Source organism: Calyptranema fuscum S582 (assembly GCF_055793305.1).
Genome location: NZ_JBSLYH010000001.1, coordinates 1 through 387,617, shown reverse-complemented (window position 1 = coordinate 387,617; position 387,617 = coordinate 1). Strand labels below are relative to the sequence as shown.

The 387,617-nt window shown below is 48.0% G+C and carries 298 protein-coding genes, 1 tRNA gene, 6 pseudogenes and 2 riboswitches; of the genes and pseudogenes, 174 read left to right on the top strand and 131 right to left on the bottom strand.

Going from position 1 to position 387,617, the window contains the following annotated elements; translation table 11 throughout:
- The 5 genes from ACR6Z4_RS01525 to ACR6Z4_RS01505 form a co-directional block, all read right to left on the bottom strand.
- On the bottom strand, positions 1–1,137 hold a 1,137-nt coding region (locus ACR6Z4_RS01525), incomplete at its 3' end, for an FAD-dependent monooxygenase (RefSeq protein ID WP_479715433.1).
- Positions 1,085–1,483 (bottom strand): NifB/NifX family molybdenum-iron cluster-binding protein, encoded by a 399-nt coding sequence (locus ACR6Z4_RS01520; protein WP_479715432.1) that lies wholly within the window; start codon positions 1,481–1,483, stop codon positions 1,085–1,087. The genes ACR6Z4_RS01525 and ACR6Z4_RS01520, both read right to left, overlap by 53 nt.
- Entirely contained in the window at positions 1,461–1,592 is a 132-nt protein-coding gene (locus tag ACR6Z4_RS01515) for a hypothetical protein (RefSeq protein ID WP_479715431.1), read from the bottom strand. The genes ACR6Z4_RS01520 and ACR6Z4_RS01515 overlap by 23 nt, the downstream gene beginning before the upstream one ends.
- Before the next feature lie 300 nt (positions 1,593–1,892).
- Positions 1,893–3,389, bottom strand: a complete 1,497-nt coding sequence (locus tag ACR6Z4_RS01510; RefSeq protein ID WP_479715430.1) for a PAS domain-containing sensor histidine kinase — start codon at positions 3,387–3,389, stop codon at positions 1,893–1,895.
- A gap of 230 nt (positions 3,390–3,619) precedes the next feature.
- Positions 3,620–6,712 (bottom strand): chemotaxis protein CheB, encoded by a 3,093-nt coding sequence (locus ACR6Z4_RS01505; RefSeq protein WP_479715429.1) that lies wholly within the window; start codon positions 6,710–6,712, stop codon positions 3,620–3,622.
- Positions 6,713–7,701: 989 nt separating this feature from the next.
- On the opposite strand from ACR6Z4_RS01505, the gene ACR6Z4_RS01500 reads away from it, so the two are divergent.
- Both ACR6Z4_RS01500 and ACR6Z4_RS01495 read left to right on the top strand, forming a co-directional pair.
- Positions 7,702–12,540 carry a PAS domain S-box protein gene (locus ACR6Z4_RS01500; protein ID WP_479715428.1) on the top strand — a complete coding sequence of 1,613 codons (4,839 nt, stop codon included), beginning with the start codon at positions 7,702–7,704 and terminating at the stop codon, positions 12,538–12,540.
- Positions 12,541–12,935: 395 nt separating this feature from the next.
- Entirely contained in the window at positions 12,936–15,077 is a 2,142-nt protein-coding gene (locus ACR6Z4_RS01495; protein ID WP_479715427.1) for a hybrid sensor histidine kinase/response regulator, read from the top strand.
- Here the strand turns inward: ACR6Z4_RS01495 and ACR6Z4_RS01490 are convergent.
- Positions 15,040–15,216: pseudogene (locus ACR6Z4_RS01490) on the bottom strand (adenine nucleotide alpha hydrolase family protein); the annotation flags it as partial. The gene ACR6Z4_RS01495 and the pseudogene ACR6Z4_RS01490 sit on opposite strands and share 38 nt — an antisense overlap.
- A gap of 407 nt (positions 15,217–15,623) precedes the next feature.
- Here ACR6Z4_RS01490 and ACR6Z4_RS01485 point away from each other — a divergent pair.
- The 19 genes from ACR6Z4_RS01485 (at position 15,624) to ACR6Z4_RS01395 (ending at position 41,520) form a co-directional block, all read left to right on the top strand.
- The gene (locus tag ACR6Z4_RS01485) at positions 15,624–16,190 is read left to right on the top strand and encodes a Pvc16 family protein (RefSeq protein WP_479715426.1); all 567 of its coding nucleotides are present in this window, start codon (positions 15,624–15,626) and stop codon (positions 16,188–16,190) included.
- A 287-nt stretch (positions 16,191–16,477) separates the two neighbouring features.
- Entirely contained in the window at positions 16,478–17,488 is a 1,011-nt protein-coding gene (locus ACR6Z4_RS01480) for a hypothetical protein (RefSeq protein WP_479715425.1), read from the top strand.
- Between the two features lie 10 nt (positions 17,489–17,498).
- On the top strand, positions 17,499–19,379 hold the full coding sequence (locus tag ACR6Z4_RS01475) for a phage tail sheath family protein (protein ID WP_479715424.1): 1,881 nt from the start codon (positions 17,499–17,501) through the stop codon (positions 19,377–19,379).
- Between the two features lie 57 nt (positions 19,380–19,436).
- Positions 19,437–19,868 carry a phage tail protein gene (locus ACR6Z4_RS01470; RefSeq protein WP_479715423.1) on the top strand — a complete coding sequence of 144 codons (432 nt, stop codon included), beginning with the start codon at positions 19,437–19,439 and terminating at the stop codon, positions 19,866–19,868.
- Positions 19,868–20,314, top strand: coding sequence for a phage tail protein (locus tag ACR6Z4_RS01465; RefSeq protein ID WP_479715422.1), 447 nt, complete (start codon positions 19,868–19,870; stop codon positions 20,312–20,314). The genes ACR6Z4_RS01470 and ACR6Z4_RS01465 overlap by 1 nt, the downstream gene beginning before the upstream one ends.
- 7 nt (positions 20,315–20,321) lie before the next feature.
- The gene (locus ACR6Z4_RS01460; RefSeq protein WP_479715421.1) at positions 20,322–20,483 is read left to right on the top strand and encodes a DUF5908 family protein; all 162 of its coding nucleotides are present in this window, start codon (positions 20,322–20,324) and stop codon (positions 20,481–20,483) included.
- 3 nt (positions 20,484–20,486) lie between these two features.
- Positions 20,487–21,158 carry a CIS tube protein gene (locus ACR6Z4_RS01455; protein ID WP_479715420.1) on the top strand — a complete coding sequence of 224 codons (672 nt, stop codon included), beginning with the start codon at positions 20,487–20,489 and terminating at the stop codon, positions 21,156–21,158.
- Between the two features lie 2 nt (positions 21,159–21,160).
- Positions 21,161–22,903 carry a type VI secretion system tip protein VgrG gene (gene vgrG / locus ACR6Z4_RS01450; protein WP_479715419.1) on the top strand — a complete coding sequence of 581 codons (1,743 nt, stop codon included), beginning with the start codon at positions 21,161–21,163 and terminating at the stop codon, positions 22,901–22,903.
- Positions 22,904–22,914: 11 nt separating this feature from the next.
- On the top strand, positions 22,915–23,193 hold the full coding sequence (locus ACR6Z4_RS01445) for a PAAR domain-containing protein (protein ID WP_479715418.1): 279 nt from the start codon (positions 22,915–22,917) through the stop codon (positions 23,191–23,193).
- A 280-nt stretch (positions 23,194–23,473) separates the two neighbouring features.
- Entirely contained in the window at positions 23,474–23,953 is a 480-nt protein-coding gene (locus ACR6Z4_RS01440) for a GPW/gp25 family protein (RefSeq protein WP_479715417.1), read from the top strand.
- Between the two features lie 97 nt (positions 23,954–24,050).
- Positions 24,051–27,173, top strand: a complete 3,123-nt coding sequence (locus ACR6Z4_RS01435) for a baseplate J/gp47 family protein (RefSeq protein WP_479715416.1) — start codon at positions 24,051–24,053, stop codon at positions 27,171–27,173.
- A gap of 136 nt (positions 27,174–27,309) precedes the next feature.
- Positions 27,310–30,321 (top strand): diguanylate cyclase, encoded by a 3,012-nt coding sequence (locus tag ACR6Z4_RS01430; RefSeq protein WP_479715415.1) that lies wholly within the window; start codon positions 27,310–27,312, stop codon positions 30,319–30,321.
- Positions 30,322–30,360: 39 nt separating this feature from the next.
- Positions 30,361–33,468 (top strand): hypothetical protein, encoded by a 3,108-nt coding sequence (locus ACR6Z4_RS01425; protein ID WP_479715414.1) that lies wholly within the window; start codon positions 30,361–30,363, stop codon positions 33,466–33,468.
- 305 nt (positions 33,469–33,773) lie between these two features.
- Entirely contained in the window at positions 33,774–35,663 is a 1,890-nt protein-coding gene (locus ACR6Z4_RS01420) for a contractile injection system tape measure protein (RefSeq protein ID WP_479715413.1), read from the top strand.
- A complete protein-coding gene (locus ACR6Z4_RS01415) occupies positions 35,621–36,991 on the top strand; it encodes an ATP-binding protein (protein ID WP_479715412.1) in 1,371 nt (456 codons plus the stop codon). Before ACR6Z4_RS01420 ends, ACR6Z4_RS01415 begins: the two co-directional genes overlap by 43 nt.
- A 66-nt stretch (positions 36,992–37,057) precedes the next feature.
- The gene (locus ACR6Z4_RS01410) at positions 37,058–40,432 is read left to right on the top strand and encodes an eCIS core domain-containing protein (protein ID WP_479715411.1); all 3,375 of its coding nucleotides are present in this window, start codon (positions 37,058–37,060) and stop codon (positions 40,430–40,432) included.
- A 13-nt stretch (positions 40,433–40,445) separates the two neighbouring features.
- Positions 40,446–40,814 carry a hypothetical protein gene (locus tag ACR6Z4_RS01405; RefSeq protein WP_479715410.1) on the top strand — a complete coding sequence of 123 codons (369 nt, stop codon included), beginning with the start codon at positions 40,446–40,448 and terminating at the stop codon, positions 40,812–40,814.
- Between the two features lie 254 nt (positions 40,815–41,068).
- Positions 41,069–41,323: a type II toxin-antitoxin system Phd/YefM family antitoxin gene (locus ACR6Z4_RS01400; protein WP_479715409.1), complete on the top strand. Its 255-nt coding sequence runs from the start codon at positions 41,069–41,071 to the stop codon at positions 41,321–41,323.
- Positions 41,320–41,520: a type II toxin-antitoxin system VapC family toxin gene (locus ACR6Z4_RS01395; RefSeq protein ID WP_479715408.1), complete on the top strand. Its 201-nt coding sequence runs from the start codon at positions 41,320–41,322 to the stop codon at positions 41,518–41,520. Before ACR6Z4_RS01400 ends, ACR6Z4_RS01395 begins: the two co-directional genes overlap by 4 nt.
- Here ACR6Z4_RS01395 and ACR6Z4_RS01390 read toward each other — a convergent pair.
- Complete coding sequence (locus tag ACR6Z4_RS01390; RefSeq protein ID WP_479715407.1) at positions 41,504–41,728, bottom strand: hypothetical protein; 225 nt, start codon at positions 41,726–41,728, stop codon at positions 41,504–41,506. The two genes, ACR6Z4_RS01395 and ACR6Z4_RS01390, sit on opposite strands and share 17 nt — an antisense overlap.
- Here ACR6Z4_RS01390 and ACR6Z4_RS01385 point away from each other — a divergent pair.
- On the top strand, positions 41,720–41,941 hold the full coding sequence (locus ACR6Z4_RS01385) for a hypothetical protein (RefSeq protein WP_479715406.1): 222 nt from the start codon (positions 41,720–41,722) through the stop codon (positions 41,939–41,941). The genes ACR6Z4_RS01390 and ACR6Z4_RS01385 overlap by 9 nt on opposite strands.
- A gap of 91 nt (positions 41,942–42,032) precedes the next feature.
- Here ACR6Z4_RS01385 and ACR6Z4_RS01380 read toward each other — a convergent pair whose 3' ends face one another.
- A complete protein-coding gene (locus ACR6Z4_RS01380; RefSeq protein WP_479715405.1) occupies positions 42,033–43,511 on the bottom strand; it encodes a M48 family metallopeptidase in 1,479 nt (492 codons plus the stop codon).
- A 292-nt stretch (positions 43,512–43,803) separates the two neighbouring features.
- Positions 43,804–45,273 carry a hypothetical protein gene (locus ACR6Z4_RS01375; RefSeq protein WP_479715404.1) on the bottom strand — a complete coding sequence of 490 codons (1,470 nt, stop codon included), beginning with the start codon at positions 45,271–45,273 and terminating at the stop codon, positions 43,804–43,806.
- Between the two features lie 493 nt (positions 45,274–45,766).
- Here ACR6Z4_RS01375 and ACR6Z4_RS01370 point away from each other — a divergent pair, with 493 nt between their 5' ends.
- Both ACR6Z4_RS01370 and ACR6Z4_RS01365 read left to right on the top strand, forming a co-directional pair.
- Entirely contained in the window at positions 45,767–46,930 is a 1,164-nt protein-coding gene (locus ACR6Z4_RS01370) for a leucine-rich repeat domain-containing protein (RefSeq protein ID WP_479715403.1), read from the top strand.
- A complete protein-coding gene (locus ACR6Z4_RS01365) occupies positions 46,927–49,947 on the top strand; it encodes a CHAT domain-containing protein (RefSeq protein ID WP_479715402.1) in 3,021 nt (1,006 codons plus the stop codon). The genes ACR6Z4_RS01370 and ACR6Z4_RS01365 overlap by 4 nt, the downstream gene beginning before the upstream one ends.
- Positions 49,948–50,023: 76 nt before the next feature.
- On the opposite strand, the gene ACR6Z4_RS01360 is transcribed toward ACR6Z4_RS01365, so the two are convergent.
- The 4 genes from ACR6Z4_RS01360 to ACR6Z4_RS01345 form a co-directional block, all read right to left on the bottom strand.
- Positions 50,024–50,788: a response regulator transcription factor gene (locus tag ACR6Z4_RS01360; RefSeq protein ID WP_479715401.1), complete on the bottom strand. Its 765-nt coding sequence runs from the start codon at positions 50,786–50,788 to the stop codon at positions 50,024–50,026.
- 594 nt (positions 50,789–51,382) lie between these two features.
- Positions 51,383–54,256 (bottom strand): response regulator, encoded by a 2,874-nt coding sequence (locus ACR6Z4_RS01355; protein WP_479715400.1) that lies wholly within the window; start codon positions 54,254–54,256, stop codon positions 51,383–51,385.
- 634 nt (positions 54,257–54,890) lie between these two features.
- On the bottom strand, positions 54,891–55,301 hold the full coding sequence (locus ACR6Z4_RS01350) for a hypothetical protein (protein WP_479715399.1): 411 nt from the start codon (positions 55,299–55,301) through the stop codon (positions 54,891–54,893).
- Positions 55,294–56,181, bottom strand: a complete 888-nt coding sequence (locus ACR6Z4_RS01345) for a pirin family protein (protein WP_479715398.1) — start codon at positions 56,179–56,181, stop codon at positions 55,294–55,296. Before ACR6Z4_RS01345 ends, ACR6Z4_RS01350 begins: the two co-directional genes overlap by 8 nt.
- 175 nt (positions 56,182–56,356) lie before the next feature.
- Between ACR6Z4_RS01345 and ACR6Z4_RS01340 the strand changes: the two genes are divergently transcribed.
- Complete coding sequence (locus ACR6Z4_RS01340; protein ID WP_479715397.1) at positions 56,357–56,896, top strand: PadR family transcriptional regulator; 540 nt, start codon at positions 56,357–56,359, stop codon at positions 56,894–56,896.
- A gap of 2 nt (positions 56,897–56,898) precedes the next feature.
- Here the strand turns inward: ACR6Z4_RS01340 and ACR6Z4_RS01335 are convergent, their stop codons facing one another.
- Complete coding sequence (locus ACR6Z4_RS01335; RefSeq protein ID WP_479715396.1) at positions 56,899–57,219, bottom strand: ArsR/SmtB family transcription factor; 321 nt, start codon at positions 57,217–57,219, stop codon at positions 56,899–56,901.
- Between the two features lie 279 nt (positions 57,220–57,498).
- Entirely contained in the window at positions 57,499–58,335 is an 837-nt protein-coding gene (locus ACR6Z4_RS01330) for a ComEC/Rec2 family competence protein (RefSeq protein WP_479715395.1), read from the bottom strand.
- 906 nt (positions 58,336–59,241) lie between these two features.
- Between ACR6Z4_RS01330 and ACR6Z4_RS01325 the strand changes: the two genes are divergently transcribed.
- The 8 genes from ACR6Z4_RS01325 to ACR6Z4_RS01290 all read left to right on the top strand — a co-directional run bounded on the left by ACR6Z4_RS01325 (position 59,242) and on the right by ACR6Z4_RS01290 (position 65,515).
- Positions 59,242–59,535 (top strand): thioredoxin family protein, encoded by a 294-nt coding sequence (locus ACR6Z4_RS01325; RefSeq protein ID WP_479715394.1) that lies wholly within the window; start codon positions 59,242–59,244, stop codon positions 59,533–59,535.
- A 571-nt stretch (positions 59,536–60,106) separates the two neighbouring features.
- Positions 60,107–60,265 carry a hypothetical protein gene (locus tag ACR6Z4_RS01320; protein ID WP_479715448.1) on the top strand — a complete coding sequence of 53 codons (159 nt, stop codon included), beginning with the start codon at positions 60,107–60,109 and terminating at the stop codon, positions 60,263–60,265.
- A 172-nt stretch (positions 60,266–60,437) separates the two neighbouring features.
- A complete protein-coding gene (locus ACR6Z4_RS01315; protein ID WP_479715393.1) occupies positions 60,438–60,665 on the top strand; it encodes a DUF3134 family protein in 228 nt (75 codons plus the stop codon).
- Positions 60,666–60,747: 82 nt separating this feature from the next.
- Positions 60,748–61,524, top strand: a complete 777-nt coding sequence (locus ACR6Z4_RS01310; protein WP_479715392.1) for a transglutaminase-like domain-containing protein — start codon at positions 60,748–60,750, stop codon at positions 61,522–61,524.
- 44 nt (positions 61,525–61,568) lie between these two features.
- Positions 61,569–61,700, top strand: a complete 132-nt coding sequence (locus ACR6Z4_RS01305; protein ID WP_479715391.1) for a hypothetical protein — start codon at positions 61,569–61,571, stop codon at positions 61,698–61,700.
- Between the two features lie 469 nt (positions 61,701–62,169).
- On the top strand, positions 62,170–62,469 hold the full coding sequence (locus tag ACR6Z4_RS01300) for a P-II family nitrogen regulator (RefSeq protein ID WP_479715390.1): 300 nt from the start codon (positions 62,170–62,172) through the stop codon (positions 62,467–62,469).
- A gap of 579 nt (positions 62,470–63,048) precedes the next feature.
- On the top strand, positions 63,049–63,342 hold the full coding sequence (locus ACR6Z4_RS01295; protein ID WP_479715389.1) for a DUF1816 domain-containing protein: 294 nt from the start codon (positions 63,049–63,051) through the stop codon (positions 63,340–63,342).
- 550 nt (positions 63,343–63,892) lie between these two features.
- Positions 63,893–65,515, top strand: coding sequence for a B12-binding domain-containing radical SAM protein (locus ACR6Z4_RS01290; protein ID WP_479715447.1), 1,623 nt, complete (start codon positions 63,893–63,895; stop codon positions 65,513–65,515).
- Here the strand turns inward: ACR6Z4_RS01290 and ACR6Z4_RS01285 are convergent.
- A complete protein-coding gene (locus tag ACR6Z4_RS01285) occupies positions 65,507–66,223 on the bottom strand; it encodes a Crp/Fnr family transcriptional regulator (RefSeq protein ID WP_479715388.1) in 717 nt (238 codons plus the stop codon). The genes ACR6Z4_RS01290 and ACR6Z4_RS01285 overlap by 9 nt on opposite strands.
- A 289-nt stretch (positions 66,224–66,512) precedes the next feature.
- Positions 66,513–66,773 carry a hypothetical protein gene (locus ACR6Z4_RS01280; protein ID WP_479715387.1) on the bottom strand — a complete coding sequence of 87 codons (261 nt, stop codon included), beginning with the start codon at positions 66,771–66,773 and terminating at the stop codon, positions 66,513–66,515.
- A 609-nt stretch (positions 66,774–67,382) separates the two neighbouring features.
- Here ACR6Z4_RS01280 and hcp point away from each other — a divergent pair.
- Together hcp and ACR6Z4_RS01270 are read left to right on the top strand one after the other, a co-directional pair.
- Positions 67,383–69,032 (top strand): hydroxylamine reductase, encoded by a 1,650-nt coding sequence (hcp, locus tag ACR6Z4_RS01275; RefSeq protein WP_479715386.1) that lies wholly within the window; start codon positions 67,383–67,385, stop codon positions 69,030–69,032.
- 394 nt (positions 69,033–69,426) lie between these two features.
- Complete coding sequence (locus tag ACR6Z4_RS01270) at positions 69,427–69,780, top strand: hypothetical protein (RefSeq protein WP_479715385.1); 354 nt, start codon at positions 69,427–69,429, stop codon at positions 69,778–69,780.
- A 374-nt stretch (positions 69,781–70,154) separates the two neighbouring features.
- Here ACR6Z4_RS01270 and ACR6Z4_RS01265 read toward each other — a convergent pair whose 3' ends face one another.
- On the bottom strand, positions 70,155–70,778 hold the full coding sequence (locus ACR6Z4_RS01265) for a peptidylprolyl isomerase (protein ID WP_479715384.1): 624 nt from the start codon (positions 70,776–70,778) through the stop codon (positions 70,155–70,157).
- Positions 70,779–71,135: 357 nt separating this feature from the next.
- Between ACR6Z4_RS01265 and ACR6Z4_RS01260 the strand changes: the two genes are divergently transcribed.
- Positions 71,136–73,061: a CASTOR/POLLUX-related putative ion channel gene (locus ACR6Z4_RS01260; protein WP_479715383.1), complete on the top strand. Its 1,926-nt coding sequence runs from the start codon at positions 71,136–71,138 to the stop codon at positions 73,059–73,061.
- Positions 73,062–73,178: 117 nt separating this feature from the next.
- On the opposite strand, the gene ACR6Z4_RS01255 is transcribed toward ACR6Z4_RS01260, so the two are convergent.
- The 5 genes from ACR6Z4_RS01255 to ACR6Z4_RS01235 form a co-directional block, all read right to left on the bottom strand.
- Positions 73,179–73,847 carry a cupin domain-containing protein gene (locus ACR6Z4_RS01255; protein WP_479715382.1) on the bottom strand — a complete coding sequence of 223 codons (669 nt, stop codon included), beginning with the start codon at positions 73,845–73,847 and terminating at the stop codon, positions 73,179–73,181.
- 127 nt (positions 73,848–73,974) lie between these two features.
- Positions 73,975–74,937: a flavin-nucleotide-binding protein gene (locus ACR6Z4_RS01250; RefSeq protein WP_479715381.1), complete on the bottom strand. Its 963-nt coding sequence runs from the start codon at positions 74,935–74,937 to the stop codon at positions 73,975–73,977.
- Between the two features lie 305 nt (positions 74,938–75,242).
- On the bottom strand, positions 75,243–75,842 hold the full coding sequence (locus ACR6Z4_RS01245; RefSeq protein ID WP_479715380.1) for a glutathione S-transferase family protein: 600 nt from the start codon (positions 75,840–75,842) through the stop codon (positions 75,243–75,245).
- A 51-nt stretch (positions 75,843–75,893) separates the two neighbouring features.
- Positions 75,894–76,472 (bottom strand): TetR/AcrR family transcriptional regulator, encoded by a 579-nt coding sequence (locus ACR6Z4_RS01240; RefSeq protein WP_479715379.1) that lies wholly within the window; start codon positions 76,470–76,472, stop codon positions 75,894–75,896.
- Between the two features lie 596 nt (positions 76,473–77,068).
- The gene (locus ACR6Z4_RS01235) at positions 77,069–78,454 is read right to left on the bottom strand and encodes a collagen-like protein (RefSeq protein ID WP_479715378.1); all 1,386 of its coding nucleotides are present in this window, start codon (positions 78,452–78,454) and stop codon (positions 77,069–77,071) included.
- Between the two features lie 375 nt (positions 78,455–78,829).
- Between ACR6Z4_RS01235 and ACR6Z4_RS01230 the strand changes: the two genes are divergently transcribed.
- Entirely contained in the window at positions 78,830–79,297 is a 468-nt protein-coding gene (locus ACR6Z4_RS01230) for a hypothetical protein (protein WP_479715377.1), read from the top strand.
- A gap of 18 nt (positions 79,298–79,315) precedes the next feature.
- Here ACR6Z4_RS01230 and ACR6Z4_RS01225 read toward each other — a convergent pair whose 3' ends face one another.
- From ACR6Z4_RS01225 to ACR6Z4_RS01200, 6 genes are all read right to left on the bottom strand, one after another.
- Entirely contained in the window at positions 79,316–79,657 is a 342-nt protein-coding gene (locus tag ACR6Z4_RS01225; RefSeq protein ID WP_479715376.1) for a hypothetical protein, read from the bottom strand.
- A gap of 371 nt (positions 79,658–80,028) precedes the next feature.
- A complete protein-coding gene (locus ACR6Z4_RS01220) occupies positions 80,029–81,360 on the bottom strand; it encodes a class I SAM-dependent methyltransferase (RefSeq protein WP_479715375.1) in 1,332 nt (443 codons plus the stop codon).
- Between the two features lie 4 nt (positions 81,361–81,364).
- A complete protein-coding gene (locus tag ACR6Z4_RS01215) occupies positions 81,365–82,186 on the bottom strand; it encodes an acyl-CoA desaturase (RefSeq protein WP_479715374.1) in 822 nt (273 codons plus the stop codon).
- Complete coding sequence (locus ACR6Z4_RS01210; protein WP_479715373.1) at positions 82,183–82,638, bottom strand: hypothetical protein; 456 nt, start codon at positions 82,636–82,638, stop codon at positions 82,183–82,185. Before ACR6Z4_RS01210 ends, ACR6Z4_RS01215 begins: the two co-directional genes overlap by 4 nt.
- Positions 82,622–83,611, bottom strand: a complete 990-nt coding sequence (locus ACR6Z4_RS01205; protein ID WP_479715446.1) for a methyltransferase domain-containing protein — start codon at positions 83,609–83,611, stop codon at positions 82,622–82,624. Before ACR6Z4_RS01205 ends, ACR6Z4_RS01210 begins: the two co-directional genes overlap by 17 nt.
- Before the next feature lie 127 nt (positions 83,612–83,738).
- Positions 83,739–84,881, bottom strand: coding sequence for a fatty acid desaturase (locus ACR6Z4_RS01200; protein WP_479715372.1), 1,143 nt, complete (start codon positions 84,879–84,881; stop codon positions 83,739–83,741).
- Positions 84,882–85,230: 349 nt separating this feature from the next.
- On the opposite strand from ACR6Z4_RS01200, the gene ACR6Z4_RS01195 reads away from it, so the two are divergent.
- The 14 genes from ACR6Z4_RS01195 to ACR6Z4_RS01130 all read left to right on the top strand — a co-directional run bounded on the left by ACR6Z4_RS01195 (position 85,231) and on the right by ACR6Z4_RS01130 (position 97,278).
- A complete protein-coding gene (locus tag ACR6Z4_RS01195; RefSeq protein ID WP_479715371.1) occupies positions 85,231–85,422 on the top strand; it encodes a hypothetical protein in 192 nt (63 codons plus the stop codon).
- Positions 85,423–85,444: 22 nt separating this feature from the next.
- Positions 85,445–85,641: riboswitch (cobalamin riboswitch) on the bottom strand.
- Between the two features lie 293 nt (positions 85,642–85,934).
- Positions 85,935–86,141 (top strand): YgaP family membrane protein, encoded by a 207-nt coding sequence (locus tag ACR6Z4_RS01190; protein WP_479715370.1) that lies wholly within the window; start codon positions 85,935–85,937, stop codon positions 86,139–86,141.
- A gap of 51 nt (positions 86,142–86,192) precedes the next feature.
- Positions 86,193–87,518 carry an NAD(P)/FAD-dependent oxidoreductase gene (locus ACR6Z4_RS01185; protein WP_479715369.1) on the top strand — a complete coding sequence of 442 codons (1,326 nt, stop codon included), beginning with the start codon at positions 86,193–86,195 and terminating at the stop codon, positions 87,516–87,518.
- 160 nt (positions 87,519–87,678) lie between these two features.
- A complete protein-coding gene (locus ACR6Z4_RS01180) occupies positions 87,679–88,125 on the top strand; it encodes a MamS/MamX family magnetosome protein (protein WP_479715368.1) in 447 nt (148 codons plus the stop codon).
- 242 nt (positions 88,126–88,367) lie between these two features.
- Entirely contained in the window at positions 88,368–88,673 is a 306-nt protein-coding gene (locus ACR6Z4_RS01175; protein WP_479715445.1) for an ArsR/SmtB family transcription factor, read from the top strand.
- A 3-nt stretch (positions 88,674–88,676) separates the two neighbouring features.
- Complete coding sequence (locus ACR6Z4_RS01170) at positions 88,677–89,219, top strand: DUF3122 domain-containing protein (protein WP_479715367.1); 543 nt, start codon at positions 88,677–88,679, stop codon at positions 89,217–89,219.
- A gap of 66 nt (positions 89,220–89,285) precedes the next feature.
- Positions 89,286–89,681 carry an SCP-2 sterol transfer family protein gene (locus ACR6Z4_RS01165; RefSeq protein ID WP_479715366.1) on the top strand — a complete coding sequence of 132 codons (396 nt, stop codon included), beginning with the start codon at positions 89,286–89,288 and terminating at the stop codon, positions 89,679–89,681.
- A 12-nt stretch (positions 89,682–89,693) separates the two neighbouring features.
- Positions 89,694–90,035 (top strand): rhodanese-like domain-containing protein, encoded by a 342-nt coding sequence (locus tag ACR6Z4_RS01160; protein WP_479715365.1) that lies wholly within the window; start codon positions 89,694–89,696, stop codon positions 90,033–90,035.
- 13 nt (positions 90,036–90,048) lie between these two features.
- Complete coding sequence (locus ACR6Z4_RS01155; RefSeq protein WP_479715364.1) at positions 90,049–91,344, top strand: efflux RND transporter periplasmic adaptor subunit; 1,296 nt, start codon at positions 90,049–90,051, stop codon at positions 91,342–91,344.
- 111 nt (positions 91,345–91,455) lie between these two features.
- Positions 91,456–94,794 (top strand): efflux RND transporter permease subunit, encoded by a 3,339-nt coding sequence (locus ACR6Z4_RS01150; protein WP_479715363.1) that lies wholly within the window; start codon positions 91,456–91,458, stop codon positions 94,792–94,794.
- A gap of 126 nt (positions 94,795–94,920) precedes the next feature.
- Positions 94,921–95,439, top strand: a complete 519-nt coding sequence (locus tag ACR6Z4_RS01145; protein ID WP_479715444.1) for a rhodanese-like domain-containing protein — start codon at positions 94,921–94,923, stop codon at positions 95,437–95,439.
- A 133-nt stretch (positions 95,440–95,572) separates the two neighbouring features.
- Positions 95,573–95,785 (top strand): YgaP family membrane protein, encoded by a 213-nt coding sequence (locus ACR6Z4_RS01140; protein ID WP_479715362.1) that lies wholly within the window; start codon positions 95,573–95,575, stop codon positions 95,783–95,785.
- Between the two features lie 35 nt (positions 95,786–95,820).
- Positions 95,821–96,357 (top strand): cytochrome b6-f complex iron-sulfur subunit, encoded by a 537-nt coding sequence (gene petC, locus ACR6Z4_RS01135; RefSeq protein ID WP_479715361.1) that lies wholly within the window; start codon positions 95,821–95,823, stop codon positions 96,355–96,357.
- Positions 96,358–96,600: 243 nt separating this feature from the next.
- Positions 96,601–97,278 carry a DsbA family oxidoreductase gene (locus ACR6Z4_RS01130; protein WP_479715360.1) on the top strand — a complete coding sequence of 226 codons (678 nt, stop codon included), beginning with the start codon at positions 96,601–96,603 and terminating at the stop codon, positions 97,276–97,278.
- A 146-nt stretch (positions 97,279–97,424) separates the two neighbouring features.
- Here the strand turns inward: ACR6Z4_RS01130 and ACR6Z4_RS01125 are convergent, their stop codons facing one another.
- Positions 97,425–98,066 (bottom strand): hypothetical protein, encoded by a 642-nt coding sequence (locus ACR6Z4_RS01125; RefSeq protein ID WP_479715359.1) that lies wholly within the window; start codon positions 98,064–98,066, stop codon positions 97,425–97,427.
- Between the two features lie 1,131 nt (positions 98,067–99,197).
- Here ACR6Z4_RS01125 and ACR6Z4_RS01120 point away from each other — a divergent pair.
- The 5 genes from ACR6Z4_RS01120 (at position 99,198) to ACR6Z4_RS01100 (ending at position 102,343) form a co-directional block, all read left to right on the top strand.
- Positions 99,198–100,082, top strand: a complete 885-nt coding sequence (locus ACR6Z4_RS01120; RefSeq protein ID WP_479715358.1) for a DUF2382 domain-containing protein — start codon at positions 99,198–99,200, stop codon at positions 100,080–100,082.
- 158 nt (positions 100,083–100,240) lie between these two features.
- Positions 100,241–100,981, top strand: coding sequence for a DUF2382 domain-containing protein (locus ACR6Z4_RS01115; RefSeq protein WP_479715357.1), 741 nt, complete (start codon positions 100,241–100,243; stop codon positions 100,979–100,981).
- 49 nt (positions 100,982–101,030) lie between these two features.
- Entirely contained in the window at positions 101,031–101,477 is a 447-nt protein-coding gene (locus tag ACR6Z4_RS01110) for a hypothetical protein (RefSeq protein ID WP_479715356.1), read from the top strand.
- A 37-nt stretch (positions 101,478–101,514) separates the two neighbouring features.
- On the top strand, positions 101,515–102,030 hold the full coding sequence (locus tag ACR6Z4_RS01105) for a hypothetical protein (RefSeq protein WP_479715355.1): 516 nt from the start codon (positions 101,515–101,517) through the stop codon (positions 102,028–102,030).
- Positions 102,031–102,133: 103 nt separating this feature from the next.
- Positions 102,134–102,343 carry an acetyltransferase gene (locus ACR6Z4_RS01100; protein WP_479715354.1) on the top strand — a complete coding sequence of 70 codons (210 nt, stop codon included), beginning with the start codon at positions 102,134–102,136 and terminating at the stop codon, positions 102,341–102,343.
- A 305-nt stretch (positions 102,344–102,648) separates the two neighbouring features.
- Here the strand turns inward: ACR6Z4_RS01100 and ACR6Z4_RS01095 are convergent, their stop codons facing one another.
- Positions 102,649–102,870, bottom strand: coding sequence for a hypothetical protein (locus tag ACR6Z4_RS01095; protein ID WP_479715353.1), 222 nt, complete (start codon positions 102,868–102,870; stop codon positions 102,649–102,651).
- A gap of 75 nt (positions 102,871–102,945) precedes the next feature.
- Between ACR6Z4_RS01095 and ACR6Z4_RS01090 the strand changes: the two genes are divergently transcribed.
- Complete coding sequence (locus ACR6Z4_RS01090) at positions 102,946–103,806, top strand: DUF1206 domain-containing protein (RefSeq protein WP_479715352.1); 861 nt, start codon at positions 102,946–102,948, stop codon at positions 103,804–103,806.
- Positions 103,807–103,898: 92 nt separating this feature from the next.
- Here the strand turns inward: ACR6Z4_RS01090 and psbA are convergent, their stop codons facing one another.
- The 5 genes from psbA to ACR6Z4_RS01065 all read right to left on the bottom strand — a co-directional run bounded on the left by psbA (position 103,899) and on the right by ACR6Z4_RS01065 (position 110,093).
- Complete coding sequence (gene psbA / locus ACR6Z4_RS01085) at positions 103,899–104,999, bottom strand: photosystem II q(b) protein (RefSeq protein ID WP_479715351.1); 1,101 nt, start codon at positions 104,997–104,999, stop codon at positions 103,899–103,901.
- Positions 105,000–105,424: 425 nt separating this feature from the next.
- Positions 105,425–106,120 carry an aldehyde oxygenase (deformylating) gene (locus ACR6Z4_RS01080; protein ID WP_479715350.1) on the bottom strand — a complete coding sequence of 232 codons (696 nt, stop codon included), beginning with the start codon at positions 106,118–106,120 and terminating at the stop codon, positions 105,425–105,427.
- Positions 106,121–106,327: 207 nt separating this feature from the next.
- Entirely contained in the window at positions 106,328–108,121 is a 1,794-nt protein-coding gene (feoB, locus tag ACR6Z4_RS01075) for a ferrous iron transport protein B (protein ID WP_479715443.1), read from the bottom strand.
- Between the two features lie 2 nt (positions 108,122–108,123).
- Positions 108,124–108,375 carry a FeoA family protein gene (locus ACR6Z4_RS01070; RefSeq protein ID WP_479715349.1) on the bottom strand — a complete coding sequence of 84 codons (252 nt, stop codon included), beginning with the start codon at positions 108,373–108,375 and terminating at the stop codon, positions 108,124–108,126.
- A gap of 296 nt (positions 108,376–108,671) precedes the next feature.
- Positions 108,672–110,093, bottom strand: a complete 1,422-nt coding sequence (locus ACR6Z4_RS01065) for a lysophospholipid acyltransferase family protein (RefSeq protein WP_479715348.1) — start codon at positions 110,091–110,093, stop codon at positions 108,672–108,674.
- A gap of 203 nt (positions 110,094–110,296) precedes the next feature.
- Between ACR6Z4_RS01065 and ACR6Z4_RS01060 the strand changes: the two genes are divergently transcribed.
- From ACR6Z4_RS01060 to ACR6Z4_RS01005, 12 genes are all read left to right on the top strand, one after another.
- Positions 110,297–112,960, top strand: a complete 2,664-nt coding sequence (locus ACR6Z4_RS01060) for a sigma 54-interacting transcriptional regulator (protein ID WP_479715347.1) — start codon at positions 110,297–110,299, stop codon at positions 112,958–112,960.
- Positions 112,961–113,004: 44 nt separating this feature from the next.
- Entirely contained in the window at positions 113,005–113,877 is an 873-nt protein-coding gene (locus tag ACR6Z4_RS01055; RefSeq protein ID WP_479715346.1) for an alpha/beta fold hydrolase, read from the top strand.
- A 706-nt stretch (positions 113,878–114,583) separates the two neighbouring features.
- Entirely contained in the window at positions 114,584–115,810 is a 1,227-nt protein-coding gene (locus ACR6Z4_RS01050; protein ID WP_479715345.1) for a sodium-dependent bicarbonate transport family permease, read from the top strand.
- A 99-nt stretch (positions 115,811–115,909) separates the two neighbouring features.
- Positions 115,910–116,242 (top strand): P-II family nitrogen regulator, encoded by a 333-nt coding sequence (locus ACR6Z4_RS01045; RefSeq protein ID WP_479715344.1) that lies wholly within the window; start codon positions 115,910–115,912, stop codon positions 116,240–116,242.
- 155 nt (positions 116,243–116,397) lie between these two features.
- On the top strand, positions 116,398–117,810 hold the full coding sequence (locus ACR6Z4_RS01040) for a cation:proton antiporter (protein ID WP_479715343.1): 1,413 nt from the start codon (positions 116,398–116,400) through the stop codon (positions 117,808–117,810).
- 264 nt (positions 117,811–118,074) lie between these two features.
- A complete protein-coding gene (locus tag ACR6Z4_RS01035; RefSeq protein ID WP_479715442.1) occupies positions 118,075–118,410 on the top strand; it encodes a cation:proton antiporter subunit C in 336 nt (111 codons plus the stop codon).
- The gene (locus ACR6Z4_RS01030) at positions 118,407–119,849 is read left to right on the top strand and encodes a cation:proton antiporter (protein ID WP_479715342.1); all 1,443 of its coding nucleotides are present in this window, start codon (positions 118,407–118,409) and stop codon (positions 119,847–119,849) included. Before ACR6Z4_RS01035 ends, ACR6Z4_RS01030 begins: the two co-directional genes overlap by 4 nt.
- Positions 119,846–120,229 (top strand): Na+/H+ antiporter subunit E, encoded by a 384-nt coding sequence (locus ACR6Z4_RS01025; RefSeq protein WP_479715341.1) that lies wholly within the window; start codon positions 119,846–119,848, stop codon positions 120,227–120,229. The genes ACR6Z4_RS01030 and ACR6Z4_RS01025 overlap by 4 nt, the downstream gene beginning before the upstream one ends.
- Positions 120,226–120,483: a hypothetical protein gene (locus tag ACR6Z4_RS01020; protein WP_479715340.1), complete on the top strand. Its 258-nt coding sequence runs from the start codon at positions 120,226–120,228 to the stop codon at positions 120,481–120,483. The genes ACR6Z4_RS01025 and ACR6Z4_RS01020 overlap by 4 nt, the downstream gene beginning before the upstream one ends.
- Positions 120,480–120,785, top strand: a complete 306-nt coding sequence (locus ACR6Z4_RS01015) for a monovalent cation/H(+) antiporter subunit G (protein ID WP_479715339.1) — start codon at positions 120,480–120,482, stop codon at positions 120,783–120,785. The genes ACR6Z4_RS01020 and ACR6Z4_RS01015 overlap by 4 nt, the downstream gene beginning before the upstream one ends.
- Complete coding sequence (locus ACR6Z4_RS01010; protein WP_479715441.1) at positions 120,775–121,368, top strand: DUF4040 domain-containing protein; 594 nt, start codon at positions 120,775–120,777, stop codon at positions 121,366–121,368. Before ACR6Z4_RS01015 ends, ACR6Z4_RS01010 begins: the two co-directional genes overlap by 11 nt.
- On the top strand, positions 121,365–122,027 hold the full coding sequence (locus ACR6Z4_RS01005) for a Na(+)/H(+) antiporter subunit B (RefSeq protein WP_479715338.1): 663 nt from the start codon (positions 121,365–121,367) through the stop codon (positions 122,025–122,027). Before ACR6Z4_RS01010 ends, ACR6Z4_RS01005 begins: the two co-directional genes overlap by 4 nt.
- Before the next feature lie 112 nt (positions 122,028–122,139).
- On the opposite strand, the gene ACR6Z4_RS01000 is transcribed toward ACR6Z4_RS01005, so the two are convergent.
- On the bottom strand, positions 122,140–122,481 hold the full coding sequence (locus tag ACR6Z4_RS01000) for a transposase (protein WP_479715337.1): 342 nt from the start codon (positions 122,479–122,481) through the stop codon (positions 122,140–122,142).
- A gap of 95 nt (positions 122,482–122,576) precedes the next feature.
- On the bottom strand, positions 122,577–123,653 hold the full coding sequence (locus ACR6Z4_RS00995) for an AI-2E family transporter (protein WP_479715336.1): 1,077 nt from the start codon (positions 123,651–123,653) through the stop codon (positions 122,577–122,579).
- A 319-nt stretch (positions 123,654–123,972) separates the two neighbouring features.
- Here ACR6Z4_RS00995 and ACR6Z4_RS00990 point away from each other — a divergent pair.
- Positions 123,973–124,149, top strand: a pseudogene (locus ACR6Z4_RS00990) (Tll0287-like domain-containing protein); the annotation flags it as partial.
- Positions 124,150–124,213: 64 nt separating this feature from the next.
- On the opposite strand, the gene ACR6Z4_RS00985 reads toward ACR6Z4_RS00990, so the two are convergent.
- The 4 genes from ACR6Z4_RS00985 to ACR6Z4_RS00970 are packed head-to-tail and all read right to left on the bottom strand — an operon-like array spanning position 124,214 to position 126,974.
- Positions 124,214–125,080: an energy-coupling factor ABC transporter ATP-binding protein gene (locus tag ACR6Z4_RS00985; protein WP_479715335.1), complete on the bottom strand. Its 867-nt coding sequence runs from the start codon at positions 125,078–125,080 to the stop codon at positions 124,214–124,216.
- Positions 125,080–125,895 (bottom strand): cobalt ECF transporter T component CbiQ, encoded by an 816-nt coding sequence (cbiQ, locus tag ACR6Z4_RS00980; RefSeq protein WP_479715334.1) that lies wholly within the window; start codon positions 125,893–125,895, stop codon positions 125,080–125,082. Before cbiQ ends, ACR6Z4_RS00985 begins: the two co-directional genes overlap by 1 nt.
- A complete protein-coding gene (locus ACR6Z4_RS00975) occupies positions 125,892–126,212 on the bottom strand; it encodes an energy-coupling factor ABC transporter substrate-binding protein (RefSeq protein ID WP_479715333.1) in 321 nt (106 codons plus the stop codon). The genes cbiQ and ACR6Z4_RS00975 overlap by 4 nt, the downstream gene beginning before the upstream one ends.
- 3 nt (positions 126,213–126,215) lie before the next feature.
- The gene (locus tag ACR6Z4_RS00970) at positions 126,216–126,974 is read right to left on the bottom strand and encodes an energy-coupling factor ABC transporter permease (protein WP_479715332.1); all 759 of its coding nucleotides are present in this window, start codon (positions 126,972–126,974) and stop codon (positions 126,216–126,218) included.
- A 42-nt stretch (positions 126,975–127,016) separates the two neighbouring features.
- Positions 127,017–127,168: riboswitch (cobalamin riboswitch) on the bottom strand.
- A 289-nt stretch (positions 127,169–127,457) separates the two neighbouring features.
- Between ACR6Z4_RS00970 and ACR6Z4_RS00965 the strand changes: the two genes are divergently transcribed.
- From ACR6Z4_RS00965 to ACR6Z4_RS00890, 16 genes and pseudogenes are all read left to right on the top strand, one after another.
- Positions 127,458–127,739, top strand: a complete 282-nt coding sequence (locus ACR6Z4_RS00965; RefSeq protein ID WP_479715331.1) for a hypothetical protein — start codon at positions 127,458–127,460, stop codon at positions 127,737–127,739.
- A gap of 134 nt (positions 127,740–127,873) precedes the next feature.
- Positions 127,874–133,915 (top strand): AAA family ATPase, encoded by a 6,042-nt coding sequence (locus ACR6Z4_RS00960; protein ID WP_479715330.1) that lies wholly within the window; start codon positions 127,874–127,876, stop codon positions 133,913–133,915.
- Positions 133,912–134,541 carry a response regulator gene (locus ACR6Z4_RS00955; RefSeq protein WP_479715329.1) on the top strand — a complete coding sequence of 210 codons (630 nt, stop codon included), beginning with the start codon at positions 133,912–133,914 and terminating at the stop codon, positions 134,539–134,541. The genes ACR6Z4_RS00960 and ACR6Z4_RS00955 overlap by 4 nt, the downstream gene beginning before the upstream one ends.
- Positions 134,542–134,802: 261 nt before the next feature.
- Positions 134,803–134,958: pseudogene (locus ACR6Z4_RS00950) on the top strand (DsbA family protein); the annotation flags it as partial.
- 60 nt (positions 134,959–135,018) lie between these two features.
- Positions 135,019–136,590 (top strand): GMC family oxidoreductase, encoded by a 1,572-nt coding sequence (locus tag ACR6Z4_RS00945; RefSeq protein ID WP_479715328.1) that lies wholly within the window; start codon positions 135,019–135,021, stop codon positions 136,588–136,590.
- A gap of 12 nt (positions 136,591–136,602) precedes the next feature.
- Positions 136,603–137,550 carry an SDR family NAD(P)-dependent oxidoreductase gene (locus tag ACR6Z4_RS00940; RefSeq protein ID WP_479715327.1) on the top strand — a complete coding sequence of 316 codons (948 nt, stop codon included), beginning with the start codon at positions 136,603–136,605 and terminating at the stop codon, positions 137,548–137,550.
- Between the two features lie 14 nt (positions 137,551–137,564).
- Positions 137,565–138,104: an SgcJ/EcaC family oxidoreductase gene (locus ACR6Z4_RS00935; RefSeq protein WP_479715326.1), complete on the top strand. Its 540-nt coding sequence runs from the start codon at positions 137,565–137,567 to the stop codon at positions 138,102–138,104.
- 79 nt (positions 138,105–138,183) lie between these two features.
- Positions 138,184–138,933 carry an SDR family oxidoreductase gene (locus ACR6Z4_RS00930; RefSeq protein ID WP_479715325.1) on the top strand — a complete coding sequence of 250 codons (750 nt, stop codon included), beginning with the start codon at positions 138,184–138,186 and terminating at the stop codon, positions 138,931–138,933.
- Between the two features lie 23 nt (positions 138,934–138,956).
- Positions 138,957–139,601, top strand: a complete 645-nt coding sequence (locus ACR6Z4_RS00925) for an MOSC domain-containing protein (protein WP_479715324.1) — start codon at positions 138,957–138,959, stop codon at positions 139,599–139,601.
- A 57-nt stretch (positions 139,602–139,658) separates the two neighbouring features.
- A complete protein-coding gene (locus tag ACR6Z4_RS00920) occupies positions 139,659–140,528 on the top strand; it encodes an alpha/beta fold hydrolase (RefSeq protein WP_479715323.1) in 870 nt (289 codons plus the stop codon).
- An 82-nt stretch (positions 140,529–140,610) separates the two neighbouring features.
- Positions 140,611–141,063 carry a cupin domain-containing protein gene (locus tag ACR6Z4_RS00915; RefSeq protein ID WP_479715322.1) on the top strand — a complete coding sequence of 151 codons (453 nt, stop codon included), beginning with the start codon at positions 140,611–140,613 and terminating at the stop codon, positions 141,061–141,063.
- A gap of 120 nt (positions 141,064–141,183) precedes the next feature.
- Complete coding sequence (locus tag ACR6Z4_RS00910; protein ID WP_479715321.1) at positions 141,184–141,288, top strand: zinc-binding dehydrogenase; 105 nt, start codon at positions 141,184–141,186, stop codon at positions 141,286–141,288.
- A gap of 72 nt (positions 141,289–141,360) precedes the next feature.
- Positions 141,361–142,404 (top strand): Gfo/Idh/MocA family protein, encoded by a 1,044-nt coding sequence (locus tag ACR6Z4_RS00905; RefSeq protein ID WP_479715440.1) that lies wholly within the window; start codon positions 141,361–141,363, stop codon positions 142,402–142,404.
- A gap of 161 nt (positions 142,405–142,565) precedes the next feature.
- On the top strand, positions 142,566–143,213 hold the full coding sequence (locus ACR6Z4_RS00900; RefSeq protein WP_479715320.1) for a cysteine hydrolase family protein: 648 nt from the start codon (positions 142,566–142,568) through the stop codon (positions 143,211–143,213).
- An 85-nt stretch (positions 143,214–143,298) separates the two neighbouring features.
- Positions 143,299–144,120, top strand: coding sequence for an alpha/beta fold hydrolase (locus ACR6Z4_RS00895; RefSeq protein WP_479715319.1), 822 nt, complete (start codon positions 143,299–143,301; stop codon positions 144,118–144,120).
- Between the two features lie 91 nt (positions 144,121–144,211).
- Positions 144,212–144,352 (top strand): hypothetical protein, encoded by a 141-nt coding sequence (locus ACR6Z4_RS00890; protein ID WP_479715318.1) that lies wholly within the window; start codon positions 144,212–144,214, stop codon positions 144,350–144,352.
- Between the two features lie 174 nt (positions 144,353–144,526).
- Here the strand turns inward: ACR6Z4_RS00890 and ACR6Z4_RS00885 are convergent, their stop codons facing one another.
- Complete coding sequence (locus ACR6Z4_RS00885; protein WP_479715317.1) at positions 144,527–144,655, bottom strand: hypothetical protein; 129 nt, start codon at positions 144,653–144,655, stop codon at positions 144,527–144,529.
- A gap of 228 nt (positions 144,656–144,883) precedes the next feature.
- Here ACR6Z4_RS00885 and ACR6Z4_RS00880 point away from each other — a divergent pair, with 228 nt between their 5' ends.
- The 4 genes from ACR6Z4_RS00880 to ilvD all read left to right on the top strand — a co-directional run bounded on the left by ACR6Z4_RS00880 (position 144,884) and on the right by ilvD (position 148,547).
- On the top strand, positions 144,884–145,168 hold the full coding sequence (locus tag ACR6Z4_RS00880; RefSeq protein WP_479715316.1) for a hypothetical protein: 285 nt from the start codon (positions 144,884–144,886) through the stop codon (positions 145,166–145,168).
- A gap of 238 nt (positions 145,169–145,406) precedes the next feature.
- A complete protein-coding gene (locus ACR6Z4_RS00875; protein WP_479715315.1) occupies positions 145,407–145,808 on the top strand; it encodes a VOC family protein in 402 nt (133 codons plus the stop codon).
- Positions 145,805–146,308 carry a hypothetical protein gene (locus ACR6Z4_RS00870; protein WP_479715314.1) on the top strand — a complete coding sequence of 168 codons (504 nt, stop codon included), beginning with the start codon at positions 145,805–145,807 and terminating at the stop codon, positions 146,306–146,308. Before ACR6Z4_RS00875 ends, ACR6Z4_RS00870 begins: the two co-directional genes overlap by 4 nt.
- A gap of 394 nt (positions 146,309–146,702) precedes the next feature.
- The gene (gene ilvD / locus ACR6Z4_RS00865) at positions 146,703–148,547 is read left to right on the top strand and encodes a dihydroxy-acid dehydratase (RefSeq protein ID WP_479715313.1); all 1,845 of its coding nucleotides are present in this window, start codon (positions 146,703–146,705) and stop codon (positions 148,545–148,547) included.
- 38 nt (positions 148,548–148,585) lie between these two features.
- On the opposite strand, the gene ACR6Z4_RS00860 is transcribed toward ilvD, so the two are convergent.
- The 21 genes from ACR6Z4_RS00860 to ACR6Z4_RS00760 all read right to left on the bottom strand — a co-directional run bounded on the left by ACR6Z4_RS00860 (position 148,586) and on the right by ACR6Z4_RS00760 (position 168,789).
- Positions 148,586–148,969, bottom strand: a complete 384-nt coding sequence (locus ACR6Z4_RS00860; protein ID WP_479715312.1) for a nuclear transport factor 2 family protein — start codon at positions 148,967–148,969, stop codon at positions 148,586–148,588.
- A 4-nt stretch (positions 148,970–148,973) separates the two neighbouring features.
- On the bottom strand, positions 148,974–149,459 hold the full coding sequence (locus ACR6Z4_RS00855; protein WP_479715311.1) for a VOC family protein: 486 nt from the start codon (positions 149,457–149,459) through the stop codon (positions 148,974–148,976).
- Between the two features lie 285 nt (positions 149,460–149,744).
- Positions 149,745–151,001 (bottom strand): type II toxin-antitoxin system HipA family toxin, encoded by a 1,257-nt coding sequence (locus ACR6Z4_RS00850; RefSeq protein WP_479715310.1) that lies wholly within the window; start codon positions 150,999–151,001, stop codon positions 149,745–149,747.
- Entirely contained in the window at positions 150,998–152,632 is a 1,635-nt protein-coding gene (locus ACR6Z4_RS00845; protein WP_479715309.1) for a GmrSD restriction endonuclease domain-containing protein, read from the bottom strand. Before ACR6Z4_RS00845 ends, ACR6Z4_RS00850 begins: the two co-directional genes overlap by 4 nt.
- Before the next feature lie 193 nt (positions 152,633–152,825).
- Positions 152,826–153,158 carry a hypothetical protein gene (locus tag ACR6Z4_RS00840; protein WP_479715308.1) on the bottom strand — a complete coding sequence of 111 codons (333 nt, stop codon included), beginning with the start codon at positions 153,156–153,158 and terminating at the stop codon, positions 152,826–152,828.
- Positions 153,159–153,232: 74 nt separating this feature from the next.
- On the bottom strand, positions 153,233–154,042 hold the full coding sequence (locus tag ACR6Z4_RS00835) for an SDR family NAD(P)-dependent oxidoreductase (RefSeq protein WP_479715439.1): 810 nt from the start codon (positions 154,040–154,042) through the stop codon (positions 153,233–153,235).
- 18 nt (positions 154,043–154,060) lie between these two features.
- Positions 154,061–154,612, bottom strand: coding sequence for an AAA family ATPase (locus tag ACR6Z4_RS00830; protein ID WP_479715307.1), 552 nt, complete (start codon positions 154,610–154,612; stop codon positions 154,061–154,063).
- Between the two features lie 27 nt (positions 154,613–154,639).
- Complete coding sequence (locus tag ACR6Z4_RS00825; RefSeq protein WP_479715306.1) at positions 154,640–155,098, bottom strand: YybH family protein; 459 nt, start codon at positions 155,096–155,098, stop codon at positions 154,640–154,642.
- Positions 155,099–155,119: 21 nt separating this feature from the next.
- The gene (locus tag ACR6Z4_RS00820; RefSeq protein WP_479715305.1) at positions 155,120–155,833 is read right to left on the bottom strand and encodes a lysostaphin resistance A-like protein; all 714 of its coding nucleotides are present in this window, start codon (positions 155,831–155,833) and stop codon (positions 155,120–155,122) included.
- Between the two features lie 84 nt (positions 155,834–155,917).
- Positions 155,918–156,412: a hypothetical protein gene (locus ACR6Z4_RS00815; RefSeq protein ID WP_479715304.1), complete on the bottom strand. Its 495-nt coding sequence runs from the start codon at positions 156,410–156,412 to the stop codon at positions 155,918–155,920.
- Positions 156,413–156,627: 215 nt separating this feature from the next.
- Positions 156,628–158,160 (bottom strand): hypothetical protein, encoded by a 1,533-nt coding sequence (locus tag ACR6Z4_RS00810; RefSeq protein ID WP_479715303.1) that lies wholly within the window; start codon positions 158,158–158,160, stop codon positions 156,628–156,630.
- A 610-nt stretch (positions 158,161–158,770) separates the two neighbouring features.
- A complete protein-coding gene (locus ACR6Z4_RS00805) occupies positions 158,771–159,148 on the bottom strand; it encodes a DUF1636 family protein (RefSeq protein ID WP_479715302.1) in 378 nt (125 codons plus the stop codon).
- Entirely contained in the window at positions 159,145–160,140 is a 996-nt protein-coding gene (locus tag ACR6Z4_RS00800) for an iron-siderophore ABC transporter substrate-binding protein (RefSeq protein WP_479715301.1), read from the bottom strand. Before ACR6Z4_RS00800 ends, ACR6Z4_RS00805 begins: the two co-directional genes overlap by 4 nt.
- A gap of 8 nt (positions 160,141–160,148) precedes the next feature.
- Positions 160,149–162,737, bottom strand: a complete 2,589-nt coding sequence (locus ACR6Z4_RS00795) for a TonB-dependent siderophore receptor (protein WP_479715300.1) — start codon at positions 162,735–162,737, stop codon at positions 160,149–160,151.
- 101 nt (positions 162,738–162,838) lie between these two features.
- Positions 162,839–163,834 carry a helix-turn-helix transcriptional regulator gene (locus ACR6Z4_RS00790; RefSeq protein ID WP_479715299.1) on the bottom strand — a complete coding sequence of 332 codons (996 nt, stop codon included), beginning with the start codon at positions 163,832–163,834 and terminating at the stop codon, positions 162,839–162,841.
- 10 nt (positions 163,835–163,844) lie between these two features.
- Positions 163,845–164,654, bottom strand: a complete 810-nt coding sequence (locus ACR6Z4_RS00785; protein WP_479715298.1) for an ABC transporter ATP-binding protein — start codon at positions 164,652–164,654, stop codon at positions 163,845–163,847.
- A gap of 5 nt (positions 164,655–164,659) precedes the next feature.
- On the bottom strand, positions 164,660–165,706 hold the full coding sequence (locus ACR6Z4_RS00780; protein WP_479715297.1) for a FecCD family ABC transporter permease: 1,047 nt from the start codon (positions 165,704–165,706) through the stop codon (positions 164,660–164,662).
- Positions 165,707–165,827: 121 nt separating this feature from the next.
- Positions 165,828–166,604, bottom strand: coding sequence for an alpha/beta fold hydrolase (locus ACR6Z4_RS00775; protein WP_479715296.1), 777 nt, complete (start codon positions 166,602–166,604; stop codon positions 165,828–165,830).
- 115 nt (positions 166,605–166,719) lie between these two features.
- A complete protein-coding gene (locus ACR6Z4_RS00770; RefSeq protein WP_479715295.1) occupies positions 166,720–167,718 on the bottom strand; it encodes a FecCD family ABC transporter permease in 999 nt (332 codons plus the stop codon).
- Positions 167,719–167,734: 16 nt separating this feature from the next.
- A complete protein-coding gene (locus ACR6Z4_RS00765; protein WP_479715294.1) occupies positions 167,735–168,133 on the bottom strand; it encodes an ExbD/TolR family protein in 399 nt (132 codons plus the stop codon).
- Positions 168,130–168,789 carry a MotA/TolQ/ExbB proton channel family protein gene (locus ACR6Z4_RS00760; protein WP_479715293.1) on the bottom strand — a complete coding sequence of 220 codons (660 nt, stop codon included), beginning with the start codon at positions 168,787–168,789 and terminating at the stop codon, positions 168,130–168,132. Before ACR6Z4_RS00760 ends, ACR6Z4_RS00765 begins: the two co-directional genes overlap by 4 nt.
- 330 nt (positions 168,790–169,119) lie before the next feature.
- Here ACR6Z4_RS00760 and ACR6Z4_RS00755 point away from each other — a divergent pair, with 330 nt between their 5' ends.
- The 4 genes from ACR6Z4_RS00755 (at position 169,120) to ACR6Z4_RS00740 (ending at position 178,357) form a co-directional block, all read left to right on the top strand.
- Positions 169,120–170,607 (top strand): energy transducer TonB, encoded by a 1,488-nt coding sequence (locus ACR6Z4_RS00755; RefSeq protein WP_479715292.1) that lies wholly within the window; start codon positions 169,120–169,122, stop codon positions 170,605–170,607.
- A gap of 263 nt (positions 170,608–170,870) precedes the next feature.
- Positions 170,871–171,152 (top strand): HU family DNA-binding protein, encoded by a 282-nt coding sequence (locus ACR6Z4_RS00750; protein WP_479715438.1) that lies wholly within the window; start codon positions 170,871–170,873, stop codon positions 171,150–171,152.
- 261 nt (positions 171,153–171,413) lie between these two features.
- The gene (locus tag ACR6Z4_RS00745) at positions 171,414–176,699 is read left to right on the top strand and encodes an AAA family ATPase (RefSeq protein ID WP_479715291.1); all 5,286 of its coding nucleotides are present in this window, start codon (positions 171,414–171,416) and stop codon (positions 176,697–176,699) included.
- A 158-nt stretch (positions 176,700–176,857) separates the two neighbouring features.
- Entirely contained in the window at positions 176,858–178,357 is a 1,500-nt protein-coding gene (locus ACR6Z4_RS00740) for a hybrid sensor histidine kinase/response regulator (protein ID WP_479715290.1), read from the top strand.
- 203 nt (positions 178,358–178,560) lie between these two features.
- Here the strand turns inward: ACR6Z4_RS00740 and ACR6Z4_RS00735 are convergent, their stop codons facing one another.
- Positions 178,561–178,968 carry a hypothetical protein gene (locus tag ACR6Z4_RS00735; protein ID WP_479715289.1) on the bottom strand — a complete coding sequence of 136 codons (408 nt, stop codon included), beginning with the start codon at positions 178,966–178,968 and terminating at the stop codon, positions 178,561–178,563.
- A 334-nt stretch (positions 178,969–179,302) separates the two neighbouring features.
- Between ACR6Z4_RS00735 and ACR6Z4_RS00730 the strand changes: the two genes are divergently transcribed.
- From ACR6Z4_RS00730 to topA, 10 genes are all read left to right on the top strand, one after another.
- Entirely contained in the window at positions 179,303–180,463 is a 1,161-nt protein-coding gene (locus tag ACR6Z4_RS00730; protein ID WP_479715288.1) for a Gfo/Idh/MocA family protein, read from the top strand.
- A gap of 640 nt (positions 180,464–181,103) precedes the next feature.
- Positions 181,104–181,505 carry a con-10 family general stress protein gene (locus ACR6Z4_RS00725; protein ID WP_479715287.1) on the top strand — a complete coding sequence of 134 codons (402 nt, stop codon included), beginning with the start codon at positions 181,104–181,106 and terminating at the stop codon, positions 181,503–181,505.
- A gap of 392 nt (positions 181,506–181,897) precedes the next feature.
- Positions 181,898–182,638: an LmeA family phospholipid-binding protein gene (locus tag ACR6Z4_RS00720; RefSeq protein WP_479715286.1), complete on the top strand. Its 741-nt coding sequence runs from the start codon at positions 181,898–181,900 to the stop codon at positions 182,636–182,638.
- A 115-nt stretch (positions 182,639–182,753) separates the two neighbouring features.
- Positions 182,754–183,275, top strand: a complete 522-nt coding sequence (locus ACR6Z4_RS00715; protein ID WP_479715285.1) for a DUF2231 domain-containing protein — start codon at positions 182,754–182,756, stop codon at positions 183,273–183,275.
- A 111-nt stretch (positions 183,276–183,386) separates the two neighbouring features.
- Positions 183,387–183,755, top strand: coding sequence for a hypothetical protein (locus ACR6Z4_RS00710; RefSeq protein ID WP_479715284.1), 369 nt, complete (start codon positions 183,387–183,389; stop codon positions 183,753–183,755).
- 307 nt (positions 183,756–184,062) lie between these two features.
- Entirely contained in the window at positions 184,063–185,319 is a 1,257-nt protein-coding gene (locus ACR6Z4_RS00705; RefSeq protein WP_479715283.1) for a cation:proton antiporter, read from the top strand.
- A 298-nt stretch (positions 185,320–185,617) separates the two neighbouring features.
- A complete protein-coding gene (locus ACR6Z4_RS00700) occupies positions 185,618–188,029 on the top strand; it encodes a sucrose synthase (protein WP_479715282.1) in 2,412 nt (803 codons plus the stop codon).
- Between the two features lies 1 nt (position 188,030).
- On the top strand, positions 188,031–190,961 hold the full coding sequence (gene pgmB / locus ACR6Z4_RS00695; RefSeq protein WP_479715281.1) for a beta-phosphoglucomutase: 2,931 nt from the start codon (positions 188,031–188,033) through the stop codon (positions 190,959–190,961).
- A 144-nt stretch (positions 190,962–191,105) separates the two neighbouring features.
- The gene (locus tag ACR6Z4_RS00690) at positions 191,106–191,567 is read left to right on the top strand and encodes a hypothetical protein (RefSeq protein ID WP_479715280.1); all 462 of its coding nucleotides are present in this window, start codon (positions 191,106–191,108) and stop codon (positions 191,565–191,567) included.
- 286 nt (positions 191,568–191,853) lie between these two features.
- On the top strand, positions 191,854–194,085 hold the full coding sequence (topA, locus tag ACR6Z4_RS00685; RefSeq protein WP_479715279.1) for a type I DNA topoisomerase: 2,232 nt from the start codon (positions 191,854–191,856) through the stop codon (positions 194,083–194,085).
- A 232-nt stretch (positions 194,086–194,317) separates the two neighbouring features.
- Here topA and ACR6Z4_RS00680 read toward each other — a convergent pair whose 3' ends face one another.
- The 3 genes and pseudogenes from ACR6Z4_RS00680 to ACR6Z4_RS00670 form a co-directional block, all read right to left on the bottom strand.
- Complete coding sequence (locus ACR6Z4_RS00680; protein ID WP_479715278.1) at positions 194,318–194,734, bottom strand: heavy metal-responsive transcriptional regulator; 417 nt, start codon at positions 194,732–194,734, stop codon at positions 194,318–194,320.
- A 258-nt stretch (positions 194,735–194,992) separates the two neighbouring features.
- A pseudogene (locus ACR6Z4_RS00675) lies at positions 194,993–195,199 on the bottom strand (HetP family heterocyst commitment protein); the annotation flags it as partial.
- A gap of 779 nt (positions 195,200–195,978) precedes the next feature.
- On the bottom strand, positions 195,979–201,303 hold the full coding sequence (locus ACR6Z4_RS00670) for a PAS domain S-box protein (protein WP_479715277.1): 5,325 nt from the start codon (positions 201,301–201,303) through the stop codon (positions 195,979–195,981).
- A gap of 419 nt (positions 201,304–201,722) precedes the next feature.
- Here ACR6Z4_RS00670 and ACR6Z4_RS00665 point away from each other — a divergent pair, with 419 nt between their 5' ends.
- Complete coding sequence (locus ACR6Z4_RS00665) at positions 201,723–202,274, top strand: PAS domain-containing protein (RefSeq protein ID WP_479715276.1); 552 nt, start codon at positions 201,723–201,725, stop codon at positions 202,272–202,274.
- Between the two features lie 103 nt (positions 202,275–202,377).
- On the opposite strand, the gene ACR6Z4_RS00660 is transcribed toward ACR6Z4_RS00665, so the two are convergent.
- Positions 202,378–203,265 carry an NAD(P)-dependent oxidoreductase gene (locus ACR6Z4_RS00660; protein WP_479715275.1) on the bottom strand — a complete coding sequence of 296 codons (888 nt, stop codon included), beginning with the start codon at positions 203,263–203,265 and terminating at the stop codon, positions 202,378–202,380.
- Between the two features lie 388 nt (positions 203,266–203,653).
- On the opposite strand from ACR6Z4_RS00660, the gene ACR6Z4_RS00655 reads away from it, so the two are divergent.
- Positions 203,654–203,953, top strand: a complete 300-nt coding sequence (locus ACR6Z4_RS00655; RefSeq protein ID WP_479715274.1) for a hypothetical protein — start codon at positions 203,654–203,656, stop codon at positions 203,951–203,953.
- A gap of 359 nt (positions 203,954–204,312) precedes the next feature.
- On the opposite strand, the gene ACR6Z4_RS00650 is transcribed toward ACR6Z4_RS00655, so the two are convergent.
- Positions 204,313–207,555: a tetratricopeptide repeat protein gene (locus tag ACR6Z4_RS00650; protein ID WP_479715273.1), complete on the bottom strand. Its 3,243-nt coding sequence runs from the start codon at positions 207,553–207,555 to the stop codon at positions 204,313–204,315.
- Between the two features lie 168 nt (positions 207,556–207,723).
- Between ACR6Z4_RS00650 and ACR6Z4_RS00645 the strand changes: the two genes are divergently transcribed.
- Positions 207,724–207,930, top strand: a complete 207-nt coding sequence (locus ACR6Z4_RS00645) for a hypothetical protein (protein ID WP_479715272.1) — start codon at positions 207,724–207,726, stop codon at positions 207,928–207,930.
- Positions 207,931–208,064: 134 nt separating this feature from the next.
- Here ACR6Z4_RS00645 and ACR6Z4_RS00640 read toward each other — a convergent pair whose 3' ends face one another.
- From ACR6Z4_RS00640 to ACR6Z4_RS00625, 4 genes are all read right to left on the bottom strand, one after another.
- Complete coding sequence (locus tag ACR6Z4_RS00640) at positions 208,065–208,616, bottom strand: cupredoxin domain-containing protein (RefSeq protein ID WP_479715271.1); 552 nt, start codon at positions 208,614–208,616, stop codon at positions 208,065–208,067.
- Between the two features lie 205 nt (positions 208,617–208,821).
- A complete protein-coding gene (locus ACR6Z4_RS00635) occupies positions 208,822–211,083 on the bottom strand; it encodes a heavy metal translocating P-type ATPase (protein WP_479715270.1) in 2,262 nt (753 codons plus the stop codon).
- 21 nt (positions 211,084–211,104) lie between these two features.
- Positions 211,105–211,299, bottom strand: coding sequence for a heavy-metal-associated domain-containing protein (locus ACR6Z4_RS00630; RefSeq protein WP_479715269.1), 195 nt, complete (start codon positions 211,297–211,299; stop codon positions 211,105–211,107).
- A 589-nt stretch (positions 211,300–211,888) separates the two neighbouring features.
- The gene (locus ACR6Z4_RS00625; protein WP_479715268.1) at positions 211,889–212,293 is read right to left on the bottom strand and encodes a GFA family protein; all 405 of its coding nucleotides are present in this window, start codon (positions 212,291–212,293) and stop codon (positions 211,889–211,891) included.
- 699 nt (positions 212,294–212,992) lie between these two features.
- On the opposite strand from ACR6Z4_RS00625, the gene ACR6Z4_RS00620 reads away from it, so the two are divergent.
- From ACR6Z4_RS00620 to blaOXA, 3 genes are all read left to right on the top strand, one after another.
- Positions 212,993–213,499, top strand: coding sequence for a DUF1772 domain-containing protein (locus ACR6Z4_RS00620; protein ID WP_479715267.1), 507 nt, complete (start codon positions 212,993–212,995; stop codon positions 213,497–213,499).
- 158 nt (positions 213,500–213,657) lie between these two features.
- Complete coding sequence (locus tag ACR6Z4_RS00615; RefSeq protein ID WP_479715266.1) at positions 213,658–214,065, top strand: DUF6463 family protein; 408 nt, start codon at positions 213,658–213,660, stop codon at positions 214,063–214,065.
- 198 nt (positions 214,066–214,263) lie between these two features.
- Positions 214,264–215,151: a class D beta-lactamase gene (blaOXA, locus tag ACR6Z4_RS00610; protein ID WP_479715265.1), complete on the top strand. Its 888-nt coding sequence runs from the start codon at positions 214,264–214,266 to the stop codon at positions 215,149–215,151.
- Here blaOXA and ACR6Z4_RS00605 read toward each other — a convergent pair.
- Both ACR6Z4_RS00605 and ACR6Z4_RS00600 read right to left on the bottom strand, forming a co-directional pair.
- A complete protein-coding gene (locus ACR6Z4_RS00605; RefSeq protein WP_479715437.1) occupies positions 215,127–215,363 on the bottom strand; it encodes a VOC family protein in 237 nt (78 codons plus the stop codon). The genes blaOXA and ACR6Z4_RS00605 overlap by 25 nt on opposite strands.
- Entirely contained in the window at positions 215,285–216,403 is a 1,119-nt protein-coding gene (locus ACR6Z4_RS00600) for an aldo/keto reductase (RefSeq protein WP_479715264.1), read from the bottom strand. The genes ACR6Z4_RS00605 and ACR6Z4_RS00600 overlap by 79 nt, the downstream gene beginning before the upstream one ends.
- Before the next feature lie 157 nt (positions 216,404–216,560).
- Between ACR6Z4_RS00600 and ACR6Z4_RS00595 the strand changes: the two genes are divergently transcribed.
- From ACR6Z4_RS00595 to ACR6Z4_RS00580, 4 genes are all read left to right on the top strand, one after another.
- Positions 216,561–217,427, top strand: coding sequence for a LysR family transcriptional regulator (locus ACR6Z4_RS00595; RefSeq protein WP_479715263.1), 867 nt, complete (start codon positions 216,561–216,563; stop codon positions 217,425–217,427).
- Between the two features lie 91 nt (positions 217,428–217,518).
- Positions 217,519–217,659, top strand: a complete 141-nt coding sequence (locus tag ACR6Z4_RS00590; protein WP_479715262.1) for a hypothetical protein — start codon at positions 217,519–217,521, stop codon at positions 217,657–217,659.
- Positions 217,660–217,677: 18 nt separating this feature from the next.
- Positions 217,678–218,331 (top strand): hypothetical protein, encoded by a 654-nt coding sequence (locus tag ACR6Z4_RS00585; RefSeq protein WP_479715261.1) that lies wholly within the window; start codon positions 217,678–217,680, stop codon positions 218,329–218,331.
- A 494-nt stretch (positions 218,332–218,825) separates the two neighbouring features.
- Positions 218,826–222,290 carry a PAS domain-containing protein gene (locus ACR6Z4_RS00580; protein ID WP_479715260.1) on the top strand — a complete coding sequence of 1,155 codons (3,465 nt, stop codon included), beginning with the start codon at positions 218,826–218,828 and terminating at the stop codon, positions 222,288–222,290.
- Between the two features lie 93 nt (positions 222,291–222,383).
- Here ACR6Z4_RS00580 and ACR6Z4_RS00575 read toward each other — a convergent pair whose 3' ends face one another.
- Positions 222,384–223,340, bottom strand: coding sequence for a LysR family transcriptional regulator (locus tag ACR6Z4_RS00575; protein WP_479715259.1), 957 nt, complete (start codon positions 223,338–223,340; stop codon positions 222,384–222,386).
- A 98-nt stretch (positions 223,341–223,438) separates the two neighbouring features.
- Between ACR6Z4_RS00575 and ACR6Z4_RS00570 the strand changes: the two genes are divergently transcribed.
- Positions 223,439–224,323, top strand: a complete 885-nt coding sequence (locus tag ACR6Z4_RS00570; RefSeq protein WP_479715258.1) for an aspartoacylase — start codon at positions 223,439–223,441, stop codon at positions 224,321–224,323.
- 94 nt (positions 224,324–224,417) lie between these two features.
- Here ACR6Z4_RS00570 and ACR6Z4_RS00565 read toward each other — a convergent pair whose 3' ends face one another.
- The gene (locus ACR6Z4_RS00565; RefSeq protein ID WP_479715257.1) at positions 224,418–225,413 is read right to left on the bottom strand and encodes a LysR family transcriptional regulator; all 996 of its coding nucleotides are present in this window, start codon (positions 225,411–225,413) and stop codon (positions 224,418–224,420) included.
- Between the two features lie 120 nt (positions 225,414–225,533).
- Here ACR6Z4_RS00565 and ACR6Z4_RS00560 point away from each other — a divergent pair, with 120 nt between their 5' ends.
- Together ACR6Z4_RS00560 and ACR6Z4_RS00555 are read left to right on the top strand one after the other, a co-directional pair.
- On the top strand, positions 225,534–226,301 hold the full coding sequence (locus tag ACR6Z4_RS00560; RefSeq protein WP_479715256.1) for an iron-containing redox enzyme family protein: 768 nt from the start codon (positions 225,534–225,536) through the stop codon (positions 226,299–226,301).
- Between the two features lie 198 nt (positions 226,302–226,499).
- Positions 226,500–226,769, top strand: a complete 270-nt coding sequence (locus ACR6Z4_RS00555; protein WP_479715255.1) for a hypothetical protein — start codon at positions 226,500–226,502, stop codon at positions 226,767–226,769.
- A gap of 70 nt (positions 226,770–226,839) precedes the next feature.
- On the opposite strand, the gene ppsA is transcribed toward ACR6Z4_RS00555, so the two are convergent.
- The 9 genes from ppsA to ACR6Z4_RS00510 all read right to left on the bottom strand — a co-directional run bounded on the left by ppsA (position 226,840) and on the right by ACR6Z4_RS00510 (position 236,131).
- The gene (ppsA, locus tag ACR6Z4_RS00550; protein ID WP_479715254.1) at positions 226,840–229,479 is read right to left on the bottom strand and encodes a phosphoenolpyruvate synthase; all 2,640 of its coding nucleotides are present in this window, start codon (positions 229,477–229,479) and stop codon (positions 226,840–226,842) included.
- On the bottom strand, positions 229,476–230,027 hold the full coding sequence (locus tag ACR6Z4_RS00545; RefSeq protein ID WP_479715253.1) for a dihydrofolate reductase family protein: 552 nt from the start codon (positions 230,025–230,027) through the stop codon (positions 229,476–229,478). Before ACR6Z4_RS00545 ends, ppsA begins: the two co-directional genes overlap by 4 nt.
- Positions 230,028–230,040: 13 nt before the next feature.
- On the bottom strand, positions 230,041–230,427 hold the full coding sequence (locus tag ACR6Z4_RS00540; RefSeq protein WP_479715252.1) for a VOC family protein: 387 nt from the start codon (positions 230,425–230,427) through the stop codon (positions 230,041–230,043).
- A gap of 92 nt (positions 230,428–230,519) precedes the next feature.
- Complete coding sequence (locus ACR6Z4_RS00535; protein ID WP_479715251.1) at positions 230,520–230,891, bottom strand: hypothetical protein; 372 nt, start codon at positions 230,889–230,891, stop codon at positions 230,520–230,522.
- A 96-nt stretch (positions 230,892–230,987) separates the two neighbouring features.
- Positions 230,988–231,719: a DUF899 family protein gene (locus ACR6Z4_RS00530; protein ID WP_479715250.1), complete on the bottom strand. Its 732-nt coding sequence runs from the start codon at positions 231,717–231,719 to the stop codon at positions 230,988–230,990.
- A 294-nt stretch (positions 231,720–232,013) separates the two neighbouring features.
- Positions 232,014–232,856 (bottom strand): DUF6597 domain-containing transcriptional factor, encoded by an 843-nt coding sequence (locus tag ACR6Z4_RS00525; protein WP_479715249.1) that lies wholly within the window; start codon positions 232,854–232,856, stop codon positions 232,014–232,016.
- A 54-nt stretch (positions 232,857–232,910) separates the two neighbouring features.
- Entirely contained in the window at positions 232,911–233,420 is a 510-nt protein-coding gene (locus tag ACR6Z4_RS00520) for a GNAT family N-acetyltransferase (protein WP_479715436.1), read from the bottom strand.
- A gap of 30 nt (positions 233,421–233,450) precedes the next feature.
- The gene (locus tag ACR6Z4_RS00515) at positions 233,451–234,593 is read right to left on the bottom strand and encodes an acyltransferase family protein (RefSeq protein ID WP_479715248.1); all 1,143 of its coding nucleotides are present in this window, start codon (positions 234,591–234,593) and stop codon (positions 233,451–233,453) included.
- A gap of 242 nt (positions 234,594–234,835) precedes the next feature.
- Positions 234,836–236,131: an MFS transporter gene (locus ACR6Z4_RS00510; RefSeq protein ID WP_479715247.1), complete on the bottom strand. Its 1,296-nt coding sequence runs from the start codon at positions 236,129–236,131 to the stop codon at positions 234,836–234,838.
- Positions 236,132–236,656: 525 nt separating this feature from the next.
- Between ACR6Z4_RS00510 and ACR6Z4_RS00505 the strand changes: the two genes are divergently transcribed.
- A complete protein-coding gene (locus tag ACR6Z4_RS00505) occupies positions 236,657–238,030 on the top strand; it encodes a cytochrome P450 (RefSeq protein ID WP_479715246.1) in 1,374 nt (457 codons plus the stop codon).
- A gap of 36 nt (positions 238,031–238,066) precedes the next feature.
- On the opposite strand, the gene ACR6Z4_RS00500 is transcribed toward ACR6Z4_RS00505, so the two are convergent.
- Positions 238,067–238,249: a hypothetical protein gene (locus tag ACR6Z4_RS00500; RefSeq protein ID WP_479715245.1), complete on the bottom strand. Its 183-nt coding sequence runs from the start codon at positions 238,247–238,249 to the stop codon at positions 238,067–238,069.
- 198 nt (positions 238,250–238,447) lie between these two features.
- Between ACR6Z4_RS00500 and ACR6Z4_RS00495 the strand changes: the two genes are divergently transcribed.
- Together ACR6Z4_RS00495 and ACR6Z4_RS00490 are read left to right on the top strand one after the other, a co-directional pair.
- The gene (locus ACR6Z4_RS00495; RefSeq protein ID WP_479715244.1) at positions 238,448–239,575 is read left to right on the top strand and encodes an aromatic ring-hydroxylating dioxygenase subunit alpha; all 1,128 of its coding nucleotides are present in this window, start codon (positions 238,448–238,450) and stop codon (positions 239,573–239,575) included.
- Positions 239,576–239,882: 307 nt separating this feature from the next.
- Entirely contained in the window at positions 239,883–240,371 is a 489-nt protein-coding gene (locus ACR6Z4_RS00490; protein WP_479715243.1) for a sterol desaturase family protein, read from the top strand.
- Between the two features lie 21 nt (positions 240,372–240,392).
- Here ACR6Z4_RS00490 and ACR6Z4_RS00485 read toward each other — a convergent pair whose 3' ends face one another.
- The 9 genes from ACR6Z4_RS00485 to ACR6Z4_RS00445 form a co-directional block, all read right to left on the bottom strand.
- Positions 240,393–242,177 carry a response regulator gene (locus ACR6Z4_RS00485; protein ID WP_479715242.1) on the bottom strand — a complete coding sequence of 595 codons (1,785 nt, stop codon included), beginning with the start codon at positions 242,175–242,177 and terminating at the stop codon, positions 240,393–240,395.
- A gap of 141 nt (positions 242,178–242,318) precedes the next feature.
- Entirely contained in the window at positions 242,319–243,305 is a 987-nt protein-coding gene (locus ACR6Z4_RS00480) for a GGDEF domain-containing response regulator (RefSeq protein ID WP_479715241.1), read from the bottom strand.
- 171 nt (positions 243,306–243,476) lie between these two features.
- Complete coding sequence (locus tag ACR6Z4_RS00475) at positions 243,477–249,110, bottom strand: PAS domain-containing protein (protein WP_479715240.1); 5,634 nt, start codon at positions 249,108–249,110, stop codon at positions 243,477–243,479.
- Between the two features lie 14 nt (positions 249,111–249,124).
- Entirely contained in the window at positions 249,125–249,514 is a 390-nt protein-coding gene (locus ACR6Z4_RS00470; protein ID WP_479715239.1) for a hypothetical protein, read from the bottom strand.
- A gap of 105 nt (positions 249,515–249,619) precedes the next feature.
- Positions 249,620–249,814 carry a hypothetical protein gene (locus tag ACR6Z4_RS00465; RefSeq protein WP_479715238.1) on the bottom strand — a complete coding sequence of 65 codons (195 nt, stop codon included), beginning with the start codon at positions 249,812–249,814 and terminating at the stop codon, positions 249,620–249,622.
- A gap of 177 nt (positions 249,815–249,991) precedes the next feature.
- On the bottom strand, positions 249,992–250,372 hold the full coding sequence (locus ACR6Z4_RS00460) for a response regulator (RefSeq protein WP_479715237.1): 381 nt from the start codon (positions 250,370–250,372) through the stop codon (positions 249,992–249,994).
- Positions 250,373–250,843: 471 nt separating this feature from the next.
- Positions 250,844–251,221: a response regulator gene (locus ACR6Z4_RS00455; RefSeq protein ID WP_479715236.1), complete on the bottom strand. Its 378-nt coding sequence runs from the start codon at positions 251,219–251,221 to the stop codon at positions 250,844–250,846.
- Positions 251,222–251,414: 193 nt separating this feature from the next.
- Entirely contained in the window at positions 251,415–255,428 is a 4,014-nt protein-coding gene (locus tag ACR6Z4_RS00450; RefSeq protein WP_479715235.1) for a PAS domain-containing protein, read from the bottom strand.
- Positions 255,425–257,323: a response regulator gene (locus ACR6Z4_RS00445; RefSeq protein ID WP_479715234.1), complete on the bottom strand. Its 1,899-nt coding sequence runs from the start codon at positions 257,321–257,323 to the stop codon at positions 255,425–255,427. The genes ACR6Z4_RS00450 and ACR6Z4_RS00445 overlap by 4 nt, the downstream gene beginning before the upstream one ends.
- A 778-nt stretch (positions 257,324–258,101) precedes the next feature.
- On the opposite strand from ACR6Z4_RS00445, the gene ACR6Z4_RS00440 reads away from it, so the two are divergent.
- A tRNA-OTHER gene (locus ACR6Z4_RS00440) sits at positions 258,102–258,228 on the top strand.
- A gap of 231 nt (positions 258,229–258,459) precedes the next feature.
- Entirely contained in the window at positions 258,460–260,064 is a 1,605-nt protein-coding gene (locus ACR6Z4_RS00435) for a TROVE domain-containing protein (protein WP_479715233.1), read from the top strand.
- Positions 260,065–260,296: 232 nt separating this feature from the next.
- Here ACR6Z4_RS00435 and ACR6Z4_RS00430 read toward each other — a convergent pair whose 3' ends face one another.
- The 5 genes from ACR6Z4_RS00430 to ACR6Z4_RS00410 all read right to left on the bottom strand — a co-directional run bounded on the left by ACR6Z4_RS00430 (position 260,297) and on the right by ACR6Z4_RS00410 (position 280,525).
- Entirely contained in the window at positions 260,297–262,864 is a 2,568-nt protein-coding gene (locus ACR6Z4_RS00430) for a glycoside hydrolase family 31 protein (RefSeq protein WP_479715232.1), read from the bottom strand.
- Positions 262,865–263,019: 155 nt separating this feature from the next.
- Positions 263,020–263,502 (bottom strand): cupin domain-containing protein, encoded by a 483-nt coding sequence (locus ACR6Z4_RS00425; RefSeq protein ID WP_479715231.1) that lies wholly within the window; start codon positions 263,500–263,502, stop codon positions 263,020–263,022.
- Positions 263,503–263,776: 274 nt separating this feature from the next.
- Positions 263,777–271,579, bottom strand: a complete 7,803-nt coding sequence (locus ACR6Z4_RS00420) for an amino acid adenylation domain-containing protein (RefSeq protein ID WP_479715230.1) — start codon at positions 271,577–271,579, stop codon at positions 263,777–263,779.
- A gap of 349 nt (positions 271,580–271,928) precedes the next feature.
- Positions 271,929–276,233, bottom strand: coding sequence for a PAS domain S-box protein (locus ACR6Z4_RS00415; protein WP_479715229.1), 4,305 nt, complete (start codon positions 276,231–276,233; stop codon positions 271,929–271,931).
- Positions 276,230–280,525 (bottom strand): PAS domain S-box protein, encoded by a 4,296-nt coding sequence (locus ACR6Z4_RS00410; protein WP_479715228.1) that lies wholly within the window; start codon positions 280,523–280,525, stop codon positions 276,230–276,232. Before ACR6Z4_RS00410 ends, ACR6Z4_RS00415 begins: the two co-directional genes overlap by 4 nt.
- 697 nt (positions 280,526–281,222) lie before the next feature.
- On the opposite strand from ACR6Z4_RS00410, the gene ACR6Z4_RS00405 reads away from it, so the two are divergent.
- The 11 genes from ACR6Z4_RS00405 to ACR6Z4_RS00355 all read left to right on the top strand — a co-directional run bounded on the left by ACR6Z4_RS00405 (position 281,223) and on the right by ACR6Z4_RS00355 (position 304,942).
- Positions 281,223–283,502 carry a caspase family protein gene (locus ACR6Z4_RS00405; RefSeq protein ID WP_479715227.1) on the top strand — a complete coding sequence of 760 codons (2,280 nt, stop codon included), beginning with the start codon at positions 281,223–281,225 and terminating at the stop codon, positions 283,500–283,502.
- Between the two features lie 369 nt (positions 283,503–283,871).
- Positions 283,872–284,504 (top strand): nuclear transport factor 2 family protein, encoded by a 633-nt coding sequence (locus ACR6Z4_RS00400; RefSeq protein WP_479715226.1) that lies wholly within the window; start codon positions 283,872–283,874, stop codon positions 284,502–284,504.
- 144 nt (positions 284,505–284,648) lie between these two features.
- Positions 284,649–285,392, top strand: a complete 744-nt coding sequence (locus ACR6Z4_RS00395; protein WP_479715225.1) for an SDR family oxidoreductase — start codon at positions 284,649–284,651, stop codon at positions 285,390–285,392.
- Between the two features lie 607 nt (positions 285,393–285,999).
- Positions 286,000–289,113, top strand: a complete 3,114-nt coding sequence (locus ACR6Z4_RS00390) for a two-partner secretion domain-containing protein (RefSeq protein WP_479715224.1) — start codon at positions 286,000–286,002, stop codon at positions 289,111–289,113.
- A 516-nt stretch (positions 289,114–289,629) separates the two neighbouring features.
- On the top strand, positions 289,630–292,404 hold the full coding sequence (locus tag ACR6Z4_RS00385) for a CHAT domain-containing protein (RefSeq protein ID WP_479715223.1): 2,775 nt from the start codon (positions 289,630–289,632) through the stop codon (positions 292,402–292,404).
- A 7-nt stretch (positions 292,405–292,411) separates the two neighbouring features.
- Positions 292,412–293,203, top strand: a complete 792-nt coding sequence (locus ACR6Z4_RS00380; RefSeq protein ID WP_479715222.1) for a DUF928 domain-containing protein — start codon at positions 292,412–292,414, stop codon at positions 293,201–293,203.
- 192 nt (positions 293,204–293,395) lie between these two features.
- Positions 293,396–295,657, top strand: coding sequence for a CHASE2 domain-containing protein (locus ACR6Z4_RS00375; RefSeq protein WP_479715221.1), 2,262 nt, complete (start codon positions 293,396–293,398; stop codon positions 295,655–295,657).
- A gap of 5 nt (positions 295,658–295,662) precedes the next feature.
- Complete coding sequence (locus ACR6Z4_RS00370) at positions 295,663–296,292, top strand: response regulator (RefSeq protein ID WP_479715220.1); 630 nt, start codon at positions 295,663–295,665, stop codon at positions 296,290–296,292.
- Between the two features lie 394 nt (positions 296,293–296,686).
- The gene (locus ACR6Z4_RS00365) at positions 296,687–297,265 is read left to right on the top strand and encodes a DsbA family protein (RefSeq protein WP_479715219.1); all 579 of its coding nucleotides are present in this window, start codon (positions 296,687–296,689) and stop codon (positions 297,263–297,265) included.
- An 84-nt stretch (positions 297,266–297,349) separates the two neighbouring features.
- The gene (locus tag ACR6Z4_RS00360) at positions 297,350–299,071 is read left to right on the top strand and encodes an NB-ARC domain-containing protein (protein WP_479715218.1); all 1,722 of its coding nucleotides are present in this window, start codon (positions 297,350–297,352) and stop codon (positions 299,069–299,071) included.
- An 888-nt stretch (positions 299,072–299,959) separates the two neighbouring features.
- A complete protein-coding gene (locus ACR6Z4_RS00355; RefSeq protein WP_479715217.1) occupies positions 299,960–304,942 on the top strand; it encodes a PAS domain S-box protein in 4,983 nt (1,660 codons plus the stop codon).
- A gap of 560 nt (positions 304,943–305,502) precedes the next feature.
- On the opposite strand, the pseudogene ACR6Z4_RS00350 reads toward ACR6Z4_RS00355, so the two are convergent.
- Positions 305,503–305,658, bottom strand: a pseudogene (locus ACR6Z4_RS00350) (HetP family heterocyst commitment protein); the annotation flags it as partial.
- A gap of 670 nt (positions 305,659–306,328) precedes the next feature.
- On the opposite strand from ACR6Z4_RS00350, the gene ACR6Z4_RS00345 reads away from it, so the two are divergent.
- The 11 genes from ACR6Z4_RS00345 (at position 306,329) to ACR6Z4_RS00295 (ending at position 324,415) form a co-directional block, all read left to right on the top strand.
- Positions 306,329–307,504, top strand: a complete 1,176-nt coding sequence (locus ACR6Z4_RS00345; RefSeq protein ID WP_479715216.1) for a response regulator — start codon at positions 306,329–306,331, stop codon at positions 307,502–307,504.
- A 624-nt stretch (positions 307,505–308,128) separates the two neighbouring features.
- Positions 308,129–310,207, top strand: coding sequence for a polysaccharide biosynthesis protein (locus ACR6Z4_RS00340; protein ID WP_479715215.1), 2,079 nt, complete (start codon positions 308,129–308,131; stop codon positions 310,205–310,207).
- Between the two features lie 490 nt (positions 310,208–310,697).
- A complete protein-coding gene (locus ACR6Z4_RS00335) occupies positions 310,698–311,759 on the top strand; it encodes a polysaccharide biosynthesis/export family protein (protein WP_479715214.1) in 1,062 nt (353 codons plus the stop codon).
- 66 nt (positions 311,760–311,825) lie between these two features.
- Positions 311,826–314,036 carry a GumC family protein gene (locus ACR6Z4_RS00330; protein ID WP_479715213.1) on the top strand — a complete coding sequence of 737 codons (2,211 nt, stop codon included), beginning with the start codon at positions 311,826–311,828 and terminating at the stop codon, positions 314,034–314,036.
- Between the two features lie 10 nt (positions 314,037–314,046).
- A complete protein-coding gene (locus ACR6Z4_RS00325; protein WP_479715212.1) occupies positions 314,047–315,387 on the top strand; it encodes a flippase in 1,341 nt (446 codons plus the stop codon).
- 16 nt (positions 315,388–315,403) lie between these two features.
- Positions 315,404–316,678 carry a glycosyltransferase family 4 protein gene (locus ACR6Z4_RS00320; RefSeq protein ID WP_479715435.1) on the top strand — a complete coding sequence of 425 codons (1,275 nt, stop codon included), beginning with the start codon at positions 315,404–315,406 and terminating at the stop codon, positions 316,676–316,678.
- Between the two features lie 95 nt (positions 316,679–316,773).
- The gene (locus ACR6Z4_RS00315) at positions 316,774–318,234 is read left to right on the top strand and encodes an O-antigen polymerase (protein ID WP_479715211.1); all 1,461 of its coding nucleotides are present in this window, start codon (positions 316,774–316,776) and stop codon (positions 318,232–318,234) included.
- A gap of 316 nt (positions 318,235–318,550) precedes the next feature.
- Entirely contained in the window at positions 318,551–319,774 is a 1,224-nt protein-coding gene (locus ACR6Z4_RS00310) for a glycosyltransferase family 1 protein (protein ID WP_479715210.1), read from the top strand.
- 270 nt (positions 319,775–320,044) lie between these two features.
- Positions 320,045–321,286: a glycosyltransferase family 4 protein gene (locus ACR6Z4_RS00305; RefSeq protein ID WP_479715209.1), complete on the top strand. Its 1,242-nt coding sequence runs from the start codon at positions 320,045–320,047 to the stop codon at positions 321,284–321,286.
- The gene (asnB, locus tag ACR6Z4_RS00300; RefSeq protein WP_479715208.1) at positions 321,274–323,217 is read left to right on the top strand and encodes an asparagine synthase (glutamine-hydrolyzing); all 1,944 of its coding nucleotides are present in this window, start codon (positions 321,274–321,276) and stop codon (positions 323,215–323,217) included. Before ACR6Z4_RS00305 ends, asnB begins: the two co-directional genes overlap by 13 nt.
- Before the next feature lie 16 nt (positions 323,218–323,233).
- Positions 323,234–324,415, top strand: coding sequence for a glycosyltransferase family 4 protein (locus ACR6Z4_RS00295; RefSeq protein WP_479715207.1), 1,182 nt, complete (start codon positions 323,234–323,236; stop codon positions 324,413–324,415).
- A 121-nt stretch (positions 324,416–324,536) separates the two neighbouring features.
- Here ACR6Z4_RS00295 and ACR6Z4_RS00290 read toward each other — a convergent pair whose 3' ends face one another.
- From ACR6Z4_RS00290 to ACR6Z4_RS00255, 8 genes are all read right to left on the bottom strand, one after another.
- A complete protein-coding gene (locus tag ACR6Z4_RS00290; RefSeq protein WP_479715206.1) occupies positions 324,537–325,136 on the bottom strand; it encodes a YdcF family protein in 600 nt (199 codons plus the stop codon).
- Positions 325,137–325,253: 117 nt separating this feature from the next.
- On the bottom strand, positions 325,254–325,988 hold the full coding sequence (locus tag ACR6Z4_RS00285; RefSeq protein ID WP_479715205.1) for a peptidylprolyl isomerase: 735 nt from the start codon (positions 325,986–325,988) through the stop codon (positions 325,254–325,256).
- 253 nt (positions 325,989–326,241) lie between these two features.
- The gene (locus tag ACR6Z4_RS00280) at positions 326,242–327,414 is read right to left on the bottom strand and encodes a DegT/DnrJ/EryC1/StrS family aminotransferase (RefSeq protein WP_479715204.1); all 1,173 of its coding nucleotides are present in this window, start codon (positions 327,412–327,414) and stop codon (positions 326,242–326,244) included.
- A gap of 198 nt (positions 327,415–327,612) precedes the next feature.
- Positions 327,613–328,737 (bottom strand): GNAT family N-acetyltransferase, encoded by a 1,125-nt coding sequence (locus ACR6Z4_RS00275; protein ID WP_479715203.1) that lies wholly within the window; start codon positions 328,735–328,737, stop codon positions 327,613–327,615.
- Positions 328,738–328,844: 107 nt separating this feature from the next.
- The gene (locus ACR6Z4_RS00270; RefSeq protein WP_479715202.1) at positions 328,845–330,212 is read right to left on the bottom strand and encodes a cytochrome P450; all 1,368 of its coding nucleotides are present in this window, start codon (positions 330,210–330,212) and stop codon (positions 328,845–328,847) included.
- 89 nt (positions 330,213–330,301) lie between these two features.
- Positions 330,302–330,970: a PIG-L deacetylase family protein gene (locus ACR6Z4_RS00265; protein WP_479715201.1), complete on the bottom strand. Its 669-nt coding sequence runs from the start codon at positions 330,968–330,970 to the stop codon at positions 330,302–330,304.
- Positions 330,967–331,665 (bottom strand): WbqC family protein, encoded by a 699-nt coding sequence (locus ACR6Z4_RS00260; RefSeq protein ID WP_479715200.1) that lies wholly within the window; start codon positions 331,663–331,665, stop codon positions 330,967–330,969. Before ACR6Z4_RS00260 ends, ACR6Z4_RS00265 begins: the two co-directional genes overlap by 4 nt.
- 17 nt (positions 331,666–331,682) lie before the next feature.
- Positions 331,683–332,354, bottom strand: a complete 672-nt coding sequence (locus ACR6Z4_RS00255; RefSeq protein ID WP_479715199.1) for a sugar transferase — start codon at positions 332,352–332,354, stop codon at positions 331,683–331,685.
- A gap of 999 nt (positions 332,355–333,353) precedes the next feature.
- Here ACR6Z4_RS00255 and ACR6Z4_RS00250 point away from each other — a divergent pair.
- A complete protein-coding gene (locus ACR6Z4_RS00250; protein WP_479715198.1) occupies positions 333,354–333,623 on the top strand; it encodes a hypothetical protein in 270 nt (89 codons plus the stop codon).
- Between the two features lie 262 nt (positions 333,624–333,885).
- On the opposite strand, the gene ACR6Z4_RS00245 is transcribed toward ACR6Z4_RS00250, so the two are convergent.
- Positions 333,886–335,463, bottom strand: coding sequence for a sodium:solute symporter family transporter (locus tag ACR6Z4_RS00245; RefSeq protein WP_479715197.1), 1,578 nt, complete (start codon positions 335,461–335,463; stop codon positions 333,886–333,888).
- Positions 335,460–335,753, bottom strand: coding sequence for a DUF485 domain-containing protein (locus ACR6Z4_RS00240; protein WP_479715196.1), 294 nt, complete (start codon positions 335,751–335,753; stop codon positions 335,460–335,462). The genes ACR6Z4_RS00245 and ACR6Z4_RS00240 overlap by 4 nt, the downstream gene beginning before the upstream one ends.
- An 839-nt stretch (positions 335,754–336,592) precedes the next feature.
- Between ACR6Z4_RS00240 and ACR6Z4_RS00235 the strand changes: the two genes are divergently transcribed.
- The 11 genes from ACR6Z4_RS00235 (at position 336,593) to ACR6Z4_RS00185 (ending at position 345,881) form a co-directional block, all read left to right on the top strand.
- Positions 336,593–337,726, top strand: a complete 1,134-nt coding sequence (locus ACR6Z4_RS00235) for an ABC transporter substrate-binding protein (RefSeq protein ID WP_479715195.1) — start codon at positions 336,593–336,595, stop codon at positions 337,724–337,726.
- A 262-nt stretch (positions 337,727–337,988) separates the two neighbouring features.
- Positions 337,989–338,213 carry a hypothetical protein gene (locus tag ACR6Z4_RS00230; RefSeq protein WP_479715194.1) on the top strand — a complete coding sequence of 75 codons (225 nt, stop codon included), beginning with the start codon at positions 337,989–337,991 and terminating at the stop codon, positions 338,211–338,213.
- Positions 338,210–338,617 (top strand): type II toxin-antitoxin system tRNA(fMet)-specific endonuclease VapC, encoded by a 408-nt coding sequence (gene vapC, locus ACR6Z4_RS00225; protein ID WP_479715193.1) that lies wholly within the window; start codon positions 338,210–338,212, stop codon positions 338,615–338,617. The genes ACR6Z4_RS00230 and vapC overlap by 4 nt, the downstream gene beginning before the upstream one ends.
- A gap of 209 nt (positions 338,618–338,826) precedes the next feature.
- Positions 338,827–339,126, top strand: a complete 300-nt coding sequence (locus ACR6Z4_RS00220) for a type II toxin-antitoxin system RelE/ParE family toxin (RefSeq protein ID WP_479715192.1) — start codon at positions 338,827–338,829, stop codon at positions 339,124–339,126.
- A 25-nt stretch (positions 339,127–339,151) separates the two neighbouring features.
- Complete coding sequence (locus tag ACR6Z4_RS00215; protein ID WP_479715191.1) at positions 339,152–340,240, top strand: HigA family addiction module antitoxin; 1,089 nt, start codon at positions 339,152–339,154, stop codon at positions 340,238–340,240.
- Between the two features lies 1 nt (position 340,241).
- A complete protein-coding gene (locus ACR6Z4_RS00210) occupies positions 340,242–341,771 on the top strand; it encodes an SAVED domain-containing protein (protein ID WP_479715190.1) in 1,530 nt (509 codons plus the stop codon).
- A gap of 45 nt (positions 341,772–341,816) precedes the next feature.
- Positions 341,817–342,983, top strand: coding sequence for an SMODS domain-containing nucleotidyltransferase (locus ACR6Z4_RS00205; protein ID WP_479715189.1), 1,167 nt, complete (start codon positions 341,817–341,819; stop codon positions 342,981–342,983).
- Positions 342,983–344,812, top strand: a complete 1,830-nt coding sequence (locus ACR6Z4_RS00200) for a ThiF family adenylyltransferase (RefSeq protein WP_479715188.1) — start codon at positions 342,983–342,985, stop codon at positions 344,810–344,812. Before ACR6Z4_RS00205 ends, ACR6Z4_RS00200 begins: the two co-directional genes overlap by 1 nt.
- Entirely contained in the window at positions 344,805–345,290 is a 486-nt protein-coding gene (locus tag ACR6Z4_RS00195) for a Mov34/MPN/PAD-1 family protein (RefSeq protein ID WP_479715187.1), read from the top strand. Before ACR6Z4_RS00200 ends, ACR6Z4_RS00195 begins: the two co-directional genes overlap by 8 nt.
- A 119-nt stretch (positions 345,291–345,409) precedes the next feature.
- The gene (locus ACR6Z4_RS00190) at positions 345,410–345,724 is read left to right on the top strand and encodes a nucleotidyltransferase family protein (protein ID WP_479715186.1); all 315 of its coding nucleotides are present in this window, start codon (positions 345,410–345,412) and stop codon (positions 345,722–345,724) included.
- On the top strand, positions 345,714–345,881 hold the full coding sequence (locus ACR6Z4_RS00185) for a ribonuclease HepT family protein (RefSeq protein ID WP_479715185.1): 168 nt from the start codon (positions 345,714–345,716) through the stop codon (positions 345,879–345,881). Before ACR6Z4_RS00190 ends, ACR6Z4_RS00185 begins: the two co-directional genes overlap by 11 nt.
- Here the strand turns inward: ACR6Z4_RS00185 and ACR6Z4_RS00180 are convergent.
- On the bottom strand, positions 345,866–346,015 hold the full coding sequence (locus ACR6Z4_RS00180; protein WP_479715184.1) for a WD40 repeat domain-containing protein: 150 nt from the start codon (positions 346,013–346,015) through the stop codon (positions 345,866–345,868). The two genes, ACR6Z4_RS00185 and ACR6Z4_RS00180, sit on opposite strands and share 16 nt — an antisense overlap.
- A gap of 129 nt (positions 346,016–346,144) precedes the next feature.
- Between ACR6Z4_RS00180 and ACR6Z4_RS00175 the strand changes: the two genes are divergently transcribed.
- From ACR6Z4_RS00175 to ACR6Z4_RS00135, 9 genes are all read left to right on the top strand, one after another.
- The gene (locus tag ACR6Z4_RS00175) at positions 346,145–349,711 is read left to right on the top strand and encodes a WD40 repeat domain-containing protein (protein WP_479715183.1); all 3,567 of its coding nucleotides are present in this window, start codon (positions 346,145–346,147) and stop codon (positions 349,709–349,711) included.
- An 817-nt stretch (positions 349,712–350,528) separates the two neighbouring features.
- Complete coding sequence (locus ACR6Z4_RS00170) at positions 350,529–350,807, top strand: hypothetical protein (RefSeq protein ID WP_479715182.1); 279 nt, start codon at positions 350,529–350,531, stop codon at positions 350,805–350,807.
- Between the two features lie 48 nt (positions 350,808–350,855).
- Positions 350,856–351,161 (top strand): hypothetical protein, encoded by a 306-nt coding sequence (locus tag ACR6Z4_RS00165; protein WP_479715181.1) that lies wholly within the window; start codon positions 350,856–350,858, stop codon positions 351,159–351,161.
- A gap of 217 nt (positions 351,162–351,378) precedes the next feature.
- Complete coding sequence (locus ACR6Z4_RS00160; RefSeq protein WP_479715180.1) at positions 351,379–352,776, top strand: DUF3574 domain-containing protein; 1,398 nt, start codon at positions 351,379–351,381, stop codon at positions 352,774–352,776.
- Positions 352,777–352,840: 64 nt separating this feature from the next.
- Positions 352,841–353,302, top strand: coding sequence for a hypothetical protein (locus tag ACR6Z4_RS00155; protein ID WP_479715179.1), 462 nt, complete (start codon positions 352,841–352,843; stop codon positions 353,300–353,302).
- A 70-nt stretch (positions 353,303–353,372) separates the two neighbouring features.
- Positions 353,373–354,047: a glutathione S-transferase family protein gene (locus ACR6Z4_RS00150; protein ID WP_479715178.1), complete on the top strand. Its 675-nt coding sequence runs from the start codon at positions 353,373–353,375 to the stop codon at positions 354,045–354,047.
- Positions 354,048–354,587: a YybH family protein gene (locus tag ACR6Z4_RS00145; RefSeq protein ID WP_479715177.1), complete on the top strand. Its 540-nt coding sequence runs from the start codon at positions 354,048–354,050 to the stop codon at positions 354,585–354,587.
- Positions 354,588–354,754: 167 nt separating this feature from the next.
- The gene (locus ACR6Z4_RS00140; protein ID WP_479715176.1) at positions 354,755–355,780 is read left to right on the top strand and encodes a GNAT family N-acetyltransferase; all 1,026 of its coding nucleotides are present in this window, start codon (positions 354,755–354,757) and stop codon (positions 355,778–355,780) included.
- A gap of 47 nt (positions 355,781–355,827) precedes the next feature.
- Entirely contained in the window at positions 355,828–356,277 is a 450-nt protein-coding gene (locus tag ACR6Z4_RS00135) for a hypothetical protein (RefSeq protein WP_479715175.1), read from the top strand.
- Positions 356,278–356,448: 171 nt separating this feature from the next.
- On the opposite strand, the gene ACR6Z4_RS00130 is transcribed toward ACR6Z4_RS00135, so the two are convergent.
- The 3 genes from ACR6Z4_RS00130 to ACR6Z4_RS00120 all read right to left on the bottom strand — a co-directional run bounded on the left by ACR6Z4_RS00130 (position 356,449) and on the right by ACR6Z4_RS00120 (position 361,770).
- Entirely contained in the window at positions 356,449–356,760 is a 312-nt protein-coding gene (locus tag ACR6Z4_RS00130) for an isochorismate lyase (RefSeq protein ID WP_479715174.1), read from the bottom strand.
- Between the two features lie 479 nt (positions 356,761–357,239).
- Positions 357,240–360,725, bottom strand: a complete 3,486-nt coding sequence (locus tag ACR6Z4_RS00125; RefSeq protein ID WP_479715173.1) for a DUF4132 domain-containing protein — start codon at positions 360,723–360,725, stop codon at positions 357,240–357,242.
- Between the two features lie 424 nt (positions 360,726–361,149).
- Positions 361,150–361,770: a TetR/AcrR family transcriptional regulator gene (locus tag ACR6Z4_RS00120; RefSeq protein WP_479715172.1), complete on the bottom strand. Its 621-nt coding sequence runs from the start codon at positions 361,768–361,770 to the stop codon at positions 361,150–361,152.
- Between the two features lie 116 nt (positions 361,771–361,886).
- Between ACR6Z4_RS00120 and ACR6Z4_RS00115 the strand changes: the two genes are divergently transcribed.
- A complete protein-coding gene (locus ACR6Z4_RS00115; RefSeq protein ID WP_479715171.1) occupies positions 361,887–362,390 on the top strand; it encodes a methyltransferase family protein in 504 nt (167 codons plus the stop codon).
- 20 nt (positions 362,391–362,410) lie between these two features.
- Here ACR6Z4_RS00115 and ACR6Z4_RS00110 read toward each other — a convergent pair whose 3' ends face one another.
- Positions 362,411–362,599 (bottom strand): hypothetical protein, encoded by a 189-nt coding sequence (locus tag ACR6Z4_RS00110; RefSeq protein ID WP_479715170.1) that lies wholly within the window; start codon positions 362,597–362,599, stop codon positions 362,411–362,413.
- A 205-nt stretch (positions 362,600–362,804) separates the two neighbouring features.
- The gene (locus ACR6Z4_RS00105) at positions 362,805–363,230 is read right to left on the bottom strand and encodes a YciI family protein (protein WP_479715169.1); all 426 of its coding nucleotides are present in this window, start codon (positions 363,228–363,230) and stop codon (positions 362,805–362,807) included.
- A 258-nt stretch (positions 363,231–363,488) separates the two neighbouring features.
- Here ACR6Z4_RS00105 and ACR6Z4_RS00100 point away from each other — a divergent pair, with 258 nt between their 5' ends.
- Positions 363,489–363,908: a VOC family protein gene (locus ACR6Z4_RS00100; RefSeq protein ID WP_479715168.1), complete on the top strand. Its 420-nt coding sequence runs from the start codon at positions 363,489–363,491 to the stop codon at positions 363,906–363,908.
- 184 nt (positions 363,909–364,092) lie between these two features.
- Positions 364,093–364,797: an SDR family oxidoreductase gene (locus ACR6Z4_RS00095; protein WP_479715167.1), complete on the top strand. Its 705-nt coding sequence runs from the start codon at positions 364,093–364,095 to the stop codon at positions 364,795–364,797.
- A 7-nt stretch (positions 364,798–364,804) separates the two neighbouring features.
- On the opposite strand, the gene ACR6Z4_RS00090 is transcribed toward ACR6Z4_RS00095, so the two are convergent.
- A complete protein-coding gene (locus tag ACR6Z4_RS00090) occupies positions 364,805–365,131 on the bottom strand; it encodes a winged helix-turn-helix transcriptional regulator (RefSeq protein WP_479715166.1) in 327 nt (108 codons plus the stop codon).
- Between the two features lie 152 nt (positions 365,132–365,283).
- Between ACR6Z4_RS00090 and ACR6Z4_RS00085 the strand changes: the two genes are divergently transcribed.
- Positions 365,284–366,021, top strand: a complete 738-nt coding sequence (locus ACR6Z4_RS00085) for an SDR family oxidoreductase (protein WP_479715165.1) — start codon at positions 365,284–365,286, stop codon at positions 366,019–366,021.
- A gap of 221 nt (positions 366,022–366,242) precedes the next feature.
- On the opposite strand, the gene ACR6Z4_RS00080 is transcribed toward ACR6Z4_RS00085, so the two are convergent.
- The gene (locus ACR6Z4_RS00080; protein WP_479715434.1) at positions 366,243–366,638 is read right to left on the bottom strand and encodes a VOC family protein; all 396 of its coding nucleotides are present in this window, start codon (positions 366,636–366,638) and stop codon (positions 366,243–366,245) included.
- Between the two features lie 104 nt (positions 366,639–366,742).
- Here ACR6Z4_RS00080 and ACR6Z4_RS00075 point away from each other — a divergent pair, with 104 nt between their 5' ends.
- Positions 366,743–367,393, top strand: a complete 651-nt coding sequence (locus ACR6Z4_RS00075; RefSeq protein ID WP_479715164.1) for a helix-turn-helix transcriptional regulator — start codon at positions 366,743–366,745, stop codon at positions 367,391–367,393.
- Positions 367,394–367,413: 20 nt separating this feature from the next.
- On the top strand, positions 367,414–367,998 hold the full coding sequence (locus tag ACR6Z4_RS00070; protein WP_479715163.1) for a YdeI/OmpD-associated family protein: 585 nt from the start codon (positions 367,414–367,416) through the stop codon (positions 367,996–367,998).
- Between the two features lie 5 nt (positions 367,999–368,003).
- Here ACR6Z4_RS00070 and ACR6Z4_RS00065 read toward each other — a convergent pair whose 3' ends face one another.
- From ACR6Z4_RS00065 to ACR6Z4_RS00020, 10 genes are all read right to left on the bottom strand, one after another.
- Positions 368,004–369,761: a Rieske (2Fe-2S) protein gene (locus tag ACR6Z4_RS00065; RefSeq protein ID WP_479715162.1), complete on the bottom strand. Its 1,758-nt coding sequence runs from the start codon at positions 369,759–369,761 to the stop codon at positions 368,004–368,006.
- Between the two features lie 897 nt (positions 369,762–370,658).
- Positions 370,659–371,450, bottom strand: a complete 792-nt coding sequence (locus ACR6Z4_RS00060; protein ID WP_479715161.1) for a fatty acid desaturase — start codon at positions 371,448–371,450, stop codon at positions 370,659–370,661.
- Between the two features lie 145 nt (positions 371,451–371,595).
- Positions 371,596–376,089: a PAS domain S-box protein gene (locus ACR6Z4_RS00055; protein WP_479715160.1), complete on the bottom strand. Its 4,494-nt coding sequence runs from the start codon at positions 376,087–376,089 to the stop codon at positions 371,596–371,598.
- Positions 376,090–376,358: 269 nt separating this feature from the next.
- Positions 376,359–377,270 (bottom strand): SAM-dependent methyltransferase, encoded by a 912-nt coding sequence (locus ACR6Z4_RS00050; RefSeq protein WP_479715159.1) that lies wholly within the window; start codon positions 377,268–377,270, stop codon positions 376,359–376,361.
- 124 nt (positions 377,271–377,394) lie between these two features.
- Positions 377,395–378,990: an ATP-binding protein gene (locus tag ACR6Z4_RS00045; protein WP_479715158.1), complete on the bottom strand. Its 1,596-nt coding sequence runs from the start codon at positions 378,988–378,990 to the stop codon at positions 377,395–377,397.
- Positions 378,991–379,109: 119 nt separating this feature from the next.
- On the bottom strand, positions 379,110–379,307 hold the full coding sequence (locus ACR6Z4_RS00040) for a hypothetical protein (RefSeq protein WP_479715157.1): 198 nt from the start codon (positions 379,305–379,307) through the stop codon (positions 379,110–379,112).
- A 158-nt stretch (positions 379,308–379,465) separates the two neighbouring features.
- Complete coding sequence (locus ACR6Z4_RS00035; RefSeq protein WP_479715156.1) at positions 379,466–379,639, bottom strand: rubredoxin; 174 nt, start codon at positions 379,637–379,639, stop codon at positions 379,466–379,468.
- 132 nt (positions 379,640–379,771) lie between these two features.
- The gene (locus ACR6Z4_RS00030) at positions 379,772–380,224 is read right to left on the bottom strand and encodes a cupin domain-containing protein (protein ID WP_479715155.1); all 453 of its coding nucleotides are present in this window, start codon (positions 380,222–380,224) and stop codon (positions 379,772–379,774) included.
- Positions 380,225–380,249: 25 nt separating this feature from the next.
- Positions 380,250–380,708: a hypothetical protein gene (locus tag ACR6Z4_RS00025; RefSeq protein ID WP_479715154.1), complete on the bottom strand. Its 459-nt coding sequence runs from the start codon at positions 380,706–380,708 to the stop codon at positions 380,250–380,252.
- Positions 380,709–380,817: 109 nt separating this feature from the next.
- Positions 380,818–381,576, bottom strand: coding sequence for an SDR family oxidoreductase (locus ACR6Z4_RS00020; protein WP_479715153.1), 759 nt, complete (start codon positions 381,574–381,576; stop codon positions 380,818–380,820).
- A 506-nt stretch (positions 381,577–382,082) separates the two neighbouring features.
- Between ACR6Z4_RS00020 and ACR6Z4_RS00015 the strand changes: the two genes are divergently transcribed.
- From ACR6Z4_RS00015 to ACR6Z4_RS00005, 3 genes and pseudogenes are all read left to right on the top strand, one after another.
- On the top strand, positions 382,083–385,811 hold the full coding sequence (locus ACR6Z4_RS00015; protein WP_479715152.1) for a WD40 domain-containing protein: 3,729 nt from the start codon (positions 382,083–382,085) through the stop codon (positions 385,809–385,811).
- A 113-nt stretch (positions 385,812–385,924) separates the two neighbouring features.
- Entirely contained in the window at positions 385,925–386,770 is an 846-nt protein-coding gene (mle, locus tag ACR6Z4_RS00010) for an alpha/beta fold macrolide esterase (RefSeq protein ID WP_479715151.1), read from the top strand.
- A 364-nt stretch (positions 386,771–387,134) separates the two neighbouring features.
- Positions 387,135–387,617, top strand: a pseudogene (locus tag ACR6Z4_RS00005) (hypothetical protein); the annotation flags it as partial.

The following is a 387,617-nucleotide window of genomic DNA, read 5'->3' as shown; positions in this document are numbered from 1 at the left end:
TGAGAACAAGCGATTGGCGAGGTCCGTCCCCAATAAAACAGTTGCATTATCGGTTTGACGTTGCGACTGATAGTGTCGCAGTAGATCGGTCTGTCCCGGATCTGCGCCCCGAGTGTTTGCCTGGATCAGCAACGCTGCTAAAACAGCTACATCTCGCAATCCCATATTCAGCCCTTGTCCACCCACCGGATGAGTGGCATGGGCAGCATCACCGACCAGTGCCAAACGATGGGATTGATAGGATTTGCTATGTTGGCGACGGGGAAGATAACATGCCCGTGAAGAAACCGATAGAACCTGCCCTAAATCGGGGCTGATGCGGGGAGCCATGGTTTCAATAAAACGTGCATCATCCAGTGCCATCAAGCGATCGCGTTCTTGTAATGGAGCCGTCCAGACGACACAACTGCGATGGGCAGTGGGCGATTCCTGGGGGGCAATCATCGGCAGGATAGCAAAGGGACCGCTGTGATGGAAGCGCTCGTATCCCGTTTGCTGGTGGGAATGTTCTGTTTGTATGGTGCAGACAATCAATGCTTGCGGGTATTCCCAATCAACCAGGGGAATATTTGCCCACTGGCGCACGTAAGATTGTCGCCCATCGGCACCCACGACTAGACGAGTAGAAACCTGTCGGATCTCACCCTGATGGTCTACCGTTACCTGGAGATGGCTGGGGTAAGATGCGATCGCCACCACCTGAGCCGGACGAAACCATTGCACCTGTGGAATTGTGGTAATCGCCTGGGCTAATGCCGTTTCAGTGACTCGATTTTCTACCACATACCCCAGTGCGGCAACCCCCAGATGCTCTCGATGCAAGGTTGTGGTGTGGGGAAACCCCTGATCGGAGACAACTACCCGGTGAATGGGTGACACCCCCAGGGTTTGCATGGTATCCCAAACGCCAATGTGATTGAGAATCTGTGTTGAACCCAGCGCGATCGCACTGGCTCTACCCTCTTGCGCCAATCGTTGTTGAAAGTCTGAGAATTCAACGATGCCCACTCGCAGCGACGTTTGTCTGAGGGCGGTTGCCAGGGCCATACCCACCATGCCACCGCCCACAATCAGGACATCAAAATCAACCATTACACCCACACTCACCGTCCGGTTCATGACCCGCCGCGTGATCATGGGTATGCCCATGCTCTTCGGGTGTGCCTGTGACGAGGGAACCTACGAGATAGGCTGCTACAGCGGCATCGGGATCGGTCTCAGGGGTGACGATAGCTTTAATGCCTTTTGCTTCTAACCGACGGGCTAAGCCACTGCCCATACTGCCGCTAATCAACACTTGCACATCATCCAGGGGATGGGGAGCGGTGACGGGAGTGGCATGAAAACTTTGATCGTTCGACAATTGCAGAAGCTGTTTGCTTTCATGGGTTGAATCATCTAATTGATAAATCCAGAATTGCAAGCAGTGTCCGGCATGACCTGTTAAATCGGTTTGGTTGTTACTTGAAACAGCAATTTTCATAGAAGACTTCCTGATAGTCCACGATAAAAATACAACAATGACAATCGGCGATCGCTCCGTTGATCTGCATTGCCAAAACCACAACTTTCTCGATAGGTTCTGATGGCAATCTGCAATTCTCAAGATGAGAGCAGCTGGCTTTGTGATCTCTGAATGCGACTTTTTAAGTATATAACTAAAAAGAGATTTTAAGATTAGCTATCTTCCGGGGATCTGAAGCGTAACGGTGATCTATCCTTACTGATTGGCAACGGCGATCGCGCCTCCACTCAAGGCGACGTGTTGTTTCACCGTGCAATCCACGATCTTAGGAATGGGAATTAAATAACTTCGATAATTTGTTGTACGGGCGAACGGTCGTTCGCCCCTTTAAAAGATGCAATAGTCGATCGTATTTAATCCACGATCCTTAAGTCGTGATATTACGAGCGATCGGTTGGCGGGGCAGGCGAATGGTAAAACAACTGCCTTGCTCTGCGACACTATGAATAGACACCATGCCACCATGTAGCTCTGTGAGATGCTTGACAAGTGCTAAACCCAGGCCCGTGCCGGCATATCGACGATTGAGTTGGTTGTCAATTTGCAGAAAGGGTTGAAAGATCGTTTCGAGATGTTCTGGGGTTATGCCGATGCCTGTATCCTTGACGGCAAATACCATCCAGCCGGGTGGGTTGGATGGTGTTTGTGCAGCTTGAGTCGCATCATCCGCAGGCAGGGTCAGATAACTTGGATCATGGGATGGGTGAGTCTGGATCTCTGAAGTATACTCTTCCCAGGTTTGCAGGCTGACCTGCAAGATGACTTGACCCGCATTTGGCGTAAATTTGACGGCATTATTGAGTAAATTGAGGAGAATCTGTAATACTCGTCGTTCATCTGCTATCAGGGTGCCTACATCGGGGGCTATATCAGCTTGCAGTTGAATGTGCTTACTATCGGCTTGAGATTTGACCAGGGAAAAGCTGGTTTTACACAGCCGTGCCACATCGACTGGAGCCAGATTCAGTTCAATGGTGCCAGCTTCAATTTTTGACAGATCGAGAATGTCGTTAATCAAGTTCAGCAAATGATTGCCATTGCGTGCAATGGCTTCGACCGCCTCTTTTTGACGTGAATTCAGGTCTCCAAAAATTTCTTCCTGTAAGATTTCCGACATTCCTAGAACTGCATTCAGGGGAGTGCGTAATTCGTGGCTAACATTGGCTAAAAACTCGCTTTTTGCCCGGTTGGCAAGCTCTGCTTGTTGTTTTGCCTCGGCTAATGCCAGGGTGCGCTCTTGCACCTGCCTCTCTAGATCGTTATTGAGTTGCTCTAGCAGTGCGGTCATCTGTTTTTGTAGCGTAATATCGCGCAGCAACCAGAGAAACTGAAGCACATTGCCATTGCCATCATAGGTGATTGAAAATGTAACGGATACGTCTAAGGGGGATGTGTGGCGGGGATAGATCTGAATGTGCCAAGCTGGATGGCTAGTAGCGGTGGCTAGGTAAGATTGATTGAATCGCTCTAGAAGGGTGTAAAACTGAGGGCGGTCAGCCTCTGCAAGAAATACTGAAAACGGTTTGCTGACTAAATAAGACTGAGACACACCCAGCAAGTTGGCGATCGCCACATTTGCTTCTTGAATGATCCCTGTGCTATTGGTGATCAAATAGCCATCAGGAGCTAGATTGAATAGTTCGTAATACCGTCGTTTTTCGGCTTCAACTTGCTGCTGGGTTGAGATTAAGGTCTGATTTTGTAAACAGAGTTCGTGTTCTGAGGTTTGTAATTCTTCTAAAACTAACGTCAGTTCTCTCAAGGCAGCTTCGAGAAGAGTTTGTTTCACCGGCTCTTCCATTGCCCGTTGATGCAGTACTAATGCCCGTTGATAAACCGCCTCGATTTTTTTGGTCATGTCCATAGGTGATATCCTCCCTGCATCAGTACAATCGGATATTGACTGCCAGATCAAGAGTATAGTGCAACCAGGACGCCACGATCGTGGGGTGGGGGGCTGCACTCTGAAGAGAAGATTTCATTATTCCTTTCACCCCCTATGCTAGGGCAACACAAACTGAGTTAGAACCCGTCAAATTCATCCCCAAAACCAGCAATACTTCAAGATGTTTTTTGGCGTTGGGGTTAAATCTCCTATTCCGGTGAGCTGGGGCGACCTGACCCCTCGTTGTTTGTGAAATTGCTAACATCCTCGATCGCCAATAAAATCAAGTGATCTCCACTGTTTAATGATAACTTGCGAACATTCAGTCGCAGGTCTTTTTGACCTAACTGTTCAAAGTAATGGGAAATTTGTACGTCGTCGATCTGGCTGGTGTAGGGTAATCGATTTTCTAATAGCGATCGCAATTGCGGAATATTCCATTGACCATTACCCAGGTCAAAAATCTGGCATTGCCCCGTATTACTCGATGAGATTTGAAACTTGCCCAGATCGGAGATATGGCATTGCTCGGATTCGCCGAGTGAGATCTGAAATGTGTCATAAAAGCGTTGATTTGCCATAACAATTTGCAGGTTGGCATTCAAAACGACCAGTGATTCGCTCACCGTCTGCACGATTGCCTCGGCATATTCCTGGGTGATCCGTAGTTGGTCGCTACTGCGCTTGATCGCATCAATTTCTACCACGATCACCATTGCCCCATCAATGCGGTTATCAATCGTGCGATAGGGGCGAATTCGCAGGTCATACCAGTGCCCACCCTGGTCTTGGACTTCCTGGGTTTTGAGATGAAGGGTATTGATCACCTCTAAAATTTGTGCTTCCAGATCCGTAATATTGAGATTGTGTTTGATATCGCTGAGGGGGCGACCGATATCAGTTGGAATCAAGTTAAACAATGATGCCGCAGTGGGGGTAAAGCGGCGAATTTTTAAATCCGATTCCAGCATCAAAATTGGAATGTTGATACTGCTCAGCAAATTTTGAAAGTCGTTGCTGACTTGCATGGTTTCAACATTGCGGCGATAGAGTTCGTCGTTGATGGTGCTGAGTTCTTCATTGGTCGCCTGGATTTCTTCCTTTGCCGTTTGCAATTCTTCGTTAGTGCTTTGCAATTCTTCGTTGCTCGACAGAATTTCTTCGTTAGCCGCTCTCAAATCTTGATTGGTGGCTTGTTGGTCTTCAATGATCGATCGCAGATAGGCTTTGGTGGTTTCGAGTTCTCGCTCTAACCTCAAAATTTCTGCTTGTTCCTGGCTCTTTTTCTTGCGAGTTGATGATGTTGGTGCTGGCAGTTTAGCGTCACGGGCGATCGCCGGTCGGATAGACATATCGCTAAACAAAATCAAAAAATAGTCGTCGTCACTATTGGCATTCGGTTTCATGAGAATGACATCCAGCCGGACGTGCCAGCTACGCTCCCCGTCTTTTAGTTTAATTCCGTCTCTAGACACGGCTTTGCCGTCTTGTTTAACCTGATGAATCGCCGTGCGCAGTTCCAGCCGCAGTTCTTCTCTAACCATAATCAGCACATTCAAGCTGGCTTGTCCCGGCGATGGCTCTAGATATAGCCCCGTGTGCCCCCGAAATTGCACAATATCCAGTTGGGCATTGACCACCACTCCACTGGGTGCATATTGGCTCAACACAATCTGATCGGCGACATCAGACAAGTTCACCTGGCTAAACTGCGTTTCACTTAACAGGGGCAACAGGGGGGATGGGGTGGAATAGTTGCTGCGCTCCAATTCCATCGGCAGCAATGGGGAGACGGGTTGTTTGGCATAGATTTTATGCTTGCGATCGAGCAAATGAAAGAGATTGGAAAACTCTCCTACGGTTTCAGATGAACCCAGCATCAAAAATCCGGTTGGCTTCAGCCCATAATGAAACATCGGCAGCACTTTTTTTTGTAGCGATGTCCCAAAGTAAATTAAAACATTGCGACAACTGATCAGATCCATGCGAGAAAAGGGTGGATCGCTAATCAAGTTTTGCCGAGCAAAGACACACCGTTCGCGGACGACTTTACTGATCTGGTAGTTGCCATCCAGGCTGACAAAAAAGCGTTGCAGGCGATCGGCAGAGATATGGGCGACCTGGCTGGGTAAATAAATGCCCATGCGAGCTTGATTGATCACCAGTTCGCTGACATCGGTGGCAAAGATCTGAACCTGGGGTTGATAGGGTTGATTGGCAAGAAATTCAAGCAAACAGATGGCGATGGAATAGGCTTCTTCTCCGGTCGAACACCCGGCTACCCAAATGCGGATAGGTAAATCAGGTGGGCGATCGCGCAGGATTACCGGAAAGACTTCGCGTTTCAAGACCTCAAAGGCGGTCGGATCGCGGAAAAAGCTGGTGACATGAATCAAAATTTCCTGATACAACGCCTGGATTTCTTCGCGATTGTCGTTTAGATAGCGAACATAATCGGTTAATTGTTGCAGGTGATGAAGTGCCATCCGCCGGAAGATTCGGCGATGCAGGGTGGTGCGCTTGTAGTTCGTGAAATCGACCCCAAAGTTAGTTTGAAGCAAGTTAAAAATGGTTGCAAGAGCATCAGTTTGCAATGAGGATTCATCGTCACTGGGGATGCTTGGCGCTACGGTGGTGACGTAGGGATGACGGCTGATGTTTGTCAGTTCAGCGGCAATCTCTTCGGGCGTCAAGATAAAGTCTACTTGCCCGGTGGCGATCGCCATATTGGGCATACTATTGACCTGGGCTGAGCTATCGGATTGGGCAAAGGTGATGCCTCCAGCCGCTTTGACTGCCTCTAACCCCAAGGTGCCATCATCAGCGCCACCTGACAGCACCACCGCGATCGCTTTATCGCCCCGTTCTTCTGCCAGAGAATTGAAAAACGTATCCACTGCCCGTATGACCTGGATTTTCTGGCGCACGGTAAGACAAAGTTTTCCCTGGTTCAGGGTCATGGTCGCGTTGGGCGGAATCACATAAACATGGTTTGGAGCGATCGCCATGCCATCTTGCACTTCATGAACGGGCATGGCGGTTGTCCGTGCCAAAATTTCGCTCAGCAGACTGGGCTGATGGGGATCTAAGTGTTGTATCAACACAAATGCCATGCCCGTATCGATGGGTAAATGGCTGAGCAATTGGCTAAAGGCTTCTAACCCACCGGCTGATGCCCCAATGCCAACGACGGGAAAGCGATCGCTTGATGGGGTATCTATCGGTTCAGATGGCTGGGCTGTGGGAAGATTGGCATCATCGGGATTGGTATCAGAGGGTTGTGGCGATCGAGGTGAGAGCATAGATTAGGCTGAACGTAACGGGTCTAATAATTAAGACAAATTCAAGGCAAATACAGCGCTTCGCGCTTGAATATGTTTAGATTTTTTGTTGTGTGCCGCGCGGAGCGCGGCACACAACAAAAAATCTGTGGCTTAAGCAATTGAAAATAGCTGTAAGTCAGGCAGATAGAGTAGCCGCAAGGCTAATGAGGACAGGAGCGCGGGGACTGTGCCCCCGAACAGGGGTTCTACCTCTGCATCCTGTTCTAATGAACCCTACAACTGCTATACGTCAGGCAAACAAGCCATCTTGCTTAATTGTTATCACACAACTCTCATCCATCCTGTGAAACCCTCCATCTATTTTCCAATTTCGGTCGTGTGGTGATTTTCAATTGAGTAGAGTATGGATGAATGGCACTGACTTAACTATCCGAATCGCCCCCCAACCTCCAAATCTGGGAGACTTCCGATCCGGCTCCCCCAGATTTGGGGGTTGGGGGGCTAGTTTTTGCTTATTTCAGTGACATTCGAGTATGGATTATTTTTGAAAGCCGGAGCAGGGCTTTCAAAAAATAATCTAGTTTTAGCCGAGCCTGACCAAATCTGTCAGAAGCAGCAAATTTTTAAGATCCCTCTCTCCCAGGAGAGGGGTTTTGCAAGAGAAAATAAATTAGGATGAGGAATAAACGTGACTTGCCCCTGTGTCCTGTGCTTGTATCTCTGACAATTAAGCAATCCCTCAGGGGGTTGTAGTATTCATGTAATGATGTTTTGGCATGATTTAGTCGTGGGATGAATTTGCCGATGAAACCTTTGGTTTCACCAGCAAATCTATGCCAAAACCAGCAACACCGATTTTTTGGGGCATTACCATTGCTCGGACTAAAAAAAATCATGACATGTTTGGAATCACTCCTCATTTCATAAACTGTCTTCTGTCTTTAGAGAGATTTAACGGACGATGGCAAAGGAGATAAAATTCTAGAAGGAACGGTAGTCAATCGTCTATGTCAAACCCTGATCGCACGATCCTTGTCATTGATAATGCTCACAAGCATGGAGACAACGTCAACCATTTATTATTAAGACAAGGGTTAGGGCAAGACACGGCGTTTGTCTATCAGGTGTTAACAGCGCAAGGCGATCCGGAAGGCTTGGCACTATGGCGATCGCAGCCCCGATCGCAGCCCATTGATGTCATCCTGTTAGAGTTTGATTCCTGCCAAAATAGTAGCATCAATGCCGACAATGGTCATCGGCTTCAATCTCTGCGAGCTGCCGCAGGCAACCAGTGTCCGCCCATCGTGGTGGTGGGCGATAATGCGGCTGAGATGGCAGTCCAGGCGTTTCGAAACGGAGCAACCGATTATTTAATTCGCGATCGCATGACGGCTGCTGACCTTAGCCTTGCCATCGGCAATGCAGTGTCCAGGGGCAGTGCAAATCGCATCGGTGGGGCAGAATTGCAGACCGACCCATTACTCAATCACAGGCAATTGCAAACATCGATTGAGACGATGTTAGATTGTTTTGGCATTTTCTCTGCCATGCGCGATCCATCCGGGCAAATCGTAGACTTTCGCATTGAGTATCTCAATGAGGCAGCCTGCGAAAACAACCGCATGTCCAAAGACATGCAAATCGGTCGAGGCTTGTGTGAAATACTCCCTGCTCATCGGCAGTCGGGTTTATTTGACGACTATTGTCGGCTTGTGGAAACGGGAGAACCGTTGATCAAAGAATCTCTGGTCTACGACGATATCTATGGCGATCAGCGGTTAGTGCGGGCGTTTGATATTCGGGCAACCCGTTTGCAAGATGGGTTTGTTGCCTCCTGGCGGGATACGACGGATCGCAAACGTCTGGAGCTGAAACTCCGGCAGACTGCAACGGCACTAAAAACCAGTCAGCAGCGATATCGAGAGCTGGCAGAAGCCATGCCTCAAATGGTCTGGTTAGCAAATGCTAATGGAGCCGTTGAGTATTGGAATCAACGCTGGTACGACTACACGGGCTTGAGTGCTGCCGAATCGATGGGGCTGGCGGGGGCAAGTACGGTTCACCCCGATGAACGCGATCGCACCCTGACTAAATGGAGGCAGGCGATTGTCCAGGGAGAATCGTTTGAGATTGAATATCGCATCCGTCGCTGGGATGGTGTCTACCACTGGTTTATCTGTCGGGCATTACCCACCCGCAACAGCCGGGGAGAGATTACCCAATGGATTGGCACCATTACCGATATTGATAACCAGAAACAGTTAGAAACCAGCTTGTTGAGTGAGATTGCTGACCACAAACAGACCGAACAGGAATTGCGAGCCACCAACCAGAAAGTCTCTCGCATTTTGGAGAGCATGACAGATGCCTATGTGGCTCTTGATCGAAACTGGTGCATTACCTATGTCAATCAGAATACTGCTCAGCTGAATCAATCATCTCCCGAAGAATTGGTGGGTAAGTCCCATTGGGATGTCTGGGCAGATGCGAAGGGCAGCATCTGTGAAGAAAATTATCGCTGGGCGATCGCTCATCAAACCCCCGTCCATTTCGATTATTTCTACGAAGCCAGACAACGCTGGTATGAAGTTCATGCCTATCCGTCGCCTGACGGATTGGGGATTTATTACCGCGACATTCACGATCGCAAACAGACCGAAACGTTACTGCGAGACAGTCAGGCACAACTGCAACAGCAACTGGCAGAAATTGAAGCGATCTATCAATCTGCCCCAATTGGCTTAAATGTATTGGATACCGATCTGCGCTTTGTGCGGATCAATCAACAACTCGCCGATATTAATGGGTTGCCCGTAGAGGCACACATTGGGCGTCGGGTGCAAGACTTGCTCCCCGATCTGGCAGAGGCTAGCGAACAATTGCTCCGACCAATTTTGGAGACTGGTACCCCCTTATTAAATGTTGAAATTCATGGTGAAACCCCTGCTAAACCGGGGGTTAAACGTACCTGGTTAGAACACTTTATCCCCCTCAAGCATGGAGATCAGGTGATTGGCATTAGCACGGTGTGCGAAGAGATTACCGATCGCATGCAAATAGAAGTAGCCCTGCGTCAAAGTGAAGAACGCTTCCGCAACATGGCAGACCACGCCCCTGTGATGATTTGGGTTACGGATGTCACGGGATATTGTACCTACCTGAGTAAAAGTTGGTATAGCTTCACCGGGCAAACTCCAGAAACAGGGTTGGGGTTGGGTTGGTTAGATGCCGTCCATCCCGATGACTATGAATCATCTAAAGAGCTTTTCTTAGAGGCGAATCAGCGTCATGAACCCTTTCGCCTGGAATATCGCCTGCGGGATCAAAATGGCGACTATCACTGGGCGATCGATGCTGCCAGCCCCTGGTTTAATGAAGCGAATGAGTTTCAAGGCTACATTGGTTCGGTGATTGATATTAGCGATCGCAAACAAGTCGAACAAGAGCTACGCGAGAGTGAAGCCCGGTTCCGCACCTTAGCCGATAACATTTCTCAGTTTGCCTGGATGGCAGACGAAAATGGCTTACTGCTTTGGTATAACCAGCGCTGGTTTGACTATACAGGCACAACCCTAGAACAGATGCAGGGCTGGGGCTGGCAACAAGTCCATCATCCCGACCATATCGAACGAGTGGTCAACAAATATCGCCATTGCATTGAGACAGGCGAAACCTGGGAAGATACGTTTCCGTTACGGGGGCAAGATGGGCAGTATCGCTGGTTTCTGTCGCGGGCGGTTCCGGTTCGAGACGATCAGGGCAAGGTGCGACGATGGTTTGGCACCAATACAGACATTACCGATCTGCGGCGAACGGAAGTTGCCCTGCAACAAGCTACCGAACGACTTAACATTGCCCTCAAGAGCGCCCCGATCACCCTGTTCAATCAAGACCTGGATCTGCGCTACACCTGGGTTCATAATCCCACTCAAAATTATTCAGTATCAGAAGTGATTGGTCAACGCGACGAAGATATCATTTCTCCAGAAACGGCGGCGCACCTGACCCGACTCAAACGTCAGGTCATCGATACCGGCGAAGGGATACGAGAAGAAGTCAAGGTGACAAAAGACGATCAAGTGACGTACTACGATCTGACCATTGACCCGATCCGAGATAGTGACCACAGGGTGATCGGCATTACCTGCGCGGCAATTGATATGAGCGAACGGGCAAGACTGGAAGCCGAACGCCAACAAGCTGAGGCGGCGTTAGACCAATCAGAAGAACGCTATCGCACTCTATTTGAATCAATTGATGAAGGCTTTTGTGTAATTGAAGTTCTGTTTGATGAAACTAATACAGCCATTGACTACCGCTTTTTAGAAACCAATCCAGCCTTCGATCATCAAACGGGCTTATCGGCACCTCAGGGCAAAACGGTGAGCGAATTGGTTCCCAATCATGAATCCTATTGGTATGAAATCTACGGCAAGATTGCCCTGACGGGTGAACCCAATCGCTTTCAGAATCGGGCTGAAGCATTACAACGATGGTATGACGTGTATGCCTTTCGCATTGGACCACCCGAGAGTCGTAAAGTCGCTGTGCTGTTTAGTGACATTAGCGATCGCAAGCGGATTGAAGCCCAGCGAGAGCAACTGTTGCAGCGCGAACAGTCAGCTAGAGCCGACGCCGAACGTGCTAACCGCATCAAAGATGAATTTCTGGCAGTGCTGTCCCACGAATTGCGATCGCCCCTCAACCCGATTTTGGGCTGGGTAAAGCTGTTGCAAACGCGAAAATTAGATGCGGCTAAAACGGCTGAAGCTCTGACGACGATTGAGCGAAATGCAAAATTACAAACTCAACTGATTGATGATCTGCTGGATGTTGCCAAAATTTTGCGCGGTAAACTCAGTCTGGATATTACATCAGTTAATCTCTCGTTTGTGATTGAAGCGGCGATTGATACTGTCAAAACCGCAGCGATCGCTAAATCTATCACTTTGCGTCCGGTTTTACTGGATATTGGGCAAGTGTATGGAGATGCTGCTCGTCTTCAACAAGTTGTTTGGAATTTACTATCCAATGCGATTAAATTTACGCCCATCGGTGGCAAGGTAGACGTGCGCTTAGAAACCGTTACAGATGATTCCGCTTCAAGTCTGGGGCAATCTTCCTATCCTCACTCCCATCTGTCAGACTCCAAGCCCCATCTCTCATCGCCCCTGCCCCATCAGGCACAAATCACCATTAGCGATACCGGCAAGGGGATCAATCCGGAGTTTCTTCCCCATTTGTTTGAATCATTTCGTCAGGAAGATGCCTCCATTACGCGCAAGTATGGCGGGTTGGGGTTGGGGCTGGCGATCGTGCGGCAGTTGGTCGAAGCCCATGGGGGAACGATCACGGCAAGCAGTGCGGGCGAAGGGATGGGTGCGACGTTTGTCGTGCGGTTACCTCTGCTCGCGGTTGAAGCGGAGATGCAACAGTCGGAAGACGTGTTGCCCCTTGATCTCGATCTCGTTGGCATTCGAGTTCTGGCGGTGGATGATGATGCCGATGCTCGGGAACTCCTCAGTGTGTTGCTGACCCAATATGGAGCCGAGGTGTTAATCGTTGACTCTGCGGCTCAAGTTCTAGCCAACTTGACGACTTTTCAACCAGATATCTTAATCAGTGATATTGGCATGCCCGAAGTCGATGGCTATTCTCTGATTCAACAGGTGCGAGCTTTACCCCCTGAAGAGGGTGGAGACTTGCTGGCGATCGCATTGACGGCTTATGCCAAAGACGATGACCAACAACGCGCCATTCGCTGCGGTTATCAACGGCATGTAACAAAACCGCTTGAACCTGATCAATTAGTTGCTACGATCATTGACTTAATCGGCAGTTCATAGCAATGCTCCTGAATCGGTTTAAAAAAGGCATGGTGGTGGGTTGTATGAGTAATGTCTACGCAACCCAGTATCATTATCTCGCTACTCCTCTCTTCGACTTAACGTGTAGCCAACTCCAAGGGGATCAACCCTATGATTTGAGTCCAGCTTTGAGATTTGTGTCTGCTGTAGATCAGAAAACGGAGTCTCCACACCCCTCTGCGTCGTGAGACTCATGTCGTGTTTTATAAGAGCGAGGGCTATGGATCACAAATGAATTAAAACTCGGACGTTTATTTTTGTCAGCGCGGCGGAGCCGCGCTGACAAAAATAAATCTTCAGTTTTATTAAATCCACGATCCTATGCCACCGTTCTGACAAAAAGAATTAGCGGTAATCGTCCACATCCTAACCGTATGACAACCCTTTGGAACTCAATTTTGCCAGCTATCTCCTTCATTCCGCACGGACACTGCTATCTGTGGCAAACGAACCTGGTCAGTTTACATGTCCTGTCTGATGCGCTCATTGCTCTATCTTACTATTCCATTCCCATCACCCTATTTTATCTGGTGCGCAAGCGCCAGGATCTTCCCTTCCAATGGATTTTCCTGTTGTTTGGCACCTTTATCGTGGCATGTGGAACCACCCATTTGCTAGAGATCTGGACATTGTGGTATCCCACCTATTGGGTGTCAGGCTCCGTTAAAGCCATCACCGCTCTGATTTCAGTTACCACAGCGCTTCAGTTGGTGCCGTTAGTACCGCAAGTGCTGGCGCTGACAAGTCCTGCCCAACTGGAACAAGCTAACCTCGACTTGCAGGCTCAGGTGACAGAACGATTGCGGGTTGAGGAAAAACTAAAGGTCTACCAAACGCAACTACAACGCCTGGTAAACGCACGCACGGACGAACTGATGCAGATCAACGTCACGCTGCAACGCGAAATTGCCGATCGGAAGCAGGCAGAACAACGTTTACGAGACTCTGAGGAACAGTTGCATTTGGGGGTTCAGGTAGCAGGTGTGGGGCTAGTGCGATTTGATTACGCTTCCAATACGGTTAAGCTATCGCCAGAAGCGGCTGCACTATACGGAATTTCTGCGGATGAGTTACTCGTGACCCGCGATCGCTTTTACGGTATGGTTCACCCTGAAGAATCGGGGCGGGTCGCTCAGCATATTGAACAAGTGGTAGACCCAACGGGGTCTGGTTGGTTTGCCCTGGATCATCGGGTGGTTTGGCAAAATGGTGACGTGCGCTGGCTGAGTGTGCGCAAGCAAGTGTTTTTTGATCGGTCTGGCGATTATCCGCGACCCGATCACGCGATTTTGGCGGCGATCGATATTACCGATCGCAAACATGTTGAACTCGAATTGGATCGGATTTTGCAATTGAAACAAGCGGCTCTGGCAGAATCAGAAAGAGTCAATCGCATCAAAGACGAATTCCTGGCTGTTTTATCGCATGAGTTGCGATCGCCGCTCAACCCTATTTTAGGGTGGACGAAATTACTGCAAAGCAACCGCCTGGATGACGCGAAAACAGTGAAAGCGCTAGCTACGATCGAGCGCAATGCTAAAGCGCAGAGTCAATTGATTGATGATTTACTCGATATCGCCCGGATATTGCGGGGTAAGCTGACGCTCAATGTCGCACCCGTGAGTGTTTTACGCGCTGTTGAAGCTGCCATTGATACGGTACGAACTGCTGCGATCGCCAAATCGATTCAGATTCATCCGCTACTGACTGATGTCGGGCACATATCGGGAGATGCCGTTCGCCTCCAGCAAATTATCTGGAACTTGCTATCGAATGCGGTTAAGTTTACGCCCAACGGTGGGCGCATCGACCTGTGCCTGGAGGCTGTGGATAATAACGCCCAAATTACTATCTCTGACACAGGCAAAGGCATTCATCCAGATTTCCTGCCCCACATTTTTGAATCATTTCGCCAGGAAGATGCTTCTGTTACGCGTCAACACGGTGGGCTGGGATTGGGAATGACGATTGTGTATCAACTGGTGGAAGCTCACGGTGGTACCATTCAGGTGGACAGCCCTGGAGTCGGACAGGGATCGACATTTATCGTTCGGTTGCCCTTACACAACAGCCTTTTAGAGGTCAATCCATCGCACCCCTTACCCCAACGAAAACTGGAGCTGACGGGTATTCGGGTGCTGACCATTGATGACGAACCTGATAGTCGCGAACTCCTATCGGTGATGCTGACTCAATCGGGTGCGGAGGTGATGACGGTCGCCACGGCTGCTGAGTTTATGGCTGCCCTGGCATCGTTTCAGCCTAATGTGCTGATCAGCGATATTGGGATGCCCGAAGTGGATGGCTATACGTTGCTCCGGCAAGTGCGATCGCTGCCGTCAGAGCAGAATGGTCAAGTGCCTGCGATCGCCTTAACTGCCTATGCGGCTGAGAAAGACCATCGGCAAGCGCTGGCAGCGGGTTTTCAAGACCATGTTGCTAAGCCTGTAGAACCCGATCACTTAGTTGCGGCGATTGTTAGCGTGCTAAGTCAGTCAGCATTTCCGTGGCAATGATATGGATATCGATATGCTTCAGTGACTTTAGCCGTTGTTGAGTCAGAGATCCGCGCACTAAAATCTGCCAACGCGATCGCTGACTTTCTCCAATCACAATCTGAGTCACACGATAGGTTTGCGCAATTTCACAAATAGCTGATATGTGCTCATGATGGCACTCTTGCTGCTGGCGGATAGTATGTCTGGCAAACAATCTGTACCTCACCTCTCCAGATGAAATCGTCAGGTTTAAAGGAATGTAAATACTTGAGGCTGTTTCTAGAGAAATAGAGTGTAATAGTTTTAGAAACGAGTCAGAAGTTGGCTTTATTGTGATCTGGGCTCATATAAAACCACGGTCTGATGCCTGTATCAAATCAGTTTTTAAGGTGCAGAGAGTCCTGAAAATTTAATAATGTTTTGTTGCATAGGCGGTTGCTCTTGTAACAAAAATCATCCGTGACTATCACTACCCTCCGTGAACGAGGGCAGTAGAACTATCTCTCTATATAGAGTAGATTGCTACTGCTCGCTCGACTCTTCAATGGATCGCTACAAACACCTATGTTAGATTTAGCACTCAAATTTTTGACGAATGAAATTAATACCTACTTTTACATGCAAACAGGGTCAGATTCTATCAAAGTTGAAATGAGTAGAATCGTAGACGAGTCGGGCAAATATGCATTTGCCGAAGAAACAATTGCCGCAACTATCATTAATATCGAAGAGGATCGTATTTTTAAGGCTCAGATGCCTGAATACATCCACACTAATGGTCAGCATGTTGTCCTGGAGCCTGAACTAAAACTCAATCTTTACATCTTATTTGCTGCGAATTTTAAGCTTTATGATCAAGCTTTGAAATTCATATCGTATGTCCTGACATTTTTTCAGGCACATTCTACGTTTGTGTCTACTCAATGTCCGGAACTCGATCCCAGGATAGGGAAGTTAAATATAGAGTTACAATCTCTAAATTTTGAACAATTAAACCAGGTCTGGGCTTTTATTGGAGGTAAGCAATTGCCGTCTGTCATTTATAAAGTTAGGATGGTCGCTGTACAGGATAAAACTCAATCAGATGTACAACCTCCGCTCACAACAATTGAAACAATTATTCATGGTTGATCAGAATTGAGTTGTTTATATTGGCAATATCAGTCAGTTCAATCAAATCTGTTTCAGGCGGTTGCTAAGGCTTTTTCATCCCCTACTCATACATGATGAAATTCCTGGGACAAGGTATTCTCTAGGGTTGAAAAACTATAGTAAAAAATTGAGTGTTGCTACACTAACTCAGTTTCGGTTGTATTGAAAATGTCTGAGTCATGTTGCTGAAGCTCTTGCTGGAAAAGCTTTTCAGTGAAATTGTTGCATGTCCAAAACAGTATCTCGTAGTTTATCATCTGTGTAAAATGATGCATTTTTTTACACTATTTACGATTGAGATAGCGCATGGTTACTATAGTGAGAGGTGTCAGGATTTTGGATTTATTGTTCCGGTAGATACTCAATGCTTACTGCGCAACGGGAAGCTAATTACCAAAGTCTCTAATGGAACATTGCACCTTTTATATGAAGCGGACTCAACTCATGCACCGCTAGTCGATATCACCGGAAAAACGCTTCGGATCGGTCTGAAACTTCTCAATCCTTACTTTAGTAATTTCACAAATTTCGATTTTAGTGTATTCACACCTATCTATCAAAATATAACTTCGTCACCTCAACTATCTCCACTTTCGAGTATTCAGATGGTTGGGCAACGGTTTAGTCACATGTTTAAGAGTGTTATCCGCCCTTTAACAGTTCTATTAAAAGATAGGATGGGGCAGATTTTACAAACCGATACTATCCCTGCTGCTCAAGATCGTTCTAGTATTTCCTATGAACTTAACGGTCAACCCGCCGGAATTTATCAGCTAGAAGAAAGCGATGCGAATGGAACCGAAGCGATCGCATATTATGTTGATGCAGAATTGCAATATCAGGGTGTATTTGGTGTCATTGAAATTACAATTGATTCCTCGTTTTATACCCAACCTCCTGCGTTTCAGGTTGCATTTACAGCTAAACAACAACCGCTAAAGTATTATGTAATCGCCAATAAATATAGCGAAACCGACTTCAATCAACTCTCGATTGCGGATGCAGGGTTTACCGATGATGCCCGTCCCCAAGTTGCTTTTACTAAAGTGTTACCCGCCGATTTCACAACTGAGGATCTTTCCCCACTATTGCTTCAAGGCAACCACTCAGATGCCAGAGTAATACTGTTCAAATCTCAAACGGCGATCGCTCGTCAAGAGAAAGCGCGTCGCAAAATTCAATTGTACAAAAATGGGGATCCATTGATTCCCCATTTACCCCAACCGGGTGCTGACAAACCCCAATCTGATCTGATTGTCCAACTTACAAAACCCTAGCCCCTAAACTATGGCAACTTACAGAACTCCGGATGTTTACGTCGAAGAAATTTCTGTTTTTCCACCCTCGGTCGCCGAGGTAGAAACGGCAATTCCCGCTTTCATCGGGTACACCGAAATTGCTAAAAAGAATGCAGATAACGATTTAGTTCTAAAACCCACTAAGATTTACTCCTTAAAAGAGTACGAGCAATATTACGGCTTTCCCGAAGACGATCAAATCGCCATTACCGTTACCCGTAATGATCAAAATCAGTTGGTGGCGAGTGCAGTTACAGAGCCAACGGTGAAGTACTTGATGTACTACAGCGTCAAGATGTTTTTCGACAATGGCGGTGGCAAATGCTACATCATTTCCGTTGGCACGTATCAAAGCTCTGGCACCATTGCCTTGGCAGGCGACAACGGCAACAATCTGGCGACTAAGTATGGATTACAGGATGGGCTAGGAGCGTTGGCATTAGAAGACGAGCCGACGTTAATTGTGATTCCTGAAGCAGTCAATTTGAGCACCGGAGAGTATCAAACATTGGTGCAGGCAGTGTTATTACAATGTGATAAACTGCGCGATCGCTTTGCTATTTTTGATATTCGAGATGGCAACACTAGTCTGGATACCAACCAACTCAGTACCAACCGGGAATACTTCGGTAATGGATATCTGAAGTATGGTGCAGCCTACTATCCATTCCTTAAAACTACCCTGAATTTTCATGTGAATGGTAGCGAGACTAATGCTATGGTCACTCCACCCGGAGGGAATGGTGCGACGGCGACGGCGACGGTTTCAAGCGGAGCCGTTACCACAGTGACCGTTTCCGCAGGAGGTACAGGTTATACCACTGCACCCACGGTATCCATTACTGGAGGTGGGGGCACAGGTGCCACGGCTACCGCAACTATTGCTGGTGGAGCCGTCACCGCCGTGACCGTTTCCGCAGGAGGTACAGGTTATACCACTGCACCTACGGTATCCATTACTGGAGGTGGGGGCACAGGTGCCACGGCTACTGCCACTATTTCGAATGGAGCAATTACAACTGTCAATGTCGCTACTGGGGGCACAGGCTATACCACTGCGCCAACTGTATCCTTTACCGGAGGGGGAGGTACAGGTGCCACCGCTACCGCAACTATTGCTGGTGGAGCTGTCACTGCCGTCTCTATTACTGCTGGGGGTTCCGGTTATACTACTGCGCCTACCGTTGTCTTCACTGCTGCTGCCACAACACCTGCAACATTGGACAGTTTCAAAACTTCAGATACAGCAATATACAATTTCGTCAAAACGGTATTGAAAGAACACTTTGTGGTTCTACCACCCAGTGGTGCTGTGGCAGGGGTATATGCGGCAACCGATACCAACCGGGGGGTTTGGAAAGCTCCAGCGAACGTGAGTCTTGCTAACGTGATTGAACCTGTGATTCGGTTGGATAATGCCAGACAAGATGATCTTAATGTGGATGCGACCTCTGGCAAATCGATCAATGCGTTACGGGCATTTGCAGGTAAGGGGACTCTGGTCTGGGGCGCACGGACGCTAGCGGGTAATGATAATGAATGGCGATATGTGTCGGTGCGTCGATTCTTCAATATGGTAGAAGAATCGGTGAAAAAATCAACCTACTGGGCGGTGTTTGAACCCAATGATGCTAATACATGGGTCAAAGTGCGTGGCATGATTGAAAATTACTTGATGCAGAAATGGCGTGAAGGCGCATTGACAGGAGCTACACCGAAGGATGCTTTCTTTGTCCGCTGTGGTTTGGGCACGACCATGACGGCTCAGGAGATTTTGGAAGGACGCATGAATGTAGAAATTGGTATGGCAGTTGTCCGCCCAGCAGAATTTATCATCCTGAAGTTTTCGCACAAGTTGCAAACCTCTTGATTAAGAAGCAATACAGCGGTTTTGTCAAAACAATTATCCATTCAGGAATGACCCGTTATGGCACAATATCCTCTTCCCGTTTTTCACTTCAATGTTGAGTGGGGTGGTAAACGAATTGGTTTCACTGAAGTCTCTGGTTTAACCCAGGAAAACCAGGCGATCGAATATCGAGATGGTTCGTTTCCAGAGTATTCTTCGATCAAAATGCCGGGGCTACGGAAGTTCAACAACATCACGCTGAAGCGTGGGATTGTGAAAAGTGACAATGAGTTTTTCAAGTGGCTCAACACGGTGAAACTCAATACGGTAGAGCGGCGGGATTTAGTCATCAGCTTGTTGAATGAAGAGCATCAACCCGTGATGGTTTGGAAAATTCATAATGCGTTTCCGGTGAAAGTAGAGGGACCCGGTCTGAAAGCAACCGGCAATGAAGTTGCCATTGAATCGATTGAAATTGCCCATGAAGGTCTTGAGTTGCAAAATGAGTGATGGCAAACTACTATCCTCCGGTTGGATTTCACTTTAAGGTGGAAATATCCGGTTTCACTACCAATGCCGACGATGTCCGGTTTACAGAAGTGAGCGGCTTGTCGGTAGAAATGGGCACCGAAGAAATTGCGGAAGGCGGTGAAAACCGCTTTATCCAAAAATATCCGACCCGCACAAAATATCCGGAACTGGTGTTGAAACGGGGACTGTTGCTGAATTCAGAGATCACTAAATGGATTCAGGATTGCTTGAATCATTACAAGATTCAACCCAAAGATCTGAGTATCAAGTTGTTGAATGAAGTACACGAACCGTTACTTACCTGGAATGTAGTCAAGGCATATCCGACGAAATGGGCAGTCAGTGATCTCAATGCGTCTAATAACGCAGTTGTCATTGAAACACTACAACTGTTTTACCAATATTTCACCCTGATTAAATCCTGAGGAACCTATGCCCATTGTTGTCGATGAAGTCGTGATTTCTGTCGAAGTGAAAAATCAACCTTCCGCAGGGGCAGGGTCGATGCCCTCTAGCACAGACGATAAGCAAGCCATTATCCAGGAATGTGTGGAACGGGTGCTGGAAATTCTCAAGCAAAAGGGAGAACGGTAGCGTATGGCAAGTGAAGGCACCCTGGAGAAACTCAAGATTCGAGCCTATGAGAAACCAGATTATTCAGAACAGTCTTTCATCAAAGAGTTTTCTGCCTATGTGAATCCTAGTGAGCTTACGCTGTCGTATGAGATTGAGTATGACGACTCCAGTGGCTCAGGTACAACCAATAGTCGAATGAACTTTAAGAAGGCAAAACCGGGGGATATGTCGCTGACCTTCTTTGTAGATGGCACAGGTGCAAATGGTCATGTAATTGATGTTCAACAAAAGATTGAAGAATTTCAAATCGTCACGGGGTATAACGGCAAGATTCATCGCACAAGCTATTTGAAGGTGATGTGGGGCACGTTGCAAGTGAAGCGCTGTGTGCTGAAAGGTGCTTCCATTGCCTATAAGCTGTTTCAGCCCAATGGCATTCCGCTACGGGCAGTGATTACAGCCAACTTCACCGATAATTCGGATGATCAAACCCGAGTGGCGATCGCTCAAGATCAATCCCCCGACCTCACTCACTTGCGTCTGATCAGAGCGGGCGATACGCTACCGACCTTATGTTATGAGATTTATGGCGATCCGGGATACTACTTGCAAGTTGCCCGCGCCAATCGCATTGATCACTTTCGCAATCTCATCCCTGGCAGCAAGATTTTCTTTCCCCCCCTGGAGAAGTAACGATGCCTGAAACCCGGACTCTACCGATTCCTGCAACCCACCGCGAATTTATTGTGAAAGTCGGTGGGACGGAAGTAGAACGCGAACACCAACTTCTGAGTGTGTCGGTGCTCAAAACGGTCAATAAAATTACAACCGCACGATTGGTCTATTTAGATGGCTCGGCTGCCAAGAGCGACTTTCCGCTGAGTAATACCGATCGCTTCATTCCGGGTAAAGCGATTGAAATTTTAGCTGGGGCAGGCAATGATCTGGAGTCCTTATTCAAAGGCATTGTGATTCGCCAGAGTCTAAAAGTTCGGGATAATAGTGCTCCGCAACTGATTGTTGAATGCCGTCATTCGGCAATCAAACTAACCGTTGGGCGCAAAAATGCCTACTTTTTTGATCAGACCGATAGCGATATGATCACCACTCTGTTAAGCAATGCTGGGCTGACAGGAGATGTAGATAGCACAACCGTTAGCCACAAACAACAGGTGCAATATGATTGCACCGATTGGGACTTTTTGCTGACTCGTGCCGAAGCCAATGGCAAGCTGGTATTTACTAACGATGACACGATCGCCATTAAGACTCCCCAGTTTAGCGGTAGTCCGGTGTGTTCATTGCAATTTGGGGCAACGATTTTAGAGCTTGATGCGGAAATTGATGCCCGATCGCAATATAGTGCGGTCAAGAGTTTTACCTGGGATGCCGGACAGCAAAGTATTGTGGAAACGGAAGCCGCTGATCCGGGGCTGAGTGCTCCGGGTAATTTGGCAAACGATGATTTGGCGGCAGTGGTGGCGTTAGACCATTATTCGTTGCGCCATGTGGCTGTCACCGAAGCTGAAGCCCAGGCCTGGGCAGATGCTCAATGGTTGAAATCTAAAATGAGTCGGGTAAATGGTCGGCTGAAATGTGAAGGTATTGCTACGGTGAATCCAGGGGATATTGTAGCACTGGCAGGGGTTGGCGATCGCTATAACGGCAATGTGTTTATCACGGGAATTCGCCATGAATTTGACACAGTGCAGGGCTGGAAAACCCATCTGCAATTTGGCAATATTGCCACCTGGTTAGCCAGCGAACAGGACGTGTCTGCCCCCAAAGCGGCGGCTCTTTTACCCGGCGTGAATGGGTTACAGATTGGTATTGTGGTCAGCAATGAAGACCCGGATGGTGAACATCGAGTCCGGGTGCGAATGCCCCTCGTGAATGCAGACGATGAAGGCACCTGGGCACGGGTTGCGACACTGGATGCCGGTAGCGATCGCGGTTGGTTTATCCGTCCTGATGTTGATGATGAAGTCGTGTTGGGGTTTCTCAATGATGACCCCCGACAGGCTGTGATCTTGGGTATGTTGCACAGCAGTGCCCATGCTGCACCCTTAGAAGGGTCAGATGATAACCATGAAAAAGTATATCAAAGTCGGTCTAAGCTGAAACTCTACTTCAATGACGATGACAAGGTCATGCAGCTTGAGACACCCGCAGGCAACAAAATTGTCTTGAGTGAAGCTGATCAAGCGGTTCAGTTAGCCGACCAGAACGGTAACAAAATTGTCATGAATGCCGATGGCATCACGATTGAAAGTAGTAAAGCGATCGCGCTCAAAGCAGGAACGGAAGTAAAACTTGAATCGGGTACTGCGTTCAGTGCCAAAGGTGGAACTGAACTCAAACTCGAAGGAACATCGGGTGTGGAAGTGTCGAGTACAGCCATTACCAAAGTCAAAGGTAGTCTCATTCAATTAAATTAACGTGAGTGTTTATGCCCCCAGCAGCACGAGTCGGAGATACATCCAATCATGGCGGCACCCTTACCGGCCCCGGTGTCAGCACCGTTTTGATCAGTGGCAAACCTGCGGCAGTTGCCGGAGATCTGCATGTGTGTTCTTTACCCCCCAATACCCATCAACCGACCTCTAGTACTTTTCCCAGTGGTAGCACCACGGTGATGATTGCGGGGCGACCTGCCTTGCGTACTACAGATACCTGCATTTGTGGTGCCATGGTAGTAGTTGGCGATCCTACCGTCCTGATTAATTGATCCCTGGTTCAATATATGGTTCTACGCAATCTAGTTAGGACATCGGGGGGTGGGGGCGGTGCCCCCACGCAGGGGTTCCACCCCTGCACCCCGTCCTAACCCTAATGCGTACCGCTATCGCAATTGAGTAGATGCTTAGGACAGTGGGGGCTGCGCCCCCAGCCAGGGGTTCCACCCCTGCACCCCGTTCAACCCGCCTCTCGGCTGCTAATACTATTCCGTAGAGATGCGATGAATTGCGTTTTTACGGGGAATACATCGGATTTATTAACTTAAACCTATGGCTACTTCTTCATCTCATCCGACTTCATCTGATCCCATGTATACTTCATTTCTCGGTACTGGATGGAGCTTTCCTCCCGAATTTGTGGTGGAAATGGGTGAAGTGGTGATGACCTCTGATGAAGAGGATATTCAAGCGAGCCTTAAAATTTTGCTGGGCACAAGCAGTGGTGAACGGTTTCTTAATCCTCAGTATGGTCTAGATTTGCATGAGATGTTATTTGAACCGTTGAGCACGACGATGCAAACCTTTCTTAAGGATCGGATCAAAACTGCCATCTTAATTTATGAATCTCGAATTAATTTGCTCTCACTTGAACTTGATACATCTGCTCAATACGAAGGCAGAGTTAGCATCATTCTAGATTACGAAATCCGGGCTACTAACTCTCGGTTTAACCTCGTTTATCCCTTTTACAATACCGACAGCAACGAAATTCGGCGATCGGTCGATTTTAATCTCAGTCGGTCATTATAACTTCCTATGAGAGTCTTTATTCTGCGCGATTTGTCATTTGCTGATAACGTGTTCTCTTGGATCCAGGTAACGTCGCATCTCTCCGAAGATCTACAACATGGCTAATGAAACGATCATTCAAAATTTGATCTTCCAACTGGGGCAAAGTCAGAGCGATCGCCTGTCCCCCGAGTTGGATGTTCATTTTGCTGATGTAGATGCCCGAAGTACGTCAGAGTTATTGCAGTTTGTTAGAACATTTTCTAAATTTGTTAATTACTATCGTGACGATCCCTCAACGCCGATAGGAGATTGGCAAGCATTTTTCCCAGACGAAGCCGCGATCGCCGCTTTGTTAGACACTAATAACGCCAGTGTTACGCCTCATTTGGCGCTATTTCTCGCGTTTTTAGAACTGTACAAAATACCCCAAGATGTCATCAATCGCATTACTGGACGACATCTGGATTTCTACTATAAAGATGTTTTACGGCTTCAGAAAAAGGCGGCTGTACCCGATAAAGCTCATGTTGTGATTGAACTGAAGAAAAAGGCACTGCCGCAGATTATTACTCCCGAACACATGTTCTCAGCGGGTAAAGATCCTACGGGTGTGGAACTGATCTACAAACCCACTCGGGAAACTATTATTAATACGGCTAAAGTGGACTCCTTGCGATCGCTGTTGATCGATCAAGGTACGGTGCGCTATGCCCCGATCGCCAACTCTGCCAATGGGCTGGGTGATCCACTACCAGAAGCAGAACCTAAATGGTTTGGGTTTGGTCATGCTGGCTTGCCTGCGGCTGAAGTTGGGTTTGCGATCGCTGCTCCTGTTTTACGGCTTAAAGAAGGCAACCGCAAGATCTCCGTGACGTTGACGTTGAGCGATCGCCGGACGTTGACGACTGAAGCACTTACCGGAGCATTTGACGTATTTCTTACCGGCGAAAAAGCCTGGTTAGGACCCTATACGGTTTCGCCCCAGGTCGGGACAGACAATCGTTTGCGGTTCAGTGTCACTCTCCGAGACACAGACAAAGCCGTGGTGGATTATGATGCCGCCATTCATGGCTATGCCTATACGGCTCAGGCTCCCGTCATGCAAGTGTTGTTGAAACCGAAAGGGGTTGGGGTGACGTATCGCAGCTTTGATCAGGTTCTGCTGCGGAAAGCAAAAGTCGCCGTTGACGTATCTAACGTCACCTCACTTCATCTGGAGAGTGATAGTGGGGCGTTAGATGCCAGGAAAGCGTTCCTGCCCTTTGGTGTTCAACCAACCGCTGGATCTCGATTCTTAGTCAGCTATCCCGAAGCCCTTACCAAAAAATTGTCAGACATTACTCTGACGGTGCAGTGGAAAGATGCCCCGGTGAATTTTACGAGCCGCTATAGCGGGTATGGTGTTTCTGGAATCAGCAATACCTACTTTAAGGCAGCCATTGCCCTTCAAGATGGCAGAGGTCGGGTATTTAGCAATCCAGGGATACAACTGTTTAATACCAATGATGCCTCTACTGTACGCACCTTATCGCCTTTAAAGGACGATACCCCCAGCCCAGCCCCAGCGATTACGCAAGGCATGATTGTGAATGCCCTGTATACGACTGGAATGCAGTGGGGCATGAAAGCAGCCAATCAATATGTGTTGCAAAGTCCAGTCCTGAAACCCTTCAAAATGGTTGTCCCAGAGGCACAGAAGGGATTCAAAATTTCGCTTCCAGATGAACCGGACAGTCCTAAAACGATTACGCCAGACCTGCGTCAGGGCTTCATTACACTAACGTTGTTGCAAGGATTTGAGCATGACACCTATCGTAAAAAATATGTAGAACAGGTGGTGACGTTCAGCACAACGGGTGGCACGTTAGATTTGATCAAGGAACCTTACACACCAACGATTCAGACTATTTCACTGGACTACACCGCTGAATCAGATGACGTTGATATTGCTTCCCCATTACTGACTGACTTTGCCACTACAGATCTACATTTTTTTCACATGGCTTATTTTGGGCAGCTGCGGGAACATGGCTATCAGCGGCAACTCTTCAAAGATACAGTTGATTCAGCGATCGCCACCACGATTTCATTACTCCCTGCCTATTCCAATACAGGTGAATTGCTCATCGGTTTCAGCCAATTAAATCCGGGTGATAGCGTCAATGTCTTGTTTCAAGTCGCTGAAGGAAGTGCTGATCCGACACTGCCTTCAGAAAAAATTAATTGGTTTGTGTTGTGTGACAACTACTGGAAGTCTTTGAATCCAACATTGGATGCGACTAATCAGTTATTAACCAGCGGCATTATCCAATTTGCTATTCCCCTGCAAGCGACTACCCATCACACGATTTTACCTAGCGATCGCATTTGGCTGAAAGCTGTAATTGTAGGTCATGTGACAGCCGTTTGTCAGTTGATTGAGGTTGCAGCCAATGCCGTAGAAGTACAGTTTAGCGATCAGGGAAACGATGCCAACCATCTCTCGACAACCTTAGAAAAGGGTAAGATTACAAAACTGAAGCCAAGCTTGTCCGCCATCAAATCGATCAAACAGCCCTATGCCGCCTTTGGAGGGAGTGGCTTAGAAGCGGATCCAGCTTTTTACACCCGTGCTTCTGAGCGCCTGCGGCACAAGCACCGTTGTATTACTGCCTGGGACTATGAACGGATGATTTTAGATGCCTTTCCTAACGTTCATAAAGTTAAGTGTATTCCCCATGCCAAAGACAACGCCTGGTTATCTCCCGGTGCTGTGTTGATTGTTGTGATTCCAGATCTAAAAAACAAAAATGCGATCGACCGATTGCACCCCAGACTGGATGCGAATACCCTCAGGCAGATTCAAGCGTATGTGCAGAAACACATCGGTATGCAAGTGCAAGTACACGTGAAAAATCCCCGGTATCAAGCTATCCAACTCGACTTTCACGTGAAGTTTCTGCAAGACGATTTCAACTACTACCGCTTACAACTGCAACAGGCTATTACCCAATTCCTTTCCCCCTGGGCGTATTCATCAGATCGAGAGATTAGCTTTGGCGGAAAGATTTATAAATCAGTCTTGCTCAATTTTGTGGAGGAATTACCCTACGTCGATTATGTGACCGATTTCAAACTGTATAGCTACACGGATGACCCTCAAGCCGGTAGCAAACGCCCGATTGATCTGAACACAGTACAACCAGAAACCCCCGATACGATCCTGGTTTCAGCCGCGTCTCATACTATTTCCTCCTAGTGTTGCAAACACGAAATTTTGCAACATGGGGGTTTGGGGGCAGAGCCCCCAAGAGGGGGTTTTACCCCCTCCACCCCCTCTAAAACGTTTAAGTTGGTGTACTAGTGTTGCAAACACTCGTTAATAGGTCTGCCCCATGCTGTCTCAACTGACCCTAGCCAAGCGTACTCAACTCCCCGTCGAACTCGATTATCAGCAACTGTATGCGATCGGGTTGCAGCATGTGCAGCGTCTGTCGAGCCGCATTTGGACAGATTATAATGTCCATGATCCGGGAATCACAACGTTAGAGCTATTGTGTTATGCCCTGACCGACTTGAGCTATCGAGCATCCTTTCCGATTGAGGATCTGCTGGCGAGTGAAACCCAGAATCGGGAGACCATGCAGCAGCAGTTCTTGACGGCACGCCAAATCTTGCCCAATCGAGCGCTCACCCAACTGGATTATCGTAAGCTGTTGATCGATTTACCGGGGGTAAAAAATGCCTGGGTACATGCAGCCTCTCAAGCCTATTATGCCAATACCATAACAGGGCAATTGCTGGGTTCTCCGACGCTATTGGTTGAAGACCTGATCAACCTGCCATCTTTGAAAACTAAGCTCACCCAATCCACGCCTGACTCAGTTTCCCGCTACGTGTTGACTCAACTATCCAGTGGCACGCGGCAAGCACTGCTTGCCTATGATGGAACTGATCCGCAAGCAGAACCGCTTAAAACTCTGCTGGTGCAGGATATCAATCGTATTATTCAAGGTACCGTTTTCTATCAAGTGGGATGGTTGAGTGAGTTTACTTTCTCGTCAGAAACGCAAGCGTTGATGACTGATTACCAACAGACACGCGCTCATAATCAACCCACGGACGAGATTAGCGATCGCCTCAACCGCTTTCTTTTGGAAGATGTATATCAAGAAGAAATCGCTCCCCATTTAACGCTCAGAGAAACGGTTGCTGCCAGAGGTATTAAACGGGTTAATCTGGCGGGATTATATGAAATTTTGATCGATTACATGGACGACATCACCGATGCTGTGGATCGCGCAAAAGTGATGCTCAATGTTCAGCAACGGTTACATGCCAACCGCAACCTCTGTGAAGATTTTGTTCGCTTTCAGGAAGTAGAAACTCAACCTTTTCTCATATGCGCTGAGTTGGAATTAGCCACGGACGCAGATGTGTCTCAAGTTAAGGCAGAGATTTTATTTCAGATACAACACTATCTTGCTCCTCCGGTTTATAACTATACGTTGAGTGAGATGCTGAACCGTCGTCAGGCAGATGGAACTCTTTACACGGCTGATGAGATCTTTGAGGGTCCAATTTTAGACTGTGGTTTTATCGATGATACGGAACTGAAAGCGGCAGAGTTACGCCAGGTTATTTACCTGTCAGATGTGATCAGCATTATTATGGATATTGCTGGTGTTCGCGCTGTGCGAGACATCCTAATCAATCCTCAAGCGACGACAACTCCGTTGGACAATAAGTGGGTCGTCTCTGTAGAGTCTGGTAAGAAAGCGCTGCTCAATCGCGATCGCTCTCGACTGGTCTTCTATAAACGTAATATGCCAGTGATGGCAGACGACACTAAAGTTGCTCAATACTACGACACCAAAGTTGCAGCCGTTAAGGCTAAAGCTGATACGCCTGTTGCCTATGATCTAGACATTCCCTTAGGAACGTATCGGCAGAGCGATCGCTACTATTCGTTTCAAAATCATTTTCCAGCCATTTACGGCTTGAGCGAAATGGGTCTGAGTAGTGTCGCAGAGGATTCCCGTAAGGCACTGGCATATCAGTTAAAAGCCTACCTGCTATTTTTTGATCAGCTCATGGCAAATTATTTTGCCCAATTGGGTCAGATCAAACAGTTATTTTCTACCGACGCAGAGCTTTACCAGACTTACTTTTTTCAAGTGGTCGATTCTTTCGCGGAGTATGACCGGATCTATCGTACGGATGATATTGCCGCAACACTTCAAGCTCAGAATGATGAACAGGAACGCGAACAAAATCTGAAGCGTCGTCATCACTTTTTAGATCATCTGATTGCTCGTTTCGCAGAACGCTTTCATGAGTTTGCTGCCATTATGTATTCGGCGTTTAATTTTAATGCCGCAACAATGGTGGAAGACAAGTGTGAGTTTTTGCGCCAGTATCCCACCCTGAGTAGTGAACGAGCGATCGCCTATAACTACAGTCTGCAAACAGATCGTGATATATGGGACAGTACCAATATTTCAGGGTTAGAAAAGCGGATCGCAAGCCTATTGGGTTTGCGCAATAGCACTCGTCGCAATCTAGGCGAAATCAGTTATGACATCTATGCTGAAGTAGACACAACGCCCACAGATCGGTTTCAATTTCGCCTTCGCAATGGAGATACGCTGGATGTTCTCTTCAGCAGCGATACTGACTATGACACCGAGCTTTTGGCGCGTCAGGTACTGGAACAGGCGATTCAAGCGGCATCACTTCCGTCAGGGTATCAACGGGAAATCACAGCCAATGGTCAACATACGTTCACGATTGTCGATGAGATGGGAGCTGTTTTAGCCAGACGCAATCAATCGTTTGATACAGACGTGCAGATGAATCAAGCGATCGATGACGTGATTGAGTATGTTCGGCTCAATTATAGCGATGAAGGTATGTACGTGATTGAAAATATCCTCTTGCGACCCGAGCATCCCGATGATCCCTTCTTACCGATTTGCCCCAACCCCAACTGCACCGATTGTGCCGATTTAGATCCTTACTCCTATCGCCTTCATATTATTTTGCCAGCCTATGCGAGCCGCTTTCGAAATATGGATTTTCGGCGTTTTGCCGAGCAGGTAATTCGTGAAGAAACGCCTGCCCACATCCTGCCGAAGATTTGTTGGATTAGCAAAGATGCGATGATTGCGTTTGAAAAAAGGTATCGCGATTGGTTGTCCTTGAAAGCCGGAATAGAATCCAGCGATCGCACAGAACAACTCCGCACCTTCATTCACGGGGAAGAGGAGGCTCAAGATACCGGACTGTTTACCGTGAGGAATGTTTATCCCTCTCAAAATTTATACGAGTGTGATAGCGGTGACGATCAACCCAAATTCATTCTGGGGCGCACGGCTCTGGGGAGTGGGGAGGATATGCAACCGTGACTTTGCTCGATCCACAATCGCTGATAAAGGACTAGGACGATGACCACGACCCTCAACATCCTCCGGGAAATCACCACAGGTTACACGATCTTTGAAAAAGATCAGGTGTTGACCGAAAAACAACTCAACAGCGTCACCGATTATCTGAATGACCAGACGCGCCTGACTCGGGTCAACCTGTTGGGTGTGGGGGTTGCCTCTGGTTTGCGGGTGACTCGTCAAGGCGATACGGTTCGTCTGACGAAAGGGATTGGCATCACAACAGATGGCGATCTGCTGTATTACACCAGTGATATGGTGTTCGATCGCTTTATTGAATATGACAAGTCCTATCCCAGCTATGCCCCCTTTTATATCAACGGTAATATTGAGGAGGATATGCTGCCCGTGTACGAGTTGATTCCTCAGGGGATCGATGATCAACGGACTACTTTGTTGCTCAGCCAATTTAATGCCCAAACAGCGAAGAATCTGGATGATATGGTTGCTGTTTTGTTCATGGAAAGCTATGAGAATGATCCTGACCTCTGTACAGGGACGGGGTGTGATAATTTAGGCAAAAATTGTCTTAACACTGCTAAATTGATGCTGATTGAAACAGCATCGATTGATTTATTATTAAAACCGGCGATCGCCACGCCTGACGAGGCATACAGCCAACTCAATCCGATTGTGGCAGATCGCCCTAGTTTGCCATCCACCCTGGCATCTTTGAATGATCTGACCCAGATTTATCGCACGACCTGTACCAAGATTCATACCAAGTTACAAACCGAACTTGCCAAGGTCTATCCCAACTGTATTACCTTCCTGATTGATATTTTTTCATCAGACCCTATAGGAGATTGGAACACTCGCCTGACAGCATTGCAAACGACCTTTAATACAGATAGCAAAATCCAGTACTATTATGATTTTCTGAAAGATGTTGTAGAAACATATAATTCATTTCGCGAATTATTATTTGGTGATACAACCTGGTGTTGTCCTGATGTCACCTGGTTCCCCAAACATTTGCTTTTGGGCAACTTGATTCCGGCTACGGATCTCGATGAAAATCGGACTGCGTTTTACCCGTCCCCTATCGTTAGCCAAACCGCAGAAGCATTGGATCATGCCCGCTTTTTGATCCAAAAATTAGACACCTTGATCAAAACATTTCAAGTGCCTGCGGCATCTGAAAGTACATCAATTCGCATCACTCCTAGCTTTTTTGAAGATCACCCGCTGGAAGCTAGAGCCATTCCCTACTATTACCCCGTCACTACAACCCAACCGATTCATCAAACCTGGAACTATCACCTGCATCAACGGGGGATGGATCAATTCAACTATTCTTACCATGCCAGTGCCTATGGTGCACAGGGTGGCGCAGCCAATCCGTTAGACGTTCAAATCGGATCCTTCTCTTTCTTCCGGGTTGAAGGACATCTGGGACATAAACTGGGAACTGCATTCAATACGCTCTCTGGGTTGATTCAATCGCGTAATCTTCCATTTTCTGTGCTAACGGCTACCTTGGGAGATCTCAGTCAGTTAGGGGATATTAACTTCAAAGATTTAATTGCTCAACATCCAGAACTAGAGCATTTTGGCGGAGTGATACGGGGTGGAACATTGGTATTGTTGGCGGACAGCAATGAAACCGTCGTTGCCGATTTTATGCTACCCTACTTGCCACGCCAGCACAATGGCGGCTCAATGTGTTCGCTGTTGGTCAGTCCGTCTGACGGTGTGGGGCGAGTTTTGAGTAGCATCGCTGACGGGCAAGATGCACATATCTGTTTTCAGGCAGGCACCTATATTTTGTCATCTCGATTACTCTTGCAAAATAAAGGTCATTTGACCATCACGGGGAGTGGCAAGGGCACTCGGATTATTGCACCGGGACTGGAATCGGTGCTGGAATTCAACAATTGCAAAAGTGTTTCGATCAGCAATTGCCATTTAGAAAATGCAGTGGCTCGAACCGATATCCCCACTGGGTTTGCCAGCAATACTGAGGATCTGAGAGGTGTACTCACGTTCATCAACTGCCCTACCGTTGAGCTAGAAAAGCTATCTGTACGATGCGCCCATCAAGTGGTGCGATCGGCAAGTTGTATTACAGTGCGGCAAGATTCATCTGTCCTCAATACGCAGGTGCGCATTCGCCACTGCGATTTGCTGGTCGGCTATCAACAAATTGGTATGTTACTGATCAATGTCGAGCGATCGCACCTGAGCGACAATCAAATTCAAGTCGATCGCTCCAATGCTGCAACCACCCTGAGTACTCTGGCAACGATGCCGGAATATCGGCTGCGATTACTTCCCCGCTTGGTGGCTAATGCCTACTTGGGGAATGAAAAACCTCAAGGAACAGGAGCAACGTCAACTCGATTTGATGAGTGTAATGTGACCGTCAGTTTTGCCAATCAATTCGTTCGCTTTAAAACAGAAACAAGCCTGACTCTTCAGTGGCAATCCCTCGTTAATACTCGCAATCCATTTGTACAGAGCCGTCGGGATTTATTGAACTTTGTCAAGCAGTTAGCACGAGACATTCTTTTGTCAGATACGTTTCGTGCTACGCTTCCAGCCTTTAACGTCTGGTACCAGATGATCACCAAACAAAGTTCAATCATAGCCGCTCAAGGAATTGTGGTTGCAGGTTCTCGCGCCCAGGACGTACGCATTCTTAACAACACTATTCAGGGCTTTTTACAGGGAATTCATATCGGCATCAGTCCCCGGAACACGAGTCGAGCAGGGTCGGTTTTAATCACCGGAAATCGCATTGAGGTTTCCGCTCCCATCGATCAAATTCGAGAACGCCATGGAATTTATGTCAGTAGTTGCGATAGCTTGATGATTCAAAATAATTATCTGCAAGCGATCGCAGCATCCCTTCCAATTGAGGGCATTCGGGTTTCCGGTCGGCTAGGACGAATGGCACTGATCCGACACAATCATCTTGTGGGCTTTAATCCCAATGGTATTTACTTCAGCCCCATGGATACTTATGGCAGTGAAAAAATGCAGTGGTTAGTCGCAGATAACATTGCAAGTAGTGCTAAAAGCTTTATTAAAGTTGTTTCAAATCTGCCTGGAACAGCCGGATCTCAGATTGTTGCAAAGGTGCAAAATTCCAATAACTTTCAATAAGCTCTTGACCAATGCAAGTAGACCGATGTTATATTATGAATATCACAAGCAACTAATAGTTAGTACGCGGTGAGCAGTATAGGTCTCTTCACAAGGTGCGAAGTTTAGCTTAGTATGGCACGTCTTTTCGAGTTCAGCTTAGCAGAACAACAATCTGAGTGAGTTCTTGATGGTAAGTTGTTGCAGGTCGATACCTGGATTGTGTAGGGGAAGCCAACATGAGGCTTCCCCGCTCTCATTTATACCGATAGTTCTGCGGTGAAACCAGGAAGGTTTCATTCCCCAATATTTCTCTAATCAAGCCAATGACGAACGCTCTCCACAGAATCCGTCGGCTACGCTGGGTGGTAAACACTGATTCAGCGACAGAAGCGTTTGCAGTGCGTCAGAATTTACACTATCACTGGCAAGAGCTATTTCTCTTGGCTTGCGAAACAGCCTTTGATCACATAGCGGATAGTGAAACTGTAATCTGTATTCCCAGGCTTGAACTTCGATTGAGCGTTACCTCTGAAGCAGAGTTAATGAAGGTATTGCCAGAATTGATTCAAGCCCAATTGAGTGAACAGCTTCAAAGCCTCAACCAGCAACCCGAGTGGGTCGGAAGCGATCGCCTGCCCCTGTCCCATGAATTGATGACCTCCCACCGTAACGCAATCGATCTGCTCTTGCACTACTTGCGAACGGGATCTGTGCCCTGGCAAATTGCCCATATGGCACCTGAAGAAATTGCTGTAACCCTACAGCAAACGTGCCATCACCATCATCGCCAATTGCTAGCTTACTTGTGTCATACGATAGAATCTACAGCATTTTATTTTCGCTTGTTTCAGCTGTTATCAGAAACAGATGGGTTATCCCTGATCCACAGCTTGATTGAGCGTCAGTCTGCTAACTGGGGTAGCGCCGGGATACAGATCGTGACAGCAATCCTGGCTTCCGGGCAATCGTTTTTTACACGCTATCAACAGCATTATCTGGTTGCCACATTTCTAGCAGGGCATTCTCACCAGCCGGGGATTGATGCGCTCTCAGACGGTTTAGCGATGCTTGTTGACCAGGTACGCCAGCTTTCAGAACCGACACACTTCTACGTTCATCTACTGCAATCGTTACCGCAATCAGACTGGTTGCCTCTGATCAATACGTTGTCTGAAGGGATACCATTGAATTGGAGAGGTGCCGTGATTCAGGTGATGACTCGTGTGTTGTCCTCTGAATCATCCTGGTTTAGCCAGAGCCAGAAACAACAACTGCTGGCGGCATTTCTGATCGAGAGTATGCATGGTCGAGAACCCGATCGCCCACCCAATGGTCGGATGATTTTTGAGCAAGTGCTAGGTGCGACTGAGTCGCGATTGATACAGTCCTTTATCGCAGGTCTACCCACTTCCACGGCTGTGCTGTTTCCAGCTAATCGCCCGATCGATCGCCCTTCATCTCCGGACTCTCCTCATGGTTCAACGCTGTTAGATGCCTCTGAAGCAGCAGAGCAGCCTGCTGCTGGGCGATCGGATGTACTGCCGATTTCACCTACTACTTCGCCAGTGACATCAGCCCATCCTCTATCCGATGAAGCAAATTCTCTCCAGACAGATCAGACCTTCGGGCGATCGCATGAAACAGATGTGCGCTGGGCAGGTGCGATCGCCCAAGCGTCTGTTGCTTCTGCCAGTTCTGAATTTCCTATTTCCGTCCGGTATGCGGGACTAATCTTAATTCATCCCTTCATCCCACATTTCTTTGAAGTGGTTGGGGTGAAAGCTGCCCAAGAGAAAATTATTCCACCTGAGATGATTGCTCGTGCTGCCGCCTTACTTCATTTCCTGGCAACAGGTATAGAAGCTATCTATGAATATGAATTAGACTGGATCAAAGTCCTGCTGGGGCTTGCACCTACTATGCCTCTTCTGGTTACAGAGGGGTTTGTTCAAGCGAGCGATCGCGAAGAAGCGACTGCCCTGCTTCAGTCCGTGATTCAGCACTGGAATGCCTTAAAAAATACGTCAGTTGCCGGATTGCGTTCCTCTTTTTTACAACGTTCTGGACTGTTGAATCAAGCCGAAGAAGGTTGGCGATTACAGGTTGAACCCCAAACCTTTGATCTGCTCCTCAATCACTTACCCTGGACAATCAGCATTGTTAAATTCCCATGGATGCCCCAACCGATTTATACCGAATGGTTAACCCCTTGACTGCCAATGCTGCTGACCTGGAACGCGAACTCGACTGGTTTGTGGCAGTTTTGGATGCCCGATTAAACGTCTACTTCGGTAAAGCAGACGCATCCATTTTAGAACTTCCACCTCCTGATCTGAGTAACAGTGAGTCTGAATATGCTCAACTCATTCGTCAATACCATCTTTCTAGTGCCGAACGGTTAGTTTTGTTGCTGGCATTGATTCCCCATATCCGTCCCCAATTGCTGGATGTTTTGTGGATTAAAAATGCTGATACAGAACGTGGTTTCACGGAATTTGGTGGCTTACATAGCAACACCCACGGGGGGTTTCTGCCGACCGGAGAAACGGTTGCATTTCTGCTGACTGGAGATAACTTACAAGCTCGATTTGAATTAATGCAGCTGTTTGCAGGCGATCATATTTTTGCTCGTCATGACCTCCTCAACCTGACGCCGGTTGCGGCTGGAGAACCACTTCTCAGTGGGGCGCTATCCCTTTCCCGTGAAGCGTTACACCGTCTGACGACAGGGATTGAACGTAAACCTAATTACAATAGTGAATTTCCTGCTCGCTTAATTTCTACCCAATTGGGATGGAATCATTTAGTGTTGCCCAGTGTCACCCTGGAACAGTTAGAGGAAATCAAACACTGGATCTTGTACGGACAGACCCTGTTACATGATTGGGATATGGGGCATAAGTTACAACCGGGTTTTACGAGCTTGTTTTATGGACCACCGGGGACGGGCAAAACCTTCTCAGCCTGCTTGCTGGGTCAGCATTGTGGATGTGACGTTTACAAAATTGATTTGAGTTTGATTGTTTCTAAATATATTGGTGAAACTGAAAAGAATCTGGCGAAAATTTTTGACCTGGCAGAACATCGCCGCTGGATTCTGTTTTTTGATGAAGCAGATGCCCTGTTTGGCAAACGTACTAAAGTTGATGATTCCCACGATCGCTATGCCAATCAGGAAATTAGCTTTTTGCTGCAACGATTGGAAGAGTTCAACGGGGTGGTGATTCTTGCATCTAACTTAAAAACAAATATTGACGATGCTTTTATTCGTCGGTTTCAATCGATTGTGCATTTTCCTATGCCCAAGGTGGCTGAACGTTTGCGGATTTGGAAGTATGCGTTTTCTACTAAAGCAGAACTGGATAGCCGCATTGATCTAAACCAAATTGCTGAAAAGTATGAATTATCTGGAGGAACTATTATGAATGTAGTTCGTTACGCATCACTGAAAACTTTAAGTCGTAATGACACTCGGATTGTGTTGGAAGATTTAGAGGATGGAGTTCGCAAAGAATTATTGAAAGAAGGACGAACGGTTTGAGGGTGACGGACCTTAGATAGATGATTGCCGCGATCGCACGCTACGTTGAAACTGGGTAGGACATCAATGGCTGTGGAAACTGCTTCTCACAAAACGGTCAACCGAGCTGCAACGGTACAAAAACCTGCGGCTAGCACACCTGTTGTCCAGCGTCAGGCCAGTGTGTCGCCGCCCACGGTGAAACCAACCGTGCAATTGCAATCTGCCATGAAGGTTTCCTCGCCCAAAGATCCGGCGGAAAAAGAGGCTGATGGTACCGCTAAGAAAATCATGCGCATGGCAGTGCCGGACAGCACGATCGCCTATGTCAAAGCAGGCAGCGGAGGTATCTTCCGGCAGGTGAAGCCAGAGGAAAAAGAGAAGAATCTACCCAAGCTGATGCGATCGCCCTACATCAGTCGGTTTGCTAACTCCGGCATTCTCACTCAACCCACGCGAGAACCGGAAAAAATTCAGCGTAAAGCCGAAGGAGTACCCAACGTTTCCTCTAATGTTGCGGCAGAGATTCAAAGCAGCATGTCTGCCGGGTCGCCTTTACCCCTGAGCGTGCGTCGCTTTATGGAACCTCGTTTCCAGGCAGACTTCAGCACCGTCAAGGTGCATACAGGCGATACATCAGCAAAACTCAATCGCCAGCTTAGTGCGCAAGCCTTCACTACCGGCAATCACATCTTTTTTGGAAAGAACCAGTTTCAGCCCGAAAGCTCGGACGGCAAAACCTTAATTGCTCACGAACTTACTCACACGATTCAACAAGGGGGAGCGATTCAGCGCAGTGAAGCGGTGAATGTGACGCAACAGGCTCCCGTTCAAGTTCAACGCTTGGGTATCAGTGATGCCTTAGATTACTTTGCCGATAAAGCTAACTTGATTCCGGGCTTCCGCATGTTCACCATCATTCTGGGGGTGAACCCAATCAACATGAGTACGGTCGATCGGAGTGCCGCTAACATTCTCCGGGCGATTGTAGAATTTATCCCCGGTGGTGGGCTGATTACCAGAGCCTTAGACAACTACGGTGTCTTTGAAAAAGTGGGTGCCTGGGTCGAGCAGCAAATCAAGTCTCTGGGTATGGTCGGGAGTGTATTCAAACAGGCTATCAGTCAGTTCCTCGACTCCTTGGGTTGGCGAGATATTTTCGATTTGGGAGGTGTCTGGAGTCGTGCCAAACGCATTTTTACCGACCCGATCGATCGCATTATCAGTTTTGCTAAAGGGCTGATTACAGGCATCCTCAAGTTTATCAAAGATGCTATTCTCAAACCTCTGGCTGCATTAGCTCAGAATACGCGCGGCTATGACTTGCTCAAAGCTATTCTGGGTCAAGATCCCGTCACGGGTGAACCTGTCCCCCGCAACGCCGACACCCTGATCGGCGGCTTCATGAAGCTAATTGGTCAGGAAGAAGTCTGGGAAAACATCAAAAAAGGCAATGCGATCGCCCGTGCCTGGGCATGGTTTCAGGGTGCATTGTCGGGTTTACTGGGATTTGTGCGATCGATTCCGCGCAGAATTATCGATATCATCACCTCACTAACCATTCAGGATGTTGTCACCATTACTGGGGTGTTCAGTAAAGTGGTCGGCGCATTAGCCAACATTGCTGGAGAGTTCATCAGTTGGGGACTCAAACAGGTTATCAGCTTGCTTGAAATCCTGTTTTCAGTCGTCGCACCTGGCGTTATGCCCTACATCAAGAAAGCCCAGGCTGCATTTATGACGATCCTGAAAAATCCCATCGGCTTTGTCGGCAACCTGGTTCGTGCCGGAAAACTCGGCTTCCAGATGTTTGCCAGCAATATCGTCACCCATTTGAAAACCGCCCTAATCAAGTGGCTAGTAGGTCCCCTGGCGGAAGCAGGCGTCTATATTCCCCAATCCTTCAGCTTGATTGAAATCGTCAAACTGGTGCTGTCGGTACTGGGGCTGACCTGGCAAAATATTCGTACCAAATTACTAAAAATCATTCCCGAACCCGTGCTGGTCGGATTGGAAAAAACCGCCAGCATCCTGGTCACACTCGTAAAAGATGGACCAGCCGCTGCCTGGGAACAAATCAAATCCGAACTCACTGAACTCAAAGACCAACTGATTGCTCAAGTTACCCAAATGATCTCAACCGAGGTCGTCAAAGCAGCTGTGATGAAATTGGTGAGTATGCTCAACCCAGCGGGTGCCGTTGTCCAAGCCATCATTGCCACTTACAACACCATCACGTTCTTTATCGAAAAAATTAACCAGATTGCTGCGGTCGTTGCAGCCTTTATTGATTCCATCTCAGCGATCGCATCTGGTCAGGTTAATAATGCTGCCAAAAAAGTTGAAACCACAATGGCAAGCACCCTGACCGTGATCATTGCCTTTCTGGCTAAGTTTGCAGGCTTAGGCAACATCCCCACCAAACTGGTCGGTATCGTCAAGAAAATCCGTCAGCCAATTGACAAGGGTCTTGACAAGATTGTGGCATGGCTCGGCAAAATGTTAGAGAAAGCAAAGCAACTCTTCGGCAAGAAAGATAAAGACAAAGAAGGCAGTTCTGTAAGTGATTCAGCACCGGTTAGCATGGCAGGTGCTAGTCACACAATTAAGATTAAGGATCAGGGTGGTCGCTTGAGCATTTCACTCGCTTCCCGGGAGGCCGCGATTCGAGACAAGTTTGGAGAGGTTGATCGTATTCTTAAGCGCTGGGAGGACTATATCAACAGTATCGGGAATGCAGCAGTGAAGGAAGAGTTCGCTATTCTAATCAAGCCTGATATCGAAGCCAAGAAGACCTCTAAACTCACGGGCTCTGTAGCGCGATTGGAAGGTATGAAATCGGCACAGTTCACAGAACTCAAGGCAGATGTGGACGCTACCGTTAAAGCCCTTGCCACCGATATTTCAACTTGGGCGACTAGTGCAGGTGTTACCGTCAAAGACTTTAGTGACGAGGCCGTCAACGCTGAGCTTGCGCGCCAAGCGGAGGAAGCAGCAGAGAGAATATGGGCACAGCGAAAGAATGAAACCCAGCAGAGACTTGAAAAATTTGCAGGCGAAATTCAAGCACTTGATCCTGAGGCTCGGCTCAAATATCGTGGCAGCCTAGCCAAGCAGCGTAAGGGTGTCACTAAAGGATTTGGTGCATTTAATCCCTGGGATTTCGATATTGATTTCTTTGTGCAAAGTGACAAACTTTACCTAGAAGCTGTTGGTGGTCGCATGCCAGCAAGAGCCGGAGAGGCAGAGGTTTGGGCAGATCTTCATCCCGGAATCAGGGCTAAAATGGCTGACATGGCTGCTGCTTATGATGCAATTACGGGTGTACGCAAAGGGAAGTTCTCCTTGAAATTGCGGGCTGTTTCCAACGTCCGTGATTTGCTTTCGAAGAAGGGAACCCACGAGTCTGCGGGCGAGACACATGTGGAAATTACACCACCACCACCGACCAAGAAGCCTTGATCTGAGTACCTACATGAAGAATATTTATGTTTCATTCGGAATTCGATTGAGATCAAATGAAACATTGATCGAAATCGGCGAGCGCGTTAAGCGTGTATTGGGTTGTCAGTTTCTTCCTTCACAAGATCCAGATTATCCAAATGTTACAATTCTGCAAGCTGACACGTTCTGCCTCAAACTTATGATCAGTGGCAAGCAGTTCCCAGGAGATTCAGCTACAGTCTATCAATTGAACGGTGAGAATATCATTGAACCAAGGTGGAATTATTCCGATGAAATAAATTTAACCCCTTGGATGCTCAAAGAGTTCCAAAGTCGTGATTCGCCTGATTGGTATATTCCAACGCTAGAGGAACTAAAGAAGCAAGCAGAAATTGAATAATCACACAATACGACCAAATTACCTAATCTTTTAGCGCGATCGTTGCTCTCATAGAGTGCATTAACGCTGTAACGTACGTCTTATTCATATTGTCTCGGTGGATTAGCGATCGCTAACCCATCCTCCTTTTATTGATTGAGTTGCAAGGGGAGGAAGGTTAACAAGTATGAAGGGGCGATCGCAGCACGACTTACTGGAAGGCATGACCGCACCAGAATCTATAATTAAGTTGAGTCTACTCAAAAGATTGACTTATGACTATCAGTATCAATATCCCCGAGACTGTCGATCAATTTACCGAACTCATTCATCGTGTTCAGGTGGGAGAAGAAATCCTCCTTACCCAAAATGGAGTCGCGATCGCCCGTCTTGTTCCCATCCAATCGCCAACTCAACCCCGCATTCCCGGTCAAGATCGAGGCAAAGTTGCGATCGCACCCGACTTTAATGCACCTTTGCCAGACGCTGTTCTGAATGACTTTCTCAACCCCAATCTTCCCACTCTATGAACGTCCTTCTGGATGCTCAAAATCGATTTATCAGCCTGGATGTGCAAATGCAACACGTCCTACAAATTGGCTCACTTCCTAGTTTCCATCGAGATCCCTTTGACCGTCTTCTCATTGCTCAAAGCCAGATTGAAAACATCCCGCTTTTAACCGTAGATCACTTGATTAGTCAGTACCCTGTCAATGTAATTTGGTAGCGATCGCAAGTCTGAAAAAGGTAAGCGCGATGAGGAGAGGGGCGATCGCAGCAGAATTTAGCGGGAAATGCGATCGCGGTTTCTCGATATTAGTGCGATCGCGGATGTAAAGTAAAATACGGTTGATACTTTCTTGAGGTGGGGGAGGTAGATGATGGGTGAGCAATTGCTCCGGTTGGAACGAAGTCTGTTTAGTTGGATGAGTCATCGCAGCATCCTCAGCATTGGCAGTACAGGTAGTATTCTTAGTATTGGTAGTGCCGGGAGTATCCTCAGCATTGGTAGTGCGGGCAGCATTTTGAGTTTTGGTAGTGCGGGCAGCATTCTGAGTGTGTTGAGTGCCGGGAGTGTGCTGTCTGTGTTGAGTGCGGGTAGTATGCTGAGTGTGCTGCAATTTAATGCGGGATGGTATCCCCGGTAAACCATGCCGTGTTGCTGGTTTTGGGGATGAATGTGACCGTGAAACCAAAGGTTTCACGGTCACATTCATGCCATGATTCAGTTCAGCTTGACTACCTCAGCTTTGCTTGAATGGCTGAGTGTTTATCGACTCCTTCTAATGCATAGCGATTGTACCCATTGCGCTGAATGAGTTCTTCTAAATATTCCACTCTAGACGCGGGTGCAGGATGGCTGGAAAGATATTCAATGGGGGTGGATGGGGTATTTTGATTCAGTGTCACCATAAAGTTGCGTAAGCCATCGGCGGCATAGCCTGCTGTAGCCAGAACCCGATTCCCTAACATATCCGATCGCTGTTCTTGTCTGCGACTATAGTGCAAACTAATTAAACGGGTGACGAAATCTCCTAAAGGAATCTCGTCGGCAAATTGAGCCAGCAGATTATCTCTAAAAAAGCTTTGCATTCCGTGAGAAAAGACGGCATGAGATGCTTCATGAGCTAAAACTCCTGCCAGTTCTGCTTGCGAGTTTGCTGCCAAAATAGCCCCTGTATTGACGAAGATTTTACCGCCCGGTAAGGCGAAAGCATTAACGGCATTATCTTGAACTACATAGAATTCGTATTCAAAGTTGCGTCCCATCAATTGTGCAACTTCCAAGCCTAATTGCGTCACATAGTCCAAAACTTCTGGATCTTCGACCAGGGTAAGTTGATGACTGTATTCCTCTGCAATTCTTGCGCCAAATTCAGATTCACTTCCCAGCATCATCCGCACCATCTGGCTGGTAGCAACAGCTGAATCCCACGATTCCCAGGGTGCATTTCCTGTGAGAATGCCGCCAAAAATATTGAGCGCTCCTCCCAAAATGGATTGACGTCTGCGCGATCTGGAGAACCGTTTTAATTCGTCTTCAGCTAGCTCTTCAAATTCTCCTACTTGAGGATGATCCAGGTTAAGAATAGAAAATTCGCGCGCCGCAATCGATGCTTCTAAATGTTGACCGGCGTCTTTTAGAGCATTGACTTGAGCCATAACAATTTCAGCAGAATTAGGGTACAAGGTTGCGGCTTGTTCTAGAACTGCGATCGCGTCATCTTCACGATCTGTATCTTGCAAAATTTCTGCCAATTGTAAGGGTGCAGGAATAAATTCGGGTTGGTTGGTGACGACTAATTGTAGGGCTTGAATTGCGACATCTGATTGGTCTGAGGCGATCGCAGTTTGGGCATTATTCCAGGACACTAAGTTGTCTGGGGCAAGGGCATCTGCTTCGTAAATCGGTTCGGGAATTTGAGGCAGAGTATGCGTTTCAAATTCTGGTTTTACCTGGCGATAAAGTTGTTCTGCACCTGCGACATCTCCTTGACGATAGAGGCGATCGGCTTCGATAAAGGTGGCAAAACGATTACTGGGTTCGGTAATGAGAGCCTGGAGATGGGGGATAGGGGCTGCTGTTGGGGGTTCTAGTTCAGCGGGTGGAAGGGTTGAGTCTGCCCGTTGAGTAAACTGTGCAGGTAAGATCCAATGCCAGACTGTGAATATCAGGGTAGTGAATGCAATCAGAAGGAAGCGAGTCACACGTTTCATGCTAGAGGATCTCCAATGACGAAGTGAGGTATCAATCAATATGGCTCGGATGAGTTTTGAACGCGGTTTTTAAGCGGTACACATGAGGGTTAGGACGGGGTGAAGGGGCGGAACCCTTTCTTGGGGGCTTCGCCCCCAACCCCCCATGTTGCAGAATTTGGTGTTTGCAACACTAGGATTGCAAATGAAGGGAATAGTAAGGTTGTGGTGCAACTGTGTCAGTATGTTTTGAAAAGTCTATGTTGTCGATATTTCAAAATATACTTACACTTCCAGGGCATCACTGGGGATACTATTTGGGACAGTACAACGTATAGTTCCATTGGGTCGTGGAGATGTCCTGATTCCCTGTAACGATGACATCGACCCGACCGGAACGACCTGAAAAAGGAATGGAAAGGCTACCACTACCGGAAATAAAACCTGTATCTAGAATCTCTTGTCCTTCATAAATAATTTGAAAGCGATCGGGAACACCAAACATCTCGTAATCAAGGTCAATTTCGCCGCGATTGCTACCCATCTGCAAGGTTCGGCGATCGCCTTCCTGTCCGCCACTGCCCTGTTCTAAATTGCAAAAGGCTATCGAAGATTGACCTGGACTGGGAGCAAGGTTGGCTTCCCGGCAAGCTGAGACATTCAAGTTATTTTCAGGATATGACGCAAATGCACATAAGACTTCCATATCAACGGAGGTTAATGCCTCAGCACGATTGAAGGTTGCCAGTTCACCCCCTGATTCGGAGTAGAGATAGCGCTCTCCTTTCTGGACGATTTGCGGCTCAGGATTGCCACCTGAACTCACATAAAGGGCACCTTTGAGGACATCGACTTGCAACCCCGTTGGAGTATCCTGAATATGAACTAAGACTTCATCGTCTCCCATTGCTGTAACGACGCTGTCATCGGCGGGAATGATCACCAGATCTTGCGCTCTATAAATTTGTAGATTGCACGATTGACCTTGTGTTTGTTGGATCAATGGTTCGAGCTGCGATACGATTGTTGCCCCGGTTCCTTCCACCGCAAATGATTGCTGATCTAAGCACGTCAGAGTTGCCTGAAGTTTGTCCTCACTGCTCCACCAAAATCCTGTCGTGATTATCTCGCACGCCCCGCCCCCGTTGGTCTGACACTGCTGCACGGCATCGGCACACGGATCACCGGATGTAGTTGAGGCAAAACTGAGTGTCCCGTTATTTCCGGCAGCACCACAGTAAAAAATTTGTTGTGCCGGAGCTTGTGCAAGTTGCTTTGGCGATCGCGCCATCAGTAAAGATGATGCCTCAGCGCTGGTACTTCGACCTCTCACCGCATGCATTCCATTTTCGCATCCCCGACTTTCGTTACGAGCCAATCCCCAGCCAATGAGATAGTCACCCCCCTGAATCTGACAGGGAAAGTAGTAAATGGCGGACTCTGGATGCGGATTGATTTGCACATACAAATTCAGGTCATTCCCATCGTCTGAGAGAAACCGCAACAATGCACGGGCATTATTCGGGGGCACTGTAATCAAGGCATCTCGAATCCCTTGCAACACCGATCCGATTTGGGCAGATTCCCGCCGACCACTGCGACGAATCAGCAATTCGCTACTATTCCCCAAAATATCGTTAATGCTGGCTTGTTCGGGGGTTGTTGCGACCGTCGGTCTGCTGTCAAAGAGTGGAGACAGAGACAAGAGGATGGAGAGCGTGGAGACAATGGAGGTAACGCGTCTCCAGCGAGGGTGATTTGGATTGTTTGGGGGCTGGTTCATAGTGGGTTCACTGGGGGAAGAAAGGGGCAATGCAATGAGCCAGAGTTTAGAATCAAATTTTTAATTTTAGTAGACTCCTGATGAAACTTACATCTCAGTGGGCGATCGCGATGCAGTTTAAATTGTTTTTTCACAAGCAGAGTATAGTCTATTGTTGACATCCGTGATGTATTGCGTTGGCACCTGTAGAACGATGACAACGGCGACTCGGAAAATTGATTTTCATTCCTTTCAGGCACGCAAAAGCAGTACTTAGGAATGGGAGTTAAATAACTCCAATGATTTGTTGTACGGGCGAACGGCCGTTCGCCCCTGCAAACGATTCAATATTCGATCTTATTTAATCCACGATCCTTAGTACGATCAATTGTTCTAACAGCTTTCCGGGCAGGTTCTTAAAGATTTACAAACTTGGGTAGACTTGGGTTTAAAATTCATAGGCGATCGCTATCCGCATTGATGCCTCAAACTTGTTCTCTATCTAATTAAATTATTGAAACTAAATATTTATTTAAAAATTTGTTACAATCACAAAAAACTAATCGGGCGGTGGCTTGCGATCGCCATTTTGGCTTGCTTGAGTGCGCCGCATATTGCTGATGCTGAAGAACCGTCTGCCGATGGTATAAGCGGGTTTACTGACCAATGTCGGCAACGCGATCGCCTCAATCCGGAGGTTCGGCAAACGATTGAGGCAGTGTTACAGGTCGCCCAAACCTCCGATTGTGATGAAGCAAACCGCATTCTTTCAAGTACTCCTTATCTCACGTTAAATGATGCACACCTTCACGATCTGAGTGTTTTATCCTCGTTTCCTCAGCTCACGGAACTGTATCTGGGTGGAAATCAGATTGACGATATAACTCCTCTGGCTGATTTACCAAATCTGCAAGTATTGTTTTTAGATGACAATGCTATTGCCGATTTGACTCCCCTCGCTTCACTGGTCAATTTGACTCAGCTCTATCTCAATCGCAACCAGATTCAAACCATACAACCGTTATCTGCATTGGTTAATCTGACTGAATTAGAGCTTGCAGATAATGCGATTCAAGATCTACGCCCTTTGGCAAGGTTAACCCGTTTAAATCAGCTCGCGTTGCCCGGAAATCAGATTGATGATGTACGCCCATTAGCAAATTTAGTCGGGCTCACAGGGTTGATTCTCGATCGCAATCACATTCGTAGCCTGGAATCCCTCACCTCCCTGACGGCGTTAACCGATTTGCATCTAGATTCCAATCAAATTGTCAATGGTGAGCCTCTCTTACATTTGGGTCAGCTGATTGAATTAGATATAGACCATAATCCTTTAGCAGAGAGCGATCGCCTTCAGATCGAACAAACTATCAATCTCCGGCGATTGCAGGTCAAAAGTACTTGTGTGGATTGCAATTTGGCTAACCTGGACTTGCAAAATACGGATCTAATTGGTGTGTATTTAGAGGGGGCAAATTTATCGCAAACGAATTTGCGAAATGCTGATTTAGTCGGTGCCATTCTCGAAAATGCCAATTTGAGTCATGCCAATTTAGCAGGTGCAGATTTAGCATCCGCTATTTTGTTAAATGCCAATGTAGAAGGAGCAAACTTGCAGGATGCGAACCTGTGTCGTGCAATTTTGCCAGATGGGAGTTTAGGCGAATGTTTGCCATGAAAACAGGGGTAGTGATGCAAAGACGATGGGCAAGAGGAATCAAAGCGATCGCCCTGGCTGCATTGTTTTTAGGGTTTAGTGTTCTCTGTCTCAAAGCCGAGGGTCAACGTCCTACTGCCTTTATCGATCAGTGTCGTCAGCGCGATCAATTATCTGCCTCGGCACGCCAGACGATTGATGTTTTATTGACGATTGTCGGCAGCACCGATTGTCAGACCGCAACGGCTTACCTGCTGGAGTTAACCGAACTCGATTTGAGCGATCGCCAGATTTCTGACCTGACACCGCTGTCGAGTTTGACACACCTTCAAAGTCTCTATCTCAATCACAATCACATTACAGACTTAAGTCCCCTGACTGGTTTGATTCATCTGACTGATTTATATCTCCTGAATAATCAAATCACTGATTTAAGCGCGATCGCGGCATTAGCCAATCTCAGGACGCTCTATCTGGATAACAATCTGATTCAAGACCCAAGTCCGCTATCTCATTTGCGATCGCTGACGATTTTATATGCCAATCACAATCAGATCGAAACACTTGATTTTGCTACCCAGCTGCCAAACTTAGCAGAACTGTATCTCAACCAGAATCAGATTACCAATATACGACCGTTGCGATCGCTATCCCAGCTGACGCATCTCAATTTGGGCAATAATCGCATTGCCAATATTGATCCGTTAGCCACGCTCAGTCGCCTAATTCAACTCGACTTAAACGATAATCAAATTTCTCGACTCGACTCTCTCTCCCCATTGCAACAGTTGACCGCTCTCGATCTGCGCAACAATCCGATTGTGCGCAAAACCTGTCCCGTTGCTCCTGCTACGGTTTGTCTGTTTACTGATGATGCTGCCGAACTTTACCAGCAGGGACAGCAACAGTTAGACACTGGTGACTGGCGTACGGCATTAACTACGTTTCAAGCCGCGCTAGAGGTTTATCAAACTGTTGGCGATCGCTTGCGTCAAAGTGATGCTCTCGATCGGATTGGCAATGTGTATGATCAACTCGGACAATACGCTAATTCTTTGAACTACTATCAGCAAGCCGCCGCGATTAGAACTGAGATTGGCGATCGCCAGGGTGAGGGCGAAACCTTGACCTATTTAGGCATTACCTACATTCGTATGGGGCAAACCGAAAACGCGATCGATTCGTTGCAACAATCCTGGAATATCTATCAAACGTTAGCGATCGGAGAACGGAGTTGGTTACGACCAGAACCTCGCGAAGGAATTATCTTAAGTTATCTAGCCCTGGCGTATAGCCAGTCTGGGGAGTGGTCTGAGTCGTTACGATTTGCCAAACTGAGCCTGGCAAGTTATCGGCGTGGCAATGATCGACCAGGAGAAGCGATCGCCCTTAATCGGGTTGGCTCTGCTTATCTCACTATTGGTGATGTGGAAAAAGCTCGCCTTTATTTAGAAAAAGCGCTGCGGTTGACACAAGAGCAAGGCGATCGGGCAGGTATGGCGGATAGCTTGCAAGCGCTGGGCAATCTCTCGGTCAGGGTTGGAGAACCCGCAGTTGCGTTAGACCACTATCAACACGCCCTGGAGTTGCGCCAGAACTTGGGTGATGTTGCCGGAGAAGGTGAAACTCTTAATGCTATCGGTGAACAGTTACTGCAATCAGGGAAACCCGCAGATGCGGTAGAGGCATTGCAGGCTGCGGTGGCGATGTGGGAAGCGTTGCGACCGGGTTTGACGGATGAAAATAAAATCTCGATTGCCGAAACCCAGTCTCACACCTATCAACTGCTTCAGCAAGCCCTTGTTGAATTGGGCGATGTTGAAACTGCACTGGTTGTGTCTGAACGCGGCAGAGCCAGAGCCTTTGCGGAGTTACTGGCACATCGCCTCAGCTTACGAGGGCAGACGGCACCCCCGGATCAGGTTCAACCGCCTACGATCGCCCAAATTCGGCAAATTGCCCACGATCAAAACGCAACGGTGGTGGAATATTCCGTAGTGGGAGAGGAGATTTATAGTTGGGTTGTGGAACCGACGGGCGTTCTCCATTTTCGGCGTCAATCCTTAAACGGCAGATCATTAGCCGATCGGATGCAAGATAACCGACTGGCGTTGGGTCTTGGCGGACGGGGGTTGGCGATCGCGTTACTGCCAGGATCGTCGTCCTCCTCTACCGCTGACACTACATCCCTGCAACAGCTTTACCAACTGTTGATCCAGCCCATTGCCGATGTGTTGCCTGCTGATAGCAATGCCCCTGTCATCATCATTCCTCAGGGTGAATTGTTCCTGGTGCCGTTTGCGGCGCTGCTGGATGAACATGGAATTGCTTTCATCGAAAAACATCCCCTGCTTTCTGCGGCTGCCATCAGTCTTTTGGCGATTTCCCATGCTCCAGGCGATTCCCTTAATGTCGGACGTGAGCCAGCCCTGGTAGTGGGCAATCCTGTGATGCCAGATGATCCAGATACCGGCGTGTCTCTACCGTCTTTACGGGGGGCTGAGCAAGAAGCGCTGGCGATTGCATCCTTACTGAATACCCAGGCATTGATTGGTGCAGCAGCGACCAAAGCGGCTGTTTTGTCGCACCTGGATGAGGTGGCGATCGCCCATTTTGCTACGCATGGTTTACTGGATGACTTTGGCACCGATATTCCTGGCGCACTTGCCTTAAGTCCGACGGCTACCGATTCTGGGTTCCTGACCGCTGCCGAAATTTTCACAGTGCCAATGAAGGCAAAACTGGTGGTTTTAAGTGCCTGTGATACCGGGCGGGGCACGATTACTGGCGATGGTGTGGTGGGGTTGTCGCGATCGTTTCTTACCGCAGGTGTGGAGAGCGTTATTGTGTCGTTGTGGTCGGTGCCCGATGAACCTACGGCTCTACTGATGACTGAGTTTTATCGCCAACTGCAACACCAACCCAATCGGGCGATCGCTCTACGTCAAGCTATGCTGACAACTCGTCAGCAGTACCCCGATCCGTCTAACTGGGCAGCGTTTACGTTATTTGGTGAGATGGGTGAATCTGTGCCATAAATCATGGGCAAGGTGTGCCAACCAGATCTACTCTGATTCAGGCTTCAAATTGAGATGATCACGGTTTGGATAGCTTCTAAGCTGCAACTCTAGCCGGTTGCATCGCAGATGCTTGCTTTAGCAAAGAGTCTCGTAATACATAGCCAATTCCTCGCACGGTATGTAGTAATCGTGGTTGATGGTGCTGTTCCAGCTTCAATCGCAAGTAGCGGATATAAACATCTAGAATGTTGGAATCAATCGTAGGGCTATCATTCCAGACATGATCTAGAATCTGATTGCGGGTCATCACCTGCCGGGGATGAGTCATCAAGTATTCCAACAGGGTAAATTCTTTAGTGGTCAGTTCAATCACTTTTTTGTGGCGATGGACTTCACGGGTGACTCGATTGAGCGTTAAATCTGCAAACTGCAAATAGTTTGATTCTGCTTCTAAACAAACTCGTCTGAGTCGCGATCGCATCCTTGCCCTCAGTTCTTCAACCGCAAAGGGTTTAAATAGATAATCATCCGCTCCGGCATCTAAACCCGCAACACAATCCCGACGCTGATCTCGTGTGCCCATTAAAATCAATGGGATGCGGATGCCGGTTGCCCGCAGACGACGACAAATATCTAACCCCGAAAAATCTGGAAGATTCATGCCCAGAAGAATCAGATCGGGTTGCGATTCTCGAATATGAATCAATCCTTCCATCCCATTGTGGGCAACGGTGAGGGAATAGCAGTAGTGGCTGGCTGGAACGGAGTTTGTAGTATCGTCAGGTGTATGATGTAAATTTAACTCCAATACGTGAGCCAAATAACTATCTGCTTCAATCAATAAAATGTGAGTGTTCATAGGGCTAATCGATGAACGGTACCAACAAGGTTTCCATCAGCCCTTAGTGTGCAAAATTTTTCCAAATTCCACCACTCAAGATTCGTGACTTAAGCTCTGATTTAAGATGATTTCTATAACAATTGAAGGGTGACTCAGGACGGAGTGCAGGGGTAGAACCCCTGGTTCGGGGGCACCACAGCCCCTGCGCCTCTGTCCTAACTTTTCCATGATGCCAGGTCTATATCGTGGTGAGAGAGCCGCACGGAGCGCGGCTTTCTTACCGCTTATCTTCCAACTTACAGCGCTTCGCGCTTGAATATATTTAGATTTTTTGTTGTGTGCCGCGCTCCGCGCGGCACACAACAAAAAATCTGTGGCTTAATCAATTGAAAATAGCTGTAGTTAAGACTGCTATCGAGAAGCTACAATCTTGCTCGATCCCCCTAAATCCCCGTGCATTTGTGCCACTGCGCTAGAAAAAAGAGGGACGTTCGAACCAATTCCCCCTTTTTTTCTATCGTAGGGGCAGGTTTCGCCGAAATGCCGACTGCAAAGCGATCAGAGACTTGCTAAACCTGCCCTTACAAAGATTTGTCAATCCGCTTAGAGGTTTTACGATAGGTGTTGAGCAATTATTTCCAGTAAATGCTTGAGTTTGACAGGTTTGGCTAAGTAGTCGTTTGCCCCTGCTTCGAGACACCGTTCTAAGTCTCCATGCATGGCTAAAGCAGTCAGGGCAATGATAGGAATGGCTTGAATGGCGGTATCAGCACGTATTCGGCGGGTGGCTTCCAGTCCATCCATCTTGGGCATTTGGATATCCATCACAATCAAATTGGGTTGATGATGTTTTGCCATTTCTACGGCTTCTAAGCCATCGCGAGCCAGGATCACTTGAAAATCATGGGCTTCCAGGTAACTTTTGATGGTTGTGATATTGGCTTCATTATCTTCTACCAGCAAAATTGTAGGACTTTTGGATAATTCTGCTGCTGCGATAATCAGGGCAGTTTCCGGGTTGGGTGGCTGCACATGGGCATAAATTCGGTTAAGTGCTTCATAAAATTTTTGCCGTGAGAGCGGTTTTAACAGATGTTCGGCTGCGCCTAACTCCAGGCTACGCGATCGCTCATCTACCACTGAAATAACAATAATGGGAATGTGCTGCGTCTCTGGATGGGCTTTTAACTCACGTAATACTTCCCAGCCCGAATAATCTGGTAACAATATATCTAAGACAATCACATCGGGCTGAACGCGCAATGCCACACTGACTGCACCTTCTCCAACGGGATGAATCACGCTGGTTGCCCCTAGTTCAGCCAGATATCGCTTAATTTGGCTGGCGGCTGTGGTTGAATCTTCTACGACTAAAACATTCTGAATTTCACCTTCCTGTAACGGGATGTTGAGTAATGGCGAATTATCTTCTTCTGATAACGGATGCCAGGGCAATCTGACTTTAAAACAACTGCCCCTGCCGACCTCACTTTCAACTTCGATGCTGCCACCATGCAGTTCAACAATCCGTTGAACGATGGATAACCCCAGTCCGGTGCCTGTATACCGGCGTGATAGAGAACTGTCTACCTGAATAAAGGGCTGGAAAATTTGACTCAGATGTTCTGGGGCAATGCCAATGCCGCTGTCTTTAACCTCAAATTCAACTGCTTGTTGGGGTGTGTCCATCCATACATTGAGCTCAACACGACCCCCATCGGGTGTGAATTTGACTGCATTGGTGAGCAAATTGACTAACACCTGAAGCAGCCGCCGTTCATCGGCTTCAATCTGCGTCAGGGTGTCATCCATGTTGCACGTCAGCTGAATTTGTTTTTGCCGAGCTTGTTGTTTGACGAAATTGAGACTAGCCTGACAAACCGACTGAAGCGAGATGCAACTCCGGTCGAGTTCCATCTTGCCCGATTCAATTTTAGACAGGTCTAAAATGTCATTAATTAATGAGAGTAAGTGTTGCCCACTTTGTTCAATGGTTTGTAAAAATTGACGTTGTCGGTCGGTGAGACTGCCAAATACTTCTTCTAATAGCACTTCAGATAACCCCAGAATGGAATTCAGGGGGGTGCGCAATTCATGACTCATATTTGCCAGAAATTCATCTTTCAGGCGGGCAGCTCTGGCAAGTTCTGCATTGGCTAAACTGATGCGCTCGCTACTATGCCGCAATTGCACTTCGGCTTGCTTTTCTTGAGTAATATCTCGCCCGACCGATTGAAACTCATGACATTGCCCGTCTTGATCAAACAACATGCGGTTGATCCATTTAGTCCAGCGCACCTCTCCGTTGACTACGACTCGGTTTTCGATCGTAACGGTAGGATTTTCTGGGCTCATGGAATTGACTAATTGAGCTACGAGTTCTCGATCGTCTTCAAAGATGATCGGTTCGTAACTTTTACCAAGGACATCCTCTACCTTCAGCCCGAAATAACGCAAATAGGCACCATTGACAAATTGAATGGTGGTGTCGGCTGAATATCGAACAATCAATTCTGTTTGATCTTCAACAATAGCACGATAGCGGGCTTCACTTTGTTGCTCTAATTGCTCATAGGCACCAGCTTGCTGAAGTGCAATACCTAGATGAACGGCTAATTGTTGCAATAGTTCGATTTCTATGACTTGCCACGATCGCGGTGCGGCACAGTGGTGCGCAATCAATAACCCCCATAACTGGTCATCTCGTAAAATTGGCACAACCAAATTAGCGTGTACCTGAAACTGTGATAGAAATTCGACATGACAGGGAGCCAGAGTGCCATCATGAATGTTGGCTTTTGCCAGAATTCGCCCTTGTTGGTAGGGAGTGACATATCCTTCGGCGAAACAAGGATCATGGATTTGGGTAAAGTGGATGGATTGCCATTGGGAACCGACTGATTCTGAAACCACTGTGCCATCTCCATCGGCTTCTAGGCGAAAAATAATGACACGATCGGTCTGAAGAAACTGGCGGATTTCGGTGACTGCTGTGTGCAGAATTTCATCGAGTTCTAGGGATTGATGAATTTGCTGGCTAATGCGACGGGTCAGTTGTTCCCGTTCTATTTGCTGTTGCAGTTGGCGATGCAGTTGTACGGTTGTGATGCTTTGCTTTATGGCGATGCGCAAACTTTCGGGGGTAATAGATTCTTTGACCAGGTAGCCTTGTGCCCCAGATTGAATAGCTTGTAGTGCGATCGCTTCATTTCCCTGCCCGGTGATGAGAATAACAGGTAAACAGGGCTGTTGCGTCGGAGATTGTAATTGAGCCAGAAATTCTAATCCATTTAAATCGGGTAAGCGATAGTCGAGCAATATCACATCGGGGTGATGCTGTTCCCAGAGTTCCAGACCTTCTTGCCCCGATTCTGCTTCTAGAAGCACACAGTCAGACTCCTGATTGTGGGTTAGGTAGCGTCGGTAAACGTTCCGATCTTCTGGAGAATCATCAACAATCAGGATAGTAGTGGGTAGTTGGCTCATAGAGAATTTATAGGGAATTCAAAAGATATTTCAAACATCTACCCTATCTACCTAACCCTATATCTATAGGCAGGGTTGAATTATTCGCTTTATGCTAATTTAATTCTAAGGTTAGCGCTAGGATTAATTTCAGCTTTAATACTAATTTATTTAGAAATAGTGTGAACAGATTGCCGAAGGGTTAGTTTCTCGTGCCCCAAACCCTAACTAAGGATCGTGGATTAAATAAGATCGAATATTGAATCGTTTGGAGGGGCGAACGGCCGTTCGCCCGTACAACAAATCATCGGAGTTATTGAATTCCCATTCCTAAGTACGTACCCGGTCTCAATCAGTAGTATCAATCTTTATATATAGAAAAAACGTGATACAAAAATACTAATAATTTTCAGTTATAGCGATTTGCAATTGCTTACAACCAGACTGTTTTTGTGAGAGCCGCGCGGAGCGCGGCTCTCACAAAAATAACTATGGCTTACTCAAGTGCAACGCGCTGTATGGCAACCGTCTCGACGGTTAATAAATCTCCAATTCTAAGGATCGTGGATTGCATAAAACCGAAGATTCATTTTTGGAAGCGCGGCGGAGCCGCGCTTCCAAAAATAAACGTCCGGGTTTTAATGAATTGGTGATCCTACGTGTGCGCTGGTAGTAAGGTAACGACATCAGCATGAGCCAGCACTACATCCGGGTTGCGTTGAAATGCCGCATCATACTTCATCGCAAAATCGTCACCTGATTCATTGGGCGTTAATAACGTCCGCACATCGGTCATGTAATCTGCGATCGCTTCTAACGTCACGGGTTCATCGGCATGAAGTAAATCATCAATTTGGACAATCATTTCAGAAAGCCGATGCAACCAGGCAAAATGTTCGTGACTGATCACCAGTTGCAACAGTTCACCCGTTGTCACTTGCCCTCGAACTTGTTCGTAGCTGGTGCGTTCCATATCCAACAATAGTTTGTGGAGACGCAGCAGTTTAATGCGTAGCTGACTCAGGTGTTGATGTTGATCGATCCGGTTTTGCAAAATGTTATGCATGAATTCGTCCCATCCTTCCATTGCGGTAATCGTCAATCGCTTGCATAATCTCGGCTTCGGTGTTCATAACAAATGGACCGTAGCGCACAACAGGTTCATTCAGCGGTATGCCTGCAATCAGCAGCAGATCCAGGGAGTGTTGAGCTGTCGCCGGATTGGCGATCGCCACTGCGTCTCCATCTTGAGCAAAGATCACCATTTGTCCGTCCTCACCTCGTTCTTGGGCACTGCCAAATAAGCCCGAACCCTCTAGCACGTACGCAAAGGCATTATATTCCTTTGGCACCGTCTGAACAATTGTTGCGCCAGGTCGTAAGGTGAAGTGCAGGTAGATAATCGGGGTGCGGGTTTCAATCACCGCTTTTGCCCCGAAGGCTTCGCCGGCAATGACCCGTACCGTAACAGATTGATCTGGGCTGTGTGCCACAGGAATCTGAGCGGCTGGAATTTCTTGATAGCGGGGTGCGATCAGTTTGTCTCGTTGCGGCAGGTTGACCCAGAGTTGAATGCCATGCAACCGTCCTCCGGTGCGAGTAAACTCTGATTCTGGCATTTCAGAATGAACGACGCCCGCGCCTGCGGTCATCCATTGCACATCACCGGGATGCAATGACCCTGTATGCCCCTGCGAATCTTTGTGTTCCAACCGTCCATCTAAGACATAGCTAACGGTTTCAAACCCACGATGAGGATGATCGGGTGCGCCCTTTGCCTGACCGGGTTGTAATTGAACGGGCCCCAATTCATCGAGTAGCAGAAATGGATCAAACTCTGAGAAACTACTTTTTGGAAACGGACGGCGCACCAGGAACCCGGCTCCTTCCAGTGTTTCAACACTGTGGATGACGCCAGCAATGGTTCGTAGAGGTTGCACGGTCATACAATTCTCCTGATTAGGGAATGGGAACTGACTGAATCCAGGTGTGGATTTGAAGGTGAACCCAACGGATTCATTTATTCGTCTCGTCCCATATGTGATTAGTCCTATAATAGCATGAGAATCCATTTACGTTAGCGGTGGGGGTTTTCCCCTGCTTTTGTTCGGTAAACCGTCTATGTCGCTTGCCCATATTATTCTCGGTCTACTTCAGCAGCAGCAACGAACAGGCTACGATCTAAAAACCGACTGTTTTGATGATTGCATTGCTCATCTCTGGCCTGCCGATCAGTCGCAGATTTATCGCACCCTCGATAAATTAGAAACGCAAGGTTGGATTGTGTGTACCGTTGAGATTCAGAGCGATCGCCCCAATCGTAAGGTCTACCAGATTACTGAAACCGGGGCAGCTGAATTTCTGCGCTGGCTACAAACTCACCAACCGTTGCCCATTTTGCGAGAACCGTTGCTGGTGCAACTTTATTTTGCGGCGCAGTTACCCGATGAGGCGATCGCTCATTTGCTAGAGCAAGAGTTAGAAACTCGCCAAAAAAAGTTAGCAGAATGTCACGCCATCCCTCTCCCCAGTTTGGATGATCCTTCTGCGTCGCGCGAACAAGTGATCCAGCGACTGGTGGTGGACTTAGTCAGCCGACGAGAACAGACCTATTTAGACTGGTTAAAGCAGGCGATCGCTTACTTTAACGCTGATATTTAATACTATTCCAACTTCTCCAGGGCATCGCGTACATCCACCAAATGGTTGTTAAAGACTTCTAGAGCCGCATCTAGAATCTTAAAAATGGCAGGATCCCGAATGGAATAAAACACAAAATTACCTTGCTTGCGGCTAACGACTAGATTGCGACTGCGCAATACGGCTAATTGTTGAGAAATCGATGAAGGTTCTGTTTCCAGCCACTCAGCCATATCATTGACACTCCGTTCCCCTGTTCGCAAGGCGTCTAAAATCTGAATCCGCACGGGATTGGATAACACTTTGAACAGATCGGCTTTAAAGTAGCTGGGTTTAAAGGGCATTTTAGTATTTGAGTATCTTCAAAGCTTCTTTGGCAGACTAGCATTTCAGCGTTCAGTCACGCAACTCTTGGGGTATAGCTGAGGACAAGAAACCGTAGGTTTCTTGTCCTCAGCTAGATCTAAAATTAGCGAAGCCGTCTCTCTCTCAAAGAATTACAGAGTCATGAATCTGTAATCCTTAGGAGCACAAATTAATTAAAACTTGGAAGTTTATTTTTGGAAGCGCGGCGGAGCCGCGCTTCCAAAAATAAACCTTCGGTTTTATTAAATCCACGATCCTCAGAACTGATAGGCTTTGGTCTGAGTTTTGATCTGCCGCAACCGATCCAAAAATTTGGAAATGGTGATGGTGCCATCATCATGAGTGGTCAGGAGTTTGCGATCGCAGACCCCCTCCGGGCAACCTTTGGCGTGTTTTTTATATTGATTCAACATATCGGGTGAAACACGTTGATTCAATTCATTGGAAATAATGATCAGTTCGGGTCTACAGTAATCAAACACGTCTGCACAATAGCTTTCTTCTCGTCCATGATTAGCTGCCACAAACATATTCACACGTCGTAAGCGATCGCGGAAAGGTTCATACTTCAATAGTGCCAACCAACCTGCTGTTTCCAGATCACCCGGGAAGATAATATTGATATCTCCATAGGAAACAAACGTAACCAGGCTAAGGTTATGAGCATCCTGAAAGTCGGGGTGATTGTTCCAGAAAAACGAGAAATCAATGCCATGAATCTTCAGAGTTTGACTGACCTTACGGCAGTGGGGATCGGGGTTGGGTGTAATGACATTGCTAAATCGTTGATTGGCAACAGCTAATTCATGGAACTGATCGTCTTCTAGTGAAGGATTGGCAACCAGGAAATGAACCGCTAAACCATCTACCAGAGTCTGTCTGAGAAAGTCAGAGAGTCCGGCTAAATGTTCGGTGCCATAAGCCGGAATAATCAAGCAGTCTAGAGAGGTGCAGTGTTGGTGCAGAAGATGCTTGGAAGGGTTGAATCCACTGCGAGTACTGTAACCAAAATCAATCAGAATCGTATGATGATCGCCCGTACTAACAGCAGCACAGAACCCATGATCAACTTCAAAAATTTTGATGTCTAGCATCGTGTTACTCCGGGTGAAATCATACATCAAATGGCATTACTTGGGATCGTGGATTTCATAAAACTGAAGATTTATGGTTGGAAGCGTAGCGACACCGCACCTCCAACTATAAGCGTCGATGATTTGTTGTACGAGCAAACGGCGGTTTGCTCCTGCAACCGATGCAATCGTCGATCTGACTTACAGCCATTTTCAATGGCTTAAGCCACAGATTTTTTGTTGTGTGCCGCGCGGAGCGCGGCACACAACAAAAAATCTAACCATGTCCAAGCGCGAAGCGCTGTAATCCACGATCCCGGAGGTCACGTTCAAATTCATACCCAAACTCACACCGCGTAAATCAGTTGAGGAGACTGCTTTACTGAGAATTGCAAAGGGTCTTCGGAGGAAGGGTATAAAAACGTCTTCGAGTGTTGCTTGCCACACCTTAGCACAGGTGTTAATCTATATGCAAGACTTTGCATATTTTCAGGTATAAAAATTTCTAAATGCGAATATGTAGATGGAAAGATTAAAAATTGATGAACTTGCGCCGATCCAAAGGGAACTCACGATAGATAAAGAGTGTGTACTGCGTTTTAGTGAGGGGGTACATCCTCTGCGCTCATCTGTTTGCCACGCTCAGATCGTGGATTTAATACCATCTAACTTTTTTGAGAGAGTGACGGCTCCGCTGTCACTCTCTCGAAAATTACAGCTTGATTCACTTCAATCGCCATCGATACCCTACTTGCGACTGTGGTTGAAAGTAGGTCTGAAGCATGGGCAATTGCCAGACATGAATAGCCTATCCAGACCATCAATTTTCCGGATAGGCTCCTCGCCGGAGGATAAATATAAAACCACGGTTGCCCGTCTGACATTGTTTTCTTGAACTCGATAGTATTTGTTTGGAGAAACCGATCGATGTATAACCCTCACATTGAAATCATTGCCGCTAATCATGAGAATTGTCATTTTCTGGAAAACAATGTGCTGACGGCGATCGCCAAACTCGGGATCAATGCCCAGGTCAATTGCATCACAGACGCAGAAGAAGCAAACCGACGACGATTGGGCTATACACCAGCATTGGTGATTAATGGCAGAGTGGTGGGGCAGGGGAAGACGATTTCATCTCGGCAGATCCAATTATTCCTGTTAGAAGCCGGGGGTGTGATTAAAAATGACAAGGCGAATCGTTCCGGTTTAAGAAATTAAGGTGACTTCAAGGTACTGAAGAATTGTTTGATTGGGGATCGCGATCGCCGCTTATCGCGATCCCCGATCAGAGTGAAAGCGCCTGCCCAAGGGGCAGGCGCTTTCACTCTGATCATTTTTACGAATTAAATCGCTATGGCTGTGATGTTTTAATGATCCCTGTGAAATCGGTGTGAACTTGACGAATCTTTGTAAGGGCAGGTTTAGCAAATTCCTGATCAGTTTGCAGTCAGCGTTTTGGCAAAACCTGTCGCTACGGTGGAATGCGTCTTCTGACACTTTGGTCAGTCAATCACGGTAGTCCATGATGGCGACAAAAAATGGTGGTTTAAGCTATTGAAAATGGCTGTATCCCTTGATGGATAAAATTTTGGGCGATAGATCGCTGACTTTAGCAATATTTTTGTTTCTAAAATAGACTATGATGGGGGAACCAAGTCTAAAAGAGGGCACCCATGAGCTACATCAAGACACCGGGGAAAGACCTCAACTCAGTGAAAAAATCGGAGTGATGGCAGCGAACTCATTCCGGCTGAAGTGTAAGCTCACTTCGCCATGATGATTTTAGCCGATTGATGATGCTTCCTCAACAGGGTATACCTTAGACGATGAAGGGTTCGTTAACAACTACGCTATTGAGCCTGAAGTATCTGCTTCAGCCTATCCTTCACCCCCCCATGCTGAAAAATTTAGTGTTTGCGCTGCTGAGAGTCTCAGGAACAAGAATTAAATAACGTCGATGATGTGTTGTACAAGCGGACAATTGTACGCTCCTGCAACTGATTCAATAGTCGATCTGATTTAATCCACGATCCTTAGCGATGTCGTGACCTGAGCCAGATGATTCAAGGCTGAAAGCGCCATATTTTTAACTATATCTATCTTAAAGAGGATTGCTAACAATGACGATATGCTATAACCCTTCTCTTAGTGAAGAATCCCGAAATCAACCGATGAGAGTCGCTCCTTTTCCACCCAGAGAATCTCTGCTAAACTGGCTTGAAAGCAGTGGTAGATTCCATGCCAGCGAAAGTGATGAATTGCCGGATCACATCATGCCTGAAGAACTGGATGATATCCTGGAGCCAGAAGGTTATGCGCTCGACACTGAAGAAGAGGATTTAGATTAGGAAGCATCCTTGGTCTGAAAGTAAGAATTGAAAGTAGAAATTTCAATGTTACGCTGTTTGAAAGTGTCTGGCTGGAGAGCCTATGCGGTTGAGTGCTGGTTGCCAACTTGTATTTGATGCGATCGCCCCTTCGCCTCTAATTCTGATGTTACGACCTCGGAGTGGGCTAGGGCAGTGGGTTGTACAAGAAGAATATCGCTTTGAACCTACCGTCCCTGTTGTTGAATATGTTGATAGTTACGGCAATCTGTGTCAACGGCTGATTACTCCTCAGGGTAGGTTTAAAGTAGACACTCAAGCAACGGTTGAAACAGCCGACACCATTGATGTCCATTCAGGGGCAGCGTTTGTGCCTGTGCAAGAGTTGCCCGACTATACGCTTCAATTTTTGTTACCCAGTCGCTATTGCCAATCGGACTTGGTAGGCGATTTAGCCAGTGAAATTGTGTCGGGGGTTGAGTCTGCTTACGATCAAGTCGAAGCGATTCGTCATTGGATCTATACTCACATTGAGTATCGCTACGACACCAGTACAGCTTCTACTTCAGCTCTTGAAACAGTAAAGACGCGAGTCGGAGTATGTCGTGACTTCGTTCATTTAGGCACAGCGTTATGCCGTAGTCTGACGATTCCAACACGTATGGTGGTGGGTTATCTTTACCAGCTGGAGCCAATGGACCTTCATGCCTGGTTTGAAGTGTTTGTAGGAGGACGCTGGTATACGTTTGATGCGACTCAACCAGAACCGCGCGGCAATCGAATTGCGATCGCCTATGGTCGAGATGCAGCGGATGTTGCTCTAGCTACTCAATTTGGACCTTTAACCCTGACGGAAATGAAGGTATGGGTGGAGGCATGAAAAAATGCCAGATCCCGTAAACATAAAACTATTGAGGAAATGATATGTCTAAAGAAAGAAAAACCAACAAAGAAATCAAAAAGTCGAAAGCTACTTCTGACGGTAGCAAAAAGCAGAAGAAAGATCCCAAAAGACATGATGGTGGCGTCTCAGGGTTATTTGGCGATCGCAAATAGGAATGATTTTGGGTGATATGGGCGTCGCCCGTGCCACCATAAATCGTGACATGAAACCATGACGCAGTCCTGTTTGCGATTGATTAGAATCTTACTGAATCAACCCATACAGGGCTATATTACAACATCAGTGATTGCAGTTTGATGTCGTAATTCATCAATTAATCCACGAAATCAAACATCATACAGCCACCATATCGGTATGTTTGATAGCCCTAGTACACCAACTTAAAAGCTTTAAAGGGGGTGGAGGGGGTAAAACCCCCTCTTGGGGGCGCAGCCCCCAAACCCCCTTGTTGCAAAATTTCGTGTTTGCAACACTAGAGCTAAAAGTTTAGGGTTGCTTAATCAATCCATAAATGTGAATGTGAAACCAGGAATTTGTATCTAAATAATTCACACTTAGATTCTGTAATGCCCTAACTTTCAATCTACTGCAAAGCTAAAATCAACTCATGGAGTTTCTATTATGTCCGGTTCTTTAAGTCGGGGTACTCTGGTCACCATAATTGGAGAAGCGGTCTTACAAGATCATTTGATTCGATTGCTTGCAAAACTGGGAGTATCTGGCTACACCATTATTCCTGCTCAGGGGGCAGGAAGTCACGGTAGACGCATGGGTGATATCGCTGGCTACAATACCAATATTGAAGTCAAAACGCTTGTTCCTTCAGAGACGTCTGATCAATTGCTAGAAGACCTGAAGCCATTTCAAGAAAAGTATGCTCTGATTGCATTCCGACAAACCGTTGATGGTTTGTTTGATTAAACTGCGGTTCACTCCAGCATGAATTCCACCGTTCAAACTGCGATCGCAAATTTGGCCCCTGGAGATCGTAATTACAGCGATTTTCAATCGCTTAAAACCAGGTTATTTTTGTGAGAGCTGCGCTCCGCGCGGCTCTCACAAAAATAACTATGGCTTACTCAAGCGCAAAGCGCTGTAGATCTAAGGTCGTGGTATTCATGTAATGTTTTTTGTGATGTAGGCATCGCCCGCACCACAAAAAACATTACATTTTTAGGACTACCAAATCTAAAACCGTCACGTTAGGACGTTGGGGTGTGGGGCGGTGCCCCACGCAGGGATTTTACCCTTGTACCCCGTCCTAACCTAAGTGCGTAGCACTATACTGAATTGGAGAGTTGTTATGTCGAAAGAGCAAAAAAGCAATAAGGAATCTAAAAAGCCAAAAACCCCATCGGACGGCACAAAAAAGCAAAAGAAAGACCCTAAGAGGTATGACAGATTTTAACCCGCCCAGTACAGTAGATGTCATTACTGATTATTGTGTGACGCAGTGGAACTGAGCCACACAGTACCTTCAAAACTTGTTTGGAGTTAAAAATGACTCTGCGTTTGTCCACTCCAGTTCAGTCTAAACCACGTCGGCAATCTGTGGTTGTTTCGCGTTCGACACCCCCATCTCAACTCCACTGGTGGGTAGAAATCAGCACCGCCGTGCCTTTATGCACTTATTATTTCGGACCATTTGATAGCCGCAAAGAAGCACAAGATTCTAGATCGGGCTATGTTGAAGATTTGTATCAAGAAGACGCCAGAGGGATTGTTGCTCGGGTGAAGCAGTGCCAGCCTAGTGGAGTCACGATTGATCAAGGCTACTATTTTATTGACGGCTAGAAGGCTGAATACCTTGCTGGCTGATTGACTGACAAAAGTGCCAAAAGGCGTATTCCACCGTAGGGACAGGTTTTGTCGAAACGCTGACTGTAAACCGATCAAGAATTTGCTAAACCTGCCCTTACCAAGATCTGTTAGTCAAGCAGCCTTGTTGGTTTTGCATGGGAATTTGGATGGGAATTTGCAAGATTCATGTCCAAATTCCCTTCATGATTCAGTAGTACTTTCAAGCTCTTACTTGGGATAGATAAAAATTAGGGAAACACAGTCTATTCTGGGTCGTAAAAATTGGTGATTGTGACGGTAGTAGTGATTACGGCGTTTCTGCAATCAATACATCGGTCAAGTCATGACTGAATCATGATTTGAATCACAATTAGCCTTGATTTCAGCATTGCAGACCAGCATTGTTGCCCATGCTGTTCTTAATAGCCTGCCTCACCGCACCCCAGTGGGAATTGCGGGAAATCTGCATAAGCTCTGTATGAGTATTGTTGCATCGTTGTGCAATAATGCCAAACAAAAATTGACTAAACTACCAAAGGGATCTATGAAGGCACTGCTGCTTTATCCTCAATTCCCCCAGTCTTTCTGGTCTTACGATCGCTTTATGGAAATTGCAGGACTGAAAGCTGCGATTCCGCCTTTAGGAATCATTACGGTTGCAGCGCTGTTGCCCTCCGACTGGGAAATTCGGTTTCGCGATCGCAATGTTGCCTGTGAAACTGAATCTGACTGGGAGTGGTGTGACCTGGTTATTCTCTCAGCTATGTTGGTGCAAAAAGCAGATTTCCAGGCGTTGATTCAGAAGGCAGTGCGATTGGGTAAAAAGGTTGCTGTCGGAGGTCCTTATCCCACCTCGGTACCTCAGGATGCCCTGGAGGTAGGAGCTGATTTTCTGATTCTAGATGAAGGAGAAATGACTGTTCCGCTGTTTTTGGCAGCCTTGCAACACGGTGAAACTCAGGGGATCTTCCGCTCTATTGAGAAGCCTGATGTCACCCAAAGTCCGTTGCCCCGATTTGATCTACTTCAGCGGGATGCATACTTGATGATGGCAATCCAATTTTCGCGTGGATGCCCGTTCAACTGCGAATTTTGTGACATTATTTCCCTGTATGGTCGCAAGTCTCGGACAAAAGAACCGCAGCAAGCATTAGCTGAGTTGCAGGCCCTGTATGATTTGGGTTGGCGCGGTTCCCTGTTTATTGTCGATGACAACTTTATTGGCAATCAGCGCAATGTTAAACGGTTTTTGCGGGAACTGATTCCCTGGATGCAACAGCATCATTATCCCTTTACTTTTATTACAGAAGCTTCAGTTAACTTGGCAGAGGATGATGAATTGCTTCAGCTGATGAATGAAGCAGGTTTTTATGCCGTCTTTCTAGGGATCGAAACGCCTGATCAAGATAGTTTGCAAGTTACCCGCAAGCAACAAAATACCCGCAATCCATTGGTAGAAGCCTGTCACAAAATTAATGAAGCAGGGATGCTAATCTATGCTGGCTTTATTCTTGGGTTTGATGGAGAACGGGCAGGGGCAGGCGATCGCATTCAAACTTTTATTGACCAAACCAGTATTCCTCAGCCCATGTTAGGCATTTTGCAAGCGCTGCCTAATACGGCGCTTTGGGATCGATTGAAAAAAGAACAGCGGCTGATTGAACGCAATAGCCATCCCACGGGTGACCAAAATACCTTGATGAATTTTGTACCGACCCGCCCTATTGCAGAGATTGCCAGAGAATATGTTAGCGGGTTTTGGACGCTGTATGACCCCCAAAATTATCTCAGACGGTGTTTGCAGCAATGTCTCAAAATCCGATCGCCCGAAAGCCGGAAGCAAACCATGCAGTTTCCGCTGAATAAAGGAGTTCGCCTGTTTGCTCAACTGATTTGGTATCAGGGTGTCCGCCGACCCGAAATTCGGGGGCAATTTTGGCGTCAGCTCTGGATGATTTTGTTGAACAAACCCCAATTGCTCAATATGTATCTAGGGTTATGTGCCGCAGGGGAGCATTTTTGGGAGTATCGGGCGTTGGCACGAGAACGCATTACTCAACAACTGGGTTACGATCCGTTGCTAGATGTGGGTGTGTATTCTACGAATTATGCCTTGAGTCCAGAAGAAACCAAACGTAAGCTTGAGCGTGAATTCTCGTCAACGTGAGAGGTTGCCTTTGCCCACGGTTAACTGATGCAAGCGATCGCGATCAAGCAATTTAACCTTGAAGCCATCCATCTCAATCAACCCCTCACGACTGAGCTTAGCAAATACCCGCGATAGGGTTTCGGGAATTGTCCCTAACCGGGCAGCAAGTTGTCCCTTAGGTAAATCAAGCTCAACCATATCTGCAACATCACCGCTCTGATTCAGACTGAGTAAATAAGTGGCAAGTCGGGCTGGTACTTCTCGCAATGCCAGATTATCAACGAGCTGAGAAAATTGCCGTAAATGGCGGGCAAAGCTTTTGAGGAGGTTGATGGCAAGGGATGGCTGTTGTTCTAGCAGGTGCAAAAAAGCTTGCCGAGGAAAAAATAAGACGTCTGACGTTTCAATAGCTGCGGCTGATGCCGGAAAGCATTCGCCATCAAGGGCTGGAACTTCAGCAAAATGATCGGCTTCGCTAAAAATATGTAAAATCTGTTCTTTGCCATCAGCTGATAGCTTAAACACTTTGACCCGCCCTGCTTTGACGACAAAAAATCCAGTCCCTTCATCTCCCTGGTGAAAGATGATCTCACCTTTGTCATAGGACTGGGCGATCGCCAGCTTGGCTAACTCTGCCAATTGTTCATCAGGTAAGCCTTGAAAGATCATGGTCTGGCTAAGAAACTCTGAGAGCAAAGAGGGCACGGGTTGAGAAGAAAAATTCATAACAATAGATGGCGATCGCACGTATCGATCAGCCTTGGGCACAACTATAGCAATTTTTGGGAATAGTATAACGTTAGAGCGGAAGCAACGATTGCTAATGTGTGACCCCAGTTCATCACACGGGATACATTAAGATCGTCAGCGCTTGAGGATCTGAAAACGATGGACAGCCTTGAGGTTATTCAAGAAACACACTACTGGTCTGTCAATTAAAAATTGACGGTTAAAACGGGTGATATGCCGCGCTTTGCGCGGCACATCACCCGTCAAGAAAATACGTGATAAAGCACTACCCAATTGGGGGAATTGATTCGAGGAAAGCAATCAAAGGTTGCAAAAACTTTTTTCCTAAAAGAGCTGCTAATATTCCACAGGTTAAAACCAGTGCTGCTATGAGTTCGACATACAGTAGGTTCATTTCCAGCGTTGAGATCGAGAGATAGGCTAGGGGAATCAATGCAAGCAATACACCAAAGACAATGCCCCCAAGAAACTGCTGAGACAACTCGGTTAAAGTACGACGCTTCGGACTATTCTCTTCAGGAGTCATAGGAATATGGTTGATAGTTCTTCTCTAAAGAGTAGCAAAATCTCTTAGGGTCTGTTTTAAGCGGTACGCATCAGGGTTAGGACGGGGTGCAGGGGTGAAACCCCTGCGTAGGGGCACCGTTCCCACCTCCTCTGATGTCCTAAGGATCACAAATTACAGCGCTTCGCACTTGAATATGTTTAGATTTTTTGTTGTGTGCTGCGCTCCGCGCGGCACACAACAAAAAATCTGTGGCTTAATCCATTGAAAATGGCTGTAAATAACCTGTAATTCTTTTTGAGCGAGCGACGGTGGAGCCGTCGCTCGCTCAAAAAGAATTGGGTTTTATTAAATCCACGATTTTAACTAGATGGCGTAGATCTATAAAAGTTGTTTTTTCGTGCGCGAAGCGCACGAAAAAACAACCCTCTTAGCGAGTTTTAAAACTCGTCCTAACTTTTGTTGAAGGGTTGGATATTCTCCCTTTTTTTGACTTAAGTCAAGGCATTAGAAAATCCCTGCTCGTACAGTAATCATATATCCGCTTGAATGAGCTGTCTTAAACCTATTGAGCGCAACCAATTCACCGGATTTGTTATAAACCCAGATTCTTACCAAGGGGATTGCACAATGTTTTGCGAACAATGCGAACAAACCGCCAGCGGACAAGGTTGCCATCAATGGGGAGCCTGTGGCAAAAGTCCGGAGGTGAATGCGGTACAAGATTTATTAATCTATCTTCTGCGGGGGCTTGCCCCGGTCGCATTACAGGCTCACTCTCTGGGGATTTCGACCCGTGAGGTAGATCGCTATACCTGTGAAGCTATCTTTGCCACAATGACAAATGTGAACTTCGATCAAAAACGATTTACCGATTATATTGGTCAGGCGATCGCGTATCGAGACCAACTGAAGACCCAAATTCAACAGGTGACAGGAGTTCCCCAAATCTGGTCAGCGATCTCCTGCTACATACCTGATTTTGGCGATAGTTTGGCGACTCAAGGGCAAGATATTGCACTCCAATTTATCAGCCAGTCGGGATCCGATGTTGACATTTTCTCGCTCAAACTAACGGTGTTGTATGGAGTTAAAGGCGTTGCCTCCTACGCATTTCATGCGCAAGAATTAGGACAGGAAGATGATCGCGTTTATCAATTTTGCTACGAAGCGTTAGCGGCATTGGATCGGCAAGATCTATCGCTAGGAGATTGGGTCAATTTGGCGCTAAAACTTGGGGAAATTAATCTGCGGACGATGGAACTACTCGACGCTGGACACACAGGTACCTATGGTCATCCAGTGCCGACGCCAGTACCCCTCAACCCCAAAGCAGGCAAAGCGATTCTGGTTTCAGGGCATGATATTCCCCAACTAGAAGCAGTACTCAAACAAACAGCAGATACGGGTATTACCGTTTATACCCACGGTGAATTGTTGCCTGCCCACGGGTATCCGCAGTTGAAACAAACCTATCCCCATTTCTATGGGCACTACGGCACGGCATGGCAAAACCAAACTCGAGATTTTGCTAAATTCCCCGGTGCGATCGTGATCACTACGAATTGTCTGATGCCACCCCACGAAAACTATCAAGACAAGTTGTTTAGCATCGGTCCGGTTGGCTACCCCGGATTGAACTATCTCCCGGATGGCGTGGATGGGTTGCCCGACTTTACCCCGGTGATGCGCAAAGCTCTGGAACTACCAGGATTCACTCAAGACGAAGCCCCTCGTCAGGTCACGACAGGTTTTGCCCGCAATGCTGTCCTGGGAGTTGCCGATCAGGTGATTGCTGCCGTCAAAGCGGGTAAGATTCGCCATTTCTTTTTGATTGGAGGATGTGATGGGGCGAAACCCGATCGCAATTACTATACCGAACTGGTAGAAAAAGTTCCAGATGATTGCGTTGTTCTCACGCTCGCCTGTGGTAAGTTCCGTTTCTTTGACAAGGATCTAGGTACCATTGGTGGTATCCCTCGCTTATTAGATGTGGGTCAGTGTAATGATGCATATTCGGCGATTCAGATAGCGATCGCCCTGGCTAATGCGTTTGAAGTAGATGTCAATCAGTTACCGCTATCGATGATTTTGTCCTGGTACGAACAAAAAGCCGTAGCGATTCTACTGACCCTGTTTTATCTGGGAATTCAAGACATTCGCCTGGGGCCTACTCTACCGGCATTCATCTCGCCTAACGTGCTGAAGTTACTGTCTGATACTTATCATCTGAAGCCTATTACAACACCCGAGGCTGATTTAGCGGCGTGCCTTGCTTAGGCGTTTGAGTCATTCCAATCAGCCAATTTCATGGGCTGAATGAACCCCCACTTCAGGCTCCATACACCATTAAAAACCACAACTTTTTTGGGAGAGTACGGCTCCGCCGCACTCTCCCAAAAAAGTTATTCACGGTATTTTTATCAGAATCTTGAGTTGCTATCCGATCGATATTTAGACAAACGTCTCGCTCTAGAGATTGATGTATCTTGAAATACAACTTTTGCTAGAGGAAGGGGTCTTGCCATAATCGTTAGCCTTGTCCTGTGCTCAAAATAGCTACCTTAGCTGGGTGTAATCTCAGCCTTCCCCTGAAGGGTGTGCCTGAAGGCAACCTGAAAAAACCAGGTGAGATTTACACCAATCAGCGCTGTTGACTTAGATGGAGATTGACATGACTAATTTGATTTCTGGAGTGATTTCCCTCTTCTCTCGCTTGCAAGTCAAGCGATTTTTAGCGGTTGTTTTTGCCGGTGCTTTGCTGCTAACCACTCATGTCGATGCAGGGCGTAGTACGCCTGCAATAGGCGATCGCGCCGATCGGGTGGTTCATCAAAGCGATTCTCAACGCCCTAAAACTACGGGAGAATGGAATCGTGAAGCAGATGAAAAAGCTTCGCTGGGTGAGAGAGTCCAGGACATTACCGAAGATTCGGCGGAAGCACTGAAAGACTTCGGAAAAGTGTACCCTCGTACGGCTCAAAGAAGTGGTCGCGAATTACGGAATAATACAGCCCGGAACGATTAGGTTGATCGGACGGATCATCTGTCCTATAGATAGATGTGTCAGTGAACCCGCAGGGCTTGCTGACACATCTGTCTCTTACGGATTCACGTTACAGCGCTTCGCGCTTGAATATGTTTAGATTTTTTGTTGTGTGCCGCGCGGAGCGCGGCACACAACAAAAAATCTGTGGCTTAACCAATTGAGAATGGCTGTCAGTCATCTTGAAAATTGCCCGGTCATCCTGAAAAAGTAAAGCATCGTTATGGGATGGGCTTTGCTCACATAATGTAGCGCTGTGAAGGTTGATTCAGTCCGGTATTGTGGGGCGCTCCGCGACCCACAATACCGTTTCTGGACTGAACGAACTTGCGCACTGCTATGGCGACTACTTTTGTTCATTTTGGCGATTCATCTTGGCGATCGCTAAGCCAACTTTCCAACAATTCATTGAGTAATGACTGCCGCATAACGTCATCAAACTGCACCGGGATACTTTCGTCTAGACGAGCAATCACCAACCATTGATCGACAATCAACGGTTGCCATAATTGTCCTGGGCGCGCCCCATAAAACAACCGGGCTAATCGGGGATGAAGTTGCCCTAACTCAATCGGTCCCACTTTACCCCCCTGACTCGCTTCAGCCCCTTGAGAATAGGTACGAGCCAGATCGGCAAACGTTGATTCTGCCTCCACAATCCGAAAATAAAGTTCTTGCGCCAAGCCTTTATCTTTGACATAAATCAGCGAACAAACAACGCGATCGAGTTGGTGTTTGCGATCGAGAAAGTAAGACATCACCTTTCGTCCCCACTGCCGGTTTTGAAACTTACGAATTGCCAACTCTCGTCTCACCCAAGTCTCAAATTCTTCAGGGGTGACGCCCTGTTGCTGTAACCAAACCTGATAGTTTTCTTCGCCACACAATTCTTTTAAAAACCGTTCCCATTCTTCTGGTGTGTAGTCAATCGTTGCGATGACTCGATCCAGACTCGATTCAAAGGGAAATGGAAACAGCATGAGAGTTTCAGATCTTAAAGCGATACAGCAGTCCTAAAGGGGTTGGCAGATAAGCGGGTTATGAGGGGCGCATCCCGGAGGGGTGCGCCCCTCACAACCCATTGGGGATCGCTATAGCCATTGAAGGGTTAATGAGGACAGGGTGCAGGGATGGAACCCCTGACTGGGGGCGCAGCCCCCACACCCTCACTGTTCTAACCTCTACTCAATTGCTATAAGCATTTTGGCGGATCATTTTTAAGCTGTTGAGGGCAGATTGCATAGAGTCTTTGCGGAAGAGGGAATACTACCCTATACCTCTAGTATCCTAGACTACCCAACGACTCATTGTTTCCTGATCTCCTCATGCAAAAATCGATGAACAGCCTTACAAAAGTTCGCAGCAGAATGCGTCCCAGCACCCTTGCCGACCAGTTGCGCTACAAGTTTGACAATTTCATGTCCAGAGGTACGGTTGCCCTGGTCAGTGGATTGGCGTTAGTCTCGTTGGCGTTTATCGTACTCATGGGAGTGTTGGTCAGTCTATCCGGCGTGGCACCCCCCGACAGCGATCGCCTCAGTTTGCCCGAAGCCTTATGGGGCGTGCTGATGCGCACCCTTGACTCTGGTACCGTTGGTGGCGATACAGGCTGGGTGTTTCGTCTGACGATGCTGTTTGTCACCTTTGGTGGCATCTTTGTCGTCAGTACGTTGATCGGTTTGCTCAGCAGTGGCATTGATGCCAAGCTAGAAGACTTACGCAAAGGGCGATCGCGAGTGATCGAGACGGATCACATCGTCATTTTAGGCTGGTCGCTACAGGTGTTTACCCTGATTTCTGAGTTAGCCCTGGCTAATGCCAATCGAGCCGATACCTGCATTGTCATCCTCAGCGAAACGGATAAAGTGGAGATGGAGATGGCGCTGTATGATGTCTTGGGAAAGCTTCCTCGGATGCGGTTAGTCTGCCGGACGGGTAGCCCCAGTAATATGGCAGATCTGGGAATTGTCAATATTCAAGCATCCCGCTCGATTATCCTGCTTAATCCTCCCCAAGACCGAGCCGATACGCAGTTAGTTAAGACGTTATTAGCGATTACCAACATTCCGCGATCGCTGCCGCAGCCTTATCACATCGTTGCTCAGGTTCAAACCTCTAAAACCCTGGATGTGATTAAACTGGTCGGACAGAACAATGTAGAACCGTTGTTGACGAACGACTTGATCTCGCGAATTGTAGTGCAAACCTGTCGGCAATCGGGATTGTCGATTGTTTATATGGATTTGCTCAATTTCAGCGGAGATGAAATTTACTTCAAAGAAGAACCGGCACTGACTGGGCAATCTTATGGTCAGGCACTCCTGTCGTATCAGAACTCGACCGTCATCGGTATTCAATACGCCAACGGCACCATCCAACTTAATCCTCCTACCGATACTCTCCTGCAAGCGGGTGAACACCTCATTTTTATTAGTCAAGATGACGATACCATCCACCTGGTTCAGCACGCTGACTTACCGATTGACCGTCAAGCCATTCGCGTAGCAGACCCTGTCTTACCTGAAGCAGAACATACGTTGATTTTGGGTTGGAACGATCGCGTTTGTAGCATTATTCAACTGCTCGATCAATATGTTGCCCCTGGCTCTACCGTCATGGTTGTCGCCGAGTTTCCAGCCGCAGACGTCGATGTATCAGCCGAAACCCTGTATCTCCAGCGGCAAACGGTACGCTATCAACAAGGGGAACCAACCGATCGGGACGTGTTAGACAGCCTCAATTTGCCGCAATATGATCATGCGGTTGTCTTATGCAATCCCAGCCTGGACGCCGAGCAAGCCGATGCCCAAACCTTAGTGACATTACTTCACTTGCGGGATATTTGCGATCGCCATCAACACGACTGTCAAATCGTCACCGAAATTTTGGATGTGCGCAATCAAGCTCTGGCTCAGGTCGCTCGCCCAGATGATTTTGTCATCAGTGAGCAAATCATCAGTTTGATGCTGGCTCAAGTGGCTGAAGAAAAAAGTATCAATGCGGTTTTGACAGATTTATTTGATCCTGATGGCTCAGAAATCTATCTAAAATCGGCAGAGAGCTACGTTGCCGTGGATCGACCTGTTAATTTTTATACGGTAGTAGAAGCTGCCAGACAGCGGGGCGAATCTGCGATCGGCTATCGTCGCCAGGTCGATGCCAATAATATGGCACGGTCTTATGGAGTGGTCATGAATCCCCCTAAAGACCAGATGATCACGTTTGAATCTGACGACGTCATTATCCTGTTAGCTGAAGCTTAAATGGCATCGGTCAACGTCTGCATGGCGTAATCTTGTGGTAAAAATTGGTGTGGGTGCGGCACGAAGTGCCGCACCCACACCATGAGGAACGCTCCAAAGTCCTACCCAGATGCAAGCTCACGTTTTTAAACTCGCTGTTAAATGCCCAACTTTAACGTAAATCAGGCACCCTTCTCGACTAAAGGGCGTGTGACGGCTACCATCTGGATTACGTAACCAGGTTCCTTGTGGATAACTACCCAATTCGTCTTCAAAAACACCTTCTAAAACAAAAATTTCTTCTCCTCCGAAATGGCGATGGGGTTGAAACTGCGTGCCGGTTGCCCACTTCACTAACGCTACGTTTTCCGTGCCATAAGCATGCAATGGCATCACCTGTAACCCTGCCACTAACCCCGGCATCCAGGTTGTTTGGGCTGTATGTATTACCACCCGTTGCTGATCGTCCGGATGCATTTGCCAGAGTTTGACTAAAATTGTGCAGCCCTGTTGACTAAACGGGGTATGCGTTGACCCAACTGGATTACGAATATAAGTTCCGGCAGGGTAGTCGCCCTGTTCATCGGAAAAGATGCCGTCTAAAACAAAAAATTCTTCGCCACCGCCGTGGGTATGGGCTGAAAAATAGCTGCCTGGAGCGTACCGCACGATCGATGTAGCGCGTGCAACTTCGTCGCCATCTCGTTCCAACATTCGTCGTTCTACTCCCGGCATCGGCGATGCGACCCAGGGGAGATCGTCGCTGGACACTACGACTCGTTGACTGAAATCTGCGTGAAGTTTCATCGTGATGTTTTTTGCCTCATCGGTCAATTTATAATCATCATTGCTTATGAAGGTTGGTTGAATGAAGCTGCGTGTAAAATCTTTGATTTCACACGCAGCTTCATTCAATAAAACAGCGCTATTTTTCTCACCAGGAACCCATCGTATCTAAAAAAGGAGAAAAGTCTGGCGCTGACCAATGTAGGGGTAAGCTGCCCTCGACTCGATAGCCATGGCTCATGTGAAAGCGGAGTAAGCGCTCTGCTCCTGCATAGGTACTGATTTCATCCCCATGCCAAATAACTTCAGCAGTCCCCGTGAGATACAGTAAATTACCGTGCTCAAAATCGATAAATAGTAGCCCTGCATGGGGATTGAGGGCTAAGTTCCCGAAAGTATTGAAGTGAAAATTTCCAGAAAAGTCTGGGATAGTCAGCGTCTGGGCGTCATCGATCCGGACAAATCCTGGTTTTCCACCCCGATGAGATACATCGACACCGCTTGCCAGTCCGGCTGATTCCGATTGATAGGCTGTTGCAATAAAGAAGGTATCCGCTGCCGAAATCATAGCGCGTTCGGGTGTCCCGAAGGTGGCGATCGCCTCAACAGGTTTGGGATCAGTCGGATTGTACTCCCCGAGGTCAAACATACGTGCCTGAATATATTGCGGGCAGTTGCCAAAGCTTTGCCCCACTTGCATATCAAACCGATGGGGATGGGTTGCCAAAACTTTGCCATTCAAGCGATTGCGGCGACGGCTATGGAGTTCAATTCCCAGTAAACCAATGTCAATGCCTGCGGCTAGGGTGGTGGCTAAGGGATCCCCAAATAAGGGTTGGGCAGCTATACTGAGCGTGCGATCGTCTGGTGAGGAAAGAAAGCCCGGCTGTCCTACCAAAATAGATGCCCAGGGATGACCTGCTGAATCGACCGTGCCGACCAACACATAGGACAGTTGAGCAAAGAATTGGCGATGTTGTTCGGGCAAATAATTTCGGATAACTCGTCGCCCTTGCTTATCGATCCGAGCTTGCGCTCCAAGGCGAGTTTGAATTGCTAATTCACCGGCATGAAAAGGCGATTCGGTATATGACCAGCCTGGGTTAACCATCGTTCTTTCCTTCGTTCGTTGTACGCTGAGCAACGGGGGTAATTTTTGGGAAAAGCTGACTCCGTAAGCGTTCTGCCAACATTACCCTTCTATGTGAAACACCTATATGAAACACAATCGAATCTTAGCGTTGCTGATTTTGGGGATAAATTTGCAGTGAATCCTTTGGATTCACTGCAAATTCATCTCGTTATAGCGCTGTGCAGGTTGATTCATTACGGTGTTGTGGGGCGCGGAGCGCCCCACAACACCGTTTCTGTACTTAACGAACTTGCACACCGCTATATTAAACAATGCTCGAATCTCTACAGACCTGCCATTGGCAGGTAACCCGGAAGCTGTTTAACACGATCGATCCACGCCAATACATGGGTATAGGGAGCGAGATCAATTTTGCCATCGGCAGACAAGGCAACGTATGGGAAAACGGCAATATCTGCGATCGTCGGACGCTCAAACTCTAGCCAGGTTCGGGTGCTGAGATGTTGATTGAGTTGGGTAAGAATGTAGTCAGCTTTTTGCTGCGCCCGTTCGATATTGATAGTAGTTACGCCAAACAAATGATAAAGCCGTGCACTTTCAGGCCCTTGACGCACTTCTCCAGCAGTCGTTGACAGCCAGCGGATGACCTGTGCCAATGGCAATGCCTCTGATGGCAGCCAGGTTTCATCCCCGTAGGTTCGTGCTAAGTAAACCAAAATAGCTTGAGCATCGGCAAGGGTGATGTCTTCATCGACCAATACAGGAATTTGTCCAAAGGGATTGAGGGCAAGGTAATCGGGCGACTTGTGTTCACCCTTCATCACATCTACTTTGACCCATTCATAGTCTAGCTTCAATAGTTCTAACAGCAGCCTGACTTTGTAGCTATTCCCCGACATTTCGTGACCATAGAGCTTAATCATGAGGTAAATCCTTACTACTTCCTACTAATTGGATGTTTTGAGCACAAAAAATTATCCTTTAACCAATGGCATTAATTGCTCAACAACCTGGTGAAACTGCGCAGCCCCACCCTGAACCCTGGCAATTAACATACTCCCTTCCAGTAATCCAAAAATCAAAATTGCCATTGCCTGTACATCTCCGGCAAACCGAAAACTACCATCCTGACGCCCCTGATTGAGGATGACCATCAGTCGTTCTTGATTGGCGTGATAGAAACTGGAAACACGCTCTACAGAGGGATGGGTCAGGGTGGTAAATTCTGCACCTACCATGGCATATAGACAGACTTTATCTTGACTGCCACTACTGAGCGTTGATTCAAACAGCCCACAATAGCGTCTTAGCTTGATTTCTGGTGAGTCATCAGAGGCTAAGATGCTATCCACAATTCGCAAAAAGCGATCGCTATATCGATCCAGCAGTGCCGCTACCAGATCATCCTTTTTAGGGAAGTGGGTATGAACACTGGCTTTGCGAATGCCCACCCGATCGCTGATGTCTTGATAGCTCATTCCGTTGACGCCAAGGCGTTGAATTAGATCTTGAGCCACATCTAAGATCAGGGTTTTGGTGTCGGTTGGTCTCATGAATCCATCCTATCTATAGGTAGGGAATCTGTCAACTTGTTATTCCATAGTCATTGAATGGTCAATCAGGACGGGGTGCAGGGGTGGAACCCCTGTCCTAACCAGCCCTTCGGCTGCTACATATAGTAATTCTAAATCCGTTGTGAAAGCACCCGCCCTTCGGGCGGGTGCTTTCACAACGGATCACTAAGTGTGACGGGACTGAATCTTGCGATGAATTTGAGCGTGCGATCATGCCAAAACCAAACCAAAAACAAATTGACGAACTTTGTCTCTCGCAGACTCCGTTCGTCAATTCGTTTGATTGATTCCTCCTACGGGTTGGATGTCACTCCTCGACAGATTCATCCGACTGGTGGAGGCGATTAAATTGGTCAATCGCGTCTCCTTTACTAGATTGAAGTGGACAAGGCTCACAGCGTGTAACTTAACCGATCAATAGCTGATTCTTCCTGAGATCCTGGTTTGGTTTTGCTTCTTTCAATGGTCAGAAGCGTTACCCGTTGGTTCTATTGAATGGCTCTCTGCGATCCCATTTACATCCTAACAAAAATCTCGGTGGGACTGGGGTTTGGTTATAAACTTGTTGCATATCGTTAACGAATCTCGCCCCGCCAGTCCATACGTTGTTCTGTCGAGCGATCGCCTAACGATCGGACAGCCACTACTTCAATTTCAATCGGTGTGCCGGACGTGAGATATTGGGTTGCGATCGGCAGTTGTCCTAGCGCTAAACTAAAGCGATTGAAATTCCGATTCACCAGTTCTGAAGGAATATCGCCTTCATACTGGGTTCTATATCGAGGATTGCGATCGCCACTGCGGCGATTGCCTGTTCGCAAACGAATGCGGAATGTGGTGGTCAATACGTCGCCGTGTCCGCCCAGATCGACGATGGCTAGATTTAAGTCAGAGCCGGTTCCGGTGAAGTCGGCGACAGCTAACTGAGTCACTTCAGTTTGGCGGAGGATATGAGCCAGATTAAAGCGGGTCAATCCATTTTCATAGTCGGTGGTGCCTTCGACCCAAATTGAGTCTGGAAATGTGATTTGAATCTGTTGATCTGAATCAATCTCAAGGGCAACGGTTTCATCGGCAAAATCGTTGGGCGATCGCTGACTTTGCCAGAGCAATTGAAACTGTCCTTCAACCCGTCCGGCAAACTCTCGATAGTGATCGGCAATAATAGAACCTTGTGCCAAGAGCGATCGCGCCCCAGTGCGAGACTGCCAAAGATGTTTAGATAGCTCTACACGGCGAGTATTCAGGTCAGATAGCCGGAGGCTTTGACTGGGGATTTCGGCAGGCAACGGCTCTGCCTGAGGAATGAGTGTCAAAATGCCAAGTTGTCCTGCCTGCCCTGCCCTGCCTCTGCTTCCGGGCTGCCCATTGCGACCATTGGTACACGAAAACGTCTGATTGGTGCAATGATAACCAGGAGTTGCGGGTGTGCCAAAACACGTCCGATATTGCCATTGTCGGGGTGAACAATTACAACCATAGCCGCTGTAACCCGTTTGACCGGCTCGTCCACCTGCACCACCTGACGCACTCACTGTTATCCGACTCAGCTGGGTTGGGTCGGTGTAATAGACGGTTAGATTGCCGCCATTGCCACCATTGCCACCGTCACCGCCATTGCCCGCATCACCGCCACCAGGCGCTTGTAAATTGCGATTGACATTGCGGGGTTGGGTGCCACACGCCGCATTTTGCCCGTTCCCACCATCTTCGCCATCCGTTCCGTCTCCTCCCGATAGGTTTAAAATAAAGTCGGTGCCATTCGCAAAAATAGTCTGATTGGATCCCGCTTGTCCGGGTCTACCATTTCGACCATCTCGACCATCTCGACCGGCCTGTCCAAAATCACCTGCTTCAGACGCCAATGCGACGTCGGGACAGAGGATGGCACTGGGTAAGGGGACGAGGCTAGTGCCCGTCAAAATACTTGCAAGCAAAACCGTTTGGCGGAGGCGACGCATAGAACGTGGAGGGCTTTGAGGAAAAGATGATCAAAGTATACGTGAATTTGTTGAGAGAATTTATGACCGTCTAGTTGGGAAGTTACAGCCATTTTCAATTGATTAAGCCACAGATTTTTTGTTGTGTGCCGCGCGGAGCGCGGCACACAACAAAAAATCTAAACATATTCAAGCGCCAAGCGCTGTAATGGGTTTCGTCCGTAGGGCAGACACCATCAGCACTTTGAAGCATCGTTTGAAGTAGTTTTAGGGTAATTTAGAGAGATGAGTCTAAACTGATAGGTGCGTGACGTACACGGTGTTGTGCGAGAGCCGCGCTCTGCGCGGCTCTCGCACAACACCCATAATCTAATCTGGCGCGACGCGCTATAAACTGTGGCAAGGCATATTAATCCTAAGTGCTTACACTGTGCTACTCTTTCTGCGGAACAGGCGATCGCCTTACACGGAGAGCAGGGTGACGGCTGTTGGAATCCTAAAATTTGCCATCGACGGCGATCGCACTATCGATATCGCAAAGATAGCAACACTAAACGACGACAAAGTAACCCCACCTTGATGTTGGGTGAAGCTGCCTATGCTGCCTATGTTTACTATTACAAAGACAAGCCGAAAGACGCACCGCTCCATGCGATCGCCGTGACGGTTTGGAAAGGGGATGAAAAACTGGAAGATGCCATTTTAGAACACTGTGGTGGGAAGGATGCGCGTCAAATTCATAAGCAATTGGTGCAGGTACTAGCCACCCTCAATCAGTCCTACGGGATTCAAAAATTTGAAACTACGATTGAATTACGACCGGGTGAATGCCCCCTTCGTCCTTGCCCATTGCAGGGCAAATAGATTGAATCTTTTGCCTCGTTAGCCCAGTAAGGCAGCAATCCGCGCTTGAATCTCCAGGATGTGTTCCTCGGTGTGCTTGAGTCTCGATTGTAAGGGTTCTAGTTCTGCCCAAAGTGCGATCGCCCGTTGAGCCGAAGCCAGTTCCCGTCTGCTCAATACCTTGGCTCGTTTCACACGTCTACCCTTGACAACATCAAACCACCGCTTTCTGTAGTAGATTGTTCCTTTGCTATTCGTCCCTGAATCAATCCAGCAACCTCGATACTTGATGCCTTCAATGCTTGCCAGGAGCGCTTCAATCTCCGTAATGCGTTCTATTAAAGCTTGCTTTTGCTGCTGAAGTGCGGACAGAGTAAGCATAGATTTGTGTGGCATATTGTATTTTTATTTTAGCCTGGTGCCACACAAAATGGGTAAGGATCGTGAATTAAATCAGATCAACTATTGAATCGTTGGGAGGGGCGAACGGCCGTTCGCCCGTACAACAAATCACCGATGTTATTTAATTTTCACTCCTAAGTTATTGTGAGAAATATGAAAAAAAGGTGGGCATTGCCCACCTTCCTGAAGATTGATAGAGAGCTTTGAGATATCCAGCTCCCTTAAAAGTCATAGCTGCGAGGCAAATTCATGCCAGGATTTAGCCATGCCTATTCATGCTTATTATGAGAGCCGCGCTTTGCGCGGCTCTCATAAACCAAATCGGGGCTTATTGACGTGTGAAGCTCAATTTACTGGGGATTAATCGTGAAATGGAGCGGAACATCCAATCGCCATTGTTTACCCTTGTAAAACAACAGTTGATAGACATGTAACCCCCCATAGCGAAAGGATGCTTCAAATGATTGCAGGTAAAGGTACCACATCCGCAGAAAACGCTCGTCATAGGTAGGGTCGAGGGCAGCGATCGCACTGCGATCGCGGGTGAAGTTTTCTGCCCACCGTTTTAGCGTTTCAGCATAGTGGGGTTTGAGATTTTCACAATGGGCAACGGGTAATTTGGCTGCCCACAGCTCTTGGGTTAATTCATGCAGCTGAGGGGCATACCCGCCGGGAAAAATATATTTATCGACCCAGGCTCCATTGCGCTCTTTGCTCTGAGTGGCGATCGTATGCAATAGCCCGATGCCAGTGGGGGTTAAAAGCTCGGCGGCTTTTTGCATGAAGGTCGCAAAGTTTCCTTTGCCAACATGTTCAAACATACCGATGCTGACAAATTTGTCATATTGCCCTGTAACCTCGCGGTAATCAGCAATGATGATTTTAATGCGATCGCTCAACCCACGCTGTTCAATGCGCTCTTGTGCGAGCTTGGCTTGCTCGACACTCAGCGTAATTCCGGTACCGCAGACGCCATACCGTTCGGCAGCATAGATCAACATGCCGCCCCAACCACAGCCGATATCAATCAGCGTTTCGCCAGGCTGTAACGCCAGTTTTTGGCAAATCAACTCATACTTTTGCAGTTGCATTTGCTCTAACGAATCTGACTCGTTCAGACGATACCCACACGAATAGGTCATCGTCGGGTCGAGAAAGTGCTGATAAAAATCGTTGCCCAAGTCGTAGTGATGTTGTACATTCTTACGGCTATTTTGAATCAGCAGGGGAACGGTTCGCAGTCGTTGACTGATAACTTTGAGCGCAAGGGCAAGCGTAATCTTGTCGCGAGCTTTGGCGTAGACATTACTACGATAAAACAAGCCAATCAGCTCTATCAGGTTGTTATTGGCTTCGTCCCACCACCCTTCCATATACGCTTCACAGAACCCCAGAGTGCCAAACGCCAGAATTCGGTCGTAGGTATTCGGGTTGTGAATGATCAAATGCAAGGGTGAAGCAGAACCGACATTGCCAAAGTGAAAGACCTTGCCCGCTGGATTGGTCACCGTCAGATCCCCCGCTTCAATCAGACTAAACAGCTGATAGAGGTAGCGTTCTCCATCGGGCAGTTGGCTAAGGCGATCGCTCAAAGCAAGGTCTTGAGAACCCTTACCATTGCCCAATGTCTCGGTTGCCGATTGATCGGACGTACTTTGCTCAGATCTATCCAGTCGCACCATGGGTTCAACTCTCCGAATTCAAGGTTGGATGTGTTGTTTTGACGTTGGTTGCCAGTCCCAGTTTCTCTAACAGTTGAATGGTTAACCAAACAGCATCGACTTCCCACCACCGCCAGCCAAATCGAGCGCAAGACTGGACGGCATGGTGATTGTTATGCCAACCTTCGCCAAATGTCAAGATTGCTACCCACCAACAGTTAGTCGAGCGATCGTCTACATCATAGTTGCGATAGCCAAACGTGTGGCAGGCACTATTGACAAAACAAGTGCTGTGAAATCCGACCAGCAAGCGAACAAAAATTCCCCAGACAACAAAGGGGATACCACCGAGGGCATAGAGTAAAACAGCTAAAACGACTTGTAGTTCAATATAGTGCTTGTGGCAAAACACATAAAATGGATCATCGGCAATGTCTTTATTAAAGCGTTTGAGCTGTTTACTGGCAGGCACTTCGTGCATCAGCCAACTTATATGGCTCCACCAAAACCCCTTGGTTGAATCATGGGGATCATCAGCGCGATCGGAATATAAGTGGTGCATGCGGTGGTAGCCCACCCAGCCTTTGACACCCCCTTGACCGGCTAACGTGCCACATAAAATAAAGAAATATTCTAACCACTTGGGGACTTTAAAACTGCGATGGGTTGCCAGTCGATGAAAGCCAAGGGAAACGCCCAGTCCGATCGTGAGCCAGTGCAGAATTAGGGCAACCCCAACGGCTGACCAACTAAAATTAGCGGGAATAAATGCGAATAATGCCCCTACATGAAGTGCCAGCGTAAACGCAATGACATTCCAACGAGGGCGAGGCGGATTGAGACTCATGAGTGCTTCCTTGGGGTAGTTAAATCAGGCTGAAATTCCGCCCAACGTTGCTGTACTTGTGTGTAACAGTCGGCAGGGGCGATCGCCATGTTTTGCAGTAGGTTGATATCCACTGCACCGTTACCCATGACCAGAACCACCATCGCATGAGTGGGGTCATAAGTGGCGATCGCATTCAACAATGCCACCCCTGCTTCTTGCATGAGTGCAAGACTGTGCAGATAGGGTGTGACCTGCGCCGATGGAATGAATGTCCGCCTAAATGCGACGGCATCAACACTCCAATCGATCGAGGGAGGAATAGCATCTACGACGTCGCAAACGACCATTCCCCGCCCCTGAGTCATATAACCGACCCAGGCAGTGTATCCTACCATCAAAATATTGTGATGAATAAAGCGGTTTTGCCAGTAGCCAAAGTGTCCCTGCCAGAGTTCAGTGCGCATTCGCATTGGCTTCCTCTTGCAACAGATGGGCAGTTTTGACGTGGTTGCGAATGGCACGAAACATGCCGAATCGACAAAGACCTGTGCCAAATGCCAATCGCATTAACAAAATTGTGGGCACTTCTCGTAAGGATTTGAGCAAGCCCGATAGACCAAACTGCACTAAACCTCTGGGGCGAATGATCCCTTGCCAGATGGAATCGAGCCAGGATGGCAGTGTTTCGGCTGTCCAATCTGCGGTCGTTACAGTGCCTGCAACCCAACCCGTGGCTTCTAGCAATTCTGCAAACCCTTCAATACTGGAGAAAGCAGGATGAGACCACTGATCTAGCAGTTGTCGCATGACGGGTTTCTCCCAACGATTCAACGGTTTTTGGCGATCGTCTCGCTGGTTCCAATCTGCCACCACCAGTACCCCGTTGGGCTTGAGGACACGCATCAGCTCTCGGGCGAAGATAGCCTTGTTGGGCATATGCGGTCCCGCTTCAACCGACCAGACCACATCAAAACTGGCATCTGGGAACGATAGCGCCATAGCATCATCGACCAAAAACCGTACCGTTAAACCGGCAGGGGTGAGTTGCTGCGCCCGGTTGACTTGCTGAGGACTAATGGTAATGCCAGTGACGGCAAAGCCATAGTCTCGTGCCAAAATGCGGCTACTGCCCCCGATCCCGCAGCCCACATCCAAAACGGTGGTGCCAGGGGGTAAGCGGTCTAAACCTCCCCACTGCACCATTTCATGGACAAAGTCGGCTTTAGCGGCTAAAAATCCTTTGTGTCGGGGTGGCGAACCGTAATGCCCCAGGTGAATATGTTCACCCCAATAAAATTCTAAAATGCCGTCTTCTGTCCATTCGTCATATGAATGGGCAACAGAATCAGACGATTGATAACGGCGAGCGCTGATCAGATAGAGTGCAACCCCTCCTATCAGAAGTGTCAATAGAATGCCCGATATAACAAAAAATAAAGTTATCAAGATTAAGCCTCAACATTTTTGACAATTGCTCGTTCCATTTCGGCCCGATTGCAGCAGCACAGCTGATCAATAGAGGGGTTGAAAAAAAGCCTTTGTCCCCTTTTTATCTGCCTTAAGTGCTGTTTTAATAGGCATTTGTTGGGTCTGGAAAACTTGGGTTTGGATCCAGAACAATGGATTGGGCAGCTTGACGAAATGCTGCGATCGATACTAAACGATTTGAGGTGGTGTCCCACAAAATAAATTTAAAACAATCAGGAATGTCTGCCATTCGTAAGGTTTTTGAGTTAGCCAGTAAATGAATATTTTTATTGTGGCAGGCTTCGAGGTTGTAATTAGGTATTCTTTCGGAAAGATGATGAATATTGTGGTAACCAATGTCGGCAGCAAACCATTTGAAAACGGTGGGTAGCTCTAGATAACTGCTCCCCTCGATTGCGCCCGTTAAATAGCTCCAGCCTTCTGTTTTGTGGGCGTAAGAGTTGTCAAAGTTATGTTGGACAAAGAAGACGCAAATAAAGATAGCTGCCGCACACGTTAGCGTAATGAAGTAAACGCTAAAGAAGAACTGAAAGCCGAGTAAAGAACTGAGAAAAATCCAACTGCCAACCACACAAATATTGTTAAACAGCAGATCCCAAAACTCACCGGCTGTATACCAATTTTTAGATTTGTATGAGGAAATAATCTCAGCGAAGCCGATTTTTGGATCTCGCGTCCAGGTCGCCAAGAGATGGCGGATGAACCCGCAGATTCCTAAAATCAGCGCCAGTCTGGGTTTAATCGCAAGATAGAAAAATCCGCCCGGAAAAATCATCAGGGGATGCCGTAGCCGTTCATACCGTTTTTGGGCAGAGGGGCTGAGGTTGGCAAAGTCTTCGGTTGAGATCAGTGCCGCAGGTCCGCGATAGCGCTCCCAGTCGCCATTGGTTTTATGGTGGTAGGCATGACCTCTTGACCAGGGATATTGGGGGATCGCGTTGATCACACCCAACATAAAACCGACAATTCGGTTGACTCGTCTGGAACGGAACAGCGAATAGTGTCCGCAATCGTGCATTAACGAAAAGCATCGTCCTGAAAAGAGTGCCATCAAGATCAGGATGGGTGGCAATAATGCAGTGGAAACAGATGCCGCTTTGACGGCTAAAACCCACAAAAGAACGTAGGGAACAACGGTATTGAGAATTTGATAAGTGGCGCGTAAGTCGTTGCTCTTCATGTAAGGAGTCAAGACAAAGTCTGACTTTTTAACCATTGTTTCCATTCAATCCAACTCTCGGGTGAAAAACCTCGACACAATCAGCCATATCATTAGGAATAGCAGGGGATAGGAACGCCTCTCCATACGAGAGTTTTGCCCCTGAACTTTAGACTTGTAAGGAGGCTTTCTGGGTCAAAGGGCATGGTGAAATTGAGGTTGGGGGTGCCACCTCTGCGGCATCTGCTCTAAACAGATGCTATTTAGATCAAACGAGGCGATCGCCCTATTTGATTCGCGGTAAAAATCTCTAGAACCTCGGTAACCGTTAGATTCTGCGTTCTCAGGGATAGATGGACAGGCAACATGGGGTTGGGGTAGATAGCAACGCCTCGCGATCATGCAGTTCCTAACCATGCGCTGGGTTCATTGGCTGACACTCGACCCTGTTTCCGACAAAAGCTGTATATCGAAACAAGGATTCAAGGGACGCAATGATGCCATTGGCATGACCCAGGGCAATTGGGCAATATTGCCACCTCCTAGTGGTCACCAACGTGCCTCACTCCCGTGCCGGGTTGCCACTTACAAAAACAGTCAGACATAATCTGTACCTCGCAGATATCGAAGAACATCAACACAGATCGGCGGGCATCCTGACTTCAGTAGAGGGCTGAGTTGCGAATTGGATTGGCTGACATAACATCCAAAACTGATGCCTCATCCCCTTCTTTCACAGTTGCGGGACAGCGCCGGATTTGCACCAGACTTTCCCCCTTACCTCTGACGGCTGCTCCCCATCAGAACCGATGTCGTCCTATAGATTAACATGCCTGAACAGAAGTGGCGAAGCGCCGTTAGTTTGCCACGGGCTCACGCTCGATTTCATACCGTCAGATCATAATTAAACCTTCTGGGGAGAGGGCAGCTTCGCTGCCCTCTCCCCAGAAGCTTATTCCAGTGATGTTTATGAGGATCCTTGGGATCGACTATTAAATCAGAATCCGAAAAATTCGATCGACATGTAAAGGTTTTGCAATATTTCGAATTATTAACTATATGACTGTATAGTAGTATAATGATTTTATTGATTCTTGGGATGGTGCAATGCTGAAGCCGATGAATAGTCGTAAGCAGACCTGGACCCAGCACCAGTGGGTTCGGTTCGTTGCCGGCAGCATGGTACTGATCAGCTTGTCTCTGGCACTCATTCATATCAACTGGCTGTTCCTCACGGCGTTTGTGGGCTTGAATCTGCTGCAATCAGCGTTTACCAACTGGTGTCCGTTGATCATGGTGTTGAAAAAGATGGGAGTCAGAGAGTAAGGAAAGGGTTCTTTAAAGCTCAACGTTCAAACACATTTAGGAGTCGCAATTATGGCTCATGTTGTAGTCATTGGAGCTGGATTGGGAGGGCTTCCCGCTGCTTATGAACTAAGGCATGTGTTGCCTAAAAAACATCAGGTAACGCTGATTTCTAATCAACCCAAGTTCACGTTTGTTCCGTCCCTTCCCTGGATTGGGCTGGGGTTGCGATCGCTCAATCGGATTCAACTAGAACTTGCTAAAATCGTTCCGCAGCATGGGATTGAGTTAATTCTTGATGCAGTGACGGCGATCGATCCTAGAGCTAAAAAAATTACGCTGAAGGATCGAACCCTGGACTACGACTATGTTGTGATTGCAACGGGTCCGGAACTCGCACTGGATGCTTTACCGGGGTTAGGCCCTGAAACTGGCTATACCCAATCGGTGTGCAATCCCCATCATGCGGTATTGGCGTGTCAAGCCTGGCAGCAGTTTTTAGAAGATCCCGGTCCCATTATCGTAGGAGCAGCTCCCGGAGCCAGTTGTTTTGGGCCTGCCTATGAGTTTGCCTTGCTGGCTAATCATGCGTTGCATCAAAAGGGACTGCGGGATACGAGAATCCATCATTCTCGCGATCGCGCTCCCATTACCCTTGTCACGCCAGAGCCATATGCCGGACATCTGGGAATTGGTGGTATGGCAAACTCACGCTGGTTGATTCGAGCCATGCTTGCCGATCGGCATATTGAGGTGATGGATAACACCGCGATCGCTCGGATTGAATCAGACACCATGTACTTGGCAGATGGACGCAGTTTGCCGTTCAAATATGCCATGATTCTGCCGCCGTTCCGGGGACCCAAATTTCTCCGGGAAGCACCAGGTTTGACCGATGCCAAAGGGTTTGTACCCGTGTTGCCCACCTACCGCCATCCTGATTTTGACTCTGTTTATGCTGTTGGGGTGGTCACTCAACTGAAACCGATTGAACCTACTCCCATTCCGATTGGGGTGCCCAAAGTGGGGCAAATGACAGAGGAAATGGTAATCAGCGTTGCCCATAATATTGCCCTGGAATTGGGTGTGATTTCGGGTCAGTCGATCAAACCGACCTTACAGGCGATTTGTTTTGCTGACTTTGGAGACACAGGCGCATTATTTTTGGCAGATCCATTGCTCCCCGATGCTGAAGGTCGTCGCCATCGTGCTTTTACTACCAAAGGACTCTGGGTATCGTGGGCAAAGACGGCGTTTGAGAAATACTTCATGGATAAGATGCGGGTCGGTTGGCCCATGCCCTGGTTTGAGCGCGTTGGACTGCGAGCCATCGGTCTCCCCCTGGTGGAGCCGTTATCAGAGGAGACTCGTTTGGATATGAGTCGTCCACTGGTTTAACCAGTCACGCCCTGCTTGATGACGTGCATGCTTGATGACGTTGAGCATTAATTAGGGTCAGTCGAGCCTTTGAAATATTCTCGGATGCGGATGGATGGGGATTGAACCCAATCAAAACCTCGATTTAGATCTTAGATCACAGGAGGGAATCATGAAAAAAATGAGTCTTCTTGTTTTGTTTCCTGCCGTACTTGGTCTGCTGTTTGTTCCGGCTGCATTGGCTCAAAGGGGGATGAATGGCAGAGATAACATCGGCTGTGGCAGACAGAATTATGGGCAACGGATATATGATCCCGGCAGGATCGAAACTGTTTCGGGGGAGGTGATTGGGATAGACGACTCAACGTCCTTGGGTGGCAGGTCTGCGGGTGTGCATGTGCAATTAGAAACAGCAGATGCGATCATCCCAGTTCATCTCGGTCCAGCATGGTATCTCGATCATCAAGCGGTTGTGATTACTCAAGGGGACCAGATTGAGGTGACTGGCTCAAGGGTAACCCTTGCGGGAGAAGTGGTGATTGTTGCCGCTGAAGTCCGCAAAGGCGATCAAATTTTAATCTTACGAGATCAAGCTGGTATTCCAGTATGGAGTGGTTGGAGCAGATAAGAGTAGAGCCGTCATCCAATAGTGAAGAAACGTCATCATCTAACTTACTAGAGGTTTCAACCAGATGAAACCCAGATACTCAATTGATCTGAAGATTTATAGTCGTGCATTTGTCTTGAGTGTAATTGCATTCATCACGACTATCATTCATCTCATACTTGACTGGCGTGCTTTGCGAGGTGTTCTTCACTACTTAATCAGTGTCCATCGCCATTCCAACCTATTGGAGTGAAGCAAGTGATATGGAAATTGTCTTCAACCCTGGCGAAGCAGAGATCCTTGCCAATCGATTTAAGATTTTGGCAGAACCCACCCGATTGCAAATTCTGGCAGCGTTATGTCATCAAGAACGTAGCGTACAAGAAATATGCGATCGCACAGGCTTACTTCAGGGCAATGTTTCTAAACACCTTCGCCTGATGAAAGATGCTGGAGTCGTAGCCTGTCGCCGAGAAGGGGTGTGGCGATATTACCGGGTGATTGATACAGAGTTGCTGACCTTATGTGCTCATGTGCGTCAATCACCCTCTAATCCATCGGGAGAATGAGATATGGGATGTCAAATTCGGCAGTTTTTTGCAAGATTATTGTTGATTGGTGCGATCGCACTGGCGATTTTACTGGCGTTAGGGCTATGGCATCCTGCTATGGCAACAGCCGCCATTCGACAATTAGAAGAAGCCCCTGGACAAATTGTTTATCAGTCTCGCCAAACCCTGCACGATCAACATCGTTCTAGTTGGCAAACAATTGCCTTCAAACGGGTGCGGGCGGATGGCAAGACCAGTTTTGCATTACGATTGGTGGGCTTTCCGGGCGAGGTAGACATCGATCGCGCTCAACCCCTGACCCTAACGACGTCATTGGGTAAAACGCTAACAGCAACAGATGCTTCCAGCGATCTGTTTACAGAAACCGCAACCCCCGAACCCAATGTCGGTCAATATGACCTGCAACCGTTGCTGCCCCAATTGCAAGCCGAGATTCCTTTGAATTTATCATTACCTACGCTTCAAGGTGAAGCTATCCGACTGGCGGTTCCCCCGTCATTGGTTGAGGAATGGCAAACGGTTGCTAATTCTGGCGATCGCTAAAGTCAATCCGATCAGTGATTGATTCATACTAACCCGTACGATTTGAAATGTATTGAGGAGAAACGAATGGCAGATTTATTTTCACCCGCATGGATGCAAGCCTTTGGTGAACAATGGAATGCTGAACCCGAGCTGGCTGATGCCCTTGCTAAAATTCAGTTTAATTCGGTGATTGGCTATGGGTTTGAATCTGATGACGATCCAACTGGAGTGCTGACGGTTGAATCAGGACGGGTAGTATCTGCGGGTGCTTACACCGGACAAAAATTGAATTGGGATTTACGTGCTGATCTAGAGCACTGGCAACAGTGGAAAGCAAAAGGCTTGAACATGATGGGCTTGAGTATGGCGTATGTCAGCCGCAAGCTGCAATTTCGAGTTGGCGATTATACTGCCATGATTAAAGATCCCCGGATGGCGGGTCCCTTTATTAAATCCTTTTCCGTGATGAGCAGAGTTTAAGTAGGATCATTCATGAAAACGAAATCAACCAAGAAGCCATCAACTAACCCCATCCTGCTTACCCCTAATCAATTAAAATCTCGCCAGAAACAACTGGTGATCATTGATGTCCGGGGTTGGTTGGAATATTGGATGGGACACATTCCAGGTGCGCAACGATTGTCTCAAAATCGCATTCTCAAAGACATTCCTAAAGATCAAGCGATCGCCATTACGTGTCTGTCAGGGCATCGTAGTGCGATCGCCGCACAATGGTTAGTCACTCAGGGCTACCGTCAGGTTTACAACCTGCAAGGTGGTTTGATGGCATGGCAAAGTGCTGGATATTTAGTGCAGCGAGGCAATCGCCCTTAACGGGAGAAGAACTATGACTCACACGACTTCGGATCAATCGCTGGACGGCTCGGTGGTACAAAAACAATCAGGCTTGCCCGGTCTAACCCGCAAAAGCTGGGGATTCTTGCTGGGTGGTGCATTGTTGCTGGCAGGAGGAGCTTGGGGGGGCATTCAACTCATCCGTTCACCCCATGCTTCTGAACCTGTGCTTGCTCCAGCGATCGCCGTAGAAACGCTGGCTCTGCGTTCCCATGCGATTGCGAACACCCTGGAGCTTTCGGGCACCATTCGCCCCGTCGATCAAGCAACCCTGTCCACACGGGTGATGGGACGGATTACCCAACTGTCGGTCGAATCGGGCGATCGCTTTCAGAAAGGCGATATCCTGGCTCGCATTGATGTCATGGATATGACTGCTCAAACCAGTCAAGCCCAGTCGGGTGTGGCTCAGGCGCAAGCAGAAGTAGCTCGTTCTCGGGCTACGTTGAATCAATTGGAGTTTCAAAAACTAGAAGCACAAGCTGCCCTACGATTGGCACGACTCAATCAGTCGCGGATGGCAGAACTGCAAGGGGAAGGAGCCGTAGCCCAGTCTCGTTTGGATGAAGCGAATACCGCTCTTGATGAAGCCAATGCTCGGGTTGCTCAAACCGAAGCAGGGATTCAACAAGCTCAGGCGGCGATCGCTCAGTCGCAGGCAGCCGTGAATCAAGCCCAATCAGGGGTGGCTTCAGCCTCCGTGAATGAAAGCTATGGCAGTGTGATTGCTCCGTTTGATGGGGTTGTGGTGCAGAAACTTGCCTACGAAGGTGAGATGGCAGCTCCCGGCATGGCACTGTTGCAGGTCGAAAATCCCAACAATCTTCAGTTAGAGATCGCGGTTCCGGAGGAAAACTTACGATTGGTACAAGTCGGTCAGACGGTGCAGGTTCGGGTGGATGCGGTAGATCAAACGTTGACTGCTACGATTCAACAAATTGTACCGACCGCAGATCCGAACTCTCGTAGTTTCCTGATCAAAATTCCGCTGAATAATTCAGGTCGGTTGATTTCTGGAATGTTTGGACGAATTGCCTTACCGCGCGGCACGCAAGATGGCATTGCGATTCCCACGACTGCCCTGATTCAACGGGGGCAACTACAAGGGGTTTATGTGGTGCAAACCAATGCCTCTCAGCAATCAATGGCGGTTTTGCGTTGGGTGAAAACGGGCAAAGTTCAGGATGGGCAGATTGAAATAGTCTCGGGGCTAGCAGCAGGCGATCGCATCGTCACTAGCAATTTGGCTCAACTGAGCGATGGTCAACCGATCTCGATTCATCGTTAAATTCATCATTGAATTCATCATTAAATTTATCATTGATTCATTGGCGACCCCATCTCAAACCATATAACCTCCCTTCCGCTTTGGGATGGATGATGTAGGATGCACCCAGGTATGAATAATCTAGACAATCCTCAGCGATCGCCCCAACTCCACAAACTGGGCTTTGTTGGCAACCTTGCCAAGCAATTTATTGATTCTAAGTTGACACCCTTGATTATCCTGGTGGCTTTGCTACTGGGCATTGGGGCAACTCTGGTGCTGCCACGGGAAGAGGAACCGCAAATTACCGTACCGATGGCAGATGTGTTTGTGCAAATGCCGGGAGCCTCTGCCAAGGATGTAGAACAACGGGTAACCGCACCCATGGAGAAGTTAATTAAAGAACTTCCGGGTGTGGAATATGTTTACTCCACATCACGTCCAGGTTCGTCGCTGGTGATTGTGCGATTTTTAGTTGGACAAAATACCGAAGATTCTATTGTCCAGCTTTATAACAAGCTCTATGCCAACTTTGATAAAATTCCGCCCGGTGTTTCACAACCGTTAATTAAGTCGAGGTCAATTGATGATGTCCCTGTGCTTACCCTGACGTTATGGGGAGAGCACAGCACAGGGGCAGAATTACGCCAAATTGCAGCGCAATTAGACGAACAAATCAAACAGATTCCCGACGTCTCTGAAACAACCCTGATTGGCGGACAAAAGCGACAATTGCGAGTCGATCTAGACCCAACGCGGCTGAATGCCTATGGTCTGACCCCCTTAGCCATATCACATGCGTTTCAATCTCAAAATACTGAACTTGCCAGTGGTGCTTTCAATCAAAACAATCAATCATTTCTGGTCAGAACCCAGAGCTTTGTGCGATCGGCAGAAGAGGCTCAAGGGCTAGTCGTTGCTGTCGCTAACAATCAACCTGTTTATCTGCGAGATGTGGCAACTGTAACGGATGGCTCAGAAGAACCGGCAAGCTATGTCTTTTTTGGACAGGGTAAGTCAGGTATTGAATCTCACAGCAATAAGGAAACAGAAATCCCGCAAACCCTGGGTGAAACGGAAGCAGTAACGATCGCGATCGCCAAACGTTCGGGAGCTAATGCCATTCAAGTTTCGCATCGAGTGCTGCATAAGCTGGAGCAAATTAAGCGCAACTACATCCCCAGTACCGTTAATCTCACCGTCACGCGAGACTATGGGGAAACGGCAGCAGAACGGTCGAATGAACTGCTGTTTCATATGTTGATTGCCGTCGGTTCTGTGACGCTGCTGATGTGGTTTGTCATGGGCAAAAAAGAGGCGATGGTGGTGGCAGTGTCGATTCCTGTCACCTTATCTCTGACCCTGGCTAGCTTTGTTTTCTATGACTTCACACTCAATCGCGTTACCTTCTTCGCCCTGATTTTCTCGATTGGGATTCTGGTGGATGATGCGATCGTTGTGGTCGAAAATGTGGGGCGACATTTGCAATTACCCGAAAATAAAACTCGTTTGCAACTGTCTACGAATCGTCGTCGCACGCTGCAACAAATCGTGCTGGAAGCCGTGGATGAAGTCGGCAATCCCACCATTCTGGCAACGTTGGCGGTGATTGCGGCGATCCTGCCGATGGCGTTTGTGGGCGGCTTGATGGGACCCTATATGTTGCCCATTCCGTTGGGTGCCTCTGCTGCCATGATCTTTTCGGCACTGGTTGCTTTCATCGTGGTGCCCTGGACAACCATGCGAGTGTTCAGTGGGGCAAGTCACGCTACCCATGATCATGGGGAAGATGCTTTGAGTCGGTTGTATCGGCAGTTTATGTATCCCCTGGTGCATTACCCCCGGCGAGGCACCACGTTTCTGGTAGCTACGGTGTTGGGGTTGGTTTTGATGGTTGGGGGGCTGGCAGGATTGCGATTGGTGATTCTGAAAATGCTACCGTTTGACAACAAGAGCGAGTTGCAAGTGGTGGTGAATATGCCCGAAGGCACAACCCTGGAGCAGACTGCCAGAGCGACGCGAGAAATGGGAGACTACCTCGCCACGGTTCCTGAAGTGATCCACTATCAAAGCTATGTTGGCACCGCTTCGCCCTATAACTTCAATGGTCTGGTGCGGCACTACTTTTTGCGATCAGGTGCGAATGTTGCGGATATTCAAGTAAACTTTTTGCCCAAGGGCGAAAGACATCGCCAGAGCCATGAGATTGCCAAAGCGATTCGTCCCAAGCTTAAGGAAATTGCCGATCGCTACAGTGCTCGGATGCAGGTCGCTGAAATTCCACCCGGTCCTCCTGTCTTGCAAACCCTGGTGACGGAAGTGTATGGACCTGATTATCAAGGGCAGATTGACCTGGCTACCCAAATTCGCCAGCTTTACCAGTCAACCGATGGGGTGGTGGATGTAGATTGGTATGTGGAAGCGCCCCAAACCGATTATCGATTGGTGATTGATCGCGAAAAAGCTGCATTGAATGGGATCAGTCCTACTCAAATTTCAGACGTCTTGCAAATGGCACTTTCAGGTCAGAATGTGGGTCTATTGCATGATGAAAATGCGCGTGAAGATGTCGCCATCAATTTGCGTTTCAATCCGTCGAGTCGTACCAGTCTGGAGGATCTAAAATCCCTCAATATCAATGGAGCGAATGGTAATTTAGTCCCCTTGAGTGCGCTGGTAAAAACCGAAACGGCGATCGCTGATACTAGTATTTACCACAAAAATCTCCAGCCAGTTGTGTACGTTCTGGGTGATGTGTCTGGCAGAGTGGAAAGTGCTGTCTATGCCATGTTGAATCTACAACCGCAGATCGACAAACTTGAGCCATCGCCGGGAGCAAAAATTCAAACTTACCTTACCCAACAGCCCACGACTACAGAGACGTATGCCATCAAGTGGGATGGTGAATGGCAAGTCACCTATGAAGTTTTTCGAGATCTGGGGATCGCATTTGCCGTGGTGCTGGTGCTGATTTATGCCCTGGTGGTGGGCTGGTTCCAGTCATTTACCACACCGTTAGTGATTATGGCAGCCATTCCGTTTTCACTGGTTGGCATTATGCCAGCTCACTGGTTGATGGGATCATTCTTCACGGCTACCTCCATGATTGGCTTCATCGCTGGTGCTGGAATTGTCGTGCGTAACTCGATCATTTTGGTAGATTTTATTGAATTACGCTTGAAGGAAGGTATGCCGCTCGAAGAAGCGGTGATTGATGCCGGAGCTGTGCGCTTTCGACCCATGCTTCTGACAGCGGCAGCAGTGGTGGTGGGTTCTGCTATCATCCTGGCTGACCCTATCTTCCAAGGATTGGCGATCTCGTTGATGGCAGGTGAAGTTGCATCGTTGCTATTGTCGCGATCGGCAGTGCCGATTTTGTATTACAAACTCTGGCGCAATCGCAAGGGAAAATTAGAGCATACGACGTCGGCTAACGACACCGATCAGCCGATTGTTGAACTCCGAGGTTGATGTCATAAGAATCTTTAACGATAGCAATTCATAATGACGTGAAGTCCACAGTGTTGTGTGAGAGCCGCGCGGAGCGCGGCTCTCACACAATAGCCATAATCATATCCAGGTGCGAAGCGCTGTATGATGAGCTCTAAACGATTCACTCAACTTGTCTGGTCAGGTCTTGTGCTTGCCGGTTGCCTCTGGCTGAGTATGGGACAACTCCCGGTGATGGCGGTAACCGTTTCGGCAGGGCAATCTATCGCTCCAGAAAGGGGACTAACGCGGTCTGAAGATTTCCTCAAGCTAGAAGCGAACGTCGATCGCTTTCTCACCTCAATTCCATCCGGCTATTATGCGATCGCCACGGTCGTAGACTTAAAAAGCCAGTTAGAAAATCCTCAAACTACGTTGATAGATGTACGCGAACCGTCTGAGTACGAGGCGGGACATATCCCTCAAGCGATAAATATTCCACTGCGAACACTGATTCAAAATTTATACAAAATTCCCAGCGATCGCCCTGTGATAGTGTATTGTTCGTCAGGCTATCGGTCGGCAATGGGTGTAATGACCCTGCATTTATTAGGGTATGACCATGTTCAAGGGTTTCCACCCAGTTTTGCAGCCTGGACAGTAGCCGGAGAAGCGATCGCCAAATAAATCATCACTCCATAACTAATTGGTTATAATATTTAGGCAGATTACAAAAAAGTGAGACTCTCATCGTGAGAAGTACTTTTTGTAGGAGTGCACTCGTTTTTTAAATCTGCTCAATAGGTTGGAGACTGTTGTTATGAAAACGAATGTAGGTTTGATTGATCGCTTGATCCGTCTGTTGTTAGCGTCTGTGTTGTTTTATTTGGGACTGTACCTCTACGGTGGTACCAGTTTAGGTCTAGGGCTAGTGATTGCTGGTGGTATATTGCTGCTGACGGCTATGGTTGGCTTTTGCGGTCTTTATCGCCTTCTGGGAATTCGTACCAATCCGATGAATGAGCAACTTTAAAGGAATTCATTGATCGACTTTTAAGGAGATCCGTCATGGACAATAGTTTTTCTCTCGACAGCCCATTTTTATCAAGGCGGCAACTCCTTAACTTTCTCACTGGAGCCACCGTTGCTGCCACCGCTGCGGCTGCACTGTATCCTGCTGGTAAATTCTTCGTTCCTCCAACCGAAACAACTGCAACTGGAAGAGCGATCGTTGCTAAAGATATCCTGGGAAACCCCATCCCAGCCAGCCAAATCTTGGCAGAGTCGCCCGGAAGTCGTGCCTTAGTTGCAGGATTAAGCGGTGAACCGACTTACTTGATAGTCAAAGAAGATAATACTTTAGATAGCATAGGACTGATTGATAACTGCACCCACTTGGGTTGCACTTTTCCCTGGAACCCGTTGGATCAGCAGTTTCAATGTCCCTGCCATGGGTCTCGCTATGCTCCTGATGGCGCAGTCGTGCGGGGCCCAGCACCTCTACCCCTGAAAATGGTTCACGTTGCAGTGGTTGATAACCGTATCTTGATCTCGCCTTGGACGGAAGCCGATCCTCGTACTGGAGAAAAGCCCTGGTGGGTCTGAGCCTCATAAGACTTCTTAATTGCGTGAAGTACATGATGTTATGTGAGAGCCTCGCTCGAAGTACATGATGTTATGTGAGAGCCTCGCTCTATGCAGCTCTCACATAACACCCATAATTCTATCCAGGTGCGAAGCGCTATATCAGGTCTGAGCATGAAATGATAGGGGATGGTACAAGCCTAGAAGGGTAAGAAAATGAGCAATTTCTCGATGCCCTGATACGGTTAATTACATGGAGTAGCAATGGAACCTATTCGTATCTCTTATTTTTCTGATGTGCTTTGTGTTTGGGCATACATTGCTCAAATTCGTCTGGATGAACTGGAAACCAACTTTCAGACTAAAATCTCGATTGACTATCACTTTGTCCCTATTTTTGGCAATGCGCGCGAAAAGTTAGAGAATCGATGGCGCGATCGCGCTGGTTTACAGGGCTATCGGGATCATGTTCGAGACGTAGCCAAAAAATTCGAACATATTACCGTTCATCCCGATATTTGGACTGAGGTGGTTCCACCTTCTTCTACCTCCTGTCATCTTTTTCTTCATGCTATTCAACTGCTAGAAATCAAAGGCATTATTCCCGAATCAGAGAAGGTGTTTGAAAAAGCAACCTGGGCATTTCGAGAAGCATTTTTTAGCAAATTAGCCAATGTTGCCGATCGTCAGGTACAGTTTGCGATCGCCCAAGAATTAGGTTTGCCGGTTGCTGCTATTCAGGAACAAATAAATAGTGGTGAAGCCTATGCTCAACTTTCTAAAGACTTTGAACTTGTCAAAGAGCATACCGTTACCGTGAGCCCCACTTTAATTTTTAATGAAGGTCGGCAGCGGCTCAATGGCAATGTAGGGTATCGGGTGATTGAAGCTAATATTCGTGAATTGTTGCATACCCCACCCGGAGAACAATCTTGGTGTTGAATCAACCCTGATTCTGTTTAGCTATAAAAAATGGTGTGGGTGCTGCGCAAAACGCAGCACCCACACCATTTTTTATAGATCGTATGACACATCATCGACGCTATTTAATTCCTATTTCCACATAGGATGTGTCTCGATTCACCCCGTTAGGTTCGGATCGCAGGCTGCCCGTTAGCTATACGCGGACGACGAGCCCCTACATTGGCACCAAAGAGCGATGAAGCCAGGGCTAGCAAAGAGCCGAGAGCAAAAGACCAACCAACCTTAGCTGCATTCCCGGCAATATCCCTTGTCTGTTCAGCGGTAACGTCGGGGACATCAGTGGGTAAATTTGCGCCACCTTGCTGAGCTTGATTAATCGCTTCTCCGGCATTAGATGCCACAATGCCAAAGGCTCCTGAAACCCCTGCCGACAGCAACCAGGCACTAATCGCTAAAGTCGTTGCCCATAAAATAAAAGCATTCAATAAAATATTACTTTTACTCATGGGACCAGCTGCACGGGCTGTAACCCAACCGCCAATAAAAAGAGAAATTAACAGGCTCACGATCGACCAAATGCCAACAGCAGAACCAACGTCTCCGGCATCCGATCGAGGTGCTCCTGAGTTGGAGATTGAGGTCAAACCGATTGCAGCGCCGATTGCACTCAAAACTAATTGAGAAGCGATCGCTGTAAATAAGCCAGCTAGGATGGGACCCCAACGAACACGGTCATGATAGTCATTGGTAGGAACTGCAACAATAGGTTCGACGAAATCTCCGACGGGTCGATTAGAATAAGCCATTATTCTCCTCCTGGTAATTGTTTGGTGATTGATGAATCGGCAGCGAGTTGTAGGTATGGAGCTGTACTTTTGAAGATGCTAAGCTTGCCTAGCGTTTACCCAACATGACAAATGAAATCCGAAAGTTCACCGGCTTTTGTAGGTACGGCATTGTTGCGCGTTCCAAGTTATACTTCCAAAAATAAAGTACAGCGTTTCCAGAATCAGGGTTAGTTTCAGGATGCAAAAGTAGAACCTCTATCGATAGAATTCTTGCTTAAGAGTATGGAGATCACGCTTTACTTGCCTGATCCCGAACCTACTTAATTCCAAATCTTGCGAGCTTAATTTCATACCCTGCTTGGTTTTGAACCTACTTGATCCCGAAACTTGTTTGCTTGCTTGTTTGAATCCGGCTTATCCTATGTGTGAATAAGCTGTGCGTGTTTGACTGACGTGTTCAGTTAATGCCGTACTGGCCACAGTACGGACCACAACTTACTGGCTTAGGCAAAGCCAGAAGCTTTCGCTTGGTATGCTTTATGCTTTGGCTGTTGAGTAAACAAGACGTTGTACATCAAACAATAGTGAACCACTGTAGAATAACAACCTACCCACAGGCATAAATCTTAGGCATAAATCTGAGGCAGCGCCCTGTTGACTGCTCTTACCCAAAATACGTCAGCTTTAGAGATGTCAGCTTTAGTAAAGCTAGTATAGTTCTACGCAATCTAGTTAGGACATCAGGGGAGTGGGGGCGGTGCCCCCACGCAGGGGTTTTACCCCTGCACCCCGTTTTAACCCTAATACGTACCGCTATACACCAACTTAAAAGTTTTAGAGGGGGTGGAAGGGGTGAAACCTCCTCTTGGGGGCACAGCCCCCAAACCCCCATGTTGCAAAATTTAGTGTTTGCAACACTAGTACACCAACTTAAAAGTTTTAGAGGGGGTGGAGGGGGTGAAACCCTCTCTTGGGGGCACAGCTCCCAAACCCCCATGTTGTAAAATTTAGTGTTTGTAATACTAGCAATCAGGTTCATAAGGAGTAGACGCTAATATAGCTTGTGACAGACGCATTGTTCCAGTCCCCTCCATAAGCTTGATAGATAGAGATTCAAGTAATTTGAAGACAGACAAAGGAGCGAAAGCTATGTCACTCCACAGAATTAAAGACTTTGACCCTGACTATCGGGCTCACTTCGAAGGGCGCGATGTCATCGGTTATGACCTGTATGCAGATGCGGATAAAGTAGGTTCAGTTGATGATCTACTGGTGGACGAGGGAGGTAAGATTCGCTACCTCGTCATTAATACAGGAATCTGGATTTTGGGCAAGAAGGTGTTATTGCCTATTGGTCAATCCCGGATTGATTTTGCAAATCGGCGTGTTACGGTCAAAGCTTTGAATCGTGATCAGGTCGAGTCATTGCCTCAGTATGACGGTACCATGCCGGTTGACTACGAGCATGAAGAGCAAGTTCGGGGTGTCTACCGTCCGTCGGCTAGGGCAGCGGCACAAGGTGCTACTCCCTTAGAAAACTCTCCTCCCCTGGACTACGATCGCAACACTTACGGTTACGATCGCGATCCTGCTCTATACCACTTGGACGATCGCGATCACCAGAACCTGCGCTTATATGAAGAGCGTCTGATTGCTAACAAGAATCGGAATAAAACAGGCGAAGTAGCGATTGGCAAGCATGTTGAAACTGAGACAGCCAGAGTTTCGGTGCCAGTTGACAAAGAGCGTGTTGTTATTCAACGGACAACTCCTAGTAGCGATACCGCTGTTAATCCTGACCAGGCTTCCTTCAAAGACGGCGAAGTAGCGCGTATATCCGTCTATGAGGAAACCCCGGACATTCATAAAGAAGCGTTCGTGCGGGAAGAAGTCAACGTTCGTAAAGAAGTTGACCACCAGACGGTTGACGCTGAAGAAACACTGCGTCGGGAGCGTCTGGACGTAAATAAGCAAGGTCAACCCGTGGTTAAAAACGATTCGAGATCTCCTAATCCCAATAATCAAAAACGGTAGGGGATAGGTGAAGCAGAGACGGATACTGATTTAGCCTCTACTACCGTTGAGGCAGAGTGATTGATCTCTGCCTCAACCCTTATGAGGAAGAGGTTGCACCAGATGCGCTAGAGCGATCGCAATTAATCGGATTTGAGAGTACAGAGGAGAGAGACGCCATGCCTTTAACACCTGATCATTCAGATGCTGAGAGACCACCGATTTACCCTCGGCAGGAAGGGAATGCTGGTTCTGGCAAGCTCTATCAAGTTGCGGAGTCAAACGGTCAACTTGAGTCTTCTGTTCCCCTGGAAAACTCAACTCCGCTGGAAGCCAGCAGGGTAGTGTACGTTGCTGCTCCGGCTCAACCCACGCCGCCAAAACCAGACGAGCGATCGCCATCCTCGGATCAACGGACGTCTGAACAAATTTTTCCAACCGCATTGCTCAATACGCAGCCCATTTTTGAACCGACTCCGCCATCGCCTCCCCCGAGCCACTCATCATCTGACATTGTAATTCCGTTACTGGATGAGCGAGTTATCGTTGACCGGCAACGGCGGAAGGTGGGTGAAGTCGTTGTCCGTAAAGAGATTGAAACTCACATCGTTGAGGTTCCGATCCGCCGCGAAAAACTCATTGTAGAGCAAGTTAGCCCAGAGTATCAGCACCTCGCCAGCGTGGACTTAGGAGCAGCACAGGTGATTGATCATGATGCTCCGACGACAACGACGCAACCTTTCACGGTCAGCGGCAAATTTACGTCCGCTAAGTCAGCTATCCAATTTTTAGTGGCGATCGCCAATGATCCTCATGCAAGCTTGCAAACTGTGCAGATCACAGTCGCATTACCAGATGCCGATCGGCAAGCTGTTTATCAACGTTGGTTAGACCGTCATCCACCACAGGTCAACCCATAGCTTGACTTCAACTTGCCCCATTTATACTCGTTTTCAAAGGAGGATACGAATGCCTACTTTTTCACGGATACGACAGATTTTTACTGCGCTTGTGCTAATCTGCGCGTTATCTTTTACGACAGCCTGTACTAGTGTCAGTGCGCGATCGCCCCAAGTTAATGCTCCTACCAGCCTTAACCGCAGCGTTGACTATGGGCAACTGGCACGGGGTAACTCAGCCGCCGGACAAGATTTTGGTGACTGGGTCGTCCAAACCAGCAAGGGTCTGGTCAAAGATGCATATGTCCGCGATAACAACAAACTGGGAGCGGTGATTTCATCTCAAGTCCGACCCAATGAGGTCAAGCCGTTAGCTCAATCACTAACACAAGGCTTCCGCAGAAACTTTCCTCAGCAAGATTTGACGGTGTTGATTTATGCACCGAATAAAGAGTTGCTGTTAACAGCTCGATACGATGCTCGTTCTAAGCAAATTGAGTATCAATCTGCTAGCTAACGAAATTTAATGACTGTTTCACAAGGATGATAAAACAATGTCTAGTAATGATGATTACAAGCGTCAGATTATGAAAGATCTGGCAGGCGGCAACAGAGACGTATTGCCTGATGAATCGACCGCTAACGATTATCAAAACTTTGATGATTTCGCTCAACGCTCGTCTCGAAGCGAACGTCATCGCTTATTCAGCCAGTCTTTACGACCTGATCAAGTTCCCAGTACTCAAATGGAACCGGAACTGCAAAAGGCGATTGCTCAAATCAAGCCGAATGAGCGTGATGATGTTGCCAGAGAGTTTCTCAGCCAGTTGAAAAAGCGTGGTCTGAGCGATCGCGATTTGGAAAAGCAACTGGGATTATCTAGCCATCGTCCCAGCCACATGAGTGTAGATGACGTCAGCAAATTGGCAGGGTTCACCTACCATAACCACCCTGACATTTTCCAAGATGTTCTAGCCGACCAACCTGCCCTGGTGAAATTCTTCAGCAATCCGCTGGTAGGAGCTGTTTTCGGAGCGATCGCAGCCAAATGGCTGAGTAGCCGCAAGTAACGTGACTCAACAGATCTAGGTTAATTGCAATCAGAAGTTTGTCAGCAGAGGAACTTCTGATTGCAGCAGGGACACATTATTCAAGCACTAAAGGAGACTACTTATGCTTTTACAAGACAAAGAAAGTGGAACGTTAGTAGAAGTAATGGATATATTAGCGCTGATCAATCCTACTGATCAGGAAATTACCGTGCGGGGACAAGCAGGAGAAGAAGAACAAGACCCTGAACCCCGGCACAAGACAAACTTTAGCTTCCCATCGGGTGAAGAACTGCCCCGTTGTTGGTTGGATGCTAATTATCAAGCGTCTTAGGATCGTGGATTTAATAAGATCGAATATTGAATCGTTTGTAGGGGCGAACGACCGTTCGCCCCTACAACAAATCATCGGAGTTATTTAATTCCCATTCCTTAGTATTACAGCTTCATAAACTTGTATTTTTTGAGCGCGCGATGGCAAAGCCATCGCGCGCTCAAAAATTTGGATTTTTTAAATAGCGGATTTCTTAGGATCGTGGATTTAATAAACCCGAAGATTTATGTTTGGAAGCGCGGCTCCGCCGCGCTTCCAAACATAAACGTCCGGGTTTTAATTAATTTGTGCTCCTACAGCCATTTTCAATTGATTAAGCCACAGCTTTTTTGTTGTGTGCCGCGCTCCGCGCGGCACACAACAAAAAAGCTAAACATATCCAAGCGCGAAGCGCTGTAAGCTATTTCATCCTGGGTATTGCTTAACATCGGCATGAAGTTAAATGTGAAACCTCCGGCTTTACGCTCAACTTCATCCCCAAAGTCAACTACCCCCCATACTTGAGGTAGACACTGCCATACATTCATTCTGTTAATCTTTGTGCAGGATAAGCGCACGGATTGTGCCCGACCTACAAAGTTTCACCTGAGGGCGCAGTGGTTATGAAACAGCGAAATTTTTCTGTCAAGAATGTTGGCAATCATGCGGAGCAAGTCGCAAATGATGCGGCTAACAACTTGTGGGTAGAGCGACTCGCTCGGTTAGGGTTTGCGGCTAAAGGAATTGTCTATGCTCTGGTCGGCTTATTAGCAGCCCAGGCTTCACTTGGCAGTGGTGGCAAGAAGACGGATACTCAGGGAGCTTTGCAAACAATTGTGAATCAGCCCTTTGGTCAGTTTCTCCTAAGCCTGGTGGCGATCGGGTTATTTGGCTATGCTTTGTGGCGAATAGTTGAGGCGATCGCCGATCCTGACCATAAAGGGAATGACTTAAAAGGTATACTTCAGCGGTGTAGTTATGCTGGCAATGGGTTTATTTACGCTGGGTTAGCACTGACTGCTGTGCAAATTATTGTAGGGTCAGGTGGCAGTAATAGTAACGCTTCACAAGACTGGACAGCTCGACTATTGGCTCAGCCTTTCGGGCAATGGTTAGTTGGCACCCTGGGTGCTTTGGTCATTGGGCTGGGTTTTTATCAGTTTTACCAGGCGTATAAAGCAACATTTCGGAAGAAATTGAAGCTTCAAGACATGAGTCATACTCAACAAACCTGGATCGTCCGCACGGGTCGATTAGGCTTAGCAGCCCGAGGCGTTGTATTTTTAGTAATTGGCTTTTTCTTTATTCAAGCAGCTCGACAATCTAATCCAAATCAAGCCATAGGATTGGGGGGTGCTCTAGAATCATTGGCTCAGCAACCCTATGGGGCATGGGTGTTGGGGCTGGTAGCACTTGGGTTAATTGCCTATGGTGTTTACTATATTATGCAAGCGCGTTATCGATACATTGGCATGACAAATTAGACCTGATCTGTCCCGCTCCATTCAATTGCTATAGCAAAAAAGAGAAAATGAGGAGATAGAAATATGAACTATCTCCTCAAGACTGGCGACATCTAGCTGGGGGTGGCGATCGCTGGAGCCTCCAGGCTCACAGGTGTAGCATTACCACCCGCTAACAGTTCTGGAAAATGATGGGTATTGGGTGCGTGCATGACTTGAATCCCCAACGTTGCTCGATTAAGAATATCAGCGTTGCTGGGAATCACTTTGCCTTGACTATCCAAAATCGATTGATTGAAGTTGAAGCCATTGAGATTGAATGCCATCACCCCAATGCCGATCGCAGCTGACCAGATCCCCAGGGTGGGTAAAGCAACCAGCAAGAAATGTACGGTGCGGCTATTACGCAACCCCAGAGAAGGCACTAACAACCGTCCTAAATAACCGACATGACCCGCCATCAGGTTATAGGTGCCTTCCTGTTGCCCAAATCGGTATCCGGTATTGGCGGATTCCAGGTCAGATGTTTCTCGAATCAAACTGGCTGTTACCAGTGAGCCGTGGGTTGCACTGAATAGCGCTCCCCCAAACACACCTACAACCCCCATCATATGCAAGGGATGCATCAGAATATTGTGCATTGATTGAAAGGCAAACATAAAGTGAAACGTGCCTGTAATGCCCAATGGTAAGCCTTCTGAAAAGCTACCTTGCCCAATCGGATAAACCAAAAGTACAGCCGTTGCTGCTGCAACAGGTGCAGAAAATGCAACGGCAATCCAGGGACGCATCCCCAAGCGATAGCTCAATTCCCACTGACGACCCAGATATGCAAAAATACTAATCAAAAAGTGCAACACAATTAGCTGGTAGGGTCCGCCGTTATAGAGCCATTCATCAACGGATGCGGCATCCCAGATGGGATAGAAGTGCAGCCCAATTGCCGCAGATGTAGGGACGACCGCTGCTGTAATAAGATTGTTGCCATCCAAAAGAGAACCGAAGACGGGTTCCCGAATACCATCAATATCAACGGGTGGCGCAGCAATAAATGCCAGGATGAAAACGATTGTTGCCACCAGCAAGGTTGGAATCATGAGAACCCCAAACCAACCGATATACAAGCGATTATCAGTCCGTGTAATCTGGTCGCAGAAGTGATCCCAGCTTCTGCCAACATCCAGTGTGGGTCGTTGTTTAATTGCAATACTCATAATGAAGCCTCCTTAAACGAGGAGAATGGCTTGGGTTTGCTGAGTGAAGGGATGATTGTTTTGTAAGATGGGCAAACCCAAGATTGATTGCGCGATCGCAATGTGATTGATCAAACCTTCAGACAAGGTTCTTAAACGAATTGTAGATCATCACTTTATAGCTAGCGAGTTATTTAATGATTATTTAGGATAGGAGCGTATAGCGCCATGCGGGTTGATTCAGCACGATGTGGTGGGGCACTCCGTGCCCCACCACATCGTTTCTCTCCTTAACGACCTTTCACATTGAGAGGGTGACGGCTTTGCCGTCACCCCTCAAAAACAATCAGGTTTTATGCAAGCCACGATCCTTAGGCAGTGCCTCCCGAAGGGGCTCACTGCCTAACATGAAGGTATTCTTTGCTTGAACATGGCTGATCTGTGGATCAGGTTGCTTGTAACCCTTGAGTGGATAACCGGATAATCTCGCGAGTGCTAAAGCCAATCTGGCTAAGGGCTTCGCTATAGCGAATAATAAATTCTTCAATCAGGGATTGCTTATTCATGCCAATGCCTCTGGCATCGGATTCTACTTGATTCAGCATCCGCCAGATAATTGGTAAAACCTGTTGATTGGCAGCTTCTAGTTCGGCTTTGACCGTTGCAAAATTTGCTTTCAACCAAACTTCACCAAAGTTAAGGTGCTGGTACTCATCTTCCACCACTGATTCGGTTACTTTACGGGCAAAATCATCGGCAACGGGAATGTAGGTGTGGTAAGCGGCGATCGCAAAACATTCAATCACCAGAGCTTGAATCAATAAACATGTTGCGATCTGTTGATTTTCCGCAGCGGTTTGAAATGCCTGACGCAACTCGGTAAAAAACTGTTCGGCAAAAGCGAGATCTGGCGTGACATTGAGATTGCGACCGCACGCTTCAAAACTTTTGCGATGCCGAAACTCCATCTTGCCCAGACGGGTTAATTCCTCTGTATGATCGGGCAGCAAGTTCGCTAAACAAATAAAATTATCATGTGCCTCCTGTTCACCCTCGATCACAATGCCATTGATACGACTGAATGTATCGCGATAGGCATCACTATGAAAATCAAGGATTTGACTTGTCTGAGGTTGTGACATGGGCACGTCTCCTAAATATGTTGGTTATTGCGCTAAAAGTATTATATAATTATATGAGCATCAATCGATGCTGAGAGATAAGAGAGTGAGGCGGCGAAGAGGTCAAGAAGTGCATGACCTCTTCGCCCCTTCTTTGTGACTTAAAGAATTTAGTTGAGAAGGCGACGGCGGAGCCGTCGCCTTCTCAACTACAGCGATATTAATTGGCTAGAACCCCAAAAATCGTGCTCCTTGATAGAACAAAAAGCTGGTGATCCAGGCTAACCCGGTTGACCATGCTACGGCGAGCGCTGCAAATTTAATGCTCTTAGATTCGCTTTTGAGCACTGCCACCGTAGACAAACAGGGCACATACAATAGCGTAAACAACATGAAACTGTAAGCCTGTACCCAGTCGATTTGCTGAGCGATCGCACCTCCCAAGGTCGCATCGGTTGAGGTGCCATAGATCACGGCTAAGCCGCCCAAAACAATTTCTTTAGCAATAAAGCCAAAAATCAGGGCGATCGCCAACTGTGCGTTGATGCCTAACGGTGCCAAAAATGGCTGAGTCACTTGCCCAATCATTCCCGATAAGGTTTGGGCACTTGCCGGTGGCACGTTGGTTGGTACATTATTCAACAGCCAAACGACCACGACTCCGGCAATAATAAAGCGATTTGACCAACGAAGAAAATGCTTAACTTCGCACCAGGCGCGAATTCCAATTTGCTTCACCGTCGGAAACCGATAGGGCGGTAGTTCGAGAACCAGCGGATCTTTATTGGGAAATCGTCCTTTAAATAAGGCAGCCGTTATTAAAGCCGCTGCAAAACTAAACAAATACAAGCTAAACAACACCATCGGCGCAATATGGGGCGCAAACAGTGCCGTTGTCATAAAAATAAATACATTCAACCGGGCAGAACATAGCGAAAATGGAATCACCAGCATCGATAACATGCGCAAACCGGGCGATCGCATCACCCGTGTTCCCATAATGGCAGGGACGTTGCAGCCAAACCCCATCAACGACATGACAAAGGAACGCCCATCTAGCCCCAGTCGTTCCATCAAGGCATCCATCAAAAAAGCAGAGCGTGCCAGATAGCCGCTGTCTTCTACAATTGCCATGCAGAAGAAAAACAGCAGAATCACTGGAATAAAGGCAGCTACCGTGCCGATGCCATCGTAAAGCCCACCGATCAGAAATCCCTCCAGAAACGGGGGAACGTTGCTAAGAGCCGGTTCTAAAAGCATGGTTTTGACCCAGTCCAAGCCATTGCCCAGCAGGGTTTGTAAGGGCGTGCCCAGGGTGTAGACGGTTTGGAACATCAAGTACATCGCTGCAAAAAACAGCGGCAATCCTAAAATCGGATGCAATAAAATGCGATCGAGGCGCGTGGTTAGAGTGTCTTGATGGTGGTCTGAAATACGCACAGCATCGTGCAAAATGGTGTCCAGTTCGACGGCAAGCTGTTGGTCAGAAATCAGGCGATCGGCAAAATCAGGAACGCACGTGGGGTGTTCGTGTTCATGCAACGTTTGGGTAATCACTTCTAACGCGGCTTCATACCCTCCGCCATATTTGGCACTCATGGGAATCACGGGCATATGCAGATGGTGAGCGATTTTTTCTGCTGCCACTGTTACCCCAAATTTGGGTGCTTCATCTGCCATATTCAGGAGCAATACGGCTGGTAACTGGAGATGTTTGACTTGCAATGCCAGACTGAGCTGGCGATCGAGTTGTGCTGTATTGAGAATAATGATGACCAGATGCAGGGGCGTCGATGCCAAAAATTCTTGAACAACCGCTTCATCTTGAGAAAAACCCCGCAGGTCGTAGATCCCTGGTAGATCGATGACCTCTGCGGTCAGGTCGCCGAGCTTGAGAGTTGCCATCATCAAATCAACGGTCATGCCTGCCCAGTTGCCAATGCTGGCAGTAGCTCCCGTAAACCGATTAAAAAAGGTAGATTTACCCGTATTGGGCATTCCCAAAACCGCAATCCGTTTCACGGTCATTCTCCCCCAGCTAAAGGCGCGATCGCGATATTACGAGCATCTCGCTGCCGCATCATCACCTCCGTTGTGCCGACGCGCACATGCACGGGTCCCGAAAACCGCGATCGCCGCAGCATGGTCACATGTCGCCCCTGGCGGAACCCTAATGCCAGTAATCGTTGATGCAATCCTGGTGATGTATTGAGGCTGGCAATAACGGCAATATGTCCGGGTTTGAGGGCAGCAAGATGAGAGTGAGGGTGAGTCATGGTTAGAGCAATCCGCTAGAGAGTTTCAGGGGAGAACGACCGTTTCTATTGAGAACTTCTTTCAATAATTAGATCGTTACATGAGTATTAAGCTATGTCAATCCATTGTTGATGAATGTAGCCTGACGCACATATGTCGCGGCTCCTGCTTTGGCTCATGTCATGGCTCGATGTGGATAGATCGCGCCCTATGCGCCCAAAACCAGGATGCTGAGATATTGAAAAGCGGCGCGCCGCGCCGCTTTTCAACACAATTAGCAATGTCTAAGGTGGTGTATTGCGACAGTTCCTGAAACTCACGTTATGGTTTTTTCCAGGGCGTGTTGTAGATCTTGGGTGAGATCAACGATCGCTTGGCGGGCAGCTTGACGGTTGGTTTGGTAAACAGACCAGCGATCGCTGACTGAAATGGGTGTGCCAATGGTTAACTGGGCATGGCGATCGCCCAAACGGGGGCGACGTGGAAGTTTATCGCCGCGAATACGAGCCATGACATCAAACATCAGTAGTGTTGTTTCTGCAAACCGTTCAAATGAAGGTTTCTCCTGCACATAGTTGCCTGTAATGGCGACGACACTTTCCACCAGACGCATGTGTAACACGGTTAGGCTTGCATCTTCAGCAACCCAATTGGCTAATCCTCGATCGAGGGCTGAAAGTTGGTTGGGTGCAGCAATATCCTGCCGATAGATAAACGTCCAACTGGCTTCTTCAATCCGCCGACAGCGTTCAGGAAACGTTCCCCGCGACGAAATACCGAAGTGTGATTCGGCTACCTGTAACGCGTGGTTCAGGAGCGATTGGATGCGTATCGAACGCCGTTCGGGTGAATCATCAGCCGTATCTACAACAGGCGATCGCTCAACCGTTACTGGGTAATGGTAAAAGCGTGCATAAAACTGTTCCATAGTCGTCAATAAATGTTCACCCAGACGCAGCAGCCGCGCATAATAAACCTGTCCGCGCTCGGATGCTGCAACGGTGGTGTTGGATTGGGTGGGTAAGCCAAACTCGGCTTCCAATTGACCCATTAATTGATCTAATCTCTGCCAGGAGGGGTTGAGATAGCGATATTGCAGCCCAATCGGCAGAATCCATACGGTTTCAGGGCGTCCGGCTTTGAGCAAATCTTCCACACACCAAAAGCCCAACTGAGCTGTGCCCGGTTCACACGGACTCAGTCGTTCGCTATGCCCATTGGTTGCACCCTCTGGGGCAACAGCTAAGGGCAACCGACCATTGAGCATCAACTCGCGGGCTGTGCGCAACGCTTGCCAATCGGGATGTTTGCCGCGATGAATGGCAACCCCTCCTAAACGTGATAGCAACCAACCCAACCATTTTCCGCCCCACAGCGGCATGCCGCGATCAAAGAGAAAATGAGCATGAAGCGGATAGTTGAGCTGAATTCCCTGCGATCGCGCAACCTGGGGGACTAACCGAGACAACAGATACAGCCCGCAGAGAGGATCATCTACTTCCACATGCCGAAACGCCATCATAAAGCGAACTTTTCCGGTCTGAAATTGGTGATAGAGTTCGATCAGCGTTTCGACATCCGTTGATTCAACCTGTGTGATTCCGGCAGGTAACCAGGGACGTGTCCGAAATCGCAATAGGTAAGGTAACGTCAGGTGTACCAGTTGCAGCACCGTCGGATTAAATTTCTCAGAAATCGGTTGTAATCCGGGTTGAACCGAGTGGATGATCTGCGGCATTCTCTATCGGGTGGCTAAGGGGTGTAAGCGATCGCAATCAAGCTATTGTTTCTGGGGTCCTACCCAGTTTGCAGTAGGGCTGTGCGAAGAAGATGGTCTATTTTTTTACTCATAGGTTGAATCTACTGATCTGGGATGAATCCTGAATGCACTAGCATGATGAGTGAGAAGCCCATTGATCTGTTCCTTCTCGCTGCAATTCTATGCTATCAGTCTCAGACCAACCCTTACCATTGGCTGCTAACGCTTCTAGCCTGGTGACTGTGGACGCGCCAGCGCCTGAAGACTATCGCACTTGGCTGAGGTTGCATCGAGTCTGGGGACGATTACCGGAGGATGCGTTGCACGCGATCGCCCAGTCGTTTCAAAGCTTTCATGTTGCACCCCAAACTCTGATTTACCAGGAAGGGCAAACGCCCATCGGGCTTTACCTGTTGAGAGGGGGAACAATAGAAATCTCGCGGCAGTCCGCCATTGGCAAATCTCTGATTCGCTATCGCAATGCGGGGGATGTCTTTGGCTATATCCTGGTTGCCAGCGCTTTAGAAGGAACGTATCAGACGAGTGCGATCGCCCTGACGACAAGCGAAATTTGGTTTTTGCCCCAGGCGGCACTGCAAACCCTGATTGCTGCTTATCCTGCGATTCAACAGGTGATTCATTCCTTACTTTCGCAAGATTTGCATGAGTATGCTGCCCGGATTGCCTGGGAACAAGTGCGGATTCAAGCGTTGCAGTCTTATATCCAACCGATTCCAACTGAAACCAGCATTCTGGGTACGAGTAAAGCGGCTCAAAAACTTACCGAGCAAGTCCAGCACGCCGCTTCCCAGCTCAACCCTGTGATTTTTCAGGCGCAGGCAGGCACCGGCAAAACCTTTCTAGCCGGGTTGATCCATGCGCGTTCAAGTCTGGCATCCCAACCCTTTGCCGAACTCGATTGTGCCGATTTACCCCGTTCCGCCGATGGTCGGTTGAATACGGATGCGCTGTTTGGCAGAGTGGGGCAGCGGTCGGGCATTCTGCAACTGTTGGAGCGGGGAACCCTGTTGCTCGATAATGTGCAAGCGTTGAGTGAAGGCGATCGCACTCGCTTAGTTCACTACCTCAAAACCGGATTGATCTTGCCCAATCATGGCATTGTCGGAACGTCTGAACTGGCAACAGAACCACCGCAGCCGATTCAATCATGGGTGCGTTTGATTCTGGCATCGCCCCATAAACTGAATTTGCCCGATATCTCTGCCACTGCCATCAAGCTCTTTAACCTGCCGCAACGTAAAGCCGATATTCCAGAATTTGCCCGCTATTTTTTGAACCAGTTTTGTCACGAACAAAATCGTCCCCTGTTGCAACTTGATCAATCCAATCTCCGCCGGTTGCTCAGTTACGACTACCCCGGTAATTTGGCAGAGCTGGCTGAGATTTTGCATCGAGCGGTGATCATGACTCCCCCCGGTCATACTGTCATGCCGGAACAAACTCTGTGGTCGGTGCAATCGACCAGAAATGCGTTTCGGCTGGATTTGCTCACTCATGTATCGGGACTGCGGCGATCGCTGCTCAGTCGCTGGTATCCAGAGGGCATCTGGGTGGTGATGATGGCAGTGTTTGTGCCGATTACGGTGCTGGGCTTCGTCGGTGCTCAAGATCGCGAGAGCAGCATTACGCTCAATCTTTTTTGGGCGTGGTGGTGGCCCGGATATTTGTTTTTGTTTGCTTTTGTCGGTCGGCTCTGGTGTGCCGTCTGCCCGTTTATGATTACGGCTGAATGGGTGCGGCGGCTGTCTCTGTGGCTCGTTCCCCGTCAACAACTGACCTGGAATACACAATGGCTGAACCGTTGGGGAGCCTGGATTTTATTTGCTGGCTTTGTTGCTATCTATCTTTGGGAGAAGCTGTGGGACTTACCCCACCATGCTAATTTGTCTGCCTGGTTGCTGTTAACGATTACTGCCGGAGCCGTGGTTTTCAGCCTGATCTACGAGCGGCGGTTGTGGTGTCGCTATCTTTGCCCGATAGGGGGCATGAACGGCATGTTTGCCAAGCTGTCGATGGTGGAATTGCGCTCGACCCAGCAGGTGTGTGGCAGTCAGTGCAGCACCTTCGGGTGCTACAAGGGCAGTGGAATTACACCAATTACGTTTGCCGATGCCCTACCGAGTGAAGGGCAAGCAACCGAGGGCTGCCCGCTCTATTCCCATCCGGCACAGTTGCAAGACAACCGCGACTGTATGTTGTGTATGACCTGCCTCAAAGCCTGTCCCAATCGATCGGCGCAGTTGAATCTGCGGTTTCCGGCATCTGATCTGCTGGACAATCACCAGGGCTTTTGGGCAGAAGTTGCCCTGCTGCTGTTGCTATTGGGTGGCGTGTTGATGCACCATGCTCAGACCCTTTTGCAATGGCTGGGGTTGGGTGCAATTCCTGTGGATGCCGATCATTTGCTACTGGGGAGTTCGATCGCTCTCATCTTGCTCAGCATCCCCGCTCTGTTGACCTATGCCGCCCATGCGATCGCCCGTTTGTTTGATCCAGAGCAACCCGACTATCTCACCATTATCTACGCCTATTTACCCCTGACATTAGCTGCCAATCTGACCCACTACATCCCGGCTGCCATCACCGAAGCCGGTCAAATCTTGCCTGTGTTAGCGCGAACCATAGGCTATAGCGGCGCACATCTACCGACCCTGACCTGGAACCTGGATGTTGCTCAATTTCTTCAAGGCGTAACCCTGTTGTCGGCACTGGTGTTTAGTCCCTATCCGTTGTTACGAATTACCCAGCGATCGCTACTCAGCAATCTGCCCCATCTGCTGCTAATGTTGGGGCTGACTGCATTCTTTTTCCAACTGATGATTTGATCAGAATATCGTTATCAATTTGACTGATCAATTCGACCACAGTTATGACAAACAACCTATTTTTAACCCGGATTAACGCACAGAAACAGCGTCTCAACTTACCCTCTGTGCATCTATCGTATTTGGAATGGAATCAGGGACAGGAACCCTTGCTGTTATTGCATGGCATGGCAGATCACAGCCTGGTATGGGCAGATTTGGGAGAGTCTTTACAAGACCGCTATCACATCCTTGCACCCGATTTACGAGGGCACGGCGACAGCAGCAAGCCCATCAGCGGCTATCGGTGTACCGACATCATTGCCGATTTAGAAGCATTGATGGCAGCGAAAGGGTGGCAGTCTGCCCACGTGGTATCACATTCCTGGTCGGCGAAGGTTGCAGCCGTTTGGGCAACCCAACATCCCCAGGCAATCAAAAGTTTGGTACTGATTGATCCCTTCTTTATTAACCCCATGCCGCACTGGTTGAAACCGACTTTTCCATTGCTCTACCGAGTTTTGCCCTTTCTTAAAATGTTGGGACCCTTTGATACTCCTCAACACGCCGAGCAACAAGCACGACAATTGAAGCAATATCGCGGCTGGAGTGACCTGCAACAAGCCGTATTTGCAACAGGGATTGAACAAAAACCAGATGGTACCTGGGGCAGCAAATTTGTTGTGCAAGCTCGAGATGAAATTTTTGATGATGTTATGGACGTTGCCGGGTTAACCCAGGCGATCGCCATTCCTACTCTATTCATTCAACCCAAGCAAGGCTTGAATCGCACGGCATGGCAACTCAAACCCTATCGCACCTATCTGCAAAATCTCCAGATTGTCCAGGTTCCAGGGCATCATTGGTGCTTTTTAGTAGAAGCGATCGCCTTTAATCAAGCGATCGCTACCTTTCTGGATGCCCAGTGGTCAGATTGAAATGGGTTAACGAGTAGACACAATCAAAAGGTTTACACCGGGGTGCAGGGGTGGAATCCCTGCGTGGGGGCACAGCCCCCACACCCCATATTGCAAAATTTAGTGTTCTCTGTCCAAGTACAGGACAGAAAATGTAAAACCTCCACGAAATTATCCATCTGTATTTACTCCATTTACTGTCCAAGTTTGCTGCTGATTTTACAGGTCAATCAGACCAAGCAAATTGGTTAGGAATGGGAATTAAATAACTCCGATGATTTGTTGTAGGGGCGAACGCCCGTTCGCCCCTACAAACGATCCAATATTCGATCTTATTTGATCCACGATCCTTAGAACAGCCAATGCCAAGGCAAACTCACCCTTGAGCGTTAACCAAATAAAGGAAAACTTATGGTTTGCATTTGACATTATTTAGCAGATTCACGTGGAGCGATCGCAAATTGGTGCGGATTTAGCGATAAACTTAAGCACGACAATAGATTTAACTCGATGAAAGCTTGGGTTTCGATAGATAAAGGTCTATGCATTGTTGGGCAGGACAACTATCACCTTCCAGCCTCTTTAGGAGGGTGGACAGTTTAAACACCCTGGCGATACGTTCTCACCGAACACCTGTGCTGTAGGGGTGAAATGCTTCTCCCTTACCCTCTAAAGCTCACCTATCACAATGGTCATCCCTCTTCAGAGAGGGCATAAGGAGGTATTCGTGGATTTTTGGTCCTTTTTTCTAATGGACTTTGTTAAGCAGTTGCAGTCCCCAACCCTCGGTTTTTTGATTGGGGGGATGGTCATTGCTGCTCTCGGTAGCGAATTGGTGATTCCAGAGGCGATTTGTCAGATCATCGTCTTCATGTTGCTCACCAAAATCGGTCTGACTGGTGGTATTGCAATTCGCAATTCCAATCTGACGGAGATGATTTTACCCGCAGCGTTTGCTGTAGCAGTAGGGATTCTTGTTGTATTCATCGCGCGCTACACGTTGGCCAAGTTGCCGAAGGTCAAAACCGTAGATGCGATCGCAACTGGGGGGTTGTTTGGTGCGGTGAGTGGCTCTACTATGGCTGCCGCCCTGACGCTCCTGGAAGAACAAAGCATGCAATATGAGGCATGGGCTGCCGCACTTTATCCCTTCATGGATATTCCAGCACTCGTCACTGCGATTGTGGTCGCCAACATTTATCTCAACAAGAAGAAGCGTAAAGCTTCAGGCGAGTCTTTCAGCAAGCAGGAGTCTCTCAGTACCGCAGGAGAATATACCAGTACCACAGGTGCGTCTCTCAGTACTGCAGGTGCGTCTCTCAGTGCCGCAGGTGCCTCTTTCAGTGCCGCAGGCGCGTCTCCCATTCCCGCAGGCACGTCTCCCATTCCCGCAGGTGATTATCCCAGTAGCCGACAAGAGTATCGCAACAAGCAGAAGGCGGCTGATAATCGGGTCAAGATATGGCCGATCGTAAAGGAAAGCCTCCAGGGTCCTGCCCTATCGGCAATGTTGCTCGGCATTGCTCTTGGACTGTTCACCCAGCCAGAAAGTGTCTATGAAAGCTTCTACGACCCCCTCTTTCGCGGCTTGCTTTCGATCTTGATGCTGGTCATGGGTATGGAGGCTTGGTCAAGGCTCGGCGAACTGCGCAAGGTGGCTCAGTGGTACGTCGTGTATAGCGTGGTGGCACCGCTGGTGCATGGGTTCATCGCCTTCGGTCTCGGCATGATTGCCCACTATGTCGCAGGATTCAGCATGGGCGGTGTCGTGATTTTAGCCGTCATCGCCGCCTCCAGTTCAGACATTTCAGGTCCACCCACGTTACGAGCCGGGATTCCGTCGGCCAATCCCTCTGCCTACATCGGTGCCTCCACAGCAATCGGCACGCCCATTGCGATTGGTTTGTGTATACCGATCTTCCTCGGGCTAGCCCAGGCGATCGGTGGCGGCTAATCTCAGATGGGTTGCGGTCTGTCGGCACTCTCTTGGTTGCGGCAGACCCAATAGATCACTACAGCAAGGTCAATATACAGCGTTAAGGAGGTAACCAACATGGCTAAGCCAGCCAAAAAGCTCGTCATTGTCACGGAAAAGATTCTGCTAAAAAAGATTGCCAGTATCATCGATGAATCTGGAGCAACGGGTTATACGGTGGTGGAAACGGGCGGTAAAGGCAGTCGCAACGTCCGCTCGACGGGACAACCCAGCGTTTCTGATACTCAGGCGAATATAAAATTTGAGGTGCTCACTCCAGATCGAGATATGGCCGAGGATATTGCGGATCAGGTCGCAATAAAGTTTTTCCTCGATTATGCCGGCATGATCTATATCTGTGACGCGGAGGTCCTGTACGGGCACAGTTTCTGTGGACCAGACGGCTGTTGAATCGAGACGACGTAGATCCAAAAAGCCGGGCCATGACCCCGGCTTTTTGGTCAACACCCAAAGTATGACTGACTGTCTTTGAGCGGTTGCCTTTTTCATAGCCTCCCGCAGTTTTATGACTCCCTCAAACCGTTAACCTTCATCGCTTGAAACTCATGATTTTGCCCGACTTTTTGTCTCTTTTTAGTGGGGAAATCGACGCTCCCCTGGCTCCGACACCATTCCTGGCAACTGTTGTTGCTGAAGATTCACCCATTATTCTGTCTGGCGTATTACTGACGCTGGTGGTGATTTATCTGGCCAGTAAATTCGGCGCAGAGGTCGCCAGACGACTGGATTTTCCGCCCGTTTTGGGGGAACTGGTCGCGGGTGTGATTGTTGGCATTTCGGCGTTGCACCTGGTGATCTTTCCCGAAGGAGGGCTATCGGCCTCTGACTCGGTGATTATGACGGCGCTGCAAGGCTTGAATCAGTTGACACCAGATGCGTTGACTCGGATCTTTGAGTCGCAAAGTGAGGTGATTTCGGTTCTGGCTGAAATCGGCGTGATTATTCTGCTGTTTGAAATTGGTCTGGAATCCGATCTGCGGCAGTTGAAAGAAGTGGGAATTCAAGCCACGGTTGTCGCCTGTGTGGGAGTCGCAGCGCCGTTTGCGGCGGGCACAGCAGGGTTAATGATGCTCTTTCATGTCGCCGCAATTCCAGCAATTTTTGCGGGGGCTGCATTAACGGCAACAAGTATCGGCATTACCTCTAAAGTGTTGGCAGAGTTAGGTCAACTTAAATCCAAAGAAGGGCAAATCATTGTTGGTGCGGCGGTGATTGATGATGTCCTCGGTATTATTGTTTTGGCGGTTGTCGCCAGCTTAGCTAAGACGGGTGAGATCGATGTCGCCAATGTCATTTACTTGATTGTCAGCGCTACGGCATTTTTGATTGGATCAATTTTGTTGGGAGGTGTCTTTAACAAAAGTTTTGTGGCGATCGTGGATCAACTCAAAACCCGTGGGAATATTGTTATTCCAGCTTTCATCTTCGCTTTCTTTATGGCATTTTTAGGGAACGCCATTCATCTCGAAGCGATTTTGGGGGCTTTTGCAGCGGGTTTGGTACTCGATGAAACCGATGCCCGCAACGAGTTAGATGAATTAATCAAACCCATCGCCGATTTACTGGTACCCATCTTCTTTGTGACGGTGGGAGCGCGTGCCGACCTCGGCGTTTTGAACCCGACAGTACCGGAGAATCGGGCAGGTCTCTTGATTGCAACGTTTTTGATCGTAGTGGCGATTATTGGCAAGCTGATCACAGGTTGGGCGGTGTTTGGACAACCCGGCATCAATCGAGTGGCGATCGGGGTTGGGATGATCCCTCGCGGTGAGGTAGGTCTAGTATTTGCGGGTATCGGCTCCGCTAGCGGCATTCTAGATAAGCCGCTGGAGGTGTCGATTATTATCATGGTGATTTTGACAACGTTTCTGGCTCCACCTTTTTTACGGGTTGCCTTTGGTTCATCCACCAATCCCATCCCAGAACCTGCCACTCCTTTAGAAGCAGCGAGCGAGTAACGCTTTTGCAACGTTACATTGTTGCTCATTACGGGATGATTGCATTGACGCTGCAATCATCCCGTAATGGGCAAAGGCATAATTTTGGGAACCAGGGATAGCCGGAGTGAGCAAAACAAAGCATAATTAAATTACTATCATCTTCTGCCTAATCATAGATAAAAATCAATCTTTTAGATAGTTTTGGCGAACTATACAGGTGTCGTTTGATCTTGCGTGTCGTATTTTCTGAAGGTGCTTATGCAGATGTTATTAGAAGAATCTGTGTTAGAAGCCTGTGCTCTAGCCACTATTTTGTTAGGCTTCTTTGGCATCATCCTAAAGAAGAACCTGGTCATGAAAATCATCTCGATGGATGTGATGAGTACTGGGGTGATCGCCTACTATATCGTCATAGCGGCGCGAGATGGTTTGTTTACGCCTATTGTGACTGAGGGAACGCCACAAGCCTATGCCGACCCCGTACCTCAGGCGGTCATTCTGACAGCAATTGTTATTGGCTTTTCAATTCAGGCTCTTATGCTGGTCGGTGTGATGAAGCTGTCGCATGATAATCCCACCTTAGAAAGTAACGAGATTGAGCGGAATCAAACATTATGACAGTCCTTACTTTGGCCTGGATTGGATTTCCGTTTTCGGTGGGGTTTCTGATTTACCTGTTACCTCGCTTCTCGCGATCGCTTGCCCTGGCTGGCACTCTAGCTTCGGTAGCTTATTCGATAGGGCTATTTCTTGCATCCGAACCCATTACGCTACGGTTACTGGATAACTTTGGGGTTAGCTTGTTGTTAGATCCATTGGCAAGTTTCTTTATTCTGACCAATGCTCTCGTTACAACAGCTGTCATTTTTTATTGCTGGCAGAGCGATCGCTCTCCCTTCTTTTTTGCACAAACCCTGATCCTTCACGGTAGCGTGAATGCAGCACTGGTTTGTTCTGATTTGATCAGTTTATATGTAGCACTAGAGGTTTTGAGTATTGCTGCATTCTTGCTCATTACCTATCCGAGAACCGATCGATCGATCTGGGTTGGACTACGCTATTTATTCATCAGCAATATCGCCATGCTGTTCTATTTAGTGGGAGCAGTGCTGGTTTATAAAGCCCATCATTCTTTTGATTTTGGAGGATTACGGGGAGCACCTTATGAAGCGATCGCCCTCATTTTTTTGGGTCTGCTGACTAAAGCGGGAGTATTTGTATCAGGCTTATGGCTTCCACTTACCCACTCTGAATCAGAGTCGCCCGTTTCAGCCCTGATGTCTGGGATGGTGGTCAAGGCAGGAGTTCTACCGATGGTGCGGTTCGCCCTGTTTCTAGAAGAGATAGATCCAATTGTGCGTTTTTTTGGGGTAGGAACGGCACTGTTGGGGGTGTTCTATGCGGTCTTTGAGAAAGATGTAAAGCGGATGCTGGCATTCCATACGGTGTCGCAGTTGGGCTTCATCCTGGCGGCTCCAGAGGTGGGCGGCTTCTACGCCCTGACCCATGGGTTAGTCAAATCTGCTCTGTTTCTTCAAGCGGGAAAACTACCTAGCCGCAGTTTCAAAGAACTTAACCAGCGATCGCTCCATACTCCCCTCTGGATTGCCCTCGTGATTGCCAGCTTCTCAATTTCGGGATTTCCTTTACTCTCCGGTTTTGGGGCAAAGGTGTTAACTATGAAAAATTTGCTGCCCTGGCAGGTAATTGCGATGAACGTTGCGGCTATAGGCACATCTATTTCATTTGCGAAGTTCATCTTCTTGCCTCACAAAAACCTGGATGAGACAGCTCGGCCCTCTCTTCAACCCGGCTTTTGGGCTGCGATGGTGCTGCTCCTGGGTGGGTTGTTCGCGGCTAACGTGGTGTATTACGAGGCCTATACCTTCGCAAATATTGTGAAGCCGTTAGCCACCATCTTCCTGGGATGGATTCTTTACCTGGCAATTTTCCGGCGAGTGGTTCTAAAACTACCCCGTGTTCTAGAGGAATTTGAACACTTAGTCGGTGTGATGGGCCTAAGTTTAATCGCGCTTTTCTGGATGGCAATGGCATGATTGCACATATCATTTTTCGATTGGTCATCTGGTTCTTGCTCACGGCGAATCTGAGTGTGGCAAATATCATCATTGGTGTGAGTGTTGCATTCCTGTTACCTCGCGGTGCAACGTCACCTACACGACTGAAAGAGTTGCTAAGAGCCATCTGGAAAATTGTTCAAGCCATTCCTCAAGCCTACTCAGAAGCCATTCAACTGATTGTGCAGCCCCATACTCAGGAAGAAATCATTATGGAGCGGGTCAAAGCGAGGCGATCGCCCGGTCTGATCTTCCTGGACATATTTCTGATTACCTTCACTCCTAAAACCACTGTCTTGAAGTATCACGAAGACGGCTGGTACGAAGTTCATCGCGTCTATCGGAGGAACCAGTCATGATTCTCAACCTGGCCTTAATGGCAATGATTGGAGCGCTGCTGATACCGCTCTACGAAGCATGGAAGGATGAGGACATCTGGCAAACCATGCTGGCATTTTCGAGCGTGGCAACGAAAGCGGCGGTGATGATTCTGCTGATTTCAGTGTTGCGGGATGACTGGATGCTGGGTGTGGCGGGCGTCATCATCCTGAGTGTAGGGAATGCCGGATTTATGCTGCTGGCCCATATTCTCAAGCGGATGGGGGACTCATGATTAAGCTATTGAGCTACTTCTGTATCGGAGTTGGGTTAATCTTCTGGTTCTGGGGTACTTCGTCTCTGTTGACTCGGCGATCGGTGCTGTTTAAACTCCACAACCTTTCGGTATCAGACACTCTAGGGTCGATCAGCATCATGACAGGGTTGCTCCTGCTCCGCCCCCGCGAGTGGCCACTCCTGCTCCTGGCAATTCTTTCCCTGGCTCTGTGGAATACGATGTTGGGCTATGTCCTGGCCTATTGCTCTAGCAGCAGCCCCAGCCGTACCCTCAATTTTAGGAGGCGTAGTGATGGATAGCTATGTTTATATCATTGTTGCACTGTTGCCCCTGGCCGCTGCAATGGTGATCTTTCAAACCAACCCTTACCATGCTCTCGTGATTCGGGGCATTTTGGGGGCGATCGCCGCCCTCGTCTATACGGTACTGGGTGCTCCAGACGTGGCTTTAACTGAAGCATTGGTGGGAACGTTGTTAGCCATTAGCCTCTACGCGGTGGCTGTGCGATCGTCCCTGGTGCTGCGGTTGGGGATATTAAAAGATGAGGCTGTTGCTGGCAACGCAACGGAATCTCCCCCAGAACAGTCCTTCCATCAACTCCTGAATGATCTGCGCACTGCATTTGGTAAGCACTATATGCGAGTTGAACTTGTGCCTTACATGGACGAGGAAGATCTACATCAAGCCCTTTTAGACAAGGATGTCCATGCTATTTGTGCTTACACAGAACCGTTAGAAGGGAAAGCACAGACCGAAGCAATGTTTCCCTACACAACAACGACACGTCTCCCTCGTATCTACGAAATTTTGCAAGCCGAAATGGCTTCTACCCCTGTACGACTTAGTCACAACAACTCATCACAAGCGGAGATAAAGGGATGAAATGGGTTTATATTGCCGCAGGAATTGCATTTTTCTTCAAAATGCTGTTTCTGTCTGAAAATCCGTCCCCTACCTTACCGTTCTCCATCGTCGATGCGGTGGTTCAGGATAGCGGTGTACCGAATGCGGTTTCAGGTATTATCCTGCGGAATCGCCTGTATGACACGATTTTTGAAGTGATTGTTTTTACAATCGCCATCATGGGAGCGAAGTATCTCTTATCTAATGAACGGCTACCGAATCGGGTCTACCAATTTAGCGATGAATCTTCTGTTATTCTGGCGCGGTTGGGGGCGACCATCTCTGCCCTGGTGGGAGTTGAATTAGCGATTCGTGGCCATCTTAGTCCAGGGGGTGGTTTTGCGGCTGGGGTCGCTGGGGGAACAGCGATTGGGCTGATTGCCATGACCTCATCTACAGAATGGATGCAGGGGATTTATCAGCGTTGGCACGCCGCTGCCTGGGAAAAGATATCAGTGCTCGTATTTATTTTACTGTCGATAATCACGCTATCCGGCTTTGAACTTCCCCACGGTGATTTCGGTGCTCTCCTAAGTGGCGGAATCTTACCAATCTTAAATATTTTGGTAGCGATCAAAGTAGCTTTGGGATCATGGGCCGTCGTTCTCATATTTATTCGCTATAGAGGGCTGTTATAGCCGCTTCTTATTTCATCATCAACAGGACTTGCACAAGTCCTAATCTGTCGTTTCTGCAAGAGAACGCCGATGATAGCCATTCTCTTGCTTCCATTGTTGCCGTCCCACCTGGTCAATGCACAGACATCTCTACTACCACCTTTCCCATGCGTCGCGATAATGTACTGTGATCCGGTACCGGCAGATCAATCCCCATCAGGGCAAACAAAGATTCTAGGAATCCCTCCGTCTGCCGTCCAGGTAAGTTGAACAACGATTGAACCGTTGCCATCAAGGCAATTGCCCCATCGCTGTAGTGCTTGGATGCGCCCCGTCGTCCACTCCTTTGCTCATTGATCCAGCCTTCAATCACTGCTTCATCAATCCAAAAAGTCAAGCTGCCTCGTTGTTTGAGGGCTGCATCATACTCACGCCAGTTACGGACTCGATAGGATGGTTTTGGCTTCGTTTTCATCGCAACGCTCACAGGGATAGAGGGGCTGAATCTCGGTATTTTACCCGCTATCTCATATCTTTTATGCAACAACACCATAGCAGTTTATAACTTTGCTATGAGCCGAGATGCTCGTCAGTAGCTGTGCTGCATTTCGTCATCGGTTGTTTTGGTTTTTGCCATTGATCAAAAATATCTTTGACTAAGACTTCTCTCAATAGAATCTTTGTGATGATCATCAATGGCAGTGCTAGAAATAACCCTAGAAACCCAAAGAACGTAGCAAAGATGATCTGAGCCAGTAAGGTCGCAGCAGGTGGAAGCGATACCTGTTGCTTCATCATCCAGGGAACAACGATATAGCTCTCAACTTGCTGAATCAGAAAGTATATTCCCACGATGGGCAATGCTTTCCAAGGCGCATCAAGTAGGGCGATCGCAACAGGTGGCAACATCGCGACAATGTAGCCAACATTAGGAATCAGTTCACAGAAGCCAGCCCATAATGCACTGGCTAACCCCAATGGCATTCGCAGTATCCAGAGGCTTAAACCACTCGCGATCGCAACAAACAGCATCGTGACCAGCGTTCCCATCACCCAGTTGACTAAATCAGTTTCACAATCAGTTAAAATTTCATCCACTCGGCTGCGATAGAAAGCAGGGAAAAGCCGAATAAAGGGCTGGCGGTATTGCGAGGGGTTGGCTAAGAACATGACCGTAAGGACGAGGATTAACACCAGCTTCACAACAATAGCCAGTGAATCAGAAATCCACATAAAGACATGCTGGTACAACCGCCGAGTAAAGGGTTGCGCTTGCTGAGATAACGTATCCAATAGCCAATCATCGTCTACCCATTCTTCAGGAACTCTCTCCTGTATCCATTCCAGACGCAGATGTATCTCTTCTAGGGCTTCAGGTAGGAGGAGAATAAACCGCTGTAATTCATCGATAAATGGAGCAACGACAAGACCAACGAAGCTAATAACAATGATCAAAAACAGGGTGGCGGATAAGGTAACTGCACCTCCGCGTGGCATACCCAATCGCTGTAAACGCTGTACGAACCGACCTAAAACCGTTGCTAAAACAACAGAAACTAAGAGCAATAGCAAAACCTGCTGAATGCGCCACAGGACGTAAACAGAGATGAGAATTGTAAATAGACCAATCCACTTTGCAAGATTCACAAATCACCTTCTTGTCTTCGATGCCATAGCGATCCTTTCTGGTTCTAAGCACAGGACAAAACTTTACCCACGCTAACAATTTATGGGAGACGCACCATACGTCTGAACCTTATCAAACTTCTGACGTGTGATTCATCCCTCCACCGCCACAAGTTGGCTGATGTTTCAGACGATGAATATAGTGCTGTGCAGGTTGATTCAGTACGGTGTTGTGGGGCGCTCCGCGCCCCACAACACCGTTTCTGTACTTAACGAACTTGCACACCGCTATATCGCAATTTTATGTTCCTGAAATTGTTGCTTGAGTTCAGGTAAGCATCAGGCAGGAACACGGTATTACCGTCGCATCAACGTCGAACAGAGCTGTCTTGCCTGTCACGGACTTAAAAATCAACGACCGCAATTCGTGAAAGATAATTACCCGCAAGATCTGGCGTACAACTTTCGAGTGGGCGATCTACGAGGCATGTACAGTGCATTGCAAGCATCACCATGAATCCAGTTGAGATCAATCTGGACAGTACCAGGAGAAAAGTTATCCTGACCTGATCTTGATGCAACTACTGGGTTGGTAAACCGTAACGGGTCTGAAAGTCATGAAGCTTTTGAACCAACTGTATCTGTTGATCGGGAGAGAAGTCTCTTCGATGATTTTCAAGCCATGCTTCTATCTGGTTGATTAGCTCTATTGTCATGGGTACATCAAGGTACAGCTGTTCCAGGATCTTTCGTTGAGCAAAAACAGTTTGAGGTGTTCCTTCTAGCACCAATTGTCCCTGATCCATCACAAACACCCAATCTGCCCAACGGTAAATAAAATCGAGATCATGACTGGCGACCAGAATGGTTGTTCCGGTTGCATGAATTTGTTGGAGTTGTTCAATCAGTTCTTTGGTGTGGCGAGGGTCAAGGTAGGCAGTGGGTTCATCGAGTAACAATAGCTTGGGATTGAGGACCATGACATCTGCGATCGAAACGCGCTTTTTCTGTCCCAAACTCAGGGTATGAACTGGCTGATGGGCAAGTTCCTGGAGATCAAACTGAGCGATCGCCTGCTGCACCCGTCGCCCAATTTCGGCTTCTGGTAAGCTCAGGTTACACAGTCCGTAAGCGATATCTTCTTCTACCGTTGTTGCAACCACCTGATGTTCTGGATTCTGAAACACCAGCCCAATTTGCTGACGCAGGTGCATCAAAGAGCGGCGATCGTACTGCATGGACTGCCCTTGCCAGCGAATTGTCCCTTGTTGGGGCTGATAAAGACCATTTGCCAGCAAAAATAAGGTCGTCTTACCGCAACCATTTTGACCAATCAGCCCACAGCGTTTGCCACTTGGGATATTGAGCGTTAACCCTCGAATGGCAGCATGGCGACTATGGGGATAGCGATAGATGACATTCGCAAATTCCAGTATCGGAGCAGACATCAATTTAGCCAGGGAGATATGTGAAGGGTGGTCGTTAGCAGCAGCAGCAGCAAACAGCCGATCGCGGCTTCCAGGATGTGCCGTCGAGACGGTTGGTAAGGGTAGGAGCACCAGACATGCAGTTGTCCATTAAACCCCCGTGCTGCCAGCGTCAATGAGACTTGACGGTAACTCTCTAGCGATCGCTGAAGCAATTGTCCCACCAAAAGACTGAGGCTATGAATGCCGCGTTTCCAGGTGCGATAACCACAGCGAGAATCTTGTGCTCGCCAAAGTTCTTCCGCGATCGCCAAAATTGTAAAAATAAAGCGATAGATCAGCAGCAAAAGCTCAATTAACAGGGCCGGACAGCGCAACTGTTTGAGAACCTGCAACACCTCCGTAAACGGTGTAGTCAGCAGGATGAAATAGAGGCTGCTTGTGGTAGCTAAAGTTCGGGGCAACAGCAAACTCGCCTGCTGCACGCCGGTTTGACTGATATACCCATAAAAATTGCCAACTCCAATACCCCATCCCTGCCACATATCGGACTGCACAGGCAAGACGGCATCCAAACTGACCCCATTCAATACCAGTGCTGGTAAACTCATGCACCAAAAGCCAAATGGGATTAACAACAAGCGAAGATAGGATTTGGGCGGAATTCTGGCATACACCACAATCCAGAGGAACAACCAAACCGTGATCAATAGTTGAACGATGGGCTGGGAGATCAGCGCAAGGAACAGCAGAATAATTGCAAACGCTAATTTGTGGCTCGGCGGTAATCCTCGCAAGCGATTAGTGTAAGCACAGCTATCAATCAAATGGCTCATTTCCGTGAACGATCGCTTGGTTTTTGCGATCGCCCCTGATAGAATCCAATGGCGTACCCCACAACTCCTGCCCCCAGAGCGGCTTGAACCGCAAATAGAAAGCTTTCAATTTCACTACTGGCGGGTTCAAAGAAAGGCTTAAACCAGGGTTCATACGTGGGATTAAGTTCCTGAATTGCTTGCTCTGCCTGGTTATCTGAGCCGTTAAACGCTCCCCGCACAAAAACAAGTGGAACAGCAATCAGAGCCAGAACAGCGATCGCCAGCAGCCAATTGCGTTGTTTAACCGATTGATTTTTAATTGTGGGTTCTGGCATCACTTATGACCCCTGTCTCAATAGCTTCAACGTTTCCAGTTCTTGCTTCCCATAGGATTGCAGCCAATTCCAAACTAAGACCGTGAGTAATCCTTCACTGATGGCAAGCGGTATTTGGGTCACAGCAAAGATACTTGCAAACTTCAGAAATGAAGCCATAACGCCACCCTGGACGGCGGGAAAGGCTAATGCCAACTGAATCGCGGTGGTCATGTAAGTCAGTAAATCAGCGAAAGCCGTTGCACAAAAAATTGCCAGCCGTTGCCGCCCAGTTTGCCGTAATAGCTGATAGACAAAATAAGCCGCAAAGGGACCGACGATCGCCATTGAAAACAAATTAGCTCCCAGGGTTGTCAATCCCCCATGTGCCAGTAAGATTGCCTGAAACAGCAATACGGCTCCCCCCAGCACCGTCATCACGGAGGGTCCAAACAAAATGGCTCCCAGCCCCGTCCCTGTTGGATGAGAACAACTCCCGGTGACGGAAGGAATTTTCAATGCAGACAGAACAAACGTGAAGGCTCCTGACAGTGCCAGAAGTAATTTCAGCTCTGGATGGGCGGTGGTAATACGAGTGAGCGATCGCAAACCCACAACAAGAAACGGTAGTGCCATAGCCCACCAAAAAATGACCCATTGCCAAGGCAAAAATCCTTCAGCAATATGCATGGCGGTGGCAGGAGTGGCAGAACCCAAAACTAAATAACTACTCAAGCCAGCCATTAAACTTAGACTGACCCATTTTCGATGCAGTGTCTTCATGCTGTGCCTCGCAGAGTAAGACTAAGGATGACACCCCTCTAAAGAGATGCTCTACGATTGGCAGGCATCCTGGCTAATGGGGATAGCAAACCATCCTCAATTACAGTTGCGGGACAGCGGTAGACTTTCACTACTCTTTCCCTGTTTCCTCTAACGGCTGCTTCCCGTTAGAACCACATCGCGCTAATCAGTTTAGCACCTACGATCGGTAGAGTTAGAGTCACAGTCACCAAGTTTATTCTAAGCCCAGCCACTTTGACAGCCTGTCTTTTGACAATTCTGTTTTCGAGAGTTATCAGACAATTACAGCAATTTTCAATTGCATAAGCTACAGATTTTTTGTTGTGTGCCGTGCGGAGCGCGGCACACAACAAAAAATCTAAACAGATCCAGGCGCGAAGCGCTGTAGGTACTTTCAAGCTGAAGTGCTGAGATTTTTGTAAGTTTCAAACCTCAATTTAATCTGCGTTTAGGTAGACATCAATGAAAACGATTCGTCTTGGTCTTGTGTCTAGCGTTATTGCTGCTTTGGGCATGATCCTGCTGCCTGTTTTAAACAATCTTCCCAGTGCCTTTGCCCAGCATCGTGAAAGTATCTCCCAGTCATCAACAACAGGTCAGGGACAAACGATTGTGATGCACTTGAATCACAGCACAGATGATCTTCATGCTGCATTTATGGCATTAAAGTTAGGAACAAACCTGCGACAACAGGGCGCACAGGTCATGTTGGTGTTGACGCTGGAAGGAGTTCGTCATCGCTGACAAAAATCAACTCAAGTGAATTTATCTATGCACTTGAAAATGAACTTTACTCCTTTAGGTAGATGTCAAAACTCAGTTAGTTCATCTAAGTTCTGAATGCGGGTAGCAACTGTACTCATTGGGAGGGCTTTGGGATGATTGTCCTACCAGACGTTTCAGTTCAAACCCAGATCTATGAAAGTGCTACGTCAAGAGTATACCGGGGCATTAGAGTACAAGACGGACAAGCACCCTGCTCTACAGATACCGAAAGGGTCATCATTAAACTGCTTAAGCAAGATTATCCTGCTCCTCAAGAGTTAACGCGCTACAGGCAAGAATATGTCATTACTCGATCCTTAAATGTAGAAGGTGTAATCAAAGCATATAGCCAGCAGAACTATCAACGTACACTTGTCATTCTCCTGGAAGATTTTGGTGGGGAGTCCCTGGAGTATTGGATGCGGCAAAGCCCAGAGATTTCCTGCCCCATGCCCGTATCTACCTTTCTTCCGCTTGCCATCAATCTCAGCACAATTTTAGGCAGAATTCATACCGCCAATATCATCCACAAAGATATTAATCCTGGAAACATTGTTCTTAATCCCGATACAGGTGTTGTCAAACTTATCGACTTTGGAATTGCAACTCAATTTAACCGCACGAATTCCACGTTCAGAAGTCCCCATGTTTTAGAGGGAACCCTTGCCTACCTCTCTCCAGAGCAAACGGGGCGGATGAATCGTTTGCTCGATTACCGCACTGATTTTTACTCGCTCGGCGTGACGTTTTACGAACTGCTCACCGGACAGTTGCCGTTTCCGACAACAGATGTCCTTGAACTTATCCACTGTCATCTTGCCAAACCTCCCATACCGCCCTATAAGTTAAATGCTAAGATTCCTGAGCCTGTTTCAGACATCATTTTGAAACTAATGGCAAAGAATGCTGAAGATCGCTATCAAAGTACTTGGGGTATCAAAGCGGATTTAGAGAATTGTGCCAGTCAGCTAGAAAATAGGGGTCAAATCAATCCCTTTCGGATAGGACTGCACGATGCTTGCGATCGATTTCAGGTTCCACAAAAACTTTATGGGCGGGAGGAGGAGATTGCAGCCTTATTAGCAGCGTTTGAAAGGATGGTAGGAGACGAGGACGCGGAGCGTGAAAATGTCTCTGTATTCCCACGTCTCCGTGGCTCTGTGTCTTCAATGATGCTAGTTTCCGGCTCTGCTGGTATTGGTAAATCAGCACTCGTGCAGGAACTCTATAAACCCATCACAGCAAGACGCGGCTATTTTATTTCTGGGAAGTTTGACCAATTTCAGCGCAATATTCCCTACAGTGCGATCGCCCACGCCCTGCAAAAATTGGTGCAGCAATTGCTGAGTGAACCGGATGAGAAATTGCAACGATGGCGATCGCGATTGTTTGCAGCATTAGGCAACAATGGACAACTCATTGTTGACATCATTCCAGAAGTAGAACTGATTATTGGCAAGCAGCCACCCGTAGCGGAAGTTGGCGCAGCGGAAGCTCAAAATCGGTTTAATCGTGTTTTCCAACAATTTATTCGAGTATTTTGTTCAAAGGAACACCCACTAGTCATTTTCCTGGATGATTTGCAGTGGATAGGTTCTGCGACTTTAAGGCTAATTGAATTGATGCTGCTGGATGATCAAACTCAGCATTTATTTCTAATTGGAGCTTTTCGAGACAATGAGGTTACTCCCACCCATCCGCTAGCGTTGACACTGGAAGACTTGCGAAAGCAAGGGGCAGTGCTTCAGCAAATTGTTCTAGCACCTTTGACGCTAGAGCCACTAAATCAGTTGATTGCCGAAACGTTGAATCAGAATGCTAGCGCGGTTGATTCTTTAGCTCAATTAGTGTTGCGTAAAACCGACGGCAATCCCTTCTTTGTGGGTGAATTTTTGCGATCGCTGTACAGTGAAAATCTCTTGAAGTTTGATGTTGAGCAGCGAAGCTGGCAGTGGAACATTACTCAAATTGAAGCTCAGAATATTACCGATAATGTGGTGGACTTGCTGCTGAGCAAGTTGAAGAAACTACCAGAGGATACACAACGGGTTCTTCAATTAGCCGCTTGTATTGGGGCTGAGTTTGATCTGGAAACGCTGACGATTAGCGCAGAGCAAAACTCTGAAGCAACCGTGTATGAGCGATCGCTTAAAGCCGTTTCTCAGAATTTGCTAACAGCAGTACAGGCTGGATTCATCCAACCAGTCTCTGAACTAGACGGTAACTTATTGGTTCAAGAGTATATATTTTTGCACGATCGCGTTCAGCAAGCTGCCTATGCTTTGATTGATGAGGCACACAAACAAGTTGTTCATCTGCAAATCGGTCGTAATCTGCTGGAAAAAACTTTGCTAGATCCCCGATTAGAACGACTATTTGAAATGGTAGATCATCTCAATCATGGGCTTGAACTGGTCACTGATCAGGCAGAACGAGATGAAATTGCCAGATTGAATTTGATGGCAGGACAGAAAGCAAAAGGGGCGATCGCATATAGTACGGCAAAAGTCTATTTAGCCGCAGGAAGAGGATGGCTAGCAGCGTCTAGCTGGCAAACGAACTATGGCATGACCCTAGCGGTCTACACAGAAACGACGGAAGTGGCATATTTATGCGGTGAGTTTGAGCAAGTAGAGTACTGGGCAGCGATCGTTCTACCACAGGTTAAAACAGTTCTTGATAGCGTAAAAGTGTATGAAGTTAAAATTCGGACTGACATTGCGCAAAACCAGCCCTTAAAAGCGATTGATACAGGATTGGAGATTTTACAAAAATTGGGAATCAGTTTTCCTAAACAGCCAAGTCACTCAGATAGTCGTATTGAGTTAGATGTAATCACATCTCTCTTGGATGAAAAAACAATTGAGGATTTGAGCCATTTGCCTAATATGACTGAGCCAGAAAAGTTGGCAGCGATGCAAATCCTATCAGACATCACGACCGTAGCTAAATTTGCTGCTCCCAACTTACTGCTACCAATTACGTCTAAACAAATCAATTTGTCAATTTTGTATGGCAATGCGTCTGTATCGCCCTTCTCTTATGCCACTTTTGGATTAATTCTTTGTGGTTTGGTTGGAGACATTGAGTCTGGTTATCAGTTTGGACGGCTTGCTCTCAGGTTGTTGTCACGACCGAATACCCATTCACTCAAGTCCAGGATATTGTTCACGGCTCATGAACACGTCCTGCACTGGAAAGAGCATATTAAAGAATCACTGGAGCCATTGCTAGAAGCCTATCAAATTGGACTAGAAACTGGGGATTTAGAATTCGCAGCTTATTCCGCGCATTGCTATTGTTTTCAGCTCTATGTTGTTGGGAAAGAACTCGTAGAAGTTGAATACGCTATGGCAACCTACAATGAAGCAATTAGTCGAATCAAACAGAAAACAACACTGACCTGGAATCAAACGTTTCAGCAGGCGATCGCAAATTTGATGGGATATTCAGTTAATCCAATCTATCTAATTGGTCAATTTTACAATGAAGAGGACGGATTACCAAAACATAATAATGGAACAGCCATCTTTGATGCCTATTTTAATAAACTTTATCTGTGCTATCTCTTTTCTGAGTATGCTCAGGCAATTGAAAACTCAGATGTAGCAGAACCTTATTTCATCGCAATCATGGGCACACCACTTGGATCTTTATACTATTTTTATGATGCGTTAGCAAGGTTGGCTATATATCCTGAAAGCAGCACCGCAGTACAGGTAGAACTCTTCAAAAAAGTTACGGCAAAGCAAGAGGAAATGAAACACTGGGCATATTATGCACCCATGAATTATTTGCATAAATACCATTTGGTTAAGGCAGAGAAAGCACGAGTTTTAGGACAGTGGTTTGAAGCAGAAGAATTTTACGAACAGGCAATTCAAGGGGCTAAAGACAATGAGTATATTCAAGAAGAAGCATTAGCCTATGAATTAGCTGCCAAACATTACTTAGCTCGTGGTAGAGAAAAGTTTGCCCAACTTTACATGAAAGAAGCTCACTATTGCTATAAACGGTGGGGAGCAACTGCAAAACTCAAAGATTTAGAAACTCGTTATCCTCAACTATTACTTCAATCGTCTAACGTAGTTTCTACGCCAATTCGTACCACAACTAAAATCACTTCAAATACCTCAAATACTGCTCTCGATTTAGCGACGGTAATGAAAGCTGCTCAAGCAATTTCGAGTGAAATGGAATTGGAGCAATTGCTTTATGCCTTGATGCAGATTCTAATTGAAAATGCTGGGGCACAGAGCGGATCTCTGCTTTTGGAGAACTCAGGCGTATGGGCGATCGCAGCAGCTTGTGAACTCAATGAAGGCGAGAAAGTCTGTGCAACGCAAGTATTACAATCCATTCCAACAACAAATCACTTACCTGAATCGGTTATTCAATATGTGATCAGAACTCATGAATCTGTGATCCTGAACGATGCAGTTCGTGAGGGGAATTTCATCCATGATCCTTACATTCAACAAAGACAAACTCAATCACTTCTTTGTTTGCCACTATTGAATCAGAACAAACTTGTTGGTGTGTTGTATTTAGAAAATCAACTCGCAACTGGAGTCTTCACACCGGAGCGATCGCAAGTTTTGAATCTACTCTCTACTCAGGCAGCGATCGCGATCACAAATGCCAAGCTTTACTCCGAGCTACGTACTAGCGAAAGCAAGATGGCTCAATTCCTTGAAGCAATTCCGGTAGGAATTAGCATAGTGGATGGGGCGGGTCGCCCTTACTACTTCAACCAACGAGCAACTCAGCTATTGGGTAAAGGGATTGATCCGTCTCTGATACCCAATCAACTTGCAGAAGTTTATCAAACGTATCTGGCGGGAACAGAGCAAAAATATCCGACTGAGAAAATGCCAATTGTCCGGGCATTGAGCGGCGAGCGCACCTCAGTTAACGATATGGATATTCGCCAAAACAACGCAACCATTCCAGTTGAAGTATGGGGAACTCCTATTTTTGATGAACAGGGCAATGTAGTTTATGCGATCGCCGCCTTTCAAGATATTACAGAACGCAAACAGGCAGAGAACTTGCTAGCCGACTACAACCAAACGTTAGAACAGCAAATCACTGAACGAACTTTGCTGCTTTCACAGGAGATTGAAGAGCGCCAACACATTGAGATTGCCTTACGACAGAGTGAAGAGCAACGTAGGCTGACGATGGACTTCACGCACATCGGCAGTTGGAACTGGAATATTGTGGAGAATACAACAGAGTGGAACGACAATCACGCTCGATTGCTAGGGTTAGTTCCTGGTGAGGTTGAGAGTAACTATGGAGTATGGCGCGATCGCGTTCATCCAGATGATATTGATCGAGTCGAACAAGCGGTGGCTGGGGCATTGGCAACCCATACCGATTTTGAAGCTGAATATCGAGTGATTTATCCAGATGGTAGTATTCACTGGCTTGTTGGCAAAGGTCGAGGCATCTACAACGAAGCTGGACAGCCTGTGCGAATGTTAGGGGTGATTCTGGATATTAGCGATCGCAAACTAGCGGAAGCCGCTTCCATTCTAGAAGAGCGCAACCGCATGGCACGAGAAATACATGACACGCTAGCCCAGGCGTTTACAGGTGTTCTAGTTCACATGGGAACCGTTTCTCGATTAGTGACCACCCACCCGGAAGCCATCCAGCCGCACATTAACACGGTGCGTGAACTGGCTCGTAACGGGCTGATAGAGGCTCGACGATCTGTTGCAGCACTGCGTCCTCAATCACTGGAAAATGGCAACCTGTGGACAGCACTAGAGCAATTTGTTTCTATGATGCAATCTTCAACTGAAACTCGCCTGGTTTGTGAGATTATTGGCACTCCCTATGTATTACAGCCTGACACTGAGAATAATCTCTTGAGAATTGGGCAGGAAGCGTTTACCAATGCAATTAAATATGCACAGGCAAGCGAGATCCGGATTGAATTAGTGTATGAACCCACATCGTGCTGTTTACACATTAAAGATAATGGACGAGGGTTTGAAGCGAGCAACACAACCCTGAGCCGGGGGTTTGGATTACTGAGCATGACCGAACGCGCGGAACGTATTGGCGCACAGTTCTCAATTGAGAGCCAGTTGGGGCAGGGAACAGACGTGAATGTATCTGTACAGCGAGGGGTAGTCACATGAGCCAGTCCGCAACCATTCGCGTTTTGATTGTGGATGACCACGCCATTGTTCGGCAAGGGTTGGCTGCAATGATTGAGAATGAACCCGATATGACGGTGGTAGGGCAGGCAGGAGATGGACAGGAAGCGATCGCTCAATATCGCCAACTCCAACCTGATATCACTCTCATGGACTTACGAATGCCAATCATGAGCGGAGTTGATGCAATAGCCGCAATTCGTGTTGAATTTGCTCAGGCTCGTATCATTGTGCTAACGACCTATGACGGCGACGAAGATATTTACCGTGGGCTCCACACTGGAGCAAAAGGTTATTTGCTTAAGGATACTGAACCTGATGAACTCCTCAATGCAATTCATGTGGTTCATAATGGGCAGCCGTATATTCCTTGTGATGTTAGTGCCAAGCTAGTGCAGCGGATGAACAATCCAGAGTTAAGCGCTAGAGAACTGGATGTTCTCCATCTGATGGTACAGGGTTTAAGTAATCAAGAGATTAGTACGTCTTTGAACATCGTTGAAAGTACGGTCAAATTTCACGTTAACCGAATTTTAAGCAAGTTAGGGGTAGGCGATCGGACTCAAGCCGTGGTCAAAGCCTTAAAAAGAGGAATCGCCAAGTTATGAAACCTGAACTAAAGTTCAGGTGCGAATTAGTCATAGAGATCAAGAGAAGTAATGTCCTTTTGGACCTTCAAGCACTCAACTCTGAGTTGGCGACAAAGTAGCATCAGTTTTATAAGCTAAACATATTCAAACAACGCCGCCAGGAGGACTCAAGGATAGAAGTCATGGTAATCCTTTGATGCTATGAGAAACTTTTTGGTAGAGTGCCTGATGGAACACGATAATCAGCCAAATCAACACTTTATCGAACAGTCAACTTATCCTCAAACACAGAGAGCAGCAGGAGCAGTAGAAGCCGCCGCACAGGGGCAATTTGGGCAGATGCACAATATTCTGTTTGAGCATCAGCAAGAGTTAGGAAATGGCTACTTAGTGGAGTATGCCGATCATCTTGGACTTAATATTTCTCAGTTTCTGTAAGGCTTCTATCAGCAGCATAGCCAATTCATTGCAGACAACAAATGAAGGAGAATTAGCATGACTCACTATGATTACATTGTAATTGGTGCAGGGTCAGCAGGTTGCGTGGTCGCCAATCGTTTGACTGAGGATAGTGATACAACCGTGTTACTCCTGGAAGCGGGTAACCCCGATACCAAACCAGAGATTCACATTCCAGCCCAATGTCTTAGTCTACAAGGCTCTGAGGTGGACTGGGGCTATTTCTCTGAACCCGAACCCTACCTGAATAACCGCAAAATCTTTTGTCCACGCGGCAAAGTCTTGGGGGGCAGCAGTTCGATTAATATCATGATTTATATCCGGGGCAATCCTCATGATTATGACCACTGGCAGGAATTGGGCAATTCCGGTTGGAGTTACCAAGATGTGTTGCCCTACTTCAAGAAATCGGAGCACCAGCAGCGAGGGGCATCTGAATTTCACGGGGCTGATGGGGAGTTGAGTGTCACCGATCCGATCGCACCTACGGTGGTATCTCAACGCTTTGTAGACGCAGCAGTGGCACTCGGATATGACCACAATCCTGATGTCAATGGCGCGTCCCAGGAAGGCGCAGGACTTTATCAGTTGACGGTCAAAGATGGTAAGCGACACAGTGCGGCGGCGGCTTTTCTCGTACCGATTCTCGATCGTCCTAATTTAACAATAACGACAGGAGCATTGGTGACTCGCCTGTTGTTTGAGGGGACTCGCACCGTTGGGGTGGAATACTGGCACGAAGGCACGCTGCATCAGGTTAGGGTCAATCAGGACGTAATTTTAAGTGCTGGCGTGTTCGATTCGCCCAAACTGCTGATGCTTTCCGGTATTGGAGATGCATCCTACCTAAAAGGAATGGGAATTCCGGTCGTGGCTGATTTGCCGGGCGTGGGTCAAAACCTTCAAGATCACCCTGTTGTGTCTGTGGCACACGAGGCAACTCAAGATTTACACGCAGCAAGTACCAGTAGTATCGGTGAAGCTAACTTGTTTTTGCATACTGAAGGAAATCTGGATGCTGCACCAGATTTACAGTTTCTCTTCGGCTCCGTTGTGTTGGTGCCACCGGGTTATGCCCATTCGGGTTCAGGATTCACAAGTTTCGTTTGTTTGACTCATCCCCACAACATTGGCAGTGTCAGTTTGCGATCGCCCGACCCCAAAGACCCACCGATGATTCAAGTGAACTTTCTTCAAAGTGAAGCGGATGTACAAAAGCTGGTTGTCGGGATTAAATTACTTCGTGACTTGTTTAATGCAAGTCCTTTGGATGAGTTTCGCGGTAAGGAAATTGCTCCGGGGGCTGATATTCAGAGGGAGGCAGACCTCGAAGCCTATATTCGCGATACGTGCAGCACAGTATGGCATCCGGTCGGCACCTGCAAAATGGGGATTGATTCAATGGCAGTGGTAGACCCCGAACTACGGGTACGTGGAATTCAAGGTCTCCGGGTAGTGGATGCATCCATCATGCCAACCATCACAACCGGAAATACAAACGCACCCACCATCATGATCGGTGAGAAGGCAGCCGATTTGATTAAAGCAGGTCGCACAGCGCAAACGGTTCTCAACAATGCCCAACATCCGGCGTATTCAGCTACTTAGAAGGGATACACAATGGCACTGATTACAACATCATTTGGACGGCATTCCACCGCTGCTGAAGTAGTAAAAGGAATTGATCTGTCCGGCAAGCGAGCGATCGTCACAGGAGCCGCATCGGGTATCGGCATCGAAACAGCACGGGCATTGGCAAGTACAGGAGCCGAGGTGACACTGGCTGTGCGGAATACTGATGCTGGAGCAAAAACGGCGGCTGATATCACCGCTACCACGGGTAGTTCCAATATCCATGTTGCTCCGCTTGATTTAAGCGATCGCAACTCGATCACTCAATTTATTGCTGCCTGGAATGAACCGCTACATATTCTCGTGAATAATGCAGGCGTTATGGCACTGCCCGAACAGCGCACACCCGAAGGTTGGGAGATGCAATTCGCCACCAACTATCTCGGACACTTTGCCCTGGCACTCGGACTCCACGATGCTCTTGCGGCGGATGGGGCTGCTCGTATCGTGTCGGTGAGTTCTAGTGCTCATCTGATGTCACCGATTGTGTTCGATGATATTCACTTCCTGTTCCGTCCGTATGATCCGTGGCTGGCATATGGACAGTCTAAAACTGCAAATATTCTCTTTGCCGTGGGTGCTACTGCACGCTGGTTCAACGATGGTATTACGGCTAATGCCTTGATGCCTGGGGCGATCGCCACAAACCTTCAGCGGCATACGGGCGATCTTAAAAGCCCACCTGAGCGGCAAAAGACACCCGCACAAGGTGCGGCAACCTCTGTTTTGCTGGCAACCTCTCCGCTCCTGGAGGGCATTGGCGGACGCTATTTCGAGGATTGCAACGAAGCGGCGATCGTCGCTAGCGGGAACGGCTATATGAGCGGCGTTGCTCCCTATGCCTTGAACCCAGACAACGCCGATCGCCTTTGGGATAGCTCACAGAAAATATTTTCAGATTTCACAACGCCCCTTGAAACTGAGGCTATCACTTAAAAGGAATCAAAACTATGACGTCACAAACAGCTCAAACTATTACTTCTGCTGATGAGTCGGCAATCCGTGCTGTCCTTCGCCAGATGATTGATGCCTGGAATCGAGGGAGCGGCGAAGGCTTTGCTGCCCCGTTCAGCAAAACTGCCGATTTCCTTACGTTCGAGGGCACACATCTTAAGGGTCGAAAAGAAATCGCTGCATTTCATCAGCAAGCGTTCGACACGGTTGTTAAAGGAACACGTTTGGAGGGTGAGGTAAATTTCGTCCGCTTCGTGAATCCGCAACTCGCACTGATGCATGTCGTAATCAGGGTAATACTAGCCGGACAAACTGAACCTTCACCGTCACGAGATTCGCTGCCGCTCTACGTCATCACGAAAAGTGACGAAGGCTGGCAGATCGAAGGGTTGCTCAATACCCGGAAGTTAACGCTAGAACGTCAATTTTTCTTAGACGACTTTGACGCACTGAGCGCAGAGGCTCAACGTCAAGTGACCGACCTCGTTTCAGATCTCAAGCAGTGTCATCCAGCCGATCAATCAAAGACGATGTAGTGAACGTTGAATATGACGAATCAACCGATAACACTGCAATCATTCACACCAACCCAGTATTCCTATCAGATTTAACCCCATGGAAACACTAGAAGGAAAAGTCGCCCTGATCACGGGTGGCACCAGCGGTATTGGTCTTGCTACCGCCAAGCAGTTTGTCGCTGAAGGTGCTTATGTCTTCATCACGGGTCGTCGCCAAACTGAACTGGATGCTGCTGTCAACGCAATCGGTGAAAACATCAGAGGTGTGCAAAGCGATGTCTCCAATCTGGCAGATCTCGATCGCCTGTTTGCCACCATCCAGCAAGAGCAAGGACATCTCGATATAGTTTTCGCCAATGCAGGGGGTGGAGAAATTGCTCCCCTTGGATCAATCAGCGAAGAACATTTTGACAAAACCTTCAACACGAATGTCAAAGGTTTGCTGTTTACGGTGCAGAAGGCACTGCCACTGCTACCAGAGGGGGCTTCCATTATTCTGAACGCCTCAACAGCTTCTACTAAAGGCACCCCAGCCTTCAGCGTTTATAGCGCCACCAAAGCCGCTGTGCGATCGTTTGCTCGCAACTGGACCCTTGATCTCAAAGGGCGCAAGATTCGGGTGAACGCCATTAGTCCGGGTGTGGTTCCAACTCCGGGGTACAACCTGATCGGACTTAGTGATGAACAGGTGCAGGAATTTGTAGACAGCCAAGCCGTCAACATTCCACTGGGACGCGTAGGCACACCTGATGAAATTGCCAAAGTCGTTGTTTTTCTTGCCTCAGATGACAGCAGCTTTATCAATGGCATTGAACTGTTTGTCGATGGTGGTATGGCACAGATTTGAAGTCTAAAACTTTGGAGTTAACGATGAAACTCGTTTCTGTCAATGTTGGATTGCCTCGCGAAGTGACCTGGAAAGGAAAAACCGTTAGCACTGGAATTTTCAAAGAGCCAGTCAACACGAGAGTGATGGTGCGATCGCTCAACTTGGATGGTGATGGACAAGCGGATCTCACCGTTCATGGTGGGGAAGACAAAGCCGTTTATGTCTATCCGTTTGAGCATTACGACTACTGGCGCAGTGAATTGCCAGATACAGACTTAACAATGGGCAATTTTGGTGAAAATTTCACGGTGACTGGTTTCAAAGAAGAAGAACTGAATATTGGCGATCGCTTTCAGATTGGCACTGTGGAATTAATGGTAACTCAACCCCGTTTACCCTGCTACAAACTGGGGATTCGGTTTGGAAGAGCGGATATGGTGAAACGATTTCTCGCCAGTCGTCGAACTGGATTTTACTTCTCCGTGTTGCAAGAGGGTGAAGTTGGAGCCGGAGACACCCTGAAGTTGGTGAGCCGGGATGATAACAACATTACGGTTGCTGATATTACACAACTGTATACCCGCGAGAAGACCGATCCAGAGTTGCTTCATCGTGCAGCCCAATTAGAAGCATTACCTGAAAGTTGGCGCGACTACTTCCAAGAGCAGGTTCGTCGTGTGAGATAGATCAGCCTGCTGTTAAACATCACCATTGGACTTTATACACGTACAAGGAGTAATTCCATGATTACATATTGCACCGTTTCGATCGATGGTTTAGATATTTTCTATCGTGAAGCAGGTTCCCGTGATAATCCCACCATTCTTTTGCTGCATGGCTTCCCAACCTCGTCTTACATGTTTCGCAATTTGATTCCTGTGCTTGCTGATAAGTTTCATCTCGTTGCACCGGATTATCCCGGTTATGGTAATAGCTCAATGCCAAGCGTGGATGAATTTGACTACACGTTTGATCAGTTGGCTGAGATTGTAGAGAAGTTTATTGACGCGATCGCTCTCAAAAAGTACAGCCTCTATGTCATGGATTATGGCGCACCCATTGGCTACCGCATTGCCGCAAAATATCCAGAGCGAGTGCAATCGTTGATTGTGCAAAATGGTAATGCTTACGAAGAAGGTTTGCGTGAGTTTTGGGAGCCGATCAAGGCATACTGGCAAGACAAATCACCTGAGAATGAGAGCAAGCTGACTTACCTTGTTACCCTGGAAGCAACGAAGTGGCAATATACCAACGGGGTGCGCAATCCAGAAGCGATCAGTCCAGATACCTGGACGATGGATCAACATTTTCTCGATCGCCCCGGTAATGGTGAGATTCAACTGACGCTATTGTACAGCTACGGTACGAATCCACCGCTCTACCCACAATGGCAGGAGTATTTCCGCCAGTATCAGCCACCAACCCTGATTGTTTGGGGCAAGAACGACTACATTTTCCCTGCTGAAGGCGCATATCCTTATCAACGCGACCTGAAAGACGTTGAGTTCCATTTACTTGATACGGGACATTTTGCCCTAGAGGAAGAGGGAGAGGCGATCGCCAACTACATTCGTCAATTTCTCGCGTCACGACTACAGCTTGTCACTGTTTGATTAACACCATTCGTGAAGGCTTTCTTAATTGGGTTAAAAGTTTGAACATTAATCACACACATCACGCATCAATCAGAACACCATGACACAAACTCTCTGGCTATTTGGCACTCGTCTCACGATTGTTGCCGATCACACCACAACCAAAGGTCAATACGATCTGATTGAAGGTTATTTCCCACCCGGTTCCCAGACTCCTCCTCATCGCCACACACGCTATTCTGAACAACTCTATGTGCTGGAAGGAGAGTTCACAGTCTGGGCAGGCGAGAATAAGGTTGTGCTGAAAGCGGGTGAAAGCTTTGTGATCGCTCCATGTGTACCCCATGTTGTTGCCACGCTTGGCGATCGCCCCGCTCGCGGACTCGTTGTTGCTGCGCCCAGTGCCTTTGCTCGGTTAATTGAAGCAGTAGGGACTCAGGACGAGACAGGAACACCCGATATGGCATTGTTTGATCGCATTTCTACTGAGATCGGTGACGAACTGTTGGGTCCGCCTGGAACCCTACCTACCGATTTTGCAGCGACAACCTGAACTACAGGATTTAGTGCTGTCCTGCTCACTTATTTAATTATGCCGCACCTAACTCAACTATTTCGCAAATGGCTGTATCCCGTTTCCTAGACTGATATAAAGCTTTCAGGAAGCGGTCAATTGCAGGTTCACCTCGACCAAGTTTTTCCACTTCAACAAGTAGCAGAAGCGCAGCGATCGCTTGAGGCTGGGGAAATCATCGGACGACTTGTCATCGAAATGTAATGAGGAATTAGGATGAAAAACGGAAAAATTGGCGTTGGTATCATTGGTGTTCATCCTTCGCGTGGATGGGCAATGACCGCGCATCTACCTGCGCTGCAAGCATCACCCGATTTTGAAGTCGTTGCATTGACGAATTCAGATCCAGATATAGCGAGCAAAGCAGCACTTAAATTTAATGTGCATCACGCCTTCCAACTTCACGAAGATCTGTTGGCGCGCCCGGATGTAGATTTGGTTGTCGTTACGGTCAAAGTGCCATATCACTTTGAAGTGGTGAGTGCCGCAATCCGCGCGGGGAAATCGATTTATTGTGAATGGCCTTTGGGTAACGGGTTGCAAGAAGCAGTCGAACTGGAGCAACTTGCTCAAAAACACAAGGTTCACACGGTGGTGGGATTACAGTCTCGCACAACGCCAGAGGTGAATTTTATTCGTGACTTAATTCGTGACGGTTATGTTGGTGAGGTTCTGTCCGTTTCGCTAATCGGTTCAGGCATGATTGGCGGAGCAATGATTCCTGAACAATTTGCTTATACCCTGAACCCGAAAAATGGCGCAGGCATGATAAACGTTGCCTTTGCCCATGCGATCGATTCTGTGGGTTATGTGCTGGACTCGGGCGTAAGTGAGGTCATGGCAACTTTAGACATCCGCAGAAAAACAGCACAGGTGATTGAAACAGAAGCGATCGTGGCGATCGAAACGCCAGATCAAATTGCTGTCAGCGGCAAAATGAAAAGCGGTTCTGTGATTTCTGCCCATTTTCGAGGAGGGCTATCGCGTGGTAGCAATTTCAGATTGGAAATTAATGGAACACAGGGTGATCTAATCCTCACCAGTTCGCTTGGCTATCCTGGACTGGGCGAAACGAAGGTTCAGGGTGCTCAAGGTGAAGCAGTCGTTGTGCAAGACATCAAAATGCCGCAAAACTACAAGACGATAAATGCAGACCTTGAAACTATGGCAATGACTGTTGCCAGTAATTACGCCTTACTTGCTACCGACCTCAAAAATGGAACAAAAACAGCACCAACATTTACAGATGCTGTAATTCTGCACCGTCTCATAAATGCAGTTGAGCAATCGGCTGCGACGGGTAATCGGCAGCACCTCTAAAATCACCGCAACAGATGGCTAAGTGCTGCCTACTAATCACAAGAAGCATCATTGTTTTTCTGATGGTTTCTAATTCAGCCGCAATCACAGGGAAATATTAGCCATTTCAGGTGGGTTTTAGCCCAGAAAACTGTGAATATCAACAATTAAGGAGAGATAACATGAATATCAACAAGAATGACACCGCAGTCGTTGTAATTGATCCGCAAAATGATGTTTTAAGCGAGAAGGGAGTTTCCTGGCACTTAGTGGAAAACAGTGTGAAGGAGAACAAAACTGTTGAAAACATTGAGCGAATCTTTAAAGCTGCAAAGCAATATGAATTTGAGGTTTTCATATCTCCTCACTATTACTACCCAACCGATTATGGTTGGAACTTTGCTGGAACCGTAGAGCGCATGATGCTGGATATCAAAGAGTTCGATCGCAAAGGGGCGTTGAGTCTTGACGGTTTCTTAGGATCGGGTGCTGACTGGCTCGATCGCTACAAGCCTTTCATTGAAGATGGTAAAACGATCGTCGCAAGTCCCCATAAAGCTTATGGACCACAGACCAACGATCTGGTTTTGCAACTGCGAAAGCGCAATATTAACAAAGTTATCCTGCTGGGGATGCTGGCAAATATTTGTGTTGAAGCTCACCTGCGAGACTTAATCGAACAAGGGTTTGAGGTTCTCATCGTTAAGGATGCAACGGCTGCCCCACAACATCCAGATTTAGGGGATGGCTACAAGGCAGCAGTGACCAATTTTGGCTATCTTGCCCATGCTGTCCTATCTACAGATGAAGCTGTCGAGGCTATGGCATAACGAAAAATCTGGCGCTCCATATTAAACCCTACATAGCCTTTGACTATATCCAATGAGATTAACAAACATACAAGGAGATCACACCATGAATAGGTTCATCCTCAAGAATGGCATTCGTCTGATTTTGATCGTTGCACTCTTTTTAGGAACCCTTACAATTACCTCTCTAGGAACCATCATGAATCCTGCCAGCGCACAAGATAGCAAGCCCACCATTGTTCTGGTTCACGGTGCATTTGCCGAGTCTTCCAGTTGGAACAGTGTATTAACCAGGTTGATCGAAAAAGGGTATCCAACCGTTGCCGTAGCAAATCCCTTACGGGGAGTCGGGACTGATGCGGCTTATGTTGCCAGCGTCCTTAAGGGGATTGAGGGTTCCGTTGTGCTAGTCGGGCACTCCTACGGAGGCATGGTGATCACAGATGCAGTCGATGACAACGAAAATGTAAAGGCACTGGTTTACGTTGCTGGCTTCGCTCCAGAGGTGGGCGAGACGGCTGCCGAACTCTCAGGACTTTATCCCGGAGGCACACTCGGACCAACGCTTGCCCCTCCGGTTGAGTTGCCTGATGGTGGCAAAGACCTCTACATTCAGCAAGACAAGTTCCATGCACAGTTTGCCGCAGATGTGCCCGTCAGCGACGCGCAGTTGATGGCGCGCACCCAGCGTCCGATTACGGAAGCTGCACTGAACGAAGCCGCCAGTGAGTCTGCATGGACGTCTATCCCGTCCTGGTTCATCTATGGCGATCGCGACTTGAACATCCCGGCAGCGGTGCATTCTTTCATGGCGCAGCGTGCTAATTCAAGAGAGACGATTGCTGTAAATGGTGCATCCCATGTCGTGATGATTTCCCATCCAGATGCCGTTGCTGAGGTCATTGAACACGCTGCGATCGCACCATAGACGACGTGTAAATGCATTCCGGCTCCAAGTCGAATGTGGAGAGAGCAACAGGAAGGCAGACAGGCAATGAGTAAAACTTGAGAAGAAATTTGTGGTTTACTTGCAGTGGACTCTTAAGCCTCAATGGTTTCATCGAATCGGTGCCGATTGGCTTGATCGCGACAAGCCCTTTATCGAGGATGGCAACACGATCGCCGTCAGCCCTCATAAAAGAGCTGTGCGAGTTGATTAAGGATCTTTACAACATTAAAAACCACAACTGTTTTGGGAGAGTGCGGCGGAGCCGCACTCTCCCAAAACAGTTATTCAAGTTATTTTTATGAGGACACTAAGTGAATTTGTAGGACCATTGACCGATCTGCATTACGGTTTGCAGAACATTGCACCTTATTACTATTTCCCTTTCCTATAACCAACCGTCTGGATTAGTTGAGTTAGTGGTGAATCGGGCACAGTATGAAGTATTGCCTTCTGTGCCAAAATAGTTTCCAACTTGACCGCTATAGATTAAGGGAATTGGTTGGGCAGCACTCATAGGAACTTTCTGATGTACGACTTGAATAAATAATTCTTCTTAGGATCACAAATTAATTAAAACCCGGACGTTTATTTTTGGAAGCGCGGCGGAGCCGCGCTTCCAAAAATAAATCTTCGGTTTTATTAAATCTACGATCCTTAGGATGCCCTGAATTCAGAAAAGTTAAACTATGCGATCGAGGTTTACTTCTTCCACTTCACTAACGACTTTTCTGACAACTCAATTATGTTGCGACGTTTTTCTTCCAGTTCAAACTTGATTAGGATTGGCATCGTCTTGATTGCGATCGCCTTCATGATTCTGTTTTTTCTGCCGTCACTGGTTAGCCTTCATCTCAATCTATTAATCTCATCCATGGTTAATCAACGCGGTAGCGTCATAACGGACAGTCCAGAGATCATTGCCCTCAGAAGAATCATTGCTGACAGCTATCTCCTGCAAAACGCTTATCTCTTCTTAACGGGTATTGTTTTGCTGGCTGCCGGAGTATTCAAACAAACCAATCGCTAGCACGCATCCAAGAATCACGCCCTCAAGCTCAAACTTTTTCAAGCCAGGAAGAATATGAGCGGCGTACGAAAATTCCTTTCTTCCCGTTTATTTCAGCACGTAAATTAATTCACACTTCCCCGACCCGCAATATAACCATCCTAAATGGGTTGTGAGATAGGCGGGCGCAGCCCGCCTATCTCACAATCAAACAGGAAAGCGATAGAACTTAAGGAGTACATGACAAACCATCTAACTTATGGAACCCTATATCAGCTTGATTACGCTCGGAGTGTCTGACCTTGTCCGTTCCACTGCCTTTTACAAGCAGGGGTTGGGTTTACCTGCGAAAGAAGAGTTTGAGGGCGTGACGTTCCTGAATCTCAGAGGAACCTGGTTGGCGCTCTACTCCCGTGAGGCGCTCGCGGCTGATGCTCACGTTTCAGCTACAGGGAACGGTTTTCCAGGGTTCACTCTGGCACACAATGTAAAATCGAAGGAAGCGGTTGATTCCGTTCTTGAACAAGCAGGAGCAGCAGGAGCTACTATTCTCAAACCTGCACAAGATACTGATTGGGGTGGGTATTCGGGTTACTTCGCTGACCCCGATGGCTACCTGTGGGAACTCGCCTGGAATCCGCATTTTGATTTGACAAAATGACTAACAATTCTTTAAAACTTAGAAGGCAAAAATACTTTGAAATTAGTTCACTGATTTCTCGATTAGAGCATACGACACTAAATTCACTGCTTGACCAGAGTGAGTCAAATGAATCGGGTACAGGTTGGGGGATGAATCACATGATGGTTCTTGGACAATCCAACGTGTTTGTGAAACGGGTTCCGGTCACAGATATTGAGTATGACAACCTGTTTTCCACCCAAAATCTGTATGACCTTCCCGCTGCTTGTAGCTATGGCATCAACTCTACTGGGTTAGGAGTCTTCCGTGAGCTTATCACCCATCTCAAAACAACTCAGTGGGCATTGGAAGCAGCGATTACCTCCGGCAACAGCGAAACTTGCGCCAATTTTCCATTGATGTATCATTATCGAATTCTTCCTTCCACTAAAAAGTGTATAAAGGACACGCCATTCCCTCACGCCAAACTACGACTGCTGCTTAACGAAACAGGATTGCTGCCCATTTCAAATCTCTAATCGAGCCGTTAAGCGATCGCAAATTAAGTGCACTATTTGGCAACCGGGATGTTGAATCAGGCGATCGCCGACCCATTATTCGTGGTTTTAATTAATTTGTGATCCTTAGAGTTAACGGGGGGGTGTAAGGTCTAAAACATCTGAAATTATTGCTGTGTAAGAGTTTTAGCCTTGCAGAGAAAGCAGAACTCGTTTGCAAAATGCGCAATGTAGCGGTACGAATTAGGGTTAGGACGGGGTGCAGGGGTGAAACCCCTGCGTGGCGGCACCGCTCCCATCCCCCCTTGATGTAGTAACTAGATTGCGTAGAGCCATATAATATGCTCAGTCACAATTGTTCTATTTTTACGGCACAATCTTTTATTTGAGAGCCATTAGACAGTCAGGAAACGCCATGCCAACCTATCGATCTAAAACTTCTACCCATGGACGCAACATGGCTGGTGCCCGTGCGCTGTGGCGCGCCACCGGAATGCAAACTGAGGATTTTGAGAAGCCAATTATTGCGATCGCCAACTCCTTCACCCAATTCGTCCCCGGTCATGTTCATTTGAAGGATCTGGGGCAATTGGTGTGTCGTGAGATCGAAGCGGCGGGTGGGGTAGCCAAAGAATTCAACACCATCGCGGTCGATGATGGGATTGCCATGGGTCACGATGGGATGCTCTACAGTTTGCCTTCCCGTGAGATTATTGCAGACTCGGTGGAGTATATGGTCAATGCTCACTGTGCCGATGCCCTGGTTTGCATTTCCAACTGTGACAAAATCACTCCCGGAATGTTGATGGCTGCGCTGCGTCTTAACATTCCTGCTGTCTTCGTGTCTGGTGGACCGATGGAAGCAGGCAAGACGAAGCTGGCGGAACACAAGCTGGATTTGGTGGATGCCATGGTAGTCGCGGCTAACAGCAATGTCAGCGACGAAATTGTTGAGGAGTATGAGCGCTCCGCCTGTCCGACCTGTGGTTCCTGCTCCGGCATGTTTACCGCCAACTCAATGAACTGCCTCACGGAGGCGATCGGTCTTTCCTTACCGGGAAATGGCACTGTCCTGGCAACCCATTTCGATCGCAAAGATCTATTCCTCAATGCGGCACGCACCATTGTTGACATCACGCGTCGCTACTACGAGCAGGACGATGAGTCGGTACTGCCCCGCTCCATCGCCAGCTTCAAAGCGTTCGAAAATGCCATGGCCCTAGACATTGCCATGGGCGGTTCAACCAACACCATTCTTCACGTGCTGGCAGCGGTTCATGAGGCCGGTGTTGATTTCACCCTGGCAGATATCGATCGCCTATCGCGTAAAATTCCCCAGCTTTGTAAGGTGGCACCGAACACGCCCCAATACCACGTTGAGGATGTCCACCGGGCAGGTGGAATTCCGGCAATTCTGGGCGAGTTGGATCGAGCAGGTCTGCTCCACACGGATGTACCCACGGTTCACAGTAAGACAATGAAAGAGGCGCTGGATACCTGGGATGTCGTGCGTACCAGCGACGAAGCAGTTCATACCTTTTTTAAGGCTGGCCCTGCGGGTATCCCGACTCAGCAAGCCTTCAGCCAATCGACCCGTTGGCCCTCCCTCGACCTGGATCGGGAACATGGATGTATCCGTAACCTTGAACATGCCTTCAGTACCCAGGGCGGCTTGGCTGTACTCTACGGCAACCTGGCTGAACGTGGCTGTATTGTCAAAACGGCAGGGGTAGACGAGAGCATCCATGTCTTTGAAGGGCAGGCGCGGATCTACGAAAGCCAGGATGCTGCGGTGAAAGGCATTCTTAACGATGAAGTGCAACCGGGTGATGTAGTCATTATTCGCTATGAAGGTCCACGGGGCGGACCGGGTATGCAGGAAATGCTCTACCCTACCAGCTATCTCAAATCGAAGGGGTTGGGTAAGGTCTGTGCCTTGTTGACCGATGGTCGCTTTTCGGGGGGAACGTCGGGTCTCTCGATTGGTCATGCCTCCCCCGAAGCCGCAGCAGGCGGTAACATTGCCCTGGTGTACGATGGCGATCGCATTCACATCAACATCCCCAACCGCACCATCGATGTGGATGTGTCAGCGGAAGAATTAACCAACCGTCGTCTGGTGATGGAGGCGAAGGGCAAAGATGCCTGGAAGCCTGCCCAACCCCGACAGCGGCGTGTAACAGCCGCGCTTAAGGCTTACGCACTGCTCGCGACAAGCGCGGATCAAGGTGCGGTACGAAACCTGGAAATGCTTGAGTAGGCGGATTCGGCACCGCTGAGTGGGACTAAAAATAGGGGTTAGGCACCAAGGTCAGACGATGGCAGGGGACAGACTTCCATCGCTTGAATCAAGCCATGCTCAATAGTGAAACGGTGACCCACATATTCATCGGCAAGCACGACTCCGGCTAGATCGCGCACGACCTGATGCACCTCGACCAAGACCTGCCCAGCATCCTCTGGGTGAAAAGCAACTGGCTCGACGTGTGGATTAATCTCGCTCCACTGCTCCGTCCAATAGGCGCGAACGGCTTCAGGTCCACAGGCAAAACCGCCCTTAAATGCTTTTGGCCAATGCACGTCAGGAGCCATAAGGGCGACGGCAGCATCAATATCACGCGCATTAAAGGCTACGTACGCGGCGCGTAGCCGTTCAATTTCTGTTGCAGGTTGATCTGGCATATGCTTAACCACGCTGAGCCGCTTCGATCGCCGCGATGTCGATCTTTTTCATCTGCATCATGGCATCGAACGCACGCTTGGCGGCAGCAGCATCGGAATTGGCGATCGCGTTCGTCAGGGCGATCGGTGTAATCTGCCAGGACAATCCCCATTTGTCTTTACACCAGCCACAGGCACTCTCCTGTCCACCGTTGCCAACGATCGCGTTCCAGTAGCGATCGGTTTCAGCCTGGTCAACGGTTGCGACCTGAAATGAAAACGCTTCGGTGTGCTTGAACGCAGATCCGCCGTTGAGTCCGAGGCAGGGAATTCCCATCACGGTAAATTCGACAGTCAACACGTCCCCTTGCTTCCCCGACGGAAAATCTCCTGGTGCATGGTGTACGGCATCAACAGACGAATCGGGAAAGGTGTCGGCGTAAAACCGCGCTGCGTCCTCGGCGGTGCCATCATACCAGAGGCAAATCGTGTTCTTTGCTGGCTTTTCCATGTCACTTCTCCATCAAGATGAGCCACCCTAAACCGGAGTCAACAATACGCTCGCAGTCGAAGAATATTGGCTCAGACGACATTTCCGCCCATTCTAGCGCGGCTTCATTGTGCCTCACAAAGACGGGATAACGATCTCAATCCTCCCGTAGATACCCTCAGACGCTCAACAAATAACTTCTCGGTGATCGGTATGCATGAGGTTAAAGGGGTTACATTAGTTCGTAAAAATATTAGGTGCCAATTGCATCAGAATTCTACATACAAATAACATTACTTCCACTCTTCATGTAGGCCATTTCATTTCAGGCATAAACGGGCGCAATAGCGGCACTCGTCCCCAGAAATCCTGAAGGCGTTGCGAATGAGGTAGAGGAAGTAAAGCCGATGCTTGTGAGTTATTCCATGCATCTACTAGTTGAGTCAACGTTTCTTGAACCGTTTTAATTGTCTTGGTGGGACTAGCACTAGCACGCTCAGCAAGTAACTCAAATCGTCTCAACTCTAAAGCAAACCAATTTTTCGTACCTGCCAGCTTAAGGGCAAGCTCAGAGCTTAACTCTGGCCATGCAACCGTACACACCTGATCGTACATTGGTGCAAGACTTGGATATTGGCTATCCAAATACAACAGTGACCAGTTTTTTAGATGAGCATCTGCATTTCCAGAGGCAATGATAAACGTAAGCCGACGAATAAATTCATAGTATGCATCATCGCCAAGAAGTTGTTTGACCAATCCACCACACTGTTCATACTTTATGTGGTCATACTTAAGTTCTGGTCGCAGGTTAGTAACCTGGGCAAAGTCTTCTTGATGAATGCGGCGTCCTCCTTGCCTGTCGTACCGACGAATCACAAAAACACGATCCCCAAAGTCAGTGTGCTTCCTGAGAGAATCGCTAACTGTTTTGGCATCTTGTAAGTGACACTCAGGCACATCAAAGCCAGCAGACATTGCCCACTGCATAATGGCATATTCGTTCTCGACAGTAAACGGAAAGCGTGCTGAACCTAATTTGACAATCCATTCACCATCTTGATTACTTGCAGGCAGTGTTATTCTGTCTGGATCACGTAAAACAGAGAATTTCATTTGGACACCAGCTAACGAAAATCGAAGCCCAGGTTCCTTATGTTTCAGACCATTCGCATGATCCTCCATGTACGCAGAGGCTTCTAAGCTACCTTGAACTGGTAAATCATCTCCATCTACACGAACAACTTCTACTGCACCAGGTAAGTCACGCCCAACAGCTTCTAATAAAGCTAGATCATCACCTGGGCTGACTCCTAAATTACTTTCGATAAGATCCCGTAATGCACCATGTTCCGGAATTAAATTAGCAAAAAATGAGGGAAGAAAGCTATTCCTTCCATAATAAGTTCGGGAAAGATCATCTTCAAAAGATTGGCTTAGTACCGGTCGATTAGGAATTCTTAAATAAGAGTCTGTAAAACGAAATGCAATCTGACCATTTGTAGTTTGAGACAAGTAGCCAACTATCTTTCCATTAAGACCCACTCCGAGGGTGATTGTCACTCCTCTTCTCCTGTTTGTTGCAAAATAAAACTAATACTTGGTCGATCACTCATGCCCCAAGCAGCCAAGCGCGAACTAAAAGAATCAACTGTATCTTTAAGGAGATTTCCGCGACATGATAAAAACTCATCAAATTCTCCATTGATAAGAGAAGTCGCAGCATTTTTATCAATGCAATGTGATCTAAGTATTTTTGAATCTGATCCCTCCCTACTAATTAATTCAACAAGCTCTCTCCCGACTCCTCTAGAAATAGGAGGTAGGAGAATCCGATTTGCTGAACCCTGAGTTGCTTCAGTACCGATTGGGATAATTTTTTGAAAGGCGTTGAGATCATATTTCTCAACTAGGTCAGCGATATCAATTAATTTCCCATCTTCAGGATTAAGTGGGTGAAGTGAGCTTAAAGCTACGAGAACAATACGACTGTCGGCTGCACGAGCATCAAATTTTTTTGGCAACGTGAACTTTTCTCCTCTTGTACGAGGGATTTCGCCTAACAGTTTTTGCATAGTCTGTTCCGGCTCATTACCATTGATAGCGTCTAGGCTATGGCGAAGTAAGGTTCTCTCATCAACTGACTTTATTCCTAATAGAGTTCGCCATGTCCATCGAACAAGTAGGTTTATTGTTCTACTATTAGGTTCTGGATAGAGACCGAAAAACTTCGTGAGGACCAAGAGCGGAAGTGAGCGTGGTAGTAGTCTAAGGTGAGGAATTTCTGCGTGTGTTTTGAGAAAAATTAGTACTTGCCTCAGTGCAGGTAAAGCATCATTGACTGCATTACGCAGTATTTCAGAATCTCGACGATAATGCTCTGAGATGCTTCGGGTAGCGTCTAGCCCTTTAAAGGCAATAATGGCAGAAAGCAGTTGCTTTTCTGAAGGTCGTCCAACGCCAAGGTTCTTCAATTCATCTGCTAAACCACTAAGAGTAGATGGCTCATCCGACTTTCGTCCAAAAAGTGCATCATGAATGTCCTCCCATTCCATTCTCTTGCCTGAATCGTTGATTCGGTAAAAGATATTTCGAAGAAGCTTTTCGTCTCCTGTTTCAACAACGTAAAGTGGAATCTCATACTGACGAATCCGTGCTCCGGCCTCGAAAACAAACTTTCGAAGTTCTGGATCTTTAGCGTGCTTCCAATTAAAAATCCACTCGCTTAGGGTCGAGGCATCTAATAACTGTGTAACAGGCACCCATGTTGATGGAAAAACACCACTTCTGGGTGGGACATGAAATATTTGCTCTTTAGCATCAAAGTAGAGAACCCAAGAATCATCAGGAGTCACTGGCATTTCTTCATCACGTGCCAACCCAGCAGTAAGAGCGGTCAACCGTTGCTGTCCATCGACAACCCATAATGCTGAATTTGACTCTGGTGCATCAACTTTAACAGAACCATATTCTATGACAGAAGCGGGAGCATACGCTCTTCTCATCAAAAAAGAGCCGACAGGATATCCCTGATAGATACTGTCAAAAAACAATTTCACATCTTCTGATTCCCACCGGAGCGGACGCTGAAAATCAGGAACTCGTATTAAGCCACGCTTAACTTGACGAATTAATTCCTCAACTGTAAGAGTCTCTGCTTGGAGGTGAAGCCGATTTTTTGCTGATACGGTCATAGTTTCCCAGAAAGATCCTCAATCAGATCTGCTGTCGAGGTTCGTTTGTACTCCAATGTATTTAGACATTGTATAAGTTGTAGCTCAACAGAGGGTAGCTTTTGCATTCTGAGAAGAAAGAGCAGAACTTCGTGTTGCTCTAAGTTCGACCTCAACATCAAACAGGTTATCCAGTCAGGCGAGATTGCGTGATTCACGCTGAATGGCAAGTGTTTATGTGCAGCAAATGGGAGTGTAGGCGATCGCCCTCACTATCCTCCAGAAAACAGAGGGAGGCGATCGCTCGGTCATTCAATAAAAGAAAGGAAAGCTGTCTTGTATCGGCAACGACCAGAATATTGTTTTTGATATAAACCAGTCCCCCTGCGTGCCCGTAATCTTCCGGCAAATCAAACTGACCCGTGTACTCGCCCGTTTTGGCATCTACTTTGAAAACACGACAAGATCCGTGATCCATGTCTGGGTCTGTGCTTTTATAGCCAGAGATCAGGACAAACCTTGCTGCTACCGTGAGTCCTTGTGGCACACATCCATCATCAATACCCCGTGCGTATCAATCTCCTTGTAGTCAATGTTCGTACATGAAGTATCAATCAACGATTAGCGGGCAGTGGAGCCGCCGTCCATCAGGTGAAAACTACCAGTAACAAAGGATGCACGCTCCGACAAGAGGAAGCTGACCATCTCAGCGACTTCCTCCGTTCGGGCAAGGCGACCTAATGGGTGAAAGGCAGCGATTTGCGATCGCGCTGATTCCGGCAATTCGCGCATCTTAGGGGTGTCAACATAACCTGGACCAATGGCGTTTACCCGAATGCCCTGACTGGCATACTCCAGGGCTACCGCCTTTGTCAATCCGACAATGCCGTGCTTTGCAGCGACGTAGGGCGCAATACCCGCAACCCCGACCACACCAGCCGCTGATGACATGTTGACGATCGCCCCGCCGCCACTCCGGATCATGGCTGGAATTTCATATTTCAGTCCGAAGAAGATACCGCTAAGATTAGTCGCAATGACGCGATGCCACCATTCGATCTCATAGTCAGCGGTATTGATCTCATGCGGTCCGGTGAAACCAGCATTATTGACTGCCAGGTGCAATCCACCAAAGCGCTCAACCGTTTCAGCCACCATCGCCTCAACCGCGCGGTGATCGGATACATCTGTTTTAATCACGTGTGTTCGCTTGCTGGATGAATCCAACCGTTGAGCGACGTCCTGCGCTTGATCAGTATCAATGTCTACAAGGATAACCTTTGCCCCGTTTTCGTACAGCTTGATAGCAATGGCTTCTCCCAGTCCCGTTGCTGCTCCGGTAACGACAGCAACTTTTTCGGCAAACTCAGAAACTGAATTCACTGCGTTACTTGAATCCGCTGCTCGCTTGTTTTCGGTTGCTTTCGTCATCATTTTCTCCATTTCAAATCAATTCTGCTGAAGATGTTTGAGGACATGATCAATCGTTTGGGCAACAGTGAGATTGGACGTATCCAACCAGTAGCCCAGCCGAGGTGTTTCAGTGCGGAGGATATGATCAAATGCATAAACCATTGCTTCATTGGCATATCCAGTTTTCGATCGGGCTGCATCCCGTGCCGCAACAACCTCCACTCTGGGGCACAAAACGATGACGGACAATGGCATATCCTGGAAACTGGCAATGACCTCAGACAGGGCGGAGCCAATAACAATGTCTTGATAAACAACGGTGAAACCCGCTTGGAGATACTGTCGTGCTACCATTGCTGCCAATTGATACCGCAGTTGAAGTTGCTGATATGCCTCGACTGACAAATTTAATGTCATTTCTGCCTGTCCATTCACAATCATGCGACGAAAAACATCGCCACGCAGATGCACACTTTTAGGCAACCGTTCGGCAAGGGCTTGGGCAACGCTTGATTTTCCAGCAGCCATATTCCCAGTAATCAAAATGATTTGTGGTAGATAGTCTAGAGATTGTTGATTGATGTCCATAACGGTCGCTGTTGTCGGGTTTTACATTTAACCGCTTGGTTGGAGATCAACTGCCGCTTTGTTACTGCCATCCATGTAAAAAGGCACAGATTGATGTTGATGTGTGATTCTCCACTCCCCCTCAATTTTGCACAAACCAAGCGTCTCGCGTACCCAGATATCCGTTTCATTGCCGCCAATTCTCGTGCCGCTAATCCGGTTCAAACTGTGGCAAAAGGCAACCTCATCACCTGCTGTAATGCGTAAGTCACGAATTTCGTAGCCGATCGAGCCTTGAAAGGTATCAAACCACTGCTTTAACCCATTCTCACCGGGAGGTTCATTTCCTTTGAATTGAAGGGGAGGTGCGAGAACAAACATCACGGTTTCTGTTGCAAAGTGAACCATTACGCCATCAATATCTTTATTGCGGAGTGCGTCTGTTAACTGATCTCTCAATATGCGAATTTGAGTTTCACCCATTGCTTGATTATCTTTAGTTGTCATGGAATCCTCCAATAGTTCCCTTTAGCCTGTGAAGATGAGAACGAGTACAGTCGAAATAGTGTTCGCCAGCGTGTGAGTCAGAGCTGCGCTCTCCCAACCTTTACGATGGGCAACGATGCCAACCACCATACCAAAGCCCGTCAGGAGTAATAATCGCCCTAATGATGCATCTACGATCGCATGTTTGAGTGAAAACAGAATGGCTGTCAGCAACAGACCAGAAACTAAACCCAGTTGCCCAATCAAACGAGGTTGAATCAGCCCACGCCATAACCATTCTTCAACCAGGGGTACGAAAATTCCATTCACCAGCAACAGACTGACAACAATCAAGACTGGAGCAAGCTGAGGAAATAGCAACGGTCCCAAATAGGGGCTTTGCCAACCCGGAAGTTGCACCTTCCCCCAGAGCCATTGATCAACCGGAGTAAGGAGGCTGATAGAAATTAGAATGGCGATCGCACCCACCCAGGGCAGCCCTGTTTTTACCCGTGCCAAAACCGTGCGAATGGCTTGACCGACAGACTGAAGATTACGCTGTGTTCCGGGTACAGAGAACCATACGAGTGGAACATAACACAGGATGAATGCCAGCATATCGTTGACGGGTTCTGCGGCTAGAATAGGAAGCCAGCGAACAACAAAACGTCGCGCTATATATTCCGCCAGAATAATCAGCGTAACCCAGCCGATCGCTGCGATCCATGAATTCTGTGAGATGGATTTTCTTACCATAATCCTCGATACTTGAAGCTGCTGGATGATGCGATCGCGTTGATGTCGAATTCACTCAGTGTAGGAATTATTAGCACGATCGGCTCATAGATGATTTACAGCTTTCTGTTTGGGTGTTTCAACTAGCACAGAAAGCATCAGCAAACTTAGCCCCAAAAGTTTAATCAAAGCATTAATAGCATGGGCATACTCCCATTGATTTCGATAGCGCGTCCAATTTGCCGGAATTGGATTGGTGAGCCACTGGGCAAATTCAGCATTCATGGGTGCTACAAACAAGATCCAACTTATGAGGGCTAATGCCAAAAGTAATGCTCCACCCAACGTCCAATAGAAAACCGATCGACGTTTGCGAACTAAAAAAGCCAGCACAATTGCCGCTAGAACTGCACTGATCTCAAACACGGCACCAACTGAGCCAAACAAGCGGTACACGTTGCCAAAAACGGTTACATCTACCCAAAGCTGCTGATCAAACTTCATGCGTTGTGGCATCTCTAGTAAATTCGCCATTGATGTGCTGAGAGTCAGCGAGGTCAGCATTAGGGTGATAAATCGCCAAGTTTGTATAAATGTCATGGTCTTCAACGTCCTGTAGGTTGTGCCACATCAGGAGTGACGCGATCGCGAGAACAATGGGTCGGAGTCTCAATCAGTACAGAAATCAGCAGCGCACTGAACCCGTACAAAGACTCCGACAGTAGATCTTGTTAGTGCTTCAACCGCATGGAGTTTGACTGATCGTATCCAGGTTCAACCGCAAGATCTCTCCTTGTCCAGCGATAAAACCCTCTTTATGACATCGGCTTACGGAACCCAATGTTGTCATCAATCACGGTTGTGGGTCCGATCGGTAGCTTTTCTGGATCTGGTAAGTTGAGGGTTATGAACTCGATCTTGTCGTTCCACACCTTTCTGAAAAAATCTTTGAACACCTCGACCGTGAGCAACTCGCCAGGACAGCGACGATATCCAAACCCAAACGGCGCGTAGCCCGCATCGTCACACACGGGAGATGCCTTGTCATCGCCAACGTGGTAAACCGTACCAAATGCACTATTGGTAATCTCAGCGTTTCGACCGTCTTTCACCTCAAAAGTTGCTTTGTGGAAGGGGCATTGGGCAAATCCGATCTCTTGAGATTTGGCTTCATCAATTTGGTCGCTTGTCGGCGCATGGTTATAGCGATCGGGATTGAATTGAGTGGGGTCCTGCCAGTGTTGTGGGGCTTCGCTGGTCGCCTTGTGGGGGGTAATCACATAACCATATCGATCGTAGGGAGGGGTTCTGACTTCTTCGACCGCAGAGATGCTGCCAGTGTTGGGCGAAATTGTGCGGAATAGCTCCATCACAAACCGATCGAGGGGGGAAAACGGTGAATCATTTGCCCGATCATAATCACTGGTCATCGTCTTTTCAAACCAGGTCTGGACATTAGCATCCCCTGTGTCTTTGTTCAGTTTAAGCATGAAGTTGTAGAGGGTATTGCCCCACTGACTTAAGGCAACAAAATTATGGAAGCACTCAAAAACAACATCTTTGCGCCGAAAATCCTCTTTCTCTTCACCATTCTTGATCCAGTAATAGACAAATGTTTTCTCTGGATTTGCAACTTTCCCTCTGATGACATCTTCAACTCGTTCGTCAATCCAGTCTTTCAAAAATTTGCGGAGCGATCGCACCTTCATATAATTCTGATAAACAATTTCCTGGGTTGGATCGCGGTAGGCTAAAACTGTGTTGAAACTTAGCCCGATCTCCCGTACTTCTGACGGAATATCATCGGGTTTAACATCCAGGTGTAGATCCCAGAACAGATCAAAATACTTGTCCAGATACTGACGCATCAGGGGTTTGCCTGCATTCTTAGCATCAAATAGCTGGGCAAAAAATTGAGTCACCTTGTCCCCATACATTGGGCGATATAAATCAGGGGTAAGGGCCGAAGCGTAAATCCGTTTTCTGCGATTATCATCACCCCGTTTTTCGTAACCTTGAATAAAGACTGAAAGCCCATCTTCTTCCTGATTGGGTTCCCAATCGTCATATAGCAAGCCCCAAAAGTAATAGGGTAGAGCATTTTCCTTTGTGAAGGGGAGGTCAATCATGGGCAAGGATAGCCGCTCTCCCTGGTAGGGACTGGTGAGGAAAGCAGGTACGATCGCATTCTTGATGTAGTCAAAATCAAACGTTAGCGGAAGTAAGTCGCGCAGACGACTGAGAGCCACTGCTCTTCTCTCCGGCAGTCTTGAGTTGATATCTTCCTTAATGTCGTCAGCAAGATTCGCGAAAAATTTAGACAAATCAGGAATAGGGAAAAAAGACACAGGTTGACCTCATACTTAATACGGACATTCACATCAATACTTCAGGTACTTAACCTTTCCACGCTAGTCATCCTTTAGATGATTCTCTACTATCACTTGGGGTAGGTTGTCTCATCTTTAGGAATAGATTTTGCAATCATCTCAGGTGATGAATATATGGCGATCGCTGTAGTGACGAGGGCAGGCGATCGAATCCTAATGCAGAACTAATGCGATGAATCCGTATTAAGGATCGTGGATCAAATAAAACCTAATTCTATTTGAGAGAGCGACGGCTCCGCCGTCGCTTTCTCAAATAGAATTCTAGTACACCAACTTAAAAGTTTTAGAGGGGGTGGAGGGGGTTTTACCCCCTCTTGGGGCGCAGCCCCCAAACCCCCATGTTGCAAAATTTCGTGTTTGCAACACTAGGTTAATCCAACAAAGCAAACAGCAGCGGTGACTAATTTTATGTTGTGTGTCGCGCTCCGCGCGGCACACAACATAAAATCTGTGGCTTAATCAATTGAAAATGGCTGTAAGATAGCGTGCCAGAAGCGTTGTGTATGGCTTAAGAGGAATTTGCATGAGGCAACACCATTAGCTCAAGGGCAACATGCAGATAAAGGACTTAAACAGATGATTTCATAACGGGTGGAATTCTTACCAGGAGGCGCGATCGCAACTCTCCCGGCATTTTAAGAGGATTTAAATATCCATCCTTGCTGTTGATATAGAGTTGACTAAATTGCTGGAGTTCAGTAACGCTATTGGTGTTGTTTAGATCAACAAAGTGATAGGTGTATTTTCCAAGACAGGTGACGGTGGCGGAACAGGGGCGATTGCACGTCCACAAACATCCAACGGGTTGAACATTCAACTCAGTCGAATTGACGCGCTGTAATTGTTGAAGTAATAGTTTGCCTTCTGTCAGGGTGTCATCAGTAACATCCTCGTGAGCAATTTTTGCACTACAGGTTGTGCAAATCAGCAGCGTTGGTTTTGTCATAGTTGGGGTGTCTCAATCAGATATTTGAACAAATCATCTAAAACAGCATTCGCTGCCAATAAACCGCTCCCAATCCAATAACTTGGAACCAGGTAAACGCGGTTAGTTTTAACAACGTTGAGTGTTTTCCAGAGCGGATCGTTTTGTAATTCCTCTATTTTTTTCTGGGCTTCTTGATTGTTTTTAGCATCATTTTCTGCTGTCCAAATAAACAAGATATCCCCATCAATTTCATTCAAAGATTCACGGCTTAACGTCATTTGAATAGGGTTATTGGCAATGCGTTGAGCCTCATCTGCGCCGACATCTTGACCCGGAGGGCGAGATAATCCTGCATCTTGTAAAACAGTACCGGGAAAGGAATCGCGCAAGTAAGGATTAATGCTGTTGGGATAAATTCTAACGACAGAGACAACCGGACGGCGATCGCCCATTCTGGCTTTAAATTCCTCCAATCGTTTGTTGTAATCAGTCATCACTCGCTGGGCTGCATCTTCCTGATTCAGGACTTGAGCGATCGCTTGAAAGCTTTCTTTCCATTGCCCACTATGCTCGAACTTAAATAGCACAGTAGGGGCAATTTGAGAGGTTTGGGCATAGATATTCTGATGAAAGTCTAACCCCAAAATCAGATCAGGCTTAAGGGTCAGAATACGTTCTAGCGCAGGCGATCCGGCTTGCCCAATGTCTTCAACCCCATGCAGTTGACTGGTCACATGGGATGGAAGGTTCGGAAGTACAGTTGCAACGGGTTTAACACCTAAGGCGATCGCATGTTCAAAAGACACTGAATCCATCGTCACCAAACGTTGGTAAGAATGAGGAACACAGGTTGTACCCGCCATATGCGTCATGGAGCGGCAAGCGGCTGAACTCGATCCCTCACTTCCTCCTTCAGTCCCTAAGGAGAAATGCCCCTGACAGGCAACCATGAATGCAGCTATCAGGAATGCCCAAAACGTGATTCCCCAACGCTTCCATCTGTGTATCATACTGATCCTTAAAACTCAACTGAAACAGTGGCTGAAATCGTAAATGGAGCGCCTGGACTGACTCCTAAAAACTCATCGGATGATAAGAAATACTCAATATCAAACAGGTTTTCAATGTTCAATTGCGCTCGCCAATTGTCGCGTTCATAAAACAAAGCGGCATCCGTTCGGAAGAAGCCAGGCAAGGTAAAGCTATTATCCAAATTGCCGGGGCGATCGCCGAGATAGAAAAGCCCTAAGCCAAACCCTAACCCTGCTAAATCACCTTGCTGAATTTCATAGGTTGTCCACAGGCTAAATTGATGGTCGGGGACATTGGCAAGTTGATTGCCTACCACGTCGGTATTGTCTTCGCTCACATAGGCATCCAGAAGGGTATACGCAGTGGTGATATCCCAACCGGGTAAAATCTCACCCCCCAGGGTGAGTTCGATGCCGCGACTCGTTACTTCTCCAGTCTGTACCGAAAACTCAGGATCGTCAGGATCAGGCGTCGAAACATTTTGCCTGCGAATATCAAACGCTGCTAACGTCAGACTGAGTTGCTCTGATAAATCAGCTTTTAGACCAATTTCAAACTGTCGTCCTGTTTCGGGTTCAAACGTTGAGTCATCGGGATTGCGGCTAGCAGCAAATGAAGGATTGAATGAGGTGGTGTAGGAGGCATAGAGCGACAGTGGTTCAATGGGTTGATAGACAATGCCAAATCGGGGGCTAAATTCACTATCGGTTTGTTCAAACTCATTCCTCGACTCACCAAGCGATCGCGTGGTGCGGAATTGATCGGCAGAATCATAACGAATTCCAGCTAATGCAATCAGGTTGGGCAAGAGTTCAATTTGATCTTGAAGATACACACTGATAGTGTCTATGGTGTCGTCTCGAAAGAACTCTGGCTCAACGTCATAAGGCTCATCCGTATAGTCTGGATTAAAGATATTGATGGGCGTATAGAGGTCGCTGAATTGAAACTCTGGCTCTTCGTCGTCGTGGCGATATTCAATCCCAAATAACACTTGATGTTGAATCGAGCCTGTATTAAATTCAGCGATCGCCTCTGCATTGGTAAAAAACCGTCGGTAAGTTCCACCAGCAAAATAGGCTAGTCGAGAAAGCTCTCCAGTGGCAGCATTCATAGAATCAAACAAGGGAGCATATCGCTCTGGCTCATACTGTAAGTATTGCAGCGCATGGCGAATCGAGAAATTTTCACTAAACTCGTGAGTCAGCCTGTAGCCCAAGCGGAATTGATCTTGCTCAAACTCGCCAAAGTCTTCGTTAAGAAAGCGATCGCGTGGTATATCTGCAATCTCTCCATTAATGACTGGAATACCTTCGTCAATGGTTTCGCGATCATGAATGTATTGACCGTAGAAGTCAATTGATGTGTTTTCGCTAATATCCCAGGTCAAAATTGGAGAAATCATCACTCTCTCTCCATTTACAAAATTGCGGAAGCTGCCATAGTTTTCGTAGGACAGATTCAACCGATAACGAACCGTTCTACCCTCGTTGAGGGGTCCAGATAAATCCAGATCTCCTCGATAGGTATCAAAGCTACCGATGGTCAACGATGCAGAGTAAGACGGGTCAAACAGGGGACGTTCAGAAACCAGATTGATAATTCCTCCTGGCTCTCCCTGTCCAAACAATACAGAAGCGGGCCCCCGAAGTATCTCCACGCGTTCCAGATCATTCGTGCTAAGCGGCGCAAGAGAGATTGTAGGAATTCCATCTCGAAAAACGCCTTCATTGACTGGAAATCCTCGAATCAGAAAACCAGGACCAAACACACTGGTTCCTCGTCCACCCGTGGAGACGACACTGGCGGCTGTCTCAAGGGCATCGCCTAATTCAACAACATCTCGGTCTTCCAGTACTTGCTGTGGAATGACTTGAATCGACAGTGGAATGTCTCGCAGAGGCGTATCTGTACCTGTTGCGGTACTGGAATCTGACGGATTATAGCTATCCTCTCGCTCACCCGTCGCTATCACTTGAATCGCATCTTCCCCAGTGCCATCCGCAACGGCTCCCCCCGGAACAACACTCAGCAGTAACCCTTGCGCGTCTGTTGTCACCTCGGCGGTGGGAGGCGCATCTACCCCTGTAATCACTACCCGCACCCGATCATCCGGTAGAGCTGCAACACTGACCAACGCAATACCCTCAATCGGATTAGCAGACTGAAATTCGTCTCCATCCGGTAGTGTCAACGTTGCATGATTGATGGTGGCAATAAACGCATTTCCCACAACGGATGTTGCCGCAGGCTGAGAGAGTTCTGCCATCGTTTGTAGCTGTATTTGCAGTCCTTCTGCTGTTGAATTTAACTGCACTCCGGTAATTTGCACTGATGCAGTCGTGGATTGAGCCAGCCATTCCTCAACTGTTGTTGCCGGACGATCCAGTTCATCTAAGCGAGGAATATCTGTTGTTTCAACTAATTCTTCTTGAGTTTCTACTTCTGGATGCGCCGATCGCCTGCTATCTCCATCAGAAGTATCGACTGCTGCTACTACAGGAGAAGCCATGAAAAATAACACGAATGCCGAAAATGCCGATCGCTGAATTTGACTCAATACTATATTACCCACCGCTGTTAATGCTCATTTAATAGAAATTACTCTCAAGAAGATACCGAGAAAATGGGAACTATAGGCGATCGCACTGACTACTCCAGGGAATTTTTTGAACGTTAAGCGGAATTTCTATAGCTGGATAAGTATTCTCTGGGCGTAACCCCAAACTTTTTACGAAACGCGGCAGCAAAATAACTACGATTTGCAAACCCGATCGCTTGAGCAATTTCAGACACATTTAATCGGCGTTCTTCAAGTAATTGTCGAGCTTGGTCTAATCGATAGTCATGCAACAAGCCAAACGCAGTAGTGCCAAACACCTGGCGGAATCCACGTTTTAGCGTACAGTCGTTTAATCCAACTTGTCGCGCTAATTCGATCAGTGAGGGTGGGTTGTCTAACTGGTCTAATAAAATTTTTCTTGCTTGATGAATGCGATCGATATCATCAGGTTTTAACCAATACGCTTGATGAGTTGTTTTTTGATTCTCTTTTAGCGTTAACTCCTGTTCCACCAATAGCGTCATTAATTCCCACACTTTACTTTCTAAATACAGTTGCTTAGTGATGCTCCGAAACGGACACTGAAGTATTTGCTGGAGTGCTGTTTGCATCGCGATTGTCGTGGTTCCAGAGCGAACATAATACGTGTGTGGCGATGATTGCACTAAATGCTGCAACTCTTGAGGAATCGAGCCTGTAGTTTGATCGAGCCAGGTGGTGAATTGCTCTGGGTCGATATGAACATTGACTTCGAGCTGTTCTATATCAGACCATTCACAGGTTTCGACGGGGGCTAACCCACTACCAAAGAGGGAATATTGCCCTGTACGATTAGAACGCTGTTGATGGTGAAATCCACCTGCAAGATGAAAGCTATATTCCAAGGGATGATCTCTTTCTGGAAGGTGCAATGTTACGGCATTGTGTAATTGATAGTGAGCGATCGCCAATTCCACCCCATGCCGCAATCGAATCTCACGCCAATAGCCCTGACCTAGCTGTTCAGGATATTTCCAGGTGATATCAAATTCGTCAGCATGGGAGACTGATTGTTCCTCAGTTTCCTGAAACAGTTCCCAATAGTTGTGTTGAGAGAGGGTAATGGTCATTGCTCTTGTATTACATATTGCAGGTTGATACACGCGATCGGCGGCTAACCGGGATACACATAGGCATTCCGGTTATGGGATCAGGGATAATGCGACTCTCTAAGCCAAACACATCCTGTACCATGCTCTCGGTCATTACTGCGCCAGAATGACCTTGAGCGTAAATGTGTCCTTGTCGCATCGCTACTAAATAATCGGCATAACGACAGGCTTGATTCAAATCATGCAGCACCATGACGATTGTGCGTCCCTGCGTCTGGTTCAGGTCATATAGTAAGTCCAATACTTCAATTTGATGCGCCAAATCTAGAAACGTTGTGGGTTCATCCAGTAACAGGATTTCTGTATTTTGGGCGAGTGCCATGGCAATCCAGGCGCGTTGTCGTTGCCCACCTGAAAGACTATCCAGAGGGCGATCGCTCATCTCTGCCATTCCTGTAATTTTCAATGCCTGTTCTGTAAACTGCTCATCTTCCTTTGACCACTGCTGCAACCAACTCTGATGCGGATAACGGCCCTGGGCTACCAGTTCTCGCACGGTTAACCCTTCGGGAGCCGTTGGGCTTTGGGGCAACAATCCCAGTTGTTTAGCAATGTCTTTGGTAGAGCGTTTGGCGATCGCCACTCCATCTAAATAAACCGTCCCACTTTGAGGTTTGAGTAATCGCGCCAATCCTTTGAGTAATGTGGATTTACCGCAGCCGTTAGAACCGACCAGAGCTGTAATTTGATGGGCTGGAATTTCCACATTCAAATCTTTGATGATAGTGGCGCGATCGTATGCCAGCGTTAGGTTTCGAGTTGTCAGTATTGTTTCCATTGAGCTTATGCATTCCGATTTCGATAGAGCAAATACAGAAAATAGGGCGCACCTACCGCAGCAGTCATCACACCACAAGGAAGTTCAATCGGCGCGAAGAGCGATCGCCCCAACAAATCGGCTAGCGCCACAATCAATCCACCCAACAGCGCAGCAGTTGGAATGACTCCTTCATGGGCGATGCCAACCAATTGTCTTGCCAAATGAGGAGCCATCAAACCAACAAATCCAATTGTGCCTACAGTTGCCACACTGCTTCCTGATAGGGCAACCGCGATGAGTAACAGGAGACTTCGTTGCCACTCCACGCGACTGCCTAACCCCCGTGCGACCGGATCTCCTAGATTTAAGGTATTTAATTCACGCGCCAAAACCACCGTTAATGGCATCAACACAATTAACCAGGGAAGCAGGGCTTGAATGTGTTCCCAGGTGCGTCCATAGACGCTTCCAGCCAACCAAACCAATGCCTGACTGACATCATCAATGTTGCCAAAGGTGATCATTAAGCTGGTCAGGGCTTTGGCGATCGCTTCTATACCAATTCCCACCAGAATGAAGCGAATCGGTGAACTGCCGCCATTCCACGACAAGCCATACACCAGCAACGCAGCGATCAATGCGCCGACAAACGCAGCGATCGGTAAAAGCGAGATTGATATTACAGGAAACATAACAATGAGCGAAACCGCCGCTAACCCTGCCCCTGCTTCTACTCCAATAATCTCAGGAGCTGCTAAAGGATTGCGAGTTACCCCTTGCAGAAGGGTTCCAGCGATCGCCAGTGCCATTCCCACTAGGAACGCTGTAATCACTCGCGGCAAGCGCAACGTGTAAACCACAAATATGTGATCAGGATGGTCAGTGTTCAACCCTAACAAGGTTTTGATGACAGCAACAGGTGAAATAGGATAGTCGCCATAACCCACGCTCAGAACCAGAACTATCAGACTGGCGATCGCCAGAACTGCCAACACCAAAGGCACCCGGCGATCGAGCCGCACAGAAATTGGCAAACAATGGGAACGAAGGGCTAACCAGCTTCTAGTCACGTTATTTCCCTAAATTACAGCCATTTTCAATTGCTTCAGCCACTTTGCTGTGTGCCGCGCGGAGCGCGGCACACAGCAAGAAATCCAACTACATCCAAGCGTGAAGCGCTGTAAAATTGCATCAATTGTGAGCTACACCATTCGATAAAAGAGTGGGTGCGAGAGGTTGGTGCATCAATGAATGCTGGGATGATGGCATAGAGTTCCAAAATTGCACAATCTGCTCACACACCTGTTGTGAGTAAAAGTAATGAAAGAAGTAACGTCCACCCGGACAAACCCAAAGGCGTGAGCTGGAATGATGGAAATGTTGCTGCCAATCTCGAAGCTGATTTGGATCAATCACCACATCATCGACACTACCGCAAACTAAGAGCGGGACTTGAACTGAAATGGGCAGTAAGCTCATCGATCGCACCAAATTATGGGGCGAAAGAGATTGATAGAGATCGTGTTCTAGAAGCTTGACTAACTTCTCGGTTGTATCTTTAGGAGGGCAACCTAACAAACCATAAACCATCTGCCGCAAAATGGTTTGTTGATCACAGGGAAGGATGCGACGTTGAACATAATAGTGTGCCTGCCAATCAACCGCAGGATTCACCCCAACTGAAAATAGAGTCAGCGATCGCACCCGTTCTGGATGTTGACGGGCATAGAGCAGTCCCAACAATCCACCTGTGCTATGTCCAAGCAAGTGAGTGGGGCGATCGCGATGTTTCAAATAATCATGTAACAATACCAGTGCCGTATCTAATGAATTAGGTTCATCTAGAGCTTGAGAATATTCCCACTGTGCAATTTGTGTATGCTGAGCAAGATTTTTGAGAAGTGGGCGATCAAATCCTTTTAGAGAAGGACTCACATTCAACCAAAGTGCATTTGTAATGTCAGACATGTATCATTCCTTGTATAAAAGCGTTTTTCCTAAAGCAATAGAGAGCCGAACGTTAATCCGGCAACTTGAAATCCTTACCCAACGGACAAGAACGTTAATCTTGCCTGGACGAGGGTTACTGTTTCACCTGCGATCGCGCCAAGTAAACGAAAAATGGAGCACCCACAAGCGCCATCATGATTCCTACAGGTAGCTCTTGCGGTTTGATTACCAAACGCGCCGCTAAATCTGCCAGTGATACCAAAATGGCTCCCAAAATCGCCGCATAGGGAAAGATCCACCGATAATCGACCCCAACTCCAAACCGAACGATGTGCGGTACTACTAATCCAACAAATCCAATCGGTCCTGCCAGGGCAACGGCACTTCCTGCCAATAGAATGACGACAGCAGAGGCGATCGCCTTTACCCATCCGGTTCGCAATCCTAACCCCTGAGCAACGTCTTCACCCAGTGTTAATGCTGTGATTTGCTTGCCCATGCTAAATGCCACGATTAGCCCAATTCCGACATAGGGGAGAACAGGTAGCAAGACATTCAAATTCCGTCCTGCAACAGAACCCGCCAACCAAAAGCGAATGTCATCTAACGTGCGTTGGCTGAGGATGAGAATTCCCATGGTTAGAGCAGACAGGAGATAGGTGAGAACTGAGCCTGCTAGAACTAGTTTTAGAGGAGTGATGCCACTACGCCCAAGTGAACTCAGTAGGTAAACCGCGATCGCCGCGATCGCGCCTCCTGCAAATGCTACCCAGGTCAATCCCTGAATCGGCATAGTACCGAAAAAAAATGTACTTACCACTACGGCTAATGCAGCCCCAGATGTGATTCCTAGAATGCTTGGATCTGCCAGTGCATTGCGGGTTAGCCCTTGCATCAGCGATCCGGCAACCGCTAAAGTAGCTCCGACCACTAAGGCAATCAAAACTCTGGGCAACCGCACGGTTGTGATGATCAGGTGATTGGCAGACCCATCAAACGCTGTGAGCGATCGCCAAACTGTTTCTACATCAATATCGGCTGCACCTAACGTCATGCTGGTAATTAGACACACCATCAGCAACAAAACGCCAATCCCTAAACCAACGAGTTTCAAACTATGCGTTCTACTCATCACCTTTCCACTATCACTATGGACGACGAGTTGACATGCCCAACGTCACCCCATCCACCGATCGCAGCTGATCCATGACGGCAATTACCTGCTGATATTCAACTTTCTCATCCGCATTGATCACGACTAAGCGGTCTTGATTTCCAATCAACGGTTTGACTCGTTCTGCCAAATCTTCTACGGGAATGGGTTGGCGATCGAGAAACACATTTCCCTGTTCATCCACGGTGACTGTAATCTTGCTTTGTTGCTGGGATTGAGCCGTTTGTGCTTGCGGTAGATTGACAGGTAGCCCTTCGGAACGACTTAAAAACAACGATGACATGATAAAGAATGTCAGGATGGCAAAAACCACATCAATCATCGGCACAATGTTGATGTAAGGCAGATCATCCGGTTCTTCAGGAATATTCATAGTGTTTCACTCATCACTTTTGATGTGGAGCTAAACCCTTCATAGCGGCTCAGATGCAGGACTTCAAGCTGGCTACCAAACTCTTGAATTGCAGCAACCTGTCGCCGATAAAATCCTCGAAATAAACTGGCAAAAAATAGGGCAAATAACGCCACAACCAATCCTGCTGCGGTAGACACTAGCGCCTCACTAATGCCCCCTGTCACCTGTAGAGCACTTTCGCTGTTCCCACCTGCTAAATCGATGGCAGCAAAGGATTGAATTAGCCCCAAAACCGTTCCCAACAACCCTAACAACGGGGCAGCGGTGATAATCAAATCAAATAGAGAATTAAATCGTCGCAGCATTGGCAGTTCTGCTTGTGTTGCGCCTTCTAAGGTGAGGCGAAACGCGTGGGGCGGAAAATGGTCTACTTCCAATGCTTCTAAAAAAATGCGCGCAATGGGTAGATCACCATGCTGCTTAAGCTTCAACAATGCGGCATCAAAATCCTGTTGATAAATTCGTAGCACATCTCGCGCTACTCGCCGCTGGCGACGGTTTATCCGAAACCAAAAAACAAGACGTTCACTAATCAGGGCGATCGCCACAATCGAGAACCCCAGGAGGGGAAACATGACAATCCCACCTGCTAAAAACAGTTCGATAATTAGCATTGCAGTATCCAGGACGGTAGAGTTACCCCACCGATCAGCAAGGTAAACTCGAATTCATTATTGATAACTCTTCTCAAAAAGAGAGTATTTCTTTGGGAGAATGATGTCAACCCCCTCTCATCTTAAAATCCACTCTTTTACTTCATTTATCCATCATTGAATAAAACTCGTTTGTTGTGTTGATCCCAGAAGCGTTGTAAGACTTGGGTTTTGGAATTATCAAAAAAACACTACGTCACCAGGAGTCAATGTGTTGACAGCAGGACACTTGAATTTTAGGATGGGCAAATTAGTCAGAAGTATTCTCAATAACAATCTGCGGTGCGGAACATGACATTCTCCAATACCGTTGCTCAACAACGCGAACAGCAAGAGAAAATCCTCAAACGCTTTATTACCTATAGCCTTGCAGGATCATTCGCTCTGCACGGAAGTGGACTGTTCTTGAACGTAAACAACCTCTGGAAGGCAGATCGAGCAGAACCGGAGGAGATCACGATCGTTGTGACAGAACCATTAGAAGAGGAGTTGACAGAGGTTATTCCGCCAGAAGAAAGTTCCTCTGAATCTGATCGCTCAGGAAGTGAAGCGTCTGGTAATAGCTCAGGAGAGCCAGAAGCCGCAACCATTGTAGACGCCCCTGCTGCCCCTCAAAACTCCGCAGCTGAACCACCTGTAGACGAACCAATTGCTGACGAGCCAGACCCCGAACCGACTTTCATCCCGATCGCTGAAGATGCAGAAGAATCGATTGAAGACGATCTTGCTGAACGTCCATTCGCTGGATCCAACGAAGACGTTGCTGAAGCAACAGAGCCACGGAATCTAAGCGATCTATTGGAAGATCTGCGACGAACCCGCGACCAGACCAGACAACCTGCGACAAACAGTGACGACAATGGACAACCCGGATCGTCTAGCACAGGTAACTCGGCTGGTAACTCGGCTGGTAACTCGGCTGGAAATAGATTATTTGGAGGCAGCGATCGCGGCTCAACTACAGCCATTGGATCTGGCTCAGGTAATGGTTCTGATCCGGGTAATGGCTCAGGTGAAGGCAATGAAACAGGAGCCGATACGGGAAATAGAACAGGGAATGGCGATCGCCTCAGACCAGGGAGCCGATCGCGTGAAATCACTTGTAGTGACTGTGATTTTGATTATCCAGACGCTGCTGATGGTGCAGAAGGAACCGCTCAAGTCATGGTTGAAACCGACAGCCAGGGACGAGTTGTATCAGTGATGTTGTCTCGCTCCAGTGGCAATGCTGCCCTCGATCACGCCGCACTAGAACAAGCCCGACGACGGGTTCGCTTAAGTAATACCAGAGTAGGCGAAAGCTATCCAATCGACATTGATTTTGTCCAGCCCAACTCAGAGGCAGCAAGGCGTGTAAGAGAAAGGGGCGATCGCCGCAGCATCACGGTTTCTGATCCTGAGCCTGGTCTTGAAACGCCCACCCCGACAACGGCAACGAATCAAACTCCAGCATCACAACCGTCCCCCATTGTTGGGCAACCTCCAGCATCACAACCGTCCCCCACCATTGAGCCATCAACCCATCCAGAACCATCTCCAACCCCAGACGCATCCATTACCCCGCAACCTTCAGTCACCCCAACTACAGAATCGCGTCCTCCCCACACAGTTAACGTGGAGCAACCCAGATCTGATCCTGAACCTGTTGCAGAACCAATACCGTCCGCCCAACCGTCTGTCCCTGAACCTGTTGCAGAGCCAATACCGTCTGCCCAACCGTCTGTTCCTGAACCACAACCCTCCCAAGAAGTTTCTGCACCTGCAACGCCAGACTCTTGATCGCGATAGGCGTATGATCCAACCCTTGTATCGCAAACAATCATGACCACAATTCATCCATTTGCACGTTCAAGGCAGCGTTCGGTTTAGCAGTCACCTGAACCTGGTGGGGCAGTCGGTCGTAGCCGTCATTGACATATTGCTGCAACCAGAATTGTAAACAATCTCTTCATAAATGCCATCGCCGCAGCAATTCGCTGTTCCAATTAGATTCTGTTGCACTACAATGCATGACGATGTCATTTATATCGTCTGAGGCATTTATGAATAAAGGAGAATTGGTCGATGCGATCGCAGAGCGTGCGTCGGTCACCAAAAAAGAGGCAGATGCGATCGTCAGTGCCATGGTCGAAACCATTATGGATACTTTGGCATCTGGTGAAAAGGTTACATTGGTTGGGTTTGGCACCTTTGAGGTGAGAGATCGGGCTGCCCGTGAGGGGCGCAATCCCAAAACGGGCGAGACACTAAAGATCCCAGCAACGAAGGTTCCTGCTTTTTCCGCAGGTAAACTCTTCAAAGATCAAGTTTCAAGCAGCAAATAATCCTATCCGATTCCAAGTCTCATCCTGGATACCAGATCTGGTTCATTGTGTGAGCCACTGGAAGAGTTGATTTTGCGCGCTCTACAGACGGGCAAATTAACCTTCTAGATGAGCTCTCAAGTAACGATTTTTTGTTGCGCAGGCGTCGCCTGCGCAACAAAAAATCGTTACTTTTTTAGGACTCCCACATTTATTAAATTCACGATCCGTAGCAGTGATCTAATCTTAAGGAATATAGTGCTTCTTTAAGGTCAACGACCTATGCTATCTCTCCCCGGCTACCGTATCACCTCAAACATTTACGAAAGTGCAAATTCTCTCGTTTACCGAGGTATCCGGGAACTAGACTTACAACCCCTAATTTTTAAACTTCTTAAGCAAAATTATCCAACCCCCGATGAATTAACTCGGTACCGACAAGAATATGAGATCACGCGATCGCTGAATCTAAAAGGGGTGATCCAGGTCTATGGGATAGAAGCCTATCAAAATACCCTGGTCATGTTTCTAGAAGATTTTGGGGCAGAGTCCTTAAAACATTGGTTAGCCAAGCGATCGCTGACCTTAAAAGAAGTCTTAACCCTGGGTATCCAGATCACCGAGAGTTTAGGACACGTCCACCAAAATCAAGTCATTCACAAAGACATTAACCCAGCCAATATCGTCTGGAATCCAACTACCAGGCAACTGAAGCTGATTGACTTTGGCATTGCCAGCCGTATCAGCCGCGAGACACCTACTTTACGCAATCCCAATGTTTTAGAGGGCACCCTCCCCTATATGTCGCCCGAACAGACTGGACGGATGAATCGCTCAATCGATTACCGCACAGACTTCTATTCTTTGGGAATAACACTATACGAATTGTTAACTCATCAGTTGCCATTTACAACAGACGATGCTTTAGAGCTAGTACATTGTCATTTGGCAAAACAGCCAATTCCTCCCAGTGACTACACTCCAGCGATCCCAAAGCCTATTTCAGATATTGTTATGAAACTGCTGGCTAAAACCGCAGAAGATCGCTATCAAAGTTGTCGAGGCATCCAGGTTGATTTAGAAACCTGCCTGACCCAACTGCAAACCACAACCCACTTTTCAACCTTTCCTCTGGCACAGCATGATAGTTCAGATAGCTTCCAAATTCCCCAAAAGCTTTATGGTAGAGAGCAAGAGGTTAAAACCTTATTGACGGTATTTGAAAAAATTGTTGAAAGACAAATTGAACCTCATCCATCAAGCCCCCGAGCCACACTCCTCGACAGTCAACCACCAAACTGCCAATTCATACTCATTTCGGGTTATTCTGGGGTAGGCAAAACCTCCTTAGTGCAAGAAATCTACACCCCCATTACCCAACAACGGGGTTACTTTATTTCTGGAAAGTTTGACCAATATCAGCGCAATATCCCTTACTCAGCCGTAGTTAGTGCGTTCACGTCACTAGTCGAACAACTCCTGACAGAGCCAGAAGCAGAGCTAAATCAGTGGCGGACAAAACTATTAACAGCTCTAGAACCCAATGCGCAGGTAATCATCGAAGTGATCCCTGACCTCAAGCTGATTCTGGGAGAACAGGCTCCTGTTATCGAACTACCCCCCACAGAAGCCAGAAATCGGTTTAATCGAGTATTTCAACAGTTTGTTCAGGTCTTAACCCGACAAGAGCATCCTTTAGTTATCTTTCTAGATGACGTGCAATGGATCGATATAGCATCCTTGCAACTCATGCAGGTGTTGATCACTACTGCCATCCCCTTTCTGCTTTTGATTGGTGCTTATCGAGATAATGAAGTGGGAACGACTCATCCCTTAATGCAAACCATCGAAGAAATACAAAAACAAGGAATCACAATTCAAGCGATCGCTCTATTACCACTGCAAATGAATGATGTGAGAAACTTGTTGGCAGATACACTCGATCGCTCTACGTCTGAAGTATCAACCCTTGCAGACTTAGTGTTAGCCAAAACAGATGGCAATCCCTTCTTCGTTAATGAATTTTTAAGAGCGCTCTATATCGAACAACTTTTGCAATTTGACTACCAACACAACCAGTGGGACTGGTCCATTACTAAAATTCAGCAGCGTAACATTACAGATAATGTGGTGGAGTTGCTCGTCACCAAAATCCAACGCTTACAACCTGCCTCTCAGGATGGTTTACGCTGTGCGGCTTGCATTGGCAACCAGTTTGACCTGCAAACATTGACCGTTGTTCTATATTCAGTCGGTGTGCTGTCAGCAGCAGATGCAAAGGTAGCGATCGCACTCCTCACAGAAGCCGTCAATATCGGGTTGGTTACACCATTAAACGAGAGCTATAAGCGAATTGAGTTAGGCATTCCCCAACCCGGTGATGCATTGCGAATGGAATATAAATTTAGCCACGATCGCATTCAACAAGCGGCCTATTCCCTCACGTCCGAAATCGAACGACCTGCGATCCACTGGCAAATCGGACAGCAAATCCTGCAATACACATCGTTAGAACAACGAGAACAACGGATTTTTGACATCGTCAATCAGTTGAACTTAGGCATGGAATGCATTACTCAACCCAGAGAACAAGAAGAGTTAATACGGCTGAACCTGTTAGCCGGGCAAAAGGCAAAAGCATCTGCTGCCTATGCCGCCGCCATGAAGTACTTAAGTGCTGCTCTGACGTTGTTAACTCAAGATTCCTGGACAACTCAGTACGATCTAACGTTAACGCTTTATAGCCTAGCGGCAGAGGTTGCTTATCTCAATGGTGATCTAGCGCAGACAGAACACTTTGCAGATGTTGTCTTAAACCATGCCCAAACCCTTATAGACAAAGTAAAAATCTACGAAGTCAAGATTCAAGCGTATGGCTCTCAGATGCAGTTTTTGGCAGCTTTGCAAGTTGGACTGCATAGTCTGGAACAACTGGGGGTAACACTACCTGCATCTCCAACTCCCACAGAGATCCAATCAGCATTTACAGAAACAGCGGCGATTTTGGCTGACAAAAAAAATCAGGACTTAATTCATCTACCACCGATGACAGATGCGATCGCGACCTTGAGTCTCCGCATTCTGACACACCTACTTGCACCATCTTATCAAGCAGCCCCTCCTCTCTTTCCCCTGCTGATCTTGAAAATGGTGAATTTATCAGTTCGCTATGGCAACCACGAGCTATCAGCTTTTGCTTACGCTGCCTACGCCAACATCTTGAGCTGTGTGGTGTTCGATTTAGATCAAAGCTACCAGTTTGTTGAATTAGGGCTGCAATTATTAGAGCAATCTCAAAACCCCTTGCTCCGTTGTAAAACCTTGTTTATGGCAAATTGCTCCGTTCGATTTTGCAAGATTCACCTCAAAGAAACAATTCAACCGTTACAAGAAGCGTATCAACTGGGTATTGAGTCGGGCGATATTGAATTTGCTGGGTATAGTATTTTGCACCATTGCGACCATTGCTTTTTTGTAGGAATGCCTCTAGCAGAAGTAGAACGAAAGATTACGGGCTACATAGAAACATTAATGCAACTGAAAGAATCGACCAATAGCAATGCCTTGCAAGTTTATCAACAAACGATTTTAAATCTCACGCAGCCTGTGCCCAATCCCGTGCTACTGATCGGTAAAGCCTATGACGAATCAAAAGAATTGCCACTGTTGCATCAGGCAAATCATCATAAAGGTTTATTTTATCTATATTTCAATAAGCTATTGCTCAGCTGTTATTTCCAGGATGCGGATCAAGCCGTGGAAAATGCTGACCAGGCAAATTGCTACCCCGAAGGTGGGCGGTCGAACGCTGTTTTCCCGATTTTCCACTTTTATGATTCTCTAGCACGGTTGATGAAATATCCAACCGTCAGTTCCCCAGAACAATCCGCTATTCTGCAACGGGTCGCAGAAAATCAGGATAAGATAAGGCATTGGGCAGACCACGCACCCATGAACAACCTACATCGCTGGCACTTAATCGAAGCAGAACGGCATCGCGTACTGGGAAAACCGGCAGATGCGATTACCCACTACGATCGAGCAATTGATCTGGCTAAAGAACACGATTATATCCACGAAAAAGCACTAGCCCACGAACGCACAGCTTTATTTTACCTGGAGCAAGGTAAGGATATCATCGCCAAAGCCTACTTACAAGAAGCCCAATATTGCTATTTAAAGTGGGGTGCCACTGCCAAAGTAAATGCTTTGGCAGAACGCTATCCTCAAATGTTTCAGCAAACCAGTGGGCTGAAGGCGATCGCTACAAATCCAGCCGTGTCTCTAACGACAACCAACAGCAGCGATTCTGAAATCCTGGATCTGGCAACTGTGATCAAAGCTTCACAGGTGTTATCCGGTGAACTCAATCTAGAAAAGCTGTTAACACAACTGATGGTCTTGCTGATGCAAAACGCAGGCGCACAGACAGGCAGCCTTTTACTGGAATCGAACCAGCAACTCCGGATTGAAGCAACTGTCAATGTTAACTCAGGAGCAATCGTCGTCCAGCAATCAATTTTGTTAGAAGCCAGTGAGCAATTGCCGATTTCGCTGATCCAATATGTGGCACGCAAGCAGGAAACAGTCATTTTAGAAGACGCTACCCAAGACTCGAAATTTATCAGCGATCGCTATCTCCAGTCTCAGCAGCCCAAGTCCATCTTATGTACCCCCATTCAGGGGCATGGCAAACTGATCGGCATTCTCTATTTAGAAAACAACCTCACCACCAACGCCTTTACCCTTGAGCGAGCAACTATTTTACAAGTATTGACCGCTCAGGCGGCGATCGCATTGGAAAATGCCCGATTGTATGAACAATTAGAAACCTACTCTCAAACCCTGGAAACCAATAACCGCCGATTGCAGCAAGAGATTAGCGATCGCAGTCGTGCCGAAGATCGACTCCGACAAAGCCTTGCCGAACGAGAAGTTTTGTTGAAAGAGATTCACCATCGGGTAAAGAACAATTTACAAATTATCTCTGGACTATTACAACTCCAGTCTCAAAGCGTGACAGACGCCGATACCATAACGATTCTGCAAGACAGCCAATATCGCATTGAATCAATGTCATTGATTCATAAAAAGCTGTATGCCTCTTCCGATTTTGGAGAAATTGACCTGGCAGACTATATTCCCAGTCTTGCCAGTAATCTGTTAGCCTCGTACCAAATTTCTCCGGGGCACGTCACCCTCGATATAGACATTGCCTCGGTGTTACTCAACATTGACCAAGCCATTCCCTGCGGGCTTCTTGTTAATGAAATCGTTTCTAATGCCCTTAAACATGCGTTTCCAGGCGATCGCACAGGCAGCATTCAAATTCATTTGCAGACCTCTTCAGATCAGCAGATTGAGCTGACCATTCGAGACAATGGCATTGGTCTACCAGAGACCATAGACTGGGAGTACACCCAATCTCTAGGGCTATCGCTGGTGCATGACTTAGTCATCGAGCAGCTAGAGGGCAATTTAATGGTGGAGCGCGATAGTGGGACAACCTTCAGAATTCAGTTTCCCCAGGCACCCCTGCTGACTAACCGACTCATTGGGGAACAATAAATGGATTAGCGCTGCTAATGATCTTTGAAATACAGTATTTTTGAGAGGCAATACCCCCTTGCTCTCCCCATTATCTAATTCAGGGCATTCAAACGAATTGAATGTTGCTTTCTATGGCTTTACAAAAACACATAATCTGGTCTAACCCTGGTGCTTCAATGGTTCAAGCCAAAATCTTAGTAGTTGAAGATGAAGTAATCGTCGCCCGTACAATTGCCAATCAACTGACCCAGTTGGGATATACGGTGGTCGGTACAGCATCGTCTGGATCAGCTGCCGTCAACAAAGCCAACACCACTCACCCTGACCTCGTGCTCATGGATGTCGTTTTAAAGGGTGAAATGGATGGCATCTCGGCTGCCAGCGAGATTTGTAGTCAACACGATATTCCAGTTGTGTTTTTAACAGCCTATGCCGACGAAGACACCCTACAACGGGCAAAAAATGTCTTACCGTTGGGGTATATTGTCAAACCCTTCAGCCCTGGAGAACTGCGTGTTGCCGTTGAGTTAGCGCTATTTAAACATCACGTCGAGCAAGAACTTCGCAGCAACCGTGCTTATCTGGCAACACTACTGCGTTCCATGAATGATGCCGTCATCGCCACCGATGAACAGGGCTTAATCACCTTTATGAATCCAGCCGCAGAGATCCTAACGGGTTGGCGAGAAACGGAGGCATTTGGCAAAGATGCCGTGACCGTCTTGAATTTAGTAGATGAAGTTACCGATCTGCCAATCGAGCATCCCGTCACGCAAGTTTTAAGAACTCAGGAAGTCGCGTTTCTGCAAGAGTTTACGGCTTTAGTCAAGCGGAATGGCGATCGCATTCCCATTGGCGATAGCGCTTCTCCTCTACATCGACACACAGAAGGAATAGGCGGAGTAGTGGTGGTGTTTTGGGATATGAGTGCGTATCGTCGCAGTGAACTATTGCAAAAGGCTTTAGAAAAAGAAAAAGAACTCAATCAACTCAAATCCCAGTTTGTCTCAACCGTATCTCACGAATTTCGCAACCCCTTAGCCGTGATCCGCACAGCTGCCGAGCTTCTCGATCTCTACGGAGCAAGACTATTTGACGAAAAGATGAAGTCCTATATATACAAAATTAAAACCTCTGTTCAGCAAATGAATCAGTTGATGGAAGATATTTTAATGATGGGACGGGTTGAAGCAGAACGATTACATTTTACTCCGTCTCTAATCAATCTAAAGCAAGTATGTCAGCACCTTATAGAAGAATGCTCACTCAATCTTTCAGACTCTCATGAAATCATATTCACCCGTCCTGAAGACAACCATGAATCATGGATGGATGAAAATCTTCTACACTTAATTCTTTCAAACTTATTAAATAATGCCATCAAGTATTCACCTGACGGTGGAAAAATCCATTTTACCTACAGCCACAGTACAGACGGCTACACGGTTATTTTTCAGATACAAGATCAGGGCATTGGCATCCCCACGTCAGAACAGATCCATCTATTTGAATCATTTTTTCGAGCCTCCAATACGACATTGATCCAGGGGACAGGATTAGGACTGGCGATAGTTAAGCGGTGTGTAGACTTGCATCAAGGACACATTACGGTCAGTAGTGAGCTGGGTGCAGGAACAACCTTCACGGTTATTTTACCCTGTACTCCAAACCCATAAGATAAAGCAGACTTAAAGGTCGTGGATTTAATAAAACCGAAGATTTATTTTTGGAAGCGCGGCGGAGCCGCGCTTCCAAAAATAAACTTCCAGGTTTTAATTAATTTGTGATCCTAAAACGAGTAATAGCTTAAAAAAAGCGGCACAGAGTGCCGCTTTTTTGAGCTACTACCATCCTGATTTTGAGCGCATAGCCCTATTTTTTAATTCGGGAGCGGCTCACCGTCATCGTCGCCAGATTGAGATAACAATGTTCCAATCTGTTCGACCTTAGCAATGACTGCTTCTGATTCATCATCTTCTACAGTCGCCTGTGCTGCCCCTGATGCACCATCCATAGAAGCTGCCATTGCTAAGGTTTCTTCGCCCAATCGACTCAAAATTTTTGTCATCTTAGCCGTACTGCCATTTAAGAGCGCTTGTTTCAATTCACTCAAGTCATTAAAAATATCGGTTTCGTGAAGTTGTTTCTCCCATCGCTCAATAAAGACAAGGGCTACAGCCAGATCAACCGATGCCAGATCTTGTTGTAACAGATGAATAGTAGAGTCGAGATTATCGTTTAGTTCAGTAGTTTCAGTCGTATCGGGCATGATAGCTTCCTGCAACATTTTTATAATCTGTATTTCGCTTCAAGCAACTGTTAGAGATTATGGCTCTACGCAATCCCGTTAGGAGATTAGGGGGTAGGGGCAGTGACCCCATGCAGGGATTTCACCCCTGCACCCTGTTCTAACCCTGATGCGTACCGCTATAAGACACGGCGCTTATCAGTTTCACTTTGCTCAAAATCAACACCAAAATCCTCAGTCTAAGGGCGGACACGAAAGGCTGATTTCCTCGTAGCAAGCCGCTTTATATCAAAAGAGTGACGCGATCGCCTGTTTAGATGACTAGGATTCAGCCATACACCCGAGCAAAACTTCAGATTTGAGCAGGATTACTATGACAGTCTCATTACAGCAACCTTCAAATCTTCCGCAAGATCAACAACAGAATCAGCAAAAAGTTCGTTATGCCGTGGTTGGGTTAGGCTGGTTTGCCCAGTCCGCAGCACTACCCTCCTTTACCCACGCTGAAAATTCTGAACTGGTTGCCCTTGTTTCCGATGATCCGACTAAGTTAGCTGAGCTTTCTCAGCAGTACGAAGGGATGCAACGGACGTTTTCCTATGAAGAATATGATGACCTCCTCAGCAGTGGATTGATTGATGCCGTTTACATTGCATTGCCAAACCATCTGCATTGCGATTACACCGTGCGTGCTGCCAGGGCAGGCATCCATGTGTTGTGCGAAAAGCCCATGGCAGTTACCGAAGATGAATGCAAGGCAATGATCAAAGCTGCCGAAGAGAATAATGTCAAACTCATGATTGCCTATCGCCTCCACTTAGAAGAGGCGAATTTGCAAGCCGTAGAGATTGTGCGATCGCGCCAGCTTGGTGAACCTCGCATTTTTAACTCCTTATTCACTCAGCAAACAGCGGCAGGCAACATCCGACTTGATAAGGAAATAGGTGGTGGCACCCTGGATGACATTGGTATCTATTGCATTAATGCAGCCCGATACTTGTTTCAAGATGAACCCGTTGAAGTATTTGCTACCACGGCGAATAACGGAGAAGAGCGGTTTCAAGACGTTGCAGAAATGACCAGTGCGATTCTACGCTTTCCGGGCGATCGCCTGGCAACCTTCACCTGTAGTTTTGGTGCAACCAAAGTTTCAACCTGTCAAGTTGTTGGAACAAAGGGCGATTTACGGGTAGATCCAGCCTATTCGACGCAGGGAGAAATAAAGCATATCCTTACTGTGGATAGCAAGACCCAGGAACAAACCTTCCAATCTCGTGACCAGCTGGCTGCCGAGTTTATTTACTTTTCAGACTGCATTTTGCAAAACCAATCTCCAGAGCCATCGGGCAAAGAAGGGCTGATTGATGTACAAATTATTACAGCCCTCTACCAATCGATCGCAACGGGTGCGTTTGTGCCGCTTGATGGTCTTGAACGTCATAGACGACCAACGATCGCCCAATCCATTGAGCGTCCTCCCGTTCCAGAAAAACCTGATCTGATTCATGTACTTGATCCAGCAGGTAAGTCTTAAGCACAAACGGGCATGATCTGGTGTACAGCGACGATCACAGGCTAAATAACACCTTCAGGCTGGTTTTAGGCAGCACAGTAACGTCGTACTGCCTAAAGCCAGCCTTTATTTTTTCTGCGACTGTACCACGGCTCTCGCCAAGGGAATTATATAGTAGTCAAGGGATTGATTCGGACAAAGGTTGTGTGAGAACCCGCGCGGAGCGCGGGTTCTCACACAACCTCCTCATTTAACCTGACAAAAGTACCAGAAAGCACATTCTATCGTAGGGGCAGGTTTCGCCGAAATGCCGACTGCAAAGCGATCAGAGACTTGCTAAACCTGCCCTTACAAAGATTTGTTCGTCAATCAGGGTTCCGACACAAAATCCATCAGAATCAGCAAAGTCGGCAGAGAAAATAGTTAAATAAAAACTCCATAAATGAATAAAATTATGAATACTCTAAATTGCCTATAGTGAATCTGTCTAATTTATAGTACGTAATTTGCTGAATGAAATATCATGAAGATACACTTGATTTTTATTCTTGATAAGAATTATTTATAGCATGGCTGAAAATCAAGCATTAAAGGCATTTTTGCTTTTATTTAATGATAGTAATTTACCTACTTTTGTTTCACTATTCAATTTATTAACCAGATGACTTTTATTATAGATTTTTTGATAAAAAATCCTGTGAATATAGTCTTAACCAGTTTAAAAATTCTCAATCTTGCTATAGGTAGAGGCAACTCAATTTTTAGGTTTCTAGGATGGATGAATTCAAGTTTTGAATCAGGAGCTTTAATCATGGCTAACAAAGATAAATCATCTAAGAGTGGGGAACAAGGATTTGCCTCCATGGATGCTGATAAGCAGCATGAAATTGCCAGCAAAGGTGGGAAAGCAGCCCACGAAAAAGGCACTGCCCACGAATTCACCCCTGAAGAGGCGAGAGAAGCAGGTCATAAAGGTGGACAGGTAGCCCATGAAAGAGGCACCGCCCATGAATTCACCCCTGAAGAAGCGAAAAAAGCAGGTCGTAAAGGCGGCAAATCCTAACTCCGACGAGTAGATTTGCAACGGGGTGCAGGAGTAAAGCCTCTGTGTGGGGGCATCGCCCCCACCCCCGTTTTGCAAAATGCACGTGCAACACGAATAGACTCAATCCAATCGGAAAGGTTGATCCTAAAAAATATGCACTCTTAAACAGAGGGTGCATATTTTTTCAGGCAAACGCTAACTCACCTGCAATCTTCAAGCCTATCCAGGTTGCTGTCTAAATCTGACTCGCTTCTCTCTTGAGACTGAGTCTTCTATAAAAATCAAGCCAGTCTGTAGTTTGTACCTCTTCGGGCAGATTGAACTTTGATCGGTCTGCGCTGACATTGAGAATGTGAACTGAAATACTTGCTATTGGTTACCGATGGTAAGTTGAACTGTGGAGATCAAACATGGTACAAAACGACCCCGATTTGGGGGAAAAGGCATTAAGCAAAGTAGCAGAGGTGGGTATTGCCAGCCAGCTAGATGAAGTTGAGAAAATTGATGTTGACGTTCGTACCAATCCTGGAAAGTTGGTTCAGGGCGAAGTAGATTCTGTCACTATTTCTGGAAAAGGATTAGTGATGAAGCAAGATCTACGCATGGAATCGCTACAAGTCAGCACTGATAAAGTTGCCATTAATCCGCTTGGTGCTGTGTTTGGTAATATTGAGCTGACTCATCCCACCGATGCCGACGCTGAAATTGTTTTAACCGAAGCTGATATTAATCGGGCGCTCGGATCTGACTATATTCAAAGCAAACTACATAACTTGGAAATGAACGTGGGAGGAAGTCCTACATTCGTAGATGTTCAACAGGCGATCGTAGAATTACCCGGTGATAACAAGTTTGCCATCACGGCTAACTTTTTGCTGAAAGAGCAAGGTGAAGTCAAAAACCTTTCGGCAACAGCCATCCCTCAAATTCAAGATAACGGGCAGCGCATCTCGTTAGAAATTCTATCCGCCGAAGGACAAGGTTTAAACACGGAAATGGTAAGTGCTATTTTTGAGCAACTGACGACCTTGTTAGATCTCCGAAACTTCAATATTCCCGGCATTTCACTCCAGTTGCATCGACTGGATGTGCAGAAAGGTAGATTACTGATTCATGCAGCAACTCAGATTGAACAACTCCCAGCTACCTAAATTCTGACCGTGGTGATTTTATAACTACGTTTGCAGGCGAAACGCCTGGCTTCACGGGCAAAAACGCTCATCACTTCCATACTCCTTCAATTTCAACAATTCAAGAGAAACAATCATGACACAAACTCCTAATGTTCCCCCCTTTATTGAAAGCGATGAACGTGAGTATCGGGATAGCGGTGTCCCCAGCACTGTTGCGATCGCCGGACATCCATTTCATCCCTTACTGGTAACCTTTCCGATTGCATTCTTGACTAGTGTTCTGGCGACCGATGCCATTTACTGGCTAACCAGTGATCCTTTCTGGGCTAGAGTATCATTTTGGCTCATCCTGGGAGGGCTGCTATCGGGACTCATCGCAGGGCTGACCGGAATGATTGATTTTCTGAAAATCGATCGCGTCCGAGAGCACAGTGCTGGCTGGATTCATATGGTAGGCAATATCGCAGCATTAGGGTTATCAGCCATAAATTTAAGCTTGCGCTGGCATAATCAAGCGGGTGCCATACTGCCCGCTGGCATGGCTATTTCATTCATAGTAGCACTGGTGTTGGGTGTGACTGGATGGTATGGCGCTGAACTGGTGTATCGTCACAAAGTAGCCGTCATTGGCTACGGTCCCAAGAGCAGACCCTAATGCCGTCTCTTCCCTTTGAAAGACCCGGAGACGTTCCGTTTGAGTGAGGTATTTAGACTTCCTTTTTTCTAACGTTTAAAGAGTGAAGATTGTACGTTTCAGGATTGTCTTATGAATCACGATTCCGAGCCTAAACCCAATGATAGCCAAGGAACCATCAAACAACCCTTGACGCCTGAAGAGGTTGATCCAGCTCAAAAGCGAGCCCAGAAAGAGGAGTTAGAGCGAGAAGGGAAAACGCTAACAATTAACCCTGGCGATCGCATTGATGAATCAAAATCGTTGCAAGAAAAATCCAAACAAGTAGCCGTCGATGCACCCGACATTACGGGAGATCACATCGTTGTACCGACCTACTTCATTGTCGATGAACCCGATGGATCGAGAAAGGCGCTGCACCATGTCAAAGATGCAGAAGAAATCTCCGACGTTATTCGCCAGGCCCGTGTTGACGAAAACGGCGAACGCACCTGGTCGTAACATCCACCTAGACTGAGAACTGGCGTTTTCCCGTAGGAAAACGCCAGTTCTAATATTAACGAATGATTGGTTGAAACACTGCACGTCATGCAGTGTTTCAACCAATCATCCGTTCTCCCTCAATTGCGTAAGGCGTTGAGGATTCCTGCGAAATCCTTAGGATCACAGATTAATTAACCTGTAATTCTTTTTGAGAGAGCGGCGGCGAAGCCGCCGCTCTCTCGAAAAGAATCGGGTTTTATTAAATCCATGATTCTTAATGTCCCGATAGGCTTTATACACTCTTAAATTCATCAACTTATTTTTTGTGAATGAGTACATCCTCGACCTATTAGCGATCGGTCTACTACTGCTGTTTGTCACATTGGGGTCAGGATGGATCACTCGCCTGCCCCTTTCCTATGCGCTGATCTATTTAGTGGTTGGTATTTTACTCAGCCCTTACGGTGTTGGGTTGATTGAGCTTCGACCCGAAGCCGAGTTTTTAGAACGACTGACGGAACTGGTGGTTCTAATTTCTCTATTCAGCTGTGGCTTGAAGATGAATCGTCCGCTGAAGCTATGGGCGTGGAATTCTACAGCCCGTTTGATTGGGTTGTTAATGCCCTTTTCCATTATGATGGTAGCGGCGATCGCCCACTGGGGGTTACAGTTCAACTGGGGTGGAGCCATTCTACTGGGAGCGATTTTGGCACCCACGGATCCGGTACTAGCGTCAGAAGTCCAGCTATCTGATCCAGATGATCATGATGAATTGCGCTTTGGCTTAACTTCCGAAGGGGGGTTAAATGATGCATTAGCCTTCCCATTTGTCTATTTTGGGCTGTACTGGATTAACGATAGCCACTGGGAAAACTGGTTTCGCGAGTGGGTCGCCGTAGACCTGCTATGGGCGATCGTTGCGGGTTTAGGTATGGGCTTAATAGTACCTCGCAGTATTGTCTGGTTAGACAAGCGGCTACAAAAATTCGTTCAGGTTGATTCCTTAATGGAAGATTTTGTAGCCCTCAGCCTCGTACTGATTACGTATTCCCTGACAGAACTCGTGAATGGCTACGGCTTCCTGGCTGTTTTTGTAGCGGGAATCGTCACCCAACGAAGTTACCATAATCCTGAAAAACAACATTCTCAACTCGAATTTACCGAGAGCATTGAGAAACTCATGGAAGTGGCAACCATTTTACTATTAGGGTCTTTATTGCGAATAGAACCCATCGTGCAATACTCCATGCAAGGCGCATTGATTGCAGGCGCGTTGCTCTTTGTGATTCGCCCAGTGGGAGCTTGGATCAGTACCATCGGCGAGCAGTATAGCCAAAAGCGACGCTGGCTATTTGGTTGGTTTGGCATTCGGGGAGTGGGGTCGCTTTATTATCTGACCTACGCTCTAGGTGAAGGCTTACAGGGAGACATGGGCGAACAAATAGCCTGGATCACCTTCATCACCGTCGTCGTCTCTGTAGTGCTACACGGCATCAGTGCAACACCTTTAATGAATTGGTATAAGCAAGATATGCAGCAAAAAGCAGAGACGATTAAGCAGCAGATCAATAGTAAGAGTTAATACTCTTTTTAGAGGACGTTCGCAACGTCCCGCGATATCACCGTTCCGGGTATAAATGGGTCTGACGAAACCTCTGGTTTCCCAGACCCATTTATACCCGGCTAAAACACAACCAAAGATAGAGGCACGGTCAAGCCGTTGACGGTACATTCCTTTTAGCGGGTGAATCCACACCCTGCCATCCCAGGTAATACTCTGCCAAAGTCGGTAAGTATGGCTGAAGTATTATCAATTATCAATCGCTCTGCGAACCCTACCTCATCATCTGCGGTTCCAGCCTTTTCTGACCGCTATCCCTATGCATAACCTGATTCAAGCCATTTTGATTGGCGACGAGAAAAAAGTTCTACATCAGCTGATTGACACCTTGAGTGACTCCGGCAAGCGTTACTTCTTGCGCAACGAAATTATTCAAACATTTACGGACTGCTGCCTCCCCTCTCCACAAACGGGTCATGCCTATCACAGCTCATCACTGAGCCAACTCATCCATTACACCCACGAACTGATCTTAGACGACGATAGCATTTGGCTGGTGCTGCGCCCCTGGATTGCCAGTCAACAGGTCTGGCGGATTACCCTAGATCTGGCTAACGCGTCAGAAATGCCCCTGGAAGCCCTCCTCGATTTACGCGATCGCCAGGTGAATCGCTATCAACCCCACATTCTCAACCTTGACTTCCATCCGTTCCATCCCAAAGCTCCCATCATCGATGATCCTAGACGGATTGGTCAGGGTCTGGCATTTCTCAATCGCTACTTGTGCGACCGATTGCTGACAGACTTTCATTACTGGTTAGAGGCATTATTTAATGCCCTGCATGTACTTGAACATGACGGCATGCAGCTATTGATCAACGATCGCATTCAATCGGGTGTGGAGCTGTCGCAACACGTTAAGCACGCCCTCCAGGTATTAAGCAAGTATGCTGCCGATCACCCCTATGAAAAAGTTCATCCTGAGTTACAAACTCTGGGGTTTGAACCGGGTTGGGGCAACACCGTGGCTCGCGCCCGCGAAACATTAGAACTGCTCAATCGCCTGATTGAAGATCCGGAACCTGCCATTTTAGAAACCTTTGTCTCTCGGGTTCCAGCAGTCTTTCGCGTCGTACTGATTTCGATTCATGGGTGGGTCAGTCAAGAAAGTGTAGTAGAACGACCAGAAACCCGTAGCCAAGTAGATTACGTGCTGGAACAGACCCGCAGTTTAGAAAGCCAACTCCGTACCGACATCGGCGAAGCAGGGTTAGACTTACTGGGCATTCGTCCTCAAGTGATTATTCTGACGCGCCTGGTTCCCAACTGTACTGAAACACAATGCGCTCTCCCCTGGCAAAAGGTAGACGGCACCGACAATGCCTGGATTCTACGGATACCGTTTCAAACCTTTAATCCCGCTGTAACCCAGAATTGGATTTCTAAGTTCGAGACATGGCCCTACTTAGAAAGCTTTGCTGTGGATGCCGAAAGAGAACTGCTGACACGATTGGGGGGAAACCCCAATTTAATCATTGGCAACTACAGTGAGGGCAATCTGGTCGCATCATTGCTGGCACGTCGGCTGAATGCTATCCAGTGCAATATTGCCCATTCGCTAGAAAAGCCGAAATACCTATTCAGTAATCTGTATTGGCAAGATTTAGAGGACCAGTATCACTTTTCAGCCCAATTTACGGCAGATCTGATCAGCATGAATGCCGCTGACTTCATCATCACCTCGTCTTACCAGGAAATTGTGGGGACGCCAGAAAGCATCGGTCAGTATGAATCTTATAAGTGCTTTACGATGCCCAATTTGTATCATGTGATTGATGGCATTGACCTGTTTAGCCCCAAGTTCAATCGCGTGCCACCAGGTGTCAACGAACAAATCTTCTTTCCCTATCAGCGGATGGAACATCAAGCGGGTGCAGACCAGGCTCGCCTTGAAGCACTGATATTTGAGCAAGAAGATTCACACATTTTCGGGTATCTAGATCAGCCCAAGAAACGCCCCATCTTTGCGGTTTCACCGATCAATGTGATTCAGAATTTAACCGGATTGGTAGAGTGCTTTGGTCGTAGCCAGGCGTTGCAAAGCCACTGTAACTTGATTCTCCTGACCAATGCTCTGGATGCGGCATATACGACAGATGCCGACGAAGTTGAGGAAAGTGCCAAACTTCACAATTTGATGGATCAGTACAACTTGCACGGGCATATTCGCTGGTTAGATGTGCGGCTATCTACTCATGAACTCGGTCAAGCCTATCGAGCGATCGCCACCCATCAGGGGATTTTTGTTCACTTTGCGCGGTTTGAAGCCTTCGGACGCACCATTTTAGAAGCGATGATCTCCGGCTTACCGACCTTTGCCACCCAATTTGGTGGGTCGTTAGAAATTATTCAGGATGGCATCAATGGCTTTCATATCAACCCAACCGACTTAGACGGCACCGCTGAGAAAATTCTCCAATTTTTGAATCAGTGCAAAACCGAGCCTGACTACTGGCATGGGATTTCCGATCGCGCTATCCAACGGATTCAAACCCAATACAACTGGCAGGTTCATACCCGACAACTACTGCAATTGACCAAGATTTATAGCTTTTGGAACTACCTCTATTCTGACCAGCGTGAGGCACTGCAACGCTACCTGGAAGCCCTATTCTATCTTCTCTACAAACCTAGAGCAGAGCAGATTTTAGCAGATCATATGAAGCGGTAACATGAACATTCCACGCTCGCGTAATTTAATTTACACAGACTGGACGCTGATTGAACCCCAATTTGATCCAGAGCAGTTACGGTCTAGAGAAACCGTGTTTACCATTGGCAACGGTTACTTAGGCACACGGGGTAGCTTTGAAGAGGGCTATCCCCAGGCGCTACCTGCCACGTTAGTCCATGGGGTATATGATGATGTCCCTGTGGTCTATACCGAGCTGGCAAATTGTCCGGATTGGCTCTCTCTGGCGGTGATTGTCAATGGCGAGCGGTTTCGGCTCGATCGCGGTGAAATCATCCATTACGAACGGCAGCTTGATTTACGTCACGGCATCTTAAGTCGTTCGATGCGTTGGCGTAGCCCTAATGGCAATATATTAGATTTACGATTTGAGCGGTTTGCCAGTTTGGCAGATCCACACGCATTGGGATTGCGCTGTCAGATTACGCCTGTGGATGTGGATGGCGCGTCAGCGCAGCCGTTCCCCTGGACGATCGAGGTGCAGTCTAGCCTCAATGGCTATGCTGAAAATCAAGGATTTGACCACTGGGAACGACTGGATCAGGGTCAGACAGAGTCAGGTAGCCATCAAAAAACAGAGCCAGGAATTTGGTTACAGGTGCGCACCCGCAGCTCTCGCATCGAGCTGGGCATGGCAAGCAAAATGACGGTGATCGGCACCAATGCCCCCTTGCAAGTCACCAATACTCCCGGCTATCCGACCTTGACGACGACCTTTATGGCGACGTCGGGGCAAGCAGTCAGCGTAGAAAAAATTGTGACCCTCTGCACGTCTCAGGAGACCGAGCACCCCGTTCTAACAGCTCAAGCCAAATTAGCCAGTCTACCTTCCTATGAAACGTTGCTAGAAGCGCATCAGCACGCGTGGAATAGCGTTTGGCAGTACAGCGACATTGAAATTGGCGGCAATAGCGAAGCTCAATTGGCAGTACGCTACAACGTGTTTCAACTGTTTATCGGGGCATCCCCTTATACCGATCGGGTCAGTGTGCCAGCTAAAACACTCTCAGGGTTTGGCTATCGGGGGCATATTTTTTGGGATACAGAAATTTTTATGCTGCCCTTTTTCATCTTGACCCAACCGGCGATCGCCAAAAACTTATTGACCTACCGATATCACACCTTGCCTGGGGCACGACGTAAAGCTGCCCATAGTGGCTATAAGGGAGCCATGTTTGCCTGGGAAAGTGCTGCCACCGGCGATGAAGTCACCCCCCGCTGGGCAATGCCCAATGATCCCTATGCAGAAGATGTGCGCATCTGGTGTCGCGATCGCGAGATTCATATTAGTGCTGACATTGCCTATGCGGTCTGGCAATTCTGGCAAGCTACGGGTGACGACCTCTGGCTGCGCGACTACGGGGCAGAAATTATTTTGGATACGGCTTTATTTTGGATGAGCCGAGTAGAGTGGAATGCCAAGCAAGAACGTTATGAACTCTGTGGCGTGATCGGAGCCGATGAATACCATGAGCAGGTGAATAACAATACCTTCACCAATCGCATGGTGCAGTGGCATTTAGAAAAGGCAGTTACTGTCTATGAATGGTTGCAACACAAGTATCCTGATGCGGCAACAGAACTCGGACAAAAGTTACACCTGACGCCAGAACGGTTACGGCGATGGCAAGCCATCATCACCCAGATCTATATCCCTTACGATGCTGACACAGGGCTAATTGAGCAGTTTGAGGGATTTTTCCAGCTCCAGGATATCAATTTAAACGACTACGAACCTCGCTATCAATCTATTCAAGCGCTTCTCGGCATTGATGAAACTAATCAACGGCAGGTGCTGAAACAACCCGATGTGTTGATGCTGCTTTATCTGATGCGCGGTACCCAAGCGTTTCCATATCGCCCGGACGTGCTGCAAAAAAACTGGAACTACTATGCTCCTCGCACCGATATTACTTACGGATCATCCTTGGGACCTGCCATTCACGCGATCCTGGCATCCGACCTGGGTGCTGCCAATCCCTACGATCAATTTATGCAAGCTGCGTTAGTAGATCTGGAAGATACACGCGGTAATGCCGGAGACGGCATTCACGCAGCGTCAGCCGGAGGGGTTTGGCAAGCCGTAGTATTTGGGTTTGGTGGCATTCAACTGAAAGAGTCGGGTCCCGTTGCTACCCCCCATCTCCCCGATACCTGGACTCACCTGAAATTCAAGCTGCACTGGCGGGGCACCTGGCATAGCTTCAACCTCTTGCCTTCATCAGCGCCAGCAAGCGACATTCAGGGCTTTATCTTCGATCTGGATGGGGTGTTGACAGATACAGCCGAATTTCATTATCGGGCCTGGCAACGGCTGGCCGATGAAGTCGGGCTTCCCTTCAATCGGCAGGCAAATGAAGCACTGCGGGGCGTGTCTCGACGCGAATCGCTTTTGCTCATTGTTGGCGATCGCCCATACTCAGAATCAGAACTTCAGGAGATGATGGAGCGCAAAAACCGCTACTATTTGGAATCAATCCAAGCCATTACCCCTGAAGATGTGTTGCCCGGTGTGATTGCTCTATTGGACGAACTGCGACAAGCAGGCATCAAAATTGCCATCGGGTCTGCCAGCAAGAATGCTCATATGGTGATTGAAAAATTGGGAATTGCCGATCGCGTAGATGCGATCGCCGATGGCTTTAGCGTTGACCGACCCAAACCCGCCCCTGACCTATTTTTGTATGCTGCCACTCAGCTGGGGCTTGCCCCTGCCCAGTGTGTCGTGGTCGAAGATGCAGCCGCTGGCATTGAAGCGGCGATCGCCGCTGGTATGCGAACCATTGGGCTGGATCCTGCCGTTGGCACAGCATCCGCAATCAACAACCGAGTGGCAGCCGCTGATATTGTTCTCCCCAACCTGATTGGCGTTCGCCTGAGCGATCTACAAACCAAACTAAACCGACTGTAGCAATTCAAGCATTACTTCATCCATCGATGAATTGGGTGTAGGTGCCGCACGAAGTGCGGCACCTACACCCAATTCATCCTCTAATCTGATAAGGTTTTACGCCCGCAGGGTACTCTGAGCCCATACCCTATCAGTTGTTCATATATGAAACGTGTGAAACTAGGAATTGCAGGACTAGCCGCGATCGCCAGCATCACCAGTTCAGGTCTCGCTGTGACCTCAGCGACCGCGATCGCATCTCAGCAAACTCCCCTACGTCAGGGTAACGCTCTTCAGCAGGGAGGGCTGGCAACCCCCATGCTGCTGGCAGAGCTGCGTAACTATTGCAACGCCGACGAAAGTGTATGGGTTGAAGCCGAAACTGAAGACTACTGGGTGAACATTTGTGGCGGTGACTTCCCCTATACCTACGTCGGGGTCAACAAACACAACGGCAACACAATCCGGGTACCCCTCGATAATTACGAACGGGACGGTAGCGCCTTTGAAGCAATCAACGGGGATGTTAGTTATCTACTGATTCGCAATACACCCAGAGGCTCATTTTTGACAGTCACCCAAGGAAACAGAGAATTGCTGCGACAGCCGATTTTACGCTGGCAATAGCGTTTTAGACGACCTCGACATCCCATTACTAATTTTGGGGATAAATTTGTACATGAACCCAAAGGGTTCACGTGCAAATTTATCCCTTTTATCATGGCGTGCAAGTTTGTTAAGGACAGAAACAGTGTTGTGGGGCACTGGGTGTCCCACAATACCAGACCGAATCAACCCCGCACAGCGTATAGTAAGCCCTGCCCATCTGGCAGACAGCATCGGGATAAAGCCATCCAATAGTGCCAAAATATAGTACAATTGAATTATTGGCAGTATTGAAAGGAACTGCACTATGCCGACCAAGCTTCTGATTGTCGAAAGCCCTGGCAAAATTAAGAAACTGAGCCAAATTCTCGGTTCAGATTGGCTAGTTCGTGCCAGTATGGGACATATTCGAGAGTTAGCCAATGATGGCGAAGATTCATTAGGCTTTGACTTAGACGACAATTCGGTGCGCTGCCGCTTCATGGCACGGGGATCTCGCGGAGCCGAAACGATTCAGAATTTAAAGGCAGCCGTCCGACAGGTCAAAACCGTAGTGTTGGCAACTGACCCCGACCGCGAGGGAGAAACGATCGCATGGCACCTTCAACAAGCCTTAAATCTCAAAAATCCTCAACGGGTAGTCTATACCGAAATCACACCCAATGCCGTACAACAAGCGATCGCCCATCCGCGTACGCTAGATCTCAACCTGGTTCATTCCGGGTTATGCCGCACGGTTCTAGATAAATTGGTCGGATACAAAGGGTCGCCCTTGCTCTGGCAATTGCAAAACGGAGCCAAGAGCATGGGTCGGGTGCAAAGCGCCACCCTGCATATTCTCTGCAAGCGAGAACGGGAAATTCAGGCATTTGTCCCACAAGACTATTGGAGTGTTTTTGTAGACTACACGCTGGAAGATTCCACAGCACCAGCCTTAAGCTTTCGTGCCTATTACCGGGGAACAACCGCAGAAACACCCCCAGAAGATGCGCAACCCGATGATGCCAGCCAGCCTAATGAGGGGCAAACCCGTGAATCAGCACGAGTTACTTCTAAAGCAGAAGCCGATCGGCTAGTGGCGATCGCCCGCCAGCATCCCCACACTGTCATCAGTGTTGAAGGTAAAACGACTCCCCGCAGCGCACCTCCGCCCTTTGTGACGTCAAGTTTGCAACAAGCAGCCGGTTCTCGGCTACGCTTTAGCCCCGAACACACGATGCAAGTCGCCCAGTCGCTGTATGAAGCAGGGCTAATTACCTATATGCGAACGGATAGCATTGCCCTCAGCCCAGAGTTTTGTCGGCAAGCACGGCAGTGGCTAGAAGCCAACGATCCGGCAAATGTGCCGAAGAAGACCACCCAACATCGCAAACTCAAAGGTGCACAAGAAGCCCATGAAGCCATTCGTCCCACGGATGTCTATCGCCCGTCTAAAGAGCTGCGGGTGGAATTATCGGCGGATGCTTTCTCGTTGTATGTGTTGATCTGGAAACGGGCGATCGCCTCCCAATGTCAACCCGCTCGACTGCGACACACCAAAATTGTGACGCAATCCGGCTCGATCGAATGGCAGGCAAAGGGGCAAGTGATTGAGTTTCCCGGCTACAGCAAATATTGGAATAATTTGAGTGCCGATACAGAACTGCCAACAGTACAGGCAGGGCAAGCCCTCATCCTGAACCAGGCTGCCCATGAACAAAAACAAACCCAACCCCCACCCCGCTACAGCGAACCCAAACTCGTCCAGGTGATGGAACGCAAAGGTATCGGTCGTCCCAGCACCTATGCCCCTACAATTCAAACCTTGAAGCAACGCTTGTATGTGGAACTGACCAAAGGTCATTTACAACCGACACCGCTGGGTTTGGATGTCGATTGCTTTTTGCAAGATGCTTTACCCGATTTGCTAGAAGCAGAATTTACGGCGCAAATGGAAGCGGCACTCGATCAGATTGCAGCGGGTCAGCAAGAGTGGCAGCACTATTTAACTCACTGGAATCAGGACTACTTCGTTCCAGCGTTGGTTAAGGCAAATCAAGTGATTCCCAGCCATCTCACCCATCAGCCAGCCCCTCGCCCCAACCAATCGCTAGACGTATCGCGCACCCGTTGCCCGCAGTGCCAAAAAGCAATGGCGAAAATTCCGAGTAAAAAACTCAAAAAGAAATACTTTCTCAAGTGCGTCAATGGATGCGATGACAGTGTCTTGTTTTGGTCAGACTTTAGTCGTCAATGGGAACCTCCTCGACAAAAATCAAATTCAGACTCGGCATCGCAGGTGACGCCCTCAGAATCGGTATCGAAAACGCACATAACAGAGCATCGCTGCCCCGTTTGCCAAACGTTAATGGAAACCTATGCCTACGAAAAAGAAGGGCAGGCTAAACAACTGCTCCGGTGCTCTGATGCCAAGGCAAGAAGCGATCGCAAACATAAAGATGCTGTCTACTTCCAAACGGCTAAAGGCTGGTGGAGCCCGAAGTTTGGAGAGTTACTCAAACAAGATAGCCCCAGCCCCGTGGGTACCCATACGTCGTAAAAGACGGCACCGAGTAAAGATGAACTATAGGGCGAGTTTTAAAACCTGCTAAAAAGTTGTTTTTTCGTGCGCGAAGCGCACGAAAAAACAACCCTTTTAAAACAGATCCTAGTGTTGCAAACACCAAATTTTGCAACATGGGGGGTTGGGGGCTTCGCCCCCAAGAAGGGGTTCCACCCCTTCACCCCTTACAAAACTTTCGTTTTGCTGTACTAGCACTTTTTGATAGGGTCTATTGAATGCGTTCGATAATGGGACAAATTGTTTCTTCAGGATGCTCTGGAACAGCTTCCCATCCAGACAATAAGCCCTTTAATTCTTGTTTAAGAATTTGCAATTGCTGAATTTGTTGTTCAATATCTGCCAATTTATTTTCTAGCTTTACTTTAATGTGACTACAGGGTAAATCACCCTGATCATGCACATCCAGGAACTCTTTGATTTCTAATAAACTTAAACCAAGACTCTGAGCACGTTTGATAAATCGCAATCGACCAAAGACATCAGAGCTAAATAAACGGTAATTTCCCTCCGTTCTGCCCAATGTTTTGAGCAGTCCTAGCTCATCGTAGTAACGAATAGTTTTGATCGGCAATCCACTTTCTTTTGCGACTACGCCAATCCGCTTTAAGTTTTCTTGAGTCAGCATAACAACCTCGCCAATACCTTAAGTGTCCGGGGTAATGTTCTCGATCTATTGCGAATTTTTTGGCAAGGCGCACCTTACCAAAAAATTCGCAACACATTTGAAACACTACCATTTTTATTCTAATCTCTCCAGTGAACTAGAGAGTCAAGACAATAGATATGGCGGCATCGGGGTATGAATTTAACCGGGATCATGTCAGCGATCGCACTTTTGCAACGAGCTAACGTCCGCTTGATTGGGTGGCTGGGGCATTGCAGCCTGAGAATTTTCTTTTACTAATCGTCGGTAGGTGCGATAGGGCAGATAGTGCAACGGATTGTAACCCGTCAATCGCAAAATTAAAACACACGCCCAAGAATATCGTCCGGTTGCGATCGCCTCAATAATTTGATCTAGCTCTTGAGAATTCATCAATCGTCTAGAGCCATCTTGAAAATACGTTAACTTCGTGTGAGGGTGGTTCATGATATTCTCCTGTTGCTTAGCGATCGCCAAACAGTGAATTTAAAAACAAACCCCATTAACAGAGCCTTTAGATCACAAATTCAACAAAACCCGGATGTTTATTTTGGGTCTGATTAAATCCACAATCCTTAAGCAGATCACAGGTAATAGATTGTCATCAGGTGCAGCAAGACAGGTGAGCTCGTGTTTCAAGCACAATGTGTTTCAAGCACAATGTGTTTCAAGCACGACTATACGGATGGGAGAAGTGCGGCTGTTCGATCATCCATAGATTCAGGGGGTTGACATGAACAGTAAAACAACGGAGTCAACAGAATCAAGTACTTAACCGTAATTTCACAGAGACAGACGACCACGGAGTCGCCATTCGACGCCAGAGAGAACTCTGGATGAGCGTCACACAGGTAAGATGGCAGTTTTAGTTGAGATTTGAACGGGTTAATTGACCCAAGCCAAGCCAGTTATGAATTTAAAGCTTTGATGAAGAAAGGTTGGCAGGTCGATTAGATATATTTTATTTTCGTCAATCGTTATATAGTTAATAAAGTATAAACCCTTAACAAACGTCACAATTAATACAGGTCTTTAATCAGCAAGATTGGGTGATGCCCGGAGCCGTTGTTCCTGGTTTGGAAAGGTGCGTGCCTTTCCAAACCACTATAGGCGTACGCGTTTGAGTCAGGACGGGATGCAGGGGTGGAACCTCTGGCTGGGGGCGCAGCCCTAACATCCCCTATCGTGACCTGATGACGTCAGGCTATAACAACGGCTTCGCAACACTACCCAGAATTACGGTTGTTGTGAATCAAATCATAGAGAGTCCGCAGGAGGTCTTCCAGGGGATAGGGCTTTGCTAAAAATGCATTGGCTCCTGCGGCAAGAACAGGGTCTTTAAAAGACGATAAGCCGCTGATGGCGATGATATTTACGGCTGGATTCATCTTTTTAAGGGTGCGAACAGCAGTAATACCATCCATATTGGGCATCATCATATCCATCAAAACGATGGCGATATCAGCTTTGTGCTTGGCATACGTGGCGATCGCCTCTGCACCATCATTGGCAACCAGGGTTTTGTAACAATGACTTTCGAGTAACGATCGATTCGTTTGTTGCACAATCGGATCATCATCAACAATTAACACGAGTTCACCCGCCCCGTGCAGCGGTTGTGCCTCCTGTCCCGTCTGGTTTGGTGTACCTTCAATCATAGGTAAGTACACCTTAAACTGACTCCCTTGCCCCATCTCACTGGAAACTTGCAAAAAGCCCCCATGGCTTTTGACAATTCCGAGAACCGTGGAAAGCCCCAACCCTGTTCCCTGACCAGGTTGCTTGGTGGTAAAGAAAGGATCAAAAATGCGATCGCGAATTTCTAGAGGGATGCCGGTGCCCGTATCTGTAATCGTGACTAACAAATAGTTACCCACCTGGGCATCCAGATTTTTATGGGCAAGGCTTTTATCGACAAAGCAATTTTCAGCCGAGAGGGTTAGAACGCCACCATCGGGCATGGCATCCCGAGCATTGACACACAGATTCAAAAATACCTGATGCAGATGGGTCGGATCAGCCGAAACCAACCAGAGAGCCTGATCGGGGATCTGCTGTCGAATTCTGATTGTTTTGGGAAACGTTTGCTGAACCACGGCAATCACTTCTTTAAGCAATAGATCTACTTGCACATTAATCCGATCGCCTTCTGTGCCACGCACACATGCCAAAATTTGTTTCACCATATTTGCACCCCGTCGGGCACTCTCTTCCAAAACCTGCAACATTTCTAGCGATCGCGCATCGAGATTATGACGGGTTAAGCGCAATAGTTGGGAAATCGTCAAAATTGGCGTCAACACATTGTTGAGGTCATGGGCAATGCCACTGGCAAGAGTGCCCAGGCTTTCTAACCGTTGAGCACGATAAAACTGGTCTTCCAACTGTTTTTTCTCAGTGATATCTGTATCAACGGACAAAATAAACTTAGGTTGCTCTGCTTCATCTCGCACCAGCGTCCAGCGGGATTCAACGGTGACATTTCTACCCGTTTTTGTTACCTTACCGATCTCACCGCGCCACTCTCCTTCGGCTAGCAAAAGGTGCATAATGCTGACGATATTCGCTTCTTCTTCGTGCAACAAATCATGCACGGTTTGACCGATTGTTTCGGCAGCTTGCCAGCCATACAACCGCTCAGCACCCTGGTTCCAATAGAGAATGTGGTGGTTTAAGTCACGCACAAAAATTGCATCTGAGGCAATATCTAATAAGGCTGCTTGTTCCCGAATTTTTCGTTCTGCCTGTTTGCGCTCCGTAATATCTTCATCAACGCTGACATAGCCGATGATGTCACCTCTTGCGGATTTCATGGTAGCGACACGCGCTGCCACCCAGCGAATCTCACCATCGGGGGTCAACAGGCGAAATTCGGGCAAGTTCTGGCTGTCGTCATATAAATAGGTATCCCAGGCGCTAAACAGCATCTCTCGATCGTCTGGGTGAATAGCCTGCAACCAACCATCTCCCAGCGAATTTTCTGCACTGAGTCCCGACATTTCTTGCCAGCGATTGTTGGTATACAGGCAAATGCCATCGGCATTGGTTTGGCAAATACCAATCGGCGCAGCCGCACTCAGCGAACGAAATCGTTCTTCGCTTTCCTCCAGCACAGCCTGCATCCGTTGCCGTTCTAATAGCTCATGCCGCATTTTCTCGTACAGTTCAGATTGTAGAATGGCGATGCTTACCTGAGTTGCCAGTCGTTGCAACAGCGCAATTTCGGCAGGGTGCCAGTGTCGGGGAGCCGAGCATTGATGGACGATCAGTAAGCCCCAGAGCATCTCTCCTTGCAAAATGGGGACGACCAGATTGGCTTTGACCTGAAATGATTTGAGTAACGCCATATGGCAGGGTGCCAGGTCATCTTGCTCGACATCGGAGATAGCGGCAATTCGACCCTGGAGATAGGGTTCAATATAGCGATCGCTAAAGCAATCATCGGAAATGATAGTATGCAGCATCGACGTCCACTCTGCCCCGACCGATTCCATAATCACCTCGCCCTGCCAATCGGGGCGAAACCGAAAGATGATGACTCGATCTGTGACCAGCACCTGTCTGACCCGCTTGACCGTTTGGGATAAGACTTCATTTAGATCGAGAGATTGACGGATATCTTGAGCGATATCGGCAAGCAAGTATTCTTGACGAATTTGCTGCTGAAGTGTGAATTCAGCTTGTTTTCGATCTGTGATATCAAAAATCACCCCCACCATTCTTAGCGGTTGCCCCGACTCGTCATATAGCCCTCGCCCTTTGCCCAGCACCCAGCGAATGCTGCCGTCTCGCAGAACCAGACGATATTCGATTTCTAGATCGGTTTGGTGTTTGAGTGCCTGGAAAAGGGTGTGTTCAACAGTCTCTCGATCGTCCGGGTGAAGGTGCCCAAGCCACAATTGATAGGTGGGTTCCACTTCACCCGGCTGATAGCCAAATAGGCGATAGTGATTGGCATTCCAGGTCAATGTTGCCGTCGAGATATGCCAATCCCAACTGCCGGTATAGGTGAGATCGAGGGCTAAGCGCAATTGTTCTTCACTTTTTTGCAGAGTGGCTTCTGCCTGCTTCTGCCCCACTTCTAAGCGTTTGCGCTCCGTAATATCGTGACTGACAACCGTTATCAGCCAGCACGTTTCATCGATCCGTTGAGAGGCATGAGCGCTAGAAATCCAACGGATGGAACCGTCTTTATGAAGAAACCGAAATTCGGCAGTGACATCGCACTCAGCAAAAAATCGATCAAATAAGGGCATCAAGACTGTTTCCTGATCCTCTGCAACAACTCTTGACCACCACAGGGTTTGATCTGCCATCAATTCTTCAACGGTGTAACCAAACAAGGTTTCACAGCCATTGGAAAAGTAGTCATATTGCCACTCTTGGGTGTCCGAGAGACGAAAACTGGCGATCGCGGCGATCGCACTATCAAGAATGCGGCTGAGTTTAGCTTCAGAGGTTTGCAGCGACAGTTCCAGTTGTTTGCGATCGTTAATATCGATGGCTGTACCCACCAGGCGATAAATCCGACCCTGTTGATTGCGCAACGGAGACAGCGTGGTTAACGTCCAGATGGTGTGATCCTGAAACACCACATGTTCTTCATAGGAAATGTTGGTGCCAGCTTGCAAACACCGTTCATAGTTGCGGCGAAATCTGGTTCCAATGGCATCTCCAAATGCTTCTTCTGGCGTTTTACCTTGCAGGTATTGAGCCGCCCTACCGGCTAATTGTTCAGCCGTACTGTTGAAGCCAGCATATCGAAAGTCGTTGGTTTCAGTCACATCTAGGACAAAGATTCCCTGGGCAGCACCATCGTAAATACTGCTGAGAAATTCTTCGCGTTGCCGCAGTTCGGCTTCGGCTTGCTTGCGATCGGTGATATCTTCAGCAATGCCGCCATAGCTATACACCTGTCCGGCTTCATTACGAATGGCAAACCCCCAATCCCAGATCCAGCGGATCGAGCCATCAGGGCGGATGATGCGGTATTCGACATCACTGGGTGCCCCCTGACGTTGCTGTTCTAGTTTGCGCTGGACGCGATCGCGATCGTCTGGGTAAATTGCCTCTAACCAAGAGTTGGGTTGGTCGATCAGACTTTGGCGAGACCGTCCCCAAATCTGTTCATAAACAGGGCTGACATATTGGTTATCCAGCGACACGAGATCGGCAAGCCAAACTACCGCATGGCTATTTTCGGCAAAATGGCGAAACTTTGCTTCACTTTGCTGTAATGCCAGTTCTGTTTGTTTGCGATCGGTAATATCTCGCAAAATCGACAGATGGCGACCGGGGACAAAGTTGGCGATCGCGGCAAATTCAGTATCTCGAATGGTGCCATCAGGACAATGCAGACGAAATTCACCCGACATTTGCCCGACATCAAGAAACTGCTGCCAAACCTCTGCCATCTCTATTGTTGGATCGGCAAAATCGGCAATGTTAGACTGCAACAACGCTGCTTTAGACAGCCCAAATAAGGTGCAAGCAGCGGGGTTGGCATCTACATAACAGCCATTGTCATCAGCAATGGCGATCGCATCCAGAGCTTGATCAAATAGGGCTTGCCACTGATGCTGTTGATGGTGTAACGATTGATTGATCTCCTGTAACGATTGATTGATCGTCATCAATTCGCGAGTACGCTCCAGCACCCGCCATTCCAGGTCATGACGCAATACTTGCAACTGCTGGTTCTGCTGCTCAATCGTCTGCTGGGCAAGCATGAGTTCCTGATGCGTCTGGCGCAAGTCTGCCTGAAGCGATCGCAGTTGCTCGCGTGCAGTCTGAAGTTCCTGATTTACCGATTGCAGATCAGCACCATCATCAGGTGGCGTCGGGGATTGTTTCGTCTGACTTGGCAGAGAAGAGGCGTATAGCGGGTTTAACTGATAGCCCACCCGATAAACTGTTTTAATCCAATCTTTTGCCGCACCCACAGCCGTTAATTTGTGTCGTAACTCTTTAATATGAACGCGAACCGCTTCTTCTCCGGGGTATTCGGTAGAACACCAGGCATGGTCTAAAATGGCTGTCGCACTCAGTGTTTTTTCGGGATGTCGCAGAAATAGCTCTAAAATGGCATATTCTTTAGGCGTAACAGACAGGAGATAGGTACCATAAGTGACTTTGCGGCTACTGGGATCAATCGATAAATTTCCCCAGCTTAAGATCGCCGGGTTCGCCAAATTACCACGACGCATCAATGCCTGTACCCGCGCAATCAATTCTTCCGAATCAAACGGTTTGACGACATAATCATCGGCTCCCGCATTCAGTGCGATCGCCTTTTGCTGCCCGCCGCCTTGTCCGGTCAATAACAAAATAGGCATTTGCAATCCCTGGTCGCGAAGCTGTTGACACAGGCTGATCCCATCTAATTTGGGCAACCCCACATCGAGCAAAATCAAGTCGTAGTCAAAGACTTCTGCCATCTGCAACCCTGCTTCGCCATCGGCTGCAATATCGACAGCGTAGTTGTAGCTAGAAAGCAGGAATTCTAAGGTCTGCGCCAACATGCGATCGTCTTCTACAACTAAAATCTTCATAGCAGGCAACGAATGAGACTGTTGTTATGTTTGAACCTATAGCGAATTGAACGAATGATTACTCACTCAGGATCGTAGATACAATAGAATCGAACCTTTGAGAGAGGGGTGGCTCCGCTGCCCCGCTTTTACAAAGATTCACAGGTTCATTTGTTTGTGATCCTGAATAAATAGACCTTTATTAAAACATTTCTTGAAAATTTAGTTGAATTAAGTCATCGAACTTATCGCTTGTTGGGCTGGGTGTAACTCTTTTTATAGAAAGGGGATGTTATCAATCTGTAATTCTTCACAGTTTCTTTACAACTGATCGTGAAACTGGTTAGAAGGAATTCAAGTAGTGCCAGCTACTCAGGCAAATCGTTTACTTGGGTCTACCCGCTTCGTGGATCGCATGGAAATAGTGAAGGAGTTCAAACGTGAATACCGATGATACGCCTCGTTCAAACAATAATTTTGACGGATTTTCTCAGCGTGTGGTCGAAGCTTTAGGGCGGCTTCAAGCCCAGGCAACCCGATCTATTTCAGGGAGCATTTATATCTACGACCTGGTTGATCAATGTACGATTTATGCGAGTTGTTCGATTGCTGCAATGCTCGGTTACACAGCCGACGCCATTCATGACATGGGGGCGACGGGGTTAGCACTGTTGATTCATCCGCATGACTTAAACCGGGTTTCCGAGCATTATCAACGGTTCACGACTTTACATGCCGACGATGTAATTGCGATCGACTACCGCATGAAACGGGCAGATGGCACATGGTGTTTACTGCGATCGCAAGAAACCCCGTTAGTCACAGCCACTGATGGGTTTCCGTTGCAGGTAATTGGCAGGCTTCAAGTGGTCAATCAACGCGGGTTTGCTCGGGTAAATGAATCGACGGTATTGGGTGAATCTGTCTATCATTTTGAGCAACTCAAGCTTGAAGATGTGTTTCATACCTATCGATCGAATCTATTTGCTTAAGTCTGGTTGGCGTATTGATTTGCGTGATGAAATTTGATGTGGGTGCCGCACTTCGCGCGGCACCCACACCAAATTTCATAACTGGATTAAGTCATGCTTAATGCTATTGCAAGCCTGCTTCTTGCGATATTTTCAGGGCTAACCCTGTCCAATCGAGATCACTGTTACCCTCTGCAACAAGAGCCGATAAGCGATCGCGCAATAGGCTGGCTAATGGCATCGGCATCTGGCTCTCGTCAGCGGTTTGTAATGCCAGCGTTACATCTTTTAAACCCAGCGATAGCTTAAAGCCTGCGGGTTCATACTGCTGCTCCGCAATCAGTCGGCCATAGGTTTGATAAATAGGGCAGGCAAATAAGGTTTGGCTGACGAAGTTGGCAACCGCAAGGCGATCGATCCCATTCTTTTCTGCCAGGGTAAAGGCTTCTGCCATGGCTTCGATCGCTGAAACAATCAAAAAATTGCCCGCCAGCTTCACCACATTGGCGGCTCCTGCCTCGTCGCCAAAGTCAAACTGTCCCTGGCTCAACTGTTCCAGGATGGGTTTGACTCGGGTTTTGGCAGCGCTATGTCCCGACAGAGCAATCCATAGCTTACGAGCCACCGCTGCATCCGGGCGACCGAACACAGGTGATGCGACATAATGTGCGCCCTGGTGGTCGTGCAGTGCCGCTAGTTTACGAGCCGTCGCCGGAGATACGGTACTCATCGACAGATGAATACCATCGTGCCCTAAGCCTGCAAGAATGCCGTTTTCACCAAGCACCACCGCTTCTAGGGCAGCATCGTTTGATAGCATGGTAATGACGATGCCACCGGGTTCGATAACGGCAGCAGGCTGATCGACCAGCCGTGCCCCTTGTTGTACCAACGGCTGGGCTTTTTCTACGGTACGATTATAAACGGTTAATGGATACCCTGCTGCCAGCACATTCATGGCGATCGGTAAGCCCATGTTCCCCAGTCCGATGAACCCAATTGTTTCACGCATATGGTAGTCCTGTGTTGATGTAGCCGACTCAACCGTTAGGAGTGTTGCTGATTTTGGAGATGAATTTGACCGCAAACCCACAGGTTCCCCTGTTAAATTCATCCCGCCAGTCAGCCATGCCATTCGGCGAGAATCAGGGTCATGATAAACGCTCTTGCCCAAAAAGCGATCGCGGCACCTTAAGATCGTAGGTAGTGGTATGTAGATGATGATTTTTTGTGGCGCGGGTGACACCTGCGCCACCAACGTTGCAGTTGAGAATAGTGTTTCAAATGTATTGTCCATTGTGTGGGAAGGCGCGCTCCGTGCGCCTTCCCACACAATGAACTACACATCTAGAACCTCACCCATTTGAGCGTATGCTGTGTTCTCTGAGAGATAGAGTCTGATGAAACCCATTGAAGAAACGTTTTTAGAGCTGGACTGGGAAGATGCGGATGCTGCCCGTCAAGCGCGAGATAGCCGAGCCGAAGAACTCCAGTCGCAGGGGTTGGTTTGTGTGCTGAAAAACTTGTATAACGCGGTTAATGGACGCCGTGTGTTTATGTTGATTGCGACCGAAGCCGAAAAAATCGATTCGCTGACCTCCCCAGATGGGCAGGGTGGCTCTCGATCTGAGGGATCGAGAAGTCGATCGCTGATTCCCAAACGCAAAAGTCGAGCCGGATCAGAAACCGAAATCCGCTAAGGATCGTGGATTAAATAAGATCGAATATTGAATCGTTTGAAGGGGCGAACGGCCGTTCGCCCGTACGACACATCACCGGAGTTATTTAATTCTTATTCCTAAGGATTGTGGATTAAATGAGATTCAGGAAGAAATGGATTTGATCCCCCCTAGCAGCCTGTCGGAGAAATGGATTTGATCCCCCCTCGCCCCCCTAAAAAAGGGGGGAATTGCCCGGAAGTCCCCCTTTTTTCTAGCGCAGCGGCGCGAATGCGCGGGGATTTAGGGGGATCGAGCAGGATTGTAGCTTCTCGTTCGAGGTGTGTGTACACGGTAGCCCAGAATTGGGGGGCTAGGGGGGCAAAACTCCGAAGGGCACCTTATTCATTCCATTCCCGCTCAATTTTCTCCAGGTCTTTAGCGGCACCCAGTTGGCTAAACAATTGGTGAGCGGTGGTGTAATAGGTTTGCGCCAGGTCAGCATTGCCCCGTTGCCGTTCGAGTTGAGCAAGATCGTAATTTGTTTCAGCAATATGCCAGGTCATTCCCAACGCTTGCATTTTTTCCAGAGCATCTTTGAGTAACGATTCTGCCGTGTCTAGGTTGCCGCGCCCTAGTTCGGTTTCTCCTAAACAACCAATTGAGATTGCTATGCCTGCGCGATCGCCCAGTTCTTGCCGCAGTTGCAACGATTGTTGATAGAGCCGTTCTGCCGCATCCCAGTTGCCCCGATTGCGCTCGATGTCGCCCAAGACAACCCAAGAGGATGCCATGCCTGCGCGATCGCCCAGTTCTTGTCGCAGTTGCAACGATTGTTGATAGAGCCGTTCTGCCGCATCCCAGTTGCCCCGGTTGCGCTCAATGTCGCCCATTGTGCCAATCACTTGTGCCATGCCTAGACGATTGCCTAGTTCTTCGCAAACTTCAAGCTTTTTTTGATAGAGCCGTTCTGCCACATCCCAGTTGCCCCGGTTGCGCTCAATGTCGCCTAAACATCCCCAAGAGGATGCCATGCCTGTGCGATCGCCCAGTTCTTGCCGCAGTTGCAGCGATTGTTGATAGAGCCGTTCTGCCGCATCCCAGTTGCCCCGATTGCGCTCGATGTCGCCTAAGCTTCCCCAAGAGGATGCCATGCCTGCGCGATCGCCCAGTTCTTGCCGTAGTTGCAACGATTGTTGATAGAGCCGTTCTGCCCCATCCCAGTTGCCCCGATTGCGCTCGATGTCGCCTAAGACACCCCAAACGGCGGCTATTCCCGCGCGATCGCCCAGTTCTTCGCAAACTTCAAGCGCTTTCCGATAAAGCCGTTCTGCCGCATCCCAGTTGCCCCGATTGCGCTCGATCTCGCCTAAGCTTCCCCAAGTAGTTGCTATGCCTGCGCGATCGCCCAGTTCTTGCCGCAGTTGCAGCGATTGCTGATAGAGCCGTTCTGCTGCATCCCAGTTGCCCTGATTGCGCTTGATGTCGCCTAAGACGCCCCAAACAGCTGCCATGCCTGCGCGATCGCCCAATTCTTGCCGCAGTTGCAGCGATTGTTGATAGAGCCGTTCTGCCTCATCCCAGTTGCCACGACAAGATTCTATGTAGCCTAAGCTTGCCCAAGTAGCTGCCATACCGGCGCGATCGCCCAGTTCTTGTCGCAGTTGCAGCGATTGTTGATAGAGCTGTTCTGCCCCATCCCAGTTGCCCTGTTTGCTCTCGATGTTGCCTAAAAGTCCTAGTGAAGCAGCTTGAACATTTTTACTTAGATATCCTTTAGCATCAGAAGGTAAAGATTGTTGAAAATAGCATTTTGCCTCATCCCAGGCTCCTGTATCGCGACAAATAATTCCCAAGATTTGCAGACAAATCTGATAGGTAATGCCTTGCACATGAGGAAGAATTTGCTGGCACAAATCTTTCAACAAATTCCAATAGCCCCAGGGTTTTAAGTAATTAAATAAAGTGTCAGTTAATAGATCGGCAGCTTCGCTGTAGTTGCCCAATTGAAAGGCAAAGTGTTGGGCTTCGAGAACGGGGCGCAAATCGTCCAGAGTTTTGGGCTGATCCAGGGTTTTTCTGGTGCGATAGAAAGAATAGACGCACTTTAGCAGATCGGGCAATTCTGACTGATAGGCAGTCTGCAAAAATTCGACAATCAGGCGATGCAGGTCGTAGACATCTTCATGTTTGTGGAGGTCATAGCGGCACTGCACCAGGCAACTATCGACCAGGCGATCGATCAGGGTTTGGGTGTCTTGGAGTTCTGTTTCGGTCAGTTCAACGGGTTTTTGCCGTCTCACGGCTTGCCGAAACCGTTGCGTGGCATCATCTTCTCGATACAATCGCAAAAAGGTTAGCCCTCGGATATCAATCCCCACCCGCAGCACACACATCCGTTTCAGCAATTCTCTGGCAGGTTCGCTGTGGCGTGCCAGTTGTGCCTGCAAAATTGGTTCGGCTTTTTGGCTGACCAGGTGCGGGTGTTGCCGCAGGTAGCCCGGTTTGCCTCTGGCAACGGCTGCCAGTTGGGTCAAGACAAACACATGACCCTCTACCCGGTTTGCCACCCAGAGCCGATCGGCTTCCGAGTCTTGCACCTGATATTGGCTTAAGATCTCGGCTCCGGCAGCGGTGCTAACTCCGCCCAGGCGCTCCACTCGCACCAATAGCGGGTCGGGGGTGGCGTGGGGGTCACGCGGGTCTGCCAGGTCGGTGGGCAGCTCTCGACTGGTGACGATCAGCTGCGACGAATGCGGACGATAGACCAGGGCATTGAGCAACTGCCCCAACTCGGGTTGCAGGGTGCGTCCGGCAGTGGGTTGGTGGGCGGGGTGCAACAATACCTCCAGGTTATCGAGCAATAGTAAATAGCGCTGCTGCTGCAACCCTTTGAGGATAGCCTGAAGTTTTTGCTCGGCAGTCGTCAACAATTCGGCAGACTCGATCTGCAAGGCAGCGAATAAAAAACTCGCCAGTTCATCAAAACTGCTGCCCTCCTCTGCCCGCCAACAAATCACCGCCCCATAGACACTGTGGCTTGCCAACTGCGATCGGCGTAAATCGACCCCTGCCGCTTCTAGTAACTTCACTGCCAAACTGGTTTTGCCAATGCCACCCTGCCCAATTAGCGCCAACACCACCGGACGAGGCAACGCCGCATCCTGGGCAGTACCGATAAATTCGGTTTGCAACTGCTGCAACACGTCATCTCGCCCCACCCAGACCGGCACCGATCGCAATGCCTCCACCCCCACCACAGGTTTGTGGGCAACAGCAGGTGCAGGTTCTACGGGCGTGGGTAGCGTGTTTTCAACCGTTGCGGCGATCGCCGTTTGAGGCAAATCGGGGATGACGGTTGAGGATGCAACAGATGCAACAGATGCGATCGTCGGATCTGCGTGATCAACCTGCTGCCAGAGTTCAGCAACCGTTATACCCAAGCCCTGAGCAATCTTTTCAACCGTTGATTTTCGCGGTTCGCTAATATCACCATTGACCAACTTTGATACATAGTCAGGGGTCAAATCAGCTAACGTTGCAAACCGACGCTGGCTCAGTTGTTTGTCTTCTAGCAACCGCTTTAGCGCCAATCCAAACCGTTTTGAGGCAATGGGTTTGTAAGAGTTGTCTGCATTCGCCATGTCAAATTCAACGGTTGAATAGGGAACGGTTGATTTTCAATTGAAAATCGGCAATCTAGGCAATCTCTGATCCACATGATGCAATCGAGACATACACAGGGGAGCCGCTCCTAGCCACTGCGACCACAGTTTGGAACGCTCCCCATTCATTACCCCACGGGAGTAATTATGTCTAAATCTAACCTGTCTTTCTTGATTTCGCTTGCCCTGATCCTTCCCTCTGGGGCAACGGCACTACATCTGGCAAATCAACCCCAGTTGACCGATGCCCAACAGCGAGTCCTTGATACCAGCATCCAGATCTGCTCGGCTGGCAGCATGGGGCTATTTGGCACATTAGCCAGCCAGCGCACCACCGGCAACAAAAAACAGTAATGCTGTTGTCGCGTTTCGACTCCGCTCAACGCTCGGCATTCGTGGGCTGAGCGAAGCTCTTAAAAATCTCCTATTCCATCAAAATGGGGTGCAGGGCTATAGCCCTGCACCCCGTATCCATACGATCGCTACACTCATGCTTGCTGAACAAGTGGCTTTGCAGCCTGTACTTCTACCACACCGCGAAACATATTCATGCCGCAGGTAAACTCATAACGACCGGGTTGATCGGGTGTAAATTCGATCGCCGTAATTTGATTTAATGGCAAATTTCGGGCAATACGAAAATCAGGAAACCGGACTTCTTCTAAGCAACTACTGGGGTCTTTGCGATCGAAGTTCAAGCGCACCCGTTGTCCTGCTTGCACCACAATCTGGCTGGGTTCATAGCCACCATCTACCATCACCGTTACTTCTTGAATGCCAGCGTTTGACGTCGCTTGACGTGCCTTAGACGTGCTAAACAAAAACCACCAGAGTTCTAACCCAATTAACCCTACCCCTCCTACTGTTAAGATTCCTTTTAACCACAAGGGTTGATCAATCCGTTGAAACTCTACTTCATGCTCAGGTGAAGACGATTGCATTCCGTCATGCGATTCCTGAGCGATCGCACCATTAGACGCCAGCCCCAATAATAATCCGATCGTTACTAATGGTTTCAGTATGGCTACTTGCTTGATCATATGACATCCTCTCCTAAATCAACGTCCCGACAATTGTTCCTGAAATCACACCGAGCAAAAATCCAAATCCGACTAACGTACTGAAAAATATGATGGGGTTTAGCATACTTGAATAACCAGCGCTTTGCGCCTGGATAGATTAGGGGTGTTGTGTGAGAGATTTGCTCCGCACGGCTCTCACACAACAGCTTGTACTTCATGCCATTTATGCCCGATGTGCCATTGGCTTAAAGTTTCGCAGCCGGAGTGCATTCGTGACAACCGATACGGAACTAAATGCCATTGCCGCTCCGGCAATAATGGGGCTGAGTAACCAACCAAAGATGGGGTAAAGAACACCCGCAGCAATGGGGATGCCAGCCACGTTGTAAATGAAGGCGAAAAACAAGTTTTGTTGGATATTGCGAATAGTAGCGCGGCTGAGTTGAATGGCAGTGACAATCCCTTGTAAATCACCAGAAATTAACGTGATATCACTGGCGGCGATCGCCACATCTGTACCTGTACCAATAGCAATACCGACATCCGCTTGAGCCAGAGCAGGCGCATCATTAATGCCATCTCCTACCATGGCAACGACTTTACCTTCCATTTGAATCGTTGCCACCGTAGCCGCTTTTTGATCCGGTCGAACTTCGGCTAAAACCCGCTGAATCCCAACTTCACGAGCAATCACATGGGCAGTACGTTGATTGTCTCCGGTGAGCATCACCACTTCTAAGCCCATGGCTTGCAAGGTGCGAATCGTAGCAGCAGACGAAGGCTTGACCGCATCGGCAATGCCCATAATGGCTTCGATAGTGCCATCTACAGCCAGCCAGACCACCGTTTTACCCAGAGATTCTAGCGTGTCCCAGTGCTGCTGGAGGGCAGTGGTATCCATCCCTAATTCATTCATCCAGCGATGGGTACCAATTTGGATCCATTGGTTGGCAACATAGCCTTGCACCCCACTCCCTGCGATCGCTTCAAACCCTTGTGAATTTGATAATTCAGCCCCTTGCACCTGAGCATATTGCACCACCGCTTCGGCAAGGGGATGTTCTGAATTGCGCTCGATCGCTGCTGCTAACCGCAACAGGTTGAGTTCATTACCATTAGCCGTTCCCTTAACCGTAACAAAGTCGGTCACGGTTGGTTTGCCCTGAGTAATCGTCCCCGTTTTGTCGAGCACAATCGTTTGCAATTTGTGTGCCAGTTCCAGACTATCTGCCCCTTTAATCAAGATGCCATTTTCAGCCCCTTTTCCAGTTCCGACCATGATTGAAGTTGGCGTTGCTAACCCCAGGGCACACGGGCAAGCAATGATTAAAACACCCACCGTGTTAATCAATGCCATCGTGACATTGCCCATGAGATTGAACCAGACGATGAAGGTCAGAATGGCGATCGCAATCACGACCGGGACAAACCATCCCGTTACCTGGTCTGCAAGGCGTTGAATCGGGGCTTTTGAACCTTGGGCTTGTTGTACCAGCTTGACGATTTGCGCCAGGAAAGTATCTTTACCCACTCGGGTTGCCCGAAACTTAAAGCTTCCGGTTTTGTTCAACGTTGCCCCAATGACTTCATCTCCAGGTTGCTTTTTCACGGCTACACTTTCACCCGTGACCATGGCTTCATCAATCGTGGACGAACCCTCGACAATTTCGCCATCTACCGGAATTTTTTCACCCGGACGAACCAGAATCACATCACCCACCCCGACTTCAGCAATGGGAATATCAACCTCTCGATTGTCACGAATCACTCGTGCAGTTTTGGCTTGCAATCCCATTAGCTTGCGAATGGCGTCTGACGTCTGTCCTTTTGCCCGGTTTTCCAGTAGCCTGCCGAGCAACAGTAAAGCAATAATCACCGATGCCGCTTCAAAATAAACATCGGGTTTCAACCCCTGCGCGATAAACCATTGGGGAAAGATGGTCGGAAACAACGAATAGACATAGGCAGTTCCTGTTCCCACCGCAACCAGTGTATCCATCGTGGCAGTATGACGCTTCAACGCTTTCCAGGCATTGATGAAAAATCCACTCCCTGACCAGATCAACACCGGAGCCGTCAGCACCAATTGCAACCAGGGATTGTGCAACCACATAGGTAAAAAAGGAATTGACACGCCCGTCATGGCAGGCAAAGACCCAATCACTAGCAGAGCGCTAATTGAACCACTCAACCAGACTTTGTGTCTTAGTTTGCGGTTTTCAGCTTGCCGTTCTTGCCGTTCGGCATCATCTTCTGGAGCCAGCACATCATCTTGCATCGGCTGTGCCGCATACCCGGCAGCATCAACAGCATTTTGAATAGCCGTGACATCGGTTTGGCTGGCATCATAGGAAACCGTTGCTTGCTCTGCACCAAAATTTACACTGCACGCCTCAACACCGGGGACAGAACGGATGGCGGCTTCAATATTATTGGCGCAGGAGGCACAACTCATGCCTCGCAACTTCAACATTGTATTTTCCATTGGTTGACTCCTGGGTAAACCCTAAGCGACGGTGTACCCCGCCTCCGTAATCGCTTGCTGAACCTCTGCGGCAGCGGCTTGAGTATCGACATTGACCCGCTTGGTTTTAGGGTCTGCTTCAACCGTAGCCGCAGGGTCGATCGCTTTGATGGCTTTGGTGATCGTATCTGCACAAGCCGAGCAAGCCATATTTGGAACAGTCAGTTCGAGTGTCATGATTTAAATCCTCTGAATGGGTAACTGTCCCTATCTTGGGGTCTCTAGTTCACTGGAGAGTCAAGAGGCTAATGATAAACTTTTCAAAACTTATAGCTCTACGCAATCCAATTGGGTCATCAGGGGGGAGCGGTGCCCCCACGCCGAGGTTTCACCCCTGCCCCCCCTTCCAAAGGGTTTAAGTTAGCGTACTGGCGTTTACGACGCTTCATCCCTGGACACATGACAGTTGTGGAGTGAGTGCCACGCTCTGCATGGCACTCACTCCACATTTCATCTATTAATTTGTTTGCAAATGCTAAATATCAAACAGCAGTTCGATCTACTGGGTTATTTCAGGGCGATCGCCAAAACTACAACCACAATGGCGCTGCATAGGTGATTCAGTACGGTGTTGTGGGGCGCGGAGTGCCCTACAACACCGTTTCTGTAATTAACGAACTTGCACACCTCAAAAAATCTGTGGCTCAAGCAATTGAAAATGGCTGTATCTCTACATCTATAAAGAAGGGCACTGCTAGGAGACATCAAACAAGCCATCTTCGTAAGCGATAAAGCGATCGCCCATACAGCAACCAGGTATCCTCTCTTACAAGTGCCTGGTTTCCGCTGGAGTTGATCTCCAATTATTGTTCCGCCCATCACTATAGTGAACAGGAATCTTGGCAAAGTCTTCATCACTCACATTATCCAGACAAGCGATATTGACTGAATAAAATGCCCCACCAATTTCTTCCAAATATCCACGACCAAAAGGTCTTGTACCGCAATGTTTGCAAAACAGATGGTGAACGCTCTGAGAGCCAAATTGATAATCACTCAGATCAGCGTCACCGGATAGTTGGCGAAATGCATCGGGTTTGACGACGGTAACCCATAATCTATTTTTAGTACAGATTGAACAGTTGCATCGACCTGTACCGGCACTGAGGTCAAGATCTGCTTCAAAGCGAACTTTTCCACAATGGCAACTTCCTTGATATGCCTTATTCATGAATTATCTCCTGGTTCACCCAACTGGCTTCCTGGACTGAGCATGCTTCATCGCTGATGCAGTGCGGATAAAGTATCCTCTTGTCCCCCATTCTTGATGATCTTCCCGGTGTTACAGATACTAAATTTTGTCGCGTGGAGGGTGGAGGCGGTGCCTCTATATAGAAGTTCTACCCCTGCACCCCCTGACAAAATTTTTGATTGAATCTAACAGCATACCGATCGCCTTCTTTAGTCACCTCGCCCAACCAGGTGAATGCAAAATTTCTCTGTCTTTAGACAGATCTTTGTGATAGCTATTGCCTATTTCACCTATGCGAAAGGTATGAAGTCTAAGCCAAATCCCTGACAAACTGGCTGTTTTAGAACCAGATTCGGGCGATCGCCGCATTCATAATATCAGCCTTTACAGGGGTGATTGGTACTCTAGCAAAACTTTAAAGTGTATGTAATTCTAAAGTGTGTCATTTACTGCGCCAACAGTATCCTCAGTTGCTCATATAAGTGTTTTACAACAGTCGCCAGAATACCTCACGGTTTTGAAAACCCGGTGCTTGATTACTCTCATCCCGGCTGCACTCAGCATGGAAATGGCACTCTGCTACGGACTGTAATACCATCACACCTGACATTACATCCTTAACCAGACGCTAAAAGGAATCTCACGCATCCAAGCGTGGCAGGAAAGGAGGAATGACTCATGTTTTATGTCCTACAAATTTTGACTGCAATTCTCATTGCGGTAGCAATGGCAATGGCGCTGGCTCATGCCCTGGAGTTGCCCGGAAAAATGCGTCTCCCCAAAGAAACCTACTTTGCCATGCAACCGATTTACTATCCCGGATTTACCATCGGAGGAGGAATTGGAGAGTTTGGCGGGGTCATTGTGACACTTATCCTGTTAGTGTTCACCCCCTGGAAAAGTACACAATTTTGGCTGACCCTGGTAGCCTTACTGGGATTAGTTGGAATGCAAGCTGTTTACTGGCTTTTAACCCATCCGGTCAATCAATTTTGGCTTGAAGGTGAAAATTTGAGTCACTTTAGTGCTGGCTTTTTCTCCGTTGGGGTCAATCAAACGCAGCAAAACAAAAGGGCAATTAACTGGACAGACCTCCGCAACCGTTGGGAATATTCTCATGTGATCCGTGCAGGATTTGCTTTGGTCAGTTTAATTGCGATCATGATTGCCCTTTTGGTGGATTAGTGTGAATTACAGCACTTTGCACTTGAATCAGCACAGGTGTTGTTGTAAGCGTGTTGTGAGAGCCACGCGGCGCACAGCTCTCACAAAAACAACCAGATTTTAAGCACTTGAAAAGCACTGTAGTAGCGTGGTAGCCATGATTGTATGGAGGCAACAAGATGACAAAGATGAGCGGGCCTGCCCTGATTGTGCTCGGGCTACTGCACAGTCTCATCGCGTTAGTCATACCCAACGCGATCGGCTTTGGGGGCATCTGGCAAGAAATTGCTGAGGCTGGCATTCTTGATGCCGTGAAGCCAGACTCCCTTCGCATCTGGGGCTACTACTGGTTTCTTATACCGGGATTTTTCTTGCTTCTCTTGGGTTTCCTGTGTTACTGGATTGAATACCACTTGAGCCAACCTTTACCAGCATTTTTGGGGTGGGGGCTTCTACTCATTTCTGGTGTTTGCATCGTGCTGGATGTAGATACCGGATTCTGGCTGGTGCTCCTGGTTGCGGTGAATGCAATTGTGGTATCACAACGTAGTATCCCGCTAAAACAACCAGATGATATTGGGATATAGACGTGCTCTAGTATTGCAAACACTAAATTTTGCAACATGGGGTTTGGGGGCTGCGCCTCCAAACCCCCTCTAAAACTTTCAAGTTGGTATACTAGGCGCGTATGCTTGATGCTTGTAGCGTTACAACGGGCAAAATAGTTTCCGGAATCTCTCCCAACATTCGTGTAGTCCTGCAAGTTCAGTCATTGAGAGGGAAGAATGCACCTACCCAAGTTCATCAGACCCTTCCAACTCATCCGTGTGGCGATCGCATTGCTGCTGATTTGTAGTCTGATTAATCACTCAGCGCGTTCGGCGCTATCCGATTCCTTAGGCTTGCAAACTGCATCTACCCAGATTGCTCCTGTCGCTGAAATTGCGCAAACTCCTGACTTTGCACAAATTTTTCAGGACTTAGAAGTCGATGGTTCGATCATGATTTACGACAAAAATAATCAACGCTTCTACGAACACAATCCATCGCGCAACACAACTGCCTTTTTTCCTGCTTCCACCTTCAAAATCTTGAATGCGCTGATTTCCCTTGAAACAGGAGTGATTCGAGATGATGTTTCAGTGCTAACCTGGGATGGCATTACCCGCGAAATTCCGGCGTGGAATCGGGATACCAACCTGCGTCAAGCCTTCAAAGATTCTACGGTTTGGTTTTATCAAGTCCTTGCCCGTAGAAATGGGCATGAACAAATGCAACAGTTTGTCGAGCAAGTGGGCTACGGCAATCAGCAAATTGGCACCCCTGACCGAATTGATCATTTCTGGTTGGATGGTCCATTGCAGATCACACCCAAGCAAGAGATTGAATTTTTGCAACGTCTGGAGCAAAACGATTTACCCTTTTCACAACGCACAATCGATCTGGTCAAAGACATCATGATTATTGAGAAAACACCAGACTATACCTTGCGGGGCAAGACAGGTTGGATTAACAGTGTTGATCCTAATGTTGGCTGGATTGTGGGGTATCTGGAACAGCAAAATAATGTCTATTTCTTTGCCACAAACATAGTGATCCATAATTCGCCAGATGCTGCCAAACGGTTAGACATCACTCGTCGAAGTTTTCAAGCATTGGGATTGTTGTCGTAAAGATTCTCTTGATAGAGTTCCAGAATATTGCCTTCAGGATCTCGAAAGAACACCACTCGATACCCAGGCGGATCATAGGTGAACGGTTCTGTCATAAACTGAACCCCCTGCGATCGCAAGTGTTGATAGGTGCTTAACTCAGCCCAGCATTTTGAGTCGCTGCCAAGCCGGGTAGGCGAACCAGTCCGGCAAACTGTTTTCCCGGATACCAGGGCATTTGGGCAATGCGATCGAACCCCGGCAGGCTTTGCATATGCTGTACCATGCGAGTTCGCATCTGATTGTCAGGCAGTGGACCTCTCAGGGCTCCCAGATTCTCAGCGACGTGATCGGGATTGGTGGTAGCAGGAATGGCAACCGTAACGGCTGGATGGGAGATCACATATTTGAGAAAAAACTGTGCCCAATTTTCACAGCCAATGTCTCTGGCAAACTCAGGCAGCGGTTGCCCCTGAACTACCTCAAACAGCCGCGCTTTCTCAAACGGCATATTCACCAAAACAGCAACTCCTTTTTCTGCGGCCGCAGGCAGAATTCTGTCTTCGACACTACGTTCAAAGATCGAATAGTGGATTTGCACAACGTCTAAATCCCCATTTTCAATCCAGCGTTCTATTGGTGCAGCATAGAGGGGTAAGTCATGATGAGTCACGCCGATGTAGCGGATTTTGTTTTCCTGCTTCCATTCCTTCAGCAACGGCACCATCATTTCTACATTGACTAAACTATGCACCTGCAATAAATCCAGGCGATCGCGCGATAGTCGCTGTAATGATTGCTCAAACTGTCGCTGGGCATGGCTTCTGTCTCCCAAATAGTCGCCCGTCGCCCAGATTTTATTGGCAATAAATAATTCATTGGTTAAGCCAAGGGCTTCAGCAAACTCGCCCACATTTACTTCTGACCTGCCATAGAGCGGTGAAACATCAATCATCCGTCCACCACTCTGCCAAAAGCGACTCATCACCTGTTGAATCGTATCGCGTGGCTGGTTTTCTAATACATCAAACGTGAGAAACGTCCCCATGCCAATGGCAGGCACGCTCTCATTCGTTCGTGGGATAGCTTTCATCAGCAAGTCTGACGTTTGACTCTGCGCGGGCACAGATGCCTGTCCTTGGGCGGCTCTTGTGCCAAACCCATGCACCACGGCGGGAATCACGGCACTGGCAGCCCCCAATCCCATCAGTCGTAATGTTGTCCGACGGGAAAGCGATCGCTCAGGATTTGGACGAGATGGCTCAACGTTCATCACAGTATCTCCTCTGCATCAAATTCAGATAATTGTTCTTGTTGCTGCGACTTGATAAGTATTGGGAACCACTGAGATTCATCCTAAAAGCAAAACCCAGAGTTGCTATTTCCAATTAGCTATGGTGTGATAACTACAGGTTATTACCAGTCTTGTTATGGAACTCCGTCAGCTAAAATACTTCATTGCCGTGGCTGAAGTACTGCACTTCGGTCGAGCAGCGGAAACATTGCATTTGAGTCAACCTGCCCTCAGTAAACAAATCCAAGCTTTAGAAGATAGCCTGGAAGTGCAACTGTTTGAACGGACGAAACATTGGGTGAGGCTGACGATCGCCGGACAAAAGTTTTTGGAAACGGCGCACCGAATTTTGCAGGAGGTTGAACACGGCATTCAGGTCACACGCCAAATTGCCGATGGAGAGATGGGGCGGCTCAAAATTGGCTTCACTGAAGCGACCTTGTTTAGCCTTGCTCCAGAGATTATCAAAACCTATCGAGAACACTACCCACAGGTGGAACTGATTGTCAGCAGTGGTGGAACAGAGGCGCATGTGGAAGCACTGCGCACACATCAAATTGATGTCGGGTTTGTCTATTTGCCGATTCGCGAACCGTCTCTTGCCCTCCGTCCACTGTTTGAAGAAGCGTATGTTGTAGCATTACCCGCATCCCATCGGCTGGCTCGTCAGAAACAAATTGCCCTGGCATCTCTAGCCAATGAACCGCTGATTTTTTATCCGCGATCGCTGGCACCTGTCCTCTACGCCAATTTCATCAAGTGTTGTGAGCAAGCCGGGTTTGTCCCCAATGTGGTGCAGGAAGCTGAACTTGCCCAAACTCGTCTGGGGTTAGCCGCCGCTGGTGCAGGCATTACTTTTGTGCTCTCTAAGATGCAAAACTTGAACGCAACAGGAGTCATTTATCGACCCATTATCGGAGAATTTCCAACGTTGAAACTGGCGTTAGCATGGCGGCAAGACGAGTCTTCACCCGTAGTACACGAATTTCTCAAGTACTTGTAGCGGTAATGTATCTATAGCAGTGCGCACGCTAATTCCACATCACGGTTATGCCTTCCTTGTAAGCTGTATGCAGTTGCATTAGGAGTAAGCCGTGGAATCAACATTCTTACTTCACAAGCCCGTCAGCTACGGAAGCGCTCTGGCAAACACCGTCTTCCTGGCGATCCTTTTCCTCCACATTATTGCAGGGGCGATCGCACCACTTATGGCGATTGTCGCCATCACAGCCTGAGGGGGCAGCAAATCCCATGTGCGCTCTGGACGCGGATTTGCGGGATCAATGGTCATCGTGGCACTCACCGGGATTGTTCTCGACGTGGTACGACTCGGCTGGTTTGTGACCGAAAACCATACAAAATACGCTGGTTACTCCATGCCCAGCACCTATCCGGCACGCCTGGGCTTCCTGTTCGTGGGGTTGTGCATTCTCTACCTGCTGCGAGAGGTCATGCCCCCTCGGGTATTCCAGCGGTCGTCAGGTGAGACGGCTGACAGATTGGTGCCCGGTCTACTGGTTGCCACCGGACTCGTCCTCACACTCATCATCACGTTACGCCTCAATCCCTGGACGGGTGCGCTGTGGATGATCTGGACTTTCATCCTGATTGTGATCATCATTGCGCGAACCCCCTCGTCTGCAACTCAGAATCGGGCGGCAGCGGTGGCACGACATGGCTTTGGCATGAGTGGCTTGGCAGCATTTAGTTGGTGGGGTGCGTTGCAAGGGTTTGGACCGGCGATCGCGATCGCCATCCATGGCGACGATCTATCAACCCGTGCCTACGTGGGCAACCAACCCGGTGCATTTTCGCCAGCGTTTTTTCTTTTTCTGGTTAGTTGGGCACCGTTCTTTTTGCTTGCTGCTTATCTAATCCGCCGATCCAGCAAGTTGCGTCAGACTTAGGATCACACATTAATTAAAACTGGGAAATTTATTGTTGTCAGCGCGGCGGAGCCGCGCTGACAACAATAAATCTTCGGGTTTATTGAATCCACAATCCTTAGGAGATTTCTAGGAATACATCTACCCTTTGATCTGGGCTTCGACTGCGCCCAGCCTGCAAGCTCCGAGCGTTGAGCGAAGTATTTATATAGTGATTTTTTGTGGCGCGGGCAACGCCCGCGCCACAAAAAATCATTCCTGTTTGAGGACGACTCAAGATTCATTCTTAAGGAGGAGGAAACTGGCTGATTTCTCCCTTGAGGTAGGTGCTAAGACTCTACCAAAAGGCATAAAGTAACCCAAACCTTCGTTTTCTTGAGGATCATGGATTTAATAAAACTGAAGACTTATTTTTGTCAGCGCGCCACGTTAACAAAAGTAAGCGTCCGGGTTTCATTGAATTCGGCATCCTGACTGAGGCTTTCTGGTATTTTGCTTGAACGTAAGAATTAACTATGTCTCAAAGCCGCCGCTTTGCCCTGTTGATGAGTTTTTTGACGCTGCTATCCTATGGTGTAGGACTCCTCGCCTTATTCCAATTCGTTAAGTTTGAATGTTTTGCCTCGGTTGAAGCCAGAGTCGCTGTTCTCGTTGGAGCGATCGCAGGGTTTGGCTTGTTTGGGCTGATTGCTACAATTCGCCGCTTAGCCGACCCATTAAGCCATTCGCCCTTATCTGCTGACCTCAATCAGAAGGTAAAAACCCTCAAGCAGTTGCTTTCTGAGAGCAACCGGCAATTGCAAAATAATGAAGACCGATTCCGCTTTGTCCCGGAAAAGATGCCTGTGCTCTTTGTAGCCTTCGATGCTATGGGCAACATCAGTGCATGGAATCAGGAATGCGAGCGGGTAACGGGCTATTCGGCAGCAGAGGTAATTGGCAATGCAGGCATTATGGAGCAACTCTATCCCAATGCCCAGTATCTCCAACAACAAATTGCTCAATGGCAAGCACGGGGCGATGACTATCGCAATTGGGAGTGGGATCTCACCTGCAAAGATGGCAGTGTGCGGACGATTGCCTGGTCTAACGTTGCGGCAAAGTTTCCAGTTCCAGGATGGACAACGTGGGGCATTGGGGTAGATGTGACCGAGCGGAAACAGACCGAACAGGCATTAGCGCAAGCCAATGAGCGGTTTCGTTTAGCCATGTCTGCGATTAATGCGATCGTTTATGAATGGGATTTGGAACGCGATAAAGTCGAGCGCAGCGAAGGCACCTGTAATTTGTTTGGGTTTCCTTCAGAAACGATGACCGCCAATAGCGATTGGTGGCTCAGCCGGATTCATCCAGACGATATCGAACCCATCACCCAACAATTCCTGAAGGCACTCCAGCAGGACGAACGCTACAGTTTAGAATACCGAGTTCGCAATCATGAGGGCGAGTATGTTGATGTGCATGATCAGGGCTTGATTGTCCGCAATGCAATGGGTAAAGCTGTGCGGGTTGTGGGCAGCACCACGGATATCACCGGGCGCAAACGGGCAGAGGCAGCTCTCCAGCAGAGTGAAGCCACCGCACGAGCTAAAGCCGCAGAACTGGAAGCGTTTATGGAAGCAGTTCCGATCGGCGTCTGGATCTCCCACGATCCTCATTGCCATCACGTCACACCCAATCAGGCGGCTTACGAGATGATGCGGCGATCGCCCGGTTCTGTGATGACGGCAACACCCGCAGACGGTGAATATCCGTTCCAGTTTAAGATTCAACATAACGGTCAGGATATTGCGTCAGAAGAGTTGCCCATGCAGCAAGCAGGCCGCATCGGGCAATCGGTTTCCGGTGAATTCGAGTTTGTCTTTGAAGATGGCGATATTTGCTTCCTGTATGGCAAAGCGGTTCCCGTGCGGTATGAATCGGGATCCATTCGTGGGGTGATTGGTGCCTTTGTAGATATTACCGATCGCAAGCGGATCGAAGTGGCGCTGCGAGAGAGTCAGGAACGCTTAGAACTAGCGCTGGATGCGGCTCGCATGGGTTCCTGGGATTGGGATGTGAATAGTAGTGAGGTGGTTTGGACACCTTACCACGAAATGATTTTTGGCTATGAGCCAGGAATGCCCAACCGAACCTATCAGGAATGGTGCGATCGCGTCCATCCAGACGATCTCGCCACCGCTCAAGCGATCGCGCAACAGGCAATGGAAGAAAAGCGAGAGTATGCCTGTGATTATCGCGTGGTTTGGGCGGATGGCAGCATTCATTGGGTATCGTCCTATGGGCGCTTCCATTACGACAGCAGCGGGCAACCGACTCGGATGTTAGGTATGTTGTTTGACATCACCGATCGCGTGCGCGTCGAACACGAACGCAAACAGACCGAAGCGGCATTGCGCGAGAGTGAATCCATGTTTCGCACCCTGGCAGATACAATGCCCCAACTGTTCTGGGTAGTTGACCAGAATAGCCACCACGACTATTGCAATCAGCGGTTGTGTGACTATAGTGGTTTGACCCTGGAACAGATGCATGGGGAGGGTTGGCAGCAAATGGTGCATCCTGATGACTTGCCCAACACGATTCGGGCATTTACGGCAGCCTGTCAAACCGGCGAAATGTTCACCGCAGAACTGCGCCTGCGTCGGGCAAGTGACGGAGACTATCGCTGGCATCTTGCCCAGGCATTACCGTTCCATAATCAGAGTGGCGAACTGGTGAAATGGTTTGGTTCTTCAACGGATATTCACGACCAGAAACTACTGATTGAAGAACGGGCACAGGCGTTAGAGCGAGAACGGGCAGCTCGCACAGAATTGGAACGAGCGAACCGCATGAAAGACGAGTTTCTAGCCGTCGTTTCTCATGAGTTGCGATCGCCCCTCAATGCCATTTTGGGTTGGTCGCGGCTGCTTCGTACCCGTACCTTTGACCCCCAGAAGACAGAACAAGCCCTGGCGTCGATCGAGCGTAATGCCCAAGCACAAACGCAATTGATTGAAGACCTGCTTGATATCTCCCGCATTATTCGCGGTAAGATTCGGCTGAACTTACGCCCAACCTATCTCAGTCCTAGCGTTAAAGCGGCGATCGATACCATCCGTCCGGCAGCGACAGCAAAATCCATTGCCCTCTCATTTCATGCCATGCCAGATGTAGATTTGGTTTCAGGTGATCCAGAACGATTGCAGCAAATCGTCTGGAATTTGCTCTCCAATGCCGTCAAATTTACGCCGACCGATGGACAGATTGAAGTACGGGTTCAAGCAACTCACTCCATGGCTCAAATCCAAGTGATTGATTCGGGCAAAGGCATCTCTTCGGACTTTTTGCCCTATATCTTCGAACGATTTCGGCAGGAAGATGCCACAACGACCCGAACCCAGGGCGGTTTGGGGTTGGGACTGGCGATCGTGCGAAATTTAGTCGAGTTGCATGGCGGTACCATTCACGTGGATAGCGCTGGAGAAGGGCAGGGTACGACGTTTACCGTTCAGTTCCCGCTCCTGCCGTCTGCTCTACCCAACCAACCCGCTAGCCTTCAAGGTCTGCATCGTCAAACAACAACCGATACAGTGCTCGATCTATCCAACATTCATGTGTTGATTGTGGATGACGAGAGAGATACACGCGAATTTTTGCAGGTAGCTTTAGAGCAGTATGGTGCAAGGGTGATCAGTGCTGCCTCTGCCTCGGAAGCCTGGACACTTCTGCAAACTTATAAACCCGACATTCTGCTGAGTGATATTGGAATGCCCGATGAAGATGGGTTCACATTAATTCGTCGGATTCGATCGCTGCCACCAGAACAGGGTGGAGACACTCCTGCTGCCGCACTGACCGCTTATGCACGCGAGGGCGATCGCCTGGAAGCATTATCAGCTGGTTTTCATATGCATATCCCGAAACCGATCGAACCGATTCAACTGCTGACCGTCATTGTCAAACTGTTAGAAACTCAAAAAGAGTTGAGCAGTTAATCCCCTTGCTGCCATGACATCATATAGCAGCCCAGGGGCTTGCACTTCACCATAGGGAAGGTTTCGGCAGTGCTTCATCGTTGAAACTGTCGATTAAACAGCATCCAGGATGGAGAGGAAGTTGCTCAATGCGGTTGAATGGTTGTCCCGTCGCCAGATAGCTGCAATTTCTAAGATTGGGACTTCCCCTTTGATCGCGCGATAGATCACATCAGTACGTCTAAGTGTTTGAACATTCGCTGGCAGAATAGAAATTCCGACACCCCCTGCAACAAGGCTCAAAACTGTTGATATCCAGGCAGCTTCTTGTCTAACGTTTGGCTTGAACCCTGCCTCCATGCACAACCGATCGATCTGGTCTCGTAAACCGTAGAGTAAGTTGGTAGGCGGCAAAATAAATTGTTCGTTGGATAAGACAGCCAAAGAAATACTGTCAGACCGCTTGGCAAGTCGGTGAGTTTCGGGCAAAACCAGAACTAGAGGCTCTTTAAGCACTGTTTTAGAGGCTAAGGCTACATTCTCATCGCTGTTTTCAAGTCTGCGTAAATTATGTGAATGAAAAAAGCCTACGTCCAGTTGTTGCTTTTTCAGTTTCTCGATCTGGTCATAGGAAGCCAGTTCCTGAAGCGTGAGCATCACATTGGGATACTGCCTGTAAAATACTTTGAGGATATCGGGTAGCTTACTGTTTGCAATAGAGGTATTAATTCCAATCGTCAACCGTCCCCGTTCACCACGATTGATTTGCTGAGCTTGTTCGATGGCTTGTTCGGTTTGGCTTAGAATAAATCGTGCTTCATTTAAAAACTTTTGTCCAGCCTCCGTTAAGACCAATGGGCGTTGCGTTCGATCAAACAACTTAAACCCTACTTTTCCTTCTAACCATTTGATCTGCCTGCTCAATAATCCTTGATCGACCTGTAGATGGTCGGCAGCATGAGTGAAGCTCTGCTTTTCGGCGACCATGACAGCAAACTTAAGGTGCCGAAAATCTAATTCATCCCAATTTGAGTCATCCTGAGAACCAAAAGAACGTGGCGGGAGTGACATTATGATGATTTAATCATGTTAAGTTGATGACTATGCTGATTATAACATGATTAAAACGTAGTTTAATGACTTTGAGGTAGTAAATTATTACAACATGTATGGACAAGGTAAATCGTGTAGTACTTGTCGGCGGGACTCATGGGAATGAAATGATTGGGGTGCAGCTCATCAAAAAGTTCAGCCAGCGTCCTGAGCTGATTCAACGCGACAGTTTCTCCACGCAACTGTTGCTCGGAAACCCGCAAGCAATTGCAGCTAAAGTGCGTTACGTCGATAGAGATTTGAATCGCAGCTTTGAGCGCGATCGCCTACAAAATAAGAGTTTGACCACCTATGAAGATGTGCAAGCAAAGCATATTGATCAGATGATTGGACCTTACAGCCGTGAGCCTGTAGATGTAATTGTAGATTTGCATAGCACCACTGCCAATATGGGTTTGACGTTAATCATCGATCACGAAGATCCCGTTACATTGCCGTTAGCAGCCTATCTTCAGCACATCAATCCAGCCATCAATGTTCATAGTACCGCGCGTTCAGGACGCCACCGAGATTCATTGCGATCGCTCGCCAGATTTGGGTTTTGCCTTGAAGTAGGACCCGTCGCCCAAGGTGTTATAGATGCTGACCTCTTCTTGAAAACAGAAGCTCTAATTTATACGATTTTGAATTATCTGGAACACTATAACCAAAACAGAATTTCACACCCAAATCACCCATTGACGTTGTACCGCTATACAGAAGCGATCGACTATCCCAGAGACGAGCATGGAGACATTCAAGCCATGATTCATCCCAATCTTCAGGCCAAAGATTATCAGCCGCTTCACCCCGGCGACCCCATGTTTTTAACATTTGATGGAGAACCGATGGCTTATGAAGGGACAGCGATCGTATATCCCATGTTTATTAATGAAGCGGCTTACTACGAAAAGGGAATTGCATTGTGCCTGACCCAAAAAGAACTGATCAGTTTGAAGTAAAAGGTTACTGTTTCAATAGCAGTATCGAGGTAATGATTTTGGGGTGCGCGAGCTGCGCTTGCGCACCCAAGGCTTCCACAAAAATAACTACGGCTTACTCAAGCGCAAAACGCTGTTCAACACATTTCTCATTGTCTGCTGCTGCTTGAACCACCTTAAGAAATTGACGCAGCAAGACCGAATCGGTAGGGGCTGGTTGGGATAGATCGTGAAGATCAGTTCGTCGCCATACCAATGCAATGTGACGCAGCAGCGGAACATCTTGTAGCTTGCGATATACCACTCCTTGACGTTGGAGCGTTTGAATATTGTCTGGCAAAATTGATATGCCTACGCCTGCTGCCACTAAGCTAAGATTTGTCACCATCCAGGTTGCTTTGACCGTTTCAAGCAAAGCAGGCTTGAACTCCAGTTGTTCAAATTGAGATAGCACGACTTCATAAGATGGAGAAGCATCGATAGGAGGCAAAATTAGAGTCTCTTGCTTGAGTGCTTGCAGGGGAATGTGCGATCGCGCCGCAAGAGGATGATGTTCTGGCAGCGCAACCACAAAACTCTCTTGCAAGATGGGTAAAAAGTTGAGATTGGGATCACTTGCATACGGGTTAGGGAGATGTTCGAAGCCAACATCGATTGAACCATCTCGTAACCCTTGTATCATCGACTCAATCGTCATGGACTGTAGCTCCAGTCTCACATGGGGATACCGACCTCGAAAGTTTGCCAGAATATTTGGCAGTAAACTATTGGCGATCGCAGTATTGACTACTACTACCAACTTACCAATTTCACCCCGGCTTGCTTCTTGCGATCGCCTTACAGCCCGTTCCAGTGCAGCCACAGCAACCTCAAGTTCACCCAAAAACGCCTTACCCGCTGCTGTTAAGACAGGCGGACGACGGGTTCGATCAAACAGCTTTACACCCAGTGTTTCTTCTAAAGCTGCAATCGTTTTACTGAGATAGGATTGCTCAACATCCAGGCGTTCAGCCGCTTTGCTAAAGCTTTTTTTATCCCCTGCTTCAGCAATCAACTCCATAAAATACTGGAGTTGCCGCATCTCAAGCTGGCTCCAAGAGGGAAAGGGCATAGTTAAAATTAGTATAACCAAAATGTCATTCTAATATATCTCAGATCCCCTTACTAGGAATAGTATTCATCCTTTAAGCTGACGTTTAGAAATTTTTACTTCGCAATCAAGAGTCGTTTTATGAACATTACCAGTGCTTCAACATCTAGCCGTCTGATGCGGCATGCTCAGCACTCTTCTAAAGTGCAGGCGCAAGAATCAGCAATCACGGCTAGAGCGATCGCCTACTGTCAAACAGCGCTCGATCGGAGTCGTTTCTTCGGCTTACTCAAAGCAGGAAATCTAACTCCAGCCATGATGCAATATGCTTTTTTGCAATATCGTCACTGGCGAGATCAACTGCATCAGTGGTTTGGGTTGTGCATCGTGAAAGCAGAAAGCTGCACTGACCCCGATCAAGAAGCCGCCATTCTATCGTTAGCTGATCACATCTTCACCGATCTACAAGACGGGCACAATGAGATGTACATAGAGTTTCTGCATGAACTTGGCTTGAGCGATAGTGAAATTATTGCTGCCCCATGCAGCGCTGCAACTGCATCCTATAAACGCTGCTTTTTTGACGAATTTGGCTATGGGTCTGAAAACTTCTATGAAGCCTTAGCTGCACTGAGTGGTCGAGAACTATGTGTATCGGTTCGTAATGTCCAAATTCTCCAGTTTTACTTTGACATTCGTGCGATGAAGTATCCAACCTGGCTGAGCTTACATGCAGAAGTAGAAGCAGATCATTTCCAGGATGCCATTCGTCCAGTGCTGACTCGCTACACTAAAGATTCAGGCAAACTGACCAGCGTCATCACAGCCGTTGAGCGTGGCATCGATCGCCATGTGCAATATTTCGATGATTTGTTGCAGGACTATGAGTCTCAATTGAGTGGTCATTAAAGTGCTGTTTCGTTTATATCAATAGTACTGATTTGAACACGTTAGACCTGTTTCAGGAAAGGTTGAAAAAATTTTCAGCAAAACAATACTATAACGCCAAAGTCATTTTAGATTGACAATCATGTTGTTTTCAACATTGATTGCTTGTGGTTTAATTCCACTAAAGCGCAAGAGCCGCCCCCACTTCTCAACACTGTTATGAAAAAGCAGCTTCTAGTTTTTTGTAGCGCAACAATGTCAATTGTTTCAGTCATATTGATTCAATCAGGAATTGCCAAGACGAGAGCGGATCAAGTTCTACAGATCCATGCTGATGATTTTGAAGGAGCAGAGCAACGGGCATGTCATTACGCACCCCATACCGATCCGGTTGTCCCATTTTATCAGGGGTCTAGACCTGAACAAAGAGATGATAGATTAACACCAGTCATTCAGTCAGAAAACCAATCGTTATTGGGAAGTCGTTAAAGCCTGTGCAAATTCGTCAAGTACAGAAACGTTATTTTTGTGAAAACTGCTTAGAGAGCGGTTCTCACGCCTACTGTAGGATTTCGACATATCCTTCTGTGCCATGCACGCGAATTCGTTGTCCGTCTTTGATCTGTTTGGTCGCCTGATCTACACCGACCACGGCAGGTAAGCCATATTCGCGGGCGATCACGGCTCCGTGGGTCATCAGTCCACCGACTTCGGTGACCAAACCTTTTATGGAGACAAACAAGGGCGTCCAGCTAGGGTCAGTAAAGGGGGTGACTAATATATCTCCCTCTTCCAGATCTGCCTCTTCCATGTTGAGGATAACCCGTGCGCGTCCCTCTATCACTCCGGCAGAAACAGGTAGACCTGCGAGCACTACGTGAAGCGAAGCTTGCGCATCAACTGGTAGATTCTCTCGATTGTACTGACCTGAAATGATTTCACCGTCAGACGTGATCACCCGTGGCGGCGTTAGTTTTTCATAGTGTCTGTACTCATCTTTGCGTGTGTTGATGATTGAGTAATCTACTTGATGGGTGCATACAACGTCGCGCAATTCTTCAAATGTGAGATAGTAGATATCTTCTTTGTCGTGAATCACATTGGCTTGTACGAGTTGTTCAGCTTCTCTCAGTAAAGCTTTCTTATAGACGAAGTAGCGACTCACGATGCCGTATTTTGGATATTCACGATAACCGATAAAATTGCGGAGCAGGCTGATCTTTTGCTTTGTCTCCTCAGCCTTTTGTTCACCATCCGGTAATTGCTTTAATCGTTCCAACAACTCTTGTTCTTTCTTCAGCGCGTCCTGTTGCCCTTGCTCAAATTTGCGATCGCGTTCACCCGGTTCAAAGTTTCTGATGTTATTGAGAATCATCGGAACCAGTGTCGTTGGTTTTTCGCTCCAACGAGGTCTCGTAATATCGATTTCTCCGGCACACCGCATCCCATACTTGGCAAGATAAGCACAGATAGCGTCTCGGGTTTCCTGTCCACCCTCAAACTTAACCAGTTCGTCCAGAAAGCGCTCCTCTTTTACGTGCTGCAAATAATGAATGACTGCTGGATAAGGACGAATCACATCTGCAACATCCAATAACTCCAGCCCCATTTCCGACGTAATATTGTTGGGTGCAGACAGAGAGAGTGTGTCTGCTACATTTTTCTCACCCAACCACTCCATCATTTTTTCATTGATCCATGATGCAGCGTTCATACCCGTCATGATCGCGCCAAAACTTTTTGGATACGATAACTGCTGCGTCAGCTTCAGTCTGTCTTCCAGGATGAAGTCTATCAGATCCACACCTGACTTCGCCTGGATGTCATGTGTCAACGTTGCAATCAATGCTTGGCTGTCCTGAATCAACTCAGAAACGATCGCCGGATCGTTTTCGAGTTGTGCTTGATAGTTTGGCGGGGGCGTACCTTGATTGCTCTGACTGGAACCCGATTCTGTGTTCTCGCTTGGCTCTAATTTGATAAAATCTCCTCGCTCTAAAATGGTCGTTAGTGCGGCTCGTATGAGCGGATCGGATTTGCCCAAAACATTGACTAGACGCTCTCGTCCGGCAGGAGAAGCCAGATCAGGTGCGACATCGACAAACAACCGTCCTCCCGCTTGATACATGGGTCGAGCGGCGGTTAGCTGCCATAACGATAAGCCCAAGGGTTTCATGGGGTCAGTCATCATTTGTTGATGACCCACCGAGACATAGACGTGATTTTTCCCATCATTCGCTTCAGGGATCGGGTATAGAGTGGTGATGGGTCTACTCTGAACCACATAAAACATGTCATCCACCAAACACCATTCGATATCTTGTGGATGTCTGAAATGATCTTCGATCGTTCTGCCGATACGCTCCAGCTGCACGATCTGATCATTGGTTAGCACTTGTTTATGTTGCTGCTCAGGCTCTATCTCCTGTTCTTGTGTGCCGCCCTCTTTTAGCGCATATATTGCCAGTTTTTTGTTGGATATCTTCTGATCGATCACTTTGCCGTTACGCACTTTGTAGTTATCGGCATTCACCCGTCCGGAGACCAATGCCTCACCCAGTCCGAAGCTGGCATCAATGGATGCTACGTTTCGATTCCCCGTGACCGGATCGGCAGTAAATAAAATTCCTGCTGCCTGCGGAACGATCATCGTCTGAACCACCACAGCCAGATAGACGTTACGGTGGTCGAAGCCGTTTTGCAAACGGTAAATGACGGCCCTCTCGGTGAATAGCGATGCCCAGCACTTGCTGATGTGCTTTAGAATTGCGTCCTTGCCGATGATATTCAAATAGGTATCTTGCTGCCCTGCAAAAGATGCCGTCGGTAAGTCCTCGGCTGTTGCGCTGGATCGGATTGCATAGGCGGTTTCTTCTCCAAGTTTGGAGAGAAAGTGGGCGATCGCCTCACACATATCTTCAGGGATGACTATTTCTTCGATGACTCTACGAGTCTCACCACTTATTTCACGAATTTGCTCTCGGTCATCTACTGTCAGAAGCGATAACTGATCCAGTAAGTCGTGAATCGATGGTGTTTTCTGAATGATTCGTTGAAAGGCATCTGTAGAAATACAAAAGCCATCGGGTACGCGTATTCCTTCAATTTTGAAGAGTTCGCCCAGGTTTGCGCCTTTGCCCCCAACAATGGTGAGTTTTGTTTGATCAATCTCTTGAAAACCAAACACAAATGAACTCATTTACGCACCTCGTAGCGCAATTCGACCATGCCGCTCCCCATCTGCTGGACAGACATTAAGCACAGATGTGGACTCAGCACCTGACGAGGAAATAGCGGCTTACCTTTGCCAAGCGTGACCGACCCAACTTGGATGATCAGTTCGTCTAAAAGACCTGCATCATAGAACTGACCTGCGAGATCTCCTCCCCCGACAATCCAGATATTCTGATCACCTGCGGCAATTCGCATTTCAGCATGAATATCGCGCACATCGCCTTTGACAAAATGTAGATTCGCACCTTCAATCAGCGGCAGGGTGCGACTGGAGACTATCCAGGCTGGTTGGGTATAGGGCCACGGTGAGCCGACCTCGGCAGTGACCGCTTCTGCATTGTGGAGCATCCACTCATAGGTGCCAGACCCCATTGCCAGCGCACCGACATTTGCAATGAACTCTGGATAGCTAGAGTGATTTAGATCGCCAAGTGGAAATAGCCATTCCAGTGAGTCATCTTCGGTTGCAATAAATCCATCCAGACTGGTCGCTGTGAAATACTGAGTTTTCATGACCTGCACCTCCTCAAGAAGTAGTGATCCATTCCACCAGTTGCAGCACAACCCCGTTTGGATCGGTCACTTGGAAGAATCGCTCACCCCAAGGTTCCGTCTCAATCGGAGTTGTAATTGTGACTCCTTCAGATTGCAAGCGGGCATACTCGCGATCGATGTCATTCACAACAAAAACAACGAGCAAACCATCCGCCCGGTGACCCCTTAGATGGTCTGGCTTAAAGCTTTTCAGCCCAGTTTGCAGAAAGATTAAATTAAATCCTGCATCGGGTCGAGAGAGTGATGCAAAACCCTCGGCTGACATCTCTTCCGTAAAGCCAAAGTGTTGTTTGACGAACTCAGCCGACGCGGTGACATCATCAACGTTGAGTGAAATCGCTGAAGCGGTAATTTGCATAGATAATTATTTCTCCATTTCCGTTAGAAAAAAGTCACAGGCATCGTCTGGGCAGACACTAAAGCGATCGACCGTACAGGCAATGAAGTACTTCAGTTCACGCGTCTCAATTTCCAGGCGAAGGCCGACGCAATGAGCAGATGAATGAAAGCAAACACCGCCGCCAACGGTCGTGCGCCGCTGAGCAATCCCCACACATCGACAACGGGGCCAACGCTAAACCCAACAATGTTGCCGAGGATAATCGCCTGACGGGCTGTAGATGGCTCTGCGTTGCGAGCCGTCCAGTTTAGAACTGCAATTCCCAGAAAGGTACTGCCGAACACCCGAAGATAGGCAATCAATGCGGCGGGAGCATCTGCTGGAACGGCCCCAACACCTATTTTCTGTGGAGCAAATATAAATCCAAGTCCCAGGACTCCCATATAAACAGCAGTGGTACTAAGCAATAGCTTGAGTTTCATGAGCTAGTCCTCCATGCCATCGAGGTTTCAACTCTGAGATCTGGGCGCTTGGCGGAAAATTGAAGCAACGGCAAGCACAATTCAGTGCCTTCTGGTTCACAGGTTATCTGAGTGCCCCACCTTTACCCGAGGCCACTGGACGATGGGACGTCCATCAGTCCTGAACGGGTTCCCTGCTTCGTCATCCTTCCACGGTTTCGGCCAGCCGGTCGGCGAATCCTCCCACCATTCCTGCCGTCCGTATACCGTCATGTCGAGCAGCGGGTAGCTGTTGCCCATCACCTCAACGCCGCGCCTCGTCGTCCAGTAGGTCTCAAAGACTCTATTGCCTTGTCGCAAGTAGCAAACGAGATACATTGTGCCCGACCGGCGACCATCCAAGAGAGCGTCAAGCGACGTCCCCTGAACCGAGTACCACGGCATCGTCCAGCCCATGAAGTCCCGGTATCGGGCGCTCTCATTGTACGGGCCTTGGCAGAATGTGGCGTAGGTAACGTCACGGGAATGCAGGAAGGACAGCTCGCGTACCTGCGCCGTGAATAAGGCGCAACCCTCGCACTGCTGCGCCTCTGGGTGTCCGGTATGCCACATGAAGTAGTAGGCGATGAGCATTCTGCGGCCCTCAAATGCGTCCAACAGCGTCACCGTTCCGTGCTCGTGGATTAGCGGTATCTCGCCATTCACCTCGACCATTGGAAGGCGGCGGCGGGAGGCAGCGATGGCGTCGCCTTCCTTCATGTGTGCCTTCTCTCGAATTCGCAATGCGTCCACTTCGGCCTGGAAGCTGCTCCGATCGACTACTTTCGGCGTTCCAAGTTCGTCTGTCATGTTATTTTGTCCTCATGTCGCGTCACGATGCACAACAACAGATTGAGTTTTATAGCTGTATGCATTTAAGTTAGGACACAAGAGATGTGGGGCTTTGCCCCACGCAGGGGTTCCACCCCTGCACCCCGTCCTAACGTCTTGTAGGTTGGGTTGAGCCGTGCGAAACCCAACTAGATTAGGGATGTTGGGTTTCCTACGTTAACCCAACCTAGACAAGGTCATGAGCATTCTCTTACGTTGCTAGGTTAATAATATGACGCAGTTTTCAGGCAAAAGGATTGTAAAAAGTTGACTTTAATTGGGCAGAACCACATGGCAAGGATGAAAGCCCCGCTGTGCTAAATATTCAGTGGGTGTGCAGTTGGTGAGTGATCGAAAATCGTGGATCAGATGAGCCTGATCGAAATAGCCACAGGTAAACGCCAGATCTACCCAATCAATCTGCCCTTTACCAGCAATCAGATACAGAACTTGCCGCAACCGTCGGACGCGGCAAAATAGCTTCGGAGTTAGCCCCACCTGATCGCAAAAAAGCTGATTGAAATGGCGGGCACTGCACCCGATTTGATCAACTACTGCGCGAACGGTAGGAGTCGGCGATCGCCTCAACTCTCCCAAGGCAAAATCAACTACAGGATGACGATGCTTTTGTAAAACGATGGCGCGATCGGACGAGTGCATCATCATCAACAGAAATTGCTCCAGGATCAAAAAGCGGCGGTCTGGGGTGGGTGCTGCAATCAGGCGATCGCGCAGTTCAGCCGCCCGTCCCTGCCATAATTCATCCAACCCAACTCGCTGGTTATACAATTCTCTGGCAGGCAGCCCCAGGAATGAAGCACTGCCACCCGGTTTGAAATGGACACCCATCACCGATATCTTGCGGTCAATGCGAATAATGTACCCTTCGGAATGGGTGCCACAAATCATGGTGCCGTTCGTGCTGCCACACTCTGCTCGACTCTGCGGATCAAATAGTGGAATTCTGTCCTCGTGCAGGTTGAACACCAACTCCATTGAGCCGATCGGCAGCAAGCGCGACTGGAATTGTGGCAGATGTTCACCCTCCCGAAACCACAGAAATTCTACGAACTGTGAGAGGGGCGATCGCGGTCGATACGTCGTGTAATGAATCATAGCGGTTAAAGAAGCATTTTCACTACCATTGCTGAAGTAGCCCTATCCGGAGTGTTAATCACCAGAGGCTACAGAATACCAATCCTCTCGATTCAGACGATAGACAAAGCAATCATCGTCTCCAAACTGGCGACGCTCCACACATCGAAATCCCAGTCGTTCATAAAAGGGATGAACACGAGTATTGCTGACTAACGGATCAACGAGGACAGCCGTTACCAACGGGTTCGCAAAACAGCGGGTGAGGGCAAGCTGCATCATTTGGGTGCCGTAGCCTTTACCTAAATCAGTTGCCTCGCCAATCCAGATGTCAATTGCGCGAAGGTTTTCCGCTGCATCTCCCCAGTAATGGCTTTCCTCGCGTGCCGGATCGATAATTTGAATGAATCCGATCGCCCGACCGTCGATTTCTGCAATCAATTGTTCTCGCCAATCTGGGGTGCGATCGAGTTCCTCCTCCCAGTGCCAATCATCATTAGGATCAGAAGCAATCACATGGGGTTGCTCATCCCAATATTGCAGAGTTGCTAAATCAGCGAGGTTAGCCTGTCGTAAGTTCATAATGTCAACATGGGCGTTTTAGTAGATTAACGATCAGAAATTTATGAAGATGAATTTACGAAGATAATGGCTGCTCAAAAAGCATAGCGGAATCCCAACTAAGGTTATGAGAACGAACTTGAGTAAAGGAGCAATTGCAACAGGAGCAACTAAAAACTGGATAGCAATAATGATTAAAATATGGATCAAATAAACTGTATATGCATTTTCAGATAATAGTTTCCCCAACTTTCCTTGTGTATTGACTCGTTCGCGGAACAAGATGAGCAAGCCGACACATAAACCTACACAAATGGTCGCTTCCCAGGTACTCCAAACCAGCGATCGCCAGTTCCAGCCTCCACCTGCCAGCAGCCGAGTTGAAAATAATTGCCTTCCCATCAGAGCATAAACGTACCGCATAAAAGCGGCTCCCAGACCAATTCCCAACCAGATGAATCCTCGCTCGGTTGGCATTCGACGAAACCAATCATGCCGATACGCCATGATTCCGATCACGAAAAGACTTAAGTACTGAGGGAGATGAGCAATTTCTGTGGGAATGATCCACAATACTCCCTTCCAAGTATCGATCGGATATTGAATCCGAACGGCAAATGTCACAATTGCCAATGCAATGAGATATATCAAGATTGAGCGATGCTTAGGAACTTCTTTGACTTGCTGCTCTGGATTGAACATTACAGTTACTCTGCGCCATAAAACATAGCAAGCTGCGTAGAATAACAGATGCACCAGGAACCAAAGATGCCCAACTTGGATTTGTCCTTGACCTAAATAAACTTCAAAAAAGAATTGACTAAACGGTAGCTGCCTGGAGTGAGTAATGTAAAAGATTGGAGGAAATATGAATAGAGCGAAGAACACAATAGGAACACCCAATCGCCAGAAACGCTCTTGCAGGAAACGCTTTGCATGTTTGCGATCGTAAGCACCTGGCACAAAGTAGCCAGAAATCAGAAAAAACAAGCCCATGAAGAAAGCCGCATTGGTCGCAAAAAATGCCCCCAGAATATCAGCCCGTTCTGGATTGAAAATTAACCATGAGCCTCCGGTCGGTCCGTAGGGTTGTGCAGCATGATGAGCGATAACCAGAAGCGTCAAAAATATTCGCAAGTTGTCAACAAAATACAGACGAGAAGTTTGAATGTTTCTTTCAATTACATCGCCTTGCATCGCCAACATTTCCTGTATGTAGGGACATGGGGAATGGCATCAAGGTAGTGGGCTTACTACTTTGCCTGATACTCTCAAAGGTGCAGAGTTTCAGCGGGTTGCACCTGCCAGTTATTATGACGCCCATCGTAATGTTGAACTTCCTTGATAGGTCTTAATCATGGTTTCATCCCTGCTTTATTAGTGTTTAAGTGAATCAAGCCAATCGTCCGTTTTGTCAAAAAGTGGAATGAAGCGTATGGCTAATGCTTCTGATAAGTCACGGATAATTTTTGATAGGAGCGCGATCGCATTGCCATCAAGGTCACGACCAGTCCAATCAACCCAGTGAGAGTAAATAGCAGCGCAATGCCGCGATCCGTTCCCGTCCCAAACCAGTCACCCATCAGATCTACGCCTGCCCCCGTTGTCATAAACGGGATGAAAATAAATTGAGCGATCGGGCCAATCATAAACGCGGTCAGGGGGGATGCCGCTTGTTCAATGCTCTGGGCAAAGCCAAAAACACGCCCCTGTCGTTCCAAGGGAATAACAGCTTGCAGGATAGTTTGTTCTGCGGCTTCAACCACTGGAATCAGACAGAGATAAATAAACATTCCAATGGCTAACGATATAACAGAGGCTTGAATCGTAAAGCCAGTGGCAATTACCCACATGACAATGTTTGCCAGAAATAGGGTTCGTAATGGGCTTTCCCCTAAACCCCGTTTCGCAATCACTAAGCCTCCTACAATAAATCCCAGGCTTAAAATCCCCCACAAAATTCCCCACACCTGAACGGACACTAAGGACAACCCGTAGGCATCCATTAGGGACATGAAGACCCCACCCAGGAAATTGTTGAAGCAATTAAAGAAAATTAGGCCAAATAATCCGGGGACAAGTGCGATCGCCCGAATCGTGCCGCGAATGTCGATGTGATGGGTGTGATGGTCTGTATGAATAATCGTTGGTTCGGGAATAGAGATAGTTACCAAGTGCAGGATGACCGCAATCATCAAAGCAATCGCAACCACCATCACCCAATAGACACCCAGAAACCCAATAGCCAATCCGCTAAAGATAGAAGCAACCAGAAATGCCACACCATTTGCCGTGCCCACCAGACCATTGGCTTTGTCTCGCTCTGCTTCAGGAATCAGCAGGGTGACGAGGGTTGGCAGAGCAATGGTGCGGATGTTTCCGGCGATCGCTCCCATCAGCGTTAGCACAATAAAAATCCACAGGGAAATGCTGGATACATCGGTAAAAACAGCGGGTGGCGTGGAACTATAAATGATTTGAGCAAGTATGTATAAGATGAGAGAACAGATGCTAGACAGTAACATCGCCGTTTTCTTACGGTAGCGATCGACCAGCGATCCGAGAAAGAATCCGGAGAGGGCAACCGTCCCCACATACACACCCGCCATCACCGAAGTTGCCAGTACCGATTGAGTTTGTAGAAAAACCCAAAAGGTGACGGCAAACCAGACAAAGGTGTTGGTCAGCGCAGCCACCAGTGAGTTGGCTAAGATGGTATAAAATGTTTTGTTCATTGAATATTACACCAACTTAAAAATTTTAGAGGGGGTGGAGGGGGTAAAACCCCCTCTTGGGGGCTTCGCCCCCAACCCCCCATGTTGCAAAATTTGGTGTTTGCAACACTAGTAATGAAATTACCTCCGTGATGTGAATGTTTTGCCTGCGAAGCAGGCAAAACATTCACATCACGGGTAACTTTTGTGTGGAAATCTCCTCAGTACGCAAACGCCGCTCTAGAAAATAATGGGCTCTTGTTTCTGGTATATGCCTTTCACGGTTACTGGTGATACCGTACTTGTCGTCCTTGCTTCAGGGGTTGTGTTGGATCACGAATCTCAGGGTCAGGTTTCTGATTTTGCAATGGAGTCAGGATAGAGAGGTAGAAAATCATGAGTCCTCTATCTGATACAGCTTTTTTAGAGTAGCGATCGTTTCTGCTCTGCACCTCACCCAATCAGGTAAATTTGACAAATATTTTATGGCTAGAGTCCAGGGTAGTTTCGTTAGAATAAATTCTGCGTCTATAGTTTTTATCAACTATGCCCCCAACTACTATTCCCCAAGGATCGACTGCACCCCGATGGCTCCAGACCTTGCACTATACCCTGCGACCTCTGGAGTATATGGATCAAGCACGCCAACGCTATGGGGATATCTTCAATGCTCCCGTAATTGGCAACGCTCCGGTGATTTTGTTTGTCAGCAATCCCCAGGCAATCCAGACGATTTTATCTCCCGACACCCGGCAAATTGTTGCTCCCTCTAACCAATTACTGATGCCCATCGTTGGCGATCGCTCTATTTTTTGTATGGAAGGAGCACGTCATCGGCGGGAACGCAAACTCCTGATGCCACCCTTTCATCGGGAAAATTTGCCCCATTATGGAGAACTGATTTGCCACCTCACAAAAGCCGCGATGCAGCAAGTCTCGCCCGGAAACCCCTTTGCGGCACGCGAACTGATGCAAGATATCTCGTTAGATGTCATTCTTAAAGTCGTGTTTGGTATCTCTGAAGGACAGCGATTTAATACGTTGAAAGCATTGATTGTTAAGCTAACCAATGGGCTACAAAATCCTTTAATTGGCGGTGCGCTGTTTTTTCCGGCACTACAACAAGATTTCGGTTCACGCAGCCCCTGGGGGTCTTTTCTCGCCGTCAAGCAACAGATCAATCAGGCTTTACTGGAGGAAATTAGCGATCGCCGCACCCACAGCACGACCCAACGCTCTGACATTTTGAGCTTGCTGATGGCAGCACGAGACGAAGCAGGGCAACCGATGAGTGACGAAGAATTACGCGATGAACTGATGACCCTGCTGCTGGCAGGTCATGAAACCACTGCCACTGTAGTTGCCTGGGCACTATATTGGATTCATCGCGATCGCCACATCCGAGAAACATTATTGGCAGAACTGCACAGCTTGGGCACATCTCCAGACCCGATGGCGATCGCCCAATTACCTTACCTGACAGCCGTCTGTAATGAAACAATGCGAATCTATCCGGTGGCAATGCTGACGGTTCCCCGTGAAGTAAAAGAACCCATGGACTTGATGGGCTATCATCTGCAACCAGGAACGCGGCTTTATGGTTCCATCTATCTCACCCATCGTCGTCCTGATTTATATCCCGACCCCGAAACCTTTCGCCCAGAACGGTTCTTAGAACGACAATTTTCGATGCATGAATTTTTGCCCTTTGGAGGTGGCTTGCGGCGCTGTATCGGAGAAGTACTGGCACAGTTTGAAGCAAAGCTGGTGATTGGTACACTGATGCGTCATTACGTCATGGAACTCGCTGATTCCACCCCCGAATATCCCAAACGGCGCGGCGTCACCCTGGCTCCAGCCCGTGGCGTGCAAATGGTGACAACCTCAGCCTCAACCCATGTCCCTATAACTGCCAGCTGAGTGAGCAGCGCCATCATCAAACTCTGACCACCCTATCTACTCAATCTCATCCAGACTGATGGTGTCATCCCATCGGTTGTATTGACGTTGCCATCGCTCACCGTTCATTTCTGTATTCAGCAACGCCAACATGTGTTCCTGGTAGTAGCTACCATATGATTTTTTGTTGAGCAGGCAACGCCCGCTCAACAAAAAATCATTACAACAATTGACACCCAAGACCCGACCCCAGCGATCGAGGATGGCAGAAAGAAGTAGGACAGCGAATAAACTTGACAGATAAAAGCGTCAAGCGCTATATAGTTTTATGTAGATTAAGCGGTTTAACAGGACTTTATCGGCAATAATGGTGCGGCTCAGTCACACCACCCTTGCCGATAAAGTCTCATACTTGCTTTAAAAGCGCCAGGAGGAGTGATGGAACTTGCAACAACCTTGAAAAGTCAGACCATCCAAAATAAAGTTCGCAGTGTTGGTATCAATGAGAATTACTGGTATCCGGTAGCATGGTCGCACCAAATCCCAGTCGGACAAGTCATTCCGGTCACAATCTGGCAAAAATCGGTTGCCGTCTATCGCGATCAAGCTGCCCAGCTTCATGCCCTTGAAAATGCTTGCCCCCATAAAGGAATTGAGTTTCATTTAGGAGCCATAGAAGGCGATCGCGTCGTCTGTCCCTATCATGGTTGGGAATTTGATAGCAATGGAGAATGCGTCAACATTCCCTATTTTCCAGACACGCAGAAACTACCGTGTGCCAATGTTCGCAGCTACCCGATTCGCGAACAATATGGCATTGTTTGGGTGTTTCCAGGAGATCCAACTCTAGCCAGCGATCGCCCCCTTCCCGACGTACCCGAATACGCTGATCCAAACTGCTTGATTATCCCCATTACCGGACACTTTCATGCCCATTTTTCCATCTGCAACGAGAACACGATGGATGTGTTTCATGGGTATTTACACAAAAACTTGCAAGGCTGGTTTAATCCCATCTTGACCAAACTGCAAAGCTCCGAAGATGCCGTTTGCGCCGACTACAAAGTCTCCTATCAAGGTTGGCTGAGTAAATTCCTGGGGCTGGGAACAGACAATCAAGGCATTACAACCCGCACCGTTTCAGTTCATTATCAATATCCTCACTACCACAATTCCCTGGAAGGGGTATCTTCACTGTATTTGATGCGATTGCCAGTTGGACCCGATGAAACGCGATCGTTTTCGCTCCTCTGCTTGCCGCAGATTCATATGCCAAAGTGGCTTCAGAACTTGATTAAACCTGTGATGGTTCCTCTCGTCCGCCATTTCTTATTCATGCGATTTTTAGAACAAGATGTCGGCATGGTTGAAAGCGAACAACGCACCTATCGCAAGAATTTGCATCAACGGTATGTAGAAGTCAATCCAGCCATTATCGCGCTACAACGATTGATTGTGCGGCAATATGAACAGTTTATTCAAACCTCTCATCCAGTTCACCCCGAAGCAGATTTATCCCAATCTACTTCTGCCCCAGTTGATATAGCAATTCCCAATAGGTTGTGAGAGGCGCACCCTTCGGGGTGCGCCTCTCACAACCCGCCTATCTTATAACGTATGAATTTGCCCCCCAACTCCCAATTCTGGGGGAGCCGGATTACTCAAAGTCCCCCTGAGTTGGGGGATTTAGGGGGCTACTCACGTTGCCATCGCTTACTATTCATCCCTATATTCAGCAACGCCATTAAATATAGCAGTATGCAAGTTCGTTAAGTACAGAAACGGTGTTGTGGGGCGCGGAGCGCCCCACAACACCGTACTGAATCAACCTGCACAGCGCTATAAAACAACGTTTAAAGGAGACTTCAATTCTATGTGGATGACAATACTAGCTTATTTTGTTGCTGCTTTTATTCTGGGGAGCCTGGTTGAATATTGGATACATCGATTGATGCACGCGTCTGTGTTTTTGGGAGAACGTCATACCCGTCACCATCGCACGGGTGAAGGACAGGGCGTTATCCGAGAGTTTTTAGACTATATCAAAGGTAGCTTTATCGTCATGGCAATCCCCTTTGTATGGTCCTGGGAAGCGGGGTTAGCATGGAGTTTGGGTGGATTGGTCTATGCTGCTTTTTCTGCCTATGCTCACCAGCTTCAACACGACAATCCTGGTAAGTGTTTTTGGATGACTATGCCCATCCACTATGCGCACCACAAATATGGCATGTGGCATCACAATTTTGGCTTAGCTGTGGATTGGTGGGATCACGTTTTTCGTACGTATCGAGCGGTCGATTGCGCGATCGCTAGCCCACCCGAACAACCCGAACGCGGCTATCTAGAATTGCGTTGGTGGTAATGATGGCGATCGGAGACAGGGTTAAATCTTCAGACGAACAGTAAAACGAGTTTGCTGGTTGATACTTTCAACCTCAATCGTGCCATCCATCTGTTCTACCAACTTCTTCACAAGTGCCAAACCCAGCCCTGTACCTCCGTGCTGCCAGGGATCATGATTGGGAATACGATAGAACTTATCAAAGATACGAGGCATTTCTTCGGGGGCAATTTCCACGCCTGTGTTAGTAATCGCAAGTTCCAGGAATCGGCTAGGTTGGCTGGCAGTAAAATGTTGAGCAATTCTAGCCGAAACCGAAATGGTTCCCCCCGCAGGCGTGTATTTACAGGCATTGCTCAGGAGTTCGGTGATAATGCGATTGATCACCAATGGGTCAAAGCTGAGAATCGGTAAGTTGGGTGCAAGGTCGATCTGAAGGATTTGTTGCTGATTTTGGGTGCGCGATTCAAATGGCTCAATCAAATGCAGAATCAAATCCTGGAAATTCAGCGGCACAGGCTGGTTAGCATAGGTGCCCGCTTCAATATGTTGCAAACTTAAAAGATCTTCTACCAGTGCCAGTTCCCGATCGCACTCTTCTTGTAAAACTTTAAAGTAGCGTCCAACTTTATCATTGCAAACAGGCGATTTAGAGATTTGTTCGGTCAGACTGTGACCTTGTTCGATTAAATTAGTGATTAAATTAATCATCATTTTCATGCTGGCAATCGGCGATCGCAACTCATGAGAAATGGTGCTGAGAAAGTCATCTTTGAGGCGATTCAACCGTGCCAGTTCCTGAACTTGTGCCTGGGCGGCTTCATACAATTTGGCTTGACGTAGGGCGATCGCACACTGATTGGCAACCTGTTGTACTAGATGAATTTCGCTATCACTAAAACTATCATTGGTCGCTTTGAACAAGCATAGATCTCCAAGAATGCCAACCTGGTCTACCTGATCGTCAAAAATCGGGCATACCAGAATTGCAGAATAATGGTGGATTGCTGGAGGTGAAACTTGACAAAAAGCAACGCAAGACCGTTGGGTTTGAAGCTGGTTGTAAATTTCAGGGATATCTGCCATATACAACAGATGCTCTGCCGTTAGCGTTAAGCCCGATAGAGTATACTGATATCGCATCGTCGAAGAGCGGTGATCAGGGATGTATAACACCGCATCACAGCAATAAACCTGGAGGGCGATCGCCAATTCTTCGACTGCATTTTGCAGAATTTGATGTTGATCTAATGAATCTCGAACTTTGTCAGAAATTCGTTTCAGAGTAGATTCAAATTTCAGGGCTTGCTGTAACTCCAGCGTTCGCCTCTGAACTTGCTGCTCTAGGTTTGCATTCAATCGCCGCACTTCAGCCTCTGCGGCTTGTCGGTCTTGAATTTCTTGCTCTAACCGCTGATTTTGTTGAGCAAGTTGGTGTTGGTGGTGTTGAATCAAGAGTTGGTTTTTGATGCGTGCCAACACTTCCAGGGCATTAAAAGGCTTGGTGATATAATCTTGTCCACCCATTTCAAAGGCTCGGACTTTATCAGCCGCCTGATCAAGGGCACTGATAAAAATAATGGGAATGTGAGCAGTCACGTGAGAGGCTTTTAATTGCTTGCAGACTTCATAGCCATTCATCTCTGGCATATTGATGTCTAACAAAATTAGATCGGGGGGATCTTGTCGGGCACCTTGTAGCGCCATTCTCCCATTCAGTGACTTACGCACGGTGAAATGATGAGACTCCAGGATTTTTGCCAATAACCGGAGGTTATCGGGAGTATCATCGACCACTAGAACATTAATCGGGGAAGAATTTAACATAAAATTCAGTATGTTGAGTGGGGGCTTAATATATGGCAATTGAATGGTTCGTTAGAACGGGATGCAGGAGTGGAACCCCTGTGCGGAGGCACAGCCCCCGCGCCCCTGTCTTAACCAGCCCTTCGGCTTATAGAGGTATTTTTAGGAGTGAGTCACCCAACGTTTAATCCGTTTATGGTCATACATTAATTGATCGGCTTGTGTCAATAAGCAATCTAAAGATGTATCATCTGTTGCCAAACAAAACTGCACCCCAATGCTAATGGATAGTTGATAGGGTCGATGGTTCCAGGTTTCACTCACCGTATCCTCTGCTTGATTAAAGCCATCAATGCTCTTTTGCAATCGACTGTGTAAGTCATCTGTGTTATTTAAACAGGCAGGAATCAGAACCACGAATTCATCTCCTCCAAATCGAGCAATAAGATCTGAGTCACGAAACGTTTGTTTCAGGAGTTGAGCGGCATCCTTGATCAGCCGGTCACCGATTTGGTGCCCTAACGTATCGTTAACGTGCTTTAATCCATCAATATCCGCAAATACAAGACAGCAGGGGAGATGAGTCCGGCGTGCCATTTTCAAGTGTTGTTCTGCAAGTAAAAGGAAGCCGCGTCGGTTATAAAGCCCGGTTAATTCATCGGTCAACGATAACTGTCTTACTTCTGCTTCAGCGTTTAGTCGTTCTGCAATTTCTTGCTCCAGTTGTTGATTTTGCTGAATCAGTTGTTGCCGTTGCTGTTTGATGAGTAATTGATTTTTGACCCGCACCAAGACTTCTAATTCTTGAAAAGGTTTTGTAATATAGTCTTGCGCACCCATTTCAAAGGCGCACACCTTATCGGCAACAAGATCGATCGCACTAATAAAAATAATAGGAATCGTTGCCGTGTCTTCAGATGCCTTTAACTGCTGACAAACCTCAAATCCACTCATCCCCGGCATTTTAATATCTAGCAAAATCAGATCGGGTGGATCGTGGTGAATCCCCTGAATTGCCATCTTGCCATTAAGAGCTTTGCGCACCAGATAGCCTTGAGTCTCTAAAATTTTGGCTAATAGTCGCAAGTTGTCGGGGGTATCGTCCACGACCAGAATATGAATTTCAGTAGCTGGTTTTAGTAGAGTCATCTTGTTTTTCCCAGGCGATGCGTTAGTCAGGCGATCGCGTCCAGTCATAAGGTTTGATTCAAACGGTGTTCTTTGTAGGGGGCAAGATTCTCAGGAGCAGGATTCTCAGGGGCAAGAGTTTTAGCTGTGCAGTTGAAATTACAGTTGAAGTTGCAATTATGATTGCATTCATCAGGCAGACGAATGCTCGTGAATCAGCCGGATAATGTTCTCAAATTCAAATTGGTCGGCCAGTGCAATTAACTGGGTACCCAGTGGGGCAAACTCTGGCGACAATTGCATGGCAAGTTCTGCGATCGCTCGATCATTCCCACAGACGGCTGCCTTTTCTAACGCCTGTAGCCATTCGGTCGATAACGAAGCAAACAAGGTGGGGTCAAGGACGTTGGCAGTGTTCTCGGCATCGCTCGATGGGGTCATAAACGGACTTGCAGGGGACGCAATAGCGTCGGCATACAAATACTCTAATCCCAGGTATTCTCTCAGTTTTAGCAACAACATTTCTTCTCGAAAAGGCTTGCTAATATAGTCATTGCACCCGGCAGCAAGAGCCAGGTTGCGATCGCTCTGCGAGGCTTGTGCCGTCAGGGCAATAATGATGCAAGGAGAGATAGAACCCTGGGTTCCCTCAGTGTCTGATTTTCTGGCACCCTGGTTTTCTTGCTCAAAATTTCTAATCCACTTCGTTGCTTCATAGCCATCTAAACCAGGCATCCAAATATCCATCCAGGTCAGATCTGGTCGCCAGTCCTGCCAGATTTGAATAGCATCTTGCCCGTTTTCAGCTTCTCTCACATCCAGACCCAATTGAGTCAGCAACCGCACCAACACCATGCGATTTTCGCGTTGATCATCGACCACTAAGATCCGCCGATGGGGTTGACCAGGAGCTAGCCCGATGACAAAGCGATCGAGCGAGTCCGATTGAGTCGGAATATGACTGGTCGGGCAAACGGGAACCGTAAATTTGAACGTACTCCCAACATTGGGCACACTGTGGACTGAAATATCACCCTTCATCAATTCCAGCAATTTACTGCTGATGGTTAGCCCTAAGCCAGTACCACTCATAGATTTTTTGCCCGCTTCTGCCTGAACAAAGGCATCGAAGATGATCTGTTGGTCTGTTGGGGTTACACCAATGCCTGTATCTGTCACTTCAAATTGCAGCCGCAGAACCGGAGACGCTTCTGGCTCTGCATCGGCTGATTCTTGTCGGGTTGGCGGTAACGCGGATACACTAGGGCTGTTCTGCAAGGCATGAGGCTTAACGCTTACCGTGACACTGCCCCGATTGGTAAACTTGATCGCATTGCTGAGTAGATTGAGGAGAATCTGACGCAGCTTTTGTTCGTCTGCAATGATAAATTGGGGCACCTCTGGAGCGATGTCGAATTCTAGCTGGATTTGCTTGGCTTTTGCTTGCTCGGTCATCATCGTGTAGAGAGTTCGCAACAATGCCAGTAAATCAAATCCCGTTTCTTCTAATGTAAAGTGTCCCGCTTCAATTTTCGACAGATCTAATACGTCGTTAATTAAGCCCAGTAAATGTTCTCCACTGCGACGAATTGTAAGTAAATCGTCGTGTTGATTGGGCGTTAGGGATGTATCGTGAGCCATGACCTGAGTAAAGCCTAAAATCACGTTCAATGGAGTCCGCAATTCATGACTCATATTCGCTAGAAAAACGCTTTTTGCCAGGTTCGCCGCCTCGGCAGCTTCCATGGCTTGTTGCAGAGCCAGTTCTTTATATTTGCGATCGCTAATGTCGATATGACAGCCAATCATCCGCAGGGGATTGCCATCCGCATCCCATTCAATCACCTGACCCGAACACAGCACCCAGACCGTCGAGCCATCCTTGTGTCGATACCGAATTTCGTTGGAAAACGGAATGCTGCTGTGACGTTGAGTGTGGTGTGCAAAGCTATCTAGCATGATGGCTAGATCATCCGGGACAATCAGGGTTTTCCAGGTTTCCGGGCTATTGGATAATTCATCATCGGCATAGCCAAACATTTGTTTGAAACCAGGACTGAGATAGACTTGATTGCTAACTAGATTCCAATCCCAATAGCCTGCCAGGATAGTGTCTAAGATTGCTTCCAGTAGTTTTAGTTCTTGACTTATGCTCTCTACCCGTTGGCGTTCCAATTCCAGCCGTTTACTCTCGCTAATATCTCGGACAATATAAGAAAATTGAGGGCGCTGGCTCTCGGCAATGCCAATAAATGAAACCATGACCGACAACCAATAGACTTGTGTCCCCCGCACATCCTCATATTCAAACCAGATCGGTTGGTGTTGGTGTTGGCTTTGGCGATAGTGGGTTAACCAGAGCTGTAGATACTCTGACGGCACACCCAGTTCACTTGCCCACTTTCCCGTCAGTTCTGTGGCAGTAATGCCAAAAAACTCTAACGTCGCAGCATTGTGAGAAACATGGAGAATGTCGGTATCCGATAGTTCTACGACCCCTAGCATCAGTGGTGAAGATTCATAAAAGATGCGTAAAATCGTGGCTTGCTCTTTTAACGCATTTTCGGCTTGCTTGCGATCGCTAATATCACGAATCATTACCAAAACTTCATCTTGCAATAATGGCGCAACTCGCACTTCTTCATAGCGAAGTATGCCATCAATCACAATTTTTTGGTCGTAAATCTGAACGGTACCCGATTGTAGTGCTTGCTGGGCATATCTTAGTCGTTGTTGAGCCAAGTCAAACGGCAAAATGTCATATACAGTGGCATTTTTATGAAAGGAGTTTATATTGAAAATATTGAAGTTTCTGTTAGCAACGAAATCGAGATAGACTCCATTTGAATGCATCCGGATGAGCAAGTCAGGAATGGCTTGAATGATGGCTTGTTTTGTTGCTTCACTCTGACGTAACGCATCTTCTGCTTGCTGGCGTTCGGCTTCCATGCGTTTGCGATCGCTGATATCTACATTCACCCCGATCAGGCGCAGGGGTTGTCCATCGGGGGCGCGTTGCACCAGGGCATGGGCTTCAATGTAGTGAAGGGTGCCATCCGGCCAGATCACGCGAAACTCGGGTTCATAATTTTTCTCACCCGTCAGCGCTTGCTGAAGTGCCTGGTTGTTCATCACTATATCGTCGGGATGGAGTGCCGTTTCCCATGCGTCATAGGTATTGCTAAAGTCAGAAGATTGGATGCCGTAGAGTTCATACATCCGGTCATCCCACACCAGGTGATTGTTAACCATATCCCATTCCCAGATGCCCATCTTGGCAGATTGCACCGCCAGGTTGAGGCGATCGGTCAAATGTTTCAGTTGCATTTCTGCTTGTTTGCGATCGTCGATAATGGCAAAACACCCCACCAATTCGATCGGTTCGCCGTCCTGATTGCGCACCAGCCTGAGTTCATCTTGCACCCAAGAATAATAGCCCTGCTTATGGCGAAAACGATATTCGTGGGTGTAGTATCCTTGCTCAAACAGACGCGGTAAGCCAGCAAAAACCCTCGGTGCATCGTCGGGATGCAGCCGCTTTGCCCAGAAGTTTGGCTCTGTCATAAACTCAGCGGGAGTATAGCCAAACAGGGTGGTTACATTCTCACTGATGAAGTTGCAACTAAAATCGCCCTCTGGCTTGCAAGAGTAGAGCACAGAAGGGCTACTTGCCAACAGAAATTGCAGCCGTTCTCGCAACGACTGATTTTCCAGTTCTGCCTGTTTTAAGTTGGTCAGGTCATGGACGTTGAGGACAATACCAGAGATGGAGCCATCCTGTTCTACATAGGGGGCATAGGTCGCTTTGGTAAAACGCCGCTGCCCATCGGGATAGGTCAGCCATGCTTCTACAATTTGCTGAGCATCTCCAGCCAAACAGCGATCGAGAGCAGGCTTAGCCATCGTTTCAAAAAAGTCTTGCCCGAGTAAATCGCTGATCGAATATCCAATAATTTCATCAACCGATTTTTGATTCCAGGTTAAGTAGGTCTGGTTAATGACCTGGTAAATATAGTTGGAATCGACCAGGGAAACACAATCGGGAATAGCCGCAACAATCCGCTCGTAGCGGCGTAGCATCGCTTCTGCGTGCTTGCGATCGGTGATATCTTCTGCAATTCCGGCAATCCGAGTGGTATCGGCATTCGCTGTCTTTACTGTAAAGCCGCGATCATGGATCCAGCGAATGGTGCCATCGGGTCGAATAATCCGGTATTCTGCGTCGTAGGTTCCCTGAAATATATTAGCAAAATGGGCTTGTTGCACTCGATCGCGATCGCCCGGATGAATCATATCTAACCATTGCGACCCATTGCGATAGAGGTCTTCGCAAGAACATCCCCAAATTTCTTCGTAAGCAGGGCTGACATAGAGAACCTGACGGGCAACCGGATCAAACATCCAAAATACGGCTTTAATGTTTTCAGCCAGTTGACGAAACTTTTCTTCACTTTGGCGCAGTGCCACTTCACTTTGGCGCAGCGCGGTTTCGGCAGCTTTGCGATCGCCAATGTCTTTAAACGTGCCAATCATTCGTAAGGGTTGATTGTCAGCATCACGAGCAACGACCTTGCCATAGTCTGAAATCCATTGCCAAGTGCCCGATTTGGTTCGCACTCGGTAGTCACAGGCATAGGGCACTGAGCCATTTTGCAGATGTGAGTTCAATCGCCCCATCATCACAGGAAAATCATCCGGATGAACGGAGTCTTTCCAACTCTCGACAACATCTTGAAATTCACCAATCCCATAGCCCAAGATGCGCAAATATTGCGGACTCCGATCGACATTTCCGGTTGGGATATCCCAATCCCACCATCCTTCGCCGGAGGCTTCCAGGGCAAGTTGCAAACGTTCTGTACTTTCGATTAAGCTGGCTTCGACCTGTTGACGATAACGGATGGCTTGTTGTAGTTGCTGATTGCTCTGCTTTGCCCGGTGGGCATGACGTTCTGAGCGTTGCCACAGTGCTATCGCCAGAGACAATATCCAGGCACAGACCAAACCACCCCACAACACCACTGTAGGCAGGGGCGATCGCCCTTCTGCAATTAACGTTGCCGTTGGCACAACTTGCACCCGCCAGTCTGCACCATAGGCTGAGATAGTAGCAGACTTAGCCAGACTTGAGGGCAAAACAGTGCCCTGGCTATAGATCAGCCCGTGGCGATCATTGATTTGAACGGTATATCGAGGTGAGACTTTTAAAATACTGTCAAATAAAGTTTGATACCGAAAGACACCCAGGATAAAGCCATCAAAGCGATCGCCTGTTACCCCATCGGGACTTTCGATAAATAGAGGGATACAGACGATAAACCCTTTACCGCCTTGTGTCAAGGTTAGAGTCTGGCTCAAAAGGGTCTGACGCAGATTGCGTGCAACACTCAGCGCAATTTGGCGACGCGGTTCCTGGCTCAGATCGAGGTTTTGAGCAGATTCATTCCCCTGGAGTGGCATAATCCAACGGACATGAAAGGAAGGATCAACCCACTCGATCGCCTGAAACCCGTAATAGTGCTCAATATAGTCGGCTACATCTGCCTCCCAAAGCGATCGCGGAGTGCCACCACTGGCTTGCCAGCGATTTGCCAGACGGTGAAGACCCAAAACGCGGCTGGAAAGTTCTCGATTGAGGTCTAACTCAATGGCATCTGCTTCTTGCTGCACTAACTGCTGAATATGCAGTTGCTCTCGCATTAAAAATTGTTGCCATAGCCCTAAGACTGCCATTGTGAAAACAATGCCCAACAACAGGGGAATACAGTAATGCAGGCAGGTTTTTGAAAACCTTTGTACCCATCGGTATTTCTGTTGTTGTTTCACACGCAGCCCACCTCTTAGGCCAGTAACAGTTGTAAATCTTCATTAATCAGGGCTTGGACTATTGAGGGGGCGATCGCAGTCCACTGGGGGTTGATAGCTTTTCCATCGTGCCAGTCAAAGGTAACGTGGCTAAAATCTGTGTCGTCTGGTTTCCTCAAATCTGACGTGTAATGTTCGATCCAAATTAGTTTACCCGGATTGAGATGAAACTCTTGCACAATCTGGTCTACCAAGTTTTCGACGACATAGGGAATAAACCAGCCCATCTCAAACCCCATATTTGTAATCATCACAGTTTGCACTTCTTCGTGGGGTTGAAAAATGCGGAGACGGCATTGCAGTTGCCAGATTCCAAACCCTTGACCGGGCATTTGACAGTGATAGATTTGATCGATGGTTTTCATAGGGAAATCAGCAATATCGATAGAGGGTATATGTCAATAGAAGTTGGGTACCAAATGAGTTGAATTGAGCGAGTAACCTGACTTTATTAAAGCCACTGTGAAAACTTAAACGCTGGCGAGCGATCGCTTCTTCAAAGCACAGGAGGCAAAATAATGCTCTAAAGTGGATGAACTCAAACTGTAAGTGGGAGATGAATCGATTAACGGCATCTCTTGCCAGCAACTGCGGCAAAACCAGTAAACCTGATGGGGGCGGATATGACGCAGCATTGGGTTGGAACAACAAGGACACGCATTCATTTTTAAATACCTTGCTAAAAGTGAGACGATAAACTGATTCAAAAAGAGCCTGAAGTTGGTTTTCAAGTTGCTCTAAATTGAACAATAAGAGAATATTTTGAAGAAATTGTGGAGATTAAGGAGATTTTAGCTACGTTTTTTTGCAAAAACTACTAAAATCTTTACGTAATCAGATTGTTAAAGTGACCAACCCATAGCCTGAGCAATTTGATTGACCAATTCGAGGACTTGGAATGGCTTAGAAATCGTCAACACGATGCCCAACTCAGAGAACTGATGCGAATTGGGCAGGTAACTATTGGCTGTCAGTAACACCACCGGGATGGGTTGGGTGGTGGGGTCGGAACGGAGATACTTTAAAAAAGTAAATCCATCCATTTCGGGCATCATCACATCCAAAACAATGGCATCGGGGGGTTCAGTGCGTGCCTGATGCAGTGCTTCCTGTCCGGACGTTGCGACCGATACCTCCCAACCTCCCAACCGTTTTAGGCAGAGTGCCACAACTTCTCGAATGCTGGCTTCGTCATCTACAACTAAAATTCGTCGGGTGGTCATTTTACCCCACTCTACTGGTTTGATTTGAGCAACCTGGTTGATTTGAACGCTGATTTGAACATTGGTCGCAGATCTGAATGCTTGGAGGAGATGGCGATCGCTCTAAACCATCGAGTTAAGACACGTGAACCGTTGCTAAATAGCCGGATGAATTTGCGCCTCAGCCCGCATACTGAGTGAGCCAGATTTCTTAAAGTCCTTCAGCTTTAGGGATTTAAAGGATCTAGGGGATTTAGGGGACGACCCACGGTAGTAGCACTCACGATTCATTCATGTATTAGCAACACCCAGGTAACGAGTTGAACAGCGCCGCTCTACGTCACGACTTAACCCATCATTGTTCTGGTCTTGAGCGTGTAACGCTCAAGACCAGAATTCAGCAATGTCACCCTTCCAGATTAGAAACAAAATATGGAGAAATTTTGGAGAAATCTACTCAATTCTGAAAAAAATATTAAGTTTTCTATCGATCTAGCCCCAACCCAACAAGCGGCTAATTTCTTTTGAGATTTGTACGGGGTCAAACGGCTTAACAATTAACCCCACAACTCCCAATTGCTGATACTGAGCTTGTTCCAACGGTTGTACTTTGGCAGTCAAGAGAATCACCGGGATCGCTTGCGTTTGCGAGTTGGCTTGGAGGTGTTGAAAGGTTTCTACCCCATCCATCCCCGGCATTGAAATATCTAACAAAATGGCATCGGGTTGCTCAGATACAGCCGTTTCGATCGCTTCCGGCCCCGATGCAGCCGTCGTTGCTTCCCATTTGGCAAGCTTTACCAAACACGCCCGCACCACTTCACGAATCCGTTCTTCATCGTCCACAATCAAGATTCGTTTAGCTGCCATTACTCTGCCTCACTATTGAATCTGTTTTAGAGTACCCAATTGAGCGCAAGCAGTGCGGACACCAAATATCCCTATTACAAATTACACCACGTCTCCAAATTCTTGCTACAGATCTTGCATAGCTTTACAGAGTCACATCACGCCGTGTACTTCATACCCTTGAGCATTCCCATAAAAACGGTATTAAAAGGTTTTACAAACCGTTACCCGAACTGGTATGACCATGCAAGGGTAACGAGAAGAAAAATGTACTTCCCTGCCCCCAATTGCTCTCAGCCCAGATCTGACCGTCATGCTGTTGCACAATAGACTGACAGATTGCCAGCCCCAAACCTGTTCCGCCCTTATCGCGGGAGTCTGATGCATCGACCTGCTGAAAGCGTCCAAAGATACTTTCTAGCTTTTCAGCCGGAATACCTCGCCCTTGATCGTGAATCGAGAACAGGATCTGGGTGATTGAGGAAGAGGAGGGAGATAGGGGAGAGGGGGGAGATAGGGGAGAGGGGGGAGATAGGGGAGATCCTGTCTTCATCTCTGCTATTTCCTTTATCTCTTGTCTTTTCAAACTCGCTGATAAAGTAACGGTGCCCCCTGGAGGGGAGAACTTGATAGCGTTGCTGAGTAAGTTGGTAAATGTTTGAATAATGCGGTCAGGAGCAACCCAAATTTGCATGGACAGGGAATAAACGACTAACTCAACGTCTACTTCCTGAGCGCTACTTTGCATTACTTCAAGCGATCGCTGCATCAGGTCAGCCACATCGCACCATTCTCGTACTAATGAAACTTTACCACTTTCTAATTTTTCCAGATCCAATACATCATTGACCAGGCGCACCAAGCGTTCGGTATCGATCGCCGCAATCTCTATCATCCGCCTCATTTCAGCGGGTTCATCATCCATTACCCCCGTTGCCAATAACCCCAAGGAACCTCGAATCGAGGTCAACGGTGTTCGGAGTTCATGACTCACGATGGAAATAAACTCATTTTTCATTTTCTCTACCCGCTGCCGTTCGGTGATATCTTCGCCAATACTGATCGTGCCAATGGTCTTACCATCAGAGTCTTTCAGCATGGTATTGTTCCAGGCGATAAATCGTTCTTCACCAGATTTAGTCAGAATAGAATTCTGGTAGTAGGGATGAGCATTTTGGCTGAGAACATCAGAAAAAACAGATTGAATGGTTGCTTGATGGCAAGGGGGTAAAAAATTGTCAAACCAACTCTTACCCAACACTTCGGTTTGAGTATATCCGGTAAGGCTCAGGAAAAACGGATTGATATAGTTAACATTGCCAGATTGATCTAGACCTACGACAATCAACTGCACATTGTCTAATAGCGACCGCCAGCGGCGCTCGGCTTCGCGAATGGTGGCAGTGGTTTGCTTGCGTTCTTGTAACTCTAGCTGAAGTTGGCTGTAAAGCTGAGATTGCTGAATCGCGATCGCCAGTTGGTTAGCAATTTGTTTCAGCAGCCCGACTTCCCATGACTTCCAAGCGTAGGGGATAGAATTTTGGTAAATCGCAAACAGACCCCAGAGAGAGTCGCCGACAAAAATGGGAGTGATCGCATACGCTCGTGCTTGAAACTGCTCTAATAGTTGAATATGACAGGGCTGTAAATCAGCCGTATAAATATCGGATACGACAAAACTTTCGTGATTGCGAAAGCGCCCACCCTGAGTCTCTTGTAGATAGGTATCTTCCCACACTTTGTCGATGTCATCTTCTACCAACTTGATCCAACCGGGTGCCACAGACTCCACAATAAAATCGCCACTCCAGTTGGAGTTAAAGCGATAGACTGCCACTCGATCGACCTCTAATACTTGCATAACCTCATCGACTGCTGCCTTGAGAATAACGCCGAGATCGAGCGATTGGCGAATCGACTGAGTAATGTTCCAGAGCAATTGTTGTTGCCTACTCTGCTGTTGCAGAGCACCTTCTGCTTGTTTGCGAGCCGTAATATCTTGATGAATGGCAACGAGGACATCACCATATTCAGGATGCTGAAATACAGAGCATGTTGCATTGCACCAAAACGGTGTTCCATCTTTCTTGACATTCTGTACTTCATAACTCGCTTCACTGGTTTGTAAAACGGTTGCCCGAATCGCTTGATTCACCTCTTCAGCGGTGACTAATTCACTGGCATAGTTGACGATTGCAACATGCTGTCCGTCTAACTCTCCAGCATCATAACCAAACATCTGCTCAAATTTAGGATTGGCATAGACAATCACGCCATTATCCGCTCTGATTAAGCAAATGCCCTCTGCCATGTTGCGGGTCACCACCGCCTGAAGTGCCAGCATTTGTTCTGCTTGTTTGCGATCGCTGATATCAAACAAAACTCCCAATATGCGCATAGGTTGCCCCGATTCATCATAGACAGCTCGTGCCCGTATCATGATCCAATGGACAGAGCTATCTGGATACACGACTCGATGTTCTACAACATATTCCGTATGGGTGGCGATCGCCTGTTGCAGCCGTTGTTCGACCCAATCTCGATCATCTGGATGAATGCGATCGCGCCATAGAGTGTAGCTTGCGTCTGATGTATCGGCAGGAAGCCCTAACAGGGTAAACGAATGATCACTCCAGATCGCCTTACCCGTCAATAAATGCAAATCCCAGGTGCCAATGTGGGTTAAGTCTAGCGTCAAGCGTCGCCGTTCTTCACTCTCTCTCAAAGCAGCTTCAGTTTGGGATTGCTCTTTGAGTGCAATCAGTAACCGATCGGTTAATGCCGTCAGCTCTTCAGTCCGTTCGACCACCCGTTGTTCTAGTTCAAGATTGAGGGTTTGTAAGGCGATTTCTGTTTGTTTTTGTAGCGTAATGTCGATCGCAATACCAATGACCCGAATCGCTTCTCCTGCCGGGTTGCGAAAAACTTGCCCGATGCCAGCAAACCAGCGCACACCATCCGCACGGATGACGCGAAATTCTGTTCTTAACTCAACCTGGTGGGTTGCTAAAGCCTGTAACGTTTTCTGGTTCACCTGTTCTCGATCGTCCGGGTGAACGCACCGCAACCAATTCTCATAGCTCGCTTCCGTATGGGGATCAAGCCCATAGAGTTGGTAATATTCCGGCGACCAGATCAGCGTGTGGGAGGCAATATCCCAATCCCATACCGCAGAGTTGCTTACCGATTGTGCTAAGCCCAATCGCGTTTCACTTTGCCGCAAGGCAACTTCAGCTTGCTTCCGCTCATCCAATTCTGTTTGCACCTGTTCTAAAAGCTCAGATTGTTGCAGAGCAATCCCCACATGCGACGCAATCTGTCGCAGTAAATCGATCTCAGAATCCTGCCACGGGCGAGGAGCGGCACAGTGATGCGCTGCCAGCAACCCCCATAATTCATCATGCTTGAGAATCGGAACGACCAGATTGGCTTTGACCTGAAATTGTGCCAGAAACTCAACATGGCAGGGGCTAATATCAGCCGTATAAATATCTGCTTTTGCGGTCACTAAGCCCTGGCGAAAAGGTTCAACATATTTCTCACCGATACAGGGGTCATAGATGTCAAACGGGTAAATGGTTAGGGTTGGATCAATCACCGACTCAACGGTCACTCGACCACCCCAATCGGGCATAAACCCAAAGATAATCACGCGATCGACTTGTAGAAACTGGCGCACTTCATCAACCGTCGTTTGCAACACCTCCGGCAAGTTGAGAGATTGGCGAATCCGCTGGGTCATCTCCATGATCAGCCGTTGTTGCTTAACCTGCTGTTGCAGCAAGAGTTGGGCTTGTTTGCGATCGCTAATTGCCATCAACGTGCCGAGCATGCGGATCGGTTGCCCCGTTTCGTCATACATGGCATTGCCGCGCCCTTCCAGCCAGTGAATGCTGCCATCTGCCCAGATAATGCGATATTCGTGCAAGTAGCTACTGTGCCCCTGAATTGCCTGTTGAATAGCCAGGTTGAGGGCGTCGCGATCGTCGGGATGAAGATGGCGATCGAAAGTTTCATATTTGCCATCAAACCCACCCGGCGGTAAGCCAAATAACTGCTCATGCTCCCGGTTCCAGCGAATCAACCCGGTCACCATATCCCAATCCCATATCCCAACCTGGGCAGAGGTCAACGCCAGTTGCATCATCTCCCGATCGATGGCGTAGTCGTCACTGGTGAAAGCAGTATCCAACGTGGTATTTGAAGCAATGCGCGATTCCCTCGTCATAATGCCTTGCTCTCTCCTCTGTGCTGCCGACGTATTTGTCCTACTTCCAAACGATTGAGCACCCGAGCCACCAACTCTGCTGCCAGAATGGGTTTGCGCATGTAGTCATCACCCCCGACGGCAAAGGCTTCAACGATGGTGTCTACCTCTTGATGGGCTGTCAGAAACAGTATGGGTAGATTGCCCCATTGGGAGTCATTCCTGACCACCTGACAGAGTTCCATACCATTTAATTCGGGCAACTCAATATCTAAAATCACCAGATCAGGGGTTGTCCGGGTCAGTTCTTGCCAAAATCGTTGGGGTTCTAGCAAGGTTGTGACGTGCAATCCCCAGGGAGTTAGGATTGCCGACACCTGGTGTAAAATCAGCGGATCGTCATCCACTACCAGGACGTTACCTGCCGGTGTGGGTTCAGCTGTGAGGGCGTGAGTATTGGCTTGATTGAGCGTAGTGTGTATGGCGTGAAAAATTTGGTCGGGTGTCACAGGTTTTTGCAGGAAGGTTTGTGCGCCCAATCGGCTGGCTGTAATGCGATCGCTCAGACTATCTCGCCCCGTAAACACTAATACCGGAATCTGAGGATAGTGTTGCTTCAAGGTTTTCAGCCAGGTAAACCCATCCGTAAGAAGATTGGCAGGGGGATCGGCAAACGTCAGATCGAGCAAAATGGCATCGGGCGGGGTGCGATCGAGCAGGTGTTGGGCCGCCACGGGATGAGGTGCCGTGGTGATCTGAAGCGATCGCGCGGTTGCCTCTGCCTTAAGGCGTTCGGTCAAGGCTTCATCATCATCAACGACTAATATCTGCGGCAATTGCACAGTCCGTGAGAGAGACGGTACGACAGATTTAGATTTCTGGTTCATGTCCTGCCGCAAAACCGCTATCCACTCAGCCATCTGCTGAATTTCGACAGCTTCCAGGGCAATATCCGGATGCAGCAAGTCCTCGATTTGTTTGGCTAACACAGATCCCTGGGGAAATCCATAAACACCCAGCGATCCCACTAATTTGTGAACAGTTTGTTTGGCTTGTTGTTGCAATTCCGCAGTCAGGGTACCCTGTTGCAACGCAACTACCGCTTGATCTAACACATCAAGCTGGGTGACAAAGGACTCTTTGAAGCGATCCCATAGCTCAGACATGATCGCATCAGCCATCTCTGCCTCGGTTTCTGCCTCAATGGGATTGCCAGATTGAGCCGGAGGATTAGTCGGTGTGCCGTCGAGCGATCGCAAGCGATAGCCAAAGCCATAAATCGTCTCAATCAAATCTTGAGTGGCTCCAGCCGCTTTTAACTTTTGCCGAATCGCTTTGATATGGCTACTGATCGCACTTTCGGTTGGGGGATCGCCAAATTCCCACAGGCGATCGATCATCGTAGAACGACTGAAAATCCGTTGGGGATTAGAGAGCAGTAATTCCAGGATGTTAAATTCCTTCGGGGTCAAGCGTAATGGCTGTTCTCCATAGCACACCTCATGGGTTGCGCTATCCAACTGCAAATTGCCCCAGGTGACAGCCGCCGTTGTGGTAGTTTTGCCGCGTCGCAATAATGCCCGAATCCGCGCTAATAGTTCTGGGATATGAAAGGGCTTGACCATATAGTCATCTGCCCCAGCATCTAACCCCAAAATGCGATCGCCAGCCCCATCTTTTGCCGTCAGCAATAAAATTGGCGTCTGACATCCATGCCCTCGCAGATCTTTGCAAACGCTGATGCCATCATGTTCGGGGATACACACATCCAACACCAACAAATCATAGGCAACCTGTTCAGCCAACGCCATTGCGGAGCGCCCGTCTTCGGCAACATCAACTGTATGGTAAGCGGCTAAGGCTTTTTCAAGCAGCGTCCGAGTTGCCGGGTCATCTTCTACGAGCAAAATTTTCACGCTGACTCTACTCTACCTGCTGCGAATAGGCTGATCGTTGAATATAGGCATAGCTGATTCGAGGGTCATTTTTGCAGATGATACCAAATCTGTTTGAAGGATCTGAATTAAAAATGTATGAAACCTTCAGTTGCACTAAGGATCACAAATTAAAACTCGGACGTTGATTTTTGGCAGCGCGGCGGAGCCGCGCTGCCAAAAATCAATCTTCGGTTTTATTCTTTTTGAGAGAGCGGCGGCTCCGCCGCCGCTCTCTCAAAAAGAATCGGGTTTTATTAAATCCACGCTCCTAAGTTTAAACTTGCTCCCCTCGATTCTGCATGGGACATCAGGCGGAATGCATAGCAGGAATAATGGCTGAACATTCGGCAACATGGCTGAGCATGCGGCAACGCAATGATCCATCGGTATAGCGTCGCTTCAATCCACACGCCTTACAGCAATTTTCAATTGCTTAAGCCACAGATTTTTTGTCGTGTGCCGCGCAGAGCGCGGCACACGACAAAAAATCCAAACATATCCAAGTGCAAAGCGCTGTAAATAGGGTGAAAAACCTGAGGGAATCCCCCAGGTTCCCTCCTTCCCCTAGCTCTGAACAGGCGATCGCACCTTGCTTTAAGCCCCATTCCACCCTCACTGGCTTAGGGGAAGATCTGACATTTATTCTAAATACATTGAAGGACAGGGAGCAGGACAGAGGGACGGATACAGCGAACTTCAACATTCGAAATAACAATCCCCTTCCATCTATATCCCACTCACAACGACGACCGATCATGTGGCGGCTAGCTCAATCGTAGAGCACCATTTTTGCCCTAACGGGACGCAAATTAAGGGTTATCGCTTAAATTCGACTCCCCCTTAATTGTCGGAGGTGCGGGTGCAACTCCCGCGCCGCTACACCAAATACTGGCAGGTAGTTTAACAGTAGAACGCGAAAACATCCTTGTTCATACCTTGCCCGCGAGGGCCGAAGAATGAGGGTTATCGTCTTCCAAACGCGAGATGTGGGTGCAACTCCCACCCTGCCAATGTCCATACCCTTGCCCCTGGCTTACAAGCAGGGATTGAGGTTTGGAGAACTCAAGTTTTGATGACTATCAACCATTAATTGCCCTCACGGGCTGGAGGTTAAGATGAATTATCAGTTTTTTGCCCAAAAGCCGCTGCAAACGGCGCAGCATCAACCGATTCCTGGACGGGAAGCAGAAATGATCCAGGGTCGATCGGGTGGATATATGTTTAAAGCAGACATGTGGACGACACTGCGTCGTTGTCTACTGATTGGGACAGCGCAGAGTACCTACTATGCGGATAAGCACGAGTTAACGGGTGAATTTGTGCAGGTCTTGAACCAGGCGATCGCCACGGATCCCCGTCGGGTTGCCGCAGAAATCCTCTATGCCAGCGATGGACGGGCGATGAATAATAGTGCGCCATTGTTTGCTTTAGTATTGCTGTCTATGGGTGAAATGCCAGAAGCCAAGCACGCGTTTCAATCTATTTTTCCTCAAGTTGTGCGTACTGGAAGTCACTTCTATGAGTGGTTGAGCTATACCAAAGCCATGCGCGGGTTTGGTAAGATTGTGCGCGAAGCGGGAACGTCCTGGTTAGCCAAGGCGGATGTCAAAGCGTTGGCATACCAACTGCTGAAGTATCAACAACGCCAAGGGTTCTCGCATCGAGATGCATTGCGTCTATTTCATGTTAAGCCACCCACGGACGATCATAACCAACTGTTTCAATGGGTGATTCAAGGATGGGACACTCTGCCTCCAGAGATTCCCTCTAATGCTCTAGCCCAGATCTGGTGGTATGAATGGCTGAAGCGAAATCCAGAAAAAACCCATGAAGCGATCGCCAAAGGTCGATTAACCCATGAAATGGCAGCTCCCGTCGGCAACATGGATCAGCGAGCCTGGCAACTGTTATTTAATGACATGCCCATTGGTGCATTGCTACGCAATCTAGGCTCGTTAACTCAGCTGGGGGTGCTGAGTGCGACGGATCGGCACAACTTAAAGCGAGTTGCCAATGTGCTCAATAGTGCTGATCATCTCCGCAAAGGGCGAATTCATCCGATTGATGTGCTCAAAGCCTTGAAGACGTATCAATCAGGGGGACGGTTGGGACGGAGCCAGAAAACCTGGGAGCCAGTTCCGCGGATTCTGGACATCTTGGAGCAAGCTTTAGAACTTTCGTTTGATGTCGTGCAACCCACGGGCAAGGTGTTTTTACATGCCATCGATGTTTCAGGATCTATGTCTGCCTACAGCGTCAGTTCCATCGGTTTGACCTGTTGTGAGATTGCTACCACAATGGCGTTAGCGACCGCAAAAGCGGAGAAACACTATGTCATCCGAGGATTTGCAACCGATTTCCGTAACTTGAATATCACGGCACGGGACTCGTTTAGCAATGCGATCGCCAAAGCCAGCAATCAAAACTTTGGTAGCACCGATGCCTCTGTTGCCTATGACTGGGCAATTCAGCACAAGTTCAAAGCAGATGTCTTCTGCTTTTGGACAGATTGTGAAAGCTGGGGAGGGCGAAAGCACCCCAGTCAAGCATTGGCTGAATATCGTCGTCAGGTGAATCCTCAAGCCAAGGCAGTGTATGTCACCCTGGCACCCTACAATATCTCCTTAGTGGATCCCCAAGATTCCATGTCATGGGATATTGCCGGGTTCGATCCGGGAACTCCACGCCTGATCCAGATGATTGCAGCAGGAGACCTCTGATTCATCGGCATATGACGACCGTCGAGACGGTTAAATCAGGAGTTTGTGTGAGAACCCGCGCTCCGCGCGGGTTCTCACACAACCCTTGTCCTAATTAACCCTCGACTGCTACAAAACCGAGAATTTATTGTTGTGTGCCGCGCGGAGCGCGGCACACAACAATAAATCTGACCCTATTCAAGCGCGAAGCGCTGTAAATCCACAAGCCTGCATGAATGGTTGAATCGCGTTTCTACTGGCTAAATTTTCCTTTGAAGTACGCTTGTCTGAAAGGACTGACGTCCAGAGAATATCCTCGCGTACCGGGTTCTAACCCTTTCTCCCGAATAGAAACTTCACCATCTTCTATCCAGGCTTGTTCGGGTTGAAAGCCATGAAAATGAAGTTCTACCCTGGTATAGGGAAATTTATAAACTACTGGATAATCGCCTTGCTGTTCCCAAAATACTTCTATGCCGTCTGCAAATCGCACCATGCGAAAGCGATCGAGTCGCCATTCGGCATAGCCATCGCCTGCATCGCTGTAAACCTGACTCTCTGCGGCTCCGTCAGCCGGTGGATAAAGGTGCAGCATCAATGTATCTGCTTCACTCATGGGTAAAATGCTACCCGCTTTGACCAACAGCGGTATCGTTTCCAGCGGGGCATCTAATTCAACCTCTGCCGTTCCTTCTACGATCGCATCATTCCAAAAAGAATACCATCTGCCTTCAGGCACAAGGACTGTGCGCGATCGCCCACCGTCTTGCACAATCGGATACACCAACAAGGATGCGCCTAAATAAAAGGCATCATCTACGTGCCAAAATCGAGCATCATCGGTGTTATACCAGAAGAGAGGACGAACTAGAGGGTATCCTTTTTGATTCGCTTCCCATGCCAGCGTATACAAATACGGCATCAACTGGTAGCGCAACTTCAGGAAGGTTCGAATGATGCTCAGGTATGGTTCACCATACGTCCAGGGGGCGCGATATTCTACATTATTGGAACAATGGGAGCGATAAAACGGCAAAAAAGTAGCCAATTGAAACCAGCGCAAATATAGTTCTGCCGAAGGGTTGCCCTGAAAGCCACCAATATCAGACCCACTATAAGGAATGCCAGAAAGCCCCAACCCCAATACGGTAGGAATAGTTTGGTGCAAACAGTCCCAGGTACACTGAATATCTCCAGTCCATGTCCATGCATACCGTTGTAGCCCTGCCCAACCTGCTCTAGACACAATAAACGGTCGTTGGTGGGGGCGATATTGCACCAGACTTTCATAGCCTGCTCGGGCTTGCAAAAAGCCATAAACATTGTGTGCTTCTGTATGATCCCCTCCGCGACCTTCCATATTGTGTTGGGTCACACTGGGTAGTGAGCGATCGCCCCAGGTAATAAACGCAGCGGGTTCATTCATATCATGCCAAAACCCTGCTACACCGACATCCAACAGAAATTCATACTGACGACTCCACCATTGCCGCACCAAGGGGTTAGTAAAATCGGGAAACACAGACCAGCCACACCACACCGGCGCAAGCACTAATTCTCGATTGGGAAACTTACAAAAAGCATCCAGCATTCGCCCTTCTAAAAACAACTTGCTTTTACGGCTGAATTTAATCCCCGGATTGAGAATCGTGATGAACTGCACCCCTTGATTGGCAAGTTCTTTGGTAAACTGCCCCAATTTAGGAAAGCGATCGGGGTCGATGGTAAAAGCACGATAGCCCACTTGCACATCAATATCTAGATGAATGGCGCTCAGCGGCAAATCGAGAGCACGAAACGCCTGAACTGTTTCCCGTACTGCCTCTTCCGTGCGATAGCCCCAGCGGGACTGGTGATAGCCCAACGCCCATCGCGGAGGCAGAGGCGATCGCCCGGTTAACTCCGTATAGCGCTCTAGCAATTGGGCAGGTGAACCCACCGCAACATAAGAGCGCAACGCACCCCCGGCAAACTCAGCCGTCAATGTTTCTGGCTCAACGGTAAACGTTGCTTCAAAGGAATTTTCGTAGAAATTGAGATAGCTGGTTTGATCACAAAGACTGATGTAAACTGGAATGCCGATATATAAAGGATCAGAGCCAGGTCCATACATACCTGCCGCATCATAATTCCACATCCGATAGGTCTGGTTGGAGGCTGGAGGTTGGTCATCTGTTTGTTTTCTAGCCGTGATGTTAGGCGATCGCAAATCGAGTGCGGCTGCCCTCTCTCCTAAGCCATAAATCCTTTCGTCAGAACGCAGCCGAACAGAGTGAATCCATGCTTTTCCCTTGCGTTGGGGAGGGTATTCTTCTCGAATCAACTGCCCCGTTGATCGACGGAACTGAATCGTGCCTGTACGACTGATCGATACCAGAAAATCACCCGCAGACGTGACCCAGCCATCGGCTGTTTCTTCCAGCATGATGGTGACATCTGACCAATCTTGTAAACTCGTTCCTTCGACAGGTTTGGCAAGGGCATAGGGAATAGGTGCAATGCCGGGTTGCCAGTCCATCAACACAAAATCTGGCTTCAGAAACCGTACTTCTAACACCGCTTGCTCGAAGTAAAAGTAAGCACCCCGCAGCGTTGCTTTGGTATCCAGCAAGTTACCAATACCTTCGGGGGTGTCTGATTCAACAGGCGTAGCAAACCTTTTCTCCGCCTGATCCCGCTTTTTAGAATAACTGTATGCATACAGAGCGTAAGTCATGTAGAACAGCGATCCTAGAAAAAACTTGACCTTTAAAGACCACTGTTTGAATTTATTCAGAGGCAAGTTGGCAAGCTCTGGGGACGGAGTTGAGGCTGAGGTCATAATCGTAATGGTTGAACAGAACACGATCTGGGCAGCCTGTATCCGTTGTACCGCATTGGGCTACCCACTTATTCTGTAAACATAGTTGGAAAAGGAATAGAGGACATCATCCTAATTAGACATCCTGCCGAGTCGATCGGAGGGATCGACGGATGTTATGGAGCAACGTCCACAATCGTAATGCCATACTGAGGGGCGATCGCCATTACTTTTTCAATATCTGCGGGTATCACGGCGGGAGGTGGGGCTGAGAGATCATCGGCTTTGCTACCAATTTCCATAAAAAATTTTTCGACCCCGGCAGGTATCGCCCAACACAGCATTTTGGCTGGGGTAGAACGGGTATTTACAAAACGATGAAGCTGACCCGCAGGTGAATGTAAGAAAGTGCCCTCTGTGGCAACGATGATGCGATCGCCAAGCTGAAACTCTACGTCTCCAGATTGAATATAAAATGCTTCAGCTTCTCGGCTATGAATGTGAGGGGGTGTACCATTTTGAGGCTGAATCACCAGTTCTATAAGGGTATACAAACCATTAGTATCTTCTCCCACAGCCTTAAACGTATATAAGTCGCCCAATACCCAATATGAATCGCCTTGATGAGAATGTAGAATTAATCCATTTACTTGATTCATCGCACTTATCCCTCTGGCTCTACTTGTTCAAGCAGGATAGAGTAACTTTGTGGCTGACACCAGGTAAGATTAGCAAGATAGATCTGAACTTATCGGCATTGCTGAATACAGGAATGAATGGTGAGCGATGGCAATGTTAGTAGCCCCCTAAATCCCCCAATTCTGGGGGACTTTGAGCAATCCGGCTCCCCCAGAATTGGGGGTTGGGGGGCAAATTCATACTTTATTGAGACCTCGGAGGTTCTCAAAACCTCCGAGGTCTTAGGGAGCGCGATCAGAAGGTATCGATAGGAGGAGGTTCCAAGAAACCGCTACGAATAAACTCCTGAAAGTAAATTGTTAGTAAGCGATCGCTGACAGCTGGATAAGGGGTCGGTAAGTCCGCTAGCCTATCGACAACCGTCTGACTATCAAACTGAATCGAGTGGGTTTGGAAGTAGATTTCAGGGATAGTCAGCTGCTGCCCAGCCACTTTTTCAAACAAAAATGTAGAAAACGGATGCAGTGCATTATCAGGTTGCTGCTGAATCGGCTCTCGGACTTGAGCAATCCATTGGTCATAGGGAATCAGGTGTATGGGATACCCCAATTGTTGAATCCAACCGACTAATTCATGCCATGCGATCGCGTTGGGATTGGAGAAATTAAAGGCATTCCCTGAGGCAGTCTCTTGCAACGAGAGATGCACGATTGCTTGACTGATATAGTCCACTGGCGTCAGATCGATGGGCATTTGCCAATCGGGTGCTACCCCAAGTTGAATGCACCCTTTAATCAAACTACGGAAAAAGTCACTGCGGTTGCACACTCCTGTTTGACTATGACCTTCAATCCAGGCAGGTCGATAAACCGTACTGGGGATGCCGCGCGTGCGTGCGATCGCCAATAGCTTTTCCGCCACCCATTTACTCTGGGTATAGCCATACAATCCTTCAGCATGGTCAGGCGGATCCGACGCTCGAATGATTTGTCCATCTGGATAGGCGATCGGAGAAAATACACCCAGCGTCGAAATAAAGTGAATGGGCTTCAGCGTTCCCTCTGCTGCTAACCGTACCAGTGATTCAGTACTCAGCACATTGGCGGCTTTTAGGGCTGAGTAAGGATAGATAAAGTTAACAAAGCCACCGCTATGATAAATGCGATCGAGAGTAGCTCCTAAAGCACGGAACGAATCTGGTGATAGCCCCAACAAGGGCAATGATAAATCACCCAGAACCGGGATGATTCTAGAGGCATACTCGGCTTGCCACAGATCGTAGTGCGAAAGATTGCGCTCTAACCGCTGTGCGCCTGCTTCAAGGCTGGCAGCTCTCACCAGGCAGTAAACACTGGCCTGGGTTTGTTGCAATAGTTCATGCAGTAGAAACGCACCTAAAAATCCAGTTGCGCCGGTCAATAACACATGGGTAGGGTCAGAGGCTGGTGTTACCAACGGCTTTTGTGGCACAATTGCAGGATCTAAAACAGCTTCAGTTTCCAGATCAAGCATCATGTCCGCCGGTTTGGTCGTGCTGCCCGATTGGCGATCGCCAATTACCTTTGCCAAATCTTGAATGGTAGGCGAAGCAAAGACATGAAACAGCGATAACTCTACGTCAAAAGTTGTTTGAACCTGAGCAACCATTTGGGCAATCAACAGCGAATGCCCGCCCAATTCAAAAAAGTTATCGTTCACCCCAATGGGAGCTATCCCCAAAAGCTCCGCCCAAATATGACTCAACTGCTGTTCAATCGGGGTACGTGGGGGAATAAATGAGGCTTGCGCAGGCGATCGCTCTCGACTGGGAGCCGGTAAGGCACGGCGATCGACCTTGCCGTTGGGGGTAAGGGGCAAGGCATCAAGCATGATGAATGCCGCAGGCACCATGTAATCGGGTAATGAAGCACGCAGCACCGTTTGTAATTCCGCAATCAGCGGATGCTTGTGCTTACCCTGGAAAGGAGTATTGGCATACTTCTGCCATCCCAACAGATGTGGGTGCGATCGCGTGACGGATGCTGGAGGGGATGAACTAGCGGGGCGATCGCCAGCTAAATACTGGAATTCAACATCATAGCGACCATCCCTGGAGTTGGCTGACCCGGTAATGACAACACGGTAGGGCAACTGTTGCTCTAACTGCCACCAGTCTTCCGGGTCAATCCCGGCTTCAGTAACAGCCATCTGGATAACTTGACGCAAGTCTTCTACTGTCTCTAGCCCCGAATCCGATTGCAAGCACTTCAAGGCTTCTCGCTCCGTTGCCAGACGGGCATTGGGCACACCAGCCAGCCCAAACCATTGGGGTTGGTCGATTTCCAGCCGATGAGCAATATCAGCGACCGTCCGGTGAGACTGCCAGAGTTGCCAGGGGGATGACACATCCGGTGTGATATCGGATGTCGCATTAGATGCCGATGGAGAATTGATATGTAAGACAACGTCATACCGAAAGCGGGTCAACTCATTGTGATAGCGACCGCGTTTGAGTTGAATCTCGACGTGGCTGATCGCAGGCAAGTAGTGTTGCAGTGCTGTAAAAAAGCTCGGATCAATCAGTAGCTCGGCTTCCTGGGCAAGCCGTTCTTGAATTCGGGTTTGCAAATCGGCGATCGCCAATCCGGCGTTCGCTTGATACAACTGCACAGAGGTATGAAAGGCTTGCCACAACGCTAAGTTACGTACATCTCCAATAAAAATAGACCCTCCCGGTTTCACCTGCGGGATGATTTGTTTCAAAACGTTGACCAGATACTCAACGCCGGGGAAGTATTGCACCACCGAGTTGATAATGACGGTGTCAAATGTATTAGGGCTGAGGGCATCGAGCGTATCGGCAGTACGATTGTCTAACTGCACATGCGACCACTGTGATTTAGCCGTGAGATGTTGCTTGAGATACCAAATTGCGGTCTCAGAGGGATCAATGCCCAGGTAATGTTCGCAGTGTGGGGCGATGCGAAAGAGTAGCAGCCCCATGCCACATCCCACTTCTAAAACCCGCTGCGGCTGAAGCGCTAAAATCCTGGCGACGGTGCCGTCAATCCATTCCTGCATTTCTTCCGTATCGGTCAAGAATCCGGTGTAGCTGTTGTTCCAGCCTGCCAGATTCAACGTGATATCCTGACCCGAAACAGACTGGCTGTAGGCAGCATCCCAAACTTTTTGCCACTGTTGGGTCTGGGCTTGCTGGGCTACCGATGCCTCATCGGGCGATCGCTCTGCCACCACGTAAGCCACAATACGCGGATCTCCTGGGACATCTTCCCGCGCCACCACGACCGTTTCTCGAACGGCAGCATGGTGTTGAATAGCCGCTTCAATATCACCCAACTCAATCCGAAAGCCACGAATTTTAACCTGATGATCAATACGCCCTAAATATTCAAGGCTACCATCGGCACGATAACGAGCCAGATCGCCCGTTTTATAGAGATATTCAGACCCTGCAATTCTTAGTATTGAATCATCCGAGGTCAATGACCTGGCAGATTGGGGCGATGCCGTTAAATCTGCACCCGCAGGATGCCCAGGCAACGGCATGTCAGGCGGTAGCATTGCCGAGATCACCAGGGGCGTATCGGAGATCTCCCTGAATCCCCATTGAAAAGCAGGACTTCCGGGCAATTCTCCATTTTTTTCTGGCACAGCGGCGCGAATGCACGGGGGCGAGGGGAGATCAAATCCAGTTCGCCGCAAAGGATTAGGAATGAACCGTTCTTGCGTTAGATCGGGGCGGTTGAGATAGCCTCGTGCCAGACCCAGACCCCCAATGCACACCTCCCCCGGCACCCCAATCGGCACGGGTTCAATGACCCCGGTTGCCGTCCGATGGGGATCAAGCAAGTAGATTTGAGTATTGGCGATCGCATGACCTAGATGAATCGGTTGATCATCTGGTTGAACCTGGTAAACCGCTGACCAGATCGTCGTTTCAGTAGGTCCGTAGAGATTCCACAGAGACGCGCATCTGGGTAATAGTTGATCGGCAAGTTCGCGAGGCAGTGCCTCGCCCCCACAGAGGATCTTGAGCCGCGAGTTACCCTGCCAGCCCGTTGCCAACAACAACCGCCAGGTTGCCGGAGTTGCCTGCATCACCGTAGCTCCAGACTGCTCCATTAACTGAGCCAACTGTTTGCCATCCATGGCGGTTTCTCGGCTTGCCAGAACCACACTCGCACCGACCACCAGCGGCAAATACAGTTCTAACGCCGCAATATCAAAACAAATGGTCGTAACCGACAGCAGCCGATCCTGTGCCACCAAGCCCGGTTCCTGACGCATAGCAAATAGAAAGTTTGCCAGGGCCCGATGGCAAATTTGTACGCCTTTGGGCTTTCCGGTAGACCCAGAGGTATAGATGGTATAAGCCAGATGCTCCGCTATGACTCCGCTGACGGGATTTGTTACCGGGTAAGCCGCCAGCGTCTCACCGGCGTCATCCAGACAAATCATCTCCGCCTGGTGTTGCCGTAAGGTGTGCGGCAATGTTTGCGGGAACGACTCCAATAGCGATCGCTGGGTCAACAATACAGGCACCTCAGCATCCTTGAGCATAAAAGCTATACGGGCAGGTGGATACGCCGGATCTAGTGGCACGTAGGCTCCCCCCGCTTTGAGAATTGCCAACAAACCCACCACCAGATCGAGCGATCGCGTCATGCAGATGCCGACCAGAGTATCGGGTTTCACCCCAATTGCTTGCAGATGGTGGGCTAATCGATTGGCGTTGTGATTCAGCTCCTGGTAGGTGAGCTGTTGTCCGTCAAAGGTTATGGCGATCGCATGGGGGGTTTGTTCGACCTGCGCTTCAAATAGTTGATGAACCCAGAGAGACGGAATCTCAGCCGAGGTATCATTCCATGCCGCCAACTGCTGGCGCTCGGCAGCGGTCAGGATGGCAATGCTGCCCACAGGCTGATCGGGTTGCGCCACCACTCCGACTAACAGGTTATAGAAATGCTCCGCCATGCGGGCGATCGTGGTGGCATCAAACAAATCGGTGCTGTACTCAAAATAGCCCTTGAGTCCCTCCGGCGTTTCAGCCAGCTCTAGAAACAAGTCAAACTTTGCCGTTTGGTTATCCAGATTGAGCCGCGTTAGCGTCACCGGCGCAGTCCACCCCGCCGTTGGCGTATTTTGCAGATTGAATAGCACTTGAAACAGCGGATTTTGCGTCAGCGTCCGATTGGGATGCAGGGCTTGCACGACGTCCTCAAAAGGCACATCCTGATGGCTATAGGCTGCTAATGTCACCGCTTGCACGCGATGAAGCAGTTCTCGAAAACTGGGTGCCCCCGCTACATCCGTGCGCAACACCAGCGTATTGGCAAAGAAGCCCAGCATCGTTTCCAGTTCAGACCGCTGGCGATTAGCCACGAGGGAACCAACGCTGATATCGGTCTGACCGCTATAGCGGTGGAGCAGGGCTTGAAAAGCGGCTAACAGGGTCATAAACAGTGTTGTCCCTGCCTGTCGGCTCAAGCCTTTGATCTGCCGCGTTAAGTTATCAGGGAGACAAAGAAAGTGGCGTGCCCCTTGATAACTGGGCATCAGTGGACGAGGGCGATCGCTCGGTAGCTGAAGGATCGGTAGATCGCCGCTGAGTTGGTGTTTCCAATAGTCCAATTGCTGCGATCGCACGTCTGGACGCAACCACTGCCGATGCCAGACAGCAAAATCACCATATTGAATCTTCAGGTCAGGCAGGGGGGAGGGTTGCCCTGCGGCAAAGGCAGTATAGAGTAACGACAATTCTTGCAGCAGAATACTAATCGACCAACCATCGCAAATAATGTGATGTTGATTGATAAACAAAATAGATTCCGTATCGCTTAAGCGATACAACGTCGCCCGGATCAGTAAATCGGTCGTCAGATCAAAGGGATGTCGTGCCGCATCGAGGATCTGCTGCCAGACCTCGGCTTCAGCAGTAGTTGGTGACAAGCCACTCTCCCGCAAATCGACAACAATCAGGGGCGATCGCTCGGGACAGGGTTGTACCTGTTGCATCGGCTGTCCATTGGCGATCGCAAAGGTTGTCCGCAGCACCTCATGCCGCTTGACCACTTCCTCAACACTCGCTGCCAACGCCGCCACGTTGATAGATCCAGTCAGACGAAAGGCTTCCGGAACGCTATAAAACGGATGCTGGGGAACTAATTGATCTAAAAACCACAGGGGCTCTTGCACCCAGGCAAGCGGCAGAGGTTGGTCACGGGCGATCGCGTGCAGTGCCACTCGGGGTGGAGAATGGATATCCTGACGAACTAAATCTACCACCTGAGCCAATTGCCGCAGGGTAGGCGCTTCAAACAAACAACGCAGGGGTAACTCCATCTGCAACGCATCATCCAGCCGCGTCAACACTTGCACCGCCAGTAGCGAGTTGCCACCTAACTCTAGAAATGTGTCATCCCTGGCGATCGCATCCAGCCCCAATACGGTTTGCCAAATTTGGCTGAGTAATGCTTCTGTCTCGGTTGGCGGCAGATCATCGGAGTCCGCATTCACGGTCTGTTGCGATATAGGCAATGGTTGGGAGTTGTACTCTGAAAGTGCTGCCCGATCAACTTTGCCACTGGGGGTCAGGGGTAAGCGATCGACGCAGAAAAACCGACTGGGCACCATGTACTCAGGGATCTGAGACGAGAGACACTGATGCAGCTCTTTAGCATCAGGAAGCTGAGTCAGATTGCTATCCGAAGACATTACCAGGTAGGCAACCAGACGTTTATCGCCCAGAACGTCTTCTCGGGCAACCACCACGGCGTCTTGAATCGCAGGATGGTGCTCCAGGGCAGCTTCGACTTCACCTGGCTCAATCCGAAAGCCGCGAATCTTCACCTGCTGATCGATCCGCCCCAAATACTCTAGATTGCCGTCAGGCAAATAGCGGGCTAAATCCCCTGTTTTGTAAAGGCGCGACCGTGGATCGGATGCATAGGGATTGAGGATGAAACGCTCGGCAGTTAAATCAGGACGATTCCAATAGCCTTGCGCCAGACCCACACCACCGATGTATAGCTCTCCGGCAGTGCCTTGCGGCACGGGCTGACGCTGTTCATCCAACAGATAAAGTTGTGTTTGATCGATGGGCTGACCAATCGGGGGTAGCAGGCTCCAGGTTTGGGGATGTCCGGTGAGCGTATAGGCGGTCACCACATGGCTCTCGGTCGGGCCGTAGTGATTGGACAACGTGCAATAAGGCATCTGACCGAACCACTGAGCGATCGCCTCGGTGATGCGTAATGCCTCCCCTGCCGTAATCACTTCGCGCAACTGTTGCGGCACAATGCCTTTCACCCCAGCAATTTCAGCCAATTGTTGCAAGGCAATAAACGGCAGAAACAGCCGCTCAATTTCAGCCTCCTCTAAAAATCTCAGCAAGCGGTAAGGGTCGCGTCGTAGCTCATCGGCAATCAGAACCAGAGTGCCGCCGGTGGCAAAGGTCGCAAATATTTCCTGAAACGACACATCAAAGCTAATCGGCGAGAACTGTAAGGTGTGCCCGGTGGTCACCGTCGAGTGCTGCCGCTGCCACTGGATTAAATTGACCAGTGCCCGATGGGGCATCATCACACCCTTGGGCTGCCCTGTCGAACCGGACGTGTAAATCAGGTACGCCAGATGCTCTGGATCGACCGCCATATCGAGATTTTGGGTGCTGTGAGCCGCGATCGCCGCTGCATCCCTATCCACACACACGATCTGTCTACCCTGAGTCGGTAAGATCTCGACCCACTGACTCTGGGTCAGCAGCACGTCAACCTGTGCGTTATCCAACATGTACGCCAAACGCTCAACTGGATACGAGGCATCCAGCGGCAGATACGCTGCCCCCAGCTTCAGAATCGCCAGCAGAGCAATGATCATCTCTGGCGATCGCTCGATGCACAGCCCAATACGGGCATTGGGTTCCAGATCTAACGTGCTCAGATAGTGCGCTAACTGATTAGACCGTTGATTTAAAGTTTGATAGGTGAATTGCTCACCAGCAAACTCCAGGGCGATCGCCGTTGCAGATTGCGCCACTTGTCTCTCAAAACACTGATGAACCGTTAGAAATTGTTGAACCACATCGCAAGCGCCCATGCCGAATCATCCTCGTGAAAACTGCCAACATCAACTGCGTCATTACCCAACAAAATTCCCTAGAATTCCGAAATCCGTTCAATTCAGCGGAAAATTCAAGGATGTCAGCAATTTTTCGCGGCAAATAATACGAAATGATCTGAGGTTTTGGGTATGAATTTGCATGTGAAACCGAAGGTTTCACATGCAAATTCACGCCAGGATTCAGCCATACCCAAAACGCTACAGGCGACGCGCTATAGTTCTAGTACACCAACTTAAAAGTTTTAGAGGGGGTGGAGGGGGTAAAACCCCCTCTTGGGGGCGCAGCCCCCAAACCCCCATGTTGCAAAATTTCGTGTTTGCAACACTAGTCCCTGATCGAGTCCCTTAACAGGGTTTGCATTGCTTGAGCCAGTTCTTTGAGCCGGATGGGTTTGGCAAGATATTCATTAGCTCCCGCATTCAAACATTTCTGGCGATCGCCCTCCATCGCCAATGCCGTCAGCGCAATGATGGGAATGTGTGCCAGTTGTGGATCGTGTCGAATTGTTTGAATGGCTTCCAACCCATCAATCCCCGGCATTTGAATATCCATCAAAATTAAGTCCGGCTGATGAGTCGTTGTCAGGGCGATCGCCTCTTCCCCATCGCGAGCTAACAAGAGCCGATATCCTTTGGCTCCGAGGTAATTCGAAAACGTATGTATATTCGCTTCATTATCTTCAGCTAATAAAATGAGAAACGTGGATTGGTCAGCATCCTCAGCAGGCAACGAGTCAAGCTGGGGGGTTGGGCTGGCTGACTCGGCAACCGTTAGGGTTGCAGCAGGAAGGAGAGAACTGGGAGTACAGGGTAAATGGATTGTAAAGCAACTTCCCACACCCACTTCACTGGTGAGGCTGACTCGTCCACCGTGCAGTTCTACCATGCGTTTGACCAGAGCAAGCCCCAACCCAGTCCCCGTATATTGGCGGTTTAAGGCACTATCAATCTGGACAAAGGGCTGAAACAATTGATGCATTGATTCAGCTGCAATCCCAATTCCCGTATCAGTCACAGAAAATTGCACCCAGCGACCCAACGCTATATCATTGATCTCCTGGCTCTCGACAGTCAGGGTTATCGTCCCTGCTTCAGGCGTAAATTTCACAGCATTGTTGAGCAAATTGATCAAGATTTGACGAATGCGTCGTTCATCGACGAACAAATCTGGCAGATGGGGTTGCTGTTGAACATCAAGCTGAATATTTTTTTGTAAGGCTTGTTGTTTGATAAATGCCAGACTGGATTGGCAAAGATGATCAATCGAGGTGAGCGTATAGTTGAGTTCGATTTGTCCTGCTTCAATTTTGGCAACATCGAGAATATCATTGATCAGCTCTAGCAAATGGTTGCCGCTGCGTTCAATCGTGTTTAGTGCCCTCAGTTGCCGTTCGTTGATGGTGCCAAAGATTTCATCTTGCAAACCTTCCGTCATTCCCAAAATAGCATTGAGGGGGGTACGCAGTTCGTGGCTCATGGTTGCCAAAAATTCATCCTTAAGGCGAGTGGCACGGGCTAACTCCAGGTTGGACACAGCCAGTTGTTCATTCATGGCTTGCAGTTGGGCTTCGGTTTGTTTCATCCCGCTAATATCTTGCAAGATCCCCTGAACGCCGATCGCCCTGCCTTCCAGATCTTTGACCAAAATCGCCGTGGTTAAGACCCACGTATAACTGCCATCTTGCCGCAAATGCCGAAATGGGTGTCCATTCGCTTTCTTGCCGGTGACAACGAGTTCTCTCATATCTGCCGCAATCACATCCATATCATCGGGATGCACCAATTTTGAAAACGGTTGACCTAACCATTCGGCAGGTTCCCAGCCAAACAGCGAAAGGAATTGGGGAGAGAGATAAGTCATCACACCGTTTAGATCGCAGAACCAAATCAAGTTGTTGGATCCTTCCACTAAATTGCGGAATTTAGCTTCATTCTCAATCAATTCAGATTCAATTCGTTTGCGATCGCTAATATCCTGTGCAGTTCCAATGGTGTGCTTGACTTGACCATTGGCATCACGACTGAAAACAGAATCTCGACTATTCAGCCAATGCCATTCACCATTGGCATGTCTCATACGATATTCAAATTCTAAAATGTCACCATCCTGAGCCGCATGGATGCGGGCATAGTAGTCTGGCAATCGGATTAAATCATCGGGATGAACCAGATTAGAAAACAGCTGAGAACCCATCGCCTGAATCTCTTCTGGCGTATAACCCAGAACCATCGAAATCTCGCGGTTCACATAGACATTGCGACTCTCCTGGACGTCATATAAATATAGAATATTGGGGGATGCATCGGCGATTTTTTGGATAAAGTGCTGACTTTCTTTGAGGGCAAGCTCAGCCTGCTTGCGATCGCGTATATCGACCAGGGTTGCTCGATTGTGGAGATAATTGCCATCTGCATCTTTGACCGCAGTAGCACTGATCAATACAGGCAAGATCGAGCCATCTTTGCAGATCATGTCGTATTCCAGATTTTTCACCCAACCCTGTGCTTGAAAGATATGATAGTTGTCGAAGAAAGCTTGACGACTGGCATCTGTAAAAAAAGCAATCAGGGGTTTGCCAATCATTTCTTCTCGGCTATAGCCCAACCATTGCAACTCCGTTTCGTTGACCCGGATATATCGTCCATTCAGATCCAATGAATGATATCCACACGGCGCATAATTGTAGAGATCTTCAACTTCACAAGCGTATTGAGCCAGTGCTTGTTCTGCGTGTTTGCGATCGGTGGTATCCGTTTCAGAACCGCTGATACGAATTACCTCACCCGCTTGATTGCGTAATGCCTGGGCACGATCTAAAACCCACAAATAACTGCCATCTTGACATTGAGTACGATACTCGGCTTCAAAAAATTCCGTTCTACCAGCAAAGTGGTCATCTAGTGCCGCCATCACGCGATCGCAATCCTCCGGATGAATGCGGCTGATGCACTCATCGGGTGAATCACTAATCTCATCGTCTGTAAAGCCTCGCATCTGTTTCCAGCGACTGGAGAAGAACATTTTATTGGTACTGAGATCCCAATCCCAAATGCCAGCGTTGGTTCCCTTCAAAACCAACTGCCAGCGTTCTTCGCTGGCATACAGAGCCGCTGTGCGTTCTTCGACGCGATGTTCAAGTTCCTGATTCACTTGCTTTAGAGATTGCATGACTTGCGCTTGTTCAATGGCAATGCTGGCAATATTAGCCGCCATAGCAACCGCCGATTGTTGTGCTTCCGTGGGGCTATAAATAGTGCGATGATAGACCGCAAAGGTGCCCAACAGTTGATCATCACTGGCAGTCAAAGGCACCGACCAACACGCCCGCAGATCATGGGCTAAGGCGATGGATTTAAAGTCCTGCCACAACGGATCCGAGGCAATATCACTGACAATCACAGAGTCACCCCGAAAGGCAGCCGTTCCACATGACCCGACCCCTTCCCCTACAGGAATTCCCGTGATCGCTTGCAGATACGCATCTGATAGTTGCAGCGACCCTCCAGGATACAACTTACCGTCGTCGTATAGCATCACCGAACAAATCGCATCCCCCAACTGCAATTCCATGGCTTGCATCAATGCCTCTAGCGTATCGGGTAATGGCTCTGCTTTAGCAATTCTTTCTAAGATGGCGCTTTGAATTTCAAGCCGGAGTTCGATCTGCTTGGTTGCCGTCAAGTCATGGGTGGTGATCACTACCCCAGTTACGCTACCATCCACCTCAAAAAACGGGTCGAAGTTAGCACTGATAAACTGACGTGTCCCATTTTCATAGTCAAACCAGCGCTGACAGCGCACCACCTCGCCTGTCAGACACCGATCAATCAAATGTCGAGTCACTGTTTGAAAGACCGTTTTACCTTGCAATTCTTCTACAGAATGCCCAATTACCTCGTCCAGGCGTTTGCCATACCGTTTTATATAAACGGGGTTGACCAATTGATAGATATAATTTCGATCAATCAAAGCAATACCATCAGTAGCCGTGGCAAACACTCGCTCATACTGACGAAGAATCGATTCTGTTAGGGGGACAGTCTTGATATCATCTGTATCCGCATTATCTTGGCGATCGCAGCTTGATTGAACAGAGTCATAGGGTACAGTTAAGTGCGGTTGAGGTGCGATCGCTGTATCTACCGTACTGGCATGGATCGGTGCAGACTCCGGCAATTCTTCTGATTCAGATCTAGCTTGCAGCAGTTGTTGTGCCAACAGCTCTGTTAAACTGCCCCGCTCCAGTAACCCCACCACGCGATCGCAATCATCCAGAACCGGCAAATGGCGAATCTGGTGCTGTTGAAACAGGTTTAACACCAGCGCCACATCGGTTAAGTCTGATTCGCTGAGCGTGATCACAGGATGAGTCATCACTGCCCTTATGGATAACGCCTCTAAGGGGACAGGCTGAAGGTTAATCCGGAGTAGATCGCGTTCAGTCAAAATTCCGACCAGATCCGTCTTCCCAGACGCCTTATCTTCGTCTACGACCAGCACATAACCGGCGTTGGCTTCACTCATCCTGGCGATCGCATCGTCCACCCTCATCGTCGGTGCCACCATCAGCGGCATACGGATCATGACGGACTGAAGATGAATGATATGGGAAGACGGTGAAGTAGTCATTCCGAGGACCTTTCCGAAAAGGTTAGCAAGATTTGAATCATCTGCAATAGTGCTTTTAGTCTAACGGGTTTGGCAATGTACTCCGTTGCACCTGCGTTTAAACACCGTTGCCGATCATCGGGCATTGCCAGGGCAGTCAGGGCAATAATGGGCACATCCGCTAAGGCAGGCTCCAACCGAATGCGCCGAGTTGCCTCTAACCCATCCATTTCGGGCATTTGGATATCCATCAAAATTAAGTCTGGCTGATGGGCGATCGCAAGGGCGATCGCATCGTGCCCGTTGTTGGCTAACAATACCCGGTAGCCCTTTGCCCCAAGATAGCTTGAAACGGTCGTGATATTCACGTCATTGTCTTCGGCAAGCAAAATTAGAGGAGATGATTGGGTATTCGTAGGAGTTTCAGGAGAGTTGAGCATTGGCGACGCATGGGGCGGCTGAGCGATCGCTATTTTCTCCGTTGGGGAACAAGCAGAGGTGCAAGGCAACTCGATAGTAAAGCAACTCCCCACCCCTAGTTCACTGGTTAACCCAACTTGCCCGCCGTGTAGTTCGACAATGCGTTTGACCAATGCCAACCCCAAACCTGTGCCTTCATAGTTGCGATTGAGCGCACTATCAACTTGAATAAACGGCTGAAATAGTCTATTGATATGCTCTGGGGCAATGCCAATGCCCGTATCAATCACCGAAAACAGAATCGAAGAACGAGCATTCTCAGAGTGCTGATCGGTCTGGTGGTCACGGTCTGACACCTGCATCTTTACATCCAGAATAATCCGTCCATCTTCGGGGGTAAATTTGACCGCATTATTGAGCAAGTTAATCAGGACTTGACGGATGCGACGTTCATCCACACATACATCAGGCAAATGAGTTAGATTTTGGGGTAGCTGAATCTCTAATTGAATATTCTTTTTTAGGGCTTGTTGCTTGATGAATGCCAAACTGGATTGACACAACAAAGCGACACTGGTAGGAGTGCAATCTAGCTCAATCTGACCTGATTCAATTTTGGCGACATCCAGAATATCGTTGATTAACTCTAGCAAATGAGAAGCACTACGCTCAACCGTTTGTAAGGCTTTGATTTGTCCGGCATTGACCTCGCCAAAAATCTGATCTTGCAGTGCCTCCGTCATACCCAAAATGGCATTCAGGGGGGTGCGCAGTTCGTGGCTCATATTGGCAAGAAATTCATCTTTAAGGTGAGTCGCACGGGCAAGTTCTTTATTCGTTTGCCGTAATTCGGCTTCAGTTTGTTTGCGATCGCTGATATCTTGAAACGTTCCTACCATACCGATGATATCTCCGGTTAAGTTTCGTAGGGGTAGTTTATTTGTTTCCAGCCATATCTGCTCACCGCTAGGTAATGTCAACATTTCTTCAATTGCCAGTTTGGCTTCACCCGACGTGATCACGTGTCCGTCATCAGCACGATAGCTAAGGGCTTCAAATTCTGTGTAACAAAAATCAAAATCAGTTTTACCAATACACTCCAGGGGTGACTGCAACCCAGATGTAGCAGCAAATAGGTGGTTGCATCCCAAATAAACTGAGTTTCGATCCTTCCAAAATACAGCTAAGGGAAAAGTATCTAAAACCGTTTGCAAAAACTGTTGAGATTCCCGCAAAGCTATTTCCGACCGTTTGCGATCGCTAATATCGCGGAAAATGCCCTGGATAATTTTTTCGCCATTAATTTCAATCACGGAGGCAGAACCGTCGATAGGAACACTATGACCCTCCTTGCATAAGAAATTGCCATCCAATACTTGGGTATACTGTTGATCCACCCCATCTTCAAAGGATTGAGTGATAGTCGGCAATTTTTCAGGTTGATGGAGCTGGGTCACATGCATAGTTGTCAGCTCGGTGCGGCTATAACCCAATAGTTCTTCAGCTTTAAGGTTAACCTCTAATACATGACCGGCTTGGTCAGCTAACAAGATGGCATCGCTGGCTCCATCCATCAAAGCCCGATAGCGAGTTTCTCGATCTTGCAAGCGCTTTTCTGCCACTTTGCGTTCGGTAATATTACGAAAAATGGCACGAGTTGCTACTGGGCGATCGCGTTCCATGCGGCAGTTGATACTACCTTCTACAATAATTTCTTGCTGAGTTTTGGTTAGAAAGATTAATTCCACATGTTCTAGCAGGTAGACATTTCCTGCCTGGATTTGAGCAATCATCTCACGGCAGTGAGCGCGATAGTCAGGATGGAGAATATTAAACACCGTCAGTGCTTGTACCTCTGCTTCTGAATAGCCCAGCGTTTCTCGCCAAGCCCGATTGACATATTCAAATCGTCCAGTCTCCAACCATACACTCTGAATCAGATCGTTGGCATTTTCAAAAAAATCTTGTAACTGCGTTTCCCGATCTCGCAAAGCTGATGTCCGTTCTTCAACTCGTTTTTCTAACTCAAGGGTAAATTTTTCCAGGGTCTGGGCAGTCTGATAGCGTTCGAGTTCTGCGCCTGCACGAGCTGCAAAGGTTTTCAATAAGGTCTTAGCCCAGACTGAATTGGGTAATGGGCGATCGTGCAGTACACACAAGTTGCCAATGGGTTCACCAGCTGCATTGTGCAACCCTATACCCAGATAACTTTCAGCCTGTAATGCAGTGAATAAATGGATGCCGGGATAGATAACCTGCAACGAATCAGGATGGTAGCATTCTCCTTGACTCAAGGCTTTTACACAACAAGGAGCTTCACAATAGGGCAGAAATTCATTGGGTTGCAATACTTGATCGCAGCAAAAAGCAAGAATTTTAAAGCCGTCTGGTGTTGCCTGGGAAACAGAAGCATAGCGCACACCTAACGCTTGAGAAATATGTTGCACCAGTTCCGGGAAAAAGTGCTCTCCTGTGACCGCCGCTGTTCCTTCCACAACCTGACGTAACGACTCCTCAGCCCGTTCTCGCTCAAGCTCGGTTGTTCGTTGTAAGGTAATATCTTGCACGGTACCTTGAGACAAAATCGGCGTACCGTCTTCGGCATAGAGGGTTTCGCATTGCTCCTGAACATATTTGATGCGACCGTCGGGCATTAGCAACCGATGGACAATCTGGTAAGGTAGGCGATCGCAGACAGATTGGGTATAGGCTTGATTCACTTGCTCTCGGTCGTCCGGATGAATCAGCTCTAAAAATGCATCATAAGAAGCACTAAACTGCTGCGGATCGATCTCAAAAATCCGAAACACTTCATCAGACCAGTATAGAGCTTGAGTCTGAAGATTGAGTTCCCAGTTGCCCAGATGGGCAATCCGTTGAGCTTCTTGATATTGCTTTTCCGTTTTGCGCAGGGCATTCTCTGCTTGTTTGCGAGCACTAATATCTTGCACCAAGATCAGTACTTCATCATCGCTGTAGGGAACAACACGCACTTCCTCAACTTGTGTTGTGCCATTGATTGATAAATCTTGTTCATAAATTTGCATGGCGCGGGTCTGGAGCGCCAGGTGGATAAATGCCATGCGCCATTGTGCCAGGTCGGCAGGCAACGTTTCAGACACATGGGTGCCAACAATTTCAGCCAAATTACCGACCACATGAAAGTTTGGAGTTGTGACAAATTCCAGGTAAATTCCTGCTCGGTTAACCCGCATGAGCAAGTCAGGAATCGCACTAATCAACGCTCGTTGATGGGCTTCGCTTTGCCGGAATGCCGCTTCGATCTGTTGCCGTTCGCTCCGTTCTTGCTGTAATTGCTGATTGAGAGTAGCGTGCTGGATGGCGATCGCCAGTTGTACTGAGATATCCTGCAACAGGGTGACATCCTCTGGGTGCCAGGTTCGGCGATCGTCGCATTGATGCCCGATCAATAACCCCCATATTTGTCCGGCGACGTAAATCGGAACGACCAGACTGGCTCTAACTTGATAGTCTTCCAGTCGTTGCCTGTGACAGTTAGTATAACCAGCCGCCCGGATATCATTGACGACAATGGGGTATTCACGAGTCGAGACCGTTGAGGTTTGTAACTGAAAGCACGTATCCTGAATCACGTCGCCTAACGCCGAGCGCCAGCCCTCAGCCACCGATTCTGCAACCACAATGCCACTCCAATCGGGTTGGAACTGGTAGACCAGAAGGCGATCACACCTTAAAAAATCCTGGACTTTTGTAACACAACTCTGTAAAACAGACTGGACATCCAGCGATGTAGAAATGAAATGGGCAAGATGGGCGACCAATTTTTCTCGCGCTATTTTCGTCTCCAGGGCAATGGCTTGGGTTGCTACCCGTTGTTCCAGCTCAACCAGACGACTGTTTAATAAATCCATCTTTTCTGCCTCCAGTTGTCAGCCATTGCCCATCTCAGTCGCGTCTCTCAATCCTATTCATATCAACAGGAACCAGCCATTTTGTCATGACTGAATCCTGGTATGAATTCGAAGGGTGCACGTTCACATTTATTCCGGAATTCAGTAATGACACTGTTTTCATCGTGAACCAAAGACCCTGCCTACGACGCTGAGCGATCGCCATATTGAGCAATGCCTAAGGATCGTGGATTAAATAAGATCGAATATTGAATCGTTTGGAGGGGCGAACGTCCGTTCGCCCGTACAACAAATCATTGGAGTTATTTAATTCCCATTCCTAAGTTGAGAGACAGGACATAGAGGCAGATATCTTAAATCTATTATTCCCGTCAGCTATACGCAAAGGGAACTACAGCCATCTTAAAATTTGTAAGAAAACGAACGAAGAGTAATAGCTTGGTGTTGCCAATTCTGAGGATACGTTTGCACGCAAAACCGTTGGTTTCATGGGCAACCACTGATCTCCAGATTCACTTCCCCAATCGTCCTGACAGATCCTGACAAAATTAAAAATTACAACTTTTTTGGGAGAGTGCGGCGAAGCCGTACTCTCCTCAAAAAGGTATCCCAGTCGTTTTTATGAGGATCTTTAAGCTTGCATAAAACTAAAGCGATCGCCTGATAATTAGGCAATCATATTTCAAGGGTAAATCTGATGACATTTCTCAATCGCCGCCGGTTTTTACAATTTGCCGGATCAACCCTTGCCAGCGTTGGACTGAGCCAGTGGGATTGGCTGAATCGGGGCAACCACATGGCGCGGGTATTAGCCCAGCCAACCCCCCGAAAACTGGCGTTGTTAGTGGGTATCAATGCTTATGCACCTGGCTTCAATTGGAATCCTTTAGCAGGGTGTGTCAATGATGTCCGGATGCAGGAAGAATTATTGGTCTATCGATTTGGCTTCAATCGTCATGATATTGTATCCCTTACCGATGAAGCAGCAACTCGTAACAACATTCTTACAGCCTTCCAAGAGCATCTGATCAAACAAGCACGACCGGGGGATGTCGTCATATTTCATTACTCCGGGCATGGTTCGCGGGTTGTTGATCCAAATCCCTATCAAGCCGATAATCCACTGAACAGCACCCTGGTGCCGATTGACAGTCCCTTACCTGCCAATTTTCAGGAAACCGGGGGAGATGTCAATGACATTATGGGACGCACGTTGTTTTTATTGATGAGTGCCTTGCCCACAGAGTTGGTGACGGTTGTTTTAGATAGTTGTCATTCGGGGGGTGGCAAACGGGGCACATTAACGGTGCGATCGCGCGATGGGGCAACCCATCCGGATGATCGCCTGTATCCCAGTCGTCGAGAATTAGACTATCAAGATGAACAGCGATCGCAACTCAACTGGTCTGAAGCAGACTTCTATCAACGACGACAGGCAGGAGTTGCCAAAGGGGTGGTAATCGCCTCTGCGGCAGCCAATCAACTGGCTTCGGATGCGCGATTTGATGGCTTTGAAGCTGGTGCCTTTACCTACTTGATGACCCAATATCTCTGGCAAATCAGCGGGGATGAATCAGTCAATAGTACGATGGCAACACTGGCACGGATCACTCGCAATCAGGCGCGATCGCTGTCTGGAATTTTGCAAGAACCAGAATTTGAAGCCAATGTCCCGGCTGAGTTACAAACCGCACCGATTTACTTCATCCCCAAACAAACAGCACCCGCTGAAGGGGTCATTATTGCAACGGAAGGCGATCGCCTTACCCTGTGGCTGGGAGGTGTCAATGCTCAAGGATTAGCAGCCCTGGATCAATCAGTGTTTGCGGCACTGGATAGTAACGGTGAGGAATTGAGCCAGATTCAACTTATATCCCGCGATGGGTTAGCCGCATCCGCCCAAATGCTGGGGACAAGCCGCGCTTTGCTAGATCAGGGAACTGCTGTACAAGAAAAAATTCGCGGCATTCCTGACAATTTGGCATTGCGAATTGCTCTCGATGCTTCACTCGGTGATGAATTATCCGTGGCGCAACAGGTCTTATCCAGCGTGCCCCGACTGGAGGTGCGATCGCTAGAAGAGGGTGAAATCGACTATATCTTGGGGCGCGTGACCGATCTCTATCCATCTCAACTTACAGAAACCGTTGATCTGCCAGCCATAGGTAGCATCGGACTGTTTTTGCCCGGTCAGGCAATATTACCCGGTTCCTTTGCCGATGCCGGGGAATCAGTTACCGATGCCATCCAGCGCTTACGTTCTAAATTTAGTGTGCTGCTGGCATCCCGCTTACTCCGCATTTTGATCAACCCCGGTTCTTCTCAGCTTAATATTGCAGCAACGATGCAACCCGTGGGAACATCTGCCACTGCCACTGCCATACCGCTGACGGTGCGGGGTCAACGCAGCCTCACCACCGAACAGTCTGTCACCCCCAGCCCCGACCTGACAAACATCCCCGCCGATGCCAGCCGGTTACCTCTGGGAACAACCGTAGAACTGACCCTGCATAACAACGATGTCTGGGATCTGTATGCCAGCATTTTATCCATCGGTCCTGATGGTGAAATTATCAGCGTTTTTCCCAGCACCTTCGATGCTCCTGATGCCGCAGCTCTTGTGCCACGAGGTGCAACGTTGCGGGTTCCCGATGCAACACGGGGCGATCGCTTTTTATTGCACTTAGTGCCTCCGGTGGGAATCGTTGAAATACTATTCATCGCTAGTACGGTGCCACTGCGGAATACCCTGCGCGCATTGGGTCATCTGGCGACCAGCATGGGTACGTCTCGCGGAGAACCCATTGTCGCCAATGCAGAGATTCTGGATGTCACAGAAACCTTGCTGAATGACCTGGATCAAGGAACCCGTAGCAGCACCCGCAATTATTCCAGCAACGATGCGCGAGGGGTCAGTAGCAATCAACTGGCAGCCTTCTCAATTATGTTTGAACTGTACGATCCGGCACAGGGATAGCGATCGCCAACGCTAACACAGGTACTGAAAACGCTCTGAACGAACCATATCCGCTGAACCAGCATCCATATTGCGCTTAACTTGACCTTAACTTGAGGCTTATCTTCACAAACCTATCTGGTCTAAATTTGGCGATCGCCCAACAATAGGGGGTGTTCAGGCAAAAATCCTACAACCCCATTTGTGCTGATCTCAACCGCCTTTGTGAGGAGTCATCATGCCGCCGAATCGAGCGTTAATATTTGTCGGTTGGTGGCTGCGATTTCAGATGACAGCGATTCTTACCCTGATCATACATACCGCAGGATGTTGGATTAGCATGGAAGCATTAAAACTGATTCAACACCCCAAGAAGGTTATATGAGGAGGATGAAATTTTCTTTACGGCTTGGGTTAAGCCCTTATCGCGTGGTGGGGACCGTTATGCTACTTGCGATCGCCGTTACCGCTTGCAATCAAACATCCCAAACCCAGCCACCGCCAGTTAATACACCACCCACCGAAAATTCTCCGACCGCATCCGATCCGACATCAACGCCAACATCAACGCCAACATCAACGCCAACGGCTTCGCCTTCCAGTACAAGCTCCCCCGCAAGTCCTTCCACAGAATCTCCGACTGATGCTGAGTCGCTTCAGCAGCAAGCTGTTCAAGTGATTCGAGACTATTACAGTGCGATCGCCCGTCGAGACTACGAGCAAGCCTATGCCCAATGGGAGGGAGAGGGCACGGCTAGTCAGCAGTCCTTTGAGCAGTTTAAGCAAGGATTTGCGAACACAGCTTCTGTTGCGGTTGAAATTGGAGAACCTGGCGAAATAGATGCAGGAGCAGGTTCACTCTACATTGAGATTCCCGTAACGATTACATCCGTCACGACAAATAACACCCCACAGCGATTTCATGGTAGTTATTCGTTGCGACGAGTTAATGATGTTCCTGGTTCAACGCCAGAACAGCGGAGATGGCATTTCTACTCGGCAACTATTAATCAAGACAATTAGTGGGTCTGGCAGCGCAAAACCAGTGTTTGCTAACCCTAATGATCACAAATTAATTAAAACCCGGAAGTTTATTTTTGGAAGCGCGGCGGAGCCACGCTTCCAACGTTACAGCTAAAGTCTTACCAACTAAAGGAAACGTTTGATATGAATCATACACTCCAGCATAAACGGGCTCTTGTTACGGGTGGCAGTCGCGGAATTGGAGCTGCGATCGTTCAGCGGTTAGCCAGTGAAGGGGCTGACGTTGCGTTTACCTATGCCAGTTCATCGACTCAAGCTAATGACGTTGCCCGGATGGCGCAAGCGTTTGGTGGTCGAGCGGTAGCCATTCAGGCTGACAGTGCCGATGCCCAGGCCGTAGTGGCGGCGGTAGAAGACACCGTGTCTAAATTAGGTGGCATCGATATTCTGGTCAATAACGCGGGGGTGTTGATGGTCGGATCGATTGATGACTTCAAACTGGAAGACTTTGATCGCACGTTTGCCATAAACGTGCGAGCTGTGTTTGTTGCAACTCAAGCTGCCGTCAAGCACATGCCATCGGGCGGACGAATCATTAACATCGGTAGCACGAACGCCGAACGGATGCCCTTCCCTGGAGGTGGCGTTTATGCCATGAGTAAATCTGCGCTGCAAGGGTTAGTGCAAGGGTTGGCGCGTGACCTTGGACCTCGCGGCATCACAATCAATAATGTGCAGCCTGGTCCCACAGCAACCGACATGAACCCATCTGAAGGTGAGTTTGCTGATGTGCTCAAAACATTTATGGCAGTGCCTCGCTATGGCACCGTTGAGGAGATTGCGGGGATGGTTGCCTATCTGGCAGGTCCTGAGGCAGGTTACATTACGGGTGCCAGTTTGATGATTGATGGCGGTTTCAGCGCCTGAAGTATAAGTGATTGTATGAGAGCCACGCGGAGCGTGGCTCTCATACAATCACCATAATCTCTCTAAATGCGAAGCACTATATTTTTCAGATCTAGTACACCAACTTAAAAGTTTTAGAGGGGGTGGAGGGGGTAAAACCCCCTCTTGGGGGCGCAGCCCCCAAACCCCCATGTTGCAAATTTTGTGTTTGCAACACTAGCAATTGAATGGTTAATGGATGCAGAGATAGAATCCCTGCCTGGAAGCACAGTTACCGTGCCCTTGTCCCAATCAGCCCTTCGGTTGTTACAGGTTTCCATAACAATCGATGCAGCAAATGATAATCAACCGCTAAATCTGGAGAAAGAATCATGACTCACTATGATTCTGTTATGATTGGTGCGGGTTCGACAGGCTGCGTGATTGCCAATTGTCTGACCGAAGACCCTATCATAGCAGTCCTTTCATCCCTATCGGCATGACTCTCACATTCGCCCATGCGACATCTCAGGTAGAAACGCTTGCCACCCTTTATCTAACCAGCAAGCCAGCAGAGATTGCGCCGGAGATCATCACTTGACTAAGACACGCAACCCATCCTATCCGGTTACACGAGGCAAAAAGCACAATGAATCAATGGCACCTGAATAGCTGGGTTTGGCTAGGTTGCACGATGTGGCTCATGGGTTATCCTCAACCGATCGCCGCACAAGTGATTCCCGATGCTACCTTACCTGTGGGAGGGCGATCGCACGTTTCTGGCAATCCTCATTTTCAGATTACTGGAGGGATGCGGCAAGGCAATAATCTGTTTCATAGCTTCCGGCAGTTTTCAGTCCCCACGGGTGGGTCTGCTTCCTTCAACAATGCGGCATCTGTTCATACTATTTTCAGCCGAGTAACGGGTGGATCGGTATCTCGAATTGATGGCGTGATTCGGGCAAATGGTACCGCAAATCTATTTCTGCTAAACCCCAATGGCATTCTTTTAGCACCCCATGCTGCGTTGAATATTGGCGGGTCATTTGTGGCAACCACTGCCACGGCAATCGGGTTTGCCAATGGTGACGTATTTAGCAGCGATGCAACGCAACCCTTGCCCAATCAGTTGCTCACCGTTAGGCCTAATGCGCTGTTCTTTAACCAACCGACCCCTGCACCCATCATCAACCGCTCAACAGCTAACGATACAGGCTTACAGGTTCCCCTGCGGCAAAATCTTTTGTTAGTTGGCGGTCCCGTTCAACTGCATGGAGGATTGACCATCAGTCCGGGAAGCTATGTCGAATTAGCGGGGGTGGGTGGCGTCGGCAGCGTCAACTTATCGACCACTCGGCAAGATTGGCAGATTCATATTCCCAATACCATGAATAGAGCAGATGTTGCTATCAGAAACAGGGGTAGTATTTTTAGCACAATCAATGTTGAAGGCAACAGTGGCAGTATTCGAATTCTGGCGGACACAATTACTATCTTTAGAAGTTCGATGAATGTTGGGATTCCTGCCGATTTTGGATCTGCTCAGACTCAAACTGGAAACATTGAGCTGAATGCAACCGACTCTATTTCCATCGGTAATAGTCTTGTATTCAATACTTTACAGGGTCGTGGAAGCATCGGCAACATGAATCTTACAGCCGATCAGAGCATCTCGTTTGATAGCAGTTTTGTCTACAATTATGTCAGTTCAACCGGGGTGGGTCATGCAGGTGATATCAACATCAACACCCGATCATTTTCGCTCACCCATGGTTCTCAACTTAATTCTATATTGAGTGGACACTCCAACATCGGTAGCGTCAATATTAACGCTCGCGATCGCGTCTCTTTGTTTGGCTATAACCGTTTTAGCTTTAGTAGCGCAATCTTCAATATTATTAGTGACACAGGGGTCGGGAATACGGGTGGTATTAATATCACCACAGGATCACTGTTTCTCAGAAATAGTGCTCAAATCACGTCTGGAACCGCAGGTCGAGGAAATTCAGGCAGCGTTAATATTAACGCTCGCGATCGCGTTGCCTTTGATGGTTATCGCACGGGTGGGTATGGAACCGCTTTATTTAATAGCGTCGAACCTAACGCTGTCGGCAACGCTGGCGATATCAACATCACCACAGGTTCATTGATATTTACCAATGGTCCACAAATCATTTCCAGAACCAGAGGTCAGGGAAATGCAGGAGATGTCAATATTCATGCCCGCGACATCGTTTCATTAGATGGTGAAGCTCCCCTTCTCAATGATAATGCCCCTGACGGAGGCAACCCGAATAGCGTGATCTCGACCCAGGTTACACCAGAGGCAGTCGGTCAAGGCGGAGATGTCACGATTACCACCGGCTCCCTATTTCTGACCAATGGCGGGGCTGTGTATACAAACAATCTCGGTGGCATTGGTAATTCAGGTCGCGTTACAATTCATGCTCGCGATGCCATACAGATCAGCGGAACAGAGCGTCTTTTCCCATATATTGTCAGTGGCGTATTTACCTCAACCACGGCAGGAGCAGTAGGCAACAGCGGAGAGGTGAGTATCACCACTCATTCTCTCTCAGTCTCCGACCGAGGAGGCATCAATACAAATGCGGGGGGTCAGGGCAATGCTGGCAATATCCAAATCCAAGCCAGCGATCGCGTCGTGTTTGATAATGGCGATGCGACCAGTACGCTGGCAGACACCGGGGTTGGCAGGGGTGGCACTATTGATATTATGGCGCGATCGCTCTCTGTCTTAAATGGTGCTCAGCTTTCAGCCACAACGTATGGAGCTGGTAATGCTGGCAACATTCATATCACGACCTCAGATGCAGTCATGCTCTCGGGGATGAACTCATCTGGGGATATCAGCGGCTTACGAACTACCACAGAAGCATCTGCAACCGGACGAGGGGGTGAAATTCGGGTTGAAGCAGGACGTTTGTGGATGACGGATGGTGCCGAAGTAACGGTCAGCAGTTCAAGTCAAGGACAAGCCGGTTCTGTGTTTGTCGGTGCCGATCAAATTTATCTCAATCACAGCAGCATTGAGGCAGACACATCGGGTGGCGGCGGCAATATTACGGTGCGATCGCCTTTAATTCTGTTACGCAATGGCAGCAATATTACAACAAACGCCATTGGCAGCAGTATTCCCGGTGGTGATATTGCCATCAATACCCAGTTTCTTGTGGCAGTACCCAGCGAAAACAGTGATATCAGCGCCAATTCAGAAGATTTTCGGGGTGGAAACGTCAGCATCAATGCATTTGCCATTTACGGCATTCAGTCTCGCTCTCGCCCCACGCGGCTGAGCGACATTACCGCATCTGGTGCAACCTCCAATTTAAGCGGCACAATCGACATCACAACCGCAGGCATTGATCCCTCATCGGGTTTAGTGGAATTGCCAACCGACTTAGTCGATTCATCGCAGCAAATTGCTCAAGGCTGTCCGGCAAACCAGGGCAACTCCTTTATCGTCAGTGGTCGAGGGGGGTTACCGCCCACCCCCGAACAGCAATTAGACGATGATGCTGACTGGCAAGACCGTCGCCAGCCCACCGTTACCCAGTCCTCCACCTCATCCGTACCCCCTATCCTTGATACCGATCTCACACCAACGTCCACCCATACGCCACAGCTTGAGGCAACCAGATGGCAGATCGCTGATGGTGGGACAGTAGTTCTGATCGCGACATCGTCTGATTCGGTCGTGCAGAATCCGTTGGATCTGGCTGTTGCTTGCCAAAGCAGACCCTAAACTGATTAAATTGGCGTAAACCTACAGATTTTCGGCAATATGCTTTGCCTAGCGCTAAAAATCTATATTTTGAATCTCCAGCATTTTCCCTGGCGAATATAGCGCTTCGCGCCTAGATAGACTCCGGTTGTTGTGAGAGCCGCGCTCTGCGCGGCTCTCACAACACCGTGTTCAAACGTATTCCGGCACTTTTTCACACGTGACGATGGTGCTGGCAATCCTCTCTGCGTCAGGATTTCACATCCCCTTCCCATCCTTCCCCAACGGGATGCGGCTATAAATTGCGATCAAGTTTCTTATCTTGACTGGTCTTATGCGATGAAACCTGCGATAACCATACTCATACCAAATCCGTGTTTACAGTAATTGAATGGTTCATTAGAACGGGGTGCAGGGATGGAACCCCCTGTCCGAGGGCACAGCCCCCGCGCCCCCGTCCTAACCAGCCGTTCGGCTGCTATAGAGATCACAAGCGGCAGCATCCGCTGATGGAGCACCGGCAGGAGCAGCACAAGCATGATGGATGAGACATATCGAGGCAATCGTGTTAACCAAACCCCAGTTGAGCGCAACTCGCCGATAGTGCAAGGTAGCGGTCGCCAAGTCGAGTGGAAAAGATACTTGCGATATTTTAAATATACTCTGATTGGATTTTTAATTGCCCTCAGCCTGCATGGTGGACTTGCCATTGCGATCGCCGCAACCCCTGATTTGCCAACGCTAGAACCTCAACCGCAGCCCGTCACTATTGCACCTATTTCCCAACCGTTTGCGGCAACAGATGCCCTCCCGCAATTGCTCCAACAAGCCGAAGCCTATTATCAAGCGGGACAACTCACCGACGCGATCGCACTCTGGCAGCAAGCCATTCCTGTATATGAATCAGTTGGCGATCGCCTCAATCAAGCGTTGACCCTGAGTTTTCTTGCCGTCGCGTTTAATGACCTGGGGCAATGGACATCTGCCAACCAGGCGATCGCTCAATCGATTTCCTTGCTCAACACCCAACACTCCGGCTTAAATCTAGAAAGCACGGCTGTGCTGGCTCAGGTGCTCACCAGTCAAGGAAAACTGCAACTCGATCAAGGTCAACCCGCAGAAGCACTAACAACCTGGCAAGCCGCTGAATCTGCTTATCGCACGACTCATGATGCGATTGGCATCTTAGGGAGTCAGATCAATCAAGTCAGAGCATTAGAAGCAGAAGGGCTATATCGACGAGCCACCATTCTCTTGACCCAGGTCGAACAGTCGCTGCAAACACAACCCGATTCGCATCTCAAGGTAACGGTATTGCGAAATCTGGGTAAGGTATGGCGGTTGGTAGGCAATCTGGCGCAATCTCGTACTGTTTTAGAACAGAGTTTGGCGATCGCTGAAAGCCTTCAGGATGGCACCCCCCAGTCCACCGCAGACATCAGTGGCATTCTCCTCAGTTTAGGCAATACAACTCGCGCTCAGGGAGAAACAGATACTGCCCTGGCTTTTTATCAACGGGCGGCAACCACAGCTTCCTCACCAACGGCAACGACCCAAATTCAGTTACATCAACTCAGTTTGTTAATTGCTGCCGATCGACTTGCGGAGGCAACCCAATTGGTACCGCACATTCAAGCCCAACTTGCCGATCTGCTACCCAGTCGGTTAGCCACGTATGCTCGGATCAATCTGGCGCAGAGTGTGATCCGCATGACCCAGGGGGCAAATGGAGAAGATAGAGGCAATGGAGACAATGGCTCCTCGGAGTTCATGAGTCGGTCAGCACAGGAATTGGCGATCGCCATTCAACATGTTCGCCGCATGGGCGATCAGCGTGCCGAATCCTATGCCCTTGGCACCTTAGGCAGCCTGTATGAAACGACCCATCAATGGGATAACGCTCAAGCCCTGACCCAACAAGCCTTGATCTTGGCCCAATCTATAGATGCGCCGGATATTGCTTATCAATGGCAGTGGCAACTCGGACGGATTTGGTGTCGAGATAAACACCCTTGCACGCCGGTTGACGATTTACAGCAAGCCACCGCTGCTTATGCAGAAGCCGTAAAAACGTTGCAGTCTCTTCGCAGTGATCTGGTCGCGATTAATCAAGATGTCCAATTTTCCTTTCGAGAGAGCGTTGAACCCGTCTATCGTCAGTTTGTAGAATTGCTGCTGCAATCTGACACAGATGCACCCCCTGAGGAAAATCTCAAACAGGCGCGTCAGGTGATTGAGGCGCTTCAATTGGCAGAACTTGATAACTTCTTTCGAGAAGCCTGTATTAATGCTCGTCCGGTAGAAATTGACCAGATTGATCCCACAGCGGCTGTAATTTACCCCATCATTCTACCCAATCAGTTTGCGGTGATCTTGTCATTGCCCAACCAACCCTTGCGCTATTACAAGACGCGTTTATCTCAGTCAGAAGTGGAGCGCATCCTGACACAAATGCGTCAATCCCTCAGACCAACGGCTTTTGTCGAAGATTGGTTGCCCGTGACTCAACAGGTTTATGATCTGCTCGTCCGCCCCATGGAAGCTGAATTGGCAGCCAGTCCTGTCAAAACTCTCGTGTTTGTGCCCGATGGTTTGCTCCGGAGTTTGCCCATGGCAGCACTGCACGACGGGCAACACTATCTGATTGAACGCTATAGCGTTGTCCTTACTCCGGGCTTACAACTGCTGCAACCCCAACCGATTGAACAGGTGCGGATGCAGGGTTTATTAGCCGGATTAACGCAAGCACGAGAAGGCTTTTTGCCCTTGCCCAACGTTGCCGTTGAAATTGATCAAATTGAAGCAGAAATTTCATCCCAAGTCCTGTTGGATCAGTCGTTTACCAATCGTTCTTTTCAACAACACATTGATTCTAATTCCTCATCTATTGTGCATCTGGCAACGCATGGTCAGTTTAGCTCAAACGCGGATGATACCTTTATTTTGACCTGGGATGGACGCATCAACGTTAAGCAGTTGGATGAACTGCTTCGCTCTCGGGAAGGTAATCTCAGACCGATCGAATTGCTGGTTCTCAGTGCCTGCCAGACGGCAACAGGCGATCGCCGGGCAGCCTTGGGAATGGCAGGAATGGCAGTGCGATCGGGGGCACGCAGCACCCTGGCTTCCTTGTGGTCGGTTAGCGATCGCTCTACAGCCTCGTTGATGATTGAGTTTTACCGTGAATTAGGTCAACCTGGCGTCACCAAAGCAGAAGCCCTGCGTCGGGCGCAGATCGCCCTGTTGCACCAGGATGATTATGCCTCGCCTTACTACTGGGCACCGTTTGTTCTCCTAGGAAATTGGTTATAAAACGCCTATGCCTGCGCTCAACTCCTTCCTCTCTCTTATCTCAATTAGCCTGGTTCTGGTATTGGAACCGGCGATCGCACCGGGTCATGCTGCCCCACCTGCCACCCCGTCTGGGATGGCTCAATCTCCTGTCACATTGCTGCCAAAGCAGCAACTGCAACCTCGCAAACAAAGCGATCCACCACCCCCTCCAACCAATCCGGGTAGCTCAGCCGCTGGCGGCCGACGAGATTTTGCTGCCTGTCCGCAAGATGCCGAAACACCGCCCAGTCCCCCGTTTCTGACTGCCCTCAGCCCAACCAATACAACAGGGTTAACGCTGGCTGACCATCCGACATTTCTGGTTTATGTTCCCAAAACCAGTGCAGAGAATGCAGAATTTGGTCTTAGCGATCGCGAAGGTCACGGAGTATATCGCACAACCGTTGCCCTCACCCATACCCCCAATCTGATTCGCATCACCCTTCCCGATCAAGTAATGCCGTTGGAGCTGGATCAGCGATATATATGGTCGTTTGCTATCATTTGCAATCCGAGCGATCGCGTTGAAGACCTGTTTGTCACAGGCACCGTACAACGCACAGAACTAGATCCAACTCGTCTCCGCCAAATTGAGCAAGCCCCCATTTCAGAGCGTATCGCCCTTTATCAAGCAGAGGGCATTTGGTATGATGCTCTTGCTCTCCTGGTTGAGCTACGCCGCAGTCAAGCGGATGACCCTAACCTCAGCACAACCTGGACAACATTGTTGCAATCCGGGGGAGTGGATACGATGATAGACATTCCCTCAGACCTATAGATCCCGTGCAACGGGGAATCAGCACTACACTTCAAGTAGCACTGATACCCCCACCGTTCTCTATAGCGCTTTGCGCCTGGATAGATGACGGGTGTTGCGTGAGAGCCGCGCGCCGCGCGGCTCTCACGCAACACCTTATACGTCACATCCATAAGACTTGCTATATTCTGTACAAAGCGATCGCCTGAACCTATGTGGACAACCTTAAAACACCAAGTTTGGCGATGGCGTGGCGTTTGGATTACGGTGCCCTGCGTGGCTGGAGGGCTGCTGATTTTGCGGGTTTTGGGGGCACTCCAGTTAATGGAACTGGTGACCCTGGATCAGATGTTTCGCTTCCGACCCATCGAATCGATGGATCCTCGGATTGTGCTAGTTACTGTGGATGAATCAGATGTCAATCAGCTAGGGCAGTGGCCGATGTCGGACGCTGTTCTGGCTCGCGTTATTTCAGTCCTCAAACAACAGCAGCCTCGGGTGATTGGTTTGGATTTGTTTCGAGATCTACCTGTAGAACCGGGGCATAAGGAGTTAGATGCCGTTTTCGCCTCAACCCCTAACTTAATTGGAGTCGAGAAGGTGATCGAAACCTCTGAAGGAGAAGTCATTCAGGCTCCCCCGCTATTAAAACAGCGCCATCAAGTCAGCGCCAGCGATCTTTTGCTAGATACCGATAACAGAATTCGTCGCAGTCTGTTGTATTTGCGAACGCCAGACAATCAATCGATCTTTACGCTAGGGACAAAATTAGCCTTTATCTATCTAGAAAAGGAAGGCATTGTCCGCCAACCTTTGAACCCTCAACAAACCCAATTTCGCCTGGGGCAAGCTGTCTTTACTGCCTTGCAGCCCAATGATGGCGGGTACACCAAAGTAGATGCCGGTGGCTATCAAATTCTCTCCAATTTTCCCAAATTCCACAACGGCTTTCCAACCATCTCCCTAACCGAAGTCTTGCAGGGGCAAATACCTCCCGATCTGATGCGCGATCGCATTGTCATCATTGGGGTTACGGCAGAAAGCATCGAAGATCGATTTTTTACGTCCTATACCACGAGCTCTATTGCCGCACCCGCAGGGGTAGAAGTTCATGCCCTACTCGCCAGCCAAGTCCTGAGCGCGGCATTGCAAGGTCGTCCGCTGTTGCAAGCCTGGGCAGAGCCATTTGAGTGGATGTGGATTATCGCCTGGTCAACTTTGGGAGCCTACATCGGCTGGACATCTCTATCACCCCGACAAACCTCACTGAAAGTGATGATATTAGGCATTATTTTGGTGGGCAGTGCCTACGGGCTGTTTCTCATCGGCTGGTGGCTGATTATTGTTCCGCCACTCCTGGCTTTAGTGGGGTCTGCGATCGCCAGTAACGGCTATTTGCTGTGGGATAACCTCAAGGAATATGCCCGCACCCTGGAAGATAAGGTAGAAGAGCGGACCCTAAAACTAGAACAAGAAATCGTAGAACGAAAGCAGGCAGAAGAGACGCTGAGCCAGCAAAAACAACTGCTACAAACCATTGTTGATCACATTCCGGTGATGATCACGCTTTACAATGCTGAGGGACGTGTTGAATTTGGCAATCGTCAGCTCGAACATATTCTGGGATGGTCAACCAAAGATTTTCATCATATAGACCTGATCGCTGAATGTTGTCTGGATGCCGACCAGCGGCAGCAAATTCTCAACCACATGCTAACGGCAACCGGCAACTGGTTAGATTTGAGAATCAAGACGAAAGACGATCGCCTGGTCAATACCTCTTGGGCAAATGTGCAGTTGGCCAATCATCTATTTGTCGGCATCGGGCAAGATATTGGCGATCGCAAACGGGCAGAAGCCGCATCGATTCTCGAAGAACGAAACCGCATGGCACGAGAAATCCATGACACCTTAGCGCAAGCGTTTACAGGGATTTTGTTGCATGTTGGAGCCGCAACCGAACTAGTCATTCAAAAACCAGCCACTGCCCAAGTCCATATGGAAACTGTCGATGAATTAGCCCGCACAGGCCTGGCAGAGGCACGGCGATCGGTGACAGCTTTACGTCCCAAACTGTTAGAACAAGGAGATTTATACAGTGCCCTGAAACACTTGACCACGCAAATGAGCACGTCTACCAGTACGCATCTGACATGCCAGATCATAGGTACCAGTTACGCATTATCGCCCGACGTAGAAAATCACTTATTACGCATTGGTCAAGAAGCCTTAACGAATGCTGTAAAATACGCACGCGCTACTACAATTCAGGTTGAGTTAGTGTATGAAGAAACGCAGTGTCTATTGCGCGTGAAAGACAATGGACAGGGATTTGAGGTCGATCAAATTTATCCAGGAAAAGGATTTGGGTTGTTGGGGATGAGTGAACGAGTAGAACAAATGGGAGGTGAACTCATCATCCAAAGCCAACCCAATCAAGGCACAGAAATCATCGTGATCGTGAATCGGGAGTAACAGCCATGAGCCAACCAACCATGATTCGAGTGCTTATTGTGGATGATCATGCGATCGTACAACAGGGGTTAGCCGCCATCATTGAATCTGAATCGGACATGACGGTCATTGGTCAAGCCAAAAACGGTAAGGAAGCGATCCAGCTATTCCGCCAGGAGCAACCCGATGTCACCTTAATGGACTTACGAATGCCCCAAATGGAAGGCGTGGAAGCCATTACTGCTATTTGTGCAGAATTTAACACGGCTCGCATCATGGTGTTGACGACGTATGATGGCGATGAAGATATTTATCGAGGTTTGCGGGCAGGGGCAAAGGGGTACTTACTGAAAGACTGTAAACCTAATGAATTGCGCACGGCGATCCGCACCTTGCATAGCGGTAAACAATATATTCCGGCTCACGTTGGCGCAAAGTTAGCCCAGCGCATGACCAATCCCGAATTAACCGATCGCGAGTTAGAAGTGCTTCAGTTGGTAGCACAGGGCATGAGTAATGTGGAAATTGGGGCTGCTTTGATGATTACCGAAAGTACAGTTAAATCGAATGTCAATCGGATTTTAAGCAAATTAGAAGCCAGAGATCGCACTCAAGCCACGATTATTGCGCTCAAGCGCGGCATTGCTAGCCTGTAATCAGCCATATGAGGCTGCATTGATGAGCAGTTAGCACCCGTGTTGTGGGGCGCTCTGCGCCCCACAACACGGTACTGAATCAACCCGCACAGCGCTATATAGCGCTGTGCAAGTTCGTTAAGCACAGAAACGGTATTGTGGGGCGCAGAGCGCCCCACAATACCGTACTGAATCAACCTGCGAAGCGCTATATGTGAACTTAAGATTGAAAAAAATTGTACTTTAGATCACCCCTCGATTAGTCATTGGGCTACTCCAGATATAGACCTTAAATGGACGACAAATAAGAGCCAGTCTCTTAAATTTAAGGTCATACAAACGATTACAGAGTTGAAGGGAAGAGAGTTTACCGTCTGTTTTACACAGCGAATGCCCTTTTCTTCAGAGGTTTAGAATGAGCCAGACTATTCTTGCTAACACACCGGGCGATCGCCATCTACTTGCAGTACCCCCGTCTGAACGAGATCACCGCCAAGGCTCGCTAGATGCCCGAGTCGTACTGGTCGAATATGGAGATTACCCATGCCTTCGATGTAAAGAACTGCACGCCATCATCAAAATCCTTCAATCCCAAATCCGTACCCGCGTTTCTGAGGAAAACCATTTATGCTTTATATTCCGCCATTTTCCTCAACCCCACATCCATCCTCAAGCTCAAAAAGCAGCTGCCGCATCAGAAGCCGCCGGGGCACAGGGGCAATTTTGGCAAATGCACGAAGCCTTATTAGAGCATCAGCAAGAACTGGGAGATGGGTATCTGGCGGAATATGCCAATAATTTAGGGCTTGATATGGCTCAATTTCTGCGAGATGTGGCTAGAGGTGTGCATAGCGATCGCATCCATGACGATCTAACGAGTGGCAAAAACAGCGGGGTTACCCACACTCCAGCCCTATTTATGAATGGCGTTCGTTATAGAGACGCGTTAGAACTTGAGCCATTATTGCTAGCCATTATCGAAGCTGAATCCTAACCCAGGCAACGCCTCCTGCCTGCCCCCCTCCAGAGACCGACCGACTCAACTACCTATTAATTGCTCTTGGGAAGAGGAAAACCAATGACTAATACTGCGTTGAAACTGCCATCACCATCCTCTATATCTCTCCAGAAGCCTAAAACTGAGAGCCTCTCCCGTTCACTCAAGTCTGAACAGCCCCAACCCAAGCATCCCCGTCATGTCACTCCTCGTAGCCGTGAACGGGGCGTGCTATTGACACTACCCGGATGGAATAAACTCCAGGCGGCAAAATCTCAAGCCGAGTTTCAAGAAAATGCTGGCGATCGCTTCACTCTAGAGGAATTGAGTGAACGAACCGAATTATCGTTGAACACAATTTCGAAAGTATTAGGTCGATTAGAAGCCGTCGATCGATCGTCGCTGCAAATGGTGTTTCAATCCTTTGGCTTAGAACTGACTAAAAGCGACTACACTCGCCCCAGTTCGCCCCTTAACGGGCTGGAGACTCAACCGAAAAATTCGCAACACGACTGGGGTGAAGCCGTAGATGTCTCCTTGCTCTGTGGACGTGAAACAGAGCTGGCAACCCTACAGCAATGGATTTTGGCAGAACGGTGCCGTCTGGTTGCCGTGCTGGGCATGGGTGGAATTGGAAAAAGTGCCCTGGCTGTCAAATTGGCATTGCAAATCGAACAAACCTTTGAAAGGGTTGTGTGGCGATCGCTGCAAAATGCCCCTTCCTTAGACGAACTGCTGGACAGCATTTTGCCATTTTTGTTGCAAATGCCAGAAGACGACGTGCAACTCCCCAGTAATTTAGATCGAAAGATTGCGAAGCTGATGGACTGCTTACGTACGTCACGCTGTCTGTTGATTCTAGACAACATCGAACCCATCCTTGCCAGTGGCGATCAAAGTGGTCGGTGTCGCGTCGGCTATGAAAGCTATGCTCAATTGTTTCAATATATTGGAGCAATTCAGCATCAAAGTTGTGTCATTTTGACCAGCCGTGAAAAGCATCGACAAATTACGTTGCTGGAAGGAGAAAAGCTTCCGGTTCGTTCTTTACAACTGGGCGCACTCAATCCAATTGCCGGTCGAGAGTTGTTTCAGCAAAAAGGACAATTTATTGGCTCAGACGCCGAGTGGAAAACCCTGATTGCATATTATGGGGGCAATCCTTTAGCCTTGAAGCTGGTTGCGGCAACCACTCAAGAACTTTTCAATGGCAGAATTGCAGACGTGTTAAAGGATGTTGAGCAAGACTTGTGCACGCTCAATGACATTCGCGATGTGTTAGATCGTCAATTCGATCGCCTGTCGCCCGTAGAACAGGAGGTCATGATATGGTTGGCGATTCATCACAGACCCGTCGCACTCAATGATTTGAGAGCTGATTTAGTCAGTGCTGTCTCCAAACGAGAATTGCCGGGAGCCTTGCGGTCTTTATTGCGGCGGTCTTTAATTGAACCGACTCCGCCTACTGCCATTGAGTACAGCATGACTCTGTTTAGCTTGCAGCCCATTGTCATGAAGTATGTGTTAGAGCGATTGATTTGCCAGGTCTGTCATGAGATCGAGCACCAGCAAGTTAATCTGTTAAAAACCCATCGTTTATTTGATGCAGACGAATGCGATCGCATTAAACGAAAGCAAAAAAAACTGATTCTGCAACCCATCGTAGAATGCCTCCTCAGTGAGACCAATAAATCTCAAAGCGTTCAGCAACAGTTGCAACGGTTATTAGATCAGCAGCAACAACCGTCCTTGCCATCGGGATATACCCATTGCAACCTGCTTTGTTTGCTGACTCATCTCTAAGGATCACAAATTAATTAAAACCCGGACGTTTATGTTTGTCAGCGCGGCGGAGCCGCGCTGACAAACATAAATCTTCGGGTTTATTAAATCCACGATCCTACAGCAATTTTCAATTGCATAAGCTACAGATTTTTTGTTGTGTGCCGCGCGGAGCGCGGCACACAACAAAAAATCTCAACAGATCCAGGCGCGAAGCGCTGTAAGTAGCGTCGCTGATTGTGAAAATGCAGGGCGCTTTCGGCAAAGACACCCGGTTCTAACCTCAATCGTCTGTAAGGGCGCATGGCGATGCGCCCCTGCGGTATCTGTTGCGATCGCTAATTAACTTCAATCGTCTGTAAGGGCGCATGGCGATGCGCCCCTGCGGTATCTGGTGCGATCGCTAATTAACTTCAATCGTCTGTAAGGGCGCATGGCGATGCGCCCCTGCGGTATCTGGTGCGATCGCTAATTAACTTCAATCGTCTGTAAGGGCGCATGGCAATGCGCCCCTGCGGTATCTGGTGCGATCGCTAATTAACTTAATCTGAGAACCCTGTGCCATCCGCTGTGTGGATGCACAGGGTTCTCAGTTTTTTAGTGAATATTCCATGCCCTTTGGGCATGGAATATTTATTCTTCGGATAATCTTTTGAGTCTGGGAATACTGGATCAGTCACCGTGTAGGTGTTATACCAAGTCTATCCATCAACTCAATCGCAGACTCATGCCTCCGGGTATCTGCGGGTGCTCCATAAAGCGCCATTTAAACAGCAAAGTCTACAGATGGGGTATGCCCCCGATGGGACGGGATTGAGCCAGCATTAACCCCCTTAGGCTCCATCGGTAGCTCAGGTTGATAGATGACGATGACCAAAGTCGAACACGTTTCTTGCGATCGCTAAGCGTATGTTAGATGCCTTCAAAACTATTTTTAGCGTTGGGTCCTTTGTACCACATGGACACTGTTATCTCTGGAAAACAGGATTGGTCGGGCTTCACGTTACTGCCGATGCCCTGATTGCCCTTGCCTACTACTCGATCCCCATCGCCCTTTTCTATTTTGTTTGCCAGCGCAAAGATTTACCGTTCAAGTGGTTATTTTTGCTATTTGCAGCCTTTATTATTTCCTGTGGCACAACCCACGTCTTAGAGATTTGGACACTCTGGCACCCGACCTACTGGCTTTCTGGTGGCATGAAGGCAATAACGGCATTGATTTCGGTATTTACTGCGCTCGAACTCATACCGACTATTCCCAAAATTCTGGCGCTGCCCAGTGCAACTGAACTGCAACAGCTCAACGAAAAGCTACACCTGTCTCAAGCTCGATTTTCAGGCATTCTGGATATCGCCAGTGATGCCATTATCTCCATCGATACCCATCAACACATTACCTTATTTAATCGAGCCGCCGAGAAAGTATTTGGCTATAAGGCAGCAGAAGTATTAGGACAGCCCCTTAGTTTACTTCTGCCCGAACGGTTTGCCGTCTTTCACCATCAGTGCATTACCAACTTTAAAGACGATAACGGTGACACCCGACGCATGGGAGAACGCAGTGAAATTTTTGGTCGTCGCAAAGACGGAACAGAATTTCCAGCCGAGGCATCCATTTCTAAACTAGAAATTGCTGGCGAAAAGATTTTTACAGCCTATCTGCGCGATATCTCCAATCGCAAGCAAGCAGAAGCAGAACTTCAAGAACAACAACAATTTTTACGGCAGGTGATTGATAGTAACCCAAACCTTATTTTTGTCAAAGATTGGGATGGGAGATATACCCTGGCAAATCGAGCGCTAGCTGAAATCTATAACACCACCACCGAAACATTGATAGGCAAAACAGATGCTGATTTCAGTCTTAACCCCACTGAAGTTGAACAATATCTGCAAGCCGATCGCCAGGTCATGCAAACCTTACAACCGTTACTGAATCTTGAAGAAAATGTCACTACAGCATCCGGAGCGATCCGGTACTTTCAATCGACCAAGAAGCCATTAGTCTCATCCGATGGTCAAACACGATATGTGTTGGGTGTTGCGAATGACATTACAGCTCTAAAGCAAATCGAAGCCGCTTTACAACAGAAAACGGAAGAACTGGAAGGCTTTTTCTCAAGTACAATCGATCTACTCTGCATTGCCACTTTAGAAGGGTATTTTCTGCGGCTGAATCCAGAGTGGGAGCGGGCATTGGGATACAGGTTGGAGGAATTAGAAGGTGAGTACTTTATCAATTTTGTGCATCCAGATGATTTAGAGTCTACCCTCAAGGCAATGGCTCAACTGTCTCAACAGCAGCCAATCCTGAGTTTTGTCAATCGCTATCGTCATCAAGATGGGTCTTACCGCTGGTTAGAATGGCGATCGGTTCCCCAGGGACATCATATCTATGCAACGGCCAGAGATATCACGGAGCGCAAACAAGCCGAAGAGAAACTGCGCCAAAGTGAACTGACCAAACGTGCCATGATTCAGGCAATCCCCGACCTACTCATGCGCATGAGTAGTGATGGTATTCAATTAGAACTGATTAATCCAGGCTGTGTTCATTTTGTTGGCACTGAAACAGCATTTATCGGTAGCAATGTTGCCGATATTTTGCCCGCAGATGTTGTCCGTGAACGGCTCCGTTGCGCAGAAGAAGCATTAAAAACCCACGAAGTTCAGTTCCATGAATACCAATTAACGATAGACGGTCAACACTATTATGAAGAAGCTCGCATCGTAGCCCTACAAGCCAATGAAGTCCTGATCGTAGTGCGTGACATCACCGATCGCAAACGCACCGAGCAAGCATTACGAAACAGTGAAATTCGGTTTCGAACTCTGATTGAAGATTTACAGGTCGGCGTCGTGGTTCAGGGAACCCGAGCAGATATTCTGCTCAGCAATTCCAAAGCATTGGATTTACTGGGTCTAACCGAAGCCCAATGCCTCGGCAAAACATCGTTTGATCCAGACTGGAATATCATCCATGAGGATGGTTCACCCTTTGCCAATGACGATCATCCCGTGCCCCAGGCGATCGCAACAGGTAAATCTGTTCGGAATGTCATCATGGGAGTCTATCGCCCTAGACTCAACGACCGGGTCTGGCTTCTGGTGAATGCCGAACCTCGGCTGGATGAAAAGGGTGTAGTGCAGCAGGTGATTTGTACCTTTAGTGATATCAGCGATCGCCAGGCAGCTTTACGAGAGCGGGAACGCGCCAAAGCCGAATTGCAACACCGTGAACAAGAGTTTCGGGCACTGGTGGAAAATGCGCCTGATATCATTATGCGGCTGGACTACGATTGCCGTTACCTTTACATCAACCCCACCGTCGAACGTCATTCCGGCATTCCAGCAACCGCATTTATCCACAAAACCATTGCAGAATTTGGTGCCCCAGACTCATTAGTCCAACTCTGGCAAACCAAAATTCATACCGCATTCGCAACAGGACAAGAACAAAAGCTGGAATTTGAAATTACAACCGCTAACGGCATTGCCTATTACGCTACGCGTATTGTTCCTGAATTTGCGCACGATGGCTCTGTAACATCCATCCTGGCGATCGCCCGTGATATCAGCGACTATGTGCGCATTTTACAAGAACGCGAACGCGCTGAAGAGTTATTGCGCCACAGCGAAACGAGACTGCGTCTGGCACTCAAAGCCGCCAAATTTGGCACCTGGGAGTATAACTTCGTCACAGATGAACTGTTTCAAAGTGATATGAACAATATCTATGGACTGGAGACAGATCAAACCCATCAAACCTGTGAAGAGTGGCAGGCTCAAATCCATCCTGACGATCGCCAGTGGGTACGGGCAGAATTTGAGCGCGCAAGTCAAACAGCAGGCGAATTTTATGCTGAATTTCGCATTAACCAACCCGACGAAACCGTACGGTGGATCCTCTCAACCGGAGCCGTCGTCCAAAACCAGGTCAATCAACCCCTGTATGCCTATGGAATTGCCGCTGATATTACCGATCGCAAACGGGCAGAAGTCGAACAAAAAGCGCAGCAAGCATTCTTGCGTCAGGTCATTGATGTGGTTCCCAATATCATCTTTGTTAAAGACAAAGAAGGACGATTTTTAATTGTCAATCAAGCGGGTGCAGCGGTTCATGGAGCCACGGTTGAAGAGATGGTTGGCAAGCGAGAACTCGACTTTAATTCTAATTTTTCCATAGAACAATTACAAGAATTTCTAACCACCAATCAACAGGTGATGCAAACTCGGCAAACCCAAACAAAGCTTTCAGAATCTATTGTGACGGCAACGGGGATCAAGGGTTGGTATCAAACGGTGATTAATCCTTTGATTGATGTCCACGGACAGGTCACAGGAATCGTCGGGGCAACAACCGATGTTACCGAACTCAAACAGGCAGAGCAAGCCTTAAAACAGGCAAAAGAAGCAGCAGAAGCTGCCAATAAAGCTAAGAGTATCTTTTTAGCAAATATGAGCCATGAACTACGGACGCCATTGAATGTCATTTTGGGCTTCGCTCAAGTCATGCACCGAGATCCAACATTAACGCCAGAGCAACAAGAAAATTTGCAGATTATTCGGCGCAGTGGCGATCATTTACTTAATTTAATTAATGATGTTTTAGATTTATCCAAGATTGAAGCCGGACATCTCACGTTAGACGAAAGTAAGGTTGATTTGATTGCTTTATTGCGATCGCTAGAGCAAATGCTCCGTCAACCTGCTGAAACCAAAGGATTACAGCTACGTCTTGAACTCGATGCTAATTTACCTGCTTACGTGACGGTTGATGCCAATAAACTACGGCAGATCTTAATCAATTTGCTGGGCAATGCCATCAAATTCACTCAACAAGGCACAATAACCCTGCGAGCCAGCGCAATCGGTGATACCACATGTACGATCGAGAAACACCCGCAAGCTTCACTCCTGCAATCACAACTCACCCTTCATTTTGAAGTAGCTGATACGGGAGTGGGGATTAACCCGGCAGAGTTAGACACCATCTTTAGTGCCTTTGCGCAAACGGAAGCCGGAAAAATTTCGCCCGATGGCACGGGTTTAGGGCTAACCATCAGCCGCAAATTTGTGCAAATGATGGGTGGAGATATCACCGTCCAAAGTACGCTGGGGCAAGGCAGTACCTTTAGCTTCACAGTGCTGGTTCATCTGGCTCAGGCTGCCGATGCCCTCATGACTATTTCAGAATGTCAGGTGATTGGGCTAGCACCTCATCAAACACACTATCGCATTCTCGTCGCAGACGACCAGGCTGAAAATCGCAAATTATTGGTCAAATTATTAACCCAAATTGGCTTGCAAGTTCGAGAAGCAGCAAACGGACAAGAAGCCGTAGCCCAATGGCTACAGTGGCAACCTCATCTGATTTATATGGATATACGAATGCCCCTACTCAATGGCTATGAAGCCACTCAGCAAATTCGAGCGACTCCAGAGGGTCATACGCCTATCATCATTGCTCTCACGGCTCAAGCCTCTAGAAGCGATCGCAACCTTGCCCTGGCTTCAGGCTGCAACGATTATCTCAGTAAGCCATTTCGAGAAGAAGTATTATTGAGCAAGATGGCAGAGCATTTAGACTTGAAGTATATTTGCACGACCGACCCAACACCTGCCTCAGCTCACCCAAGACAGTACACGTTAGCTCCACTCAAGCCTGCTGATTTATTAGTCATGCCACCTGAATGGATTACCGCTCTTCGTCAAGCGGCTCAACTGTGTGATGACGGTAGAGTCGAAGAACTGATTGAGCAAATTCCAGCAGATCAGGTCACTTTAGCAGACAGATTACGCCAACTCGCCCAAAACTATAGCTTTAAACAACTGATTGCTTTAACCCGATCAGAAACAACACAATCAGAGACGCCCGACGGTAAGACTTGATGCGTATCGCGATAGTTTCATATCATACTAATTTAATTAGCGATTGCACCAGATACCGTAGGGGCGCATCGCGATGCGCCCCTACAGAAAATTGATCTGCTGTGCAATCTGTTTAAATCAGTATCACGCACTTTTGCGCCTTAAATTCTTGAGTGAGGAGACTAAGGACTACTGTGCTTGGCGTCTGGATAGATGACGGTTGCTGTGGAAGAGCCTCACTCCACACAGATCCCACGCAACCTGTACGTTACGCCCTTGAGAAACGCTGTATATAGCGCTGTGCAGGTTGATTCAATACAGTGTTGTGAGGCGCGGAGCGCCTCACAACACTGTTTTTGGACTTACAGCCATTTTCAATTGCTTAAGCTACAGATTTTTGTTGTGTGCCGCGCGGAGCGCGGCACACAACAAAAAATCTAAACATATCCAAGCGAGAAGCGCTGTAACACACTTACACACCGTTATAGGTGATGTGTCATTTCTCAGCGAACTTTATTTTAGTAAGAGTGCAATCGTTCAACAGATTCATGAGCAACGGGATGCCGAGAACCTGTGAGATTAACCTGAGCATTTTCTTTAATCAATCGTCGATACGTTCGGTAGGGAAGGTAATGAAGAGGATTATAGCCAGCAATGCGGAGAATCAACACACACGCCCAAGAATATCTGCCTAACGCGATCGCTTCAATCACTTGGTCAAACTCCTCAGTCGTCATCACTCGTCCAGTATCATTATGAGAATATGTCGAACTGATTTTAGATGGATTCACGCTATTATCCTCTTCTTCAAAATAGTGATGGATGAGCGGCTTTAAACGCCATAAAACATTGCTATGGCTAGCACCAAATCAGAAGATTTATGGCAGATGATATGCGGCGCGGCGCGGCGCATACCATCCTGGCTATTATTATTTGAAAAACAAATTTTGATGATTAAACCTGATCATTAAATGATGAAGTCGATTCGCTATCCACTTTCTCCAACAAGCATTCACAAACAGATGAGGTGTTGCTGAATTTGGGTATGTAGCGCTTCGCACTGGGATAGATTACGGCTATTGTGTGAGAACCGCACTCCGCACGGCTCTCACAGAATACCGTACACTTCACGCCATTAAGAATTGCGATAAGTTTGAATATAAACCCAAAGGATTTACGGTCAAATTCGTATCAAAATTCGGCATCATTAATTTATGTTCATACTAAAGGGCAGTTGTAAAAAAACTGTGAAGGTAAGAAAGCACTCAAAGTTTCTTAACTCAACCGTAGTTTCACTAGATAATTCTTATCAAAGATCAATGCTTATTTGGCAGACAATTAAATTGAGTACTCATCACTGACCTTTCACAGACTTCTGAATGAAGAGTTCTAGTGGAGAGGCTTCTTATGAGAATTCTTATTGTAGAAGACGACATTTTGGTTGCAAAAACCCTGGAGTTGTTATTCAATGGCAACAATTATGCCATTGACCTATCAACCGATGGCGAATCTGCGTTGCAGATGATTGAATCGTTTGAATATGACTTGATTTTGCTCGATGTGCTACTACCAGGGCTGGACGGCATCAGTCTCTGCCATAAACTACGGACTCAAGGCTATCAGATGCCGGTGTTGCTATTAACCGGGCAAAGTAGTACGCATCAAAAAGCGATCGCACTGAATATTGGTGCAGATGATTATGTCGTCAAACCGTTTGATCCTGAAGAGCTAATGGCGCGCGTACAAGCCCTCTTACGTCGAGGCGGGGTTGTAGCTCAGCCAATTATGGAATGGGGCGCTCTACGACTCAACCCCAGCAGCCGTGAGGTCACCTATAATGCTCATGCGCTGGCGTTGACCCCTAAAGAATATGCTCTTTTAGAATTATTTTTGCGCAATAGTCAGAGAATTTTAAGTTCCCGAGCTATTTTAGAACACGCCTGGACATCCATAGAAAATCCTGGTGAGGAAACGGTTCGAGTTCACATTAAAGGATTACGACAAAAGTTAAGAAAAGAAGGTGCCCCTAACGATTTTATTGAGACAATTTATCGAGTGGGGTATCGCTTGAAGCCCCTCGAAAATTTGATGCTTAGCGCTTCGGCTCAAACACAACACCCAGCGGCAGACGTCAATCATAGCCCAGATCAAACAATAGCAGCCAATCAACCCGCCGGAGTTAATTCATTACCTCAACCGACTCCTCAGACAACAGTCCTGTTAGTGACAGACAATACCCATATAGCGACGCAGATAAAACAATTACTAGAACCAAAAGCCTTACATATTATTTGTTTATCTAATCCCGATCAATTTTGGGAAACGCTGAACGATTGCATCCCCAATATCCTGATTTTAGATAGTGAGAGACTTGAGGATAGAAGTGTGGCATTGTGCCAAGCCGTTCGCAATGACCCACACTGGCAACGGCTACCTATTTTATTTTTGATTGATCGTAAAGATCGGGAGCGAGTGAATCAAATCTTTGCAGCAGGCGCAGATGATTTTATCAGCGATCCCATTGTTGGTCCTGAATTAGTGACCCGTGTAACCCAGCGGTTGCTCGATTTTCCTTTGTCTTGAGGCTGAAATTTTGTAAGACCAGGCATTTTGGCAACAAATTAAACATAAATCAAAATATGTTGGTCTGTAGAAATACGGAGTCTGTCATTCACTCCTTTTCCCCCCTTTGGTTTGATTTTTTGCAATCAGAGACTTGCGTGACCATCCAATACTTGCGGTGCGTTACGGCTAGCGCCTAACACATCCTATGAATGGGATATTATTGGCTCGCAAATCCCGGAATACTGTCCCCACCGTGATACTCAATTCAAGCAAAGCCCGATTAGAGAGATTCAATTTTCAGCATCCTGAAGAGCAAAATGAATTTGCATATAAGCCCAACGGTTTCCCATTCAAATTCATCCTCACAGCGCTTTACGCTTGGAGATAGTTAGTTTTTTAGCCGTGCGGCGTGCGCCGCACGGCACGCAACTAAAATGATGGGCTAAATAACCAGAACAAGGTCAATGAATTAGGACATTGAAGCTGTTCTGGTAATCAATCGGATTTTTAAGACTGACGCAATTTCTATTGGGTGTCGTGGGCAACGCCTACGGCACGCCATCACGATGCTTTAGATGTAGCGAACTTGCATCCATGCTTTTTTGATGATCTGTTTAGTGGCTCTTGAAGGAGCGAGAACTCATGCTGCCTATTTTACGCGATCGCTTGATCAAACTCAAAAATTCTCACTACTTTGCCATCGATATCACGATTTTTTTGCTAACCCCAGTCTTGGCGTTGCTTCTTCGATTAGATGGAACGATTGATTTCAATCACTACCTTCCAGGTCTAATATGGGCAGTGCTTTTATTTTTAGTTGTCAAACTGAGTTTGTTGGGGTTATCAGGAGGCTATCAACGTTGTTGGCAATATGCCAGCATTGATGAATTACAACAGATCGTCCTGGTAGGAAGCGCGTCTATTGTTATCCAAACCGCTTTATTCACAGCTTTTTACGTGTCGCCAAACTCTCACTTTGATCTCTTACCGCGATCGCTACCCTTACTGGATGGCATTCTTAGCTGTTTGTTGATTGGGATTTCACGATTTAGTGCGCGTCTGGTCGATCGCTTAACCCATCGTCACCGCCGATTTCATCGTCGCGATCGCGTTCTGATTGTTGGGGCAGGTAGTGCTGGAGTGGCTTTAGTTCACGAAATGCAACGCACTCCTTCTTTAGGATTTCGTCCCATTGGCTTTGTAGATGACAACCCCGCCAAACACAATCTCCGCATTCGTCGATTACCTGTATTTGGCGATCGCAATAAAATCCCTGAATTAGTGCGATCGCTGCACATACGCCGAGTGATTATTGCAATGCCAACCGCTCCGGGGCACGTCATCCGGGAAGTATTAGACATCTGTCAACACGTAGGTGTGCCAACCAGTACCCTGCCTGGAATTGATGAAATTCTCAGTGGACGAGTTACGGTTGATAAAATTCGTGAGGTTGAAATCAAAGACTTGCTGCGCCGCGATCCGATTCAAATGGATATTCAGCAAGTGTCCAATTTCCTCTGCGATAAACGAGTTTTGATTACAGGAGCCGGAGGATCAATCGGGAGTGAGCTTTGCCGCCAGATTTTAAAGTGTGGTCCCGCCATCATGGTGCTGGTCGGTCATGGCGAGAATTCAATCTTTCATATTCAGCAGGAACTTGAAAAAGTACTGCAAGTGCTGCGTGAAGAAGGCGAAGACGTTAACCCGTTACCTCAAATATTTGCCTGTATTGCAGATGTACGCACCCTGTCTCGACTGGAATTTGTATTCAAGCAATTTAAACCCCATGTTATTTTCCATGCTGCTGCCCATAAGCACGTCCCTATGATGGAATTGAATGCACCTGAAGCCATTACCAATAACGTCATGGGTACCAAAAATTTGGTGGATCTCGCCCTGAAGTATAACGTCGAAAACTTTGTCATGGTCTCCACCGACAAAGCCGTTAACCCCACCAATATTATGGGTGCCAGCAAACGAGTCGCGGAAATGCTGGTTTTGCGTGCCGCTCAAAAAAGTGGTAAACGCTATGTGGTCGTTCGCTTTGGCAATGTCTTGGGCAGTAGAGGAAGTGTGATCCCGACCTTTAAACGGCAAATTGCCGAAGGCGGCCCCGTGACCGTAACTCATCCTGATATTTGTCGATACTTTATGACCATTCCAGAAGCAGTGCAATTGGTCTTGCAAGCGGCTGTGGTGAGTCAGGGTGGCGAGGTGATGATGCTCGACATGGGTCAGCCCGTGAAGATTGTTGATTTAGCGAAAGAATTGATTCATCTTTCAGGCTATGAAGTTGGCAAACAGATCGATATCGTCTTTACAGGATTGCGCCCCGGAGAAAAATTGTATGAAGAGTTATTTATTCCTGGAGAAAAATATGAGCCAACTGACCATAAAAAACTGTTTGTCGTCGCCAATGCCAGTCGGATTATTCCCCACCATCTCGACCATCTCTTTAATACATTGACTCAGGCAGCTTTGCAAAATGATTCGAGTTTAATTGCCTTTTTGCTAGAGCAACTGGTTCCCGGTTATACCCCTCATCATTTAGTGACGTCGCAGGGAATGGCAACTCACATGAATGGGGCGATCGCTACTCCCAATGGCCATGCCCCTACCCATGGCAAAGGGAATGCGAATGGCAATGGTAAAGCAGACCCTCTTGCTCAGAACGATACCCATCAATCTGAGCCTGCTTATGAAACCAGCGTTCGGATTTGAGATCACGGACTCTGGCTGACCCCATTCATCACCTATCAAGGTTGGCAAAATGGCAGTTCAATACCAACGTCCTTCGTTACTCTAATGAACACATGAGGAATTGTATAGCAGCCGAGAGGCTGGTTGAACGGGGCGCAGGGGTGGAACCCCTGGCTGGGGGCGTAGCCCCCACACCCCCACCGTCCTAATCATCTACTCAATGCTATAGCCATTCCTTGAAGTTGGGCTCCATAGGGGGGTAAGAGGGCAAAGCCCCTTGATTAGGGACTCCGTCCCCATACCCCTTTTTTCAAGATTTGTAGGATGCTAGCTCCTGACACTTATGGTTTATCCTCACATTTACAAACCGATTGCCCCCACCCCTCAGAGTCAACCTAGTGTTGCAAACACGAAATTCTGCAACATGGAGGTTTGGGGGCTGCGCCCCCAAGAGGGGGTTTTGCCCCCTCCACCCCCTCTAAAACTTTTAAGTTGGTGTACTAGTGTAGGCTTGCCAACCAGTTGGATAGTCGCAGGTTCTTTAGCCCTATCGCTGTGGATTGGATGTGTTGACGCGCCGATTGCGATCGCTCAGCAACGCCTCTCGGCAAATCCGTCTGCCGATGAAATCGCATCGACGACCGGGGAGATCGACGAAAACTATACGTTAGGTGCAGGCGATCGGATTAATATTGACATCTTCAATGTCCCAGAATACACCGGGGAAAAACAGATTTTAGTAGATGGTTCGGTCAGTCTGCCCCTCATCGGCAACGTCTCTGTTCGAGGACTCAATTTAAGCCAAGCCGCAGAGGCGATCGCCGTCGCCTACACCCCTTATTTACGAGATCCCGTCGTCACCATCAATCTGATTACTCCCCGACCCTTGCGGGTTGCTGTTTCGGGCGAGGTTCACCATCCAGGGTCATACGATGTCATCTTACCCAATGCAGCCGCGGCAGACGGGGAAACCCAGTGGCCCACCATTACACGAGCGATTCAATTAGCCGGGGGCATCACCCCCAAAGCCAACGTTCGACACATCGAGATTCATCGCTTATACGCCAATACCACTCAGGTGATGCAACTGGATCTATGGACATTACTGGAAACAGGTGATTTACAGCAAGATATCACTTTGCGAGATGGCGACACAATTATTGTTCCGGAAGCCACACACGTCAATCCGGCAGAAGCAACCCAATTAGCGGCGGCAAGCTTTTCACCTGCGACCATTCGAGTCAATGTCGTTGGGGAAGTGATTGCCCCCGGCACCGTGGAAGTGCCACCAAATACGCCCTTAAACCAGGCATTGTTAGCAGCAGGGGGATTTGATAATCGCCGCGCCAGAAGAGGCTCTGTAGAGCTAATTCGCCTCAATCCAGACGGATCGGTCTCCCAACGTACGATAGCGGTTAACTTAGCAGACGGAATCAATGATTCCACTAATCCCATTCTTTATCAAAATGATGTGGTGATTGTCGGGCGATCGGGAAGCGCCAGTATTTCCGATGCTTTAGATGGGGTGTTAGATACATTAGGACGGATTTTCCCAATATTTGGGCTATTTTGAGACGACTGGCAACATGGCAACACTCTAATCATAACTTTACGTATTTTACGCAAACGGTGATCCGCTATGGAAGTCCATCAATACTGGCTGATTCTAAAACGGCGTTGGTTACCTGCGATCGCTATTTTGGGCTCTGTTTCTGCCATAACCGTGCTGACACTAATGTCACAAAAAACGATTTATCAAGCAGAAGGAAAACTCCGTTTTACCAAAGAAGATGCTACGTCGTCATTAACGGGGCTGCTGGATGGTGGTGGTGTGGGTGAATTCAATCCCCTGCTGGAAGATAACAATCCCATCAGCACAGAAATTGAAGTGATTCGCTCCGTTCCCATTATTCAAGCGACCATTGATCGATTGGGCTTAAAAGATGCAACGGGGGAACCCCTAAAACGGCGTCAATTTTTAGAAAATTTATTGCTCAGCAGTACCAAAGGAACTGACCTGCTGCACATTGCCTATCAACACCCCGATCCAGAAATTGCCGAAAAAGTTGTCGATACTCTCATGGCGATCTATCTGGAAAAACATCTGCTGGATATTCGTTCTAACACAACAGCCGCACGCGAATTTTTAGAAGAGCAACTCCCCGCCGCTGAAGATAATGTTGCCAAAGCAGATGCCGAATTACGTCGGTTCAAAGAACAAAATCAAATTGCCGATCTCGAAGCAGAAGCAACCAAAGTCGTCGAGGCATCCGAAGATTTATACCAACATATTGCCGAAACTCAGTCTGAATTGGCGAGTGTCAGGGCACAATCAATGGCGTTTTCGCAAGAGTTACATATGACGCCTCAACAAGCGATCGCCATTACCGCCTTGAGTCAATCTCCTGGCGTGCAAAGTGTCCTGACCGCTCTACAAGACGTTGAATCTCAGTTAGCGATCGAACAGGTACGATTTCAAGATGCGCATCCGATGATTGCTGCCTTAAGAACGCGTAAAGCTCACCTGGAAACCCTACTCGATCAACGAATTCAGCAAACGCTGGGGGAACAGGCGATCGGTGCCAGACAAAACTTGCAAATTGGAGACTTGCAAGCAGAATTGGTAGGAGACTACATTCGCAATGAAGTCAAACGTCGAGGTTTAAGTGACCAGGTGGCTGTCTTAACCCATGCCCAGACAACCTACCACCATCGCATCAGTGAAATACCTCGCTTAGAGCAACAACAACATGAGTTAGAGCGCAAACTAGAAGCAGCGCAAACGACCTACTCTTTATTACTGCAACGGTTTCATGAAATTCGGATTGCCGAACATCAAAACGTGGGAAATGCCCGAATTGTTCAGGCAGCCTCTGTATTTGAAGACCCGATTGCACCCCGTAAACTATCCTATTTGATCACAGGATGTCTGTTGGGTGGTGTGTTAGCCATTGTCACGGCTTTAGCACTAGAAACCCTTGATAAGACCTTGAGAAGTGTTAAAGACACGAGAGAGATATTTAGATTGCCATTGCTGGGGCTGATCCCGTTATACAGCAGTCCGGCAAGAGGGATCCGTTCCTTGACAGGAACGGTAGATGCAGTTACCTCAGAATTGGTGATGCGGGACGATCCGACCGCTCCGATCGCTGAAGCCTATCGTCTATTACAAACCAATCTCAAGTTTCTCAGTTCTAAGCGGGCATTGAAATCCATTTTGGTCACCAGTTCTGTGCCGCAGGAGGGGAAGTCATTTGTCTCCAGTAATTTAGCCCTGGCGATCGCACAAACCGGCTACAACGTTTTGTTGATCGATGCCGATCTGCGGTGTCCGCGCCAACACTCGATCTGGCAGGTGATGAATCAAGTAGGGTTGAGCCAGGTGATTGCGGAGCAACATGATCCTGAATCTGTGATTCAAACCGTAGAAACCAACCTGAATCTTTTAACCTCTGGCATCGTTCAGGCAAATCCTGGAATCTTGCTAGAATCCCAGCGTCTAGCTGGATTGATTGAAGACTGCTCGAACACATATGATTTCGTCATCATTGACGCACCGTCGGTGAGTGTGGCGGCAGATGTTTTGATTTTGGGCGACATTGTCGATGGTATTTTACTGGTCACACGACTGGGGATCGTCGATGTCGTCAGCGCCAATGTCACCAAAGAACGGTTGGAACAATCAGGACAAAATGTTTTGGGACAGATCATCAACGGGGTGATTGATGCCGATGAACCCTATCGCTATCGGTATCATCAAGACCAGCCAGACATTCGGGGAGAAACACGGGTATCCGAAATATCACCTGTAGCACAATTGCAAGCCGCACAAAGTATGAAGCACGATTAGGCTCAAATCCATGTTGAATCGACTGGTTCAAGTCAGCAAGAACTTTAATTTAGAAGAACGCAAGATTATTAGCAATACAGGCTGGCTGTTTGCAGGTAATGTATTCAGAATTTTAGTTAACTTGTTAGTGAGCACCTGGGTGGCTCGCTATCTTGCCCCCGATAAGTTTGGACTTTTACAATATGCTTTAGCGTTTTGCAGCTTTTTTGTGCCCTTATCAACTGCACAAATGGCACCCATTATTACTCGTGATCTTGTGCGATCACCAGAGGCTAAAAACCAGATTTTGGGCACTGCCTTTGTATTACAGTTAATCGGAGGAAGTATTGCGGCTGTCCTGGTGATCAGTGTTGCTTTTCTATTGTCACCTAACAACACACTCCTGCGATTATTAGTCGCGGTTTTATCTTTACAATTTATCGTTAACTCCTTTCAGCCTATTGAAAATTGGTTTGAAGCCCAAACTGCATCTCGATTTACAGTGCTAGCCAGTAATATTGCATTTATCCTCACCACCGTCCTGAAAATCATTTTAATTTTAACGGGTGCAGCCCTGATCAATTTTGCGGCGGTGATCGTCTTAGAAGCAGTAATTAGCGCTATTGGGTTAATTTTTTACTATCAACACAATCACCAATCTATACTGGCATGGAGAACTAATTTAAACAGCCTTTATACCTTATTCAAAGACTCATTTCCTCTGCTGCTTTCTTCTACCGCCTGTGTTTTATATCTCAATATCGATCGCGTGATGCTCGGCAGCATGGTCAACGATCAATCGGTTGGGATTTATTCAAGTGCAGCGACACTGGTTGAAGCATTGTCTTTCTTTCCCTTAATCCTCTGTTCGTCTCTCTATCCCACCATCATTCAGTCTAGAAATTTAGATAGTAAAATTTATCAGCTCAGACTACAAAAACTCTATGATTTTATTGTGGTGACAGCCTATAGTTTAATCCTCGTGTTATTCCCATTATCGAACTTTATTATTCAAACCTTATATGGTGAGTCGTATGAACATGCAACCCCTATTTTTGCTATTTATCTCTGGAGTTGTGTTTTTAATTTTTTAGGAATTGCTCAAAGTAAATGGATAGTAAATGAAGGGCTACAAAAATTTAATTTCTATTCGCGGTTAGCGGGATTATTGTCAAATGTTGGCTTGAATTTCATTCTCATTCCCCTCTATCAAGGCATAGGAGCGGCGATCGCAACACTGATTTCCTATGCGATCGGGGGGTATCTCTATTTCCTGTTCATTCCAGAGACTCGCAGCAACGCAATTCTCATGACCAAAGCCATTGCCTTACCCTTTCGCTGGTTGAAGTTGTCCTATACCCGATCTTCATGAGGTTATGACCGTGAAAATGACGAAAGTATTACTGATTTCGGGTGTTTATCCCCCTCGTATTGGGGGTCCCTCATTACAAACGCAACGCATTGCCCAACGGTTGATTGACCGTGGAATTGAAACCCATGTCGTCACCTATGGCGATCGCACTGCCAGCGACATCATTGAGAGGGTTCCGGTGACGTTTCTGGATGGTCAGCTTTGTCTTCGTTTGATCGATAAACTCTGGCGAAATCTCCGTGTCTATCGGGACTTAAATCAGGTGATTCGGTCATTTCAACCGACTGTGATACATATGCAAGCTGCCGCCGGAAATCTGGCAATTTTATCCGGTATTCTGGCAAAACAGCATCGTATTCCAGCACTGGTAAAGTACACGGCTGATTTGGTTTGGGAAAGAAGTCATGAACATAAACTGGCGATCGCAGCAGAGCCATCCCAGCCTGATGTATTACAACACCTTTCCAGCTTTAGGTTAGAACTGACGGAACGCTTCTTGTTTTCGCTCTACGATTGCATTTGGGCAACCACTCCTATTTTCCAAGAGCAACTCATTCATCGCTTTCATGTTCCCCTGCAAAAGATTCTATTACTGCCCAATTTTATTGATTTACGAACCTTTCAACGAGTGGCAGCTGAGCGCCTTATGAGCCATCAGCGACCTCTTGTCCATGCCGCTCCATCCTCTCCGCTTTCAGTAGCCAACCAACCACTATCAGAACCATTGACGCTACTGACCGTTGCCCGTCTTCGCCCCTGGAAAGGGGTGGATCAGTGCATTGAAGCCATGGCTCAATTACGAGATTTACCCGTTCGACTCAAAATTGTAGGAGATGGCACACCCGAGTATGAAGCCTACTTACATCAGCTCGTAGCCAGCCTGGGATTGAGCGATCGCATTGAGTTTGTGGGGGCTATTCCACCCGAGCAGATTGCTGAGGTTTATCGCACTGCCGATCTATTTATCTTAGCCAGTCAATACGAACCGTTTGGTATTGTGTTATTGGAAGCGATGGCAGCAGGGGTTCCCATCATTGCTAGCAATGTTGATGGTATTCCCTCGGTGGTTGAACATGGCAAAACGGCACAACTTGTACCCCCCGGAGATGCCCATCGTCTAGCCCTTGAGATTCGCACCTTGCTGATGAATCAAACACAGCGTCTTGCCCTCTGTGAAGCCGCCAGTCAGCAGGTCAACGATTTTGACTTAGACCCAGGAATTGATACATTACTCCAAACATACGAACATCTGTCACTCAACTCAAGTCGGGGGAAAGGGCTTGCTGAATAGACGGATGAATTTGCCCCCAAACCCCCAATTTTTGAGCTTGAACGTCTTCACGATTGCCATCCTACCCAGACACGCTCACAGGAAATCATCACGTCATGGACAGCACGGAGCATTCCTTCAGCAAACAGCCACATTGGGCAGCAACGCTGTCTTCTCCCTTTGTCTCAATGACACCCATGCAGCGACTTTGTGTGGTTGGAGCGTTTGTTGCCTATCTGAGCTGGATTGGGTTGCAACGATTGCTTCATCCCAACCCAATCACATCCTTAGACTGGGTTTTTCCGGCACTTGCCCTCAATTTTTTCGTCCTCTTGCTTCCCATCATTTTTTATAAACCAAGCTACGGTTGGTTTCATCCCCTGATCTTCAGCATTTTTCTCACGTTGGTTGACCATCTCCGCAGAACTGGACTATATGTTGATGGGCTGCAATGGCATGGGGCACTTCAAACCTGGGATGCAGAGAATTTAACTCGTTTAGTTGCCTATGACTTGGGGTTAAGAACCGTGGGTTTAGCGCTGTTTTATTGTGCGTTCCTGTGGAGTCCACACTTGCGTGTACCCACGATCACCTTTAAGCGCCCTCGCCATATCGGTCGTAAGACAATGGTTGCCGTTGGTGTCTCAACCGGGGTGTTTATGATTTATATGCAAGCTCGTGGGGGCATTATCAATCATATTCTGTCGTGGGGAGAAGGTCGCGATGCATCGCTGGCAGGTGGCTATTATTGGCAATTGTGTATTCAATTAGGGTTGATTGCCTGTCTCACCTGGTTAGCCAGCGATCGCACGGCTACCAGTCAACCTTTATTTTGGGGGTGTGCAGGCGTTTCTTTAATGAGCATCTTTACAACCGGAGGATCGCGTTCCAGCGTCGTCTATCCCATCGTCATGGGGCTATTGATCGGGTTGCTACGAGAACGCAAGATTGATCCCATTAAAATTGGGGCGATCGCATTAGCAGGCATATTTTTGATTGGCTTACTGGGCAACTTTAGAAATAGCACGTTTTCTGGAGAAATCGATTGGAAAACGTTGACGGGTGCATCGACGACAGACCAATCAACCCTGACCACGGGTTTAGATGAACTGGCAACTCGCAGTGGTGCTTATGATGGTGTATTTTCGATCTTAGCGCTTGTCCCTAATCAGGTTGACTTTATTCACGGTAGCTCTTACCTGGCAGTACTGACATTGCCGATTCCGAGAAGCTTGTGGGCAGAAAAACCAGGATTAATTGATGGCATGGTCGGTGAATCATTTTTCCATGTGGCGTATGGTATACCGACAGGTGCCGTGGGTGAAGCATTCTGGAATTTTGGTATTCCTGGAATCGTCATTGTCTTTTTACTTTTTGGTGTGTTCTATCAATGGATAGGACATTTTTTCTTGAAATATGCCCATGAACCGGCTGCCATTGTTATTTATGTTTTAACCCTATTTCAGCTGTCTGATCCTTATACATCAGACATTGTCTCTTGGTTATTTAATCTGGTGCTTTGTCTATTATTTTTGTTCATGAGTGGCTCTATCTCTTTCGGACGAAAACGATGTTGAGGTGGCAAAATGGCACCCCTCTTGCCATTGAATTGATACAGTGATGAATGAACAGATAACCTACAACCCTGATTGCGGACAAGCAACCGGGATATTACAACGCAATTTTCATCATGTTTAATATCTACTTTCAATCATTTTTTAATGGTGGCATGGGCACAGTTCATACCATCATAAAGTATAGCAATTCTCAATAGCATGAAGTACAAGGTGTTATGAGAGAGCCGCGCAGAGCGCGGCTCTCTCACAACAAGCGTAATTGATCTAAATGTGAGGCACTATAGCACTGCGTTAAAACTACCCAACTCTTTAAAATATGCATTTACAAACGTATAGTCCCATCTCCCCCATTCCATGGACATCCGATTGCAACCCTCAACGCCAGCTACGAATCTTACATGTGGTAGGGAGCATGAGTCGGGGTGGCATTGAAACCTGGCTGATGCATGTACTCCGGCACATCGATCGCGATCGCTTCCAGATGGATTTTGTCGTTCATACCGATCAACCCTGTGCTTACGATGATGAGATCCGGGCACTGGGTAGCCGGATCATTCCCTGCTTGACACCCCATCAGCCTTTAAAATATGCCACTCAACTGCGACGGATCTTGCGTCAATTTGGTCCCTATGACGTGATTCATAGCCATGTTCATCACTTTAGTGGATATACGTTAGCGATCGCCCGACAAGCTAAGGTACCCATCCGTATTGCCCACAGCCATAATGACACCACCTTCGAAGAAGCCCATGCAGGGTGGCACCGACGGCTATACTTATCCCTCAGCAAGTATGGGGTTCACCAGTATGCCACGCTGGGTCTGGGCTGTAGCGTCAAAGCAGCTGATGATCTGTTTGAAGTAAATTGGCAAACCAATCCGCAACGACAAGTGCTGTATTACGGCATCGACCTGACGCCTTTTCATGAATCTGTTGATGCTGCCTCACTGCGAGAAGAGTTGGGAATTCCTGCCGATGCCTTTATCATCGGGCATGTGGGACGGTTTGAACTGCAAAAAAATCATGACTGGATTGTGGCGATCGCCACGGCTATGATGCAACACCATCCTAAAACCTATTTGCTTTTGATTGGAGAGGGATCGCTCCGTCCTGCAATCGAACAGCAGATGATACAACTGGGAATTGGCGATCGCGTCCGCTTTTTAGGAGGGCGATCGGATGTCCCTCGCTTGATGAAAGGCGCAATGGATCTGTTTTTGTTTCCCTCGTTAGGAGAAGGCTTAGGATTGGTTTTGATTGAAGCTCAAGCAGCAGGTCTTCCCTGCGTGCTTTCCGATGTTGTCCCTGCTGAAGCAGATGTTGTAAAACCGCTGATCTGGAGGCTATCTTTGTCTCAACCTGTTTCACAGTGGGTCGAGACAATACTAACAGCCCATACTGAATCATTCATGATCACAACCGCTGAAGCTCTATCTCAGGTGGAAGCCAGCGTATTCAATATCCAGACCTCAATCCAGCAATTGTCTCAGCTTTACCAAACTCAAATGGCATTGCTGAGTCCTGATCCACGTTTGACATAAGAGTGCCATGCTGATCTAAAGCCGTGATGAGATGAAGTACTAAGGCGATTTCTAGAAAAGGTCATCCCAGCAAATCGTAGGAGCGACACAACAAGAAGTCTAGACCTATTCAAGCGCGAAGCGCTGTAAGTACATCGCACCCTACGTAAGGGACGGAATTTGGGGAGCAGGGGTTTCACCCCTGGCTGGGGGCGCAGCCCCCACACCCCCTGGTTTTATTTCCAAACCCTATCTGTGAAATACAGTACTGAGTTGTAAGGAGTGACTGTCATGGACGTGGTAATTGCCCTGGAACACCATTTTAGCCGCACACCCGATGGGGCAATCTGGACTCAAACCATGTTTCCCTATTCCTTTTGGCAACGCTATCTAGACGTGTTTGAAGGTGTGCGAGTAGTATCCAGAGTACTGGATGTTGACGCGATCGCTCCGGGTTGGCAACGAGCCGATGGTGCGGGTGTCACATTTGCCAGAGTGCCTCATTACATTGGTCCATGGCAGTATCTCCTAAAAGCTCACCACGTTAAGCAGGTAGCACAAACGGCTGCCGATCCAAATGACGCCGTAATTTTGCGGTTGGGATCGCATATTGCCAGTCAGATCGTACCAGTATTAAAACACACTCATCATCCCTATGGGGTTGAAGTCGTGAGCGATCCCTATGACGTGTTTGCACCCGGCGCAGTTAAACATCCCTTACGTCCCTTCTTTCGCTGGTGGTTCACTCGTCAACAACAACGGCAATGCGCCCAGGCTTGCGCTGCTGCCTACGTGACTGAATACAGCTTGCAGCGTCGTTATCCACCAGCACCGAATGCCTTTTCCACCCACTATTCCAGCATAGAACTACCAGATGCAGCATTTGTGACGATGGCCCGTCCCATCCGTCGTCATCCGCATCCCATCAAGCTGATTACCGTTGGCACACTGGCTCAACTTTATAAAGCCCCTGATATTTTGATTAATGCCGTCGCCAGTTGCGTGCAGTCAGGATTGGATCTGCACTTAACCCTCGTAGGAGATGGCATGTATCGTCCTTATTTAGAAGCACAGGCTACCAAATTAGGCTTGTCCAAACGGATTCAGTTTTGTGGCGAATTGCCCGCAGGGGAAGCCGTGCGATCGCAACTCGATCACGCTGATTTATTTGTTTTACCCTCCCGTCAGGAAGGCTTACCCAGAGCCATGATTGAAGCCATGGCACGGGGAATACCCTGCATTGGCTCGAATGTGGGTGGCATTCCTGAATTATTACCACCCGACGATCGGGTGCCCGTGGGCGATGTTCAGGCATTAGCCCGCAAGATTCGCGAGATTGTGACTGATCCAGAACGCATGGCTCGTATGTCCCACCATCATTTAAACACAGCCCAAAACTATCGAGATGCCATTCTCCAGCAGCGGCGAATTGAGTTTTATCAGTATCTCCGTGACACTACAACAGCCTGGATGGGCGATCGCAGCAGCAGAGATATGTCAACCCTACTAAACATCGGAGTATGTGCGGAATAACTGGCTTTTGGGATGTTTCTCAATCGATGTCTGCTAACCAGATGGTGACGGTGTTGGAGAAAATGACCCAACAACTGTATCATCGAGGTCCAGATGATGGTGGCATCTGGGTTAATCCTCAAGTGGGCATTGCCCTGGGACACAGACGGTTAGCAATACTGGACTGTTCACCCACTGGACATCAACCTATGCAGTCTGCAAATGGTCGATATGTCATGGTTTTTAATGGTGAAATCTATAACTTTGCTACCCTGCGACGTGAACTGGAACAACGGGGGCATCGGTTTCGTGGGCATTCGGATACCGAAGTAATGCTGGCTGGATTCAGTCAATGGGGCATTCGTGCTGCGGTAGATAAATTTAATGGCATGTTTGCTTTTGCGGTATGGGATAGCGAGGAACACGTCTTGTATCTGGGGCGCGATCGCCTGGGAGAAAAACCCCTATACTATGGCTGGGCTGGGCAAACCTTTTTATTTGGGTCAGAACTCAAAACGCTAAAAATTCACCCGGCTTTTATTGGAGAGCTGGATCGACAAGCCGTGGATGCCTTCATGTGCTATGGCTATGTGCCTGCTCCGTATGCAATTTACAAAGGCATTTATAAGCTACCACCGGGTCATCTATTGCATTGGGATGGGCAAGCATCTGCCCCAAGGTTGATTCCTTACTGGACAGCAAAAGCAGCCGCAGAACGAGGAGAAGCAACTGCGTTTGCAGGATCAGAACAGGATGCGATCGCTCAGTTAGAAAGCATGTTAGCGGATGCGGTACAGTTGCGTATGGTGGCGGACGTACCGCTGGGTGCATTTCTATCGGGAGGAATTGATTCATCCATCGTAGTGGCTTTGATGCAAGCTCATAGTAGCCGCCCAATTCAGACTTTTACGATTGGCTTCCAGGAAGAAGCTTACAATGAAGCGGTTTATGCCAAAGCCGTCGCGCAGCATTTAGGCACCCATCATACAGAATTGTATGTCATGCCAGAAACGGCGATCGCCATGATTCCCAAATTACCAATTTTGTATGACGAACCGTTTGCCGATGCTTCCCAAATTCCGACGTTTCTGGTGGCTCAACTGGCACGACAGCAAGTCACCGTAAGTTTGTCGGGTGATGGTGGAGATGAATTATTTGCTGGATATTCTGCCTATGCGAAAGGGCAATTCATTTGGGACAAGATCGGGTGGTTGTCTCCCACCATTCGTCAGATGCTTGCTCAGTTGATAGGAGTGGTTAAACCGCATCAGTGGCATCAAATTTTGAAGTATTGTAATACTATTCTGTCCACCTCTGTTTCAACCACACAGATAGTAGAGTCGATTCATAAACTGACGATAATCCTGGCTTCGACTGAACCGGAAGACTTGCATATGAATTGGGTTTCGCATTGGTGTCGAGGGAATGTCTCTACTGCGTTTGAAGCAAAACTAGCGTTTGGCGATCGCCAGCAATGGGCAAATGTATCTGATTTCAGGCAACGAATGATGCATTTGGACATGATTACATTTTTACCCGATGAAGTCTTAGTCAAAGTTGATCGGGCGACGATGGGCGTCAGTTTAGAATCCCGTGCGCCCTATCTTGACCACCGGGTTGTGGAATTAGCGTGGCAACTACCGCTATCTATGAAAATGAAAGGGGAGCAGGGCAAGTGGATCGTGCGAAAAATTTTGGAAAAATATGTTCCTGCCACTTTGACGGATCGTCCTAAAAAAGGATTTAATGTACCGATTGATAAGTGGTTGCGTGGTTCTCTGCGAGACTGGGCAGAAGAACTCTTAGATAAAAAACACTTAGATTGGGATGATCTACTTCAGCCTGCGACAATCCGACAGAAATGGCAAGAGCATCTGACGGGCGATCGCAACTGGCAAGACTATCTTTGGCGAATTTTGATGTTTCAAGCTTGGCGATTTGAAAACTTGTAGAAATAGGGAGTTCAACATGAAACGGCTGTTAGTGGTGACAACGGTGCCATTAACGTTACGCAGCTTTTTAATGCCCTTTGTGCACTACTTTCGGGCAAAAGGATGGCAAGTCGATGCCATGGCTCAAGGCGTAACCACAGACCCCGAATGTCTGGCACATTTTGATCAGGTTTGGGATGTAGCCTGGTCGCGTAATCCCCTCGATCCGTCTAATCTATTGGTAGCACCTGCAAAAATTCGAGAATTGGTCGAACGCGAAGCCTATGACATTGTGCATGTGCATACCCCGATTGCGGCGTTTGTGACGCGTTATGCGCTGAGAAATCTGCGTAAAACTGGCAAGCCCATCGTGATTTATACAGCACATGGGTTTCATTTTCATCAGGAAGGCAACCCGCTCAGAAATGCTGTTTTTTTAGGGTTAGAAAAGCTTGCTGGGACCTGGACAGATGATTTGGTCGTCATCAATCGGGAAGATGAAGCGGCGGCTCAAAAATGGAAATTAGTTCCGCCTGAAAACCTGCACTATATGCCTGGGATTGGGGTTGATTTATCCTGTTACAACCCAAAGGCGATCGCCCCGATCGACCTGACTCAACTGCGGCAAGAATTGGGCGTTGCAGCAAACACCCCATTGATATTAGTATTGGCAGAATTTACTGCCCGCAAGCGTCATCGCGATATCCTTCATGCCTTTGCTCAACTGAACCATTCCACGGCTTGTTTGGTGATGGCAGGGCCAGGGCCACTGATTCCAGCCATGCAACAATTAGCGATCGCACTAGGCATTCAAGATCGGGTGCGGTTTTTGGGATTTCGCTATGATGTACCCGTGTTAATCCGCGCAGCAGCAGCCGTTGTACTGGCATCTGACCATGAAGGCTTACCCCGCAGTGTGATGGAAGCCTTGTGTTTACAAACACCCGTTATCGGCACAGATGTGCGCGGTACGAGAGATCTACTAGCCAATGGGGGTGGTGTGTTGGTAGAACTGGGAAATGTAGCGGCTTTGTCGCTGGCGATCGCATGGGTGTTAGACCATCCAGAAGCCGCTCAAAATATGGCAAAACGAGGGCAAGAACAAATGCAAGCGTATGACTTGCGTAAAATTTTGCAATTGACCGATGAGCTATATCAGGAAGCCTGCGATCGTACGTATGGGTTGGACGATGCCTTAAACACTGTCCCTCAGATCTAGAGCATGTTTTAAGTTTGCATGCGATACCAGCTCACAAAGCTCCTCGGTTTGAATTCAATAGACGTGATTGAAAATTAGTGGGTGATGCAGCGGATCTGCATCACCCACTAATTCAATCCAGTTAATACAACTGGGGATTTAGATTGGCAGCTGTCCATCCGGTTGCCAGCCAAATAGCACAGCGAATGCAATCTCGTAGAATACGAAGCCATGATTCTGCGGGTTCTTCTGATGGCATCGGTAATGGTGTACAAATAATTCCGTGACTACCAAAGGCGATCGCCGCGATCGCCAACGATCGGGGCATATGGGATGATGACGTGACTACATAAACATGGTGAATCTGTAAGTCAGCAAACTCATCGACATTGCACGTGAAATTGGTGACGGTATCGGTTGCACAAAAGTCGTAATGAACTTGTTCTACAGGAATACCTGCCTCTCGAAAAATAGATTGATTGAGGTTAAATCCGCCAGGATTGCCAGATACCCAAATCGGTAAGGTCGGATGAGATTGAGAGAAGTGTGCAGCAAAGCGAATGCGATCAGTATTGCCCTCCAGTACGAGTAATGCTTGAGGTGCGGGGGCTTGATAGTGTGCGATCGCTAACCGGATCGTAATCACGCTGGTTAAACCAACCAGCCCAATGACAAGAACCAGCACCACCCCCAGTTTCCACTGCCGAATCTTGATAGGAACAGGCGATCGCAGTTTTAACATACTCAGTATTGTTGATAGAATTACTCTGGCAAGTACGATTCCACGACACCTCCGATGATAGCGCGATAGAAAAGGGGTATGGGATTCACACCATGAATTTTTGGGCTACCGAAGCCATCAAGAACTAATGTAAAGACGAAACTCATTCACTAACCATGCTTCAAACATTTGATTCAACAGCATCTCATGAATTTCAGAAGTGAGTTGAGCTGGCGTAATGGATTCTACTAACAACAAGTTGTAAGCTACATCTGATTGTTTAAACGGTCCAATCACCTCATCTAACTTTGCATTAAAAACAATTTCGGCAATCTCCGGCTCCAAGTGATATCGATAATGTTTTCCTTCATATCCACATTGCAACCGACGTTGTTCGTTGACATCATAGAAATGAGCTGCTTCATAAAAACTCATCCCATTTTCAGTCAGTTGATGGAGTAAGTCTTGAGCCGTTCGCTCGTAAGGAACTACAATTCTATAAAAAATGGCTTGATCAAAATCAGGCGATCGCTGATTAAAAACGGTTTCTATATTATCTTCAAACAGGTACTTAGCAAGCTTTTTGGCTAAGAGATGATTGCTAATCCCATCTTCCCAATCCTGAAGTCTTGCCATCTTCCCGGTGAGCCAACCCAACACATCAGAACTGTGTTCTAAGCCTTCCTGACGACGAATTAAATTCGCCTGGTTTTGGACTTCTTCGGATGTAATCGTGAGATTATATTCTCGGGCAGAATGTTCAATAATCCTTTCATAGGAAAACTTTTGATAAATAGATTTCAGTTTTAGCTCTCTTCTTAAAAAACAGATCAATTCCAATGGCTCAAATGGTAACTCCTGAGCAGCAAACATACCGTTTTTTCTCCAAGCAATCAGTCAATTAATGCAACACTCCTTGTGTGAATGAATGAATCGACTATCATCTTACGCTATTCAGTCAAACAGGCAACCTGTTAAAGAGCTTCATTCCGCCCCGTTTTTCACGACATTAAGTGATGTACGAGTTGATTCAGCAGGTATTGTGAGGCGCGGAGTGCCTCACAATACCGTTTCGAGTTCTAATATAAACGGATTATGAGAGGCGTACCCCTTCGGGGTGCGCCTCTCATAATCCGTTTGGGATTGCTACACAACAGTCATATTTTTGGGTTTGACAATGAACAGAAGCAATGACTTCAATCACTCGTTCTAGATCTTCAATAGTTAGATTAGACCCAGACGGAAGACATAAGCCCCGTTCAAATAGATCGTCTGCAACCCTTCCTCCAATTGATTCATACTGGCTAAATACAGGTTGAAGATGTAGCGGTTTCCAGACGGGGCGAGCTTCAATATTATAATTAGCCAGAGCCAGTCGGACGTATTCTCGATCCACTCCAAAGATATGAGGATCAATGGTTAAACAGGTCAACCAATGAGTCGATCGTCCATACAATGTTTCAGGCATAAACCGAATTCCTGGTAGATGACTCAATGCCTGATAATAGTACTCAAAATTGAGTCGTCTGGCAGTCACTCGCTCTGCCAATACTTTTAATTGACCCCGCCCAATGCCCGCCAAAACATTGCTCAGTCGATAGTTATAGCCGATTTCACTATGCTGGTAATGGGGCGCTAAATCACGGGCTTGGGTTGCTAAAAATCGGGCTTGTGCTGCCAGTTCTGGCGTCTCACAAACCAACATACCCCCCCCTGATGTAGTAATGATTTTATTGCCATTAAATGAGTAAATACCCATGCGACCAAAAGTACCCGACGATCGCCCTTTATAAGTAGCACCCAGAGATTCTGCGGCATCTTCAATCAAAGGGATTTCATAGCGATCGCAGACTTCAATGATGGGGTCAAGATCGGCACTTTGACCGTAGAGATGGACGACAATAACGGCTTTAGGTAGCTTCCCCAAACGTGCCCGTTGAGTTAATGCATCCTGCAAAAGATTGGGATTCATATTCCAGGAATGGCGATCGCTATCAATAAAAACAGGTCTTGCCCCTTGATATACAATCGGATTTGCCGTTGCAATAAACGTCAACGTCGAACAAAAAACTTCATCCCCCGCTTGCACACCCAACAGTCTCATTGCCAGATGCAGAGCCGCTGTCCCCGAACTCACGGCTGCCGCATCACGTGCACCCACAACCTGACAAAACTCCTGCTCAAACGCATCCACATGGGGCCCAACCGGCGCAATCCAATTGGTGTCAAATGCCTCTCGGACAAATTCCTGTTCATAATGCCCCATATGCGGGGTTGAAAGCAAAATTGGTTTTGTCATAGTGTATCCACTCCGTTGCTCTCTTTAACCGCCAGCATTACTGATTGTGGGGATGAATTTGACTATGAATCCTTTGGGTTCACCGTCAAATTCATCCTGCTATTAAGCAATGCCTAACCGCCATCGTGTAGGGTAGCAGCGCTCAACCCAACTCTGATCAAAGCAAGATGTAATGCGCAACTAAGCTCCTGGATTTAACTATTTGTTGAAGGGTTCATTGCAATTGATTGACGCACGATAGGCTGGAAAGAAACCTGATTGCAACAGGACTTCAGGTAGCACATGCAAGGCTTGCGATCGCTGAATCACTAATGCTTGATAGTGGGATTGATTCACAATCAAACGTAAGGTCAGAAACGGATAGCTGTGTCTAGAAAATCGCGCCTTGAAGTCATACAGTCGATCTTGTGAGCCACCTAACCCACCTCCTAGATGTAACCACTGATTGCCCCTTGCCTTCGCCCAATGTCGAACGTAATCAGTCTCTAAAGTTGTGGGCGATAACTTAAGAAAGTCGGTGAGAGTCCCCCCAAAAATAGCTTGCACAATACCATTGCACTCTGTATATAAACCCGCAGAAATGATCTGATGGTCTTGCTCTACAACACATAAATGAAGCATATCACCTAACGCTTCATAGAGTTGTAAGAAATAAGCTTGATCAAACTCTAGGTACCCTGCGGCTGCTTCAACTCGCTGCATAGTGTCCTGGTAAATATCAATGAAGGATCCAAGAAAGTCTTGTACAGGAACCATGCGGGCAGTTAAACCGAGATGACGACAGCGATTGATTTTATTGCGATGATCGGGCTTGGTATGATTCCAAAGTTGAGCTTCAGAGAGAGTTAAATCAATCGCAACGGTGCGTCCATTGGCAGTGAAGAACTCGGGAGCAAATAGCGCTTCAATCTCTTGATTGAGAATCGGATGTAGCCGCAAAAATAGAGAACACACTCCTTTCTCGTATAGAGCTTGCTTGGCAGCTTGGAGTGCCCCATCCGCGAACCCAGGAGTATGAGCCGCTGATTCACTGAGCACTAATCCCGGATAGCCGTAAGGGGATAAGGCATCCAATAGCGGTTGGGTCGATGGTAAAGTCGGGTTTGGGGTCGATTCTTCTACAGCCAACGGATCACAGTGTCGTAAGAGATAGGGGATGAACATGATTTTGTCACCCTCTGTCACCAGAATGGCTTCTGCAACCGTCCCCGTGCATTTGGCTTCGACCGAGACATAGCCCGGTAATTGGTAGATATCATGTCGCAGCGATCGCAGGGTTTGCAACCATCGGGGATCGGATACTTCAAGGATATGCAAATCCATATCATGCTTCCTGTTGACGATCTAGACGTGATAGCGTGTTGTGCAGAATTCTATTTGAGAGAGCGATGGCAAAGCCGTCGCTCTCTCAAATAGAACTGGATTGATGCTTAACGGGCAATCAGTTGCATTGCTAAGCCATACTTAGGACGAAGGGAGAAAGAAGGATTGGGATAGGGTTCAATCCGCTGTCCTGGCAGAGGTTCAATATGAAATTGCTGCCCAATCGTGGCTAACAACAAGGTAGCTTCCATCATCATCAATCCCCGACCAATGCAGATTCGGGGTCCACCACCAAAGGGGAAGTAGGCATAGGTTGGAATCTGTTTGGCTTCACTATTGATCCAGCGGTCGGGATTAAAGCTTTCAGGTTGATCAAAGAAACGGCGATCGCGATGAGTCACCCACTGACACATCACCACATTTTCACCCGCCTTGATCGAATGCCCGCCCAATTGACAATCTTGTGTGACCACCCGTCCCGTAACCCAGGCAAGGGGATAGAGCCGTAGGACTTCTTTAACAACAGCTTCGGTGTACCGCAGCTTAGATAAATCTTCTGAAGTAGGCGATCGCCCTTCTAAAACAAACTCCCATTCTGCCACTAACTTGTGTTCGACCTGGGGGGTTTGAGCAATCAACCACCATGCCCAGGCAAAAAATTCTGACATCGAATCATGGGCAGCACACAAGCCCACTAATTCATCTCGCACTTCCGTATCACTCATGCCAACCCCATCTTCATCTCGAATGTGCAGCAGCATCGAGAGCATATCGCCCCGATCTTCTCCGGCTGCGCGTCGGGCTTTGATTAAGGGATACAGGAGTTGATTGAGCTTTTGCGTTGCCTGTTGATAGCGCAAATTTCCAGGAGTTGGCACGGTTTCGGGCAACAGAGCTAAAAACCAGTTTTGATTGCGTTTGTCATATTCACTAATGGCAGCCGTGATAACCTCTGCTAAAAGTGTGGATTGGGCAGCATTCTCTTTCCCTAACGTGATTGCTGTAATGATTTCGCGAGATAGGCGTGCCATCTCGGCTTTTAGATCCGCGATAGGTTGAGTCTGCCAAGCTGCGATCGCCCGCTGAGTGAATTCCACTGCCATATCCCCATACTCAGACAGGCGATGGCGATGAAATGCAGACTGCACCAGCTTGCGTTGCCGTTGCCAAAAACTGCCCCGACTGGTCGCCAAACCATTGCCAAACAACGGATCGAAAAATCGAACTTCTCGTCCTTCAGCCCGTTCCATAAAGCAATTGGCTTGGGTGACAAATACGTCCTTGATCAAATCAGGATGATTGAGAAAATAAACAGGATGGGGTCCAAAGTGCAGTTGCACAAAGTCGCCATGCTCTTGGGCACAACGAGTATAAAACTTCAGAGGGTCGAGCCGGTAATCTAACGCATGACCAATCAAAGGATAGCCTGCGGGTGTAGAGATCGATGGTGCAGGTTGCGGTAATGTTGTAGTCATAACTAACGTCCTTTTAAGTTTTAAGGAGGAGTGTGAAGGTGAAACCTTCATACCAAGATTCAGCACTGTCCATTGACAACGATGGGTATTTAGATAATCTGACGCACTAACATAAATGCTTCTGCCGCTGCTAAGCTGACGGTTGAGCCGCGTTGTCGGGCAAGTGTTTCAATCGCCTGTAACGAACGAGGATGGGGTGCATGTTGCAGTTCACTTTGGTAACAATGCATCGCTTTTAACTTCAGATCAAGGTAATCGGTGATATCAATAAATACATTGGGAACGAAAGCAGTATCGCTCCAGGGAGGTGCCCATTCGGTTTCTGACAACGTTTCATAACAGAGCAGTTGCCGTACGGGACAATGGTTGATCGGACGTGCCGCCACTAGAGTCGCTTGATAAATTTTTTGATGATCTAAATGAATATCTCCGCGATGGGGTAAGTAGACGATTTGGGGTTGATATTTACGAATCATATTGGCGATCGCATCTGCCAATTGATAGCCTGGAATCGTGTCTAACTTGGGCGCGGGAAAGTCTAAAAAATGGGTATTAACAACGCCTAAAAGAGCGTGTGCCGTTTGTGCTTCTTGCCGCACTTCATCTTCATCATCAAAAGGATACAGATCAGGCGCACCCCGAGTCATCACTAATACCTGAACCTCGTCACCCTGAGCGCTATGACGGGCGATCGCACCGCCACAACCTAAGACTTCATCATCGGGATGGGGAGCAACAACCAATACTCGACTGTTCATGATGAATGAAAACCCGATTCTAGAAATTGCCGTGTCTGGGGACCACAGCAAAACAACACATCGATGATAGAAAGATTGGCAAGAAAACCGGCTTCTGGAAACAATTGGGGATAAGAAGGGGGGCTAAACTCTTGCCAGATCACCCTGACATTAGCCGCATCAAATTCAGCTAAATCCATATACTCGCGTCCCCCTGTACCTGACACATAGGCATCGGCTCCGACCGCTTTTGAAAGATTAATCAACAGCTCTGATTTATGACCTGAAACTGCCAACGTAGATGAATATACGATCGGTTTCTGGATGTCTAAAACATCCATAACCCACTGAATCAGCGCCATATTTAGCTGACAGAGACTACCCCATTCGTGCTCAAAAAAATACTGAAGCTCTTGAGCATAGGTACTAAAATAGGGAGCTCGCGCATAGTTTGTTTTAAGTGTTTGCCAATGCTTACGAGTCCAGGGAAAGTCTGTATTAATGCTTACTTCATTGATCAATTGTTTTTGTCGATGCAGCACAGGCACAGTCAACCATTGTTCGCCCTGATGAGTCTTCACTTTATTGCGATGCTGCAACCCCCGTCGCAAAAATTCCACATTGTCCATCGCCACAAAAATATCACCCTGGAAGAGTTTATGAAAAAACCCTAAATACGGTAGATATTGAGGTTGATGAATGACAGCAGACGTCATATCGGTGTTCTCCGTTGTTAATAGGGCAACGTGTTTTTTGCATATACGCCTTCTTTGCGTAATACAACTGGAATCGTGCGCAGCAAGATGACTAAATCAAGCCAGATCGACCAGTGATCGACATACCAGACATCCAGTCGAATGCGTTCATCCCAATCATTTTCCAACCCCCCTTTGACAGCTTCTAACGCCGTCATTCCCGGTAACATGAGCAAGCGTTTTTTCTGCCAATCACTATAGGTTGCCAATGATTCGAGTAAAAGTGGACGGGGACCAATTAAACTCATATCACCTCGGACAACATTTAACAGTTGGGGAAACTCATCCAAATGATATTCCCGCAAAAACCGCCCTACCGCTGTCACCCGTGGATCTCCTTTATAGGTGTCCAGCCCCGCCCCCATATGAATTGCTCCATCTACCATCGTGCGGAATTTGTAGATATAAAAGGGTTGCCCCAATTTTCCTAAGCGCTCTTGCACAAATAGAATCGGACCCGGAGAACTGAAGCGAACGGCGATCGCAATCGCAATCAACAGGGGTAGCAATAAAACCAGACCGATGCTGGCAAGCATCACATCTGCTATGCGTTTGAGCATCAAATAGACGCGCAGACTTTTAGGTTTAGACCAATAGGCTCGTTCAATAGCCTGCCATTGCTCTTGTGTCCAAGATGGTGTGGTTAACATTGGCAGTCACTCATTCATTACAAAATGGATTGTGGTTACAGGGTTTGATAAAATTCTGCTATCCAACCTGATTCAATCACCTAGTGTTGCAAACACGAAATTTTGCAACATGGGGGTTTGGGGGCTGTGCCCCCAAGAGGTGGTTTTCCCCCCTCCACCCCCTCTAAAACTTTTAAGTTGGTGTACTAGTGCTTGGTCAAGTATTTTCTGACGGGTGATGTGCCGCGCAAAGTGCGGCACATCACCCGTTTTAACCGTCAATTTTTAATGGACAGACCACTAGTCAGACAAACACTAACGTAATTAGAAGGATGATTGAACGTGCCCACAGGGTAGGAAAAATCAACGTTCTGGATAGGCTGTAAAACTACGTCAAGCTTTCAACACTATAAAGAAAAGGCTTTCAACCGTATTGCCACTTTGCCGAAAGCCATAGGCACCATGGGCAAGCTATTTCATCCCAAATTTCACATAGCAATTCCGGTAGTCCCCAAAAAGTCATGATTTTTTTAGGACTGCCGCAATCCCCAGTGGGTTGTGAGAGGCGTACTCCTTCGGGGTACGCCTCTCACAACCCGCTTATCTTACAGCTCATTTAGAACTGCCATAGATGGTTCGACAATACCCTCAATGCGCCTTGTGCAGCACCTATAGCAACTGTCTCAACGATCGCCACAGGGAGTTGACGATAAATTCTTAAGTTTTCCAAAAATTAGCCTATTTTTATTTGTCAGTAAAATACGATACAAAATAGATAGAAAGTTTCCACACTTCTTCGTCTAAATTCAGGAATAAAGCAGCCATTCGGATCTCAACACCTGTTCGAGTCGGCTCTTTATCCAGCCTTGCTCAAGAGCAGGATGGGTTTGAATATGAACCTAAAGGGTTCACATTCAAACCCATCCCAAAAATCAGCAACGCTCTTTATCCTACGTAACGTTTAGCCTTCCACCTTGTGCGGGAAGGGCAGATTTGGGCACGCAAAATTGAGGTTTAGCTATGAATCCGATCGCAGAAATATTATTAGAACAAGTCGCTTATGCTCAAGAGGTTGGTCGCCAGATTCTATCATCCAGCGGCTTGAATGGAGAGGGCATTATTTATGCGTTTGCGACGTCAGATACATTGATTATTAACTGTAAAGATATGGAAACAAGCTGGCGGTTTGATGAAGAGCAATGCAAATTGCAGACCGCGATCGCTCGATTGAAATCTTCGATTAAAACCATTGTGATTGAAAAAGCAGGCAAACCACTGTACTGCTGGTAACGGTGGCAGCTGATATCGTTCAACAATTTTGTTTGAGCGCGCCACGGCTCTGCCGTGGCGCGCTCATATGGAATCGCAGGTGATAAATCCATGATCCTACGGTATACAGCGCGTTGCACTTGAGTAAGCCATAGTTATTTTTGTGAGAGCCGCGCGGAGCGCGGCTCTCACAAAAACAGTCTGGTTGTAAGCGATTGAAAATCGCTATAACGTTGATGGTTTGTGTCTTTGGGGTACAAACCATCAAGTTTTGAATCAGTCCTTAATACGGATCGCTGAGGATTGGCAGCGCCGGTTGCTCTTCGATACCCAATTCACCCATATGAATCCGGTGTTCTGCTTCATCAAACTTCGCTTCAGCCGATCGCTCTTTCGTCAATAAAGAAACAAGGATACCGACGGCAAAGGCGAGAGGAATAGAGACTAGACCCGGATTTTTTAAGGGAAAAGGCGCAGTAGCATGTTTGAGAATGGTGACTTGAATCGTAGGCGATAGGTAAATCAGAATCAAGGATGACACCGTCCCCACCAACATACTGCTGACAGCTCCTTTGGTCGTAAACCGTCGCCACAGCATTGACATCAACAAAGCCGGGAAATTGGCACTGGCGGCGATCGCAAAGGCTAACCCCACCATATACGCCACATTCTGCCCCTTAAACACAATCCCCAAAATAATAGCTAGCACACCTAGCAGCAACGTTGCGCCCCGTGCCACTCTAAATTGCTCTGTTTCATCTGCATGACCGTGCCGTACCACATTCACCCACAAATCATGGGAGAGTGAAGCCGCCCCAGAAAGCGTTAGACCCGCAACCACAGCCAATATCGTGGCAAAGGAAACGGCTGCAATAAAGCCGAGGAATGCATCTCCACCCAACACTTCGGCTAGCATCGGAGCTGCCATATTGCCTCCGGCATCGACTTGCTTAATGGCATCTTGACCAACCAATGCCATCGCACCAAAGCCCAGGATGAAGGTGAGCAGATAGAAAAAGCCAATCAGGATCGTGGCATACACCACAGATGTCCGGGCAGCCTTGGCATTGGGCACCGTGTAAAAGCGCATCAAGATATGAGGCAATCCGGCAGTGCCCAGCATCAACGACAGCCCTAAAGAAATCGCATCTAACGGATCAGACACCTGCTTACCCGGAGCCAAAACCCCGACGCCATACTCGTCAGACGCAGCTTGAAATAAAGCAATGGGACTCATGTCAAACTTAGACAAAACCCAGACTGCCAAAACGACTGTGCCACCCAACAACAAAATAGCCTTGATAATCTGCACCCAGGTTGTAGCAATCATGCCCCCGAAAATTACGTAAGACAGCATTACACCGCCCACGATCATCACGGCAAGCTCATAATCGAGACCAAACAACAGCTTGATCAGATTACCTGCACCCACCATTTGAGCAATCAAATAAAAGCTCACCACTGCCAGTGTGCCGATCGCCGCCGCAATGCGCACAGGCTTTTGTTTTAGCCGGAATGCCACCACATCAGTAAAGGTGTAGGTGCCCAGGTTGCGCAACGGTTCAGCAATCAAAAACATGACGATGGGCCAGCCAACCAAAAACCCGATGGAGTAAATCAAGCCATCAAAGCCATTGAGGGCAACCAGTCCAGCAATGCCCAAAAAACTGGCAGCACTCATATAATCGCCTGCCAATGCCAGCCCATTTTGGAACCCACTGATCTTGCCCCCAGCGGCATAGTAATGGGCTGTGCTGGTGGTTCGTCGTGCCGCCCAATAGGTGATGCCTAAAGAGATGGCAATAAAAATAAAGAAAAAGAGAATCGCAGTCGGATTAAATTGCCCCAGCGTTGTGTTCATTGCTCGATTTGTTGGTTAGCACGAATGTTGGAAATTTTTTTGTCGAAATAGTGGTTTGTCCAGCGGACGTAGATATAAACCAGAACCCAGGCGGAGACGATGACGAGGGCACCCAATAAGATGCCAAGCGACAACCCCGGCACAATTAATGTGCCTAGCAACGGTTTGTTATAGGCAATCAACAAAATGAACCCAAAGTAAATCACCATCATGGCAATGGTGAGCCATAGCGAAAACCGCCATCGCTCTGCTGCCAGGTTTGTGACTGCCTGCATACGACGATCGTTCATAGATTTGTATCAATAGTTTCAATTTGGATCATTCTAGGGGAGAAGCGATCGCCTGATCTCATCTCCTTAATGAACTGTTAAGAATATATCGATGTAGTTAAATAAGCGTGGCGATCGCCCTATTCTACTGACCGATGACAGGGTTAATACTGACTGCCAGAGTATTGATCGCTAATGCTACAGTTTGACTGGGTCAACCTCTGAGAACGGCAATCGCTGCAATATACACCGGGATCTGCGGTTTAATGAATCCCAGTTTTGTTATGGTGCAGCTCCGTCACTCCACAACACCTGATTGCGAGTTCCTTGCCTGATAGAAAACCGTAAATATACTTATACAGCTAAATCGTTATATTACAGTTTTTAGATTAAAAGTTCTTAGGAGATTTCTAAGAGTAAATTTACCCTTTGATCTGGGCTTCGACTTCGCTCAGCCCACAAACTTCGAGCGTTGAGCGAAGTCGAAACGCAGGAATTCAGGTATTTTCTTGAGCAGAAATCTCCTTATTACTGACGTTCATGAATTGAGCAAACCCTACTTCTTTTTAAGCAAGCGACAGCTTCGCCGTCGCTCTCTTAAACACGCTCTTACAGCGCTTCGCGCTTGAAGATGTTTAGATTTTTTGTTATGTGCCGCGCGGAGCGCGGCACATAACAAAAAATCTGTAGCTTAAGCCATTGAAAATGTCTGTAAACAAAGAGGAATAGGTGTAATTCATCGCGGCTCCTGACCTCATTACCAAACTTAAAATCTTCTATAGCAATTGCGCTGTACACTATTTAGTCAACTCTGCTCAAAAGGACTAGCCCTCTTGACTTCGAATTCCCCCAAATTTCCGATGAAACAATTTGCCCCCCAACTCAATCCCAGCCGGCGACGTTTTTTACAATTTTCTGCCGGTGCTGTTTCCAGCCTTGTTTTAGCCAATTGTCAGCGATCGCCATCCGACTCATCGTCGTCCGAATCTACAGACGCCTCAACGACGCCCCAGGCAGGTTCCTCTGAGCCTCTGCATATCTATACCTGGGCAGACTACTCCAACGAGGATGTTTACAAACGGTTTACTGAAAAAACTGGAATTGCAGTCGTTGCCGATATCTACGACGCCAACGAAACCATGCTTGCCAAACTTCAGGCGGGTGGAGGAAACCAGTACAGCATCATCTACCCGTCTGACTATATGGTCAAACAGATGATCGAGTTAGAGTTGCTGGCAACGGTTGATCATGCTCGTCTCACAGGCTTAGACCAACTCCTCGATAAATGGCAAAGCCCTCCCTATGATCCCGAAAATGCCCACAGCATTCCTGTCAGTTGGGGCACAACTGGGTTTATCTACGACACCACCGTTTTAGACACTGCGCCCGACGATTGGAACTATCTTTGGGACAACACAGATAAGTTAACGGGCAAAATCACGTTGCTTGATGATGTGCGAGAAGTGATGGGAGCCACTCTGAAATCTCTGGGGTATTCCTACAATTCCACCGACCCGAAAGAGTTGGAAGAAGCCTATCAAAAACTATTGGAACTGAAACCCGCGATCGCGTCTTTTCAATCCTTTGGTTGGGAAGATCAATTGATTGCAGGCGATCTGAGCTTGAGTATGACCTACTCCATTGTTGGCAATGCGTTACCTGCGGATCATCCCAACCTCAAGTACGTCATTCCTAAGAGCGGCACATCGGTGTGGACCGATACGTTAGCGATTCCCAAAACTGCACCCAATATGGACGCTGCCTACGCCTGGATCAACTTCATGTTAGAACCTGAAAATGCCGCCTATGCCGTCGAACAACTCACGTTTGCGACACCGAACAAAGCAGCGTTTGAGTTGTTGCCAGCCGAGTTGAAAGACAATACCGACTTGTATCCCACGACTGAAATGCTGGCAAACTGTGAAGGGATCGCGCCCGTAGACGATGCCATTGACTTGTATGACAAGTACTGGACAGAGTTGCGCAGTGCATAACGCGATCGCCCTCATTTCAATCTGATCCCTGAGCATCCAGAAAGTTAGCGATCGCTTGATTAAAAGCGATCGCTTTTAGTAAAAAGCACTCATACAGACATCGCTACAGTTGAAGGACAAGAGCATACAGAAAAACGGTGAGTCACCCAACCCACTCATCATCAGGAAGCGATCGGTGAACCGCAAGCAGCAATAGCCGAATTACAAAGAATTTTGCCAGAATTGGGTGAGTGTGTCAGTTTATCGGGATGGAGGAAGAACGATGCAGAGTATCAAACTAAAATCTCATATTGGTAGCGATGGTCTGTTAAAGGTGCATTTACCGAATATGAAAGACACAGATATTGAGGTTATCATTGTCTATCAAACTAGCTTGCCCAAAGATGCTAAAGCAGTCGATCTTTCACAGTTTTACGGCTGCATCCAGGATGACTCATTCTTCAGACACCCTCAACCCGAACAACCTGAACGCGAACCTTTGGAATGAACTATTTGCTGGATACCAATGTCTGCATCATCTATCTAAAAGGCAGAAATTTAAACTTAAAACAGAAACTTGAGTCAATTCCAAATCAAGAGATTGCCGTCTGTTCGATCGTCAAGGCAGAACTTTGCTTTGGGGCAATGAAAAGTGCCGATCTAGAACGTAACTTTGCTTTACAGCAGACATTCTTGGCGCAATTTGTCTCACTTCCGTTTGACGATCTTGCGGCTATGACCTTTGGGGTGATCCGATCGCAGTTAGAAACTAACGGAACACCGATTGGAGCCTATGACTTACAAATAGCCGCGATCGCTCTAGCAAATAATCTTACCCTGGTCACTCACAACACACGAGAATTTGAGCGGGTGGATGGATTGCAACTTGAAGATTGGGAAGTTGAAGCTTAAGCAAAAAATTTATAGAAGAATGAGTTAGGTACAAAATCGGCAAAGTCAATCTAAATCGTGCGATCGCTCTTGCATTTGAACGGTAGAGTGATAGAACTTTGTACCCTTTTTTGTGGAAATCTATTAAAATGGATTCAGTCATTCACCCCAAAGCCGAATCTTAGGTATAGAATTAAACCTAGATTACTTCGGTAGTTTGGAGGGGCGAGGTGCGTTTCCGATTTAAAGACAAGAAACTCGAAGCCCTCTATACGGAGGAGAAAAATGCGCATAAATACCCCAATGTAATTGATGATTTCTTTGAAGTCATGGCGATTATTGGTGCCGCACTGAATGAACGGGATCTGTATGCCAATAAAGGGCTTCACTTTGAGAAGTTATCTGGGCAGCGTGGCAAACAGGGACAGCGATCGCTGCGATTGAACAAACAATGGAGACTGGTTGTCGTGTTAGAAGCAGACCAGGACGGTTCATACCTCCAGATCATCGATATTGAAGACTATCACTGATCGCAGAAGAAGGGGAGAGATAGCAATGACCCAACAGTTATCACCTGCCAGAGTTCCACCACCCGGACGGATTCTGATGCGTGAGTTAGAAACTCGTGGATGGACGCAAAAAGACTTGGCAGAAATTACAGGGCGACCTATTCAAACGATTAATGAAATTATCCAGGCAAAAAAGCAAATTACACCCGAAACTGCTCTAGAACTAGCAGAGGCTTTTGGGACATCTGCTGAATTCTGGACGAATTTGGAAACCAACTATCGCTTACATCTTGCTAAAAAGGAGGGGCAGGGACAGAACATTGCTCGTAAAAGCCGGCTTTATAGTCTTGCCCCGATTTCAGAATTAATCAAACGAGGATGGATTCAAGCAACTGATTCAATTGAAGAATTAGAAAGGAGAGTCTGTGATTTTTTCGACATCGACTCGATCAATGATCAGCCCCGTCTAACTATCAATTTTCGCTGTTCTCAAGAGCGCAATCCAGAGAGCATTGCTCAATTAGCATGGGCAAAGCAGGTGGAGAACCTGGCAAAACAGCAAAAGGTAGCTTCGTTTGATCGAGACAAATTACAGGCTGCAATTCCTAAGATTCTGGAGTTTGCTGAGAAACCAGAGGGTGTGCAATACGTTCCTGACTTGCTCTTAGCATTGGGAGTTCATTTTGTGATTGTGCCTCACTTGAGCAAAACTTATCTGGATGGTGCTGCGTTTTATCTGGGTAGTCGTCCAGTTGTTGCACTAACTTTGCGATATGACCGTATTGATTCATTCTGGTTCACGCTGATGCATGAACTGGGGCATGTCGTAGCAGGACACCAAGGTAGCTATTTAGATGATCTGGGAAATCTGGAAGTGAATAATGAAGAGTCAGAAGCAAACCAACTAGCTGCGAATTGGCTAATTGATCCAATCGCACTCCAAGAGTTTGTTGCAAAGCACCGACCTCGATTTTCTCGGAAGGCGATCGAAGAATTTGCACAGAAGCAAAAACGACATCCGGGAATTATTTTGGGGCGTTTACACAACGATCAGTTAGTTCCACATAAAAATATGAGGTCATTACTAGTTAAAGCTAGCCCATTCCTTGAACCAGTAGTAGGTACGGTGAAATAGTATGGCAAGAGCTATTGCTGCTCGGATTCAAGGAGATGACTATCAAGCGCGTTGGTTCTGGATTCAAGCTTGTCGCCTCTTCACCCCGCTAACAAAAGTGGTAAAAGTTGCTTATGAAGCAAACGGAGTCAAGTCCTTTGATGATGTTGTAGTTTACTACGATGACATGGTAGATGACGAAGGTAACGCGCTCCTTGCAGAGTACTACCAAGTTAAATTCCATGTTACTTCCGCTGGAGCTTTTACATGGCAAGGCATGATGGATCCAACTTTCATCAACGCTGCTTCTGTTTCCATCCTTCAGCGTCTCCAGAATGCACAGCAACGATTTGCTCCCAATGGGACAGAAGCACATTTCATTCTTTACTCACCTTGGCAAATCCATCCTGATGATCTACTTGCAGAAATCCATTCTGTTGCAGATGGCAGATTGGACTGGCATAGATTAGCTCAGGGGGGTGACAAATCAAAGATGGGACGAATTCGGAAAACTTGGCGTGAACACTTAAAACTTGATTCAGATGATGAATTAAGAGTATTACTGCGGCCGTTGCGAATATTGTCTGGAAAGACTCTTACAGAACTTAGTGAGAAACTCAACGATAAGCTATATCAGGCAGGGCTAAAGACTGTTGAAGAAGGGGTGCTTATTCATCCTTATGACGATTTAGCACGCAGATTGATCCAGAGTGGCAAAACTGAATTTGTTCGTTCTGACGTTGAAGCTATTTGTAAGCGGGAGAATCTATGGATGGAATTACCCACTTCTAAACCAAGTGCTTATCAAGTAGGTATCCGAAGTTTTCTGCGTTGGGCAGAGAATTTGGAAGATGAAACTGATGCGATGCTAGATCTTTTGCGTTGGTTTGATGGACGTGATATTAAATCTCCTGAGTTATGGCAGGAGCGAGTCTACCCAGAAATACAACATTTTCTTGCAGCCTTAAATCCTGGTCAAATCTGCCACCTCCATCTTCATGCCCATCTTTCAGTAGCCTTTGCAGCAGGTTACTGTCTCAACTCCAAATCAGGTATTGATGTAGCAGTCGTACAATCTACACGATCTGGACGGTTAATTTGGCATCCCACTCTCAATCCTAACCAAAATGTTTATCCAGTATGGACATTTACCGAAGAATTATTAGCCGAAGAAGATTTGGATACTGCAATCGCGATCGCAGTAACACACGACATTACCCAAGATGTAAAATTTTACTTAGCTCAGAATCAGTTACCTATTCGCCGAATTATCTCCGCAACATTACCTGGTGGACCCAGTCCACGAGCAATTCTGGATGGAGATCATGCAAAACTATTAGCCGATCAATTGTCTAATTATCTGAAAACAAAACGCACCATCATAGAAAGACAAAACAAGCTTCATATTTTTGCCGCCGCGCCTAATGGTTTGGCTTTCTTTATTGGACAGGTTGCTCATAGCTTCGGAATTACGGTGTTGTATGAATATGACTTTGACACTAATCTGCCCGGAGCTTATCAGCAATCCATAACGTTGCCACCGCTATCTTAACTTAAGCGTCGCTTGCTATATCTCCTGAATCACCATCAATTAAGTATGAAACTACCTTCCTATTTCAATGACTTCCTGTCCAACATCCGTTCTACAGATAAACAAGTTGATGATTACAAGACGGGTCATAAAACTTTAAGAAAAAGACTACACGAAGACGAAGTATTATCTCCTATTATTGTGAGTACTTTTTTACAAGGTAGTTATCGGCGTGCAACTGCTATTCGACCACGATCTGGTAAACGAGCAGATGTTGATATTATCGTTGTTACTAAACTTAGCGAGGATGAATATACACCGGAAAAAGCTCTAAATGTATTTATTCCCTTCCTTGATAAGTACTATAAAGGCAAATATGAACCTCAGGGTCGCTCTTTCGGCATTGAGTTATCTTACGTGGATCTTGATTTAGTTATCACATCTGCTCCCTCAGAAAGTGAAATGGGTATTTTGCAATCTGAGAGCGTCACTACTGACGATACACCGGAGACTGTAGATGATTGGCGGCTGGTTACTGCGTGGGTTTCTACTGATACAAGGCTATCTAAATCTTCTTCTTTTGTTGAAAACCGTTTGGATGCCGCTAGAAAACAGCCTGAGTGGAAGATATCCCCTCTTCGGATTCCAGATCAAGATACACAACAGTGGCAAGATACTCATCCGTTGGCTCAAATTCAATGGACATGCGAAAAGAATCGAAGTTGTAATAAACACTATGTAAATGTTGTAAAAGCGCTTAAGTGGTGGCGCAGAATTAATCATGCAACACTTAAATACCCAAAGGGATACCCTGTAGAACATTTAATTGGTCAATGTTGTCCCGATGAAATCACTTCAGTTGCAGAGGGTGTAACCAAAACACTGGAAAAAATTGCGGCTGACTATAAATGGGATGCCTTACTTAAAAGACCTTTGGATTTGCAAAATCATCCAGAACTGGGTGATCATGGAGTTCCAACGCATAATGTATTCAAGCGAGTTTCTGGCGAAGATTTTTCAGAGTTTCATGCTCAAGTGTGCGAAGCTGCAAAAATTTCTCGAATAGCGTTTGATAGTGAGGATATTTACGAAAGTATTGAATATTGGCAAAAGCTTTTTGGTAAGGATTTTCCTGATAAGGGAGGTAATGGAAACAACAGTAATAATCCTACAAGTGGAGGATTTACGCCAAGGCAAGGACAAACAACTGTTGGAAGAAATCGGTTTGGATAATGGAATCTTTGAGACAGCCTCCTGAGATACTTTTGGTTGCCCGTCGAGCACTTGACGAACTTAACTTGGTCGTGATCCTCAAAGACTGGGAATGGTACGAGCATGTTGAGCAATGGGTGCTTTATTGCAGGATTAGTATTGATAGCCTATCTGACAGCCTCATTCCACAATCAACCGATTGGTATGTTTTGGTCGATTCAGAATACCCGTGGGGAGATATTCAGTTCTATCCTGCTAAGGGAGGCGGGATTACAAAAACTTTTCCTCATCAGATGTTTAACAGCGATTCTATTAGTAAAGTTCCTTGGCGTACTGGTGCAATCTGTGTGGCAAGTGATCAACATCTTCTTGCTCGTCATGGCTATGAAATAGAACCATTTGATCCTTACGAACGTCTTTCCTGGCATTTTCAAAGAGCAATCGATTGGCTTCAAGCTGCTTCTACCAATAGCTTGGTTAATGCAGGAGATCCTTTTGAACTACCTCATTTCCCTCTTTCGGAGAGTACAAAAATTGTTTTCTCCGAAAACCCTGAGTCTTTGAAGCAATGGCAAAGTATATCGGATTTAGTTGGATTAGTTGATTTATCATTTTTACGGCAGAAACCCGATATCTTATTTGTAAAAACATTCCACTCAACTCAAGGGAAAGGTTTAATAACTCCCAACTGGGGAGCAGTAATGGAAGGTATTGAGGAAGAGCCAACTAAGGGGATTTGGATACGTTTAAGCACCCCTCCCGTCCTTCCGCCTTGGCAAGTTCCAGAAACATGGGGAGATTTTAGAAGAGTTTGCCACATGCAAGGAAGTGATCTAGACACCTTACTAAAAGAAGTTTTGAGGTTTCTTCGAGATGGTAAACCCCATGTACTTTTACTGGGCTTTCCAATTCCCAAGCAAGTCGGTAGTTTTCCTCATCAAATGCATTGGCAGCCTGCTTTGATACCTGTTTTATCCAAAGGAACAAAAACGGCAGACGGGTTTAGACCAAATGAGAATGGATATTGGCAGCGAGATCGCACCGTTCTTCTCCACAAAGATGTCGATCTACAGTGGATAAATTCAGAAAACTGGCACCCAGATCAGATATCAACTCGTGGCAAATTATCTGAAAAGATTACTACGAAAAAAGTCCTCATTATAGGTGCCGGAGCGATTGCTTCAGCGATCGCAGAAATGTTAGTTCGTGGTAGTGTTTACGATCCAAAAATTCTTGACTCAGATGTTCTCACTATAGGCAATCTAACTCGTCATACATTAGATCTACAGTATCTTCAAGTCTCTAAATCTTTGGGTATTGCTAATCGCCTCAACTTTGTCTCTCCTCATGCAAGGGTTGAAGCTGTACATGATGATTTTCCACCGAAAGATGAAGTGCAAAGAGATACTCTACAGCAGTTTGAAGTAATTCTTGATTGCACAGGAAACGATGTCGTGCTTCATCGTTTGGAAAGTTTCGCCTGGAAATCTACTAAAACATTCTTCTCAATATCATTGGGTTTAGCAGGTAAGCGTTTATTTCTCTTTGCATCTCAAGGGAATAAGTTTCCCCATACAATCTTTCGAGAAGAGCTAAATCCTTGGCTTCAGCAAGAACTACAGGAGTATGAAGACCAACAATTACCCAGAGAGGGTATTGGATGTTGGAACCCGGTATTTCCAGCACGTTCAGATGATATATGGATGTTAGCATCTATTGCAGTCAAGCATATGGAGGCACTGCTAAAGTCTCCCATCTTCAATCCAAACTTGACTGTTTTTGAACAAATTTACGAGGATGGTATTTTTACAGGAGTTCATCGAGTTTACTGTAGTACTTACGATGACTGATTTTTTAGAATACTGGTCTGAGGATAAAAAATTTGGACTTAGAATCAGTCAACAGAATTTAACCCGTCTTCTTCAATTATGCGGTTCTGCTGGCAAGCATGAAACAGGAGGAATTCTTGTTGGCTTTTACAATGAAGTACACAATTGTGCGGTTGTAACAGGAATTTCTAAACCACCGCCTGATTCGAGAACAGGTAGAACTTGGTTTGAGAGAGGTATACGGGGACTTCAACAATGGCTAGACACCTTATGGCTGCAAAAACAGCACTTTTATTTGGGCGAATGGCATTTTCATCCACAAGCAGATCCCGCTGCAAGCCAAGAAGATATTGAGCAGATGCAACAAATTTCACAATCAAAACTCTATCAATGTCCAGAACCAATACTCTTGATTATAGGCGGAAGTCCTCCTAAACACTGGAATGTAAAAGTCTATGTCTTTCCGCTAAATAGCCCTTTTTTAGAATTAATTAGGTAAATTACACTAAAAATTGTGGTTAAGCTATTATCTGACAAGACTACGAAATAAGCTAGACGTAAAAAGAGTTGTTTATTGTAGATACTGGAGATCAAGAGGCAGTGTGGCTGAGTTTAACCATGACGACTCAGAATCTTGACTTACCGATCGCCCAAATTAAAGAACTCTGCGATCGCTGGCAGATCACGGAGTTTGCTTTGTTTGGTTCGGTTCTACGCGATGACTTCAAACCGACGAGTGATATTGATGTATTAATCACCTTTGCGCCCAATGCCCGAAAAGGGCTGTTAACCCTGGCTCGGATCAAGGATGAATTAGAAGAATTATTTGAGCGGAAAGTCGATATTTTGACGAAGAAATCGATTGAGCAGAGTCAGAATACCAGCCGCAGTCAGAATATTTTGAAATCGGCTCGGGTGATTTATGTCGCGTGATCAGCAATCCATTCAGGATATATGGAACGCCGCCCAGGAAATCTTGAGCTTTACGGCAGGGATGGATTATCAATCCCTGGTGAGCGATCGCCGAACTCAAGCGGCTGTGCTTTCAACGGGCACAGAAGGAATATTACTGCTTCAACACAGCAAGTAGTACTGCCGACAGGTAGAACCCAGCCCCGACTCCACATCCCAGAGTCGGATGGTGTTGTCGAGGCTGCTGCTCGCAATTAATCGCTGATCGGGGCTAAATTGCACAGTCCATACCGGGGCCGCATGACCCTGCAAAAGCGAATTGATCGATTCAAACAACCCACAAGATTAATGATTGCAATCTTTGCGCTGTGTTAGTGGTGAGATGACTTACGATTGTAGTTTCAGCCAATTCATCTGGGTGCTGCCTGTACACTTTCTATCATGATGAATCCTGATGAAGCCCTAGTTTTGCTGAATGTGCTGCTGCCAGAGCAAAAGCTCAAAGACTTGCAAGAGCTGGTGTTTCGCTATTCTTGTCAGGGGTGGACTTATGCTGAAATTGCCGCACATGCGGGCTACGATGTCGGACATATCCGCGATGTTGGGGCGAAACTGTGGCAGCAGTTGTCGATCGCCCTGGGTGAATCTGTGACAAAGAATAATGTGCAGGCAGTCATGCGGCGGCGCACCTTGCAGCAGCAATCGGCTCCTCTTCTGAGTTCAGCCGTTGATCTTCCCGTCTCGGGCAGAGCCGCATTGCAGGGGTATGCTCCACCCCGAGCCGCAACATCTAGCCGCCAGCACTGGGAAGAAATCATTGATGTGCCCGTTTTTTACGGTCGCACGGAGGAACTCACCCAGCTAGAGCAGTGGATTGTCACCGACCAGTGCCGACTGATCGCCCTGCTGGGCATGGGTGGGATTGGTAAAACAACGCTGGCGATCAAACTGGTGGAACGGTTGCACGATCGATTTGAAGTGGTGGTTTGGCGATCGCTATGCAATGCTCCACCTGTTGAGGAATTGCTGGCAACAGTGATTCATCTGCTGTCAGAACAGAAATTAGCACTGCCCACAACTCGCGCTGAGCTGATGGCGCTGTTGATGGAGCATTTGCGTTGCTGGCGCTGTCTGCTTGTGTTTGACAACGCCGAAACGGTTTTAGAACAACAGACTGTAGATGGATATGCAGAACTATTTCAACGAATTGGAGGAGAACGCCACGCCAGCTGTCTAGTGCTGACCAGTCGCGAGAAGCCGAAACCGTTCGATGTGCTGGAGGGAAAAACGCTGCCCGTCCGCACAATTGCTCTCAGCGGATTGCAGTTCGAAGCCGTCCAGGCGATTGTCACCGCCAATGGCTGTTTTTATACCTCAGAAACGGAGCTGCACCGGCTCATCGAGCAATATTCCGGCAATCCTCTGGCGCTGAAAATTGTCTCCACTACCGTGCAGGATTTGTTTGATGGCAGCATCGCTCAGTTCTTGGAGCAAGGTACGATCGCTTTTGGCAACATTCGCACGCTGATTGCTGAACAGTTCCACCGCCTGAGCGAACTGGAAAAGCAGGTGATGTATTGGCTGTGCATTTATCGGGAGTGGGCGGGAATTGCCGAACTGCGGGCAGATTTTGTTACGGAACGATCGCAGGTGCAGTTGCTGGAAGCCTTGCAGTCGCTGAGACGCTGTTTTTTGATTGAGCGCACAGCAGGGCGATTTACGTTGCAACCCGTGGTGATGGAGTATGTCACCGATGATTTTGTCGAGCAAATGGCTGAGGAAATTAAAACGCAGACCGTGCAACTCTTCAGCAGCCATGCCTTGATTAAAGCGGATGCCAAAGATTATGTGCGTGAAAGTCAAATTCGCATGATTCTGGCTCCCCTGGTGACTCGGCTGATCACAGACTATCGATCGCCCGCCGCCGTTGCTGAGCAGCTCGATCGCTTGCTGGTCAAGCTGAAAACTGAATATGGCACCGCCGCCGGATATAGCGGCGGCAATCTGATCAATCTGCTGCATTATCTCAACGTCGATTTGAGTGATTATGACTTTTCCCGCCTGAGCATCTGGCAGGCATATTTGCAAAACGTCAGGCTCCAGGGCACAAATTTTGCCCATGCCGATCTAGCAAAATCGGTGTTTACTGAAACGCTGGCAACGCCAGCCGCTGTTGCCTTTAGCCCTGATGGACAATGGTTGGCAACGGGTGATCTGAATGGCGAAGTGCGACTGTGGCGATCGGGCGATGGCAAAAGTCTGCTGGCGTTGCGTGGGCACACGAGCTGGGTGTGGTCGCTGGCGTTCAGCCCTGACGGTCGCACCCTGGCCAGCGGCAGTGACGATCGCACGATCAAACTATGGGATCTGGACACGGGTCACTGTCTACAAACCTTGCATGGCCACTCTGGCTCGATCTGGTCAGTAACTTACAGCCCAGATGGGCAATTTGCCAGCGGCAGTGAAGACCAGACGATCAAGCTGTGGGATTTGAATACAGGGCACTGTTTGCAAACGCTGGAGGGGCATACAAACTGGGTGCGCTCCGTTGCCTTTTGCCCGATCGCCCCGATTCTGGCCAGCGCCAGCGACGATGCCACAATTAAGCTATGGAATCTGCACACTGGAACGTGCGATCGCACCTTGAGCGGACACGACGGTCAGGTCTGGGCGATCGCGTTTCATCCCAGCGGCGAATTTTTGGGCAGTGGCAGCAGTGACCATACCGTGCGGCTGTGGCAGATTCAAACGGGTGAGTGTCTGCGGATCATGCGCGGACATACAAACTGGGTGCGGGCGATCGCGTTTCATCCCAGCGGCGACGTTTTGGGCAGCGGCAGTGAAGACCAGACAATCAAACTGTGGGATGTGCAGTCCGGACAGTGTCAGCATACGTTCACAGGTCATGCCAACTGGGTGCGATCGATTGCCTTCAGCCCGGATGGTCAAACCTTGGTCAGCGGCAGCGGCGATCACTGCGCCAAAATTTGGGATCTGGCTACAGGCAACTGTCAGCGGACGCTCACAGGCTATACCAATCGCGTCTGGTCGGTGGGCTTCAGTCCCGATGGAAAAATGCTGGCTAGCGGCAACGACGACTACACGATCAAGCTCTGGCATATTGCCAGCGGCAGATGCATTCACAGCTTGCAGGGGCATGGCAGTGCCGTTTGTGCGATCGCGTTTCATCCTGATGGCGAAGTCCTGGCTAGCGGCAGCAGCGACCAGACGGTGAAGCTATGGGATCTGCAAACCGGACGCTGGCTACAAACCCTGCGCGGACATACGAGCCGCATCTGGTCAGTCGCGTTTAGCCCCGATGGTCGCCTGCTGGCCAGCAGCAGCGATGATTGCACCATCAAGTTGTGGGATTGGCGCACAGGGCAATGTCACCAGACGTTGCGCGGACATACAAGTTGGGTCTGCTCGATCGCCTTCAGCCCCGACGGTGAGCAACTCGCCAGCGGCAGCTACGATCAAACACTGAAAGTGTGGGATCTGCATACAGGAGAATGCTGTCAAACCTTTGAGGGACACACGATGTGGGTGTGGTCAGTGGCTTTTAGCCCAACGGGCGAACAATTGGTCAGCGGCAGCGGCGACCAGACCGTAAAGCTGTGGAATCTGCACACCGGACAGTGCGATCGGACGCTGCATACCCATTCCAGCCGCATCTGGTCAGTGGCATTTAGCCCAGACGGGACGCTGCTGGCTACGGGTGGCAGCGATCGCACGATTAAGCTGTGGCATTTAGACACAGGCGAATGCATCCAGACGCTCTGCGGTCACACGAGCCTCGTCTGGTCGGTGGCTTTCAGTCCAGATGGTAGTTCGATCGCCAGCGGCAGCCAGGATGAAACGATCCGCCTGTGGGATTTAGAAACGGCAACCTGTCTCCAGATTCTCAAAGCCGATCGCCCCTACGAAGGCATGAATATCACAGGCGCAACCGGATTGACTGAGGCGCAAATCGTGACGCTACGGACGCTGGGCGCAGTTTCAAAATAGATGGATTGAATCCCCCAAATCCCCAACGCTAAGGATCGTGGATTTAATCAAACCAAATTCTTTTTGAGAGAGCGACGGCGGAGCCGTCGCTCTCTCAAAAAGAATTACAGGTTATTTACAGCGCTTCTCGCTTGGATATGTTTAGATTTTTTGTTGTGTGCCGCGCGGAGCGCGGCACACAACAAAAAATCTGTAGCTTAAGCAATTGAAAATGGCTGTAATTTGTGATCTTTAAGGACTTCCCAGCCAATTTCCCGTCAAAATCCTCCAACTTTGAGGAATTTAGGAGACGAGATGCAGAATCTTGAGATCGATCGAATCCGACATCAGGATGTGATCTTTTCCGACATTTAACCCGACTTTCTCAGACTGCCAAACAAAATGCCAGTTTCTATGCTGAATATAGGCGATAAACCTGTGGGTGAAAGCAGTGAATTCAATCCAGTAATTTACCCTGTTTTCAGTTCACGCCCACATTTCTTTCTTACTTTTCAGGAGAAAATCATGGCTAACGTAAATCTAGTACACCAACTTAAAAGTTTTAGAGGGGGTGGAGGGAGTAAAATCCCCTCTTGGGGGCGCAGCCCCCAAACCCCCATATTGCAAAATTTCGTGTTTGCAACACTAGTACACCAACTTAAAAGTTTTAGAGGGGGTGGAGAGGGTAAAACCCCCTCTTGGGGGCGCAGCCCCCAAACCCTCATATTGCAAAATTTCGTGTTTGCAACACTAGGTTTCTTAAGTCTCGGTGAAGTAGCAGTTGAAAGTGGAACGCGACAGAGAAGAGGTTTAGGAATCAGAACTAATACTTATATATTTGAAACTGGGTCAATGGTTGCCAATGTGGCAATGGCATCAGATTCATCTTCAAGCACCCTTCGCTTTCACACTTGACGGCAGCTCCAGCCTTGATATTGGTGTCCATGAGCTGGGCAAACAGAAGGGCGATGTCAAGATTCGCGTGGTGCAAGACCTGAATGGCAATTGCAAGTCTGCCAGTCGAGGGGCAATACCCGGTTTCAGGTCAACTTCGAGCACAGCCCAATCACTGCATAAAGTGGCTCAGCAACGATGGTGCCAATCATATCTCTGTTAGCACTGCCGTTTAGAACAAATCCCACATTTCCCAATAGAACTGGTTCCCATGAAAAGCATTGATCCAACCTCACATTCCAACGCTCAGTCAAACATTGCTCCTTTTAAGTTTGAACAGTCCACCTCAACCCACACTTCAATACAGTCTAATGTAACTTGCGAACAAGACTCATTCTGGACTCGTTTTTGGAACGGCTTACTTAATGTCTTGATGCCTCGCTTAGAACCTGAAGTTGTTCATAAAGCTAAATCGGACGGCACTGAGTATTATGAAGTCTATGATCCAATGACAGGATATTTCCAAACTTTTGGCACCGAATTAGAAATACGAATTTGGCTCGAACGCCGCTTTTAGCAGAACGATGTAACCCATCAACCCAGCAAGTTACCAACTTCAAGGTCAATTGAAGTGAACTAAGCGCAGCAGCAAATGCGCTGTTCCAATCATCAACATTTTTTCTATTTGTTTGACTGCAAACCTTGTACTGATGAGAAGGGCACGCATGCTGCTCTCTTCTTTAGCCTGCGTTGATCACGCAAAATAGCAGATTTATCTACTTGAGGAATCAACAATGCTAGCATTTATGGAGTCAATAGCTCTTGATCGAGCAGAGCCAACTTTATTCGCGCAGTTTCAGCAAGATGCTCCTGCGCTAATTCAGGAGGATTTATATTTTGGTCGCAATATTGGCACGACTGGGCAAGTAACAGAAACAGAATTTCAGCAGTTTCTCAATCAAATCATTACGCCACTTTTTCCCGATGGGCTAACGGTCTATGACGCTAAGGGACAATTTTTAGATAGCACTAATACACAGATTCGTGAACCGAGTAAAGTTGTTTCCTTGCTCTACGAAGACAGCTTGATCAACCAGCGATCAATTAATCAAATCATTGATGCTTACAAGAATCAGTTTCAGCAAGAATCTGTTCTGCGAGTTGCCAATCAAGACATTACTGTCAGCTTTGATCCTGCTGATGATTCGATCGAGAATGATCCAACACCTGAATTAATTCAAGTTGACCTCTACTTTGGTCGCAACATTGGCACAACTGGAAAAGTTTCTGAGCGACAGTTTCAGCAGTTTCTCAATCAGAAAATCACCCCCCAGTTTCCAGATGGATTAACGGTGTACGACGCGGATGGGCAGTTTCTAGACAGTTCTAACTCACTGATTCAAGAGCCAAGCAAGGTAGTTTCGTTGATCATTGAAGACACTGAAGCCAATGAGCAAGCGATCGACACAATCATCAATCAGTACAAGCACCAATTTCAGCAAGAATCGGTTTTGGAAGTTGTCAATGAAGAAGTCAAAGTCGGTTTCGATGGCTCAGAGGATTTGATTGATAATGATCCAGTGTCAGAACAAATTCAGGTTGACCTTTATTTTGGACGCAATATTGGCACAACTGGAAAAGTAACCAATCGAGAATTTCAGCAATTCTTGAATGATGTGGTGACACCAGAATTTCCCGATGGACTAACTGTCTACGACGCAAAAGGGCAATTCTTCGATCAATCAGAACGATTGATTCGTGAACCCAGCAAACTGGTTTCTCTCATTATTGAAGATACACAGGCGAATGAGCAATCTATCGCTAAAATTATTGCTGCTTACAAACATCAGTTTCAGCAAGAATCAGTGCTGCAAGTGGTTGATGAAGAAATTGGAGTTGCTTTTGGTTCAGTCCCAGTACCCATTGAAATGCGGCGATCGCATTCTGCTTTGAATCATGGCAGCAGCGATCGCATGATCGACGGTAGCAACTCTTTACTCAACGGTAACTCACGTTTCGATTGCTTTGCTTATTTATCAACAGGAAAAGCCCAAACCGAAAGCTATGCAGAACGCTTGAATCAAAATCCATTTATGTTAGGGGGTGCAAGCTGGATACGAGCAAGCGGTCATCAACCCCTACCGCTTTCAGACCAGGGCTATAGCCGTACTATGACTTTCTCAAGCTTCTGAGGAGATTTAAAGCGATTCATCATCTTTCGGCTGTAATTTTTTATTTCTACTTTTGGAGGTTTCTATGCTTCATCACGTTTCTTTTGCGGTTCGCGATCCCCATCACGTTGCTGAAGTCGTTGCCGAATTATGGCACGGGAAGATCATGCCTTTCCCAGGTCATGCGGGCAGTTTCATTGCGCTGGCGATGGATGCCTATGGTACGGCGATCGAGTTTCTGCCCAAAGGATCTGTCCTTAAACCTGCATCAGGGGAGTCGAGTGAGTGGGGGCGAGAGCCAAATTTGACCGGCTATACCGCCACTCACGTCAACATGGCGGTTCCTATTAGTGAGGCAGAAATTTATGCAATTGCAACTCGAGAAGGGTGGCGCGCCGTTCGCTCTGGTCGGCAAGGCTTGTTGGAGCTGATTGAATTCTGGATTGAGAATGAAATCATGCTAGAACTGATGCCGCCCAACTTAATGGAAGGGTATCAGTCGCTTGTGCAGCCTGAGAATCTGAAAGCGATTTTCAATCTGGAATGAAGTGATATCTACAATCCCATACTTTCAAAACTGCAACATGTTAATCAGGATTCGAGACAAGAGCTAACCTATGGCTGACATCGAAATTTATAGTGCAGCACTCTGTCCATTTGCCCATCGATCGCGCTTAGCGCTACTCGAAAAAGAAGTCCCGTTTCAGCTGATCGAAATTGACCTGCAAAACAAGCCCGACAACTTTAGCGATATTTCTCCCTATGGCAAGGTACCTGTGCTCAAGCATGGCGATCGCCGGGTCTGGGAATCGGCCATTATCAATGAGTATCTGGAGGAGACGTTTCCAGAACACCCGCTGCTGCCTAAAGACGCTTTTCAGCGTGCTCAGGCGCGGATTTGGATCAATTTCGCGGATACCCGATTGTTCGCGGCGTCTGGCAAGTTGCTATACGGTAGCTCTGACCCACACCAGCAAATAGAAGCGGCAAAAGAATTGGTCAAGCACTTGCAATTCATCGAACACGAGGGTCTGCAAAAACAGAAGGATGGTCCTTACTGGCTTGGAGCAGAGATGAGTCTGGTCGATCTGACCTATTACCCATTGTTCGAGCAATGGCAGGTGCTGGAACATTTTCGAGGATGCCAGTTTCCAACCGGACTCGATCGCCTGCAACACTGGTGGGACACAATGGCAACCCGTGACTCGGTGCGTGCGATCGCGAAATCTCCAGAATTTTATCTCGAAGGGTATACCCAATTGGCTCAAGCCATATTCAATAGGAGTACTTAAATGCCCACATCACAAAGCGATATGTTCGCTGCATCTGGTAATAACCCTGCCGCTTTTAACATTGCCAGCGAAACAGCTGATACTGTTTCAAACTCTGGACATGAATCAGTTGTTGCGGAGTTGATCAAGCGCTCTGCTGATTCAAACGCCGCGTTGATGCGCGGAGATATCGATACCTACCAAACCTTGATTGCTTACACCGCCGACTTTACGTTGATGTCGCCGTTCGGCGGAACCCCATCGCACGGTTCGGAGTACACACCCGAACGGATGGAGGTGATGGGACGGTTCTTCAAAAACGGTGTTTTCAGACAAGAAGTGGTTCAGTCTTATGCTTCGTCTGACATGGTTGTTCTCGCAATTATCGAATATCAGACCGTTGAGGTGGGCGGGCTACCTGCCCAGGAATGGCCCTTGCGAGTCACTCTAGTCTATTGCCGAGAAGGGGCAGAATGGCGGTTGGCTCATCGGCATGCAGACCCGCTCGTTAAGGGTATCAGCTTAGAGCAGGCGGCTGCACTGGCGCGAGGTGAGAGATGAAGAACGCTTACAATCCCCATGGAGCAGCTCTAATGGATTGCTTTCGCGGCGATACTTTAGCGCTCCTGATATGCCATCAAGACGGGACCCGCTTTGTTGCATTGTGATGGTCGGATAGCGCTAAACACTAAAACGGCTCATTAATACAACGTACAGAAAGGTTCCTTATGTTGCATCATGTTTCATTCAGTGCGCGTCATCCGGAGATCGTTGCTAATGGACTCGCCAAACTCCTCGACTGTACTGCCCTGAGGGCACCCTGTCCTCCCTTTCCAACCGGGTCTTGGTTTGTCTGCCTCGGTGATGCCTTTGGAACGCTTCTGGAAGTTCTTTCTTGGGGGCACGTCCAAGACAAGGAAGGAGGTAGTGCGAAAAGCGTCGATAACCTCATGCGAGATCGAAGTAGTACTCATATTCTGCTGCAAACACCTCGCTCAACTTCGCAGATTGAGACGATTGCTAATGAGGAAGGGTGGGACTGTGTGCCCGCAAGCGCAGGCTTCTTTAATTTCACGAAAGTATGGGTGGAGGGTACATTCCTGGTCGAGCTTATGACTCCTGAGCAAGCAGCGTCCTACACTGCTAATTTTGGCACCGCAGGAATGCCGGAGCTAGATAGCAAGCTCCGGGAACTAGAGCTTGCGATCATGACTGCACCCAACTTCGTCATTGCAAACTTGCACGACCACCGCGACGAGTTGCTTACGCTAAACGTTGCCTATTTGTCGTGGGTCTTCGCGGGAGTGGAGGATCACTTTGCCGTCCGACCAGCCGAAATCATCGGCATGGATGTGACCCAATACGTTGAATCGGTGCTCGACAAGGTCTGTGATCACACTCCGCCAGAAGGTATCTTCTATTTGGTTCAGCAAGACGGCCAGTTCGTTGGGATGGGTGGTCTTCGCAGCCTAACCGCTGAGCTGGTCGAGATCAAGCGCATTTACGTACAGCCTGAGTTTCGCGGCGCAAGACTTGGTAAGGCGATCCTGGTTCGTTTGATGCAAGACGCCGCTCGCTTCGGATACAAGCGAGTGTGTCTCGAGAGCGCGCCATTCATGAAGACAGCGCAGCGCATCTATGAGGCAGCAGGATTCGTTGACCGTCAGCCCTACCCTGAGGTCGAAGTACCGGAAGTCTTTCACAAGGACTGGCGCTTCATGGAGCGCCCGCTTCAACTTGCTCGACCCGCATGACGACGCGCATCCAACCTCTATATCAAAGTTTTTATCAAGGTCTTTCAATGGAACTCTCTCAGCTCTTTCTCATGGTCTGGGCTGCACTCATGTTCTGGGTGCTCGGACAGATTTGGCTAGCCCAAATTGTCATCTACCCACTCTTTGCCAAAGTCGGGGCGGTAGACTACGTTCACTATCATCGCTTCTATACCCAGCGCATTCCGCTGCCAGTGATCATTCCGGGCTTCGCCAGTTTTCTGCTGCCTGTTGCGCTGGCTCTCTATGGACCAATAGTTCCTTTATGGATGAGCATTTTGAACATTGCCACCGGAATGGTTGGCTTGCTGGTAACAGTGATGTTAGAAATACCGCGCCATAATCGACTGGAGAAGGACGGTAAGAACGACGTCACCATCGCCGAATTGATCCGCTACAACTGGCCGCGTACGCTGTCGATCAGTACCCAGTCGGTCATAACCTTCCTGATGCTGTGCCATGTCTTTGGGGATATCTGACAGACAGCCGTGCCTCCTGTCGCCTGCGTATGCTGGTTGATAATGAGTATTGAAGCTTCAATACAGAATTTACAGCGGCTGGGGTGGTCTACAAGAATATACAGCCCACGTTTGAGATTGAGACTCTTGCGGTGTGGCGCTTTCATAATTCATCACCTGTGCTGCGCGAGTTTATTCAGGCAATCCGCCATTACGTGGTTTCCAATGCTTCATTTCCTCGTCAATGAAGTAATTCACTAAATCCTGATATATTTTTTCGATCACATCGGCATCTAAACCTTCCTCTTCTGCCCAAACCCGACGTTGCTGCAACATCGCTTGCAAGCGTTCAGGTGCTCTGACTGTTGTTTCATTCGTCTTAAATTTAGAGGCAGCTTTGACATAGGCGAAACGCTGACCCAGAAGCGCAACCACTTGACGGTCTAACCGATCGATTTCGGCTCGAATGTCCACCATACTCTCACATTGATCGGGTGTCTTCATAGGCTGACAAAGGGTAGAATCATGACAAACTCTGAAATCGAAGCGATCGCGTAGTTGAAGTATAACAGTACGCATTAGGGTTGGGACGGGGTGCAGGGGTGAAATCCCTGCGTGGGGGCACCATCCCCACCTCCCTGATGTCCTAACTAGTACACCAACTTAAAAGTTTTAGAGGGGGTGGAGGGGGTGAAACCCCCTCTTGGGGGCGCAGCCCCCAAACCCCCATGTTGCAAAATTTAGTGTTTGTAATACTAGATTGCGTAGAATCATACTTGCAAACTTGCCATTGAAAAGACAAGCCACAAGGGTCTGAACGCCAACCTGTTGACTGGAGTGAGTGGTGAATCGAGGTCGGATGATAAAGATGCAATCAATCTACTCTCTTGGAGGAGTTGAGCAGTATTTGCCGTAGACAGTTCTTGGGCTTCAGCTTCTACTTGTGTCCCGATCGCCCTCTCTGATGAGGCAATCGTCAGGTTTCAAACGATCGCCTGCACTTCATGCCAAACGATGCTGAGAAGAACGGGGGGAACTTCAGCCAGCGATAACGATCGCCCTTGCCAAAAGTAAAGGTCTTGAATCTGTACCTCAAAGTCTTCTGAGCTGACAGGATGATCTCCTGAGAAATCGATCACTGCTTCCAGGTTTATATCCTCAAAGCGTTTACGATAACTCGCTATCCAGCCATGTTCAGCATCGCCGCTAAAGGGCAAGTAGCCCTGCTGCATCGCCCGTTGACGCAATTGATGCCGACTCAAGGATCGTCCGGCAAAGTCACTAATTCCAGTCACCTTGTCGCTGGCGGCAGGAAGGGTATAGACCGCTGCCCACTGATCAAACAGCGGTGGAAACTGAGATTGGCTCCAGTATTGCCGCCATGCCTGAGTCACTGGTTTAGGGAGGATAGTTGCTTGAGCCAGGCGAACGATCGCCCCAGGGTCAATCGTTACAACTCTACCCTCTGCATCTATCAACGTCTGATTGGGTTGAGGACAGAAGGTTTGAATTGGTTCCGCTGCATCATCAAATACAGCCCAGATGAGCCGCTGGCACAAGCGCCCCATGATTGGGTGTTGATAGAGATACAGGTTCCAATCGGCAAATGTCCAGCTTCGTTGTGTACAAAGGGCTTCATAGAGGCGCGCTGCTTGCTGCGATCGCACCAAATTCAGTTGTTTTTTGGTTGCTGTCCACTGCTGCTTTGCCACTTTAACCAGATCGGCATCATCATCCTTGCGAGCCGTAGGCAGCGTTTTCAGCACTTTACCCTGCTCATCGGTGAGCCGCATCTGGCATTCAGCATCCAGAGCAACGGTCAATTGACGAGAACCATAATCCAGAGTTAGGGTACCATCTTCTGCCAGACCACACCAGGGAATCGTGCGATCGCCAAGCTCTGCCAATGTCCACCCCTGGCGTTCAGCTAATTGATTTACACATTCCTGGGCAGCTTGCTGAATTTTCTGAGTGCGAAAGCGGTTGGCGATCGCGAGTAGCAACTGAATGGCAGCAAAATCATCACTCCAAATCAGCATATTGAGCAGGGCAACACATTGGGGCAATCGCTTGCCAAAGTAGGTTTTTAGATAGCTATTGATGACCGGAACCATGGCTGCTCCACCACAGGCACCTGCCACCGCCAGAATGCCCTTTTCTTTGACAGCACTGGCAATCTGGGTGTCTTGCGCTATCCACCGTTCCAGGACAACTTGCCCAACCTGCTGGCGATCCTCAGCATCCCAGAGTTTGACATACTGCCGGAGCACTGGGCTGGGTTCAGCATTCTTTTGCTGATAGCTTTGCACCACGAACCAGGTGAGAATTTCAGTCGCAACGGGTGCTTGGGTATCTTGCCAGCGAACGGCTGGCAGGTCATTGAACGAAAACCAGGATAGGGCTTTGGGAATTCCTTTTTGCAAGCCAGTCTGGGCTTCTTGGAGTAACTGGTTGGGGTCGAGAAACTCATCAATGGAGGCTCCCAGCTTTTCGAGCGATCGGAACAGGGCATCCCGAACGGTCGCCACCACTGGCGACCGTAAGACATCCTGAAAGAGCGGAATTGCGGTGTGATCCTGAAGCCGTGTCAGCCATTGAATGACTGTTACTTGAATCGCGGGATCGCTGTGATTGACCCGTTGATGCAGTCGTTCTAGTGTTCCAGGACGGTGATCCAGACAATGTTGTGCCAGCAACATTTCTGCCTGCAACCCATTTAAAGCAATGTCCCAAAGTAGTGGAATGAAGCGGACTGGTAATTTGGGAAAGACCGCCAAAATTCTGAAAAGCTGCCGACGAGCCGCTTGTTCTACCGTCAAGTAAACCTGCGGAAAGGGAGGTAGCTCAAACAACAAATCGATAACAGAAAGATGTTCTCCAAAGTACTCTGCGATCGCAGAATCACCCCAAGCCCAAAACGGCGAATCCTCCCAACACAGCATCTTCCAGGCGAGTATATCTCCAGAAATCCCCAACGCCTCAAGGTTAGTAGCGAGATAGCGCAAACCATTATGAGGTTGCCGCTGTTGGCACCAGCGTTGCAGAGCTGTGTTGATATCCGCTTCTTTCCAGTGGATTGCGTGAGGAATAGTTTGGTACGGATAGGAGGGGTGATGTTCTGTCGCAATTAGTTGCAGCAGCAAGAGCAATCGGGCAATGTGTATCACCTCTAGCTCTGGAATTTGCAGCAGTTGAATAAACTGAGCCGGAACCTGTGAATGAATGAGGTAGTGATAGAGCGGCACCAGAGCTAAACATTCAGCGGCTGTGCCAAATTGCAAGCAGTGATAGGTGCGATCGATCAACTCGGCAGAGGGAGTCTGCGGCACAGGAATATCTGGATAGTTGTAGCATTGGGTTGCCTCATATTTTTCCTCGGCCAACTGGTGAAGCTGCATGAGAATGGTTGCGATCGCCTCTCGCACCGACACGGGTAAAGGCGCTTCTAAGGTAACTGGAGGTAGCGGAGAGAGGGCGATCGCCTCTTCTGGCTCACTCAACGTAGCCAGATCAATTAACACTTGCTGAATGGCATCGCGTACCGTTGCCGTTTGTTCGACTTTTAACCGTTCTTCCAGAAAAGACCGGGCATCGGCTCCCGCTAAATCCGCTAGCACTTTGGCAGCATGGGTACGTTCTGAGGCTTTTCCGGTTTGGGCTTTAGCCTGGATGAACGGAATCATGGCGATCGCCTCTTGCTGTAACACCTCCAAGGCAATGGCTCGTTCCGTTTTTGAGTTCGCAGTGGCACAATCAGCCAACAGCGAGGCGAATGGTACGGGCGACATCTGGCAGATGGTGATAATATCGAGGGCATGGCTGCGCTGCTCTACTGAGCGGTGGCGCAGAGCATCCCGGACTATCGCCTCATGCTTGAGGCTGTAGGCACTAAACTCTGGTAAACTCGCCGCAGCCCAGGCGACCCGCTGAGCCTCACAAGGATCGGGCTGACACACATCCGGCAAAAACACCACCTGTGCCAACCAATCTGAAGGTTCCCCAAACCGCTGTGAAAGTGCCTCAATAACATGAGCAGTCACAGCGGACGACCGGAACAATGGCTGCACTAGCGAAAACGAAACCCCGCCTAGACTCGCCATACAGTGCAGAAACAAGCTCAACCAATCCGTGAAATAATGCCTTTTCAGATTTCTTGCTTCCGTGTCGTAGGTACGTGCCAGCCGATAATAAAAATCGACATCCTGCGTTGTCAGACTACTCAGCATCTGGCTGCGGAGTTCATAGGATGGAGCGGGTGTCCACTGGTGAAACTGCACGCTACGCTCATCGGGCATTTGCGTATGGGCTTCGTCGAGTTGCTGCAACACAGGGTCATCACCGCCATCGACGAGATACTTCAAAATTGCCTGGGCGATTGGCTCTTGATAGCGACCAAAATCTTGCAGAATGAGTTGAATGGATTCCTCAGATAGGTTAAGGGCGTTGTCCAGAGACGGCACTTGGGTCATGGGTTCCACTCGGTGGTGCAACTACTTGTGTAAGCTGTTCTACCCTAGCCATGCGATCGAAGATCCGTCTCTAACTATTGCCAATTCGTAACTATATCAATGCCTGCTGTTTCTCGACTGTGTGCCATCGTGCACACCAACGGCTGGGAGACCTATGGCGATCGAGACACAACCCGGTTTTGCCTGGGTGCAGATGCAAGGGTGGAGTCAGATTAAGTGGCAGCTTACCAGAGAATCATGGGAGCATCTATTTCCTTTGACAAGTTCAATTAATTGAGCTTTTTGGAGCAGGAAGCAACGATCGCCTTAACTATCTGTTTTCTTCCCCTATGCAGGTTTAGAGATTAGGAGTTGTTTTATGGAAAAACAAAGTCAAACCATTTGACAATCTCTCACACTAGCAGAAACAGAATCCAAGCTTGTATCAAGCACCTGTTAAATAGAGTAGGAGAAGATTAGAAACTTCTTGCTCAAACTGGCTATTGCTCAAAAAACTTGAATGTTCGATTACGGCTGAATGACATAACGATTCAACCGTACGACTTAAGATGAAGACAGTTATATCAAGATTTTGAGGGTAGATACGATCTCGCCACCGTGTAAGGTATGCCCGTAGCAATTCTGTAATGCGTTCATCCGCTGTCTGCATTTGTTGTGGGCGTTCCGATCTTGGGATTTCTTCACTTAACACTTGATGTAGACACGGATTAATCCCGTGAGCAGCAATAACTGCTCTGATTAGTTCAGGGATGGCAACCTCTGGGGGTACATCGAATAAATTCTGCAATTTTGATTCTACTAATGCAGCAATTTCATTGGAATGTTGATCCATCAAGGCAGCCATCAACGATTCCTTGTTCGGAAAGTACTGGTATAACGAGCCGATGCTAATTCCTGCTCGTTCTGCAATTCGATTGGTGTTGGCTTTGTCGTACCCTTCCTCCATCAAAATGTGAGTGGTTGCCTCCAAAATCGCTTCAACGGTCATGCGAGAGCGGTCTTGCTGTGGAAGTTTACGGGGAGATGTGGAGCGTTTGCGTGGCATCGAAATCCCTCCGCCAAATGCGAGTTGCTAGATGCGAGTCATCACTCATATTATGCAAGCAATGACTCATATTGAGGGAGAGGCACTATGACAATCCCGACACCTGGAGGGACTCCATGACAAACAATGATCTCAGCGATAAAACAGAGACAAGTATGGTGCCAGAAGTTGCAAATCCCGGAATCATGCGACCTCCTTGGATATACTTGGGTGCGATCGCCCTGGGCTTGTTACTCCATTTCGCAGGGACAATTCGGCTTGTACCTCGTGCGGTGAGTGTGCCACTTGGAGGCACTTTAGTACTTGTCGCCGTCACTCTGTTCTTCTACGCTATCCGTATGCTTCTCATCGCTGGCACACCTGTGCGGGGTAATCGTCCCACCACGCTGATCGTGTGCACGGGACCCTATCGATACAGTCGCAATCCCATCTATCTGTCTTTCTCGCTGCTCCAGTTCGGTATTGCTTGCTGGGTCAACAGCGTCTGGCTGCTCATCACCCTCCTGCCAGCAGTAGCACTGATGGCGTTCGTGGTCATCCCGCGAGAGGAGCACTACCTGGAGATCCACTTCCCGTCGGACTATTTGCCCTACCAAGCTTCTGTGCGTCGCTGGCTGTAAGCAACTCAAAGAGAATCGACTCATTGGCTATAGCGAGACATGATTTGATCGACATCTTTGGTGCAAATCGCTCGTTGCTGAGCCGCAACCAACTGGCAGATTTCAGCTTCCTGGGTTTGGATTGTGTTGGCAGTGGTTATGGCAATTTCTCCTTTGAATGAATCGTTTGGTTGTGGGTTGCAGCCCAACATTGAGTAGAGGCGTAGCATTCGGTAGCAATTCGTGCGATCGCTCCAGAGCCTTTTGCCGAATGCTACGCCCGTACAGATCTCTTTAGGATTGTGGATTAAATAAGACCGAATATTGAATCATTTGTAGGGGCGAACGGCCGTTCGCCCCTACTTTATTTAATTTTCATTTCTTAGTGTTCAATGCTGCGTTGCGATGGCTGATCGGTCGCAGATGAAATTACTCTTACTGCCGCGTTTCAAGCTGGGCACGAATGCGATCTTCCTGCTCCCTTAATTCGGGTGTCAGGAGTTCACTAAAATCCTCTGCCTCGAATACAGGACGGATTTCAATCTCGGAGTCTCCGGGCATGGGGTTAGGGCATCGCTTCACCCAGGCGATCGCCTCTTCCATAGAATTCACCTGCCACAACCAGTACCCTGCCACTAGCTCCTGCGCTGGAGTGAAGGGTCCCTGGGTGACGCTGCGATCCCTTCCTGAAAAGTGAACTCGCAACCCTTTTGAACTAGGATGAAGCCCCTCACCGGCAAGCAAGATCCCTGCCCTGGCTAATTCTTCGTTGTACTGCCCCATTTCAGTCAAAAGCTGTTCGCTTGGCATGACCCCAGTTTCGGAATCTTGGGTTGCTTTAACAAAGACCATGACTTTCATTGTGAAATCTCCTATTGAGTGGTTTTGAGTTGAATGGCTAGCTGACGATTATGACTGTGCTGGTAATCTTCGCTATGCCTTCGGTTGCCTCCTTTGTGATTGAGTCGAATGGGGATTGCTTAGATCGACATCTCGTTAAAAATTTTTTTGTTGAGTACGATCGAGGTTTACCTTCTTTGTCAGTCAGTCGAACGGGAATCACTCAAATCGACAGTCTACCCAATTTTTTTGTGTCGTTTTATGACAGCGGATAATACTATGGAATTCCATCGGGGTCGCCTAATTGATCATGTCCATCTTCGGGTTGCTGATGTTGCAGCCAGCAAACGGTTTTATCAGGCGGTGTTGCGATCGCTAGGACGAGATATTGATGGCGAAGGGGACGGCTACTTTTTTGCGGATGAGGTGTTTGTCGATCAGGCAGATAGTACACCATCAAAAATTCATCTCGCCTTTCAAGCTAACGATGAAGCAACCGTGCAGCAGTTTTATCAGGCAGGGCTGTCAGCAGGCGGTCGAGACAATGGTGCGCCCGGTGAACGGCACTATCATCCGGGATATTATGCTGCTTTTTTGCTTGACCCCGATGGCAACAATATCGAAGCGGTTTATCACGGGGTGGCAGAGCGATCGGCTGCTTCAGTCGTGATTACAACCCCTGAACCGTTATCCAGTTGAACTTCTTATTCTCTGAGAAATGACAGAACTTCCTGGATGAAGCGATCGCGCCTAATCAATCCACTGCTGCTGATACAAATACTCCAGTACCCGTTGAGTGGCTGGAGCACATGGGTCTACATCCCTGTACCATTAGAGCACCCGTTTGAGATTATTGTCCCCTTTGTAGAAGGAGCGATCGCCCATGCCATCAGCAAAACGTATTGCCATTGTTACAGGTGCAAATCGTGGAATCGGATGGGAGGTGGTGCGGCAACTGGCTGACAAAGGCATCACCGTTATTCTCGGTTCGCGGGATCTGCAAAAAGGCGAACGGGCAGCGGCGCAACTGATCGACGCAGGGTTACAGGTTCTGCCACGCCAATTGGATGTCACCGATCCAGCAAGCATCATTCAGCTTGCCACTCAAGTAGAGCAGGAATATGGACGATTGGATATTTTAGTCAACAATGCAGGGATTCTCTACGATACCTGGCAGCAGCCCAGCACAGCAGACTTGGACACAGTGCAAGAAGCCATCAGTACCAACACCTTAGGGCCGTGGCGGATGTGTGAGGCATTTGTTCCCCTGCTACGACGTAGCCCACAGGGTCGGATCGTCAATGTTTCCAGTGGTGCAGGGTCGATCGCCAGTATGAACAACAGCACCCCTGCCTACAGCGTTTCTAAAGCTGCACTCAACGCTTTTACTCGTTCCCTGGCGGCTGAACTGAGGAGTGCAGGAATTTTAGTGAATGCGGTCTGTCCGGGTTGGGTGGCAACCGATATGGGAGGATCAGGTGGGCGACCTGTAGAGGATGGGGCTGCCAGCGTCGTTTGGGCAGCAATGCTTCCGGATGATGGACCAACAGGCGGTTTCTTTCGAGATGGTAAACCTGTGCCCTGGTAAGGAGCTTTTACGGACTACGCTTCAAGTGATTCTCTCCCCAATTGCAAAGTGCTTGCAGGACAGGTTTAAGTGTCAGCCCATACTCGGTAAACGAATACTCTACTTTCGGTGGCATCTCTGAATAAACATTGCGATGGACAATGCCATCTCTTTCTAACTCTCGCAATTGTTGAATCAGCATCTTTTCCGTAATCTCCGGCATCAATCGTTTGAGTTCACTAAATCGCTTTGTCTCATCTTTGAGATGCCAGAGAATCAAAATTTTCCATTTTCCACCCAATACTTTTAAGGTGGTTTGGACAAATACAGTGCCTTGAGTGGGTTCATTGGTCATCTACGCTACTTTCCCATATCTTGAGGGAGCTTACAAAAAAGTAAGTACTTCCGAAAAAGTTAGTAGGAGTATACCCTGGTCATGGTTGTTGATCATGGGTCTTGCTTAGATTGGCAAATGACCCATGACAAATCCTATGAGGACAAAACACAATGCAAATTCAAGGTGCGATCGCGTTAGTGACGGGTGCAAATGGTGGCATTGGGCAATACTACATCCAGGGCTTACAGAAAGCTGGAGCGACTCGCATTTATGCCGGGGCACGCAATCCCGATAGCTTGAAGGATATTGCAGCAACCGATCCCGATCGCATCATTCCTATTCCCCTCGATATTACCGATGAAGCATCGGTTAAGGCAGCAGTTGAGGCGTACTCAGATGTGAATCTCCTGATCAATAATGCCGGAGTAGGGTTCAATCAACGATTGGTTCCAGAGATTAATTTTGACAAAGTGCGATCGGAAATTGAAGTCAATTACCTCGGTATGGTGCGGATGTGTTTGGCATTCGCTCCAATCCTGAAAGCCAATGGAGGAGGGGCGATTGTCAATATGCTCACCATCCTGGCAAAGGTGAATTTTCCGCTAAATGCATCCTATTGTGCCTCCAAAGCAGCGGCTTTACTGGCAACTCAGGGAATTCGAGCTGAGCTTGCCTTACAAAAAACGTTGGTGGTTGGGGTGATGCCTGGAACAGTAGACACGAAGATGAGCAAGGATTTTCCACCCCCCAAAGTTGCGCCGGAAGAGGTGGTGCGGGCAGCCCTTCAGGCGGTTATTGATGAGGTTGAGGAAGTTTATCCAGGAGAACAAGCGCAGGAGATGCAAGCCCAGTTGCTTCAAGACCCCAAAGCGGTTGAAACGTGGATGGCAGGAATTTTAGCCAGTTAATCCGTGGATGGCAAGATTTGCCGTTTCCGAATGTTTGCTGACACGAAAACCATTTGGGATTCGATCGCTGAATAATTGATTTCCTGGCGATATCTCCCCGTTCTATTTGTTCAAATTGCAGAGATTGTGGCGGCATATATTCAACTATCATTTTTGGCGTTGCTTCTGCTGTCAGCGCTGGGAGCGATGCGAAGCAGTTCCCCCTTCGGGGCGATCGCGCGTTATGAATCCCAGCTATCGTTCTGTAAAACAACTCGGTAGCCATCTGGGTCTTCAAAGGTTACGCCTTTGTTATCCCAGTAGGGATTGTAAGATTTAACGGGTTTATATCCAGCAGCATTCATTCGTTCGATTGTTTGTTGCCACTCCAATTGTTCTGGAAGATAGAAGACGATGAGATTATCTTGAGTCGGAGCGCGTCCTACTGAGTGTCCTCGGTGATGGGTAAATTCAAAATGATGGGCTTCTCCGGGCATTCCAACCATAACTCCATCGAAACCGTCATGGTTTTCAAACTGATAAAGAATCTGTAATCCTAGCCCTTCCGTATAGAAACGAACAACTTGATCAAGACGATCGGTTGGACGAGCAACACGCAAAATCTTTCCTTGCAACATCACGCAAATACTTTCTAAATAGATAGCTTTAGAAAAAGGATACGCGATCGCCATTGACTTTGTAAAGATAGTTCTTTACTTTGTAGATAGGTAGAACGCAAACTATGGCAAGAAAAACTCAAACTCAAGAAACGGCTGTGCGAACCCGACGGGCGATCGTACAGCGATTGAAGCAGGAAGGACGTTTAGATGCAGAAACCCTCGCTGTCCAATTAGGGATTACGGCAATGGCGGTGCGGCAGCATCTCTATGCCCTGCAAGATGAACAGTTGGTCACGTTTCAGGAAGAATCGCGTCCAATGGGACGACCTGCCAAGCTGTGGCAGTTGACTGCCGCTGCCGATCGCTTCTTTCCCGATGGGTATGCAGAATTGACATTAAGCTTGCTGAATTCTGTCAAACAAGCGTTTGGTGAAGCAGGGTTAGATCATTTGCTCGAAATTCGCTCCCAACAACAGCTTGAGAGTTACAACCAGCAGATAAAAGGCAAGCGATCGCTCAAGCAACGCTTGAATAAATTGGTTGAAATCCGCACCCATGAAGGTTACATGGCAGAAGTGCAAGCTCAGGCAGATGGGACATTTTTATTGATTGAGAATCATTGCCCCATTTGTGCGGCTGCAACGGCTTGTACAGGACTTTGTGCGAAAGAATTAGAGGTCTTTCAGGCAATATTGGGCGATGATACGCAGATTCAGCGAGTCGAGCATATTATTTTAGGAGAGCGGCGTTGTGCTTACCAAATTAGTCAATAGTAAGAGATTTGACACTACCTATGGCTAATGCTCCTGAGAACTCGATTCATCCAAAGACTCGTGCAGAATGGCGCAGTTGGTTAGCGCAAAACTACACACGTAAAGAAGGAATTTGGCTGATTAGCTACAAAAAGGAAACAGGTAAACTTCGGTTTGATTACGACGAAGCAGTGGAAGAAGCGCTTTGTTTTGGCTGGATTGATAGTAAACCCAACAAATTGGATGATGAGCGATCGCTATTATGGTTTGCGCCTCGTAAACCGCGCACAGGTTGGTCAAAGTTGAACAAGGATCGGGTTGAGCGACTGATTGCACAGGAACTGATGATGCCTGCTGGGTTGGCAAAGGTAGAGGCTGCTAAACAAGATGGCTCATGGAATGCGTTAGATGCGATTGAAGCATTGGAAATTCCACCCGATTTAGAACAGGCGCTTGCTGCTTACCCCCTAGCAACGCAGAACTTTATGGCGTTTCCCAAATCGGTTAAACGCGGAATTTTAGAGTGGATTGCAGCCGCAAAGAAACCAGAAACTCGTGCTAAACGCATTCAGGAGACAGCGCAATTAGCAGATGAAAATATTCGCGCCAATCAATGGCGAAAATGAGAGGGCTACTCTGTTTCCTCAAATAATCGATCGCCCCGATGCAACCGATATGCCATCTGGTAAGTTTGCTCCTGCGATCGCATTGTGGGTGCATGAGCCGCCAGATATCGCGCGGTTGCTACCAGGACAGGGACGCCTTCCGTTGGATCAGCCAGTTGAGAATACAAACGGAATGCCGCTTCCATCGATTGAATCACATGAAAATCTCGATTTTCACGCAGCATCAGTTTTGCCAGCATTGCCATCAAAGCTTTAGGATTACCACCGCTGTAAAGATATTGCGCCACCAATCGTCCGGTTTCATTCACCTGTTGCTGGCGATCGAGCAGGTCAGGCAATTTCTCCAATAAGGCTTCAGGATTAGCAACGGTATCTTTCGCATCGGGTAGGCGAGCGGGTGGTACATTCAAGAATCGGTTCAAATAAACGCTCATAGCGGCATCAAATACACCCCGCAGCAGTTCGATGCTTGGAACTCGACGAATGCCTTGCTGTACGGCGTTAGCAAAGGTAAACGGATGGTGCGCATTGTTCCAATCACCATGATCGTTATTGGTGTGGAATCGAGCGACTCGCAGGGCAGCCGCATAGGTGACGATTTGGGCTAACTGCGCCTCAGTACAACCCGATCGCAACGCATTCAATAAACTGTTGGCGATCGCTTGAGCGTCCTCTCCCAACAACACTGACATAAATTCTGGAGGTTGCACCCACGCTCCTGAATGAGATTTTCCAGCGTCTAGCGCCGCAGGCAATTGCTCGAACGCACCGTCCAGAATTGCGACCAAATCTACGGGATATCGCCATGAACTGGCTTCCTCCATGCGAGTGGCGTTGGCTAATCCTGCCACTAAACTTGCCAGAACAGAGTCAGCCTCTTGCCAATCGATCGCCTCCAACGCCTCCAACGCTTTGTTGATAAAATCTAGCACATGCCCCACATCCAGATAACGGTGATCCGTTGCTGCGGCAAAGAGCATCTCAGCAATCTGAGTCCGACTGATCCCAAGTTCTATAGCTGTAATTAAACATCGTTCTGCTGCCTCGCGATCGCGCTGTTTAATGAACTGGCAAAACCAGGCTTTGAGGGTCGCAAAGTCCAGATTCGTGGTGGGCAGGGGGTGGACTCGGAAATGCGGGGGAGCGTCTGCACTGTCACGAGCAACCGCAGAAAGCCCCTGATACATGGCACGGGGGCGATCGCTCTCATCCAAATACGGCAACAGATTGATCATGCAGGTGAGCATAGTTAACCCGGTATCCCACCCCGTTTTGTTGTAGCGAGTGCCAAAAGACAGCCCAACCTGAAATGACTCCGTTGGTGCAACCCCCAGATTCAGCAACGCAATCACCGATTTTGCAATCACCAGGGAAATTCCTTGTTCCAGGCCATCCTGTAATCGTTGTTGCTGATGGGCTTTGAGGTTGCTCAGTGGGGCAACATCCACCCAAATCTCCCCATTCTGGATCTGCACTGGAAACGATCGCACATCATCTGCCCAGGAATCAAACGTCCCACCGCTTGCCAGGTCAAAGCGGGCATAGTGCCAGGGGCAGGTAACAATTCCATCTTTACAAACACTGCCGTGTAGTGGAAAGCCCATATGTGGACAGCGGTTATCGATCGCATAAACGCGATCGTTGCTGTAGAACAGTGCCACAGGTTGCTGGTTCAACCGTACAAGCAACTGCCCTTTTTCCTGAAGCTCTGCCAGCGTTGCGGCACGAACAAGTGATTGAGGTCGGTCTGAAGTAATTGCCATATTTCTAAAGATAAATCTTTAGAAAGATCCTAAGTGAATCTCTCTAGTTTGTAAAGACTTTTCTTTAGTTTCTTAACGATTACTGTTGAGCAAGCCCTTGTTGTCACGATACTGTTTGGGAGTTGTCTGCAATACTCATCGAAACACAGTTGTCATATGGCTTTCAGCAAGCGATCGCTCCTGATCCTGCAAAAGCTTGCAAACAGATCCGCAGGCGACAGCAAATGTAGAACAAGCGATTCCTTTCCTTCGGAACGCTTCGCGAACGGAGAGCTTCGCCAACGCTGGGGTTGAGGAGTGGTAACCAGGGTGACGAAAATCTTTTAAGCCACAACGCGTCAAGCAATCATGGCAGCGGTTGCACAAGCAACAATGGCTCCTGGCGGTGGAACCCGTTTGGATTACCGTACCATTTCATGTTTAAGGCAACAGCTATTTATAAGGCACTATAGCAATCCTAAATCAGTTGTGAAAGCGCCCCTAAATCAGTTGTGAAAGCGCCCCTAAATCAGTTGTGAAAGCGCCCCTAAATCAGTTGTGAAAGCGCCCCTAAATCAGTTGTGAAAGCGCCCCTAAATCAGTTGTGAAAGCGCCCCTAAATCAGTTGTGAAAGCGCCCGCCCTTCGGGCGGGCGCTTTCACAAGCACGCAACGGCTCTTTCTGTCGGCGAGTCATCGCACTCAGCACCAGGGGATTTTTTTATCTTGCCAGACCCTGCCCAAAATGGTCATATTCATGCCAAGTGACCCACTAGTGTTGCAAACACGAAATTTTGCAACATGGGGGTTTGGGGGCTGCGCCCCCAAGAGGGGGTTTTACCCCCTCTACCCCTTCTAAAACTTTTAAGTTGGTGTACTAGTCATGACTTGGCACCCAGGATGAAAAGAATGCAGCGGCTTAGACTGTCCCATGCTGCTGTCGGGCTAGGTCTAAACTACGAGCCGCCAGACCCGGAGATTGATGATGTAAGTCATGATTCAGGGTAGCGTGTACGACTGTTTTGCCAAACACCCATTCTCCACAGCGAATCCAGCTATTGGGTAGCGACAGCGCAAACGTTCCATAAAGACCCTGATGGTGATGAACACCGCGAAAAAAGACAAAATCAGCAACACCATAAACGAGGCGGAGAGTTACCCAAAACCACCAAAAAGTTATCCCTCCCCACCATGCGATCGCACCTAACAAAACGGCTTTGATTATCAAATCAATCATCAACGATCTGCTCAGTCCGTGGGTTTTAATCCAGCGAATCAGGCTTTGTTCTGGAACTGTTAGCGCATTGAAGAACACCCAGCCGCCGGATCCACGAATATGATAAGCATCGGGATCGGCTTCGCTGGCTGGAGCCCGATGATGCTGCAAATGAATCTCCCTGAGTTGACTATAGCTGAGGGTGAACACCGACAGGGGAACAGGACTCACCCCCAGTAGACCAATAAAGCGATTGATTTGTTGGTCGTTGTAAATGTGCATGAGTTCGTGAATGCTGATGATCCACCGGGGCAAAGCCAGAATGACTATCAACACCAATCCGGCGATCGGTATAATGCCCTGTACAGACAGAACATAGCTGAGCACTAATATTGCCGAGGTCATCCAACACTGACGAACATACCCTAGCGCATCCTGTTCCGTCACCATGTACTCAACAGGGTAATCCACCGAAGGTGATATCGAACGAGTCATAGATAGCAGTCCTAAATCTGGTGGGCAGGATTTGATTCAATGCAAGTACGATCGCTATAGGATTATAAGCAGCGATCTGTTGAAAGCGATATTCTTGTCTTTAAATGTATCGTCAGATGATTCCTGCTCCTACAAATGGTGAGAGCTAATTTCGATGAATTAAGTGAACGATAGTCTGAACCAGTACCTCTGGTTCAATGGGTTTCGAGATATGTTTTTGGAAGCCTGCGGCAAGTACCTGCCGTTGATTGGTATCTCCAGCATACGCCGTTAGAGCGATCGCCGGAATTTGCCCTCCTTGCTCAGGTGCTAACGCCCTCACCTGCTGGATCAGCATATAACCATCCATCTCTGGCATCCCGATATCACTGAGTAAAACATCGGGCCTGGCTTGAGGCAAAACCAGCAGTGCTTCATAGGCAGAATGAGCGACTGTCACCTGTGCCCCTTGCTGTTCTAAGACAAACGCTACCAATTCGCGTGTATCAGTTTCATCGTCTACCACCAAAATTTTGATCCCATTCAAGTCAGGGGACTGTTGGGGCGATCGCTCATCCTGATTTGTTTCTGAAGCTGTAGACATCAGCGGCACCTGAACCGCAAAGGTTGCACCCTGCCCATCACCAGGGCTGGCAACGCTCACTGTGCCTCCATGCAGCTCGACTAGGTGACGTACGATCGCCAATCCTAACCCTAGTCCACCAAATTTACGCGTGGTTGCCCCATCGGCTTGACGGAAGTAGTCAAACACATAGGGTAAAAAGTCAGGCGCAATTCCCTGCCCCGTATCACTCACCGTGATTTGAGCATACAGAGGGGGTGGAGAAGATGAGAAAGGTGGAGACGAGTAAAAACCTCCCCCATCTCCCCTATCTCCCCTATCTCCTCCCTCTCCCTCTGAACTACCCACAACCTCCAGCCGTACATCCACCTGTCCTCCTGGGGCTGTAAATTTCACGGCATTGGAGAGAAGATTCCAGACGACTTGCTGTAATCGAGTGGGATCGCCCGAAACCATAAATTTTGGATTTTGGATTTCAGATTTTGGATGAGAAGGTGAGGATAATCCAGAATCTGAAATCGTCAATCGCAAATCGATTGATTTAGCTTCTGCCGCCAGCCGCACCGTTTCCATTGCCCCTCTAACCATAGCGGCAAGATTCACTGACGTCACGTTAAGGCTCAATTTACCGCGCAGAATCCGCGAGACATCCAGCAGGTCTTCAATTAAGTCCGATTGTAGTTTGGCATTCCGTTCGATTGTGGCTAACGCCTGGGCTGTCTTTGTTTTATCTAGCTTGCCATTCTGGAGTAGCTTTGACCAACCGAGGATGGGATTAAGGGGCGATCGCAATTCATGGGATAGCACTGCTAAAAATTCGTCTTTAATGCGGTTAGCCTGTTCGGCAACCTCTCGTGCGGCTTGTTCGCGTTCTAAAAGCTGTTTCCGTTGGGCGGCATCCTGTCGTTGCTCGATCAAGTCAGCCGCTTGCCGTGCCAGCAAATCGAGAAAGCGCAGTTCGCGATCGCTGGGTCGGTGACGGGTACACCAGTGGGTGGAAACCATGCCAATGGGTTGTCCTGATCGAGACAGGAGCGGGGTGGACTGGGCAGAGAGCAGTCCAGCCTCAACATGCTGTCGCATCGACCCATCAGGGTCTTCGCTAGCTGGCACATCAAAATTCACAAAGGCTCGCTCGCCCGTGGTCAGGGCAATGCCACAGGATGTAGGGCAACTCATGCTCAAGCGATTGAACTGCTTCACCAGGGTTGGGCTGATGCCTTGAGTGGCAAGCAATAACAGGTCTTGGGTTTCATGATTGAAGAACTGGAACGAGCCAGCATCCGCCTGGGTGAGCGCGATCGCCGCCGCTAAGATTTCGTCATAAAGTACCTGAATGTCGGTTTCACTGGTCAGTTGTGTGCCCAGATCCCGCAACAGTTGGGTATCTCTCAGGTCAGCGGCGATCGCAGCTTCGGCTTGTTTGCGATCGTTGATATCACTAAAGAGAATCGCAACTTTACGCTCATGCGGTTCACCCATGCGAAAGGCATAAACATCGTAAAACCGCCCCAATGCCTGAGCTGCGTTTTCAAATCGCTCTGGTATTCCTGTGAGTGCAATTCTGCCGTAAATCTCAAACCAATAGGCTTCCGTCTGCGGCACTAATTCACGCACGGTCTTGCCGACCACGTTGACCAATCCGGTGTGTTTCTCAAAGGCTGGATTGGCTTCCAGGAAACGGTAATCGAACGCGTGTCCAGATTCATCAAACAGAACTTCGATCAGGTAGAATCCTTCGTCAATCGACTCAAATAGCGATCGATACTTCGCTTCCGATGCCCGCAGGGCAGCTTCAGCATGGGCGCGTTCAACGGCTGCCCAGGTGCGTTCAGCCACGTCTTCAGTCAACGCAATCTCTTCGGCTGTCCAATGGCGAGGATGGGCAGAGTGGACTGCCAGGCCTGCCACAAACTCACCCTGTTTCACCAGAGGCACACCGATATAAGCCGCAATCTGGATATCGGCATAGGTCGATTGCTGAGCCGCAGATAAATTGGGATCCGTTGCTACATCCGTTGCCGTAGCAGTATGCCCTCTACGGTAAGTCGCCAGCAATTCCGTGCCAAAGGACTCGATCGGGTAGCCTCCCCGCAGAGACTCGGCTCCATTGACGTAATTCTGTTCCAGAAAATAATCTGCGCCTCGTACCTCAAAGTACGTTACCCGGTTGGCTCCCAACTGTTTGCCCAGTGCCCGGTTAGCCGTTGCCAGAATTTCGATCGGGTCGTTCAACGGACGGAGCGTATCGTTGAGGGTGACAAGGAAAGCATCGCGATCGCCATTACGACGCATCATCTCTTCGGCGCGTTTGATTTCGGAAAGGTCATAGAAGTAACAGACCACCCCATAGCTGCCATCCGGCAACGTGATGCGGTGAAGTTGCCAATCATAAGACTGAATTTCGGCAATATCGGCACGGGGTTCAACGATCGGTGGCGAGTAGTAAGGCTCACCCGTCGCCAGCGTGTGGCGAAAGCGATCGATCGCTTCTGTCGCAAAGGGGTCTTGCCAGATGATTCGTAGAGCCTCGGCGAGATCGCGGCCAAGCAGGGGCTGAATGTTAAAGGCTCTGGCCGCCGTCTGGTTTGCCTGCCGCAAGCGAAACTCGGCATCAACCATATACACGCCAAACGGGGCATCAGCGACCAACGTAGAAAACATCTTCCGACTCTGGCGTAAGGCAATCTCAACCCGCGTTCGTTCCAGCTTTGTCCAAATGCGGTTTGCCAATTCGCGCATTAACTCAATTTCAGTGCTACGCCAGTTGTAGGGCGTTTGATGATAAATCCCGAGGCTAAACTTCCATTCATCGTCTCGAATCAACGGAATATTGATAAATGAACCAATTTTGAGTGGGGCAAATCGTTTTGGATCGGCAATCTGTGGATCTGTCGTGACATCGCGAACAATGATGGGTTGCCCAGCTTTAGCCGTTTGGAGAAATTCGTCGGTGACAAACTCTGCCAGATGATACCCCCCAACCAAACTGGGTACTCCCAGCTGGTGCCAATTGTGATGAATGGCTGCAACCTCTGCACTCTGATTAATTTCGATGAAAGCACAAATGGATATGTGCAGATATTGGTTTAAATGTTCCCCAATCGTTTGAACAATGTCTTCGACACAGGTTGCCTCTGCCAGATGTTGAGTCACTGTTGCAAGAAAGGCAGTACTCAATGCTGCCTGTTTACGCTCGGTGATATCTACCACGATCGCCATTGCCGATTGCGGTTTGCCATCGCGATCGCGGATCACCGACACACTGTTATTCACCCAGACGATCGAGCCATCTTTGCGGATATAGCGCTTCTCGATTTCAAACGGCGTGCCGTCCGTCTGCATCCGATGAAACAGTTGAGTATTACGGGGCAGGTCTTCCGGATAGGTAATATCCTGCATCCGCCGCTGGCTCAGTTCCTCAGCTGAATAGCCCGTGATATCGCAATACTTTTGATTGACCAACGTCAGTTTGCCGTCGAGATCGGTGCAGACGACGCCTGTCACAGCTTGATTAACAATGGCTCGATACCACTCTTCTGACTCCCGCAGTTTTTCTAAGGCTTGTTGGCATTCCTCTTCAATTTGCTTGCGCTCAGTGATATCCCGCGAGATGCACAGCAGTCGTTCAACGTGCCCTTCGATTCCTCGAATGGGGCTGATTTTGATATCCCACCACGTGGGTTTACCATTGGGGGTCGGACAATAGCCCTGAAAGGTGTTAACCTTGCCTCCTCTGGCTTGGGCGATCGCCTCATGTGCCGCTTGCTGATCCGCTCCCTGCCAAAATTCTATCCAGGAAGTGTTGAGGAAAGGCGTTGTATCCTGAACTCCCAACAATATCTGCCCTCCTCGACTCATGAACAGAATTCGCCCGTCCAAATCCAATACTTTAATACAGTCATCGCTGCTATCGAGAATTTGTAGCGCCTGGATGTCCATGGCTAAATCCGGCTGTCGCTCAGGAGAATCTGCGACGTCTGCGGTTGCTGGTTCATAGGCTTTAGCCATGCCCTGAGGCATGTTTTGAGATACACTATCGCCTGACGAAGTAGAGTGGCGGAGATGATCGATCATAAGAGCTCTATCTCACTCTGAACAGTACTTAACCAGCAAGTCTTGACCCACCTCGCCCATCTGATGCAGTGAGTGCTCATAAGTAGCTATATCATGCGCTATAACGAGCGATCGTCCGTCTCAAGGCACAAAGGTTTAATCGGCAGTTCGCTCCGCTGGAGAGAGCCGAGCCATTCAAAGTCCCTCTTTTTATAGCGGTGTGCAAGTTCGTTCAGTGCAGAAACGGTGTTGTGGGGCGCTCCGCGCCCCACAACACCGTACTCAGAAGATTAGGCTTTCACAGCATTAACCAGCCATACCCCTCGACCATCATCCTGGTCTGCTGTTTCAGTGCCGATCGGTAGAGACGTGGGATACCTGCCATATCCTGCGGCAACGTCTTGCGGCTCAACCACGTCTGCAACCCATCCATATCTCGCCAGCAGTTGTTTCGGATTATCGTGACCAAATTGCCAATGCCGTACGACTCTGCCGCGATCGGCTTTTTTCGCTCGCTGCCCAGCCAAAATTGATCCGACTTTGACTCCATCCATACCCAAAACGCTACCACGAACGCTTAATTGAGAGAGGGTCTGGAGTAGCAGATCTACTTCTTTTTCCTTCAAATACATGATTACTCCTTCCAGTAACCACAGGGTTGGCACGGTCGTTTGATAGCCAGCATCGAGGATGGCGGTTGCCCAGTTCACATCTGGTGCAGCCAGATCTCCAGAGACAGGTCGATAGATACACGCTGGGGTAACGTCTTGCAAAACTTGGGCTTTGTACTGCAACACCTCTGGGCAATCCACTTCATATACGGTCGTATCAGGTGCCCATGCTAGCCGATAGGCTCTTGTGTCGAGTCCGGCTCCCAGGATAACCACTTGCTTGTGCTCAGCCAGCGTCGAGTTGAGGAGGTCATCCATAAATTTCGTGCGAACCGCAATGTAGCGAGTTCGTTTGGTCATCACTTGCTCTAACGGAACGGCTTGAGCTTGAGCAACTTTTTCCCAACGAGAAAGTAAAGCATCGACTTCATCACCTGCCAGAGCTGCGGCATAGGGGTCTTGAAACATGGGAGCAGAGTGGAGCTGCTCGATCGCCCGCTTCGCCGCAACAATTCGGGCGGTATATGAAATTGGATCGGAGGACTGAAGCAGAGCGGCTTCCATACAAGTCTTTCGGATGTTAGGACTCATCTGATTGTGCATCACCTATCTTATCGACGCAACCCAGATGCAAGTGCCTCACGGGGGTAGAGAGCCGATGCTCCATCAAGATGAGCCACCCAAAACCGGAGTCAACGATGTACTCGCACTGCCCTCAACGAATCGGAATCGTGATGATGAAGGTTGCTCCCTGGTTGGGCTGGGAAATGCACTGCAAGGTTCCCTGATGTCGCTCTGTCACAATTTGATAGCTAATCGCCAAACCCATCCCAGTTCCTTTGCCGATGGTCTTGGTTGTAAAAAATGGATCAAATAATTGCGATCGCACTTCCGGTGAGATGCCTATGCCATTATCGGTAATAGAAATACTGACGTGTTTGGGGTTGTTACTGAATTGGGTAGAAATCTGAATCTCAGGCTGAGCAGACAGCGTGCCATGCCTCAAACGCTCCTCAATTGCATCGATGGCATTCACCAAAAGATTCATGAAGACCTGGTTCAATTGCCCTGCATAGCATTGCACCAGGGGTAACTGGTCATAGTCCTTGGATATAACTATTTCAGATCGATCCGGCTGGGCTCTCAGTCGATGTTCCAAAATCGTCAACGTACTATCAAGCCCCTCGTGCAGATCCACCTCCTTGTGTTCTGCCTCATCCTTGCGGGCAAACGTACGTAATGAGAGCACAATTTGCTTGATCCGATCTGCTCCTAATTGCATCGAATTCAGCAGTTTTGGTAAATCTCTCTTCAAAAAATCAAACTCGATCGCCTCTAACATTGCTTGCACAGCAGGGATAGGCTGCGAAGAATGAATTTCGTACTGATCAATCAGTTCAAATAAATCTTGAATGTACTGTCGGGCTGGAGTTAGATTGCCATAAATAAAATTGACTGGGTTATTAATCTCATGGGCAACACCTGCCACAAGTTGCCCCAACGATGACATTTTTTCGTTCTGAATCATCCAGGATTGCGTTTGATTCAGTTCTCTCAGGGTGTCTTCCAGTTCTTGCGCTTTGTGACGTAGTTGTGCTTCTACACCTTGTCGCTCCTGGATTTGCTCCTTCAATTGAGCGATCGCTACTTGTAATTCCTGGGTTCGCTGCTCCACTTGAATTTCTAGAGAATTCTTGGCTTGTTTCAAAGCTGCTTCATTCAGATGTCGCTCAATGGCGATACGCGCCAAATAAGTCGCCTTGATCAACAATTCGCGATCGTGGGGGACAGGCTTGTAGGGAAAAGGATGATACATCGCAAAGGTCGCCAAAACTTGCCCATCACACGATAGAATCGGCGTTGACCAGCAAGCATGTAATCCATAGCTCAAAGCCAACTCTCGAAATGCGTCCCATAAGGGATCAAGGCTAATATCTTCGACAATCACCGATGCCACACGGTACGCAGCCGTACCGCAAGAACCAACCTCTGGCCCGATTGCAATGCCATCAATTAAATTGCTATACTCGGTCGGCAAGCTGGGGGCAGCCCCATGTCGTAACCGTTGACCATCTTGATCGACGAGCAAAAATGAACAGTAGGTCGTTTCTAGGGTTTGAGACTCAATTAAACGAGCCAGAGTATCCAAAATTGCGGGTAGTGGTTTTCCCTGAGCAATCAGCTCTAGAACATGATTTTGTCCCTCCATCAGCGCTATCACAGATGAAAAATTTGCTGTTGAAAGTGAAGGTTGAGGATCTAGATGGCTATCGACAAAGGTATTCGTTTGAGCTACGTCGAGAAAGGTCATGCTGGCTTTCAACTGCTAACAGGTCTGGCTATGAATGCTAATTTAGCTTGCAATTGTGAAAACTGCGTGGCAGCATCTTTGAGAGAGCGACGGCGGAGCCGTCGCTCTCTCAAAAAGAATTACAGGGTATTTAATTTGTGATCCCTAGTACATTTGTGTTGGTTGATCGTGTTGTGGACATGACCTGAGCGATCGCCACCTCTGACCGCTCTGATGCAGGGTTTAGCCTGCCGTTGGTGGCAATAAAGGAGAGGAAGCGATAAAAACTCTCCACCGTTCAGGTCGTACTTGGTCTGCACTGTCTGGATCTCTGGCATCGCTCTCCTACAAGATCCAGCAAGGGGACACAGCGGTATAACTCCCCGCCAGTGCATTTTTGCATGGCTCAACAACTGCTAAAACCTCGGAGGTTTAAGTCACGATGTTGGTCATGATGCTTGATTCTTGGTCAAAACCTCCGAGGTTTGCGTAAGTCCTAAACTACCTGTGGTTGCACGGGTTGAAACTTTATCTTCTTTGTGCGGCAGACTGGACATTTCCAATCGTCTAGCAGATCCTCAAATGCTGTTCCTGGAGTAATTCCAGACTTTGGATCGCCTTCTTCCGGATCATAAATGTGACCACAAACTGGACATTTATATGATTCCATACGTACTTCCTGAGTAGTATTAGAAAAGTTTGAAAGATCTATCATTGATTAATTCCGTCACTTGCTTTGATTGCAGAGATTTCTTCAGTTCAGCGGCAGCTTGAACGAAAAGAGAACGGGTGGCTGGAAGTTTCACTCTTCGTCGGGCGTGACCAGGTTCGTCTCATTGGTATCGACGACAAAGACAGCTAGCATCCGCATGGGTTGAGTATCACTGGCATTGGCACTGACCAGATGATGATTGCCGGGTACTTCAAAAAAGTTCTCACCCGCGTGATACACCTGTTCCGGATTGTCATTGATTTTGCTACGCATCGCGCCCTCCAAAACCGTGGCATAGATAAAAGCCGAACCTGGATGGGTGTGAGCGGGCGATGAATCACCGGGCGCATATTCGACTAGCACGCCTTTCATGCTCTTGCCGGGCACATTGGGAAGGGCATGATCAAAGACCAATGTTATCTTGGACTCAGTAGACGTGTCGTCGGCTGAAGCGGCGAAGACAGGAAGTGCTGTGAATACGAAAAGAACTGCGAATATGGAGAGTGCTGCGAATGCAACTCTGGGGAGAAATTTAGTGAACATTTCGGTTCTTCCTTGGCAACTTAAATCACAAAGAATTTCTGGTCATCAGACCGGGAGATGCTAAACGTGGACTGGTATGCCAAGCCCATGTCGTCAGTGCAACACCAATCAAAGCCGGAAGAGTGACAGCGGGAAAGTCCTGCGGAATCGTTGATGGAGCGGAAATGCCGACGGCAACTTCCCACAGATGGAAACTGGCATGGGCGATGAGCCATGATGTTGCCGCAGCCCACAGGTCAAAGCGATGTGCTGGCTGGAACATCCCGATCGCGAAGGCAGCACCGAGAAACATCTGAATCATCCCAATATCGCGGATGAAGTGCTGGTTAAAGGAACCCGTGTGGGTCACACCAGGAACGATGTTATACCATGTCAACGGAGCAACCAGCATAAACAGTCCGTTGCCAAACAGAAATAGAACGTTGAACGCGATCAGGATGGCTCCCACAACCAAAATGGTTCGATCACTTGCAGTTGGTTTCATGATTGATCACCTTGCCATGTTGAGTAGAGGTAAATTAGTCCCGCGTGACTCCCGCCCATCGCTGCGTCGCGACGGGCAGGAAACAATCACTTGAAGAAACATGGGCTGGCTAGGCTGCTTTCGCCTGGCGATCGAGCCACTGATCGAAGTTCGTCGCCCCAATGCGCGGATTGTCGCTGCTAGGGTTAAGGGAGCGATCGTTCAGCTCGATACCGAAATAGCGGGCGTGAATGTCTGTGATGACCTTGCGTGGGTCGTTATTTGCAATCAAGTATTTTTGAACGAGTTGGTCGAGACGGAACTTGTCGGGACCCGCTACTTCGATCATGCCGTTCAGGGGTGCCCCAACTGTGATTTTGGTCAGTCCGGCAGCAACGTCATCCGATGCGATCGGTTGCACCAGGGCAGGGGACAAGTGAACTGTTTGCCCGTCGGTGCTCGATTGGGCGATACCATTGAGGAACTCAAAAAACTGTGTTGCACGCAGGATCGTATAGGGAATCTTGGACTCCTGAATCAGCTTCTCCTGGGCAACCTTTGCCCGCATATAACCACTGTCAGGCAAGCGATCGGCATTCACGACCGACAACGCCACATGATGTCCCACTCCCGCGATCGCTTCTGCGGCAAGCAGATTACGACCGGAGGTTTCAAAGAACTCTAAAACTGCCTTGTCCTCGAACGAAGGCGAGTTCGCCACATCAACGACGACTTGAGCGCCTGTAAGTGCCTCCGCCAGTCCCTCACCTGTAATTGTATTGACCCCTGATCGGGGTGATGCCGCCACAACCTCATGACCAAGCTGACGGAGGTTTTTCACGAGCTTGGTTCCAATCAGTCCGGTGCCACCAATCACGACAATCTTCATACTGAATCTCCTAAATTAGTGAATCCCTTGCAGCAGAACCTTAGCCTGGCGATCGGGTTAGGGTCGCAAGATTGGGTTCTGCTGAAAAAGATATTGTGCAGATTGACCAGCGGTTAGGAGCTAGCAAGTAAGCAAGGCAAATTAAATTGAGGAACGTGTAGGTTGGGTAGAGGTACGAAACCCAACATCCGCATGGGTTACGCTACCGCTAACCCATCCTACGATTCCCCAGCTACTTAGGTTGCTAATTCTTTTCCCTCGCGCCTTTGAACCTGATGTCACTACATTAGAGAAGTTTTTGGGGTTTGTCGTTACCTACAAATTCACCACTTTGAGGTCAATAAGACGAGCCTGAATCCTGACGGATTGGTGAACTTTTTCGTCATCAACTTTGGTTGGACTGGGCTGAATCCCCTGTCTCGCCTAAGTCTTAGGTTTAGTCGTGCTCAAAACAAAAGTTCACCTTAAACTGGAGGTGAATTCAGACTACTACTATTCATGAAGTAATGGAATCAAAGACAATGGATTTAGAAGATGCTTTGCACGTTGCTAATTCCGTCGTCTTTGCCGAGGTCGGTAGACGTCTCAATGAAGTAGAAGCCGCCATTTTGCTCGGTGCCCTGCAAGAACAGACTTACGAGCAAATTGCTGAGGTGTCTGGCTACTCAATCAGCTATATCAAGCGCAATGTCGGTCCCAAACTGTGGAATTTACTGAAGCGCGCCTTGGGGGAACCCGTCAGTAAAACCAATTTTCGAGGGGCGTTAGAGCATCAGTGGCGGCGATCGCTGATTGAGGCAACCCAAACTCAGCCTCTAGCCATTACCCCATCGACAACCCAATTGGAGCCAACCGACTGGGGGAATGCCATTGATACGGCTACCTTCTGTGGGCGCACTGAAGAACTGGTGTGTCTTCAACAGTGGGTAATAGAAGAACAGTGCCGCCTTGTGCTGCTACTGGGCATTGGTGGCATTGGCAAAAGTACCCTGGCCGCCAAACTGGTGCAGCAGATTCAAACCGAGTTCGAGGTGGTGGTGTGGCGATCGCTACAAAATGCTCCACCCTTTGAGGAGTGGCTAGAGACGGTGTTGCCGCTGCTATTGCGGGCACAGGGAGAGGATATCGCTGTACCAAGTAGCCTGGATGGAAAATTGCTGAAGCTAAGATCAGGGTTGCGCCAAAAGCGCTGTTTGCTGATCCTGGATAATGTTGAGACGATCTTGAGTGCCGGACAATCGGCACAGTATCGAACAGGGTATGAAGGCTATGGTCAACTATTTAAAGACCTTGGAGAAATCCCTCATCAAAGTTGCTTGTTGCTCACCAGTCGCGAAAAGCCGAGAGAGATTGTGCCCCTGGAAGGGGCACAGCAAGCCGTCAGAACCTTCCGGTTGAAAGGACTGACCCCAGAAGCCGGACAAGCACTCTTTCGCTATAAAGGGGCATTTGCCGGAACAGAATCAGACTGGGAGCGATTAGTGACCCATTACAGCGGCAACCCCCTGGCGTTAAAGCTGGTAGCAGCGGCAACCCAAGACCTCTTCAGTGGCAGCATTGCTGCAATCTTGGACTATGTGCAGCAGGGCTTAGCCGTCTTTGATGATATTCGTGACTTGCTTCAGAGACAGTTCGATCGCCTGACCGACATTGAGCAGGAAATGCTGTTTTGGCTAGCCATTCATCGGGAACCCTTGTCACTGTTTGAGTTGAGCCAGGATCTGGTCACGAAGGCGTCCAGGCGTAGATTACCAGACGCAATACAGTCATTGTTGCGGCGATGTCTCATAGAGACCGCTCCGCGATGTCTCATAGGGACCGCTTCGCGAACGCTCATCGAAAAAGAGGGGAAGCGTTTTTTTCTTCAGCCCGTTGTGCTGGAGTATGCGACTGATCGATTTGTGCAGTGCATTACTAGGGAAATTGTTAGCCAAACGCCAGAGCGGCTCAAAATTCATGCACTGATTAGAGCACAAGCAAAAGACTACATTCGAGAGATGCAAAAGCGATTGATTATAGAACCGATCGCGGAACAATTGCAGCTTCAGTTTAGCAAGTCACAAACCCTTGAACAGCAGTTGAAAACGCTGTTGGAGCAGCAAAAACAAGCACCTCAGCCAGATTATATGGCTGGCAATCTGCTCAACCTGCTGGTGCATTTGCAAAGCAATTTATGCGGCTGTGACTTTTCGGAGCTAACCGTATGGCAAGCCGACTTGCGGCAGGTCAACCTGGCAGGGGTCAATTTTCGCAACGCTGATTTAGCCACCTCTGTGTTTGCAGAGACCTTAAGTAGCGTTATGTCAGTCAGTTTCAACCCAGAGGGTAGCCTGCTGGCGATCGGCGATTTGGACGGTAAGATTTGCCTGTGGCGTGTCGCTGATGGTCAGCCCGTTTTAACCGTGCAGGGGCATGAGGGCTGGATCTGGGCGATCGCCTTCAGTCCCGATGGCAAAACGCTCGCCAGTTGCAGCCATGACTTTCTGATTCGGTTATGGGACATGCAGAGCCTCGATGGGTTTGAACCATCCAGTCCTGCGAACCTGGCTGAAGCAAGTGATTCCAGCCATTCTCCCGGAAACTGTCTCAACACATTAGGGGGGCATACCCAGCGGGTGTGGACGATCGCGTTTAGCCCAGATGGTCAACTGCTGGCGAGTGGTAGTGATGACCAGACAATTCGGCTCTGGAATGTCCAGGATGGAACCTGCCTGGCAGTGTTGCAGGGGCATACGGGTGGGGTTACGTCAGTTCGCTTTAGCCCCAACGGACAGCTTCTAGCAAGTGCCAGCGAAGACGCTTCGATCCGCTTGTGGAGTGTTGCTGACAAAACCCTCCTCAAAACCTTGCCAGGACATAGCCGTTGGGTGAGGACAGTGCGTTTCAGTCCGGATGGTCAAACGCTTGCCAGCGGCAGTGAAGATTGCACCATTCGACTGTGGAATGTAGAGACGGGTATCTGCTTCAAAACCCTGCAAGGTCATACAGGTTGGGTCACCTCACTCAGCTTTAGCCCCAATGGTCAAACGCTTGCTAGCAGCAGTGAAGATGCTTCAGTGCGGTTATGGAATGTGCAGGATGGAACATGCTTCAAAGTGCTGCAAGGTCACAGCAGTTGCGTTTGGAAAGTTGCCTTTAATCCGGATGGTCGAACCCTCGCGAGCGGCAGTGCCGATCTCTCCACTCGACTGTGGAATGTGCAGGATGGCACCTGCCTTAAAACATTTCATGGACGAACCAATGGGATTTGTTCGGTCAGCTTTAGTCCAGATGGCTCCACACTCGCCAGTGGCAGTTATGATGCCCTCGTGCGGCTCTGGGATATGAAACAGGAAACGTGCTCCAGGGATCTACCAGGACACAAAAGCTGGACTTGGGCAGTGGCATTTCACCCGGATGGTCAACTGATTGCCAGTGCCAGCAACGATCAAACCGTGCGGCTATGGAATGCCCGAAATGGTACCTGTCTCAGAACCTTATATGGGCATACGGGTTGGGTTTTTGCCGTTACCTTCAGCCCGGATGGTCAAATGCTTGCCAGTGCCAGCAATGATCAAACCGTGCGGCTCTGGGATGTGCGAGAGGGTACCTGCCTCAAAACTCTACACGGGCATACAGGCTGGGTTTGGGCGATCGCCTTTAGCCCCGACGGCTCCACCCTTGCAAGTGGCAGCAATGATCACACAGTACGGCTATGGGATGTGCGAAACGGTGACTGCCTGAGAACCCTACATGGACATACATCTTGGGTTTTATCCGTTGCCTTTAGCCCGAATGGTCAGACGTTAGCGACGGGTAGCATGGACGGCTCAGTTCGATTATGGAATGTACAAGACGGCATCTGTTTTGCAACGTTACGCGACCATACCAATGGTGTTCGCTCCGTTACCTTCAGTCCCGATGGTCATACCCTGGCCAGTGGCAGTGACGATCAAACGATTCGACTCTGGGATGTTCAAGATCTCATCTGCCAGAAAGTACTACAAGGACACACGAGCCGGGTCTGCTCTGTTCAATTTAGTCCGCTCGACGTGAGCCTGCCATCCGGTACAGGTCCGCTTTTGGTCAGTGGTAGTCAGGATGAAACCATTAAGCTGTGGAATCCAATAACGGGTGAGTGCCTCAAAACTCTGAGAGCCGATCGCCTCTATGAAGGGATGAATATTCAAGGCGCAACCGGATTGACAGATGCTCAAAAAACCACATTAAAAACATTAGGGGCAGCTGACCACTAAGGATCGTGGATTAAATAAGCTGTAATCCTACCTTCTACCGTAGAAGTAAAGCTGTGCATTACTTTTTAAGACGAAATAGCAGGAACATACTTGAACAATGAACAAGTCAACGTATGAAAAACAAGCAAATTAGCCATAACGGAGTTCAGCTTTTTTCAGAATCCTTTGGCTCTTCGGATGATGCTCCAATTTTGTTGATGATGGGAGCCATGTCTTCTGGTATTTGGTGGTCGGAAGCGTTCTGCTGTCAGTTAGCGGCTGTGGGACGATATGTAATTCGTTACGATCACCGAGATACTGGAAAATCCACCAGCTACGAGCCTGGACAGATCAACTATTCGGTTGAAGATCTGGCGGATGATGCCTTTTGTGTTCTCGATGGCTATAAAATCCAGAGTGTTCATCTGGTTGGGATGTCGCTGGGAGGCTATCTGGCTCAACTCATGGCGCTCAAACAGCCCCAACGGGTCAACAGTCTAACCTTGATTGCTTCAGAACGGCTGGCTGAAGCAGACCCTACTCTGCCTGAGATTGATCCTTCCGTTCTCAATTACCATGCAAAAGCGGGTGAACTGGATTGGATAAACCGCGAAGCAGTGATTGAATATCAGGTTGGGGCATGGCGATTGCTGTCCGGTTCATCCCATGCCTTTGATGAGTCACTGATTTGTGAATTAGCAGGGGCAGACTTCGATCGCACCCCCAACCCCACCACTGCCTTTAACCATGCTCTGCTTGGGGGAGGAGAGCAATGGCTGGGTCGGCTTGACGAAATTGCGGCTCCAACCCTGATCATTCACGGCACAGAAGACCTTGTTTTGCCCTATGCCCATGCTCTGGCATTAAAAGCAGAGATTCCCCATGCTCAATTACTCACCCTGTCTGGAACAGGACACGAACTACACCCCGATGATTGGGCTGTGATCATTGAAGCAATCCAGCAGCACACTGCATCATGAAAACGGTGAGTATGAACGATCGCCACATTGAGTTGATCCATCAGTTATTTTCAGCAGCAGATCAGATCAATTTGCCCTGACACAATCTAGTTGACATACCCAATTGCCTGTTCTGTGAACCCCTCAAATAGTATCGCTTGTGCTCTTCAAGGTGATTTATGATGTATTTACGTTACGACTATTCCTTGTGTGGTTTTGAGTGATTTTGGGTGCTGTTCCGTAATCTTTATTGTTTGAGGTGAATCTCAGCACTAACTCTTCTACATTTAGATTCAACGCATCCATTTCATAAATTTCTTCACCTATTGCCATGCGCAAATTATTAAGTAACTCTTGCTGTTGGCTTTCGAGCGCTGGTTTATTTATGCTAGTTGGCTGCTCAACGCCTAACCAACCTCAGTCAGCTGCCCCAGTCGATGCTTCCCTATCTGTGGCTCCGCCTGCCTCTCAGCCTACTACCACCCCACCTGCTACCGCAGCTTCCCCTGATGCTGCTGCCCCATCTTCATCTCAGTCTGACCCTTGGCAGCAAGCAATAAACAGAGCTACTAGCGCTGCAACTATGGCACAATCGGCTAGCTCTAAAGACGATTGGAGTTTGGTGATTAGCCGCTGGCAACAAGCGATCGCTTTACTGCAAACAGTACCCGCCTCTCATGCCCAACATCATCAGGTGCAAGGCAAAATTGCTGAATATCGTCGCAATTTGGCGATTGCTCAAGATCGAGCAAGAAATCCAGTCGTTGCAGTATCCCCTGAGGTTATTACAGCCTCGGCTAATGAAACTTTGCCAATTATTCCTTTAGGTGAGCTTTTAAGGCAGCATGGATCCATTATGTATGGAACT

What these genes read in the sequence shown, in the direction of transcription:
- ACR6Z4_RS00330 (WP_479715213.1), top strand. Translation starts at nt 311,826, where the DNA reads ATGGAAGTCCATCAATACTGGCTGATTCTAAAACGGCGTTGGTTACCT.
- ACR6Z4_RS00155 (WP_479715179.1), top strand. Translation starts at nt 352,841, where the DNA reads ATGCTTCATCACGTTTCTTTTGCGGTTCGCGATCCCCATCACGTTGCT.
- ACR6Z4_RS00750 (WP_479715438.1), top strand. Translation starts at nt 170,871, where the DNA reads ATGAATAAAGGAGAATTGGTCGATGCGATCGCAGAGCGTGCGTCGGTC.
- ACR6Z4_RS00915 (WP_479715322.1), top strand. Translation starts at nt 140,611, where the DNA reads ATGACACAAACTCTCTGGCTATTTGGCACTCGTCTCACGATTGTTGCC.
- ACR6Z4_RS01225 (WP_479715376.1), bottom strand. Translation starts at nt 79,657, where the DNA reads ATGCTTACTCTGTCCGCACTTCAGCAGCAAAAGCAAGCTTTAATAGAA.
- ACR6Z4_RS00140 (WP_479715176.1), top strand. Translation starts at nt 354,755, where the DNA reads ATGTTGCATCATGTTTCATTCAGTGCGCGTCATCCGGAGATCGTTGCT.
- ACR6Z4_RS00070 (WP_479715163.1), top strand. Translation starts at nt 367,414, where the DNA reads ATGGCTAATGCTCCTGAGAACTCGATTCATCCAAAGACTCGTGCAGAA.
- ACR6Z4_RS00725 (WP_479715287.1), top strand. Translation starts at nt 181,104, where the DNA reads ATGACTTTTATTATAGATTTTTTGATAAAAAATCCTGTGAATATAGTC.
- ACR6Z4_RS00390 (WP_479715224.1), top strand. Translation starts at nt 286,000, where the DNA reads ATGAATCAATGGCACCTGAATAGCTGGGTTTGGCTAGGTTGCACGATG.
- ACR6Z4_RS01295 (WP_479715389.1), top strand. Translation starts at nt 63,049, where the DNA reads ATGACTCTGCGTTTGTCCACTCCAGTTCAGTCTAAACCACGTCGGCAA.
- ACR6Z4_RS01455 (WP_479715420.1), top strand. Translation starts at nt 20,487, where the DNA reads ATGGCAAGTGAAGGCACCCTGGAGAAACTCAAGATTCGAGCCTATGAG.
- ACR6Z4_RS01390 (WP_479715407.1), bottom strand. Translation starts at nt 41,728, where the DNA reads ATGACTCATCCAACTAAACAGACTTCGTTCCAACCGGAGCAATTGCTC.
- ACR6Z4_RS00200 (WP_479715188.1), top strand. Translation starts at nt 342,983, where the DNA reads ATGGAATCTTTGAGACAGCCTCCTGAGATACTTTTGGTTGCCCGTCGA.
- ACR6Z4_RS00060 (WP_479715161.1), bottom strand. Translation starts at nt 371,450, where the DNA reads ATGACTCGTTCGATATCACCTTCGGTGGATTACCCTGTTGAGTACATG.
- ACR6Z4_RS00765 (WP_479715294.1), bottom strand. Translation starts at nt 168,133, where the DNA reads ATGAATATTCCTGAAGAACCGGATGATCTGCCTTACATCAACATTGTG.
- ACR6Z4_RS01355 (WP_479715400.1), bottom strand. Translation starts at nt 54,256, where the DNA reads ATGAGCCAACTACCCACTACTATCCTGATTGTTGATGATTCTCCAGAA.
- ACR6Z4_RS00930 (WP_479715325.1), top strand. Translation starts at nt 138,184, where the DNA reads ATGGAAACACTAGAAGGAAAAGTCGCCCTGATCACGGGTGGCACCAGC.
- ACR6Z4_RS01180 (WP_479715368.1), top strand. Translation starts at nt 87,679, where the DNA reads ATGAGTCTTCTTGTTTTGTTTCCTGCCGTACTTGGTCTGCTGTTTGTT.
- ACR6Z4_RS01280 (WP_479715387.1), bottom strand. Translation starts at nt 66,773, where the DNA reads ATGACTCCTGAAGAGAATAGTCCGAAGCGTCGTACTTTAACCGAGTTG.
- ACR6Z4_RS00510 (WP_479715247.1), bottom strand. Translation starts at nt 236,131, where the DNA reads ATGAACAAAACATTTTATACCATCTTAGCCAACTCACTGGTGGCTGCG.
- ACR6Z4_RS00580 (WP_479715260.1), top strand. Translation starts at nt 218,826, where the DNA reads ATGTCTCAAAGCCGCCGCTTTGCCCTGTTGATGAGTTTTTTGACGCTG.
- ACR6Z4_RS01290 (WP_479715447.1), top strand. Translation starts at nt 63,893, where the DNA reads ATGAAGGCACTGCTGCTTTATCCTCAATTCCCCCAGTCTTTCTGGTCT.
- ACR6Z4_RS00250 (WP_479715198.1), top strand. Translation starts at nt 333,354, where the DNA reads ATGAATCCGATCGCAGAAATATTATTAGAACAAGTCGCTTATGCTCAA.
- ACR6Z4_RS00210 (WP_479715190.1), top strand. Translation starts at nt 340,242, where the DNA reads ATGGCAAGAGCTATTGCTGCTCGGATTCAAGGAGATGACTATCAAGCG.
- ACR6Z4_RS00075 (WP_479715164.1), top strand. Translation starts at nt 366,743, where the DNA reads ATGGCAAGAAAAACTCAAACTCAAGAAACGGCTGTGCGAACCCGACGG.
- ACR6Z4_RS00125 (WP_479715173.1), bottom strand. Translation starts at nt 360,725, where the DNA reads ATGACCCAAGTGCCGTCTCTGGACAACGCCCTTAACCTATCTGAGGAA.
- ACR6Z4_RS00175 (WP_479715183.1), top strand. Translation starts at nt 346,145, where the DNA reads ATGATGAATCCTGATGAAGCCCTAGTTTTGCTGAATGTGCTGCTGCCA.
- ACR6Z4_RS00415 (WP_479715229.1), bottom strand. Translation starts at nt 276,233, where the DNA reads ATGACTACTTCACCGTCTTCCCATATCATTCATCTTCAGTCCGTCATG.
- ACR6Z4_RS00715 (WP_479715285.1), top strand. Translation starts at nt 182,754, where the DNA reads ATGACACAAACTCCTAATGTTCCCCCCTTTATTGAAAGCGATGAACGT.
- pgmB (WP_479715281.1), top strand. Translation starts at nt 188,031, where the DNA reads ATGAACATTCCACGCTCGCGTAATTTAATTTACACAGACTGGACGCTG.
- asnB (WP_479715208.1), top strand. Translation starts at nt 321,274, where the DNA reads ATGTGCGGAATAACTGGCTTTTGGGATGTTTCTCAATCGATGTCTGCT.
- ACR6Z4_RS00045 (WP_479715158.1), bottom strand. Translation starts at nt 378,990, where the DNA reads ATGACCTTTCTCGACGTAGCTCAAACGAATACCTTTGTCGATAGCCAT.
- ACR6Z4_RS01425 (WP_479715414.1), top strand. Translation starts at nt 30,361, where the DNA reads ATGACCACGACCCTCAACATCCTCCGGGAAATCACCACAGGTTACACG.
- ACR6Z4_RS01325 (WP_479715394.1), top strand. Translation starts at nt 59,242, where the DNA reads ATGTATAACCCTCACATTGAAATCATTGCCGCTAATCATGAGAATTGT.
- ACR6Z4_RS01485 (WP_479715426.1), top strand. Translation starts at nt 15,624, where the DNA reads ATGTTAGATTTAGCACTCAAATTTTTGACGAATGAAATTAATACCTAC.
- ACR6Z4_RS00630 (WP_479715269.1), bottom strand. Translation starts at nt 211,299, where the DNA reads ATGACACTCGAACTGACTGTTCCAAATATGGCTTGCTCGGCTTGTGCA.
- psbA (WP_479715351.1), bottom strand. Translation starts at nt 104,999, where the DNA reads ATGAGTATTGCAATTAAACAACGACCCACACTGGATGTTGGCAGAAGC.
- cbiQ (WP_479715334.1), bottom strand. Translation starts at nt 125,895, where the DNA reads ATGAGCCATTTGATTGATAGCTGTGCTTACACTAATCGCTTGCGAGGA.
- ACR6Z4_RS00420 (WP_479715230.1), bottom strand. Translation starts at nt 271,579, where the DNA reads ATGGGCGCTTGCGATGTGGTTCAACAATTTCTAACGGTTCATCAGTGT.
- ACR6Z4_RS01305 (WP_479715391.1), top strand. Translation starts at nt 61,569, where the DNA reads ATGTCTAAAGAAAGAAAAACCAACAAAGAAATCAAAAAGTCGAAAGCT.
- ACR6Z4_RS01365 (WP_479715402.1), top strand. Translation starts at nt 46,927, where the DNA reads ATGAAAACAGGGGTAGTGATGCAAAGACGATGGGCAAGAGGAATCAAA.
- ACR6Z4_RS00845 (WP_479715309.1), bottom strand. Translation starts at nt 152,632, where the DNA reads ATGACCGTATCAGCAAAAAATCGGCTTCACCTCCAAGCAGAGACTCTT.
- ACR6Z4_RS00050 (WP_479715159.1), bottom strand. Translation starts at nt 377,270, where the DNA reads ATGAGTCCTAACATCCGAAAGACTTGTATGGAAGCCGCTCTGCTTCAG.
- ACR6Z4_RS00360 (WP_479715218.1), top strand. Translation starts at nt 297,350, where the DNA reads ATGACTAATACTGCGTTGAAACTGCCATCACCATCCTCTATATCTCTC.
- ACR6Z4_RS00135 (WP_479715175.1), top strand. Translation starts at nt 355,828, where the DNA reads ATGGAACTCTCTCAGCTCTTTCTCATGGTCTGGGCTGCACTCATGTTC.
- ACR6Z4_RS00570 (WP_479715258.1), top strand. Translation starts at nt 223,439, where the DNA reads ATGGACAAGGTAAATCGTGTAGTACTTGTCGGCGGGACTCATGGGAAT.
- ACR6Z4_RS01310 (WP_479715392.1), top strand. Translation starts at nt 60,748, where the DNA reads ATGCGGTTGAGTGCTGGTTGCCAACTTGTATTTGATGCGATCGCCCCT.
- ACR6Z4_RS00410 (WP_479715228.1), bottom strand. Translation starts at nt 280,525, where the DNA reads ATGGATTTATTAAACAGTCGTCTGGTTGAGCTGGAACAACGGGTAGCA.
- ACR6Z4_RS00945 (WP_479715328.1), top strand. Translation starts at nt 135,019, where the DNA reads ATGACTCACTATGATTACATTGTAATTGGTGCAGGGTCAGCAGGTTGC.
- ACR6Z4_RS00270 (WP_479715202.1), bottom strand. Translation starts at nt 330,212, where the DNA reads ATGACTACAACATTACCGCAACCTGCACCATCGATCTCTACACCCGCA.
- ACR6Z4_RS00015 (WP_479715152.1), top strand. Translation starts at nt 382,083, where the DNA reads ATGGAATCAAAGACAATGGATTTAGAAGATGCTTTGCACGTTGCTAAT.
- ACR6Z4_RS00525 (WP_479715249.1), bottom strand. Translation starts at nt 232,856, where the DNA reads ATGATTCATTACACGACGTATCGACCGCGATCGCCCCTCTCACAGTTC.
- ACR6Z4_RS01045 (WP_479715344.1), top strand. Translation starts at nt 115,910, where the DNA reads ATGGCTAAGCCAGCCAAAAAGCTCGTCATTGTCACGGAAAAGATTCTG.
- ACR6Z4_RS00575 (WP_479715259.1), bottom strand. Translation starts at nt 223,340, where the DNA reads ATGTCACTCCCGCCACGTTCTTTTGGTTCTCAGGATGACTCAAATTGG.
- ACR6Z4_RS01430 (WP_479715415.1), top strand. Translation starts at nt 27,310, where the DNA reads ATGCTGTCTCAACTGACCCTAGCCAAGCGTACTCAACTCCCCGTCGAA.
- ACR6Z4_RS01150 (WP_479715363.1), top strand. Translation starts at nt 91,456, where the DNA reads ATGAATAATCTAGACAATCCTCAGCGATCGCCCCAACTCCACAAACTG.
- ACR6Z4_RS00395 (WP_479715225.1), top strand. Translation starts at nt 284,649, where the DNA reads ATGAATCATACACTCCAGCATAAACGGGCTCTTGTTACGGGTGGCAGT.
- ACR6Z4_RS00655 (WP_479715274.1), top strand. Translation starts at nt 203,654, where the DNA reads ATGAAACCCATTGAAGAAACGTTTTTAGAGCTGGACTGGGAAGATGCG.
- ACR6Z4_RS00315 (WP_479715211.1), top strand. Translation starts at nt 316,774, where the DNA reads ATGGACAGCACGGAGCATTCCTTCAGCAAACAGCCACATTGGGCAGCA.
- ACR6Z4_RS00110 (WP_479715170.1), bottom strand. Translation starts at nt 362,599, where the DNA reads ATGCTACGCCTCTACTCAATGTTGGGCTGCAACCCACAACCAAACGAT.
- ACR6Z4_RS00690 (WP_479715280.1), top strand. Translation starts at nt 191,106, where the DNA reads ATGAAACGTGTGAAACTAGGAATTGCAGGACTAGCCGCGATCGCCAGC.
- ACR6Z4_RS00480 (WP_479715241.1), bottom strand. Translation starts at nt 243,305, where the DNA reads ATGACTCTACTAAAACCAGCTACTGAAATTCATATTCTGGTCGTGGAC.
- ACR6Z4_RS00165 (WP_479715181.1), top strand. Translation starts at nt 350,856, where the DNA reads ATGAAAAGCATTGATCCAACCTCACATTCCAACGCTCAGTCAAACATT.
- ACR6Z4_RS00805 (WP_479715302.1), bottom strand. Translation starts at nt 159,148, where the DNA reads ATGACAAAACCAACGCTGCTGATTTGCACAACCTGTAGTGCAAAAATT.
- ACR6Z4_RS01130 (WP_479715360.1), top strand. Translation starts at nt 96,601, where the DNA reads ATGGAACCTATTCGTATCTCTTATTTTTCTGATGTGCTTTGTGTTTGG.
- ACR6Z4_RS00205 (WP_479715189.1), top strand. Translation starts at nt 341,817, where the DNA reads ATGAAACTACCTTCCTATTTCAATGACTTCCTGTCCAACATCCGTTCT.
- ACR6Z4_RS00245 (WP_479715197.1), bottom strand. Translation starts at nt 335,463, where the DNA reads ATGAACACAACGCTGGGGCAATTTAATCCGACTGCGATTCTCTTTTTC.
- ACR6Z4_RS00600 (WP_479715264.1), bottom strand. Translation starts at nt 216,403, where the DNA reads ATGAACGTTGAGCCATCTCGTCCAAATCCTGAGCGATCGCTTTCCCGT.
- ACR6Z4_RS01245 (WP_479715380.1), bottom strand. Translation starts at nt 75,842, where the DNA reads ATGATTAAGCTCTATGGTCACGAAATGTCGGGGAATAGCTACAAAGTC.
- ACR6Z4_RS01160 (WP_479715365.1), top strand. Translation starts at nt 89,694, where the DNA reads ATGAAAACGAAATCAACCAAGAAGCCATCAACTAACCCCATCCTGCTT.
- ACR6Z4_RS01065 (WP_479715348.1), bottom strand. Translation starts at nt 110,093, where the DNA reads ATGCCGCAGATCATCCACTCGGTTCAACCCGGATTACAACCGATTTCT.
- ppsA (WP_479715254.1), bottom strand. Translation starts at nt 229,479, where the DNA reads ATGAGTTCATTTGTGTTTGGTTTTCAAGAGATTGATCAAACAAAACTC.
- ACR6Z4_RS00660 (WP_479715275.1), bottom strand. Translation starts at nt 203,265, where the DNA reads ATGCGTGAAACAATTGGGTTCATCGGACTGGGGAACATGGGCTTACCG.
- ACR6Z4_RS00260 (WP_479715200.1), bottom strand. Translation starts at nt 331,665, where the DNA reads ATGACGTCTGCTGTCATTCATCAACCTCAATATCTACCGTATTTAGGG.
- ACR6Z4_RS00105 (WP_479715169.1), bottom strand. Translation starts at nt 363,230, where the DNA reads ATGAAAGTCATGGTCTTTGTTAAAGCAACCCAAGATTCCGAAACTGGG.
- ACR6Z4_RS01330 (WP_479715395.1), bottom strand. Translation starts at nt 58,335, where the DNA reads ATGCTAGACATCAAAATTTTTGAAGTTGATCATGGGTTCTGTGCTGCT.
- ACR6Z4_RS00820 (WP_479715305.1), bottom strand. Translation starts at nt 155,833, where the DNA reads ATGGTAAGAAAATCCATCTCACAGAATTCATGGATCGCAGCGATCGGC.
- ACR6Z4_RS01210 (WP_479715373.1), bottom strand. Translation starts at nt 82,638, where the DNA reads ATGCGAATGCGCACTGAACTCTGGCAGGGACACTTTGGCTACTGGCAA.
- ACR6Z4_RS00405 (WP_479715227.1), top strand. Translation starts at nt 281,223, where the DNA reads ATGACATTTCTCAATCGCCGCCGGTTTTTACAATTTGCCGGATCAACC.
- ACR6Z4_RS00320 (WP_479715435.1), top strand. Translation starts at nt 315,404, where the DNA reads ATGACGAAAGTATTACTGATTTCGGGTGTTTATCCCCCTCGTATTGGG.
- ACR6Z4_RS00490 (WP_479715243.1), top strand. Translation starts at nt 239,883, where the DNA reads ATGTGGATGACAATACTAGCTTATTTTGTTGCTGCTTTTATTCTGGGG.
- ACR6Z4_RS00545 (WP_479715253.1), bottom strand. Translation starts at nt 230,027, where the DNA reads ATGAAAACTCAGTATTTCACAGCGACCAGTCTGGATGGATTTATTGCA.
- ACR6Z4_RS01190 (WP_479715370.1), top strand. Translation starts at nt 85,935, where the DNA reads ATGAATAGTCGTAAGCAGACCTGGACCCAGCACCAGTGGGTTCGGTTC.
- ACR6Z4_RS00365 (WP_479715219.1), top strand. Translation starts at nt 296,687, where the DNA reads ATGAGCCAGACTATTCTTGCTAACACACCGGGCGATCGCCATCTACTT.
- ACR6Z4_RS01505 (WP_479715429.1), bottom strand. Translation starts at nt 6,712, where the DNA reads ATGCTCTCACCTCGATCGCCACAACCCTCTGATACCAATCCCGATGAT.
- ACR6Z4_RS00615 (WP_479715266.1), top strand. Translation starts at nt 213,658, where the DNA reads ATGACAAAGATGAGCGGGCCTGCCCTGATTGTGCTCGGGCTACTGCAC.
- ACR6Z4_RS01410 (WP_479715411.1), top strand. Translation starts at nt 37,058, where the DNA reads ATGGCTGTGGAAACTGCTTCTCACAAAACGGTCAACCGAGCTGCAACG.
- ACR6Z4_RS01080 (WP_479715350.1), bottom strand. Translation starts at nt 106,120, where the DNA reads ATGTCACAACCTCAGACAAGTCAAATCCTTGATTTTCATAGTGATGCC.
- ACR6Z4_RS00080 (WP_479715434.1), bottom strand. Translation starts at nt 366,638, where the DNA reads ATGTTGCAAGGAAAGATTTTGCGTGTTGCTCGTCCAACCGATCGTCTT.
- ACR6Z4_RS00355 (WP_479715217.1), top strand. Translation starts at nt 299,960, where the DNA reads ATGTTAGATGCCTTCAAAACTATTTTTAGCGTTGGGTCCTTTGTACCA.
- ACR6Z4_RS00215 (WP_479715191.1), top strand. Translation starts at nt 339,152, where the DNA reads ATGACCCAACAGTTATCACCTGCCAGAGTTCCACCACCCGGACGGATT.
- ACR6Z4_RS00985 (WP_479715335.1), bottom strand. Translation starts at nt 125,080, where the DNA reads ATGTCTGCTCCGATACTGGAATTTGCGAATGTCATCTATCGCTATCCC.
- ACR6Z4_RS01070 (WP_479715349.1), bottom strand. Translation starts at nt 108,375, where the DNA reads ATGACTCACCCTCACTCTCATCTTGCTGCCCTCAAACCCGGACATATT.
- ACR6Z4_RS00975 (WP_479715333.1), bottom strand. Translation starts at nt 126,212, where the DNA reads ATGCCAGAACCCACAATTAAAAATCAATCGGTTAAACAACGCAATTGG.
- ACR6Z4_RS00870 (WP_479715314.1), top strand. Translation starts at nt 145,805, where the DNA reads ATGACTAACAATTCTTTAAAACTTAGAAGGCAAAAATACTTTGAAATT.
- ACR6Z4_RS01220 (WP_479715375.1), bottom strand. Translation starts at nt 81,360, where the DNA reads ATGGTGCGACTGGATAGATCTGAGCAAAGTACGTCCGATCAATCGGCA.
- ACR6Z4_RS01300 (WP_479715390.1), top strand. Translation starts at nt 62,170, where the DNA reads ATGTCCGGTTCTTTAAGTCGGGGTACTCTGGTCACCATAATTGGAGAA.
- ACR6Z4_RS01405 (WP_479715410.1), top strand. Translation starts at nt 40,446, where the DNA reads ATGAAGAATATTTATGTTTCATTCGGAATTCGATTGAGATCAAATGAA.
- ACR6Z4_RS01185 (WP_479715369.1), top strand. Translation starts at nt 86,193, where the DNA reads ATGGCTCATGTTGTAGTCATTGGAGCTGGATTGGGAGGGCTTCCCGCT.
- ACR6Z4_RS00815 (WP_479715304.1), bottom strand. Translation starts at nt 156,412, where the DNA reads ATGACATTTATACAAACTTGGCGATTTATCACCCTAATGCTGACCTCG.
- ACR6Z4_RS00430 (WP_479715232.1), bottom strand. Translation starts at nt 262,864, where the DNA reads ATGACCTCAGCCTCAACTCCGTCCCCAGAGCTTGCCAACTTGCCTCTG.
- ACR6Z4_RS00670 (WP_479715277.1), bottom strand. Translation starts at nt 201,303, where the DNA reads ATGAAGATTTTAGTTGTAGAAGACGATCGCATGTTGGCGCAGACCTTA.
- ACR6Z4_RS01400 (WP_479715409.1), top strand. Translation starts at nt 41,069, where the DNA reads ATGACTATCAGTATCAATATCCCCGAGACTGTCGATCAATTTACCGAA.
- ACR6Z4_RS00735 (WP_479715289.1), bottom strand. Translation starts at nt 178,968, where the DNA reads ATGTTGCAGGAAGCTATCATGCCCGATACGACTGAAACTACTGAACTA.
- ACR6Z4_RS01200 (WP_479715372.1), bottom strand. Translation starts at nt 84,881, where the DNA reads ATGGAAACAATGGTTAAAAAGTCAGACTTTGTCTTGACTCCTTACATG.
- ACR6Z4_RS01265 (WP_479715384.1), bottom strand. Translation starts at nt 70,778, where the DNA reads ATGCTGTTTCCATTTCCCTTTGAATCGAGTCTGGATCGAGTCATCGCA.
- ACR6Z4_RS01345 (WP_479715398.1), bottom strand. Translation starts at nt 56,181, where the DNA reads ATGACCGTGCAACCTCTACGAACCATTGCTGGCGTCATCCACAGTGTT.
- ACR6Z4_RS00295 (WP_479715207.1), top strand. Translation starts at nt 323,234, where the DNA reads ATGAAACGGCTGTTAGTGGTGACAACGGTGCCATTAACGTTACGCAGC.
- ACR6Z4_RS00145 (WP_479715177.1), top strand. Translation starts at nt 354,048, where the DNA reads ATGCCCACATCACAAAGCGATATGTTCGCTGCATCTGGTAATAACCCT.
- ACR6Z4_RS00485 (WP_479715242.1), bottom strand. Translation starts at nt 242,177, where the DNA reads ATGTTAAATTCTTCCCCGATTAATGTTCTAGTGGTCGATGATACTCCC.
- ACR6Z4_RS01335 (WP_479715396.1), bottom strand. Translation starts at nt 57,219, where the DNA reads ATGCCCTTTAAACCCAGCTACTTTAAAGCCGATCTGTTCAAAGTGTTA.
- ACR6Z4_RS00730 (WP_479715288.1), top strand. Translation starts at nt 179,303, where the DNA reads ATGACAGTCTCATTACAGCAACCTTCAAATCTTCCGCAAGATCAACAA.
- ACR6Z4_RS00470 (WP_479715239.1), bottom strand. Translation starts at nt 249,514, where the DNA reads ATGAAAACCATCGATCAAATCTATCACTGTCAAATGCCCGGTCAAGGG.
- mle (WP_479715151.1), top strand. Translation starts at nt 385,925, where the DNA reads ATGAAAAACAAGCAAATTAGCCATAACGGAGTTCAGCTTTTTTCAGAA.
- ACR6Z4_RS01175 (WP_479715445.1), top strand. Translation starts at nt 88,368, where the DNA reads ATGGAAATTGTCTTCAACCCTGGCGAAGCAGAGATCCTTGCCAATCGA.
- ACR6Z4_RS01140 (WP_479715362.1), top strand. Translation starts at nt 95,573, where the DNA reads ATGAAAACGAATGTAGGTTTGATTGATCGCTTGATCCGTCTGTTGTTA.
- ACR6Z4_RS00515 (WP_479715248.1), bottom strand. Translation starts at nt 234,593, where the DNA reads ATGCAAGGCGATGTAATTGAAAGAAACATTCAAACTTCTCGTCTGTAT.
- ACR6Z4_RS00265 (WP_479715201.1), bottom strand. Translation starts at nt 330,970, where the DNA reads ATGAACAGTCGAGTATTGGTTGTTGCTCCCCATCCCGATGATGAAGTC.
- ACR6Z4_RS00400 (WP_479715226.1), top strand. Translation starts at nt 283,872, where the DNA reads ATGAAATTTTCTTTACGGCTTGGGTTAAGCCCTTATCGCGTGGTGGGG.
- ACR6Z4_RS00885 (WP_479715317.1), bottom strand. Translation starts at nt 144,655, where the DNA reads ATGAGTGCTGCCCAACCAATTCCCTTAATCTATAGCGGTCAAGTTGGA.
- ACR6Z4_RS01440 (WP_479715417.1), top strand. Translation starts at nt 23,474, where the DNA reads ATGGCTACTTCTTCATCTCATCCGACTTCATCTGATCCCATGTATACT.
- ACR6Z4_RS01030 (WP_479715342.1), top strand. Translation starts at nt 118,407, where the DNA reads ATGACAGTCCTTACTTTGGCCTGGATTGGATTTCCGTTTTCGGTGGGG.
- ACR6Z4_RS01005 (WP_479715338.1), top strand. Translation starts at nt 121,365, where the DNA reads ATGAAATGGGTTTATATTGCCGCAGGAATTGCATTTTTCTTCAAAATG.
- ACR6Z4_RS00100 (WP_479715168.1), top strand. Translation starts at nt 363,489, where the DNA reads ATGGAATTCCATCGGGGTCGCCTAATTGATCATGTCCATCTTCGGGTT.
- ACR6Z4_RS00650 (WP_479715273.1), bottom strand. Translation starts at nt 207,555, where the DNA reads ATGGCGAATGCAGACAACTCTTACAAACCCATTGCCTCAAAACGGTTT.
- ACR6Z4_RS00875 (WP_479715315.1), top strand. Translation starts at nt 145,407, where the DNA reads ATGGAACCCTATATCAGCTTGATTACGCTCGGAGTGTCTGACCTTGTC.
- ACR6Z4_RS00895 (WP_479715319.1), top strand. Translation starts at nt 143,299, where the DNA reads ATGAATAGGTTCATCCTCAAGAATGGCATTCGTCTGATTTTGATCGTT.
- ACR6Z4_RS01270 (WP_479715385.1), top strand. Translation starts at nt 69,427, where the DNA reads ATGACTAATTTGATTTCTGGAGTGATTTCCCTCTTCTCTCGCTTGCAA.
- ACR6Z4_RS00025 (WP_479715154.1), bottom strand. Translation starts at nt 380,708, where the DNA reads ATGAAACCAACTGCAAGTGATCGAACCATTTTGGTTGTGGGAGCCATC.
- ACR6Z4_RS01460 (WP_479715421.1), top strand. Translation starts at nt 20,322, where the DNA reads ATGCCCATTGTTGTCGATGAAGTCGTGATTTCTGTCGAAGTGAAAAAT.
- ACR6Z4_RS00925 (WP_479715324.1), top strand. Translation starts at nt 138,957, where the DNA reads ATGAAACTCGTTTCTGTCAATGTTGGATTGCCTCGCGAAGTGACCTGG.
- ACR6Z4_RS00195 (WP_479715187.1), top strand. Translation starts at nt 344,805, where the DNA reads ATGACTGATTTTTTAGAATACTGGTCTGAGGATAAAAAATTTGGACTT.
- ACR6Z4_RS00340 (WP_479715215.1), top strand. Translation starts at nt 308,129, where the DNA reads ATGCTGCCTATTTTACGCGATCGCTTGATCAAACTCAAAAATTCTCAC.
- ACR6Z4_RS01500 (WP_479715428.1), top strand. Translation starts at nt 7,702, where the DNA reads ATGTCAAACCCTGATCGCACGATCCTTGTCATTGATAATGCTCACAAG.
- ACR6Z4_RS00495 (WP_479715244.1), top strand. Translation starts at nt 238,448, where the DNA reads ATGGAACTTGCAACAACCTTGAAAAGTCAGACCATCCAAAATAAAGTT.
- ACR6Z4_RS01040 (WP_479715343.1), top strand. Translation starts at nt 116,398, where the DNA reads ATGATTTTGCCCGACTTTTTGTCTCTTTTTAGTGGGGAAATCGACGCT.
- ACR6Z4_RS01215 (WP_479715374.1), bottom strand. Translation starts at nt 82,186, where the DNA reads ATGAGTCTCAATCCGCCTCGCCCTCGTTGGAATGTCATTGCGTTTACG.
- ACR6Z4_RS00745 (WP_479715291.1), top strand. Translation starts at nt 171,414, where the DNA reads ATGCTATCTCTCCCCGGCTACCGTATCACCTCAAACATTTACGAAAGT.
- blaOXA (WP_479715265.1), top strand. Translation starts at nt 214,264, where the DNA reads ATGCACCTACCCAAGTTCATCAGACCCTTCCAACTCATCCGTGTGGCG.
- ACR6Z4_RS00645 (WP_479715272.1), top strand. Translation starts at nt 207,724, where the DNA reads ATGTCTAAATCTAACCTGTCTTTCTTGATTTCGCTTGCCCTGATCCTT.
- ACR6Z4_RS00960 (WP_479715330.1), top strand. Translation starts at nt 127,874, where the DNA reads ATGATTGTCCTACCAGACGTTTCAGTTCAAACCCAGATCTATGAAAGT.
- ACR6Z4_RS01380 (WP_479715405.1), bottom strand. Translation starts at nt 43,511, where the DNA reads ATGAAACGTGTGACTCGCTTCCTTCTGATTGCATTCACTACCCTGATA.
- ACR6Z4_RS00565 (WP_479715257.1), bottom strand. Translation starts at nt 225,413, where the DNA reads ATGCCCTTTCCCTCTTGGAGCCAGCTTGAGATGCGGCAACTCCAGTAT.
- ACR6Z4_RS00255 (WP_479715199.1), bottom strand. Translation starts at nt 332,354, where the DNA reads ATGTTAACCACACCATCTTGGACACAAGAGCAATGGCAGGCTATTGAA.
- ACR6Z4_RS00505 (WP_479715246.1), top strand. Translation starts at nt 236,657, where the DNA reads ATGCCCCCAACTACTATTCCCCAAGGATCGACTGCACCCCGATGGCTC.
- ACR6Z4_RS00620 (WP_479715267.1), top strand. Translation starts at nt 212,993, where the DNA reads ATGTTTTATGTCCTACAAATTTTGACTGCAATTCTCATTGCGGTAGCA.
- ACR6Z4_RS01385 (WP_479715406.1), top strand. Translation starts at nt 41,720, where the DNA reads ATGAGTCATCGCAGCATCCTCAGCATTGGCAGTACAGGTAGTATTCTT.
- ACR6Z4_RS00130 (WP_479715174.1), bottom strand. Translation starts at nt 356,760, where the DNA reads ATGAAGACACCCGATCAATGTGAGAGTATGGTGGACATTCGAGCCGAA.
- ACR6Z4_RS00800 (WP_479715301.1), bottom strand. Translation starts at nt 160,140, where the DNA reads ATGATACACAGATGGAAGCGTTGGGGAATCACGTTTTGGGCATTCCTG.
- ACR6Z4_RS00455 (WP_479715236.1), bottom strand. Translation starts at nt 251,221, where the DNA reads ATGGCAGCTAAACGAATCTTGATTGTGGACGATGAAGAACGGATTCGT.
- ACR6Z4_RS00635 (WP_479715270.1), bottom strand. Translation starts at nt 211,083, where the DNA reads ATGGAAAATACAATGTTGAAGTTGCGAGGCATGAGTTGTGCCTCCTGC.
- ACR6Z4_RS00535 (WP_479715251.1), bottom strand. Translation starts at nt 230,891, where the DNA reads ATGAAACTCAAGCTATTGCTTAGTACCACTGCTGTTTATATGGGAGTC.
- ACR6Z4_RS00465 (WP_479715238.1), bottom strand. Translation starts at nt 249,814, where the DNA reads ATGAATGCGTGTCCTTGTTGTTCCAACCCAATGCTGCGTCATATCCGC.
- ACR6Z4_RS00755 (WP_479715292.1), top strand. Translation starts at nt 169,120, where the DNA reads ATGACATTCTCCAATACCGTTGCTCAACAACGCGAACAGCAAGAGAAA.
- ACR6Z4_RS01060 (WP_479715347.1), top strand. Translation starts at nt 110,297, where the DNA reads ATGCTATCAGTCTCAGACCAACCCTTACCATTGGCTGCTAACGCTTCT.
- ACR6Z4_RS00860 (WP_479715312.1), bottom strand. Translation starts at nt 148,969, where the DNA reads ATGCCAGATCAACCTGCAACAGAAATTGAACGGCTACGCGCCGCGTAC.
- ACR6Z4_RS00855 (WP_479715311.1), bottom strand. Translation starts at nt 149,459, where the DNA reads ATGGAAAAGCCAGCAAAGAACACGATTTGCCTCTGGTATGATGGCACC.
- ACR6Z4_RS00095 (WP_479715167.1), top strand. Translation starts at nt 364,093, where the DNA reads ATGCCATCAGCAAAACGTATTGCCATTGTTACAGGTGCAAATCGTGGA.
- ACR6Z4_RS01350 (WP_479715399.1), bottom strand. Translation starts at nt 55,301, where the DNA reads ATGCATAACATTTTGCAAAACCGGATCGATCAACATCAACACCTGAGT.
- ACR6Z4_RS00720 (WP_479715286.1), top strand. Translation starts at nt 181,898, where the DNA reads ATGGTACAAAACGACCCCGATTTGGGGGAAAAGGCATTAAGCAAAGTA.
- ACR6Z4_RS01445 (WP_479715418.1), top strand. Translation starts at nt 22,915, where the DNA reads ATGCCCCCAGCAGCACGAGTCGGAGATACATCCAATCATGGCGGCACC.
- ACR6Z4_RS00375 (WP_479715221.1), top strand. Translation starts at nt 293,396, where the DNA reads ATGTGGACAACCTTAAAACACCAAGTTTGGCGATGGCGTGGCGTTTGG.
- ACR6Z4_RS01110 (WP_479715356.1), top strand. Translation starts at nt 101,031, where the DNA reads ATGCCTACTTTTTCACGGATACGACAGATTTTTACTGCGCTTGTGCTA.
- ACR6Z4_RS00230 (WP_479715194.1), top strand. Translation starts at nt 337,989, where the DNA reads ATGCAGAGTATCAAACTAAAATCTCATATTGGTAGCGATGGTCTGTTA.
- ACR6Z4_RS01020 (WP_479715340.1), top strand. Translation starts at nt 120,226, where the DNA reads ATGATTCTCAACCTGGCCTTAATGGCAATGATTGGAGCGCTGCTGATA.
- ACR6Z4_RS00775 (WP_479715296.1), bottom strand. Translation starts at nt 166,604, where the DNA reads ATGTCTGACATTACAAATGCACTTTGGTTGAATGTGAGTCCTTCTCTA.
- ACR6Z4_RS01015 (WP_479715339.1), top strand. Translation starts at nt 120,480, where the DNA reads ATGATTAAGCTATTGAGCTACTTCTGTATCGGAGTTGGGTTAATCTTC.
- ACR6Z4_RS01095 (WP_479715353.1), bottom strand. Translation starts at nt 102,870, where the DNA reads ATGAATGTATGGCAGTGTCTACCTCAAGTATGGGGGGTAGTTGACTTT.
- ACR6Z4_RS01420 (WP_479715413.1), top strand. Translation starts at nt 33,774, where the DNA reads ATGACGAACGCTCTCCACAGAATCCGTCGGCTACGCTGGGTGGTAAAC.
- ACR6Z4_RS01105 (WP_479715355.1), top strand. Translation starts at nt 101,515, where the DNA reads ATGTCTAGTAATGATGATTACAAGCGTCAGATTATGAAAGATCTGGCA.
- ACR6Z4_RS01375 (WP_479715404.1), bottom strand. Translation starts at nt 45,273, where the DNA reads ATGAACCAGCCCCCAAACAATCCAAATCACCCTCGCTGGAGACGCGTT.
- ACR6Z4_RS00740 (WP_479715290.1), top strand. Translation starts at nt 176,858, where the DNA reads ATGGTTCAAGCCAAAATCTTAGTAGTTGAAGATGAAGTAATCGTCGCC.
- ACR6Z4_RS00035 (WP_479715156.1), bottom strand. Translation starts at nt 379,639, where the DNA reads ATGGAATCATATAAATGTCCAGTTTGTGGTCACATTTATGATCCGGAA.
- ACR6Z4_RS01250 (WP_479715381.1), bottom strand. Translation starts at nt 74,937, where the DNA reads ATGGTTAACCCAGGCTGGTCATATACCGAATCGCCTTTTCATGCCGGT.
- ACR6Z4_RS00965 (WP_479715331.1), top strand. Translation starts at nt 127,458, where the DNA reads ATGAAAACGATTCGTCTTGGTCTTGTGTCTAGCGTTATTGCTGCTTTG.
- ACR6Z4_RS00160 (WP_479715180.1), top strand. Translation starts at nt 351,379, where the DNA reads ATGCTAGCATTTATGGAGTCAATAGCTCTTGATCGAGCAGAGCCAACT.
- ACR6Z4_RS01315 (WP_479715393.1), top strand. Translation starts at nt 60,438, where the DNA reads ATGACGATATGCTATAACCCTTCTCTTAGTGAAGAATCCCGAAATCAA.
- vapC (WP_479715193.1), top strand. Translation starts at nt 338,210, where the DNA reads ATGAACTATTTGCTGGATACCAATGTCTGCATCATCTATCTAAAAGGC.
- ACR6Z4_RS00940 (WP_479715327.1), top strand. Translation starts at nt 136,603, where the DNA reads ATGGCACTGATTACAACATCATTTGGACGGCATTCCACCGCTGCTGAA.
- ACR6Z4_RS00120 (WP_479715172.1), bottom strand. Translation starts at nt 361,770, where the DNA reads ATGCCACGCAAACGCTCCACATCTCCCCGTAAACTTCCACAGCAAGAC.
- ACR6Z4_RS01195 (WP_479715371.1), top strand. Translation starts at nt 85,231, where the DNA reads ATGCGCTGGGTTCATTGGCTGACACTCGACCCTGTTTCCGACAAAAGC.
- ACR6Z4_RS00835 (WP_479715439.1), bottom strand. Translation starts at nt 154,042, where the DNA reads ATGACGAAAGCAACCGAAAACAAGCGAGCAGCGGATTCAAGTAACGCA.
- ACR6Z4_RS01260 (WP_479715383.1), top strand. Translation starts at nt 71,136, where the DNA reads ATGAACAGCCTTACAAAAGTTCGCAGCAGAATGCGTCCCAGCACCCTT.
- ACR6Z4_RS01170 (WP_479715367.1), top strand. Translation starts at nt 88,677, where the DNA reads ATGGGATGTCAAATTCGGCAGTTTTTTGCAAGATTATTGTTGATTGGT.
- ACR6Z4_RS00325 (WP_479715212.1), top strand. Translation starts at nt 314,047, where the DNA reads ATGTTGAATCGACTGGTTCAAGTCAGCAAGAACTTTAATTTAGAAGAA.
- ACR6Z4_RS00970 (WP_479715332.1), bottom strand. Translation starts at nt 126,974, where the DNA reads ATGAAGACACTGCATCGAAAATGGGTCAGTCTAAGTTTAATGGCTGGC.
- ACR6Z4_RS01475 (WP_479715424.1), top strand. Translation starts at nt 17,499, where the DNA reads ATGGCAACTTACAGAACTCCGGATGTTTACGTCGAAGAAATTTCTGTT.
- vgrG (WP_479715419.1), top strand. Translation starts at nt 21,161, where the DNA reads ATGCCTGAAACCCGGACTCTACCGATTCCTGCAACCCACCGCGAATTT.
- ACR6Z4_RS01055 (WP_479715346.1), top strand. Translation starts at nt 113,005, where the DNA reads ATGACAAACAACCTATTTTTAACCCGGATTAACGCACAGAAACAGCGT.
- ACR6Z4_RS00555 (WP_479715255.1), top strand. Translation starts at nt 226,500, where the DNA reads ATGAAAAAGCAGCTTCTAGTTTTTTGTAGCGCAACAATGTCAATTGTT.
- ACR6Z4_RS00905 (WP_479715440.1), top strand. Translation starts at nt 141,361, where the DNA reads ATGACCGCGCATCTACCTGCGCTGCAAGCATCACCCGATTTTGAAGTC.
- ACR6Z4_RS00290 (WP_479715206.1), bottom strand. Translation starts at nt 325,136, where the DNA reads ATGTTAAAACTGCGATCGCCTGTTCCTATCAAGATTCGGCAGTGGAAA.
- ACR6Z4_RS00380 (WP_479715222.1), top strand. Translation starts at nt 292,412, where the DNA reads ATGCCTGCGCTCAACTCCTTCCTCTCTCTTATCTCAATTAGCCTGGTT.
- ACR6Z4_RS01255 (WP_479715382.1), bottom strand. Translation starts at nt 73,847, where the DNA reads ATGAAACTTCACGCAGATTTCAGTCAACGAGTCGTAGTGTCCAGCGAC.
- ACR6Z4_RS00625 (WP_479715268.1), bottom strand. Translation starts at nt 212,293, where the DNA reads ATGAATAAGGCATATCAAGGAAGTTGCCATTGTGGAAAAGTTCGCTTT.
- ACR6Z4_RS01000 (WP_479715337.1), bottom strand. Translation starts at nt 122,481, where the DNA reads ATGAAAACGAAGCCAAAACCATCCTATCGAGTCCGTAACTGGCGTGAG.
- ACR6Z4_RS00370 (WP_479715220.1), top strand. Translation starts at nt 295,663, where the DNA reads ATGAGCCAACCAACCATGATTCGAGTGCTTATTGTGGATGATCATGCG.
- ACR6Z4_RS00030 (WP_479715155.1), bottom strand. Translation starts at nt 380,224, where the DNA reads ATGTTCACTAAATTTCTCCCCAGAGTTGCATTCGCAGCACTCTCCATA.
- ACR6Z4_RS01100 (WP_479715354.1), top strand. Translation starts at nt 102,134, where the DNA reads ATGCTTTTACAAGACAAAGAAAGTGGAACGTTAGTAGAAGTAATGGAT.
- ACR6Z4_RS00425 (WP_479715231.1), bottom strand. Translation starts at nt 263,502, where the DNA reads ATGAATCAAGTAAATGGATTAATTCTACATTCTCATCAAGGCGATTCA.
- ACR6Z4_RS00235 (WP_479715195.1), top strand. Translation starts at nt 336,593, where the DNA reads ATGAAACAATTTGCCCCCCAACTCAATCCCAGCCGGCGACGTTTTTTA.
- ACR6Z4_RS00920 (WP_479715323.1), top strand. Translation starts at nt 139,659, where the DNA reads ATGATTACATATTGCACCGTTTCGATCGATGGTTTAGATATTTTCTAT.
- ACR6Z4_RS00310 (WP_479715210.1), top strand. Translation starts at nt 318,551, where the DNA reads ATGCATTTACAAACGTATAGTCCCATCTCCCCCATTCCATGGACATCC.
- ACR6Z4_RS00115 (WP_479715171.1), top strand. Translation starts at nt 361,887, where the DNA reads ATGACAAACAATGATCTCAGCGATAAAACAGAGACAAGTATGGTGCCA.
- ACR6Z4_RS00560 (WP_479715256.1), top strand. Translation starts at nt 225,534, where the DNA reads ATGAACATTACCAGTGCTTCAACATCTAGCCGTCTGATGCGGCATGCT.
- ACR6Z4_RS01090 (WP_479715352.1), top strand. Translation starts at nt 102,946, where the DNA reads ATGAAACAGCGAAATTTTTCTGTCAAGAATGTTGGCAATCATGCGGAG.
- ACR6Z4_RS01495 (WP_479715427.1), top strand. Translation starts at nt 12,936, where the DNA reads ATGACAACCCTTTGGAACTCAATTTTGCCAGCTATCTCCTTCATTCCG.
- hcp (WP_479715386.1), top strand. Translation starts at nt 67,383, where the DNA reads ATGTTTTGCGAACAATGCGAACAAACCGCCAGCGGACAAGGTTGCCAT.
- ACR6Z4_RS00460 (WP_479715237.1), bottom strand. Translation starts at nt 250,372, where the DNA reads ATGACCACCCGACGAATTTTAGTTGTAGATGACGAAGCCAGCATTCGA.
- ACR6Z4_RS00700 (WP_479715282.1), top strand. Translation starts at nt 185,618, where the DNA reads ATGCATAACCTGATTCAAGCCATTTTGATTGGCGACGAGAAAAAAGTT.
- ACR6Z4_RS00055 (WP_479715160.1), bottom strand. Translation starts at nt 376,089, where the DNA reads ATGATCGATCATCTCCGCCACTCTACTTCGTCAGGCGATAGTGTATCT.
- ACR6Z4_RS00640 (WP_479715271.1), bottom strand. Translation starts at nt 208,616, where the DNA reads ATGATCAAGCAAGTAGCCATACTGAAACCATTAGTAACGATCGGATTA.
- ACR6Z4_RS00900 (WP_479715320.1), top strand. Translation starts at nt 142,566, where the DNA reads ATGAATATCAACAAGAATGACACCGCAGTCGTTGTAATTGATCCGCAA.
- ACR6Z4_RS01340 (WP_479715397.1), top strand. Translation starts at nt 56,357, where the DNA reads ATGTCGCTTGCCCATATTATTCTCGGTCTACTTCAGCAGCAGCAACGA.
- ACR6Z4_RS00190 (WP_479715186.1), top strand. Translation starts at nt 345,410, where the DNA reads ATGACGACTCAGAATCTTGACTTACCGATCGCCCAAATTAAAGAACTC.
- ACR6Z4_RS00710 (WP_479715284.1), top strand. Translation starts at nt 183,387, where the DNA reads ATGAATCACGATTCCGAGCCTAAACCCAATGATAGCCAAGGAACCATC.
- ACR6Z4_RS00305 (WP_479715209.1), top strand. Translation starts at nt 320,045, where the DNA reads ATGGACGTGGTAATTGCCCTGGAACACCATTTTAGCCGCACACCCGAT.
- ACR6Z4_RS00020 (WP_479715153.1), bottom strand. Translation starts at nt 381,576, where the DNA reads ATGAAGATTGTCGTGATTGGTGGCACCGGACTGATTGGAACCAAGCTC.
- ACR6Z4_RS01510 (WP_479715430.1), bottom strand. Translation starts at nt 3,389, where the DNA reads ATGGACATGACCAAAAAAATCGAGGCGGTTTATCAACGGGCATTAGTA.
- ACR6Z4_RS01125 (WP_479715359.1), bottom strand. Translation starts at nt 98,066, where the DNA reads ATGGCTTATTCTAATCGACCCGTCGGAGATTTCGTCGAACCTATTGTT.
- ACR6Z4_RS00825 (WP_479715306.1), bottom strand. Translation starts at nt 155,098, where the DNA reads ATGACAACTAAAGATAATCAAGCAATGGGTGAAACTCAAATTCGCATA.
- ACR6Z4_RS01120 (WP_479715358.1), top strand. Translation starts at nt 99,198, where the DNA reads ATGTCACTCCACAGAATTAAAGACTTTGACCCTGACTATCGGGCTCAC.
- ACR6Z4_RS00830 (WP_479715307.1), bottom strand. Translation starts at nt 154,612, where the DNA reads ATGGACATCAATCAACAATCTCTAGACTATCTACCACAAATCATTTTG.
- ACR6Z4_RS00680 (WP_479715278.1), bottom strand. Translation starts at nt 194,734, where the DNA reads ATGCTGACTCAAGAAAACTTAAAGCGGATTGGCGTAGTCGCAAAAGAA.
- ACR6Z4_RS00185 (WP_479715185.1), top strand. Translation starts at nt 345,714, where the DNA reads ATGTCGCGTGATCAGCAATCCATTCAGGATATATGGAACGCCGCCCAG.
- ilvD (WP_479715313.1), top strand. Translation starts at nt 146,703, where the DNA reads ATGCCAACCTATCGATCTAAAACTTCTACCCATGGACGCAACATGGCT.
- ACR6Z4_RS00955 (WP_479715329.1), top strand. Translation starts at nt 133,912, where the DNA reads ATGAGCCAGTCCGCAACCATTCGCGTTTTGATTGTGGATGACCACGCC.
- petC (WP_479715361.1), top strand. Translation starts at nt 95,821, where the DNA reads ATGGACAATAGTTTTTCTCTCGACAGCCCATTTTTATCAAGGCGGCAA.
- ACR6Z4_RS00085 (WP_479715165.1), top strand. Translation starts at nt 365,284, where the DNA reads ATGCAAATTCAAGGTGCGATCGCGTTAGTGACGGGTGCAAATGGTGGC.
- topA (WP_479715279.1), top strand. Translation starts at nt 191,854, where the DNA reads ATGCCGACCAAGCTTCTGATTGTCGAAAGCCCTGGCAAAATTAAGAAA.
- ACR6Z4_RS00150 (WP_479715178.1), top strand. Translation starts at nt 353,373, where the DNA reads ATGGCTGACATCGAAATTTATAGTGCAGCACTCTGTCCATTTGCCCAT.
- ACR6Z4_RS00880 (WP_479715316.1), top strand. Translation starts at nt 144,884, where the DNA reads ATGTTGCGACGTTTTTCTTCCAGTTCAAACTTGATTAGGATTGGCATC.
- ACR6Z4_RS01360 (WP_479715401.1), bottom strand. Translation starts at nt 50,788, where the DNA reads ATGAACACTCACATTTTATTGATTGAAGCAGATAGTTATTTGGCTCAC.
- ACR6Z4_RS01115 (WP_479715357.1), top strand. Translation starts at nt 100,241, where the DNA reads ATGCCTTTAACACCTGATCATTCAGATGCTGAGAGACCACCGATTTAC.
- ACR6Z4_RS00935 (WP_479715326.1), top strand. Translation starts at nt 137,565, where the DNA reads ATGACGTCACAAACAGCTCAAACTATTACTTCTGCTGATGAGTCGGCA.
- ACR6Z4_RS00065 (WP_479715162.1), bottom strand. Translation starts at nt 369,761, where the DNA reads ATGGCAATTACTTCAGACCGACCTCAATCACTTGTTCGTGCCGCAACG.
- ACR6Z4_RS00595 (WP_479715263.1), top strand. Translation starts at nt 216,561, where the DNA reads ATGGAACTCCGTCAGCTAAAATACTTCATTGCCGTGGCTGAAGTACTG.
- ACR6Z4_RS01285 (WP_479715388.1), bottom strand. Translation starts at nt 66,223, where the DNA reads ATGAATTTTTCTTCTCAACCCGTGCCCTCTTTGCTCTCAGAGTTTCTT.
- ACR6Z4_RS00790 (WP_479715299.1), bottom strand. Translation starts at nt 163,834, where the DNA reads ATGACCATTACCCTCTCTCAACACAACTATTGGGAACTGTTTCAGGAA.
- ACR6Z4_RS01465 (WP_479715422.1), top strand. Translation starts at nt 19,868, where the DNA reads ATGGCAAACTACTATCCTCCGGTTGGATTTCACTTTAAGGTGGAAATA.
- ACR6Z4_RS01025 (WP_479715341.1), top strand. Translation starts at nt 119,846, where the DNA reads ATGATTGCACATATCATTTTTCGATTGGTCATCTGGTTCTTGCTCACG.
- ACR6Z4_RS00450 (WP_479715235.1), bottom strand. Translation starts at nt 255,428, where the DNA reads ATGACGAGGGAATCGCGCATTGCTTCAAATACCACGTTGGATACTGCT.
- ACR6Z4_RS00275 (WP_479715203.1), bottom strand. Translation starts at nt 328,737, where the DNA reads ATGGATTTGCATATCCTTGAAGTATCCGATCCCCGATGGTTGCAAACC.
- ACR6Z4_RS00240 (WP_479715196.1), bottom strand. Translation starts at nt 335,753, where the DNA reads ATGAACGATCGTCGTATGCAGGCAGTCACAAACCTGGCAGCAGAGCGA.
- ACR6Z4_RS00385 (WP_479715223.1), top strand. Translation starts at nt 289,630, where the DNA reads ATGATGGATGAGACATATCGAGGCAATCGTGTTAACCAAACCCCAGTT.
- ACR6Z4_RS00770 (WP_479715295.1), bottom strand. Translation starts at nt 167,718, where the DNA reads ATGAGTAGAACGCATAGTTTGAAACTCGTTGGTTTAGGGATTGGCGTT.
- ACR6Z4_RS00760 (WP_479715293.1), bottom strand. Translation starts at nt 168,789, where the DNA reads ATGCTAATTATCGAACTGTTTTTAGCAGGTGGGATTGTCATGTTTCCC.
- ACR6Z4_RS01415 (WP_479715412.1), top strand. Translation starts at nt 35,621, where the DNA reads ATGGATGCCCCAACCGATTTATACCGAATGGTTAACCCCTTGACTGCC.
- ACR6Z4_RS01235 (WP_479715378.1), bottom strand. Translation starts at nt 78,454, where the DNA reads ATGCGTCGCCTCCGCCAAACGGTTTTGCTTGCAAGTATTTTGACGGGC.
- ACR6Z4_RS00345 (WP_479715216.1), top strand. Translation starts at nt 306,329, where the DNA reads ATGAGAATTCTTATTGTAGAAGACGACATTTTGGTTGCAAAAACCCTG.
- ACR6Z4_RS00040 (WP_479715157.1), bottom strand. Translation starts at nt 379,307, where the DNA reads ATGCCAGAGATCCAGACAGTGCAGACCAAGTACGACCTGAACGGTGGA.
- ACR6Z4_RS01480 (WP_479715425.1), top strand. Translation starts at nt 16,478, where the DNA reads ATGATGCATTTTTTTACACTATTTACGATTGAGATAGCGCATGGTTAC.
- ACR6Z4_RS00540 (WP_479715252.1), bottom strand. Translation starts at nt 230,427, where the DNA reads ATGCAAATTACCGCTTCAGCGATTTCACTCAACGTTGATGATGTCACC.
- ACR6Z4_RS00530 (WP_479715250.1), bottom strand. Translation starts at nt 231,719, where the DNA reads ATGACAGACGAACTTGGAACGCCGAAAGTAGTCGATCGGAGCAGCTTC.
- ACR6Z4_RS01240 (WP_479715379.1), bottom strand. Translation starts at nt 76,472, where the DNA reads ATGAGACCAACCGACACCAAAACCCTGATCTTAGATGTGGCTCAAGAT.
- ACR6Z4_RS01155 (WP_479715364.1), top strand. Translation starts at nt 90,049, where the DNA reads ATGACTCACACGACTTCGGATCAATCGCTGGACGGCTCGGTGGTACAA.
- ACR6Z4_RS00280 (WP_479715204.1), bottom strand. Translation starts at nt 327,414, where the DNA reads ATGACAAAACCAATTTTGCTTTCAACCCCGCATATGGGGCATTATGAA.
- ACR6Z4_RS01395 (WP_479715408.1), top strand. Translation starts at nt 41,320, where the DNA reads ATGAACGTCCTTCTGGATGCTCAAAATCGATTTATCAGCCTGGATGTG.
- ACR6Z4_RS00785 (WP_479715298.1), bottom strand. Translation starts at nt 164,654, where the DNA reads ATGGAAACAATACTGACAACTCGAAACCTAACGCTGGCATACGATCGC.
- ACR6Z4_RS01145 (WP_479715444.1), top strand. Translation starts at nt 94,921, where the DNA reads ATGAGCTCTAAACGATTCACTCAACTTGTCTGGTCAGGTCTTGTGCTT.
- ACR6Z4_RS01165 (WP_479715366.1), top strand. Translation starts at nt 89,286, where the DNA reads ATGGCAGATTTATTTTCACCCGCATGGATGCAAGCCTTTGGTGAACAA.
- ACR6Z4_RS01470 (WP_479715423.1), top strand. Translation starts at nt 19,437, where the DNA reads ATGGCACAATATCCTCTTCCCGTTTTTCACTTCAATGTTGAGTGGGGT.
- ACR6Z4_RS00090 (WP_479715166.1), bottom strand. Translation starts at nt 365,131, where the DNA reads ATGACCAATGAACCCACTCAAGGCACTGTATTTGTCCAAACCACCTTA.
- ACR6Z4_RS00435 (WP_479715233.1), top strand. Translation starts at nt 258,460, where the DNA reads ATGAATTATCAGTTTTTTGCCCAAAAGCCGCTGCAAACGGCGCAGCAT.
- ACR6Z4_RS00285 (WP_479715205.1), bottom strand. Translation starts at nt 325,988, where the DNA reads ATGTTTGCTGCTCAGGAGTTACCATTTGAGCCATTGGAATTGATCTGT.
- ACR6Z4_RS01435 (WP_479715416.1), top strand. Translation starts at nt 24,051, where the DNA reads ATGGCTAATGAAACGATCATTCAAAATTTGATCTTCCAACTGGGGCAA.
- ACR6Z4_RS01520 (WP_479715432.1), bottom strand. Translation starts at nt 1,483, where the DNA reads ATGAAAATTGCTGTTTCAAGTAACAACCAAACCGATTTAACAGGTCAT.